At 70.4% G+C, this 461,373-nt stretch carries 383 protein-coding genes, 1 tRNA gene, 7 pseudogenes and 2 riboswitches (2 of these 393 only partly in view); of the genes and pseudogenes, 202 read left to right on the top strand and 189 right to left on the bottom strand.

The genetic code is table 11. From position 1 onward, the window contains the following. Positions 1-3,161: the 3' portion of an ATP-dependent RNA helicase HrpA gene (hrpA, locus tag EV382_RS03280; RefSeq protein ID WP_130400163.1), read on the top strand. 898 nt of this gene lie to the left of the window's left edge; only the last 3,161 of its 4,059 coding nucleotides appear in the window; the start codon falls outside the window, past its left edge; it ends in the stop codon at positions 3,159-3,161. Between the two features lie 19 nt (positions 3,162-3,180). Here hrpA and EV382_RS03275 read toward each other — a convergent pair whose 3' ends face one another. After that, positions 3,181-4,113, bottom strand: coding sequence for a LysR family transcriptional regulator (locus EV382_RS03275; RefSeq protein WP_130400162.1), 933 nt, complete (start codon positions 4,111-4,113; stop codon positions 3,181-3,183). 35 nt (positions 4,114-4,148) lie between these two features. Here EV382_RS03275 and EV382_RS03270 point away from each other — a divergent pair, with 35 nt between their 5' ends. From EV382_RS03270 to EV382_RS03240, 7 genes are all read left to right on the top strand, one after another. Then, positions 4,149-4,880, top strand: coding sequence for a succinate dehydrogenase cytochrome b subunit (locus EV382_RS03270; protein ID WP_130400161.1), 732 nt, complete (start codon positions 4,149-4,151; stop codon positions 4,878-4,880). Between the two features lies 1 nt (position 4,881). After that, positions 4,882-6,819 (top strand): fumarate reductase/succinate dehydrogenase flavoprotein subunit, encoded by a 1,938-nt coding sequence (locus EV382_RS03265; RefSeq protein WP_130400160.1) that lies wholly within the window; start codon positions 4,882-4,884, stop codon positions 6,817-6,819. After that, positions 6,816-7,580 carry a succinate dehydrogenase/fumarate reductase iron-sulfur subunit gene (locus EV382_RS03260; RefSeq protein WP_130400159.1) on the top strand — a complete coding sequence of 255 codons (765 nt, stop codon included), beginning with the start codon at positions 6,816-6,818 and terminating at the stop codon, positions 7,578-7,580. Before EV382_RS03265 ends, EV382_RS03260 begins: the two co-directional genes overlap by 4 nt. Positions 7,581-8,728: 1,148 nt before the next feature. Further along, positions 8,729-9,913 (top strand): zinc-dependent alcohol dehydrogenase, encoded by a 1,185-nt coding sequence (locus tag EV382_RS03255; RefSeq protein WP_130400158.1) that lies wholly within the window; start codon positions 8,729-8,731, stop codon positions 9,911-9,913. Positions 9,914-9,926: 13 nt separating this feature from the next. Next, a complete protein-coding gene (locus EV382_RS03250) occupies positions 9,927-10,856 on the top strand; it encodes an SDR family NAD(P)-dependent oxidoreductase (protein WP_130400157.1) in 930 nt (309 codons plus the stop codon). 91 nt (positions 10,857-10,947) lie between these two features. Continuing rightward, positions 10,948-11,952: a serine hydrolase gene (locus tag EV382_RS03245; RefSeq protein ID WP_130400156.1), complete on the top strand. Its 1,005-nt coding sequence runs from the start codon at positions 10,948-10,950 to the stop codon at positions 11,950-11,952. 125 nt (positions 11,953-12,077) lie between these two features. After that, positions 12,078-13,223, top strand: coding sequence for an MBL fold metallo-hydrolase (locus EV382_RS03240; RefSeq protein ID WP_130400155.1), 1,146 nt, complete (start codon positions 12,078-12,080; stop codon positions 13,221-13,223). A 12-nt stretch (positions 13,224-13,235) separates the two neighbouring features. On the opposite strand, the gene EV382_RS03235 is transcribed toward EV382_RS03240, so the two are convergent. Next, a complete protein-coding gene (locus tag EV382_RS03235; RefSeq protein WP_130400154.1) occupies positions 13,236-14,747 on the bottom strand; it encodes a deoxyguanosinetriphosphate triphosphohydrolase family protein in 1,512 nt (503 codons plus the stop codon). 116 nt (positions 14,748-14,863) lie between these two features. Between EV382_RS03235 and EV382_RS03230 the strand changes: the two genes are divergently transcribed. From EV382_RS03230 to EV382_RS03200, 7 genes are all read left to right on the top strand, one after another. Then, entirely contained in the window at positions 14,864-17,374 is a 2,511-nt protein-coding gene (locus EV382_RS03230; RefSeq protein ID WP_130408392.1) for a Tex family protein, read from the top strand. A 192-nt stretch (positions 17,375-17,566) separates the two neighbouring features. Then, positions 17,567-18,451, top strand: a complete 885-nt coding sequence (locus tag EV382_RS03225; protein ID WP_130408390.1) for an aminoglycoside phosphotransferase family protein — start codon at positions 17,567-17,569, stop codon at positions 18,449-18,451. 23 nt (positions 18,452-18,474) lie between these two features. Then, on the top strand, positions 18,475-18,942 hold the full coding sequence (locus EV382_RS03220) for a hypothetical protein (RefSeq protein ID WP_130400153.1): 468 nt from the start codon (positions 18,475-18,477) through the stop codon (positions 18,940-18,942). 290 nt (positions 18,943-19,232) lie between these two features. Then, positions 19,233-20,270 carry an MraY family glycosyltransferase gene (locus EV382_RS03215; protein ID WP_130400152.1) on the top strand — a complete coding sequence of 346 codons (1,038 nt, stop codon included), beginning with the start codon at positions 19,233-19,235 and terminating at the stop codon, positions 20,268-20,270. After that, positions 20,239-21,330, top strand: a complete 1,092-nt coding sequence (locus tag EV382_RS03210; RefSeq protein ID WP_130400151.1) for an NAD-dependent epimerase/dehydratase family protein — start codon at positions 20,239-20,241, stop codon at positions 21,328-21,330. The genes EV382_RS03215 and EV382_RS03210 overlap by 32 nt, the downstream gene beginning before the upstream one ends. Positions 21,331-21,461: 131 nt before the next feature. Then, the gene (locus tag EV382_RS03205; protein WP_130400150.1) at positions 21,462-22,712 is read left to right on the top strand and encodes a glycosyltransferase family 4 protein; all 1,251 of its coding nucleotides are present in this window, start codon (positions 21,462-21,464) and stop codon (positions 22,710-22,712) included. Positions 22,713-22,927: 215 nt separating this feature from the next. Further along, positions 22,928-24,802, top strand: a complete 1,875-nt coding sequence (locus EV382_RS03200; RefSeq protein WP_130400149.1) for a nucleoside-diphosphate sugar epimerase/dehydratase — start codon at positions 22,928-22,930, stop codon at positions 24,800-24,802. A 200-nt stretch (positions 24,803-25,002) separates the two neighbouring features. On the opposite strand, the gene wecB is transcribed toward EV382_RS03200, so the two are convergent. The 4 genes from wecB to EV382_RS03180 form a co-directional block, all read right to left on the bottom strand. After that, positions 25,003-26,127, bottom strand: coding sequence for a non-hydrolyzing UDP-N-acetylglucosamine 2-epimerase (gene wecB, locus EV382_RS03195; RefSeq protein WP_130400148.1), 1,125 nt, complete (start codon positions 26,125-26,127; stop codon positions 25,003-25,005). After that, the gene (locus EV382_RS03190; RefSeq protein WP_130400147.1) at positions 26,124-27,263 is read right to left on the bottom strand and encodes a polysaccharide biosynthesis C-terminal domain-containing protein; all 1,140 of its coding nucleotides are present in this window, start codon (positions 27,261-27,263) and stop codon (positions 26,124-26,126) included. The genes wecB and EV382_RS03190 overlap by 4 nt, the downstream gene beginning before the upstream one ends. Continuing rightward, on the bottom strand, positions 27,257-28,297 hold the full coding sequence (locus tag EV382_RS03185) for an SDR family NAD(P)-dependent oxidoreductase (protein ID WP_130400146.1): 1,041 nt from the start codon (positions 28,295-28,297) through the stop codon (positions 27,257-27,259). Before EV382_RS03185 ends, EV382_RS03190 begins: the two co-directional genes overlap by 7 nt. Before the next feature lie 148 nt (positions 28,298-28,445). Beyond that, positions 28,446-29,849 (bottom strand): hypothetical protein, encoded by a 1,404-nt coding sequence (locus EV382_RS03180; protein WP_130400145.1) that lies wholly within the window; start codon positions 29,847-29,849, stop codon positions 28,446-28,448. 200 nt (positions 29,850-30,049) lie between these two features. Here EV382_RS03180 and EV382_RS03175 point away from each other — a divergent pair, with 200 nt between their 5' ends. Together EV382_RS03175 and EV382_RS03170 are read left to right on the top strand one after the other, a co-directional pair. Continuing rightward, a complete protein-coding gene (locus tag EV382_RS03175; protein WP_130400144.1) occupies positions 30,050-31,318 on the top strand; it encodes a glycosyltransferase family 4 protein in 1,269 nt (422 codons plus the stop codon). Positions 31,319-31,366: 48 nt separating this feature from the next. After that, a complete protein-coding gene (locus EV382_RS03170) occupies positions 31,367-32,710 on the top strand; it encodes a polysaccharide biosynthesis protein (RefSeq protein WP_130400143.1) in 1,344 nt (447 codons plus the stop codon). 27 nt (positions 32,711-32,737) lie between these two features. On the opposite strand, the gene EV382_RS03165 is transcribed toward EV382_RS03170, so the two are convergent. Next, the gene (locus EV382_RS03165; RefSeq protein ID WP_130400142.1) at positions 32,738-34,048 is read right to left on the bottom strand and encodes a phenylacetate--CoA ligase family protein; all 1,311 of its coding nucleotides are present in this window, start codon (positions 34,046-34,048) and stop codon (positions 32,738-32,740) included. Between the two features lie 264 nt (positions 34,049-34,312). On the opposite strand from EV382_RS03165, the gene EV382_RS03160 reads away from it, so the two are divergent. Together EV382_RS03160 and EV382_RS03155 are read left to right on the top strand one after the other, a co-directional pair. Then, positions 34,313-37,420: a M14 family metallopeptidase gene (locus EV382_RS03160; RefSeq protein ID WP_130400141.1), complete on the top strand. Its 3,108-nt coding sequence runs from the start codon at positions 34,313-34,315 to the stop codon at positions 37,418-37,420. Between the two features lie 100 nt (positions 37,421-37,520). Next, positions 37,521-38,444: an NAD(+)/NADH kinase gene (locus EV382_RS03155; protein ID WP_425271967.1), complete on the top strand. Its 924-nt coding sequence runs from the start codon at positions 37,521-37,523 to the stop codon at positions 38,442-38,444. Between the two features lie 94 nt (positions 38,445-38,538). Here EV382_RS03155 and pgm read toward each other — a convergent pair whose 3' ends face one another. Next, positions 38,539-40,182: a phosphoglucomutase (alpha-D-glucose-1,6-bisphosphate-dependent) gene (pgm, locus tag EV382_RS03150; RefSeq protein ID WP_130400139.1), complete on the bottom strand. Its 1,644-nt coding sequence runs from the start codon at positions 40,180-40,182 to the stop codon at positions 38,539-38,541. 31 nt (positions 40,183-40,213) lie between these two features. Then, entirely contained in the window at positions 40,214-41,446 is a 1,233-nt protein-coding gene (gene glgC / locus EV382_RS03145) for a glucose-1-phosphate adenylyltransferase (RefSeq protein WP_130400138.1), read from the bottom strand. Between the two features lie 72 nt (positions 41,447-41,518). On the opposite strand from glgC, the gene glgA reads away from it, so the two are divergent. Then, positions 41,519-42,727 carry a glycogen synthase gene (glgA, locus tag EV382_RS03140; RefSeq protein ID WP_130400137.1) on the top strand — a complete coding sequence of 403 codons (1,209 nt, stop codon included), beginning with the start codon at positions 41,519-41,521 and terminating at the stop codon, positions 42,725-42,727. 3 nt (positions 42,728-42,730) lie between these two features. Here the strand turns inward: glgA and EV382_RS03135 are convergent, their stop codons facing one another. The 3 genes from EV382_RS03135 to EV382_RS03125 all read right to left on the bottom strand — a co-directional run bounded on the left by EV382_RS03135 (position 42,731) and on the right by EV382_RS03125 (position 45,636). Then, positions 42,731-44,077, bottom strand: coding sequence for a hypothetical protein (locus EV382_RS03135; RefSeq protein ID WP_130400136.1), 1,347 nt, complete (start codon positions 44,075-44,077; stop codon positions 42,731-42,733). Further along, positions 44,074-44,580, bottom strand: a complete 507-nt coding sequence (locus tag EV382_RS03130) for a SigE family RNA polymerase sigma factor (protein ID WP_244236524.1) — start codon at positions 44,578-44,580, stop codon at positions 44,074-44,076. Before EV382_RS03130 ends, EV382_RS03135 begins: the two co-directional genes overlap by 4 nt. Positions 44,581-44,703: 123 nt before the next feature. Further along, a complete protein-coding gene (locus EV382_RS03125) occupies positions 44,704-45,636 on the bottom strand; it encodes an inositol-3-phosphate synthase (protein ID WP_244236523.1) in 933 nt (310 codons plus the stop codon). 107 nt (positions 45,637-45,743) lie between these two features. Between EV382_RS03125 and EV382_RS03120 the strand changes: the two genes are divergently transcribed. Beyond that, positions 45,744-46,994, top strand: a complete 1,251-nt coding sequence (locus EV382_RS03120; RefSeq protein ID WP_130400134.1) for an HNH endonuclease signature motif containing protein — start codon at positions 45,744-45,746, stop codon at positions 46,992-46,994. Between the two features lie 73 nt (positions 46,995-47,067). Here EV382_RS03120 and EV382_RS03115 read toward each other — a convergent pair whose 3' ends face one another. Continuing rightward, a complete protein-coding gene (locus EV382_RS03115; RefSeq protein ID WP_244236522.1) occupies positions 47,068-48,237 on the bottom strand; it encodes a helix-turn-helix domain-containing protein in 1,170 nt (389 codons plus the stop codon). 531 nt (positions 48,238-48,768) lie between these two features. Between EV382_RS03115 and EV382_RS03110 the strand changes: the two genes are divergently transcribed. From EV382_RS03110 to glgB, 3 genes are all read left to right on the top strand, one after another. Further along, positions 48,769-48,996 carry a winged helix-turn-helix domain-containing protein gene (locus tag EV382_RS03110; protein ID WP_130400133.1) on the top strand — a complete coding sequence of 76 codons (228 nt, stop codon included), beginning with the start codon at positions 48,769-48,771 and terminating at the stop codon, positions 48,994-48,996. A 181-nt stretch (positions 48,997-49,177) separates the two neighbouring features. After that, the gene (locus tag EV382_RS03105) at positions 49,178-51,187 is read left to right on the top strand and encodes an alpha-1,4-glucan--maltose-1-phosphate maltosyltransferase (protein ID WP_130400132.1); all 2,010 of its coding nucleotides are present in this window, start codon (positions 49,178-49,180) and stop codon (positions 51,185-51,187) included. Continuing rightward, positions 51,175-53,277, top strand: a complete 2,103-nt coding sequence (gene glgB, locus EV382_RS03100) for a 1,4-alpha-glucan branching protein GlgB (RefSeq protein ID WP_130400131.1) — start codon at positions 51,175-51,177, stop codon at positions 53,275-53,277. Before EV382_RS03105 ends, glgB begins: the two co-directional genes overlap by 13 nt. 13 nt (positions 53,278-53,290) lie before the next feature. On the opposite strand, the gene EV382_RS03095 is transcribed toward glgB, so the two are convergent. Continuing rightward, entirely contained in the window at positions 53,291-54,331 is a 1,041-nt protein-coding gene (locus EV382_RS03095; RefSeq protein WP_130400130.1) for an App1 family protein, read from the bottom strand. A 178-nt stretch (positions 54,332-54,509) separates the two neighbouring features. Here EV382_RS03095 and EV382_RS03090 point away from each other — a divergent pair, with 178 nt between their 5' ends. From EV382_RS03090 to EV382_RS03075, 4 genes are all read left to right on the top strand, one after another. After that, on the top strand, positions 54,510-56,129 hold the full coding sequence (locus EV382_RS03090; protein ID WP_130400129.1) for an ArnT family glycosyltransferase: 1,620 nt from the start codon (positions 54,510-54,512) through the stop codon (positions 56,127-56,129). A gap of 66 nt (positions 56,130-56,195) precedes the next feature. Beyond that, positions 56,196-56,996 carry a peroxide stress protein YaaA gene (gene yaaA, locus EV382_RS03085; RefSeq protein ID WP_130400128.1) on the top strand — a complete coding sequence of 267 codons (801 nt, stop codon included), beginning with the start codon at positions 56,196-56,198 and terminating at the stop codon, positions 56,994-56,996. 163 nt (positions 56,997-57,159) lie between these two features. Then, positions 57,160-57,780, top strand: coding sequence for a hypothetical protein (locus EV382_RS03080; RefSeq protein ID WP_130408384.1), 621 nt, complete (start codon positions 57,160-57,162; stop codon positions 57,778-57,780). 58 nt (positions 57,781-57,838) lie between these two features. Continuing rightward, positions 57,839-58,795 carry a TAXI family TRAP transporter solute-binding subunit gene (locus EV382_RS03075; protein ID WP_425271858.1) on the top strand — a complete coding sequence of 319 codons (957 nt, stop codon included), beginning with the start codon at positions 57,839-57,841 and terminating at the stop codon, positions 58,793-58,795. A gap of 12 nt (positions 58,796-58,807) precedes the next feature. On the opposite strand, the gene EV382_RS03070 is transcribed toward EV382_RS03075, so the two are convergent. The 3 genes from EV382_RS03070 to EV382_RS03060 form a co-directional block, all read right to left on the bottom strand. Further along, positions 58,808-60,253: a sensor histidine kinase gene (locus tag EV382_RS03070; protein WP_130400126.1), complete on the bottom strand. Its 1,446-nt coding sequence runs from the start codon at positions 60,251-60,253 to the stop codon at positions 58,808-58,810. Between the two features lie 9 nt (positions 60,254-60,262). Next, positions 60,263-60,919 (bottom strand): response regulator transcription factor, encoded by a 657-nt coding sequence (locus EV382_RS03065; RefSeq protein WP_130400125.1) that lies wholly within the window; start codon positions 60,917-60,919, stop codon positions 60,263-60,265. Positions 60,920-61,058: 139 nt separating this feature from the next. After that, positions 61,059-61,370 carry a hypothetical protein gene (locus EV382_RS03060; RefSeq protein WP_130400124.1) on the bottom strand — a complete coding sequence of 104 codons (312 nt, stop codon included), beginning with the start codon at positions 61,368-61,370 and terminating at the stop codon, positions 61,059-61,061. A gap of 114 nt (positions 61,371-61,484) precedes the next feature. Between EV382_RS03060 and EV382_RS03055 the strand changes: the two genes are divergently transcribed. Then, positions 61,485-61,823, top strand: coding sequence for a DUF952 domain-containing protein (locus EV382_RS03055; RefSeq protein WP_130400123.1), 339 nt, complete (start codon positions 61,485-61,487; stop codon positions 61,821-61,823). A gap of 107 nt (positions 61,824-61,930) precedes the next feature. On the opposite strand, the gene EV382_RS03050 is transcribed toward EV382_RS03055, so the two are convergent. The 3 genes from EV382_RS03050 to EV382_RS03040 form a co-directional block, all read right to left on the bottom strand. Beyond that, on the bottom strand, positions 61,931-63,688 hold the full coding sequence (locus EV382_RS03050) for a CDP-glycerol glycerophosphotransferase family protein (RefSeq protein ID WP_208758300.1): 1,758 nt from the start codon (positions 63,686-63,688) through the stop codon (positions 61,931-61,933). A gap of 229 nt (positions 63,689-63,917) precedes the next feature. Beyond that, positions 63,918-66,062: a DUF6077 domain-containing protein gene (locus tag EV382_RS03045; protein WP_165435704.1), complete on the bottom strand. Its 2,145-nt coding sequence runs from the start codon at positions 66,060-66,062 to the stop codon at positions 63,918-63,920. A gap of 125 nt (positions 66,063-66,187) precedes the next feature. Continuing rightward, a complete protein-coding gene (locus tag EV382_RS03040) occupies positions 66,188-66,826 on the bottom strand; it encodes a TetR/AcrR family transcriptional regulator (RefSeq protein WP_130400121.1) in 639 nt (212 codons plus the stop codon). Between the two features lie 179 nt (positions 66,827-67,005). Here EV382_RS03040 and EV382_RS03035 point away from each other — a divergent pair, with 179 nt between their 5' ends. From EV382_RS03035 to EV382_RS03020, 4 genes are all read left to right on the top strand, one after another. Continuing rightward, on the top strand, positions 67,006-67,899 hold the full coding sequence (locus EV382_RS03035; RefSeq protein ID WP_130400120.1) for an ABC transporter permease: 894 nt from the start codon (positions 67,006-67,008) through the stop codon (positions 67,897-67,899). A 34-nt stretch (positions 67,900-67,933) separates the two neighbouring features. Beyond that, the gene (locus EV382_RS03030; RefSeq protein WP_130408379.1) at positions 67,934-68,710 is read left to right on the top strand and encodes an ABC transporter ATP-binding protein; all 777 of its coding nucleotides are present in this window, start codon (positions 67,934-67,936) and stop codon (positions 68,708-68,710) included. Between the two features lie 145 nt (positions 68,711-68,855). Next, positions 68,856-70,373 (top strand): bifunctional cytidylyltransferase/SDR family oxidoreductase, encoded by a 1,518-nt coding sequence (locus tag EV382_RS03025; RefSeq protein ID WP_130400119.1) that lies wholly within the window; start codon positions 68,856-68,858, stop codon positions 70,371-70,373. Between the two features lie 33 nt (positions 70,374-70,406). Continuing rightward, the gene (locus tag EV382_RS03020) at positions 70,407-72,077 is read left to right on the top strand and encodes a CDP-glycerol glycerophosphotransferase family protein (RefSeq protein WP_130400118.1); all 1,671 of its coding nucleotides are present in this window, start codon (positions 70,407-70,409) and stop codon (positions 72,075-72,077) included. Between the two features lie 4 nt (positions 72,078-72,081). On the opposite strand, the gene EV382_RS03015 is transcribed toward EV382_RS03020, so the two are convergent. The 5 genes from EV382_RS03015 to EV382_RS02995 form a co-directional block, all read right to left on the bottom strand. Further along, positions 72,082-72,828, bottom strand: coding sequence for an alpha/beta fold hydrolase (locus EV382_RS03015; RefSeq protein WP_130400117.1), 747 nt, complete (start codon positions 72,826-72,828; stop codon positions 72,082-72,084). 127 nt (positions 72,829-72,955) lie between these two features. Continuing rightward, positions 72,956-73,789, bottom strand: coding sequence for a C39 family peptidase (locus EV382_RS03010; protein ID WP_130400116.1), 834 nt, complete (start codon positions 73,787-73,789; stop codon positions 72,956-72,958). A gap of 244 nt (positions 73,790-74,033) precedes the next feature. Next, positions 74,034-74,175: riboswitch (cyclic di-AMP (ydaO/yuaA leader) on the bottom strand. A gap of 284 nt (positions 74,176-74,459) precedes the next feature. Continuing rightward, a complete protein-coding gene (locus EV382_RS03005; protein WP_130400115.1) occupies positions 74,460-75,230 on the bottom strand; it encodes a hypothetical protein in 771 nt (256 codons plus the stop codon). A gap of 132 nt (positions 75,231-75,362) precedes the next feature. Next, complete coding sequence (locus EV382_RS03000; RefSeq protein WP_130400114.1) at positions 75,363-75,866, bottom strand: hypothetical protein; 504 nt, start codon at positions 75,864-75,866, stop codon at positions 75,363-75,365. A 91-nt stretch (positions 75,867-75,957) separates the two neighbouring features. Then, positions 75,958-77,184: an acyltransferase family protein gene (locus tag EV382_RS02995; protein ID WP_244236521.1), complete on the bottom strand. Its 1,227-nt coding sequence runs from the start codon at positions 77,182-77,184 to the stop codon at positions 75,958-75,960. A 279-nt stretch (positions 77,185-77,463) separates the two neighbouring features. On the opposite strand from EV382_RS02995, the gene EV382_RS02990 reads away from it, so the two are divergent. Next, positions 77,464-78,645 (top strand): glycosyltransferase family 2 protein, encoded by a 1,182-nt coding sequence (locus tag EV382_RS02990; RefSeq protein ID WP_130408377.1) that lies wholly within the window; start codon positions 77,464-77,466, stop codon positions 78,643-78,645. 133 nt (positions 78,646-78,778) lie between these two features. After that, a complete protein-coding gene (pseI, locus tag EV382_RS02985) occupies positions 78,779-79,831 on the top strand; it encodes a pseudaminic acid synthase (RefSeq protein ID WP_130400113.1) in 1,053 nt (350 codons plus the stop codon). Positions 79,832-80,007: 176 nt separating this feature from the next. Here pseI and EV382_RS02980 read toward each other — a convergent pair whose 3' ends face one another. Genes EV382_RS02980 through EV382_RS02965 form a run of 4 tightly spaced genes read right to left on the bottom strand, consistent with a single transcriptional unit; the run spans position 80,008 to position 82,717 of the window. Continuing rightward, the gene (locus tag EV382_RS02980) at positions 80,008-80,442 is read right to left on the bottom strand and encodes a hypothetical protein (protein WP_244236519.1); all 435 of its coding nucleotides are present in this window, start codon (positions 80,440-80,442) and stop codon (positions 80,008-80,010) included. Beyond that, the gene (locus EV382_RS02975; protein ID WP_130400112.1) at positions 80,426-81,181 is read right to left on the bottom strand and encodes an SDR family NAD(P)-dependent oxidoreductase; all 756 of its coding nucleotides are present in this window, start codon (positions 81,179-81,181) and stop codon (positions 80,426-80,428) included. Before EV382_RS02975 ends, EV382_RS02980 begins: the two co-directional genes overlap by 17 nt. Continuing rightward, the gene (locus EV382_RS02970) at positions 81,174-82,469 is read right to left on the bottom strand and encodes an AMP-binding protein (RefSeq protein WP_130400111.1); all 1,296 of its coding nucleotides are present in this window, start codon (positions 82,467-82,469) and stop codon (positions 81,174-81,176) included. The genes EV382_RS02975 and EV382_RS02970 overlap by 8 nt, the downstream gene beginning before the upstream one ends. Next, positions 82,466-82,717, bottom strand: a complete 252-nt coding sequence (locus EV382_RS02965; RefSeq protein ID WP_130400110.1) for an acyl carrier protein — start codon at positions 82,715-82,717, stop codon at positions 82,466-82,468. The genes EV382_RS02970 and EV382_RS02965 overlap by 4 nt, the downstream gene beginning before the upstream one ends. A 73-nt stretch (positions 82,718-82,790) precedes the next feature. Between EV382_RS02965 and EV382_RS02960 the strand changes: the two genes are divergently transcribed. Then, on the top strand, positions 82,791-83,327 hold the full coding sequence (locus EV382_RS02960; protein ID WP_244236518.1) for a GNAT family N-acetyltransferase: 537 nt from the start codon (positions 82,791-82,793) through the stop codon (positions 83,325-83,327). Positions 83,328-83,430: 103 nt separating this feature from the next. On the opposite strand, the gene EV382_RS02955 is transcribed toward EV382_RS02960, so the two are convergent. Continuing rightward, positions 83,431-85,158, bottom strand: coding sequence for a hypothetical protein (locus EV382_RS02955; protein WP_130400109.1), 1,728 nt, complete (start codon positions 85,156-85,158; stop codon positions 83,431-83,433). A 367-nt stretch (positions 85,159-85,525) separates the two neighbouring features. Between EV382_RS02955 and pseB the strand changes: the two genes are divergently transcribed. From pseB to EV382_RS02915, 7 genes are all read left to right on the top strand, one after another. Continuing rightward, positions 85,526-86,506 carry a UDP-N-acetylglucosamine 4,6-dehydratase (inverting) gene (pseB, locus tag EV382_RS02950; protein WP_130400108.1) on the top strand — a complete coding sequence of 327 codons (981 nt, stop codon included), beginning with the start codon at positions 85,526-85,528 and terminating at the stop codon, positions 86,504-86,506. Next, positions 86,506-87,663, top strand: a complete 1,158-nt coding sequence (locus tag EV382_RS02945; protein WP_130400107.1) for a DegT/DnrJ/EryC1/StrS family aminotransferase — start codon at positions 86,506-86,508, stop codon at positions 87,661-87,663. The genes pseB and EV382_RS02945 overlap by 1 nt, the downstream gene beginning before the upstream one ends. Positions 87,664-87,673: 10 nt before the next feature. Then, positions 87,674-88,516: a hypothetical protein gene (locus tag EV382_RS02940; RefSeq protein ID WP_130400106.1), complete on the top strand. Its 843-nt coding sequence runs from the start codon at positions 87,674-87,676 to the stop codon at positions 88,514-88,516. Further along, on the top strand, positions 88,506-90,332 hold the full coding sequence (locus EV382_RS02935) for a class I SAM-dependent methyltransferase (protein ID WP_130400105.1): 1,827 nt from the start codon (positions 88,506-88,508) through the stop codon (positions 90,330-90,332). The genes EV382_RS02940 and EV382_RS02935 overlap by 11 nt, the downstream gene beginning before the upstream one ends. After that, positions 90,329-91,093, top strand: coding sequence for a cytidylyltransferase domain-containing protein (locus EV382_RS02930; RefSeq protein ID WP_279636431.1), 765 nt, complete (start codon positions 90,329-90,331; stop codon positions 91,091-91,093). Before EV382_RS02935 ends, EV382_RS02930 begins: the two co-directional genes overlap by 4 nt. Next, entirely contained in the window at positions 91,090-92,268 is a 1,179-nt protein-coding gene (locus EV382_RS33205; RefSeq protein ID WP_244236897.1) for a PseG/SpsG family protein, read from the top strand. Before EV382_RS02930 ends, EV382_RS33205 begins: the two co-directional genes overlap by 4 nt. Positions 92,269-92,478: 210 nt before the next feature. Beyond that, on the top strand, positions 92,479-93,114 hold the full coding sequence (locus EV382_RS02915; RefSeq protein WP_130400104.1) for an alpha-ketoglutarate-dependent dioxygenase AlkB: 636 nt from the start codon (positions 92,479-92,481) through the stop codon (positions 93,112-93,114). Between the two features lie 40 nt (positions 93,115-93,154). Here the strand turns inward: EV382_RS02915 and EV382_RS02910 are convergent, their stop codons facing one another. Continuing rightward, positions 93,155-95,902: an AfsR/SARP family transcriptional regulator gene (locus EV382_RS02910; protein WP_244236517.1), complete on the bottom strand. Its 2,748-nt coding sequence runs from the start codon at positions 95,900-95,902 to the stop codon at positions 93,155-93,157. A 379-nt stretch (positions 95,903-96,281) separates the two neighbouring features. On the opposite strand from EV382_RS02910, the gene EV382_RS02905 reads away from it, so the two are divergent. Next, positions 96,282-96,563 carry a peptidoglycan-binding domain-containing protein gene (locus EV382_RS02905; protein ID WP_208758299.1) on the top strand — a complete coding sequence of 94 codons (282 nt, stop codon included), beginning with the start codon at positions 96,282-96,284 and terminating at the stop codon, positions 96,561-96,563. Between the two features lie 78 nt (positions 96,564-96,641). Here EV382_RS02905 and EV382_RS02900 read toward each other — a convergent pair whose 3' ends face one another. From EV382_RS02900 to EV382_RS02890, 3 genes are all read right to left on the bottom strand, one after another. Next, complete coding sequence (locus EV382_RS02900) at positions 96,642-97,160, bottom strand: TrmH family RNA methyltransferase (protein ID WP_130400101.1); 519 nt, start codon at positions 97,158-97,160, stop codon at positions 96,642-96,644. A gap of 194 nt (positions 97,161-97,354) precedes the next feature. Continuing rightward, a complete protein-coding gene (locus EV382_RS02895) occupies positions 97,355-99,838 on the bottom strand; it encodes a DNA gyrase/topoisomerase IV subunit A (protein WP_130400100.1) in 2,484 nt (827 codons plus the stop codon). Positions 99,839-99,870: 32 nt separating this feature from the next. Further along, complete coding sequence (locus tag EV382_RS02890; protein WP_130400099.1) at positions 99,871-101,928, bottom strand: DNA gyrase/topoisomerase IV subunit B; 2,058 nt, start codon at positions 101,926-101,928, stop codon at positions 99,871-99,873. A 388-nt stretch (positions 101,929-102,316) separates the two neighbouring features. Here EV382_RS02890 and EV382_RS02885 point away from each other — a divergent pair, with 388 nt between their 5' ends. Beyond that, on the top strand, positions 102,317-103,573 hold the full coding sequence (locus EV382_RS02885) for an SGNH/GDSL hydrolase family protein (protein ID WP_130400098.1): 1,257 nt from the start codon (positions 102,317-102,319) through the stop codon (positions 103,571-103,573). Between the two features lie 100 nt (positions 103,574-103,673). Continuing rightward, positions 103,674-104,537 carry an alpha/beta hydrolase family protein gene (locus tag EV382_RS02880; RefSeq protein WP_130400097.1) on the top strand — a complete coding sequence of 288 codons (864 nt, stop codon included), beginning with the start codon at positions 103,674-103,676 and terminating at the stop codon, positions 104,535-104,537. Positions 104,538-104,598: 61 nt separating this feature from the next. Here EV382_RS02880 and EV382_RS32545 read toward each other — a convergent pair whose 3' ends face one another. Further along, positions 104,599-104,769 (bottom strand): hypothetical protein, encoded by a 171-nt coding sequence (locus tag EV382_RS32545; RefSeq protein WP_165435703.1) that lies wholly within the window; start codon positions 104,767-104,769, stop codon positions 104,599-104,601. A gap of 198 nt (positions 104,770-104,967) precedes the next feature. Between EV382_RS32545 and EV382_RS02875 the strand changes: the two genes are divergently transcribed. Together EV382_RS02875 and EV382_RS02870 are read left to right on the top strand one after the other, a co-directional pair. After that, positions 104,968-105,597, top strand: coding sequence for a hypothetical protein (locus EV382_RS02875; RefSeq protein ID WP_130400096.1), 630 nt, complete (start codon positions 104,968-104,970; stop codon positions 105,595-105,597). 139 nt (positions 105,598-105,736) lie between these two features. Next, entirely contained in the window at positions 105,737-106,108 is a 372-nt protein-coding gene (locus EV382_RS02870) for a hypothetical protein (protein ID WP_130400095.1), read from the top strand. 50 nt (positions 106,109-106,158) lie between these two features. On the opposite strand, the gene EV382_RS02865 is transcribed toward EV382_RS02870, so the two are convergent. Continuing rightward, complete coding sequence (locus tag EV382_RS02865; protein WP_130400094.1) at positions 106,159-107,064, bottom strand: DUF72 domain-containing protein; 906 nt, start codon at positions 107,062-107,064, stop codon at positions 106,159-106,161. 132 nt (positions 107,065-107,196) lie between these two features. On the opposite strand from EV382_RS02865, the gene EV382_RS02860 reads away from it, so the two are divergent. Further along, positions 107,197-107,700, top strand: a complete 504-nt coding sequence (locus EV382_RS02860; RefSeq protein ID WP_130400093.1) for a DinB family protein — start codon at positions 107,197-107,199, stop codon at positions 107,698-107,700. Positions 107,701-107,752: 52 nt separating this feature from the next. Here the strand turns inward: EV382_RS02860 and EV382_RS02855 are convergent, their stop codons facing one another. From EV382_RS02855 to EV382_RS02845, 3 genes are all read right to left on the bottom strand, one after another. Then, entirely contained in the window at positions 107,753-109,816 is a 2,064-nt protein-coding gene (locus tag EV382_RS02855; RefSeq protein ID WP_130400092.1) for an amylo-alpha-1,6-glucosidase, read from the bottom strand. After that, the gene (locus EV382_RS02850) at positions 109,813-110,202 is read right to left on the bottom strand and encodes an SCP2 sterol-binding domain-containing protein (RefSeq protein ID WP_130400091.1); all 390 of its coding nucleotides are present in this window, start codon (positions 110,200-110,202) and stop codon (positions 109,813-109,815) included. The genes EV382_RS02855 and EV382_RS02850 overlap by 4 nt, the downstream gene beginning before the upstream one ends. Before the next feature lie 96 nt (positions 110,203-110,298). Further along, complete coding sequence (locus EV382_RS02845) at positions 110,299-110,808, bottom strand: mycothiol transferase (RefSeq protein WP_130400090.1); 510 nt, start codon at positions 110,806-110,808, stop codon at positions 110,299-110,301. A 79-nt stretch (positions 110,809-110,887) separates the two neighbouring features. Between EV382_RS02845 and EV382_RS02840 the strand changes: the two genes are divergently transcribed. Continuing rightward, positions 110,888-111,403, top strand: a complete 516-nt coding sequence (locus EV382_RS02840) for a 2'-5' RNA ligase family protein (protein ID WP_130400089.1) — start codon at positions 110,888-110,890, stop codon at positions 111,401-111,403. Between the two features lie 203 nt (positions 111,404-111,606). Beyond that, positions 111,607-111,792: a hypothetical protein gene (locus EV382_RS02835; protein WP_130400088.1), complete on the top strand. Its 186-nt coding sequence runs from the start codon at positions 111,607-111,609 to the stop codon at positions 111,790-111,792. A gap of 39 nt (positions 111,793-111,831) precedes the next feature. On the opposite strand, the gene corA is transcribed toward EV382_RS02835, so the two are convergent. Next, entirely contained in the window at positions 111,832-112,956 is a 1,125-nt protein-coding gene (gene corA / locus EV382_RS02830; protein ID WP_130400087.1) for a magnesium/cobalt transporter CorA, read from the bottom strand. A 154-nt stretch (positions 112,957-113,110) separates the two neighbouring features. Between corA and EV382_RS02825 the strand changes: the two genes are divergently transcribed. The 4 genes from EV382_RS02825 (at position 113,111) to EV382_RS02810 (ending at position 117,978) form a co-directional block, all read left to right on the top strand. Further along, positions 113,111-115,066, top strand: coding sequence for an amino acid transporter (locus EV382_RS02825; RefSeq protein WP_130400086.1), 1,956 nt, complete (start codon positions 113,111-113,113; stop codon positions 115,064-115,066). 74 nt (positions 115,067-115,140) lie between these two features. Continuing rightward, a riboswitch (SAM riboswitch) is annotated at positions 115,141-115,252 on the top strand. A gap of 270 nt (positions 115,253-115,522) precedes the next feature. Further along, positions 115,523-116,422: an ABC transporter substrate-binding protein gene (locus tag EV382_RS02820; protein ID WP_130400085.1), complete on the top strand. Its 900-nt coding sequence runs from the start codon at positions 115,523-115,525 to the stop codon at positions 116,420-116,422. 39 nt (positions 116,423-116,461) lie between these two features. Then, positions 116,462-117,235: an amino acid ABC transporter permease gene (locus EV382_RS02815; RefSeq protein WP_130400084.1), complete on the top strand. Its 774-nt coding sequence runs from the start codon at positions 116,462-116,464 to the stop codon at positions 117,233-117,235. Positions 117,236-117,240: 5 nt separating this feature from the next. Beyond that, complete coding sequence (locus EV382_RS02810) at positions 117,241-117,978, top strand: amino acid ABC transporter ATP-binding protein (protein WP_130408370.1); 738 nt, start codon at positions 117,241-117,243, stop codon at positions 117,976-117,978. 13 nt (positions 117,979-117,991) lie between these two features. On the opposite strand, the gene EV382_RS02805 is transcribed toward EV382_RS02810, so the two are convergent. From EV382_RS02805 to EV382_RS02785, 5 genes are all read right to left on the bottom strand, one after another. Next, complete coding sequence (locus EV382_RS02805; protein WP_130400083.1) at positions 117,992-118,948, bottom strand: fatty acid desaturase family protein; 957 nt, start codon at positions 118,946-118,948, stop codon at positions 117,992-117,994. Positions 118,949-118,976: 28 nt separating this feature from the next. Beyond that, on the bottom strand, positions 118,977-119,900 hold the full coding sequence (locus EV382_RS02800; RefSeq protein WP_130400082.1) for a pyridoxal-phosphate dependent enzyme: 924 nt from the start codon (positions 119,898-119,900) through the stop codon (positions 118,977-118,979). A gap of 28 nt (positions 119,901-119,928) precedes the next feature. Further along, positions 119,929-127,185 (bottom strand): non-ribosomal peptide synthetase/MFS transporter, encoded by a 7,257-nt coding sequence (locus EV382_RS02795; protein WP_208758298.1) that lies wholly within the window; start codon positions 127,183-127,185, stop codon positions 119,929-119,931. Between the two features lie 273 nt (positions 127,186-127,458). Then, positions 127,459-129,081 carry a Na+/H+ antiporter gene (locus tag EV382_RS02790; protein ID WP_130400080.1) on the bottom strand — a complete coding sequence of 541 codons (1,623 nt, stop codon included), beginning with the start codon at positions 129,079-129,081 and terminating at the stop codon, positions 127,459-127,461. A 72-nt stretch (positions 129,082-129,153) separates the two neighbouring features. Continuing rightward, the gene (locus EV382_RS02785; RefSeq protein WP_130400079.1) at positions 129,154-132,480 is read right to left on the bottom strand and encodes an ATP-binding protein; all 3,327 of its coding nucleotides are present in this window, start codon (positions 132,478-132,480) and stop codon (positions 129,154-129,156) included. Positions 132,481-132,606: 126 nt separating this feature from the next. On the opposite strand from EV382_RS02785, the gene EV382_RS02780 reads away from it, so the two are divergent. The 3 genes from EV382_RS02780 to EV382_RS02770 all read left to right on the top strand — a co-directional run bounded on the left by EV382_RS02780 (position 132,607) and on the right by EV382_RS02770 (position 134,691). Then, a complete protein-coding gene (locus EV382_RS02780; RefSeq protein ID WP_130400078.1) occupies positions 132,607-133,485 on the top strand; it encodes an alpha/beta fold hydrolase in 879 nt (292 codons plus the stop codon). Between the two features lie 361 nt (positions 133,486-133,846). Beyond that, positions 133,847-134,296, top strand: coding sequence for a hypothetical protein (locus tag EV382_RS02775; RefSeq protein WP_244236516.1), 450 nt, complete (start codon positions 133,847-133,849; stop codon positions 134,294-134,296). Further along, positions 134,293-134,691: a hypothetical protein gene (locus EV382_RS02770; protein ID WP_130400077.1), complete on the top strand. Its 399-nt coding sequence runs from the start codon at positions 134,293-134,295 to the stop codon at positions 134,689-134,691. The genes EV382_RS02775 and EV382_RS02770 overlap by 4 nt, the downstream gene beginning before the upstream one ends. A gap of 53 nt (positions 134,692-134,744) precedes the next feature. On the opposite strand, the gene EV382_RS02765 is transcribed toward EV382_RS02770, so the two are convergent. The 3 genes from EV382_RS02765 to EV382_RS02755 form a co-directional block, all read right to left on the bottom strand. Then, positions 134,745-136,982, bottom strand: coding sequence for a hypothetical protein (locus EV382_RS02765; protein ID WP_244236515.1), 2,238 nt, complete (start codon positions 136,980-136,982; stop codon positions 134,745-134,747). Further along, positions 136,975-138,189 (bottom strand): low temperature requirement protein A, encoded by a 1,215-nt coding sequence (locus EV382_RS02760; RefSeq protein ID WP_165435701.1) that lies wholly within the window; start codon positions 138,187-138,189, stop codon positions 136,975-136,977. Before EV382_RS02760 ends, EV382_RS02765 begins: the two co-directional genes overlap by 8 nt. A 125-nt stretch (positions 138,190-138,314) precedes the next feature. Next, on the bottom strand, positions 138,315-139,082 hold the full coding sequence (locus EV382_RS02755) for a TetR/AcrR family transcriptional regulator (RefSeq protein WP_130400075.1): 768 nt from the start codon (positions 139,080-139,082) through the stop codon (positions 138,315-138,317). A 137-nt stretch (positions 139,083-139,219) separates the two neighbouring features. Between EV382_RS02755 and EV382_RS02750 the strand changes: the two genes are divergently transcribed. From EV382_RS02750 to EV382_RS02735, 4 genes are all read left to right on the top strand, one after another. After that, on the top strand, positions 139,220-140,512 hold the full coding sequence (locus EV382_RS02750; protein ID WP_130400074.1) for a sensor histidine kinase: 1,293 nt from the start codon (positions 139,220-139,222) through the stop codon (positions 140,510-140,512). Further along, positions 140,500-141,165 (top strand): response regulator transcription factor, encoded by a 666-nt coding sequence (locus tag EV382_RS02745; protein WP_130400073.1) that lies wholly within the window; start codon positions 140,500-140,502, stop codon positions 141,163-141,165. Before EV382_RS02750 ends, EV382_RS02745 begins: the two co-directional genes overlap by 13 nt. Before the next feature lie 102 nt (positions 141,166-141,267). Then, positions 141,268-142,329 (top strand): Gfo/Idh/MocA family oxidoreductase, encoded by a 1,062-nt coding sequence (locus tag EV382_RS02740; protein ID WP_130400072.1) that lies wholly within the window; start codon positions 141,268-141,270, stop codon positions 142,327-142,329. Between the two features lie 241 nt (positions 142,330-142,570). Further along, positions 142,571-143,119, top strand: coding sequence for a DUF1062 domain-containing protein (locus tag EV382_RS02735; protein WP_130400071.1), 549 nt, complete (start codon positions 142,571-142,573; stop codon positions 143,117-143,119). 41 nt (positions 143,120-143,160) lie between these two features. On the opposite strand, the gene EV382_RS32540 is transcribed toward EV382_RS02735, so the two are convergent. The 3 genes from EV382_RS32540 to EV382_RS02725 form a co-directional block, all read right to left on the bottom strand. Further along, positions 143,161-143,319 (bottom strand): hypothetical protein, encoded by a 159-nt coding sequence (locus tag EV382_RS32540; RefSeq protein WP_165435700.1) that lies wholly within the window; start codon positions 143,317-143,319, stop codon positions 143,161-143,163. A gap of 184 nt (positions 143,320-143,503) precedes the next feature. After that, complete coding sequence (locus EV382_RS02730) at positions 143,504-143,725, bottom strand: hypothetical protein (RefSeq protein WP_030335934.1); 222 nt, start codon at positions 143,723-143,725, stop codon at positions 143,504-143,506. Positions 143,726-143,999: 274 nt separating this feature from the next. Next, positions 144,000-145,082, bottom strand: coding sequence for a PIN domain-containing protein (locus tag EV382_RS02725; protein ID WP_130400070.1), 1,083 nt, complete (start codon positions 145,080-145,082; stop codon positions 144,000-144,002). A 253-nt stretch (positions 145,083-145,335) separates the two neighbouring features. On the opposite strand from EV382_RS02725, the gene EV382_RS02720 reads away from it, so the two are divergent. Continuing rightward, on the top strand, positions 145,336-147,372 hold the full coding sequence (locus tag EV382_RS02720) for a glycosyl hydrolase family 28-related protein (RefSeq protein WP_130400069.1): 2,037 nt from the start codon (positions 145,336-145,338) through the stop codon (positions 147,370-147,372). A 47-nt stretch (positions 147,373-147,419) separates the two neighbouring features. On the opposite strand, the gene EV382_RS02715 is transcribed toward EV382_RS02720, so the two are convergent. Genes EV382_RS02715 through EV382_RS02700 form a run of 4 tightly spaced genes read right to left on the bottom strand, consistent with a single transcriptional unit; the run spans position 147,420 to position 151,419 of the window. Then, entirely contained in the window at positions 147,420-148,055 is a 636-nt protein-coding gene (locus tag EV382_RS02715) for a CG0192-related protein (RefSeq protein WP_130400068.1), read from the bottom strand. Between the two features lie 13 nt (positions 148,056-148,068). Further along, positions 148,069-149,160, bottom strand: a complete 1,092-nt coding sequence (locus tag EV382_RS02710) for an SRPBCC domain-containing protein (RefSeq protein WP_130400067.1) — start codon at positions 149,158-149,160, stop codon at positions 148,069-148,071. Between the two features lie 55 nt (positions 149,161-149,215). Next, the gene (locus EV382_RS02705; RefSeq protein ID WP_130400066.1) at positions 149,216-150,265 is read right to left on the bottom strand and encodes an NAD(P)H-dependent flavin oxidoreductase; all 1,050 of its coding nucleotides are present in this window, start codon (positions 150,263-150,265) and stop codon (positions 149,216-149,218) included. 29 nt (positions 150,266-150,294) lie between these two features. After that, the gene (locus EV382_RS02700) at positions 150,295-151,419 is read right to left on the bottom strand and encodes an esterase-like activity of phytase family protein (RefSeq protein ID WP_244236514.1); all 1,125 of its coding nucleotides are present in this window, start codon (positions 151,417-151,419) and stop codon (positions 150,295-150,297) included. A gap of 223 nt (positions 151,420-151,642) precedes the next feature. On the opposite strand from EV382_RS02700, the gene EV382_RS02695 reads away from it, so the two are divergent. Next, positions 151,643-151,915 (top strand): hypothetical protein, encoded by a 273-nt coding sequence (locus tag EV382_RS02695; protein ID WP_130400065.1) that lies wholly within the window; start codon positions 151,643-151,645, stop codon positions 151,913-151,915. Positions 151,916-152,365: 450 nt separating this feature from the next. On the opposite strand, the gene EV382_RS02685 is transcribed toward EV382_RS02695, so the two are convergent. Continuing rightward, complete coding sequence (locus tag EV382_RS02685; RefSeq protein ID WP_130400063.1) at positions 152,366-153,634, bottom strand: Nramp family divalent metal transporter; 1,269 nt, start codon at positions 153,632-153,634, stop codon at positions 152,366-152,368. A gap of 185 nt (positions 153,635-153,819) precedes the next feature. Between EV382_RS02685 and EV382_RS02680 the strand changes: the two genes are divergently transcribed. Genes EV382_RS02680 through EV382_RS02670 form a run of 3 tightly spaced genes read left to right on the top strand, consistent with a single transcriptional unit; the run spans position 153,820 to position 156,124 of the window. Continuing rightward, positions 153,820-154,227 (top strand): GntR family transcriptional regulator, encoded by a 408-nt coding sequence (locus EV382_RS02680; protein WP_130400062.1) that lies wholly within the window; start codon positions 153,820-153,822, stop codon positions 154,225-154,227. A 20-nt stretch (positions 154,228-154,247) separates the two neighbouring features. After that, entirely contained in the window at positions 154,248-155,138 is an 891-nt protein-coding gene (locus EV382_RS02675) for an ABC transporter ATP-binding protein (RefSeq protein ID WP_130400061.1), read from the top strand. Next, positions 155,135-156,124 carry a transporter gene (locus EV382_RS02670; protein WP_130400060.1) on the top strand — a complete coding sequence of 330 codons (990 nt, stop codon included), beginning with the start codon at positions 155,135-155,137 and terminating at the stop codon, positions 156,122-156,124. The genes EV382_RS02675 and EV382_RS02670 overlap by 4 nt, the downstream gene beginning before the upstream one ends. Before the next feature lie 47 nt (positions 156,125-156,171). Here the strand turns inward: EV382_RS02670 and EV382_RS02665 are convergent, their stop codons facing one another. The 8 genes from EV382_RS02665 to EV382_RS02630 all read right to left on the bottom strand — a co-directional run bounded on the left by EV382_RS02665 (position 156,172) and on the right by EV382_RS02630 (position 165,539). After that, on the bottom strand, positions 156,172-157,260 hold the full coding sequence (locus tag EV382_RS02665) for a DNA glycosylase AlkZ-like family protein (protein WP_130400059.1): 1,089 nt from the start codon (positions 157,258-157,260) through the stop codon (positions 156,172-156,174). A gap of 67 nt (positions 157,261-157,327) precedes the next feature. Next, positions 157,328-158,578, bottom strand: a complete 1,251-nt coding sequence (locus tag EV382_RS02660; protein WP_130400058.1) for an ROK family transcriptional regulator — start codon at positions 158,576-158,578, stop codon at positions 157,328-157,330. A gap of 112 nt (positions 158,579-158,690) precedes the next feature. Further along, positions 158,691-159,794, bottom strand: a complete 1,104-nt coding sequence (locus EV382_RS02655; protein WP_130400057.1) for a substrate-binding domain-containing protein — start codon at positions 159,792-159,794, stop codon at positions 158,691-158,693. A gap of 51 nt (positions 159,795-159,845) precedes the next feature. Then, entirely contained in the window at positions 159,846-161,144 is a 1,299-nt protein-coding gene (mmsB, locus tag EV382_RS02650; protein WP_130400056.1) for a multiple monosaccharide ABC transporter permease, read from the bottom strand. Beyond that, complete coding sequence (mmsA, locus tag EV382_RS02645; RefSeq protein ID WP_130400055.1) at positions 161,141-162,688, bottom strand: multiple monosaccharide ABC transporter ATP-binding protein; 1,548 nt, start codon at positions 162,686-162,688, stop codon at positions 161,141-161,143. The genes mmsB (EV382_RS02650) and mmsA (EV382_RS02645) overlap by 4 nt, the downstream gene beginning before the upstream one ends. Positions 162,689-163,218: 530 nt before the next feature. Beyond that, positions 163,219-164,397, bottom strand: coding sequence for a glutathione-independent formaldehyde dehydrogenase (locus tag EV382_RS02640; protein WP_130400054.1), 1,179 nt, complete (start codon positions 164,395-164,397; stop codon positions 163,219-163,221). Positions 164,398-164,566: 169 nt separating this feature from the next. Continuing rightward, entirely contained in the window at positions 164,567-164,797 is a 231-nt protein-coding gene (locus EV382_RS02635; RefSeq protein WP_130400053.1) for a tautomerase family protein, read from the bottom strand. Positions 164,798-164,828: 31 nt separating this feature from the next. Beyond that, entirely contained in the window at positions 164,829-165,539 is a 711-nt protein-coding gene (locus EV382_RS02630) for an SDR family NAD(P)-dependent oxidoreductase (protein ID WP_130400052.1), read from the bottom strand. Between the two features lie 68 nt (positions 165,540-165,607). Between EV382_RS02630 and EV382_RS02625 the strand changes: the two genes are divergently transcribed. From EV382_RS02625 to EV382_RS02615, 3 genes are all read left to right on the top strand, one after another. Continuing rightward, a complete protein-coding gene (locus tag EV382_RS02625; protein WP_130400051.1) occupies positions 165,608-166,228 on the top strand; it encodes a TetR/AcrR family transcriptional regulator in 621 nt (206 codons plus the stop codon). A gap of 112 nt (positions 166,229-166,340) precedes the next feature. Then, positions 166,341-168,056: an ABC transporter ATP-binding protein/permease gene (locus EV382_RS02620; RefSeq protein ID WP_130400050.1), complete on the top strand. Its 1,716-nt coding sequence runs from the start codon at positions 166,341-166,343 to the stop codon at positions 168,054-168,056. Continuing rightward, positions 168,046-169,503 (top strand): aminotransferase class V-fold PLP-dependent enzyme, encoded by a 1,458-nt coding sequence (locus tag EV382_RS02615; RefSeq protein ID WP_130400049.1) that lies wholly within the window; start codon positions 168,046-168,048, stop codon positions 169,501-169,503. Before EV382_RS02620 ends, EV382_RS02615 begins: the two co-directional genes overlap by 11 nt. A gap of 18 nt (positions 169,504-169,521) precedes the next feature. Here EV382_RS02615 and EV382_RS02610 read toward each other — a convergent pair whose 3' ends face one another. Further along, positions 169,522-169,920, bottom strand: a complete 399-nt coding sequence (locus EV382_RS02610) for a hypothetical protein (RefSeq protein ID WP_130400048.1) — start codon at positions 169,918-169,920, stop codon at positions 169,522-169,524. A gap of 379 nt (positions 169,921-170,299) precedes the next feature. Here EV382_RS02610 and EV382_RS02605 point away from each other — a divergent pair, with 379 nt between their 5' ends. The 4 genes from EV382_RS02605 (at position 170,300) to EV382_RS02590 (ending at position 174,454) form a co-directional block, all read left to right on the top strand. Then, a complete protein-coding gene (locus EV382_RS02605; RefSeq protein ID WP_208758297.1) occupies positions 170,300-171,556 on the top strand; it encodes a glycoside hydrolase family 16 protein in 1,257 nt (418 codons plus the stop codon). A 160-nt stretch (positions 171,557-171,716) separates the two neighbouring features. Then, positions 171,717-172,739 (top strand): DUF4331 family protein, encoded by a 1,023-nt coding sequence (locus EV382_RS02600; RefSeq protein WP_130400047.1) that lies wholly within the window; start codon positions 171,717-171,719, stop codon positions 172,737-172,739. Positions 172,740-172,908: 169 nt separating this feature from the next. Further along, on the top strand, positions 172,909-173,454 hold the full coding sequence (locus EV382_RS02595) for a hypothetical protein (protein WP_130400046.1): 546 nt from the start codon (positions 172,909-172,911) through the stop codon (positions 173,452-173,454). A gap of 40 nt (positions 173,455-173,494) precedes the next feature. Further along, on the top strand, positions 173,495-174,454 hold the full coding sequence (locus EV382_RS02590) for a COG1361 family protein (RefSeq protein ID WP_130400045.1): 960 nt from the start codon (positions 173,495-173,497) through the stop codon (positions 174,452-174,454). Positions 174,455-174,704: 250 nt separating this feature from the next. Here EV382_RS02590 and EV382_RS02585 read toward each other — a convergent pair whose 3' ends face one another. The 3 genes from EV382_RS02585 to EV382_RS02575 form a co-directional block, all read right to left on the bottom strand. Beyond that, positions 174,705-177,713 carry a fibronectin type III domain-containing protein gene (locus EV382_RS02585; protein ID WP_130400044.1) on the bottom strand — a complete coding sequence of 1,003 codons (3,009 nt, stop codon included), beginning with the start codon at positions 177,711-177,713 and terminating at the stop codon, positions 174,705-174,707. Positions 177,714-177,884: 171 nt separating this feature from the next. Beyond that, positions 177,885-178,115 (bottom strand): DUF2188 domain-containing protein, encoded by a 231-nt coding sequence (locus tag EV382_RS02580; RefSeq protein ID WP_130400043.1) that lies wholly within the window; start codon positions 178,113-178,115, stop codon positions 177,885-177,887. 73 nt (positions 178,116-178,188) lie between these two features. Next, positions 178,189-178,836, bottom strand: coding sequence for a M23 family metallopeptidase (locus EV382_RS02575; RefSeq protein WP_244236513.1), 648 nt, complete (start codon positions 178,834-178,836; stop codon positions 178,189-178,191). A 144-nt stretch (positions 178,837-178,980) separates the two neighbouring features. On the opposite strand from EV382_RS02575, the gene EV382_RS02570 reads away from it, so the two are divergent. The 3 genes from EV382_RS02570 to EV382_RS02560 are packed head-to-tail and all read left to right on the top strand — an operon-like array spanning position 178,981 to position 182,723. Continuing rightward, positions 178,981-181,395 carry a PEP/pyruvate-binding domain-containing protein gene (locus tag EV382_RS02570; protein WP_130400042.1) on the top strand — a complete coding sequence of 805 codons (2,415 nt, stop codon included), beginning with the start codon at positions 178,981-178,983 and terminating at the stop codon, positions 181,393-181,395. A 28-nt stretch (positions 181,396-181,423) separates the two neighbouring features. Then, positions 181,424-182,089, top strand: coding sequence for a hypothetical protein (locus EV382_RS02565; RefSeq protein ID WP_130400041.1), 666 nt, complete (start codon positions 181,424-181,426; stop codon positions 182,087-182,089). Positions 182,090-182,141: 52 nt separating this feature from the next. Next, positions 182,142-182,723 carry a TetR/AcrR family transcriptional regulator gene (locus tag EV382_RS02560; protein WP_130400040.1) on the top strand — a complete coding sequence of 194 codons (582 nt, stop codon included), beginning with the start codon at positions 182,142-182,144 and terminating at the stop codon, positions 182,721-182,723. Positions 182,724-182,750: 27 nt separating this feature from the next. On the opposite strand, the gene EV382_RS02555 is transcribed toward EV382_RS02560, so the two are convergent. Beyond that, the gene (locus EV382_RS02555; protein WP_130400039.1) at positions 182,751-184,115 is read right to left on the bottom strand and encodes an N-acetylmuramoyl-L-alanine amidase; all 1,365 of its coding nucleotides are present in this window, start codon (positions 184,113-184,115) and stop codon (positions 182,751-182,753) included. A gap of 62 nt (positions 184,116-184,177) precedes the next feature. Next, entirely contained in the window at positions 184,178-185,341 is a 1,164-nt protein-coding gene (locus tag EV382_RS02550; protein ID WP_244236512.1) for a peptidoglycan DD-metalloendopeptidase family protein, read from the bottom strand. Positions 185,342-185,619: 278 nt separating this feature from the next. Between EV382_RS02550 and EV382_RS02545 the strand changes: the two genes are divergently transcribed. The 3 genes from EV382_RS02545 (at position 185,620) to EV382_RS02535 (ending at position 190,321) form a co-directional block, all read left to right on the top strand. Continuing rightward, the gene (locus tag EV382_RS02545; RefSeq protein WP_130400038.1) at positions 185,620-186,267 is read left to right on the top strand and encodes an ABC transporter ATP-binding protein; all 648 of its coding nucleotides are present in this window, start codon (positions 185,620-185,622) and stop codon (positions 186,265-186,267) included. A gap of 80 nt (positions 186,268-186,347) precedes the next feature. Beyond that, positions 186,348-189,386 (top strand): FtsX-like permease family protein, encoded by a 3,039-nt coding sequence (locus EV382_RS02540; RefSeq protein WP_130400037.1) that lies wholly within the window; start codon positions 186,348-186,350, stop codon positions 189,384-189,386. Continuing rightward, complete coding sequence (locus EV382_RS02535) at positions 189,383-190,321, top strand: ABC transporter ATP-binding protein (RefSeq protein ID WP_130400036.1); 939 nt, start codon at positions 189,383-189,385, stop codon at positions 190,319-190,321. Before EV382_RS02540 ends, EV382_RS02535 begins: the two co-directional genes overlap by 4 nt. Positions 190,322-190,365: 44 nt before the next feature. Here the strand turns inward: EV382_RS02535 and EV382_RS02530 are convergent, their stop codons facing one another. Both EV382_RS02530 and EV382_RS02525 read right to left on the bottom strand, forming a co-directional pair. Then, the gene (locus EV382_RS02530) at positions 190,366-191,349 is read right to left on the bottom strand and encodes a TolB family protein (protein ID WP_130400035.1); all 984 of its coding nucleotides are present in this window, start codon (positions 191,347-191,349) and stop codon (positions 190,366-190,368) included. After that, positions 191,346-192,626, bottom strand: coding sequence for an MFS transporter (locus EV382_RS02525; RefSeq protein ID WP_244236511.1), 1,281 nt, complete (start codon positions 192,624-192,626; stop codon positions 191,346-191,348). Before EV382_RS02525 ends, EV382_RS02530 begins: the two co-directional genes overlap by 4 nt. A gap of 221 nt (positions 192,627-192,847) precedes the next feature. Between EV382_RS02525 and EV382_RS02520 the strand changes: the two genes are divergently transcribed. Then, positions 192,848-194,227 carry a CBM96 family carbohydrate-binding protein gene (locus EV382_RS02520; protein ID WP_130400033.1) on the top strand — a complete coding sequence of 460 codons (1,380 nt, stop codon included), beginning with the start codon at positions 192,848-192,850 and terminating at the stop codon, positions 194,225-194,227. 57 nt (positions 194,228-194,284) lie between these two features. Here EV382_RS02520 and mmsB (EV382_RS02515) read toward each other — a convergent pair whose 3' ends face one another. The 20 genes from mmsB (EV382_RS02515) to EV382_RS02420 all read right to left on the bottom strand — a co-directional run bounded on the left by mmsB (EV382_RS02515) (position 194,285) and on the right by EV382_RS02420 (position 219,858). Further along, positions 194,285-195,535, bottom strand: coding sequence for a multiple monosaccharide ABC transporter permease (gene mmsB / locus EV382_RS02515; protein WP_130400032.1), 1,251 nt, complete (start codon positions 195,533-195,535; stop codon positions 194,285-194,287). Next, positions 195,532-197,070 (bottom strand): multiple monosaccharide ABC transporter ATP-binding protein, encoded by a 1,539-nt coding sequence (mmsA, locus tag EV382_RS02510; protein WP_130400031.1) that lies wholly within the window; start codon positions 197,068-197,070, stop codon positions 195,532-195,534. Before mmsA (EV382_RS02510) ends, mmsB (EV382_RS02515) begins: the two co-directional genes overlap by 4 nt. Positions 197,071-197,153: 83 nt before the next feature. Beyond that, the gene (chvE, locus tag EV382_RS02505; RefSeq protein WP_130400030.1) at positions 197,154-198,296 is read right to left on the bottom strand and encodes a multiple monosaccharide ABC transporter substrate-binding protein; all 1,143 of its coding nucleotides are present in this window, start codon (positions 198,294-198,296) and stop codon (positions 197,154-197,156) included. A 310-nt stretch (positions 198,297-198,606) separates the two neighbouring features. Then, positions 198,607-200,262 carry a glycoside hydrolase family 27 protein gene (locus EV382_RS02500; protein ID WP_130400029.1) on the bottom strand — a complete coding sequence of 552 codons (1,656 nt, stop codon included), beginning with the start codon at positions 200,260-200,262 and terminating at the stop codon, positions 198,607-198,609. Positions 200,263-200,580: 318 nt separating this feature from the next. Next, on the bottom strand, positions 200,581-201,567 hold the full coding sequence (locus EV382_RS02495) for a LacI family DNA-binding transcriptional regulator (protein ID WP_208758296.1): 987 nt from the start codon (positions 201,565-201,567) through the stop codon (positions 200,581-200,583). Between the two features lie 411 nt (positions 201,568-201,978). Next, the gene (locus tag EV382_RS02490; RefSeq protein WP_130400027.1) at positions 201,979-204,090 is read right to left on the bottom strand and encodes an RICIN domain-containing protein; all 2,112 of its coding nucleotides are present in this window, start codon (positions 204,088-204,090) and stop codon (positions 201,979-201,981) included. Between the two features lie 379 nt (positions 204,091-204,469). Next, on the bottom strand, positions 204,470-205,972 hold the full coding sequence (gene araA, locus EV382_RS02485) for an L-arabinose isomerase (protein WP_130400026.1): 1,503 nt from the start codon (positions 205,970-205,972) through the stop codon (positions 204,470-204,472). Between the two features lie 26 nt (positions 205,973-205,998). Then, complete coding sequence (yjfF, locus tag EV382_RS02480) at positions 205,999-206,988, bottom strand: galactofuranose ABC transporter, permease protein YjfF (protein ID WP_130400025.1); 990 nt, start codon at positions 206,986-206,988, stop codon at positions 205,999-206,001. Continuing rightward, positions 206,985-208,055 (bottom strand): ABC transporter permease, encoded by a 1,071-nt coding sequence (locus EV382_RS02475; protein WP_130400024.1) that lies wholly within the window; start codon positions 208,053-208,055, stop codon positions 206,985-206,987. The genes yjfF and EV382_RS02475 overlap by 4 nt, the downstream gene beginning before the upstream one ends. Next, on the bottom strand, positions 208,052-209,593 hold the full coding sequence (locus EV382_RS02470) for a sugar ABC transporter ATP-binding protein (protein ID WP_130400023.1): 1,542 nt from the start codon (positions 209,591-209,593) through the stop codon (positions 208,052-208,054). The genes EV382_RS02475 and EV382_RS02470 overlap by 4 nt, the downstream gene beginning before the upstream one ends. A gap of 187 nt (positions 209,594-209,780) precedes the next feature. Then, a complete protein-coding gene (locus EV382_RS02465; RefSeq protein ID WP_425271857.1) occupies positions 209,781-210,785 on the bottom strand; it encodes an ABC transporter substrate-binding protein in 1,005 nt (334 codons plus the stop codon). A gap of 130 nt (positions 210,786-210,915) precedes the next feature. After that, positions 210,916-211,608, bottom strand: a complete 693-nt coding sequence (locus EV382_RS02460) for an L-ribulose-5-phosphate 4-epimerase (protein ID WP_208758295.1) — start codon at positions 211,606-211,608, stop codon at positions 210,916-210,918. Next, entirely contained in the window at positions 211,605-213,287 is a 1,683-nt protein-coding gene (araB, locus tag EV382_RS02455) for a ribulokinase (RefSeq protein WP_130400022.1), read from the bottom strand. Before araB ends, EV382_RS02460 begins: the two co-directional genes overlap by 4 nt. A 432-nt stretch (positions 213,288-213,719) precedes the next feature. Next, complete coding sequence (locus EV382_RS33200) at positions 213,720-213,941, bottom strand: helix-turn-helix domain-containing protein (RefSeq protein ID WP_279636530.1); 222 nt, start codon at positions 213,939-213,941, stop codon at positions 213,720-213,722. 417 nt (positions 213,942-214,358) lie between these two features. After that, entirely contained in the window at positions 214,359-215,147 is a 789-nt protein-coding gene (locus tag EV382_RS02445) for an ABC transporter permease (RefSeq protein WP_130400021.1), read from the bottom strand. Beyond that, positions 215,144-216,121, bottom strand: a complete 978-nt coding sequence (locus EV382_RS02440; protein WP_130400020.1) for an ATP-binding cassette domain-containing protein — start codon at positions 216,119-216,121, stop codon at positions 215,144-215,146. Before EV382_RS02440 ends, EV382_RS02445 begins: the two co-directional genes overlap by 4 nt. A gap of 34 nt (positions 216,122-216,155) precedes the next feature. After that, positions 216,156-216,998 (bottom strand): DUF4097 family beta strand repeat-containing protein, encoded by an 843-nt coding sequence (locus EV382_RS02435; RefSeq protein WP_130400019.1) that lies wholly within the window; start codon positions 216,996-216,998, stop codon positions 216,156-216,158. 70 nt (positions 216,999-217,068) lie between these two features. After that, positions 217,069-217,593, bottom strand: a complete 525-nt coding sequence (locus EV382_RS02430; protein WP_130400018.1) for a hypothetical protein — start codon at positions 217,591-217,593, stop codon at positions 217,069-217,071. Between the two features lie 91 nt (positions 217,594-217,684). Next, positions 217,685-218,833: an FUSC family protein gene (locus EV382_RS02425; RefSeq protein WP_130400017.1), complete on the bottom strand. Its 1,149-nt coding sequence runs from the start codon at positions 218,831-218,833 to the stop codon at positions 217,685-217,687. Positions 218,834-218,889: 56 nt separating this feature from the next. Next, positions 218,890-219,858, bottom strand: a complete 969-nt coding sequence (locus EV382_RS02420; protein ID WP_130400016.1) for an SDR family NAD(P)-dependent oxidoreductase — start codon at positions 219,856-219,858, stop codon at positions 218,890-218,892. Between the two features lie 84 nt (positions 219,859-219,942). Between EV382_RS02420 and EV382_RS02415 the strand changes: the two genes are divergently transcribed. After that, on the top strand, positions 219,943-220,869 hold the full coding sequence (locus EV382_RS02415; RefSeq protein WP_130400015.1) for an AraC family transcriptional regulator: 927 nt from the start codon (positions 219,943-219,945) through the stop codon (positions 220,867-220,869). A gap of 128 nt (positions 220,870-220,997) precedes the next feature. After that, positions 220,998-223,229 (top strand): hypothetical protein, encoded by a 2,232-nt coding sequence (locus tag EV382_RS02410; protein ID WP_130400014.1) that lies wholly within the window; start codon positions 220,998-221,000, stop codon positions 223,227-223,229. A gap of 9 nt (positions 223,230-223,238) precedes the next feature. On the opposite strand, the gene EV382_RS02405 is transcribed toward EV382_RS02410, so the two are convergent. After that, positions 223,239-223,994: an SDR family oxidoreductase gene (locus EV382_RS02405; RefSeq protein WP_130400013.1), complete on the bottom strand. Its 756-nt coding sequence runs from the start codon at positions 223,992-223,994 to the stop codon at positions 223,239-223,241. 118 nt (positions 223,995-224,112) lie between these two features. Between EV382_RS02405 and EV382_RS02400 the strand changes: the two genes are divergently transcribed. Continuing rightward, positions 224,113-224,763, top strand: a complete 651-nt coding sequence (locus tag EV382_RS02400) for a class I SAM-dependent methyltransferase (RefSeq protein ID WP_244236509.1) — start codon at positions 224,113-224,115, stop codon at positions 224,761-224,763. Here the strand turns inward: EV382_RS02400 and EV382_RS02395 are convergent. Next, positions 224,738-225,271 (bottom strand): P-loop NTPase family protein, encoded by a 534-nt coding sequence (locus tag EV382_RS02395; RefSeq protein WP_130400012.1) that lies wholly within the window; start codon positions 225,269-225,271, stop codon positions 224,738-224,740. The genes EV382_RS02400 and EV382_RS02395 overlap by 26 nt on opposite strands. Before the next feature lie 171 nt (positions 225,272-225,442). Between EV382_RS02395 and EV382_RS02390 the strand changes: the two genes are divergently transcribed. The 9 genes from EV382_RS02390 (at position 225,443) to EV382_RS02350 (ending at position 235,106) form a co-directional block, all read left to right on the top strand. After that, entirely contained in the window at positions 225,443-226,630 is a 1,188-nt protein-coding gene (locus tag EV382_RS02390) for an RNA ligase RtcB family protein (RefSeq protein WP_130400011.1), read from the top strand. After that, positions 226,627-227,244 carry a peptide chain release factor H gene (gene prfH, locus EV382_RS02385; protein WP_208758294.1) on the top strand — a complete coding sequence of 206 codons (618 nt, stop codon included), beginning with the start codon at positions 226,627-226,629 and terminating at the stop codon, positions 227,242-227,244. The genes EV382_RS02390 and prfH overlap by 4 nt, the downstream gene beginning before the upstream one ends. 52 nt (positions 227,245-227,296) lie before the next feature. Next, entirely contained in the window at positions 227,297-228,118 is an 822-nt protein-coding gene (locus tag EV382_RS02380) for a PIG-L family deacetylase (RefSeq protein WP_130400010.1), read from the top strand. Positions 228,119-228,493: 375 nt separating this feature from the next. After that, entirely contained in the window at positions 228,494-229,687 is a 1,194-nt protein-coding gene (locus EV382_RS02375; RefSeq protein WP_130400009.1) for an endo-1,4-beta-xylanase, read from the top strand. Between the two features lie 199 nt (positions 229,688-229,886). Then, complete coding sequence (locus EV382_RS02370) at positions 229,887-230,228, top strand: ArsR/SmtB family transcription factor (protein WP_130400008.1); 342 nt, start codon at positions 229,887-229,889, stop codon at positions 230,226-230,228. A 286-nt stretch (positions 230,229-230,514) separates the two neighbouring features. Continuing rightward, entirely contained in the window at positions 230,515-231,282 is a 768-nt protein-coding gene (locus tag EV382_RS02365) for a hypothetical protein (protein ID WP_130400007.1), read from the top strand. Positions 231,283-231,426: 144 nt separating this feature from the next. Beyond that, positions 231,427-234,030, top strand: coding sequence for a hypothetical protein (locus EV382_RS02360; RefSeq protein WP_130400006.1), 2,604 nt, complete (start codon positions 231,427-231,429; stop codon positions 234,028-234,030). A 38-nt stretch (positions 234,031-234,068) separates the two neighbouring features. Continuing rightward, on the top strand, positions 234,069-234,557 hold the full coding sequence (locus tag EV382_RS02355; protein ID WP_130400005.1) for a nitroreductase/quinone reductase family protein: 489 nt from the start codon (positions 234,069-234,071) through the stop codon (positions 234,555-234,557). Positions 234,558-234,713: 156 nt separating this feature from the next. After that, positions 234,714-235,106, top strand: coding sequence for a DUF6223 family protein (locus tag EV382_RS02350; protein WP_130400004.1), 393 nt, complete (start codon positions 234,714-234,716; stop codon positions 235,104-235,106). 66 nt (positions 235,107-235,172) lie between these two features. On the opposite strand, the gene EV382_RS02345 is transcribed toward EV382_RS02350, so the two are convergent. From EV382_RS02345 to EV382_RS02330, 4 genes are all read right to left on the bottom strand, one after another. Then, positions 235,173-235,835: a response regulator gene (locus tag EV382_RS02345; RefSeq protein ID WP_130400003.1), complete on the bottom strand. Its 663-nt coding sequence runs from the start codon at positions 235,833-235,835 to the stop codon at positions 235,173-235,175. Next, entirely contained in the window at positions 235,832-236,965 is a 1,134-nt protein-coding gene (locus EV382_RS02340; protein ID WP_130400002.1) for a sensor histidine kinase, read from the bottom strand. The genes EV382_RS02345 and EV382_RS02340 overlap by 4 nt, the downstream gene beginning before the upstream one ends. Before the next feature lie 66 nt (positions 236,966-237,031). Further along, positions 237,032-239,005: an ABC transporter ATP-binding protein gene (locus tag EV382_RS02335; RefSeq protein WP_130400001.1), complete on the bottom strand. Its 1,974-nt coding sequence runs from the start codon at positions 239,003-239,005 to the stop codon at positions 237,032-237,034. Between the two features lie 137 nt (positions 239,006-239,142). Next, entirely contained in the window at positions 239,143-239,634 is a 492-nt protein-coding gene (locus EV382_RS02330) for a MarR family winged helix-turn-helix transcriptional regulator (protein ID WP_130400000.1), read from the bottom strand. A 109-nt stretch (positions 239,635-239,743) separates the two neighbouring features. On the opposite strand from EV382_RS02330, the gene EV382_RS02325 reads away from it, so the two are divergent. Genes EV382_RS02325 through EV382_RS02315 form a run of 3 tightly spaced genes read left to right on the top strand, consistent with a single transcriptional unit; the run spans position 239,744 to position 242,543 of the window. Further along, on the top strand, positions 239,744-240,793 hold the full coding sequence (locus EV382_RS02325; protein ID WP_130399999.1) for an LLM class flavin-dependent oxidoreductase: 1,050 nt from the start codon (positions 239,744-239,746) through the stop codon (positions 240,791-240,793). Further along, on the top strand, positions 240,786-241,814 hold the full coding sequence (locus EV382_RS02320; protein WP_130399998.1) for an LLM class flavin-dependent oxidoreductase: 1,029 nt from the start codon (positions 240,786-240,788) through the stop codon (positions 241,812-241,814). Before EV382_RS02325 ends, EV382_RS02320 begins: the two co-directional genes overlap by 8 nt. 27 nt (positions 241,815-241,841) lie before the next feature. Then, on the top strand, positions 241,842-242,543 hold the full coding sequence (locus EV382_RS02315) for an NADPH-dependent F420 reductase (RefSeq protein WP_130399997.1): 702 nt from the start codon (positions 241,842-241,844) through the stop codon (positions 242,541-242,543). A gap of 18 nt (positions 242,544-242,561) precedes the next feature. Here the strand turns inward: EV382_RS02315 and EV382_RS02310 are convergent, their stop codons facing one another. After that, on the bottom strand, positions 242,562-243,302 hold the full coding sequence (locus EV382_RS02310) for a tetratricopeptide repeat protein (protein ID WP_244236508.1): 741 nt from the start codon (positions 243,300-243,302) through the stop codon (positions 242,562-242,564). After that, the gene (locus EV382_RS02305) at positions 243,299-244,072 is read right to left on the bottom strand and encodes a GNAT family N-acetyltransferase (RefSeq protein ID WP_130399996.1); all 774 of its coding nucleotides are present in this window, start codon (positions 244,070-244,072) and stop codon (positions 243,299-243,301) included. The genes EV382_RS02310 and EV382_RS02305 overlap by 4 nt, the downstream gene beginning before the upstream one ends. Positions 244,073-244,278: 206 nt before the next feature. Between EV382_RS02305 and EV382_RS02300 the strand changes: the two genes are divergently transcribed. The 5 genes from EV382_RS02300 (at position 244,279) to EV382_RS02280 (ending at position 248,125) form a co-directional block, all read left to right on the top strand. Further along, positions 244,279-244,725 carry an iron chaperone gene (locus EV382_RS02300; protein ID WP_130399995.1) on the top strand — a complete coding sequence of 149 codons (447 nt, stop codon included), beginning with the start codon at positions 244,279-244,281 and terminating at the stop codon, positions 244,723-244,725. Between the two features lie 41 nt (positions 244,726-244,766). Beyond that, positions 244,767-245,381, top strand: a complete 615-nt coding sequence (locus EV382_RS02295) for a hypothetical protein (RefSeq protein WP_208758293.1) — start codon at positions 244,767-244,769, stop codon at positions 245,379-245,381. A gap of 54 nt (positions 245,382-245,435) precedes the next feature. Continuing rightward, positions 245,436-246,233 carry an inositol monophosphatase family protein gene (locus EV382_RS02290; RefSeq protein WP_130399994.1) on the top strand — a complete coding sequence of 266 codons (798 nt, stop codon included), beginning with the start codon at positions 245,436-245,438 and terminating at the stop codon, positions 246,231-246,233. A gap of 115 nt (positions 246,234-246,348) precedes the next feature. Continuing rightward, positions 246,349-246,753, top strand: coding sequence for a superoxide dismutase, Ni (gene sodN, locus EV382_RS02285; protein WP_130399993.1), 405 nt, complete (start codon positions 246,349-246,351; stop codon positions 246,751-246,753). A 61-nt stretch (positions 246,754-246,814) separates the two neighbouring features. Beyond that, the gene (locus EV382_RS02280; protein ID WP_130399992.1) at positions 246,815-248,125 is read left to right on the top strand and encodes a radical SAM protein; all 1,311 of its coding nucleotides are present in this window, start codon (positions 246,815-246,817) and stop codon (positions 248,123-248,125) included. Positions 248,126-248,181: 56 nt separating this feature from the next. On the opposite strand, the gene EV382_RS02275 is transcribed toward EV382_RS02280, so the two are convergent. Continuing rightward, positions 248,182-249,735: a pectate lyase family protein gene (locus EV382_RS02275; protein WP_130399991.1), complete on the bottom strand. Its 1,554-nt coding sequence runs from the start codon at positions 249,733-249,735 to the stop codon at positions 248,182-248,184. Between the two features lie 486 nt (positions 249,736-250,221). On the opposite strand from EV382_RS02275, the gene EV382_RS02270 reads away from it, so the two are divergent. Further along, the gene (locus EV382_RS02270; RefSeq protein WP_130399990.1) at positions 250,222-251,535 is read left to right on the top strand and encodes a hypothetical protein; all 1,314 of its coding nucleotides are present in this window, start codon (positions 250,222-250,224) and stop codon (positions 251,533-251,535) included. Between the two features lie 60 nt (positions 251,536-251,595). Here the strand turns inward: EV382_RS02270 and EV382_RS02265 are convergent, their stop codons facing one another. The 8 genes from EV382_RS02265 to EV382_RS02230 form a co-directional block, all read right to left on the bottom strand. Next, entirely contained in the window at positions 251,596-252,675 is a 1,080-nt protein-coding gene (locus tag EV382_RS02265; protein WP_208758292.1) for a DUF916 domain-containing protein, read from the bottom strand. A gap of 59 nt (positions 252,676-252,734) precedes the next feature. Next, entirely contained in the window at positions 252,735-253,367 is a 633-nt protein-coding gene (locus tag EV382_RS02260; RefSeq protein WP_130399989.1) for a hypothetical protein, read from the bottom strand. Positions 253,368-253,394: 27 nt separating this feature from the next. After that, on the bottom strand, positions 253,395-255,815 hold the full coding sequence (locus tag EV382_RS02255; protein WP_130399988.1) for a family 43 glycosylhydrolase: 2,421 nt from the start codon (positions 255,813-255,815) through the stop codon (positions 253,395-253,397). Positions 255,816-256,017: 202 nt separating this feature from the next. After that, on the bottom strand, positions 256,018-258,351 hold the full coding sequence (locus tag EV382_RS02250) for a glycoside hydrolase family 43 protein (protein WP_244236507.1): 2,334 nt from the start codon (positions 258,349-258,351) through the stop codon (positions 256,018-256,020). A 430-nt stretch (positions 258,352-258,781) separates the two neighbouring features. Further along, on the bottom strand, positions 258,782-259,936 hold the full coding sequence (locus EV382_RS02245; RefSeq protein WP_130399987.1) for a serine hydrolase domain-containing protein: 1,155 nt from the start codon (positions 259,934-259,936) through the stop codon (positions 258,782-258,784). Between the two features lie 3 nt (positions 259,937-259,939). Beyond that, complete coding sequence (locus EV382_RS02240; protein WP_130399986.1) at positions 259,940-260,764, bottom strand: carbohydrate ABC transporter permease; 825 nt, start codon at positions 260,762-260,764, stop codon at positions 259,940-259,942. Continuing rightward, complete coding sequence (locus EV382_RS02235; protein ID WP_130399985.1) at positions 260,761-261,714, bottom strand: carbohydrate ABC transporter permease; 954 nt, start codon at positions 261,712-261,714, stop codon at positions 260,761-260,763. Before EV382_RS02235 ends, EV382_RS02240 begins: the two co-directional genes overlap by 4 nt. After that, positions 261,711-263,027: an ABC transporter substrate-binding protein gene (locus EV382_RS02230; RefSeq protein ID WP_244236506.1), complete on the bottom strand. Its 1,317-nt coding sequence runs from the start codon at positions 263,025-263,027 to the stop codon at positions 261,711-261,713. The genes EV382_RS02235 and EV382_RS02230 overlap by 4 nt, the downstream gene beginning before the upstream one ends. 409 nt (positions 263,028-263,436) lie before the next feature. Here EV382_RS02230 and EV382_RS02225 point away from each other — a divergent pair, with 409 nt between their 5' ends. Together EV382_RS02225 and EV382_RS02220 are read left to right on the top strand one after the other, a co-directional pair. Beyond that, on the top strand, positions 263,437-264,462 hold the full coding sequence (locus EV382_RS02225; protein WP_130399983.1) for a LacI family DNA-binding transcriptional regulator: 1,026 nt from the start codon (positions 263,437-263,439) through the stop codon (positions 264,460-264,462). Positions 264,463-264,516: 54 nt separating this feature from the next. Continuing rightward, positions 264,517-265,491 (top strand): annotated as a pseudogene (locus EV382_RS02220) (family 43 glycosylhydrolase); the annotation flags it as partial. Between the two features lie 56 nt (positions 265,492-265,547). Here the strand turns inward: EV382_RS02220 and EV382_RS02215 are convergent. The 6 genes from EV382_RS02215 to EV382_RS02190 all read right to left on the bottom strand — a co-directional run bounded on the left by EV382_RS02215 (position 265,548) and on the right by EV382_RS02190 (position 273,550). Beyond that, on the bottom strand, positions 265,548-267,941 hold the full coding sequence (locus tag EV382_RS02215) for a ricin-type beta-trefoil lectin domain protein (protein ID WP_244236505.1): 2,394 nt from the start codon (positions 267,939-267,941) through the stop codon (positions 265,548-265,550). A 79-nt stretch (positions 267,942-268,020) separates the two neighbouring features. Next, on the bottom strand, positions 268,021-268,872 hold the full coding sequence (locus EV382_RS02210) for a sugar phosphate isomerase/epimerase family protein (protein WP_130399981.1): 852 nt from the start codon (positions 268,870-268,872) through the stop codon (positions 268,021-268,023). Between the two features lie 6 nt (positions 268,873-268,878). Next, positions 268,879-270,060, bottom strand: a complete 1,182-nt coding sequence (locus EV382_RS02205) for a substrate-binding domain-containing protein (protein ID WP_244236504.1) — start codon at positions 270,058-270,060, stop codon at positions 268,879-268,881. 12 nt (positions 270,061-270,072) lie between these two features. Continuing rightward, entirely contained in the window at positions 270,073-271,056 is a 984-nt protein-coding gene (locus EV382_RS02200; protein WP_208758291.1) for an ABC transporter permease, read from the bottom strand. 2 nt (positions 271,057-271,058) lie between these two features. Next, complete coding sequence (locus EV382_RS02195; protein ID WP_130399980.1) at positions 271,059-272,030, bottom strand: ABC transporter permease; 972 nt, start codon at positions 272,028-272,030, stop codon at positions 271,059-271,061. Further along, entirely contained in the window at positions 272,027-273,550 is a 1,524-nt protein-coding gene (locus tag EV382_RS02190) for a sugar ABC transporter ATP-binding protein (RefSeq protein WP_130399979.1), read from the bottom strand. Before EV382_RS02190 ends, EV382_RS02195 begins: the two co-directional genes overlap by 4 nt. A 523-nt stretch (positions 273,551-274,073) precedes the next feature. On the opposite strand from EV382_RS02190, the gene EV382_RS02185 reads away from it, so the two are divergent. Then, positions 274,074-277,622, top strand: coding sequence for a ThuA domain-containing protein (locus EV382_RS02185; RefSeq protein ID WP_130399978.1), 3,549 nt, complete (start codon positions 274,074-274,076; stop codon positions 277,620-277,622). 132 nt (positions 277,623-277,754) lie between these two features. Here the strand turns inward: EV382_RS02185 and EV382_RS02180 are convergent, their stop codons facing one another. The 8 genes from EV382_RS02180 to EV382_RS02145 form a co-directional block, all read right to left on the bottom strand. After that, positions 277,755-278,762 carry an aldo/keto reductase gene (locus EV382_RS02180; RefSeq protein WP_130399977.1) on the bottom strand — a complete coding sequence of 336 codons (1,008 nt, stop codon included), beginning with the start codon at positions 278,760-278,762 and terminating at the stop codon, positions 277,755-277,757. Next, positions 278,759-279,637 carry an amidohydrolase family protein gene (locus EV382_RS02175; RefSeq protein ID WP_130399976.1) on the bottom strand — a complete coding sequence of 293 codons (879 nt, stop codon included), beginning with the start codon at positions 279,635-279,637 and terminating at the stop codon, positions 278,759-278,761. The genes EV382_RS02180 and EV382_RS02175 overlap by 4 nt, the downstream gene beginning before the upstream one ends. Next, entirely contained in the window at positions 279,634-280,395 is a 762-nt protein-coding gene (locus EV382_RS02170; protein ID WP_130399975.1) for an SDR family NAD(P)-dependent oxidoreductase, read from the bottom strand. The genes EV382_RS02175 and EV382_RS02170 overlap by 4 nt, the downstream gene beginning before the upstream one ends. Then, a complete protein-coding gene (locus tag EV382_RS02165) occupies positions 280,392-281,417 on the bottom strand; it encodes a zinc-dependent alcohol dehydrogenase (protein WP_130399974.1) in 1,026 nt (341 codons plus the stop codon). Before EV382_RS02165 ends, EV382_RS02170 begins: the two co-directional genes overlap by 4 nt. Positions 281,418-281,523: 106 nt before the next feature. Beyond that, a complete protein-coding gene (locus EV382_RS02160) occupies positions 281,524-282,747 on the bottom strand; it encodes a mandelate racemase/muconate lactonizing enzyme family protein (RefSeq protein ID WP_130399973.1) in 1,224 nt (407 codons plus the stop codon). Between the two features lies 1 nt (position 282,748). Continuing rightward, a complete protein-coding gene (locus EV382_RS02155) occupies positions 282,749-283,576 on the bottom strand; it encodes a carbohydrate ABC transporter permease (RefSeq protein WP_130399972.1) in 828 nt (275 codons plus the stop codon). Continuing rightward, entirely contained in the window at positions 283,576-284,547 is a 972-nt protein-coding gene (locus EV382_RS02150) for a carbohydrate ABC transporter permease (RefSeq protein WP_165435699.1), read from the bottom strand. Before EV382_RS02150 ends, EV382_RS02155 begins: the two co-directional genes overlap by 1 nt. A 4-nt stretch (positions 284,548-284,551) precedes the next feature. Further along, positions 284,552-285,814, bottom strand: coding sequence for an ABC transporter substrate-binding protein (locus EV382_RS02145; protein WP_130399971.1), 1,263 nt, complete (start codon positions 285,812-285,814; stop codon positions 284,552-284,554). 146 nt (positions 285,815-285,960) lie between these two features. Here EV382_RS02145 and EV382_RS02140 point away from each other — a divergent pair, with 146 nt between their 5' ends. After that, positions 285,961-286,731 (top strand): FadR/GntR family transcriptional regulator, encoded by a 771-nt coding sequence (locus tag EV382_RS02140; RefSeq protein ID WP_130399970.1) that lies wholly within the window; start codon positions 285,961-285,963, stop codon positions 286,729-286,731. Positions 286,732-286,796: 65 nt separating this feature from the next. Here the strand turns inward: EV382_RS02140 and EV382_RS02135 are convergent, their stop codons facing one another. From EV382_RS02135 to EV382_RS02125, 3 genes are all read right to left on the bottom strand, one after another. After that, positions 286,797-288,182 carry an RICIN domain-containing protein gene (locus EV382_RS02135; RefSeq protein WP_130399969.1) on the bottom strand — a complete coding sequence of 462 codons (1,386 nt, stop codon included), beginning with the start codon at positions 288,180-288,182 and terminating at the stop codon, positions 286,797-286,799. Between the two features lie 426 nt (positions 288,183-288,608). Further along, positions 288,609-290,075 carry an endo-1,4-beta-xylanase gene (locus EV382_RS02130; protein ID WP_130399968.1) on the bottom strand — a complete coding sequence of 489 codons (1,467 nt, stop codon included), beginning with the start codon at positions 290,073-290,075 and terminating at the stop codon, positions 288,609-288,611. Positions 290,076-290,534: 459 nt separating this feature from the next. Continuing rightward, positions 290,535-291,560, bottom strand: coding sequence for a PaaX family transcriptional regulator (locus tag EV382_RS02125; RefSeq protein ID WP_130399967.1), 1,026 nt, complete (start codon positions 291,558-291,560; stop codon positions 290,535-290,537). A gap of 248 nt (positions 291,561-291,808) precedes the next feature. Between EV382_RS02125 and EV382_RS02120 the strand changes: the two genes are divergently transcribed. Next, a complete protein-coding gene (locus tag EV382_RS02120; protein ID WP_130399966.1) occupies positions 291,809-293,143 on the top strand; it encodes an extracellular catalytic domain type 1 short-chain-length polyhydroxyalkanoate depolymerase in 1,335 nt (444 codons plus the stop codon). A gap of 82 nt (positions 293,144-293,225) precedes the next feature. Here EV382_RS02120 and EV382_RS02115 read toward each other — a convergent pair whose 3' ends face one another. Continuing rightward, complete coding sequence (locus tag EV382_RS02115; protein WP_208758290.1) at positions 293,226-294,800, bottom strand: arabinofuranosidase catalytic domain-containing protein; 1,575 nt, start codon at positions 294,798-294,800, stop codon at positions 293,226-293,228. A gap of 188 nt (positions 294,801-294,988) precedes the next feature. Then, on the bottom strand, positions 294,989-296,824 hold the full coding sequence (locus EV382_RS02110; protein ID WP_130399965.1) for an RICIN domain-containing protein: 1,836 nt from the start codon (positions 296,822-296,824) through the stop codon (positions 294,989-294,991). Between the two features lie 300 nt (positions 296,825-297,124). Here EV382_RS02110 and EV382_RS02105 point away from each other — a divergent pair, with 300 nt between their 5' ends. From EV382_RS02105 to EV382_RS02090, 4 genes are read left to right on the top strand one after another with little or no spacing between them, the layout of a single operon-like run. After that, positions 297,125-298,363 (top strand): sugar ABC transporter substrate-binding protein, encoded by a 1,239-nt coding sequence (locus EV382_RS02105; protein WP_130399964.1) that lies wholly within the window; start codon positions 297,125-297,127, stop codon positions 298,361-298,363. Positions 298,364-298,381: 18 nt separating this feature from the next. After that, complete coding sequence (locus tag EV382_RS02100) at positions 298,382-299,353, top strand: carbohydrate ABC transporter permease (protein ID WP_130399963.1); 972 nt, start codon at positions 298,382-298,384, stop codon at positions 299,351-299,353. Further along, complete coding sequence (locus EV382_RS02095) at positions 299,350-300,174, top strand: carbohydrate ABC transporter permease (protein ID WP_130399962.1); 825 nt, start codon at positions 299,350-299,352, stop codon at positions 300,172-300,174. The genes EV382_RS02100 and EV382_RS02095 overlap by 4 nt, the downstream gene beginning before the upstream one ends. Positions 300,175-300,230: 56 nt before the next feature. Then, complete coding sequence (locus EV382_RS02090) at positions 300,231-301,943, top strand: amylo-alpha-1,6-glucosidase (RefSeq protein ID WP_130399961.1); 1,713 nt, start codon at positions 300,231-300,233, stop codon at positions 301,941-301,943. A 10-nt stretch (positions 301,944-301,953) separates the two neighbouring features. On the opposite strand, the gene EV382_RS02085 is transcribed toward EV382_RS02090, so the two are convergent. Then, positions 301,954-302,967, bottom strand: coding sequence for a LacI family DNA-binding transcriptional regulator (locus tag EV382_RS02085; protein WP_130399960.1), 1,014 nt, complete (start codon positions 302,965-302,967; stop codon positions 301,954-301,956). A gap of 209 nt (positions 302,968-303,176) precedes the next feature. Between EV382_RS02085 and EV382_RS02080 the strand changes: the two genes are divergently transcribed. From EV382_RS02080 to EV382_RS02070, 3 genes are all read left to right on the top strand, one after another. After that, complete coding sequence (locus EV382_RS02080; RefSeq protein ID WP_130399959.1) at positions 303,177-304,655, top strand: arabinofuranosidase catalytic domain-containing protein; 1,479 nt, start codon at positions 303,177-303,179, stop codon at positions 304,653-304,655. Between the two features lie 113 nt (positions 304,656-304,768). Then, complete coding sequence (locus tag EV382_RS02075; protein WP_130399958.1) at positions 304,769-305,116, top strand: PadR family transcriptional regulator; 348 nt, start codon at positions 304,769-304,771, stop codon at positions 305,114-305,116. A gap of 8 nt (positions 305,117-305,124) precedes the next feature. Next, positions 305,125-306,069 carry a hypothetical protein gene (locus EV382_RS02070; protein WP_130399957.1) on the top strand — a complete coding sequence of 315 codons (945 nt, stop codon included), beginning with the start codon at positions 305,125-305,127 and terminating at the stop codon, positions 306,067-306,069. Positions 306,070-306,099: 30 nt separating this feature from the next. Here EV382_RS02070 and EV382_RS02065 read toward each other — a convergent pair whose 3' ends face one another. Further along, positions 306,100-306,432 carry an RBBP9/YdeN family alpha/beta hydrolase gene (locus EV382_RS02065; RefSeq protein WP_208758289.1) on the bottom strand — a complete coding sequence of 111 codons (333 nt, stop codon included), beginning with the start codon at positions 306,430-306,432 and terminating at the stop codon, positions 306,100-306,102. Positions 306,433-306,531: 99 nt separating this feature from the next. Between EV382_RS02065 and EV382_RS02060 the strand changes: the two genes are divergently transcribed. From EV382_RS02060 to EV382_RS02050, 3 genes are all read left to right on the top strand, one after another. After that, entirely contained in the window at positions 306,532-307,128 is a 597-nt protein-coding gene (locus EV382_RS02060; RefSeq protein WP_130399956.1) for a VanZ family protein, read from the top strand. Positions 307,129-307,213: 85 nt separating this feature from the next. Beyond that, positions 307,214-308,167 (top strand): hypothetical protein, encoded by a 954-nt coding sequence (locus tag EV382_RS02055; protein ID WP_130399955.1) that lies wholly within the window; start codon positions 307,214-307,216, stop codon positions 308,165-308,167. Between the two features lie 178 nt (positions 308,168-308,345). Then, positions 308,346-309,800 carry an alkaline phosphatase PhoX gene (locus EV382_RS02050; protein WP_130399954.1) on the top strand — a complete coding sequence of 485 codons (1,455 nt, stop codon included), beginning with the start codon at positions 308,346-308,348 and terminating at the stop codon, positions 309,798-309,800. 51 nt (positions 309,801-309,851) lie between these two features. On the opposite strand, the gene EV382_RS02045 is transcribed toward EV382_RS02050, so the two are convergent. Continuing rightward, positions 309,852-310,226 carry a cupin domain-containing protein gene (locus EV382_RS02045; RefSeq protein WP_130399953.1) on the bottom strand — a complete coding sequence of 125 codons (375 nt, stop codon included), beginning with the start codon at positions 310,224-310,226 and terminating at the stop codon, positions 309,852-309,854. Between the two features lie 189 nt (positions 310,227-310,415). Here EV382_RS02045 and EV382_RS02040 point away from each other — a divergent pair, with 189 nt between their 5' ends. Next, complete coding sequence (locus tag EV382_RS02040) at positions 310,416-310,931, top strand: GNAT family N-acetyltransferase (RefSeq protein ID WP_165435698.1); 516 nt, start codon at positions 310,416-310,418, stop codon at positions 310,929-310,931. Positions 310,932-310,963: 32 nt separating this feature from the next. Here the strand turns inward: EV382_RS02040 and EV382_RS02035 are convergent, their stop codons facing one another. Beyond that, positions 310,964-311,461 carry a YcxB family protein gene (locus tag EV382_RS02035; protein ID WP_130399951.1) on the bottom strand — a complete coding sequence of 166 codons (498 nt, stop codon included), beginning with the start codon at positions 311,459-311,461 and terminating at the stop codon, positions 310,964-310,966. A gap of 96 nt (positions 311,462-311,557) precedes the next feature. Here EV382_RS02035 and EV382_RS02030 point away from each other — a divergent pair, with 96 nt between their 5' ends. The 5 genes from EV382_RS02030 to EV382_RS02010 all read left to right on the top strand — a co-directional run bounded on the left by EV382_RS02030 (position 311,558) and on the right by EV382_RS02010 (position 316,870). Further along, positions 311,558-312,514, top strand: coding sequence for a PaaX family transcriptional regulator (locus EV382_RS02030; protein ID WP_130399950.1), 957 nt, complete (start codon positions 311,558-311,560; stop codon positions 312,512-312,514). A gap of 279 nt (positions 312,515-312,793) precedes the next feature. Next, the gene (locus EV382_RS02025) at positions 312,794-313,987 is read left to right on the top strand and encodes a cellulose binding domain-containing protein (protein ID WP_130399949.1); all 1,194 of its coding nucleotides are present in this window, start codon (positions 312,794-312,796) and stop codon (positions 313,985-313,987) included. 96 nt (positions 313,988-314,083) lie between these two features. After that, a complete protein-coding gene (locus EV382_RS02020) occupies positions 314,084-314,677 on the top strand; it encodes a DinB family protein (protein ID WP_130399948.1) in 594 nt (197 codons plus the stop codon). A gap of 10 nt (positions 314,678-314,687) precedes the next feature. Continuing rightward, positions 314,688-315,557, top strand: a complete 870-nt coding sequence (locus tag EV382_RS02015; RefSeq protein WP_130399947.1) for a fructosamine kinase family protein — start codon at positions 314,688-314,690, stop codon at positions 315,555-315,557. A 62-nt stretch (positions 315,558-315,619) separates the two neighbouring features. Continuing rightward, entirely contained in the window at positions 315,620-316,870 is a 1,251-nt protein-coding gene (locus EV382_RS02010; RefSeq protein WP_244236503.1) for an MFS transporter, read from the top strand. Between the two features lie 27 nt (positions 316,871-316,897). Here EV382_RS02010 and EV382_RS02005 read toward each other — a convergent pair. Next, positions 316,898-317,986, bottom strand: a pseudogene (locus tag EV382_RS02005) (MFS transporter); the annotation flags it as partial. Positions 317,987-318,094: 108 nt separating this feature from the next. On the opposite strand from EV382_RS02005, the gene EV382_RS02000 reads away from it, so the two are divergent. Further along, on the top strand, positions 318,095-318,937 hold the full coding sequence (locus tag EV382_RS02000; RefSeq protein ID WP_165435697.1) for a LysR family transcriptional regulator: 843 nt from the start codon (positions 318,095-318,097) through the stop codon (positions 318,935-318,937). Between the two features lie 23 nt (positions 318,938-318,960). Here EV382_RS02000 and EV382_RS01995 read toward each other — a convergent pair whose 3' ends face one another. Both EV382_RS01995 and EV382_RS01990 read right to left on the bottom strand, forming a co-directional pair. Continuing rightward, a complete protein-coding gene (locus EV382_RS01995) occupies positions 318,961-319,431 on the bottom strand; it encodes a VTT domain-containing protein (RefSeq protein ID WP_130399944.1) in 471 nt (156 codons plus the stop codon). Further along, entirely contained in the window at positions 319,428-320,021 is a 594-nt protein-coding gene (locus EV382_RS01990) for a CDP-alcohol phosphatidyltransferase family protein (protein ID WP_130399943.1), read from the bottom strand. Before EV382_RS01990 ends, EV382_RS01995 begins: the two co-directional genes overlap by 4 nt. A 138-nt stretch (positions 320,022-320,159) precedes the next feature. Between EV382_RS01990 and EV382_RS01985 the strand changes: the two genes are divergently transcribed. The 3 genes from EV382_RS01985 to EV382_RS01975 all read left to right on the top strand — a co-directional run bounded on the left by EV382_RS01985 (position 320,160) and on the right by EV382_RS01975 (position 322,841). Further along, positions 320,160-321,266 carry a sensor histidine kinase gene (locus EV382_RS01985; RefSeq protein ID WP_165435696.1) on the top strand — a complete coding sequence of 369 codons (1,107 nt, stop codon included), beginning with the start codon at positions 320,160-320,162 and terminating at the stop codon, positions 321,264-321,266. Next, a complete protein-coding gene (locus EV382_RS01980) occupies positions 321,263-321,910 on the top strand; it encodes a response regulator transcription factor (protein WP_130399941.1) in 648 nt (215 codons plus the stop codon). Before EV382_RS01985 ends, EV382_RS01980 begins: the two co-directional genes overlap by 4 nt. A gap of 67 nt (positions 321,911-321,977) precedes the next feature. Next, entirely contained in the window at positions 321,978-322,841 is an 864-nt protein-coding gene (locus EV382_RS01975) for an LLM class F420-dependent oxidoreductase (protein WP_130399940.1), read from the top strand. Positions 322,842-322,877: 36 nt separating this feature from the next. Here EV382_RS01975 and EV382_RS01970 read toward each other — a convergent pair whose 3' ends face one another. Continuing rightward, complete coding sequence (locus EV382_RS01970; RefSeq protein ID WP_130399939.1) at positions 322,878-323,783, bottom strand: oxidoreductase; 906 nt, start codon at positions 323,781-323,783, stop codon at positions 322,878-322,880. A 56-nt stretch (positions 323,784-323,839) separates the two neighbouring features. Here EV382_RS01970 and EV382_RS01965 point away from each other — a divergent pair, with 56 nt between their 5' ends. Both EV382_RS01965 and EV382_RS01960 read left to right on the top strand, forming a co-directional pair. Further along, positions 323,840-324,241 carry a MerR family transcriptional regulator gene (locus EV382_RS01965; protein WP_130399938.1) on the top strand — a complete coding sequence of 134 codons (402 nt, stop codon included), beginning with the start codon at positions 323,840-323,842 and terminating at the stop codon, positions 324,239-324,241. 192 nt (positions 324,242-324,433) lie between these two features. Continuing rightward, positions 324,434-325,729 carry a GAF domain-containing protein gene (locus EV382_RS01960; RefSeq protein WP_130399937.1) on the top strand — a complete coding sequence of 432 codons (1,296 nt, stop codon included), beginning with the start codon at positions 324,434-324,436 and terminating at the stop codon, positions 325,727-325,729. Between the two features lie 35 nt (positions 325,730-325,764). Here EV382_RS01960 and EV382_RS01955 read toward each other — a convergent pair whose 3' ends face one another. Together EV382_RS01955 and EV382_RS01950 are read right to left on the bottom strand one after the other, a co-directional pair. Beyond that, positions 325,765-326,664, bottom strand: a complete 900-nt coding sequence (locus EV382_RS01955) for an RNA polymerase subunit sigma-70 (RefSeq protein ID WP_130399936.1) — start codon at positions 326,662-326,664, stop codon at positions 325,765-325,767. After that, the gene (locus tag EV382_RS01950) at positions 326,637-327,464 is read right to left on the bottom strand and encodes an alpha/beta hydrolase fold domain-containing protein (RefSeq protein ID WP_165435695.1); all 828 of its coding nucleotides are present in this window, start codon (positions 327,462-327,464) and stop codon (positions 326,637-326,639) included. Before EV382_RS01950 ends, EV382_RS01955 begins: the two co-directional genes overlap by 28 nt. 157 nt (positions 327,465-327,621) lie before the next feature. On the opposite strand from EV382_RS01950, the gene EV382_RS01945 reads away from it, so the two are divergent. Beyond that, on the top strand, positions 327,622-328,707 hold the full coding sequence (locus EV382_RS01945; RefSeq protein ID WP_130399934.1) for a hypothetical protein: 1,086 nt from the start codon (positions 327,622-327,624) through the stop codon (positions 328,705-328,707). A 74-nt stretch (positions 328,708-328,781) separates the two neighbouring features. Here the strand turns inward: EV382_RS01945 and EV382_RS01940 are convergent, their stop codons facing one another. After that, positions 328,782-329,402 (bottom strand): CGNR zinc finger domain-containing protein, encoded by a 621-nt coding sequence (locus EV382_RS01940; protein WP_130399933.1) that lies wholly within the window; start codon positions 329,400-329,402, stop codon positions 328,782-328,784. Positions 329,403-329,494: 92 nt separating this feature from the next. On the opposite strand from EV382_RS01940, the gene EV382_RS01935 reads away from it, so the two are divergent. The 4 genes from EV382_RS01935 to EV382_RS01920 all read left to right on the top strand — a co-directional run bounded on the left by EV382_RS01935 (position 329,495) and on the right by EV382_RS01920 (position 333,429). Continuing rightward, positions 329,495-330,748 (top strand): MFS transporter, encoded by a 1,254-nt coding sequence (locus EV382_RS01935; protein ID WP_130399932.1) that lies wholly within the window; start codon positions 329,495-329,497, stop codon positions 330,746-330,748. Between the two features lie 65 nt (positions 330,749-330,813). Continuing rightward, positions 330,814-331,203 (top strand): hypothetical protein, encoded by a 390-nt coding sequence (locus tag EV382_RS01930; RefSeq protein WP_130399931.1) that lies wholly within the window; start codon positions 330,814-330,816, stop codon positions 331,201-331,203. 319 nt (positions 331,204-331,522) lie between these two features. Then, entirely contained in the window at positions 331,523-332,350 is an 828-nt protein-coding gene (locus EV382_RS01925) for an SAM-dependent methyltransferase (RefSeq protein WP_130399930.1), read from the top strand. Between the two features lie 167 nt (positions 332,351-332,517). Next, a complete protein-coding gene (locus tag EV382_RS01920; RefSeq protein WP_244236502.1) occupies positions 332,518-333,429 on the top strand; it encodes a GNAT family N-acetyltransferase in 912 nt (303 codons plus the stop codon). A 47-nt stretch (positions 333,430-333,476) separates the two neighbouring features. Here EV382_RS01920 and EV382_RS01915 read toward each other — a convergent pair whose 3' ends face one another. Continuing rightward, positions 333,477-333,884 carry a nitroreductase family deazaflavin-dependent oxidoreductase gene (locus EV382_RS01915; RefSeq protein WP_130399929.1) on the bottom strand — a complete coding sequence of 136 codons (408 nt, stop codon included), beginning with the start codon at positions 333,882-333,884 and terminating at the stop codon, positions 333,477-333,479. A gap of 82 nt (positions 333,885-333,966) precedes the next feature. On the opposite strand from EV382_RS01915, the gene EV382_RS01910 reads away from it, so the two are divergent. Beyond that, the gene (locus EV382_RS01910; protein WP_130399928.1) at positions 333,967-334,155 is read left to right on the top strand and encodes a hypothetical protein; all 189 of its coding nucleotides are present in this window, start codon (positions 333,967-333,969) and stop codon (positions 334,153-334,155) included. A gap of 539 nt (positions 334,156-334,694) precedes the next feature. Here EV382_RS01910 and EV382_RS01905 read toward each other — a convergent pair. Continuing rightward, positions 334,695-335,327 (bottom strand): MBL fold metallo-hydrolase, encoded by a 633-nt coding sequence (locus EV382_RS01905; RefSeq protein ID WP_130399927.1) that lies wholly within the window; start codon positions 335,325-335,327, stop codon positions 334,695-334,697. A 150-nt stretch (positions 335,328-335,477) separates the two neighbouring features. Between EV382_RS01905 and EV382_RS01900 the strand changes: the two genes are divergently transcribed. Further along, positions 335,478-335,687, top strand: a complete 210-nt coding sequence (locus EV382_RS01900) for a hypothetical protein (RefSeq protein WP_130399926.1) — start codon at positions 335,478-335,480, stop codon at positions 335,685-335,687. A gap of 301 nt (positions 335,688-335,988) precedes the next feature. On the opposite strand, the gene EV382_RS01895 is transcribed toward EV382_RS01900, so the two are convergent. After that, positions 335,989-336,537, bottom strand: a complete 549-nt coding sequence (locus tag EV382_RS01895; RefSeq protein ID WP_130399925.1) for a hypothetical protein — start codon at positions 336,535-336,537, stop codon at positions 335,989-335,991. Between the two features lie 290 nt (positions 336,538-336,827). Between EV382_RS01895 and EV382_RS01890 the strand changes: the two genes are divergently transcribed. Next, on the top strand, positions 336,828-337,250 hold the full coding sequence (locus EV382_RS01890; RefSeq protein WP_130399924.1) for a hypothetical protein: 423 nt from the start codon (positions 336,828-336,830) through the stop codon (positions 337,248-337,250). Positions 337,251-337,434: 184 nt separating this feature from the next. On the opposite strand, the gene EV382_RS01885 is transcribed toward EV382_RS01890, so the two are convergent. Beyond that, the gene (locus EV382_RS01885) at positions 337,435-337,722 is read right to left on the bottom strand and encodes a hypothetical protein (protein ID WP_130399923.1); all 288 of its coding nucleotides are present in this window, start codon (positions 337,720-337,722) and stop codon (positions 337,435-337,437) included. Positions 337,723-337,733: 11 nt separating this feature from the next. Here EV382_RS01885 and EV382_RS01880 point away from each other — a divergent pair, with 11 nt between their 5' ends. Then, a complete protein-coding gene (locus EV382_RS01880; RefSeq protein WP_130399922.1) occupies positions 337,734-338,183 on the top strand; it encodes a hypothetical protein in 450 nt (149 codons plus the stop codon). 581 nt (positions 338,184-338,764) lie between these two features. After that, positions 338,765-340,066: a helix-turn-helix domain-containing protein gene (locus tag EV382_RS33020; protein ID WP_208758288.1), complete on the top strand. Its 1,302-nt coding sequence runs from the start codon at positions 338,765-338,767 to the stop codon at positions 340,064-340,066. Between the two features lie 79 nt (positions 340,067-340,145). Here EV382_RS33020 and EV382_RS01870 read toward each other — a convergent pair whose 3' ends face one another. Continuing rightward, a complete protein-coding gene (locus EV382_RS01870) occupies positions 340,146-340,595 on the bottom strand; it encodes a hypothetical protein (protein ID WP_130399921.1) in 450 nt (149 codons plus the stop codon). Positions 340,596-341,780: 1,185 nt separating this feature from the next. Between EV382_RS01870 and EV382_RS01865 the strand changes: the two genes are divergently transcribed. Next, positions 341,781-342,491 (top strand): WD40 repeat domain-containing protein, encoded by a 711-nt coding sequence (locus EV382_RS01865; protein WP_130399920.1) that lies wholly within the window; start codon positions 341,781-341,783, stop codon positions 342,489-342,491. A 580-nt stretch (positions 342,492-343,071) separates the two neighbouring features. On the opposite strand, the gene EV382_RS01860 is transcribed toward EV382_RS01865, so the two are convergent. Then, on the bottom strand, positions 343,072-343,590 hold the full coding sequence (locus EV382_RS01860) for a hypothetical protein (protein WP_130399919.1): 519 nt from the start codon (positions 343,588-343,590) through the stop codon (positions 343,072-343,074). Positions 343,591-344,038: 448 nt separating this feature from the next. On the opposite strand from EV382_RS01860, the gene EV382_RS01855 reads away from it, so the two are divergent. The 5 genes from EV382_RS01855 to EV382_RS01835 are packed head-to-tail and all read left to right on the top strand — an operon-like array spanning position 344,039 to position 346,401. Then, the gene (locus EV382_RS01855; protein WP_088951008.1) at positions 344,039-344,431 is read left to right on the top strand and encodes a YbaB/EbfC family nucleoid-associated protein; all 393 of its coding nucleotides are present in this window, start codon (positions 344,039-344,041) and stop codon (positions 344,429-344,431) included. Continuing rightward, on the top strand, positions 344,431-344,745 hold the full coding sequence (locus EV382_RS01850) for a type VII secretion target (RefSeq protein ID WP_130399918.1): 315 nt from the start codon (positions 344,431-344,433) through the stop codon (positions 344,743-344,745). Before EV382_RS01855 ends, EV382_RS01850 begins: the two co-directional genes overlap by 1 nt. 19 nt (positions 344,746-344,764) lie before the next feature. Continuing rightward, positions 344,765-345,490, top strand: coding sequence for a WXG100 family type VII secretion target (locus EV382_RS01845; protein WP_130399917.1), 726 nt, complete (start codon positions 344,765-344,767; stop codon positions 345,488-345,490). Positions 345,491-345,500: 10 nt separating this feature from the next. Continuing rightward, positions 345,501-346,121 (top strand): EndoU domain-containing protein, encoded by a 621-nt coding sequence (locus tag EV382_RS01840; protein WP_130399916.1) that lies wholly within the window; start codon positions 345,501-345,503, stop codon positions 346,119-346,121. A 22-nt stretch (positions 346,122-346,143) separates the two neighbouring features. Continuing rightward, positions 346,144-346,401, top strand: a complete 258-nt coding sequence (locus EV382_RS01835; RefSeq protein WP_130399915.1) for a hypothetical protein — start codon at positions 346,144-346,146, stop codon at positions 346,399-346,401. A gap of 732 nt (positions 346,402-347,133) precedes the next feature. Here EV382_RS01835 and EV382_RS01830 read toward each other — a convergent pair. Then, positions 347,134-349,947 carry an AfsR/SARP family transcriptional regulator gene (locus EV382_RS01830; RefSeq protein WP_130399914.1) on the bottom strand — a complete coding sequence of 938 codons (2,814 nt, stop codon included), beginning with the start codon at positions 349,945-349,947 and terminating at the stop codon, positions 347,134-347,136. Positions 349,948-350,178: 231 nt separating this feature from the next. On the opposite strand from EV382_RS01830, the gene EV382_RS01825 reads away from it, so the two are divergent. From EV382_RS01825 to EV382_RS01815, 3 genes are read left to right on the top strand one after another with little or no spacing between them, the layout of a single operon-like run. After that, positions 350,179-350,817 carry a sporulation delaying protein family toxin gene (locus EV382_RS01825; protein WP_130399913.1) on the top strand — a complete coding sequence of 213 codons (639 nt, stop codon included), beginning with the start codon at positions 350,179-350,181 and terminating at the stop codon, positions 350,815-350,817. A gap of 6 nt (positions 350,818-350,823) precedes the next feature. Beyond that, the gene (locus EV382_RS01820; RefSeq protein ID WP_130399912.1) at positions 350,824-351,342 is read left to right on the top strand and encodes an SdpA family antimicrobial peptide system protein; all 519 of its coding nucleotides are present in this window, start codon (positions 350,824-350,826) and stop codon (positions 351,340-351,342) included. Then, entirely contained in the window at positions 351,276-352,259 is a 984-nt protein-coding gene (locus EV382_RS01815; protein WP_130399911.1) for a sporulation-delaying protein SdpB family protein, read from the top strand. Before EV382_RS01820 ends, EV382_RS01815 begins: the two co-directional genes overlap by 67 nt. 309 nt (positions 352,260-352,568) lie before the next feature. On the opposite strand, the gene EV382_RS01810 is transcribed toward EV382_RS01815, so the two are convergent. Then, the gene (locus tag EV382_RS01810) at positions 352,569-353,033 is read right to left on the bottom strand and encodes a hypothetical protein (protein WP_130399910.1); all 465 of its coding nucleotides are present in this window, start codon (positions 353,031-353,033) and stop codon (positions 352,569-352,571) included. Positions 353,034-353,217: 184 nt separating this feature from the next. On the opposite strand from EV382_RS01810, the gene EV382_RS01805 reads away from it, so the two are divergent. Together EV382_RS01805 and EV382_RS01800 are read left to right on the top strand one after the other, a co-directional pair. After that, positions 353,218-353,676, top strand: coding sequence for a hypothetical protein (locus tag EV382_RS01805; RefSeq protein WP_130399909.1), 459 nt, complete (start codon positions 353,218-353,220; stop codon positions 353,674-353,676). An 838-nt stretch (positions 353,677-354,514) separates the two neighbouring features. Continuing rightward, positions 354,515-355,036, top strand: a complete 522-nt coding sequence (locus EV382_RS01800; RefSeq protein ID WP_130399908.1) for a hypothetical protein — start codon at positions 354,515-354,517, stop codon at positions 355,034-355,036. Positions 355,037-355,246: 210 nt separating this feature from the next. Here EV382_RS01800 and EV382_RS01795 read toward each other — a convergent pair whose 3' ends face one another. Then, positions 355,247-356,116 carry a hypothetical protein gene (locus EV382_RS01795; RefSeq protein ID WP_130399907.1) on the bottom strand — a complete coding sequence of 290 codons (870 nt, stop codon included), beginning with the start codon at positions 356,114-356,116 and terminating at the stop codon, positions 355,247-355,249. Between the two features lie 186 nt (positions 356,117-356,302). Here EV382_RS01795 and EV382_RS01790 point away from each other — a divergent pair, with 186 nt between their 5' ends. The 4 genes from EV382_RS01790 to EV382_RS01770 all read left to right on the top strand — a co-directional run bounded on the left by EV382_RS01790 (position 356,303) and on the right by EV382_RS01770 (position 360,209). Further along, positions 356,303-356,725: an acyl-CoA thioesterase gene (locus EV382_RS01790; RefSeq protein WP_130399906.1), complete on the top strand. Its 423-nt coding sequence runs from the start codon at positions 356,303-356,305 to the stop codon at positions 356,723-356,725. Between the two features lie 374 nt (positions 356,726-357,099). Then, positions 357,100-358,146, top strand: coding sequence for a zinc-dependent alcohol dehydrogenase family protein (locus EV382_RS01785; RefSeq protein WP_130399905.1), 1,047 nt, complete (start codon positions 357,100-357,102; stop codon positions 358,144-358,146). A gap of 253 nt (positions 358,147-358,399) precedes the next feature. Beyond that, positions 358,400-359,529, top strand: a protein-coding gene (locus EV382_RS01775) for an IS3 family transposase (RefSeq protein ID WP_244236501.1) whose coding sequence is annotated in 2 segments (ribosomal slippage) — positions 358,400-358,645 and positions 358,648-359,529 — 1,128 coding nt in all. Because the reading frame shifts where the segments join, the coding sequence is not laid out codon by codon here. A 203-nt stretch (positions 359,530-359,732) separates the two neighbouring features. Further along, entirely contained in the window at positions 359,733-360,209 is a 477-nt protein-coding gene (locus tag EV382_RS01770; protein WP_130399903.1) for a hypothetical protein, read from the top strand. Between the two features lie 1,009 nt (positions 360,210-361,218). On the opposite strand, the gene EV382_RS01765 is transcribed toward EV382_RS01770, so the two are convergent. Beyond that, complete coding sequence (locus tag EV382_RS01765) at positions 361,219-361,767, bottom strand: hypothetical protein (protein WP_130399902.1); 549 nt, start codon at positions 361,765-361,767, stop codon at positions 361,219-361,221. A 123-nt stretch (positions 361,768-361,890) separates the two neighbouring features. After that, entirely contained in the window at positions 361,891-362,463 is a 573-nt protein-coding gene (locus EV382_RS01760; protein ID WP_208758287.1) for a hypothetical protein, read from the bottom strand. Between the two features lie 417 nt (positions 362,464-362,880). Here EV382_RS01760 and EV382_RS01755 point away from each other — a divergent pair, with 417 nt between their 5' ends. The 3 genes and pseudogenes from EV382_RS01755 to EV382_RS01745 form a co-directional block, all read left to right on the top strand. Continuing rightward, positions 362,881-363,228 carry a CbrC family protein gene (locus EV382_RS01755; protein ID WP_130399900.1) on the top strand — a complete coding sequence of 116 codons (348 nt, stop codon included), beginning with the start codon at positions 362,881-362,883 and terminating at the stop codon, positions 363,226-363,228. Positions 363,229-363,341: 113 nt separating this feature from the next. Then, positions 363,342-364,805 (top strand): NF041680 family putative transposase, encoded by a 1,464-nt coding sequence (locus tag EV382_RS01750; protein WP_130399899.1) that lies wholly within the window; start codon positions 363,342-363,344, stop codon positions 364,803-364,805. A 15-nt stretch (positions 364,806-364,820) separates the two neighbouring features. Next, positions 364,821-365,093 (top strand): annotated as a pseudogene (locus tag EV382_RS01745) (hypothetical protein); the annotation flags it as partial. A gap of 291 nt (positions 365,094-365,384) precedes the next feature. On the opposite strand, the gene EV382_RS32530 reads toward EV382_RS01745, so the two are convergent. The 3 genes from EV382_RS32530 to EV382_RS01735 all read right to left on the bottom strand — a co-directional run bounded on the left by EV382_RS32530 (position 365,385) and on the right by EV382_RS01735 (position 373,202). Further along, positions 365,385-365,558 carry a hypothetical protein gene (locus tag EV382_RS32530; RefSeq protein WP_165435681.1) on the bottom strand — a complete coding sequence of 58 codons (174 nt, stop codon included), beginning with the start codon at positions 365,556-365,558 and terminating at the stop codon, positions 365,385-365,387. A gap of 388 nt (positions 365,559-365,946) precedes the next feature. After that, the gene (locus tag EV382_RS01740) at positions 365,947-366,369 is read right to left on the bottom strand and encodes a hypothetical protein (RefSeq protein ID WP_130399898.1); all 423 of its coding nucleotides are present in this window, start codon (positions 366,367-366,369) and stop codon (positions 365,947-365,949) included. Next, the gene (locus EV382_RS01735) at positions 366,369-373,202 is read right to left on the bottom strand and encodes a polymorphic toxin-type HINT domain-containing protein (RefSeq protein WP_244236894.1); all 6,834 of its coding nucleotides are present in this window, start codon (positions 373,200-373,202) and stop codon (positions 366,369-366,371) included. The genes EV382_RS01740 and EV382_RS01735 overlap by 1 nt, the downstream gene beginning before the upstream one ends. Before the next feature lie 154 nt (positions 373,203-373,356). Here EV382_RS01735 and EV382_RS01730 point away from each other — a divergent pair, with 154 nt between their 5' ends. From EV382_RS01730 to EV382_RS01710, 5 genes are all read left to right on the top strand, one after another. Next, entirely contained in the window at positions 373,357-374,190 is an 834-nt protein-coding gene (locus EV382_RS01730; RefSeq protein WP_130399897.1) for an IS5 family transposase, read from the top strand. Continuing rightward, a complete protein-coding gene (locus tag EV382_RS01725; protein ID WP_130399896.1) occupies positions 374,187-374,606 on the top strand; it encodes a hypothetical protein in 420 nt (139 codons plus the stop codon). Before EV382_RS01730 ends, EV382_RS01725 begins: the two co-directional genes overlap by 4 nt. A 114-nt stretch (positions 374,607-374,720) precedes the next feature. Next, a complete protein-coding gene (locus EV382_RS01720) occupies positions 374,721-375,731 on the top strand; it encodes an acetamidase/formamidase family protein (protein WP_130399895.1) in 1,011 nt (336 codons plus the stop codon). Positions 375,732-375,745: 14 nt separating this feature from the next. Then, the gene (locus tag EV382_RS01715; protein ID WP_130399894.1) at positions 375,746-376,429 is read left to right on the top strand and encodes a GOLPH3/VPS74 family protein; all 684 of its coding nucleotides are present in this window, start codon (positions 375,746-375,748) and stop codon (positions 376,427-376,429) included. A 36-nt stretch (positions 376,430-376,465) separates the two neighbouring features. Continuing rightward, a complete protein-coding gene (locus tag EV382_RS01710; RefSeq protein WP_130399893.1) occupies positions 376,466-377,131 on the top strand; it encodes a hypothetical protein in 666 nt (221 codons plus the stop codon). On the opposite strand, the gene EV382_RS33015 is transcribed toward EV382_RS01710, so the two are convergent. From EV382_RS33015 to EV382_RS01695, 3 genes are all read right to left on the bottom strand, one after another. After that, positions 377,105-377,311 (bottom strand): hypothetical protein, encoded by a 207-nt coding sequence (locus EV382_RS33015; RefSeq protein ID WP_208758286.1) that lies wholly within the window; start codon positions 377,309-377,311, stop codon positions 377,105-377,107. The genes EV382_RS01710 and EV382_RS33015 overlap by 27 nt on opposite strands. Positions 377,312-377,796: 485 nt before the next feature. Continuing rightward, positions 377,797-379,590: a hypothetical protein gene (locus EV382_RS01700; protein WP_130399892.1), complete on the bottom strand. Its 1,794-nt coding sequence runs from the start codon at positions 379,588-379,590 to the stop codon at positions 377,797-377,799. A 5-nt stretch (positions 379,591-379,595) separates the two neighbouring features. After that, positions 379,596-383,264, bottom strand: coding sequence for an AAA domain-containing protein (locus EV382_RS01695; RefSeq protein ID WP_165435693.1), 3,669 nt, complete (start codon positions 383,262-383,264; stop codon positions 379,596-379,598). A gap of 728 nt (positions 383,265-383,992) precedes the next feature. Here EV382_RS01695 and EV382_RS01690 point away from each other — a divergent pair. From EV382_RS01690 to EV382_RS01645, 9 genes and pseudogenes are all read left to right on the top strand, one after another. Continuing rightward, positions 383,993-384,429, top strand: a pseudogene (locus tag EV382_RS01690) (IS110 family transposase); the annotation flags it as partial. Between the two features lie 394 nt (positions 384,430-384,823). Continuing rightward, positions 384,824-386,305 carry an ATP-binding protein gene (locus tag EV382_RS01680; RefSeq protein WP_244236500.1) on the top strand — a complete coding sequence of 494 codons (1,482 nt, stop codon included), beginning with the start codon at positions 384,824-384,826 and terminating at the stop codon, positions 386,303-386,305. A 23-nt stretch (positions 386,306-386,328) separates the two neighbouring features. Beyond that, on the top strand, positions 386,329-387,288 hold the full coding sequence (locus tag EV382_RS01675) for a PD-(D/E)XK motif protein (RefSeq protein ID WP_208758285.1): 960 nt from the start codon (positions 386,329-386,331) through the stop codon (positions 387,286-387,288). Then, on the top strand, positions 387,285-390,263 hold the full coding sequence (locus tag EV382_RS01670) for a Z1 domain-containing protein (RefSeq protein WP_130399889.1): 2,979 nt from the start codon (positions 387,285-387,287) through the stop codon (positions 390,261-390,263). Before EV382_RS01675 ends, EV382_RS01670 begins: the two co-directional genes overlap by 4 nt. Positions 390,264-390,585: 322 nt before the next feature. Beyond that, positions 390,586-391,740: a DNA cytosine methyltransferase gene (locus EV382_RS01665; protein WP_244236499.1), complete on the top strand. Its 1,155-nt coding sequence runs from the start codon at positions 390,586-390,588 to the stop codon at positions 391,738-391,740. A gap of 330 nt (positions 391,741-392,070) precedes the next feature. After that, the gene (locus tag EV382_RS01660) at positions 392,071-392,511 is read left to right on the top strand and encodes a hypothetical protein (RefSeq protein ID WP_130399888.1); all 441 of its coding nucleotides are present in this window, start codon (positions 392,071-392,073) and stop codon (positions 392,509-392,511) included. Between the two features lie 8 nt (positions 392,512-392,519). After that, entirely contained in the window at positions 392,520-392,948 is a 429-nt protein-coding gene (locus EV382_RS01655) for a very short patch repair endonuclease (RefSeq protein WP_279636422.1), read from the top strand. Between the two features lie 364 nt (positions 392,949-393,312). Next, positions 393,313-393,978 carry a GIY-YIG nuclease family protein gene (locus EV382_RS01650; RefSeq protein ID WP_208758284.1) on the top strand — a complete coding sequence of 222 codons (666 nt, stop codon included), beginning with the start codon at positions 393,313-393,315 and terminating at the stop codon, positions 393,976-393,978. 511 nt (positions 393,979-394,489) lie between these two features. Further along, entirely contained in the window at positions 394,490-395,953 is a 1,464-nt protein-coding gene (locus EV382_RS01645; protein WP_130399885.1) for an NF041680 family putative transposase, read from the top strand. Between the two features lie 62 nt (positions 395,954-396,015). Here EV382_RS01645 and EV382_RS01640 read toward each other — a convergent pair. After that, positions 396,016-396,794, bottom strand: a pseudogene (locus EV382_RS01640) (transposase family protein). Between the two features lie 77 nt (positions 396,795-396,871). On the opposite strand from EV382_RS01640, the pseudogene EV382_RS01635 reads away from it, so the two are divergent. Continuing rightward, positions 396,872-397,468 (top strand): annotated as a pseudogene (locus EV382_RS01635) (AAA family ATPase). Between the two features lie 287 nt (positions 397,469-397,755). On the opposite strand, the gene EV382_RS01630 reads toward EV382_RS01635, so the two are convergent. Together EV382_RS01630 and EV382_RS01625 are read right to left on the bottom strand one after the other, a co-directional pair. Then, positions 397,756-397,830: transfer RNA gene (locus tag EV382_RS01630), tRNA-Val, on the bottom strand. A 50-nt stretch (positions 397,831-397,880) separates the two neighbouring features. Beyond that, positions 397,881-398,525, bottom strand: coding sequence for a PGPGW domain-containing protein (locus EV382_RS01625; protein ID WP_425271965.1), 645 nt, complete (start codon positions 398,523-398,525; stop codon positions 397,881-397,883). Between the two features lie 294 nt (positions 398,526-398,819). Between EV382_RS01625 and EV382_RS01620 the strand changes: the two genes are divergently transcribed. Continuing rightward, positions 398,820-399,251: an SsgA family sporulation/cell division regulator gene (locus EV382_RS01620; protein ID WP_007457244.1), complete on the top strand. Its 432-nt coding sequence runs from the start codon at positions 398,820-398,822 to the stop codon at positions 399,249-399,251. A 113-nt stretch (positions 399,252-399,364) separates the two neighbouring features. On the opposite strand, the gene EV382_RS01615 is transcribed toward EV382_RS01620, so the two are convergent. Further along, entirely contained in the window at positions 399,365-400,141 is a 777-nt protein-coding gene (locus tag EV382_RS01615; RefSeq protein ID WP_130399883.1) for a glucose 1-dehydrogenase, read from the bottom strand. 202 nt (positions 400,142-400,343) lie between these two features. Between EV382_RS01615 and EV382_RS01610 the strand changes: the two genes are divergently transcribed. Together EV382_RS01610 and EV382_RS01605 are read left to right on the top strand one after the other, a co-directional pair. Beyond that, positions 400,344-401,336, top strand: coding sequence for a helix-turn-helix transcriptional regulator (locus EV382_RS01610; protein ID WP_130399882.1), 993 nt, complete (start codon positions 400,344-400,346; stop codon positions 401,334-401,336). A 7-nt stretch (positions 401,337-401,343) separates the two neighbouring features. After that, positions 401,344-401,799 carry an RrF2 family transcriptional regulator gene (locus tag EV382_RS01605; protein ID WP_130399881.1) on the top strand — a complete coding sequence of 152 codons (456 nt, stop codon included), beginning with the start codon at positions 401,344-401,346 and terminating at the stop codon, positions 401,797-401,799. A 12-nt stretch (positions 401,800-401,811) separates the two neighbouring features. On the opposite strand, the gene EV382_RS01600 is transcribed toward EV382_RS01605, so the two are convergent. The 7 genes from EV382_RS01600 to EV382_RS33905 form a co-directional block, all read right to left on the bottom strand. Continuing rightward, positions 401,812-402,423: a malonic semialdehyde reductase gene (locus EV382_RS01600; RefSeq protein ID WP_130399880.1), complete on the bottom strand. Its 612-nt coding sequence runs from the start codon at positions 402,421-402,423 to the stop codon at positions 401,812-401,814. Next, positions 402,420-402,977: a flavin reductase family protein gene (locus EV382_RS01595; RefSeq protein ID WP_130399879.1), complete on the bottom strand. Its 558-nt coding sequence runs from the start codon at positions 402,975-402,977 to the stop codon at positions 402,420-402,422. Before EV382_RS01595 ends, EV382_RS01600 begins: the two co-directional genes overlap by 4 nt. Continuing rightward, positions 402,974-404,308 (bottom strand): LLM class flavin-dependent oxidoreductase, encoded by a 1,335-nt coding sequence (locus EV382_RS01590; RefSeq protein ID WP_130399878.1) that lies wholly within the window; start codon positions 404,306-404,308, stop codon positions 402,974-402,976. Before EV382_RS01590 ends, EV382_RS01595 begins: the two co-directional genes overlap by 4 nt. An 11-nt stretch (positions 404,309-404,319) precedes the next feature. Beyond that, positions 404,320-405,186 (bottom strand): ABC transporter permease, encoded by an 867-nt coding sequence (locus EV382_RS01585; protein ID WP_130399877.1) that lies wholly within the window; start codon positions 405,184-405,186, stop codon positions 404,320-404,322. Further along, a complete protein-coding gene (locus EV382_RS01580) occupies positions 405,179-406,024 on the bottom strand; it encodes an ABC transporter ATP-binding protein (protein WP_130399876.1) in 846 nt (281 codons plus the stop codon). Before EV382_RS01580 ends, EV382_RS01585 begins: the two co-directional genes overlap by 8 nt. Further along, the gene (locus EV382_RS01575) at positions 406,021-407,052 is read right to left on the bottom strand and encodes an ABC transporter substrate-binding protein (protein ID WP_130399875.1); all 1,032 of its coding nucleotides are present in this window, start codon (positions 407,050-407,052) and stop codon (positions 406,021-406,023) included. Before EV382_RS01575 ends, EV382_RS01580 begins: the two co-directional genes overlap by 4 nt. 131 nt (positions 407,053-407,183) lie before the next feature. Further along, complete coding sequence (locus EV382_RS33905) at positions 407,184-407,261, bottom strand: putative leader peptide (protein WP_349881247.1); 78 nt, start codon at positions 407,259-407,261, stop codon at positions 407,184-407,186. Between the two features lie 247 nt (positions 407,262-407,508). Between EV382_RS33905 and EV382_RS01570 the strand changes: the two genes are divergently transcribed. Next, positions 407,509-407,688: a DUF4236 domain-containing protein gene (locus EV382_RS01570; protein ID WP_101365273.1), complete on the top strand. Its 180-nt coding sequence runs from the start codon at positions 407,509-407,511 to the stop codon at positions 407,686-407,688. Between the two features lie 68 nt (positions 407,689-407,756). Here the strand turns inward: EV382_RS01570 and EV382_RS01565 are convergent, their stop codons facing one another. Continuing rightward, entirely contained in the window at positions 407,757-408,638 is an 882-nt protein-coding gene (locus EV382_RS01565) for a hypothetical protein (RefSeq protein ID WP_130399874.1), read from the bottom strand. Between the two features lie 24 nt (positions 408,639-408,662). Further along, a complete protein-coding gene (locus EV382_RS01560; protein ID WP_130399873.1) occupies positions 408,663-409,199 on the bottom strand; it encodes a VOC family protein in 537 nt (178 codons plus the stop codon). 49 nt (positions 409,200-409,248) lie between these two features. On the opposite strand from EV382_RS01560, the gene EV382_RS01555 reads away from it, so the two are divergent. Both EV382_RS01555 and EV382_RS01550 read left to right on the top strand, forming a co-directional pair. Further along, the gene (locus tag EV382_RS01555; RefSeq protein WP_130399872.1) at positions 409,249-409,710 is read left to right on the top strand and encodes a MarR family winged helix-turn-helix transcriptional regulator; all 462 of its coding nucleotides are present in this window, start codon (positions 409,249-409,251) and stop codon (positions 409,708-409,710) included. Positions 409,711-409,767: 57 nt separating this feature from the next. Continuing rightward, positions 409,768-411,489 (top strand): tetratricopeptide repeat protein, encoded by a 1,722-nt coding sequence (locus tag EV382_RS01550; RefSeq protein WP_130399871.1) that lies wholly within the window; start codon positions 409,768-409,770, stop codon positions 411,487-411,489. Between the two features lie 507 nt (positions 411,490-411,996). Here the strand turns inward: EV382_RS01550 and EV382_RS01545 are convergent. Both EV382_RS01545 and EV382_RS01540 read right to left on the bottom strand, forming a co-directional pair. Further along, on the bottom strand, positions 411,997-413,397 hold the full coding sequence (locus EV382_RS01545; RefSeq protein ID WP_130408335.1) for an ATP-binding protein: 1,401 nt from the start codon (positions 413,395-413,397) through the stop codon (positions 411,997-411,999). A 74-nt stretch (positions 413,398-413,471) separates the two neighbouring features. Continuing rightward, positions 413,472-414,128 (bottom strand): response regulator transcription factor, encoded by a 657-nt coding sequence (locus EV382_RS01540; protein ID WP_130399870.1) that lies wholly within the window; start codon positions 414,126-414,128, stop codon positions 413,472-413,474. A 95-nt stretch (positions 414,129-414,223) separates the two neighbouring features. Here EV382_RS01540 and EV382_RS01535 point away from each other — a divergent pair, with 95 nt between their 5' ends. Then, the gene (locus tag EV382_RS01535; RefSeq protein ID WP_130399869.1) at positions 414,224-415,345 is read left to right on the top strand and encodes a LolA family protein; all 1,122 of its coding nucleotides are present in this window, start codon (positions 414,224-414,226) and stop codon (positions 415,343-415,345) included. A 68-nt stretch (positions 415,346-415,413) separates the two neighbouring features. Here the strand turns inward: EV382_RS01535 and EV382_RS01530 are convergent, their stop codons facing one another. Beyond that, positions 415,414-416,040 carry an SGNH/GDSL hydrolase family protein gene (locus tag EV382_RS01530; protein ID WP_130399868.1) on the bottom strand — a complete coding sequence of 209 codons (627 nt, stop codon included), beginning with the start codon at positions 416,038-416,040 and terminating at the stop codon, positions 415,414-415,416. Between the two features lie 147 nt (positions 416,041-416,187). On the opposite strand from EV382_RS01530, the gene EV382_RS01525 reads away from it, so the two are divergent. Beyond that, positions 416,188-418,482 carry a HelD family protein gene (locus EV382_RS01525; protein ID WP_130399867.1) on the top strand — a complete coding sequence of 765 codons (2,295 nt, stop codon included), beginning with the start codon at positions 416,188-416,190 and terminating at the stop codon, positions 418,480-418,482. A gap of 112 nt (positions 418,483-418,594) precedes the next feature. Here the strand turns inward: EV382_RS01525 and EV382_RS01520 are convergent, their stop codons facing one another. After that, positions 418,595-419,017 carry a hypothetical protein gene (locus tag EV382_RS01520; protein WP_130399866.1) on the bottom strand — a complete coding sequence of 141 codons (423 nt, stop codon included), beginning with the start codon at positions 419,015-419,017 and terminating at the stop codon, positions 418,595-418,597. A 191-nt stretch (positions 419,018-419,208) separates the two neighbouring features. On the opposite strand from EV382_RS01520, the gene EV382_RS33195 reads away from it, so the two are divergent. The 3 genes from EV382_RS33195 to EV382_RS33190 all read left to right on the top strand — a co-directional run bounded on the left by EV382_RS33195 (position 419,209) and on the right by EV382_RS33190 (position 423,352). Next, positions 419,209-421,251, top strand: coding sequence for a glycerophosphodiester phosphodiesterase family protein (locus EV382_RS33195; protein WP_130399865.1), 2,043 nt, complete (start codon positions 419,209-419,211; stop codon positions 421,249-421,251). Between the two features lie 266 nt (positions 421,252-421,517). After that, complete coding sequence (locus EV382_RS01510) at positions 421,518-421,802, top strand: hypothetical protein (RefSeq protein WP_208758545.1); 285 nt, start codon at positions 421,518-421,520, stop codon at positions 421,800-421,802. Between the two features lie 164 nt (positions 421,803-421,966). Beyond that, positions 421,967-423,352 (top strand): transposase, encoded by a 1,386-nt coding sequence (locus EV382_RS33190; RefSeq protein ID WP_244236484.1) that lies wholly within the window; start codon positions 421,967-421,969, stop codon positions 423,350-423,352. 132 nt (positions 423,353-423,484) lie between these two features. Here the strand turns inward: EV382_RS33190 and EV382_RS01500 are convergent, their stop codons facing one another. The 3 genes from EV382_RS01500 to EV382_RS01490 all read right to left on the bottom strand — a co-directional run bounded on the left by EV382_RS01500 (position 423,485) and on the right by EV382_RS01490 (position 425,722). Continuing rightward, positions 423,485-424,438: a sporulation protein gene (locus EV382_RS01500; RefSeq protein ID WP_130399863.1), complete on the bottom strand. Its 954-nt coding sequence runs from the start codon at positions 424,436-424,438 to the stop codon at positions 423,485-423,487. A gap of 205 nt (positions 424,439-424,643) precedes the next feature. Then, a complete protein-coding gene (locus EV382_RS01495; protein ID WP_130399862.1) occupies positions 424,644-424,856 on the bottom strand; it encodes a DUF397 domain-containing protein in 213 nt (70 codons plus the stop codon). Beyond that, positions 424,853-425,722, bottom strand: coding sequence for a helix-turn-helix domain-containing protein (locus EV382_RS01490; protein WP_130399861.1), 870 nt, complete (start codon positions 425,720-425,722; stop codon positions 424,853-424,855). The genes EV382_RS01495 and EV382_RS01490 overlap by 4 nt, the downstream gene beginning before the upstream one ends. Before the next feature lie 336 nt (positions 425,723-426,058). Here EV382_RS01490 and EV382_RS01485 point away from each other — a divergent pair, with 336 nt between their 5' ends. Both EV382_RS01485 and EV382_RS01480 read left to right on the top strand, forming a co-directional pair. After that, positions 426,059-426,331 (top strand): DivIVA domain-containing protein, encoded by a 273-nt coding sequence (locus EV382_RS01485; protein WP_130399860.1) that lies wholly within the window; start codon positions 426,059-426,061, stop codon positions 426,329-426,331. A gap of 86 nt (positions 426,332-426,417) precedes the next feature. After that, complete coding sequence (locus tag EV382_RS01480; protein ID WP_130408333.1) at positions 426,418-426,654, top strand: hypothetical protein; 237 nt, start codon at positions 426,418-426,420, stop codon at positions 426,652-426,654. 108 nt (positions 426,655-426,762) lie between these two features. Here EV382_RS01480 and EV382_RS01475 read toward each other — a convergent pair whose 3' ends face one another. After that, entirely contained in the window at positions 426,763-427,536 is a 774-nt protein-coding gene (locus EV382_RS01475; RefSeq protein ID WP_130399859.1) for a DeoR/GlpR family DNA-binding transcription regulator, read from the bottom strand. A 37-nt stretch (positions 427,537-427,573) separates the two neighbouring features. After that, positions 427,574-429,565 (bottom strand): beta-galactosidase, encoded by a 1,992-nt coding sequence (locus EV382_RS01470; protein ID WP_130399858.1) that lies wholly within the window; start codon positions 429,563-429,565, stop codon positions 427,574-427,576. 284 nt (positions 429,566-429,849) lie between these two features. Between EV382_RS01470 and EV382_RS01465 the strand changes: the two genes are divergently transcribed. From EV382_RS01465 to EV382_RS01440, 6 genes are all read left to right on the top strand, one after another. Further along, positions 429,850-431,178 (top strand): ABC transporter substrate-binding protein, encoded by a 1,329-nt coding sequence (locus EV382_RS01465; RefSeq protein ID WP_130399857.1) that lies wholly within the window; start codon positions 429,850-429,852, stop codon positions 431,176-431,178. 21 nt (positions 431,179-431,199) lie between these two features. Beyond that, positions 431,200-432,156: a carbohydrate ABC transporter permease gene (locus EV382_RS01460; protein WP_130399856.1), complete on the top strand. Its 957-nt coding sequence runs from the start codon at positions 431,200-431,202 to the stop codon at positions 432,154-432,156. Beyond that, positions 432,153-433,034, top strand: coding sequence for a carbohydrate ABC transporter permease (locus tag EV382_RS01455; protein WP_130399855.1), 882 nt, complete (start codon positions 432,153-432,155; stop codon positions 433,032-433,034). Before EV382_RS01460 ends, EV382_RS01455 begins: the two co-directional genes overlap by 4 nt. Beyond that, positions 433,031-435,166 (top strand): alpha-galactosidase, encoded by a 2,136-nt coding sequence (locus EV382_RS01450; RefSeq protein WP_130399854.1) that lies wholly within the window; start codon positions 433,031-433,033, stop codon positions 435,164-435,166. The genes EV382_RS01455 and EV382_RS01450 overlap by 4 nt, the downstream gene beginning before the upstream one ends. A 94-nt stretch (positions 435,167-435,260) precedes the next feature. Next, positions 435,261-435,662, top strand: coding sequence for a YciI family protein (locus tag EV382_RS01445; RefSeq protein ID WP_130399853.1), 402 nt, complete (start codon positions 435,261-435,263; stop codon positions 435,660-435,662). A 3-nt stretch (positions 435,663-435,665) separates the two neighbouring features. After that, positions 435,666-436,946 (top strand): RNA polymerase sigma factor, encoded by a 1,281-nt coding sequence (locus tag EV382_RS01440; RefSeq protein ID WP_130399852.1) that lies wholly within the window; start codon positions 435,666-435,668, stop codon positions 436,944-436,946. 51 nt (positions 436,947-436,997) lie between these two features. On the opposite strand, the gene EV382_RS01435 is transcribed toward EV382_RS01440, so the two are convergent. Beyond that, positions 436,998-438,023 (bottom strand): IS30 family transposase, encoded by a 1,026-nt coding sequence (locus EV382_RS01435; protein ID WP_130399851.1) that lies wholly within the window; start codon positions 438,021-438,023, stop codon positions 436,998-437,000. A gap of 914 nt (positions 438,024-438,937) precedes the next feature. Here EV382_RS01435 and EV382_RS01430 point away from each other — a divergent pair. Next, a complete protein-coding gene (locus tag EV382_RS01430) occupies positions 438,938-439,258 on the top strand; it encodes a DMT family transporter (RefSeq protein WP_130399850.1) in 321 nt (106 codons plus the stop codon). Positions 439,259-439,353: 95 nt separating this feature from the next. Here EV382_RS01430 and EV382_RS01425 read toward each other — a convergent pair whose 3' ends face one another. Next, positions 439,354-440,730: a cellulase family glycosylhydrolase gene (locus EV382_RS01425; RefSeq protein WP_130399849.1), complete on the bottom strand. Its 1,377-nt coding sequence runs from the start codon at positions 440,728-440,730 to the stop codon at positions 439,354-439,356. Between the two features lie 375 nt (positions 440,731-441,105). On the opposite strand from EV382_RS01425, the gene EV382_RS01420 reads away from it, so the two are divergent. Beyond that, complete coding sequence (locus EV382_RS01420) at positions 441,106-442,068, top strand: TIGR03557 family F420-dependent LLM class oxidoreductase (protein WP_130408331.1); 963 nt, start codon at positions 441,106-441,108, stop codon at positions 442,066-442,068. A gap of 223 nt (positions 442,069-442,291) precedes the next feature. Here the strand turns inward: EV382_RS01420 and EV382_RS01415 are convergent, their stop codons facing one another. From EV382_RS01415 to EV382_RS01385, 7 genes are all read right to left on the bottom strand, one after another. Further along, positions 442,292-443,362, bottom strand: coding sequence for a hypothetical protein (locus EV382_RS01415; protein ID WP_130399848.1), 1,071 nt, complete (start codon positions 443,360-443,362; stop codon positions 442,292-442,294). A 66-nt stretch (positions 443,363-443,428) separates the two neighbouring features. Then, positions 443,429-444,238, bottom strand: a complete 810-nt coding sequence (locus tag EV382_RS01410; RefSeq protein WP_130399847.1) for an endonuclease/exonuclease/phosphatase family protein — start codon at positions 444,236-444,238, stop codon at positions 443,429-443,431. Between the two features lie 10 nt (positions 444,239-444,248). After that, entirely contained in the window at positions 444,249-445,739 is a 1,491-nt protein-coding gene (locus EV382_RS01405) for a phosphatase PAP2 family protein (RefSeq protein WP_130399846.1), read from the bottom strand. Positions 445,740-445,808: 69 nt separating this feature from the next. After that, a complete protein-coding gene (locus tag EV382_RS01400) occupies positions 445,809-446,810 on the bottom strand; it encodes a YihY/virulence factor BrkB family protein (protein WP_130399845.1) in 1,002 nt (333 codons plus the stop codon). Continuing rightward, the gene (locus EV382_RS01395) at positions 446,803-447,807 is read right to left on the bottom strand and encodes a diacylglycerol/lipid kinase family protein (RefSeq protein WP_130399844.1); all 1,005 of its coding nucleotides are present in this window, start codon (positions 447,805-447,807) and stop codon (positions 446,803-446,805) included. Before EV382_RS01395 ends, EV382_RS01400 begins: the two co-directional genes overlap by 8 nt. A 93-nt stretch (positions 447,808-447,900) precedes the next feature. Beyond that, positions 447,901-448,479 carry a Clp protease N-terminal domain-containing protein gene (locus tag EV382_RS01390; RefSeq protein ID WP_130408329.1) on the bottom strand — a complete coding sequence of 193 codons (579 nt, stop codon included), beginning with the start codon at positions 448,477-448,479 and terminating at the stop codon, positions 447,901-447,903. Next, entirely contained in the window at positions 448,479-448,715 is a 237-nt protein-coding gene (locus tag EV382_RS01385) for an HTH domain-containing protein (RefSeq protein ID WP_007457155.1), read from the bottom strand. Before EV382_RS01385 ends, EV382_RS01390 begins: the two co-directional genes overlap by 1 nt. A 148-nt stretch (positions 448,716-448,863) precedes the next feature. Between EV382_RS01385 and EV382_RS01380 the strand changes: the two genes are divergently transcribed. The 8 genes and pseudogenes from EV382_RS01380 to EV382_RS01345 all read left to right on the top strand — a co-directional run bounded on the left by EV382_RS01380 (position 448,864) and on the right by EV382_RS01345 (position 459,060). After that, positions 448,864-449,403, top strand: a complete 540-nt coding sequence (locus EV382_RS01380) for a PadR family transcriptional regulator (RefSeq protein WP_130399843.1) — start codon at positions 448,864-448,866, stop codon at positions 449,401-449,403. Then, a complete protein-coding gene (locus EV382_RS01375) occupies positions 449,400-450,128 on the top strand; it encodes an ABC transporter ATP-binding protein (protein WP_244236497.1) in 729 nt (242 codons plus the stop codon). The genes EV382_RS01380 and EV382_RS01375 overlap by 4 nt, the downstream gene beginning before the upstream one ends. A gap of 1 nt (position 450,129) precedes the next feature. Beyond that, positions 450,130-451,893: an ABC transporter permease gene (locus EV382_RS01370; RefSeq protein ID WP_130399842.1), complete on the top strand. Its 1,764-nt coding sequence runs from the start codon at positions 450,130-450,132 to the stop codon at positions 451,891-451,893. Between the two features lie 102 nt (positions 451,894-451,995). Further along, positions 451,996-452,856: a universal stress protein gene (locus EV382_RS01365; protein ID WP_130399841.1), complete on the top strand. Its 861-nt coding sequence runs from the start codon at positions 451,996-451,998 to the stop codon at positions 452,854-452,856. Between the two features lie 67 nt (positions 452,857-452,923). After that, a complete protein-coding gene (locus tag EV382_RS01360; RefSeq protein WP_130408325.1) occupies positions 452,924-455,317 on the top strand; it encodes a phosphoketolase family protein in 2,394 nt (797 codons plus the stop codon). A gap of 11 nt (positions 455,318-455,328) precedes the next feature. Next, complete coding sequence (locus EV382_RS01355) at positions 455,329-456,174, top strand: universal stress protein (RefSeq protein ID WP_130399840.1); 846 nt, start codon at positions 455,329-455,331, stop codon at positions 456,172-456,174. 134 nt (positions 456,175-456,308) lie between these two features. After that, positions 456,309-457,292: an Acg family FMN-binding oxidoreductase gene (locus tag EV382_RS01350; protein ID WP_208758279.1), complete on the top strand. Its 984-nt coding sequence runs from the start codon at positions 456,309-456,311 to the stop codon at positions 457,290-457,292. 98 nt (positions 457,293-457,390) lie between these two features. Continuing rightward, a pseudogene (locus EV382_RS01345) lies at positions 457,391-459,060 on the top strand (sensor histidine kinase). 16 nt (positions 459,061-459,076) lie between these two features. Here the strand turns inward: EV382_RS01345 and EV382_RS01340 are convergent. After that, positions 459,077-459,715, bottom strand: a complete 639-nt coding sequence (locus EV382_RS01340) for a response regulator (protein WP_130399839.1) — start codon at positions 459,713-459,715, stop codon at positions 459,077-459,079. 186 nt (positions 459,716-459,901) lie between these two features. Between EV382_RS01340 and EV382_RS01335 the strand changes: the two genes are divergently transcribed. Next, the gene (locus tag EV382_RS01335; RefSeq protein ID WP_130399838.1) at positions 459,902-460,876 is read left to right on the top strand and encodes an Acg family FMN-binding oxidoreductase; all 975 of its coding nucleotides are present in this window, start codon (positions 459,902-459,904) and stop codon (positions 460,874-460,876) included. A gap of 15 nt (positions 460,877-460,891) precedes the next feature. Here the strand turns inward: EV382_RS01335 and EV382_RS01330 are convergent, their stop codons facing one another. Next, on the bottom strand, positions 460,892-461,373 hold the final stretch of the coding sequence (locus tag EV382_RS01330) for an NAD-dependent epimerase/dehydratase family protein (protein WP_130399837.1). 511 nt of this gene lie beyond the right edge of the window; the window shows 482 of its 993 coding nt (coding positions 512-993); its start codon lies off the right edge, out of view; its stop codon occupies positions 460,892-460,894.

Below are 461,373 nucleotides of genomic sequence, written 5' to 3'. Positions count from 1 at the left end.
TCGGCGACGCGGTCGAGGAGTTGGCCGCCGAGGGCCCCGGCGACATCCTGGTCTTCCTCAGCGGCGAGCGGGAGATCCGGGACACCGCCGACGCGCTGGGCAAGCTGGTGCAGAAGAAGCGCTCGCTGCTCGGCACCGAGATCCTGCCCCTGTACGCGCGGCTGTCCAGCGCCGAGCAGCACCGGGTCTTCGCCGCGCACTCCTCGCGCCGGGTGGTGCTCGCCACCAACGTGGCGGAGACCTCGCTGACCGTGCCCGGAATCAAGTACGTGGTGGACCCGGGCACCGCCCGCATCTCCCGCTACTCCAGCCGGCTGAAGGTGCAGCGGCTGCCGATCGAGCCGATCTCCCAGGCCTCTGCCAACCAGCGCAAGGGCCGGTGCGGCCGTACGTCGGACGGCATCTGCATCCGCCTCTACGACGAACAGGACTTCGCCTCCCGGCCCGAGTTCACCGACCCGGAGATCCTGCGGACCAACCTGGCGTCGGTCATCCTCCAGATGACCGCGATCGGGCTCGGCGACCTCGCCGCGTTCCCGTTCATCGACCCGCCGGACAAGCGCAACATCACCGACGGTGTCCACCTGCTGCACGAGCTGGGCGCGTTGAACCCGACCGAGGCCGACCCGGCGAAACGGCTCACCGCCCTCGGCCGGCGGCTGGCCCAACTGCCGGTCGACCCGCGCCTGGCCCGCATGGTGGTCGAGGGCGAGCGCAACGGCTGCGCCACCGAGGTGCTGGTGATCGCCGCCGCGCTCTCCATCCAGGACCCACGGGAGCGGCCGGCGGAGAAGCAGGCCCAGGCCGACCAGGCGCACGCCCGGTTCGCCGACAAGGAGTCGGACTTCGTCGCCTACCTCAACCTGTGGCGTTACCTGCGCGAGCAGCAGCGCGAGCTGTCCTCCAGCGCGTTCCGCCGGATGTGCAAGGCGGAGTACCTGAACTACCTGCGGATCCGCGAGTGGCAGGACATCGTCAGCCAACTGCGCCAGGTGCTGCGTACCCCGTCCGACGGCGACCGGCGTGGTGGGCGACCGGCGCGCGACACCTCCGACGGCGCGGACGCCGGCCGGGGCCGCCGTGGTGGCGCGGACCTCCCGGAGGAGATCGACACCCCGAAGGTGCACCAGTCGCTGCTGCCCGGCCTGCTGTCGCACATCGGCCTCAAGGACGCCCAGAAACACGAGTACCTGGGGGCCCGGGGCGCGAAGTTCGGGATCTTCCCCGGATCGGCGTTGTTCAAGAAGCCGCCGCGCTGGGTGATGGCCGCCGAACTGGTGGAGACCTCCCGGTTGTGGGGCCGCATCGCCGGCCGGGTCGAGCCGGAGTGGGTCGAGCCCCTCGCCCAGCACCTGGTCAAGCGCAGCTACAGCGAACCGCACTGGGAGAAGAAGCAGGCCGCGGTGATGGCCTACGAGAAGGTCACCCTGTACGGCGTCCCGCTGGTCAGCTCCCGCAAGGTCAACTTCGGGCGGATCGACCCGACGCTGAGCCGGGAGTTGTTCATCCGGCACGCCCTCGTCGAGGGCGACTGGCAGACGCACCACCAGTTCTGGGCGGACAACAAGCGGCTGCTCGCCGAGATCGAGGAGTTGGAGAGCCGGGCCCGCCGCCGGGACATCCTGGTCGACGACGAGACCATCTTCGGCTTCTACGACCAGCGGATCCCGGCCGACGTGTCCTCCGGACGGCACTTCGACAGCTGGTGGAAGAAGACCCGGCGCGAGCAACCCGACCTGCTCACCTTCACCCGCGACCTGCTGGTCAACGACGGCCGACCGGGGGTGGACGAGGACGACTACCCGGACGAGTGGCAGGCCCACGGGGTGAGCCTGCCGTTGACCTACCGGTTCGAGCCGGGCACACCGGACGACGGCGTCACCGTGGACATCCCGTTGCCGCTGCTCAACCAGGTGCCGGCGGAGAGCTTCGACTGGCAGGTGCCGGGGCTGCGCGAGGAGACGGTGATCGCGCTGATCCGCTCGCTGCCCAAGGCGATCCGCCGCAACTTCGTCCCGGTGCCCGACTACGCCCGGGCCGCCCTGGCGGCGATCACTCCCGGCGAGGAGTCGCTGCTGGACGCGCTCACCCGGCAGCTGCGCCGGATGACCGGGGTGACCGTGCCCCGCGACGCCTGGGAGCCGGGCAAGCTCCCGGCGCACCTGCGGGTGACGTTCCGGATCCTCGACGACAACGAGAAACCGGTCGCCGAGGGCAAGGACCTGCCGGCCCTGCAACGTCAGCTCCGCCAGGAGGTACGCCAGGTGGTGGCGGCCGCCGCTCCCCAGGTGGCCCGCACCGGGCTGCGCGAGTGGAGCATCGGCACGCTGCCCCGGACCATCGAGCAGGTCCGTGCCGGCTACGCGGTGACCGCGTACCCGGCGCTGGTCGACGAGGGCGCCACGGTCGGGGTGAAGGTGTTCGACTCCCCCGCCGAGGCGGAGGCGTCGCACTGGGCCGGCACCCGTCGGCTGCTGCGGCTCACCGTTCCGTCCCCGGCGCGGTTCCTGCAGGGGCGGCTGGACAACGAGGCGAAGTTGGCGCTGAGCCGCAACCCGCACGGCGGCGTCCAGGAGTTGATCGAGGACGCGGCGGGCGCGGCCATCGACCGGCTGATCGGCACGGCCGGTGGGCCGGCGTGGGACGCCGACGGCTTCGCGGCGCTGCGCGAGAAGGTCCGCGCCGACCTGGTCGACACCGTGGTCGAGGTGATGGACCGGGTCCGCAAGGTCCTCGCCGCCGCGTACGCCGTGGAGCAGCGGCTCGGCGCGACCCGCAACCTCGCCGTGGTGGCGGCGCTGGCCGACATCCGCAACCAGCTCGCCGGGCTGGTGCACGCCGGTTTCATCACCGAGACCGGGTACGCGCGCCTGCCCGACCTGCTGCGCTACCTGACCGCCATCGAGCGTCGACTGGACCGCCTCGGCGGCAACCCCCAGCGGGACCGCCAGCAGCAGGACCGGATCGCGGTGGTGCAGAAGGAGTACGCCGACCTGCTCGCCAACCTGCCGCCGGCCCGCCGCCAGGAGACGGCCGTCCGGCAGATCCGCTGGATGATCGAGGAGCTGCGGGTGAACGTCTTCGCCCAGGCGCTGGGCACCCCGTACCCCGTGTCTGAGCAGCGGATCTACCGCGCGATGGACGACGCCGAGGGCCGCTGAGCGCCAGCGGCCCGGCGGGTCAGCTCAGTGGCTCGACGCCGGGGGGTAGTTCGCCGAGGTGGATCGCCGACTGGACGTAGTCGAGCAGGATGCGCCGAAGCTCCCGCCCGGCGTGGGTGGGTACGACGTCACGTCGGCGGGCCACCGCGATGGTCCGTCGCACCCCGGGCGGGGCGAGCGGGGTGATCCGTACGCCCGGGCGGCGCGCCAGCACGATGCCCGGCACGAGCGCGATGCCGAGCCCCGCCTCAACGAAGCTGAGCACCGCGTCCATCTCGCCGCCGTCCACCGCGAAGGTCGGTTCGAAGCCCGCCTCCCGGCACGCCTGGATGGTGGCGTCGCGCAGGTCGTACCCCTCCCGGAACATCACCATCGGCTGGTCCCGCAGGTCGGTGATGCGCAGCTCGCCGGTCGTCGACGCGGTCGCCACCTCTCCCACCGAGGCCACCACGAGGCTCTCCCGCAGGATCGGGTCGACGCGCAGCCCGGGGTCGGCGCCCTGACCCGGCATGATGATCAGGGCCAGGTCGAGATCACCGCGGAGCAGGTCGCGGACCAGGTCCTGGGAGCCGCCCTCCTCGACGCGAAGGTCGATGGTGGGGTGCGCGTCGCGGAACCGGCGCAGCACCGGCGGGGCGAGCGACGTGGCCAGGCTCGGGGTGGCGCCGAGCCGAACCCGGCCCCGGCGCAGCCCGACCAACTCCTGGACCTCCCGGGTCGCGGTCTCCACGTCGGCGAGGATCCGGGTGGCCAACGGCAGCAGCACCTCACCCGCCGCGGTGAGCGCGATGTTGCCCCTTACCCGCTCGAACAGCGGGGCACCGAGGTCGGCCTCCAGGGCGTGAATTTGCTTACTGAGCGAGGGTTGCGTGATGCCCACCAGGTCGGCGGCTTGGGTGAAATGTCGTACTTCGGCCACCGCGACGAAGTACCGGAGCTGATGGAGCTGCATCTAAATAGCTTACGGCTATCAACACTGCGAGTTTGATGCATTGGACGACTGATCGAAGTGCTCCTAGCGTCGGCCTTGTGGTAATCACGAAAACTCGGTCGCCCATCCGCTCGAACGTCGGCCTCAAGGCCGTCATGGCGGTGACGGGCATCCTGCTGGTGCTGTTCCTCATCGCCCACATGCTCGGGAACCTGAAGGTGTTCACGGGGGAAACCTCGTTCGACCACTACGCGCACTGGCTGCGCGACATCGGCAAGCCACTGCTGCCCGGCGTCTGGTTCCTGTGGATCCTGCGCACCGTGCTGGTGGTGGCGGTCGTCGCCCACATCGTGGCGGCCACCGTGCTGGCCCGGCGCGCCCGCGCCGCCCGGCCGGTCAAGTACGCCCACCGCAAGAAGGTCAACGGCAGCTACGCGGCCCGCACCATGCGCTGGGGTGGGGTGATCATCCTGCTCTTCGTGATCTACCACCTCCTGGACCTGACCACCGGCACGCTGAACCCGGTCGGGAACGAGAGCAAGCCGTACGGCAACGTCGTCGCCGACTTCGCGCCCGAGCGCTGGTACGTCACGCTCTTCTACACGCTCGCCATCCTCGCGGTGGGCTTCCACCTTCGCCACGGCGCGTTCAGCGCGTTCCGCAGCCTCGGCCAGCAGACGCCCCGCGGCGAGCGCCGAGCGCGTACCGCAGCGCTGATCTTCGCCGTGCTGCTCTGCGCCGGGTACCTGGTGGTCCCGTTCGCCGTACTCACCGGATTGGTGTCCTGACATGGAACTCTTCACCGAGGGCGACCCGATCGCCGACACCAAGGCTCCCGCCGGCCCCGTCGAGAAGCGTTGGGAGACCCGGCGCTTCGAAGCCAAGCTGGTCAACCCCGCCAACCGCCGCAAGATGACGGTGATCGTGGTCGGCACCGGCCTGGCCGGCGGCTCAGCCGCCGCGACCCTCGCCGAGCAGGGCTACCACGTCAAGTCCTACTGCTACCAGGACAGCCCACGGCGGGCGCACTCCATCGCGGCACAGGGCGGCATCAACGCGGCGAAGAACTACCGCAACGACGGCGACTCCGTGCACCGGCTCTTCTACGACACCGTCAAGGGCGGCGACTTCCGCTCCCGCGAGTCGAACGTGCACCGCCTCGCCGAGGTGTCGGTCAACATCATCGACCAGTGCGTCGCCCAGGGCGTGCCGTTCGCCCGCGAGTACGGCGGCCTGTTGGACACCCGCTCCTTCGGTGGCGCCCAGGTGCAACGCACCTTCTACGCCCGGGGCCAGACGGGCCAGCAGCTGCTGCTCGGCGCGTACCAGGCCCTGGAGCGGCAGATCGGCCTGGGCAACGTGGAGATGAACGCCCGGCACGAGATGCTGGAGCTGGTCCTGGTGGACGGCAAGGCCCGGGGCATCGTCGTCCGGGACCTCGTCACCGGCGAGATCAGCACCGAGATGGCCGACGCCGTGGTGCTCGCCTCCGGCGGTTACGGCAACGTCTTCTACCTCTCCACCAACGCCAAGGGCTGCAACGTCACCGCCACCTGGCGCGCGCACCGCAAGGGCGCCTACTTCGCGAACCCGTGCTACACGCAGATCCACCCGACCTGCATCCCGGTCTCCGGCGACCACCAGTCGAAGCTGACCCTGATGAGCGAGTCGCTGCGCAACGACGGCCGGGTCTGGGTGCCCAAGACCAAGGGTGACGACCGCAGCCCCAAGGACATCCCGGAGGACGAGCGGGACTACTACCTGGAGCGGATCTACCCCTCCTTCGGCAACCTGGTCCCCCGCGACATCGCCTCCCGCGCCGCGAAGAACGTGTGCGACGAGGGTCGGGGGGTCGGGCCGACCAAGCTCGGCGTCTACCTCGACTTCGCCGACGCGATCGGCCGGCTGGGCCGCAAGGCCATCGAGGCCAAGTACGGCAACCTCTTCGAGATGTACGAGCGGATCACCGGCGAGGACCCGTACGAGGTGCCGATGCGCATCTACCCCGCCGTGCACTACACGATGGGCGGCCTGTGGGTCGACTACGACCTCCAGTCGAACATCCCCGGCCTGTTCGTGATCGGTGAGGCGAACTTCTCCGACCACGGCGCCAACCGGCTCGGCGCCTCGGCGCTGATGCAGGGCCTCGCCGACGGCTACTTCGTGCTGCCCACCACCATCGCCAACTACCTGGCCTCCGGTCCCCTCGACAAGGTCGACGCCAGCCACCCGGCGGCGGTCGAGGCACGCACCGACGTCGAGAACCGCGTGCAGCGGCTGCTCGCCGTCAACGGCGACCGGACCGTGGACTCGTTCCACCGGGAACTGGGCCAGATCATGTGGGAACACTGCGGCATGGAGCGCAGTGAGGCCGGGCTGCGCAAGGCGATCGACGAGATCCGCGCCCTGCGCGAGCAGTTCTGGCAGCGGGTCAAGGTGTCCGGCACCGGCGAGGAACTCAACCAGTCGCTGGAGAAGGCCGGCCGGGTGGCCGACTTCTTCGAACTGGCCGAGCTGATGTGCATCGACGCCCTGCACCGCGAGGAGTCCTGCGGCGGCCACTTCCGGGCCGAGCACCAGACGCCCGACGGTGAGGCGCAGCGCGACGACGACCGGTTCGCGTACGTGGCGGCCTGGGAGTTCACCGCCGACGGGGAGCCCTCGGTGCTGCACAAGGAAGACCTGAAGTTCGAATACGTCCACCCCACGCAGCGGAGCTACAAGTGAACCTGACCCTGCGCATCTGGCGCCAGAAGGGCCCCGAGGACAAGGGTCGGATGGTGACCTACCCGGTCGACGACGTGTCCCCGGACATGTCGTTCCTGGAGATGCTCGACGTCCTCAACGAACGGCTGATCCTCGCGGGTGAGGACCCGGTGGCGTTCGACCACGACTGCCGCGAAGGCATCTGCGGCATGTGCGGCCTGATGATCAACGGCGACGCGCACGGGCCGCAGCGCGGCACCACCGCGTGCCAGCTGCACATGCGGCAGTTCAAGGACGGCGAGACGATCGACATCGAGCCGTGGCGGGCCAGCGCCTTCCCGGTCGTCAAGGACCTGGTCGTCAACCGGAGCGCCTTCGACAAGATCATCGCGGCTGGCGGCTACGTCACCGCGCCGACCGGCAGCGCACCCGAAGCCCACTCCACCCCGGTGGCCAAGGCCAACGCCGACGCCGCCTTCGAGTCGGCGGCCTGCATCGGCTGCGGCGCCTGCGTCGCGGCCTGCCCGAACGGCTCCGGCATGCTCTTCACCGCCGCCAAGCTCACCCAGCTCTCGCTGCTGCCGCAGGGCCAACCCGAGCGCTACACCCGGGTGATCGGCATGGTCAACGCGCACGACGAGGCCGGCTTCGGTGGCTGCACCAACGCCGGCGAATGCACCCCGGCCTGCCCGAAGGGCATCCCACTGAACACCATCGGTCGCCTCAACCGCGACTACCTCACGGCCACCGCCAAGGGCACCAACAACACCCCCGGTTCCTGAGGGTCCGCCGTACCAGACGCCCGACCGCCGTACCCCACGCTCTTTCCGGGGTACGGCGGTCGGGCGTCTGACGCTTCTGGGCCCTGAGCGGGCCGGCCCCCGGTCGTTGGCGGCTGGCTCTCGGTCGTTGGCGGGCTGGACCTCGGCCGTTGGCGGGCTGGCTCTCGGTCGTTGGCGGGCTGGACCTCGGCCGTTGGCGGGCTGGCTCTCGGGCGTTGGTTGCGGTGGGGCTGGGGCGACCGTCCCCGGCTCCGGGCGGTCAGGCTTGATCCCTCCGCCGGGGACGGTCGCCCCAGCCCTGATCCCGGTCGCGGCTCGTCCGCATCGCATGATCCACTCGGGTTTCAGGAAGTCGGCCGGTTACCGCACGTCGGATACCGCGATTTCATGAAACGCGAGTGGATCAACTCGATCTCGGCCCAGCTGACCCCCACACCATCACGACAAAGGGGGCAAGGCGGACGAGTCGCCACTCAATGGCCGCGCACATCCGGGTGACCCACGCCCGGGTGACCTTCGGAGGTGCCGCCACGACCGGCAGCAACCGACGTCAGGGCCCACGAACCTCCACACCCAAAGGCCGCGCACACCCGACTGAACCACGCCCGGATGACCTTCGAGGATGCCGCCTCGACCGGCAGCAACCGACGTCAGGGCCCACGAACCTCCACACCCAAAGGCCACGCACACCCGACTGAACCACCCCCGGGTGACCTTCGGCGGTGCCACGTCGACCGGCAGCAACCGACGTCAGGACTCGGGGTCTGCGCGGAGACGCACAGGCGGAAGCCCATCAGCGAGTGCCTGGGGGGCGGCCGTCCCCGGCGTAGGGATCAAGCCTGACCGCCCGAAGCCGGGGACGGACGCCCCCCAGGCACCCACCGCAACCACCGCCAGCCCGAGGAGGACGGACGCTCCCCGGGCCCCCACCGCAACCACCGCACCACCGCCAGCCCGAGGGGGACGGACGCCCCCCGGGCCCCCACCGCAACCACCGCCAGCCCGAGGAGGACGGACGCCCCCACCCAACCACCGCCAACTCCGAGGCAGACCAGACCCGGAGGCAGGAACCCGGGACGGACGGCAGGTTCAAGTGCCTGAGCCCGGGTAGCAGTCTTCCCAGACGGCAGTGGGAAGGGATGAGGGACATGAAGGCGCTCACCTGGCAGGGCAAGCGGGACGTACGGGTCGAGGAGGTCCCGGATCCCCGGATCGAGGAGCCGACCGACGCGATCGTGAAGATCACCTCGACCGCGATCTGTGGTTCCGACCTGCACCTGTACGAGGTGCTCGGGCCGTACCTGAAGCCTGGTGACGTGCTGGGCCACGAGCCGATGGGCATCGTCGAGGAGGTCGGGTCGGAGGTGACCGGGCTGAAGCCGGGCGATCGGGTGGTGGTGCCGTTCAACATCGCCTGCGGCGGGTGCTGGATGTGCCAGCGCCAGCTCTACGCCCAGTGCGAGACCACTCAGGTCACCGGCGAGGGCAAGGGCGCGGCCCTGTTCGGTTACACCTCGCTGTACGGTTCGGTGCCGGGCGGGCAGGCCGAGTATCTGCGCGTCCCGCAGGCCCACTTCGGGCCGATCAAGGTCCCGCAGACTGGTGCGGACGAGCGCTACCTGTACCTGTCTGACATCCTGCCGACCGCGTGGCAGGCGGTGAAGTACGCGGACACCCCACCGGGTGGCACGCTGGCCGTCTTCGGTTTGGGTCCGGTCGGGCAGTTCTGCGCGCGGGTGGGCCGCCACCTCGGCGCGGGCCGGGTGATCGGGCTGGACCTGGTGCCCGAGCGGCTGGAGTTGGCCCGCCGGCACGGCATCGAGGTGCTCGACGTCAGCGAACTGCCGGACGTGCCGGGCGCGCTGATCGACCTGGTCGACGGCCGTGGCCCGGACGCGGTGATCGACGCGGTGGGGATGGAGGCGCACGGTTCACCGGTGGGCAAGCTGGCCCACGCCGCCGTCGGGTTGCTGCCGGACACGTTGGCCCGGCCGATGACCGACCGGGCCGCCATGGACCGCCTGTCGGTCCTGCACGCCGCGGTGAAGGGGGTTCGTCGCGGTGGCACCGTGTCAATCTCCGGGGTGTACGGGGGCGAGGCGGACCCGATGCCGCTGATGGAGATGTTCGACCGGGGCGTCCAGTTGCGGATGGGGCAGTGTCACGTCCGCCGGTGGACTGACGAGATCATGCCGTTGCTCGCCGGTGACGGGGACCCGCTGGGCGTGGAGGACCTGCGGACCCATCGGGTGCCGTTGGCCCGGGCGCCGCAGGCGTACGAGATGTTCCAGAAGAAGGACGACGGCTGCATCAAGGTCGTACTCGAGCCATGAGCGCGAGGGTGCCGTGAGCCGGGTGGTCGTGATCGTCGGCGCGAGCAGTGGGATCGGCCGGGCGGCGGCCCGGGCGTTCGCCGAGCGCGGTGACCGCCTGGTCCTCGCCGCCCGCGCCGCCACGCCCCTGGCCGAGGTACGCGCGGAGTGCGCCGACGTCGACGTGCTGACCGTGCCGACCGACGTGACCGAGCCGGACGCGCTGGACGCTCTCGCGGACGCGGCGGTGGACCGCTTCGACCGCATCGACGTGTGGGTGCACACGGCGGCGGTGATGGCCTACGGGCGCTTCGACGAGCTGCCCGGGCGGGTCTTCGACCAGGTGGTACGGACCGATCTGCTCGGTGCGGCCGGTTCGGTGCGGGTGGCGCTGCGGCACTTCCGGGCCGCCGGGGCCGGCACGGTGATCCTCACCGGCTCGGTGTTGGGGCACATCACCGCGCCGTACCTGGGCGCGTACGTGGCGAGCAAGTGGGGGTTGCAGGGTCTGGCGCGGACGGTGCAGCAGGAGTTGCGCGACAGCCCGGAGATCCGGCTGTGTCTGGTCAACCCGGGCAGCGTGGACACTCCGGTGTACGAGCAGGCGGCCAACTATCTGGGCCGTGTCGGGCGGCCTCCGCCGCCGATCGGCAGCCCACAGCGGGTGGCCAGGGCCATCGTGGACTGTGCGGACCGGCCCCGTCGGGAGGTCTCCGTGGGCCGGTTCAACGTGGTGATGCGCGCCGGTTTCACCGTACTGCCGGGGCTGTACGACGTCCTCGTCGGGCCGTTGATGCGGCTGGCGGGCCTGAGTGGACGGTCGGTCGCCGCGAACGACGGCAGCGTCTTCGCTCCGAACCCGGCCGGCGCGGCGGTACGCGGCGGTCACCTTCCTGACCTGCGGCAGCTCGCGCTCGGGCCGGTCGGTGTGGTCGGTGCCGCACTGCGCCGACGACTCCGCTGAGCTGTCCGGGGGCATCATGCATCGATCAACTCGCCTAGTGTGGTGGGCCAGCAGGCGCTCTGGCGCACCACGATGGGGGAGACGATTCACCATGCGACTGAACCGCAGAACGGCGCTCGGGTTGGGCACGGTGACCGCCGCCGGCACGGTGTTGGGGGCCGCCTCCCCGGCGGGTGCCGCCGAGGCCACCGAGGCGTCGCCGACCACTCCCGCTCGGGCTGCCCGCCGGGTCGCCGCGATCTTCGCCCGGCACAGCGCCGACGCCGGCGGCAACTGGCAGGCGTACGTCAGCGTCGCCGACCCGGCCGGCACGCCGGTGGTCGCGGTGCAGGCCGACGCGGACCGGCGGATCGAGGCGTACAGCGTCAACAAGATCGCGGTCGCCACGGCGGTGCTCGACAAGGTCGATCGAGGGCTGCTCACCCTGGACCAGCAGGTCGAGGTGAGCGCGGCGATCGTTGTACCGGGCGGTGACGGCATCTTCAGTCTGGACGGCGCGTACCCGAGCCTGGTGACCCTCGGGCATGTGCTGGCCAACCTGCTGACCGTCTCAGACGACACGGCGGTGCGGCTGTGCGGGCTGGTCGCCCCGGCCGCCGAGATCAACTCGATTCTGGTGGCGAAGGGCTTCCCGAACACCCAGGTCGAGCCGGTGGCCAACCCGAACCGGTTCTTCCTCGGCACCAGCACCCCCCGGGAGACGCACGACCTGCTGCGCGCCCTGGTCGCTGGCACGCTGCTCTCCCCCGCCTCGACGGCGTTCCTGTTGGGCATCCTGCGCTCCCCGGTGGCGTTCACCGACGGCATCCGGCGCACGATGTCCTCCGACGACCGGGCCCGGATCGCCACCAAGGCCGGCTGGTTTGCCGACGCCCGGCACGAGGCCGGCGTGATCTTCGACCGCTCCGGCGCGGCGGTGCTCACCTACGCGCTCTTCGCCGACGGGCAGGCCAACCCGGACGACTTCGGCGCGACCCACCCGGCGGTGCAGGCCCGGGCCGCCATGGGCCCCAAGTTCCTGGCCGCGGTGGATCGGATCGCGGGCGTGGGCAGGACGTTCCGGATCACCGCCCCCCGCCCCAGCAACGGCGGCTGAGGCACTCCGCCGCGCCCATCCGGGGTCGGTCGCCGCCACCGGCGGCCGACCCGGCGTGGCGACCGCCGGGGCACGGGCCGGTCCGGGTGACTACCGTGTAGGGCGGACACGTCGGAGGGACGGCAATGGCACGAGCGCGGAGCACGGATGTCGAACGGTCGCTCGGGCGGCGGATGCGCGGCACGGCCGGCCTGGCCGCGCTCGCCGGCCTGGCCTGGGTCGCCCGGGATGTGCCGGCGGCGCTGGGTGGCCGACTCAGCGGAGCGCGGGCCGAACGTGCCGCCCGTTCGCCCCAGTTCCGCGAGGGCACCTTCCACAACCGGGCCGGTAGCCGCGCGATGGTCGCCGAGCCGGGGCGCAACCTGCTCCGCGAGCTGATCTTCGGCAAGCAGAAGCGCCGCCCGAGCACCGCGGTGCCGCTGCTGCGTCCGACCGACGAGCCCGCCACCACCGACACCCACCGGGAACTGGGCGTCATCTGGTACGGCCACGCCTCCGCCCTCGTGGAGATCGAGGGGCACCGGGTGCTCATCGACCCGGTGTGGAGCGAGCGCTGCTCACCGTCGACCCTGGTCGGTCCCCGCCGGCTGCACGAACCCCCGGTACGCCTCGACGAGCTGCCGCGACTCGACGCGATCCTCATCTCCCACGACCACTACGACCACCTCGACATGGCCACCGTCCGGGAGCTGGTCGCGCGGCAGTCAGCGCCGTTCCTGGTGCCGCTCGGGGTGGGCGCGCACCTGGACCGGTGGGGCGTACCGGCCGAACGGATCATCGAGCTGGACTGGTCGGAGAGTCACGAGACCGGAGGGCTCAAGATCACGGCCACGCCGGCCCAGCACTTCTCCGGCCGAGGGCTGCGCCGGGACGGCACCCTCTGGAGTTCCTGGGTGATCGAGGGAACGTTCCGCAAGGTCTTCTACACCGGCGACTCCGGCTACTTCGACGGGTACGCGGCGATCGGCGCGGAGCACGGGCCGTTCGACGTGACGCTGATGCAGATCGGCGCGTACGACCGGGCGTGGCCGAGCATCCACATGTTCCCGGAGGAGGCGGTCGACGCCCACCTGGATCTGCGCGGCGGGCTGCTCATCCCGGTGCACTGGGCGACGTTCAACCTGGCCCTGCACGACTGGTCCGAGCCGGTCAACCGGCTGTGGGCCGAGGCGAAGGCCCGCGACGTGCAGCTGGCCGTGCCCCGTCCGGGCGAGCGCGTCGTGGTCGACGAGCCACCGGCCGTCGACGGCTGGTGGCAGGCGATCGCCTGACGGGCGGGCCCCTCAGAGCACGAAGGCGTCGGTCCAGAGGGCGCCGGACCGGCCGGAGAGCGCGTCCAGCATGGCCACCGCCTGACCGTCGGTGAGCTGCGCGACGAAGTCCACGATGGCGCGCCCCCGGGCCCGACCGATCCGGTCCGGGGTACGCGGGTGCAGCTCCGCCTCGGCCAACTCGACCAGGTCGTGCAGCCGGCGGGGCAGCCGGGACTCCTCCTGCGGGTCGAGCAGCCACTCCCACAGCGCCTCGACCAGGGTGCCCAGCAGTCGGGCCTGGCCGCGCTGGTGCAGGGCGAGGTCCGGACGGGCCAGCACGAACCGGTGGTGGACGAACTTTAGCACCTGCACCTCGTGCCACTGCGCGCAGCCCAACAGCACGTACCCGGAACGCACCGACGGCTGACCGGTGACGGTGATCGCCTCGACGAAGCGGGTGGACCAGCGGGCGGAGAACCGGGCCACGTACTGCTCGGCCTCGATCGAGCCGTCGAACGGCATCGCGAGCAGCCCGTCCACCAGCTCCTCGCGGACGTGCTCGACGGCGGCGGCGAACGCGTCGTCGTCGGCGATCCAGGCGTCCTTGCGGTGCAGTTGCCGGCGGAGCCGTTCGATCGCCGCCCCGGGTCGCCGGGCCGCCGTGGCCAGCGCCGCGTCGGTGATCGCCCGGAAGTGCCCGCTCTCGCGCTGCCAGGCCATCAACTCGGCGGAGACCGAACCCTGCTGGAGCACACCGACCCGGTAGAAGTCCTCCACGTCGTGGATGGCGTACGCGATGTCGTCGGCGGTGTCCATCACGGACGCCTCCACGGTCTGCTGCCACTCCGGGATGCGACCGGCGAACGGCTCCCGGGCCTGCCGCAGGTCGTCCAGTTCGGTGCGGTACGCGCCGAACTTCGACGAACCGCTCTCCGGGTCGTCCGGCGGTGGGGTGGCTCCGCGCGGCGGGGGATCCATCGTGCGGGGGTGCGGGTCGGGGTGGTCCAGGCGGGTCCACGGGTACTTCAACATCGCGGCGCGGACCGCCGCGGTCAGGTCCAGCCCGGTGGTGGCCGCGCCGCGGATCTCGGTGCTGGTGACGATCCGGTACGACTGCGCGTTGCCCTCGAAACCGTCGGAGAGACCGAGGCGCTGCCGGGCCAGCCGGTCCAGCACCCGCTCCCCCAGGTGCCCGAACGGTGGGTGACCGAGGTCGTGGGCGAGGGCCGCCGCCTCCACCACGTCCGGGTCGCAGCCGCCGAGGTCGTCCAGCAGGTCACGCCACCGCTCGTCGGCGTTCAACCGCTCGGCGACCGCCCGGGCCACCTGGGCGACCTTGAGGCTGTGCGTGAGCCGGTTGTGCACCAGCAGCCCGGAGCCGACCGGGCTGATCACCTGGGTGACACCGCCGAGGCGGGCGAAGAACGGCGAGCCGACGATCCGGTCCCGGTCGGCGCGGAACGGGTTGGCCGTGAGGTCGCCGAGGGCCCGGGCGCTGCCGCCGAAGAGTCGCCGGGCGCGCGGCTCCGCAGCAGATTCCATGATCGCCACGCTAGCCCACGCCTGACCGGACCGCCGCCGGTCACCCCGGCCGGGTGCGGCGGTTCGTCCCCCGCGCCGGCCGGGCGCGGCGACAGCGTCCCGGGCCGCCCGGCAGAATGCAGGCGTACCCGCTCTCTGAGGGCGGATCGAGTCGAAGGCGGATCGAGATCGTGACCCAGTCTGTTCATCAGCGGATCGCCGACGAGCTCGGCGTGGCCGAGCGTCAGGTGCGGGCGGCCGTGGAGCTGCTCGACGGCGGCGCCACCGTGCCGTTCATCGCCCGCTACCGCAAGGAGGCCACCGGCCTGCTCGACGACACCCAGCTGCGCACCCTGGAGGAGCGGCTGCGCTACCTGCGCGAGCTGGACGAGCGGCGGACGGCCGTCCTGGAGTCGATCCGCGGTCAGGGCAAGTTGGACGAGGCCCTGGAAGCGCAGATCATGGCCGCCGACTCGAAGTCGCGGCTGGAGGACATCTACCTGCCCTACAAGCCGAAGCGGCGGACCCGGGCGCAGATCGCCCGCGAGGCCGGCCTCGCCCCGCTGGCCGAGACGCTGCTGGCCGACCCGAGCCAGGACCCGCGGGCCACCGCCGCCGCCTTCGTCGACGCGGAGAAGGGCGTCGCCGACGCCGCCGCCGCGCTGGAGGGCGCCCGGGCGATCCTCATCGAGACCTTCGCGGAGGACGCCGACCTGATCGGCACGCTGCGCGAGCAGATGTGGTCGCGGGGCCGTCTGGTGTCCCGGGTACGCGAGGGTCAGGAGGCGGCCGGTGCCAAGTTCGCCGACTACTTCGACTTCTCCGAGCCGTACCCGAAGCTGCCCTCACACCGGATCCTGGCGATGTTCCGGGGCGAGAAGGAGGGCGTGCTCGACCTGACGATGGAGCCGGATGAGGCGGGCGAGGCGGACGCCGTGGCGACCGGCCCGACCCGGTACGAGGCAGCCATCGCCGGCCGGTTCGGGGTGTCCGACGCGGGCCGCCCCGCCGATCGTTGGCTGACCGACACCGTCCGCTGGGCGTGGCGTACCCGGATCCTCATCCACCTCGGCGCGGACCTGCGGATGCGGCTGTGGCAGGCGGCCGAGGAGGAGGCGGTCCGGGTCTTCGCCACCAACCTGCGGGACCTGCTGCTCGCCGCGCCGGCCGGCACCCGACCCACCATGGGCCTGGACCCGGGCCTGCGGACCGGCGTGAAGGTGGCCGTGGTGGACGCCACCGGCAAGGTGGTCGCCACCGACACCATCTACCCGCACGAGCCGCGCCGGCAGTGGGACGCGTCGGTGGAGACCCTCGCCCGGCTGGCCGGGGCGCACGGGGTGGAGCTGATCGCGATCGGCAACGGCACCGCCTCCCGCGAGACCGACAAGCTCGCCGGTGACCTGATCGCCCGGCACCCGCAGCTCAACCTGACCAAGGTGATGGTCTCCGAGGCGGGCGCGTCGGTCTACTCCGCCTCCGCGTACGCCTCGCAGGAACTGCCCGGGATGGACGTGTCGCTGCGCGGCGCGGTCTCCATCGCCCGCCGCCTCCAGGACCCCCTGGCGGAGCTGGTCAAGATCGACCCGCGTTCGATCGGCGTCGGCCAGTACCAGCACGACCTGTCCGAGGTGAAGCTGTCCCGGTCGCTGGACGCGGTGGTGGAGGACTGCGTCAACGCGGTCGGGGTGGACGTCAACACCGCCTCCGCGCCCCTGCTGACCCGGGTCTCCGGGATCGGTGCCGGCCTGGCCGAGAACATCGTGCTGCACCGGGACGCCAACGGGCCGTTCCGGTCGCGTACCGAGTTGAAGAAGGTGGCCCGGCTCGGGCCGAAGGCGTTCGAGCAGTGCGCCGGCTTCCTGCGCATCCCGGACGGGGACGACCCGTTGGACTCCTCCAGCGTGCACCCCGAGGCGTACCCGGTGGTGCGCCGCATCCTCGCCAGCACCGGGCAGGACCTGCGCTCGGTTATCGGCAGGAGCGGCATCCTGCGCGGGCTGCGGGCCACCGACTTCGTCGACGAGCGGTTCGGTCTGCCCACGGTCACCGACATCCTCGCCGAGTTGGAGAAGCCGGGTCGGGACCCCCGCCCGGAGTTCCGCACCGCCACCTTCGTCGAGGGGGTGGAGAAGGTCAGCGACCTGAACCCGGGCATGGTGCTGGAGGGCGTGGTCACCAACGTGGCCGCGTTCGGCGCGTTCGTGGACGTCGGCGTGCACCAGGACGGCCTGGTGCACGTCTCGGCGATGTCCCGGACCTTCGTGAAGGACCCCCGCGAGGTGGTGAAATCCGGCGACGTGGTCAAGGTCCGGGTGCTCGATGTGGACGTACCGCGTAAGCGCATCTCGCTGACCCTGCGCCTGGACGACGAGGCTCCGGCCGGCGGCGGTGGTGGTCGGACGAGCCAGGAGGGGCGTGGCGGTCCGGCGCAGCGCGCACCGCAGGGCGGTGGTGCCGGGCAGGGCGGTCGCGGCAGGCAGGGCACGTCCGGTGGCCCGCAGAGCGGTGGCGGCGGGCAGGGCGGTCGCGGCAGGCAGGACAGTCGCGGTGGCCAAGGCGGTCGCGGCGGCGGGCAGCGCCACGGCGCACCGGCGCCGGCCAACGACGCGATGGCGGAAGCCCTGCGCCGCGCCGGCCTGGCCTGATCCCGCTCAGTACGTCAACCCCGCGCCGCCCGTCGATCATGGAGTTGTGGTGGGTGACAAATCGCCCGCACAGCGCCAAGCCAGGCACCACAACTCCATGATCGACGAAGCCGAGCCGGCCCCCTGGCTCAGCGAGGTCGGGAAATCCGCTCGCGTGACCGTGAGGTTCGGGGTGATGATCTCGCGGTGAGGATGCACGCCGATCAGGTGGACGTGAGCGTGGACGTGGTTTCCGCGCTGGTGGCCGCGCAGTTCCCCGAGTGGCGGGCCCTCCCGGTGCACCCAGTTCCGTCGAGCGGCACGGTGAACGCCCTGTTCCGGCTCGGCCCGGAGATCGTCCTGCGGTTCCCGCTGCAACCCGGTGCCGACGCGGAGCTGCGCGCCGAGCTGCTACGGGAGCAGGAGTACGCCCGGCTGCTCGCCGCGTACCTGCCGATCGCGGTGCCCGAACCGCTCGGCCTCGGCGAGCCGGGTGCGGGGTACCCCGGGCCGTGGACCGCGTACCGCTGGATCGCCGGCGAGCCGGCGCGGCCTGACCTGATCGGCGACCCGGACACGTTCGCCCGCGACCTGGCTGGCGTCGTCGTCGCACTGCGCAGCATCGACACGGGCGGGCGGACCTGGTCGGGGTCCGGCCGGGGCGGGCCGCTGGTGGCCCTGGACGTCGACGTGCGGTCGGCTCTCGCCGACAGTGTCCACCTCACCGACACCGCCCGGCTCGCCGTCGTGTGGGACCGGTGCCGGGAGGCTCCCCGGCGCGACGACCGTGACGTGTGGATCCACGCCGACCTGATGCCGGGCAACCTGCTGGTCCGCGACGGCCGGCTGGCCGCCGTCATCGACCTGGAGACCGTCAACGTGGGTGATCCGGCGGTGGACCTGATGCCGGCGTGGAACCTGCTCGACGCCGGGGCGCGGGAGACGTACCGGCGGGCGTTGGGCGTGGACAACGACACCTGGGAGCGGGGGCGCGGTTGGGCGCTGCTACAGGCGATCAACGCGCTGCCGTACTACGTCGAGACGAACCGGGTGATGGCCGCCATCGCCCGGCGTACCCTGCGGGCCGTCCTCGACTGAGCCGGTCGCGTACCGTCGGCGTCGTGGGTGAGCGCGACGCCCGGGAGTGGCGGGATCAGCAGCGGCAGGCGGTGCGGGCGCACGCCGACGCGGACGCGCGGCGGCGGGCCGCCGAGCACGCGGAGGCGGCGGAGCTGGTGGCCTGGTTCGTGGCCGAGGCGACCCGGCGAGGGCTGCCCACCACCCGGCTGCTCGCCCACGGGTACGACGGGCGTGGACGCTACCGGACGGGGCTGACCGGCTGGTACGTCGACCGGGCCGAGACTCGGGCGGTGGACGTGGCCGGCCGGTTCCACCTGCTGACCGTGCCGGGCGGTCCACGAGCCTGGCTCTTCGGGGTCGACCCCCAGCCCAGCCCGGCACCGTTGATCGTCGGGGCGGGTGGCCGCGACGGCGAGTCGATCCCCTTGCGGACGTTGCTCACCCGGTTGCTGGACGACGGGACCGGCGAGCCGGGTTCCACCACCGGGCCTGCCGCACCACGACGGTGACCAGGCCGGCCGCCCCATCGCACCTTCGGTGGGCGGCCGCCGTCCCGTTCGGCGCGGCTGACTGACTGACGAGGTCAACGCCCGCGCCGGGCTGCCGGACGTCTTCGACGCCAGCGTGAGCAGTTTCAGCTGCGCGTCGCACACCGAATACGCGGAACGGTCGTTTGTCCATAGTAGCGACCTCCTATGATTGATTCATCCGTCTATGACCGGTTCAACCCAAAGGCACAAGTGGTGAATCTCGTACATATTCAAGAGGATCCTCACTTTTTTCCGTCAGGAATCACGCCGTGCTGAATGTTCCGCTCGCAGGCGGAATCGTGCTCGCACTCGTCGTCGGCACCCTGTTGCAGCCGCTGATCCTTCGCCTGCTGAAATCGGCCGCCGTTCTCGACATACCGTCCGAGCGGTCCTCGCACAGCACGCCGATCCCGCGCGGCGGCGGCGTGGGCGTCGCCGCGGCGGCCGGGCTCGCACTTCTCCTCAACGAGCACGCGCGATCCATCGCCGTGCCGCTGCTCTTCTTCGCGGCGATCGGGCTCCTGGAAGACCTCTGGGGCGCCCCGATCCGCCTGCGCCTGCTCCTGCAACTGCTCGCCGGTGTCGCCACGGGACTGGTCCTGGTGCCCGGCGGGCAGGCGTGGTACGTCCACGTGCTCCTCGTACTCGCCCTGGCGGCGTGGCTGACCTCGTACGTGAACGCCTTCAATTTCATGGACGGCATCAACGGCATCTCGACGGTGCACGCGATCCTCGGTGGAGCGGTGTACGCCGCACTCGGAGTGTTCACGGACCTCCCGCTCCTGACCGCGGCCGGCAGTCTGATCGCGGCCGCGTCCCTGACGTTTCTCCCCTGGAACGCCTGGGTCGCGAAGGTCTTTCTCGGTGATGTCGGCTCGTACGCCCTGGGCGGTGCACTCAGCACGATCGCCGCGTACGCCATCGTTCGCGGCGTACCGCCGGAGGCGGCCGTGGCGCCCCTCGCGCTGTACCTCGCCGACACCGGCTGGACGCTCCTGCGCCGCATCAGTAAGGGCGAGGCCTGGTACCGCCCACACCGCAACCACGCCTATCAGCGGCTGACGGACGCTGGTCGGTCACATCAGCGGGTCACCGTGCTGACCGCTATCGCCGGGGCGACAGTGGCCGGCTGCCTGGTCGTCGCGTCGTTCAGCGGGCCACTCGTGCGGGCCGCACTGGACGCCACGGCCCTCGCGATCCTCGCCGCCTACCTCACCGCCCCCGCCTGGCTCACCGCTTCACGGGCCCAACCCGCACCGGAAGGAAGAACGATCCATGCCAGAACTGTCAGCTCAACGAGCCGGTGACCTGGGCGGCGCCGGGAATCGACAGGTCAAGAAGGTCGCGGTGCTCGGCAGCAGCGGCTTCGTCGGCCGCGCGGTCGTCGCCGAGCTGCGCCGCAGGGGCGCCGAGGTCCATCTCGTCACCACACCACGCCTGGCGTGGCCGCTGGTCGAGGCGCTCCGAAGCGAGTCGGTGCCGGCGGATCTCCAGCGAGACGTCGTCGAGGCCCTCGCCGCCCAGCTCGACGGTGCGCACAGCGTGATCAACACGGCTGGGCTGCCAAACGGGTCCGCCCCGGACAGTGCCGCGTTGTACGGCGGCAACTCACTGCTCCCCACCCTGGTCGCCCGCGCCGCCACGCTGGTCAACGCCGGCCGGCTGGTCCACGTCAGTTCGGCTGCGGCGCAGGGCGCCATGGATCTCGACGAGACACCGCGGACGTTGCCCTTCTCGCCGTACTCGCGCTCCAAGGCGATCGGCGAGCGCCTGCTCCAGCGCGAGGACCACATCGACTCGGTCATCTACCGGTCGACCTGGGTCCATGATGTGGATCGGCCGAACACCCGGGCGCTCATCCGGCTCGCACAGTCGCCGTTGAGCTGCGTCGCCGGGGACGGTACCGCGCCGACGCCCCAGGTCCTCATCGACGATGTCGCCGCGGCGATCGCCCACCTCGGGCTCGTCGACGGCCCGGTGCCGCCCATCGTGGTCCAGCCCCACAACGGCATGACAACCGGGCTTCTGCTCCGCCTTCTCGGTGGCCGCGAGCCACGGCACATCCCGCGTCGGGTGGCGCGGTACGCGACCCGCTGCCTCGCCGCGTACGGCCGGACGAGTCTGAACGCCAACGCGCACGCCCGTCGGGTCGACATGCTCCTGTTCGGCAAGCGGCAGACGCCCGGTTGGCTCGCCGACCAGGGGCTGGCACCCCAGCTGCACCCCGAGGCATGGGAGCGGCTGCGGACGGCGGGCACCCCGCCGACATCCGCGTCGGCACCGAACGCTGACGGCGTGGCGCGGCCCCGAACAGGTGACTCGCAACCGGTCGAGACGAGCAGCGCGGCGCGCACAACCGGTCGCTGACGCAGTAGCCCCGCCCCAACAGGAAGGTTCTCCATGACTCTCACCCCCGTGTCAGGCTCGACTGGCCTGCTCGGTTCCTTGGCTGCTCCGGCTGCGGTGGCAGCGGCTGCTCCGGCTGCGGTGGCAGCGCGGTGAGAATCGGGATCATCACGCAGTGGTACGACCCGGAGGGTGGCTCCGCCGTCCTTCCGGGGATCATCAGCCGGTCGCTCGTCGCACTCGGGCACGAGGTGCATGTGCTCACCGGGTTCCCGAACTACCCGTCCGGCCGGCTGTCTCCGGGTTACCGGCTACGCCCGTACCAGTTCGAGATGATGAACGGCGTCTCGGTGCACCGGGTGCCGCTGGTGCCCAGCCACGACCGGTCGGCAGTCGGACGGGCTGCCAACTATCTCAGCTTCGCGGCCTCGGCGGCGGTCCGGTTGGACCTGCTCCGCAAGGTCGACGTGTGGCTGGTCTACTCCTCGCCGGCAACTGTGACGCTGCCGGCGATGCTGGCCCGTTGGCTGCACGGACGCCCGTACGTGATCCTGATGGAGGATCTCTGGCCGGACACCCTGGCGCAGAGCGACTACGTCCGCCCTGGCCGTCGCACCGACCTGATAGTCCGGTTGCTCACCCGGTTCTGCGACTCGGCGCATCGCAACGCGTCGTCGGTGGCCGTCATCGCGCCGGGTATGGCCGACATCCTGAACAGCCGCGGCGTCCCCCGGGACAAACTCTCGGTCGTCTACAACTGGGTCGACGAGCGCCTGTTCCGCCCACGACCAGCTGATCCTGAGTTGGCGGCGACCCTCGGGCTGGAGGGCTTCGTCGTCATGTACGCCGGAAGCATGGGAAACCTCCAGGGCCTCGATGTCGCCGTCGACGCACTGGAGCATCTCGCCGACATCCCGGACCTGACGCTCGTGTTCGCGGGCAGCGGTGTGGAAGAGGGGCGGCTACGCGAATCGGCCGCACGGTACGAACCCGGCCGGGTGGTCTTCCTCGGCCAGCAGCCGATCGAGCGGATGGTCGAACTGATGCCGCTCGGGGACGTCCAGTTGATCTCCTTGCGCGACCAGCCTTTCCTTCGCTCGATCATGCCCAGCAAGGTGCAGAGCACCCTGGCGTGCGGCCGTCCCATCGTGGCCGCTCTGGCGGGTGACGCGGCCGAGCTCGTCGACGCGTCCGGCGCCGGGTTCGTCGCTCCGCCCGGCGACAGCTACGCCCTGGCCGACGCGATCCGCCGGATGTACGAGTTGGGTGCCGAGAAGCGCGAGGAGCTGGGCCGCAGCGGCCGGCAGTTCTACCTGGAGCGGCTCTCGGAGCGGGTCGGCAGCGTCGCCCTCGCCGAGCACCTGGTGAAGGCGGCCCGGAACCACGTTCCGGCCGGTCGGTGACCACCGCGGCACCGGTGGACGAAGCCGGACGGAGGCGGCGCTGTCCGCGACGGCGGCCACGCGCACTGGGCGGCCAATAGGATAGCCGGACCTTCAGCTCAGATAACCCGAAAACGGCCAACGATGCCGTTTCTCCCTGTAACAAGGACAAGGAGCGCAAAGCTCCTTCTGCCTGGCGGTGGAAGTAGTCGGAAGACGGGACAGGGAGCCAGTACATGCCGCAGGACACGGAGCACACGGAGCGGTTGGACCAGCGGACGCGGCGAGCCAAGGCGCGCCGCCGGGCGATCGGCTTTCTCGCGGCCGACACCACCGCCTGGGTCGGCGGTTCAGTCGCAGCCGCCTGGACCCGATTCGAGTTCCAGCTCCCTCCCGGCCAACTCGGCCGGGCCGCAACGGTCGGAATGGCCGCGGCGATCATCCACGTGGCGGTGGCGGCGCTGCGCCGGCTCTACTCCGGACGACACCCGCTGGGCAGCCTTCAGGAGGTCCAGGGCCTCGCCGGCACCACCATCACGACGGCCGCTATCGTGCTGCTCGGCCTGCTGCCCTCCGGCGAGCGACCGGTTCCGGCGAGCACCCCTCTGGTCGGCGGCGCGCTCGCCCTGCTGTTCATGCTCGGCGCCCGGTTCGTGTACCGGCACCGCCACGACCTCGCCATGCGGCCGGACGTCCGGTCGTCGACGCCGGTGCTGCTGTTCGGGATGGGAGACGCCGGCCAAGGGCTGCTCCGGGCCATGCTCAGCGACCCGCGCGGTCGGTACCTACCGGTCGGCGCGCTCGACGACGACCCTGACAAGCGGGACCTGCGCATCGGCCGGGTCCGCGTGCTGGGCGGACGCAACGATGTCGCCGCCTCGGTCCGGCGTACCGGCGCCAGCGCCGTCATCTTCTCGGTGGCCAACGCGGACGCCGCGCTGATCCGCCAGATCCGGGGGGCCACTCTTGAGGCCGGCGCGGTCTTCAAGGTGCTGCCCCCGGTGCGGGACCTGGTCGACCACCGGATCACCGTCACCGACGTCCGGGACGTGCAGATCGACGACCTGCTCGGCCGCCGTCAGGTGGTCGGCGACCTGCCGCTGAGCAGCAACAGCCTGACCGGACGACGGATCCTGGTCACCGGCGCCGGCGGTTCGATCGGCTCGGAGCTCTGCCGTCAGGTGATGAAGGCCAACCCGGGTGAGCTGATGATGCTGGACCGGGACGAGTCGGCCCTGCACAGCCTCCAGATGTCGCTCGCCGGGCGGGCCATGCTGGACGGTCCGGAGCTGATCCTCGCCGACCTGCGCGACGACGAGGGCATCCGACGGATCATCCGGGAGCGCCGCCCGGAGATCATCTTTCATGCGGCGGCGCTCAAGCACCTGACGTTGCTGCAGCGGCACCCGGGCGAGGCCATCAAGACCAACGTCTGGGGCACGCTCTCCGTGTTGGACGCCTGCCGGGACGTGGCGAAGTTCGTCAACATCTCGACTGACAAGGCGGCCGATCCGATCAGCGTCCTCGGCTACTCGAAGCGGATCACGGAGCGGTTGACGGCGCACGCCGCGTCCCGCTTCCCGGGGACGTTCCTCAGCGTCCGGTTCGGCAACGTGCTGAGCAGCCGCGGTTCGGTGGTGACCGCCTTCCAGCGGCAGATCGAGACGGGCAAGCCGCTGACCGTCACCCACCCGGACGTCACCCGCTACCTGATGACCGTCCAGGAGGCCGTCCACCTGGTGCTCCAGGCCGCCGAAATCGGGCAGGACGGTGAGGCACTGGTGCTCGACATGGGCGAGCCGGTCCGGATCACGGACCTGGCCCGGCAGATGGCCGACCAGGCGTCCAGCTCCGTTCCGATCGTCTACACCGGCCTGCGGCCCGGCGAGAAGCTGCACGAAGACCTGCTCGGCACCGGCGAGATGGACACTCGGCCGTTCCATCCGCTGGTGTCACACGTGGCCGTTCCGCCGCTCGACCCGATAGAGGTCAGCGGACTCGACCCGTACGACGACGCGGCGAAGATCGTCGAGCACCTCGCGTTGCTCTGCGCGCAGCCGGTCGGTCCGGTGGTCAAGGGCCCGCGGGGCGTACCCCTGCAGTCGCACTGAGCTGATCGGCCCCGCCGCTGCTGCGGTGGAACGGAACGGGGTGACGCCGCGCGGCGTCACCCCGTTCCGCTTTCGCCGGGACGGCCAGCGCCGGCCCACCCTCCGTGCGCGGCCGGAGCCGGAACCCGGACCGGAACAGCGCACAGAGACCGGGGCTGGCAACCACAGGTTCGTGATCGCCAGCCCCGGTGTCCAGCTGGTCAGCGGCGGATGCCCGCCCAGTCGTGGTGGCGGCGCACGGTGGAGAGGAGGAAGTCGACCACCCGTCGGGAGGTGTCTCGCACCTGGTAGTCGACCGGGCACGGCACCCCCTCGGCGGCGACCTGCGCCACCGTCACCTCGACCGCCTCGACCACGCCCTGCGGGTCGAGGCCGGTCATGATGATGCCGCCGGCGTCGAGCGCCTCGGGGCGTTCGATCGACTCGCGCAGTGTCACCGCGGGGAAGCCGAGGATGGCGGCCTCCTCGCTGATCGTGCCGCTGTCCGAGAGGGTGCAGTAGGCCTCGGCCTGGAGATGTACGTAGTCGAGCAGCCCGAACGGGTCGTGGAAGGCGATGCCGTCCAGTGCGGTGGCATCCGGGGCCAGCGCCTCCAGCCGCTTACGGGTCCGCGGATGCGTGGAGACCAGTACCGGGAAGCCCCACCGGTTGCGGACCGCGACCAGGCAGTCCAGCAACCTCCGCAGGCGCTCGGGGTGATCCACGTTCTCCTCGCGGTGTGCGCTGACCAGGAAGTAGCGGCCCGAGGTGAGTTCCAGTTGACGCAGGATGGTCGAGTTGGCGATCGGCTCCCGGTAGTGCTCCAGCACCTCCCGCATGGGCGAGCCGGTGTGCAGGATCCGGCGCGGGTGCAGGCCCTCGGCGAGCAGGTTGCGCCGGGCGTGTTCGGTGTAGACGAGGTTGAAGTCGGCCACGTGGTCGACCAGCCGGCGGTTGGTTTCCTCCGGCACGTTCAGGTCGAAGCACCGGTTGCCGGCCTCCATGTGGTAGACCGGCACCCGCATCCGGCGGGCCATCAGCGCGGCGATGCAGCTGTTGGTGTCGCCGAGCACCAGCAGCGCGTCGGGCCGTTCCTCGGCGATCGCCGCCTCCATGCCGACAAGTACCCCGCCGAGGACCCGCCCCAGCGACGAGGTGTCGACGCGGAGGAACCGGTCCGGCTCGCGCACGCGCAGCTCTTTGAAGAACACGTCCGACAGGGCGCTGTCCCAGTTCTGCCCGGTGTGCACCAGCGTGTGATCCACTGTGTCGTCGAGTCGAGCGATCACCCGGGAGAGCCTGATGATCTCGGGTCGGGTGCCGACCACCGTCATGATCCGGGTCATGCCCGTCCTCCCTCTGCTGCCACCAGTGCCGCCGGCCGGGCCGCCTCCACCGGCTCGGCCCAGGTGTCCGGCCAGTCCGGGTCGAAGAGCTCGTTGGTCCAGAACATCGTCACCAGTTCGTCCGTACCGGTGTTCACCAGCTTGTGCGCCCACATGGTGGGCATGTCGATGAGGGCTGGCTCGGCGCCGCTCACCGGGAACCGCAGCACCTCGGGGTCGCCGACCCGGCGCAGGCTGATCTCGGCCGAGCCGCGCAGCACCACGAACCGCTCCACCTTCGCCAGGTGGAAATGTTCTCCCCGGGTGATTCCCGGACGGGTGGTGGAACAGAACGTCTGCCCCGCCCCGCCGTGCGCCTTGACCGTCTCGACCAACTCGCCGCGCGCGTCGGCCCGCCGGGGCAGCGTGATCGGATAGTGCGCCGGGAAGCAGTGCGACCGGTACGTGTTGAACAGCCGCACGTCGTGCCGGCTCAACAGGGAGGGGATCTCCCCGGTCCGGTACGTCGCGGCCATCCCGGTGAGCCGGTCCGCCAGCGCCTGCACGCCGATGCGCAGCGCCGGCATGGCCGGATCCCACGAGCCACCGCCGGGCACCCCGATGAGACGCGCGGCCGCGTCGGTGACGTGCACCAGGCTCAGCTCGCGATCGGCGTGCACATCGGGCCGCCCGCCCTCGGCGAGCAGCCGGCAGAAGGTCGCCACCGCCGAGTTGTAGTACGGCCGGCCGTGCTCGCCGTACAGGTTCGGCAGCAACACGTCGTCGAGGTCGACGCCGGTGTCCGCCAGCACCCGCGCGGCGGCGGCCTTGGCGTCGCCGTACGGCGTGCCGTTGCCGGCCTGCACCGAACTGGCGTAGACCACCCGCGCCGGCGGGTTCGCGCAGTGCTTGAGCCCATCGGCGAGTTGGGTGGCGAGCTGGACGTTGCCGGCGGCGACCTCGGCCGGCTCTCCCCGGTTGACGCCGGCCAGGTGCAGCAGGCGGTCGTGGCCGGCGATCTTCGCCGCGATCACGCCGGGGTCGGCCAGGTCGGCGCGGCTGAGCACGGTCGGCTCCGGCCACCCCAGCGCCCGGAGCAGCACGCGGACGTGCCAGCCGAGGAAACCGCCACCGCCGGTGACGGCGAGCCTCAGCACGCCAACACCGGGTCCCGCAGGGCCAGCTCCGCCCGCACCTCGGGCAGCGTCTTCAGCAATTCGACGATCTCGGGTACGCCGAGCTGCGGCGCGTTCGACGAGTTGAAGTCCTCGGTCAGCCCGTCGCCGAACTCGCCCTCGGAGACGTAGAGCGAGTAGTTGAGGTCGCGGCCGTCCAGCGGCACCCGGAGGAAGTCCCCGAAGTCCTCGGCCTGTACGAGTTCCTCCCGGCTGGCCAGCGTCTCGGCCTGCTTCTCGCCGTGCCGGATGCCGATCACGTCGAGCTTGGCGGGCACATCGAAGAGCTGGCACACCGCCTCGGCCAGGTCGCCGACGGTGCACGCCGCGGCCTTACGAATGAAGATGTCACCGGGGCGGGCGTTCTGGAACGCGTGCTCGACCAGTTCGACGGAGTCGGCCAGCGACATCACGAACCGGGTCATTGCCGGGTCGGTCACGGTGGGCGCCCGACCGGCCTTGATCTGCTCGATGAAGAGCGGGATCACCGACCCGCGCGAGTACATGACATTGCCGTAGCGCACGCAGGAGACGGTGGTGGCGCTGTTCGGGTTGTTGCGGGCGTGCGCCTGGATGACCTTCTCCATCATCGCCTTGCTCATGCCCATCGCGTTCACCGGGTAGACGGCCTTGTCGGTGCTGAGCGCCACCACCGAGCCGACACCGTTGCGTTCGGCGGCCTCGACGACATTGCTGCTGCCCAGCACGTTCGTCCGGACCGCCTCAAGGGGGAAGAACTCGCACGACGGCACCTGCTTGAGCGCGGCCGCGTGGAAGATGTAGTCGATGCCCCGGCTGGCCTTGAGCACCGAGTCGTAGTCCCGGATGTCCCCGACGTAGTAGCGGACCCGCTCGTCGCCGAGCAGCCGACGCATCGCGTCCTGCTTGGCCTCGTCCCGGCTGAGCACCCGGACCTCACTGACGCCGCAGTCGAGGAGCCGGTGCACCATCGTCTGTCCAAAGGAACCCGTGCCGCCGGTGATCAGGACCCGGCGTCCGGTGGTCAAGTAACTCACTGACGCTCCGTTCGTTCGTGGTGGCTCGCGTAGGCCGTCCTGGTCGAGGCCGTAGTGCGGCCACAACTGCCGCAACGAACGAAACCTCGTTGGAGAAACGCCTGAAAACGGGACTAAAGGAATGACTGGTTCGGCTCGCGTGCCGCGGTTATCGGGTACGCGCCGCCGGCTGGGGACGGCGGACCACGGGCGGCCGACGTGGGCCCGCCAGGTGGTTCGCGATCGTCGGTTCCGCGACCCGCCAACCGATCACCAGGATCACCGCGGCCAGCACCAGCAGTCGGCCACCGCCACGCACCACGTAGGTGAAGCTGCCCACCCAGAGGAGGTCGAACAGACCGACCGCGATGATGATCGCCCCGGCGTAGGCGCCCACGGCGTACGGCGTGGTGAGTGGGCTGGACGTGGCCCAGGCCAGCAGCCTGTCGATGAAGCGGACGGCGAGGCCCACCACCGGAACCATCAACCCCAGCCCCAGCACGCCGAAGTTGTACAACCACTCCCCGTGCGCGAGCGCCGCCGCGGAGTGCCCCGTGCCAACCAGCTCCGGTGACAGCAACGCGACGAGGTCGGCGCCGAAGCCGATCGGTTTGCCTTCCCACATGGCGCGGGGCACGAGACCGACCGCCGCATTGGCAAACGTCTCCCCCCAGCCCCGGGGCAGCAGCCCCACCTCATCCAGGGCCAGGAGTTGGGCGAACGCGCGCAGCGGACTGATCGCGGACCCGAATCCATCCTGGTCGACCGTGAACGGTGAGCCCTGCGAGGCGGTGGCACGAAGCCCGGCAAGGAACAGCAGCGCCGGGGCCGCCCCGCCGAGGATGAGGAGCTTGGTGTACGACCGCTGACCACTGTGGGCCGACATCACCAGCAGCGCGAGCGCCAACGTGCCGACGACAATCCGTCCGAAGCCGGTGAAGAGATAGGTGAAGTAGACCGCGAAGGCGATGAGGAGAACCACGCCCCACAGGAACGTGTGGTGTGCCATCGGCCCCCGCAACAGCCCCACGGCGAGGAGCACGACGCCGACAAAGCCGATCGGGTTGGCCACCGGCATCGAATCCGGCGCGACCGTTGCCATGGCCACGGCGAGCACCAGCAGGATCAGGCCCGACTTCACCGCCCAACCGGCCGTCCTGCCGTCCGCCTGCCCGGCGTTCGTCGGCTGCCGACGCGAGCCATCGCCGCTCCAGAACAGCAACCACGTCACCACCTGGGCGAAGTAGCAGATGGCGACGGCGGTGAAGAGCGGAATGCCGGGATCGAGCGTCCACGCCTTCACCGTCTGGTAGAGCCCGCTGAAGCCGACGAAGAACGCGAAGGCAAGGTTGTAGAGCCCCACCGCAGTGATCCGGCGACCGCCGTCTCGCCAGAACACCCACGCGCCGAAGAGGGTCGCCAGGAAGCTCATCGCGAGGGTTCCGTCCCTGTCCCACGCCGCCGAGGGGTTCGGTTGGACAAGCAGGCACGCCACGCCCAGCCCGAGCCAGGCCAGCCCGAGGAGGAGGCGCCAGAGGCCGCTGGGCGGGGTCCGCAGGCGATCGTCGGGCACACCGCGCGCGTGACGCGGGTGCACGCCTCGATTCCCACCTGCCATCGCGCGCGCCCCTGTCAATGACTCCATGAGAGCGGAGCATATATTCGGATATGCCATTCGGCCGCTTGTCTCACGAATTTCGGACCGGGCTTTGCCGCATCATCTCGGACCGATACGGCACCGTCACCGATCCACGCCGCCATCGTTAGCCGAACGTGGCTGACACCTTCGAGGTCCTGCGCGGCGACGGCACCCCCGCAGCCGCGAACGCAATTCACAATTCCTCCCGCATGGTTCCCGAACCAGGTGGTGTCGCCCATCCCACCGAATCACCCGTGCCGCCGTACCGCGTCCTGCTGACGTGTGACTTCTTCGAACCGGGATTTCGGGCCGGCGGTCCGGTCCGATCCGTCGCCCAACTGCTCGACACCGTATCGCCGTCGATCGAGGTGACGATGGTGACGAGGGACCGCGACCTCGGCTCGACGGAGCCGTATCCCGGCCTGTCGGGTCACTGGGCGCGCCGCGGTCCGGCCCGCATCTACTACCTTGATCCAGGCCGACTCCGGCAGTGGTACGCATTGCTGAAAACGCTCCGATCGAGCCCTTTCGACCTGCTCTACGTCAACAGCCTCTGGGCGATGTCGTCGATTCTGCCGATTCTCGCCGCGATCACACGCATCATCCGGGTCGAACGGATACTCGTTGCGCCAAGAGGTGAGTTGGCAGCGAGCGCACTTGGGGTCAAGAGCCGCAAGAAGCGCTTGTTCCTCAGCGTTTGGCGACCCATTCTCAGGCGGCGCCGGGTCCAGTGGCACGCCACCAACCCGCACGAAGCGCAACTGATCAGGGACCTCTTTCCCTGGGCCCGGATCGAGACCCGACGCAACGAGGTGTCACTTCCGGCAGAGCCGATCCCCCCGGCCGACAACGGCGGTTCTCCGCGTCTCGTTTTCATCGGTCGCATCAACCCGATCAAGAATCTGGCGAAGGTGATCGAGGCCCTCACGCTGGTGACGCGGCCGGTGGTGTTCGACGTCTACGGCCCCATTGAGGACCGGCCCTATTGGGCCGAATGCCAACTGCTCGCCCAGCGGTTGCCGGCGTCCGTGACGTTCTCCTACCGGGGAGAACTCGCCCACCAGGCGGTCCGGTCCACCTTCGCCCGGTACGACATGTTCGTCTTTCCGACCCAGGGGGAGAACTTCGGCCACGTCATCGCAGAGAGCCTCTCCGCGTCGTGCCCGGTGATCTGTTCGGACGAGACCCCCTGGAGCCCGGTGCTCCGGGCCGGCGGTGGAGTCGTCCTGACGGATGCCACGGTGGCGACTCTGGCTCACCAGATTGACCAGTTCGCCCAGCGCGGCCAGGAGGAACGGCTTGCGGCACGCCGCGCGGCGGGTCAGGCCTATCGGTCCTGGCGGGCCGAGACCGCCGGGCCGAACATCCTCGACCGGATCCGGTTGACAGTCGCGGAACGCTGACCCGCGCCCGGCGGCGGGCAGCGCACCGCCGCCGTGAAAGGACCACGATTGAAGGAACGGTCGACGTCGGAGCAGACGCTCGCCGAGCCCACCGAGCCTCTCCGCTCGCCGGGAAGTCGCCGGCCGGGGGTGCGGTCCACCACGGTCGTGGCGTCGGTGTCCAGCCTGGTGAGCGGCCTGTTGAACGCCGGGATCCTCGCGTACAGCGCGAGACAGGGCCAGACCGCCGAGATCGCGGCCTACAGCGTGATGACGGCGGCGCTGACCTGGGTAGCCAACCTGATCATGGGCGGGTCCTCCCTGTTGTACGTGTCCGGCAATGACGAGGAGCGTCGCGCGGCACACAGTCAGCGGCTGCTGGTGGCGGTGCCGGCCATGGCGACCGCCACCCTGCTGATCGCCGCGTTCTACATCCACGCGGAGTACGGCCTGGTCGCCCTGCTCAGTGCCGGTGGCGTCATGATCTTCAACAGCCTCGCCGACCTGCGCTTCGGCGACCTCGCCCGACAGATGCGCTTCGTCGCGGCCTCGGCGGCGATCGTCAGCACCCGGCTTCTCTCCATGGTCCTGCTGCTCGCCGGATTGCCACTGACCACCGCACTGCTGGTCGGTGCGGCCACCTACCTGCTCAGCACGGAGGTCCTCGCCTGCCACGGGCCGGCCGCCGCGCCTGCGATGTGGAGAGGGCTGTCGCTGCGCGCCGCCGGGCGCGCCTTCGGGATGAGCCGCCGGCTGTACACGTACAGTCTCGCCGAGGCGTTCACGGGCCGTGCGAGCACGATCGCCCTCTCCCTGGTGGCGAGCCCCCACGTCGTCGGTTGCTACGGGGCCCTGGTCAACATCTACCAGGCACTGGTCGCCGTCACCTTCAGCGGACTCCGGGTGCCGATGGCGCTGCGGACCCGGCGGCGGCACAACCTCGGTCCCCGACAGGCGATCAACCGGGACAGCGAGATGATCGCCGTCGTCGGCGCGACCATCATCGCCGCCGGGGTCATCGCCACCGCGCCCTGGCTCACCTCGAGCCTGCTCTCGCTGCCGATACCCGAATCGGCGCTCTGGCTGCAACTGTTGGCCCTCGCCCTACCGTTCACGACCATGAACCGCGCCGTTGCGCTCAACCGCATCGGCGACGGGAAATACGTCGCCGCCAGTCGTCTCGGCCTGTCGATCGCGGTGCTGGTGGGCGGCGCGCTCCTCATCCAGGCGGCGACGCTCGGACCGACAGGCGCCGCCGCCGCGACCCCCGTCGCGGAGATGCTGGTGGCGGCGGCCCTGCTGCTGGCCACGGTGACCCGTCGGCATCGGCGGCGCGGATCCCACCGCCCCCGCCCGGTCGCGTCTGACCAGAAGCGTCAGCCGGCGTCGTCCGGCGACCTCGTCGGTAGGTAGACCGTTGGGCTGGCCGCGCGGCGACGATCAGGACACGAACAGCGCGTGCTTGCCGGCGCGGGTGCGTGTCTGATCGGCCACCTGGTGAAAGGTGATCGAGTCCGCGCTGAGATCAGGGTGGTCCTTGCGCAGCTCGCGAACGAAGTACAGGTGCACGGCTTCCAGGTCGAGCTCGTGGTCGGCCTGCACGTTGATGTGCAGCGCGTCGGGTCGCTCCTGACGGAACTGCACGCCGACGATGCCCGGGAGGGTCTTGAGGATGTGCACCGGCAGGATCGGCGACAGGTCGAGAATCCCGCTCGCCGAGCCGACCTGGACGATTTCCTGCTGTCGACCGAGTATCGAATGGATCTTCAACACGTTGCCGTCGACGACGTCAGTCGGTTCGATCTGGTCGCCGATGGCGTAGTTGACCAGTGGGAACAGACGGTCGTCGAGGGTGGTGACCGCGAGCGAGCCGTCCTGGTCGACGAGACAGATGTAGCTGTCCCAGATGACCTGGATGGGCCGCGCCTGCGCACGGGACATCGCCATCAAACCGGTCTCGGCGGCACCGTACTCGATCACCGCACTCGCTCCGAAGACCCGTTCGATCAGTGCGATGTCCGCGTCGCTGGCCGTCTCCGCGGTCAGAATCACCGCCCGCAGCCGACTCATGTCGCCCAGGTCCAGCCCGTTGCGCTCGATGTAGCGGGCAACTTTGAAGATCGCCGAGGTGTACCCGACCAGCATCACCGGCTGCCGGGACCGGATCTCCTCGTAGTGACCGCGCAGCGCGGGGTCGCTGAGGTCGTAGGCGTTCAGTCGAGTGATGTTCACCAGTCGGTCCGCGACGTCCCGCTTCAACCGGGCGACCCGGCTGGCCATCCCGTCGCCGAACAGATGCGAGTGCCCCCACAGCAGGACCTGCGGCTCGAACGGTCGGATTCCCCGCCATGCTCGGCCGAGATAGTTGTTCGCCCACCGGTCGGTCGACTCGCTGCGACCGCGCGGAAACCTGGTCGGCTGGCCGGTGCTTCCACCGGTGCTGTAGACCTGCTTCGGCGACGCCTGCGCGAAGACCTCCGCAGAGCGGCTGATCAGCAGTTCCTTGTCGAGCACCGGGAAGTAGTGCAGGTCCGACGGCCGAGAGATGCCGCTGGGGAGTCCGTGCTCCTTGCGCCAGGACCGGTAGAACGGCACCTGCGTCAGGCAGTACGCCCAGATTCGGTTGAAGCGCTCGACCTGAATCCGCTCGATCTCCGCGCGGGACAACGGCTCGTTGTACAGGGCGATTTTCCGCTCCAGACGCCGGCGGCGTTCCGCGAACAGCCACCCGCGCTCCATCAGCGCACGCACGTTTGATTCGCCTCCTGGCTTCGCTGCCACCCGTGGGAGCAGAACTGAACTCCCCAGCTCCGCTCGTTTCTCAGCAACCGTTCAACGAGGCGGCAAAATGCCAGTTACGAGGCCGACCCGCACGCTGCCCGCCGACCGGGACCAACCCGTCACCTGCAGCGCAGACACCGACACGGTCAGCCACGACGCGCCCATCGACCTATTGACATCGATCACCCCGCACCGAAGGCTCGCGCCTACAGTTCCTTCACTCAGGGAGGCGCGATGAGACCGAAGCGTTTGGCGATCGCCAGCGTGGTCACCCTGCTCGGCGCACTGGCACTCACCCCACCGGCCGGTGCGCGGCCACCATCGGATCCGGGCGCTCGCGACGGTCTGGAGGTGTACGTCGGGACGGTCGACGCGAAGCAGCGGGAACAACTGCGCGCGGCGGGGGTCGACCTCGGCCACGACGCGAAGACGGACTCGACCGGCCGCACGGCGGTCGAGACGGTGCTCAGCCGCCGGCAGGCGAAGCGGCTGACCGACCAGGGCGTGCCGCTGTCGGTGAAGAAGGTCCGCGGCAAGGACGCGTCGCAGGCGCTGCGCGAGCAGGCCGCGGCCGGCTGGACGAGCTTCCGTCCCTACGGTGAGCCGGGTGGCCTGCGGGACGAACTGAACGCCACCGCCGCGCGGTACCCGAAGCTGGCCCAGGTGCAGACGATCGGTCGCAGCCAGCAGGGTCAGCCGATCCTTGCCGTGAAGGTCACCAAGAACGCGCGGAACGTCGCCGACGGTCAGCGACCGGCGGTGCTCTACGCCGGCGCGCAGCACGCCCGCGAGTGGATCACACCGGAGATGACCCGCCGGCTGATGCATCACGTCCTCGACAGCTACGGCACCGACCGGGAGATCACCCGGCTGCTGGACACGACCGAGCTGTGGTTCCTGCCGGTCGCCAACCCGGACGGCTACGACTTCACCTTCACCCCCGGCAACCGGTTGTGGCGCAAGAACCTGCGCGACAACAACGGAGACGGGCAGATCACCTCCGGTGACGGTGTCGACCTCAACCGCAACTTCAGCTACAAGTGGGGGTACGACAACGAGGGCTCCTCACCCGAGACGAACAGCGAGACCTACCGAGGCCCGAGCCCCAACTCGGAACCGGAGACGAAAGCCCTGGATCGGCTCTTCAAGCGGGTGGGGTTCGAGTTCTTCGTCAACTACCACTCGGCCGCCGAACTGCTGCTCTACGGCATCGGCTGGCAGGTGAGCACGCCCAGCCCGGACGACGTGATCTACCAGGCGATGGTCGGCGATGACGCCCACCCCGCGGTGCCCGGCTACGACCCGGACATCTCCGCCGAGCTTTACACCACCAACGGGGACACCGACAGCCACGCCACCGTCAAGTACGGCACCCTGGGTTTCACCCCGGAGATGTCCACCTGCGAGGCCGCCTCGGCGGTCGACCCGGACGACCAGTGGCGTCCGGAGGACTGCGTCAGTGGCTTCATCTTCCCCGACGACGAGGCGCTGATCGCCGGCGAGGTGGGCAAGAACCTGCCGTTCGCGCTGGCCGTGGCGCGCTCCGCGGCGGACCCGGACGACCCGGTCTCGGTGGTCGGCCGCAGCACCCCGGACTTCGTGGTGGACGCGTTCGACACCTCGTACGGGCGTACCCAGCAGGTCGCCTCGATCACCCGGCGGGCGCTGAAGAACGTGAAGATGCACTACACGGTCAACGGTGGGCGGCCGAAGACAGTCGCGGTCCGCGAGTGGCGCGGTGGTGAGCGGTACGGCGACACGCACGACGACTACTACGCGGAGCTTCGCGGCACCGTCAAGGGCACGAAGCCGGGTGACCGGGTGGAGGTCTGGTTCACCGGCAACAAACCCCGTACCGGGGTGGTGGCCAGCGAACACTTCACCTACCGGGTGCACAGCGACATCGGCGGTGACGTGCTGGTCCTCGCCATGGAGGACGTCACCGGTCTCAGCCCGGCGCAGACCGGCACGACCGCGAAGTACGCCGACGAGGTCGCGGCGTCGTTGAGCGCCGCCGGGCGCAGCAGCGACGTGTACGACTTCGACGCGATGGGCCGCACCGCGCCGCACCCGCTGGGGGTGCTGTCCCACTACCCGGCGGTGGTGTGGGAGACCGGCGACGACGTGATCCTGCGCTCCCAGGGTCAGGTCGCCGGCACGGCGGCCCGGGCGGCGCTGGACACCGAGCTGGCCGTCCGGGACTACCTGAACGAGGGCGGCAAACTGCTGGTCAGCGGCCAGTACGCGTTGTTCGCGCAAGGCGCCAACGGTTCGTACGTCTATCACCCGGACGCGCCGGCGGAGTGCACCGACCCCGACGACGCGACCTGTCTGCCGCTGTTGAACGACTTCCAGCAGTACTGGTTGGGCGCGCACACCTACGTCAGTGACGGCGGCACCTCGCCGGAGGGTGAGCCGTTCCCCGTCGCCGGGACCGACGCGCCGTTCACCGGCTTCAGCGGGCAGCTCAACGCGCCCGGGTCGGCGGAGAACCAGGCGCACACCGCGTCGTTCCTGACCACCTCGACCTTCCTGCCGCCGGACGAGTTCCCCCAGTTCGCCAGCTCCGCGCCGGTGGGTTGGACCCGACCGGGGGGTGCCCCGTTCGATCCGCGTACCGGTGAGTGGTACCTGTTCAGCGGGCAGGCCGACGAGGCGTACAAGCGGCTGAGCCGCACCGTGGATCTCACCGGGGCGAGCAGCGGCGAGCTGCGCTTCTTCACCTCGTACGAGATCGAGCAGGACTGGGACTTCTTCTTCGTCGAGGCGCACGAGGTGGGCAGCGACGACTGGACCACCCTGCCGGATGCCAACGGCAAGACCAGCACGGTCACCGGCGACAGCTGCGTCGAGGGTTGGGTGGAGCAGTTGCACCCGTTCCTCGCCCACTACCAGGGCGCGGACTGCTCCCCCACCGGAAGCACCGGCAGCTGGAACGCGGCGACCGGGTCGTCGGGTGGCTGGAAGGAGTTCGTGGTCGACCTGTCCGCCTACGCCGGTAAGCAGGTCGAGGTGTCGATCACGTACGCCTCGGACTGGGCCACCCAGGGTCTCGGTGTCTTCCTGGACGACGCCCGGGTGGTGGTGGACGGCGCGACGGTGGCGCAGACCTCGTTCGAGTCGGCCGACCTGGGCGGCTGGACGGTGGCCGGACCGCCGGCCGGGACCGCCGGCAACGCCAACGACTGGTCGCGCAGCCAGCAGGCGTTCGAGGAGGGCTCGGTGGTGGTCACCGCGGACACCGTGTACCTGGGCTTCGGGCTGGAGGGTCTGCCTCCGGCGGCCCGCGACGACCTGGTCGCCCGCTCGCTGACCCACCTCACCGGTCAATCCCGCCCCTGACGGCGGCGAGGTGCGCCGACGGTCCCCGGACCGTCGGCGCACCTTCGGTGTACGCCAGGTGTGGTCGCCGCCGATGTGGTGAGCTGTACGGGTGTCGGGGCTGGGACTTGTGCTGCACCCCACCCGGGATGTCACCGAGGTGGTCGGGATCATCGAGCGGTGGGCGACGCGCAACCACAAGACGCTGATGGTGCGCGAGGAGGACCAGCACCGTGTCCCGTCCACCGTCGAGCCGGTGCCGGCGGACGAGGTGGCGGCCCGCGCCGACGCGCTGATCAGCATCGGCGGGGACGGCACCATGTTGGGTGCGCTGCGGTCCGCCGTGCTCGACCCGAAGCCGGTGCTCGGCGTACACCTGGGTCGCCTGGGTTTTCTCGTCGAGGTCGAACCGCCGGAGCTTCCCGAGGCGCTGAGCCGGTTGCTCTCCAAGGACTTCACCGTCGAGTCGCACGCCTGCCTCGCCTGCGATGTCTGCGGGGACGACGTCGTGGCGTTCAACGACATCGCGTTGGTTCGCCAGCCGGGCGCCGGCTTCGTCAGCGTCACGCTCGCCATCGACGGCCAGCAGTACGGCTACTACCGCAGCGACGCCGTGGTGGTCAGCACTCCGATCGGCTCGACGGCGTACAGCTACGCCGCCGGTGGTCCACTGATCTCCCCTGCGGCGGACTCGGTGGTGATCACGCCGGCGGCGCCGATGGCGGGCATCTCCCGGGCGGTCGTGCTCTCCCCGGACGAGAAGATCCGGTTGGAGCTACAGCCCAACTCGTCGCCGGTCGTGGTGGAGATGGACGGGCTGGTGTTCCGCGACGCGGCGACGGAGGGGACGGTGGACATCTCGTACCGCCGCGATGCCGGTCTGGTGGTCCGCTTCGACCCGTTGCGTTACCAGGAGCGCAATCAGTTGAAGATGACGCTCCTCGACCTGCCGTTCCTCCCCGAGCAGCTCCGCGAACTGCTCCCCGAGGAGTTACGCCGACGCGGCCAACAACTACCCCCACCCGCCGACCCCCCACCCTGCTGACCCCACCCCCGCTCGCGTTGATCATGAGGTTGACGGGACGATTGGAGATCAAAAACCCCGTTAACCTCATGATCAACGCGAGCCGGGGCGGGGGTCAGGACCTTGTTAGGGCTTGGTCTACCAGGGTTTTGGCTTCTTCCTGGATCTGCTTCAGGTGGTCTTGGCCCTGGAAGGACTCGGCGTAGATCTTGTAGACGTCCTCGGTGCCGGACGGGCGGGCGGCGAACCAGCCGGACTCGGTGGTGACCTTGAGGCCGCCGATCGGCGCGTTGTTGCCGGGGGCGGTGGTCAGCGCCGCGGTGATCGGCTCACCGGCCAGCTCGGTGGCGGTGACCTGCTCCGGGGAAAGCTTGCCGAGCACGGCCTTCTGCTCCCGGGTGGCCGGGGCGTCGATCCGGGCGTACGCGGGCGCGCCGAAACGCTCGGCCAACTCGGCCCAGTGCTCGCTCGGGCTGCGGCCGGTGGTCGCCTGGATCTCGGCGGCGAGCAGACAGAGCAGCAGGCCGTCCTTGTCGGTGGTCCAGGTCGAGCCGTTGCGGCGCAGGAACGACGCCCCGGCGCTCTCCTCGCCGCCGAAGCCGACCGCCCCGTCCAGCAGGCCGGGCACGAACCACTTGAAGCCGACCGGCACCTCCAACAGCGGCCGGCCGAGGTCGGCGGCCACCCGGTCGATCATCGACGAGGAGACCAGGGTCTTGCCCACCGCGGCGGCCGGACCCCACTCGGTGCGGGTACGGAACAGGTGCCGAATCGCCACCGCCAGGTAGTGGTTGGGGTTCATCAACCCGGCGTCCGGGGTGACGATGCCGTGCCGGTCGGCGTCGGCGTCGTTGCCGGTGGAGATCTGGTAGTCGGCACGCGCGGCGATCAGCGACGCCATCGCATTCGGCGAGGAGCAGTCCATCCGGATCTTGCCGTCGCCGTCCAGGGTCATGAACCGCCAGGTCGGGTCGACCGTCGGGTTCACCACGGTCAGGTCCAGACGATGCCGCTCGGCGATCTCACCCCAGTACGCCACGCTCGCCCCGCCCAGCGGGTCCGCGCCGATCCGGACCCCCGCAGCACGGATGGCGTCCATGTCGATCGCCGCCGGCAGGTCGTCGACGTAGCTGGCGAGGAAGTCGTACTCCCCGGTGGTGTCGGCGGCCCGCGCCCGCGCGTAGGTGACCCGGCGGACCTCCTTGAGCCCGGCGGCGAGGATGGTGTTGGCCCGGTCCTGGATCCACCGGGTCACGTCGGTGTCGGCCGGCCCGCCGTTGGTGGGGTTGTACTTGAAACCGCCGTCGTCGGGCGGGTTGTGCGACGGGGTGATGACGACGCCGTCGGCGAGCCCGCTGGTGCGCCCCCGGTTGTGCGTGAGGATGGCGTGCGACAGCGCCGGGGTCGGCGTGTAGCCGTCGCGGCTGTCCACCAGCACGGTGACCCCGTTGGCGGCGAGCACCTCCAGGGCGTCCACCGCGGCCGGGGCGGAGAGCGCGTGGGTGTCCCGGGCGAGGAACAGCGGCCCGTCCAGGCCCTGCTCCCGCCGGTAGTCGCAGAGCGCCTGGCTGACCGCCAGGATGTGGTCGGAGTTGAACGCGTTGCGCAGGCTGGAGCCGCGGTGGCCGGAGGTGCCGAAGGAGACCTGCTGCGCCGGGTCCGTGGGATCCGGATGCTCGGCGTAGTAGGCGGTCACCAGGCGCGGCACGTCGACCAGGTCGGCGGGCTCAGCGGGCTGGCCGGCACGGGGGTGGGTCACTGCGGGAACCTCCTCGGGGAGTGCGGGTCGGTCACGGCTCGACCTTCTGGCCCTTGCCGATGACCACGATGCCGTTGTCGGAGACCGTGTAGCGCTGCCGGTCCTTCTCCAGGTCGACGCCGATCTCGACGCCCTCCGGGACGAACACGTTCTTGTCCAGGATGGCCCGCCGGACGACGGCGTGCCGGCCGATCTCCACACCCTCCATCAGCACCGAGCCCTCGACGTGCGCCCAGGAGTGCACCCGCACCTTCGGCGAGACGATCGAGTTCTCCACCAACGAACCGGAGATGACCACCCCCGGGGAGACCATCGAGCCGACCGCCCGGCCGACCCGCTCACCCCACTGGTGGACGAACTTCGCCGGCGGCCACGGCGGCTGCTCGGTGTAGATCGGCCAGTCGAAGTTGTACATGTTGAAGACGGGGTGCACGTTGATCAGATCCATGTGCGCGTCGTAGAACGAGTCGAGCGTTCCCACGTCCCGCCAGTAGCCGCGGTCGCGGTCGGTGCTGCCCGGCACCTCGTTGTCGCGGAAGTCGTAGACGTTGGCCTCGCCGCGCTCGACGAGCATCGGGATGATGCTGCCGCCCATGTCGTGCTTGCTGGTCTTGTCTTCGGCGTCGCGCTCGACGGCCTCGCAGAGCGCCCGGGTGGTGAAGACGTAGTTGCCCATCGAGGCGTAGATCTCGTCCGGTGCGTCGGGCAGGCCGACGGCGTCGGTGGGCTTCTCGCGGAACGCCCGGATTCGCTTGCCGTCCTCGCCGACCTCGATGACACCGAACTGGTCGGCGGTCGACAGCGGCTGGCGGATGCCGGCGACGGTCACCGCCGCACCGGAGGCGATGTGGTCCTCCACCATCTGCCGCGGGTCCATCCGGTAGATGTGGTCGGCCCCGAAGACGATCACGTAGTCGGGCTGCTCGTCGTTGATCAGGTTGAAGCTCTGGTAGATGGCGTCGGCCGAGCCGGCGAACCACCACGGGCCCCGGCGTTGCTGGGCGGGCACGGGGGTGACGTAGTTGCCGAGCAGCGTGGACATCCGCCAGGTCTTGGTGATGTGCCGGTCGAGGGAGTGGGACTTGTACTGGGTCAGCACGACGATCTTGAGATAGCCGGCGTTGGCCAGGTTGGAGAGGACGAAGTCGACCATGCGGTACATCCCGCCGAACGGGACGGCCGGCTTGGCCCGGTCCGTGGTGAGTGGCATCAGGCGCTTGCCCTCTCCACCCGCCAGGACGATCGCGAGCACCTTGGCAGCCATGCTCCGACGCTATCCACCCGCGTCGCACTTCACCACTCGTACGGGGACTCTTCTGCACTAGGGTGCGGGGTCATGACGGAACCCACTCCCCTGCGCGTCGATCTGCTCACCCGCGAATACCCGCCGGAGGTCTACGGCGGCGCGGGCGTGCACGTCGAGTACCTGGCTCGGGAGTTGCGCCACCACACCGACGTACGCGTGCACTGCTTCGGCCTGCCCCGCACCGAGCCGGGCGTCACCGCGTACGCCGAACCGCCCGGCCTGACCGGCGCGAACGCCGCGCTGCGCACGATGGGCGTGGACCTGGAGATGGCCGCCGGCGCGGCCGGCACCGACGTGGTGCACAGCCACACCTGGTACGCGAACCTGGCCGGGCACACCGCGAAGCTGCTGCACGGGGTGCCGCACGTGGTGACCGCGCACAGCCTGGAGCCGCTGCGGCCGTGGAAGGCCGAGCAGCTCGGCGGCGGTTACGCGCTCTCCTCCTGGATCGAACGCACCGCCATGGAGGCGGCCGACGCGGTGATCGCGGTCAGCGGCGGGATGCGCACCGACGTGCTCACCGCGTACCCGCAGATCGACCCCGACCGGGTCCGGGTGGTCTACAACGGCATCGACACCATCCAGTACGCCCCGGACCAGGGCACCGACGTGCTCGACCGGCTCGGTGTCGACCCGTCGCGCCCCAGCGTGGTCTACGTCGGCAGGATCACCCGGCAGAAGGGGCTGCCGTACCTGTTGCGGGCCGCCCGGGAGTTGCCGGCGGACACCCAGCTCGTCCTGCTCGCCGGCGCGCCGGACACCGCCGAGATCGCCGCCGAGGTGGAGGAGCTGGTCGCCGAGCTGCGGGCCAACCGCTCCGGTGTGGTCTGGGTGGCCGAGATGCTGCCCAAGCCCGAGGTGATCCAGGTGCTCACGCACGCCACCGTGTTCGCCTGCCCGTCGGTCTACGAACCGATGGGCATCGTCAACCTGGAGGCGATGGCCTGCGAGACGGCCGTGGTGGCGACCGCCACCGGCGGCATCCCCGAGGTCGTCGCCGACAACGAGACCGGCCTGCTGGTGCCGATCGAGCAGGCGACCGACGGCTCCGGCACTCCCCTGGCCCCGGACCGCTTCGTGGCCGACCTGGCGGCGGCGATCAACTCGCTGCTCGCCGACCCGGCGCGCACCGAACGGTTCGGCCTGGCCGGGCGGCGACGGGCCGTCGAGCACTTCTCCTGGGACGCGGTGGCCCGGCAGACCCTGGAGGTGTACCGCTCGGTCGGGGCGACGGGCTAGCGCTCAGCGACGTGTCCGACGCCACAGCAGGTACCCGGCACCCAGGACGGCCACGGCGACCACGACGTTCACCGGCGTCGGCCAGGGGCCGCGCTGTGGACGGCCGGCGTCGCGGACGGTCAGCTCGGGCAGCAGGCCGGCAGCTAGGTGCAGGTCGAAGACCTCGCAGTTCTGCATGCCCAACTCGCAGGTACGGCCGGTGTCAAAGCGGGACAGCGTCCGTCGGGCACCGGTGCCGAGTTGCACCTCGGTCAGGGACAGGTGACCCGCGGAGTCACCTGTCGCGACGACCATCGTGTCCGCCGAGCGCCAGCCGAGCAGCTGCACGACGTCCTGGACCGCCGCCGGTGGTGTGAAGGCGTCCGTGACGGGCAGGAAGTCGACGTCGCCGACCTTCCACAGGAAGGTGCCGTGGCGGCCGGTGTCTCCGCCGGTGGTGCCGTTGAACGGGCCATCCGTGATCCACTGCTCGGTGGCAAGGAACCTGCCGTCCGGCGACCAGCCGACCTCGGCCGCCAGTTCGCGTCCGGCCGGGATCTGGACCTTGCCGTACTCGCGCCCGTCCAGGTCGATGAGGTGGGCCGTCTGGCCGACCTGCACGGCCAGGCGGCGGCTGTCCGGCGCGAACGCCGCCGTCCACGCCGGTTTGATCGTCGGCACCTCGGTGCGGCGTCCGGTCGCCAGGTCGAGCAGCCAGAGCGTGCCGGTGCGGGCCACCTCGGCTTCGACGACGTTGACGCTGCCGAACTCGCCGGAGTTGCTGAGCGGCGCCGCGCTGTACGCGACGTGACCGCCGTCGGGGGACCACGCCAGCAGCCGCACGCCGACCGCTTCGCCGAGCGGGAGGGATCGGCGCCCCCCGGTGGTCAGATCCTCGAGGATCAGGTTGTCGGTCGCACCACGGTCGTCGCCGAGCAGCACGTGAGTGCCGTCCGGGGCGAGGAGCGCCGAGGGGCGGTTCCGCTGTTCACTGGCGTCGACCCGCCGATAGGTGTTTCCGTCGGCCCCGACGACCAGTGACTGGAACATGTTGAACGTCTCGCCGTTGCCGTAGCCGTAGAGGGCGATCGCGCGGCCGGGCGGAGCCTTCGCGACGGTGCTGGTGAGTAGTGAATACCCGGCGAGACGGTCCGGCAGGCTCGGCCTCGTCGACGGGGCCGCTGGCTGAACGGAACCCTGCACACCGGGCACGATCAGGACGGCCAGGACCAGCACGGCGACCACCCACACCGAGGCGACGCCGAGCCGGCGGCGCCGAACCGAGCGGCGGGCCCGGGTGAGCACGCCGTCCAGGTAACCGGGCGGCAACGGCGGCGGATCGTCCGGCAGGGTGGCGAACAGTTCTCTCATGGCGTGTCCGACCCCTCCGGCTCGTAGTTCGACAGAAGGCGGCGCAACGCCGCGATGGCGTACGAGGTCTGGCTCTTGACGGTGCCGGTCGAGCAGCCCAGCGCCGCCGCGGTCTGCGCGACGTCGAGGTCCTCCCAGTAGCGCAGGACCAGCACCGCGCGCTGTCCACGGGACAGTTTCGTGAGCGCGGCCAGCAGGTCGATGCGGTGTTCGGCGCCGGCGAGCGGCGGCGTCGCGGGCCCGATCACGTCGGCCACCGGCCGTACCCGGCGGGTCCAGGACCGCTCCCGCTCGGCCAGGTAGGTGTGGACCAGCATCACCCGGACGTAGCCGTCCACGGAGTCCGCCTCCGATGCCCTACGCCAGTGCCGGTACAGCGCGACGAGGCACTCCTGCACCAGGTCGTCGGCGGCCGACCACTGCCCGCACAGCCGGTACGCCAGTCGTCGCAGCCACGGCATGCGTGCCTGCACGTACTCGACGTACTCTCGTTCATTGCGCAATCCGGCCTCCCGAAACACTAGGAGTGGTCCCGGACCCGTTTTGGTTGTGGCGGCTCGCGCGGAAATTCGCGTCGTGACCGCGGCCGATCCGGTCGGGCTGAGCCGCTCGCCGCGGCACTCACCTCAGATCGCCGTGCCGGGCGGGGACTTGAGCAGCGAAGCCGCCTCGGCACGATAGCCACCCTGCCCGGTGCGCAGGGCGCTGGCCGCCAGCCGGATCAGATCGATGTTGACCCCGGCGGCACCGCTCGGATCGTGCACCGTCAGTTTCACGTCGACGCTCACGGCCGTCCCGCCCCATCCCTGCGCCTCCAGGTTGAGGTGCGCCACCTTCTGCGATTTCAGCTGTGACAGGTAGCCGAGTGGAGCCACCTGCACCTTGTCGGCAGCCGAGAGCGCGTTGAGCTTGGACTGCGCCTTGGTGTTGGGGTTCTCGACCAGGTTGCGGAAGTCCTCGGTACCGCCCAGGTTGACCTGGTAGGAGCTGACCAGGGTGAGGCCCCGCTCCGCCAGGAGCCGCAGCAGCGCGTTGTGCAGCACCGAGGTACCGAACTGGCTGGCCAGGTCGTCGCCGATCAGCGGCAGCCCGGCCGCCGCGAACCTGTCCAGCAGCCGTGGATCGCGCGCGACCGGGTCGGCGGTGGTGTTGATGAACGCGACGCCCGCCGTGTGCGCCGCCTCGGCGTACGCCCGGGCGGTCTCCGGCCGGCCACTGGGCGCCGAGTAGAGCAGCACCTCCGCCCCGGCCAGCGCCGCCGCCACCCGCGGCACCTCGCTCGCGTCGACGAGGCCCTTCGTGACGGGCACACCCGCGCTGGGCAGGTCGCAATCCAGCCGGGGGAAGTTGTTCGGCGGCAGGAAGATCGCCTCGGTCAGGTCCCGACCGATCTTCTCCGCGGAGGTGGCGAACGCCGCCACGATGTCGATGTCCCCCACGCCGAGCCCGTCGATCACGGGTCGACGGATGCCGACCAGGCTGCCGCTGTCGCGGTAGAGGGCAAGCCCCTGCACCAGTGCCGACGTGTTGTTGCCGACGCCGACAACGGCGACCTTCACCCGTTTGATGATGGCGGAAGGCTACGTCACCTCCGGTTCGACGGTCCGTCCCGACGGGATGCTGCAACGGGCCGGAAGCTGTCGTACATCTGTTCTAGTCTCTGCCTGTGATCGATGCGTTGGAGCAGGCCGAGGCCGCTGTCGTGGCCTGCTTCGACACGCCCGTCTGGGCCGCCGGTGAGCGTGATCTCGTCGCGGCGCTCGATGCCGCGCACCGGCTCGAGCAACGCCTGGCCGCGGTCAAGCTCGCCCTCGTCCGGGAGCTGGATGGTCGAGGCACCGCCACCGCCCAGGGCGCGTCCTCGACGGCGGTGTGGCTGCGGGACCGGTTACGACTCCCGGTCGGCGCCGCCCGCCGTCTGGTCGAGCTGGCCGCCACCCTCGACACCGCCCCGCCCGCCGTGCGGGACGCGTTAGCCGGTGGAGCGGTCGACGTTGCGCAGGTCCGGGTCATCGCCGACACGGTCCAGACCGTCCACACCGCCGCCGGCACGCAGGCCGCCGACAAGGCCGTCGGCGTCCTCGTCAACTGGGCGGCACAGTTCGACGCCACCCAGCTACGCCGCCTCGGCACCCGCATCCTCGACCACGTCGCCCCCGAGGTCGCCGACGCCGCCACCGAGGCCGCGCTGAGAGCACAGGAGTCACGCACCACCCGCGACCGGCACATCACGATCAGCGAGCAGACCGACGGCCGGCTGCGCCTCACCGGCATCCTCGACACCGAAACCGCCGCCGCGCTCCGCGCCGCCATCGACCCCCTCACCACACCGACCGGGCCCGACGACGCGCGCACCCCCGGACAACGCCGCCACGACGCCCTGGCCGACGTGTGCCGGCTCGCCCTGCGCACCAGCGACCTACCCGAAAACGGCGGCGACCCCGCCCAACTCGTCGTCACCACCAGCTTCGACGGGTTGACCCGGCAGTTGAGCGCCGGCGCCCTCGACACTGGGCTTCAGCTCACCCCCGAGGCCGTGCGCCGCCTCGCCTGCGACGCCGCCATCCTCCCCGCCATCCTCAACGGCGCCGGCCAACCACTCGACGTCGGCCGACAACGCCGCCTCATCACCGGCCCACTCCGCCGCGCACTCGTCCTCCGCGACCGCGGCTGCGCCTTCCCGGGCTGCGACCGACCACCCCGCTGGTGCGACGCCCACCACATCCGGCACTGGGCCGACGGCGGCACCACCAGCCTCGACAACGCCGTCCTGCTCTGCGGCCACCACCACCGACATATCCATCGCAGCGACTGGGCCGTCCAACTCGGCCGCGACGGCCACCCCGAGTTCACGCCGCCCGCGTGGCTCGACCCGGACCAGCTCCCCCGCCGCAACCACTACCACCGGCGCAGATAGCCGCCGGCGCAACCGGCCGACCAACGAGGCGCAGCACAGCACAGAACAGCAGCGCAGAACAGCGCAGCGCGGATCAGGCGGCACCGAGGGTGGCGGCGAGCTGGCCCAGGCCGACCGGCGCGTCGGCGGACCGCCACACGACCGCGACCAGCTTCCGGACCACCGGCCGGTCGTGCACCTCCCCATGGGCGGTGCGCTCCGCGTCGAGCAGCGTCCGGCCCGCCCGGAGCATGTCGCCGACCCGGGCGTACGCGCGGGCCACGTCGAGGAGGTACGCGGCCCGATGTTCGTGCGGGAGCCACCGCCACTCGTCTCCGGCCACCAGCCGCTCGTGCCGCGCCATCGCCGTTGGACTGTCGCCGAGGGCCACCTCGACAATCACGCGGGCCGCCTCGACCGCCGCCCGGGAAAAGCTTCCGCCGCCGTCCGTGCCGATGTCTCGGCTGATCGTCTCGGCCTGGTCGAGTGACTGGTGGGCGAGGCGTTCGTCTCTCCCGCCTGCGGCGGCGAGGGCGACCTGAAGGAGCAGCGTCCCCCGCAGCGCCACGTTGGCCGAGGACCCGACGCCGAACTCGTGCGCACCGATGCGGTCGGCGGCGGCGACCGCCGCGTCCAGGGCGGACCGCCGTCGACCCCGGGACCGCAGCGCCTGACTCAATGGCACGGTGGCGGTGCCGGCCAGCTGCGGGTCGTGGGTCGCCAGGGCGACACTCATGCCACGGTCGGCGGCCAGCCAGGCCAGCTCGCCCTGGTCGACCTTGATCAGCACCAGGGCGATGAGCGCGTACACCGACACCAGCAGCCCGTCCGTCGTGCCGGGGTGTGCTGCCCGCGCTTCGCGCACGTCGTCGAGCAGGTCGGGCAGCAGCATCAGCAGTGCCGCGTACCGGGCATGCCGATAGCTCTGCTCGGCATGCGCCAGCCGGGTAACCACCTCCTCGGCCAGCGGCGGCCGGTCCGTGCCCGGCAGGTGGTACCGGGCCAACGCCGTCCGGATCCCGTCCACCCCGGCGACGACCGGCGTCGGCCGGGTGGGCCGCGCCCCCAGCAGGACCTCCACGTCGATACGCAGCGTCTCAGCGACCTCCCGAAGGTTGGACACCCGCTCCAACCGGCGTACCCCACGCTCGACCTTGTCCACCCAACTCTTCGACTTGCCGAGCCGGTCGGCGAACTGCTGCTGCGTCATGTTCCGCCGCACCCGCCACTGCGCGACCCGGCGGCCCACCGGCAGCTCGTTCACCGCCGGCCCGTCGCGCTCACCGCACGACCCCAACCACAAGCAGCACGAGTACGACCACAGCGATCACGAGTCCGTAGGAATACTGCCGCCGGGTGAGCGGCGCCCCCGTCGGCCGGGGCGGACCAGGCACCCGATCCCCCGTCCGGCTGCGGCGGCCGTGCCCCGGCGATCGGGTACGCGGGCGGCAACGGCCCGTCCGGCAAACGCTCGTCCAACTGTGCCTCCTCACGGCACGAGGGAGATGGTCGATGGGTGACGGTCGGGTGACGGTCGGTGGATGGGTGACGGTCGGTGGGTAGCGGTCGGTGGGTGGCGGTCGGCGGGTGGGCGGGATGCAGGTGGCACTCGGGCTGCAGGTCAGGGTGGGTAACGCGGGGGCACCACCCACCCTGACCAGGTGCAGGTACTCCGCTGCTGACGAGAGAACCTTGAAATTCAACTTAGAGTGCAGTGAGTACAGAGTCAACACAGGATGCACAGAGTGTCATGTGCGCTGGCATGCTCAGAGGGCTGACGAGAGGTGGCCCCGCCATGCCGAGACAACCCGTATACGAGCAGGTCATCGATGACGTGATCCGCTCGATCCAGTCCGGCACGCTCCAGCCCGGCGACAAGCTGCCGTCCATCGCGGAACTCGGCGAGCAGTACCGGGCCAGCGCCACGCCCATCAGGCTTGCCCTGCGGATCTTGGATGAGCGGGGCTGGATCGAGGTACACCAGGGCAAGGGGTCGTTCGTGGCGGCGGAACCGCCCGCCTGACGTCGTTCCACCCCTCGCCCGACCTAGATCCACTCGCGTTTCAGGAAACCGTCGGGTCCGGGTCGCGTGGACACCGCGGATTCCTGCAACCCGAGTGGATCTTGGAGGGCCGGCGGCCGCAGGAGGGCGGACGGGGGTGCTTGGCCGCGCGCGAACGGATCTCGCGCAGTAGGTTGGCGGGGTGACTGGACGGTTCCCGATCGAAGACGTCTCCCCCGTCGTCTCGTGCGGGGGGTACCCGGCCAAGGCGGTGGTCGACGAGCCGATTCCGGTGTCGGCGCGCGCCTACCGGGAGGGGCACGACGCGCTCGGCTGCAACGTGGTGTGGCGCGGCCCGGACGGCGAGCAACGGCCGTTCACCCGGATGCGCCCCGGTGAGCCCGGCCAGGACCGTTGGCACGCCACCATCACACCGGACGCGGTCGGCGAATGGTCGTTCACCGTCGAGGCGTTCCAGGACCCGTACCTGACCTGGCAGAACGCGGTGACCAAGAAGATCGCCGCCGGTCAGGGGCCGGAGGACCTGGCCAACGACCTGGCCGAGGGCACGCGGGTGCTGGCCGCCGCCCGGGACCTCGTCCCGGCCGCCGACCGGCCCCGGGTCGCTGACGCGCTCACCGCCCTCGCGGAGACCGACCTGCCGCTGGCGCAGCGGGTCGACCCGGCGTTGGCCCTGGCCGACCTGCTCTGGGAGCACCCGGTGCGGGAGCTGCGCACCGCCGGTGACACGTACTCGATCTGGGTAGACCGTAAGCGGGCGCTCTACTCGGCCTGGTACGAGTTCTTCCCTCGTTCCGAAGGGGCGGCGGGCGACCGGTCGGGCACCTTCGCCACCGCCACCGAGCGGCTGCCGGGTGTCGCCGCGATGGGCTTCGACGTGCTCTACCTGCCGCCGATCCACCCGATCGGCCGGGTCAACCGCAAGGGCCGCAACAACGCGCTCACCGCCGGCCCGACCGACGTGGGCTCGCCGTGGGCGATCGGCGCCGCCGAGGGCGGCCACGACACGATCCACCCCGATCTGGGTACGCCGGCAGACTTCCGGGCCTTCATCCAGGCGGCGGCGGCGCACGGCCTGGAGGTGGCGATGGACCTGGCGTTGCAGTGCGCGCCGGACCACCCCTGGGTCACCGAGCACCCGGAGTGGTTCACCACCCGGGCCGACGGCAGCATCGCGTACGCGGAGAACCCGCCGAAGAAGTACCAGGACATCTACCCGGTCAACTTCGACAACGATCCGGAGGGCATCCGGGCCGAGGTGCTGCGGGTGGTGCTGCACTGGGTCGGCGAGGGCATCCGGATCTTCCGGGTGGACAACCCGCACACGAAGCCGTTCGACTTCTGGCACTGGCTGATCGCCGAGGTCAAGAAGGTCGATCCGGACGTGCTGTTCCTGGCCGAGGCGTTCACCCGGCCGGCCATCATGCACGGCCTCGGCAAGATCGGCTTCACGCAGTCGTACACCTATTTCACCTGGCGCACGACGGCGGCCGAGATGCGGGAGTACTGCGAGGAGCTGATCGAGGCGGCCGACTACATGCGGCCGAACTTCTGGCCGAACACCCCGGATATCCTGCACGAGTCGTTGCAGCACGGCGGCCCGCCGATGTTCAAGATCCGGGCGGTGTTGGCGTCGCTGCTCTCGCCCTCCTGGGGCCTGTACGCCGGCTACGAGCTGTTCGAGCACGTGGCCCGGCCGGGCGCCGAGGAGTACCTGGACAACGAGAAGTACGAGCTGCGCCCCCGGGACTGGGCCGGCGCGGAGGCGCAGGGCCGCTCGCTGGCGCCGTTTCTGGCCACCCTCAACCGGGTACGCCACGACAACCCGGCCCTGCACCAGCTCCGCAACCTGCGCTTCCACGAGATCGACAACCCGGCGCTGCTCTGCTGGTCCAAGCACGACCCGGACACCGGCAACACGGTCATCGTGGTCTGCTCGTTCGACCCGCGCGACGTGCAGTGGGGCAACACCACCCTGGACATGCCGGCGCTCGGCTTCGACTGGCACGAACGGTTCACCGTGTACGACGAGCTGACCGGCACCAGCTACGACTGGGGTCAACGCAACGCGGTACGCCTCGACCCGTACCTGCAACCCGCGCACGTGTTGACCGTGCGCCCGGCTACCGGCCGCTCGCCCCGTATCGCGCCGACCGCTCCCGCACCGAAGGACCCCCGATGGACCAGCTGATCTCCGGCGCGACGCACGACCCGCACGCGCTGCTCGGCGCGCACCCCACGGGCTCCTCGACGACGATCCGCACCCTGCGCCGGGGCGCTGGCGACGTGGTGCTGCTCGTCGGCGACGACCGGCACCCGATGAAGCGGGTGCACGACGTGGGCGTCTTCGAGGCCCGGGTCGACGGCGTCGTGCTCGACTACCGGGTGGAGGTCGACGGCACCGCGCACGACGACCCGTACCGCTACCCGCCGACCCTCGGTGAGCTGGACCTGCACCTGATCCGCGAGGGCCGGCACGAGCGGCTGTGGGACGCGCTGGGCGCGCGGGTCTTCGACGAGGGCGTGGCGTTCAGCGTCTGGGCGCCCAACGCCCAGGGGGTGCAGGTGGTCGGCGACTTCACCGGCTGGGCCCCCGACGACGGCTGGCCGATGCGGTCACTCGGCTCCAGCGGGGTGTGGGAGCTGTTCGTCCCCAACGCCCGGGTCGGGGCCCGCTACAAGTACCGGGTGCTCGGCGCCGACGGGCAGTGGCGGGACAAGGCCGACCCCCTGGCCGCGTACGCGGAGGTGCCGCCGGCCACCGCCTCGGTGGTGCACCACTCCACCTACCGGTGGAACGACGCGGACTGGCTGGCCCGGCGGGCCGAACGGCAGCCGCACCAGGAACCGATGAGCGTCTACGAGGTGCACCTCGGCTCGTGGCGGCCCGGCCTGAGCTACCGGGAGCTGGCCGAGCAGCTCACCGCGTACGTCACCGAGCTGGGCTTCACGCACGTGGAGTTCCTGCCGGTGATGGAGCACCCGTTCGGCGGTTCCTGGGGCTACCAGGTGACCGGCTACTACGCGCCCACCTCCCGGTTCGGCGACCCGGACGACTTCCGGTACCTGGTCGACCGGCTGCACGCCGCCGGCATCGGCGTACTCCTGGACTGGGTGCCCGCGCACTTCCCCAAGGACGAATGGGCCCTCGCGCGGTTCGACGGCACACCGCTGTACGAGCACCCCGACCCGCGGCGCGGCGAGCACCCCGACTGGGGCACGTACGTCTTCGACTTCGGCCGCAACGAGGTGCGCAACTTCCTGGTCGCCAACGCGCTCTACTGGTGCGACCAGTTCCACATCGACGGGCTGCGGGTCGACGCGGTCGCCTCGATGCTCTACCTGGACTACTCCCGCAACCACGGCGAGTGGGCCCCGAACCAGTACGGCGGCCGGGAGAACCTGGAGGCCATCGCGTTCCTCCAGGAGGTGAACGCGACCGTCTACAAGCACCACGCCGGCGTCGTCATGATCGCCGAGGAGTCCACCGCCTGGCCGGGCGTCACCCGGGCCACTGCCGAGGGCGGGCTGGGCTTCGGCTTCAAGTGGAACATGGGCTGGATGCACGACACCCTGCTCTACACCTCGAAGGACCCGATCTACCGCCAGCACCACCATCACCAGCTCACCTTCTCCCTGGCGTACGCCTGGAGCGAGAACTACGTGCTGCCGATCAGCCACGACGAGGTGGTGCACGGCAAGGGCTCACTAACCGGCAAGATGCCCGGCGACACCTGGCAGCGGCTGGCGAACGTGCGGGCGCTGCTGGCGTACAAGTGGGCGCACCCCGGCAAGCAACTGCTCTTCATGGGCTCCGAGCTGGCCGACGACCGGGAGTGGAGCGAGGAACGCGGCCTCGACTGGTACCTGCTGCACGACCCGGCCCGCGCCGGCGTGCAACGGCTCGTCGGCGACCTCAACCGGATCTACCGGGACACCCCGGCGCTCTGGGCACAGGACACCGACCCGGCCGGGTTCCGCTGGATCGCCGGCGACGACGTCGCCAACAACACCGTGTCGTTCGTCCGGATCGCCCCGGACGGCTCGACGCTGGTCTGCGTGGCGAACTTCTCCGCCCAGCCGCTGCACGACTACCGGATCGGGTTGCCGGCCGGCGGGACGTGGCAGGAGGTGCTCAACACTGACGCGCACCCCTACGGCGGGTCGGGGGTGGGCAACCTGGGTGAGGTGCGCGCCGAGGACGTGCCGTGGCACGGGATGGTCGCCTCGGCGGCCCTCCAGGTGCCCCCGCTGGGCGTCATCTGGCTCCGCCGAAGCTGACGCGACCAGCCGGTCAGACCAGGCCGGCGTCGCGCAGCAGCTGCCAGAGGCCGGCGCCGTCCGGGGCGGAGAGCCACTTCTGCCCCACCGGCCCCGACGCCGTCCGGCCGGCCGGAGCGGGCAGGGTGCCGGCCAGCACCGACTGGGTCGGGGAGAGGCGGCGGATCGCCACCCCGGCCACGTTCTCCGGGTGGGCGGCGGCGAACTCCCGGTAGATCTCCTGGTCGTGCTGGCCGTCGTCGCCGACCAGCAGCCAGCGCACGTCGGGGAACTCCTTGGCCAGCCGGGCCAGGGTGGAGCGCTTGTGTTCCATGCCGCTGCGGAACCAGCGGTCGGCGGTCGGGCCCCAGTCGGTGAGCAGCAGCGGCCCGGCCGGGTAGAGGTGCCGGGACAGGAAGCGGGTCAACGTGGGCGCCACGTTCCACGCGCCGGTGGAGAGGTAGAAGACCGGCGCGCCGGGGTGCGCGGTGACCAGCCGCTCGTAGAGCACCGCCATGCCGGGCACGGCCGCGCGGGCGTGCTCGTCGAGCACGAACGTGTTCCACGCGGCGAGCAGCGGTCGGGGAAGCGCGGTCACCATCACCGTGTCGTCGATGTCGGAGAGGATGCCGAACCTGACGTCCGGGGCGAGGATGCGCACGGGCGCGTCGACCGGCTCGGCGTCCGGGACGCTGAGCCGGACCGTACCCCAACCGGGTGGCAGGTCGGCCTCGACCAGGGTGTCGACGAAGCCGCTGCGGTCGGCCTGCGCCTCGTGGCACACCCCGCCGGCCTCGATGATCACGGTGACGTGCTTGGCGGGCAGGGTGGCGAAGCTGCGCCAGCCACGGACCTTGTCCAGCCGACCCCGCTGGCGGGTGTCCGGACGCCCCAGCAGCACCCGACACATCACCCGCACCCAACCCGGCGCGCCGTAGCCGGTGTACGCGACGATGTTGATCCGCCAGCCGGTGCGCCGCAGCCGGCGCTCGACGAGCTGGTGCACGGCGTCCTCGATCCGCGCTGCCCGGTGCAGGTTCGGAACGGCCAGCTGGCCGGCGGGAGTGGGTGGCACGCGCCAACCCTGCCACACGTCGACACCTACGGCCACGGGAGCCAACCCGGGCCGCGCCGACCCGGCCCGGCCCGGCCCCCGTCGAGCGGCTCCGGCCCACCCCGGCTGCGCCGATCCGCCTCGCCGGCCCGGCCGGACGTGAAACACTCCGGTCGGGACGACGACGGGGGCGTTGGTCGTGTCGCATCCAGAGCAGCACCGCGGGCGATGGCGTCCGCGACTCGACCGGCCGGCGCTCGTCGCGCTGCTGTTCGGGCTCGCCGGTGTCGTCTACCGGCTGGTTCTGACGTTGTTCACGGTGCCGGTGTCGAACAGCGACGAGGCGACCTTCGGTCTGGCCGCGCTGCACATCGGGCAGGGCCGGGAACATCCGGTCTTCCTCTACGGGCAGCACTACATGGGGATGGTGGAGTCGTACCTGGCGGCTCCCCTGGTGGCGCTGTTCGGCCCGAGCTGGCCGGTGCTGCGGCTGCCGATGCTCGCGCTGTACGCGGTCTTCCTCTACCTGATCCACCGGTTGACCCGCCGGCTCTGCACCCCGTGGTTCGCCACCTTCGTGGTGGGTCTGCTCGCGCTCGGGCCGGAACGGGTGGTGCGCGACCAGCTCACCGTCGTCGGTGGGCGGCCGGAGGTGAAGCCGGCGGTGCTGCTGATGCTGCTGATCACCGTGGGGTTGGCCGCCGGCACGGTGCACCGCCGACGGCTCGCCATCGGCCTGTTCGGGCTGCTCGTCGGGCTGGCCGTCTGGTCGGACTGGCTGATCCTGCCGTACCTCGCGGTGGCCGGGCTGGCCCTGGTCTGGGCGGTACGACGCGACCTGCTCGGCTGGTCCGGTCTGCTGCTGGTGGCGGGGACCGTCGTCGGCGTGGCCCCGATGATCGTCGACAACCTGCGGGCCGGGCCCGGTGACGACTCGCTCTCGGTGTTCCGGGAGGTCAGCACCAAGACCGGCCCGCTGCCGCCCTGGTCCGACCGGATCCGGGGCGGCCTGCTGGAGGGGGTGCCGCTGGCGCACGGGCTCTGCCCGGTGGACGGCTGCGGGCGCTGGCAACAGTGGTTCGGCGTGCTGTACCCGGTGCTGCTGGTGGCCGGCGCGGCCCTCGCGGTGCTCGCGTACCGTCGCGCCGGCCGAGGGCCGCGCGGGGAGCGGGTCGGGCCGGTCGTGCAACTCACGCTGGTCGCCGGCGCGGTGTTGACCCTGCTGTCGTACGTGCGCAGCCCGCTCGCCGCGACCAGCCCGCTGGACAACGCCCGCTACCTGTCGGTGCTGCAACTGTCGCTGCCGGCGGTGCTGTGGCCGCTCTGGGTGGCGGCGTTGACGGCCTGGCGGGGCACCTGCAGCGTGCTCGGGCGGCTCGCCGGCGCGCTGTCGGTCGCCGTGCTGGCCGCGCTGACCGTGGCCATGCTGGTGATCACCGTGCTCTTCGCGGCCACCGGGACCGCGGCGTCGCGGACCGAGGAGCGCCAGGCCCGGGAGTTGGCCGCCGCGCTGCGCGCCGACGGACCCCACGAGGTGTACGGGGACTACTGGACCTGCAACAGGTTGATCTTCAACACGGATGAGTCGGTGATCTGCGGGGTGCTCGACGCCGACCTGTCCCCGGGGCAGAACCGCTACCGGCCGTACTGGCGGCAGGTGGGTCGGGCAGCGCGGCCGGGCTACGTGACGGAGATCGACTCGCCGATGGACCGGCGGTTGCGCGCGCTGCTCGCCGACCGGGCCGACGCCGGGCCGGTGCGGGAGGTCGGCGGCTATCGCGTGTACCACCCCGACACCCCGGTGCGGCCCTGGCGGTAGGGCCTGGTCGTACGCTGGCCGGGCCGGCGCGTGGGGCGCCGCCGTTTTCGCCCGTCGAGGAGACCCATGCTCATCCTGCTGCCGCCCTCGGAAGGGAAGGCCGACGCCGGCACCGGACGGCGCTGGGCCCCGGACCGACTTTCGCTGCCGGAGCTGAACCCGGCCCGCGAACGGGTGCTGGACGCCCTGGTGGCGCTGAGCGCCGGGCCGGACGAGGAGGCCGCGCGGGCGGCGCTCGGACTCAGCGAGGGCCAGCGGGGCGAGCTGCGGCGCAACGCCCGACTGCGGGAGGCGGCCACCGCGCCGGCCGAGCGGCTCTACACCGGGGTGCTCTACGAGGCGCTGGACCTGGCCTCGTTGCCGGCCACGGCGCAACGGGCGGCCCGCCGGTCGATCCTGATCAGCTCCGGGCTCTGGGGAGCGGTCCGGCTGGCCGACCGGATTCCGCCGTACCGCTGCCCGATCGGCGCGCGCCTGCCCGACGTCGGGGCGCTGTCCACGTACTGGCGCAGGGAGTTGACCCCGGCGGTGGACGGGGCCGCCGGGCGGGGCCGCCCGGTGCTGGACCTGCGCTCCGGCGCGTACGCGGCCACCTGGACGCCGCGCGGGGAGCTGGCTGAGCGGACGGTCACCGTGCGGGTCCTGCACGAGCGGGAGGTCGACGGCGTGCCGGTCCGCTCGGTGGTCAGCCACTTCAACAAGGCGACCAAGGGCCGGCTGGTCCGTGACCTGCTCATCGCCGGCGCCCGGCCGCGCACCGCCGCGGAGTTGGTGGGCACCCTGCGGGAGTTGAAGTACACAGTGGTGGAGCAGGGCGGCACGGCGGGCCGGGTTCGGCAGGTGGACCTGGTGGTTACCGATCTGTAGCGGCGCGGTAGCCGCAAGATTTGCTCAAGGCTGGGCCGGACCAGTTCCGTAACGGCGCGCCAGGGGCCACGGTAGGGCAACCCAGACTCCGACAAGGGAGCCTTCGTTGACCCGCGAACCCGCACTGCTCGACCGGCCCCACTCCCCGACGCCCCCAACTCCGATGGGCTGGTTGACACTGGGCGACGCGTTCGAGGCTGCCTGCCTGCTGCGCTGCACACCACCACCGACCGCCACCCGGCGCAGCGCGGTACGTGCCGAGCACACCCCCGCCGTGGAGTTCAACCGCGAGGACCCCGCCCAGCGGATGCGGCAACTGCTCGGCCGGCTGGACATCCCGGTCACCCACGAGGTGGCCGTCGGCGGCCTGCGCCGCCGCTACGAACTGCACCGGCTCTGGGTTCCCCGGGAGCACCGGGGCACGTACACCCGGATGTTGGACGCCGGCTGGTGGCAGGGGCGGCGCGAACTGCTCGGCGGGCCGCTGCCCGGCGCCTCACCGGCCCGCCGGCGGCTGGTGACCCGGCTGGCGGAGGCGGCCTGGCGCTCGGCGTTGCTGGCCGCCGGGCGGCACGTCCGCCGGCACATCCTCGGTGTCCGGCTCACCGACCGGGAACTCGCCGCGGTGCTGATCCGGAGCGCGGCCGTGCTCGACGTGCCGGCCCGGCTCCGCCCCGGCACCGGCTGCTTCCTGGTCAGCGTGGCCGCCGGGCCGGACCGGGAGCGGATCCTGCACAGCGCGGCGTTGGAGCAGGCGCGCCCGGCAGATCGCCCGGCCTGCTGAGCGGGATCCGGTCGTGCGCAACGGCTCGGGCTTGCGCAGGCCGGCCCGGCGGCGCACAGTGCACCGCGTGAGTCGTACCTCGTCCACCCACGCCCGACTGGCAGCCCTGTCGACGGTGCTGCTGATCGCGAACCTGGCCATCGCGAGCTGCCGGGACACGCCGACCGAACCGATGTCCATCCGGATCGCCACCGGCAGCCCCACCGCTGTCTACTACGCGTTCGGGCAGTCCCTGGCGGCCATCCTCAACCGGGAACTCCCCGGCGTACGGGCGAGCGTGGTGGTCACCGCCGCTTCGGCGGAGAACGTCAAGCTCGTCGGCTCCGGCGGGGCCGAGCTGGGCTTCACCCAGGCGGACGTGCTGCCCACCACGCCGGCGGGAAACCCGACGGTCGACGCCATCGCCCGGGTGTACGACGACCAGCTGCACCTGATCACCACCAGCGGCGGTCCGGTCCGCACGGTCGCCGACCTGCGCGGCCGGCGGGTCTCCGTCGGCGCGCCCGGCTCGGGCACCGAGATCACCGCGATGCGGCTGCTGGAGGTGGCCCGCCTCGGTGGGGAAGAGGTGCGCCGGGAACGGCTCGGTCTGGACGACTCGGTGGCCGCGTTGCGCTCCGGTCGGATCGACGCGTTCTTCTTCTCCGGCGGGCTGCCGGTGCGGGGCATCGAGCAGTTGTCCAGGGCCAGCGCCATCCGGATCGTCGACCTCAGCGAGTGGACCGAGCCGCTGCGCTCGCGCTACGGCCAGGTCTACGTCTCCCGGGACATCCCCCGCACGGTGTACGGGGTGGACGCGGTGACCACGGTGGCCGACCCGAACTACCTGATCGTCCGCTCCAACCTGCCGGACCGGTTGGTCCGGCAGGTGACCCGACTGCTGATGGACCGCCGCGCCGAACTGGCCGCCGCCCATCCGGCGGCGGGACGGATGAGCCCCCGCTCGGCGATCGTCACCGCGCCACTGGCGCTGCACCCGGGCGCCGCCGGCTGGTACCGCGACACCAAACCGTGACGGCGGGGCCCCTCAGCGCGCCGGAGACGGCCGTAGGTCGGCGACCGGCTCCTCGTCCACCGGCTCCTCCCCCACCGGCTCCACCGAGAGGGCTGGCGCGGGGAACCACAGGGCGGCGACCAGCCCTCGCGACTCCCCCGGCCGCATGGTGAGCCGCCCGTCTGACGCGTCCACCAGCACGGCGGCGATGGTCAGGCCGAGCCCGGCGCCGTCCACGTTCTGCGCGTCCGGGGCCCGCCAGAACCGCTCGGTCGCCTGGCCGAGCTGACTCTCGGTCATTCCGGGGCCGGAGTCGCGTACCTCCAGCACCACCCCGCCGTCGCGGCGGGCCACCGTCACCGTCACCGCCCCGCCCGCCCCGCTGAACTTCACCGCGTTGTCAATGAGCGCGTCCAACGCCTGGTCGACGGCGGTCGGCACGGTCTGGGCGTACGCCGGGGCGTCGGTCGTGGCCAGCCGCAACGCGACCGACCGGTGCCGGGCCAACGGGGCCCACGCGGCCACCCGGGAGGCGGCCACCGCGGCGGCGTCCACGGTGACGCGCTCGTTCTCCTCCCGTTCGGCCCGGGCCAGCGTGAGCAGCGCGTCGAGCACCAGCGCGAGCCGGTCGGTCTCCTCCAACGCCAACTGGTGCTCCGAGCGACCGTCCGGGTCGGTGAGGCTGGGCCCCAACTCCTCCACCCGCAGCCGCAGCGCGGTGAGCGGATTGCGCAGTTGATGACTGGCGTGCGCGACGAAGGCGCGCTGCCGGTCCATCACGTCGGAGACCACGTCGGCCATGTGGTTGAAGCTGGCCGCCAGACGGCGCAGCTCCGGCGGACCCAGCCGATGCTGCACCCGGGCGCTCCGGTCGCCCTCGGCGATCTCGTGGGTGACCGCGTCCAGTTCGGTGACCGGACGCAGCACCCACCCGGCCAGCCCGAACGCGGTCAGCACGCAGGCCAGCACGGCGAGCAGACCGGCCAGGGCGAGGAGCAGCCACCACGAGACGACAGCTCGGCGGATCGCGCCGGCCGGGGTCACGATCACCACCGCGCCGAGGACCTCACCTCCGTCGTTGATCGGCACCGCCACCACCACCGGGTCGGTCGTCCAGGGCCAGACCGACTCGGGGGCGCTGCTCTGCTGGCCGGACAGCGCGACGTCGAGCACCGTCGTGGTCCCCGGGCTGGGCCGCCACCTCGGCGACGAGACCGGGATGTTCCGATCCCGGTCGACGATCGCGGCACCGATCTCGTACAGGTCGTCGTAGCTGCTCAGCTCCGCCTCGATCGGGCCGGGCCCCCCGTCGCGCAACGCCGGCCCGGCCAGCGAGGCGAACCGGGTGGCGTCGGCGAGTCGGTCGGCACGGACCCGTTCGGTCTCACGGCCGGCCATGGTGGCGGCCAGCGGGGTCTCCAACGCGATGAGAACGAGGACCATCAGCAACAGGTAGCTGATCACCAGGCGGCGGCGCACGTCAGCTCCTCACGCGTCGCGCAGCCGGTAGCCGATGCCGCGTACGGTCTCCACCAGTCGGGCGTCACCGAGCTTCCCGCGCAGCGACCCGACGTGCACCTCGACGGTGTGCCGGTCGGCCCAGGTGGTGCCCCAGGCGTCCAGCAGGATCCGGTCCCGGGGCACCGCCACCCCGGGCTGGCGGGCCAGGGAGAGGAGCACGTCGAACTCCTTGCGGGTCAACGTGACAGCACGGCCGTCGACGGTCACCGTCCGGGCGGCCACGTCGATGCGGACCGACCCGGCCTCGATGAGGTGCCGCTCGGGCGCGGCGTTCGCCGCGCGACGCAGCACCGCCTCGATCCGGGCCTGCAACTCCACCATCGAGAACGGCTTGACCACGTAGTCGTCCGCGCCGAGGCGCAGGCCCAACACCCGGTCACGTTCCTCACCCCGGGCGGTCACCGCGATGATGCCGAGCTGGCTGCTGCGCCGACGCAACTCCCGACACAGGTCGGTGCCGTCCCCGTCGGGCAGGGTCAGGTCGAGCAGCACCAGGTCACACGGGGCGGCGGAGAGCGCCGCGGCGACCGTGGCCGCGTGCTCGACCTCGTACCCCCGACGGCTGAGTGCGGAGGACAGCGCAGCAGCCACCCGGCGGTCGTCCTCCACCAGCAGGATCCGCACCCATACCCCCGTCCGTCGCAGCGCCGTTCTGCGAATGGTGGCAGAAGCGCGCGCCGACCGGGAGGCCGCCCGCCCGCCTGGGCCGGTAGCCCGTCCCAGGCGGCCGGTAGCCCGCCCGCCTGGGACGGGCTACCGGCCGCTACAGGCCGAAAACGTCGTCGGCGGTGGCGTCCCGAACGCCGTCGGTGAACCCACGAAAGCCCGGGTCCTCGTGGCTGGCCGGCACGCTGGTGACGGTGACTCCGCTGGCCTGGGTGACCGCGTCGACCAGCGGCGGAAAGTCGATCTCGGCATCGTCGAAGGCGTCGTCGTCCGCCTCGGCCAGGTTGATCACGTGCTGGACGTCGTCGGACGGCGTGTCCGGGTCCTCGGCCCACTCGCCGCCGGCCCGGTAGCACTCGTCGTACAGCGCCCGCTGGCTGTCGGTCCAGTCATCGTCGTAGCTCTGCATCGCCCATCCCTCCGCGGCCCTTGACCCTGAGCATGCCCGGCGGGAGGCGACGGGCGCGGCGGTACCGGCGAAAACCGGGCGAGCGCGCCGACGGCGACCCCGTACGCTGCTCTGGTGATCTACAAACTGCTGTCGAGCGCCGAGTGGGACGACGCCCTCGCCGCCGGTGCCTTCGCCGGCTCCGCCGTGGACCGGCAGGACGGTTTCATCCACCTCTCCGGCGGCGACCAGGTGGTGGAAACGGCGCGGCGGCACTTCAGCGGGGTGACCGGGCTGACCCTGCTCAGCGTCGAGGAGGAGCGACTGGGTGACGCGCTGCGGTGGGAGCCGTCACGCGGCGGGCACCTCTTCCCACACGTGTACGGTCCGCTGCCGGTCGACGCGGTGGTCGCGGCCCGGGCGCTGCCGGCGGACCTTCCGGCCGCCGACGCGGTGGCCGCCCTGCTGAGCTGAGCCGATCGTGGGCTGACACGACCGCGCCCGACCCGACAGTGTCGGGCCGGGCGCAAGCTGCCGTTCGCGGGGCTCAGCGGCAGAGCCGGTCGATGCCGTTCGCAGGCTCAGCGGCAGAGCCGGTCGATCTCCTGCTGGAACCGGTCCATCGGGTTCGCCTCGGCGGGGCCGAGCAGGTAGGTCTTCAGCTCCCGGCGGGCCTCGGTCATCGGGTCGTCACCGGCCCGCGTGACCGTCACGATCTTCTCCAACTCGCCGCAGTCCTTGGAGAGCAGGTACGCGGCCCGCGCCGTCGGGTACTCGCGGCGGAAGTCGTCCTCCGACAGACCGGCCGGGTTGGCCACCACGTACGGCCGCTGACTCTGCACGAAGTCGGACACCACACTGGACACGTCGCTGATCAGCAGGTCGGTCTGGTTGAAGCAGTCGAACAGCGCCGGCGTGCGGCCGGTGACCACCAGGTGCGCGGTGCCGTCCAACGAGGACGCGTCCGGGTTGCCGCCGGCGGCGCGGATCGCCGCGACGACCCGCTCGTGCACGGACTTCGCCGCCCGGGACCGCGACCCGGTGAGCGGGTGCGGCTTGTAGATCAGGCGAACCCGGGGATTCGCGGCGAGCAGCCCCTTGACGATCCGCTCACCCATCAGCACCAGCGAGGTGTGGTACGGGTCGTCGTCGAGCCACCCCTCCCAGGTGGGCGCGTAGAGCACGGTGAACGGCCGGTCCACCGACTCGGCGCCGAAGGTGTGCACCCCGGCGAGCTGCGGCCGGCCGATCTCGACGATGTCCGAGTCGAGCACCCCCACGCCGGCGCGCGCGTAGCGCTCCCGGCCGGCCAGGCCGGCGACCCAGACCTCGTCGTACACCTTGCTGTAGGGGTTGACGCTGGCCTGCTTGTCGCTGTCACCGTGACCGACGAAGACATGCTTCGTACCCGGCTCGCGGAGCATGTGGATGTTCGCGCCGACGTTGGCGGAGTAGAGCGCCGCGCGGATCCCGCCCAGGTCGAGGTTCATGAAGTCAACCCCGGCCGGTACGCAGATCACCGGCAGCCGGGTGTCGGCCAGCTCCAGGAAAGCCTCCCGGCTGCGCATCAGCACCACCGCGCGCTGCTGGAGCGCCTCGGTCGGGGCCAGCCACATGTTCGCCTGGTAGACGTCCTTGGCCGGACCGGCGAAGTAGAGCGCCACCTCCGGCCGGTAGGTGTCCAACCACCGCTGGACCGCCGGCAGCAGCGGGCCCTGCCCCGCGCCCCGCCCACGGAGCCAGGTCAGCGCGATGATCGCGCCCACCAGGCCGGTGGCCACGACCGCCACCGCGCCGGCCACGAAGAACGGCGTCGGATCGTGCTGCACCGCGGCGGCCACGCCCGCCGGCACCAGCAGCAGGTTCAGCAGGGGCATCCGGTCGCCGGCGACCGCCGCCGCCCAGGCGGGCGGCTGCGGGGCACTCGACAGTGGACCCAGCTCGATGTTGCGCACCATGGCGGAGAGCGGGTTACGCCGCTCGATCATGGTGGAGAACGCACCGGCGAAGACCGACACGACCCACACCGCGGCCGGCAGCACCAGCAGCAGGGTCAGCTCGCCGTCGCTGAGCCGCACCTCGGCGGCGACCAGCAACACGGCGGCGAGGTCGCGGGTCAGCTGTCGGTACGAGAAGTGCAGCCCCACCTTCTCCAACAGCAGCAGCGACGGCGGTGACCAGCGGGCGACGGCGAACTCGCCGATGATGGCGGCCAGCCCGGCGACGGCGAACAGGCCGACCCATCCGAATACGCCACCGACGAGCATGACCAGGTAGGCCAGTACCAGCAGCGCACTCTGGGCGGCCACTCCGAGGCGTCCTGTCAACGTGCCGAACAAACGAGTTCGCTCCCTACAAGATTTCGTTGCGGGCGGTGCCCGTGATGGGCCGACGTGACTCCCCCGTCGCCGCAGCGGGACATTCGCGTCCGGCTCCGGGTGACTGCGACCTTAACGCGAGCGGACAGCTCGGTGTCGCTCGGGTATCCGGCATCATTTCGGGCAAAGTTCCGCGCCGTGGCGCGCCCGACCCCACCACGGGGTCGGGCGGCCGGTGCGGGGAGAGCGCTCAGTCGGCCCGCCGGAAGCAGGTCATCGCGCCCGGCTTCGGGCGCTTGGCGAACTCCTGATAGCCCAGTTGCGGGGCGGTGTCGCGGGCGTACTGGTTGCCGTTGTAGACGCAGATGGTGCCCACGTCCAGGCGGTCCAGTGCCGGGGCCAGCTCGGCCGGCGTCGGGCTGGCGGTGCCGTCCGCGAATTCGGCGAGCAACAGTCGGTCCTTGGCGAACTGGGAGGTGAGGTCGTACTCGACGAGATAGAAGTCGCGAGGTAGGACAACCCGGACCTGGCTGGTGACGATCGGCGTGGTGCGCATGATCGTCTTCGGGGCGAGCAGGAGGCCCTGCGGTCGGTCCAGGTCCTTGATCCAGAAGGCGATCGACTGACGCTGCTGCGGAAGCTTCCAGGTGGGGCGCTCGTGCACCTCGACCCAGCTCTTCGGCGACCACATCGGGGTGGCGAACAGCGCGAACGAGGCGACCAGCAGCACCGCGATCCCCCCGGACGCCGCCCGACGCAGCGCCCGGGTCGGCGCCGGCACGCGCACCGTGCAGAGCAGACCGATCAGCGTCGGCAGGGCGAGCAGCCACGGCACCCGCCAGAGCACCACCGAGATGCCGCTCAACGCGCTCAGCAACTGCAGCACGCCGGGCACGAACAGCACGCTCATCGCCAGGGTGGCGCCGGCGGCGAGCAGCGCGGGCGTACGCCGGCGGGCGAGCAACGCGCCGCACCACAGCGCGAGACCACTGATCACCCCGACCACGCCGAAGAGCAGGGTCCGCCGGTAGGTGGACGCCGCGTCGAAGAAGACATCGTCCGCACCGGTCGCGCTCATCCCGCCGAGCGCCAGGCGGGAGACGACCAACGACCCGATCGGGTACGCGAGGGCGGCGACCGCCGCGACGACGGCCGCCTTCCACCGGCCGACCAGCAGCATGGCGAAGCCGGCCGCGCCGACCAGCATCGGCAGGATGATCGCCGCGGTGTTGGTGAGCCCGATCGCGGTGATCGACAGCGCCACGATGAGCAGCAGGCTGCGCCGCGACCGGTTGTCGAACCACTCGGTCAGGTAGAGCCACATCAGCGGGATGACCGCCGAGACGAAGATGCCCTTGCCCTCGTGCAGCCGCGGAAGGTGGAACGTGCCCAGTGCGGCGTCCCCGCCCGCGACGAGGTAGAGGTACGCGATCGCCACGGTGAAGGCGAGCATCGGACGACGCGGGGCCCACCGGTGCGTCAACCGCCACAGCGCCAGCACCGCGAACACCGCCATGATCGGCAGCAGCACGTACCAGAGGGCCGAACTGGCGTGGATACCGACGACGTTGGCGAACGCGCCGTCGAAGACCTCGATCGACGGGACGGGCGGCTGCGAGCCCATGGGCGGCAGCACGTTCTCGGAGAACAGGAAGTCGTTGAGCGGGATCAGGTCCCGTTCGGCGATCCACACCGACTTGCCGACGTAGTAGACGTCGTCCGGGGTGTTGCGGGCCAGGAAGAACGAGGAGATGCCGACCAGCACCGAGACGACCAGCGCGTACGCCGACTGGGTCGCGGTGACGGCCGGGGCGGCCGGGGTGGGCACCGGGCCGCTCAGCCAGGCCTGGCGCACCAGCAGGAGCCCACCGACGGCGGCGAGCAGACCGGCCACGCCCGGGATCCACCAGGAGACGCTGACGCTGGTGCCGGCCAGACCGGCGGAGACGGCGGCCACGGCGGCGGCGACCAGGACCCCGATCAGCAGGCGGCGGTCGGTGGGCGGTGCGCTGCCCGGCTCCTCCTGAGCCGCCGGGGTGCTGTCGGCCGGGGTGCTGTCGGTTGCGGCGCTGTCGGTTGCGGCGCTGTCGGTTGCGGCGCCGACGCGGCGGCGGGCGCGCAGCACGGCCACGACCGCGAGCACCACACAGGCCACCAGCCAGATCCGGAAGGTCACCGACGGGCGCAGGTCCCCCAGGAAGGCGAGGTGGTAGAGCACGGTGAAGAGCGCGAACGCGATCACCGCGCCATCAGTGAGCATCGCCGGGGCGGCGGCCACCAGCGCGCGTACCCGGGACCAGCCCGCGCGATCGTTGGCGGGCCGGGCTACCTGCCCGCTGCGCGGCGTCGGATCCGGTTCGGCGGGCGCTACGGCGATGCTGTCGACGTTGGCCACGGGCGTCCTTACTCGTCGGGCGAATCAGGGGCATCGGCACGATGACGGCCGGGTGTCAAGGGGGCAGCGTAGCGGAATTGGGCAGGGGGGCCACCGCTAGCGACGGCCGAGTGTCGGAGTGCTGGTCAACCCGACATCGGGGCCGTCCGGGGACGGGGCAGAACACTCTCGGCGCCGAGCCCGGCCGCCACGGACTCGACCAGATTGTCGAGATAACGGTCGGTGAGCGGGAGCCGGGCGATGGCGAGCCGCCAGTAGAGCGGGCCCACGATGAGGTCGATCGCGGCGTCCGGCTCGGTGTCGGCGGGCAGTTCGCCACGCTCGACGGCACGGCGGACCAGGCGACCGCCGATCTCCTGCTGACGGGCGTGCAGCACCTGACGCAGGGTCGCGTCGATGCTGGGGTTGCGGGCGGCCTCGGCCAGCAGGTCCGGGATGATCTGCGAGGCCACCGGGTGCCGGAGCGCGTGCGCCACCGCCTGGAACAGCAGCGCGAGATCACCGCGCAGCGTGCCGGTGTCCAGTGCGGGGAGCTTGCCGTGTGCCGCGGCGGCGACGACGTCCAGCACCAGGTCGAGCTTCGAGCTCCACCGACGGTAGACCGCCGTCTTACTGACGCCGGCTCGCCGGGCCACCGCCTCGATGGAGAGCCGGCCGTAGCCGACCGCGGCGAGCTCCTGCATCAGCGCGCGCCGGATCGCCGTGGTGATCTCGCCGCGGAGCACCGCCGCGCCGGCTGGCGCCCGCCTCTTCTCGGTCGTCATCGAGGGCTCTTATCGCAGGTCACGCCGGACAGCGTAGCGCAACGACGGTACGGTTGCGTCCCGACGTGTTTCGGACTACTGTCCTCGCAGCGACGAGGCGGCGTCCCGCGCACCTGTCCCACTAGGATTCGATCGTCGCGAGCAACCCCCGTCTGCACAAAGATCGGAGCGCCATTTCCATGGCCACCACCGCGCTGGTCGACCCCGCCACGGGCCTGACCCAGGCGCAGCTGGCCGCTCGGCACGGGCTACGGGTCGCCGGTGAGCGCCCCAGCCTCGTCGAGTACAGCCGCCGACTATGGGCCTACCGGCACTTCATCGCCGCGTACGCCAACGCCAAGCTTGTCGCCTCGTACAGCAACGCCAAGCTGGGGCAGCTCTGGCAGGTGCTCACCCCGCTGACCAACGCGGCGGTCTACTACCTGATCTTCGGGGTGGTGCTCGATCAGAAGAGCATCCCGAACTTCATCGCCTACCTGACCACCGGGTTGTTCATCTTCAACTTCACCCAGAGCGCGGTCCTGGCCGGCACCCAGTCGATCAGCAGCAACCTGGGGCTGATCCGGGCGCTGCACTTCCCCCGGGCCAGCCTGCCGCTGTCCACCACGGTGACCCAGTTCCAGCAGTTGCTGGCCTCGATGGTGGTGCTGATCGGCATCGTGCTGGTCACCGGTGAGCCGCTCACCTGGCAGTGGTTGCTGCTGGTGCCGGCACTGCTGCTCCAGGCGGGGTTCAACGCCGGCGTGGTGCTGCTGGTCGCCCGGCTGGGCTCCAAGTCCAGCGACCTGAAGCAGGTCATGCCGTTCATCATGCGCACCTGGATGTACGGCTCCGGCGTCCTCTACAGCGTCAGCCTCTTCGAGCGGCTGCCCGGCTGGGCGACGACGCTGGTGCAGTACAACCCGCTGCTGGTCTACATCGAGCTGGCCCGGTACTCGCTGCTCGAGGAGGCGCCGCTGCTCAACGAGTCGCTGACCCAGCTCTGGCTGGTCGCGGCGGGTTGGACGCTGGTGGCCGGAATCGGCGGTTTCATCTACTTCTGGCGCGGCGAACAGGAGTACGGCCGTGGTTGAGCACTTCGACGCCCGCCCCGAGGCGAGCGCGACGATGACCCAGACGCAGGAGCGCATCCCGACCGTGGTCGTGGACGACGCGCACATCATCTACCGGGTGCACCAGGGCGCCGCCGGTGGCACCACGCCGGTGGCCGCGCTGCGGCGGCTGGTCAAGCGCACCCACGCGCCGAACATCCGGGAGGTGCACGCGGTCAAGGGCGTCTCCTTCACCGCGTACCGGGGCGAGGCGATCGGGCTGATCGGCAGCAACGGCTCCGGCAAGTCCACCATCCTGCGGGCCATCGCCGGCCTGCTGCCGGTCAACCGGGGCGCCATCCACACCCAGGGGCAGCCGTCGCTGCTGGGCGTCAACGCCGCCCTGCTCAACGACCTCTCCGGGGAACGCAACGTCGCCCTCGGGTGCCTGGCCATGGGCATGCACCCCGACGACGTGGCCAAGCAGGCCGCCGGGATCATCGAGTTCTCCGGGATCAACGAGCGGGGTGACTTCGCCAGCCTGCCGATGCGCACGTACTCGTCCGGCATGGCGGCCCGGCTGCGGTTCTCCATCGCCGCCGCAAAGAAGCACGACGTGCTGCTCATCGACGAGGCGCTCGCCACCGGCGACAAGGGCTTCCGCAAGCGCAGCGAGCAGCGGGTGCGGGAGTTGCGGGAGGGCGCGGGGACGGTGTTCCTGGTCAGCCACCAGCTCTCCTCCGTACGCGACACCTGCGAACGGACGATCTGGCTGGAATCGGGCGTCATCCGGATGGATGGTCCGACCGACGAGGTCATTCGGGCGTACGAGACGTACGCGAACAGCAAGTAGAGTTCCGCGACCGGCCGGCATCGACACGACGCCCGAGGACCGCGTCGCCCGCGTTGGGGCGACGCGGTCCGCGCGTTAAGGTTCAATCCGTCGCCGCTCGGGCGGAACCTTCCGTTAACGCATCCCTGAGAGTGAGGATCCGGCAATGACGCAGGACCAGACCACTGGCCCGGACGCCGAAGCGGAGACCCCGACCCCGTGGCGGCCCACACGGACAGTGGCGGTGGTTCTGGCCGGAGGCACCGGGACCCGGCTGGGCCTGGGCATCCCGAAGCAGCTGCTGAAGATCGCCGGTAAGCCGATCATCGAGCACACCCTGGCGGTCTTCGAGGCGGCACCGGAGATCGACGAGATCATCGTGCTGATGGCCACCGGCCACGTCGAGGACGCCCGGCAGATCGTCGAGAAGGCCGGTCTGCGCAAGGTCACCAAGGTGATCGAGGGCGGTGACACCCGCAACGCCACCACCCGCATCGCGCTGGACGCGGTCGGCCCGCAAGACTGCAACATCCTCTTCCACGACGCGGTGCGCCCGCTGCTCAGCGGCCGGATCGTGCGCGAGTGCGTCAACGCGCTGTGGAGCTACGACGCCGTGGACGTGGCCATCCCCTCCGCGGACACGATCATCCAGGTCGACGACAACGACTGCATCACCGACATCCCGGTGCGCTCCCGGCTGCGCCGGGGCCAGACCCCGCAGGCGTTCCGCTCCCCCACGATCCGGGAGGCGTACCGGATCGCCGAGGACGACCCGGACTTCGCCGCCACCGACGACTGCGGCGTGGTGCTGCGCTACCTTCCCGGCACCCCGATCAAGGTGATCGACGGTTCGGACGAGAACATCAAGGTCACCCACCCGGTCGACGTGCACCTGGCGGACAAGCTCTTCCAGCTCGCCGCGGCGCAGGCACCCCGACTGACCGACCACCGCAGCTACACCGAGGAGCTGACCGGCCGCACCATCGTGGTGTTCGGCGGCAGCTACGGCATCGGTCACGAGCTGACCGAGCTGGCCCGGCGCTACGGCGCGCAGGTCTTCCCGTTCAGCCGTTCCAGCACCGGCACCCACGTCGAGCGGGCCGAGGACGTCGAGGCCGCGCTGACGACCGCCTTCGAGGCCACCGGCCGGATCGACCACGTGGTGGTCACCGCCGGCATCCTGGAGCGGGGCGCCCTCGCCGAGATGGACGAGGAGACGATGGACCGGGTGTTGCAGGTCAACTTCGTCGGCCCGGTGACCATCGCCCGCCAGTCCCTGCCGTACCTGCAACAGACCAAGGGTCAGTTGCTGCTCTACACCTCCAGCTCGTACACCCGGGGTCGGGCCCGCTACGCGCTCTACTCGTCCACCAAGGCCGCCCTGGTCAACCTCACCCAGGCGCTGGCCGACGAGTGGGCCGACGTCGGCGTCCGGGTCAACTGCATCAACCCGGAGCGCACCGCCACCCCGATGCGCACCCGGGCCTTCGGCGAGGAGCCGGAGAACACCCTGCTCGCCGCGGAGGCCGTCGCCCAGTCGTCGCTGGACGTGCTGATCTCCGACCTGACCGGTCAGGTGATCGACGTACGCCGGGCACCCGGCGACGGGCCCACGCCGACCGTGCCGGCCCAGTCCGGGGCGGGCCAGGTCGACGCACCGGCCGGCGCGACGTCCACGAACTGACGCCGACGGCTGCGGAACCACGAACGGAGCGACATGCGCGGCGACCTGGTTCGAAAGCTGGCCGCCCGGTGCCTGACCACCGGGTTGGCCGTGCTGGCCTTCGTCGTGCTGGCGCTCACCGGCGCCACCGGCTGGGGGCTGGCGCTGGCCGTCGCCGCGCTGGCCGCCTCGGCCGTCGAGCAGCGCATCCGGCCCAGCGCCGACCTGGTGGCGGAGACCACGTTGATCGCCGCGGCGATCCTGGTCGGTTACTCCCGCCGGCTCGACGACGGGCTCGACCTCGCGCTGGTCGCCACCGGGCTGGTCCTGCTGGGGCTGGTGCTGCTGGTGGGGCCGCTGCGTACCGCCGGCGGTCTGGAGATCCGGGCCGCCAACCTTCCGGTACGCGCGTGGACCCCGTTGATCGCCGACCGGCTCAACACGGCCCTGTTGGGGCTGCTCGCCGCCCTGGCGCTCGCCGCCGCGCTCACCCTGCCGGCCGGTGTGGCGCTGGCCGTCAGCCTGCTGGTCGGCGCGGGCGCCGGTGCGGTCGCGCTGGACCTGGCCCGGCGGCGGTTCCGGCCGAGGGCCGGCGGCGGTTCGGTGGCCGCTGCGCTGCGCCGGCACCAGCCGGAGTTCCTGCTCTACTTCTCCGCGCCGCCCGGTTCGGAGTACCAGGTCACCATGTGGCTGCCGTACCTGCAACGGATCGGCCGGCCGTTCCTGGTCGTGCTGCGGGAGCCGGAGTTCCTGGCTCCGATCGCGGCGGCCACCGACGCTCCGGTGGTCTACTGCCCGACCCTGCGGGCCATGGACGAGGCGCTGGTGCCGAGCCTGCGGGCGGCGTTCTACGTCAACCACGGGGCGAAGAACAGCCACTGCATCCGCTTCACCCAGCTCACCCACGTGCAGTTGCACCACGGCGACAGCGACAAGGCACCGAGCGCCAACCCGGTGTCCGGGATCTTCGACCGGATCTTCGTGGCCGGTCAGGCGGCGATCGACAGGTACGCCCGCGCCGGGGTGCGGATCCCGGCGGAGAAGTTCGTGGTGGTGGGTCGCCCACAGGTCGAGTCGATCCAGGTACGCCCGGAGCCCGCGCGCGGGTTGGCGGCCCCCACGGTGCTCTACACCCCCACCTGGACCGGGCACCACGCCGACGCCGACTACTGCTCGCTGCCGGTGGCCGAGCAGCTGCTGCGTCGGCTGCTGGAGCGCGGCGCGACAATGATCCTGCGGGCCCACCCGTACACGACGCAGAACCCGGCGTCGGCACGCCAGTTGGGCCGGCTGCACGAGCTGCTGACGGCCGATCGGGCCCGCACCGGCCGGCAGCACGTGTTCGGATCGGCGGCTCGGGAGCTGAGCCTGACCGAGTGTGTCAACGCCGCCGACGCGCTGGTCTCCGACGTCTCCGGGGTGATCTCGGACTTCCTCTACTCCGGCAAGCCGTACGCGGTGACCGACATGGGTGGCGAGGGCGACCGGTTCGTGGAACGGTTCCCGCTGGCCGGGTCGGGTTACGTGCTGCGCCGGGACATGTCCAACGTGGACGATGTGCTGACCGACCTGCTGGACACCGACCCGCTGGCCGAGGCCCGCTGGGCGACCCGCCGCCGCTACCTGGGCGACTTCCCCGCCGAGTCGTACGCCGAAGCCTTCCTGAGCGCCGCCCGCCGCGAGCTGACCCCGGCCGCGACACTGGCCGCGACCACGCCGGCGTAGCCGCTCAGCGGTACGGATCCAGCAGGGCCAGCACCGCCGCCGGGTCCTCCACGTGCGCGTTGTGGCCGAGACCGGGCAGCGTGGCGACCGGTACGCCGTACTCCTTGAGCTGTTCGTCGGTGACCATCGGGTCGTTCTCGCCGCGCGCCAGCACCACCGGCACGTCGGTCGCCGCCAGCAGCCCGGCCAGGTCGGGTTCGCCGACGGCGAAGGCGGTCGGGTCCATGGCGAGGCGCCACCGGCCGTCGACCTGGCGCAGCCCGGCGTCCACCACCGGGTGGTCCGGCGGGACCAGGCCGGCCAGGCCGGACACCCGAAGGTAGCGGCGCGCGGCCTCGGCGCGGGTGGCGAACCAGCTGACCGGGCGGGCGGCGAGGTCGGCGGCGCGGGTCAGCTCGTCGGGTGACCAGACGGCCTTGATGCCCAGCCCGACCACGGCGTCCACGGGCGTCCCGGCGGCGCGGGCGGCCAGCGCGAGGCCGACCACCCCGCCCAGCGAGTGCCCGAGCACGACCAGCCGGTCGCCGGGTGCCAGGCCGCGCGCTATCCGGTCGGCGAACCCCGCGAAGGTGTACGACGGCAGCGGCTCCGCCCAGCCGTGGCCGGCGAGGTCCGGTGCCAGCCACCGCCCCGCCCAGCGCTGCTCCAGCAGCGGCGCCCACGGCAACCAGACGTCCCCGGTCGTGCCCATTCCGTGCAGGAGCAGCAGGACACGCCCACGACCGGCGGGACCACCCGATTCATCCACCACGGCCGCAGTCTGCCACGGTTCACGGCCCGGTACGAGAGTCGTCGACGCCCGGCCGCGACATGCGGAGATGCCACGGGCGCCGGCCCCTTGTGGGGGACGACGCCCGTGACGGTTCAGCGTGCCTGGGTCAGGCGGAGTAGCCCCGGCTGGTGATCCAGTTGGCCAGGTCGATGGTGGTGATCCAGTACGACGGGTCGGCCGGGTTCGCCGAGTCGGCGATCCGCACGGTGCGACCGTTGTCCTTGTAGCCGACGACGGCGATGTAGTGCCCGCCGCCGTAGGAGTGCCAGCCGCCGTCGGTGTCGGTGGCGTCCCCGACGACGTTGGCGACCACGCCCCGGCCGTCGGTGATGGCCTTCATGACGTCGGCCTGGAGGCGGTCCATCTGCGCCGGGCTGGGCGCGGTGGGGAACATCCGGGTCCGGTACGGGGAGCCCTTCACCTCGGCGTTGAGCACCCGGGTGGTGTCCTCGGCCGAGTTGGTGCCCATCTCGGTGGTGCCCAGCTCGGCGGCGAGCTCGTCCTGGGTGCGGTCGATGCCGGCGGCGCTGAGCGCGTTGCGGGTGGCCGCCGGGCCGCAGTTGTAGTAGGTGTTCTGCGCCTCGTAGTCGTAGTCGAGCACCTTGGTCGCGGGCGGCTTCGGCTTCGGCTTGCGGGTCAGGTCCGGGTTGCTCGCGGCCTTGGCGGCGGGGGACGCGGCGCTGCTGGCCGGGGCACCCGTGGTCGGCGCGGCGCTGGCCGAGGGGGACGCGTCCCGGGCGTCGCCGCGGGAGGCGGCGACGTCGCTGCGCAGCTCGGCGACGGTGGTCGCGGTGCGCTGGCCGGCCGGGGCGTCGTCGGCCGTGGTGAGCAGGGCTCCGGTGGTGGTGGCGATCACGAGGGCCGCGGCGGAGGCGGCGACGATCTGGTACGGGCGCTCGGTGGCGAGGCGGCGGAGCTGACGCTGCAGGGTGTGCTTCACGGGTCCTCCACGGATCGGGGGGAGAGCGGCACACCGGGGCCGGACCGGTATCCGGGCAGGCGCCAGCGCGCGGACCGTGGTCCGCGGATGGTGAACCGCTCAGGGGAACGCCCGGCGCGGCCGGGCGGGAAAGGCGATGACCCGGGGGGTCAGCTCACCGTCACGAGACGAATGAGCGGGCGCACCGCCGCGCCGTGGAGGCGAGGGAACAACCGAGGGGTGGAAAGGTGCTGCACGAGGATGAGACTCCTTCCGACACCGCCTACCGGGTTAGCTGACGGATTCGGGCGGGAAGATCGCCCTACCGCGGGCCGTGCCGCGCGGATTCACCCCGGACTTGCTGATGGGTCCCCGGTTCGTTGATCACGATTAAGCGGGTCGACGCGGCGTCGCCTCTTGCGATCGGTTACCGCATCGGACGGCACGACACTACTGGCCGCTTCGCGCCCTGCCAAGCCAGGTTCACCTGCGTAAACCTCAATTGGCACGCCAATTTCTGCGCGTATTGCCGATGATGTGACTCGATGGGACATCCGGTTACGGAGACGCCTGCGGGCGACAACCGGACGGGCCGCAAAGAACGCGACCACAATCGCGCGAACAATGACGCTGATCGCGTCGGGCGTCCGATTTCACCGGCGCGTGACCGGGCTCACATAACGGATCGGGCTCAACCCACGCGGGCCGGGCGCCACCGGGCCACGACAGCCGGACGCAACGCCCCGGCCACCGTCCGGCGAGCGGGTGCCGGGGTCGGGCGCAGCCGGGCAGCCGCCGCGTACGCCTCCTCGGCGAGGGTGCGCGCCGACTCGGCGGCCAACTCCGCGTCGCGCCACGCGGCCCGCTCACGGCCGGCGGCCACCTGGTAGTCGGCCAGCCGCGCATCGCGGATCACCCGGCTGATCAGCGCCTCCTGCTCGACCGGGTGTCGTCGGGGATCCCAGCCGTGCCGGTGCCCGAACACGTCACCGAGCTGCGCGATCGTCAGGTCACCCCGCCAGTACGCCGCCATCGCCGCCCGGTGCAGATAGCGTTCCCGGGCGGCGTACTCGGCGGGGGTGTGCGGGGTCTGCGGGGTGGGGAACGCCCGGCCGCCGGCGAAGCGACGCGCGGCGGCGTCCGCCTCGTCGTACCTGCTCCAGGCCCGCTCCAGCTGCTCCTGAGCGGTCAGCCAGGCGGCGCGTCGCCGCCGGGCGGTGGTGGCCGCGCCGGACGCGGCGACGGCCACCTCCTCGGCGTAGCGGCGCCTGTCGACGGCCTCGGCGGCGGCCACCTCCCGAGCGGTGGGCTCGGCCGGGAGCGGGTCGTCCGTGGGCTGGTCCCGTTCGGGGCGGGCGGCCAGCACGGTGAGCAGGCCCAGGGTCAACAGGATCAGGGTGGACCAGATGGCGGCGGCCTGCGGCACCTCGGTCACGAACTGGTAGAAGACGACGGTCTCCATGGTCGGCACCTCGGGGAGAGAGCAGTGCGATGAAAGCCGCGCCGACCGGCGGGGCTTTGGTGGGCCACGGTCAGCGGGTCAGGGAGCGGGTGGGTCGACAGGGCGCGGCGGTGGGACGGTCGTCCCGGTGGCTCAGCGCCCGGGTGGGGCCCGGGAAGCCCGGCCGCTCGCACCATCGGCGAGGGGCAGCCGGTCAGACTCGGCGGCGCGAACCGACGGCACGCGCACCGCGATCGTGCGCTGGTCGCCGGGGAGCGTCACCGGCGTGTCGACCGACCAGGTCGGAGCAGACTCCCCGGCCGCCTTCGCCGGGGCCGGGCGGGCCGCACCGTGTGCCCACGACCCCGTGGCGTCCGCACCACCGACGCCCGGCGCACGGCCGGCGTTGGTGGCGGTTGGTGCCGATGGCGCGGCGTGCCGGACGGTGGCCGCCAGCGGCCCGGCGGCGACCGGGGCCGGCCGTGCGCTCGACTGTGGCACCATGCTCGACTGTGGCACCGGGCCGGGCGTCGACGTGGCGGCCGTGGCCGGGCCTGCGCCGAGCGCCAGGGCCGCGACGACGGCGAGACTGGTCAGCACCCGCGTCGCCCAGCGCGCAACCCACCACAGCGGACAGGTGAACGCGACCGGGAGCACGTCCCCACGCTACCGTCGCGCCGACCCGGACGCACCGACCACGGGCGTGTCGGATCACGCCGCGCCGACCCGCTGACCAGGATGGACGCTGTCAGCGCGAGTCGACGTACGCTGATCCACCGCCGGCCGGACCGACCTCGTCGGCCGCACCTCGGACCCCGCTTCCGGGGTGTGGCGCGTCGTCGGTACCGGCGGCCGTGCGTTGTCGGGGGACGGACGCCGGACGGGCCGGACGGCGCGGCGCGAGCCGGCGCATCATCGGGGTCTCGACGAAGCGATGCAGCAGCCCGGCGAGGATCAGGTTCGCCACCAGGAAGCCGAGCACCACGGCCGGGCCGCGCCAGCCCCCGAAGCCGGTCCCCCAGTCCCCACTCCAGCGCAGCACGCTCGTCATCACCAGCACGTGCACCAGGTAGAAGGCGAACGACACCTCGCCGAGCCAGACCAGCGGCCGGGACCGCCACGGCGAGCGCCGGCCCCGCACGTCGGCGTCCGCGGCAGCGGTGATCACCAACAGGTACGCGACCGCGAGCAGCGTCGTCCACCACTCGGCGGGGATCCACTGCGCGGCCGCCACCCAGGTGACCACGAAGATCCCGCTGGCCACCGGCAGGCCGGGACCGCGCCAGAGTCCTCGACGCATCAACTCGGCCGCCACCGCGCCCAACCAGAACTCCAGCGACCGCACCGGCGGGAAGATCTGGGTGAACCACCACCGGCTCACCTCCGGCACCAGCTCCTGCGCCGGCCACAGCGCGAGGATCAGCAACGGCAGCGCGACGACGAGCGCCCAGAGCAGCTTCGGTCGGGCCCGACGCAGCAGCGGCAACGCCAGCGGCAGACAGAGGTAGAAGAAGAACTCGCAGGAGAGCGACCAGCTGACGGTGTTGATGCTGTAGAACCAGCCCGGCCGGGGGTCCCACGCCTGGAGCAGCAGCAGGTTCTCCAGCGCGGCCGCCGGCAGGACCGGGTCGGCGAACCACCAGGCGACCACCAGCGTCGCCCCCCACAACACCAGGTGGTTCGGGTAGATCTTGGCGAACCGCCGCCGCCAGAAGGTACGCCGGGAGTCGCCCACCCGGGCCGACCAGACCAGCACGAAACCGCTGAGGATGAAGAAGAACTGCACCCCGGAGAGGCCCAGGGTGAACAGCCCGTCGACCACCGCCTTGTAGTCCGGCTCGGTGATGATCCGCATGGTGCCCGCGTGGAAACCGAAGACCAGCAGGGCGGCGATCCACCGCAGCCCGGTCAACGAGGGCAGCCGGGGCGGGGCGGAGGTGGGTCGGGCGACCGACCCCGCGGCGACGCTCGTCATGCCGGGAGCCCGACGCTCGGCAGGGTCACCAGCACGGTCGTATCCTCCTCGGCGCGGCGTCGGACGGCGCGACGGCGACGCCCGCGACGGCCCGGCAGGGCCGCACCGGGGCACCCTACCGGGTCACTCCCGGCCGAACCGGACGTGTCCCACCCGCCCGACAGCCGGCGTTAACCCGTCACCGGGCGGGAGTTCAGAGATTCCACAGTCGGCGGCAACGTCAGGTTCCGGGGCCGGCCACCCGGGCCATCGAAGGTGGCGGGCGTGGTCAATGAGCCGATGCACGCACCGCTGCTGAGCATCGTCGTACCCGTCTACGGCGTCGAGGCGTACCTGTACCAGTGCCTGGAGTCGATCCGGGCCGACATCCCGTCGGGCGAATCCGACGCGGTCGAGCTGATCGCCGTCGACGACGCCTCCCCGGACGGCTGCGGCGACATGCTCCGCTCGTACGCGGTGGGCCGCGACGGCGTGCGCGTCGTGCACCTGAACAGCAACGTGGGTCTGGGGTTGGCCCGCAACGCCGGGCTCGACGTGGCCACCGGCCGGTACGTCTGGTTCATCGACAGCGACGACTGGTTGCCGCCCGGAACGATAGCGGCGGTGCTGGACCGGCTGCGTCAGCACCAGCCCGACGTGCTGATGCTCGACCACCTGCGGGTGCACGAGGGCGGCCGGCGGGAGGTCGACGCGAGCAGTCCGCTGCTGCGCGGAATCACCGGCGTCACCCGGCTGGCCGACCAGCCGCAGCTGTTGCGGGTGCAGCACACCGCCTGGAACAAGGTGATCCGCCGGGACTTCCTGGACGAGCTGGAGCTGCGGTTCTTCCCCGGCTGGTACGAGGACATCCCGTTCAGCCACCCGCTGCTGATCGGGGCCGAGAAGATCTCCGTGCTGGACCGGGTCTGCTACCTGTACCGCCAGGGCCGCCAGGGCGCGATCACCTCCACCCGCAGCGACCGGCACTTCGACGCCTTCGCCCAGTACGAGCGGCTGATGGCCTGGGTCGCGCGCAAGCACCCGGACGAGCGGTGGCAGGCCGAACTGTTCGAGCTGATGATCAGCCACTACCTGGTGGTGGTGGGCAACGACAGCCGGCTGCACCCGCACCTGCGGCGCGACTTCTTCCACCGGGCCACCGCGCACTACCGCCGGTACCTGCCCGCCGGGGGCTACCCGCTGCCCCCGGGCGTGACCGGGGTCAAGCACCGCCTCATCGGGCGGGGCGACTGGTTGGCGTACTCGGCGCTGCGCCAGGCCCACCGGGTCGCCGGGCGGCTGCGTCGGCCCGGCCCGGAGCAGCCCCTGGGTCAGCCCGGGCAAGCCGTCCTGGGCGGCGCCGACAGCGGTTCGCTCACCGGCGATGAGGACCCGGGGCGTCGGGCGGCCGCCGCGCCGACGCGCGACGGTGCGCTCGCGCCGGGGCGACTCGACGCGTTGGCCGGTGGTCAGCTGCCGTGATCGCCCCCACCCCGCACCGCGCCGGGCGCCGGGACGACTCCCGGCGCCCCGCTTTTCCAGGTCGTCCGCCCGCCGGGCGGACGACGACAGCACCACCGCACACCGGTGCGGGAGTACCCGAGCAGAGGTCGGAATGACGGCGACAATCACCATCGGACCGCACGCGGTCGGTGCCGGCGAGCGACCGTTCGTGGTCGCCGAGATGTCCGGCAACCACAACGGCGATCTGAACCGGGCGCTGGCCATCGTCGACGCGGTGGCCGAGAGTGGGGCGCACGCGCTCAAGCTCCAGACGTACCGGCCGGACACGATCACCATCGACGTCGACACCCCGGCGTTCCGGATCTCCAGCGGGCACGAGTTGTGGGGCGGGGAGAACCTGTACCGCCTCTACCAGCGCGCGCACACCCCGTACGAGTGGCACGCCCCGATCTTCGAGCGGGCCCGTGAGCGTGGCCTGACCGTCTTCTCGTCACCGTTCGACGCGACCGCCGTGGAGCTGCTGGAGTCGCTGGACGCGCCCGCGTACAAGATCGCCTCGTCGGAGCTGGTCGACCTGCCGCTGATCCGACTCGTGGCCAGCACCGGCAAGCCCATGGTGATCTCCACCGGCATGGCGACGGTCGCCGAGATCGACGCCGCCGTACGCACCGCGCGAGCCGGCGGCGCGGCGGGCATCGTCCTGCTGGCCTGCACCGCGTCCTATCCGGCACCCCCGGCCGACAGCAACCTGCGCCGACTGCCGGTGCTGGCCGGTGCGTTCGACCTGCCGGTTGGGCTCTCCGACCACACGCCCGGTATCGGGGTGGCGGTCGCCTCCGTGGCGCTCGGCGCCTGCTTCATCGAGAAGCACGTGACGCTGGACCGGGCCGACGGCGGCGTCGACTCCGACTTCTCCCTCAACCCGACCGAACTCGCGGCCCTGGTCGCCGAGTCCGGCCGGGCGTACGCGGCGCTGGGCGGCACCGCGATCGGCCCCACCCCCGCCGAACGGGAGGGGCTGCGCTTCCGCCGGTCGCTCTACGTCGTCGAGGACGTCCGGGCCGGCGACCCGGTGACCACGCACAACGTCCGCTCAATCCGACCGGCCGGCGGGTTGGTGCCCGTGGAGATCGACCGGGTCCTGGGCCGCACCTTCACCACCGACGTCCCGCGCGGCACCCCCCTGAACTGGAACCTGATCTAACCCCGTCCCCTCGCCTCCCACCTGCCCGGCCCGGCCTGGCCCGGTCCCGCCCGTCGATCATGCAGTTGTGGTGGGTGTTTTACCCACCACTGCCCGTTTCGTGAGGCACCACAACTCCATGATCGACCGGGGAGTCGGGGCGGGGAGTCGGGGGCGGCGTGGGGTGGGGCGGGTTGTTAGGGGGTGGGTGGGGTGGGGGTGAAGCCGACGGTGACTACCAGGTCGGCCACCCAGAGGGTCCGCCAGACCGCTGACCCGTCGGCCGGCGTGCTCAGACCGTGACGCCGCCACCAGGCCGCCACCGGCACGTCGCTCAGCTTGCAGCAGCACTCGGCGCGGGTCCAGCGCGCCCAGAAATCCTGCACACCGAACCGGCGGGCCAGCGCCGGGGGCACCGCGGCGTTCGCGCGTTCCGCGTCGATCGCCACCCGCCATCCGGGCGTTGGTGGGCCGTACCAGCCGACGCAGCGACCGTCGTCGAGGTGGCTGCGGGTCACCGCGTCGGCCAGGTCGGCGGGGCCGCCGATGCGCAGATGCCGCTCGGCGGCCACGAGTAGCCCCGGCACCGGACGGGGGCGGACCCGCCGGTCCAGGTCAGCTGGAGGCGGCACCGTCCACCACGATGACCTGGCCGTTGATGTTGGTGTGCTCGCGCAGCAGCATCCGCACGACCGGCGTGACCTCCTCCGGCTCGGTGAGGTGACCGGTCGGGGTGCGGCGCACGATCTGGTCCAGTTGGGTCGGGCCGAGCACGGCGGACATCTCCGAGGCGAAGAAGCCGGGTGCGACCGAGTTGACCAGCATCCGGCCACCCAGTTCGCGGGCGAGCGAGCGGGTGGCCGCGTCCATGCCGCCCTTGGTGGCCGAGTACGCGACGAGGCCGGGGAAGCCGCGCTGCCCGCAGATCGAGGTGATGTTGACGATCCGCCCGCGCAGCCCCTTGGCGAGCATCCGGCGGATCACCAGCCGGGTCAGCTGGAGCGGGGCCGTCAGGTTGGTCTCGATGATCCGGGCGATGTCGTCGGTGGCGGTGTGCGCGTGCAGGGAGTCCTGCCCCACGGCGGCGTTGTTGACGATGCCGTCGATCGGGCCGAGACGCTGCTCCACCTCGCGGACGAAGCTCTGCACGGCGCGCAGGTCGGTGACGTCGACCGAGCCGACGTGCACCCGGTCGGGGTGCTCGGCGGCGAGCTTCTCCAACTCCGGGGTGACGGTGCGGGCGAACGCGGCCACGCGTACGCCCGCGTCGAGCAGGTCGGTGGCGATGGCCAGGCCCAGGCCACGGGAGCCCCCGGAGACGAGGACCACGGAGCTGGGCGGGACGAGCTGGGTGTCGGCGGGCTCAGACATCGCTCTTCAGGGTCTCCTTGACGGGAATGTCGGTCAGGACGCGGATGCGGCGCGGCACCGCGTGCTCGGGTAGCCGGTCGGCGCACCAGCGGACCAGCGCGGCCTCGTCCGGCACACCGGTGTCGGCGGAGGCCGGGTCAGCGCCGGCCGGGTCGGCGGGGGCGAGGACCACCTCGGCGACCACCATCCGCCCGAGCACCGGGGCGCGGCGGCCGGTCACCCGGGCCCAGGCCACCGCCGGATGACCGGCCAGCACGCCGCGGACCAGACCGGCGGAGACCTTGCTGCCACCGACGTTGATCTCGTCGGAGTCGAGTCGGCCGGTGATCAGCACCCGGCCGTCGAGCACCTGCACCCGGTCCCCGGTGCGGATCGGGCCGGCCAGACCGACCCCGTGGTGCGGGGAGGTGACCACCAGTTCGTCATCGTGGACCGAGAGTGTCGGCCGGCCCGGGGTTTCCCGGTCCAGCCAGTCGACCGGGAACCCGGCCCGCCCGTCGTGCACCACAATGGACGCCCCGACCTCGGAGGAGGCGTAGATCCAGGAGATCCGGGCCGTTGGGAAGACCTCCCGCAGCTGGTCCAGGATCGCCTGGTCCACCGGCTCTCCGCCGAGGGTGATCTGACGCAGCGGCACCCGGGCCAGCGCGTCGGCGTCGCGGTGGAGGGTGCGCCGCCAGAAGGTCGGGGTGCCGGAGGCCGCGTCCACCCCGTGCGCCGCCGCGACCGACGGCCAGTCGTCCAACTCGTCGGGCTCGACCACCACCAGGTGCTGCCCGGGCTGGGTCAGCGACAGGGTGACCACCTGCCACCAGGCGTACGTGCCGGGGGCGTACGGGCAGAGCCAGGTCCGCTCGGGCTGGTCGGCCCGCACGGTGGTCAGCGTGTCGAGGGTGTGCCCGACCCGCTTCGGACGCCCGGTGGAGCCCGAGGTCAGCAGCCAGAGCCGGCCGGGCTCGGCGACTCGGGGCCGGGTCGGCGCGCTCGGCCGCACACCGTCGTCGTCGAGGACGCTGACGGTGAACCCGGCCGCCGACAGTTCGGCGCGCATCGTGGCGTCCACCCGACTCGCGGTGCTGATCAGCAGCTCGGTGCCGTGCACGGCGTGTTGCCGCGCCGCGGTGAGCGCGTGCACGGCCGAGTGGGCGAGCACCGCCGCCGGATCGGGCAGCGTGGGCATCGGCAGCGACCGCCAGGTCCGCGCGGCGCCACCGACGACGAGCCGGTTGTCGACACCGGCCGGCTCCGGGTGCGCGGGGGCCGGGTGGCGCGTCGTCGCGACGGTCACTGGTGTTGGAGCTCGACGAGGAAGTCGAGGACGTCCCCGACGGTGGCGATGCGCCGCAGCCCGGGGGCGTCGAAGTTGAGCTCCTCCCCCGTCTCGTCCTCCACCCGCAGCGCCAACTCGGAGAAGTCGAGCGACCGGAAGCCGATCTCCCGCAACTGCGCCTCGTCGCCCGCCGGCAGCTCCTTGTCCTGATTCTTCAGCACCTGAGCCATGAGGTCGCGGATCTGCGCGCGACTCAATTCGTTCATGCGCCGCAGTCTACAACCCAACGAATGGATATCTGCTTTCCCGGTAGGCCCGGGTAAGGTGCCGGGATCCGACGTGAACGGCAAGGAAAGAGAGACGCACGTGCTGCGCGAAGCGACGGCGGACGACGTTCATCTGATGTTGTCCTGGCGTAATCAGGAAACCAATCGGCAGGTCAGCAAGACCCGTCACGAGATCACTCCCGAGGAGCACGCCCGGTGGTGGTCGGCGGTCCGCGACGACCCGTCCCGGCGGGTGCTGATGTACGTCCGCGACGACCGACCCTGCGGTGTGGTCACCTTCTTCGACCTGCGGTTGGACGGTCCACGCACCGGCGCGTGGGGCTTCTATCTGGACGCCGACGGGCTGGACCGGCGGGGCGAGACGCTGCCGGCCTGGCTGGGGGTCATGCGGGAGGCCGTCGAGTACGCCTTCGACGGGCTGCACCTGGACCGACTCGACGGCGAGGTGCTCAGCCACAATACCGTCGTACGACAGATGAACCGGCGTTTTCGATTCGTCGAGGGCACCCCACGGCAGGAGTTGTCCGACGGCCGGGACATCACCGTCATCCCGATTTCTCTGGCTCGGGCCGACCGCCGTCAGCGGTGATTGTCGGACACTTTTCCGCGTATGGACCGACACCATTAACCGACCGTGCGCCCGGTGGACATCCGCCGTTCACGAATAGCGGCGCCCACCGGGCTGTGGTCGGTCAGACCCGGCGCCAGGCCGCCCAGTGCTGCTCCGGGTTGCCGCCGAGCCGGACGAAGCCGTAGGCCGTGCCGTCCCAGTCGTCGGCCTGCCCGGGGGCCCAGCGGGCGAAGACGACCTGCGCCGCTGCCGGCGGCTGCTCGTCGTCGAACCACCGGACGTCGGTCCAGGTCACCTGGTGGCTGAGGTTGAACCGCAGGACGTAGTGCACGCCGGTGGAGGCCCACACCCGCTCGCCGGGCCGTACGCCGACGTCGGCCACCCGGGGCGTCGGCGCGGTGCGCTCGGCGGTCGGCCACACGATCCGCTTGTCGATCACCTGCATGGTGACGATGTTGACCACCACGAGGGCGGCCAGGATCGGCAGCCGCAGGCGGGGCACCCGGGCCGCGGCGACCAGCAGCACACAGCCGCCGATGCCGACCAGTGACCCGACCACCGGTCGCAGTTCCCGCCACCCCCCGGTCAGCGCCATCAGGTCGGGCGCGCTGAACCCGCCGTAGCGCAACCGGTGGCCCTGGCTGGCCACGTACGCGAGTCGGGCGGCGACCAGCGCGCCACCACCGACCAGCAGCGCCACCGCGACGGCCGCCCGGCGCAGCACCACCGACCACCCGGCGGTGAACAGCACCCCTACCCCGACCAGCAGCCAGAACGGCGCCAGCATCTGCACGTAGCGGCCGTAGATCGCGTCCAACGGCTTGCCGGTGATGCCGGCGAGGATCACCGACGCGCCGCCGGCCACCCCGACGGTCACCACCAACGCCACGCCCATCGTCCAGCGGGTCGCGTCGCCGTGCCGTGGACGCCACAGCTCGCGAACGGCACCGGCCCAGGCCACCCCCGCCATACCGAACGTGATCACCACGAGGTACCAGAGTTGGGTGGTGACCCCCGCGCTCACCCGCACCACCCCCTGGGCCGACGCGAGCGCCTCGAACGTGCTGCCGCCGGGGGTGTTGCCGAGCAGGTAGACCCTGCCGCCGAGGTGGCGGATGGCGGCCTCGTTGACGAGTGCCAGGGCGAGGACCGGCAGCAGCGCCGCGAGCACGGTCGGCGGGTTGATCCGGCGGCGGACGAGGAGCAGCAGCACCAGTCCGGCGTGCACGGCCACGATCACCAGGCCGCGGGAGTGCAGCAGATGGAACCCGCCGACCAGCAGGCCGACGGTGGCGGCGGTGAGCAGGCCGGGGCGGGCGATCCAGCGGTGCACGGCGAGCAGCCAGGCGACCACCAGCGGCGCCATCACGGTATCGATCATGGCGACGCCCGCGTAGAAGGCGGTGGCCGGCAGGGTCGCCGCCACGACCGCGCCGAGCAGCGCGTACGAGCGGCGCAGCCGGAACACGCGGCGACCGAACAGGTACGCCAGCGGCAGCATCGTCGAGTTCACGATCGCGTTGATCAGCTGGACGATCCGGTAGCTGTCGGTGAAGTCCCGGTCCCCGAGGAACGCCGGCGAGATCAGCATCGGGTAGCCGACCCGGCGCAGCAGGTCGTTCTCGCTGCTGAAGCCACCCGGACCGCCGGCCAGCGCGCGGGCGGTGTTCAGGTAGCTGTCCTCGTCGGTGTGGGCGATCGGCAGCACGATGTGTCGGGACAACCACATCCGCCAGGCGACGCTGAGCAGCCAACCGACGAGCAGCAGCACCGGCACCAGCCAACGCCGGCCGCTCGACGTGCCGGGCTCCACCACCGGCCGCTCGATCACGTCACTACCGGGTGCCATCAGCGCCTCCAGAATTACCGGCCGGAACGGGCCCACGCCGATTCGACGGGCCCGCCGGCCGGCGTCGACGACGCCGGGGCGGCCCGCTCGCACCGAGCAGGTGTGGATGTCGGGTGAACGCGGGACCTGGCCCCGCGCGCGGGGCGCGCCGGGTCGTCCGCGCGGTCACTGTAACGGCCCGATCGGGCCAGGTCAGCCCGCATTCGGGACGGCCGGAAGTGTTCGTCTACACGGTGTCCGGCATTCACGGGAGCAGAGATTGCGGTTCATCCGTGAGCGCCGGGGAGTTAACCCGCCATCGCTAGCGTGTCACCCCGGTCGGCCGGCCCAGGGCCGCTCGTTCATCCACGAACACGGGAGCACCACATTGAGTGAGTTGAATGGATCGTCCATTCTGATCACCGGGGGAACTGGTTCCTTCGGTAGGACGTTCCTCCGGCACATCCTCAACGAGGCCGACCCCGCCCGCGTGGTGGTGTTCTCCCGCGATGAACTCAAGCAGTACGAGCTGCGCCAGCAGCTCGGCGACGACCCGCGACTGCGCTGGTTCATCGGCGACATCCGGGACCGGCACCGCCTCACCCGGGCCATGCACGGCGTGGACCACGTGGTGCACGCCGCCGCGCTGAAGCAGGTGGACACCGCGGAGTACAACCCCTCGGAGTACATCGCCACCAACATCACCGGCTCGCAGCACGTCGTCGACGCGGCGATCGAGGCCGGCGTCAAGAAGGTCATCGCGCTCTCCACCGACAAGGCGTCCAGCCCGATCAACCTGTACGGCGCGACGAAGCTGGTCGGCGACAAGTTGTTCGTGTCGGCCAACCACTACGCCGCCCAGCACCCCACCCGGTTCGCGGTGGTGCGCTACGGCAACGTGGTGGGCAGCCGCGGCTCGGTCGTCCCGCTGTTCCGCCGGCTGGCCGCCGAGGGCAAGAGCCTGCCGATCACCGACAAGCGGATGACCCGGTTCTGGATCACCCTCGACCAGGCCGTGCAGTTCGTCATGGACTCGTTCGACCAGATGCAGGGCGGCGAGCTGTTCGTGCCTCGGATCCCGAGCATGCGCATCCTCGACCTGGTCGAGGCCGTGGCCCCGGACGCCACCACGCACGAGATCGGGATCCGGCCGGGCGAGAAGCTGCACGAGGAGATGATCGCGCCCGACGACAGCCGGCGGACGCTGCGCGCCGATGGCCGGTTCATCGTCCAGCCGACGATCGCCACCTGGGGTTACCAGCCGCCGGTCGGCTGCGACCCGGTGTCGGACGGCTTCGCCTACCAGTCGGACACCAACGACGAGTGGCTCAGCGTCGAGCAGTTGCGCGACATGCTCGGCCTCAACTGATGACGGGGATGCTCCCGTACGGCCGGCAGTCGATCAGCGAGGACGACGTCGCGGCCGTCGCCGACGTGCTGCGCGGCGACTGGCTCACCACCGGGCCGCAGGTCGACGCCTTCGAGGCTGACCTGGCCCGGTGGACCGGCGGGGTCGGCGTCGCCGCCGTCTCCAACGGCACCGCCGCGCTGCACGTGGCGTACGCGGCGGCCGGGGTGGGACCGGGCGACGAGGTGGTCGTACCGCCGATGACGTTCGTGGCGACCGCGAGCAGCGCGGTCGCCCTCGGCGCGACGGTCGTGTTCGCCGACGTCGACGACGAGACGTTCTGCCTCGACCCGGCGGCGGCCGCCGCCGCGGTCACCTCGCGGACGAAGGTCGTCGCCGCCGTCGACTACGCCGGCCACCCGGCCGACTACGACGCGCTGCGCACGTCGATGCGGGGCAGCGACGCGCTGCTGCTGGCCGACGCGGCGCACTCTATCGGTGGCACCTATCACGGCCGGCCGGTCGGGTCGCTCGCCGACCTGACCACGTTCTCGTTCTTCCCGACCAAGAACCTGACCACCGCCGAGGGCGGCGCCGTCGCGGCGCTGAACCCGCAGATCCTGAAGCGGGCCCGTCGGTTCCGGGGCGTCGGCGTGGTCCGCGACCGCGACGACCTGCGCTTCCCGGACGAGGGTGGCTGGCACCAGGAGGTCCACGAGTTCGGGTTGAACTACCGACTGCCCGACGTGCTCTGCGCCCTGGGCCGCAGCCAACTGCGTCGACTCGGCGAGTTCACCGCCCGCCGCAGCGCCCTGGTGGCCCGCTACGACGAGGCGCTGGCCGACCTGGACGGCGTGCTGCTGCCCAACCGCAAGTCGTGGGCCGACCCGGCCTGGCACCTCTACCCGATCCGGGTGCTCGACGGTCGCCGCCGCGAGGTGTACGACCGGATGCGGGCCGCCGGCATCGGCGTGCAGGTCAACTACATCCCGGTGCACTGGCACCCGGCCTTCGCCGACCTGGGTTACCGGCGCGGCTCCTGCCCGGTGGCCGAGTCGTTCTACTCCCAGCAGCTGTCGCTGCCGCTCTACCCGGGGCTCAGCGACGCCGACCAGGACCGCGTCATCGACGCGCTGACCGCCGCGGTCCGGGTCGGCTCGGTGCGTTCCGCCGCCTGATGGGAACCTGATGCACCACGCCAACCACTTCTACGGCCACGCCCACGTGCTGGCCCGCTACGCCGGCCTCGGCGACCGGCACCCACCACGCATCAACGGGTACGTGCAGCACGGCTGGAACATCGGTGACGGCCTGGCCCCCGGGCACCCGTACGCCGAACGTACCCCCAGCCTGCTCTGGTCGGACCAGACCCGCCGCCGGGCCTGGTCGGTGGGGCGACGCAACGTGGTCGTCATCGGCGCGCCGTTCAGCTACCTGCTGGCCCTGCGCCCCGAGGAACCACCGGCCGAGGAGCGGGCGGGCACCATCTGGTACCCGTTCCACGGCTGGGAGGGCCAGCACGTCAAGGGCGACCACCGCAAACTCATCGCCCTCATCCGGGACACCGAGCCCGGCCCGGTCACGGTCTGCCTCTACTGGCACGAGTACCGGATGCGCAACGTGCGCCGGCTCTACGAGCGCGCCGGGTTCCGGGTCATCTGCCACGGCTACCGGGGGCACTGGTGGAAGGACACCGACCCGGAGTTCCTCGACCGGCAGCTCACCGAGCTGCGCCGGCATCGTCGGGTCGCGTCCAACCGGTTGACCAGCGCGATCTTCTACGGCATCGCGGCGGGTTGTGAACCGGCGGTCTACGGCGACCCGATGATCCTGTCCAACGAGGACCCGACCTTCGGCGGCACCGCTCGGATCCGACGGCAGTGGCCGCAGCTGCACGGCACCACGGTCGACCTGCCCACCGCGGTCGAGATCGCCCGCGCCGAGCTGGGCACCGACCACCGCTGCACGCCGGCCGAGCTCCGCGAGCTGCTCGGTTGGGCGAACCTCCAGGAGGAAGACCGTGACGACTGAGACGGCACCCGCCAGCCGGATCACCCTGCCGGGCGGCGAGATGCTGGCCTGGTCGGACCTGCCGCAGGACCGGCTGGCCAACGGTGGGCCCGTCGCCGCGCTGGCCGCCCGGCTGGTGCCGCCCGGCACCCGGGTGCTGGTGGCCGGTCCCCACGACCCGGCGCTGCTCGACCAGCTCAGCCACGCCGAGGTGACCTGCCTGCTGCGCAGCCACCCGGACGCGGTGGCGTTGGCGCACCGGGCCGCGCGGGTGGTGGTGGGCGGCCCGGCCGGGCTGCCCGCCGACGAGACGTACGACGTGGTGATCGCCGCCGCCGGACTGGACCCGGTGGAGTCGGTGGAGGGCACCCGGCTCGGCTGGGACGGCGTGCTGGCCCGACTCGCCACCGCGGTGCGACCCGGTGGCGCGTTGCTGCTGCACCTGGACAACCCGCTGGGCCTGCACCGACTGGTCGACAGCACCCCCTGGTACGCCCGCCGGGACGACTCCGCCTGGGAGATCGGCGGGGTGCTGGACCGCGCCCACCCGGCCAACCGCGACCAACTGCGCGAGCGGCTCGCCGTGGTGGGGCTGCGACCGGCTGCCTGCTGGGCCGCGTACCCCGAGGTCGGTGCCCCGACGGCGCTGCTGGACGCCGACCACCTCGACCGGGACGCGGGCTCCGGGCTGTTCGACGCGGTCCTGCACGGCGCCTGCGCCGGGGGTTTCACCGGTGCAGAGGTGCTCCAGGACCCGGCCCGACTGGCGGTGGACGCGCTGCACGCCGGGCGCGCCGCCGACCTCGCACCGGGCTGGCTGACGCTCGCCCACCGGCCCGCCGACCCCACCGACCCGGCCACTCCGACCGTCGACCGGGACCTGCCGGTGGCCCTCGTGCAGACCGGACGCCCCGGGCTCGGTGTGCTGGAGGTCCTGCACGGCCCCTCCGGTTGGCGTTGGGGGCTCATCCCGGCCACCGACGCGACGACGCCGACCGCCGCGCCGTTCGCCAGCCGCACGGCCGCGTACCGGGACGCCGACGCGCTGTCCGGGCCGGTGCCGGCCGGCCGGCTGCTGCGTACCCTGCTGCTCGACGCGGCCCTGCGCCGCGACCTGGTCACCGTACGCGCGCTGCTGCGCGGGTACGCCGGTTGGCTCACCGACCAGGCCGACCCCGACGGCCGGATCGCCGGCGCGGCGGCGCTGGCCGGCACCGACAACGTGGTGGTCGACGGCGACCGGTACGCGGTGCTCGACCCCAGCTGGCGGGCCGCCGCCGCGCTGCCCGCCGACGTGGTGCTGGCCCGCGGGCTGTGGCGCTTCGCCGCCGGCCTGCTCACCGGAGGGTACGCCCATCCGTGGCCGTCCACTCTCGACGTCGCCGGCCTGACCGTGGTGCTCGGTGGCCTCGCCGGCCACGACCTCGACCGCGCGACAGTCAGTGCGGCGGTCGAGGCCGAGGCGGCCATCGCCGCCGCGCTGCACGGGCTGGACGTCGCCGGCCGGGTCGACCTCGCCACCGACCTGCACGCCGTCGCGCCGACCGACCCGCCGGCCGGGCAGCACAGTTACCAGCAGTTGCGTGAGGCGTGGCTGCGCCAGCGCGAGGAACTCACCCGGCTGACCGCGCTGACCGCATGGACCGAGGAGCTGCTCACCTCGCGGGAACGGGCGCTGCGCCGGGCCGAGGCGACGATCGGCCTGCTCAGCGGGTCGCTCAGCTACCGGGTGGGCCGGCTCGCCATCACCCCGGCCCGGCTCGCCAAGCGGGGTGCCCGCGCGGCCAAACGCCGGGCCACCGCGGCGCTCTCCCCCAAGCAGGAGGAGCAGCAGTGACCGACGTACCGCCGATTGGGGGCAGCGCGGCGCCACGGATCGTCGGCATCGTGCAGGCGCGCATGGGTTCGTCCCGGCTGCCCGGCAAGGTGCTCCGCCCTCTCGCCGGGCGTTCCGTGCTGGGCCGGGTCGTCCGCGCCGCCCGCGACAGCGGCGTCCTGGCCGACCTGGTGGTCGCCACCAGCACCGACGCGGTCGACGACGCGGTGGCCGCCGAGTGCGCGCGGCTGGACGTGCCGTGCCACCGTGGCCCGGTCGACGACGTGCTGGACCGGTTCGTGGGCGCACTCGCGGCGCACCCGGGGGACGCCGTCATGCGGTTCACCGCCGACTGCCCGCTGCTCGACCCGGAGATCATCACCCTGGTCGCGTCGGTGTACCGGGCGGTCCCCGGGTTGGACTACGCGAGCACGTCGATCGCCCGTACCCTGCCCCGAGGGCTGGACGTCGAGATCATCCGAGCGGAGACCCTGCGCACCCTGGGCCAGCTCGCCACCGACCACCACCGGGTGCACGTCACCTCGTACGCGTACACCCATCCGGAGCTGTTCCGGGTGCTCGGGGTGACACTCACCCCGGACCGCTCCGCGCTGCGGCTCACCCTCGACACCGAACAGGACTGGGCCCTGGTCAGCGCGATCATCGACCACTTCGGGGACATCAGCGTGCCGCTGACGAAGCTGGCCGACTGGCTCGACGGTCAACCCCGGCTGCGGGCCCTCAACGCCGACGTACGACAGAAGCTGTTGGAGGAGTCCTGAGCACCCTGAAGGTCGGGTTGCGGTGCGACGCGGGGCCGCGGCGCGGCGTCGGTCACCTCGTCCGCTGCCTGGCGCTCGCCGAGGAGTTCCTCGCCCGTGGCGCCGACGTCACCGTGTTCGGCACCGTCGAACGGCTCGACTGGGCCGTCGCGGAGCTGGCCGCGCGCGGCATTCCGCTGCTCCCCGGCCCGGACTCGGCGGCCGAACTGGTCGAGGCAGCCCGCCGACACCACCTGGACGTGCTGGTCCTCGACTCGTACGAGCTGGACCCGGCCGGGGCCGGCGCGCTGCGCGCCGCCGGCGTGTTCACCCTCGCCATCATCGACGGCGACAGCCGGGGCCAGGTCGCGGACCTCTACCTCGACCAGAACTTCGGAGCGGAGCAGCCGAGCCTGGGCTCCGGGGCAGAGCTGCCGGCTCCGGGCTCCGGGGCAGAGCTGCCGGCTCCGGGCTCCGGGGCAGAGCTGCCCGGCCTGGGCTCCGGGGCGGAGCTGTCCGGCCTGGGCTCCCGGGCAGGACTGCCGGGCCGGCTGCTCGCCGGCAGTGGCTACGCCCTGTTGCGCGACACCGTGATCAGCGCCCGGCCACCGGTCGTCCCGCCCGCCACGGAGGTCAGCCGCCCCCGGGTGCTGGCCTTCTTCGGCGGCACCGACGCGGTCGGCGCGGCCCCGGTCCTGACCCGGGTGCTGGTGGCCACCGGTCACCCGATGGACCTCACGGTCATCGTCGGGCGACCCGAGATCGAGGCGCAGGTCGACGACGTCGCCCCGGGCCGGGGGCAGATCATCCGACCGGTCCCGCCCACCACCGAACTGCCGGCGCTGATCACCGGAGCCGACCTGGTGATCAGCGCCGCCGGCACGTCCACCTGGGAACTCTGCTGCCTCGGCGCGCCCAGCGCACTGGTCTGCGTGGTCGACAACCAACGTGAGTCGTACACCCGGGTGGTACGGCACGGCCTGGCCGCCGGCCTCGGCGAGCTGTCGGCGCTGACCACCGCCGGCGTCGCCGGACGTGCCGCCCGCGCCACGGCGGCGCGGACCCTGCACGGGTTGCTCAGCTCACCGCAGCGCCGCGCGACGCTCGCCGCACGCGCCTGGTCCACCGTCGACGGTCAGGGCCGCACACGAGTCGTAGACGCGGTACTCAACGCCACCCACCCCGCCAACGCCTAACACCCGCCCGCCCCCGGCCCCCTGCCCCCGCCCCGTCGTCCCGTCGATCATGGAGTTGTGGTGGGTGACAAATCACCCGTGTCACACTAATTCAGGCACCACAACTCCATGATCGACGGGTCAGGGGTGATCGACGGGCCAGGGGGCCTTGCCGGGGAGCGGCGGGTTGGCGCTAGCACGGGTGTACGAAAGTGCTGCTAGGGTGGCCGTATGACGCAGGTCGCCTACCAGCCGTCGATGCTCGACCTGGCCGACGCCGGGCCGACCCTGGGGCCGCTGCCCGGCCAGATCCGCCGGCACCAGCTCAGCCGGGGCGCCTGGGTCGACCACCTGCCCGGCTGGGTGCGCGGCTCCGACGCGGTCCTCGACACCCTGCTCACCCAGGTGCCCTGGCGTGCCGAACGGCGCACCATGTATGACGCCGAGGTCGACGTGCCCCGCCTGCTCTGCTGGTACGACCGCGCGAGGCCACTCCCCCACCCCGTGCTCACGGCCGCGCGGGCGGCGTTGAGCGGGCACTACGCGCCGGAGCTGGGTGAACCCTTCGTCACCGCCGGCATGTGCCTCTACCGCTCCGGGCGCGACAGCGTGGCCTGGCACGGCGACACCATCGGCCGCTCGGCGCACACCGACACGGTCGTCGCGATCGTCTCCTTCGGAGCACCCCGACCGCTGCTGCTCCGCCCCCGCGGCGGCGGCGAGAGCCTGCGCTTCCCGGTGGGCCACGGCGACCTGATCGTGATGGGCGGCTCCTGTCAACGCACCTGGGAACACGCCATCCCCAAGACCACCCGTCCGGTCGGCCCCCGGGTGAGCGTCCAGTTCCGCCCCCACAACGTCGCCTGAGCCGGCGACCCGCTGCCCGCTTCGAGCGGCCGTGGGACAGCTAGGACGGGACCAGACGTTCGAGGCGGCCGCGGACCTCCTCGGCTGCCGGGTCGCCCACGTCCTGGTAGATCCGCGCGGCCAGGCGCCACGCGGCAGCGGCGGCGTTCCGGTCGCCCATCGCCTCCCGGGTGTCCCCGAGCCGGATGAGGGTCTCCGCCTCGTGGTACCGGTCCGCGGAGTCGCGGAAGAGCGTGATCGCCTGCTCGTAGCAGTCAGCCGCGCGGTCCCGGTCACCGAGGCGGTCGTAGGCGAAGCCGAGGCTGTCCAACGTCGCGGCCTGACCGTTGCGGTCGTCGGTCCGTCGTTGCTGCTCAAGGGCCTCGGTGCAGCTGGCGATGGCCTGGACGTAGTCGCCGGTGCTGGCGAGCAGCCAACCGATCGCGTTGAGCGTCCGGGCTTCGCCCGCGTGGTTGCCGACCAGCCGGTAGAGCCGCAGCGCCTCGCGACCGTGCGCGAGCGCCTCGTCGAGCCGGCCGTCCAGATAGCAGAGTTCGCAGTAGTTGTGCAGCGTCTGGGCCTGGCCGATCGGGTCGCCGAGACGTTCGTGCAGCTCAAGGGCGCGCTTGAGCCGGTACTCGGCCATGACGCGGTCGCCCAGTCGGGTCAGCGCGCGGGAGACCAGCCGGTTGGCGACGGCCTGACCGGCGAGGTCGTCGATCTTCTCGGCGGCCGCCAGCGCGACCCCTTGGATGGCGAGCTGGTCCTGCCAGAGACCGCGCGGGGCCACGAAGGTGTTCAGCGCCCACGCGAGCTGCCAGGCGTACGTTTCGAAGCCGCTCTCGGCGGCCTGTCGGACCACCCGGACCAGCACCCGATGCTCCGCCGTGAACCAGGCCAGCGCGCCGTCGTGGTCGGTCACCGGCCGCCGGGCGGGCACCGGCAGCGGCGGCACCGGCTCGATCCGCGGCCACTGCGGCTGGAGCAGCAACGCAGCCGGATACGCGGCGTGCAGGTAGTGGTCGTACAGGCGCTGTCGGGCCAGGCCGCGTTCGTCGCCGCGCTCCGACGAGTGGGCGAGCTCGGCCGCGTACGCGCGCAGAAGATCGTGGAAGGCGAACCGGCCGGGCGCGTGCTCCGCCAGCAGGTTGAGCCGGGTCAATTCCCGCAGCAGCGGCGTCACGGCCGCGGCCGACACACCGGCGAGCGCCGCGGCCGCGGCGACGGTCAGGTCCGGGCCCGGATGCAGCCCCAGCAGGGTGAACAGCCGGGCCGCGTCCGCGCCCAGGGCCAGGTACGACCAGGAGAACACACGCCGGACGTCGCCGTCGGCCAACGCGTCCAGCCTCGCCTCGGCGGAGTGCAGTTCGGCGGCGATCGCGCTGAGCGGAAACGTGGGATGGGTCGCGGCGCGCGCCGCCACGATCGACAGTGCCAGCGGGAGGCGCCCGGCGGTATCGATGATGTCGGCCACCGCCACCGACTCGGAGGCGAGCCGGCTGACCCCGAGACGTCTGGCGAGCAGGCTCATCGACTCGTCCGCCGTGAGCACGTCCAGTGTCAACGGGATGGCGCACTCGGCGGCGATCAGGCCGCCGAGCCGGTCCCGGCTGGTGACCACGACCAGGCAACTGCCCGCACCGGGCAGCAGGGCACGCACCTGGGCGGAGTCGCGGGCGTTGTCGAGCACCAGGAGCATTCGACGGGAGGCCAGCAGGCTGCGGTAGAGACCGGTCCGGGCCTCCAGGTCGGAGGGGATCCGGGCGTGGGGCACGCCGAGCGCTTCGAGGAAACCGGACAGCGCATCGGCCGGGGACACCACGCCCGCTTCGTCGTAGCCGCGTAGGTTCACGTAGAGCTGGCCGTCCGGGAAACGGTCGGCGACCCGGTGCGCCCAGTGCAACGCCAGGGCCGTCTTGCCAACTCCGGCCATGCCGGACACCACCGAGATGGCCACACTCGTCGGCCCCTCAGCCCCGGTGCCCAGAAGCCCATCGAGGGCCGCCAGTTCGACGCTGCGTCCGACGAACTCCGGCACCGCACGTGGCAGTTGCTCGGGGCGCTGAATGAGCGGCTCCACTGCCGTGTCCGGCGCCGGCCGGTCCGGCCCCGGTGGTGCTTGCGCCGCCAGCCCCGGGCGGTGATGCAGGATGTCGTCGTAGAGGGTGACGAGCTCGGGTGCGGGATCGAGGCCGGTCTCGTCCGCCAGCGTCTGACGGGCCTGCCGGAAAGCATCCAGCGCGCCGGCCACGTCTCCGATGCGGTACAGGCCCACCATCAGCTGGCCCCACGCCCGCTGCCGCAGCGGGTGCCGTTCGAGCAGGCCGCGCAAACGGTGTACGACGTCGGCCGGCGCGCCGAGGGCCAGCACCACCTCGGCGTAGTCCTCCTCGACGAGCAACCGACGTTCCTCCACCTGCGCCACCCGCCGAGCCAACGTCGAGCGCAGCGGCAGGTCGGACAACGGCGCACCACGCCACAGGCCCAACGCGGCGGAGAGTTCGGCCTCGGCGCGGTCCAGATCGGAGGCGGCGAACGCCTCCCGGCCCCGCGCCGCCGCGGCGTCGAACAGGTCCAGGTCCCGTTCGTCTGGGCCCACCCGCAGCAGGTAGCCGCCGCCCGCGGCGGTTATCCCGTCCCAGGTCGCCCCACCGCCCAGCGAGCGCCGCAACCCGCGCACATAGGTGCGGAGGTTCGCGGCGGCCGACGCCGGCTCCTCGTCGCCCCACAGCATCGCGGTCAACTCGTTGGTGCCGACGACCTCATTCGGGCGCAGCAGCAGGGTCGCCAGCAGGAGACGCTGCTTCACCGAGCCCAGTGGAACCGACCGGCCGTCGCGGTACACGCGGAACGGGCCAAGGAGTTCGAAACGCAACCAGGCACCTCACCTGTGGGCACTGCCATGTGCCGCCGCACGCACCACACCCGGACAACGCGGGTATGTACGCCAATTGTGCGGCGGTTGTACCGGCCCCACCGTACCGTTCCACCGTCCACACCGCCCCATCGACGAGCATCGGGCCATCCGGCCTGGCCGCACGACGATCCCAACCCGGATTGGATCACAGTTAATGAATTCCAGGATTGGTGCGCTACTGACGGCTGTCGCACTGACGTTCACGACGATGGTCGTGACGGCGGGTCCGGCCTCCGCCGCCACGGCCCCATGCCGCCAGTACACGTACGGCTTGGGCGGTAGCGGTAACTGCGTCAAGGCGATCCAGGGAATCGCGAACGTCATCTCGATCACCAACTCGGCCCGCCGCGAAGCCGGTCCGATCGCCCGGGACGGCCACTACGGCCCCAAGACCGAGGCCGCGATCATCAAGATCCAGCGCGCGGCGGGGATCGGTGTCGACGGGTGGGTCGGCCCGCAGACCTGGGCGGCGCTCTGCTACTACGGCGCGTTCTGGGGTAACGACATGCAGGCCAAGGCCGACTACCGCTGGGCGAAGTCCTACGCCTGCTGATCCACCCCTCGCCCGCGCACGGTAGGTCCGGACCCGATGGGTCCGGACCTATTCGTACCACCTGGCACGGCGGCTGCCCTAGAGGAGGCCGGCCAGTTTGTAGAGGACCAGGGAGCCGGCTACCGCGACGTTCAGGCTGTGGCCATGGCCGACCATGGGAATCTCCACCGCCGCGTCCAGATGATCGAGCGCCTCGGGCGGGATGCCGGTCGCCTCGTGGCCCAACAGCACCACGGTGCGGCCCCGAGCGGCGGGCAGATCACCGAGCCGGACGGCTTCGTCGGCCAACTCCACCCCGAGGACCCGGGTGCCGGCGGCCCGTTCGGCGGCCAGCCAGCGCAGCGGACTGCCGACCCGGTGAACGCAGCCCGGCCGCCGCAACGTGTTTCCCCGCGCGATGGCCTCGTCCACCCAGCGGAACGGTGGCACGGCGAGGCAGGCGCCGACCGCGTCGCAGGTACGTAACAGGGTGCCCAGGTTCGCGCCGTGCATCGGCCAGAGTGGCGCGGCGATCAGGTGACCCCAGCAGCGGTGCGGCCGGGGCCGGCGGGCGGCGCGCAGCTCACGCCTCGGCCGGACCCGGATAGCGGCGCTCACGCCGCGCCGGCGACTCCGCCGGACAGAACAGACATCATCGGGAAGGTGCTTAGCGGTGCACCCGAACCATCACCGGGAACAAGGCCCTCACCATACCGCGCACCCAGCGAGTTGGTTGACCATGAAGTTGTTGCCCGGAACACCGGAGTGTCCGGGCAACAACGTCATGATCGACGCAGGTGTGGGCCTGCGGGTCAGTCGCGTTCGATGAGGTGGCCTACCACCGTTGGGCCGAGCATGACCGCGAAGCCGCTGCCGTCGCGGCGGGGATCCGCGGCGGGCAGTTCCACCGGGTCGCCGGTGGCGGTCGCGCCGACCGGTCGCGGGCCCACCCAGGCGACGGCCACGTCCGTCTCACCCTTGAGGAAGCGGTGCGCGCGCACGCCGCCGGTCGCCCGCCCCTTCGCCGGGTACGCCTTGAACGGCGTCACCTTGACCGTCGCCCCGGTGGAGGTCACCACCATCGGCTCGCCGTGCACCGGATCGTCCGTGCGGACCGCGCCGAAGAACGCCACCCGCGCCCCGGCCGGCAGGTTGATGCCGGCCATCCCGCCGCCCTTGAGCCCTTGCGGACGGACCAACGTGGCGGGGAAGCGCAACAGCGACGCCTCCGAGGTGACGAAGGTCAGCGTCTCGGTGCCGTCGGTCAGCCAGGTCGCCCCGACCACCTCGTCACCGTCGCGCAGACCGATCACCTCGAACTCGTCGGAACGCACCGGCCACTCCGGCGCGCAGATCTTCACCGCACCCTGCCGGGTGCCCAGCGCGAGCCCCGGCGAGCCCTCCGCCTGCGCGCCCAGCGGGGCCAGGCCGACGACGGTCTCCCCGGCCGCCAACGGCACCAACTCGGCCGCCGACATGCCGCCGCGCAGTGACACCGTGCCGGCCTGCTCGGGCAGCACCGGCAGCGGCAGGACGTCGACCTTGAACGCCCGACCGGCGCTGGTCAACAGCAGCACCCGACCACGGGCCGTGGAGTGCACGATCGCGCGTACCGTGTCGTGCTTGACCCGGCCGTTGCGGCGACGCCCCTCGGCGCTCTCCTCCGACTCGGCCGCGGTCCGGGCGACCAGCCCGGTCGCGGAGAGGATCACCTGGCACGGGTCGTCGGCGACCTCCAGCGGGCCGGCCGGCGCGGACGCGGCCAGCACCTCCTTCAGGTCACCGTCGACAAGCGTCGTACGACGGTCGGTGCCGAACTGCTTGACCACGGCCGCCAGCTCGTCGGAGACCACCTTGCGCAGCACCCGCTCGTCGTCGAGGATCTTGCTCAGCTCGGCGATCTCGGCGCGCAGCCGCTCCTGCTCGGTCTCCAGCTCGATCCGGTCGAACTTGGTCAGCCGGCGCAGCGGAGTGTCCAGGATGTAGGTGGCCTGGATGTCGGAGAGGCCGAACCGGCTCATCAGCCCGTCCTTCGCGGCCTGCGCGTCGTCGCTGCCCCGGATCAGCCGGACCACCTCGTCGATGTCCAGCAGCGCGATCAGCAGACCGTCGACCAGGTGCAGCCGCTCCTGACGCTTACGCCGACGGTACGTGGTGCGTCGGGTGACCACCTCGTAGCGGTGGGCCAGGAAGACCTCCAGCAGCGCCTTGAGGCCCAGCGTGCGCGGCTGCCCGTCGACCAGGACCAGGTTGTTGACGCCGAACGACTGCTCCAGCGGGGTCAGCCGGTAGAGGTCGGCGAGCAGCGCCTGCGGGTTGACCCCGACCTTGCACTCGACGACGAGCCGGGTGCCGCTCTCCCGGTCGGTAAGGTCCTTGACGTCGGCGATGCCGGTCAGCCGCTTGGTCTTGGTGACCTCGTTGGTGATCGCGGCGATGACCTTCTCCGCGCCGACGCCGTAGGGCAACTCGACGACGGTGATCGCCTGACGGCCCCGGCTGCCCTCGATCGGGCCGATCTCCACCTTGCCGCGCATCCGCACCACGCCACGCCCGGTCTCGTACGCCCGACGCACCTCGTCCAGGCCGAGCAGCACCCCACCGGTGGGCAGGTCGGGGCCGGGGACGAACTCCATGAGCTTGTCCAGAGTGGCGTCCGGGTGGTTGATCAGCCAGCGGGCCGCGGAGACGACCTCCGCCAGGTTGTGCGGGATCATGTTGGTGGCCATCCCGACCGCGATCCCGGACGCGCCGTTGACCAGCAGGTTGGGGAAGGCCGCCGGCAGCACGGTCGGCTGGGTCAGCGACCCGTCGTAGTTGGGCTCGACGTCGACGGTGTCCTCGCCCAGCTCACCGACGAGCAGCATGGCCTCGCGGGACATCCGCGCTTCGGTGTAACGGCTGGCAGCCGGGCCGTCGTCCGGGGAGCCGAAATTTCCATGCCCGTCGATGAGTGGCACGTTGAGGGAGAAGTCCTGCGCGAGGCGGACCATCGCGTCGTAGATCGCCGTGTCGCCGTGTGGATGATACTTGCCCATCGCATCCCCGACAATTCGGGCAGACTTCACGTGCCCGCGATCCGGGCGGTAGCCCTGCTCGTACATCGACCAGAGGATGCGCCGGTGCACGGGCTTGAGGCCGTCGCGGGCGTCGGGCAGGGCGCGGGAGTGGATGACCGAGAACGCGTACTCCAGGTAGGAGTCGGAGACCTCGGTGACCAGCGGGTTGTCGAAGACCCGCGCGCCGGCCTGGTCGAACGAGGAGAGGTCGACCTTGTTTTCCTTGCGGCGTGCCATGACTCAGCTCTCCCCTTGGACAAGACAGGTGATCATGCGTCGATCGCATCGCGGTCGACGCGGTCGGCGGAGTCGATGAGCCAGTTGCGGCGCGGCTCGACCTTCTCGCCCATCAACAGTTCGAGGATGCGTTCGGCGGCGTCGACGTCGTCGAGGGTGATCCGGCGAACGGCACGGGTGGCCGGGTTCATCGTGGTGTCCCACAACTCGTCGGCGTCCATCTCACCGAGACCCTTGAACCGTGGGATGGGAGTGACGATCTGCTTGCCGGCCTTCTCCAGCTTGCGGACCGTCGCCTCCATCTCGGCCTGGGTGTAGGTGTAGGTCGTCTGCGGGCTGCGCCCCTTGGTGGTGATCTTGTGGAGGGGCGGCATCGCCGCGTAGAGCCGACCGGCCTCGATCAGCGGCCGCATGTAGCGGGCGAAGAGGGTGATCAGCAGGGTACGGATGTGCGCGCCGTCCACGTCGGCGTCAGCCATGATCAGCACGCGGCCGTAGCGCAGCGCGGCGAGGTCGAAGGTCCGGCCCGAGCCGGCCCCGAGGACCTGCACGATGGCGGCGCACTCGGCATTGTCCAGCACCTGCTGGAGGTTGGCCTTCTGGACGTTGAGGATCTTGCCCCGGATCGGCAGCAGCGCCTGGTATTCCGAGGAACGCGCCATCCGGCTCGTGCCCAGGGCGCTGTCACCCTCGACGATGAACAGCTCGCTGCGGTCGATGCCGGTGGCCCGGCAGTCGACGAGCTTCGGCGGCATGGACGCGCCCTCCAGGGCGGTCTTGCGCCGGGCGGCGTCCTTCTGTTGCTTCTGGGTCAGGCGCACCCGGGCCGCGTCGACGATCTTCTGGAGGACGGTGCGCGCCTCGGCCTTGGTGCGTCGGTCCTCCAGCCAGGCCTTGACGTGCGCGTCGACCAGGGACTGGAGCACCTTGGTGATGCCGGTGGTGGAGAGCTCGTCCTTGGTCTGCGAGGTGAACTGCGGCTCCGGGATCCGCACGTGCACCACCGCCGTCATCCCCTCCAGGACGTCGTCCAGGGTGGGGGGCTCCTCCTTGGCCTTGAGCAGACCACGGGTGTTGCGGATCGCGTCGGCGAGCGCGCGGACGAGGGCCCGCTCGAAACCCTTGCGGTGGGTGCCGCCGTGCGCGTTGCGGATGGTGTTGGTGAAGCACTCGACGGTGCGTTCGTAGCCGGTGCCCCACCGGAACGCCACCTCGACCTCGGCGCGCCGCTGCACGTTGGACTGCATGACGCCGTTGGCGTCGGCGGCGTTCTCCCGGTAGGTGCCCTCGCCGTTGACCAGCAGGATGCCGGAGACCGGCCGGTCGCCGGCCGGGGCGAGGAACTCCACCATGTCGCTGAGCCCGTTGGGGAAGTGGAACCGCTCCTCGGCGGGCGCCTCGCCGGTCAGGTCGCGCAGCAGGTAGGTCACGCCGGGGACCAGGAACGCGGTGTTGCGCAGCTTCATCCGGACGGCGTCGACGTCGAGCGCCGCGCCGGTCTCGAAGTAGCGGGCGTCGTGCCACCAACGGATCGAGGTGCCGGTGCGCTGGCCGCGCTTCATGGCGCCGATCACCTGGAGCCCGGGGCCCGGGGTGAAGGGCGCATCCGGCCCGTCGCCGTCGAAGATGCCCGGGACGCCGTGCCGGAACGACATGGCGTGGACCTTGCCGGCCCGGCGGACGGTCACGTCGAAGCGGCGCGACAGCGCGTTGACCGCCGACGCGCCGACGCCGTGCAGACCGCCGGAGGTCTTGTAGCCGGAGCCGCCGAACTTGCCGCCCGCGTGCAACCGGGTCAGCACGAGCTCGACACCGGAGATGCCGGATTTGGCGTGCACGTCGGTCGGGATGCCCCGGCCGTCGTCGTCGACCTGCACCGAACCGTCGGGGTGCAGGATCACCTCGACGTGGCTGGCGTGACCGGCGACACCCTCGTCGGTGGAGTTGTCGAGGATCTCGTTGACGAGGTGACCCACGCCACGGCTGTCAGTGGAACCGATGTACATGCCGGGCCGCTTGCGGACAGCGTCCAGCCCCTCAAGGTGGGTGAGGTCATCGGCCCCGTACAGGGTGTCAGGCTCTGCGGTCAACTGGTCGTACTCCCCGGTCTCGGCGGTGTGCTGCCGGTCACCGGCGACATCAGCCGGCGTGGCGCGCCGCAGCGAGCCTAGCCCGAGGCTAGGACAACGCCAGGAGGACCTACGCGACCCGCCGCGCGTGGCACGCCGGACGTGAGCCAACGAACACCCGCCGACTGATCATGAAACCACGCAGGGACAGCGCGACGCCCCGACCCCCCGGGTGGCACCGCGCGGCTGCGGACAGCGCAACGCGCCGGCCTCGACGCGCTACGGCGTCCTGCCTACCGGCGCGTGTCGTTCATCGAACGAATCTGTTACAGGCCATTGACGCCCGTCGCGCCGAGGTGATCTGATCGCGCCTCAGAGAATCTTTCATCTTTCGATGTATGGGGGCCCCATGCCCAGGTTCCGGCGTACCGCGCTCGCCGCGGGACTGACGATCGCCATGGCCGCGCTGTCGACCGCCGTCGCGCTGCCCGCACCCGCCTCGGCCGCGTTGCCCACCGCCGCGGTGGCACTCGGGGACAGCTTCATCAGCGGCGAGGGCGCCGGGGCGTACACCCCGGTGGTCGACGCCAACGGCGTCAGCCAGGGCTTCCCCGGCTGGACGGCGGCGAACAACAACGCGTTCTTCTGCCACCGTTCGGCGAACGCCTCGCTGCACAAGGCCAACCTGCCGGGCATCCAGAACCGGTTCAACCTGGCCTGCTCCGGTGGCCAGCCACACGACATCGCCAACGCCTCCCAGTCGCGGACCAACGGTCGTACGGTGGCCTCGCAGCTGAGCCAACTGCGTGCCGTCGCGCAGACCCAGGACATCGACCTGGTGCTGATCGGCCTCGGGTCCAACAACAGCTCGTTCACCTTCGGTAGCGTCGCGGAGAAGTGCGCCAACCGGTTCATCGCCGACGCCTGGACCGGCTGGTGGGAGTTCTGGGCGTACCTGAACGGGCCGGTGGAGCAGAAGCCGTGCAGCGACGCCGACCTGGCCACCGCCGCGCAGCTCAGCGCCGCGACCGCGGAGACCACCGCGGCCGTACGCCAGATCCTGACCACCCTCGATGAGGTGGACGCGGACGGTCAGCACCGGGTGGTGTTCCAGGACTACACCAACCCGCTGCCGCTGGACCTGAACCAGCAGTTCCACGAGGAGGACAGCCGGGACGACACCCGGGACAAGTTCCGCGCCCTGGGTGCCGAGCGGTACGCGGCCGGATGCCCGATCCACCGGGCCAGCCTGGCGCCGGGGCACCGCTTCTCCCAGGGTCTGGGCGGCATCGTGAAGTCCACCAGGGACGCCCTGGCCGCCGAGTTCCCCGGCGACGACCTGGTGTACCTCAACGTGCAGCAGGCCTTCAACGGCGCGCGGCTCTGCGAGCAGACCAGCAGCCCGACCGGCGCGCTGGCCACTCCGATCCGCTTGCAGGACGGCGCGACCGGCACCTTCGTCACCAGCCTCGCCGGCAAGGACAAGATCGCCATCCAGCGGATCGCCAACACCTGCGTCAGCTACTTCCAGACCTGCCAGGAGTCGTGGCACCCCAACGCCACCGGGCACCAGGTGCTCGGCCAGTGCCTGAGCGGAGCGGCGTCCACCAGCGCCCGGTCGGTGGCCTGCGTCCGTGCCAGCAACGGGACGATCTCGGTCTCCTGACCGCACCGCCATCCGGAGGGCTCCGCCAACCGGCGGGGCCCTCCGCCGCGTCCGCCGCCGACCGCTACCCACCGGTAACGTCAGGACGTAGGCTGGGCCGGTGAACGGGGACCCGGAGTACGCGCAGGAGTTCGTCGACGTCGCCGGTGGCCGGCTGGGTGTGCAGGTCTATCCGGAGCCGGCCGGAGCGACGGACGCGCCGGTGGTCGTGATCTGGCCCGCGATGGGCGTGCGCGCCCGGTACTACCGGCCCTTCGCCGCCGAGTTGCGCGCCGCCGGGCTGGCCGTGGTCGTGGCCGACCTGCGTGGCACCGGGACGAGCACGCCCGCACCGAGCCGGGCGGACCGGCACGGTTACGCCGACCTGGCCGACGACGTGGGCGCCGTCCTGGCCGCCCTCAAGCCGCGGCTGGACGGACGCACCCGACTGCTGCTCGGGCACTCGCTCGGCGGGCAGGCCGCGCTGCTGCACCTCGCCCTGCACGGCGGCGACGAGGTGGACGGATTGGCGCTGATCGCGGTCGGCATCCCGTACTGGCGGACGTACCCGGGCCGGCGCGGCCTCGGCGTGCTGCCCTACACCCAGGGAATCGCCGCCACGGCGGCGCTGCTCCGGGTCTGGCCGGGCTGGGGTTTCGGCGGTCGACAGGCGCGCGGCGTGATCCGTGACTGGGCGTACACCGCGCGGACCGGCCGGTTCCCCCGGCTCGACGGTACGGACACCGAGGCCGCCGTCCACGCGGTCCGGACCCCGGTGCTCGCCATCAGCGTGGACGACGACCAGTACACCCCGCACGAGACCATGGACCACCTCTGCGCGAAGCTCGACGGCGCGCCGGTGACCCGGCAGCGGTACACAGTGGCGCAGGCCGGGACGGCGTTGGACCACTTCACCTGGGTCCGCGCGAGCGGCCCGCTGGCGCGGCGGATCGCCGGGTTCGCCAGCGACCTGCCGCCCCGCTGACCGACACCGGCCCGATCGGCGTGCCGCGACCGGTACCGGTCGGTCGGCGAGCGGCGGCCCGCTACTCGTCCTGGTCCAGCGGCACCAGCTCGCCGTCGCGCTCCACCTGGATCTCCGCGTGCTCCTTCCGGGGTGCGACCTCGGCGGTGTTGCGGTGTGGGTCGTTGCCGGGGTGCATGAGCACCGCGTCAGTCTTGGGGGTCTTCTCCCGGTTCTCGTCCGGCTGCGACATCGCGTTCCCCTCTCGTCGGCGTCGCTCGGGATCTACCCACCACCGGGCGAACGACTCCTGCCCGGGCGGGGTCGACCCGCCGACGCCCCGGATGTCCGGGTAGCTGCCCGTCACGGCGTGGATCGGCCCGCCCGGGGCGGGGTTAGCCGCCCGAGCGGCGGGTAAGCCGCACCGCCCGACACGGCGGAAGGGGATCACATGTCCGAACGGCACACCGCACTGCGCTCGATGCACGATCTGGGCCTGGCGGCCTGGTTTGGCGGCTCCCTCATGGGTGCCTTCGGCGTCAACGGCGCGGCGGCGAGAATCAGCGACTCGACCCAGCGGCTCCCGGTCGCCTCGGCCGGATGGTCCAAGTGGACTCCGGTCAACGCGGCCGCGATCGGCGCCCACCTGGCCGGCGCTGTCGGCGAGTTGGTGACCGAGAGCCCACGGGTGGCGGCCCAGTCCGGCGTGGGCCGGGCCAGCGCCATCAAGACCGCGTTGACCATCGGCGCGCTGGCGGTCACCGGCTACAGCCGGTTGGTCGGCATGCGGTTGGAGAAGGCCGGCGGCCCGTCGGTGAGCGGCGCGACCGAACCGAACCAGCAGACCCCAGCCAGTGTGGCCTCGTCGCAGCGGCAGATGAAGCTGCTCCAGTGGGCCATTCCGGCGCTGACCGGAACCCTGGTGGTGGTCACCGCGTACATGGGTGAGCAGCAGAAGCCCGGCCAGGTGTTCCGCGGGATGCTCGGTCGCGCCGGTGGGATGAAGGGCGCCTCGAAGAGCATGATCAAGATGGCGGGAATGAGCAACGGCAAGCGACCGATGGCGATGGCCGGACGCTGAAGCGCCGGGCCGGCCGGCGTCCCGCCGCCACCTCGACGGCGGGGCGCTGACCGGCCGTGCGACGAGATCGGGCGGGCGGTCCGGGCCCGAGGACGGCACATCGTCCGCCGGTAGCGGCGGACCGACGAGCGGGGTGGCCATGACGGCGGACGAGGGACGCGGCGGGAACAACGACCGGCTGGAGCCGGAGGCGACCAGGCCGTGGGGCACCGGCGACGACTTCGACGCCGACGCGCCCTGGGGCACCGGCGACGACTCCCCGATGGACGAGGGCAGTGAGGAGACCGCGGTGCCCGAGGGGCGGCGCGGCGAACGGCGCGCGGGCGCCCCGACGGGCCGGTCGGACCCGGCGGGACGACACGGTTTCGGCTCGGTCGAGCCGACCCGGACAACGATGGCCGGACCGGGTGCCCCACCCGACCCCGCCCCCAGCGGCCGGAGCTTCCCCGACGACGCGGACATCGGCGAGTCGACCCAGGACGCGCTCCGTAGCCGGGGACGGCGCTCCTGAGCGGACCCGCGCCCGGCCGTCCGACGACCGGGCGGCACGGAACGCGACGATCAGCTCGTCGTCGGGACGGCGTGATCGGCGAGCATCGTCTCGGTGAGCAGCTGCGCCAGCCGGGTGGCGTCGCGTTGCGCCTGCCCGGCGCAGCAGTTGTTGAACAGCACGTGCACCTCATCGGGGTGACCGGCGAACGCGGCCAGCAGCCCGGCCCAGTGCCGCAGCTCGTCGTCGGCGTACGCGTAGCGGAACCTGTCCTCCTTGTCGCCGTCGCCCCAGGCGTCGCTGTGTCCATGGAACCGGACGATCGCCGGCTCGGCCGTCATGGTCAGCATCGGTGGCACCGACGACGGGTGTCCCTGCGGCATGTCGACGCAGACCACCGACAGGTCATGGGCGCGGAGCAGGTCCAGTGTGTCCGCCGCGGCGGCGGCGTCGAACCAGGAGCCGTGCCGCAGCTCCACCCCCACCCGCCACGGGCGGCAGCGCTGCGCCAGCTCGACGATCCGGCGTTCGGCCGCGGGGCTGCGCACCAGCCATGGGGGGAACTGCATCATCACCACACCGAGCTTGCCGGCCGCCGCGATCGGGTCGAGGGCCGCGCGGAACCGGGCCCACAGCTCGTCGTACGTCCGCTCGGGCAGGTCGCGGCGGCGGATCCGGCTCGGGCCGACGGCCGGACGCAGGTCCCGGGGTAGCACGGCCACCGGCGTCGGATGACCGGTGAAGAGGCTGAACGCCTTGACGTCGAAGGTGAAGTCGTCCGGGGTGGCGGCCACCCAGCCCTGGGTCGTCTCCGGCACCGGGATGGCGTAGTAGGACGTGTCCACCTCGACCAACGGGAACCGGCTGGCATAGAAGCCCAGCCGACGCGCCGGCGTGCTGGCCGAGCGGGGGTACCACCCGGAGCGCAACAGGGACTGGTCCGCCCAGGACGACGTGCCCACCTTAATGACACCCATGTTGTTCAGTGGACAGCCATCGGCGCGGATCGGCAACCGCTGGCGGGTCGTGCGTCGACAGGTGTGGTGCCCGGAAGTGTCGGTCCCTCGCCCTACGGTGACACCCAGTGGACATCAACGAAGGGTGGCGGCATGACCAGCACGCGGCAGCTCACCGGTGAGCGCACGGACCTCCTGCAAGCGCTCCGCCGGCACCGCGGTTTCCTCTTGCAGACCGTCGACGGGCTCACCGACGAGCAGGCGGCCACCCGTCCCACCGTCAGCGGCCTCTGCCTCGGCGGCCTGATCAAGCACGTGACCGGCGTCGAGCACCGCTGGATGCTCTTCGCCGTCGGCGGCGCCGAGGCGATGAGCCGCGAGGAGGTCGACTGGGTCGGTCAGTTCCAGATGGCGCCGGGCGAGACCCTCGCCGGGCTGGTCGAGGGGTTCCAGCAGGTGGCCGACCAGACCGACGAGTTGGTCGCCACCCTTGACCTGGACGCGGCCCACCCGCTGCCGGAGGCACCCTGGTTCGAGCCGGGAGCGAGTTGGACGGTCCGCCGGGTGCTGCTGCACCTGATCGCCGAGACGTCCCAGCACGCCGGGCACGCCGACATCCTGCGCGAGTCGATCGACGGTGCCAGGACGATGGGCTGACCCTGGCGTGCGCGGTCGGCGCGTGCTGACCGCGCGCTGACCGCGTCCGGCCTCAGCGCAGCCGGGCGTGGTGCCGGCTCTCGCTGGTCCGGTCCCTGGCGTAGGCGTCGGCGTGGCCCCAGCGGCCCGGGACGTCCAGCAGCTCCAGCCGACCCAGCCCCTCGGGCACCGCGGGGTTCACCAGCAGGTTGTCGCCGGTGGGTCGCAACCCGAGGGTGGTGGCCAACAGCGACAGCAGCGCCCCGGACGACCACGCCTGCGGGCGGGCGGCCCCCGGCAACTGGACCGGATACTTCGTCAGGCTGCGCTCGTGGCCGGCGATCGCCTCCGGGACCGCCCCACCGAGAGTCTGCGCCAGGTCGAAGATGCTGCCCGCGACCGTGGCGGCCTGCGTGTCGAAGCGGTAACGGCGCAGCCCGGCGGCGATCAGGGCGTTGTCCGCCGGCCACACCGCACCCAGGTGGACGCCGACCGGGTTGTACGGGCGCTGCCCGGTGGCGAAGGTGCGCACCCCCCAACCGCTGAACAACCGCGGTCCGACCAGGTGCTCGGCGACCGCCTCCGCGCGGTCGGGCGGAACGATGCCGCTCCACAGCAGATGCCCCATGTTGGAGGCCAGCGCGTCGACCGGCTCACCGTACGGGTCGAGCGCCAACGCGTAGTACTCCCGGCGGGGCAGCCAGAAGTCCCGGTTGAAACGGTCCTTCAAGGCGGCGGCTTCCCGCTCCAGCCGGTCGGCGTACGCGGGGTCGCCCCAGAACTCCCGGGCCAGCCGGGCGCCGCGCCGCTTCGCGTCGTACGCGTAGCCCTGCAACTCGCAGGTGGCGCGGGGAAAGGCGGGTTGCTGGCCGTCGGCGCTGGCGATCCCGTCCGGGGAGTCCTTCCAGCCCTGGTTGATCGCGCCGTGCCGCTCGTTGCGACGCTGGTACCGCACGTAGCCGTCCCCGGTCAGGTCGCCGTACTCGTCGATCCAGTCCAGCGCCATCCGGGCCGGGTGGCGCAGCTCGCGTACCAGGTCCGCGTCACCGGACCACCGCTCGTACTCGTCGAGCAGGACGACGAAGAGCGGGGTGGTGTCCGCCGCGCCGTAGTACAGCGCGCTCGCCCGGTCGCCGAACGCGCCGGACTCGCCGTAGCGGAGGTGCGCCAGGATCTTGCCCGGCTCCTCGTCCAGATCGTCGTCGAGCTGGCCGCCCTGCATGAAGGCCAGCATCCGCAGCGTCGCCGGGGCCAGCTGCGGGGTGAACGCCAGCGTCTCCAGACAGGTGAAGATGCTGTGCCGTCCGCACAACCACATCGCCCACGGCAGGCCGGCGATCGGCACTCTGGTGTCGTACGACAGCGGCCGGTACCGCAGCGCCGCCAGGTCGGCGAGGCTGCCCCGGTACATCTCTTCCAGCCCTTCGCGTTCGGCCACCAGTTGCGGCGCCTGGTTCATCCAGTCCGTCAGGCTCTCGCGCATCCCCGTCCGCACGGCCCGCTGGTGGGACTCCAGGGAGTCGCGGATGTCCTGCCCGTCCGCGCCGCCCATGGTCAGGGCGACGTGCAGGTCGGTCTCCCACTTCCCCTCCGGGGGGATTCGGATCCGGAACGTCATTCCTCGCTCGTCCACGTCGGCGTCGACGGTGCTCCGCACGGTGGTCTGGCGGACGAAGCGCTGCCGTTGATACCGCAGCATGAGCTGCCGGTTCGCCGAGTCGGCGGTGATCTCGACGGCCCGCTCGCGCGGGTGCCCGATCTCGGCGATGTCGGTGAAGTCGCTGCCCATCTCCATTCGTATCGTGAAGTCGGCGGGCTGCGGCGAGTGGTTGAGCACGGTGATCTTCTCGTGCAGACAGTCGTGGATCGAGCGGTGGCGGATGATCGACACGTCGGCGTCGACGTAGTGGCTGGCCGCGCCGGGGACCAGGAAGAACCGGGTCTCGAAGTACGTCATGTCGTCGCGGGAGAGCGCGTTGATGCGTTCGCCGTTGATCCGGAGCACCCAGTGCGACAGGAAGCGGGTGTCGTACGCGAAGAGCCCGACCGGTTCCCGCGGGTCGGCCTCGATGTCGCCCTGGGCGTCGAAGATCGCGAACACGTTGCCGGCGATCACGTGCAGCAGTTCCTGCTTCACGACCGTTCCTCCCGAGCGTCCACCGCGCGCTGGCCCAGCTCTCGCGGATGACGGGCGCCGGTCGGCCCTGCGAAGATCCGCCGCAGCAGCATCAGCAGTCGCATGTTGCCCTGCACGGTCAGTTCGTTGCGCAGCATTGCGGCACCGGGATGCAACTCACCGTTGGCCATCTGGTCGAACACCGACCGGTCCGCGCCGACCACCAGGTCGGCGTCCTCGGTCGACCGCGCCACCTGGACCTGCTGGTCGCGGATGGTCAGGTACCAGTGATCGGTGCTGCCGTCGTCGCGCACGTCCAGCCGCAGCGTCCCCACGGTGGTCTCCGGCAGGTCGGGACGCCGGTCAGCGTCCAGCTGTTGCAGGTACTGCTCCGCTGTCGCGCCCATCAGGTCCCCTCCCCACGGCTCCAGGCAGGATCACCCGGGTCGGGGTGAGCGCGGTTCACCCGAAACGGGTGAGGTGCCGCGAGTGGCGCGGGTTCCTCAGCCGGCCTCGATCAAGCCCCGCAGGTAGGCGGCCTGGCCCACGTGTTGCAGGTCGTCCTCGACGACGCTGACCAGCCGGACGCCGAGGGTGACCGGCGGATCCCACGCCTCGTCGACCACGCGGTCCAGGTCCGCTGGGCGCAGGCCGGCCAGGAACGATCCGGTACGCGCCGCGACGGCCTCGTAGTAGTCGATCAGCGCCTGGGGGCTCTCCGGCCGAACCGCCGCGACCTGTGCGGGCGAGTGCCCGTAGCCGGTGTCGTCGGGGTCGGCGGTGAGCCCGAACCGACCCGCCCAGTCGCCGCTCACCCAGATCTGGTCGCGGTCGAGCAGGTCGGCTACGTGGTGGTCCTGGATCCGGGTCAGGTGCCAGACCAGCCAACCGATCGAGTTGGCGTCCGGCGCGGGCTGATGGCGCAGTTGCTCCGGGCTGAGTCCGGCGACGGCTGCACGGACCAGGTCGGGCAGCCGGTCGTACGCCTCGGTCAGCAGGTCACTCACATTCACCGGCTCCGCCTTCCTGGTCGGTTGCCGACCAGGTACCGCCGCGCCGGGGCGCGCAAACCTCGGCCGCTACGGTGATCAAATGGTCGCCGCGTTGGAGTTGTACCTGGACCCGGATGCCACCCGCCGGATCCGGGTGCTCTGGGACGCGCTGGAGGCCGAGGGGGTGCAGAGCATGCGCTCGCTGCTGGAGCAGCGTCACCGTCCACACGTCTCGCTCGCGGTGGCCCCCCGTTTCGACCCGGAGCAGGTCGCCGAGGCGCTACAGGGGACGACGGTGGCCGCCCCGCTGCGGCTGGACTTCCAGCACGCCGGCCAGTTCGTCGGTCGGGTGCTCTGGCTCGGCCCGGTGGCCACGACGGAGCTGTTGGCGCACCACCGGCTGGTGCACGACCGGCTCGCCGCCGCCGGCATCCCCCTCGCCGAGCACTACCAGCCGGGGCGCTGGGTGCCGCACTGCACGCTCTCCATGCGGGTGCCGAACACACTGATGGCCGCCGCGGTGCGCCGCTGCCTGGAGGTGTTGCCGCTGGCCGCGACGGTGGTCGGCGCGGCGCTCACCGATCACGCGCGCGGCATCGCCCACCCGCTGGCTTGACCGGGCCTCGACCGTCGACGCGTAATGTCCGGTTTGGCGGGCGTCAGTCGGAAACCCGAAAACAAGCGGTGCGGATGCCGCCGGGCGTGGGAAGGTTCGAGTGGCTGTCGTACCGGAGCTGCTCGTAGGCGGTTCACCCGGTGGTGCGGCGCGGGGTCACCTCGCGGCGCCCACGGCGGCTTCGACGAGGAGAGGCAGGGCCCATGCAGGCTCAGCGCAGGCCACCGCGCACGGAGCGGAGCCAGACCCGGGACGACCAGACCGGCGGCGGAATGACCGGGGCGGCCACGCCACTGACGATCTGGGCGGCCGCCGTACTGCTCGGTCGGATCAGCGCCGGCGACGACGACGTCGAGGACGAGCGGCACATCCTGCGCGGCATCGAGTAGAGCCGGGCCGCTCAGCAGCGCCCCGCCACCCGGGGCGACTCAGAGCCAGCCGCGCCGCTTGAAGATCACATAGAGGGTGCCGCAGACCAGCAGCATCAACAGCAGCGCGAAGAGGTAGCCGAAGCGCCAGTGCAGCTCCGGCATGTGGACGAAGTTCATGCCGTACACGGTGCCGATGAGCGTGGGAGCGAAGAGGATCGCCGCCCAGGAGGACACCTTCTTCAGCTCCTCGTTCTGGCTGTAGCTGGCCGCGGTGAGACTGCGCATCTCCTCGTTCTGCTGCTGCGACACCAGGGTGGCGTTGACGGTGAGGATGTTCTGCAACAGGTGCCGGAAACCGTCCACCCGCTCCACCACCTGGGTCAGGTGGTCGGTCACGTCGCGCAGGTAGCGGCGCAGCTCCTCGTCGGCGCTGGTGCTGCCGTCGGCCAGCGCGTCGAGCACGCTGAGCAGCGGACGGGCGGCCCGCTGGAACTGGATGACCTCGCGGCTGAGGCCGTAGATGCGACGGCTGGCGTTCGGGTCGCCCCCGAACACCTGGGTCTCGATCTCGTCAATGTCGTTCTCCAGTCCGGCCACCACCGGTGCGTACCCGTCGACGACCTGGTCGAGGATCGCGTACAGGACCGCCTCCGGGCCCCGGGCGAGCATCTGCGCCTCGGTCTCCATCCGCCGGCGCACCGCGGCCAGATCCGGCGCCTCACCATGTCGGACGGTGATCACGAAGCCCGGCCCGATGAACAGGTGCAGCTCGGAGAACTCGACCTCCTCCCGGAGGTCGTCGTAGCGGGCGGCGCGCAGCACCACGAACAGGGTGTGCCCGTAGCGTTCCAGCTTGGGCCGCTGGTGGGCGTTGATCGCGTCCTCGACCGCCAGGTCGTGCAGCCGAAACTCGCGGGCCAGCGAGGTGATCTGGCCGATGTCGGGCCGGTACAACCCGATCCAGGCCATCGCGCCGTCCTGCTCCTGAAGGCAGCGGTACGTCTCGGCGAGACCGGACGGCGAAGCGAACCGGTGCCCCTGCCGGTAGACCGCGCTGTCCACCAGACCGCCCTGGAGCGCGGCGGGCGACTCCGGGGCCGCCGCCACCCCGACCCTCGTCTCGTACTCGTCGAGTTGGCGGCCGAAGCCACCACCCGGGCGGAAGCGCCGGCCACCGACCATGCCCCGTCCCCTCCCCCGGTGCCGTCCGGTCCAGCCCGGGGCGCTGCTTCCCCCCTGCCCGGGGCCCGAAACCCGCCGTGCCGTCGGCTGGGTTCCGCGCACCTGGGGACGGGGACGGCCCGACGGGCGGATACTCACGGTGACCGTGGGCGGGATGACGGGGGACGCGCCGGTGAAGGTCAGAGGCACCGGCCGGCTACGGGGGTGGCTGCTCGACGCCGGCTCGGACCAGGCCCTGCGGCACCCGGGGCCGCACGGACGCCCACCGGAGCACCGGCACCACCCGTGGTGGAAGGTGATGTGCCTGACCGGCGTCGACTACTTCTCCACCCTGGGTTACCAGCCCGGCATCGCCGCGCTGGCCGCCGGCGCGCTCTCGCCGGTGGCGACGCTGGTGCTGGTGTTGGTGACCCTGCTGGGCGCGCTGCCGGTCTACCGACGGGTCGCGGTGGAGAGCCCGCACGGTGAGGGCTCCATCGCGATGCTGGTACGCCTGCTGAGCTACTGGCCGGGCAAGTTGCTGGTGCTGGTGCTGCTCGGTTTCGCGGCCACCGACTTCATCATCACCATCACCCTCTCGGCCGCCGACGCGACGGCGCACATCGACGAGAACCCGTTCTGGCCGAGCGGGCTCAAGGGTCACGAGGTGCTGCTCACGCTGTTGCTCGTGGCGCTGCTGGGCGCGGTGTTCCTCAAGGGATTCAGCGAGGCCGTCGGGATCGCCGTGGTCCTGGTCGCGGTCTATCTGAGCCTGAACGCGGTGGTGGTGGCCGACGCGTTGTGGCGGGTGGTGACGCATCCGAGCGCGGTCGGCGACTGGACCACCATGCTGACCACCCGGCATGGTGATCCGTGGCTGGTGGTCGGGTTGTCGCTGCTGGTCTTTCCCAAGCTGGCGTTGGGTCTGTCCGGCTTCGAGACCGGGGTGGCGGTCATGCCCACCGTACGGGGCGACCCGACGGATTCGGAGGCACGACCGCTGGGCCGGATCCGTGGCGCACGCCGGCTCCTCACCACCGCAGCGGTGATCATGAGCGTCTTTCTGATCACCAGCAGCGTGACGACCACCGTGCTCATCCCGCCGGAGGCCTTTCAGCCGGGCGGGTCGGCGAACGGGCGGGCACTGGCCTACCTGGCGCACGCCCACCTCGGCGAGGTGTTCGGCACCGCCTACGACCTCTCCACCATCGGAATCCTCTGGTTCGCCGGGGCGTCGGCGATGGCGGGCCTGCTCAACCTCGTGCCGCGCTACCTGCCCCGTTACGGCATGGCGCCAGCCTGGGCGCGAGCCGTCCGGCCGCTGGTGCTGGTCTTCACCGCCGTGGCCTTCCTGATCACTGTCGTCTTCGAGGCCAGCGTGGACGCGCAGGGCGGTGCGTACGCCACCGGGGTCCTGGTGTTGATCACCTCGGCTGCGACGGCGGTGACGCTCGCGGCGCTGCGGCAGCGGCAGCGCGGTCGCACCATCGCGTTCGGAGTCATCGCGGTGATCTTCGTGTACACCACTGTGGCGAACGTGGTGGAGCGCCCCAGTGGCGTCAAGATCGCGGGGTGTTTCATCGGCGGGATCATCCTGGTGTCGGTGCTGTCCCGGCTGATGCGGGCCTACGAACTGCGCGTCGACCACGTCGAGCTGGACCCGGCCGCGACCCGGATGATCGACGAACGCGCCGGACGACGGATCCGTCTCATCGCCCACGAACCCGATGGGCGCGACGAGGCGGAGTACCGCGCCAAGCTGGCGCAGACGATGGCGGACAACGACTTCCCCGACGACAGCGACGTCATCTTCGTCGAGGTCGAGGTCACCGACCCGTCCGACTTCGAGACCGAGCTGCTGGTCCGTGGCAGCGTGGCCGACGGCCGCTTCCCGGTGCTCAGCCTGGCCAGCTCCTCGGTGCCCACCGCGCTCGCCGCCCTGCTCCTGGAGATCCGCGACCGCAGCCGACGACGCCCCCACATCTACTTCGAGTGGTCCGAGGGCGGCCCGGCTCGCAACGTGCTGCGCTACCTGGCGTTCGGAGACGGCGCCATCGCCTCGGTGACCCGGGAGATCCTGCGCCGCCAGGAGCCCGACCCGCACCGTCGACCGCACGTGCACGCCGGCTGACCTGCGAACGCGCACGGTGAGCGTGGTCATATCGACTGGACGGCCCGCCCGTTCCTGCTGCTAGCCTCGGCGCAGGTCATGAGTGCCAGCGCGAAGCCCCGGCTCGCTGGCCGGCAACCCTCCTCCGCGGTGGGGTGCCCCGGGTGAAGACCAGGCACCGACACGACGTCGGTGCAAGCGTGGCCTGGCACCCAGGTCAGCACAGACCCGGGAGAACCATGCGCATCCTCAGCACCGCCCCACCGACCGCCATCGCGGACGTCCGCACCGGTCGACCCTCGCCCACTCTGACCCGGCGACGGCACGTGGACCTGATGCGAATGTGCAGCGCCGCCTGTCGCGGCAGCACGCGCTAGCTCACCCCCTCCCGAGCTCCTTTCCACCGGTACGCCCACTGGGCGCCCCGTCGGTTGCGCACGTCCGTGCGCGCCGAGACACCACCCTTCGGAGACACCCGTGCGATTCCTTCCTGCCCTGACCCGCGCCGCCGCCCTGGGCACGGCCACGATCCTGGCCGCCGTCACCCTCACCGCCTGCGGCGACGACAGTTCGTCCGACGCCACCGCCAACCCGTACGGTCTGGCCCAGCCGGGCGTGCTGCGCGCCGGCACGCTGACCGACGCCCCGCCGAACGTGTACCTCAAGGACGGAAAGTTCACCGGCTTCGACAACGACCTGCTGACCGCCGTGGCCGGCAAGCTCGGGCTCCGGGTCGAGTTCGTCGGCACCGACTTCTCCGCGCTGCTCAGCCAGGTCAACAACCGCAAGTTCGACGTCGGCAGCTCCTCGATCACCATCACCGAGGCCCGCAAGAAGACCGTCGACTTCGGCAACGGCTACGACTTCGGCTACTTCGGCCTGGACGTCCCCGCCGGCTCACCGATCACCAGCTTCGACCAGCTCACCGGCAAGCGGGTCGTGGTGGTGCAGGGCACGGTCCAGGACGACTACGCCACCGGCAAGCAGCTCAACCCGGTGCGGGTACCCGACTACAACGGCGCGATCAACCAGCTCAAGGCGGGCACCGCCGACGCCTGGATCGCCCCGGCGGAGATCGGCGAGAAGTCGGCCACCGACAGCAACGGCAAGATCACCGTGGCGGCCAAGCAGCTCAGCCCGGCACCGACCGCGTACGCCGTGGCCAAGGGCAGCGACAAGCTGCGCGAGGCGCTGAACCGGGCCCTCGACGAGGTCATCGCCGACGGCACCTGGACCCGGTTGCAGCAGCAGTACTACCCGGGCCGGCCGATCCCGGCGGACTTCACGCCGGGCAGCGGCACGGTGAAGGTTTCGGCCGCGTCGACCACGCCTACCGGGCCGACCACGCCGTCGGCGTCCGCGTCGGCCGCGTCCTGAGCCGGTGACGAGCGAGCGGGGCGGCAGGAGGAGCAACCGATGGATCCGTTGAGCACCCTGTGGGAGACCTTCTTCGACGCCGACGCGATGCGCGAGGCGCTGCCCGAGATGCTGACCGTCGGGCTGCCCAACACGCTGATCCTGGCGGTCTCCGCCGCCCTGCTCGGCTCGGTGCTGGGCCTGCTGCTGGCCGTCGCCGGCATCTCCCGCAGCCGCTGGTTGCGCTGGCCGGCGCGGGTCTACACCGACGTGTTCCGGGGGCTGCCGGCCGCGGCGACGATCCTGCTGATCGGCGTCGGGCTGGCGCCGCTGGGCATGCAGGTGTGGGGGCCGGACCCCTACCCGTTGGGCATCCTGGCGCTGTCGCTCATCGCCGCCGCGTACATCGGGGAGATCTTCCGCTCGGGCATCCAGTCGGTGGAGGCCGCCCAGTTGGAGGGCGCGCGGGCGCTCGGCTTCTCCTGGGCGGACGCGATGCGGCTGGTGATCATCCCGCAGGGCATCCGGCGGGTGCTGCCGGCCTGGGTGAACCAGCTCATCGCGTTGATCAAGGACTCCAGCCTGGTCTACTTCCTCGGCCTGGTGGCCAGCCAGCGGGAGCTGTTCCGGATCGGGCAGGACTACGCGGCCACCACCGGCAACGAGTCGGCGCTGCTGCTGGCGGGGCTCTGCTATCTGGCGTTGACAGTCCCGCTGACGCACATCGTGAACTGGATCGACCGGCGGCTGCGCCACGGACGACCGGCCACCGCGCCGGACGACGAGGCCGACGAGCTGCTGCTGCCCGCCGCCACCCAGGGAGACCGGCGATGACCGCCATCGAAACGACCACCTCGGTGAGCCTCGACGTCCGCGACGTACACCTCGCCTTCGGACCCAACCGGGTGCTGCGCGGCGTCGACCTCGCGGTGCCGCGCGGCGCGACGGCCTGCGTCATCGGCCCGTCCGGGTCGGGCAAGTCCACCCTGCTGCGCACCATCAACCGGCTGATCGAACCGGACCGGGGCGACGTGCTGCTGGACGGGCGCAGCGTGCTGGGCGACGACCCGGACGCGCTGCGGCAGCGGGTGGGCATGGTGTTCCAGCAGTTCAACCTCTTCCCGCACATGAGCGTCCTGCGCAACGTGACGCTGGCGCTGCGCCGGTTGCGCAAGCTCGGTGCCGACGAGGCGGACGCGGTCGCCCGCGCCCAGTTGGACCTGGTGGGGCTGGCCGGCAAGGCGAACTCCCGACCGGCGCAGCTCTCCGGTGGTCAGCAGCAGCGGGTGGCGATCGCCCGCGCGCTGGCGCTGCGGCCCGAGGTGATGCTCTTCGACGAGGCGACCTCGGCGCTCGACCCGGAGCTGGTCAAGGGCGTCCTCGGGGTGATGGCCGACCTGTCCGCCGCCGGGATGACCATGGTGGTGGTGACCCACGAGATGGGCTTCGCCCGGCAGGTCGCCGACACCGTCGCCTTCATGGACCGGGGCGTGGTGCTGGAAGCCGGGCCGCCCGAGGCGATCTTCGAACGGGCCGAGCATCCGCGGCTGCGCCGGTTCCTCGACCAGGTGCTCTGACTGCGGGCGTCCGTCAGGCCCGGGCCCGGGGACGTACCGCCTCCCAGAGCAGGCGGTAGAACTCGGCGTAGCTGCGTTGCACATGCTGACCGTACCGGCGGGTCTCCTCGTGCCGCGACGGCAGCTGGTTGATCGGCACGCTCATCGCCGCGTGGTGCTCGATGTGCAGGTTGTTGCCGTTGGTGAACCACGTGCTCAGCCAACTGCCCCGGATCGACCGGGTGTTGCGCAGCACGTCGGTCGTGTCGGTCTCGCACAGCAGGTGCTCGGGCAGTTCCACGAGGAAGTGCAACGGCACCGCCACCAGCAGCGGCAGCACCCACAGCCGCAGCGGGTACGCGCCGTGCCCGGTCAACGCCAGGCCGACGGCGGCCAGCACCGCGACACCCAGCAGCAGGTGCTCGGTGACGATCCGCCGCCGCATGGCGGGGGCGATCTCGCCGTGGGCGTAGCGCCAGCGGCCGGCGGCGGCGCGCAGGATCTCCAGACCGACAGCACCGAGTCGGGGGTAGTCGAACAGGCCGCGGACGAGCACCCCGATGGTCAACGGCCGGCGGGTGTCGAAGCCGAAGAACTCGGTGTCCTGCGGGGTGCCCAGGTAACGGTGGTGCTGAAGGTGCCGCACCCGGTAGTGCGAGTAGACCACCAGCAGCGGCATGCCCAGTGGCACACCGACCAGCCGGTGCGGCAACGAACGGCGGAACGCGGAGTGGTGCAGGCACTGATGTTGCAACTCGACCGCGTGCGTGTACATGGCGGCGAGCAGCAGCACGCCGGCCACGATCGACAGCGGCTCGGAGCGCAGCGCCAGAACCGCACCGACCGCGGTCAGCACCGCAAGCAGGGCCAGCTTGCCGACGAAGATCCGCTCATCGGCGCGGCTGACCCGGGCGCGGCGGAAGAGCAGGGCGGGTCCACCGGTCGGTGTGGCCGGGGGGCGGGTCGCGGCGGGCGGGGCGGTGATCGTCATCCGAGGTCCTTAGCAGTGGGCAGGGCGCTCAGCGACCGCTGAGCAGCACGACGTGGGTGCCGGCGGAGAGCCCGCCCGGCGCTTCGGCGCGGGCCAGCAGCCCGGCGAGGGCGACCGCACCGGCAGTGGTGGGGTACGCGCCGTGACCGGCGAGCGACTCCCGAGCGCGCTGGAGCTGGTCGTCGTCGACCCCGTGCACCGCCCCGCCGGTGTCGGAGATCGCGGCCATCGCCTCCGGGCCCTGGAGGGCATGCCAGTTGACCAGGGGTTGGTTGTGGTCGGTGGTGGTCACCGCGTCCGGCGGCAACATCCGGTACGGGCCGGGCCAACTGGTGACCACCGGGTTGTTCCCGGCCGAGCAGACGCCCTGGAGCACTGTCGGCCAGCCCAGCTCACGGAGCCGCCGGTGCACGGCGATGACGGTGGTGCCGTTGCCGACAGGGATCCACAGCTGCGCCGGTGGTTCGTCGAGTGCCGCGCGCAGCGCCGCGACCACCACACCGTGCCCGGCGAGGACCGCGTTGACGTACGGGCCGTCCACGTTGCCGTCGACCGCCCCGGGCGCCTGGGCGAGTCGGCGTGACTCGTCGACGGCGTCCTCGTAGCTGCCCTCGACGAGGTGCACCCGGGCCCCGGCGGCGCGCATGAACTCGCCGCCGTCGCTCCACCCGGTGGGCAGCACGACGGTGCAGGTCATGCCGGCTGCCCGGCAGGCCATGGCCATCGCCCGGCCGTAGTTGCCGCAGGTGGCGACGACCACCTCGGTACGACCCTCGGCGACGGCTCGGGCCACCACCGCGCGTGCGGCCGGTTCCTTGTGGCTGCCGGACGCGTACCGGGTCTCGTCCTTGATCAGGATGTGGACGCCGGGCACCAGGCCGGTCGCCTCGATCAGTGGGGTTCCGAAGGCGTCGGTGGGCGCGTCGACAGGTGCCATGCTGACCGTGGACATGCTGCTCCTAGGTGAGGGGGTGGTGGGGTCAGGACCGGGCCGGGGCACCGGCGGCGAGCAGGGCGTCGGCCTGGCGTTGCAGGTCGTCCCGGTCGCCGATCTCGGCGGGGGGCAGGGCGTCGGGCAGGGCGTCCTCGATCAGCCGGAGGGTGGGGTTGCACCAGCCCCGGATCGCCCAGCCGAGCTGGAGCAGACCGCTGAGGACGACGAGCAGGGCCAGACCGCGACCCGGCCCGGTGCCGATGACCGCTCCGACGGTGGCGGCCAGCGCGCCGTCGGGCTCCAGCAGCGGCTGGACGTAGTGGTCGGCCAGCGGGCCGACCACCAGGTAACCCAGCGGCATGGTCAGCATCATCACGGTGATGAAGATCGACAGGACGCGACCCTGCAGGTCGAAGCCCACCTTCGTCTGAATCAGCGCGATCCAGTGCCCGTCGATCAGGGACTCGGCGAAGGTGAGGGCGAACATGCCGACCACCGCGAAGGCCGGGCTGGCGCCGATGCCCACCACGGCCATCGCGAGGCTGGCCACGCCCATGAACAGGATCATCCCGGTGGCTCGCCGCGCGGTGCCGCCCCAGAGACCCATGGTGAGGCTGCCGAGCAGACCCCCGACGCCGCCGGCGGACAGGGCCAGGCCGAGCGCCACCGGGGACTGCTCGATCAGCAGCATCGGGGTGATCACCGCGAAGCCGAGGGTGTAGAAGGCGTGGTCGATGACGAAGAACCGCAACGCGGCCCGCAGCCCGGGTCGGCGGGCGACGTAACGCCAGCCGTTGGCCACCTCGGTACGGAAGGCTTCCTCCCGGCGGCGGAAGAGGCGGTCCGGGAAACGGACCAGCAGCAGGGTGAGCGCGCCGACGCAGAACGTCGACACGTCGATCAGGATCACCCCTCGGATGCCGATGACACCGATCAGACCGGCGCCGAGCAACGGCGCGAAGACCAGGCCCACGCCCACGCCGAGTTGGCTGATCCCGTTGGCGTGCCCCAGGTAGCGCTTCGGCACGAGTTGGGCCACCGCCGCCAGGTACGCCGGGCGTTGGAACGCACCGGCCAACGAGGTGACCGACACGGCCAGGTAGATCTGCCACAGCCGCAGTCCGCCGCCGACGGTGACCAGCAGCACCAGCGCCACCATGGCCGCTGCCGCGACGGCGTCACTGACCAGCATCACCCGTCTCCGGTCCCAACGGTCCGCGACCGCGCCGGCGATCGGCCCCGCGAGGATGCCGGGCAGCATGCCGACCGCGCTGACCACCGCGAAGTCGGTGATCGCGCCGGTCTGCTGGTAGACCCAGATACTCAGCACCAGCGTGCTCAGCCCGCTGCCGATCATCGACACGAACTGGCCGAACGCGACCACCGCGAACCGCGACAGGCTGGGCGCCGGGCCACCCGGCTGCGCCACGACGGCCGGCGCGGGCCCGGGCGGTGGGGTGGGCGCGACGTCGGTCGTCGGCACCGCCCGCGAGGCGTGCCCCACCAACGCCTCGGCCAGACCCACGGCGTGGGTACGCACGAAGAAGTGCCCGGCCCGGGGCAGGACGGCCAGCTCGACCTGCTCGGCGACGTGCGTCCATTCCTGATGGCGCTCCTGGTACAGCTCGGTGACCCGGTCCCGCTCGCCGATCACGGCGAGCACTGGCGCACGCAGGCGGGGGTGGTCCGGGTTCCGGTAGGCGGCGGTGTAGTACTCCTCGGCGTCGCGGGCGTCGTGCCGGACGTTGCGCAGCACGAACGCCTCGTCGGCCGGGTCGGCCACGTCGGTGAAACCGCCCCGGGCCCGCAGGTACGACAGGTACTCCCGATTCGAGGTGAACCGGTCGGTCGGCACGAGCCGGTAGAACCAGTCGAAGAGCCGGCCGGGCAGCCGGGCCGTGGGGAAGCTCGCGCCCAACCCGACGCCACGCAGATCCACTCCCTCCGCCTCGGCCCGGTGGGCGATCTGGAGAGTGACCGCGGTGCCGAGGCAGTGCCCGTAGAGGACCACCGGGCCGGCGATGTCGCGCAGCTCAGCGAGCACCCGTTCGGCCACCTCGGCACCGGGCTGCGTCGCCTCGTCCGGTCGGCTGCGGTCATGTCCGGGCAACTCCACGGCGTACAGGGCCCAGCCACTGGGCAACGCGTCAGCGAGCGGCTGGTAGGAGATGGCACTGCCCCCGGAGTACGGCACCGCGACGATGGTCATCCCGCCGCTGGCCGGGTCGGCGTCGCTCGCTGTGAGCCGGTGCAGCAGACCCTCGCCCCGGTCCGCGCCGGCGGCCCGTTCGTCGAGCAGAGCGGCGATGGCGCGGACGGTGGGGTGCTGGTACAACTCCACCAGCGCCAGCCCGCTGTCGATTCGGCGGACCAGCCGCAGCGCGGCGAACGAGTCGCCGCCGAGGGCGAAGAAGCTGTCGTCGATGCCGACCGTCACGCGACCCAGCTCGGCGCACCAGACGTCGGCGATCCGGCGTTCGGTGTCGGTGCCCGGCGGCGTTCCCGTGGCGGCGGCGTCGACCTCCGGTGGCGCGGGCAGTGCCCGCCTGTCGAGTTTGCCGTTCGGCGTCAGCGGCAGGGAGGGCAGGGTCAGCAGCCGGGCCGGCACCATGTGCGCCGGCAGGGTCGCGGCCGCCGCGTCGCGTACCGCCCGTTCGTCGAGGGTGACGCCGGGTCGGGGCACCAGGTAGGCGACCAGCCGGGCCAGCCCGTGCTGCCCCTCGTGGACCGCCGCCGCACAGGCCAGCACGTCGGGCAGGGCTGCGATGGTCGCCTCGATCTCGCCCAACTCCACCCGGTAACCGTTGACCTTCACCTGGTCGTCGAGCCGACCGAGGAAGTCCACGGTGCCGTCGGGGCGGAACCGCGCGCCGTCGCCGGTGCGGTACATCCGCGCCGACGGCACGTACGGGTCGGTGACGAAACGCTCGGCGGTCAGCTCAGGCCGGTCGTGGTATCCGACCGCCACCCCCACCCCGCCCAGGTACAACTCACCGACGACACCCACCGGCACCGGTTGGCGGTGCGCGTCCAGCACGTAGACGCGGTTGTTGGGGAACGGTCGGCCGATCGGCAGTGGGGCGTCGTCGGGCAGCGTGTCGACATCCCCGTCGAAGAAGACGTTGTCGACGCTGACCTCGGTGACCCCGTAGGCGTTGACCACCCGACCGCCCGGCCCGACCAGGTCGCGGGCCTGCCGGTACTCCCGCACATGCCACTTCTCGCCGCCGCCGATGAGCAGGCGGACGAAGTCCAACCGCTCCCCCGCCTGTGCCACGTACGCGAGCAGGGTGCGCAGCACCGCCGGAACGAGCTCGGTGCACTCGACCCGCTCGGCACGCATCAGCGCGTACAGGGCGGCGGGGTCGAGCAGGGTCTCGCGGGGCACCACCACCAGTCGACCGCCGGTGCAGTGCGCCCGCAAGGTCTCCCCGACGAACATGTCGAACGAGAAACTCGCCGCCTGCTGGTAGGTCCAGCCGGGTTCGAGGTGGTAGGCCCGCTGCCACATGTCGGCGGCGTGCACCAGGTTGTGGTGGCTGACCACCACACCCTTGGCACGGCCGGTGGAACCGGAGGTGTAGATGACGTATGCCGGATCGGCCCCGGCGGTGACCACTGTGAGGTCGCCGTCGTCGGCGGCGGCGAGCCGGTCCGTGTCCCGGTCCAGGGCGACCACCCGCACCGACGCTCCGGCGGCCGGCGCGGTGGCCAGGTCCAGGCGGGTGACCAGGACTGCGGCCCGGCTGTCATCGATCATGTAGCGCAGCCGGTCGGCCGGGTACGCCGGGTCCAGCGGCACGTACGCGCCGCCGGCCTTGAGCACCGCCCACATGGCGACGAACAGCTCGATGCCCCGGTCCAGGCAGATCGCGACCCGGCTGCCGGGCAGCACACCGTCGGCGCGCAGCACCCGGGCCAACCGGTTGGCCCGTTGGTTCAGCTCGGCGTAGGTGATCGTCTCGTCCCGCCAGGTCAGCGCGGGCGCGTCCGGACGCTGCGCCACCCATCGTTCGAAGAGCTGGTGCAGTGCGGTGACGGCCGGCAGCGGCGCGGCGCTGTCGTTCCAGTCGTGCAGGATTCGGGCGGTCTCGGCGGGGCTCAGCATCGGCAGCCGGGTGACCGGGGTGTCCGGCGTCGTAACTGCTGCGGTCAGCAGGGTGAGCAGGTGATCCAGCAGTGCGTCGACTCGCTCCGCGTCGAACAGCTCGGTGGCGTAGTCGATGCTGAGCACCGGGCCGTCCACTGGAAAGTCCAGACCGACGGCGAGGTCCACCATGGTCGCGGCGGGTGCGACCTCGCCGGCGTACCGCAGGCCCCCGGCGCGGGGCACCGGCGTGTTGTGCACGGTGAGCATCACCCCGGTGAGCCGGTTGCGGTTCGCCGACGCCTGCCGACCGGTGGCCGTGATGATTTGGGGCAACGGCAGGTCCTGGTGATCCAGGTCGGTCAGGACTGCCGCGCGGACCCGTCCCAGCAGGTCGGTGAAGCTCGGTTCGCCGCTGACGTCGCCGCGCATCGGCAGGATGTTCAGCGCCGCACCGACGACCCGCTCCAGCTCCGGCCGGTTCCGGCCGGCCACCGGCGCCAGCACTGTCACGTCGGTGCGCCCGGTGTAGCGCGACAGCACTGTCTGCAGCCCGGCGAGCAGCACCATGAAAAGGCTGGCCTGGTGCGTTCGTCCGTGTGCGCGCAGCGCGTCGAGCAGGCTCGGGTCGACCTGCCGGGACACCCGCCCGGCCACGAACGACCGCGTGGCCGGGCGCGGCCGGTCGGCGGGGAGTTCCAGGTCGAGGTCCGCGTCGGCGAAGCGTTCGCGCCAGTAGTCGACAAGAGCCGGGTCGGCCGCGCTGGCGACGCGCAGCCGGGCCAGCGCGGCCAGCGCCGTCGGGTCGCCAGCGGGTTCGACCGGGGCGGTCACGGAATCGCCGGTACGCGCACTGTGGTGGGCGTACCGCTCGGCCAGCTCGTCGCCGAACAGACCTGCCGACCATCCGTCGAAGACCAGATGGTGCACCACGAGCAGCAGTTCGTCGGCCGACCCGTCCCGAATCAGCACGGCCCGCGCCAGCGGCCCGACGGCGAGGTCGAACGGTTGCCGTACCGCCCTGTCGCGGACCTCGGCGGCGTGCTGCGCCCGTCGCGTCACCTCGACGTCGCGCAGGTCCACCTCGGTCAGCGGCAGTCGCCCGGACCGCTCGACGCGCAGGTGCGGCTCGTCGCCGACGAGCAGGACGCGCGAGCGCAGTGCCGGATGCCGCCGCACCAGATCGTCGAGGCTCGCCGCGAGCAGGTCGGCGCGAGCCTCGTCCGGCAGCCGGTAGCGGATGCCCAGGGTATGCGCGGGCAGATCCACGCAGACCTGCTCGGCGATCCAGAAGTCCTGTTGCAGGCCGGCGAGGGGCAGCCGCACGGCACCGTCCGGCTCCACAGTGGGAGTCACGGCAGGCGGGTCCGTCGGGGCGGTGGCGGTCGCCAGGGTACGGATCAGCGCGGCGAGCCGGGTCGGTGTCGGCGCGGCGTAGAGCTGGGTGAGCGTCGGCTCGACTCCGTGGTCGCGGCGGACCACGCTGATCAGCCGGATGGCGTCGAGCGAGTCCACGCCCAGGGCGAACAGGTCGTCGTCCGGGCCGACCGCTGGCAGGCCGAGCACGTCGGTCCAGCGGGCGGCCAGGGCCGCCACCAGCGGGTCGGTGTCGGTGCCCGTGGCAGCCGTCGGCCCAGCCGGGGCGGGCAGCGGCAGACGGGCCAGCGCCGCGCGGTCCACCTTGCCCTGCGCGGTGAGCGGAAACGCACGGTGTCCGAGGACCGCCGCCGGCACCAGGTGGGCGGGCAGGTCGACACCGAGCCTTCGGCGTACGTCGGCCGGGTCGAGGGTGGTGCTGGCCGTGCTCAGCAGGTGCGCCACCAGCCGCGGCTGCCCGCTGCCCTGGTCGACCAGCACCACCGCGTCGGTGACCTCGGGCAACCGACGCAACGCCGCCTCGATTTCGCCCAGCTCGATTCGAAACCCGCGGATCTTCACCTGGTCGTCCAGCCGACCCAGGTAGGTCAACTGGCCGTCGGACAGTTCCCGCACCCGGTCACCGGTGGCGTACGTGACCCGCCCGTCGGCATCGAGCGGGAAACGCTCGGCGGTCAGTTCCGCACGGCGCAGATAGCCGGTGGCCACGCCCGGTCCGCCGATGCGCAGCTCACCGGGCTCACCGGGGGCCACCGGACGGCCGTCCTCGCCGAGCACACGGAGACTCACCCCGGGCAGCGGACGGCCGATCGGGACCGGCCCGGCACCGGACCACCCGGTCAGGTCGGCGCAGGTGGCGACGACAGTGGCCTCGGTCGGTCCGTACGTGTTGAGCAGCCGGACCTGGGCCCCCACCCGGGCCTGCCAGCGACTGACCGCGCCGGCCTGTGCCGCCTCTCCGCCGATGATGACCAGCCGAACGCTTGCCGGCAGCGTGGCGTCACCGCTGTCGATAGCGGCGACCACCTCGTGCCAGTACGCGGTGGGCAGGTCCAGCACGGTGATCTGGTGCCGGGCGCAGTGCTCAAGGAACCGGCGGGGGCTGCTGATCGCGTCCTCGTCCCGGATGACCACTGTCGCGCCCGCGCACAGCGGCGGGAAGATCTCCTCGATGCTGGCGTCGAAGCTGAGCGAGGCGAACTGGAGCACCCGGTCGTCGGGGCCCAGGTCGTAGCACTCACCGGCCGCCCGGCAGAAGTGCTGCAGGGCCCGCCGGGGCACGCTGACCCCCTTGGGCCGGCCGGTCGAACCGGAGGTGAAGATGACGTACGCCGGGTCCTCGGGGTCGGACGCCACACTGGCGGGCGCTCTTCCGGGCGAGACGGTCACCTCCCGGTCGAGGCTCAGCAGTGGGGTACCGGCCGGCAGCTCCGCCGCACCGTGACCGGTGAGCACCAACGTGGGCCGGGCGTCGGCGACCATCAGCGCCAGCCGGTTCGACGGATAGGCGGGATCCAGCGGCAGGTAACCGGCCCCGGCGCGGATCGCGGCCAGCATCGCCACGATGGCGTCACGCCCCCGGGGCAGGCAGACGCCGACCAGTGCGCCCCGGCCGACCCCGTGCCCGTGCAACACCGTGGCCAACGCGTCGATCCGCCGGAGAAGGTCGGCGTAGCCGATCGCACCGGCGTCGTCGCACAGCGCCGGCCGGTCGGGGGACCGACGGGCGTGCTGTTCGATCTGGTCGAGCACTCCGGCGGGCGGGTACGCCGAGACCGCGTACTGGGCGACGACGCTTCGGCCCGGTTCGGGCGACCTGACGGTGGGGATGACGGACACGGATCTCTCCTCGACCTTCGACCCGTCCAGCGGACGGCGCCGACACCGTACGAAGATCAACCCACCGTCCGGGCCACCGGAGGGCGAACATCTGGTCATCATTGAGATCAACTGCGGCCGACCGCAGCGGCCCAGGTCAGATCGGTTCGAGCGGGAACCGTAAGCCGCTGACCTGCGGCTGGCCCGGCGCCCTCGACGCCGCTGACCGACGTACGCCGTTCACCCGCCGTTCGCCCCGAACGTTGGGGTCCGACGGGGGTTGCCGGCACCCGGTCACTCGTTGGGCCCGCGCCCCAGCAGCCGGATCTCCTCGTTGTCCAGCGCGGATTGGAGCTCCTGGAGCACCAGGTCGTCGATCTCCCGGTTGTCACGCAGGCGGGTGACCTCACGGCGCTTGTGGGCGAGGACGCGAAGGCGGAGCTGCCGCTCCAGGCGGCGTTCCTCGGCGGTGTCCCCACCGCACTCCTCAAGGTCCACCAGGTGCCGCTGGTACTCGGCCTGCAACCGACGGACCGACTCCTGCTCGGCACCGACCTCGGCGGCGATCTCAGGGAGGGCGGCCAGGCCCGCCTCGGTCGCCCGCCGACGGGCAAGCCGGGTCTCGTCCACGCGTTCCGGGTCACCGCGCAGCCCGGCCCAGCGCACCACCAACGGCAGGGTGGTGCCCTGGAGCAGCATGATCAGCACGATCACCAGGGCGGTGACGAAGATGATCAGGTCGCGTTCGACAACCGGTCGACCGTCGACCGTCATCGTCGGGACGGCCAGGGCGGCGGCGAGCGACACGGCACCGCGGAAACCGGACCAGCCCGCGACGGTCCCCACCCGCCAGTTCGACGGCCCCTGGTTCGGGTCCGTGATGCGGCGTCGTCGCAGCCGTGCGATCTGCGCGGTCAGGTAGACGAAGAACATCCGGGTGCCGATCACGACCGCTGTCACCACCAGCACGATCAGCAGAGCCCGCCCGGTCGAGGTGCTGGTGATGCCCCGTACCGCGCGGGGAATCTGCGTGCCGAGCAGGACGAACAATCCACCGTTGATCAGGAAGGTGGACAGGTCCCAGAACGCGAACGCCAACACCCGGGACCGGGCGCGGATCACCCGTGGGCCGGCGTAGGACAGCACCAGGCCGGCGACCACCACCGCCAGCACACCGCTAGCGTGCACCGAGTCGGCGAGCAGGAAGGCGCCGAACGGTGTCAGCACGCTGAGCGCGCCCTCGCGCAGCGGATCGTCGAGCCGCTTGCGGACCAGCACCACGATGGCCCCCACCAGCAGACCAGCGACCACACCACCGAGGCTGGCGCCGACGAACTCCTCGCTGATGCCCAGCACGCCCGGCTCGGCGCTGTGGCTGAGCAGAGCCACGGTCACCGCGAAGATCACCAGCGCGGTGCCGTCGTTGACCAGGCTCTCCGCGTGCAGGGTGGTGAGGAGCTTGCGGGGCAGCCGCTTGGCCAACCCGGTGACCGCTGCGGCGTCGGTGGGCGCGAGGACCGCGCCGAGCACCCAGGCGGCGGCGGGGTTCACCCCGAACGCCTGCGCGGCGAACGACACCGTGACCATGGTGAGCACCACCAACACCACGGCGAGCAGCCCGATCACCGGCAGGTTGGCCCGGATCTCCCGCAGGCTGATGGCGAGGCTCTCCCGGTACAGGATCGCCGGCAGGAAGATCAGCAGGACCAGGTCCGGTTCCAGGATGACCTCGGACAGCGGCGGCGTGAGCCCGAGCAGCACGCCGAACGCGATGAGCAGGACCGGCGGGGCCACCCGGTACCGACCGCCGAGGGTGGTGCCGACGAGGACCGTGACGCCGAGCACCACGATCAGGACCAGCGCCTCCACGCGTACCCCCTCGGACCGGACCGACGGTGGGCGCGCCGGTGGTTCCATCTGACCGCACCCAGCGACGGGTTCCGGCGGAAACCGGCAAGGCCGTGAGTGATCCGTGGCGGTGGGGGACGGTCAGGCGGTGTCGCGGGCGCGGGCGGTCACCGCGCGTGCCCGACGGCGGTGCTCGGCCGCCTCCTCGGCACGGCCCAGCGCGGCGGCCAGATCGGCGAGGTGCCCGGCCACCGGGCCGGCGGTGAGCACCCCGCTGCCGGCGGCCATCTCGTCGGCGGCCGGCAGCAGGTCGGCGTGGACCCGGGTCATCGTGGCCCGGTCGTCGAGGGCGCGCGCCGCCCGACCGACGAGGCAGAGCCGTACCTCGCGTAGCAGGTCGTGCGGCCCCTCCGGGACCGCGCGCAGGGCGGCTGCGGCGGCATTCCGGTCGTCGGCGGCGAGCAGCAGCAACGGTCGGACCCACGGCTCGTGCGGCCCCCAGTCCAGCTCCGCCCAGTCCTCCGCGCCGGGCCCGCCGACGATCGAACCGGCACCAGCGAGCCCGGTGGTCGGCTGCTGCGCGCCGATGGTGTCGGCCAGCCGCAGACCGAGCAGGGCCAGTGGGAGCAGCCCCTGGGTCAGCCCCGGCATGCCGTCGGCGCTCACCCGCTCGGCGGCCGCACGGTACGCCCGGGCCGCCGCGTCCGACTCGCCGTCGAGGGCCAGGCGCAGCGCGGCATACCACCCGGTGAAGACGCCGACCAACGGCAGCTCGTACCGCTGCGCGAGGCGGTCCGCGGCGCGTGCGTGTGCGTCGGCGCCGGACCGGTCGGCCACCGCGCAGTTGGCCTGGACCAGGACGAGGTGGCCGAGCACCTCGAAGGTCACCAGGTGGTGCCGGGCGGCCAGGTCGACCAGTTCGACGCCGATGCCGGCCCGCGCGTCGGCCAGACCGACGCGGTGGAAGGCGTGCATGAAGCGGGCGTTGAGCGCGAAGGCCAGCAGCCCCGGATCGCCGATGCGGCGGGCGATCGTCTCCGCTTCCTCGGCCGCGCGGCGGCCCCGATCGGTGGCGGTGCCGCGCAGCTCCAGCGCGAGCGTGCTCAGCAGCCGGCTGCGCTGCGCCGAGCCGGTCGGGCCGATCGCGGTCAGGGCGTGTTCGGCGGCGCGGACGATGTGCCCGGAGAGCACGTCGTCGTCGTTACGCGTCCAACTGGCCGGTACGTCGAAGCCCGCCAGCACCTCCTGGATCAGCAGCGGGTCGCCGGTGGACTCGGCGGCGCTGATCGCCTCGGCCCGCCGCCGCCGCGCCTCGGCCAGCCGGCCGGTCACGGCCAGCGCCCGCCCCAGGCCGAGCAGCGCGGTCACCCGCCCGCGCGGCTCGACCCCACCGGCCCGGTCGTACGCGTCGACCGCCTGACCCCACAGGCGGGCCGCCTCGTGGGGGTTACCGCCCCGTTCGGCCTGCTCGGCCGCCATCGCGGCGTACGTCGACGCCTCAGCGGCGGCGACCGGCCCACCGGCGCTCAGCAGGTGGTACGCGAGGGCCGCCGGCTCGACGGGTTTCCGCTGGCGCAGCACCGCGGCGACGGCCGCGTGCCAGGCGGAACGGCGCGGCGCGGACAGGTCGGCGTAGAGCGTGTCGCGGACCAGGATGTGGGTGAAGCGCAGCCGCCCGTCGGGCTCCCGCTCGCTGAGGAACCCGGCCGCCAGGGCACGGTCCACGGCGTCCAGCGCTGCCGTCGGGTCGCCGGCCAACGCGCCCAGCACGTCCGGGTCGACGTCGCGTCCGAGCACGGCCGCCTGCCGCAGCACGGTACGGGTCGAGTCGGGCAGCTGCGCCAACCGGTGCCGGATCACGTCGCGGACGCCGGGCGGCACGGAGGCCAGCGCCGCCTCCCCGGCACCGGCGTAGAGCTGGGCCAACTCGCGGACGAAGAACGGGTTGCCGCCGCTGCGCTGGTGGATCAGCTGGGCGGTGGCCGGGTCCAGCTCCGCCCCGACGATGACGCCGGCCAGTTCACCGGTCGCCGACGCGGGCAGGCCGCCGAGGTACTCCCGGACCGGTTCCAGCCCGGCCGCGCGGGCCAGGGCGGCGGTCAGCTCCGGGCTGATCTCGGTGGCCCGGTAGGTGCCCAGGATCAGCACCGGCCCGCTGGCCGGCTGCGGACCGGCGAGCAGCGCGGTCAACAGGTCCAGGGTGTCACCGTCGGCGCGGTGCAGGTCGTCGAGGACCAGCAGAACCGGCCCTCGGTCGGCGACCGCCGAGATCAGCGACGCCACCGCGCGGTGCCGACGGAACCGCGCCGTGGCGGGGTCCGCCGGGCCGTCGGCACGGTCGGCGACGGCTGCGGGGGCGGTGGGCCCGGCGAGCGCGTCGGTGATCTGGGTCCACGGCCAGGCTGGCGGGGCACCCTCGTACTCCGGGCTGCCTCCCCACGCCGTGTGCCAGCCCTCGGCGGCGAGTCGCTGGGTCAGGGCCTCGGCCAGCGCCGTCTTGCCGGTGCCCGGGTCGCCGCTGAGCAGGGCGAGCGTCGGCTGGCGGTGTCGGGACGCGGCCTCGGCGGCACGCCGCAGCCGGGTCAGCTCGGCGGCGCGGCCGACGAACGGCCGCTGCCCGGCCGCGGCGGGTCGACCGGATTCGGCGAGGTCGGGGGTGGCGGCTGGGTCGACGGGCGGGGTGAGGTGCGGCGCCTGGGCCAGGATGTCGGCTTCCAGCCGCCGCAGCTCGGGCCCCGGGTCCACGCCCAACTCGGTCACCAGGACGTCCCGGGCCTCCCGCAGCGCGGCCAACGCGTCGCCCTGCCGGCCGGCGCGGTACCGGGCGATCGCCAGCAGCCGCCAGGCGTCCTCCCGCAGCGGATGGCGGGCCAGGTGTGCCGGTAGGTCCGCGGCGGCCTCGTCCGGCCGGCCCACCGCCAGCAGCGCCTCCGCCCGCCGCTCAACGGCGAGATTCCGCAGCTCGTTCAGCCGGTTGATCTCCGCGATCGCCCAGGACTCGTTGGCGCAGTCGGCGTAGGCGGGCCCGCGCCAGAGCTTGAGCGCCGCCTCCAGCGCGGCGAGGGCCGGCGCGGGACGTCCGGCCGCCAACAGCCGGCCGGCCTCCCCGACGGCCGCCTCGAACCGGCCGGCGTCCACCGCGTCCGGGGCGGCCTTCAACACGTATCCGGGCGGCTCGGTGACCAGGATCCGGGGCGGTTGCCGGGGTGGTCGATCGGGCTCCAGGGCCCGGCGCAGATCGGCGACGAAGGTCCGGATCGCGCCCACCGCCCCGTCCGGAGCGACTTCCCAGAGGTCGTCGACGAGCCGATCCACCGGCACCACCCGCCCCTGGGCGATCAGCAGCCGGCCCAGCACCAGGCGCTGCCGGTGTCCCCGCAGCGGGACCGGACCGCGTTCGGTCGCGGCGGTCACCGGCCCGAGGACGCCGAAGGTCACCGCGACGGGCGCCGTCAGCTGTCTGGTCATGGCACCAATCTAGGCCGGCACTGATCCGACGCTGACCGGCTGCTGATCACCGCTGGGCAGGCTCGACGAGGTACGACGGCGACGGGCCACCGCCCCCGCCGGCACTGCTCACCAGGAAGGTTCCCCGTGGACCCCAGGATCACCGGATTCGACTACCGACGCGTCACCGTCGCCGACGGTGTGACGCTCAACGCCGCCGTGGGCGGTTCCGGGCCGGCGGTCGTGCTGCTGCACGGCTTTCCGCAGACCCACCTCATGTGGCGGCACGTCGCGGCCGACCTGGCCGCCGACCACACGGTCATCTGCCCCGACCTGCGTGGCTACGGCGACAGCGACAAGCCCCTGGACACCGATGGCACCGGGTACGCCAAGCGCACCATGGCCGCCGACATCGTGGCGCTGGCCGGCGCGCTCGGTCACGATCGGTTCGCGTTGGTCGGGCACGACCGGGGCGCGCTGGTCGCGTTCCGCGCCGGCCTCGACCACCCGGCGGCGATCAGTCAACTGGCCCTGCTCGACGTGCTGCCCACCCTGGACATGTGGGACGTGCTGCACGGCACCAGCGCCGCGGTCGCGTTTCACCTGTACCTGATGGCGCAGCCGCCCGGTCTGCCCGAGGAGTTGATCGCGGGCAGCCCGGACGCCTTCTTCGGTCATTTCCTGGACATCTGGACCCGGGACCCGGAGGCCCTGCCGGCGGACGTGCGGGCCGCGTACCTGCGCGCGTCCCGTGCCGCGATCCCCTCCATCGTCGCCGACTATCGGGCGTCGGCCGGGATCGACGTGGCCCACGACGGCGCCGACCGGGCGGCCGGCAACCAGTTGCGGATGCCGGTGACCGTGCTCCAGCAGGACTGGGGCGCGGCGCTGGGCTACGACGCGGCGGCGGTGTGGCGGGCGTGGGCCCCGGACCTGGAGCACCAGACGGTCAGCTGTGGCCACTTCATGGCCGAGGAGGCGCCGGCCGAGGTGCTCCGGGCGGTGCGCTCCCTGCTGGCCCGTTGATCGATCGGCGGCCCGACCACACCACGGTGATCCCCTCGGCAAGATATCCGACACTCGTTGTCGCGGGGTGACGGTGCGGCCGGGCCGCCTCCGGCCCGGGGCACCCAAAAAGCTGTCAAGGCGGCTCTGACCTGCGCAAACACGACGTTACACCAGGTGGACGCCAACCGGTCATTGGTGATACACAGGCAGTTACCGGCAGCCAACGACGGCGAGTCGCTGCACCTCCTCGCCTAACGATCGTTCACCCGCAGCCGCGCCACCGGGCTTTGGCCGTACGGACCGCCACACCAGGATCGCGACCGAACGGCACCGGCCCACCGGGCGGTGACGGACGACGGTCCTTGACCAAGGAGTCGCTGTGGGGTACCTACGCATCCGATCCCGCCACCAACCGTACGAGATCGCTGTCCTGGCCGCGGCACCCCTGTGCGGCATTCTGCTGATGACCCTCGACGTCCGGCCGACGTCCGTGCAGACGTCCATGCCAGCACCCATCCAACTCGCCTGGGAGCTGGGCCTGATCGCGGTGGGCGTCGGTGGCCTACTGGGCATCCTGTGGCCCGGCCGACTCTCCACCGGGCTCGGCCTCGAACTCGCGTCGGTGCTGGTGCTCGGCACCATCACCGGCATGTACGCGGTCGCCCTACTGGTCATGTCGGGGCGAAATTCCATCGCCGCGACGTCGTTCGTGATGGCGGTGACGGTCGGGTCGTTCTGGCGGGCCGCGCAGATCGCCATCGACCTGCATCGCCTGGCCCGAGCCTGCGGCATTGTCCCCGCTGACCAACTCCGGGCAGGTGTCACGTGAATACCGGACCCGCGCCGGCCGCGCCGCAGTGGGTGCAGGTGGCGCTCAGCGTGCTCGGTATCCTCGGCGGAGGCACCGGCCTGGCCGCGATCGCCACCGTCGTGGTGCAGCGAGGGAAGTTCAAAGCCGATGCCGCCGACACGCTCACCGAGGCCGCCCTCACCCTGGTGCAGCCGTTGCAGACGCGGATCACCCAGTTGGAGGGCGAGGCGCTCAGCGCGCGGTCCGAGCTGGGTGTGCTCCGCGAGCAGGTCAACCAGTTGCAGTTCGTGGTCCGGGTGCTCACTCGCACGCTGGACCGTTGGCGTGCCGCGATCCGCGCCCCCGACGCCACCCTCCGCAAGGTCAGAGCGACGGTGGCGGAGACGGATCGGATTCCCGAAATGGAACGGTGACCAGCGTCGCCGCCGTGCGGCCGGCACCCTCAGCCGCCGTGCGGCCGGCACCCTCAGCCGGCGCCGCACAGGCGTGCGGTGAGTTCGCGCACCGCCGCCCGGAACTCGGGGTCGGTCTCGCCCGGATGGTGCCCCCGTAGCGGCGGCGCGGACCGCTCTCCCGGCCCCGGCAGCAGGTCCCGTGGGTCCCGCAACCGGCGGTCGACCTGGCCCGCCGGATCGGCCGGGTCCGGGGGTGGGTCGCCGGGCCGGTGCGCGGCGAAGATCCACCCGCCGACCGGGTCGGTGTCCCGCCACAGGTTGAGCCACCGCCACTCGACCCGCTCGCCCACCTCGCGCAGCACCTCCTCGTTGAGGTAGGCCGGAAAGAGCCGGGCGTACAGCCGGTCCAGCGGTGACCCGTAGGTGAGCAGCGCGACCCGCTCGCGGACGCGCGGAGGCAGCCGCAGCACCGCGAGAGCGAGCAGGACTGACCCGTGGCTGTGCCCGCAGAGCAGCACCCCGCGGTGTCGCTCGGTCAGTTGCGTGATCCGGTTGGCCAACTCCGGCACCGCACGGTCGGCGTAGCTCGGGGGTGCGAACGGGTGCGCGGCACGCGGCCAGAAGGTGCCCAGGTCCCACAGAATGCCGACGTGCCGGCGGAACCACGCGGTCCGGTAGGCGAACACACCGCCGGACAGGAGCGTGAGGAGCACCGCGGCAAGGAGGTAGGTGCTGCCGGTGAGCCCCATCTCGACGGCTCCCGCCGGCAACCCGAACAGCTGCCGCGTCAACTCCTCCGGATCCCGCCCAGCACGCCCCAACAGGCTCGTGACCAGTCCGATCACCGCGAGTACCGCGTACGTGGCCGCGAGCGGGCCCAGCCACTCGGTGAACCGCGCCCGAGCGATCGTCGTCATCGTCAACCGGAAGCGCCCGGACGCCTCCGCCGGCACGACCGGGAAGTCGAGCCGGGTGATCGCCGTCGCCGCCCGACGCCGCCGCCGTCGGGACATGAGGGTGAGCACGCCGGACAGCAGCACCGCCGCGACCGCGTGCAGGAAGAAGGCCAGCAGCGTCCACCGGTACGGCAGCGGTGGCCCGCCGTCGCCACGGTAACCGCCGAGCAACTCCCCCGTCTGGTAGACGAGGCCGGCGGAGAGCCCGCCGGCCAGGCCGACCGCGAACGCGGCGATGACCGCCGCGCCCAACCCACGCCGCAACGTGGCCCGCCCGCCGGACCAACCTCGGTGCCACAGCACCAACGCGCTGAGCAGCACCAGGAGGGTCATCTGACCGAGCAGGGCCCCTCCCGCTAGCTCACCGTAGCCAGGCAGTGTGGCCGACGACGGCCAGTCGCGCTCGTCGCGGGCGACGACGATCAGGGTCACCACACTCAGACCGCCGGCCACGACACCTGTGGTGCGGGCGGTCCGCTCCGCCAGGCGCTCGGTCGCGGCCCGGTCGATCAGCCCTGGGGCGGCCAGCAGGCCGACGCAGGTCAGCAGCACCACCACGCTGAGTGTCAGCAGCAGCGTCGTCCCGACCGTCGCGCCCGCGGCGCGACGGGCCACCAGCAGGATGAGATCGAGTACGGCGAGCGCGGCGGCCACGTGGATCGCCCGCAGCCGCCGGACCAGTGGTTCCATGGCCCACGGAGCGTTGCCGACCGGGCGGGACCGGCGGGTGCCGAGCAGCCGGAGGAACGCGATGGCGGCGATCGGCAGGAGCGCCAGCGCAGCCAGCCGCTGCCCGACGTGCCGGCCGTGCAGCTCGGTCATCGTGTCGAAGGGCTCGCGGCAGCGGGTCGCGCCGAGACACCGCCAGGCGAGCAGGTCGAGGGCGACTCCGGCGACGGACACCACGTACAGCACGGTGAGGTTGAGTGCGAGGAGCCGGCACAGCATGGTGACCCAGGCGGCACGGGGGTGGCCGGTGGGCCGCATCCACACGGCCACGTTGCTGAGCATGAACGGCAGCAGGAAGACCATGGAGACGGTCCGGCCCACGGTGCCCGACGGCAGGTCACCCCAGCGGTACGCCTCCAGCGTCACCCCGTCCGGGTCGGTGCCCGACCGGTCGGGGCGGTGGAAGCCCCCACTGTCGTCGCCAGCGACCTGCCGGACCGGCGCCCGGTCGAGGATGACCGTGGGGTCGGCCCCGGACACGCCGTGCACCCGCAACTCCACCACGTCGTCACTGCGCGGTTGGTCACCGTCGCCGCTCTGCGGCTGGTGGCCGTCGCCGCTCTGCGGCTGATGGCCGTCGCCGCTTCGCGGCTGGTCATCGTCGTCCGGCTCCCCCTCAGGCATCGGGACGTACCCCCGGCCGCTGGTCGGGTGCGTCGCGGCCGCCGACCGGCCGGACGAGTCGGCGCAGTCCAGGCATCGCGTCGAGCAGGACGATCAGCAGCAACACTCCGGCGACGACGGCGCTGGTGCCGACCGGCGGAAGTCTCCAGGCCGCCAGCCCGCCCAGGATGATGGCCGGCACACCGATCAGGCGCGCCCAGGGCAGGGTGCCGTCGACAACCGCCGCGAGCAGGATCCGGGCGGTCAGGAAGAGCACGGGGCCGACGACGCCCACCACCAACTGCCCCGGGTCGCGTTCGCTCGGATCGGCGATCGCGATCTCCATCGCCACCGAGGTGCCCAGCACGCCGACGATCATGACGAGATGCAGGTAGCCCGCCAGGAGCGTCAGCTTGCTGCCGGGCGGGCCCTCCGCCTCGATCCGGGCACCCAGCCGCGCACCGGCGGGCACCAGATAGAGCCGGGCGAGGGCCACCACGGTCACGAACGCCAGGGCGAAGGCCACGGTGCTGTACCGGTCCAGGCCGGACTGGCTGTAGGTGACGCCGGTGACGAGGATCAGCTCGCCCAGGGCGATGATGAAGATCTGTTGGTACCTCTCGGACAGATGCGAGCCGCTCACCTGTAGCTCCGGCCAGGTGCTACGCCCGAGCCGTGGGAACGGCCAGCGCAGTCGGGCCAGGGAGTACTCCAGCACGAGCGCCAACGCCCACAGCACCTCCCGGGCCGGGGCGACAGCCGCCCCGACCACCCACAGCACCCCGGAGATCGCGAACCAGACCGCCACCCGCAGGCTGCGCACCTGCAGCGGGTGCCCCTGCAACGCGGGGAGCAGGATCGCCGCCCGGCCCAGGTGGATGGCCACGTAGGCGACGGCGAACACCATGGCGTGCCCGTCGAACACGGTGGGTACGGCCGCAGCCATCAGCAGGCCGCCGAACATCACCCAGAGCAGCAGGGTGACGATCAGCGGGGCCCGGGGGTCGAACCAGTCCGCCGACCAGGCGGTCACGAACCACACCCACCAGAGCGCCGCCAGCATCAGCAGCACCCGGAAACCGCCGGTGAGGCTGAGGTCGTCGAGCAGTGCCCGGGACAGCCGGGTCAGCGCGAAGATGAACGCCAGGTCGAAGAAGAGCTCCAGGAACGACGTCTTGCCCGGGTTCTCCCGCCGCAGCAGTAGTCGTCCCGGAAGCCCGCCCGCCATCGCCATCCTTCCCCGGCCCGCAGCTGCCGCCGCCCCAGTCGTACCACCCGGTGGGCCGGGCCCGGGTCGGTTCGGTCGAGCCGGGGGCTGTCGACGGCGGTGGCGGCCGCCGCTGAGCGGGCCGGCTACCGGTCGGCTGCGCGCTCGGCGACCACCACCGCGACCCCGTCGAGGACGCGTTGCAGGCCGAACTCGAAGGCGTACTCCGGGCCGTACGCGCCGCCGTGCTGCTGGCCGGCGGCGGTGCCGATCCGGGACGCGGTCGGGTAGGCGCCGGCCGTCATGAACGTCTCCAGCAGGGGCGCGTGCGACTGCCACCACTGGTCGTCAGTCATGCCGGTCTCGCGTTCCAGGTCGACCACCTCGGAGGCGGCCCGCGCGGCGGTCTTCACGTGCCCCAGCACGAGGGTGAGCACCGCGTCGACCTCGACGTCGGTGAGCCCGATGTCGACGATCGCGCGGAGCTCGTGGTCGTACTTGGCCATCAGGTGCGGGCCGAGCACCGGTCGGGTCGTCTCGGCCCGCAGCATCCAGGGATGCCGCTGGTAGAGCGCCAGGTTGTCGCGGGCGATCCGCTCCAGCCGGGTACGCCAGTCGCCCTCGACGGCGGGCCGCGGCATCTCGCTGTACGCGGTGTCGACCATGACGGCGACGAGTTCGGCCTTGCCCGGCACGTAGGTGTAGACCGACATCGTGCCGACACCCAGCGCCTCGGCGACCCGGCGCATGGTCAGCGCGTCGAGCCCTTCGGAGTCGGCGATCTCGATCGCGGCCCGGACGATCCGGTCGACGCTGAGCGCCGGACCGGCGCTGCGACTGGTCGGTTCCCGGGTGCGCCAGAGCAGGGCCAGGCTGCGGGCCGGGTCCGCGGTCGCCTTGCGCTCACTCGCCATGGTGCGGCCATCCTACCAACGCAGCCGTACGCCGTACGCCTGCGCCGCACACCCGTTCGGCGGTAGTGCTGGGCATACCCCGAAGAGTGGATCTGGACGGCTGGGGCACCCGGTCGCCCCCGATTAGCGTCTGCTGCATGACCACGGAACACCCTTCACACCTGGCTGAGGCGCTACGCAGCCGCCGCTGGCTGCTCTCCGCATGGCCCTGGCGAGCGCTGGCCTATCTGGTGACCACCGTGCCGATCGCCGGCATTCTCAGCGTGGGGCTGCTCGTCATCGGCGCACCCCTGCTGGCCGCCGTCAACGGGCTGCGGCTGCACGGCCGACCGCCGAGCATCGCGCTACTGCTGTTCCTGGCGATGGGCAGCCTCACCCTGCTGGCGTTGGCCCCGATCGTGAGCTTTCCGGTGGCCGCCGTCGAGCGGTGGCGGGTCGGGCTGGTCGACGGTCGTCCGCTGGCCTCGTCGCCGTGGCCCGGCCTGGTCGCCCGCTACCGCAGCGCCGCGACCTGGCGGGAGGTGGCGTACCTGTTCTGGTTGGGCGGGTTCGCGCCGGTCGCCTACTGGGTGTTCCTGGTGCTGGTGCTGCTCGACCTCGGGATGATCTCCAGCCCGTTGCTGGCCGGGGACGCCAACCAGCCAGTGGTGATCTGGCGTCCGATCGACAGCACCGGCGAAGCTATTCCGTACGCGATCGTGGGTGTGTTGCTGATCCCGGCGCTCTGGTACGCCGCCGGTCTGCTCGCCGCGCTCCAGGCAGCCGTGGTCCGGTGGGTGCTGGCCCGCCCGGTGGACGCGGCGGCGCTGCGCGAGGTCGCCCGCTCCCGCACCCGGCTGGTCGGCGCGTACGAGGCCGAACGCCGCCGCATCGAACGCGACCTGCACGACGGCGCACAACCCCGGCTGACCAGCCTCACCCTCCAGCTGGGGCTGGCCCGGCTGGACGTACCCGAGGACTCCCCGGCCGCCCGCCCGCTCGCTGTGGCGCACGACCAGGCGCGGGGCCTGATGGCGATGTTGCGGCAGTTGGTGCACGGCATCCGCCCGCAGAGCCTCACCGACCTCGGCCTGGCCGGTGCGGTCCGCGAGCTGGCCGACGCCGCCACCGTCCCGGTCGACGTCTCCGCCGACCTGCGCGACGAGCTGCCGGAGATCGTCGAGACCACCGCCTACTTCGTGGTGTCCGAGGCCCTGGGCAACGTCGCCCGGCATGCCCAGGCGACCCGCGCCGCCGTACGCCTCACCCGGGCCGGCGGTGACCTCGTCGTCGAGGTGACCGACGACGGCCGGGGCGGGGCCGACCCGGCCCGGGGCACCGGCCTGACCGGGCTCGCCGACCGGGTCGCCGCGGTGGACGGGCGGCTGTTGCTGTCCAGCCCGCCCGGCGGTCCTACAGTGGTCCGGGTGGAGCTGCCATGTCGTCGGTGACCCGGGTGGTGCTCGCCGAGGACGAGGTGCTGCTGCGAGAGGGCCTGGTCGCGCTGCTGACCCGCTTCGACTTCACGGTGTGCGCGGCCGTCGGCACGGCGCCGGACCTGCTGCGGGCGGCCCGCGAACACCAACCGGACCTGGTGCTGACCGACATCCGGATGCCGCCGGGCCGCCGCGACGACGGGCTGCGCGCGGCCGTCGCGCTGCGTGCCGAGCGACCCCACCTCCCGGTCGTGGTGCTCAGCCAGTACGTGCAGACCGGGTACGCGGCGGCGCTGCTGGACAGCGGCGACGGTCAACGGGTGGGTTACCTGCTCAAGGATCGGGTCGCCGAGGTCACCGAGTTCGTCGACACCCTGCGCCGGGTCGAGGCCGGCGGCACCGCCATCGACCCGGACGTGGTCCGGCAACTGCTGCACCGCCCCCGCGACCCACTCTCCGCGCTGTCCGGCCGGGAACGCGAGGTGTTGGCGCTGCTCGCCGAGGGACGATCCAACGCGTCGATCGCCGGTCGGCTGCACGTCAGCGAGGCGGCGGTCGGCAAGCACGTCGGCAACATCCTGCTGAAGCTCGACCTGCCACCCAGCGACGACACCAACCGGCGGGTGCTCGCGGTCCTCACCTACCTGCGCTCCGATCCGCTGCGCTGACCAGCGCCGGGCCGAGATCGGGCCCGGCCGCCCCGGGCGTAGATTCACCTCAGCGGTACCGACGCCAGGTCAGGGCGCGGACCAGGGAGACGGGGGCACGATATGGCGAAGGCGCTGCGGGTAGGTCTGCTGGGGTACGGGCTGGCGGGCCGGGTGTTCCACGCACCGCTGATCGCCGCGACGCCGGGGCTGCGACTCGAGGCCATCGTGACCCGTGATCCGCAGCGGCGCGAGCAGGCACGACAGCACTTCCCGGACGCCCGCCTGGTCGACGACGTCGACGAGTTGTGGCGTACCCCGGACGCCCTGGACCTGGTCGTGGTGGCGACGCCGAACCGGCAGCACGTACCGATGGCGCGCGCGGCGCTCGCCGCGGGCCTGCCGGTCGTCGTCGACAAGCCGCTCTCCCCGACCGCCGCCGAGGGCCACGCGCTGATCGACGAGGCGACCAAGCGTGGGGTGCCACTGACGGTCTTTCAGAATCGGCGGTGGGACGGCGACTTCCTGACCGTCCGACGCCTGGTCGAGCAGGGCGAGTTGGGGCAGGTGCTGCGCTTCGAGTCCCGGTTCGAGCGGTTCCGTCCGACGATCAAGCCGGGCTGGCGTGAGCTCGCCGGTCCGGAGGAGGCCGGCGGCGCCCTCTTCGACCTCGGTGCCCACCTCGTCGACCAGGCGGTGCAGCTGTTCGGTCGGGTCGACCGCGTCTACGCGGAGGTCGACCGTCGCCGCCCGGGCGCAGCTGTCGACGACGACGCCTTCGTGGCGTTGACCCACGCCAGCGGGGTCCACTCGCACCTGTGGATGGGCGCGGTGACCGCCCAACTCGGCCCGCGCCTGCGGGTGCTGGGCGACCGGGCCGGCTACACCAGCTACGGCCTCGACGTGCAGGAGGCGGCGCTGCACGGTGGCGGCCGACCGGACCAGCCGGGCTGGGGCGAGGTCCCGCCGGAGCGCTACGGCCTGCTCGGCGTCGACGGTGACCTCCGGCCGGTGCCGACGGAGCCCGGCGCGTACCAGAGCTTCTACGCGCAGGTGGCGTCCGCGCTGCGCGACGGCGCACCGATGCCGGTGGACCCCCGGGACTCGGTCGACACGGTCGAGTTGATTGAGCTGGCGCACCGGTCGGCGGCCGAGGGCGTGGTGCTGCCGGTCCCGACCGACTGACCAGGGCCTGATACCCGACCGGTCAGCATCCCCTCATCACCGGGGCTGCTGACGCGTACCCGAAAACCAGTGGAACGGCGCCCCCGTGCGTCGATACGGTGCTGCGCAACCTCGGTCGGCTAGGCAAGGACGTGCCGTTGTACACCCTGTGAGACCCCCCAAGAGCTGATCTGTCGCGCGTCGCGTACCTGCGCCGCGCTCCTTCTTGCTGCGGACTTCTCACTGAGACCGGTGTACTTCTGTGCTCAACAATTGGGCCGTCGTGCCCACCTGCCTGCCCATCATTCGCCGCCGTTGCCACGGGTGCGCATCCCAACGCCTTCGGGCGAGCGGCAAGTTCCGGGTCAACGCCAACCACAAGCTCCTCGACGCCTGGCTTCTCGCGCTCTGCATCGTCTGCGGGGAGACGGCGAAGCTCACGCTGCTGGAGCGGATGACCGTACGCACCATCCCCACCGACCTGCTGGACCGCCTGCACGCCAACGACCCCGGCCTGATCGCCGAACTGCTCCAGGATCCGGGTGTCCAGCACCGCAACCGGTTCGCCCTGGACTGGACCGACGCCTGGCGTCTCGACACCGGCGGATCGGATCACCTGGACCACGACGTGATCGACGTCGCGGTCCGTTTCGCGGCGCGGATCCCGGTCCGCCCGACCCGACTGATCGCCGACGGGTTCGGTCTGTCGCGGGCCGAGGTCGACCGTCTCATCACGGAGGGGAAGGTGGTGTCGGCGGTCCAGTTGAGGGGCAGGATCTCCGGCGACTTCACCTTCACGCTCAAACGCTGACCCGTCCTCGGGGTCTGTCCGGCAGAACGCCGGGCAGGCCCCTAGTCGGCGGTCTCCTCCGAGTAGGCGCCGTCCGGTGCCCGCGCGTCGTCGTCGGTCAGCACGTCGTCCGACGAGGTGGCGAGGTTGGCGAGCCGACGCTCGGCCTCGCGGACCTCGTCGTCGAGCCTGGGGTTCTCCTCATCAGGACCCTGCGACATGAGCGACCTCCATCGACCGGCAGACCCCCGCGTACCCGACCTGAGGGCGGGAACACGGAGGAATCGTCGTACGGCTGGCCGCTGGAAGCATTTTCGGCGGAGCCTCGTTACCGAGCGCCGGGCCGGTCGGCGGGCGCGCCGGGCTGATAGCCCGGGAGCGTTGCCGACCCGGCCCGGTGCCGGATCAGCGCTGCTTCAGCTCGCGCCAGGATGGGTGGGTGCCGCGCCAGGCGTCGGCGAGGATGGCCGCCGAGGCCCGGCTGGGGCACTGCTGCACCCGCTCACGACCCGACGCCCCACCGATCTGGGCGCGGACCTCCCAACCCTGCCCATCAGTACGGATGTACACGTCCCGGCGCCCGCGCGGGGTCGTGTCTCCGTTCCACCAGTGTTCCTCCACCTTCATTCGCCGACCGTATAGCAATTCCCGCGCGGAGGGTACGGCGCAGGTGTGCACTGACCGGGACAAGAGTGACAATCCAGGCGCGTTTCGGGCCAACCGTTGACGGTTCGAAACCATCGAGGGCCGTTCTCTCGCTCCTAACTCGCAGATCAGAAACCCCGTCCCACTCTGCCCGGCCGCCGCAACTCCCACCTCAGCCGTTGTTGATCAAGAGGTTTGCGTCGCGAAACGCGCTCCCGATGACGCAAACCTCTTGATCAACGCGCGAAAAAGGGGGTCAGGGTTGGGTGGTCAGGAGGTAGTCGTCGGCCTCGGGGCTCCAGCGCAGGTCGAGTACGCCGGCCGTGGCGGCGGCCTTGCAGAACTGGAGGAAGCTGCGGTAACCGAGCTTCTTCTCGCTGAAGTCCGGACGGGCCCGGCGTACCTGGTTCTTCAACCCGGACAACGCCACCGGGTTTCCGCCGCTGCCCAGGTCCGCCACGACGCCGCGGAGCAGGCCGAACGCCACCTCCCGGTCGCCGTGCTCGGGCAACGACACCTCGGGGTCACCCTTCGCCGGGCCCTCGGCCAGCTCGATCACGTTGCGCTCGGCGAGGTGGCGCAGCAGTTCGCCGAAGGTGCGGAAGCCGTAGTCGGACTCGCTGAAGGTCGGGTCCTTGCGCAGCAGGGTGCGCTTCAGCCGGGAGGCGGTGACGTCGCCGTTGGCACTGCCCTGCAAGCCGGCGACTGACTGGGCGACGAGCACCGCGAGCGTGTCCACGTCCCGATCGGGCTCCGCCTCCCGCGCCGGACGGTCCGTCTCCTGCTCCGACTCCGGTGGACGCTGCTCCGCGCCGGCCTGCCGGCTGGTGGGACGTGCGCGCCGGCCACGGGCCGGCGGGATGTCCACGCCCTCCAGCCGGTCGTAGTAGAGGAACTCGTCGCACGCCGGGGGTAGCAGCCCCGATGTGGACCCCTCGACCCCGACGCCGATGACCCGCTTGTTGAGTTCACGCAGCTTGTGCACGAGCGGGGTGAAATCGCTGTCACCGCTACAGATCACGAAGGTGGAGAGGTAGTCGCGTTCGAACGCCAGCTCGATCGCGTCGACGGCCATCTTGATGTCCGCGGCGTTCTTGCGGGACGCGCCCATCCGCTGCGGGATCTCGATCAGCTCGACGTGGGACCGGGTGAGCATTCGGCGGTCCTCGTCGAAGTAGGACCAGTCGGCGTACGCCCGGCGGACCACCACCCGGCCTCGTTCGGCCAGCGCGTCGGCGATGGGCCGGAAGTCGAAGGGCGCGCCACCGAGATGGTCGCGCGCGCCCAGCGCGAGGTTCTCGTAGTCGAGGAAGAGGGCGATCCGATCTTCTTGATCCACGCGAATCAGCCTACGCCGGACGTGCGCTGGTCGGGGCGGGCGACGCGCGCCGGGTGTCGCGTCCGCGGGTGCAGAGCAAAGGCCCATCTCAACTCGACGACCGTCCATTTCTTGCAGTCGGATAGTCGTTTATTTTCGTTGTTCGATAGGCGTCTTGCAGTGTCATGTCTGGTGTTGCATCATGACGATCAATGTCGGGCGTCGGGGGAACGCCGGGCGGACCTCCACCACCATCCACCCAGGAGGGTCACCGATGTTTCGCAGCCTCACGCCGACGCGGGAACGCCCCGGCCGGCCCAGCGGCACCGCCGTCGCGCTCGTGGCCGGCCTCGCCGTGCTGGTCGCCGGGCCGACCACGGCCGCCGCCAGTCCACCCGGGTCCACCGGCCGGCAACCGGTGGTCACCCGGGCCGCCCTCGATCCGGCGCTGGTCGCCGGACGCGGCGCGGACGTCGACTTTCTCGAGCAGGAAGCGGAGAACGCCCACACCAACGGCGAGATCATCGGGCCCGACCGGACCGCCTACACGCTGGCCTCGGAAGCCTCCGGCCGCCGGGCGGTCCGGCTCACCCCCGGGGAGTACGTGGAGTTCGTCCTGCCCCGCGCGGCGAACGGGATCACCGTGCGGTACAGCATCCCGGACGCGCCGCAGGGTGGTGGGATCACCGCACCGCTGCGGGTCGCCGTCAACGGCAAACACCTGCACACCATGACGCTCACGTCGCAGTACTCGTGGCTCTACAACCAGTACCCGTTCACCAACGACCCGCAGGCCGGGCTGCTGCACCCGGACTGGTGGATCACCGAATGCCAGTGCGTGCCGGCGGCCACCACGCCGTACCCGAGCATCAGCACGCCGTTCAGGCCCACCCACTTCTACGACGAGCAGCGACTACTGCTCGGGCGTACCTACCGGGCCGGCGACACGATCCGGCTCACCGCGCCGCCCGGCAGCAGCGCCGCCTGGACCGTCATCGACCTGCTCGACTCCGAACTGGTCGCGCCGCCGCGCGTCCGGCTGCTCGCGGCGAACGTGCTCGCCTTCGGCGCCGATCCCACCGGCCGGCGCGACTCCGCCGACGCGCTGGACCGGGCCATCGCCTTCGCCCGGCGCACCCACCTCACTGTGTACATCCCGCCGGGCACCTACCAGGTCAACCGGCACATCATCGTCGACGACGTGACCATCGAGGGCGCCGGCAACTGGCACACCATCATCAAGGGCCGTGAGGTCGCCCTGCCGACCCCCGCGCCGGACGGCTCGGTGCACACCGGAGTCGGGTTCTACGGTCGGGACGCCGCCGACGGCGGCAGCCGTAACGTGCACCTGTCCGGCTTCGCCATCGAGGGCGACGTACGGGAGCGCATCGACACCGACCAGGTCAACGCGATCGGTGGGGCGATGAACGACTCCACCATCGACGGGCTCTACCTGCACCACACCAAGGTGGGCATCTGGTTCGACGGCCCGATGCGCAACGTCCGCGTCACCAACACCATCATCGTCGACCAGATCGCCGACGCGCTCAACTTCCACACCGGCGTGACCGACTCCCGGGTGTCGCACACCTTCGTCCGCAACACCGGCGACGACGGCCTGGCGATGTGGTCGGAGAAGACGGCCAACGCCCGCAACACGTTCGACCACAACACGGTGCAGTCGCCGACCCTGGCCAACGGCATCGCCATCTACGGCGGCACCGACACCACCGTCTCGCACAACCTGGTCGCAGACCCGGTACGCGAGGGCAGCGGTCTGCACGCCGGGTCCCGCTTCGGTGCGGAGCCGTTCAACGGGCACCTGCGGTTCACCAACAACACCACCGCCCGCGCCGGCACGTACGAGCTGAACTGGAACATCGGCCTGGGCGCGATCTGGATCTTCGCCCTGGATCGCAGCATCGAGGCACGCATCGAGGTGACCGGCGACGCGTACCTGGACAACACGTACAACGCGATCATGCTGGTCAGCGACTGGCCGGTGAAGGACCTCTACTCGATCTCCGACGTGCGGTTCCGCAACGTCCGCGTCGACGGCACCGGCACCTCGGTGGTCAGCGCCCGCACGGCGGGGTCCGCCTCGTTCGCCAACGTGGACGCCCGCAACGTGGGCGCGGTCGGCGTCAACAACTGCGGGTCCTTCCACTTCACCCCGGCCGGCTCGGAGTTCACACTGACCGACCTCGGTGGTAACGACGGCGGGTGGCTCGCCCCGTGGCTGCTGCCCAACACCATCACCTGCGACGACCGGCCACCCGTGTCGCCGCCCCCGCCTCCGGCCCGGTGGTGAGAGCGGTGGGCGGCCCGCGAGGTCGGGCCGCCCACCGCACCCACAGCTCAGCGCGTCCTGGCGTACGCCAGCGGCACGGTCGCCGACTGACCGTCCCAGCTGCCGCTCAGCGTGACCCCGGCCGACGCGTCGGCCCCGGCCACCGGCCGGCGCACGACGACCAGCTCGACGGTGTCGGTGTCGATCAGCGTGCGGTCCTCGTCGACCACCCGTCGCACCGCGCCGACGGCCGGTACGGGGGTGTCGGCGGCGCCGTCGACGACGATCGTCACCGTCGACGCACGCGCCTCGCGTCGGCCGTCGACCTCGAAGTACTCCTCGGCCTGGCCGCTGCCGGTAAGGATCGCGTGGGCCAGCGCGGTGGCGTACACCGGGTCGCCGCAGCCGTCGTACACCCAACGCCGGCCGAGCACCGAGTGCTCGGTGGTGCCGACCAGCCAGCTGTCCGCGCCGTCGAGGGGCGCGGCCCGGTAGGTGAGCGGAACCTGGTGGACCGGCCCGTCCGCGGTACCGACCAGCATCGTCTCGATACCGACCTCGCCGGCCGGGTCGTCGAAGCGGTAGGCGCCCCGGCTCACCACCTCCGCGCCGGGCGTTCCGGCGAACCAGGGTCGGCCGGGCAACCAGGTCGTCAGCAGGTCCAGCTTTGTTGGGCGCAGGGTCGCCTTGTGCAGTAGTGCCATGCGGGCAGCCTAGTCAGAGGCCCGCGCAGGGTTGCCCGCCGATCGTGCAGCTCTCCGGTTCGCGTGCCTTCGGCCGGCTGTCGCGCACGTCGAAGCTGATCGTCTGGGTTCCCCCGGGCCGCACGGCCGCTCCGGTGAAGATGATCGACCGTCCGTCCTTGCGCCAGTTCGCGCCGTCAACGTCGTCGACTGTGGTGCCTTCGGCGAGGCTGACCACCACGGCCCAGTCCGCCACCGGCGCGTCACCGGGGTTCTGGACGACGATCTCGCCGGTGTAGCCGAACAGACGGGTGGAGTCGGTCTGGTACCGGGCCACCATGGGCGTCGGCGACGGCGGTGGCGGCACCGACGCGGCCGTCCGCGACGGTTTCGCCGACGGGGTCAGGCTCGGGCGGGTGGTGGCCGAGGCGGTGGTCCGCGTGGGGCGCGCCGAGGGGGTTGCCGTGGGCGCGACGGTCGGCCTGCCAGCTGTCACGGTCGGCGACGCGGTGGCGGTCGGTGCCGGCGCGGCGGTCGGCTTCGCGTCGGGCGGCAAGGCCACCCAGGCCGCCGTCCCTGCCACCAGCACCGCCCCGGCAACAACGGCGACCAGGGTACGACGCCGACGGGGGTTGCGGCCGGCCCGGCCACGGACGCCGATCAGCGGCAGTTCCGCTGTCAGCCCAGCGTCGCCGCGCCGCAGGTCGACCTGCTGGAACGCGAGCCAGTCGAGAATGGCCGGCAGCCGCACGGTCAGCGCCTGCCGCAGCTGTTGCTCGCGGGGCTCGTGCTGTTCGGCCGACCACGCGCCGTGCGTGCTGACCTCCCGCAACTCCAACCGGCAGCCCTGCTTCGTGGCCGTGACCGTACAGGTCAGCTCACTGAGCCGGCCCGCCTCGTCGCAGGACAGCACGAGGAGGTCCGGCTCCTGCCGCTCGGTCACCTCGACCTCGACGTTGGCCTCGAAGCCGGCCAGGCCGGCCGTGTGCAGCACCAGCCGGTCCGGTACGCCCTCGACCGTCTCGGCCTCGGCGAACCACCGGCCGAGCAACTCCCGATCGGTCAGTGCGAGCCAGACCCGCTCGGCCGGGTGGGACAGGTCGATCTGCGCACCGATCTCGATCACGGCGAGACTCTAACGGGTTGCCCACCCGGCCTGTCCCGCCCGCCCGGTGTCCTGATCAGCCCCAGCGGCTGGACCGCTCGACCACTGTGGCCAGCGCGGCCCGGGCGGCGGCGCTCACCTCCGCGACCACCTGCCCCGCCGGCAGGTCCCGGGCCAGCGGGTGCGCCTGCCCGGCCCACAGGTTGGCCACCGAGGCGTCCCCGTCGCGCCGGGCGGCGGCGAGCAGCGGACGCGTCAGGTGAAGCACCTGGGGGTAGCCGCGCGGTGCCGCCGGGTCGTGTTGGCGCAGAAAGTCGTTGGCCACACCCCGGGCCCGCTTGCCGGTGTACGACCGGGTCAGGGCGGTCGGCGTGGCACTGGCCACCGCCGCCCGGTGCATCGGCGAGCTGCCCGCCTCCGGGCAGCGCAGGAAGGCCGTGCCGAGTTGCGCGGCGGCGGCGCCGGCAGCCAGCACGGCGGCCACCGCGGGGCCGTCGCCGAGGCCGCCCGCGGCGACCAGCGGCCGGTCACAGCGGGCGGCGACCAGCCGGAGCAACGGCAGCAGCCCGTAGTCGTCGTCGTCCGGTAGGCCGCCGCGATGCCCACCCGCCTCGGTGCCCTGCACCACCACCGCGTCCACCCCCAGCTCGGCGGCGGCGGTCGCGGCGTCCGGGCGGGTGACGGTGGCCCACACCTCGGTGCCCCGCTCGCGCAGGGCAGTCACCACCGCCCGGTCGGGCAGCCCGAACACAAAGGACACCACCGGGACCGGGTCCGCGAGCAGCGCGGCCACCTTCTGCGGGTACGCGTCGTCGCCGCCGACCGGATCGCCCAGACTCACCCCGCGCTGCGCGGCCTGCGGGGCGAGCCGTTCGGCGTACGTCCGGATGGCGGCCTCGTCGACGCCGCCGGGGTCGGGCAGGAAGACGTTCACACCGAACGGCCGATCGGTACGCGCCCGAACCTCGGCGATGTCGGCGACCAGCCGGCCGGTGTCGATCATCCCGGCGGCGAGGAAGCCGAGCCCACCCGCTGCGGACACGGCGGCCACGAGCGTGGGCGTGGACGGGCCGCCCGCCATCGGGGCGGCGATGATCGGGTGGCGCAACGCGGACAGGACGGACATCCTCCCATCCTGCCGCAGGCGCGGTCCGCTCACGGGCGCGCGGTGTGCCTCCACCGCAGCACGCCGGCCAGCCCGAGCAGGACCAGCAGCACCCCGGCTCCGATCGCCAGCGGCCAGTTCCGCCCGCCCGCACCGCCGACCTCGTTGGCGGCCGGGCGGGCCGCCGTGGGTGCCACCGGGCCGACGGACTCGGTCGGGGGCGCGGCGGTGGCCCCGGTGGCGGTGGCCGGGTAGCGCAGGATCGTTGGACGGTTGGACGGTTGTCCGGCGGACTCGGAGACGGTGAGCAACGAACGACCGTCCCGGCTGTAGGTGATCGACTCACCCTGCGGCTCGTCCGGCAACGGGGTGATCCGTGGGGTGCCGGTGGTCAACGCGCGGACCACGTCGCCGTCGGGCACGTCGTACTCGAAGGCGTCGGCATAGCTGCGCAGCGCCACCCGCCGTCCGTCCGGTGCGCTCGCCGCGCCGGTGATCACCGCGCGGCCCAGGAACGAGAACGGGTTGCTGGTCGTGGTCATCGGCACCGTGACCTGGCCGAGCGCGGCCAGCGGCGTCGTCGCGTCCGGCCGCAACGCGGTGGTCGGCGCGTACAGGAAGACGCTGCCACTGCCACCCTTGGTGATGATCAGCGGCCGACCGGAAGCGTCGAGCAGCAGCGCCTCGGCGTCGTGCGGACGGTCCGGGTAGGTCATCCGGTGCAGCACCGGCTGCTTCGCCCCGGGCGCGAGCCGCCACACGCCGACCGTCTGCCGGGAGCGGTCGTTGTCGCCGATGTCCGCGACCCAGATGGTGCCGTCCCGGCCGATGGCCAGGTCCTCCGTGTCGCGGGGCCGGGACGGGAAGGAGACGGTTCGCACCACCGCGCAGCGCTGGTCGAGGAAGAAGATCCGCCGGCGGGCCTCGTCGTCGGCCCCGTCGTTGATCACCACGTACCCGTCGTCGGTGGCGACCATCCCGGAGAGCTCGCGGAGCCGGTCGTCGCGCACCTGGCAGACCGGGGTCCCCACCGCCACGCCCGCCGTGGCAGCGCCGGCCGTGGCAGCGCCCGGCACGAGCACCACGGCCGGCGGTAGCGCTCCCGCGAGCAGCGCGGCCAGCACCGCCGCCGCACGAGCACGCCGCCCCCCGGTCAACCGTCCGCGTACCCGCATCGCCCACCCTCCTCGTCGCGGCCGTGGCCGGCCACCCGCCCATCCTGGCCGATCCCGGCCACCGGCGGCGGTCATCGGGAGGGGACGCGCCCGGACCCATGGTCCACGTGCTGTCGCTCTGCCTGGTGGTGAAGCTGACGGGCGGCCAGGCGGCCTGAGTGCGGCGGTGGCGGGTACGCAGCGGCCCGGCGGTCTGTCGACACCCGCCGGGTGGGAGGCTCCGATGAGCACGTACCGGGACGAACAGGGCGGCACGATCCCTCCGCCGGAGGCGGACGCCCTGGAACAACGACAGGACGCGTTCGACGTCGGGCCGCCGGACCGGGTGTCGGGTGACGTGGACCCGGAGGCTGCCGAAGCCGACCTGGCCGAGCAGGGCGCCTACCCGGCGGGCACGCTCGAGGAGGTGACGTCACTGCCGGCCGACGCCAACCCGGCGGACGCCCTCGAACAGCGCCAGGAGATCCCGACCCGCGACGAGGGACGCCGCACCTGACCACGCCCGCTCCCGCCGGCTCGGCTGGCCCGGCTGGCTTCGGCTGGCCCGGCCGGCTCGGCCGGCTCGGCCGGCTCGGCCGGCTCGGCCGGCTCGGCCGGCTCGGCCGGCTCGGCCGGCTCGGCCGGCTCGGCCGGCTCGGCCGGCTCGGCCGGCTCGGCCGGCTCGGCCGGCTCGGCCGGCTCGGCCGGCTTCGGCCGCACAGGCTGGCGACCGCCACCACCGGGCTGTCCACCCACGCGGTCCTGGCCCGACATGGTCTCCAACGCCTGATGCCGGTGAGTCATCTTGATGACTCACCGGCATCACGCTCGTCGGGATGTCCGGGCCCAGACAGCCACCTCGTTCCGCCGGCAACGCCGACCAGCCGGCTCAGCCCACGGCGCCGACCAGCCGGCTCAGCCGGCAGCGCCGACCAGCCGGCTCAGCCGGCAGCGCCGACCAGCCGGCTCAGCCGGCGACGACCTGCCAGAGGAGGAACGCGTTGAGCGCTACCACCAGCACGGCCACCAGGGACGCGGCGGCGGTGGTGAGCGGGTGGTTGACCAGGTTGCCCATCAGGTCGCGGCGGCGGGTGAAGGCGACGACCGGGATCAGCGCGAACGGGATACCGAAGCTGAGGATGACCTGCGACAGCACCAGCGCCCGGGTCGGGTCGAGGCCGATGGCCAGCACGGCCAGCGCGGGCAGCAGGGTGACCAGCCTACGCAGCAACAGCGGAACCCGCCGCCGCAGGAAGCCCTGCATGATCACCTCTCCGGCGTAGGTGCCCACGCTCGTGGAGGCCAGCCCCGAGACCAGCAGGGCGACGGCGAACCCGAACGCGGCGGCGGTCCCGATGGTCTGGCCGAGCCCGGCGTGCACCCCCTCCAGGCTGTCCGCGCCACCCGGGCCGCCGCCGCGGAAGCTGGCAGCGGCGATCAGCAGCATGGCGAGGTTGACCGCGCCGGCCGCGCTCAGGGCGAGCAGGACATCGGTGCGCTGACCACGGAACAGGATCCGGCGCTCGGTGTCGTTGGCGGCCGGAATACGGTCACGGGTGAGCGCGGAGTGCACGTAGATGACGTGCGGCATGACGGTCGCGCCGAGGATGCCGGCGGCCAGCAACACGCTGTCCGTGCCTTGCAGGCGCGGCACCAGACCGGCCATGGCCGAGCCGGGATCGGAGCCGGAGGCGAGCAGGTTGGCGGCGAAGGCCAACACGATCACACCGAGCAGGACGGCGATGGCGACCTCGAAGGCGCGGTAGCCGCGTGAGCGCAGCGCCAGCACGGCGAACGCGGCCGTGCCGATGATGATCCCGCCAGGCAGCAGGGGGATGCCGAAGAGCAGGTACAGGGCGACCGCGCCACCGATCACCTCGGCCAGGTCGGTGGCCATGGCGACCAACTCGGCCTGCACCCACATCGCCCGGTTCAGCGGCCGGGGTAGGCGTTCCCGGCACAGCTCGGGCAGGCTGCGCCCGGTGGCCAGACCCAGCTTCGCGGTGAGCGTCTGCACCAACATGGCCATCAGGTTGGCCACCACCACCACCCACACCAGCAGGTAGCCGTACCGGGCACCGGCTGCGGAGTTGGTGGCGAAGTTACCGGGGTCGACGTAGGCGACGGCTGCGACGAACGCCGGGCCGAGCAGGATGAGCCGCCCGCGTACCCGACCCCGGGCGCGAGCGGCCTGTAGTGGAGTCGCCCTCGACGTGGTCAGTTCGTTGGTGACCATCGAACACCTCCCCGTGTACGCGGATCGCTGCCGGTCCCTTCCCCTCGGGCTGACCCGTCGGTGCCAACCGTTGGCCCGCCGGTGCCAGGAGGGCCGCCGCCGTGCCGGGCTTGACAGGTGGTGGGTCACCGATGAAGCTGTCTATTAGTCCTACTGTCGTAGGACAACAGGAAGGATCATCGGGAGTGATCGAGTTCGTACTGGACAGCCGGTCGAAGGTGAACACCTACATGCAGCTCGTGCAGCAGGTGAAACAGGCGTTGCGGGTCGGCCTGCTGACGCCGGGCGACCAGTTGCCGAAGGTCCGGGACGTCGCGCAATCCCTCGCGATCAACCCGAACACGGTGCTGAAGGCGTACCGGGAGTTGGAGATCGAGGGTCTGGTCGGCGGCCGACCCGGGGTGGGCACGTTCGTCCAGCGCACCCTGGCCGGCGCGTCCCTGCCCAATCAGGCCGAGCTGCGCGACGACCTGGTCGCCTGGCTGCACCGGGCGCAAACCGCCGGCCTCACCGCCGAGGACGTCATCGCCCTGGTGGAGACGACGCTTCGCGCCACCCTCGCCGACGACCCACCACAGAAGGAGCCCGCATGAGCAGAACGAGAGGACAAGGGATGGACATGGTCTTGGAAACAGACCGGCTCGGTAAGCGGTACGGCAGCACCTGGGCGTTGCGGGAGTGCTCGCTGCACCTGCCGGCCGGCCGGATCGCCGCGCTGGTCGGGCCGAACGGCGCAGGCAAGAGCACCCTGCTGCACCTGGCCGTCGGGCTCCTCAAGCCCGACGCGGGCGCGGTCCGGGTGTTCGGCAGGTCCCCGTACGGCGACACGGAGGGCCTGGCCGACATCGGCTTCGTCGCCCAGGACACGCCGCTCTACCGGGACTTCACCGCCGCCGAGCTGGTCGTCGCCGGCGGCAAGCTGAACAGGCGGTGGGACGCGGCGCTGGCCCGCCAACGGCTGGCGCAGCTCGGCATACCGCCGGACAAGCCGGTCGGCAAGCTCTCCGGCGGGCAACGGGCCCAGGTGGCACTCGCCCTGGCACTGGCCAAGCAGCCGCGGCTGCTGCTGCTCGACGAACCCGTCGCCAGCCTCGACCCGCTGGCCCGACGGGAGTTCCTCCAGTCGCTGATGGGCAGCGTCGCGGAGTCCGGCACCACCGTCCTGCTCTCCTCACACCTGCTGGCCGACCTGGAGCGCGTCTGCGACTACCTGATCGTGCTCAACGCCTCCCAGGTGCAGCTCACCGGCGCGGTCGACGACCTGGTCGCCGAGCACCGCCAACTGCTCGGTCCCCGGCACGACGGCGGCGACATCGGGGGCGTCGCCGCCGTGGTCCGGGCCAGCCACACCGACCGGCAGTCCACCCTGCTGGTTCGCACCGACGGGCCGGTCACCGATCCGGCCTGGACGATCCGCGAGGTGAGCCTGGAGGACATCGTGCTGGCCTACCTGGCCGACGGCACCACGCAGAGCAGCCACAGCGAGTGGGGGGTGCCGGCATGATCTGGTTGACCTGGCGGCAACACCGCAAGCAGGCGCTCTACACCCTGCTGGGCCTCGCGGCACTCGCCGCTCTGCTGGTGCCGATCGGCCTGTCGATGCGCAACACCTTCAGCGACCTTGGTTTGGCGGACTGCGCGGCACAGCTCGCCCGCGCCGACGTGGCGCAGGCGACCCGGGAGGCCTGCGACGCGGGCTTCCACCGTTTTGGAAACCAATACAGCGGCCTCAACCTGGTGGCCGTACTGCTGATCACCCTGCCGGCGCTGGTCGGTCTGTTCTGGGGTGCCCCGCTGGTCGCCCGTGAGGTGGAGCACGGCACGCACCGGTTCGTCTGGACCCAGGGCGTCGGCCGGACCCGCTGGGCCCTGGTGAAGTTCGGGCTGGTGGGCGCGGCCGTCGTGGTTCTCGCGGCGGTCTACGGGCTGGGCATGTCGTGGTGGGTTGAACCGCTCACGCAGGCCACCCACGAGGGTCGGCTCGGCATGATCGTTTTTGATTTGCAGGGCATCGTCCCGATCGGCTACACCCTGTTCGCCGTCGCGCTGGGCGTCTTCGCCGGCACCGTGTGGAAGCGGATGCTGCCCGCCATGGGCATCACCCTCGCCGGGTTCATCGGCGTACGGGCGGCGGTGGAGATCCTGGCCCGACCGCGCTACCAGCCCGCCCACACCAAGACCTTCCCGATCGAGGTGGACGGGTTGCCGGAGACCAGTTGGGGGGACTGGATCCTCACCCAGGGCGTCCGGAACCCGGACGGGACGATGATCGCGGAGGACACCCGGATCCAGTGCCCGGTGGGCGGAACAGGACCGGACGGTCGGGCCTGCGGGGCCGAGTTGGGCCTCGAACCGGGCGCGTACAACTGGCAGCTGTATCAGCCGGCGGACCGGTTCTGGCTGTTCCAGAGCATCGAGACCGGCCTCTTCGTCGCCCTGGCCCTGCTGTTGCTCTACCTCGCCATCCGCCGGGTCCGGCGGATCGCGTAGGCGGCGACGGGTGCTCGTCGGGGCGCGGGGGCCTCAGCGAGCACCCGTCAACGCAGGCCCGCGACGGTCAGCGACAACCAGGACGCCAGGTCGTGCAGCTCGTCGTGCACGGCCCGGGTCACCTGCGGGGTGAAGGCCACGTCCTCGTGGACGGCGTGCGCAGTGAGCGTGCCGCCCCGACGATCGGCCGTGGCGTCGACCTTTCCGACCAGCCGGTCGCCGTGCAGGATCGGCAGCGCGAAGTAGCCCCACCGTCGACTCGCCTTGGGCTTGTACATCTCCAGCACGTACTCGTACTCGAAGAGGTCGGCGAGACGGACCCGGTCGTGCACCAGCCGGTCGAACGGCGACAACAGTGCCGTACGCCCGGCGAAGGGCTGCCCGAGCGCGGCCGGGTCCACCCGCCACTCCCCCGCGACGCCCTCGATCACCGCTGGCTCGCCGGCGTCACCGACCTCGGCCGGCTCGCCCGGCACGATCACCGCCTTCGCCCGAGCGATGCCCAGCGCCCGCAGCCGTCGCTCGTCGCGCAGCCGGCGCGCCTGCTCCAGCTCGACGGCGGGCACGCCGGCCGGGTAGACCCGCTGCGCCACGTCCCAGAGCCGCTGTCGGCCCTGGCGGCCGGCGATGGCGACCTCGCCGCGCAGGACCAGGAACTCCAGCATCTGGGTGACGTTACGGTTGTTGGTCCAGCCCGACGACGGCCACGGCACGACGCTGGTGTCCGGGATGTCGCGGGAGAGCAGCGGACCGGAACGGCTGAGCAGGTCGAGGACGTCGCGCCGGAACGAGTCGTTGGCACGCAGCCACTCGCGGTGGCGCTCGTGGCCGGGCGACGCCGCCATCGCCGCGAGGAAGAGCCCCAGGTCGTCCATCGGTCGGACCATCGCGTGGTGTTCGAAGAGAGTCCGGTCCCGTTCCAGGGCCTCGCGCAACTGCGCGGGCTGGTACGACGAGCCGAGCCGGCTCCAGCAGACAAGGTCGGCGCTGGGCGCGACAGCGGCGGTCGGGTCGATCTGCACCAGGGTCAGCTGGCGGACCACGGCCAGCAGGTCGGTCGGACGCGGAGCGGCCAGCAGTTGGGCCCGGACGGCGATCCGCCGTGCCTGGGCCCGATCGAGTCGGTGCACACCCACGCCGGCGAGCCTAACGGCGACCACCGACACGACACCGACCCGCGCGCTCGGGTGCTCGGTTCGGCGACTACGTCGCGACCTGGCCCGCGACGCCGACGTTCAGCGGGTCGGCCAGGAGTTTGTCGAACGCCAACTCGGCGGCACCGATCAGGACCGCGTCGCGGCCGAGTGCCGCCGCGCGCAACTGCAGGTGCTCGCGGGCGGAGGGTAGCGGCATGGTGTCCAGCCGGCGCTGGACCACGTCCGCCCCGGCGGTGAAGATGTCGCGCAGCGAGCCACCGAACACCACGGCGTCCGGGTTGACCACGTTGACCAGGTTCGCCACGCCGAAGCCGAGCCAGTCCGCCACCTGCTCGACCGCGGCGCGGCAGGTCGGGTCGCCGTCCGCAGCGGCGCGCAGTACCTCGGCCACCGCCGCGCGGTCGCTCGGGTCACGGCCCGCGTGCCGCAACAGGGCGGCTTCGGAGATCTCGGTCTCCCAGCACCCGCGGGAACCACAGCCGCAGGGCAGGCCACTGGGGTTGACGACCATGTGGCCGACCTTGCCGCTGTGACCCCGGTGGCCGACCACCAGTCGGCCACCCACGATGATGCCGGCGCTGATGCCCAGGTCGCCGTGCAGGTAGATGGCGTCGTCGAAGCCGACCGCCACGCCCCGGACGTGCTCGGCCAGGCCGGCGATGTCGGCCAGGTCACCGGCCACGAAACCGGGGCTGGTGCAGAGTTCCGCCTCCAGGGCCGCGCCGAGCGTCTCGTCGATGCTGGCGATCCGGATCCTGCCGTCCGGGTCACGGGTGGTGTCGGTGACCGCGGCGGCACCACCGACCAGCAGCGCGTCGCCGACCACGGAGCCTTCCATGTGACGGACCAGGTCGGCGAGGGGCCCGACGGCGTCGATCGCCGACATGCCGCTGGGTCGAGGGATCTCCCGCAGATCGAGGATCTGGCCGCCGAGGCCGACCCGGGCGGCACGCAGCCGGTCCGCGTCGATGCTCAACGCGTGGGCGTAGACCCGGTCCGAGCGAGGGCTGACCACGAGCGAGGGGCGGCCAGCGCGGCGGGTGGTGGCCGGGGCGTCCTCGGTGACCAGGCCGCTGGTGACCAGGTCGGCCGCGAGGGCGCCGATGGTGCTTCGGTTGAGGCCGAGCCGGCTGGTCAGCTCGGCCCGGGATGTCGGCCCGTGCAGGTGGACGTAGCGCAGCACAGCGCCAAGGTTCTGCCGCCGGATCTCCTCCTGGCTGGCGCCCGGGAGCACCGGCAACGGGGATTCGGTGTTGCGGCCGACGCCGGCTGGCCTGGACCGTACTGGTGTCGCCACGGTCAGACCTCCTTCCGGGTCGGTGCCGGTTGGTGCGGGGTGCGGGGACGACGATGGGTCCCGGAAGAGGAGACCCCGGGACCCATCGTCGTTGCTAGCTACCGTGCGGTGCTTACTTGGTGAGCGGGGCGAGCTTCGGGTCGTTGGCGTACGCCTCAGCCGCGTTCGCCTTGGTGACGGCGACCGGCGGGAGCAGGAACGTGTCGACGACCTTGCTGCCGTTGTTGTAGGACGTGGTGTCGTTCACCTGCGGCTTCTCGCCGGCCTGGAGGGCCTTGACCATGTTGATGGTCTCCTTCACCAGGTTGCGGGTGTCCTTGTTGATCGTCATGTACTGCTCGCCCTTGACGATCGACTTGACCGACTCCACCTCGGAGTCCTGGCCGGTGACGACCGGGGTCGGCTTGCCGGCACCCTTGACCGAGGTCAGGATGGCGCGGGCCAGGGTGTCGTTCGGGGAGAGGACGCCGTCCAGCTCCTTGTTGCCGTAGGTCGAGGTCAGCAGCTGGTCCATGCGGGCCTGCGCACCCTCGGCCTTCCAGCCCTGGATGGCGGTCTGCTTGACGTCCTTCTGACCCGAGGCGACGACGACGTTGCCCTTGTCGATCTCCGGCTTGAGAACGTCCATCGCGCCGTTGAAGAAGACACCGGCGTTGTTGTCGTCCGGCGAGCCGGAGAACAGCTCGATGTTGTACGGGCCGTTCGGCTTCTTGGCCTTCATGCCGTCCAGCAGGGCCTGGCCCTGGAGCTGGCCGACCTTGAAGTTGTCGAACGCGACGTAGTAGTCGAGGTCCGGCGTGTTGGTGATCAGCCGGTCGTAGGCGATGACCTTCACACCGGCCGCGTGGGCCGCCGCGACCTGGGTCGACAGCTGCGCGGCGTCGGTCGCGCCGATGACGATGACCTTGGCGCCCTTGGTCACCATGGAGGTGATCTGCGCCTGCTGGTCCGCGACAGTGGTCGACGCGCCGGCGTACTGCACGTTGCCCTGGAAGCCAGCCTCCTTGAGGCCGTTGGTGAACAGGTCACCGGCGAGAACCCAGTTCTCCGAGGTCTTGGCCGGCAGGGCCACGCCGATCAGCGAGTTCGCCGGGAAGCCCTTGGCGGCCTCGCCGCTGGAGCCGCTGTCACCGTCGCGGCCGGAGCCGCAGCCCGCGAGGGCCAGCATGGCGGCGGCGCTGACCGCGACCACCGACGTGCCAAAGAATTTACGCATGGTGAGGACTTGCCTTTCTTGATGTGGAACGGGTGGAGGGGTCGGTGGCCGTCAGCCGGACACCGCTGCCTTGGCGGGCTCGCGCTCCGCGTCCGGCGGTGAGGCGGGTGGGGCGGAGTCCTCGCGGCGGAACGGCCGCATCAGGCTCCCGATGATGGAGAAGCGCCCCTGGCTCTTGTTGTAGACGTCGATCGCGACGGCCAGCAGCAGCACCAGGCCCTTGATGATCTGGACCTTGTCGGTGCCCACACCCTGGAGCTGGAGACCGTTGTTGAGCACGGCCATGACCAGACCACCGACGATGGAGCCGCTGATGGTGCCGATACCGCCGGCGACGGCCGCGCCACCGATGAAGACCGCGGCGATGGCGTCCAGCTCCCAGCCGTTGCCGTCCTGCGGTCCGGAGGCCGCCGAACGGGCCACGAAGATCATGCCGGCCAGCGCAGCCAGGATCGACATGTTCATCATGACGAAGAAGTTGACCCGCTTGAGCTTCACGCCGGACAGCTCGGCCGCCCGGGAGTTGCCGCCCACCGCGTAGATGTGCCGGCCACCGGCGGTGTTACGGGTGTAGAAGGAGTACGCGATCACCAGGACCAGCAGGATGATGCCGGAGATCGGGAAGCTGGTGCCGACGCGGCCGCTGGCGAAGCGCAGCGCCGCGAAGGCGATCACGCCGACCATGATGGCCATCCGCAGGATGGAGATCCACATGGGCGTCGGGTCGGCGTCCATGGCCCGGCGGGTGTTGCGGGCCCGGATCTCGCGCCACACCACCGCCACCGCCGCGATCAGGCCGAGCAGCAGCGTGGCGTTGTTGTAGCCGGTGTTCGGCCCGAACTCGGGCAGGAAGCCGGAGCCGATCTCCCGGAAGCCCTCCGGCACCGGAATCGTGTTGGCGTTACCGATGTACTGGTTGCCACCACGGAAGAGCAGCATGCCGGCCAGGGTGACGATGAACGCCGGGACCCCGACGTAGGCCACCCAGAAGCCCTGCCAGGCACCGATCACCGCACCGATCGCGAGACCGAACACGATGGCCACGGGCCAGGGCAGATTCCACTCGGTCATCGACTTGGCGACCAGGATGCCCGCGAAGGCGGCGACCGAGCCGACCGAGAGGTCGATGTGCCCGGCCACGATCACCATGAGCATGCCGATGGCCAGGATCAGAATGTACGAGTTCTGCTGGAACAGCGCGATCAGGTTGTCCGACCGCAGGGTCAGGCCGTCGGTCCAGACCTGGAAGATCAGGACGATCGCCACCAGGGTGAAGATCATTCCGAACTGACGAGCGTTGGAGGTCGTGCCTCCGAACAGGTTCTTCTGAAGGTCCTTCAATCGGCTCATCGGGTGGCCAGCTTCTTTGTCGAGGTCATCTGCTTCATGAGGTTTTCCGGGGTGGCGTCCGCCCGGGCGATCTCGCCCGTGATGGCGCCTTCGAACACGGTGTAGATGCGGTCGCAGAGCCCGATCAGCTCAGGCAACTCCGAGGAGATGACGACGACGCCCTTCCCCTGGTCGGCGAGCCGCTGGATGATGCCGTAAATCTCGTACTTGGCACCCACGTCGATGCCGCGCGTCGGCTCGTCGAGGATCAGCAGGTCCGGGTCGGTGAACATCCACTTGGCCAGGACGACCTTCTGCTGGTTGCCGCCGGAGAGCTTCGAGACGCCCACGTCGACCGACGGGGCCTTGGTCCGCAACTCCTTGCGGTACGCCTCGGCCGCCTGGTACTCCTCGACCTCGCTGAGCACGCCGTGGTGGCTGATCTTGGAGAGCTTGGCGGCCACCGTCGACGACTTGATGTCGTCGAGCAGGTTGAGGCCGATCGCCTTGCGGTCCTCACTCACGTACGCGAGACCGTTGTCGATCGCGTCGGCGACCGACTTCAGCACGATCTCCTTGCCGTCCTTGATGATCGTGCCCGACTCGTACACCCCGTAGGAGCGGCCGAAGACACTCATCGCGAGTTCCGTGCGGCCCGCGCCCATGAGACCGGCGAAGCCGACGATCTCGCCGCGGCGCACCACGAAGCTCTCGTTCTTGCAGACCTGGCGGTCAGCGGAGATCGGGTGCCGGACGTTCCAGTTGCGGACCTCGAAGAAGACGTCACCGATCTTCGGGGTGTGGTCCGGGAACCGGCTGCTCAGCTCGCGGCCGACCATGCCCCGCACGATCCGGTCCTCGTCGACCCCGTCCGCCTTGACGTCGAGGGTCTCCACGGTCCGGCCGTCGCGCAGGATGGTGATCTGGTCGGCGATCGCCTCGATCTCGTTCAGCTTGTGCGAGATCATGATCGAGGTGATGCCACGGGAGCGGAACCCGCGCAGCAGGTCCAGCAGGTGGCGGGAGTCGGCCTCGTTGAGGGCCGCGGTGGGCTCGTCGAGGATGAGCAGCTTGACGTCCTTGGCGAACGCCTTGGCGATCTCGACGAGCTGCTGCTTGCCGACTCCGATGTCCTTGATCAGGGTGTCCGGGTCCTCTTCCAGACCGACCCGGGCCATCAGGTCCAGCGCCATCCGGTTCGCGGCCTTCCAGTCGATCGCGCCCCGCTTGCGCGGTTCGTTGCCGAGGAAGATGTTCTCGGCGATCGACATCCCTGGAATGAGCGCGAGCTCCTGGTGAATGATCACGATGCCGGCGTTCTCGCTGGCCCGGATGTCGGAGAACCTGCTCTCCGACCCCTGGTAGACGATCTGGCCGTCATAGGTGCCGTGGGGGTAGACCCCGCTGAGGACCTTCATCAGCGTGGACTTGCCCGCACCGTTCTCGCCGCAGATGGCATGGATCTCGCCGGCGCGAACCACCAGGTTGACGTCGGAGAGGGCCTTGACTCCGGGGAACTCCTTGGTGATGGAGCGCATCTCAAGGAGGACAGGCACGTTGCTCATCGCTCGTACCACCTCGCCAACGTCATCGGTTGCCTCCGGAAGGTTGAACCTTCACTTGGTTTTGTTGTTGACGGCAACGTATTGCGGCCGGAGGGCCATCCGCAAGGCGAGAGACTGTTGAAAAGGTAACAATCCGGCAATATAGATGTAACGCAGTATTCGCCCGTCACAGGCGTCGCTGCGGCCCCTCCCGGCACCTTCGCGCGTCGGTGGCAACGTTGTCAAATGCCGGCGGCACCGCGATCGGCCCGGCCACCCCTTGACAAGGCCCACCACCAGGAAAGATCCACAGCGGCCAACCGGGCGAGGATGCACCGGCGCGCTCGCCACCATCGAATGGTGGTGATCGGGCCGCAACGCCCGGACCACCCCCGGGACGCCACGTCGACCCTCGACGTACGGTGTGACCCACCTCTCTCCTGAATCGCTGAATCGACGATGATCGACTCAGCACGGCCGCCACCAGCAGGGGGATCCGCGACGTAACGCCCTGTTAGGCCGATTCGGGGTTGTCGGCCGCGTCCGCGCAGTCAGCTCGGGCGCAGCACCGCCTTGATCACCCCGCCCTCCCGGCGGTCGAATCGGCGGAACAACTCCGGCGCGTCGGCCAGGGTGCCGTGGTGGGTCACGACCACGCTGGGCCGGGCGCGGCCGGCGACCACCAGATCGCGCAGCAGCACCGTGTAGCGGCGGTCGTGGGTACGGCCGAACCGGACCGCGACCCCCTTGCTGAACAGGCTGCCCCACGGCGCGACGAGGTCTTCCTGACTGTCCGCCCCCGGGCCGGGGTGCGGGCCCCGGTCCGGGTACACACCAGCGACCGCGATCGCGCCCGCGGTGTTCACGAGGCGGGCCGCGTCGGTGATGACCTGGTTCGGGCACTCCCGCCCGGGGTGCTCCCGGTCGCGGGCCTGAAACCCGACCGCGTCGATGACCTTGTCGACCCCGCCCAGCTTCTCCTCGCCGAGCGGTAGCCCGGCCCGGGCCCGGTCGGCGCGAATCTGTTCGACCGGGTCGCCCCGGCGGAAATCGATCGGCACGGCCCCGATCTCGCCAGCCTTGTCGAGTCGGGCGTCGACGGCGTCGACGCAGTACACGACCCGGGCACCGCGAAGCAGCGCCGAGTAGGCGGCGAGCAGGCCGATGGTGCCGGCGCCGAACACCGCCACGGTGTCACCGGGCTCGACCTCGGCGAGGGTGGCGGCGGCGTGCCACCCGGTGACGAACGCGTCGGCGAGCAGCACGAAGTCGTCCTCGTACGCGTCCCCCGGCTCGCCGGGCAGGGGTACGCAGTTGGCATCGGCCCACGGCACGCGCAGCAGGTCGGCCTGCGCACCCCGGTACGGGCCCATCCCCGCGTACCCGTACGCCGCGCCCGGCCCCTCGGCTCGGGCCCGCAGACAGGCCGCCGAGAGCCCACGGGCGCACATCACACACGTCCCGCAGAACAGGTGAGTGGGGATCACCACGCGCGTGCCCGGCCGGACGGTCTGCACCGCGGCGCCCACCTGCTGCACCACACCCAACGGCTCGTGACCAAGCACCAGGCCGGCTTCGGCGCTGGTCCGTCCGTCGTACATGTGCAGGTCGGTGCCACACAGGGCGGTGGAGGTGATCCGCACCAGCGCGTCGGTCTCCGCCTCCAGGGTCGCGTCGGGCACCTCCCGCACCTCGACCGTCCGGACGTCGGTGTAGACGACGGCTCTCATCCCGGGTCTCCTGTTCGGCGCTGGAGCGGCCGGCCTTCCCCCGACTGGGCCGTTCATGCCTACCCGTGGTCACGGCCGGACGCGGCCTCGCTGAGCCGGTCGGATTCCGGCGGCCCAGCGAGACCCTGACCGCGGCGACGCCCCCCGCGTGGTGGCGGGCACCCTCGCCCTACTCGGGCGCCTGCTGCTGGCGGAACTGATCGACCGGGAGGCCACCGCGACCCCAGTTCTCGGTCTCGACCTCGTCGATCACCACGAAGGTCGACGTCAGCGGCTTGTTCAGGACGTCGCGCAGCAGCTCGCTGACGCCCTTGATGAGGGCGGCCTTCTCCTCGGCGGTCGCCGCGGACGCGCCGGCGGTGCTGCCCTCACGGGTGATCTGGATGGTCACGATCGGCATCGTCTACTCCGTTCTCGGGTGTGGGGTGGGCTCAGTGACCGGCGTTCTGGCCGCCGTCGACGTGCAGGATCTCGCCGGTGACGAACGGGGCGGACTCGAGGTAGACGACGGCGTCGACCACGTCGCTGGTCTCGCCCATCCGGCCCATCGGGTGCAGGCCCGCGAGCGTCTGGTGCGTCTCGACCGGGTGCATCGGGGTCTTGATGACGCCGGGCGCGACGGCGTTGACCCGTACGCCACGACGGGCGTACTCGATGGCCAGGGACTTGGTCGCGGAGCTGAGACCACCCTTGGTCAGCGACGCGAGCACCGACGGGACGTTCGAGTTGGGCTGGTCGACGAAACTGGTGGTGATGGTGACGATGTGGCCGGAGCCGCTGGCCTCCAGGTGCGGCAGGACGCGCCGGGTGAGGTGGAAGAACCCGGCGAGGTTGATCCCGGTGACCTGGTCGAAGTCCTCGTCGGTGTAGTCGGTGAACGGCTTGGCGACGAAGACGCCGGCGTTGTTCACCAGGGTGTCGATCCGCCCGAACGTGTCCAGAGCGGCACGGACCAGCCGCTCGGCGGTGTCGGCCTCGGCGATGTCGCCCCGGACGGTGACGACCTGCGGGTCGTCGGACGCGCCGATGGAGCGTGAGGTCGCGACCACGCCGTACCCGAGCTTGCGGTAGGCGTTCACCAGGTCGGCGCCGATGCCCTGGGAAGCGCCGGTGATGACAACGACCTTCGGACTGCTGTTCATGAGCAAACCACCTTCACTAGACGACTGGTCTACTAAAAGCTAGCCGACCGGTCGTGTATCGTCAAAGCATGGGACGGACCAGTGACGCGAAGAACAAGATCCTCGACGCGGCCGCCACGCTGATCGAGCAGCGCGGGTACACGGCCCTCGGCGTGGCCGAGATCTGCGCGGCGGCCGGAGTGCCGAAGGGCAGCTTCTACTACTTCTTCGAATCCAAGCAGGCGCTCGCCCGCACCGTCATCGACGAGCACTGGGTCACCCAGCGCCGGCAGTGGGAGCAGTTGCTCGGCAGCGAGCGCAACCCGCTCCAGCGGCTGCGCGACCTGTTCGAGGCCACCGAGGAGGTCCAGCGCGTCGGCCAGCAGAAAGCCGGCGTGGTCGCCGGCTGCCTGTTCGGCAACCTCGCCCTCGAACTCAGCAACCAGGCCGAGGAGATCCGCGGTCGACTCCAGCAGATCTTCGAGGAGCAGATCAGCCTCATCGAGCAGGTCGTCGTCGAGGCGAAGGAGCGCGGGCTGGCCGGCCCGGCGGTCGACGCCCGGGAAGCCGCGCGGTCGATCGTCGCCCAGATCGAGGGGCGGGTCCTGCTCGCGAAGTTGCTCAACGACCCGGCTCAGCTCGAGACGCTGTGGCGCAACTGCCTGGATCTCCTCCAGGTGCCGGCGCAGGCACGGACCACCACCGGCTGAACGGACGACGGTCCCTGACCGTCCATTGCGGGCGTACTGCGCGGTCGCTCAGTAACATCGGCGAGGCACGATATTCAGGCCGACCACTCCCCGACCGGATCGAGCCTTCGACATGACGACCGAGCAGACCACGTCTCCTCCGCGTGCCGGTGTCGGCATCGCCGCTCAGCGGCTGGGCCAGAGCGTCCGAAACGGTCACCAGATTCTGGCCGACATCTCCCTGAGCATCGCGCCGGGCGAGGTGGTCGCGATCATCGGTGCCAGCGGCGCCGGTAAGACCACCCTGCTGGAGATACTCGCCGGAGTGCAACAGCCGGCGACGGGCACCGTGACGTACGACGGCAGCGCCGCGGCCGGCGCCGTCGGAGTCGTTCCGCAGGACGACATCATCCACCGCGAGCTGCCCCTGGCCCGCACCCTGCGCCACGCCGCCCGGCTGCGCCTGCCCTCCGCCACCGGGCCGGCCGAGATCAGTGCCCGGGTCGCGGAGGTGCTCGCCGAACTGCGACTCACCGACCGGGCCGCCACTCCGGTCGGGCTGCTCAGCGGCGGTGAGCGCAAACGCGCCAGCATCGCCGTCGAGCTGCTCACCCGCCCCGGCATGTTCTTCCTGGACGAGCCCACCTCCGGGTTGGACCCGGCGATCGCCGTGGAGCTGCTCCGGGTGCTCCGCTCGCTCGCCGACACCGGCGCCACGGTCGTGCTGACCACCCACCAGGTCACCGACGTGGACCATTGCGACCGCGTCGTCGTGCTGACCCGTCAGGGCCGGCTGGCGTTCACCGGCACCCCGGCCGCCGCCCGGGAGTTCTTCAACCTGCGGTCCCTCGTCGAGGTGCACCTGCGGCTCGACGAGGCGGCGCGACCCACCGAGTGGCCCGATCGCTTCGCCGCGCAGCACGAGGCCGCGCAGCACGAGGCCACGCAGCACGAGGCCGCGCCGTCGACCCGTACCACCGACGATGGCGACCTCGCCGTGACGCCGCCCCGGCGGGTCGGCCGGCTGCGTCAGTGGGCGGTCCTCAGCGCGCGCAACGCGGAGATCGTCGTCCGCAACCGGCTGACCCTGGCGATTCTGCTCGGCTCCCCGCTGATGGTGCTCGGCATGTTCGCGCTGCTGTTCCGTCCGGGGGCGTTCGCGCCGACCAACCCCAGCCCGACGGTGACCGTGATGATCCTGTTCTGGATCGCGTTCGGCGGTTTCTTCTTCGGGCTGACCTACGGGCTTCTCCAGATCTGCACCGAGCTGCCGATCCTGCGCCGGGAGCGGTTGGCCGGTGTCCGGCTCGCCCCGTACCTGTTGGCGAAGGTCGCGGTGCTGCTGCCGCTGCTGGCCGTCGTGGACCTGGCCCTGCTCGGAGTCCTGCGCGGCATGGACCGGCTGCCGCCGGTCGACGGCACCGACTTCGCCGCCCTGTACACGACCCTGCTGCTCTCCTCGGCGGCGGCGCTCGCCCTCGGTCTGCTGTGCTCGGCAGCCGTGTCCGACGCGGCGCAGGCGACGCTGATGCTGCCGATGCTGTGCTTCCCACAGGTGCTCTTCGTCGGTGCGATCCTGCCGGTGCCGGCCATGGCGGTCGGCGGTCAGTGGCTCAGCTACGCGATGTCGAACCGGTGGGCGTTCGAGGGGCTGGGGCACACCGCCGGCGTGGAGCGACTCTGGCGCGACGGCGGCTCCCCGCTCGGCCCACCCCTGCTGGCCACGTACGGCGACAGCTTCTCCCGGCCGGTGTGGGTCAACTGGCTGGTGCTCGGCGGTTTCGTGCTGCTCTTCCTGGGCGCGGCCTGGGCGGTGCTGGTCCGACGGGGTTCCCGTCGTGCGTCCTGAACCGACGCCGCACGCCTCCCCCACGGCCCTGCCGGGATACGCCGCCACCGGCCGGATCGACGAGTTACGCGCTACCGAGTACCGACACCTGGACAGCGACGGGCAGGTGTACCTCGACTACGCCGGGGCCGGGGTGGCCGCCCAGGCCCAGGTCCGTGCCCATCACGACCGGCTGCTCGCCGGTTTGTACAGCAACCCGCACTCGGAGAACCCCACGAGCGTGGCGGCGGGCTCGCTGGTGGAGTCGGCGCGACGCGCGGTGCTCGACTTCTTCCGCGCCGACCCGGCCGAGTACGCGGTCGTCTTCACCCCGAACGCCAGCGGCGCCTGCCGGCTGGTCGGCGAGGCGTACGACTTCGGCCGGTCCTCACCGCTGGTGCTGACGTGGGACAACCACAACTCGGTCAACGGCATCCGCGAGTACGCCCGGTCGGCCCGCGCGTCCGTACGCTACGTGCCGCTGAGCGGGCCGCAGCTGCGGGTCGCCGAGTCGGACCTGGTCGCGGCGCTGCACGCCGGCCGGGCCCGCCGGTGGGGTCGGCCCGGCCGTCGCGGGCTGTTCGCCTATCCGGCACAGAGCAACTTCTCCGGGGTGCAGCACCCGCTGAGCTGGGTGGAGCTGGCCCACCAGCAGGGCTACGACGTGCTGCTCGACGCGGCCGCCTTCGCGCCGACGAACCGGCTGGACCTCAGCGTCACCCACCCGGATTTCGTGTGCCTGAGCTGGTACAAGCTGTTCGGCTACCCCACCGGGGTCGGCGCGCTGCTGGCCCGCCGCACGGCGCTGGCCCGGTTGCGCCGGCCGTGGTTCGCCGGCGGCACGATCCGCGCGGTGAGCGTGCAGGGCGACTGGCACCGGCCGATGGACGACGAGTCGGCGTTCGAGGACGGCACGCTCAACTTCCTGAGCATCCCGGACGTGGAGTTCGGGTTGCGCTGGCTCGACTCGATCGGCGTGGACCTCGTCCACGCCCGGGTCGGCCTGCTCACCGAGTGGTTGTTGGAGCGGCTGACCACCCTGCGGCACGACAGCGGTGGGCCCCTGGTCCAGGTGTACGGGCCGACGACGGGTGCGGGGCGCGGGGGCACGGTGACGTTCAACCTCCGCCAACCGGACGGCACCCTGGTCGACGAGCGGCTCGTCGCGCGGGAGGCGGCAGCGGCCGGTTTCTCGCTGCGTACCGGCTGTTTCTGCAACCCGGGCGCGGGCGAGGGCGCGTTCGGGATCAGCCGGACGTCGACGCGGCAGCGGCGATTGGCGGGGATCGACACGATCGACCAGTACCTCAGCGCGCTGCGCCTGCCGACCGGCGGCGCGGTCCGTGTCTCGTTCGGACTGGCCTCCACGGCGACCGACGCGGAACGCTTCGTCGCCTTCGTCCAGTCGACCTACCTCAACCGCGCCGTCGCCGCCGAGTCAGCACTGCCACCTCGGCTGCGCTGCTGACCTGGCCGAACACGCCGGTCAGCTGACCTGGGCCACCGGCGCCGGGCGGTGCTTGATCTCCTCCATGAACGGGAACCGGGCGGTCAGCTCGGCGACCGTCATGCCGGCTCGCCAGGCCGCCGCCACCTGGACGACCTGCTTGAGGTCCATGACGTCACCGCGGGCGAGGACGTCACCCGAGACGCGAAGGTCGATCATGAAGTATCGGGCCTGCGAGCCCAGCTTCACGCAGACCACGCCCTCGTCGGAGTGCAGCTCGGCGCAGGTGAACCGGGCCCGCCCCTGCTCCGGCGCGGTCACGCGGCCGACATCGAGCCCGTGCCGCGCAGCGGTTTCGACGAGCGCGGGGGCCAGACCACCGTGCTCGACCAGATCCGGGTAGAGGCGCACACCCAGCGCCGTCGACGCCTCGCTCATGACTGACTCCCACTTCCTTGTGACAGAGACCAGCAGCGCGCAGGTTACGGAAACGTTTCCAGCACGCCTCGTCATCCTGTCCCGCGTGGACGCCCCTCGGCAATAGGAAGGGTCGATTCGACCGCTATCGAGTAACACTCGACCGCGCCGAAACTCGGTCGATGAGTCAGCGCCGTCCATCTCGGAGGAGTCGATCGATCACCGGGTGACGACCGGACCCGGCACACCGTCGCTCACTGCTCAGCATCGGGCGGTAACGGACGGTCGTGATATTGGAAACACTCTTGACAGAAAGACACTATATCGACATGCTTCGCTTTAGAGAGCGCTCTCTATCCTGGTAAACCGCCTTCACCACCCCCACGCTGAGGAGCCTCCCGTGTTCACAGCCCGGCCCAGCCTCCGCTTCCGCCCCCTCGTACTCCTGGCGGCCGCCATCCTCGCGACCACGACGGCGCTCGTCCTCCCGGCGCACCCCGACCGCGCCGAGGCCGCCATCGGCCCCATCACCTGGCAGGACGAGTTCAACTCCCCCGCCGGCACGCCCGTCGACCAGAACAAATGGCGGTTCGACATCGGCGGCGGCGGCTGGGGTAACAACGAGCGGCAGTACTACACGAACAGCACCAGCAACGCCGTGCACGACGGCCAGGGCAACCTGGTCATCACCGCCCGCCGGGACAACCCCGCCAACTACCAGTGCCACTACGGGCGCTGCGAGTACACGTCGGCGCGGTTGCTGACGGCCGCCACCTTCACCCAGACGTACGGGCGATTCGAGGCCCGGATCAAGATCCCGCGCGGTCAGGGCATCTGGCCGGCCTTCTGGATGCTCGGCACCGGCGGCGGGTGGCCCGACGCGGGCGAGATCGACGTCATGGAGAACATCGGCCGGGAGCCCAACACCGTCTACGGCACCGTGCACGGTCCCGGCTACTCCGGTGGTGGCGGCATCACCGGCAGCCGCACCCTCGGCGCGCCGCTCGCCGACACCTTCCACACCTACCGGGTGGACTGGGAACCGAACGTGATCACGTGGTACGTCGACGGGGTGCAGTACCACCGGGTCGACCCCGCCCGGCTCGGCGGCAACCGCTGGGTGTTCGACCACCCCTTCTTCATGATCCTCAACGTGGCGGTCGGCGGTAACTGGCCCGGCTACCCGGACGGCTCGACCCAGTTCCCGCAGCAGATGCTCGTCGACTACGTCCGGGTCTCCAGCTACACCTCGGGCGGGGGCGACCCGGCCCCCGGCACCAGCCGGATCAGGGGCGCGCAGAGCGGTCGCTGCATCGACATCCCCGGCGCCAACCCGGTCGAGGGCGCCAAGCTCCAGATCTGGGACTGCAACACCACGGCGGCCCAGAGCTGGACCTTCGCCTCGGACGGAACCATCCGCGCGATGGGCAAGTGCATGGACCCGGCCTGGGCCGGCACCGCCAACGGCACCGAGGTCAACCTGGTCAGCTGCAACGGCAACACCGCGCAACGCTTCACCCTCAACGCCGCCGGCGACCTGGTCAACCTCAACGCCAACAAGTGCGTGGACGTACGGGAGGCCAACCCCAACAACGGTGGCAAGCTGCACCTGTGGGACTGCCTCGGCGCCGCCAACCAGAAGTGGTCTCGCATCTGACGACACGGGCACCGACTGGTGGGCCGTCCGAGAACAGTTCGGGCGGCCCACCGCCGTACGAGGGCCTCCGCAGACCGGATTGTGCGATGAGGAGGGAGGCCGGGCCCACGCCCATTATGTTCGGATTAATCCACAATCCGGCAGTTCTGGGAGTGAGCCCATGTCGCACCACCTCGATACCCCCCTCGCGGCCCAGGGCGGTCAGCTGTACCTCAACGACCTGTTCGTCTTCAACGGCGACCGCGCCACGGTCTTCGTCATGGACGTCAACAGCTCGGTGACCAGGGCCGACATCAAGCGCGGCTTCCACGCCGAGGCGCGCTACGAGATCAAGATTCATGTCAATGGCGGCGAGCGGGAGGACCTGACCTACCGATTCGCCTTCGGCGAGCTGGACGGCGACGCCAGGCAGACCTTCCAACTGTACGAACTCACCGGCGCGGACGCCCGCGACGACGCCGCGATGGGCACCCCCGTCGCCGAAGGGCGCACCGGCGAGGTGACGGCCGGCCGCAACGTCCGGATCTGGGCCGGCCGGATCACCGACCCGTTCTTCATCGACCTCGACGAACTCGCCACCATCAACGCAGCGGTCCAGAACGGTTCGCGGGTGGACCGCTCAGCGTGGCGGGTCGACCAGGCCAAGAACAGCTTCGCCGGCACCACCGTCGAGTCGATCGTCCTGGAGGTCTCCCAGGACGAGCCACTGCTGCGCGACGGCACCGAGATCGGCGTGTGGTGTCGCACCATGCTGGCCACCGACGCCGGCGGATGGCGACAGATCAACCGCGCCGGCCACCCCATGATGTGGCCGATCTTCTGGCCCCACGACACCGACTTCTCGAACCCCGCCAACTTCCGGCACCCCGGCATCGACCTCGCCGAAGGCGGCGAGGAGATCGCGAACGCGGTCGCCGGGGTCGTCAAGGCGAACGGCACCGCGGCGGACCCGTCAGCGTACGGCTGGAGCGTCGCCCGGCAGCTCTACCCCGACCTGCTGTCGTACAAGGTCGGTACGGCCGCGAACTTCGGCTTCGCGGCCCGCAACGGGCGCGCCCTGGCGGACAACGCGCCTGAGGTGATGTTCTCCCTGGTCCTCAACACCGGCACCACGTCCGGCCTCACCGCGGAGGTCACGAAGGCCGCCCGTGCCGCCACCTTCCCGTACGTGGTCCCGGCCTGACGTTGCTCGCGAGGCTCGGCGGCCAGCACGGCACCGAACCCTTTGCCGTGCGCCACTTCCGGGATCGCCCGACAACCGGGTGACGCTCGCTCCGTTCGTCCCATTTTGGGCGGTTTACGCCACTAGTCTCGGAAGCACTTCCCAGGTTTTCCAGGACGAAGGAGACTCGATGCGTAGAAAGATTCTCGCGGGCTTGGCCGGCGTCGCCGCCGTGGTCGCGCTCGCCGGGCCCGCCGCAGCGGACACCACCGGCGAAACGATCGTGACCCTCACCGTCGACGCCGCCGGTGGTCTGTCGATCACGGTGCCGGCGACGGCGAACATCGGACACGGCGTAGAGGGCTCGACCATCAGCGGCCAGCTGGGCCCGGTCACCGTGCTGGACCAGCGCGGGTCACTCACCCCGAACTGGACCGTCAACGTCTTCTCCACCGACTTCACCACCGGCGGCGGCACCTCCGGAGAGACGATCGCGAACATCAACGTCCTGTACTGGTCCGGCAACCCGACGGCGACCGCCGGCGGCGGCACCTTCACGCCGGGTCAGCCGAACTCCGGTGACCAGGTGATCATCAACGTGCCCCGAACGGCGATGAGCCACACCGGCGGCACCGGCAACAACTTCGCCACCTGGAACCCCACCCTGGTGGTGAACGTGCCGGACGGCACCGTCCAGGGTGTCTACACGGGGACGGTGACACATCAGGTGTTCTGACCCGCTCGGCCGGCTGGTGCTGCTGGCCTCGGTCGTCCTCGTGGCGCTCGGGGTTTCGGCGGCACCAGCCGTCGCCGTGCGGGAGCAGCGACCGGACCCGGCCGAGGAAGCCGCGATCAGCATCCGCATGCTGGACATCCCGGCCAGTCGGGTCCACGATCCCCGCGCCCAGGTCTACATCGTGGATCACCTGAAGCCCGGGGCGACGATCAACCGTCGGGTCGAGGTGCAGAACACCTCCGCCGAGACGCAGAAGATCGATTTCTACGCCGGGGCCGCGTCGGTCGAGAACAACGCCTTCACCGTTCCCGGAGGACGCACGGGCAACGAACTCAGCGGGTGGATTCGGCTGAAGACCGCCACGATGGAGCTGGACCCGGGCGAGCGGCGACCGGTCGCCGTCGAGATCGCCGTGCCGGAGAAGGCCTCGAGGGGCGAGCGGTACGCAGCGATCTGGGCGCAGGTCACCAGCGCCAAGGAACGCACCGGCAACGTCACCCAGATCCACCGGGTCGGCATCCGGGTCTACCTCGACGTCGGCCCCGGTGGTGAGCCGCCGACGGACTTCCGGATCGAAGGGCTGGCCGCGGAGCCCGGCACCGGCGAGTTTCCCGTGGTCACCGCGGAGGTCACCAACACCGGTGAACGCGCACTGGACATGACCGGCACGCTGTCGTTGACCAAGACGGCGGTCCAGGCCGGACCGTTCAAGGTGACCAACGGCGTGACGATCCTGCCGGGCCAGAGCGGCCAGGTACGAATCGAGGTCAACCAGACCCTGCCCGCGGGGACCTGGGATGTGCACGCGAAGCTCGCCAGCGGCACGGTGGAGCGCACCGCGACCGGGAAGATCGTCCTGCCCGTGGCGGCGCCGATGACGGTCTCGGCCACCAGCGGGGCGAGTTGGTTGGTCTACTCGGTCGGCGGAATCGCCCTGCTGGCGCTGGTCACCCTCGGTGGCTGGTACCTGTTCCGCCAGCGACGGACCCGGCTGGCCTGACCGACGTCCCAGCCCCGAACCTGCCCGGCCGCTCCCCCACGAGCGGCCGGGCAGCGGCGTCCCACCGCACCCACCGGGTCGATCAAGGAGTTGTGGTGCCCGGCTAAACCCCATGAACGTGATTTGTCACCCACCACAACTCCATGATCGACCGGGGCGGGGCGGGGCGGGGCGGTGGGGGTTCGGTGGCACCGCTTTTTCGACGGCAAGCCCGAACACCCGGCCAACTGCCCGTCACCGACCCACGTTTCTAGATGACTGAGTGTGTGATGACTGCTGTGTAGTCGCCGACCACCACCGAGGACGGGAGAGCCACCAACACTGTGGGGTTCCAGGTGGCGGAGTTCGGGCCTCCGGACTGACCGGCCCACCGGGCGGCGGTACGCGGGGTGTTCAGCACCGCCCCGGGCTGCGGGACGAAGGATCCGGCCCCGGTGCTGGCAAGGGCGGCCCCGGAGGCGTACGTGATGTCGCTGTTGGGGATGGTCTCGCCGCCCGAGCCGGAACCCGTGGTGAAGCTCGTGCTCGCGACGACGGTGACCCAGTTTCCGGAGAACGGCCCGCGGTCGTCGGTGACGGTCACCGGGCCGAGTTGGCCCGAGACACCGGTCGTGCCCGAGGTGACGGTGCCGAGCGCGGAGACCGCCGGGACGCTGATCGAGAGCCCACCGAGCGGGGTGATGACCAGGTCGACCGGTCGGGTCGCGGACTGGTCGAACGAGTCGGTCACCCGGACGGTGAACGGGAACGTCCCGGACGCGGTGGGCGTGCCGGAGAGCAGACCGGTCACCGGGTCGAGGGTCAGCCCGGCGGGCAGGCTTCCCGCGCTGAGCGCCCAGGCGAACGGGCCCGTACCGCCAGTCACCGTCAGCTGGTACTGGTACGGGTCGTACGCCTTGCCCGGTGGGGGCGGTGGGAAGGTCAGCGTCGGCGGCGGGTTGACCGTCACCGACGCGGAGGGGGCCGACTGTGGGCCGGTGCCGCCGGCGTTCGTCGCGGCCACCCGGAAGGTGTACGTGGCGCCGGCCGTCAACCCGGTGACGATCTGGGTCGTGGCGGTCCCGCTGAAGACCCGGGGGGTCTGTGCCACGGCACCGAGGTAGGGCGTCACGGTGTAACCGGTGATCGGCGAACCTCCGTTGGCCGGGGCTGTCCAGCTCACCGTGGCGGCGGTGGTCCCCGCGGTGGCGGTGGTGTTCGTCGGCGCTCCCGGCAGGGTGTACGGGACCACCGCCGCCGAGGGTGGGCTGGTCGCCCCGGTGCCGTACGCGTTCACCGCCGCCACCCGGAAGGTGTACGACGCGCCGACGGTCAGCCCGGTCAGGGTGCGGCTGGTGGTGGAGGCGTCAAAGGTGAGGGTCGGTTGGGTGACGCCGTCTCGGATCGGGGTGATCAGGTAGCTGGTGATCGGGCTGCCGTTGCTCGCTGGCGCGGTCCAACTCACGGTGGCGCTGGTGATGCCCGCGGTCGCGGTGGGTGTGGCCGGGCTGTCCGGCGCGGACGCGTAGACGTAGTTCGCCGATCCGGTGGAGCCTCGGGTGAGCACGCTGACCGTGACCGTCGCCGGGCTGGACCGGGCGGGCATGGCGGAGATGCCGAGGGTGCCGTCCGGGTTCCCGGTGAAGCAGCCGGCGGCCGGGCCGGAGCTGCACGGCAACAGCACCACCGAAGTGCCGGCCTGCTGCTCGGCGGTCGTACCGATGGTGATCGCGGTCGCGCCGGTGAGATTGCTACCGCCGACGGTGACCGCGATGCCGCCGGAGATCGTGCTCTGCGCCGGGGTGACGGTGACGCCGGTCGGTGCGGTCGCCGGGGCGACGGGGGTGGTGCCGGTGGCAAGCCCCGGGTTCGCGTCGATCGACGACGAGGTCGCCACGGTCGCGGTCTGGATCTGCGCCGGGGTCACGCCGGTGCCGGTGACGGTCGCGACGACAGTGATGGGTGGCAGGAAGGTGCCGCCGGCGAACGGGCCGTTGCTGTTGGTGCAGGTGATGGTCTGCCCGGACGGTGCGCCGCAGACCCAGCCGGACCCGTAGGCGGCGCGCGGTACGACACCGGTGGGCGCGGTCTGGGTCACCGAGATCGGTGCCGTCTCCGTGGCCCCGGCGTCGACCCCCGCGGTGATCGAGTAGGTGACCGGGTCACCGGGTTGCGGGGAAGCCCCGACCGCGCTGGTCTGCGACACGTTCAGGTCCGGCACCGGGTTGAAGCTGACCGCGCGCGCGTTGTCGACCTCGTGGAAGTCGGTGACCGAGCCGGTCGAGCCCACCCAGCCGAAGGCGAGTTGGCGGGGGTAGCCGCTGGCGTTCAACCAGGTCGGCGACGGATACAGGCTGGGCGACACGACCGGGAGGGCGCCCTCCAGGGTCCGGGCGGACCCACCGACCGGGGTGAACCTGACCCGGTACTGACCGGCGGGAGTGGTGATGCCGGAGTCGGTGGTGTACGGGGAGGCGGTGGTGTTGATGACGACCTCGACCGGCACCACGGACGCGGCCCGGGTGCTGGCCCGCAGCGGCAGGCCGGGAGTCGACGTGCTCCCGGCGGTGCTGTTGATCGCGCAGTAGCCGACCCCGTTCCGGCCCGGCCCCCGGACCACCACCTGGCCCGGGACCCGCCCGTTGGTGGTCGAGATGTACGGCGGGTTCGTGCAGCCGGTGCCCTGGTAGGTGCTGTTGCTGAAGTTGCCGAAGACGTCCAGCCCGATGCCCAGGTAGCCGTTGGAGAGGCCGGCTGACACCCCGTTGAACGCCGCCGAGTAGCCCAGCGAGCCGCCCGACGGGCCGAGGGTCGACGGGGACCTGGGGTTGGCCGGGTCAACGGCGGCCAGTGCGAAGGCGAGGCCGTCCGCACCCGGGTTGCTGCCGCCGTACTGGTAGGTGTTGAAGGTCAGGTACAGGCCCTGCGAGGTGGGCACACTCACCGCGGCGAACACCCCGCCCTGCCGGTTGACGGTGGCGGGGGTGAGGCGCAGTTTGCCGGCGCCCTGCGGGTCGGTGGAGGTGGTGCAACTCAGCAGCGGGCCGGTGGTGGTGTTGCCGGCGGCGCTCAGGCAGGCGGCGTTGGTGCCGCCGGCGAGGGGCACGGCGGGCACCGCAACCGCGCCGATGCCGTTCGCGGTGTTGTTGTGGAACGGCTGGTCGAACAGGACGGAGCCGGCCGCCGACGCCGGGACCGGCCCGAACGCGAGAGTCCCCACGAGCACGACAAGGACCAGTGCGCCGGCACTGGTCGGACGACGCCGGCCCCACAACGACATGCCCACTCCCAGCTTTCACTTCAGTCCCGATTCGGACTATAACCCCCCAAACCGCCCATATTTTCGGTACGCGGATAACAACCAGAGGCCGACGACGCCTCGACGGAAACGGACCGACCCCCGTCGGCTCCTGCCGAAGGGGTCGGTCCGTAGAAACAAGGACGAGGGCGGTCAGCCCTCGATGTCCCGGGGATCGCGACTGCGGGGATAGGTGTTCTTCTCCCCGATCGTGCCGTCCTGCTTCTTGACCACGTGTTCGACGCCCCGGTCGGCCGCCATCTCGCGGCCCTGGGCCTGCGCGTCGGCCTTCACCTCATGCGTGCTGCTGGCCCGCTCGTTGCCTTCCGGCTTGTTCTTCCACTGCCCGTCCTCGCGGTACGTGTCGACGTCACCCTTGGCCATGGCCGGCTCCTCCCTGCGACCGAAACTGTTGCCCGAATCAGTGCCCCGGGACGCGGCGGGCAAACCGCCGCCCTCAGGAGACGGCCGGACAGTTGTTGCTCACCCGCCGAAGGATCTGTTCACGGTCGTCGGTGGTGATCCCCGACGGCTCACCGTCGAAGTAGGTCTCGACCTTCTCCCAGCCGCGCCGCTGCTCGTAGTGCAGGTGCGGGGCACCGGAGTTGCCGGTGCTGCCGAGTTTCCCGATCTGCTCACCCTGGGCGACCTTCTGACCCACAGCGACCAGCGGTGGTTCGAGCAGGTGCAGATACTGCGTCTCCCACTTGCCGCCGTGATCGATCTTCACCCAGTAACCGCCGCCGCGCCCGCGTGGACCCTCCGGGTTCTCCGGGGTACGACCACCGAGCGACCCGTTGATGCCGGCCACGGTGACCGTCCCGGCATAGGACGCGAGGACCGGACGCCCCCACGCCTCGCCCTCGATGGGGAAGAAGTCGACGTCGTAGTCGTCGTGGCCGGGATAGGTGCTGAGCTGCCAGGTCTCGCCGCAGGCGACGGGCATCTGGAACAGCGGGCGCGGACCCGCCGGTCGCAGCATCGGCACCACGACCAACGCGACGCCGAGGACGGCTGCCGCAGCGACGAGCGCGAGGAGAACGAGGAGAATTCGGCTTCGCGGGCGGCGGTGGGTGCGGGCTCTGGCGGGGCGGCCGGTCGTCACCGGCCCGAGCATGACAGACGCCGACAACGTCGCGGCTCCGGGTCGCCCCCAGTTCGTTCCCGAATCGGATACATTGCAGTCGCATCGTAAACGAGCTACGGTCGACCGCAATGCAGTCGTATTGCAACGAGAGTGGGCTCCCCGATGCGCGTGATCCCGTTGTCCGAGGTGACCACCGAGATGCTCGGCCTGGTCGGCGGCAAGGCCGCCGGGCTGGGCGAGCTGATCCGGCGGGGTGAACGGGTCCCCGAGGGCTTCTGCGTCACCACCGAGGCGCACCGGCTCGGCGTGATACCCACCGCCGAGGTCGCCGCCGCCTACGAGCGGCTCGGGGCGGGCCCGGTCACCGTACGCTCCAGCGCCACCGCTGAGGACCTGCCCGACGCGAGCTTCGCCGGACAGCAGGACACAGTGCTCGACGTGGTCGGCACCACCCAGCTGATCGCCGCCATCGAGAAGTGCTGGGATTCGCTGCACAGCGACCGCGCCACCGCCTACCGCGACGCCCGCCAGATCGACCACCGGCAGGTGGGGATGGCCGTCGTGGTGCAACGCATGATCACGCCCCGGGCGGCCGGGGTGCTTTTCACAGCGAACCCGCTCACCGGACGTCGCGACGAGATGGCTGTGGATGCGGCTCCGGGTGTCGGCACGACAGTGGTGGACGGCGCGGCGACAGTGGACCACTACGTCCTCGACGGTGTCGCCCGGGACGACACCGGATGCCTGACGTCCGCGCACCTGGCCGACCTGCGCGCCACCGGCGAGCGACTCCAGGCCCACTTCGGCTGCCCGCAGGACATCGAATGGGCGATCGACGCGCACGACGTCCAGTGGCTCCTCCAGTCCCGGCCGATCACCAGCCTGTTTCCACAGCCGCCCGCCACCGACAAACCTCTCACCCGCGTCTACCTGGAGTTCGGTCACGTCCAGGGCATGCGGCAACCGGTCACCCCGATGGGCATGTCGACCCTGCGGACACAGATCGCCGCCATGCTGGCGTCGCTGGGGGTGCGGGTCGAGATCGTCGACATCGGTGGCCGGCTCTACGGTGACCTGACGGACCTGGCTCGGGACCGGTCGTCCCGCAAGCGGCTGGTCAAGCTCCTGGCTGTCGACTTCGGGCCACGCGCCCAGGCGGTGATGCAGCACGTGCTGGCCGATCCCCGCTTCGCCCCGACCAGCGGCAGCGCCCGGCGCGGCGGAGCGCCGACGGCCGCGTCGCTGCGGACGGCCCGGCGGGCGGTGGTGGGGATCCTGCGGTCCCTGGCCCGTCCCGACACCGCGCGGACCCGGATGTTCGAGGCGATCGAGCAGATGAGGACACGATCGGCCGCCCCGGCCGACCTGAGTTCCGCCGCCGACCGGCTGCGCTTCGTGCAGGCACGGGACGCCGACGCCGACGCCGACGACACCGCCGACGCGATCATGTGGCCGATCGTCGCGGGGATGCTCGCCGCCGCGCTGCCGGCCGCGCTACTCAAGGGCATCGCCGGCCCGGACGAGATCCACACCGTGCTGGGCGGCATGCCGCACAACGTCACCATCGAGATGGACCTGGCACTGTGGCGGCTCGCCCAGAGCGCGGGCGACCACCGTCAACTCCTCCTCGACACACCGCCGGCCGAGCTGGCCGCGCGCCACCTGCGCGGAACCCTGCCCGACATCGGCATGACCGCCTTCCTGGACGTCTACGGCCACCGGGGCGTCGCCGAGGTCGACCTCGGCGTACCGCGCTGGGAGGAAGACCCCACTCCGGTCTTCGCGGCGGTCGCGAACTACCTCCGGGTCACCGATCCACAGCAGGGCCCCGACCGACGCTTCCAACGGGCCGCCTCCGCAGCGGAGACAGCTCTGGAGGAGCTGACCCGGCGGGTCCGCCGCCGGCGGCCGGTGCGGGGCACCATCGCCGCCTTCCTGCTGCGCCGGGCACGGTCCCTGGCCGGCCTGCGCGAGGCCGGCAAGTTCGCCGGGCTCTACCCCCTGCGCGAGACGCGCCGTCAACTGCTGCTCGTCGGCGCCGACCTGCACGACTCCGGGTTGCTGGACGAGCCCGACGACATCATGTTCCTGACTCTCGACGAGGTGCACAGCGCCGTACACCAGGGGGTTGATCCGCGTGCAACAGTCACCGCCCGACGGGCCGTGCACCGGCGGGAACTACGGCGCGCGGCGGTGCCCGTGGCGCTGCTCTCCGACGGCACGGACGTCGAGGCCGTCCTGCCGGCTGCGCCCGCCGGCGACGGGACGCTGACCGGCGTGGGCGCGTCGGCGGGCCGGGTGACCGGCCCAGCCCGGGTCGTCCACGACCCGCGTACCGCGCACATCGAGCCCGGCGACGTCCTGGTGGCCGCGACCACCGACCCCGGCTGGACGCCGCTGTTCCTCACCGCCGCGGCGCTGGTCACCGAGACCGGCGCGATCATGGCGCACGGCCCGACGGTGGCCCGTGAGTACGGCATCCCCGCCGTCATCTGCGTTCCCGACGCCACCCGGACGATCCGCACGGGGCAGGTCGTCACCGTGGACGGTGCCGCCGGCACCGTCACGCCCCACTGACCGTCGACAGCCACCGAGAAGGACGACAATGAGCGACACGAAGGCCCCGACCAGGGCACGGGTGGGCCCGCTACTGCGCCGCGCGGCGCGGGCCGAGGCCGCGACCTGGCGCAGCCTGTACCTGTGGGCGCGCCGCCGCCCACTACCGCTGGAGCCCGGCGAAGAGCCGTTCGGTTACCTCGGCGTGGTCAAGCCGATCCTGGGCATCTTCATCGGTCTCTCGGCCGTGGAAATCCCGATCTTCGACGTCGTGGTCACCCACGTGGTGCCCTGGCGGCCCGCCCGCTGGATCGTGCTCGGCCTCGGCACCTGGGGTCTGCTCTGGATGATCGGCCTGTTCGCCAGCATGACCATCCACCCCCACCTCGTCGGCGACCGTGGCCTGCGGGTGCGGCTCAACTCGGGCATCGACATCTTCATCCCGTGGACGGACGTCGAGGCGCTGCGCAAGCGCTACCGCTCGCTGCCGTCGAGCCGGTCCGTGCAGGTCGAGCAGGAAGGCGACCGTCGGGTGGTGTCCATCTCGGTCGGCAGCCAGACCAGCATCGACGTCCTGTTGCGCCGGCCGCTGACCTTCGACCTGCCCAGGGGCGGGTCCGTGCCGACCAACGAGCTGCGACTGTACGCCGACGACCCGGACGGCCTGCTGCGCAGCGCCCGGGGCACCCCCACGAGCATCACCGTCAGCCGGTGACCGCCGCCGCTGGCGGCGTCACCGGGCCTAGCACTGTGAAACGATCGAGGCCATGCCCAAGAAGGTCGATCATCAGGAGCGACGCACCCTCATCGCGGACGCGTTGATGCGGGTCGCCGCGGCCCAGGGGCTGGAGGCCGTCAGCCTCCGACACGTCGCCGCCGCGGCCGGGGTGTCCGCCGGCATGGTCCAGCACTACTTCCGGACCAAGGACGAGATGATGGCGTTCGCGTTGAGCGTGGTGCGCGAGCGCAGCCAGGCCCGGGTCACCGACGCGGTGGCCCGGCTGGGCGACAACCCCCCGCCTCGGCGGCTGCTGCGTACGATGCTCGCCGCGCTGCTGCCGCTGGACGAGCGCACCCGCGACGACGGGCGGGTGGCGCTCGCGTTCCTCGCCTACACGGCGGTACGACCGTCGGCCGCGCCCCGCCTGCACGAGGACACCGCGCAGTTCACCGGGTTCATCGCCGGCCTCCTGCCCGACCGCCACGGCTCCGCCGCGGCAGCGGGCCTGCTGGCCCTGATGGAAGGGCTCGGTGTCTACCTGCTGGGCGGGCAGTACACCACCGCGCAGGCGCTCGACGCGCTCGACGCCCACCTCGACCTGCTCTTCGGCGCGTCGTCGGCCGCCTGAGCGGCAGTGGTCGTACCGGGCCGGCCCTCAGCAGCGCGGCACGTTCGGGATGTACCCGTCGTAGCCGGTCAGCACGTAGGCGTCGGAGACGTAGCGGTTGGTGCCGATCCGGTTCCAGACGGCCGTCGTGCCGTACGGGCCGGTGACCGTGCTGCCGACGGCCTGGCAGTAGACGGCGACGGTGACGCCGTCGGCGACCGAGCCGACAACCGGGTAGCTGACACCGGGGCCGGAGCGCACGTTGAGGCTGGACGCCGTGGCGATCACCGTGCCGGAGCCGATGCCGGTGATCCCGTTCACCAACTGCATGTAGTAGGTCCAGTTCCAGTTCGGGCCCGGGTCGGTGTGGGTGGCACCGGGCACCTCGTGGTGGGCGATGATGTGCGCCCGGTCCTTCGGGATGCCGTACCTGGTGGTGAGGCTGCGGGTGAGCGCGGCCGAGGCGCGGTACATCGCGTCGGTGAGCCAAGCGGGATTGTCGACGTACCCCTCGTGCTCGATGCCGATCGACTGGGTGTTGTAGGTCCAGTTGCCGGCGTGCCAGGCGATGTCCTTCTCCCGCACCGACTGGGTGACGGCTCCGTCGGAGGAGCGGAAGGTGTAGTGCGCGCTGGCCTGGGCGGCCGGGTTCTGGAACCAGCCGACGGTGCCGGAGTATGAGCCCTGCGCGGTGTGGATGACGATGCGGGTGACCGGGTGGCTGCCCGGTCGACTGGCCACCGTGTAGTTGCTGGTGCTGGCCGGCGTCCAGACGGCCGGCCCGTAGTCGGTGCTGAGCGTGCCGACCCCGCCGGGGTGCTCCAGAGCGCCTCGGCGCGGCGCGACCGGTCGGCCCGGCACCGTCTCGCCGCGCCCGGTGAACCCGGCACGCAGCAGGTCGTAGACGCTGTCCGCGTAGAGCCGCGCCACCGACGGGTCGTGCGCGCCACCGTAGCGGGCCAGCGCCGGGTGCCAGGCGTTCACGTCGTCGCGGTCCGCGCCGGTGCGGCCGGCCTGATCGGCGTACGCGCGCAGCACGGCCGCCGCCCCGAGGACGTTCGCTGTCGCGTCGGTGCGCAGCGCGGCGGGACTGAGCCGGGTGAGCGTGGCGGCTTCGTCCAGGGTGTGCACCTCGGGGTTGCTCGTCAGGTGCATCAGCCCGTACCCACCGGCCGCGCTCGGCGCGCCGCCGTGCATGTCCAGCCGCGACTCGGCGTACCCGAGCGCCACCAGCAGGTCGCGCGGAACGTCGTAGCGGGCGGCGGCGGTGTCGAACGCGACGGCCAACGGGGCGGCCGGCGCTGGCGTGCGATCGGGGTCGGCGATGGCGGGTGACGCGACCGCGACGACTCCGGTCAGGGCGGTGGTCAGGGCGAGCAGGAAGCGGCTTCGGTGGGAGGTTGGAGCGGACATCAGCACTCCTCGCGGTGACGGAGGTGGGCGGCGCGGGGCCGCCCACCTCGGGGTCGGGCTCGTCAGCACCAGCCGTTGACCGGCCCGTTCACACCTGTCGACAGGTAGGCGTCGGACACCCAACTGCCGTCGCTCAACCGGTTCCAGAGCGCCGTGGTGCCGTACCGGCCGGTGTGCGAGGTGCCGTTGGCGGAGCAGGAGATGGTGACGGTGGCGCCGTCGGCGACCGAGCCGAGCGAGCCGTAGCCGGTTCCCGGGCCGGCCCGTCGGGTGAGCACACCGCCGCCGTTCGCATCGACCACTCCCTGGTTGAAGCCGAGCGCGCCGTAGTTGTAAAGACCGCCACCGGCGCCGGCCCAGGCCGAGCCGTGCCGCGCCCCGCCCTGGTACGCGGCGGCGCCGTTGGCCAGCACCCACTTGCCGATGTCGTGCCCGGCGATCGGCACGTACGCGCTGTTCTGCCGGAGCCCGAAGTGGACGTGCCGACCGTAGGCGGCGCCGCCGCAGGTGACGTCGGTGCCGGTGTTACCCAGGACGGCGCCCTGGCCGACGCTGGCGCCGTTGACGGAGATGCTGTTCCACAGGTGGTAGTAGTCGGTCGAGTAGCCCCGGTCGTGGATCACCCGGATCCACCCCTGGCACATCGTGTACGCCGCGCCGGCCCGGGCGGCGCGGACCACCTGGTCGCCGCCGGCCAGGTCGACCGAGCTGTACGGTGATTCGGTTCCACCCCAGCCGTGCGGGCCGCTGGTGAGCGTCCACGTCTGGCCCACGCCGAACGGCAGGGCCATCCCGGTCCGGTAGTCGCCGCCCGCGTACATCGGGGTCGGGGTGGTGGTGAGCACGTCCCTCTCCTGCGCGGTCGGCAGTGGCGACTCGGCGGCCAGGATGCCGAAGGCGGTCTCGCCGTCGAAGGCGATCCGCCACCCGGCGGGCTCGGACCGGGCGATGAAGATCGACCCGGTCGGGTGGGCGTCCTCCTGCCGGGGCGCGAGGGCGACGGCGGTGCCGAACGCCCACCGGCCGCTGGTGCGGCTGACGGTGACCCGGGTTTCCGGTCGCGCGCCGGCCGCGGACAGTTCGGCGGAGCCGAGCAGCTTGGCGGTCACCGCGGCGGTGAGCGCCGGGGTGACGGCCGAAGCGGCGCTGGGCGCGGCCCCGATCAGGCTCGTGACCATCAACAGGGCCGCGGCTGCGCCGCCGACCAGTCGTCGACCGTGTCTCATCGTGGCCTCACTTTCGCATGGGTTCGCGGGCGTCGGGTTCCGACACGGGGTGCCTCTCACCGGGTGACAATCGAAAGGCAAACGTCGATATTGACGAAGATTGTTGTGTAGCAAATCGTCGAAGTCAACGAACCTATCGAAGGTTTTCTTCATCACTGGATTCGCGCCCGCGCCGGCCTCGGCCGGGCTGCGCGCCGCACCACCCCCGAACGAGGATTGCGCGATGCGGTAGGGCGTGGCACTGTGCGGAACGCCGGTACCGGAGGGGGCGAGCGCAGATGTTGACTCTTCAACGGGTGTCGGTCGGATACGGCGACGCGCCGGCCGTGCTCCGGGACGTGTCGGTGACGGTCCGTCCGGGTCGGGTGCTGGCGTTGACCGGTTCGTCGGGTGCCGGCAAGACCACCCTGCTGCACGCGATGGCCGGGCTGCTGCGCCCGCGAGACGGTGCGGTGACGGTCGACGGGCAGGCGCTCCGCGACCGCGACCACGCGGTCGAGCACCGGATCGTCCTCGTCCCGCAGGACAACGGCCTGGCCCCGATCCTGACCGCCACCGAGAACCTGCAGGTGGCACTGGTCGCCGGTGGTGTGGCAGCGGCAAAGGCCCGCCAGCAGACCGCCGCGATGCTGGATCGGCTGGGCCTCTCCGGCCAGGCCGACCAGTTGGTCGAGGAGCTGTCCGGCGGCCAGCAGCAGCGGACAGCCATCGCTCGCGGTCTGGCGCTGCGCGGCGGTGTGCTGCTGGCCGACGAGGTGACCAGCGAGCTGGACGCGGGCAATCGGCAGCGGGTGCTGGATCTGCTGCACGACGAGGCACTCCGGGGCGTGGCCGTCGTGTTCGCCACCCACGACCCGGAGGTGGCCGCCGCCTGCGAAGCGGAGCTGCATCTCGTCGAGGGCCGGGCGGAGATCGTCCGCGATTGACGGACCTGCGGTAACCGGCAGGCCTCAGTCCACTCGCACGGGGCGGCGGGCGAGAGGCTCCGCCGATAGCATCGCCGTCAATGCTGACCATCATCTGGGCAGCGCTCGCGGCCCGTCGGGCACAGGCCGCCGCCGTGCTCCTGCTCGCGTTGCTCGCCAGTGCCGCCGCCGCGGCCGCACCGAGTTACACCGCCGCGGCCGGGCAGGCCCTGTGGCGCTACGAACTGTCCACCGCGCAGCCGAACGAGCGGCGGGTGCGATTCGCCGAGCCCGTCGAACATGCGGGTATGCCCGGCGATCCGACCAGGACGGTTTTCGCCGACAAGGTCCGTCAGTTGACGCCGGCCGGGTTCGACGTCGTTCTGGGCGCCCGGAGTGGCGGTGTCGCCACCGGTCGCGCCGGCAGGGTGACCTCGAACCTGACCTACCGGGCAGGGGTCTGCGAGCGGGTCACCGTGACCGGCGCCTGCCCTCGGGCCACAGCGAGGGGTCAGGCTCCCGAGGTCATGGTCAGTACGCACACCGCGGCGCGGCTCGGTGTCGCCGTCGGGGATCAGTTCACGTTCGGCCTCGTGCCGGTGCGGGTGTCCGGCGTCTACCAACCGCAGGACGTCCAGGATCCGTACTGGCTCGGCGAGGAGTTCATCCGGCCGCCCGCTGCGGACACGACCAGCACGTCGATCCCGGGTAGCGCCGAGGACGCCATCTTCAGCGCCGAGTCCTCCCCCCTCGTCGACGACGACGTGATCCTGTTCCGGTCGACCGCCGATCTTTACGCCACCGAACGGTTGCTGGACGGCCGATCCGTGCCGGACCTGCGGGCGACGATCGCGGTGCTGGAGCGCGACGGGGGCCGTGAAGGCTACGGAGCCGGCAACAGCCTGCCGAGTCTGTTGGATCGCGTCACGCTGCAACGCGACCAGCTGGCCGACGGCGTGGCGCTGGGCGCGGGGCTGCTCGTCCTGCTCTGCTGGCTGGTGCTCTTCGTCGCTGTCGGTTCCGCGACGGACCAGCGGCGACCGGAGCAGGGCCTGCTCGTGCTCCGCGGCGTGCAGCGCCGACGACTGTGGGCGCTGGCGATCGGCGAGCACGCCGTGCCCGTCCTGGTCGCGATTCCCCTCGGCTGCCTGGCGGGTCTGGCCGCCGCCGACCTGCTCGCCGCGCGGGCCCTCCCGACCCACGCCGACGTCGCGGTGGACGCGACAACAATCGTCTTCGCCACCATCGGCGCCGTCGGCGCGCTCGCCGCAGTGCTGTTGGCCCAGGCTCGGATGATGTCCGCGCCGGTCGTCGACCTGCTACGCCGAGTGCCGGCCCGGGTACGAGGGTGGCGAGCGACCATCGGCGACGTCGTCGCGGTGTCCATCGCCGTGGCCGCCGTGGTGCAGTTGCGCTCCGGCGGATCGCCCAGTGGCCTGGCCCTGGTGGCACCGATCGCCGGAGCGCTCGCCGCAGGTGTGCTGCTGGCACGGGTCGCGATGCTCGCCGGCGCCGCGGTGGGTGCGGCGCTGCTCGCGCGTGGCCGCACAGCGGTCGGCCTCGCCCTGGTGCAGGTGGCCCGGCAACCACGGTTCCGGCCCCTGATCGCCCTGCTCACCGTGGCCGTCGCCATGCTCGCCTTCACCGTCGCGACGAGCGAGGTCGCCTCGGTCGCCTACCGCGACCGGTCGGTCGTCGAGTCCGGCGCACCCCGCGTCGTCGAGGTCGACGCGGCGTCGCGTGCACACCTGTTGGCAGCCGTGCGGGCTGTCGACCCCGAGGGCGGATTCGCGATGGCAGCCGTGGTGTCGGGCACGCCCGCCGGGGCCGGCACACCGCTGCTGGCAGTGGACTCCGATCGGCTGGCGACGGTGGCCGCGCCGCATCCGTCCTACGGCGGTTCCCTGACGGACATCGCCCGGGACATCCGCCCGCCCGCACCGGGGAAGCCGGTGCAGCTGCGGGGTCGACAGCTCATCATGGCGCTCTCCGCCGACTTCGACGCCAAGGCATTCGCCGGCAATCGGGTCCGCCTGGCGATCACCATCTCCGGACGGAACGGCACCCGGGTGGTCCTCGCCCGCGACGACATCAAGCCCGACCGGAAGAACTACGTCCTCCAGGTGCCCGAGTGCACGCGGGACTGCCGACTCGTCAAGATCGAGATCGACGCTCCCGTGGTGGTCCGGGACGTCAAGATCCGCCTGGAGGAGCTGCGCACGGCCGAGGCCGAGGGCGCAGCCGAGACGGTCGTGCTGACCGGCGCACAACTCGCCGATCTGCAACGGTGGCGGCAGCTCACTCCGGATACGACGTTCCTCGACGCCGAGAGCGCACCGAGGGCCGCGATGATCATCGACATCCTGGAAGGCCGGCTGGCGAAGCCGGCCGGCGTCGGTGTCGTCGACGCTCCGTTCCCGCTGCCCATCTACCTGACCCGGTCCAAGGGGACCGGGCTCGGCCGGTCTCATCCGCACGACGGTGTCGACGGGACACCGACCAACGGGTCGGTTCGAGGTCTGGTCGACCGCCTGCCGCGACTCGGCGCGACCGGTCTCATCGTCGACCTGGAGTACGCGGACCGACTCTCCGTCGCCAGCCAGACCGGCACCGAGGAGGTCTGGTTGACGCAGTCGGCTCCCCCTGACGTCCTCGACCGGCTTCGCGAACAGGGCCTGGTCGTGCGGGGCGACCGGACGATCCCCCAGGTCCAAGCGGACTTCGACCGACAGGGAGCTGCCCTGGCGCTGCGCTTCAACGTCTTCGCCGCGCTGGCCGGGGTGCTGATCGGGGCGGCCGGCATGGTGGCGACGGCCTCCGCCGAGCAACGCGCCCGGGTGGCCACGCTGGTGGCGCTGCGTCGGCAGGGGTTGCCACCACGCGCCGTGCGGGGCGGCTACGGGTGGCTGGTCGCGTTCGCGGTGGGGTCGGGTGCTCTCGTCACCCTGGTGATCTGGCTCCTCACCCGGGGCGGGCAGCGTCTGTTCAGCGACGGCCGCTCACCGGTCCCGATACCCGACTGGCCGACCGTCGACCGGCTGCTGTTGGCCGCGGTGCCGGCCGTCGTCCTGTTCGCCCTCACCGCGGTCGTGCTCGGTCGGATCATCGCCGCCTCGGTGCGGCGCCGGAGCGGTCGATGACCGCCGCCCGGCAGGACGCGCCGGTGACCGCCGCACAGCCGGCCGAGGGTGTGGCCGTCACCTGCCATCGACTGATCCACATCTACCCCACCGCCACCGGCGACGTGGTCGCTCTCTCCGGCGTGGACCTGAGCATCGCGGCCGGTGAGATGCTGGCGCTGGTGGGTCCGTCCGGCTCCGGCAAGTCCACGTTGGTGGCGATCCTCGGTGGGCTCATGCAGCCCTCCGCCGGGCGAGTCCATGTGGGCGACCACGAGCTGTCCCGACTCCCCGCCAAGGGCCTGGCCGCTTTGCGCGGGGCCACGGTCGGCACCGTGCTCCAGGGCGCCGAACGCAACCTGCTGCCGTACCTGTCGCTGTCCCGCAACATCTGGTTGGCGCAGCGAGCCGTGGCGCGCGCGGCCAGACGCCGGCTCGACCCACCGGAGGCGATCCTCGAGCTGGTCGGTCTCGCCGGTGCCGGCGCGCGGCGGGTCGGCGACCTGACCCCGGGGCAGCGCCAGCGGGCGGCGCTGGCGCAGGGGCTCGCCGCCGGGCCCGGCCTGCTCCTGGTCGACGAGCCGACCAGTCAGCTCGACGTGGCCGGTCGCGACGAGGTGCTCGCCGCGCTGACCACCGTCAACGCGCAGCGGGGCACCACCGTGGTGGTGGTGACCCACGACGGCGAGGTGGGCGCCCAACTGGGCCGGGCGGTCACCATCCGCGACGGCCGGGTGGGCGCCGAGGGGCGTGACGGCCGGGACTTCGCCGTGGTCGCCGGTGACGGCACGATCCAGTTGCCACCCGAGACGTCGGCGGCCTTCCCGGCCGGGACGTTGTTCGAGGTCGACCACACCGACCAGTCGATCACTCTGCGCGCCGTGGCCACCCCGTCGTCCCGCCCCGGAAACGGCGGGGTGACCAACGTCGACGACCCGCCTGACCAGGCCGTCTGAACGGCCCCGCTCGGCTCGGTGGGTGGTGCCGCCCGCGGTCGCTGTCAGGTGAGCGGGGACGGCGACTCGGCGCCGGGGATCACCAGCGTCGGCGTGCCGGACCCGTCCGCCGGGACGCTCCAGATGTCGGGCTGACCATCGTCCCGGCGCAGCGTGTAGGCCAGCACCCCGCTGTCCAGCCAGGCGGCCTGGTCATCGACGCTGCGGGTCTCGGCCGTCGCGGTGACCCGCATGCTGGCCAGGTCGAGCACCGACAGCCGCCAGCCCTTCGCCGGGTCGGCGTCGACCGCCTCCTTGAACGCGAGCCGGGTGCCGTCCGGGGACAGCGACGGGCACTCGACGTTCTCCTTCAGCGTCTCGACCGTACGGGCGGCGAGATCACCCCGGACCAGGTACCGCTTACCACCTGTCGACATGGTCGCGTAGAAACGATTGTCGTCGGCGGTGAAGGTGACACCCCAGTAGTTGACGTCCGGGTTGCGGTAGCCCCGGCCGTCCCGTGTGATCGCGAACTCCTCGAGTGAAGCCACCGTGGCACCGGTGCGGGTGTCGAGGGTCCCGGTGCGGGTGGAGAAGCCACTGGAGGTGTACGAGTCGCCGCCGACGAACGTCGTCCAGGAGACCATCCGGCCGGAGGCCGAGACCCGGGCCCGGTTCGGCAGACCCGGCACGCTGACGGCCCGGGTCTGGCGCAGCGCCGCGTCGAGCACGACAACCTGGTACGACCACGCCGTCTCCGGTTTCAGGCAGACACCGGTGCCGGCCGCGGCGTACACCCGGAGGCATTCCAGGCCAGCGACGGTGCGCGGCCCAGCAGGATCGGACGTGGCGACGGTCGAGACGTGTCGGTCGGTGATCGCCAGCAGGCGCGGGCCGGGCGTCAGGGTGACCGTCAGGTCGCCAGTGGCCGAAGGCGGCGTCGGGGCGGGTTCCGCCGCCATGGCCACGTAGCCGGCCGCCACGCTGCCCAGCAGCACGGCCGAGGCGACCACCACGCCGAGTTTCGCTCGGGTCGACATCGCGATCATCGGAGCACCTTCCGGGTGGTCGAGCGGGACGGGGAGGCCAGCAGAAGCAGCGTGAGGAGCAGGACCCCGGCGACGGCGACGGCCGCCCCGCGGATCGCGGTCTCCGGCCCGAACGCCTGCCAGGCCAGACCGAACAGCACAGAGGAGATGAGGTACGCGATCGCCTGCCCGGTCTGCACGAGCGCGATCCCGGTGGTCCGCAGCCGTGCCGGCAGCACCGGGCCGGCGAGCGCGATGAGCACGCCGTCGGTCGCGGCGTAGAAGACGCCGTACAGCGTCAGTACCAGGGCGACCAGCGGCCACCCGTCGACCGGGCCGGCCAGCAGCAGGTACGTCGCGCCGAGGGCGGTGTAGCCGCCGGTCACCACAGGCAGGCGACCGATCCGGTCGGCGAGCACACCGAGCGGGGCGGCGAGCAGCAGGTAGGCCAGGCTGGTCCCCACCGCGAGCAGCGGGAACCAGCGCAGGCCGAGATCCTCCCGGCGCTGCAACAACAGGTAGACGAACCCGTCGCCGATGGTGGCCAGCCCGAGCATCGCAGCGGCCAGCACCAGCCGCCGGGCCGGCCCGGCACGCAGCAGCCCGAACGCCTCGCGGACGGTGACCTTCGCTCCGGTCGGTCCGTCGGTCACCTCGCCGGAGGGCCGCTCCCGGACGAAGAGCACCAGCACGACCACGGCCAGGGCCGCGATGCAGAAGCTGGTCACGAACACCGCGTCGTACGACTGCCCGACGACCAGCAGGACAGCGAACGCGGCGAGCGGCCCGAGGAACGCGCCGACGCTGTCCATCGCCCGGTGCACTCCGAACGCCCGACCCAGCGCCTCGGGCGGCGTGGAGAGGGTGATCAACGCGTCGCGCGGCGCGCTCCGCACACCCTTGCCGAGCCGGTCGACGGCGATGACGGCACCGATCGCCGGGATCGACCGGCCGGCGAGCAGCAGACCCAGTTTGGCGACCGCCGAGAGCGCGTACCCGATGCCGGCGATCAGCTTGCGTCGCCGGAACCGATCGGCGGCGAACCCGCCGACGACCCGCAGCAACGCGGTGGCGCCGGTGTGGACGCCGTCCAGCACGCCGAAGGCCACCGGGCTGAGGTGCAGGCCCAGCACCAGGTAGAGCGGCAGGACGGCGGCCACCATCTCGGCCGACACGTCGGTGATCAGACTGACCGTGCCGAGCGCCACGACGTTGCCGCTGACCATCGCGAACCGGTGGCGTCGGGGACCCGATCCGGGTTGGTCGGTGACCGGTCGGGAGACGGTCGACAGGTACACGAGCATCTCCTCGGATCGACGGTTGATGGGCAGCCATCGTCCGTACTCAGTGGAGCGGGCACAACGGACCGAGCGTGGAATCCGGGCGAGGGGCCGGTGAACGAGTTCCCAACACCGAGGTGTTCGCCTGCCGGGACGCACTGTTCACCCGCTCGCCGCCCGGCGGTTCATCGACCTTCCTACATTCCTTGCGCCTCTCTCCACGAACTTAGGAGTCCTGAATGGTTGTTCGATTTCCCCGTCCGTCGGTGACGCTCGGGGTGGTCACGGTGATCGTCGCCGCGACCGCCGCCGTCGTCGTGACCGGCGCTGGCGCGGCGTCGGCGGCGAGCGTGACCTTCACGCCGGTCGCCGACACCTACGTGCAGAGCGACACGGCCGCCACCAACTACGGCACGTCCACGCAGGTCGTGGTCGACAACTCACCGGTGCGGCGCTCGTTCCTGCGCTTCACGGTGAGCGGGGTCAGCGGCACGGTGACCAGCGCCAAGCTGCGGCTGCGCACGATCAGCGGCAACAGCGGTAGTGACGCCGGTGGCACGTTCCGCCGAATGTCCAACACGACCTGGTCGGAGACCGGCACCACCTGGAACAACCAGCCGGCCATCGACGGGGCCACGCTCGGCACGATCGGCGCGGTCAGCGGCAACACCTGGTACGAGGTCGATGTCACGGCCGCGGTCACCGGCAACGGCACGTACAGCTTCGGCGCCACCTCGGCCAGCGGCGACGGCGCCTACTACGACACGCGCGAGAGTGGCGCGGACGCCCCGCAACTGGTGGTCACCACCGGGACCACCACACCACCCCCGTCGGGCGACCCGGTGCTCGTCGGTGCCGGTGACATCGCCGACTCGGGCTCCGGCGACAGCGCCACCGCGACGTTGCTCGACACCATCGCGGGAACGGTCTTCACCACCGGCGACAACGTGTACGACAGCGGGACGGCGTCGCAGTTCACCAACTATTACGAGCCCACCTGGGGTCGGCACAAGTCCCGCACCCGCCCGTCGCCGGGCAACCACGACTACAACACGTCGGGCGCGACCGGCTACTACAACTACTTCGGTACGTCCGCCGGCCCGAGCGGTCGCGGCTACTACTCGTTCGACCTCGGCAACTGGCACGTCGTGTCGCTGAACTCGAACATCAGCATGTCGGCCGGGTCGACGCAGGAGCAGTGGCTGCGCGCCGACCTGGCCGCCAGCAGCAAGCCGTGCACGCTCGCGTACTGGCACCACCCGCTCTTCACGTCCAGCTCCAACCACGCGCCGTCGACGTCGACCCGTCCGCTGTACCAGGCCCTCTACGACTACAACGCCGACGTCGTGGTGTGGGGGCACAACCACGTGTACGAGCGGTTCGCCCCGATGAACCCGTCCGGTGGCGCCGACTCCAGCCGGGGTCTGCGCAGCTTCGTCGCCGGGATGGGCGGTGCCGGTCACTACAGCTTCGGCACCATCCAGCCCAACAGCGAGGCGCGCAACAGTTCGGCGTGGGGTGTCCTGAAGTTCACCCTGCACTCCGGCAGCTACGACTGGCAGTTCGTGCCGGTGGCCGGGCAGACCTACTCCGACAGCGGCACCGGCACCTGCCACTGACGGACGCGTGCCCCCTGTCCGCGAGGCGGGCAGGGGGCACGTTCGAACCGTCAGGCGTCAGCGGGCCGTGCCGGCGCGACGCTTGTTGTAGACGTCGAAGGCCACCGCGACGAGCAGGACGAGACCCTTCACCACCGACTGGGTCGACTGGTCGATGCCCATCAGCTGCATGCCGTTGCTCATCACCGCCATGATCAGACCACCGACCATCGCGCCCACGACAGTGCCCACACCACCGGTGACCGCCGCGCCGCCGATGAAGGCCGCGGCGATGGCGTCCAGTTCGAACATGTTGCCGGCGGCGGGCTGGGCGCCGTTCGACCGCGACGAGTAGATGACACCGGCCACCGCCGCCAGGAAGCCCATGTTGACGAACATCCAGAAGTTGACGGTGCGGACCTTCACCCCGGACAGCGCCGCCGCCGACAGGTTGCCGCCGATCGCGTAGACCTGGCGACCGAAGACGGTACGCCGGGTGAGCAGGCCGTAGACCAGCACCAGGAACGCCAGGATGATCAGCACGATCGGCAGCCCGCGGGCGTGCGCCAACTGCCAGGCGAAGTACATCAGGACCGCGCCGACCAGCACGACCCGGGTGACGAACAGCGGGAACGACTCGACGGGCTGCTGGTAGCGGATCCGCGCCACCCGGGTACGGAAGCCGCTGACCGCGTAGCCGGCCACGGCGATCGCACCGATCAGCAACGTGAAGGCGTCAAAGCCGTTGCCGCCGAGCAGGCCGTTGAGGAATCCCGCCGCGACCTGCTGGTACTCCGAGGGGAACGGCGACAGCGAAATGTTGTCGAGCACCCGCAGGGTGAGACCCCGGAACAGCAGCATGCCGGCCAGGGTCACGATGAAGGCCGGAATGCCGGCGTACGCCACCCAGAACCCGTGCCACGCACCGACCGCGACGCCGACGACCAGCGCGGCCACGACGCCGATCCACCAGGGGTGACCCTGCTGGATCACCAGGACGGCGGAGACCGCGCCGGTCAGCGCGACCACCGACCCGACCGACAGGTCGATGTGCCCGCCGATGATCAGGATGACCATCCCGATCGCGAGGACCAGGATGTACGAGTACTGGAGGACGATGTTGGTGATGTTGCCGGGGCTCAGCAACACCCCGTCGGTCAGGACCGCGAAGAGGGCGACGATGACGACCAGGGCGACGTAGATCCCGCTCTGCCGCAGGTTGTTCAACACCAACGCGCGCAGGTCGTTCGTCCCGCTGTGCAGGGCGGCGGTGGACGTGTTGTCCGGGGGCGTCGGGCGCTCCGTCGAAGGGGTCTTGATGCTGGTCATCCGACGAGCTCCTTGTCCTTTGTCATCAGCTCCATGAGGCTCTCCTGAGTCGCCTCGGCCACCGGCATCTCGCCGGTGATCCGGCCGGCGGCGAGGGTGTAGATGCGGTCGCACATGCCGAGCAGCTCCGGCAGTTCGGAGGAGATGACGATCACCGCCTTTCCGGCGGCCACCAACCGGTTGATGATCGTGTAGATCTCGTACTTGGCGCCGACGTCGATCCCCCGGGTGGGTTCATCGAGGATCAGCACGTCCGGGTCGGTGAACAGCCACTTCGACAGCACGACCTTCTGCTGGTTGCCGCCGGAGAGCTTGCCGACCACCGCCATGACGCTGGGCGTGCGGATGTTCATCTCCTTGCGGCTGGTCTCGGCAACCTTGATCTCCTCGTTGCCGTTCACCCAGCCCAGGCGGGACAGCCGGTCCAACGCGGCGGCGGACACGTTGCGCCGCACGTCGTCGATGAGGTTGAGACCGTAGCGCTTGCGGTCCTCGGTGACGTACGCGATGCCGTTGTCGATCGCCTCGGCGACGGTGCGCGCGTGCACCTCCCGCCCGTGGACGAAGATTCGGCCCCGGATGTCACGACCGTAGGACCGACCGAACACGCTCATGGCCAGCTCGGTGCGCCCGGCCCCCATCAGGCCGGCGATGCCGACGACCTCGCCGGCGCGGACGGACAGACCGACGTTCTCGACGACCATCCGGTCCTGGACCGGGTGTCGCACCGTCCAGTCCTCGATGCGGAGGACCTCGTCACCGGGGGACGACTCGCGGTCGGGGTAGAAGCTGTCCAGGTCGCGCCCGACCATGCCCCGGATGATCCGCTGCTGGGTGACGTCTCCGGACTTCATGTCGAGGGTCTCGACCGTGCGCCCGTCGCGGATGACCGTGGTCGAGTCGGCGATGGCGGTGATCTCGTTGAGCTTGTGCGAGATCATGATGCAGGTGATGCCCTGCTCCTTGAGGGCCCGCAACAGGTCGAGCAGGTGCGCCGAGTCGATGTCGTTGAGCGCGGCGGTCGGCTCGTCCAGGATCAGCAGGCGCACCTTCTTCGACAGCGCCTTGGCGATCTCGACCAGCTGCTGCTTGCCGACGCCGAGCTGGATGACCGGGGTGACCGGGTTCTCGTGCAGGCCGACGGACGCCAGCAGCTTCGCCGCCTCGGCGTTGGCGAAGTTCCAGTCGATGAGCCCGCTGCGGCCACGCCGCTCGTTGCCGAGGAAGATGTTCTCCGCGATCGACAGGTACGGCACCAGGGCGAGCTCCTGGTGGATGATGACGATGCCGTTGGCCTCGCTGTCGCGGATGCCGCGGAACTGCATCGGCTTGCCGTCGAAGAGGATTTCGCCGTCGTACGAGCCGGACGGGTGGACGCCGGACAGCACCTTCATCAGGGTGGACTTGCCGGCGCCGTTCTCACCACAGATGGCGTGGATCTCCCCGCGGCGCACGGAGAGGGTGACGTCCTCCAGCGCGGTCACGCCGGGGAAGGTCTTGGTGATGCGACGCATCTCGAGGATGGTGTCGTCCATGGTCACTGTCCTCCGTCAGGTCTGGACGCGGTACGCGCCCAGGCGTCGGGCCCGGCGGGTGACCGCCGGGCCCGACGAGTGGGTTACTTCTTGGCCTGACCGGCGGCGACCTCTTCCGCCGTCCAGTAGCCGGAGTCGATCAGCGTCGCCTTGATGTCGTCCTTGTAGACGGTCGCGATCGGCAGCAGGTACGACGGGACGACCTTGACACCGTTGTTGTACGTCTCGGTGTCGTTGGCCTGCGGCTGCTTCTTCTGCAGGAACGCCTCGGACGCGTTCACGGCCTGCTCGGCCAGCAGACGGGTGTCCTTGAAGACCGTGGAGTTCTGCACACCGTCGTTGATCAGCTTGATCGAGGCGATCTCGGCGTCCTGGCCGGTCACCACCGGGAGCTTCTTGGCGCCCTTGCCGTAGCCGGCGTTCTGCAGCGCGGTGATGATGCCCCGGGAGATGCCGTCGTACGGGGAGAGCACGCCGTCGACCTTGGAACCGTCGTTGTAGGCCGAGGTGAGCAGGTTCTCCATCCGCTTCTGCGCGGTCTCCTGCTGCCACCGCAGGATGGCCACCTGCTCGGGGGTGGTCTGCTTGGACTTGACGACGAGCGTGCCGTCCTCGATGAACGGCTTCAGCGTGTCCATCGCACCGCTGAAGAAGTACTGGGTGTTGTTGTCATCCAGCGACCCGGCGAAGAGCTCGACGTTCAGCGGGCCCTTGGCCGTGCCCTTCGAGCCGTCCTTGTTCAGCAGGCCGAGACCGACGAGCAGCGCGGTGCCCTGGGCGACGCCGACCTTGTAGTTGTCGAAGCTGACGTAGAAGTCGACGTTCTTGCTACCGCGGATCAGCCGGTCGTAGGAGATGACCGGGATCTTCGCGTCGGCCGCCGCCTGCAGCTGGCTGTTGAGCGCCGTGCCGTCGATCGCCGCGATGACCAGGACGTCCGCGCCCTGGGTGATCATCTGGTCGACCTGCTGCGACTGGGTGGGGATGTCGTCGCCTGCGTACTGGAGGTCGACCTTGTAGCCCTTCGCCTCAAGCTTGGACTTCACCGCGTTGCCGTCGGCGATCCACCGCTCCGAGGTCTGGGTCGGCATCGACACACCGATGGTCAAGTCGCTGGGCTTCTCGCTGCCGGTGGTGCCACCGCTGCCCGCACCCTCACCGCTGCACGCCGCCAAGCTCAGCGCCAGTGCCGCGCTGCCGAGAGCAACCAGGAATTTCCTGCCCACGGGGTTCTCCTCTCTGGACTCCCCCGCCGACTGCCGGGGCCAACTGTCATCTTTCGGGTAGTGTTAGCGCTCACATAGTTTGCGTCAACACCTGATCCGAAATACCGGTGTCACGGTCTCGTAACGGAGCATCCAGGCGAGCGTAGCCATCGCTTCGATCGGCCGGAAGTGAGGATACGGCGACTCTCCGACGACCGGCGACCCCCCACAGCGTGATGCCCGCGGACGACGGTTGTCGTCCGCGGGCACCAGCACTACCGCCGAACCAGGTTGGGTCGTCGCGACCGCTACGGGCGACGGACCCGGTCGACTACCGCTGCGACCACCGTTGGTTGGCCGCCGCGGTGCACGTCCAGAGGATCACCGTGGTGCCGTTGGCCGTACCGTTGTTGTTGACGTCCAGGCAGAGACCGGACTGCACGCCGCTGATCGTGCCGTTGGCGTTGCGCGTCCACTGCTGGTTGGTTCCGCCGTTGCAGTCCCAGATCTGCACCTTGGACCCGGCCGTCGCGTTCAGCGGCGCGTCCAGGCACTTGCCGAGGGACTGCAGCGTCTGACCGTTGGCGGTCCAGCGCTGGTTGGCGGCGCCGTTGCAGTCCCAGATCACCGGCTGGGTGCCGTTGGTGGTGTTGCTGTTCGGCACGTCCAGGCAGCGGCCGGAGGCGGCGCTGGCGTACGCGCTCGACGTGGTCGGCGGCGGCGTCGTCGGAGGAACCGTGCCACCCCCGCTGACCCGGTACACGACCGTGCCGTGTGCGGGGACGCTGGCGCTGATGGTTCCGGTGCTGGAGCTGGTGCCACCGGTCCACGCGTCCACCAGCGTGAACGACGAGCCGGACTTGCCGATGGCCGCGGCCGTGGTGGAGATCGTCGTCGTCGAGCCGCCCTGGTTGAAGAGGGCGACGGCGACGTCACCGTTGGCGAGCCGCTTGGCCAGCACCCGACGGGTGCCGTCGAAGGACACCTGCGTCCCCTGCAACCCGAGCGAGTCCTGGTTGATCGCGATCAGGTTGGCGTTCTTGAGGATGGTCTGCGTCGCGGCGTTCATGTTGCGCACGTCGTTGCCGGCGATCAGCGGCGACGCCATGATCGCCCACATCGCGAAGTGGCTGCGCATCTCCGTGTCGTTCATGCCGCCACGGCCGACCTCCATCATGTCCGGGTCGTTGAACCCACCCGGTCGCGCGTAGGACGCCAGCGGAACGGTCACGTTGATGATGTTCTGGATGCCCATCGGGTAGCCGTTGGTCTGGCCGGTGTCCCACGCGTTGGTGATGTCCTCGGTGGTTCGCCACATGTTGGCCACGTCGCCCCAGTTGCGCTGCGGGCCGGTCTTGGCGTGGATGCTGTTGGGGTTGATGCTGTAGACGATCGGCCGGCCGGTGGCGGCCAGCGCGTCACGCATCTTGGCGAAGGTGGCCACCTGGTCGTTGATGCTGCCCTCCGGCGAGCACCAGTCGTACTTGAGGAAGTCGACACCCCAGGCGGCGAACTGGCGGGCGTCCTGTACCTCGTGACCCCGACTGCCGGTCGCGCCGGGGTAGGAGCCGAAGTACTGTGCGCACGTCTTGTCGACCGGCACCTGGTAGAGGCCGAACTTCAGGTTCCGGGCGTGCAGGTAGTCACCGAGCGCCTTCATTCCGCTGGGGAACCGGCCGGGGTCGCCCTGGATGTTGCCGGAGCTGTCCCGATTGGGGTTGAACCAGCAGTCGTCGACAACGACATAGTTGTAGCCCAGGTCCCGCATACCGCTGCTGACGATCGCGTCCGCCGTCTGCCGGATCAACGCCTCGTTGATGTTGCACCCGAACGAGTTCCATGAATTCCAGCCCATGGGGGGAGTGCGCGCCACTCCGTTGTCCAACGCCTGTGCCGCCGGGGCGCGAAGGCCGACCAGGGCGCCGGCGAGCAGTATGCCGGCCGCGAGCACGCTCCCCCAGCGACGACCTCGGGTGATGCGGTTCATCGAACCTCCTTGTCGGTGGCGTCCGCCCGCGACTATGATCTTCGGTTGCACGCCGATAGTTTGACGCCGATGTTTGTTAGCGTTAACAGAGCGCCCATCATGTTACGGCGACATTTCACGAGGTTCAATACCTTGAGGGCCGGCACATCGCTGCGCATCGATAGCCTGACGCGGAAACCCATCGAGGCGCGTCTTAGCGAGGAAGAAGCCGGGAATGAGCGCAGATTGACCCGACCGCTCGCACCACTCACCGCAGCGCGACGGCGCGGCTGACCCACCGCACCGATCTCGCTCCGGCCGCCGATCTCGCTCCGGCCGTCAGTGACGCGGCGGGGCGACGCTCTCGCGGGCGACCAGGGTCGGGGCGATGGTCTCCCGCAGCGCCCCACCGGTGCCTGACTCGATCTGGGACAGCAGCATCTGCAGGCTCGCCCGCGCCACCGCGTCGAAGTCCGGTCGGACGGTGGTCAGCGGCGGGATGAAGTACGCCGCTTCCGGCACGTCGTCGAAGCCGACCACGCTGATCTCGTGCGGCACCCGCCGGCCGAACTCGTGCAGCGCCCGCAGCACGCCCAGCGCGAGATGGTCGTTGGCGGTGAAGACGGCGGTGACCTCCGGCATCCGCGCCAGCATCTGCCCACACCGGTAACCCGACGCAGCGGACCAGTCCCCCGGCATGGGCGGCGGCGGCTCCAGCCCGGCGGCCAGCAGCGCCTGCCGCCAGCCGTCGATCCGGCCGACGCTGTCGAACCAGTCGGACGGCCCGGAGACGTGCCAGACGGTGCGGTGCCCCGCGTCGAGCAGGTGTTGCGTCGCCGCTCGGGCGCCCGCGACCTGATCGACGGTCACCAGCGGGACCGGCCTGTTCGGGTCACCGTCGACGGTGACCAGTGGGACATCCTTGGGCAGGCGTTCCAGCGCCTCACCGGCCGACTCCACCGGAGCGATGACCACGATGCCGGCGACCCGGTGCGACAGGTGCCGCTCCACGGCCGCGGAGATGGAACGGTGGTCCAGGTTGCGCACGCTGCCGACGCTGACCGCGAAACCCTCCGCGGCGGCCGTCTGCTCCAAGGCGGCCAGCAGCGAGGCCGGACCGTAGAGCGTGGTGTTCTGCGCGACCACGCCGATGACCTGTGATCGACCGGTCACCAGGGCGCGTGCCGCGCCATTGGGCCGGTAGCCGAGTTCGGCAATCGCCGCTCGTACCCGAAGCCGGGTCTGCTCACGGACGTTGGGGTGCCCATTGAGCACCCGCGACACCGTCTGATGGGAGACACCGGCGAGACGAGCAACGTCCGTCATCGCGGGACCGTGGACGGCCATTTCGCTCCCCCCGCTACATCTCCGGCCCGCGGCCCGTCGACGTTGACTGGAGCGGTCCGGCCCGATCCCCCTCGCTCAGTCACCACGCCGGTGCTGAATCCCAGGTGACCAGCGCTGGATCGCCGATAGTCTACGCCAGCAACGGCCGCGAACACGGCCTGCCTGGGCGTGGACTGCGCGACGCGCCGAAGCCGTACAACGCGATGCCCGCACGGAGCACCAGCCAACCCGTGCCGGGACCGCTCCCGACGTGGCACGCCGGCCTGCCCGCACTCCTGGACAGAGCGCGGAGCAGGCCGGCGAGGACCCGACGCGGTGACGCGGACCCGACAGGCCGGCAGGCCTGCGTGGCCAGCGCCACCGGTCAACCCCGTCGTCGTGTGACCGGCGTCACGGAGTGGTCAGATCGAACCGCCGCACGGTGACCGCGCCACCGAGCGCCTGCGTTGCGTGGTTGAAGATGGCGAACCGGTAGCCCATGAAGAACTGCCAGTTGTTCGCCAACGTCAAGGCGTTGCCGAACGAGGTGAAGTTGACCCCGTCGGTGCTGTACGAGAAGCGAGCCTGCCGGCCGGAGCCCGGTCTGATGTCGGCGTTGGCGCGCAACCAGATCCGGCCACCGGAGACGGCGGTGCTCGCCACCTCGCTGCCGGTGCTGGTGGTGTTCCAGTTGCCGTCCATGGTCAGGCCGTTCTGCATGACCAGCCGGGTGGACCCGTTGTCGCGTCGGATCCCGATCCAGGCCGACGAGTTGCGTAGCACCGCCAGGCCGGTGCGATCACCGTCGCGCATGGTGGAGTAGTCCAACTCGATGGTCGCGGTCGAGGTGGGGCCCTGGATGCGGTGGGTCAGCGTGTTGCGCGCCTTGTACAGGTCGCCGGTGACGGTCGCGGTCTGGAGGTTCAGCCCGTTGTTCACCGACCACTTGCTGTTGTCCGGGTTGTGGTTCCACTCCCACTGCGGGCCGAGGGTGGTGCCGGCGAACGTGTCGGTGCCGGTGAGCGGCTTGACCGTCCGGGGCGGCGCGGGCAGGTTCGGCTTCGGGTACGAGCTGCCCCACGCGCCGTTGACCGTCTGGAGCACGGGCCAACCGTCGCCGGTCCAGGTGATCGGCGCCAGGGCCGGCATCCGACCACCGGGGTAGGCGTCGACGAAGGACATGTAGTACCAGTCGCCGTTCTGGGTCTGCACCAGCCCACCCTGGTGCGGCACACCGCCGCCGGAGATCGGGCCGGGCAGGTTGAGCAGCACCTGACGCTGCTCGTACGGACCGAACGGGCCGTTGGTCGACTTCAGCACGTACTGGCCGTTGGCCGGGCGGGTGAGCCAGATGTAGTAGGCGCCGTTGCGCTTGTAGAAGCGGGCGCCCTCCAGCGTGCCGATGCTCGACGGCGTCTGGTAGACCTGCTGGGCGCGGACCTGGGACTTCCCGTCAGCGGACAGCTGGGCCACGCTGATGGTGCCGTTGCCGTACGCGACGTACGGGGTGTCGTTGTCGTCGAACAGCAGGCCGGCGTCGTAGTAGCAGTTGGGGATGGTGGCGTGCTTGCTCCAGGTGCCGTCGACGGCGGACGCGGTGTAGATGTGCGTCTGCGCGAAGTCGATGCACCCGGCCCAGTAGTACTGCCTGTTGCTCGGCCGGAAGTTCAACGTCGACGCCCAGATCCCGTCGACGTACGCGTTGCCACCGCTCATGTCGTACTTCGAGCCGAAGTCGAGTCGGGGCACGGCGTGCCCGGCGAACTCCCAGTTGACCAGGTCGTACGAGCGCAGGACCGGCGCGCCCGGCGAGTAGTGCATGGTGGAGGACGTGAGGTAGTACACGTTGTCGACCCGGATGATGTCGACGTCGGCGAAGTCCTGCCAGATCGCCGGGTTGGAGAACGTGCCGTTCGACGGGGGTGGCGTGGTGGGGTCGGTCCCACCGCCCACGGCGACGAGCTGCCACTGCTGGTTCGCGCCGTTCCAGTCGTCGTACTGCACGATGTTGCCGCCGTCAGCGGTCGAGGCGCCCTGCACCTCCACCACCTTGTTGCTGTTCCGGTTGATCAGCCGGACGTAGCCACCGTCCGAGTCGGCCAGCCGGAACTGCTGGTTGGTCCCGTTGCCGTCGGCCCACTGCACGATCGACGCGCCGTTCGCGGTCGAGAAGTTGTAGACGTCGAGCACCTTGCCCGAATGCCGGGACTTCAACCGGTAGTAGCCACCACCGGAGTCGACGAACTGCCACTGCTGGTTCGCGCCGTTGTTGCGCGTCCACTGGCTGATCCGCGCCCCGTCGTTCGTCGCGTTGCCGTACACGTCCAGCGCCTTGCCGCTGTTGCGGTTCACCAGCACGTACCAGGCGTTGGTGTCGACTGTCGCCGCCGACGCGGTGGTCGGCGCGACAGCCGCCAGGGCACCGCCCACCACCACCGCTACCGCGGCGGCGACGACCCGCGACAGCCAGCGACGGCCCTGCGCCGGTGGTCTTCTCCAGGGAACCCGACCGATGGCAACCATGATCCTCCTTCGACGAAACGTTCAAGACGGCCCGGGTCGGTATCCGCGGCACTGGGCGGTGTGCCGAACTGGCCCGACCGCCGAATGTGATCGTTAACAACACTCTTCGAATTGGCGGGCGATCAGCTGCCAAAACACGGGGAGTAGACACGATCGCGGCCGGGCCAGCCACAGACATCGACCATCTTGCGTATAGACTGTGAGCGATAACACGCTCGTAGTCAAGTCGTAACCAGGTCGGTTCGTGCGGCTGCTACTACGGGACGGCAGGCTCGGGCGAAGACGCCGTTGCACATGCGAAACGGGTGGCCCGCCCCTGCCCGAGGGATGTCAGGCAGGGAGGGACCACCCGTGCGGTGCGCGGCCGGGCCGCGCGAGATCAGAAGCCGCGGGCCAGCCGGTAGTAGGCCTGGTTCCAGCGCAGCTCGTCGGCGAAGCGGCGGGTCTGCGTCTCGGCGTCGATGACGACGAGTTCGGTGCGGCTCATCTCCGCCAGATCGTGCAGCTCCTCCACGCCCACCGCCTGCGACAGCACGGTGTGGTGCGGGGCTCCCGCGGTGATCCACGCCTCCGCCGAGACCGGCAGGTCGGGGCGCGGACGCCAGACGGCCCGGGCGACCGGCAACCGGCGCAGCGGCTGCGGCGGCGACACCACGTCGATCTCGTTGGCCACCAACCGGAAGCGCTCCCCCATGTCGGCCAGCCCGAGCACCACGGCCGGACCGGGTGCGGCGTCGAACACCAGCCGGACCGGGTCCTCCCGGCCACCGATGCTCAGCGGGTGGATCTCCACGTTGGGCACGTCCGACGCGATGGTCGGGCAGACCTCCAGCATGTGGGCGCCGAGCACCAGCTCGTTGCCCGGGGTGAGGTCGTAGGTGTAGTCCTCCATGAACGACGTGCCGCCGCTCACGCCCACCGACATCGCCTTGAGGGTGCGCACCAGGACCGAGGTCTTCCAGTCGCCCTCGCCGCCGAAGCCGTAGCCGTCCGCCATCAGCCGCTGCACGGCGATGCCCGGCAGCTGACGCAGCCCACCGAGGTCCTCGAAGTTCGTCGTGAAGGCCCGGAACCCGCCCGCGTCCAGGAAGGCGCGCATGCCCAACTCCAGGCGCGCGGCGTACCGCAGCGAGTCGTGCTGCTCGCCGCCGGGCAGCAGCTCGCCGACGATGCGGTAGGTGTCCTCGTACTCCTTGACCAGATCGTCCACCTGCGCGTCGGTGACCTCGCCGACCACCTCGACCAGGTCGTTCACGCCGTAGGTGTTGACCGAGACCCCGAACCGCAGCTCGGCCTCGACCTTGTCGCCCTCGGTCACCGCGACGTCGCGCATGTTGTCGCCGAAGCGGGCCAGGCGCAGCGACCGCATCGCCGACCAGCCCAACGCGGCGCGTGCCCACGCCCCGACCCGGGTGGTCACCCGCGGGTCGCTGACGTGCCCGGCCACCGTCTTGCGGGCCACACCGAGACGGGTCTGGATGTACCCGAACTCGCGGTCGCCGTGCGCCGCCTGGTTCAGGTTCATGAAGTCCATGTCGATGTCGTTCCACGGCAGCAGAACGTTGGCCTGGGTGTGCAGGTGCAGCAGCGGCGTCTGCAACGCGTCTAGACCGGAGATCCACATCTTGGCCGGCGAGAACGTGTGCATCCAGGCGATGACCCCGACGGCACCCTGAGCGGCGGCGTCCCGGCAGACCTGCAGGATCTCACCGCTGTTGGTCAGGACGGGCTTCCAGACCACGCGGGCGGGAATCTGCGGCGAGTCGTCGAGCGCTGCCGCGATCTGACGGGACTGCTCGGCCACCTGGCGGAGCGTCTCCTCGCCGTACATGCCTTGGCTGCCGGTGAGGAACCAGATCTCGGGTTCAGTGTGTGGTGCCATGGGGTTGCCTTCCGCGAGAGGGGCGGTCACTTGTAACGGATTCCGATGAGGCGCTGCAGGAGGATGAACGCGAAGAGCAGACCGCCAATCACGATCTTGGTCCACCAGGAGTTGAGGCTCCCATCGAAGGTGATGAGGGTCTGGATCACGCCCAGGACCAGCACGCCGAGCACCGTGCCGAAGACGTAACCCGCGCCGCCGGTGAGCACCGTGCCACCGATGACGACGGCGGCGATGACGTCCAGCTCCATCCCCACCGCGATCAGCGGCGCCCCGGAGAGAGTGTAGAAGGACAGCAGGATCCCGCCGATGGCCGAGCACAGACCACTGATCGTGTAGACGGCGATCCGGGTCCGCCCCACCGGCAGGCCCATCAGCAGCGCCGACTGCGGGTTGCCGCCGATGGCGTACACGTTGCGTCCCAGCCGGGTGTAGGCCAGCACGTACGCGGCGATGGCGACCACCACGAAGGCGATCAGCACGCTGATCGACACGAAGTTGCCCCGGGGGTTGCCGATCCGCTCCTGCGACATCGCGGTCCAGAAGCCGTCGGTGATCGGAATCGACGCACCGGAGATGAACGTGCACATGCCCCGGGCGAAGAACATCCCGGCGAGCGTGACGATGAACGGCTGGATCTCGAAGAAATGGATGACGCAACCCATCAACAGGCCGAGCGTCGGACCGATGAGCAGGGCGATGACGAGCACCAGTGCCGCCGGCATGCCGTCGGAGAGCAACGCGGCCGACACCATCGCGGTCATTGCGACGACCGACCCGACCGACAGGTCGATGCCACCGGTGAGGATCACGAACGTCATGCCCACCGCGACGACGAGCAGGAAGCCGTTGTCGATGAAGACGTTGAAGATGACCTGGACGTTGGAGAACGCCGTGTACTGCGAGACGCCGATGCCGTACATCACCAGCAGCAGGGCGAGCGTCGCCAGGACCGGTATCTGCTTCCTCGGCAGTCGGAACCGGGTACGACCGGCGGTAAGCGATCCAGTGGTCATGCCGGCACCTGCTCCTTCGGCTTGTCGGCGATGGCGGCGGGCGGCGGGACGTTGCGCCTACGGCGGCTGAACCGGGCCCGGAAGGCCGGTGCCTGGATGAGGCAGACGGCGATGACGACGACCGCTTTGAACAGCAGCGAGGTCTGCGGCGAGATGTCCATGGCGTACACCGTGGTGGTCAGGGTCTGGATGATCAGCGCGCCGATGATGGTCCCGCTGAGGAAGAACCGGCCACCCGCGAGGGATGTACCGCCGATGACGACGGCGAGGATCGCGTCCAACTCGACCCACAGGCCGGCGGCGTTGCCGTCGGCGCTGGAGACGTTGGCCGTCATCATGAACCCGGCGACAGCCGCACACGCGGCGCTGATCACGTACGTGAGGAAGATGATCCGACCGGACCGGATGCCGGCGAGCCGGCTGGCCACGGCGTTGCCACCCACCGACTCGATGATCATGCCGAGTGCGGTCCGCCGGGTGAACGCGGCAACGAGCAGGGCCGCGGCGAGGGCGATGAAGATGGCCAGCGGCAGGGTCAACGCGTGCCCCAGGCCGATCGCCCGGTACGGCTCGGAGTTGATGGTGATGATCTGACCCTCGGTGATCAACTGGGCGAGGCCCCGACCGGCGACCATCAGGATCAGGGTGGCGATGATCGGTTGGATCCCGATCACGGCGACCAGCACCCCGTTCCAGGCGCCCAGCACGAGCGAGATCCCCATCGCCATCGCGAGCGCGGTCACCACCACGCCAACGCTGTTCTGGTCGGGCTGCTTGCTGATGTACATGCAGGCGACCGCACCGCTGATCGCGCAGAGCGACCCGACCGACAGGTCGATGCCGCCAGTCGAGATGACCAGGGTCATGCCCAGCGCGACGAGGATCAGCGGCGCGCTCAGCCGCAGGATGTCGATCGGCGTGCCGTACAGGTGCCCATCCTTGACCTCGATGGACAGGAACCCGGGCCGGTAGATCGTGTTCGCGGCGAGCATGACGAACAGCACGGCGGCGGGCCAGAACAGCCGGTGACCGATCATCGTCCGATAGCGGCTCGTGGTGTCGTTCATCGGTCTGCCTCCTCCCGGTGGGATCCGCTGGCGATGGTCTGCATGACGCGGTCGGCGTCGAGGCTCTCGTCGTTGGCGAGCTGCGCGACCATCTGCCGGTCCCGCATCACGGCCACCTTGTGGCTCAGGCGCAGCACCTCCTCCAGCTCGGCGGAGATGAACAGCACCGCCATGCCCCCGTCGGACAGCTGCGTCACGAGCTTTTGAATCTCGGTCTTCGCGCCGATGTCGATGCCCCGGGTCGGCTCGTCGAGGATCAGCAGCCGCGGCTCGGTGATCAGCCACCGGGCCAGGAGCACCTTCTGCTGGTTGCCGCCGGAAAGGTTGCGTACCGGCACCTCCGGGTCGGCGGGCCGGATGTTGAGGGCCTTGACGTACTTGTCGACCAGCTCGTCCTGGCGACGACGCGGAATGGGCCGCAGCCAGCCGCGGGCCGCCTGCATGGCGAGGATCATGTTCTCGCGGACCGACAGGTCGGCGACGATGCCCTCCGCCCGGCGGTTCTCCGAACAGAAGCCCACCCCGTGGTCGATGGCCTGGGCGGGGGTGCGCAGGCTGCTCGCCGTGCCGTCGATCGCGACCTGACCGCCGTCGGTCCGGTCGGCCCCGAACAACAACCGCGCGACCTCGGTACGCCCCGAGCCCAGCAGGCCGGCCAGGCCCACCACCTCGCCGGCGTGGATGGTGAGGCTGAACGGCTCGACCGCTCCCGTCCGACCGAAGTTCGACACCGCCACCAGCGGGGTGCCCTCCTCCAGCGCGGCCAGGTCCCGACGGGAGTGTTCCTCGATGCCCTCCAGGGCGTCGAGCTCCTTGCCGATCATCTTCTCGACCAGGGAGAGCTGGGGCAGCTCGGCGGTGGGGTACTCGCCGACGAGTCCGCCGTTGCGCAGCACGGTGATCCGGTCGGCGATCTCGTAGACCTGGTCGAGGAAGTGGGTCACGAACAGGATGGCGATGCCCTCGTCGCGCAGTTGCCGCATGATGCGGAACAGCTGCGCCACCTCACCGGCGTCGAGACTGGACGTCGGCTCGTCCAGGATCAGCACCCGCGCCTGAATGTCGATCGCGCGGGCGATGGCGACCATCTGCTGGATCGCCAGGGAGTACGAGCCCAGTGGCGCGCTGACGTCGAGGTCGAGGTCGAGGCGGGCCAGCAGGGCTCGGGCACGGCGGCGAACCTCACCCCAGCGGACGGCGCCGAGGAGCCGGGGCTCACGGCCGATGAAGATGTTCTCCGCCACCGAGAGGTTGGTGCAGAGGTTGACCTCCTGGAAAACGGTGCTCACACCGGCGGCGGTCGCCTGCATCGGCCCGGTGAACGACACGGGCTCGTCGCCGAGGGTGATCGCGCCCGCGTCGGTGTCGTAGACACCGGTGAGCACCTTGATGAGGGTCGACTTGCCGGCGCCGTTCTCGCCCATCAGGGCGTGCACCTCGCCGGGGAAGAGCCGGAAGTTGACGTCGTGGAGTGCGCGCACCCCGGGGAAGGACTTGCTGATCCCGGTCATCGTCAGGACCGGACGGCTATCCGTCATCCCATCAGACCTCTTCTGGGTTGTCGACACGGAAGGGCCGCTACGCTCCCGCGACGCCCGCCCGGTCGCCCTCTCGGGTCGCCCGGACGGGCGTGGTACGCGGTGGTCGCGGGCCAAGCCCGGTCCGTTTCGGTTAGGGAAGCGACGCGGCGGGGCCGCCACGCGAGCGCGGCGACCCCGTCGTCGATCAGTACTTACGGTTGGGCAGAGCTTCCTTGGCCTGTTCCTGGGTGAAGGTGGTCTCCTCGGTCTCGATCCGAGCAGGCACCTCCTCGCCCGCGTGCACCTTCTTGGCCAGCTCCATCAGCTGCGGGCCGAGCAGCGGGCTGCACTCCGCGATGAAGTTGAACTTGCCGTCGGCGAGCGCCTGCATGCCGTCCTTGACCGCGTCGACGGTGATGATGGTGATGTCCTTGCCGGGCTCCTTGCCGGCAGCGGTGATCGCCTCGAGCGCGCCCAGGCCCATGTCGTCGTTGTGCGCGAACAGCACGTCGATCTTCGGGTTGGCCTTGAGGAACTGCTCCATGACCTGCTTGCCGCCGGCCCGGGTGAAGTCACCCGGCTGGGAGGCGATGATCTTCAGGTTCGGGTTGGCGGCAATCGCCTCACCGAAGCCCTTCTTCCGGTCGTTCGCCGGCGCCGCACCGGTGTTGCCCTGCAGCTCGACGATGTTCACCGGGCCGGTGGCGTCCTTCTTCTGCTCGACCAACCACTCACCGGCGAGCCGGCCCTCCTTGACGAAGTCCGAGCCGAGGAAGGTCTTGTACAGCGACTTGTCGGCCGAGTCCACCGAGCGGTCGGTCAGGATGACCGGGATGCCGGCGTCCTTGGCCTCCTTGAGCACGGTGTCCCATCCGGACTCCACCACCGGCGAGAAGGCGATCACGTCGACCTTCTGCTGGATGTAGTTGCGGATCGCCTTGATCTGGTTTTCCTGCTTCTGCTGGGCGTCGTCGAACTTCAACTCGATCCCGGCCGCGGCCGCGGACTCCTTGATCGAGGTGGTGTTCGCGGTACGCCACCCGCTCTCCGCACCGACCTGGGAGAAGCCCATCGTGATCTTGCCGTCGTCCGTGGACCCGCCGCCGCCGGTGTCACTGTTGCCGCAGGCCGCCACGCCCCCGACCAGCAGCACGCTGGCGAGGACGGCGACAGCGCGCCACCGGACGGACTGCGTTCGCATCTTTCCCATCGAATCTCCTTGGCTGGATGTGGTGGGTAACCGCGCCAACCGCCGAGGTGCGAAGAAGCGGCGTACGCGGGTGGTGCGTGCTGGTGCGTCGTGGTGCAGACCGGCGGGTCCCCGATGACCGGGGAAGGGGTCAGGAACCCGCCGGTGCGACTGGTTGTTGGCCGTAGACGTTCTGGTAGCGGTCGTAGAGGGAGTCGATGTCGGCCTGCGCCATCGGGACCGGCCGCCCGAGTGTGCGGGCCAGGTAAGCGGTGCGGGCCACGTCTTCGCACATGACTGCCGCCTTGACCGCCGCGCGGGCGTTGCGGCCGATGGTGAAGACGCCGTGGTTGCGCATCAGCACCGCGGGTGAGCGGTGCCCGGCGAGCGTGGCGACGATGCCCTTGCCGATGTCGTCACCGCCGATCAGCGCGAACGGACCGACGGGGATCTCGCCGCCGAACTCGTCGGCCTGCGCGGTGAGGTGGCAGGGAATCGACTCCCCACAGGCGGCCCAGGCGGTGGCGTACGAGCTGTGCGTGTGCACGACCCCACCGACCTCGGGCATGGCCCGGTAGACGTAGGCGTGGGCGGCGGTGTCGCTGGACGGGGCGAAGTCGCCCTCGATCAGAACACCGTCGAGGTCACACACCACCATCGTGGCCGCGGTGAGGTCGTCGTAGCTCACCCCACTCGGCTTGATCACCATCAGATCCTGGCCGGGCACCCGCGCGGAGACGTTGCCGGACGTCCAGGCGACCAGGTTGTTCCGGGTCAACTCGGCGTGCAGGCGGGCGACGGTCTCGCGCAGCTCGGCGATCTGTCGGGTCACGTCGGCGTTCACGCCACCACCTCCAGCGGGGCCTCGTGCGTGGCCGCGGCGGTCTCGACCGCAGCGTTGCGGATCGCCCGCAGGCGGAGCATGACGTCGTTGCCGCCGCGACCGAAGTGGTCGTGCAGCGCGCGGTACTCGGCGTAGAGGGCGTCGTAGGCGCGGGCCCGCTCGGGGTCCGGCCGGTAGACGGCCTCGTGCACCCGACCCATCGCCTGCGACGCTTCGTGGATCGAGGGGAACTCACCGGCGGCGACGGCGGCGTGGATCGCCGAGCCCAGCGCCGGCCCCTGCGCCGAGGCGATGATGTTCAGCGGTCGCCGGGTGACGTCGGCGTAGATCTGCATCAGCAGCGCGTTGTTGGTGAGACCACCGGCGATCACCAGGTCGTTCACCGGAACTCCGGCGTCGACGAACGCCTCGATGATCATCCGGGTGCCGTACGCGGTGGACTCCAGCAGAGCCCGGTAGATGTCCTGCGGCCGGGTGGCCAGGGTCATGCCAACGATCATCCCGCTGAGGTCGTGGTTGACCAGCAGGGAACGGTTGCCGTTCCACCAGTCCAGGGCGATCAGGCCGTGCGCGCCGACCGGCTGGCTCGCGGCCAGCTCGGTGAGGCGCTCGTGCGAGTCGATGCCGGCCGGGGCGGCGTGCTTCACGAACCAGCCGAAGATGTCACCGACACCGCTCTGCCCGGCCTCGTAGCCCCATGCGCCGGGGCTGATGCCGCCGTCCACGACGCCACACATGCCGGCCACCTCGGCGACCTCCGCGCCGTTGACGACGTGGCAGGTCGAGGTGCCCATGATGGCGACGAGCCGACCGGGCTCCACCGCCTGCGCGGACGCTGCGGTGACGTGCGCGTCGACGTTGCCGACGGCCACCGCGATCCCCTCCGGCAGGCCGGTCCATGCGGCGGCCTGGGCGGTGAGCGCGCCGGCTCGGGCGCCCAGCGGCAGCAACGGACCGTCCAGCTTGGCCACGAAGTCGCCGAAGTTGGGGTTGAGCGCGGTCAGGAAGCTCTCGGAGGGATAGTGCCCCTCCTGCAGGATGCCCTTGTATCCGGCCGTGCAGACGTTGCGGGTCTCGGTGCCGCAGAGCTGCCAGACGATCCAGTCAGCCGCCTCGATGAAGCGCTCGGCTCGGTCGTAGACCTCCGGGTCCTCCTCCAGGATCTGCAGGCCCTTGGCGAACTGCCACTCGGCGGAGATCTTGCCGCCGTACCGGCCGATCCACGGCTCGGCCCGCTCGTGGGCCAGCGCGTTGATCCGGTCGGCGTGCGGCTGCGCGGCGTGGTGCTTCCACAGCTTGACCCAGGCGTGCGGTCGGTCGCGCAGCTCGGGCGTCTCACAGAGCGGGGTGCCGTCGGCGAGCGTCGGGAGCACCGTGCAGGCGGTGAAGTCGATGCCGATGCCGACCACCGCCGCCGGGTCCACCCCTGCGGCGGACACCGCCGCCGGGACGGCGTACCGCAGCACGTCGCGGTAGTCCTGCGGATTCTGTAGGGCCCAGTCCGGGGGCAGCGTCCGCCCTCCCGGAAGCGCCGTGCTGATCACGCCATCGCCGTACTCGTGCACCGCGGTCCCCAGCTCGGCACCATCGCCGACACGGACCACCAGAGCTCGCCCGGACAGGGTGCCGTAATCGACACCGACGACATAGCGGTCGTCAGCTCCGTCCACCGGGTTCATGTTCACCTCCACCGTTAACGGGGATAGTGTTAACGTTCACATCCAGGCTCGTCAAGACATCTACCCGCAACAGCTCCGTAACGGAACGCAGAAGGCGGACCGACTCGGGAGGGTTGATAGCGGACCGGCGCAGAACCAACATTTCGCCCTCCACCGCGGCAGCCATCTGACGAATGGGGCGTTCGCCCGATGCGAGCGCCGCCCGGAGAGCCGCCGACAGGCGACGTAACAGGTCTGGTCCGCCGCACATTGCGACATCGCCGTCCGATAGCGGCCACTTTTCCCCCGGCGATGATGGCAGCGATAACATTCCCGAGGCGTCCCGGCAGCGTGCTCGGATCCGCCCGACAGCCATCGACGACCATGTGGGCTCATGGCTGAGCGCCCCGGAGGGCGACCCACCCGACGCGAAGCCGGGCGACCGGCCCGGTGTTATCGATAACATTCAACGTCTTGGTGTGCCTGCCCCCCCCGCCCGGTCGACCCGCGCGCGGCCGACGGCGCGTCGGGCGACCCGGAGGCAAAGCTCCACTCGGGCTCTGTCACGTCGGGGGGGGTCGCGGGCGGAGTAATTGGGCCGCGTTCGAACCGGGCCACCGCGGCCTGGTCGACCTCGGCCAACGCGGCCAACTGACGCTGGCTCAGGTCGCGCAGCTCTCGTTGATGCCGGGCGGCGGCGCGATCCGCGCGCCCTGAAACGCCGAGCGCATGACCTGGCGGGCCTCACTCCGATGAGCGTGATGTCGGTGAGTCATCGTGATGATTCACCGACATCACGCTCATTAGCGGATGCGGTTCCAGCGCTCATCCCTGGCTAGCCGTTGGGCACGACGGCCAACGGCGGCAGGGCCGTCCGCGGCGGGGTGGCAGGGGTGGGGCGAGGCGAGGCGAGGCGGGGCGGGGCGCGAGGCGGCGTGCTTCCGAAAGCCGGGTCGAGCACGCACTCGCGCCGCCGACCCGCCGCCCGACCACACACTCGCGCCGCCGGTCGCACGACGCCACGAGCCGGCGGCCCGACCCCTGTGGGCCGAGCCGCCGGCTCTCCGCGGCGACCGGGACGCGCCGGTCGGATCAGGCCGTCCGGTTGCGGTTGTACAGGGTCTTGGCCCAGAGGAAGCAGCCCACGCTGACGACGACGCACCAGACGACCGCGATGATGCCGTTGACGCCGATCCCGGTGCCCAGGAGCAGGCCGCGCAGGGTCTCCATGACGGGCGTGAAGGGCTGGTAGTCCGCGAACCATCGCACGGCGGTCGGCATGGAGTCGGTCGGGACGAACCCGCTACCGAGGAAGGGCAGCAGGATCAGCGGCATGGGGAGGTTGCTGGCCGTCTCGACGCTGTCACTGACCAGGCCGAGGGCGACGGACAACCAGGTGAGCGCAAAAGTGATCATGGCCAGGACACCGACCGCGGCAAGCCACTCCACCGGGTTGGCCGTGGGTCGGAACCCGACCAGCAGCGCCACAACGGTGACCGCGGCAAGGCTGAGCATGGTCTGGATCAGGCTACCCAGCACGTGGCCCGTCAGAACCGACGGTCGAAAGATCGACATCGTGCGGAACCGGGCGATGATCCCCTCGGTCATGTCCATGGCGACCGAGATGGCGGTGCCCTGCGCCGCGCTGACCACCGTGATGAGCAGGATCCCGGGGGTGACGTAGTTGGCGTACTGGGAGCGGTCGCCGGACGGGCCGAGGCCGGCGCCGAGCGTGCCGCCGAAGACGTAGACGAAGAGCAGCAGAATGATGATCGGAATTCCCATGAGCAGGAACGTCATCGACGGGTACCGCCGCATGTGCAACAGATTGCGCCGCAACATGGTGCTGGAGTCGCGGACAGCGAGGGAGAGGGTGCTCATCGCGCGGGAGCCCTTTCGTGGTCGGGTCGGCTGGCCGGAGCCTCCGGCTGCCCGGTGAGGGTGAGGAAGACGTCATCGAGGTCGGGGGTGTGCACGGAGAGCCCCGCCACACTGATCGAGGCGCGATCGATCTGGTCCAGCAGGGAGCGCAGCGATCCGACCCCGCCGTCGTTCGGCACCTGGAGGGTGAGCGCCGCGTCGTCCCGGGTGCCGGTCTCGAACGTCCGGGCCGCCGAGTCGAGCCCCTCCTGGTCGGCGAAGTGCAACACCACGTGGCCGCCCGGGATGAGCCGCTTGAGCTCGCGCGGCGTGCCCTCGGCGATCAGTCGACCATGGTCGAGGAACGCCACCCGGTCGGCGAGTTGGTCAGCCTCCTCCAGGTACTGCGTGGTGAGCAGGATGGTCACGCCCTCGGCGGCGAGTGCGCGGATGATGTGCCACATGGCCCGACGGCTGCGCGGGTCGAGCCCGGTGGTCGGCTCGTCGAGGAAGATGACGCGGGGCTCGCCGACCAGGGTCATCGCGAGGTCGAGCCGCCGGCGCATGCCACCGGAGTACGTCGACACCGGCTTGCCCGCCGCCTCGGTCAGGTCGAACTGGTCGAGCAGGTCGGCGATCCGCCGTCGACCGGCGTTCCTGTCCAGGTGGCACAGGTCCGCCATCAGGGCCAGGTTCTCCCGGCCGGTGAGCAGGTTGTCGACGGCGGAGAACTGGCCGGTGACGCCGATCAGCGCGCGTACCGCGTCGGGCTCGCGGGTCAGGTCGTGGCCGAAGACGCGGGCACTGCCGCCGTCGGCCCGGACCAGGGTGGAGAGGATCTGCACGGTGGTGGTCTTGCCGGCGCCGTTGGGACCGAGCAACGCGAAGATCGAGCCCTCGGTGATCATCAGATCGATGCCGTCCAGCACGACCTTGTCGCCGTAGGACTTCCGCAGGTCGGTGGCGACGATCGCGGGGTTCAGGGAGCTGGTCATGGTCTCCTCATTCGTACTCGGCGTGGTGGGTGGGTCAGGCGCGGCGGATCATGATGTCGCCGTACGAGGTGTTCGCCCGGACCTCGACCGTCTCGTCGGACGGTGCGGGGCTGTCGGTCGACTCCAGCGCGTTGTGCACCCGGCCGTGGCGGGAACTGACGTCGAGCCAGGCGGCCGTCCCGCGACGGACGCCGACCTCGATCGCGCCGTAGGAGGTCTGCAACTCGACCGCCCCCCGGACGACCTCACCCAACCGGAGGTTGCCGTAGGCGGTCCGAGCCGTCACCGAGGCCAGCGACGTGTCCACGGTGATGTCGCCGTAGGCCGTGTTGATCCGGGCGTCGCCGCCGCTGCGTCCGATCCAGCAGTCGCCGGACGAATTCTTGATCTCGGCGGGACCGTCGACCGCGCCGATGCGTACCTTGCCGGAGGAGGCCTTCACCCGGGCGGATCCCACGACTCTCTCCACGGCGACGTCGCCGTGGCTGCTGTCGATATCCAGTGGCCCGGTCTCGTCGAGCCGGATGCCGCTCCCGGTCTTGATCCGGCATTCGCCGAGCCGACCTTCGCCGCGAAATGCGGCCCACGACGCCTCGGCGTGCACCGCCGACCCGGACGGCAGCTCGATCAGGACGTCGACCGACGGCCCCGGCCCGAACCCGTAGCGACGCCAGCTCTTCGGCACCCTGATCATCAGTTTCCCGGCGGCGTACTCGACGGTGGTCTGGTCGGCGGCGGTCACGTCGGCCTTGCTCGACGGGTCGCGGGGCCGCACGGTCACCACCGTGTCGGCGCGGTCGCTCGCGGCGACCCAGGCGTCGCCGACCGGCAACTCGATCTGCACGGAGATCGGCTCTGGAGTCTCGAAAACAGGCATGGGGGTCTCCCGAAAGGTGATCGGCGAAGGTCGCCGCAGGTCAGCGGCGCGGTGAGCAGGGGTACGGAAGTCAGCGGGCCCAGCCGGTGAAGTGCTGGCCGGAGCGCGGCTCCGGCCGGCGGGGTGGACGACGCTCCGTCTCGCCGGCCCCGACGGCACCGGCGACCGCCCGCACCAGCCAGGCGTTGACCGAGAGACCGGCGCGCCCGGCGGCGTCCTCGACGCTGGCCTTCAGGTGGTCGGGGAGCCGGAGGTTGATCCGTGAGGTGCCGCCCTCGTCACCGTCGGGTGCGGCCACGGGCACCGACAGCGGTGGTGGGCTGATCGGCTCGGTGACGACCTCGACCGGTGGGCTGGCCGGCGTCACCACGAAGTCGGGCTCGCGGCCACGCAGCCGAACGTGCACCGACCCGGGCGCGAGGTCGCGGGTGATCTCGTCGGCCGCGTCGGACAACGCTTCGAGCAGGGTGAGACGGGTGGCCGCCTCCAACTGTGCGAAGAGCCGCTCGGCGAGCGCCCGGGCCTCCGGATCCACGCCCTCCGCGGCCACAGCGAACTCGTCACGCAGGTTCTCGACGTATGACCTCAGCTCCATGGCACCATGATGGCACCACTTTGGCTCAGCATGCAACAGTCATGGCTCAGCAGGTGCCGCCACTTGGCTCCGCCGAGGGTCACTGGGTCGCTCAGAGGTCGCCGAAAGCGCCCCGGACCAGGTAGTTCGCGTCCTCCTGGGTCAGGCCGGAGGCCACCAGGAGGTCACTGACGGTCGTACGGACCTGGGCGACCACGACCGCACCCGAGAACCCGACGCCGCCCCGATAGGCGTCGCCGGCCATCCGGACCGCCCGCAGCGCCTGCTCCCGCGCCCGGTTCGGCTCAGCGCCGGCGGCGAACTGCCGCTTGAACAAGCGGACGGCCTCCGCGAGATCGGCCACCGACCTCGGCAGCGACTCCGGCACCGGCTCGCGGTCCTCGATGAGTGTCACCGACCGCCGGATCAACGTGCCGCTGTTGCGCATCGCCCGGTCGATCGGCTCCGCCGCCTGCGCGTAACGGCCCACCGGTCCGCGCCGATGGTGCCAGTACACCGGTGACAGGACGCTCGCCTCCCGGGCGCCCTGGGTCGCCTCGACGAACGCCTTCAACCGGCCCGCGCTCTGACGCAGTTCCCCCCGGGCGGTACGCGCGCGCGCCGCGTCACGCTCGGTCAACGCCGCGGCGGTGGCGTCGAGCTGGGTCACGAGGAGATCCAATGCCGGCCGTGCGGCCCGGTTGAGCACCCGCAACGGGTTCAGCGGCAGCAGCACCGCGCTGACCAGCAACGCCACCCCTCCCCCGACGAGCGCGTCCACGAACCGGGGGATCTCCAGATCCCGGACCGCCGGGCTGAGCGTGGCGATGAGCACCGCCGTCGCTCCGGCCTGGATCACCACCGCCGCGCTGCCCACGAGGAACAGCGCGACGACGATCGCCAGCACGACGATCAGGGCGAGCTGCCACCACCCCGTGCCGATCACCACGAGCAGCAGGTCGCCGATGAACACCCCGACCGTGACACCGATGATCAGCTCGACGGTGCGACGCAACCGCTGGCCGACGGACGCGGCGAGCGTCGAGACGGCGGAGATCGGCGCGAAGACCGGCTGCGACACCTGCAGCACCGAGTGCGCCACGAACCAGGACAACGCCGCGGCCAGGCCGGCCTGCAGGGCCAGGCCGCCGATGGTCCGCACCCGACGAAGCCGGTCGCGCAGCATGGCCAGCACGCGGTCCGAGAGCCGGACGACGGTCGACGGGCCCGCGTCCGCTCCGCGCCGACCGGCAGCGACCATGGCGGCACCTACCCCGCCACGACCGGCTCAATCCTCGCCCGCGGGCGTCGGCGCCCTCAGCGTGCGGCGAGCGTCTTCTCCGCGTACGCCCAGAGTCGGTCGGCGGCGGCCGGGTCCAGGGCGTAGGCGGCGACCCCGCCGGTGGCGTCGGGGCCACCGCTGACGACCTCGGCCTCCTGGTTGTCGTCGAAGTACCGGCCGCCGACCCCGTCGAGCAGGGGCGAGCCGGCGAGCAGCACGGTCGTCGACGCGCCCTGGGCGGGCGTCTTGTAGTAATCCGCCTCGATGAGGTTGCCCGCTTCGTCCATCGCGCCCATCGCACGCATCGTGTCGTCGTCGATGTGGCGCTGGAGGTTGGTGAAGATGTACCCGGGGTTGAGGGCGTTCGCGGTGATCCCGTCAGCCGCCCACTGGCGGGTGATGCCGACAGCGAGCAGCACCTCAGCGGTCTTCGACTGGCCGTAGGCCGACCACGGGTCGTACGGGCGCCGCTCGAACTGCGGGTCGTCGAAGTCGAACGGCGCGGCCAGGTGCGCCCCGGAGCTCACCACCACGACCCGGGCCGCCGTGGCGGCGCGCAGGTTGTCGTGCAGCCCCCGGGCCAGCGCGAAGTGACCGAGGTGGTTCGTGGCGAGCTGAAGCTCCCAGCCCACGGCCGTCAGCTGACGGGTCGGGATCGCCATGATTCCGGCGTTGGCGACCAGCACGTCGAGCGGGCCCTGCCAGGCTGCGACGAAGTCGTCGACCGACGCCAGGTCGGCGAGGTCGAGGGCGGCCGAACGGACCGTGCCCGGGGTGGCGTCGGAGGCGAACTCCTCGGCGAGCCGGTCGGCCGCTCGGGGATTCCGGGTCGCGATGGTGACGTCGGCGCCGGCCCCGGCCAGCGCGCGCACCGTCTCCACACCGATGCCGGAGGCGCCCCCGGTGACGATCATCCGGCGCCCGGTGAGGTCGACACCGTCGAGGATCTCGGCGGCGGTGGTGCGGGCGTTGAACGGGGTGGTGAGGCGTGAGTTCAGTGTCATGGAACCCAGGCTAAGAACGGGCACCTCGGACTGCCTATAGTCTGGAGTCCTTCATACTTTCGTGAGAGTCCAGAAGAGGTGGGGATGGATCCCCTGGAGGACGTCCTGTCGCTGCTCGGCGCGACAAGCCACGTCTCCGCCGGCCTGGTCGGGGGCGGGCGCTGGGCAGTCGGTTTCGACCCACCGGCCGGCGCCAAGTTCAACGCCGTCCGGCGCGGCCGATGCGCGCTGCGGGTCGAGGGCCATGCCGAGCCGATCGCTCTCGGTCCGGGGGACTGCTTCCTGCTGACCCGCCCGGCGGCCTACACGCTCTTCAGTGACCCCGAGGCGCCGGTCGAGCCCGCGTACCCGATCTTCGCGGCCGCCGTCGACGGCGTCGCGCGTGTCGGCCACGGTGACGACGTGTTCCTCATCGGTGGCGCCTTCGCCCTGGGCGGACGGGCGCGCGGCCTGCTGCTGGACGACCTCCCGCCGGTCATCCACGTGCCCGCCGACACCCCGGAGGCCGATACCGTCCAGTGGGCCCTCGGCGAGATCGACGCGGAACTACGATCGACGCGACTCGGCTCCCGCCTCGTCGCCGAGCATCTGGCGCTGGTCCTGCTGATCCGGGTGCTGCGGCTGCATCTGGCCCGCGACGACCAGCCCACCTCGGGGTGGCTGGCCGGCCTGACCGACCCGGTGGTAGCTCCGGCGCTACGCGCGATGCACGCGCGACCCGCAGACCCGTGGACGGTGGACGAGGTGGCCCGGGCAGCCACCGTCTCCCGGTCGACACTGGCCGCCCGCTTCAAGAAGGTCGTCGGGGTGGGCCCACTGGAGTACCTGACCAGGTGGCGGATCGAGCTCGCGGCGGACCGCATCCGGCGAGGCACCGACACTGTCGCCACCATCGCCCAGTCCGTCGGTTACGGCTCGGAGAGCGCGCTGAGCGTGGCCTTCAAGCGCACAACGGGCCTCTCGCCGCGCGCCTACCGGGCCGAGATGGCGAAGGCCGGCCGCCGGGATTGAGGGCGTCCGGATCGGGTAGACCCGGCTCCGCTGTCACAGCGGTCGGCGGTGCCGACGCGTGACGTCGGGGCTCGGTCGCGGGCCATGAACTGGGACGCCTCGGGGGGACGTCGGATGGGTCAGCGCGGTTGAGCGGGCCGGATGACCGCTCCGGTGACGTCGTGGAGCTACGGGTGCACGGGGTCTCCGGTGCGAGCCCCACACAGGTGCTGGGCCTGCAGCAGACCAGGCAGGTCGCCGGTGACCGCAGTGGCGGGTTCTACCGGCCGCGCCCCCCGTGTTCCGACACCGATACGCCCGGGGTGACGGTGGAGGCGTACCGCTGGGGCGACCTGCCGTCGGGCACCGTGGCCCGCACCCTGGCGGTGGTCTTCATGCTCCCCTTCATGCTGGTCAACGTCGCGATCTGGATGCGCCCGGCGAGCCCCGGGTCCGAGGCGACGGTCAAGTCACTGTGCCGGGTGCTGGGGCTCACGCTCACCGTGCTGTACGTGCTCACCGTCGCCGGCGTCGCCCTGGATCTCCTCGGATGGAAATGCCTGGCCTCACCGGACTGCCTCGCCGGACGCAGCTGGTTGTCCTGGTTGGGTGGGCGCACGATCGGGCTGCGGCTGGCGGTGCTCGCGCTGGTCCCGGCCGCCGCGATCGGCGCGATCTGGCGGGTCAGCAGTCGTCCGGGGCGAGCCTACGAGGCGTTTCGCGCACCCGATCACGGCAGCTCCGCGTCCCGGCTCGACACCGTCGGCCAATGGGACGCCGAGCCGTTGGTGGGCCGGTTGCGCGCCATCCACGTCGCTACGGCATTCGCGACGCTGGGCCTCGTCCTGCTCCTGGCCCAGGGCACGAGCCACGCGTCGGGCGTCACCATCGCGCTGACGGCGATCACGGGGGTGATCCTCACGGTCTGCGTGGGGCTGCTCTGCACACCGCAGCTGCTGGACCGGTCCCCCGCCGACCAGCGGCTCGACCGGATCACCCGTACCCTCCGGAACGCCGCCATCGTCCTGACCGTGGTCGTCGTGGCGCACGTGGCGACCCGTACCCAGCCGTGGCCGCAGCAGCATGGGCTGCCGGGTTACGACCCGGCCCTGGTCGGTGTGTTCGCGGCGCAGACGACACTGTTGGTCGCCCTGGGCGTGGCGCTGCTCTGGCACCGGCGCCGGGAGCGCGGCACCACTCCGTTGTTCGGGCTCGGCGCTCTCGTTGTCGCCGCCACCGGGATCAGCATGGCGGTGGCGTACTCCGCGGAGCTGGTCTGCCGGGTGGCGGACTACCTGGATCGCGGTGTGGCGACCACCGAGGGCATCACCTCCGGCCCGCCTCGGGCCTTCACCTGGGCCATCTACGGCTTCTTCCGTGCGGTGCTGATCACCGCGATCGTCGCCGCCCTCGTCGTCCTGATCTCCCGCCGGAGTCGACGCCGGGCTGCGGCGGCGATCGTCGCGCGCGACTTCCCGAACCCGCCGGCCGAGGCCGAGCCCCGACTGAGGCAGGTCCGAGACGCGATAGCCCGCGCTCGCTTCACCGAGAAACTGGTGCCGTTGGCCGTGGTCTACAGCTGCCTCGCCGGACTCGGCACGGCCACCACCACGGTCGGTCTGCTCGGGCAACAACCGGGCGACGTCATCGAGCGAAACATCGGCTTGCCGGCGGAGGCGACCACGTTCATCATCGCGCTCAGCAGCTGGGTGATCGCGGCAGTACTCCTCGGCCTGATCATCGGCGCCATCTTCGCGTACCGGAGCGAGCCGTACCGCCGGTACATCGGTGTCCTCTGGGACCTTGGCACCTACTGGCCCCGGGCCGCACACCCGTTCGCGCCGCCCTGCTACTCCAGGCGGGCCGTGCCGGAACTGACCCGCCGGATCACCTACCTGGTCGAGCGCGGCCACGGGGTGGTGCTGACCGGGCACAGCCATGGCTCGATTCTGCTCGCCGCCGCGGTGCTTCAACTGCCGCCGCAGATCTGCGGCCGGGTCGCCCTGCTCACCCACGGATCACCGCTGCGCCGTTTCTGCACACGGCCCTTCCCCGCCTACCTGGACGACGCGGCACTGCGCGAGATCGGCCGCAAGGTGGGGTGGCGCTGGGTGAACCTGTGGCGCGACACCGACCCCATCGGCGGCTGGATCTTCTCCAAGAGCCGGTCACCCGCGTCGGTCAGCACAGGGGACCCGGCAACCGGAGTGGATCGCCGACAGCGTGATCCCCACGGCCTGGTGGCACCCCCCGGCGAGAGCGTCGCCCCACCCATCCACGGACACTGGCCGGACGAGTCCAACGAGCCGTTCACCTCGGTGGTACGGGAGTTGGCGCAGCGCCTCGAACGGCGGGGCGACCCGCCCGGGCCGCCGAGGTAGCGGGCCGGCTCACCGCCCGCGGCTCGCCCGCGTACGCCAGTCGTCCAGGCCGGTGCCGGCGAGGCGGGCGCCGTCGGCCGGGACGAGCGAGCGTTCGCCCAGCTTGGCGCCGAAGTACCGGGCGTCGGGGTCGGCCACCACCGACCGAGGGTCCTGCTGGTCCGCGAGGAGGGACCGGCCCAACTCGTCGAGGCGGAACGGCTCCGGGCCGGCGACCTCGACCACGGAGTTCGTCGGTGCGCCGAGCGCGACCTCGGCCACCGCGGCCGCGACGTCGTCGGCCGCCATCGGCTGAATGAGCACCGGCGCGAGGTGCACGGTGTCGCCGTCCGTGGCGGCGTCGACGATCCCGGAGAGGAACTCGAAGAACTGGGTGGCGTGCACGATCGAGTACGGGATTCCGGACGCGACGATGAGCTTCTCCTGGGCGACCTTCGCGCGCATGTACCCGCTGTCGGGGATCCGGTCGCACCCCACGATGGAGAGCGCCACGTAGTGCCGCACCCCGGCGTCGGACGCGGCGGCGAGGAGTGTGCGGGTGGACGTCTCGAAGAACTCCAGCACGGCCTTGTCCTCGAACGACGGCGAGTTCGACACGTCCACGACGACCTCGGCGCCGGTGAGCGCATCGTCCACCCCCTCGCCGGTCAGGGTGTTCACGCCGGTCTTCGGCGATGCCGCCACCGTCTCGTGGCCCTGCTCGTCGAGGCGGGCCACGAGCTTGGAACCGATCAGGCCGCTGCCGCCGATGACGACGATCTTCATGGTCGAACCGTCCTGTCTGCGCTGGGTGGAATCGTGCCCGCCAACCAGTAAGACGGAAAGCGTGCGCGGATGCAGGACAATCGCCGGAGAACACTTCGACGGAGATCAGGAGGTCGACGTGGCCGCGGTGTCCCACCCCGTGTTCGCCCGGGTGTACGAGCGACTCAGCGTCGCCATGGACCGCGCCGGCACCGCGGCGTTCCGACGGGACCTGGTCGCCGGCCTGTCCGGCCGGGTGATCGAGGTCGGTGCGGGCAACGGGCGGATGTTCTCCCACTACCCGCCGGGGGTGACCCAGGTCCTCGCGGTCGAGCCGGAGCGGCGTCTGCGTGCCGCCGCCGAGCGCGCCGCGGCGGACGCGCCGGTGCCGGTCACTGTCGTCGACGGCCTGGCCCAGGCGCTGCCCGCCGGGGACAGCGAGTTCGACGCCGCCGTGGTCGCGTTGGTTCTGTGCACCGTGCCCGATCAGGCGAGCGCGTTGGCCGAGATCAGCCGGGTGCTGCGCCCCGAGGGCCAGGTGCGGTTCTTCGAGCACGTGGCCGCCGAGGAGGGCAGCGGTCTGCGCCGCGCCCAACGGTTCGTCGAAGCCACACTGTGGCCGACGCTGTTCGGCGGCTGCCACCCCGCCCGGGACACCGTCGCCGCCATCGCGGCGGCCGGCTTCGAGGTGGCGGACCTGCGCCGGTTCCGGTTCCCGGCCACCAGCAACAGCCCCTCCTCCCCCTGCGTCCTCGGCCGCGCGGTCAAACCGGCCCCGACAGCCCGGTGAGCCAGACGTCCAGGTCCGCCGGGGAGCGCAGTAACACCACCGACGGCCCGGACGGGTCGGCCTGCCAGGCCCGCATCCGCCGTCGGGCCCGACCGAACGCGGTGACGTGCCACAGCAGGATCGAATCCCGGGACAGCACGCTGCCCAGCGACTCGCGGTTGCCGTTGCAGATCACCTCGCCCGTCACCACCCGGCGCACGGTGCGGCGGAGCAACCGCCCGAACGAGCACCACCGCGGATAGTCCAGGCCGACGACCAGATCGGCGCGGGCCAGCGGGACGTCCCGCCAACCGTGGTACGCCCCGTCGATGATCCAGCGGTCCCGTCGACAGATCTCCTCGATCCGTCTGCGCTGCTCATCGACCGGCACCTCGACCCAGCCCGGCTGCCAGAGCAGGTCGTCCACCGGATACCAGGGCAGTCCGAGCTGGTCGGCCAACCGCGCGGCGAGAGTGGACTTGCCGGAGCCGTACACCCCGTAGACCAGGATGCGACGCGGTGCGCTCATCGCGGCAGCGTACGGGTGAAGCAAAATCGGTTGTCGTGCCCGGCCCGCCTCGGCCAGAGTGACGTCCATGACGTACTGACGGACACCCTCCCCTGCTCCGCGCCACCGGTGCTGCCTCCCGGGGGCCGTGACGCCGTCCGTTCCCACGTTCGCCGCGAGAAGTGAGCCTCCTTGTCCCAGCACCACCTCCCTCGGGAGCCCCTGCCCCCGTCCACCCCGGCGACCGTCACGGTGTTCGCCTCTCCCACGAGCTGGATCGAGTCCGAAGCGATCGCACAGTGCCGGCAGGTCGCCGCCCTGGACGGCATGCGGCACGTCGCCGCGATGCCGGACCTGCACCCCGGCAAGGGCGCGCCCATCGGCGCGGCCATGGCGTCGACAGTGCTGTACCCGTTCCTGGTGGGCTCCGACATCGGCTGCGGCATCGCGGTGTTTCCGATCAGGCTCAAGCGCGCCGTACCGGAACGGCTCGCCGCCCGGTTCCCCGACCTCGACCAGGCGCTCGACCCGGTACGGGACGCCGACGACCCCGCCTGGGCCGCCGTCGACGGCGCTGTTCCAGCCGGTCACCTGGACGGTCTCGGGACGGTGGGCCGGGGCAACCACTTCGTGGAGTTGGCCCGCGTCGACACCATCCTCGACGTCCGGCACGCGAGCCGGCTCGGGCTCGACGCCGGCGATCTCGTGCTCATCGTGCACAGCGGTTCCCGCGGTCTGGGCGAGCGGATCCTGCGGGCGCACACCGAGGCGCACGGCGCCGGGGCGGCTCCCGACCCCGCCGCCTACCTGAGCCAGCACGACGACGCGGTGCGCTGGGGATCGCTCAACCGGCGGGTGCTGGCCGCCCGGGTGGCGCACGCGTTGGGGGCCGAGCCCACCGCGCCGATCGTCGATCAGTGCCACAACCTGGTCGAGGTCCGGGACGGGGTTTACCTGCACCGCAAGGGCGCGGCACCCGGCGACGGGCGCGATGTCCTGGTCGCCGGCACCCGGGGAACGGCGTCCTACCTGGTGGCCGCGCACGCCGGGCCGGACGCCAACCACTCCGTGGCCCATGGTGCTGGCCGCAAGATGTCGCGCGCCGACGCCCTGCGGCGGGGCCGGGCCAAGCACACGGTCGAGGAACTCCGCCGCACGCCGGTGGGGTCGCTGGTGGTGTGCGGTGACCGGCAACTGCTCTTCGAGGAGGCGCCCACGGCGTACAAGCGCATCGAGCAGGTGATCGCCGACCTGGTGGCGCACCAGTTGGCCACGCCGGTGGTCAGCACGACTCCCCTGGTCACCTACAAGACGCCCGATCTCGGGTCCGCGGCACGACCGGACCGGCGGGGCCACCGCGGCAGACGAGGCCGGTCGTGAACATGCTCCTGCTGCTGTCGGCCGGACGTGGGCCGCAGGAATGCGCGTGGGCGCTGAGTCAGCTGCTGCACCGTCTGCGCGGCGAGGGCACCCGCCGAGGTCTGACGATCGAGCAGGTTCAGGCGGTGCCCGGTGACCGCACCGGCACCTACCGGTCGGTGCTGATCCGGATCTCGGGCGTCGACGCCGAGGCGTTCGCGGCCTCCTGGACCGGGACGCTGTGCTGGCAGGCCCCCAGCCCGTACCGGTCGGGCACCGGCCGGAAGAACTGGTACGTCACCGCCCAACCGCCCGAACGCGACGTTGCGCCGACGTCGTTCCGGGAGGCGGACGTCGACATCGTCGCCTGCCGTACCGGCGGGCCGGGTGGTCAGCACCGGAACAAGGCGAGCACAGCGGTACGCGCGACCCACCGTCCCTCGGGCCTCGTGGTCGTGGTGGACGAGGAACGACAGTTCAGCCTCAACCGCCGGGTTGCCCTGGATCTGCTGCGCCACCGCATCGAGCGCGGCGACGAGGCGGCGCGGCAGGCCGTCACCACCGCCCGGTGGCGGATCCACGACCGGCTGGTTCGCGGCGATCCGGTGCGGGTGGAACGCCCGACGCCCCGGTGACGTTCCCGGTGGAGGTCGTGGGGTCGCGGTCGGGTGACCGTAGGGTGATGGCATGGCTGAGCGACCTCTGACCCTGATGGCGGTGCACGCCCACCCCGATGACGAGGCGACGAGCACCGGCGGCGTTCTTGCCCGCTATGCCGCCGAGGGGGTTACCACCGTGCTGGTGACCTGCACCGACGGGCGGTGTGGGGACGGTCCGGGCGGGGTCAAGCCGGGCGATGCGGGGCACGACCCGGCCGCCGTCGTGGCGATGCGCCAGGCCGAGCTGGAGGCCAGCTGCGCGGCGCTGAGCGTCACCCACCTGGAGACCCTGGGCTACGCCGACTCCGGGATGATGGGCTGGCCGACCAACGACCTGCCGGGCGCGTTCTGGACGACGCCGGTGGCGGAGGCGGCGGCCCGACTCGCGGAGCTGATTCGGCGGTACCAGCCGGACGTCATCGTCACGTACGACGAGAACGGTTTCTACGGCCACCCGGACCACATCCAGGCCCATCGGATCACCATGGCGGCCGTCGAGCAGACCGATGTCCCGGCGAAGGTCTACTGGACCACGGTGCCGCGTACGGCGTTCGCGGAGTTCGGTCGGATCATGAAGGAGCTCGGCGTCGAGTGGGCCGAGCCGGACGCGACGGAGCCGCAGCTCGGCCTGCCCGACGATGAGATCACCACCTGGGTGGACACGAGCAGGTACGGCGTGCAGAAATTCAGCGCGCTGGCTACGCACGCGAGTCAGACCGAGAACATCTTCTTCCTGCAACTGGGCCAGGAGCGATTCACCGAGCTGATGGGTATGGAGACGTTCCTGCGGGTCCGGGACCGGACCGGCGCGCCGACCCCCGAGGACGACCTCTTCGCCGGCCTGCGCTGACCGGTTCTCCGCAGCACCCGGCATCGTCGGCCCACCCGTCGACGATGCCGGTCGTCGTGCGCCCCGATGGCGGCATCGCGCGAACGTGTCGGTCCGCCGCACCCTGCGCCGCCGGCAGCCGGTCGCCGGACCGCCGGTAGCCGAAAGTTTCGACCGCTCACCGCTCGGGGCCGCCCAGCTCATGTGATGAATTTCCGGAAGTTTTCAGCGTTGACGCCCAGACATTGACCGGCTTAATGTTTCGAGCGAGTTTCCGGTTTCCGGCCGGAACTACCGGCGTCACCAACCTCGCCGGCGCCCCCGCCCGCCAACATTGGACGGACCCTCACCTCCTAGATCGAGATTCATCTATTGATCGTCTGGAAGGGAAGGCACATGAACGTGAGACAGTGGTCGACCGTCGGCCTGGTCGCCGTCGCGACCGTCGCGACGTTGAACGCCGTGCCGGCCACCGCGAGTCGGCCGTACGACCCCACGACGCAGACCCTCGCCGCCCTTGGCCTGCGCCACGGCCTGCACGTCGGCACCGCGGTGAGCATGGATGCCCTCAACGACGCCAGCGACCCGCAGTACCGCAAGCTGGCCGCCACCGAGTTCGCCTCGGTCACCGCCGAGAACGCGATGAAGTGGGAGAGCCTGGAGCCCACCCGCGGCAATTACAACTGGGCGCCGGCCGACGAGCTCATCGAGTTCGCCAAGCGCAACCGGCAGAGCGTGCGCGGCCACGTACTGGTCTGGCACAACCAGTTGCCCGCCTGGTTGACCAGTGGCGTCGCCGACGGCTCCATCAGCAAGCAGGAGTTGCGCGAGCTGCTGCGCAAGCACATCACCACCGTCGTGAAGCGCTACAAGGGCAAGATCTGGCAGTGGGACGTGGTCAACGAGGCGGTCAGCGACCCCTGGGACACTCCGTCGACCCTGCACTACAAGGGCTTCTGGGCGCAGAACCTCGGGCCCGGCTACATCGCCGACGCGTTCCGCTGGGCACGGGCGGCCGACCCCAAGGCCCTGCTGTTCTACAACGACTACAACATCGAGGCGTTCGGCTCGGGCAACCCGGCCGACGACAAGACCCAGTTCGTGTACGACATGACCAAGAGCCTGCGCGCCCAGGGCGTCCCGATCGACGGCGTCGGTTCCCAGGGCCACCTGGGCACCCAGTACGGCAACTACGACACCCTCCAGGTGACCGCCGCGCTGAAGAAGTTCAGCGGGCTCGGCGTCGCGACCGCGTTCACCGAGGTCGACGTCCGCAGCCAGCTGACGGAAGGCGTCCAGGCGGGCAACTCGGAAGAGATCAACCCCCGGCTTCAGGCGTCGGCCGCCAACTTCAGCGTGCTGATGAAGGCGTGCCTCGCGGTGCGGAGCTGCCTGTCGTACACGGTGTGGGGTTTCAGTGACAACCACTCCTGGGTGCCGGGCTGGTTCAGCGACCCGCCGGAGGGTCTGGCCACCATCTACGACGAGAACTACCAGCCCAAGCGGGCGTACCACGAACTGAAGTCCGACCTGATCTTCGCTGGGCCGCCGTACGTGCTGCCCCGCATCGCCCCCAAACCGCACCGCTGACGCGTCCGTCGGCGTAGGGCCGTGTGGAGCTTCGCGAAGCTCCACACGGCCCGCGGGTCACCGCGGACGTCGACGGTCGACTCACGTTCGGTGGTTCCGGTCCGCCATCCGGACGCCATCGGAGGACTGGTGCCGGTTCTACCGGTTTATTGATGGTGTTGGTGTCACTATGGCAGGCGTGGGAACTGCGAAAACTGCCATGCCTGCGATCTCGCCGCTCACCGGCGACCCAATCAAGCGGGCCGATGCCGAGAAGCTAGCGGGGGTCCTGAAGGCCTTCGCCGATCCGGCGCGACTCCGGCTACTCAGCCTGATCCAGTCCGCGCCGGAAGGCGAGGCGTCCGTGAGTGACCTCACCTCGGCGCTCAACCTCTCCCAGCCGACCGTGAGTCATCACCTTCGGATCCTCACCGAGGCCGGCCTCCTCGAACGCGACAAGCGCGGGGTCTGGGCGTACTACCGCCTGGTGCCCTCCGCGATCGCGCAGATCGCCGACCTGTTGACGCCGCCCCGGAAGCGGGCGACGAAGCGGACCCGCTGACCGGCCCGAGGGGTCGCCCGTCACATCCGCTCCGGCGCGGTCCAGCCCCTGTCGCGGGGTCCGGGCGTCAGCTCGGCCGGCAGCAGCCGACTCCGCACGCCTGGACGTCATCCGACATTCCGGTAGCGCATTGAGCGATTACGCTGGTCACGCGGGGGCGACCTGACGGCCCGGTCGATGCGATGACGCCTCAGATCCGGTGGTCCGGTCGATCTCCGGGCCGCCGCGTGATCGTTTCGGTCGGCTCGGCGCAGGGCACTTCCCCCGGCACAGATGAGGGGTGATGATGAGCCGATCCGTACCACTGCCACCGGCGCGTACCCGGCGCGCGCTCGCGCTGCTCCCGCTGCTCGGCACCATCGCGCTGGCCGCCGCCTGCACCACCACCGAGGAACCGCCCGACTCGGCCCCGGCGCCCACCGCACCGTCCAGCACGGCGGCGGCAGCGCCCCCGACGGACGCGCCGTCTCCGAGCGCGAGCAGCCCTCGGGTGACCATCCCGACCTCGGCCTTCGTCGAGTTGCCCGCCGAGCTGCGGAAGTCTCCACGACGGACGACACCCGTCGAACAGGCTCTGCCGACGCTGTGCGGCAACGAGTTCGGCACCGGCGGCCGACAGGTCACCGCGAGCGCCGCGATGACCGTCACCTACCAGACGGCCGGCGAGCCCGCCAGCAACGTGCCGCAGGGGATGATCCACCAGACCATCTTCACCTTCGACGGTGCCGGCGCCTCGGCCTACCTGGACCGGCTCCGCACCGCCGTGCAGGCGTGCCCCTCGTACGACCAGGCCGGAACCCGGGTCACCGTCAAGAGCGAGGTGCTGACCGGGGTCGGTGGCGAGGCGTTGCTGCTGACCCGAACCTGGCCGGAGACGAGCCTGAACGGCGAACGCACCGGCGGCACCGCGTCCAGCCAGATCGCCGTGGCCCGCGTCGACAGCACAGTGACGGTCTTCAACGACCAGGGGTGGGAGGGCACCAGCGGCAACCCGGCCATCCTGGACCGGGTCGTGCGCGACGGCGTACGCGCCATCGACGCCTGGCAGCGGTAAGCCGGAGTCGCCGCCCTCAACGACTCCACCGATCGGTCTGGTCTTCCGTCGGATCATGGACACCTGGACCCGGGTCGCGCTCGCGCCCGGAGACTAGGGGATCTCGGTCCACAGTGAAGCTACCGACCCTGGATGTGGCGGCTGATGAAGGTTTCTCCCCCGGGCACCGGCACGCACCGCGACGGCCCGCCCCATGCCGGCGAACTGTTCACCGACCGGGAGAGCGAGTCTCAAGCGTTCAAGTCGACGCTGACCCGTTTTCGCCAGTTGCTCGACAGCGACGACGAGGTCGGGATCACCCGCCATAACGTACTGACTTTCTACGGCCTCGGTGGCATCGGTAAGACCGCGCTCTCCGAACGGTTGGACGCCTGGGTCCGTCACGACCTTCCGCTCGTCAATGGCTGGGGGCCGGCTCCCGCCACCCACGTCGACGCAACGGCGCGCATCGACCTGCACGGCTCGGTCGGCCGCATGGACCTTCCAGCCGCGCTGCTCGCGTTGCGGGCCGGTGTGGCCAGCATCCGTCGCCGATGGCCGGTCTTCGACCTGGCGTTCACGGCCTACTGGTCGGCGCTCCGTCCCGGCGAGTCGCTGCCCCGCTTCCGGGGACGGGACGAGCTGGAGAACTCCGTAGCGGAGACGGTGGGTGAGGTGCTCAAGGACCTCGGCTCGCTGGCGGACCTCGCCGGTGGCACGGCCACCTCGCTCGCGGTGCGGGGGGTCCGGAAGGTGGTCGGCGAAGTCCGACGTCGACGCGACCTGCGACTCGCGGTCGACGGATTCCCGGGCTTCGAGGAGTTCCTGCTCCGGTGCGCCGACGAACCGAGCCCCACCGAGCCTCGACCAGCACTGGCCTGTGAGCTCGCCGCTGCCCTGTCGTGGGAGCTGGCCCAGATCGTTCCGTCACCCCTGCTGGCGGTGTTCGTCGACACCACCGAGCGCCTGGCCCTCGACCCGCGACGGGTCTCGGAGGGGCACCTCAACCGGCTGGTCCACGGCATGCCGAACGTGTTGTTCGTGCTGACCGGGCGCGATCTGCTGAGCTGGCACGACGAGGGCCGCGTCGACCTTCCGCACCGCGGCCCATGGACCTGGCCGGGGCTCGTGCCGGGGGCCTCGGACAACCCTCGGCAGCATCTCGTGGGCAACCTCTCCCCCTCGGACACCCGGGCGTTGATCCTGCGTGGACGTGCTCAGCTCGACCTGCCGATGAGCGATGACGTCGTCGAGCAGCTGGTCCGATCGTCCGCCGGGCTACCGCAGTATCTGGAACTGGCCCGGCAGGTCGCCATCTCGATCAAGGATGCCGGGAGTGGACGCCAGGTGGAGGCGCAGGACGTCACGGGTTCCCTCGGCTCGCTGGTGATGCGCATCCTCGACGACGTCCCCGCCGACGAGCAGCGGGCCATCCGGGCGGCGTGCCTGTTCCGGGTCTTCGACACTCATCTGATGGCAGCCGCGGCGGACGTCGACCACGGCTGCGCCGAGCGGGCCGTTCGACGTCCGATGATCGACCACCACCACAGCGACCGCTTCCCGTACCGGATCCACGACGCCGTCCGAGAGGCGATCCGCCAGTCCGACCACCAGATCTCCGGCGGCTGGTCCGAGCGCGACTGGGAGCTGGCCGCCGGCCGGGCTGCGGCGGTGGTCCGGCGTCTGCACGACGATGCCAAGGAACGCGAGGATAATCGAGAGGTCCTGGACCTGATCGGTGTCGCCATCGTGCTGGTGTGCGAGCAGAGCACGACCTTGGAGCCAGCTCCGAGCGAAAATTACGAGGACTGGCTGTCACGCGCCATCGTGTTCAGTCCCTCGGTGCAGGGCCTACGGTCCCGGGTGCCGGCCGCGAGCCGCACCGAGTACGGACGCCTGGTCCTGAACTTCATCGCGGCCAAGTCCATCGAGACGCCCATGAACGAGCGGCTGAGCCTGCTCCGCGAGATCTTCGACTCTGATCACCCGCTCCAGGCACCTGCGGGCCGCCACCTCGGCTATACGCTGCGACTGTGCCAGCGCTGGGACGAGGCGCTCGCCGTCTTCGACGAGCTGGTTGCACGTAAACCCACGCCACTGCACCGGGGACAGGGCCCGCAGGTTCTGAGCCTGGCCCGGCGCTTCATTGATGCCGAGCAGGCCGCAGAAGGGCTCCCCGTGCGGGACTTCATCACGCGGGTGGCCGAGTACGCCCACGGCCGGCCAGAGCGCTACTTCGCTGAGGTCGCCGACAAGATGGCGAAGCTGCGCGACGCCGGCCGCCAGCGGGAGTACCTGGATGAGGTCGGCACACTGCTGATGCGGCGGACGTTCTTCCGCGGCGATGTGAGCACCGACGAGATGCTCGACTTCGTTGATCAGGCCGACCTCTCCGGCCACCTGATCGCGACCCGCACCGCGCTGCTGACCACGGTCCTGCTGGGGCGGTCGGCCCCGACGGACAACGCGCTGACCATCGACCGGATACGGACGCTGGACGAGGCGTCGACGGGCGAGATCGGGTACCGCTACGGTCTTGCCGAATGCTGCACCGCACTACGTCTCGGAGCGCGCGACCGTCTGGAGCGGCTCCGAGACGAACTCAGTCTGCTGCCCTCGCGAAGCCGTTCAATGATCCCGGTCGAGTGCCTCCTGGAGTCGGTCGGCCTGTCACTGCCCAGCCAGCCGACCCAGTGGCTCGAACCCGTCGAGGTCGTCACCCGCCGCTGGGCTGATCACTTCGCCGCGTACGTCGCACGGCACGGGTAACGCCAGTCCAGACATCCGCTGCTAGGGGAGGTTTCGTCATGCCGGACGGTCAGGAAACGAAAGCGCCGTGGCTTCCGCCGCGGTGGTTCATCCGTCTTGCCTGGGTGGTGCACCGGGGTCTGTACCGGGTCACCGGCAGCCGGGTCGGGCTGTGGCGACCGCGCGAGAACAGCTGGGGCACGCTGCGACTGACCACGACCGGCCGCCGGACCGGTCAGCAGCGCAGCGTCATCATCGCGTACTTCGAGGACGGCCCGAACCTGGTCGGGGTGGCGATGAACGGGTGGGGCGAGGGCGCCCCCGCGTGGTGGCTCAACCTGCAGGCCCACCCGGACGCATCCGTCGAGCTGCCCGACGGGCGGCGACTGGTCCGTGCCCGCGTCGCCACCGACGACGAGCGGTCCCGGCTGTGGCCACGCTGGCAGGAGGCGGACAAGAACTTCGACGCCCACGCGGCGCGTCGATCGTCGGAGACCCCGGTGGTGGTGCTGGAGCCCAGATCGGAGGGCGGCTCCCCAACGCCGTGATGCGCTGCCCGGCCAACGGGACAACCGCTGCGGTACGACAGCCGCAGCGCGTACACCCCGGGTGGTAGGCCCGGTGGCAACTCCGGCCTGACGACTCACGGGCGGTGCGGTTCCTACGCTGCCGCTGTAGCCGTCAACCGACCGAGGGGAACCACGATGTCCGTCCACCACCTGTTCGTCACCGCCGTAGCCGCCCCGGCCTCGGCCGAGTCGACCGCCGCCACTGTCTCCATGAGCTCCGGACGGGTCGGCGCCAGTGTCGCCGTCCTGCTGGGGCTCGCCGGCGCGATCATCGGTGGGGTGGCACTGGCCCGCCCCACCGGTCGCCTCGGTGCCGGGTCGGGCCGCCTGGGAGCGGTCCTGGCCGTGGCGGCCGGTCTGCTCGGCATGGCGCTCGGCGCGCTGGTGGTCGCGACCTCCGACAGTGGCATCGGCACCGGGAACGGGCGGGGCGGGGCCTACCTGGCCGTGGTGGTCGGGCTGGTCAGCGCGGTCCTCGGTGGGCTCGCTCTGGCTCGGGCCCGCCGCACCGACGGGCTGACCGGGTAACGGGCTGACCGGTCCCGCCGCGGGGTGTGCCCCGTGCCGGCCGCACCGGCCATCCACACGCGGTGGTCAGGAGCGGGTGACCCAACCCGGCACGGTCAGGCCGGACTCGTAGGCGAGGATCACCAACTGGGCGCGGTCCCGGGCACCGGCCTTCGTCATGATCCGGCTGACGTGGGTCTTGGCGGTGGCCGGGCTCAGCACCAGCCGCGCCGCGATCTCGTCGTTGGACAGGCCGGCGGCGACCAGCGCCAGCACCTCACGCTCCCGCTCGGTGAGCACGCTCAGTCGCGGCCCCGGATCGGGGTGCGTGGCCCGGGCCGCGAACTCGGCGATCAGCCGGCGGGTGATCGACGGCGCGATCAGCGCGTCACCCCGGGCCACCACCCGCACTCCGTGGATCAACTCGGCCGGTTCGGTGTCCTTGACCAGGAAGCCGCTGGCACCGGCCCGCAACGCGCCGTAGACGTAGTCGTCCAGGTCGAACGTGGTCAGGATGATGACGCGCGCATCGGTGCTCGCGCTGATCTCACCGGTGGCGGTCAGGCCGTCCAGCCCGGGCATCCGGATGTCCATGAGGACGACATCCGGCCGTAGCTGCCGGGCCAGCCGCACCGCCTCGGCACCGTCAGCCGCCTCACCGACCACCTGGAGGCCGTCCTCACCATCCAGGATGGACCGGAAGCCGGCACGGACCAGGGTCTGGTCGTCGACGAGCAGGAGGCGGATCACGGCCGCTCCCCCGCCGGGCCGGGTCGCACCGGCAGACGGGCCCGAACCCGGAAGCCGCCGTCGGGCTGTGCGCCCGTCATCAGCGAACCGCCGAGCACCCGCACCCGTTCCCGCATGCCGAGGATTCCGCTGCCCGGCGCACCCGGCTGACCGGTGCCGTCGTCCTCGACCTCCACGAGCACATCGTCGTTGTCGGGTCGGACCCGGACCACCGCGGCGGTGGCACCCGCGTGCCGCGCCACGTTGGTGAGCGCCTCCTGGACGATCCGATACACCGCGAGGTCGACCTCCGGCGGTAGCGAGCGGGTCTCGGCCAGCTCGGCGCGGATCTCCAACTCCGGTCGACCGGCCGTCCTGATCAGGTCGTCGAGGCGGGTCAGACCGGGCGCGGGCAGGACCGCTGGCGCATTCTCCTGACGCAGTACGCCGAGTGCCGCGCGCAGCTCCCGCAACGTCTCCTTGCTGGTCTGTTTGATCGCGGTGAGGGCCTGCTCCGACCGCGCCGGGTCCGGGCGGTGCAACGCGGCACTGGCCTGCACGTTGATCAGCGACAGGTGGTGGCCGAGAACGTCGTGCAGCTCCCGGGCGATGCGCAGCCGCTCCTCGGTGGCCCGTCGCCGGGCCTCCGCCTCCATCCGCTGCTCGGCGACGGCCGCTCGGGCCCGCGCCTCGGCGAGGTAGGCGCGGCGGTTGCGGGTCACCCCGACGATGACGGCGACAAGCCAGCCGGCGTGCAGCAGCGTCGCCCCGTTCATGGTGCTCGGCGACCGGTTGCCGCTGTCGGCGACCGCGAAGGCGATCACCGAGGCGAGACCCAGCCCGATGGCGACGGTGAGGTGCCCCTCGTCGACGACGGTGTAGAGCGCCACGACGAACACCAACATGATCGGTCCGGGGCGGTGCAGCAGCGCACCGTACGCACCGACGGCGAGAAGCGCCACGACACCCACCGGCACCGGGTGGCGGCGGCGCAGGTACAGCGCGCCCGCTGAGATCAGCACCACCGGCAGCGCCGCCCACTCGGCGGTGGTGTCGATGCCGCCCGACTGCACCACCAGGCCCACGAGGGCGACCAGCGCAACGGCGGGCACCAGGGCCACGTCCGCCACCCGGCTCCGCCACCCTGCCATGCGCCGAAGCCTAACGTCCCGTCGGTGGCCGGGAGAAGGTCGACGACCGCGCCTGGCGGCGCGTCGTCAGTGGGCGGTCGGGGCGGGATGGTGGCCGTCGCCCAGGTTCGCGTCGTAGCCGGCGGCCTGGAGGGCGAACAGCTCGGCGTACCGTCCGCCGCCGGCGACGAGTTCGGCGTGGGTGCCGGCCTCGACCAGCCGACCGTGGTGCAGGACGAAGATCCGGTCGGCGTGCCGGACGTTCGCGAGCCGGTGCGTGATGAGGATCGTGGTGGCGCGACCTCTGCGGTCCCGAATGGTCTGGAACAGCGCGTCCTCGGCGCGAGGGTCGAGCGCGGACGACGGCTCATCCATGACCAGCAGTTCGGCGTCGCGGAGGAACCCGCGGGCCGCGGTGATGCGCTGCCACTGCCCACCGGAGAGGTCCTGGCCTCGGGCGAAGGTGCGGTCGAGCAGCGTCTCGTACCCGTACGGAAGGTCGTTGATCATGTCGTGGGCGACCGCGCGGCCGGCGGCGGCCTCGATGCGATCCTGCCGGGCCTCGCTGTCGACGTCACCGATGGCGATGTTCGTGGCCGCGGTGAACGGCCATTTGTGGTATTCCTGCGTCACCACCGCGACCCGGGCCCGCAGCCCGTCGACGTCCCACTCCGACAACCGTCGACCGTTCCATTCGATGGTGCCCGTGCTGGGGGCGCGGAGGCCGGCGATCATCGCGGCGAGGGTCGTCTTGCCGGAGCCGTTCTCCCCGACGAACGCGACCGTCTGCCCGGCGGTGATCGTCAACGTGACGCCGTCGACGGCCGGAATGTCGCGGTCGGGGTAGCGCAGACTCACCTCGTTGACTGCCAATTCGCGCAGCCGGTCCGGGTCGGCCCCGCGTCCGGGTCCCGCGCTGTCCGGCAGGTAGGCGTCGGCGCGGGTCATGAAGCCGGTGTAGTCACCGAAGTGCTGCCCCTGGGTGTAGACGTGGTCGACCTGGAAGGTGGCGATGGCCAGGGATCGCTGCGCGGACTGCACCGCGATGACGCAGGTCGCCGCGGCGGCGAGCGGTATCTGCCCATTGAGGAGCAGCAGGCCGAGCAGGGCGTAGACGGTGCCGGTGGCGAGGCCACCGATGATCGCCCCGACCGTGGTGGTCGTGGTGACCCGCCGGGCGAGGGCGAGTTGGATGTCGGTCTCCACCTGCATCACCCGGTCGTACTGGTCGAGCAGGAAGCGGCGCAGCCCGTAACTGCGCAGCTCCGGGGCCGAGGCACGTTCGGCCATCAACTTTTGCAGCAGCCACAGGCGACGTCGGCGTACCGATCCGGCGGTGTACGTCTGGTAGCGCAGATGGCCGGCCCGCAGCGACGCCCACGCGGTGGGCACCGTGGCGACGAGCAGCGCCAGCAACAACAGCGGATGGATGATGACGACGGCGGCCGCGACGGCGAGCAGCCCGGCCAGCCCGGCGAGCAGGTTCATCGACGCCTGCACCAGCCCGATCGTCGACTCGGTGCCTCGGGAGGCGCGTTCCATGTCATCGGCGAACGCGTCGGCGTCGAACGCCTCCAACCGGACCGCTGTGGACACCTCGAACAGGCCCCGCTCCACCTCCCGGCTCACCCGGGGCGTCAGCCCGTTCTGCGCGTACCCGGTGGCGATGCCCATCCCGGCGCGGAGCGCGACCGTCGCCGCCAGCACGGCCAGCGCGGGCAGTGCCGCCCGCACCTTCTCCGCGGTCGGCCCGCCGGCGAACAGCTCCACCAGCACCCGCTGCGTCGCCAGCAGGCCGAACGCCGCCATCATCCCCGCGCCGACCGTCGCCGCAGCCACCACACCGGTACGGAGCCGGTCCGCGCGCCAACTGATGCCGAGAGCGGTCCAGACGAGCCTGGGCAGCTCGGCGAAGACGGCCAAGACGCCGGCCTCCGCGCGCGCCCGTACCCCCGTCTCCCACCACATCTCCCGCAGCTCCGGCAGCACCGACTCCGTGCGCCCGGGCTGGGGTTTGTCCGGCGTGACGCGGTGGGCGTCTGCGGTGGCGGTCTCGCTCATGGACGTACCTCCGGGGGCAGCGCAACCGTCGCCATCCACCGCCGGGCCGGCGGGGTGGCGGCTTTCTGGAGGATTGGACCACCCGAATGTCGCTCTCGGCAATCATCTGAGCACACGTGGTTACCGAGGCGAGGTGCTCACCCCTTGGGCAGGGCGTCGAGGCGCGTACGCAGTGCCGCCGCGACCTCGCCCGCCGCGACGATCTGGTCCGGGGTGAGGGCGTCGACGAAGAGCTCACGGATGGCGCGCAGGTGCGGGAAGGTGGCGCCCTGGAACGCCTCGGCTCCAGCCGTCGTGAGCAGCACCTCCGACCCCCGGGGAACGGTCGCGCACTCCTGGCGGCGGATCAGGCCGCGCCGCTCCATCCGCCCAAGGTGGTGGGAGAGCCGACTCCGCTCCCACCCGATGTGCGCGGCGAGGTCGGACGAGCGCATGGCCTGACTCTCCGCCTCGGTGAGGGCGAGGAGCACGGCGTAATCCCCCGTCGAGAGCGAGGAGTCGCTCTGCAGGCGGGACTCGAGCCGGGAGCTGAGCGCTGCCGTGGTCTCGATGAAGTCCCGCCAGATCCGCAGCTCGTCGGCGGTCGGGAGCTGGCGTCCGCTCCGCCGGCCCGGTGTGGCCTCCGTCATCTCACTCTCCCGGGAATTGACGCGTCAATCGCCAAGTTAGCATCATTGACACGTCAACTGGTAGGTCCGCTTCGGCGGGCCGCCGGCTGACCGCACCGAGGAGGAGACCATGACAGCTGCGACCTTCGAGCTGGGGCTCAACTCGTTCGGGGAGGTGGCCACCGACGGCGACCGGACCCTGAGCGACGCCGAGACCGTACGGCTACTCGTGGACGAGGCACGGCTCGCCGAGTCGGCCGGAATCGACGTGTTCAGCGTCGGTGAGCACTACCGCGAGGGCCACAACGACTCGGCCACACCCGTGTTGCTGGCGGCAGCCGCGACCGCGACCGAGCGCATTCGCCTCGGCACCTCGGTCACCGTGCTCAGCACCAACGATCCGGTACGGCTGTACCACGAGTTCGCCACCCTCGACGCCGTCTCCAACGGCCGCGCCCAGATCGTCCTCGGCCGCGCGTCGGCAACCGAGTCGTTCCCGCTGTTCGGTTACGACCTGACCGACTACGAGCGGCTGTTCGAGGAGAAGCTGGACCTCTTCCTGCGGCTTCAGCAGGACGAACCGGTCACCTGGTCCGGCACGGTACGAACCCCGCTGACCGGGCAGCGCCTGCACCCACGGATGCGTCCCGGCGGCATCCCGACGTGGATCGGTGTCGGGGGCAGCCCGAACTCGGTGATCCGGGCCGCCCGGTACGGACTCCCGCTCATGCTCGCCATCATCGGCGGACGCCCCCAGCGCTTCGCCGGCCACGTCGACCTCTACACCAGGGCGCTCGAACAATTCGGGCATACCCGCCAGCCAATCGGGCAGCACTCACTCGGCCTTGTCGCCGACACCGACGAGGAGGCGGTGGAGACGTGGTGGCGTTACTGGCAGCCGGTCGCGGCGGCCCTGGCCGCCGAACGCGGCTTCTACAAACCGGACCGCGCGCGCTACGCGGCCGAAATCGACACCGGGGCGCTCTTCGTCGGTTCGCCCGAGACGGTGGCGCAGAAGATCGCCACTGTCGCCCGCGACCTGCGGCTGAGCCGCTTCGACCTGAAGTACGACATCATGCACCTGCCCCGCGAGGCACGCGCGCGCACCATCCACCTGCTCGGCAGTGAGGTCGCGCCGCGGGTCCGGGAGCTGTTGGCTAAGGAGCCCAACCATGTCTGATCTCCTGTTCGGCCTGGACACCTTCGGCGACGTACCGGAGGACGACTCCGGCAAGCTCGTCTCCCACGCGGCGGCGATCCGCCAGGTCGTCGACGAGGCCGTGCTCGCCGACCAACTCGGGGTCGACGTCATCGCCCTGGGCGAGCACCACCGCCCGGAGTACTCGGTCTCCACCCCGGAGACGGTGCTGGCCGGCATCGCCACCCGCACCTCGCGGATCCGGTTGGCCTCCGGCGTGACAGTACTCAGCTCGGACGACCCGGTACGGGTGTTCCAGCGCTTCGCCACCGTGGACGCGCTGTCGAACGGCCGAGCCGAGGTCATCCTCGGTCGCGGCTCGTTCACCGAGTCGTTCCCGCTCTTCGGGTACGACCTGCGCGACTACGACACGCTCTTCGAGGAGAAGATCGAGCTGTTCGTGAAGCTGCTGGACGAGAAGCCGGTCACCTGGAGCGGCACCCTGCGTGCCCCGCTGGAGAACGCCGACGTCTTCCCGAAGACCGAATCGGGTCACCTGGACACCTGGGTCGGCGTGGGTGGCTCGCCGCAGTCGGTCGTCCGCACCGCCCAGTACGGGCTCCCGCTCATGCTCGCCATCATCGGCGGCGCGCCCGAACGGTTCGCGCCCTACATCGACCTGTACCGCCGGGCCGCCGATCAGCTCGGTACGACCGCGCACCCGGTCGGGATGCACTCGCCCGGCTTCATCGCCGACACCGACGAGCAGGCCAAGGAGATCTACTGGCCGCACTACCGGATCATGCGGGACCGGATCGGCAAACTGCGAGGTTGGCCGCCGATCCGCCGCCAGGAGTTCGACTCCGAGGTGGAGAACGGCTCCCTCTACATCGGCTCGCCGGAGACCGTGGCCCGCCGGATGGCCCGCGCGATCCGCAGCCTCGGCGTCGGCCGGTTCGACCTCATCTACTCGGCCGGAGCGCAACCGGTGAGCGCCCGCCTGCGGGCCGTGGAACTGTACGGCTCGAAGGTGATCCCCATGGTCCGCGACCTGCTGGCCTGACCACCACTTCCCAGCGAGAGGACGACCATGTTCGACAACGACCGGAGCCGGCCGGCGACCCTCGGCATCCTCGGTGCCGGCAAGGTGGGCACCGTACTCGCCCGGCTCGCCGTCGCCGCCGGCTACCGGGTGCAGGTCGCCGGCTCCGGCGACCCGGCGAAGATCGCCCTCACCGTCGAGGTGCTCGCCCCGGGGGCGCAGGCCACCACGGCGGTCGACGCGGCCACCAACGCCGACATCGTCATCCTCGCCCTGCCCCTGGGCAAGTACCGCAGCGTCCCCGCCGAGGCGTTACGCGGCAAGCTCGTCGTCGATGCCATGAACTACTGGTGGGAGATCGACGGCATCCGCGACGACCTCACCAACCCGCAGACCTCGTCGAGCGAGATCGTCCAGGCGTTCCTGTCCGACTCGCGGGTCGTGAAGGCGTTCAACCACATGGGCTACCACGACCTGGAGGACGAGGCCCGGCCTGCGGGGACGACCGGCCGCAAGGCCATCGCGATCGCCGGCGACGACAGCGCCGACCTCACCGAGGTCGCGACCCTGGTGGACGCGCTCGGCTTCGATCCGGTCGTCGCCGGCCCGCTGGCCGAGGGGGTACGACTCGAACCGGGCAGCGAGTTGTTCGGCGCCAACGTCAGCGCCGACGAGGTACGCGCCATGCTCGACCGCTTCCCGGAATCGGAGCGGGGACGGACGATCAACGCGGCCCGAACAGGGTCCTAGTCGAGGTCGCGGCCGACGTCACTCGGTGCCGAACGCCGCCCTCGGTTCGAGCAGTTGACCCACGGCGTACCGCTCGTCGAAGGCGGTCGGGCCGAGCGCCCCGATCGCGGCGGCACGCATCCTGGCCAGGTCCGCCGCATCGTCCGGGTCCGGCACCTGGCCGAGCGCCGCGAACGCGGCATCCGCGACACCGATCATGCGGGCCGCGCGGGAGTGGTCCCCCTCGGCGGACGCGAGCGCGGCGGCCGCGACGCAGACGTACGGCACGAAGTCGGCCCAGCCGTTGCGGAACACCCGCTCGCGGTTCTCGGCGAACAGCGTTCGCGCCACGTCGAGGTTGCCGAGCCCCAACTCGCAGAACGCGAGGTTGTGGAGCTCGGAGTTGACCGTCCGGGGTTGGCCGAGCGCCTCGTTGAGCGCGATGCTCTCCCGGTACAGGTCGCGGGCCCGGAGCAGGTCGCCGGACATGCGCGCCACGGCGGCGAGGACGTGCCTCGGCCGCTCCTCCAGGGATCGGTCTCCGGAGCGCAGCGCCACCGCGAGAGCCTCCCGGGCCCGGGCCTCGCCGCCGGGCAGGTCACCTCCGCGAATGGCGACCCGGGCGAGGCTGTATCGGGCCTCCACCTCACCTGCCGGGTCGCCGGCCGCCCGGGCCCGCACGATCTCGGCCGCGCTCATCCGCACCACCGCGTCGGTGTCGCCTCGCCGGAACGCCGAACGTACCTTCTCGCTGAAGGTCATGGCCTTCTCACCCGTCACGCTTCGCTCGGTCGCGACGACAACATGGTCCAGGTCTCCACGAGTGCGAAGCCCATCGACTCGTAGAGCGGCCGGCCCATCGGACTGGTGTGCAGGTAGGCGGCGTCCGCGCCGGCCGCGATGCCGTCGCGCAGCACCGCTTCGGTGAGCGCCCGGCCGAGGCCGCGGCCCCGGGCGGCCGGGACGACGCCGATGTTGAACACGCCGACCACGCCGGGGGTCAGCATTCCGAGGGCGGTGCCGACGGGACGGCCGGAATCCTCGGCCAGGTAGCCGGTCACGCCGTCGGTGTCGAGCACCGCGCCGCCCATCAACGAGCCGAACGAACCTTCGGGCACCTCGAAGCTCTCGGTGAACGCAGCGGTGTACGTGTCGCTCTCGGCGGCGCCGACCCGGCGTACCAGGGTCCGCTGGGCCGAGCCGGGCCGGAACACGATGTCGTTCGCGGCGCAGGCCAGGAGAGTGAGAGCGCTGCGTTCGCTGAGCCGGTGCCGGGCCGCGAGGTCGACGATCCCGGCGCTGGGCTCACCCCGCACGATGATCGACCATTGCGGGACCTGCCCGCTGACCTCGGTTGCCAACTCGTCGAGCGAGCCGATATCCGGGTCCTTGGTCAGGTCGAAGACCACGTTGAGCGACGCGACGCCGACGTGGGTGACCCCCGCACGAGCGGTGCCCCGTTCGGCGTACCAGCCCTTCGGGGTCACCCGACAGAGTGTTCCCATGGCGTCGGAGTACGCCGTCGCCAACCGGTCGGTGGTGGTGCTCATGCCTGCTCTCCCCCATGGAACTGTCGTCCGGAAAACTCCGTCAACCTAGCCCGCAATTCGTGACACCGGCGAACGTGACGATTCGGGCGGTCGGCGGTGCTCCGTACCGATCAGGAATCAAGAAGCCCCGAGGCCGGCGTCCCGCCTAGCCTTTCCTCAGAACGGCCGGTGGCATGCCGAGCCGGACAACGAGAGGGAGACCACGCATGTCCACGAAGACCAGCACCGAGTCCGACGGCTTCACCGCCGAGGAGCGCGCCGCGATGAAGGAGCGCGCCGCCGAGCTGCGCGCCGAGGGCAAGAAGGGCGCCAAGAAGGCCGACGGGCTCCAGGCGGTCCTCGACCGGATCGCGCAGATGAACCCGGAGGATCGGGCCCTCGCCGAGCGCGTACACGTGACGGTGACCGCCGCCGCCCCGGACCTGGCACCCAAGACCTGGTACGGGATGCCCGCCTACGCGAACGCGGACGGCAAGATCGTGGTCTTCTTCCAGGACTCCGGGAAGTTCAACTACCGGTACTCGACGCTGGGCTTCCAGGACACGGCCAACATCGACGACGGAGACTTCTGGCCGGTGTCGTACGCGCTGCAGAAGTGGACCCCGGCCGTGGAGAAGAAGATCACCGAGCTGGTGCGGGCTGCGGTGTCCTGATCCACCGTCGATCCGTCGCCGCAGGCGTCTGGACGGTGCGGATGACGGTGCCCTGCGCGATGATCGAGGGCCGGAATCTGAAGGAGGCGTGTGATGCGGACGGTGTGGTGCGGGTCGCCAGCGGCGAGACGAGCCGCTCGGTGACGGCCCGGATCGGTGAGGTGTTCGACATCGGTCGGGCGGTGTCCGACATCGAGGCGCTCCGCACGGCGGAACTGCCCACCGACGGCGTGCCAGTCAGCGAAGGGGACCCGGCCACCGGGGAGTGGACCGGCACGTCGGGTCCGGGCTTCCGGATCGTTCCGCTCTGGGAGAGCGACGCCCTCACCGGCGTGTACGGCGTCGAGTGGAACCAGGCCGAGGAGGCCGCTGCGGCGAACCTGGCCCTCGTCGTCCGGGAGCTGGACCGGCGTTGGGGCGCGCACCGCGAGGTCTCCATGCACGTGCCGCTGTTTCGGAACCAGGCTGGTGAACCCATGCCGGCGCTGTTCCAGTCGCTCTGTGACCTGGACTGCTACGGCACCCTGACGGTCTGGGGTCCGACGGCGACCGAGGGCCGGTGGGTCGCGGTCTCGGTCAACCAGTGTGACGGCGACGCTCCGATGATCATGACGGCGGTCATCAGCCAGCGGCCGATCGTCGAACTGCCGGACTGACCCGCGTCCGGTGCGGCCGTCGTCGACGTTTCCCGCAGCGCCTATGGTGCGGGCATGTCGATCGCAGATCACGAGTTGGCCGTCGCGGCGGCGCAAGCTGGTGCCGCAGTCGTCCGCTCCCGGTACGGCACCGCACTGCCACGTGTCCTGAAGACCGGCGGCGACTTCGCCACCGCCGCCGACGTCGAGGCCGAGCAGGCCATCCTCGGCGTCCTGGCTGAGGCGCATCCGGACGACGCCGTGGTGGCCGAGGAGAGCGGGCGCACGGGTACGGGCGACAACGGGCGCACCTGGTTAGTCGATCCGCTGTGCGGCACGTTGAACTTCGCCGCGCGGACCATGCTGGCCTCGGTCAACGTCGCTCTGCGCAGCGGGCCGGACGTCGCCGTGGCGGCCTCGGCGGACCCGTTCGCCGATGAGGTGTTCTGGACCGACGGCAGCGCCGCGTACGTCCGGGGTGCGGGGACGGACGAGCGACTCGTACCGTCGGCCGAGTCGACGCTTGTCGACCTCAACCTCGACCCGCCCTTCCCCAACCGGGACGTCTTCCTGGCTGCCCGCATGCTCACGGACGAGGGCTTCATCGAGCAGTTCCGACCCCGGGTGGTCTCCACCAGCCTCGCCGTGGCCTGGGTCGCCGCCGGCCGGCGCGCCGCCTATGTGACGGACCGCCACGACCTGCGCAACAGCGTCCACTTCGCGGCCGGGATCGCGCTCTGCCAGGCGGCCGGCTGTGTGATCAGCGGGCTCGACGGCGAGCCGTTGCGCGCCGGTGGGGACGGTCTCGTGGTGGCCGCGGACGAGCGGACGCACACCGCACTGCTGACCCTCATCCGGAAGCAGCGCTCGTGATCACCTCGGCCTTGACATGAACCGCGGTTGAGGTTCTAGCGTCCCTGAATGATCACGTCGGGGCCGCCGCGTCCGGACGTTCGTCAGCTGAGCGCTACCGTCGAAGGGGATTCCGATGCACCTGTCCCGCCTTCTCCGCCCGCGTACCGTCGCGAGCGCGCACTGCGACCTGCCCTGCGGGGTCTACGACCCGGCGCAGGCCCGCATCGAGGCCGAGTCGATCAAGGCGATCTCGGAGAAGTACCAGGCCAGCGACGATCCGGAGTTTCGCACCCGGGCGCTGCTCATCAAGGAGCAGCGGGCCGAGCTGGTCAAGCACCACCTCTGGGTCCTGTGGACCGACTACTTCAAGGCGCCGCACTTCGAGAAGTACCCCCAGCTGCACGGCCTCTTCAACGAGGCGACCAAGCTGGCAGGTGCCGGCGGCGCGAAGGGCGCCGCGGACCCGGCGGTCGCCGAGCAGCTCCTCGGGAAGATCGAGGAGATCTCGAAGATCTTCTGGGAGACGAAGCAGGGCTGATCAGCCGCTACCGGGTGGCACCGGCCACCCGGTTCGGCGCACCACGTTCGGGAGGAACCGCATGGCGTCGCGCACCGACCTCATCGAAGAGTTGATGAGCCGTTTCCCACACGTGCCGCGGGAAGCCGTCATCAAGGAGGACCTGCTGCGTGGCGGGCTCGCCTTTGACGACGCCGCGCTGACCGACAACGAGCACGGCGACGTCAAGCCGAAGTCGTACTTCATCTTCTCCTTCGACCACCGGACGCTCCCGGAGTTGGGGACGGCCGCGCTGCGCCGGCCACCGGAGGAGATCGTGCTCACCGGTGGCCCGTACGAGCTTCGCCGTACGGTCGTGTCGGTGCGCACCAACCCGAGCTCGCCGTACCGCGTCGGCACCGACAGCAACGGTCAACTGCGCCTGTTCCTGGACGGACGGCCGATCGCCGACGTCGGGCTGCCCCCGATGCCGGCGTATTACCGCCACACGCTCAGCAACGGCAAATCGGTGATGGAGGTCGCCCCGACGATCCAGTGGGGTTATCTCATCTACCTCACCGCGTTCCGGGTCTGCCAGTACTTCGGTGCCAAGGAGGAGTGCCAGTACTGCGACATCAACCACAACTGGCGGCAGCACAAGCAGGCCGGCCGGCCGTACACCGGGGTCAAGCCGGTCGACGAGGTCCTCGAGGCCCTGGAGATCATCGACCGGCACGACACCGAGCGCACGTCACAGGCGTACACGCTGACCGGCGGCAGCATCACCTCGCAGGTCAACGGGCTGGCCGAGGCCGACTTCTACGGCCGGTACGCGCAGGCGATCGAGGAGCGGTTCCCGGGCCGCTGGATCGGTAAGGTCGTGGCCCAGGCGCTGCCCCGCGCCGACGTGCAGCGCTTCCACGACTACGGGATCCGCATCTACCACCCCAACTACGAGGTGTGGGACAAGCGGTTGTTCGAGTTGTACTGCCCGGGCAAGGAGCGCTACGTCGGCCGGGAGGAGTGGCACCGGCGCATCCTCGACTCGGCCGAGGTGTTCGGCCCCCGCAACGTGATTCCGAACTTCGTGGCGGGCGTCGAGATGGCCGCCCCGCACGGCTTCACCAGCGTCGACGAGGCGATCGACTCCACCGCCGAGGGGCTCGACTACTTCATGTCCCGGGGGATCACACCCCGGTTCACCACCTGGTGCCCGGAGCCCACCACCCCGCTCGGCCGGACGAACCCGCAGGGCGCGCCGCTCGAATACCACGTCCGGTTGCTGGAGGTCTACCGGGCGACGATGGACGCGCACGGGCTGTCCAGCCCGCCCGGTTACGGTCCCGCCGGGCCGGGGCGGGCGGTCTTCTCGGTCAGCTCCTTCATGGACACCCTGCCGCCCACGGATTCCTGACAGACGTCCGCGGGTGGGAGCGGCACGACCGGCCGTTCCCACCCGCGCACCAACCCCTAGCTGGCGTACGTCTCGAACTCGCCGACTCGTGGCGTACCGCTGGAGCTGTTGATCTTGAAGTTGATCTTGCTCATCGCGGTCGCGGAGAAGGTGATCGAACCCGCCCCGCTGCCGGCGGCCAGCACCGCCCCGTTGTCGTTGTTGATCAGCTGCCAGGAGCCGATGGAGCCCTGGGTGCCGGACGGCTCACGGATCACCACGCGGCTCACCCGGGTCGCGGAGCCCCACTTGATCGAGATGGTGCCGGTCGATCCGGTCGGCGACCAGTAGGTGCTCAGGTTGCCGTCCCGGACATTGCCGTAGCTGGTCCCGCTGGCCTTGCTGGAGCCGTCTGAGCCGGCACCGATGCTGAGGTTCGTCCCGCCGGAGGGCGGCGGCGTGGTCGGCGGCGGCGTCGTAGTCGGAGGCGTGGTCGGCGGCGGCGTGGTGGGCCCTGGAGTCTGCGGCGAGCAACTGCCGTTCGACACCTTCAGGCCCGTGTTGGCGCCGACCGTCTGGCGGACGATCTCCGGCACGCAGCTCGCCCCGTCAAGGCTGTACGAGTACGGGATGCTGACCGTGGTGGTGGAGGTCGGGTTGGGGCCGGCGGGGTAGTTCTCGCTGCCGGCGCTGGACCAGGTCACGTTGTCGAAGATGTTGCCGCTGACCTGCCAGTACCCGCGCTCGTCGGTGTAGAACGTGCCCAGCACGTCCTTGGAGTTGCGGAAGTAGTTGTTCTCCACCTTGGCCCTGGCACCGGCTCGGGAGTTGATGCCCGACTCGCGCAGGCTCACGTAGTGGTTGTTGTAGATGTGGGCGATGCCGCCGCGCAACAGCGGAGTCCGGGAGTCGATGTTCTCGTAGAGGTTGTGGTGGTACGTGATGTAGCCGTTGGACCTGTCGCTCTCGCTGGACCCGACGAGTCCGCCACGGCCGGAGTTGCGCAGGATGCTGTAGGAGAGCGTCACGTACTGGGTGTTGTCCTTCATGTCGAAGAGGCCGTCGTACCCCTCGGACTCGCCGCCCGAGGCCTCCAGGGTGACGTGGTCGACCCACACGTTGCGGACCGTGCTCTCCATGCCGATGGCGTCCCCACCGTTGGAGGTGGGCGAGCCCGACTTCTTGACGTTCCGCACGGTCACGTTCTGGATGATGATGTTGCTGGAGTCGCGGATGTGGATGCCGAGCTGGTCGAAGAGGGCACCGCTGCCGACCCCGATGATGGTGACGTTGCTGATCTGCTTGAGCTCGATCACGCCCGCCGCGGTGTTGCAGCTCGACCCTGACACCTTGCTGGTGTTGCCGTGGTTGATGGTCCCGGTGACCTCGATGGTGATCGGGGTGCTGCTGCTGGGTCGACCGCACAGCGCCGCGTGGATCGCCGTGCCCGTGGTGGCCCGCACCGTCTGCCCGCCCGCGCCGCCGGTGGTCCCACCGTTCTGTGTGGCGTAGCCGGTGGCGCTGCCGACCGCCGCCGACGCCTGCGGGCTCGGCAGGCTCACCCCGACCGCGATCACCACGGCGGCGGTCGCCAGCACCGCCTGACCTCGTAACACAACTGATCGCCTCATGTCGCCTCACCTTCGCATTCGTCTTCGTTCCAGGGCTTCACCTCGACGGTCGTCGCCATCGCAACCGCATCCACCGACAGGCGCCCTTTAGGAATTGGCGGTAGTCAATCGCGGGAATGTCATCGAGGCATCTCGAGCCCTGGTGGAAGCAGGGATGTGTCGAGCGAGTGGGGTGTTCCTGGTGCCACCTACTCGCCTGAGCGCTAACCGAAACATCGATGTAACGCAATCGTAGGAAAGCGGTTTCCCTCAAGGCAATAGCTGACGCTTGCAGGTTTGTTGCAGTGCGCGCGGGAGGTCGATCGGGCGGGCCATGCCCTCGGCGAGGCAGGTCTCCGGCGTGTTGCGGGCGCGGTATTGACACCGCCGGGGCCCGCCATCGATGCTCTGCTAAATCAGTTTAGCGACCGACTCGCTCCGACCCCTGCCGTCCCCGTCGCGGTCCACGTCGCTGGCTGATCGCACCACCTTCGAGAAAGGACTCGCATGAGACTGCGCAAAGGACTGATCCCGCTCGCCGCCACCCTCGTCCTGGCCGGCGCCTCCGGCACGGCGTACGGCAGCCCGAACGGCGGGCCGGGTGACGCCGACGGAATCCGCAGCATCACCCCGATCACCACCGTCTACACGTACGGCCAGAAGGTCTCGGCGGTGGCGATCGAGTACGGCGCCGCCGTCAACCCCCGCACCCTCGACACCGGCACGTTCTCGGTCACCGACACCATCTACAACTTCCGCTTCAACCCCATCGAGGACCTGCCGAAACTCGCCGACCGGACGATCACCCACACCTACACCAACGAGGTACCGGGCACCCGCGCCGACCACCGATCGGCACCGGGCAGGTACGTCATCGTCGAGCTCGACCCCGCCGACACCGGTGGCTCGACGGTCATCGTCTCCAAGTGCCCGACCTTCCTCTGCACCGTGAAGGTCAACCCCGAGCTGCCGACCCGGGTCGTGCAACGCAAGGACGTCCACGGGCAGCCCGGCCGGGGGGTCGGCAAGGGGCCGGTGCTCGCCCGAGCCACCCCGGGCGAATCCCGACCGCTCACCGAGAAGCCGGTCAACCAGCTGGTCGACGAGTTCAGCTACGGCTCGTTCCTGAGTGGTGGCATGGTGCTGCCGTACCACTACCACCTGCCGAAGAACTACCAGCCGGGCCGCCGGTACCCGCTGATGGTCATCCTGCCCGGCCACGGGATGGGCTGGGACGGCGACAACCTCGGTGTCCAACTCGCCGCCGACATTCCGGCGACCGCGTGGCTCCAACCGCAGTGGACCGGCACCTCCGAGGACGTCATCGTCCTGGCCCCCCAGCACCAGCGCGTCGGTGGGGTCGCCGAGGCGGAGCTGCTGGTCAAGCTGCTCGACCAGTTCGTCGGCCAGTTCGCGGTGGACACCAGCCGGGTGTACGCGAGCACCGTGTCGTACGGCTCCCAACTGCTCTGGGAGGCGTTCGCCAAGCGCCCGGACCTGTTCGCCGGTGGGCTGGTGACCGGTGGCTTCCCGGTCAACGCCACCCAGGCGACCGCCATCGCGGCGGCCGAGGTGCCGGTGTGGATCACGCACGGCGAGCACGACCACCTGCTCAACGTCTCGGGCGCGCGCAACTCCAGCGCGATGCTGCGACAGGCGTACGTCGCCCGGGGCAAGACCGCCGAGCAGGCCGCCGACCTGGTGCGCTACACCGAGTACGCCGACGTCGCGTTCTCGTCGCCGGACTACCACGCGGCATTCGGGCCGACCTATGAGGACGCCAGCATCCTGCGCTGGCTGCTCGACCAGACCAAGCCCTGAGTTGGTGGGCCGGGCGACGCCCCGCCACGGGCCCTCGACGCGATCCCCTCGCGTCGGGGGTTACCGGCGGGCGTCGCCCGCGTCGGGCTCGGCACCGGCGGGCGCGCCCCCGACGAGCACCGCCTCCTGACCCTCCTGCCGGCCCTCCTGTCGGGCGCGGGCCAGCAGCCCGGCCAGCCGACGCCGCCGGTGCCGGGCCACCGCCCGCAGCCCCAGCAGCGCGACGGCGAGCAGACCCAGCAGGGCGAGCTGCGCCCACGGCACGACCCAGGTGGTGACGGTGGCGGACGCCGGCCGGAGGTCGGCCCCGGCCTGGGCGTCGCCGAGCAGCGTCGGCGACGTGCTGACGGTCGTACGGAGACGGCCCAGCGCCCAGACGCCGTCAACCCGCGTCTCCACCTGCCGACCGCCGCCGGGGAGCAACTCCTCCACCGCGCCGGTGGCGTCGTGGCCGGTCCGGCCGAGCAGGTCGGAGATCGCCACCCGACTCGTTCCGCTGACCCAGACGTTGCCGTCGTTCTCGACGGTGTATCGCACCCGTACGCGCCCACCGGCGAACGGATTCCACGACGGGGAGTACGTCACGCCGAGCCCCCGGACGGCCAGGGCCGCCCGCGCGGTGCCGTTGACCCGCAGCATGACCCGGAACCCGACGCGGCTCTCGACGTTGACCGTGCCGCCGGTGCTGGTGACGGTCGCGGCGATGCCGGCCGGATGGTCGCCCGGTGTGGCGTCTCGGGGCACCGTGATCGTGAACGGCACCACCCGCGTCTCGTTGGGGCCGACGGTGACCTTCTCCTGCACGTCGATCCAGGTGCCGCCGTCGACCGAGGGCCGGTCGGACGACAGCATGTTGAAGCGGCCCTTGTCGGTGAGGTAGCCGTCGGCGGCTTTCAGGGAGAAGGCGACGGCGCTGCGGCTGAAGTTCCGTACCGCCAGGTGCTCGGTCACGCTCTGCCCCGGGTCGAGGCTGGCGTTGATCCACCGGCGTTGGTCCGGGCCACTCGCGGTGGCCGGTTGGACCGTCCAGGTCAGCGCCTTCGGGTCCGGTTCCGCCGCCGCCGCGCTCGGCGCGGCCACAACCGGGAGGGACGCGACGGCGAGGACGACGAGCGCCCGGCGCAGCGGGGTGACGGTCATGAGGCGACCCTTCGGCACGGGGCTGGGCGGGGGCCCGATCCGGGCCCCCGCCCAGGCCACTACTCGAACAGTGAGAGCGTGAGCGTGGAGCTGTACTCGCCGGCGGCGACCTCCGCGGGGGTCCGCAGATACAGGTCGGCGTTGACCGAGTACGAGTCGCTGACGACGGCCTTGGAGTCGAACGCCGAGACCAGCAGTTCCTGGTCGACGAGGCCGACATTGTTGCCCGGCTGGGTCGGCTCGTCCAGGCTGGTCACCACCTCTTCGCCCTCGGTGACCAGGCCGGTCTCGCCGCCGTCGAGCAGGCGCGGCTTCCAACCGAAGTGGTCGGCGGTGATCGGTGCCTGGCCGGCGCTGCCCGCGAAGTCGGTCGCGCTGCCGAGCACCGCCCAGCCGGCGCCGTCCGGCACCTCGTCGGCGACGCGGGTGTCGGTGACCGTCACCGTCGGCAGCGTACCGACGAACTGGCGTACCAGCAGGGTCGAGCCGTCCTCGGACAGCGCGACGGCGTCGCCGGCGATCGACATGGCGAGCACTCCCGGTTCCCTGATCTCGTCGATGTCGACGGTGACCCGCACGCTGGCGTCGTCGCCGGGCTCGGCCAGTGCGGGCGACGGCAGGACGGCCGCCCCGGTCAGCGCGGCGCTGACGGCGCAGGCCGCGAGCGTCTGCCGCCGTTTGTGAATGTTCATGTGATCTCCGTTCTCCGCCATCAGGGGTCAGCCGCCGCAGGTGCCGGCGGGGTGTTGCACGGTGCGCACGGTCGTCACGGCCTGTCCGCCGATCGCCCCGGTCACCCGGACCGTCGCCGAACCCGCCGCAACGGACACGGCGCGGGTGTTGAACGACTGGTAGGCGTTCGCACCCGGCGCGACGGCCACGAACGACCGCTCGCCGTACGGCGTCTCCAGGGCGATGTCGACCGGCGCGTCGTGGTCGTTGCGCGCCTGCACGGCCACGTACGTCCTGCCACTCACGCACCGCGTCGACGCGGTGACCGTGACGGGCAGGTCGAGGGTGGCCGCCTGGAAGGCCCAGGTGTCGATCTCGAAGAGGTCGGCACCGGCCGGGCCGGTGTAGGTGAAGTAGACGTCGTGCACGCCGCTGACGCCCGCGAGCTCGGCGCTCACCTCGGCCCACTGCCCGACCGGCGTGTCCACCGCGATCGTGCCGACCACGGGCCCGTTGACGTCGTCCAGCCGGACCTGGACCTGCCCGCCGGTGGCGAGCGCACGCACCCGCGCCGTCAGGCTCTGCGCGCCGCCGTCCCCGAAGTTCACCGAAGACAACGCCGTCCAGTCGCCGTTGTCGATGTCACGGACCACCAGGTTCGGTGCCGCGCCGCCGAACTGGGCGGAGCTGCCGTCGACCTTGCTGGTCGCGACGCCCTTGCTCCAGCCGAAGGTCTCGGCCTCGAAGACGCGGTACGGGTCGAAGTCCCGGACCTGGTCGACGCCGGCATAGGTGCCGACGACCTGCTGGATCGTGCCGTCGGGGTTGAAGGTCAACTCCTGGATGTGCGGGCTGCGGTACCCCTGGGTGGTGTTCCCGTTGATCCGCTTGTTCAGCGTCGGGGCGTGGTAGGTGAAGTAGTACCTGCCCCCGAACTCGAACACCGACTGGTGGTTGTTTCCGCCGGTACCGGCCCCGAAGAACTGCGACTGGTTCGGGAAGAGCACACCGGCGTAGGTCTCCTTCGGCCACGACATCGGACCGTCGGAGATCATGTAACCGATCTGACCACCACCGGGGTAACCGGGCAGCGGCTGCTGGCTGCCGCCGAAGTCGTTCCCGCCGAAGTGCGAGGAGTACGAGAAGTAGTACTTGCCCTGGCGCTTGAAGACGTGACCCGCCTCGAAGGCGACCGGGGCGTCGACCACCGCGGCCGTCCCCTCGGTCGAGACCATGTCGTCGCCGAGTTCGATCGATCGGATGTTCTTCGGGTTGTTGAAGCGCTCGGCCGGCGGCATGCTCGTCGACGCGGGACCACCACCGAAGTAGAGGTACGGCTGGCCGTCGTCGTCGACGAACGGGGCCGGGTCGAACTTCCACGCGACGGCCTCGGCGCCGGGGGTACGGCCGTCGATCAGCGTGCTCGTGCGCTCGCTGGTCCACGGGCCGAGTGGCGACGCACCCGTGATCACGTTGCTGGAGCCACCACCGTTGGCGTAGTAGAGGAAGAACTTCTCCACGCCGTTCACCACCTTCTTGGTGATGCCCGGAGCCCACGAGTTGGTGGTGAACGGTGCCACCCCGTTCGGGCCGGCGACCTGGATCTCACCATGGTCGGTCCAGTTCACCAGGTCCTCGGAGGAGATCACCGTGATCTGGTCGATGTCGCCGTAGTTGATCCCCGGCGAGACGCCGGTGGTCGGGTTCGGAGCGTAACCCTGGGTGTCGTTGGTCATGTACATGTAGACCCGGCCGTCGTGCACGAGGCCGAAGCCGTCAGCCCCGAACTTGTGCCCGATCAACGGGTTGTGCTCACCGGGCAGCTTGCCGACCACCTCGATCGTCTTCGACGCCGGCGCGGGCGGCGCCGCTCCGATCACCGACACGTCGTCGAGCGTGAAGTCCATGAGGTGCAGAGCCGGGTCCGTGGACGGTGTGCTCGTCCAGGGGGTCTCGAAGAACAGGCGCGCCGTGGACACGCTCTGCCCCGTCGGGATGGTGAACGTCCCGTTGAACTGCGCCCACTGACCCTTCGTCGCGGTCACGCTGACGAGGTTGGTGTAGGTGCCGCCGCCGTAGTGCATGGTGGCGAAGAACTGCTTCGTGGCCGGTCCGCTCTCGTTCTCGTACTTGATGCGGGCCGTGAGGGTGTACGCCTGGCCGGCCTGCACCTTGCCGCTGAGGTCCTGCATCGGGCCCGACCCGGTGGTCAACCGGCTGGTGACGAGCACAGCGCTCGCGCCGGAGTAGGCGTCCGACGTGGCCGACAACTGGGCGCCGTCGGAGGCGTTTCCGTTGTTGACGAACCAGTTGGCCAGGCCGTCCTCGAACCCGCCGTTGACGACGAGGTTCGTGTCGGCGGCCTGGGCGGGGGCCGACCCGGCCCCGAACGTCGCGGCCAGCAGCAGGCCGACTGTCGCGAGCGCTGCGACCCGACCTCGGGTCGCCCGTCGCATTCGTTGTTCCACGAGACATCCTCCTTCATCTCTGACATGCGGTCATCGGTGTACGGGGGATCGGTGGTGTGCTTCCGTGGGTGGTCCGGACATCAGGGGTCGAACAGTCACCGCCGGCCGACCAGGGCCGGCGGCGCGGGACAGGTCCGCTGTGCCGCGCCGCCCGGCCGGTTGCCGGTGGTGCTGATCAGTGAGCCGAGGGCTCGTGGTGGGGTTATCCGCCGCAGGTGTTGGCGGGGTGCTGCGTGGAGTGGACGGTGGTGACGTCCCGACCGGCGACCGTGCCGGTGACCCGGACCGTCGCCGTGCCGGCCGGCACGGACGCCGTACGGGTGTTGAACGACTGGTAGACGTTCGCCCCCGGCGCGACGGCCGGGAAGGACCGGTTTCCGTACGGGATCTCCACGGTGATCTCCACCGGTTCGGTCGAGTCGTTGCGCGCCTGCACGGCCACGTACGTCCTGCCACTGAGGCAGCGCACCTGGGCGGTGGCCGTCACGGGCAGCGCCGCCAGCACGCCGAGTCGGGCCAGTTGGTAGCTGAGCGCCCGCTCCGGTGCGTCGATCTCGTTCTGGGTGCCGAACTGGCCGGCCCGCGCCGACGTCGCCGCCGCGAGCGTGGCCTGCATCGTGGCCCAGGCGTCGGCCGGGTAGTGGCGTGCGTCGAGCGTCTGCGCGTGGGCGATGGCCGCGTCGAGGGCGGTGCTGTCCAGCGGCCGGCCCTGCGCGGTCAGCACGTCGCTGAGCAGGTAGTTGTCGAAGTCGACGTGACCGCCGGTCTCCTGGGTGGCGTAGTTGAACAGGCCCACCCGGTGACCCATGAAGTGCGCGAGGCTGCCGTCGAGCGCCTGCGGGCCCACCCGGTTGCCCAGCCGGGTCCACTGGACCCCGTCCAGGCTGTAGTAGAACGTCGTCCAGAGTTGGCCGACGGGCGAGGCGAAGTCGAGGTCGGCCTTCAGGTGCACCTCGGTCGCGTCGTCCAGCGGCACCGTCGTGCCCGACACGAAGTTCTCCAGCGTCGACTGGTCGAGGTCGACCGCGAACGGCTGCGACCGGTTCACCACGCCGAGGGTGTTGACGCCACCGACGCGCTTGACCGCCACGTACGAGAATCCGCGGTTGTAGGCCGCCAGACCCGCCACATCACCGTTCTTCATCCCGGAGATGTCCATCCGGGTCTGGACCGACTGCCGTGGCCCGAACGTCCGCTGGGAGAGCGTGTTGCGGGCCTCCTCGAACCAGGCCAGCTCGGCCCGGTTGGACAGCTTCGTGTAGACGTACTGGCCGGTGACCACCTTGCCGGCCGTCAACCGCAGCCAGCCGTCGCGGTCGGTGAGCGACCAGTACCGGTTGTCCGGGGCGTGGTTCCACTCCCACGCCAGGTCCAGCCGCGACCCGTTGGGAGCGACCTCCGCCGGGTCGAGCGGTGCTGGGACGGTCCACTGCTCGTCCTGGTACGCCTTGTGCGGCGCGTCGTTGGCGAAGTCGTCCGAGGCGACGATGCTCTTCTGCCGCTCGAACGCCTCCTCCGCCGGGCTGAGCCGGATCGGCTTGTCGAACAGTCCGTTGACCGGCACGACCCCGCCTGTGCCGAAGGTCGGCCACCCGTCCTGCCAGGTGGCGGGGATGAGCGCCGGGATCCGGCCGATCGGGAACGTGTCGCGGAAGAACATGCCGTGCCAGTCGGTCTCGCCGCCCGGGCGGCTGATCGGCACCAGGCTGCCCTGGGCGAAGCCGTTGGAGTTGAGCACTCCGCGCGCCTCGTAGGTGTTGACCCCACCGGCCGAGGTGTAGCGCCCGAGCAGATCCCGCGACCGGAACATCACGACCTGGCGGCCCTGCCCGGACGGCCAGGTGATGATCACGGCGTAGTACCAGCCGTCGATGTAGTAGAACTGCGCGCCCTCGAACAGGCCACCGATGAACGGCTGGCCGGCGTAGTTGCTCGCCGTGAAGATGTTCGGGTAGTCCTGCGCGATGGCCGTCAGGTCGGCGTTGAGGCGTACGGCGCTGGTGCCGCCGGACCCGTAGAAGATGTACGCCGTGCCGTCGACGTCGAAGAAGAGCGACGGGTCGTGCAGGCCACGGCCGAGGGCGGTGCGCTGCCACGTGCCGTTCTCGATGTCGTCGGTGCGGTAGAGGTACGCCCCGTTGAGGTTGTTGGTGTTGAACGCGACGTAGTACATCCCGTCGTGGTAGCGCAGCGACGACGCCCACTGGCCCTGCCCGTACGAGTTCTGGCCGTTGCGCAGTGAGAAGGAGTCGCCGATGCTCGCCCGGTCGAAGACGTAGTTGACGATCTCCCAGTTGACGAGGTCGTACGACTTCATGATCGGCGCGCCGGGGCTCAGGTGCATCGTCGTGCTGATCATGTAGTAGATGTCGCGGCCTTCGTCGTTCTCGGCCGCCGGTACGCGCTCGACGCTGATGTCCGGCACGTCGGCGTTGAGCAACGGCACCGAGTAGGTGCCGGCGCCGGTGTCGGTGGAGGTGTACGACGATCGGGGCGCCCAGCCGTCGGCGGCGTGCGCGGCAGCGGGGGTGATCACCAGGCCCGCACCCACGAGAGCACTCGCCGATGCGAACGCGCACAGTGGACGAAAGCGACGAGAGACCATTGTGGACAGCGGCCGGATCAGCCGGCCAGCGAGGCGACGAGCGATGGCGTTCGCGCTGTTCACAGCAGAGATGCGGGAGGAGTTCAGGACACGCGGGCGGACCGACAGGACCAAGACGAGCTCCAAACGCGAGAGCGGCGTGAAGGCCATCGTGTTATCGCTAACAACACCTGTCAAGAGCATCAATGAAACCTGCCCGAGATATCCCCGTAACACCATTCGCCCTCCACAATGGACAGTCCACCCGCACCACCCCCACCCCACCTCACCCCGGTTGATCATGAAGTTGTTGCCACCGACCACGGCGTGTCGGGGCAACAACTTCATGATCACCGAGGGCGGCCGGCCCGGGGTGGACGGGTCAGGTGGGGAGGCAGGAGCGCAGGGCTGCGGTGAGGGAATTGGCGCGCTCGTCGCCCATTCCGCGCATCTGGTTGATGACGTACCCGAAGCCCACCTGATGCTCGGCGTCGGCGAAGGCCAGGTTCCCGCCCGCCCCGTCGTGGCCGAAGCTGCGCTCACCCAGCAGGGGCCGGGCCGGTGGCGAGTGCAGCAGGAAACCCGTACCCCACCGCTGCCCGGTGTCCGGCGGGCCGTGCCGCTGCTGACCACGCGAACGAACGACGACCGCGTCGTCCACCGACGCTGCGGCGAGCAGCGGTCCACCCTGAAGGCCCGAGACGCAGGCGGCGTAGAGACGCGCGAGGCCGTCCGCGGTGCTCACCGCGCCCGCGCCGGGGACCCCAGCGGCCCGGATGGCGTCGTCGTTGAAGCTCACCAGGCCGTCAGCGTCGGCGGGGAACGCGAAAGCGCCACCCATGGTGATGCCTCGTTCGGCGACCGGGTCCTCGAACGGGTCCGGGTCCGGTGGCGGTGCCAGGCCCCAGGCGACGGTGTCCCTCTCGCCCGCCGGAAGCCCCAACCAGGTGCGCAGGCCGAGCGGGCCCGCGAGAGTGTCGGCGAAGAACGCACCGGGTAGTTGCCCGGTGATGCGGTGGATCACCTCTCCGACCAGCCAGCCGTAGGTCATCGAGTGGTAGCCGTGCGCGGTGCCCGGCTCCCACAACGGGGCCTGCGCCTCGATCGCCGTGATGACCGGATCCCAGCTCAGAACCTCGTCGAGGGTCAACTGTCGGTCCAATGCGGGCAGCCCGGCCTGGTGCGTGAGCAGCCAGCGCACGGGGATGTGCGCCTTGCCGTGCTGGCCGAACTCCGGCCAGTAGCGGGTCACCGGGGCGTCCAGGTCGAGCCGGCCCTGTTGGGCCAGCAGGTAGGCGCAGATCGCCAGGATTCCCTTGGTGCAGGAGAAGACCACCACCGGCGTGTGCCGGTCCCAGGGCCGTCCGGTACGGGTGTCGGCGACCCCGCCGTACAGGTCGACGACCTTGCGGCCCCGTACGTAGACGGTGACGGCGGCGCCGACCTCCCCCCGGGAGGTGAAGTTGTCGCGGAAGACATCGGCGACGCGCCCGTAGCCGTCGTCGACGTCGCCGTGGATCTGCGGCGGTGTGCGCACTGCCTACCCCTTCACTGACCCTTGGATCAGGGCCTTGATGAACTGTCGCTGGAAGATCAGGAACACGATGAGGGTCGGGGTGAGGATCAGCAACGACCCGGCACACAGCAGCACCAGGTCGGTGCCCCACTGACCCTGGAACGCGCCGAGCGCCCCGGCCATGGTGCGTTTGGTGGCGTCGTCGACGAGCACGATGGCCAGGAGGAACTGGTTCCACGTCCAGAGGAACATCAGGATCGTCAGCGACGCGATCGCCGGCCGGGCGAGCGGCACCTGGACGCGCCAGAACAACTGCCAGGTGCTGCTGCCGTCCACCCGGGCCGCCTCGGACAACTCCACCGGCACGTTGGTGAAGTGCGCCCGCATCCAGAACACCGCGAACGGCATGTACAGGCCGATCAGCGGCAGGATGATGGCCCAGCGCGTGTTGAGCAGGCCGAGGTCCTGCATCTGGTAGTACAGCGGGGTGACCACGGCCTCGAACGGCAGGGTCAGGCCGAGCAGGAAGAGGCCGAAGACGAATCGGCCGCCGGGCACCCGCAGCTGACCGAGCCCGAAGCCGGCCATGGTGGCGATGAGCACCGACACCGGCACCACACCGGCCACGATGAGCAGGCTGGAGCGGAGCAGGGCACCCATGTTCGCGGCGGTGAAGGCGTCGGCGAAGTTTCCCCACTGCGGGTCGGACGGCCACTCGAGTCCGTTGGGTACGGTGCCCCGGGGCTGCAACGCCGCCGAGAGCATGCTCACGAACGGCAGCAGGGTGACCACGATCAGGGCGATCAGGAAGACCCGGCCGGTCACCTGTTCGCGGCGGCTCAGGTTCACGGCTTCTCCCCTCGGCTCAGACGCTGGATGGGCAGCACACACGCCAGCACCAGCAGCATGAGCACGACGGCGAGCGCCGAGGCGAGCCCGACCTGCCGCTGCGAGAAGGCCAGCCGGTAGATCTCCAGGCCCGGCACGGTGGTCTGGAGGCCGGGGCCACCGCTGGTGGAGATGTAGACGATGTCGAAGCTCGCCAGCGCCGCGATGATCGTCACGGTGAGGCAGACGCCGATCTCCTGGCGCAGGCTGGGCAGGGTGACGGCGAGGAACTCGCGGACCGGACCGGCACCGTCGAGCCGGGCGGCTTCGTACAGCGCCGGGTCGATCTTGCTCATGCCGGTGACCAGCAGAATCGTGCAGAGGCCGAGCAGCACCCAGGCCCCGATGACGCCGACGGCGGGCAGCGCCGTGTCGAAGTCGCCGAGCCAGGCGCGGGCCACCACACCGAGCCCGAGCGCGCGCAGCACCTGGTTGATCAGACCGTTCGAGGAGAGCAGCCAACTCCACGCGATGCCCGCCGCCACCAGGGGGATGACCTGCGGCAGGAACAGGATGGTCCGGACGACGGTGCCGAACGCGCCGGTGGTGATCCGACGAACCATGCTCGCCACCAACAGCCCGAGCGCGACCGGGATGAAGCTGAAGAAGACGATCAGGACTATCGCGTTGCCGATGATCTTCAGCAGATCGCTGTCGGTGAAGACGGTGAGGTAGTTCTCCAGGCCCACCCAGCGGGCCACCCCGATCCCGTTCCAGTTGTAGAGCGAGTACTGAAGCGTCAGGGCGAGCGGGCGCAGGACGAACACCGCGTACATCACCAGGGCGGGCAGGACGTACAACCAGCCGGTCCCGGCCGCGCGGGCCCACCGAAATCGGTGGGCCCGCGTGGGGATCGGACGGGCGCGACGACTGTCCCGCCCGGTCGGTGCGCTGCCGAGGGCAGACGTCATCGGGACAGTTCCTTCTGGTACTCGGCCTGGACCGCCTTCACGTACCCCTCGGGCGTCTGCTGGCCGGCGATCAGCTTCTGCATCTCCGGCGTGATCGCGGCGGCGAAGATGCCGCCGGTCGCGTTCGCGGTGAAGTCCACCGCACCGTTCTCCGCACCGAGCTGCTGCGACGCCTTCAGGGTCTCGGCCAGCACGGTGTTCGGGGCGGCGCTCGGCACCGGCAGGTCACTCGGGCCGCCGGGGCTGGAGCCACCGACCGTCACCGAGATCTCGCGGGCCTTGGCGTTGGTGTGGACCCAGTTCAGGAAGTACGCGGCGGCGTCCGGGTTCTTGGCCTTGGCGGAGACGCCGAAGGTGTTGGGGGCGGACATCGCCACGTGCTTCCCGCCGGGGGACTCGGTGGGGAAGAGGAAGAAGCCCACGTTGCCGGGCATCGCCTTGTCGAGGTTGGCCGACTCCCAGTCACCGTTGAACATGAACAGGCCGTTGCCCTTCTGGAACTCCCCCACCATGCCCGCGTAGTCCAGGGCGTTGGCGTCCTTCGGGAAGTAGCCGGCCTGGGCCCACTTCTGAATGGTCTGGGTGGCCTTCAGCGCGGCCGGGGTGTCGAACGTGGCCCCCGGCTTCTGGAAGATCCAGTCCGCGACCTGGGTCGGGTCGCCGAACTGGTTCTGCAGCGCCTGGTGCGGGAAGTTGATGCCCGCGGTGTTCTTGTTGAACTGCATGATCGGCTGGACCCCGCCGGTCTTCGCCTTGGCCAGCAGATCCTCGAACTCGGCGACGGTGGCCGGCGGCTGGGTCATGCCGATCTGAGCGGCCAGCTTCTTGTTGTAGAAGACGCCCGTGACGCTGTATCCGAGCCCCATCCCGTACAGGGAACCGGAGCCCCGGGTGTTCTCCCCGACGCGCAGCTGCATCAGCTGTGAGGCGGGGAACTTGTCCCAGCCGTACGCGGTGAAGTACGGGTCGAGGTTCTTGAGCAGGTCGTCCTTGACCAGGTCGGCCATGGTGGGGAGCCGGATGATGTCGGGCGAGTTGTCCGAGGCCATCACCCGGGGTGCGTTCTCCACGATCACCGTGAACTGGTCCTCGCGGATGTTGAACTTGACGTTCGAGTGCTGCTTGGAGAACTCGTCGGCCAACGCCTTGGCCAGCGGGAAGCCGGTCTCCGCGTACATCTCCAGGGTGATCGGGTCGGTCCCCAGCTCCGTCTTGACGGCGGCATCGGACTTCTGGGTCGACGACCGGTCCTCCCCCGGCGCGCTACAGGCCGTCGCGGTCAACCCGACCGCCAGCAGCGACGCGAGGAGCACGGTTCTCCGTCGCGGAAACTTTGTCAGCAATTCTGCCATTTCATGACTCCTTGACATCGCCACGCGTCGCGCGACCAGGGCCGCGCGACGGCTCCACCGGGACACCGCGACCGGGTGGCGGTCCCGACACGTACGCCGTGACCTGTCACCCGGGCGCAGCACCCGTACCGTCAGCAGAAAAGAACCCGGCACGGCCACCGAAGGCGCCTCTGGATGCACCGGAAGTGGTCGCTAAACTGATTTAGCAGAGCATGCGCGCGGCACGGGAAGCTGTCAAGGACAACTTGGCAACGGTGCGGAAACGCCACGTTCACACCACGCCGACGTGACCGGCGCTCGATCCCGGCCGGCGACGCACCATGATGAGCAGGAGCGGGGCCTGTGGCACCGCCCCTGATTCGGAGGACTGATGGGCCGCAACAGAGCAACACTCGCCGACGTCGCGCGCAGAGCCGGGCTGTCCAAGACCGCCGCGTCGATGGTGCTCAACGGCAGAGAGGGCACCCGCCTCTCGGCCGAGGCGCACCAGCGGGTGTTCGCCGCCGCCGAGGAGCTCGGCTACCGGCCCAACCTCGCCGCGCGCAGCCTGCGCACCCGCAAGACGGCGACCATCGCGTTCGTCTCCGACATCGTGGCCACCACCCGGTTCGCCGGTGACCTCATCCGCGGCGCCCTCGACGCTGCCCGCGAACGCGACCACGTCCTGCTCATCACCGAGACGCAGGGCGACGCGACCTTCGAGCAGTACGCCATCGAGGCCGTCCTGGACCGGCAGGTCGACGGGGTGATCTACGCGGCCATGGCGACCCGACGGCTGACGGTGCCGGCGGCCATCCTCGGCGGCCCGGTGGTGCTGCTCAACGCCACCAGCCCCGACGGCCTACCCAGCGTGGTCCCCGACGACGAGGGGGCCGGCGGCATCGTCGCCACCGCCCTGCTGGAGCTCGGTCACCGCGACGCGATCGCGCTCATCGGCCGCAACCGACTCAAGGAGGACGACCCGGAGGTCTCGCTCGCCGCCCGTGCCCGACTGCGCGGCATCCGGCAGGCGCTGGACGAGGCGGACGTCAGCCTCCTGGCCGAGTGTTTCTGCACCGAATGGTTGCCCGAGCACGGTTACGCCGCCATGCGCGGCCTGCTGAGCAAGCCGAAACGGCCCAGCGCGGTCATCTGCATGAACGACCGGCTGGCCTTCGGCGCCTATCAGGCGCTCGGCGAGGCGGGGCTGTCCGTACCGGAGGACATCTCGGTCATCTCGTTCGACGACGATCCGATCGCCGCCTGGTTGCGTCCGAGCCTGGCCACCACGGCGCTGCCGCACGAGCAGATGGGGCGGCGCGCGGTCGAACTGCTCCTGGACGGGGGTGCCGCCGAGCCCTCGCTGGTGCCGATGCCCCTGCGCCGACGCCGGTCCATCGCACCTCCGGCCGGCTGACCACCGGCCCTCCGGGTCGCCCCCTCGGGCCGACCTCGGCCGCCGCTAAAACGGTTTAGTGCTAGGTTTCCGACCATGCTTCGTCTACCCGACCACTGGGTGTGGGACAGCTGGTACGCGCGGGACGACAACGGCCTCTGGCACGTGTTCTTCCTGCGGGCGTCCCGCGCCCTGCACGACCCGCACCGCCGCCACCGCCGGGCCACGATCGGCCACGCCGTCTCGACGGACCTGCACTCGTGGCGCCTGGTCGCCGACGCCGTGGTGCCCGCCGACGCGCCCAGCTGGGACGACCTGGCGACCTGGACCGGCTGCACCGTCCAGGGGCCGGACGGCCGGTGGTACCTGTTCTACACCGGGGTCGGCCGCGCCGAGGACGGGCTCGTCCAACGCATCGGACTGGCCGTCTCCGACGACCTCACGACCTGGCACCGGCACGGCACCGAACCCATCGTCCAGGCCGACCCCACCTGGTACGAGCTGCTGGACAAGGAGCTGTGGTACGAGCAGGCGTGGCGCGACCCGTGGGTGTTCCCCGACCCCGACGGCAACGGTTGGCACATGCTCATCACCGCCCGCGCCAACACCGGGCCGGCGAACAGCCGGGGCGTCGTCGGCCACGCCACCTCCCCCGACCTCGTCACCTGGACCGTCGGGCCGCCGCTGTCGACACCGGCCGGCTTCGGTCACCTCGAGGTGCCCCAGGTCGCCGTCCTCGACGGTCAGCCGCTGCTGCTGTTCTCCACCGAGGCCACCAAGAGCGCCCGGCGCGAGGACCACCGGATCTGGGTGGCCACCGGCGAGACCACCCTCGGCCCGTGGGACATCGCGTCCGCTCAACCGTTCGCGCACCCACACCTGTACGCGCCCCGGCTGGTCCCCGGGCCCGCCGACGACTGGTCGCTCATCGGTTTCCTCGACCACGTCGACGAGACGTTCGTCGGGGAGCTCACCGACCCCATCCCCGTCCGCTACCAGGCCGCGACCGGGTTGACGGTGGACCCGGCGAGGGCAGGCGTAGGGCAGTAGGCGCACAGGTCCGGGTCGAGGCGAACGCCTCGGCCCGGACCTGCCGATGTCCTACGTCAGCTGCGCAACTGCCACTGCTGGTTGGTGCCGCCGTTGCAGGACCAGAGGATCAACTTCGTGCCGTTCGCCGTGGCGGCGCCGTTCGCGTCCAGGCAGAGACCCGACTGCACACCGGTGATCGTCCCGTTGGCGTTGATGTTCCACTGCTGGTTGGCCTGACCGTTGCAGTCCCAGATCACCACCGTGGTGCCGTTGCTGGTGCCCTGGCCGGAGGCGTCCAGGCACTTGGTGCCGTACACCATGAGCTGCCGGCTGGCCGTGTGGGTCCACCGCTGGTTGGTGGCCCCGCTGATGCAGTCCCAGATCTGGGCCTGCGTGCCGTTCGTGGTGCTCGACCCACCGATCTCGGCACAGCGGCCCGACTGGACGCCCACGATCTGCACGTTCTGCGGGTTGGTGCCGCCGCCGCTCTGCACTCCAGCCGCGTTGATCACCGTCTGCGCGCCCGACGGCCAACTGCCGTTGCTGACCGTCACGTTGCCGTTGACGACGTTGCCGCGGTCCCCGTTGGTCACGTTCGTGCTGTTGTTCGTCGACCAGTTGTTGGTGACGGTGAAGTTGCCCATGTTCTCCGCGTACCAGTAGTTCGCGGTGGCCCAGGTGCCGGTGGAGGAGAACACGTTGTTGCGGGCGGTGTAGTAGCGGGAGCCCTCGTCGAAGTAGAGCCCGAACCAGCCGTTGCTGCGCAGGCAGTAGTTCTCGTTGATGGTTCCGCCCGGGTTCGCCGAGAGGGTGTAGATGCAGCCGCCGTCGGTCATCTGCTGCATCACGTCGTGCACGTAGTTGCCGATCACCTGGTTGTTGGCCGCGGTGGTCGCCGTGGTGTACCGCGGCTGGTAGTTGTACAGGCCCCGGTTCGCGTAGTGCTGGCTGCCGCCGGCGTCGTTGGCACCCCAGCCGTATCCGACCGACAGACCGGTGTACGGCATGTTGTAGACCTCGTTGTGTGAGACCAGTGCCGTGTTCACGTAGGTGGTCAGGATCGACACGACCCCCCGGTACTCCAGGCCGAGATCGTGCACCCGGTTGTTGCTGATGGTGATGTTCCGGTTGACCATCCGCTGGTCGCTCGGGTGGTGGGCGTCGGCCCGCACGCCACCGACCACGATGCCACCGGCGGAGTTCCGGGCGATCTCGGAACGGGTGACGGTGATGTTGCTGGCGCCCAGGCCGACGCCGCTGGCGTGGGCGTTGGCGTCGTTGCCGATGCCGATCGCCGTCTGCCCGAGGTTGACGAACTGCGAGTCGCTGAAGGTGATGGTGTTGGCGGCGGAGACCTGCACGGCGGCCGGCATCTGGTTCCAGTTCGGCCGGGTCGCCTCGAACTGCGGGCAGCCGGCCTGGCAGGAGGTCAACGCGTCGGACGGGCGGGACCAGGTGCCGGTGATGTGGGCGCCGGTCTGCTGGTCGGCGAAGCCGTTGCTGCTGCTGGGGCCGAGCCAACTGGTGCCGGTGAAGGTGATGCCACTGAACGAGATGTGGTGCGCTGGCGCGTCGTAGCTACCGCCGACGTTGACCAGGGACTGCAACTGCGGCAGCTCCACGCTGACGGAGCTCATGGTCTGCCCGGCGAGCGGGATGTAGTTGAGCTGCCCGTTGCCCGGGTTGAGGTACCACTCCCCCGGTGAGTCCAGGAACTCGTACGCGTTGGTCAGGTAGAAGGGGCCGGCGCGGTGCGGGCTGGAGAGGGTGTCGAACCCGAAGGTGTTGTTGTTCCACGCGGGCTGCTGCATCGTCAGGAAGTTCCCGCTGATGCTCTGCACCGGCGAGTACCGGTCGGTGAACGAACCGACGCTCTCCACCTCGACGCGGTTCTGGTTGCCCAGGTTGTTGAGGTAGCTGAGCGCGCTGTTGGTGAACCGCATTCCGGTCGTGGTGAAGGTGAAGTCGGACCGGTTCACCGCCGTCCGCGCCCGGGTGGCGACGGCCCCGTTGACGTAGAGCTGACGGGAGTCCAGCCCGGCGCCGACGTTGGCCCGCCAGATGTTCCTGCCGGCGTCGACCTGCGACCAACCGGTGACGGCCCGGGCACCGGTGATCGTCGGACGTGCCGACGCGGCGGCCCGCCAGATCACCTGGTAGCCGTTGGTGCCCGAGTCGGCCGCGGTGAACCGCAGCGGCGACGAGAGCCGGTACGTGCCGTTGGCCAACTCCACGACGATGTCGCCGGACATCGCGCTGTTGATCGCCCGCACCGCGGTCTGGGCGGCGGTCAGCGAACACGGTTGGCTGGCCGAACAGGTGCTGCCGGTGCCGGAGGGGGACGCGTAGAGGGTGGTGGTGGCCGCGGCGGCCGGGGACGCCGAGACGGTCACCGCGACCACGGCGGTCACCGCCGTCGTAGCGGCGCCGGCCAGCAGTCGGCGCAGCGGCGGAAGGGACGAGGACACGGAAGGCTGCTCCTGACGTGAGAACAGGGTGGGGGTGGGCGGACGGCCTCGACGAGCGCGGGGGCACGGGTCGAGGCGGTTATCCGAGGATCTCCCGGAGATGGCGCAGGCCGTCCGTGGCGAGACGGTCCTGCGAGGGGGCCAGCGGACGCCAGATCGAGGCGGCGGTGGCGATGGTCTCGTTCTCCGCCGTGAACGACTCGATGCAGATCGCGCCCTGATAGCCGGTGTCCCGCAGGACGGTGAAGAAGCGGGGCCAGTCGAAGTGGTCAGCACCGGGAGCGCCCCGGTCGGTGCCGCTGACCTGAACATGCTTGATGTGCGGGCCGGCGACGGCGAGGGCCGCGTAGGGGTCGGCCTCCTCGATGTTCATGTGGTATGTGTCGATCATGATGCCGACGTTCGGCGGTAGCCCGTCGATCAGCTCGACGGTCTGCTCGATCGTGTTGACGACGCTCGTCTCGTAGCGGTTCAACGCCTCGACACCGATGCTCACGCCCACCTCGCCGGCCTGCTCGGCCACCGGCGTCAAGGCCCGCCGGAAGTCCGCGTAGCAGGCCGCGCGAGCCGCCGGTGACATCCGCCAGGTGCGGCCGACCGAGGCGTACGCGGGGCCGCCGACGCATCCAGCGCCGACGGCCGCCGCGCTCGCCACGCAGCCCTTGAGGTACGCCACCGTCGACTCGACGACCGCTGGCGCGGCGTCGACGAGTTCCCGACCCGGCGGGGTGACCGCGCAGACCCCGGCGGCGACGAGGCCGTGCGCCGCCAACAGGTCCCGGGTACGGATCGGGTCCCAGTCGCCGAGCTGCTCGATCGGCAACTCCACCGCGTCGAAGCCGAACGCGGCGATCCGTGGGATCAGCTCGGCCAGGGCCTTGTCGTCGACCGGCGAGGCCCAGACCCAGGGGTTGACGCCGATGGCGTACATCAGGCCCTACTTCCAGCGCTGCGGGTAACCGGGCAGGTCGGTGCAGCCGCACATCGCGTAGTGCAACGGCGGCATGCTCGCGTCGAGGTACTGGTCCAGGTTGTCCTGGGTGACCGTCGGCTGCGGCAGCTTCCACGGGCTGGACACCTGCTGGCCGTCGAGGATCCGCAGCGCCGCGATGATCGGCGTCCGCCACTGGTAGGTCGGGTAGGTCGGCGCGATGGCGGTGAGCTGCTTGTCCTTCCAGATCTTCAGGAAGTCGAGCTGGTCCTCGCCGTTCATCGGCGGAACGGGCTTGCCCGCGTCCTGGAACGCCTCGACCGCCGCGACGGCCACCGCTCCGGCGTCCATCCAGACCCCGTCGATCGTGCCGTACCGCTGGATGTAGTCGTCGACGATCTTCTTGGTCTTGGCCGGATCACCATCGGTGAACTCGACGCCGACGACGTCGACCTTCGCCTTGTCGAACGCCACCTTCGCCGCCGACCAGCGGGTCTCCAGGACGTCGACGCCGGGCAGGATCCGCAGGGCGAGGACCTTGCCGCCGGGCTTCATCTTCTGGCTGACGAACTCGGCACCGACGTGGCCGAACCCGTAACCGCCGATGGGGTTGATGAACGTCACCGGGCACTTCGTGTTGACCCCGCGGTCGAAGACGACGACCGGCAGCCCGGCCTGGCAGGCCGCCTCGACGGCCGGGGTGAGCGTGGCGGTGGTGTTCGGCGAGACGATGAGCGCGTCGCAGCCCTTGCCGAGCAGGTCGTTGATGTCCGCGATCTGCTTCTGGTCCTTGCCCTCGGCGTCGACGTGCACGAACTCCTTGATGCGGCTCTTCTGCGCCTCGACCTCGGCCTGCATGGTCTTGAACCCGACCTGCCGCCAGGGGTTGTTCAGGGCCGCGTTCGAGAAGCAGATCTTGTACGGGCCGTTCTTCTTGAACTTGGCCGTGTCGACCATCGTGGGGTTGAGCGCCTGCTCCCACGGCTTGTCGGCCGGGCCGGTCGGCGCCGCGTTGAGCAGCGCGAGCTCGGCGTCGTAGTCGGCCTGCACGAAGAACTTCGACTGCTCCCCGGTGCCGGATCCGGCGGCCGACGCACTCTCCGAAGGGCTGGCGGCCGGCTCGTCGGTGGCGCAGGCGGCGAGGGACAGCAGGGTGACGGCGGCCAGAGCCGCCATGGAACGTCGCACTATGGTTCCCCTTTATCTCGACGAAGAACGCGTTGCCGAGACCGCCACGGCGAGCAGGATGATCCCGCCCTGGACGGTCGACTTGAGGGCGCCGGAGACGCCGTAGAAATTCATGAGGGCGAACAGCAGCTCGAGGGTGAGCGCGCCGAGCATCGCCCCGACGACCGCGCCGCGACCCCCGCCGAGCGCCACCCCGCCGAGGACGACCGCGGTGATCGCACCGAACTCCAGGCCTGCCCCGGCCTGGAACGACACGCCGCTGTAGCCGCCCAGCAGGATCGCCGCCACCGCCGCCGCGAGCCCGCTGAGGATGAAGGCGACGGTCCGGGTACGCCAGACGCGTACGCCGCTCAGCTCGGCGGCGCGCGGGTTGTCGCCGACCGCGACCAGCGTCCGACCGAAGTCCGACCGCATCAGCAGCACGGCCCCCACCGCCAGGACCACCAGCACCAGCAGCGCGTACGGCACGCGGCCCAGCAGCGGCACGTCCTCGAAGGCCCGCCGGCCGAACCGCCGGAACTCCTCGGAGAGCCCACCCTTCGGGGCGCCATCGGACCACAGGTAGACCGCGCCCACCAGGATCAGGAACATGCCGAGGGTGGTGATGAACGACGGCACCCGCAGCCGTGTCGTGACCAGGCCGTTGACCAGCCCGACCAGTGCTCCGAAGGCGAGCAGGAGCAGCACCACCGGCCAGGTGCGCGCCGGGTCGCTGTCGATCAGCCGGGCGGCGACCACCACCTGCGCGGTGACCAGCGACCCGACCGAGAGATCGAACTCACCGGACACGATCACGAAGTACTGACCGGCGGCGAGCAGGATGATCGGCGCCGACCGACCGAGGAAGGACATCAGCGACGGCGGAGCCAGGAAGTCGGGCTGCCGGAAACCGACGAGCACCAACAGCACCGCGAGAATCGCGAGGATCGGCAGGACACCACCGGGACGTACCCGCGGCAGACGCAGCGGCAGGGAACGGGGCTGGACGGTCTGCATGGCTAGGCCGCCTTTCGCATGGCCCGGCGGGCGTAGACGGCGACCGCGGCGATGATGATGACGCCCCGGATCACCTGCTTGAAGAAGGCGTCGACCTCGAGCTGGTTGAAGATGGCGTCGATGCTGGCGAGCAGCAGCACACCACCGACCGTGCCGATGACGCCGCCGCGCCCACCGGCGAGGGCAGTCCCGCCGATCACCACCGCGGCGATCGACTCCAGGTCGTAGAGGCCCTCGGTGCCGACCCGTGGGGCGCCCGAGCCGAGCCGACTGGCGAGGTAGATGCCGGCGAGCCCGGCGCACATCGAGCAGAGGATGTGGGCGGTGACGAGGACCCGGTCGTTGCGGACGCCGGAGAGCCGGGCCACCTCCGGATCCCCGCCGACGGCGACCAGGTGGTGGCCGAAGCGGGTCCGCGACAGCGCGAACCAGGCCGCCGCGGTGACGGCGATCAGCAGCAGGAACGACACCGGCACCGGCCCGACACGCTGGTAGCCGAGCGACTGCACGAGCCCCGGTGCGGTGGCACCGGCCGGGCCGTCGTAACCGTTGTCGAGGTAGCCCTTGAGCAGCAGCCCGACGCCGAGGGTCGCGATGAACGCGTTGACCCGGAACCTGGTGACCAGGAGCCCGTTGAGCAGCCCGACGCCGGCGCTGACGACGAGCACCAGGCCGATCGCCGGCAGTATCGCACCGTCGCTGCCGTTCATCGTCTCGGCCGCGACCAGGGTGCTGAGGCTGATCACGTACGCCACCGAGAGGTCGAGCGACCCTCCCAGGATGACCAGGGTCTGGCCCACCGCGACCAACCCGAGACCGGCGGCGACGTGCAGCAGACTCACCGTGGTGGACTGGTTGAAGAGCTGACCACCGTCGAGCAGGACGACCAGCCAGCCGATCGTCAGGGTGAGGGTCAGGGCCACGAAGACGCCCGGTACCGGACGCCGGGCCGGCAGCAGCGACAGAGCGCTCACTGGACGATCTCCCGGGTGGCCTCACGCGTGGTGCCGACCGCCAACGCGACGACCTCCTCCTCGGTCGCGCCGGCGGGCAGCTCGCCCGCGACGTGGCCGTCGCGCATGACGACGATCCGGTCGCTCATCCCCAGCAGCTCCGGCAGATCGGACGAGATCATCAGCACGGCCGCGCCGTCCCGGGCGAGGCTGCGCACGAGGTCGTGGATGGCCGACTTCGCGCCCACGTCGATGCCCCGGGTCGGCTCGTCGAAGAGCAGGATCCGCGGGTTCAGGGCGAGCCACCGGGCCAGCACGACCTTCTGCTGGTTGCCCCCGGACAGAAAACGGATCTCCTGGTCGTCGCCGGCGGAGCGGACCTCCACGGCGGCCAGCAGCTCACGTACCCGGACGGTCCTCGCGGCACGGCCGGATCGCGCGGCGAAGACGGCCCGGCTCGCGAGCAGGGCGTTGTCGAGCACCGACTGCCGGGGGACGATCCCCTCGCCCTTGCGGTCCTCGGTGACGTAGGCGATGCCGGCCCGCATCGCGGTGCGGGGCGAGCGCAGTCGGACCGGCCGGTCGTCGAGCGTGACGTCGCCGGTCGTGAACGGCGACACCCCGAAGATCGCGCGGGCCAGCGCGGACCGCCCGGAACCCTGTAGACCGCCGATGCCGAGCACCTCGCCGGCGCGCAGCTGGAGGTTGACGTCCCGCAGCTTGCGGTTTCCCGCGTCGCGAAGGTTGAGCCGCACCGGCCCCCGGTCCTCGGGGGCGGCCCGGTCCGGGTAGTAGCTGGACAACTCCCGGCCGACCATGTGCCGCACCAACTCGTTTGCGGTGGTGTCCGCGGTGTTGACGGTGGTGACCCGGCGGCCGTCCTTGAGAACGGTGATCCGACCGGAGAGGTCGAAGACCTCGGCGAGCCGGTGCGAGACGTAGAGCAGCCCGATGCCCCGCTCCTGGAGTCGGCGCACCAGCCCGTAGAGCAACTCGACCTCGTGGTCGGCCAGTGCGGCGGTCGGCTCGTCCATGATGAGCAGCCGCGCGTCCAGGGCGAGCGCCTTGGCGATCTCGACCACCTGCTGCTGGGCGACGCCCAGCTGCCCCACCCGGGCGTCCGCCGGCAACGTGGTCTCACCGATCGAGGCGAGCAGCCGCGTGGTGCGCTCGAGCATCCCCCGACGGTCGACGAGCCCGCGCCGGACCGGTTCGTGGCCCAGGTAGACGTTCTCCGCGACGGTGCGCTCCGGGAGCAGGTTGAACTCCTGGTGGATGATGCCGATGCCGGCCCGCTGCGCGTCGCGCGGGCCACGGAACGTCCGCGACGCACCGGCGAACTCGACGGTGCCGCCGTCCGGGGCGTACCCACCCGAGACGATCTTCATGAGGGTCGACTTCCCGGCACCGTTCTCACCGACCACGGCGTGCACCTCGCCCGGCCTGACATCGAGATCGACACCGTCGAGGACACGGACCCCGAGGAAGGACTTGCCGATGCCCCGAAGGGTGAGAAGCGGCGTCGGCGGCGGATCTGACATCCCGAAAGCCCTCACAGACAGTAGTCATTGACCAGTTTAGATGCCACCCTACGGCGGCTTTGGGGCGTTGAACAGCAAGCTTTCGTGGCGACAGCGGCGACTTACGTTCTTGCGGTGCAAACATTTCCTTGACATCGACGAAACATCACACGTATGAAGATAGATGTTTGGATGCGGGTCCGCAATCCTCGATCAAGCCTGACTGCCAGGTCGGGCCGGGATCGACGGGCGGTGCCGCAGCAAAGGGAGTTGGGCGCGGACGCCGTCCACCGGGCAGGACGTCGGACGTTACGTTGTGGATTGACAGTCATCGATCTCTAGCTCATCCTGACCTCGTGGACCCCGGGACGGGAACCACAGTCACCATCACGCTGTGTGACGTCCAGCAGGTCTGACTGCCGTTGCGGCGAACGGCACGAGGACAGACCAGCGCGCCCGTGTCCCCTCACGTGTCCAGGGCCGACCTGACACGTCCTGGGACCCGTGGTCGCGATCCCTACGCGCACCCAACCTAGGAGACGGCATGCGTCGTAACACATTGCTCATCTCGGTGATCGCCGGCCTGTTACTGGCGCTCGGACTCGCCCCACCCGCGTCGGCGGCCCCGGCCTTCCGCGCCCTGCTGTTCACCAAGACCACCGGCTACCGGCACGACTCGATCCCCGCCGGGATCTCCATGTTCCAACAGCAGGCCGCAGCGAACAACTTCGAGCTGGTGCAGACCGAGGACTCGAGCGTCTTCACCGCCAGCAACCTGGCGACCTTCGACGTCATCATCATGTTCCAGACCTCCGGCATGGTCTGGACCTCGGCAGCCCAGCGCCAGGCGGTGGAGGGCTACCTCGCCAGCGGCAAGGGCATCGTCGGCATCCACAACGCCACCGACATGGGCATCGAGTCCGAATACCCGTGGTGGGACCAGACCATCAACGCCGGCGCCCACATGCCCGAGCACTCGCCCGGGGTGCTCCAGGGCACCGCCATCGTCGCCGACAAGAAGCACCCGTCGACGACCAACCTGCCGGATCGGTGGGTACGCAACGAGGAGTGGTACAACTTCGACGCCAACCCGCGCGGCAACGTCCACGTGTTGGTGACCGCCGACGAGCGCACCTACAACCCCGGATCCCGGGCGATGGGCCCCGATCACCCGATCTCCTGGTGCCGCAACACCGGCGGCGGGCGGGTGTGGGCCACCGCGATGGGCCACGCGATCGCCTCCTACAGCGAGACGAACTTCCAGAACCACATCCTCGGTGGTGTCAAGTGGGCGGCCGGCAACGCCGCCGGCGACTGCGGAGGCACCGTCTGGGGCAACTTCGAGAAGCGCACCCTGGACGACAACACAGTCGACCCGATGGCGCTGGGTGTGGCACCGGACGGTCGCGTCTTCTACGTCCAGCGCGGCGGCCAGGTGAAGATTTTCAAGCCCTCCACCAACAGCACCGTCACCGCCGGCACGATCAGCGTCTACACCGGCGGTGAGGACGGCCTCACCGGCATGGCACTGGACCCCAACTTCGCCAGCAACGGCTACATCTACCTGTACCACTCGCCGGCGAGCAGCAGCACCGACGTCAACCGCGTCTCCCGCTATACGGTCAGCGGTGACACGCTCAACACCTCCAGCGGTGTGACGATCATCGACATCCCGGCGTACCGGGACCGGACCTTCCCCGAGCCCGGCCACACCGGCGGTTACATCAAGTTCGGCCCGGACGGCAACCTCTACATCGGCACCGGTGACGACACGCCACCGAACCTCGACCCCAACTGGCAGGGGTACGCCCCGCTGGACTGGCGCTCGGGCAAGTCCAACCTGGACGCCGCGCGCAGCGCGGGTAACACCAACGACCTGCGCGGCAAGCTGCTGCGCATCCGGCCCTCGTCCGGCGGTGGCTACACCATCCCGTCGGGCAACCTCTACCCCCAGGGCACGGCGCAGACCAAGCCGGAAATCTTCGCGATGGGCTTCCGCAACCCGTTCCGCTTCTCGATCGACCCGGCCAACGGTTGGGTCTACCTGGCCGACTACGGACCGGACCGGAACCCGCCCACCACGAACCGAGGGCCCGAGGGCCTGGTCGAGCTCAACGTGATCAAGCAGGCGGGCAACTACGGCTGGCCGTTCTGTCACGGTGACAACCAGCCGTACGCGCCGTTCAACCCGGACACCGGCGTCGTCGGCGCGAAGTTCAACTGCTCGGCACCGGTCAACAACTCACCCAACAACACCGGTCTGACCAGCTTGAAGCCGGTCGTCGCACCGAACATCTGGTACGGCTACGGCACCTCGCCGACCTTCCCGGAGCTGGGCTCCGGTGGCTCGGCGCCGATGGGCGGGCCGATCTACCGGTACGACGAGTCGAACCCGTCCGCAACGAAGTTCCCGCCCTACTACGACGGCGTGCACTTCTTCTACGAGTGGGCCCGCAACTACATCAAGGAGGTGCACTTCGACTCGTCCTCCGCGGTGACCCGGACCAACCCGTTCCTGCCCAACACCCGATTCAACAAGCCGATGGACATGGAGTTCGGCAAGGACGGCTCGCTCTACCTGCTGGAGTGGGGCACCAACTTCGGCGGCGGCAACAGCGACTCCGGGCTCTACCGGATCGACTACATCCAGGGCGGCCGGTCGCCGATCGCCAAGGCCACCGGCACGCCGACCAGTGGTAGCGCGCCGCTCACCGTTCAGTTCAGCAGCGCGGGCACGGCCGACCCGGACCCGGGCAACACGCTGAGCTACCAGTGGACGTTCGGCGACGGCACCACCTCCACGGCGGCCAACCCGTCGAAGGTGTACACCGCCAACGGCAACTACACGGCCCAGTTGAAGGTCACCGACAACACCGGAAAGACGGGCTTCGCCAACGTCCAGATCACCGTCGGTAACAGCGCGCCGGTGGTCACCATCACCACTCCGCCCAACGGTGGCATGCTCACCTTCGGCGACCGGGTGCCGTACCAGATCACCGTCACCGACCCGGACGGCGGCACCGTCGACTGCTCGAAGGTGTTCCTCAACCCGGCGCTCGGTCACGACGACCACGCGCACGAGACCACCGAGTACCCGGGCTGTTCGGGCACCATCTCCACGGATCTGCTCGGTGGGCACCCCGATGGTGCCAACCTGTTCTACGTGCTCAACGCCCGCTACACCGACAGCGGCGGCGCGGGGGGCGCAGCTCCACTCACCGGCACCGCGCAGGCGATCCTGCAGCCGAAGCACAAGCAGTCCGAGTACTTCAGCAGCCAGTCCGGCATCCGGGTGATCGACCAGGCGGCCGCGGAGAGCACCAAGCGCATCGGTGACATCTCCAGCAACGACTGGATCGCGTTCAACCCGATGAACCTGTCCGGGATTTCGACGGTCAGCTACCGGCTGTCGTCGCCCTCCGGTGGCGGTTCGATCGAGTTGCGGGCCGACTCGCCGACCGGCACCCTGTTGGCCACCACCACGGTGCCCAGCACGGGTGGCTGGGACAACTACCAGTCCACGACACCGGTGAGCGTCGCCGCCCTCGGCGGGACGCACACGCTCTACATGGTGTTCAAGAACGCCAACAACTCGTTCGATCTGGACTCGCACACGTTTGGCGGCAACGGCGTCGGAACACCCACCAACGGTGGCGGCGGTCTGGCGGGGAAGACCTACACGGTCACCGCGCAGCACAGCGGCAAGCTGATGGACGTCAGCGGGGTCTCCACCGCCGATGGCGCCCAGATCACCCAGTGGGCGGCCACCGGCGGCAACAACCAGAGGTGGCAGGCGGTCGACGCCGGCAACGGTGCGGTCTACCTGAAGGCGGTGCACAGCGGCAAGTGCGTCGAGGTGATCGGCAGCTCCACCACGGCGGGGGCCTACCTCCAGCAGGCCACCTGCAACAACGGCAACCAGCAGAAGTTCACCGCCACCGCGACGGGCACCTCCGGCGTGTACACGGTGCGCAATGTGCTGAGCGGGCTCTGCGTGGACGTCAACGGTGCTGCCACCACCGACGGCGCCCGGCTGTTGCAGTGGACCTGCCACGGGGCCGCCAACCAGCAGTGGCGGTTCACCGCACTGTGACCGGCGGCGGGCTGTCGCGGTAACGGCTGACGTCCCGGTCGGGACCGGTATCCGAGAATCGGAGCCGGTCCCGGCCGGGACGTCGTCGTCACCGTCGCACCCGCGGGTGCAGAGCAAAGGCGAACGCCGCCGTCAACCAGGCAGGGTCGAGGAGTGCTGAGACGGCGGCGCGGCGAGCAACCCGGCCGCAGCCAGGGCATCCCACAGCTCCTCAGGCACCACGATTCCGGACCGTCGCACCGTCTCGTCCACCTGCGCCTCGGTGCGGACGCCGACCACCGTCGACACCACGGCCGGGTGCCGGCGGACGAAGGCGAGCGCGGCCTGCGGCAGGGTGACCCCGTACGTCTCGCAGACCGCGGCGATCCGCCGGGCCCGCTCGATCAACTGCGCCGGGGCCTGTTCGTAGTTGTAGACGGCGTCGGCCGGTGGCCGGTCCCGCGACAGCAGCCCCGAGTTGTAGACGCCCGCGATGACCACGCCCACCCCCCGGTTCTCGGCGGCCGGCAGCAGGTCGTCGGCCGCACCCTGCTCGAGCAGGGTGTACCGCCCGGCGCACATCATCACGTCGACGTCGGTCTCCCGCACGAACCGCGCCAGCATCGCCGACTGGTTCATGCCGGCGCCGATGGCCCCCACGACGCCCTGGTCCCGCAGGTCGATGAGGGCGGGTACGGCTTCGTGTGCGGCCTGCTCCCAGTGGTCGTCCGGGTCGTGCAGGTAGACGATGTCGAACCGGTCCAGCCCGGTCCGCTCCAGGCTGGCCTCGATCGAGCGGTAGACGCCGTCGCGGCTGAAGTCCCACACCCGCCGATGCGTCGCGGGCACGTCGAACCCGTCGGAGTCCCGCAGGTGCGCGTCCTCGGGCGAGGGCACCAGGAGCCGCCCGACCTTCGTCGACACCACGTACTCGTCGCGTGGCCGGTGGCGCAGCGCGGCGCCGAGTCGGCGCTCGGACAGCCCGAGACCGTAGTGCGGCGCGGTGTCGAAGTACCGGACGCCCGCCTCCCACGCGGCGTCGACCGCCGCCGCGAACTCCTCGTCCGTCGTGGTCCGGTACAGGTTGCCGCCCTGGGCGGCGCCGAAGCCCAGCTCGCTGAGGCGTACCTGCGGGCGGCGGGGCAGTGCGCGGGCCATCATGACGCCGCCAGCCGGTAGACCCGACGTGCCGTGTCGCCCCACACCGACGCCTGGTCGGCCGCGTCCAGGCCGTCCAGCAGCTCCGCCAGGGTGTCGACCCACCGCTGGTACGAACTGGCGAGCAGGCAGACCGGCCAGTCCGAGCCGTACATCAGTCGGTCCGGCCCGAACGCGTCCACTGCGTCCTCGACGGCGGGTCGCAGGTCCGCCGGCGTCCAGTGCGGCAGCGGCACCTCGGTCACCAGCCCGGAGAGCTTCGCCGTGGTGTTGGGCGAGGCTGCGAACGCCCGCAGGTCCCGCCGCCACTCGGCGAACTCCGGACGGCCCAGGGCGGGCTTGCCCAGGTGGTCGAGGACGAAGCTCACCTCGGGCAGGTCGCGCGCGAGACGCGCGGCCATGGGGAGCTGGTGCTGGCGGACCAGCACGTCGTAGACGAGGCCGGCGGCACCGACCGCCGCGATGCCCCGACGGACGTCCGGACGGTCCAGGTACGCCGGGTCCGGCTCGCTCTGCACGAGGTGCCGGATGCCGACGAGACGGTCCCCTCCCGGGCCGGCCCGCAGCAGGTCGAGGCGCTCCGGGACGTCATCGGCGGTCAGGTCCACCCAGCCGACCACCCCCCGCACCAGGGGGTCGTCGGCGGCGACGGTCAGCAGATCCACCGTCTCGACCGCCGAGGCGATGGACTGCACCACCACGGTCGCGGTGACCCCGGCCGCCCGCGCCAGGGGCGCGAGGTCGGCGGGTTCGAAGTCAGCGTCGATCGCCGCCATGGTCACCGGGTCGATCCACGGTTGGGGGTGCTGTGCGCGAACCCAGAGGTGGTGGTGCGCGTCGACGATTCCGGCTCGTCCGGGCCCCTGCGCGCTCGTCATCGGCCCAACCAGCCGCCGTCGACGGGCAACACGATCCCGTTGACGTAGTCCGACGCGGACGACGCCAGGAACACGGTGGCCCCGCCGAGGTCGTCGGCCCGGCCCCAGCGCCCGGCCGGGATCCGGCCGAGGATCGCCTGGTTGCGGTCGGGGTCGTCGCGCAGCGCCCGGGTGTTGTCGGTGGCGATGTAGCCGGGCGCGATGGCGTTGACGTTCACCCCGTGGGCCGCCCACTCGTTCGCCAGCGCCTTGGTGAGGCCGGCCACGCCCGACTTGGACGCGGCGTAACCGGGAACGGTGATGCCGCCCTGGAAGCTCAGCAACGACGCGGTGAAAATGATCTTCCCTCGGCCGCGCTCGACCATCGTCCGGCCGATCTCCCGACTCAGGACGAACTGGCTGCTGAGGTTCACCTGGATGACGTGGTCCCACATCTCGTCCGGGTGCTCCGCGGCCGGCGTGCGGGCGATCGTGCCGCCGTTGTTCACCAGGATGTCGACCGGTCCGAGAGCGACGATGTCGCGGGCCAGCCCGTGCACCGCCGCCCGGTCGCCGAGGTCCGCGCGCAGGGCGGTGAATTGGCGGCCGGTGGCGCGCACCCGGCGTTCGACCTCGCTGCCGTCGGCTTCGAGCTGGGCGGAGACGCCCACGATGTCGGCGCCGGCCAGGGCCAGGGCCTCGGCCATGGCGAGGCCGATACCGCGCCGTGCCCCGGTCACGACCGCGGTCTGGCCGGACAGGTCGAACAACGGCGTCACTGGTCGACCTCCCGCACATCGAGCAGCACTTTCATGACGCCGCCGCCCTCCAGCGCCGCGAAGGCGGCGCTGGCCGCACCGACCGGCTCGACCCGGGAGATGAGCTGCTGTGCCGGGATCGCACCCGAGGCGACCAGCCGGATCGCCTCCACCATGTCGTCGCGCTGATAGAGCCGGGCACCGAGGAGTTCCAGCTCCCGCCAGAAGAACCGGTGCAGGTTGACCTCCCGGGGCTGGGGGTGGATCGCCACCATGACCAGCCGCCCGCGAGTGGTGAGGACGTCGACCGCCGTGCTGACGCCGGCCGGCGAGCCGGACACCTCGAAGGCGATGTCGGCGCCCGCGCCCTCGGTACGGTCGTTGACCAGCGCCACCACATCGGTCGATCGCGGGTCGACGGCCTCGATCCCGATCCCCTCCGCCACCTCGCGCCGGAACGGGTCCGGCTCGACGAGAAGGACCCGCGCGCCGCGGTCGCGCGCGACGGTCGCGATGAGGACACCGACCGGCCCACCGCCGACCACGACCACCTGGTCGTCGGCGGTCACGTTCCCCCGGCGTACGTCGTGCACGGCGACCGCCACCGGCTCGACGAGCGCGGCGTGGTCCAGGGGCAGGTCCTCCGGAAGCGGCAGGACCAACTCCACCGGCACGGTCCAGGAGGACTGCATCGCACCCGGCGAGTCGATGCCGAGGAAGTTCATCGCGTGGCAGATGTGGGAGTTGCCCCGCTGGCAGGCGGCGCACCGCCCGCAGGGGCGGGTCGGCATCACGGTGACGGGCTGACCGAGGTTCCAGCCGGTCACGCCCTCGCCGACGGCCGCGATGCGCCCGGACATCTCATGCCCGATGATCGCGGAGTCACCAACCCGGGCGTCCATGTCGCCGTGGTAGATGTGCAGATCCGTGCCGCAGATCCCGGTGTACGCCACCTCGATCCGCACCTGGCCGGGGCCTGGTGGCTCCGGGTCACGATCCTCGATGCCGAGGTGTCGTGCCCCCCGGTAGACGACTGCCTTCATCGTTCCTCCGTCTCGACGGTCGGTACGTCGGTCGTGCCGACCGGGCATGGTCGTGGGTGCACCGCCGTCGCGATGCACCCACGCCGTCCCTGTTCTGGTGGTCAGCTCAGTGCCGTACGGTCGGCGACACCTCGTTGCGGGGGTTCAGTGGTACGACCGGCACCTGACGGGTGGGGATCACCCCGTCGAACCCGGCCAGCAGCCGCCGCCCGGCCCGCTCCGGGCGGACGTTGGGGCTGTCGGCCGTCTGCGCCTGCGGGCGGCGGTTGGCCGCCCGGATCCGCTCCTCGTCCACCCGGATCCCGAGCCCGGGTGAGTCGCCGAGGATGAAGGCGCCGTCCTCGACGTGCAGGTCGATGGAGATCCCGACCGGTGGGTGCAGGTCCTGCAACTCGCTGGTCAGGTGGTTCGGCACCGACGTCGCGGCGTGCAGCAGCCCGACCGGGCTGTTGCCGATCGGGCTGACCGGCAGGTCGTGGGCGTGGGCCAGGGCGGACGCCCGCAGGAAGTGGGTGACGCCCCAGACGGCCGCCATCTGGACGATGTCGACCGCGCCGGCGGCGATCAGCGGCCGGTACTGTTCGAGCCCGGTGAGGTTCTCACCGGTGGCGACCGACGCGCACACGCCCCGGCTGACCGCGGCCAGACCCTCGGCGTCCCACCGCCGCACCGGCTCCTCGATCCAGATGAGATCCAGTGTGCGTTCCAGCTCGCAGACGTGCCGGACGGCCTGCTTGCGGGTCCACGCCTCGTTGACGTCGAGCATCAGGCCCGGCCGCCGGCCGCGCCCGGCCTCGGTCAGGACCTCCCTGACCAGGCTCAGACGGTGCCGGTCGCTCTCGATGTCGAGGCCGCCCTTGAGCTTGGCCGCTCGCAGGCCGTGGCTCGCGTAGACCTCGTACTCGGCGACGAGTTCATCGTCGGTGAGCCCGATGTCCAGGCCGGACGCGTAGGCGGTGACCTGCCGGTCCCGTCCGCCCAGCAGCCGCCACAGCGGCTCGCCGGCAGCCTGCGCCTTGATGTCCCACAGGGCGGTGTCGAGAGCGCCGATGGTGCCGAAGACCGGCCCCGCGTGGCCCGCCTTGAAGGTGTGCCGCAGCATCCGGTCGTACAGGGTCGTCACCGCACGGGGGTCTTCGCCCTCGATCGCCGCGAAGATCCGCTCGATCTCGACGTGCGGTCCGAGGGCGACTCCCGAGATGCCCTCGTCGGTGTCGACGATGACGATGGAGACCGGAACCTGCCCGTCGGCGAACACACCGTTGGCGTCGCCGACGGGTCGCCCCCATTCCTGGACCGTGGTGAGCGTCCGATATCCAGTGATCCGCATGTTAACCCTTCGTGGAACCGGCGGCTACGCCGTCGGCAATTTGGCGCTGGAGGAACAGGTAGACCAATAGGACGGGTATCGCGGCGATCAGCACCCCGGAGGCGAAGGTCGGGATGTTGTCGGAGTACTGGCCGCGCAACGAGGTCACCCCGATCATGAGCGTCCGGTTCTCCGCCGAGGGCATCATCACCAACGCCATGAGGACGTCGTTCCAGCAGAACAGGGTGTTGAGGATGCCCACCGACAGCAGCGCCGGGGTGCCGAGTGGCAGCATGATCCGGCGGTAGACGCCGTACACCGTGTTGCCGTCGATCCGCGCGGCGTCGACGATCTCCGGCGGGATGCCCCGGTAGTAGCTGGTCATCAGGAAGACCGTGAAGGGCAGGAACTGGGCCACGTAGACCAGGATCAGGCCGGGGTACGTGTCGATCAGCGCGGTGTCCGCCATGATCCGGGCGAGCGGCACCATGACCACCTGGAACGGGATGAAGAGCCCGGCGAGGCAGCCCAGGAACAACGCCGACGAGCCGCGGAACCGCAGTTGGCTCAGGGCGAAGCCGGCCATCGACCCGAGCAGCAGCAACAGGAGGACCGACAGCGTCACCACGACGAGCGAGTTGACGAAGTAACGGCCCATCCCGGCGCTGGTCCACGCCGTGCTGATGTTCGCCCAGTTCAGGGAGTCGGTCAGGGAGAACCGGTCGAGAATGTACTCCCGGCGGGTCTTCAACGCGACGTTGGCGGTGAAGAGCAGGGGGTAGATCGTCGCCAGCGCGAGCAGTGACATGGGGATGGCGAGCAACCACCATCCCAGACGAGCCCGGCGCATCAGTCCTCCTTCCCGGACCGGTCGAGCAGCTTGATCTGCAGCAGCCCCACCACGAGCATGATCACGAAGAGGATGGTCGACGCGGCCGACGCGAGCGCCGGGCGGTTCATCTGACCCTGCTGGATCCAGATGTAGTACTCCGGCAGGTAGGTGGAACCCTCCGGGCCACCGCTGGTCATCACGAACAGCAGCCCGAACATCGAGGTCAGCATCCCGATCATCGTGGTCACGAAGACGAACTGGATGGTCCGGGCGAGGCTCGGAACGATCACGTGCCAGACGACCTGGCGCAGCGACGCCCCGTCCACCCGGGCGGCGTCCAGGAGTGCGGCGTCGAGCGTGGCGAAGCCGGCGAGGAACACCACCAGAGCCATGCCGAAGGTTGCCCAGATGTGCACCCCCACGACCATGAACATGGCGATGTCGGGGTCACCGAGCCAGTCCACCGCACCGACGCCGAACGACCCGAGCACCGCGTTGAGCGGGCCGTCGAAGGCGAGCAGCAGGTTGAAGATCGCACCGACGATGACCGGTGAGAGCACCGCCGGGAAGAAGTAGACGCTGCGGTAGAAGCGGTGGCCGGGCACCCGAAGATAGATGAACGTGGCGAGCAGACCGGGGATGGCCACCGCCACCGGGAGCAGCAGCACCAGCAGCCCGACGTTGCGCAGCGCGGTCCGGAACAGCTGGTCACCGAACAGCTCCTGGTAGTTGCCGAACCCGACCGCCTCTCCGTTCTGGTCACCGTCGCCGGTGAAGGAGAAGTTGACCCCGAGGATCAGCGGGTAGAGCCGCAGCAGCACGATGATCAGGACGGCCGGAGCGACAAGGATGTAGGGGGCGTAGCGCTCGGCGCCCAGGCCGCCACGGGGGCGTGCGCCACCGCGGTGCGCGGGGGATGTGACCGCCGGACCGCCGGCCCGCCCGGCCGAAGCCAGGCGGACCGACGGTTGCGTGTTTCCGATCGGCACGAGGTCAGCCTGCCTGGTCGGAAGCAGCCAGCTGCTTCACCACCTCGTCGACGGTGATCGAACCGCTGAGCAGCTGCTGGGAGAGGCGTCCCATGAGGTCGATCGTCTTCGAGGAGAGCGCGACGTGCAGAGCGGGCTTACCGCTCTTCAGCTCGCTCACGATCGTGCTTGCGGCCGGGCCGGCCTGCGACACGTCGATGGTGGTGTCGGCGGCGATCGCGCCGGCATCGGCGTAGAACGCCTTCAACGCGTCGGCCGAGGTCAGCGAGCGCACCAGGTCTGCGGCCACCTTCGGGTCCTTCGTCCACTTGGCGACCGCGTATCCGATACCACCGTCGTACGGCAGACTCGGGGTGGTGCCGGCGGTGACCACCGGGGGCTTCATGACGCCGAGCTTCTCCGGGGTGAGGAACTCGTTGAAGGCCTTCCAGTGCCCGACGTCCGACATCAGGCCCATGACGTGGGCGGCCTTGCCGGACTGGAAGGCCGCGAAGGAGTCGTTGAACATCGCGGTCGAGTTGGCCCCGTCCGTGTTCATCTTCTTGTCGCCGGTCTCCTTCCACGTTTCGAAGACCCGCTTCACGTTCGGCGACGTCCAGTCACGCTTGCCGGTGATCCAGGCGTCGTACTCCGCGGCGGTGAGGGTGACCGACCCCATGCTGGAGAGCCAGAACTGGATGCCGACGCCCTCCTTGTTGCCGAGAGCGAAGCACTTGGAGCCGGCCTTGGCGACGGCGGCGCAGTCCGCGACGAACTTGTCCCAGGTGGTGGCCGGGCTGGCCGGGTCGAGGCCGGCCTTCTGGTAGATGTCCTTGTTGTAGTAGATCGGGTAACCCTGCAGCGTCACCGGGCTGCCGTAGACCTTGCTGTCCTTGGTGAACGCCTCCCACCCGGCCAGCCGCTGCTTGTCCTCGGCCACGTAGTCGGTGATCGGCACCAGCGCGTCCACCCGGTCGCGGATCTGGCCGCCGCCGTTGAACATCATGACGTCGGGGCCCTTGCCGGACTGAATCGCCGCACCGAGCAGGGTGTAGTACTGGTCGAAGGGCTGGGCGACGAACTCGACCTCGACGTCGGCGTGCTTCTTCTTGAAGTCGGCCTTGGCCTTGTCCAGATAGGATTTGGCGAACGGCTCGCCGGACTTCCAGTCCCACACCACCAGCTTGCCGTCCGAGCTGGTTGACTTGCCCGAATCGCTAGCACTTCCACAACCGGCCAGGGCCAGGCCCACAACGAGGACGGCCGACCATATTGCGCGCTGTCTCATCAGTTGTCACCTCTGTATGGGGGATGGCCGGCGGGTGCCCCGCGAGCCAATGTTGACGGGAAGGTAACTCGTATGACGTGTGACGTCAACACTCGGCCGTACACTGACCCAGACGTCGTGCCACGGCGAGCCATTCGGAGGGGGACATGACGCCACCGCAGGAGACAGCCCTGAACAGCCCGGGGACCCCGGCATGGGTGCGTCGGCCGACCAACCTCGCCAGGGCGGTCACCGCCGAACTGGTGGAGCGCATCGTCCGCGGCGTCCACCCGTCCGGGACGTCCCTCCCCCCCGAGCCGATCCTCTGCGAGACCTTCGGTGTGAGCCGGACCGTCGTCCGGGAAGCAGTCAAGATCCTTCAGGAGAAGGGGCTGGTGCAGGTCCGCCAGGGCGCCGGCACCATGGTCACCCCACCGTCACACTGGGACATGCTCGACGAGCTCGTCCTCGCGGCCACCATCGCGGTGGACGACAGCTTCGCCATCCTCGACGACCTGGTCGTCACCCGACGGGTGCTGGAGTCCGACATGGCGAACGTCGCCGCCCGCCTCGCCGACGCCGAGACCATCGACCAACTGCGGGCCATGGTGGACCGGATGGACGAACTCGTCGACGACCACGTCACCTACCACGACCACGACCGGGCCTTCCACGACACGATCATGCAGGCGTCCGGGAACCGCATCGCCCGTGGCGTCGTCCGCGCGCTGGAGAGCCAGGTCATCAACACCGCCCGCTACATGGGCCGCACCGAACGCGCGTTGTGCGTGGCGTCCAACCAGGGCCACCGACGCATCTACGAACGCATCGCCGCCCACGACTCCGACGGCGCCGCAGCGGCGATGTTCACCCACATCACCGAGGCCTGGCTGGTCCGCCGCAGCGGCTCGGGGAACCCGGATCGCCTCGCACGCTGACCGGCACGGGGCAACGCCCACCTCGGATACCGGAGTGGGCGCCGCCAGCTGGGGTCGACCCCGTGTCACGAGAACTGCGCGAAGAACCGCCAGATCTCACCCTTGGTCCAGGTCGTGATGCCGCTCTCGGCATAGGTGCCGTCCACCGGGCCGGGCATGTGACCGTTGTCGTACGCGGCCCACTGCACCGGGTAACCGGCCCGGCAACCGGAGTACGCGGTGGTGATGTGCGTACGGCTGCCGCCGGCCGGCTCGCGCGGGCTCTGGGCGGTGCAACCATTGTTCCGGACGAAGGTGTCGCGCAGCGCCCTGCCCTGGGAGATGTTCAGGACGTTGTCCGAGATGCCGTGCAGCCCGAAGTACGCGATCGGCTGCGTACCGCCGCTGCAACCGCTGATCTGCGCGCCGGAGATGACCGCGACGGCCCGGAAGACGGTGGCCCGCGCGCAGGCGACGGCGTAGCTCATGCCGCCACCCCAGCTGAAGCCGAGCGCGAACCGCTGCCTCGGGTTGACGCAGAGGCTGCTCTCGATACGGCTGATCATGTCGTCGACGAAGGTGATGTCCTCACCGCCGGAGTTGCCCCAGCCGTTGCCGAATCCCTGGGGGGCGACCAGGATCGCGCTGTTGTTCGACTGTTCCTGCTGCCCGTAGTAGGACCAGGCGGCCCCGCTCGTACCGCCGGAGGAGATCTCCTGCATGGTGCCGCCCCGCCAGTGGAAGGCGAAGATCAGCCGATAGGGGTTGCTGTTGTTGTAGTTGGCAGGCACCCGCAGGATGAAGGTACGGCTCTTGCCGTTGCTCTGGATCGTGTGGGTCCCGCTGGACAGCGTCGGCGCCTTGCCGCACCCGCTGCCACCCGTCGGCGGAGGGTTGCCGCCGTCGACGGGGACGAGTTGCCACTGCTGGTTCGCGCCGCCCCAGTCGGCGTACTGCACGATGTTGCCACCGTCGGCCGTGGACGCGCCCTGCACCTCGACGACCTTGTTGCTGTTGCGGTTGATCAGCCGAACGTGACCACCGTCCGAATCGGCCAGCCGGAACTGCTGGTTCGTCCCGTTGAGGTCGGACCACTGCACGATCGCGCCGCCGTCGGCGGTGGAGAAGTTGCTGACATCCAGCACCTTGCCCGAGTGCCGCGACTTGATCCGGTAGTAGCCGCCTCCGGAGTCCACGAACTGCCACTGCTGGTTGGCGCCGTTGTTACGGGTCCACTGGCTGATCCGCGCGCCGTCGTTGGTGGCTGCGGCGTACAGGTCCAGGGCCTTGCCGCTGTTGCGGTTGACCAGGGTGTACCACGCGTTGGTGTCCACCGTCGCGGCCGCCGCGGGTGCTGCGTTGACGGCGACGAGTGTACCGGCGGCCAGCACCGCGGCCGCCGCTGCGGCCAACCCTGACCGCCAGCGACGTCTCTGTCGAGAGGCGGGACGAGCCTCATCGAGGGCATTCATGGTCCACTCCTTCGATCGGGGTCACCGGCGGGCAGAGCGCCCACGCGTGCCCTGGCGGGTGTGCCGGCGTCCGGGTGGTGGCGTCAGCACGTTCGGGGGTGTGGTGCGGGCAACCTGCGGCCAGCGGCGTACGTCGATGGCGATGCCACGATCCGGGCTTCGCGGCAGGCCCGCGTCGAACCGCACGGCGTGCCGTCCTGGCTCCCGACGGCCGCTCGGCCCGCGGGTGAAAATTAGCGCTTGAAACGTCATACGTCAAATGATTGGCGTCGATCCAAGTGATCGTTAGAACTGACGTCGGCGCGACGGTTATGACGGCCCGCCCAACCGGGCGGGCCGCCTGTCGTCACACCTCCCCGGGGCGGGCGCCGGCCGGATCCCGATCGGCCGGCAGCCCCCTCTCCCCCGGGTCGGTGGTGACGATCGCTAGCCGATTCGGACCAGTTGCCACTGCTGGTTCGTGCCGCCCCAGTCGGCGTACTGCACGATGTTGCCACCATCGGCCGTGGACGCGCCCTGCACCTCGACGACCTTGTTGCTGTTGCGGTTGATCAACCGGACGTAACCATCGGACGAATTGGCGAGTCGGAACTGCTGGTTCGTCCCGTTGAGGTCGGACCACTGCACGATCGCGCCACCGTCGGCGGTGGAGAAGTTGCTGACGTCCAGCACCTTGCTGGAGTTGCGGGACTTCACCCGGTAGTAGCCGCCGCCCGAGTCGACGAACTGCCACTGCTGGTTGTTGCCGTTGTTGCGCGTCCACTGGCTGATCCGCGCGCCGTCGTTGGTGGCTGCGGCGTACACGTCCAGCGCCTTGCCGCTGTTTCTGTTCAGCAACACGTACCAGGCGCTGGTGTCCACCCCGGAGCCCGGCGGGGGCGTGGTGGGCGGGGTGGAGCCGCCGTTGAGGGCGTCCAGCACGGCGTTGTACGCGGACTTCTTGTTGCCGTTGCAGTCGAAGAGCAGGGCGTTGTCGGAGCCACGCCACGAGTCGCAGTCGCGCACGCCCCAGGTGGTGATGCCGGTGCAGCGCGAAACAGCCAGGCAGGCGCGGGTGACGGCGGCGTAGATGTTGGCCTGGTTGCCGCCGGTCATCACGTCCAGCTCGGTGATCTGCACGTCCACACCGAGATCAGCGAACCGCTGCAGGTTCGCCTGGTAGTCACCGGCCAGCGAGGTGCCCAGGTGCGACTGGAACCCCACACAGTCGATCGGCACACCACGGGACCTGAAGTCCCGCACCATGTTGTAGATCCCCGTCGACTTCGCGTTGATCCCGTCGGTGTTGTAGTCGTTGTAACACAACTTCGCACCCGGATCCGCCGCCCGCGCCGCCCGGAACGCCGCCTCGATCCAGTCATTACCGGTGCGCTGCAGATTCGAGTCCCGCCGCCCACCAGAACCACCATCGGCGAACGCCTCGTTCACCACATCCCACGAGTGAATCTTGCCCCGGAAATGCGTCGCCACCTGCGTCACGTGGTTCATCGCCGCGTTGCGCAACGCGCTGCCCGACATGCCCTGCGCCCAACCCGGCTGCTGTGCGTGCCACAACAACGTGTGGCCCCGCACGCTCATGCCGTTGGCCTGCGCGTGACTGACCAGGCGATCACCACTGGAGTAGGTGAACACGCCCTGTTGCGGCTCGGTGGAGCTCCACTTCATCTCGTTCTCGGGCACCACACTGTTGAACTCGCGGTTCAGGATCGTCGTGTAGGCGCTGGTGGAGAGCTTGTTGACGGCGACAGCCGCGCCGAAGTAGCGACCCTTCTCGGCGGCGGCCGCCTTCAGGGTCGTGCCGGCGCCGGCGGCAGGAGTCAGCGCCACCGTCATACCGGTGGTGAGGGCGACGGCGATGGTCGCCGCCGCCAGCATCGTTCTCTTGGATTTCATGGCGTTCCTTCTCAGTGGTTGCATCGGTGGTGGTGATGTGCCACTTCCATCGGGACGACCGAGCGGGGCGGTCATCCTGGCCGCCCGGCATCAGAACGCACAGTCCGAAACGGCTGTCACCGGCACCTGCCGGGTCCCGATGACGTCCACATGCCCTTGCGGACGTCGTGATCGGAGGTACGACCCCGTGCGGCTCGCCCGGTGAGCCAAGGCAGCGATCGCCCTCTATATCGAGAGTGAGCGATAACATGCCGTTCGTCAAGACGTAACGGGCCGGTCACGTCGATCCCCCGCAACGCCATGTTTCGCAGGGCACCAGACGCGCAGAGCAGCTGTGCTCAGTCACCACCTGACCAGCGGACGAGCCGTACCAGCGCGCTGCCGGGGTCGGACCGGACTGCGACCCTGTTATCGCTCACAGTCGTCGGCCGACGACGACCCGGCGGCGCACCGCCCGGTTCACGAGCAGCCGGTGGCCGATCCGCTCGGAGACGGCTGCGCCCGGCCGGGTAGGTGACCACGCAGCCCGTCGGCGCGTATGCCGGCCACCAGGTCGGCGGTGGTGTGCGCCTCGATGCCGGGCTGCGCGGCGTCGGCGAACTGCTCGACGACCGCCCGGACGTGTCGCTCGGCGGGTGCGGCGAGCCCGTCGTAGATGGCCGCGAACAATTCCCGCGCCGGACGCCGGAGCCAGTCGCGCGGGAGGAGTTCCACCGGCAACTGCGGATCGAGGACGGGGAACCGCCGGAAGGTGTCCATCACCTCGGTACGCGCCCGCACCGCGGCGGCGCCGTCGACCTGCCCGGACACCACACCGGGCAACAACGGCGTCCAGCGCCGGAGAAACGCGTCGTAACTCCGGCTGATCGCCTCGATGTCCCACGCCTCGATCGGCGCGCGGTGGATGGTCGAGGCGAGCGCGGTCTGTCGCCCGCGAAACACCGTCACGGCGCCGAGGGTGAGCCGATCGAGTTCGGCCCGAGCCGCAGGAGTCAGCTCCTGCGGCGAAATCCACAACCCGTCGTACAGCGGCGCGTAACCGAGCCACCGAAGTTGTGCCCGCAGCGCCCGGCGCTGCGTACTGCGATCCTGCGGCAGCGAGAAGGCGACGATGGTCCAGCACCCGTCCCACCGCGCCGTGGAGGTGGTGGAGGCGAGGATCCAGTGCCCACCGGCGGAGAGGTTGGCGGCGGCGGCGCGACTGAGCCGGTAGGAGCTGCGTCGCCCCAGTCGGCTGCCCTCCAGGACGCCGCGGCGGGCCAACCGGCTGATCGCGGTCCGGGCTCCGGCCGTCGTCACGCCGGTCTCCCCGAGCAGCGCCACGATGGCGGCGGACGGAAGGGCGACCCGGGTCCGCAGCGTGTAGTCGGCGAGCAGGGTCACCGCGACACCCTGGGGCGAGTTGCCGACCTGCCTTCGGGGCAGCCGGAGTGGGTGGTCTCCGTCGTCCGGATAGATCTCGTCGATGTCGAAGAGGCTTGCCACAGGCGCTCCGTGCTCCTCGGGGACGGTATGACGACTGTAGACGGAGCACCGCGACTCACCACATAGAGAATCCTCGATTGACACTTGTTGGTCCGGAGGGAACACTAATTGCCACGCGACGCCATCCGAAGCCGGGCTGGGCGAGCCACAGGTACCGGGCATCGTGCGATCACCGCGGGAATCGGGCAGCCCCGCGACCGGACCGCACGGCCAATTCAGCCTGCACCGCCAATCAAAGGAGTCGTGCGGTGAAAATCAGAAGGAAACTGCTACTCGCCCTGGCCGCATCGCTGGTGGCGACCGGCCTGGTGGCCCCCACGGTCGGGCCCGCGTACGCGGCGTCACTGACCGAGGTGACCAGCTTCGGCGACAACCCGGGCCGGATGCGCATGCACATCTACGTGCCGGACAACCGACCGGCGCGGCCAGGGGTCGTGGTGGCCATGCACGGCTGCGGCGGGTCCGGCCCGGGCTTCTACTCCGGCAGCGAGTTCGCCAGCCTCGCCGACCGCTACGGATACATCGTCATCTACCCGTCGGCGACCCAGCAGGCCGGGTTCGGCAACTGCTTCGACACCTGGTCGGACGCCGCCAAACGGCGTGGTGGGGGCAGCGACCCGGTCTCGATCATCTCGATGATCCGGTACGCCCAACAGCAGTACGCGGCCGACCCGGACCGGGTCTACGCCACCGGCAGCTCGTCCGGCGGCATGATGACCAACCACATGCTGGCCCTCTACCCCGACGTGTTCAAGGCCGGCGCCGCGTTCATGGGCGTGCCGTTCAACTGCTTCGCCAACGCGGCGGACTACCCGCCCGGCAGCAGCCAGTGCACCGGCGGGAACATGAACCGGACTCCCCAGCAGTGGGGCGACGCGGTCCGCCAGGCGTACCCGGGCTACTCCGGGCCCCGGCCACGGGTGCAGCTGTGGCACGGCACCAACGACACGCTCGTGCCGTACTCGCTGTTGCAGGAGGCAATCGAGCAGTGGACCAACGTGTTCGGGCTGAGCCAGACACCCACCTCCACCGACACTCCCCAGGCCAACTGGAACCGCCGTCGGTACGCCGACAGCAGCGGCACGGTCCAGGTCGAGGCGTACAGCATCCAGGGGGCCGGGCACAGCCTGCCCTCCGGCGGCATGGCCGCGTCCGCCATCACGTTCTTCGGACTGACCAACCCCACGACGCCACCCCCGACCACCCCGCCGCCGACCACCCCGCCGCCGACCACTCCCCCGCCGACCACCCCGCCGCCGACGTCGGGCGCGTGCCGGGTGAGCGTCGACCTCAATGCCTGGAACACCGGGCTGACCGAGAACATCACCATCACGAACACCGGCACCAGTGCCGTCAACGGCTGGTCACTGGCCTTCACCCTGCCGGGTGGGCAGACCATCACCTCGGGCTGGAACGCCACCTACTCGCCCAGCTCCGGGCAGGTTACGGCCCGCAACGTCAGCTACAACGCCGCGATCCCCGCCAACGGCTCGGTGACCATCGGCTTCCAGGCCACCCACACCGGTAACAACGCCCGACCGTCCTCGTTCACGCTCAACGGCGCGTCCTGCACCATCGCCTGAGACCAGGCTGGCGTCAACAAGACCGTGCGCCGGTCACCATGCAGGTGGTGACCGGCGCACGACCCGTTCCGGCGTCACCGGGTCAGCGGTAACCGGCGCCCACCACGCTGGCCTGCACCGCGTTCTCGGTCGCGTCGGACGGGTAACCGGCGACCATCGCACCCTCGTAGAAGGTGCCGGCGCTCAGGTTGGCCCCGCCGTCGGGCTTGCAGCAGTCACCGCCACTGCCCAGGATGATCGCGCCCTGCTTCTTCATCGGGCTGTATCCCGGCGGGAGCGAGCCGTCATACAGCGTGTAGAGGCTGCCGGACTGGGCGTCGCTGCCCTTGATGGCGAAGCGGGTCGTGCCGTTGTTCTTCAGCGTCGCGGTGACGAACTTGCTGGTGAACGCGCGTTGGTTCGGGTTCCAGGAGCTGCTGCCACCCGGGAAGAGACCCCACTCGAGGTCGGCCTGCACCCAGGGCCCGCTGCCGGAGCAACCGCCGAACCAGCACTGCTTGCTGAAGTTGATGGCGTCCATCGCGCCGGCGGCGTCGGCCTTGCGGGTCGTCTCGCTGTTGCCGTAGTCGAAGCAGCAGCCGCTGTTGACGTGGGTCCCGCTGGTCACCATGTACATGCCCTCGGGCGCCGCGCCGGTCGGCACGCCGGTGAGGTGCCCGTCGCGCCAGTAGCTGTTGCCGGGGTTGATGTAGAGCGAGTACGCCTTCGCGCCGCCCACGGTCAGCGACTCCGAGGTCGCGATCGCCGGCTTGCTCTGCGGCGAGCCCGGCACCACGCTCGACCCCTGGTACCAGAGGTCGTTTCCGCGCCCGGACTGGTCGAAGACGACAGTGATCACGCAGGTCGTGCCGGTGCAGAACGAGTCCTGCGTCGCCGCGTTGGCGGTGCCGCCGGTAGCGGTGAGCCCGATGTTGCGGGTCGTGTTGTCCGAGGAGCGTCGGACCTGGTACAGGTTGCCCGCGTACGCCTCAAAGAGGGCCCGGGTGGTGCTGTGCGCCGCGATGCACGGGGTGCCGCCGGAGGCGTAGATGTCGCACGGGCGAGCGCCGGTCGGCGGGTTGGTCGGCGGCGGGGTGGTGGTCGGCGAGGCCCACTGCTGGTTCGCACCACCGTTGCAGGCCCACAGGATGATCTTGGTGCCGTTCGCGGTGGCGGCGCCGTTGGCGTCGAGGCAGAGCCCGGACTGCACGCCGGTGATGGTGCCGTTGCTGTTGACGTTCCACTGCTGGTTGTTCTGGCCGTTGCAGTCCCAGATGATCACCTGGGTGCCGTTGGTGGTGCCTCGGCCGGAGGCGTCCAGGCACTTGTTGCCGTACGCCTGGAGTTGCTTGCTCGACGTCCACGTCCAGGTCTGGCCGGCACTGCCGTTGCAGTCCCAGAGTTGCGTCTGGGTGCCGTTGGTGGTGCTGGAGTTGGGCACTTCGAGGCAGCGGCCGGACTGGGTGCCGATGATTCGGGTGCTCTGCCCCGGTTCGATGGCGGCCGCCATCGGGGCGGCGGCCGCCTCGGCGATGGGCGACGGGGCACCCGGGGCGGCTCCGATGCCGACGAGAACGGCGGCCAGAGCACCCGCCAGGGCGGTCAGCCGTCGGGTGCGATGACGTCTCGGGATGAGGTCACGGGCTTTTCCGGGCACGCTGGGGGACGGGGTTCGCACGAGGTGCTCCTCGGAAGTCGTGGAGGCGCGGGGGATTGTCGACGCGCCATGGGGGTGGTGGGCGATGGCGAATCGATTCGCAGCGAATCGTATGACCTTTGTTTAATTCATGTCAATGAATGCGGTGGCCCAGGCGACGCGCTGACCGCCGGGCGGACGGTCAGCGCGTCACCTCCCCCGTAGGGTGCCTACCGCCCCAGGATCCGCCAGGTCTGGTTCAGCGGGCTGCCCTGGTTGGCCGCCCGACAGGTCCACTGGAGGACCGCCGCGCCGGCCGCCGTGGAGACCGAGCCCACGTCGACGCACTTGCCGCTGTGCCGGGCGACGAGTTGGTAGTCGTGCGAGTCGTTGCCCGAGTAGGTCACCTTGCGCAGGGTGAACTGCTGGTTGAGACCGTTGAGGCAGGTCCACTGGTGCACGGCCGCGCCGTCGGCGGTGGACACGCCGCTGACATCGAGGCACTTGCCGCTCTGCTGGTTGACCACGGTGTAGGTGTTGGCCACGCCGGCGACCGGTCGGAAGTTCCAGAGCTGCTGGTCACCGCCGTCACAGTGGTTCTGCTGTTGGACGTTGCCGTCGGCGGTGCTCAGCCCGGGGTTGTTCAGGCACTGCTGCGAGTGTTGCGCCACCGCCACCGACTGGAAGCCGCCCTCCGAGGGAGGCAGCAGCGTCACGGCGTAGGTGTCGGTCTGGTTGGCGTACGGCAGGGTCACGGTGGCGTTGGTGTTGGACACGCCGACCACGCTGTTCGAGACCGTGATCGGGCCTGCCACGGCACCGCCACCGTTGTGCGGGATGCGTTGGGTGAGCACCCGGACCTGGTTGTTCTGCACGATGCCACTGGTGGTGTCGAGGCGTTGCAGGTTGACGGTCAGGTTGCCGGTGGTGCGACCACCACCGACCAGGATCTTCGCCACCCCGGCCGCCTTCGTGGCGTACGCGTCGTACGACTGACTGGGGGTCACCCCGACGTTCTCCCCGACCTGCGAGGCGTAGAAGCGGTAGTTCCACCACTCACCCTTGGGCTGGTGCTGGCCGGCCGAGTTACGGATCAACAGGTTGCCGAGGTCGTTGTGCAGGCTGCCGCCGCTGGCCCAGTTCGCCCGCAGGCCGTCGGCCCGGGCCCGCTCCAACCGCGCGATGTACCAGGCGCCGTCGGCCGGGTTCTGCTCGTCGGGCGCGCCGTACTCGTTGATCTGGTACGGACGCGGGTGGGCGATGCCACGGGGGTCCAGGGTGGCGTTGGCGGCGGCGACGTTCGCGACCGGGTCGCCGGGGAGCGAGTGCCAGCTGATGATGTCCGGCACGGTGTTGGTCGAGCGGACGAAGTCCAGGTACTGGTTCCAGAAGGTGTGCGTGGTCGACGGAACGCAGGCACAGCTCGGCCCGACGATGAGCTGGTTGGGGAACTCGGCCCGGAGGCGCTGGTAGGTCCGCCGCCAGAGTTCGAGGTACTGGGAGATCGGCCGGTTCCAGAAGATGGTGATGTTGGGCTCGTTCCAGATGTCCCACTGCACCGACAGCCCGGACGCCCGGACATCGTTGATCAGGCGGGTCAGGAAGGCGTCGTAGTCGCTCCAGTTGCCGTTGTCCCCGGGGAAGCGGGAGATTCCGGCGCCGTCGGCACCCCAGAGATCATGCGGCAGGATGATGAACGTCCCGCCGAGGGCGGCGGTCCGTCGCGCCTGGGCGAGTGTGGAGTTCCAACGGCGGTCGTAGGTGCCGCCGACCCAGCCACTTCCCGGAAGCTGCGCGCCGCCGGCCCGCATGTACTGGAACTTGACGTCGCGGTAGAAGTGGTCGGCGGGACCGCTGGCGTTTTCGGTCATGCCATAGATCCAGCCGGAAGCGCGGTAGGTCGGCGCGCCGCTGGTGGTGGCGAAGTTGACGCTGATCGACTCGTCGGCGGCCCGGGCGGGGGACGAGACGACGGTGACGGTGGCAGCAGCGGCGAGCAGACCGACGGCGAGTCGGGCCACCAGCACACGGGCTCGTCCTGGCCTGCTGCGGGACGGGGTTTTCACGGGCGGCTCCTTGGTGGGGCGCGGGGGACGCTCTCCGGAGGGCAGCTCTTGCGAATCGATTCGCACGGATCGTAGGACTGCGAACTGAACGATGTCAATGAAGTGACGGCCCGGTGACGGCCATGTTGCCCAGCGATCCACCCGGAGCGGCCGCCTGACCCTTGACCTTCGGGCACAGCCAGACCTATCTTCGGGCGAATCGATTCGTCGAATCGGTTCGCCTCATGGGTTGGGCTGACCCAACCCGCGACGATCAACCCGCCCACCCCACCTGACGATCGATGTGAAGTGAGGCAGCAGATGACCGGACTCAGCCGTCGGCGGCGCCTGGCCGCCGTCGCCGTGATAGCTCTCGCCGCAGTGACCGCCAGCGCCTGCTCGTCGTCCGCCGACGGCCCCGCCGACCAGGGCGCCTATCTCGTCTGGGACCCGTACCCGCAGTTCGCCGACGACTCCGAGTGGGTCGCGCTGCTCAAGAAGTGCGGCACCGCCGCGGGGGTGACGGTCGAGCGCACCGGCTACGACACCACCGACCTGACCAACAAGGCGCTGCTCGCCGCCCAGCAGGGAAACTCACCGGACGTCCTGATCGTCGACAACCCGGTCATCTCGACGCTGGCCGAAGCCGGGGCGCTCACCACCACCGACGACAACAAGCTCGACGTCTCGGCCATGGAGAAGAACCTGCTCGGCGCGGGCCAGAGCGACGGCAAGACCTACGGGGTGCCGATCGGCGCGAACACCCTCGCCCTCTACTACAACAAGGATCTGCTCACCGCCGCCGGCGTCGACCCTGCCGCGGTCAAGGACTGGGCGTCGCTGACCGCGGCGCTGACCACGGTCAAGGCCAAGGGGAAGAAGGGCATCACCTTCTCCGCGATCGGCACCGAGGAGGGCAGCTTCCAGTTCCTGCCCTGGTTCTGGGGATCCGGCGCCCAACTGACCAGTCTGGACTCACCGCAGGCGGTGTCCGCGCTGACGCTGTGGACCGACTGGGTCAAGCAGGGCCACGCCCCGAACTCGGTCATCAACAACACCCAGACGACCAGCTGGCAGGAGTTCGCCACCGGCGACTACGCCTTCGCCGAGAACGGCACCTGGCAACTGGCCAACGCCGAGAAGCTCGGCTTCGCGTACGGAACGATCCCGATCCCGGCCCTGGCGGGCGGGCCGGCCCCGGCACCCACCGGTGGTGAGTTCGTCTCCATCCCGGTGCAGAAGAACACCGGCCGGTACGAGACGTCGCAGCAGCTCGTCGCCTGTCTGACCAACGCCGACAACCTCCTCACCACCGACACCACGCTCTCCTACGTCGCGCCCGTCGCCGCCGTACAGGAGCGACAGGCGACTGCGGACCCCAAGCTCAAGGTCTGGGTGGAGGCGGTCCGGGCAGCCAAGGGCCGCACCGGTGACAACCTCGGCACGAAGTACCCGAAGATCTCCGAATCGCTGTGGACCGCGGTGCAGTCGGCCCTCAGCGGCGGGAAGTCGCCACAGGAGGCACTGACCGCCGCACAGCGCGCGGCCGCGACCAGGTAAGCGATCCGAACCGACACCATGCCCTCCACGACAGAGACCACCACCGCCGTACGAGACCGGGGCGGGGCGGCGACCGCCGCTCCGCCCGGGTCTCCCCCGTCCCGTACCCGCCGGCCCGGCCGCTGGTGGGGGTGGGCCTTCCTGGCACCCGTGACCGTCTACCTGGCCGCCTTCTACGCCTACCCGCTCTACCGCAACGTCGAGTTGAGCCTGCGGGAGTACACCGTCCGCTCGTTCGTGCAGGGCGGGGCGCCCTTCGCCGGCCTCGACAACTATCGGACGATCCTGACCGATCCGGCCTTCGGGTCGACGCTGACGCACACGGTGGTCTTCACCGCGGCCTCGCTCGCCTTCCAGTTCACCATCGGCATGGCTCTGGCCCTCTTCTTCCACCAGTACTTCCCGCTGTCGCGCACGCTGCGGGCACTGATCCTCGTACCGTGGCTGCTGCCCCTGATCGTCTCGGCGTCGACCTGGTCGTGGCTGCTCAACAGCGACTCGGGGCTGGTCAACGCGGCGCTCGGTGTCGTCGGGGTCGACCCGGTCAACTGGCTCACCTCACCGGGCTGGTCGCTCACCTCGGTGATCATCGCGAACATCTGGATCGGCATCCCGTTCAACCTGGTGGTGCTCTACAGCGGCCTCCAGGCGATCCCGGCGGAGATGTACGAGGCGTCCGCGCTCGACGGCGCGACGGGGTGGCAACGGTTCTGGGGCATCACCTTCCCGCTGCTGCGGCCCGTCTCCGCCATCACGCTGCTGCTGGGCTTGATCTACACGCTGAAGGTCTTCGACATCATCTGGATCATGACCAGGGGTGGCCCGACCGGTTCCTCCGCCACGCTCGCCACCTGGTCGTACCGGCTCGGCTTCGGCAACCTGCTGCCCGAGTTCGGCCCGGGCGCGGCCATCGGCAACCTGCTCATCGTGCTGGCGCTGATCGCCGGCCTCGGCTACATCCGGATCGAGCGGAGGCAGCAGCTGCGATGACCACCTCGACGCCTCGGGCCTGGTGGAAGACCGGCGTCGGCCTGGTGCTGACCGGGCTGATGCTCTTCCCCGTCTACTGGATGGTCAACGTGTCCCTCACCCGGGACCAGGACATGCGGGCCAGTCCCCCGCACCTGTTCCCCACCAACGGCACCCTGGATGGCTACCGGGCGGTGCTCGACCAGCAGCTGCCGTACCTCGGCACCAGCTTCCTGGTCGGCCTCGGCACGGTGGCGCTGACCGTCGCGCTGGCCGCCCCGGCCGGCTACGCGCTGGCGAAGCTGCGGCCACCCGGCGGCCCGGCGCTGAGTTTCGTGCTGCTGATCGCGCAGATGATCCCGGGGATCATCATGGCGATGGGCTTCTACGCCATCTTCCTCACCCTCGGCGTCCTGAACACGCTGCCCGGCCTGATCCTGGCCGACACCACGCTCGCGGTGCCGTTCGGCGTCCTGATCTTCACGGCCTTCATGTCCGGCATCCCCGACGAGCTGCTCCAGGCCGCCGTCGTCGACGGCGCCGGTCGGCTGCGCACCTTCTGGTCGGTCGTGCTGCCGGTCAGCCGCAACTCGATCGTCACGGTGTCGCTCTTCGCGTTCCTGTGGTCCTGGTCGGACTTCATCTTCGCCTCGACGCTGGCCGGCGGCGGCGACCACCAACCGATCACCCTCGGCATCTACCACTACATCGGCAACAACAACCAGCAGTGGAACGCCATCATGGCCACCGCCGTCGTCGCCTCGATTCCCGCCGCCGTGCTGCTGATCCTGGCCCAGCGGTACGTCTCGATGGGTGTCACCGCCGGCGCCGTCAAGGACTGACCATCCAGACCGGTCGAGGACCGACCACCCGCACCACAGAAAGGCACCCGCCACCCATGACCGTCGCCCCGTCCGGTCCGGAGTTCGCAATCCAGGACATCCCGTTCAGCTACCGCGGATCCTGGTTCAACATCTCCCCCGTGGTAGCCGAGAAGACGTACGCCGACGACCTGCACCTGGTCTCCCACCAGAACGGGCTGCACCCCGTCCTGCGCCTCTCCCCCACGGTCGCCGGCACCACCGTCGTGGCGACACCCGCGCTGCTGACCTGGCGCAACGAGGCCGGCCGGATCGAGGCCGTCTACGACGGGCCGGACACCCTGCGGATCCGGGGGCGCCGGCTCGGCCTGCGGGTGGCCGCCGCCGCGCCCACCCTCACCCCGTTCAGCGGCACCTACCTGTACGACGACCCGGTCGACGGAGCACACGTGTTCACCTCGTACGAGACCGGTCGCCGCTACCGGATCACGGTGCTCTCCGGCGCTCTGCTGCGGACCAACGGCGCGCAGGCGCTCGGCACCGCCGACCGGTCCCTGGAGCTTCCCGGCGACCAGCCCTGGGAGATCGCCATCGAGGAGTACGCCACGGCACGCCGTCCGTACGCCGGATCCGTCAGCTTCGCGCAGCTCTGCCGGGACCGGGTCGCCGAGTTCACCGCGTTCGTCGACGCGATCGCGCCCTGGCGTGGGCCGGAGACCCCGGCCGCCGAGCTGGCCGCGTACGTCCTGTGGTCGGCCACGGTCGCCCCGGCGGGCTTCGTGACCCGGCCGGCCGTCCTGATGTCCAAACACTGGATGGACAAGGTGTGGAGCTGGGACCACTGCTTCAACGCGATCGCCCTGGCGGCCGGCGAGCCGGAGCTGGCCTGGCACCAGTTCCAGCTGCCCTTCGACCACCAGGACGAGGCGGGCGCGCTGCCGGACTCGGTCACCCACTCCGAGGTGCTGCACAACTACGTCAAGCCCCCCATCCACGGTTGGGCCCTGCGACACCTGCGCCGCCGCCTTCCCCAGCCGCCGGACCGGGCGGCGCTGACGCAGACGTACGACCGGCTGGCCCGCTGGACCGGCTTCTGGCTGGACGCGCGGCGCGCCCCCGGCCAGGACCTGCCGCACTACCAGCACGGCAACGACAGCGGCTGGGACAACGCCACCACCTTCGACGACAACCGGGTCATCGAGACGGCGGACCTCGCCGCGTTCCTGGTCTCGCAACTTCGCTGCCTCGCCGACCTCGCCACCGAGCTGGGTGAGCCCGCCGATCGCTGGTCCCGGGAGGCCGACCGGATCCACTCGGCCATGCTGCGCGATCTGTGGGACGGCGAACGCTTCTGCGCCCGTGATCCCCGCACCGGGCGGCGGCGCAGCAGTCGCAGCCTGCTCGACCTGATGCCGGTGGCGCTCGGGGCTGACCTGCCGGCCCCGGTCGCCGCGGCGCTGGCGCGGGGCGTCGAGGCCCACCTGACCACGCACGGGCTGGCCACCGAGCCGACGGACTCGGCCCACTACGTCGCCGACGGCTACTGGCGTGGCCCGATCTGGGCGCCCTCCACCGTCCTGGTCGAGGACGGTCTGCGCCGGGCCGGGCAGACCAGGATCGCCGACGACATCAGCCGGCGATTCCTCGCCCTGTGCGAGAAGTCCGGCTTCGCGGAGAACTTCGACGCCGAGACCGGCACCGGCCTTCGGGACCGCGCCTACACCTGGACCGCCAGCAGCTATCTCATCCTCGCCGCCGCTCGGGAGGAGCGGCGGGCCAGGGGCGGGTAGCCGGGCCGGGTCAGCGGGCCCGGACCGGGCCGGTGCTGGACCGCAACGAGATGGGCGGGCTGTAGAGGCGGTGTCGTGGCACGGCGCCCGGCGCCGCGATGATCTCCAGCAACAGCGCCACCGCCTCGGCGCCCATCTCGACCATCGGCACGTCGGCGGCGGTCAGCGGCGGGCGGAAATCCTCCGCCCAGTGCTGCGCGGCGACTCCGGCGACGGAGAAGTCGCGGGGCACTGACAACCCGGCGCCGGTCAGCGCGCGCTGTATTCCGGGCAGTGCCGCCTCGTTGATGGTGGCCACCGCCGTGACCTCCGGATGAGTCGCGAGCAACTGCTCCATACACGCCTCGCCGGAGGCCGTGTCGTCGCCGCTGGAGACCTCCACGCCGGTCACGCCCCGCTCCAGCGCCGCCGCCCGGAAACCGGCCAGCGCGCGGTGGCTGGGGCCGTATCCGGCGGCGACCAACTCGGCGGACCGGTTCACGAGTGCCACGTGCTGGTGCCCCAGGTCGGCCAGGTGCTGCACGCACCGGGCGATCAGCCCGGCGTAGTCGATGTCGATCCAGCTCATCCCGTGCGGCTCGGCGGTCCGACCGATCGTGACGAACGGCAGCCCGGCCTTGGTCAGCCGGGTCACCCGGTCGTCCGCCAACCGGATCTCCATCAGGACGACGCCGTCGACCCGACGCCCCGCGACGATCCGCTCGAACGACCGGTCATGGTCGCCGCCGGACGGGGACAGCAGCACATCGAGGTCGTGGCGGGCGGCGGCCTCGACGACGCTGGCGACGAAGCCCAGCTGCATGTCGGTCAACCGCTGGCTGGCCGGCGGGATGACCAACCCGAGGGTGCGGGTGCGCCCCTCCTTGAGAGCACGGGCGCTGGCGTTCGGCCGGTAGTCCAGCTCGTCGATGACCGACTGGATGCGTTGCCGGGTCGCCTCTGACACGCTGCGCTTCCCGCTGAGCACGTAGGAGACGGTGCTGCGGGACACCCCCGCCCGGCGAGCGATCTCCCCGATGTTCATCAGTCGCCCTCGAATCGATTTTTGCCCCGACACGGGGACGCACCTTGCTCGGCTGGTCAGCATATCCGTCCTCAGGCTCATCGATCGATGACCAACTCGGGGCAGCTAGCGCACAGAGATGGATGCCGATTAATGTCACAGGTATGACGTGTGACGTCAATGGGACCGCCACACCGCCACCGCCCTCAGCGCGAACCGGAAAGGATCCGATGAATGTGAAGAGAAAGATGGGTCGGCCGATGGCCGCCGCAGCGACCCTGCTGGCCCTCGTCGTCGGCGCGGGCGTCTCCGTGGTCGCGGACGCGCCGGACGTCGCCCACGCCGCCGGCACCGGTCCGTGCGACATCTACGCGTCCGGCGGCACGCCGTGCGTGGCCGCGCACAGCACCACCCGCGCGCTGTACGGCGCGTACAACGGCCCGCTCTACCAGGTCCGCCGATCGTCGGACAACACCACCCGCGACGTCGGCGTGCTGAGCGAGGGTGGCTACGCCAACGCCGCCACCCATGACTCGTTCTGCGCCAACACCAACTGCGTCATCACGATCATCTACGACCAGTCCGGCCGCAACAACCGACTCACCCAGGCACCGCCCGGTTACTTCGTCGGTCCCGCCCCCGGCGGGTGGGACAACCTCGCCGACGCGAAGGCCGCACCGGTCACCGTCGGCGGCCAGAAGGCGTACGGCGTCTACATCGCCCCCGGCACCGGCTACCGCAACAACAACACCAACGGTGTCGCGACCGGCGACCAGCCCGAGGGCATCTACGCCGTCGTCGACGGCACGCACTACAACCAGTGGTGCTGCTTCGACTACGGCAACGCGCAGACCAACAACCTGGCCGACGAACGCGCCATCATGGAGACCGTCTACTTCGGCGCCAACAAGCAGTGGGGCTACGGGGCCGGCGCCGGCCCCTGGATCATGGCCGACCTGGAGTGGGGGCTGTTCTCCGGGGTGAACGCGGGCTACAACAACATCGCCTCCATCAACCACCGCTTCGTCACCGCCATGGTCAAGGGCGAGCCGAACCACTGGGCCATCCGGGGCGGCAACGCCCAGTCGGGCGGCCTGACCACCTACTTCGACGGGCCACGCCCCAACGGATACCACCCGATGAAGAAGGAAGGGGCCATCCTGCTCGGCATCGGCGGCGACAACAGCATCACCGGCCGCGGCACCTTCTTCGAGGGCGTACTCACCTCCGGCTACCCGACAGCGGCCACCGAGAACGCCGTCCAGGCCAACATCGCCGCCGCCGCCTACGCGCCGGCCGGCGGCGGCAACCCCCAACAGAACGTCCAGGTCGTCGGTGCCCAGTCCAGCCGCTGCCTCGACGTGCCGAACGGCACCAGCACCAACGGCACCCAGGTCCAACTCTGGGACTGCATCAGCAACAGCACCGCGCAGCGCTGGACCTACACGGCCGGCAAACAACTCCAGGTGTACGGCACCAAGTGCCTCGACGCCTCCGGCCAGGGCACCGCCAACGGCACCCAAGCCATCATCTGGGACTGCCACGGCGGCACCAACCAACAGTGGAACGTCAACGCCAACGGCACCATCACCGGCGTCCAGTCCGGGCTCTGCCTCGACGCCAACGGCGCCGCCACCGCGAACGGCACCAAAATCATCCTCTGGGCCTGCAACGGCGGCACGAACCAGCAGTGGTCCACCCGCAGCTGACCCACCCACTGATCGGTCGCGCCGCCCCCGCAACGCAGCCGGGGGCGGCACGACCGGCGACGTCTCACACCGACATCGTTGCTTTATGCATCGCGGTGCGATATATATCGTCCATGGACCTCAGTGAGCAGACGTTCCTGATCCTCTCCGCCCTCGCCGACCAACCCCGGCACGGCTACGCAGTGGTGAGGGAGGTCGACCAGATGACCGACGGCAGGATCCGGTTACGCGCCGGCACCCTCTACGGAGCCCTTGACCGCCTCGTCGCCCAGGGGCTCATCGCCCCCGACCACGACGAGGTGGAGAAGGGTCGGCTGCGCCGTTTCTACAAACTGACCGACGCGGGGGCAGACGCCATCCGTGCCGAGAGCCAACGGATGGCCGGAGCGGTCCGGCTCGCCGAGGAGCGCCTCAGCAAGCGTGCCGCCCGCAACACTCCGCGCCTCGGGACCACCGGATGAACCCGGGCATGAGCAGTCTGGAGCGAGGATATCGACGGCTGCTGCGGCTGCTGCCAGCCGCGCACCGCACCGCCCGCGGCGAGGAACTGCTCGGACTGCTGCTGGACCTCGACCACGGCCGCCGGCACCCGAGCTGGCACGAGACACTGCACATCGTCGCCCTGGCGATCCGGCTGAGACTCACCACGCCCGTCACCACCACAGCCCTCACGACTGGCCTCAGTGCCCTGCTCGTCGCCGCCGGCACCCAGCCCGCCGGTCAGACCCTGGACCTCTTCACCGGCGCCGTCCTCGCCACCGACATGCCGGCCATCATCGCCAGCTGGCCGCAGATGGTCGGTCTCGGCCTGCTGCCCCTCGCACCGCTGATCGCCTGGCTGTGCGGCGCGGCCCGGACCGCCCTCACCGTGCAGGCGATATTCCTGACGGCCACCGTCGGTTGGTTCGTCGTCGATGCTCGCAACGGCGGCGGCATGGGCACCGACCTCGGCCAACAACTCTTCACCATCGCCGTACCGGTCTCGATCCTCGTCCTGCTCGTGATCGCCGCCCGCGAGCGGTGGACCGCGCCCCGGCCGCGCCTGTTCTGGTGGGCCCTCGTTCCGCTCGGGATCCTCGCCTGGAAAGGCACCGGAGCATGGGGACGCCACGGCGTCCACGTTCTCGACGCCGTGCCGACGGTCCTGGGGATCCTCACCGCCGCCACCGCCGCTGTCGTCGCCGCCTTCGCGGTCCGCCGCCATCGGCCCGCCGTCATCGTCGGCGTCGGACTCACCGGATTCCTGGCCGGATGGCTCATCCCCGACCCGCTTCTCGTCAACACGGCGATGCGGCACTTCGACGGTCAGCCGCTACCGCTGGCAATCCTCATCACGGTGATCGCCGCCACCGTTACCGGCGTCAGTCACCTCGCCCGCCGCCACAGGCCCGAGGTGCGGTTGCGAACCCGATGAGCCCGTGCTGCGCTGAGCACCAGCTTCGGTTCAGACGGGCGGCGAGCGCGGCGGAACACGGTCCGCCGCGGTCGCTGGATCGCGCCGGATCACCGCGGCCACCTCGCGCAGGTCATCGTTCAGCTGGTGATCGCGCGAATGGCTCACGACGACCGCCCCGTCGGCCAGCGCCGCGATCTCCCGCCGAATGGCCGCGCTCCAGGTGACGTAGCTCGGGTCGTCCTCGTCGGGCATCCGCGGGTAGCGGACCTCGCACCCGTCCCCGAGCTCACGGCGCAAGCTGTCCACCAGCCGGTTGTCCCACTCGTCATGTACGCCGGCACCGGCTCCCTGAATCACCAGGATCTGCCCGACCCGTCCCATCGTCACGCTGGTGTGTGCCCGGCGCGCGGGTGTCACAAACGGGCGAACGCCGGCCGCCGGTCCGGGTAGGTTTCGGGGCCGGGCGAGAGGCGGGGGCGCGTGGTCAAGGGTTGGCACGGTTGGCTCGGCACGATCAACGGCGTCGTCCTCACCACGGTGCTCCTCCTGCCGTTGGCCGCGCTGACGGTGTGGGCGGTGGCGCGCCGTCGACGCTCCGCCGGCACCACCTCGGCGTGGCGGACGTCGCTGGCCGACGTCGGCATCGTCTACGGCACGGTGCCGTGGGTCTGGATGATCATGTTGCCGGGCGACCAGGCCGGTGTGGTGCCCGGCCGGGTGGCCCTGGTGCCGCTGCGCGACCTGCTCACGATCTTTTCCGACGGAGGCCCGCTGACAGCGACGGTCCAGGTCGTCGGCAATCTACTGGTCTTCGCTTCAGTGGGGTTCTTCGCCCCGCTGCGGTTCCGGGCGCTGGCGTCGGTACCGCGAATCCTGGCTCTCGCGGCCGGCTCCTCGATCCTGGTCGAGACCGCCCAGTACGTCCTCCGGCTCGACCGGGTGTCGTCGGTGGACGACGTCCTGCTCAACGCCGCCGGCGCCGGACTGACGGCGTTGGCGTCCCGCCGATGGTGGCGGGCCACGCCCGATGCGTCAGCGGATCGCCGACCTCAACCGGCCCCGGCAGCCGGACGCTGAGCGCCGGGAGACGGGTGGCCTGCGGCGGAGGTCGACTCGATCGACCGCGGACGAAGCGCGGCTGCCACCCGGCTACCATCCGCCGGTGATCGAGGAACTGATCGGCAGAGCGGCGGACGGGGACGACGACGCGATCGAGGAGTTGACCGAGATCGGTGCGGCCGATCCGCAAAGACTGTCGCCGTACCATGCGAGCCTGCTCGACCTCGACCTGCTGTGGCCGGCGACGTTGTACCAGGCGGCGAACGCCGACGTGGTCAGCCGGGTCATCGAGCAGATCGACGGCGGGCGTACGCCGGACCGGCTCAACCACCTGCTCCTCATCCTGGCCCACAGCGCGCATCCGCTCGCCGAGCGTGCCCTGCGTCGCTGGTCGACGCAGCCGCCAACCGGTGCGGACGACCTGCACGTGGGTGTGCTGAGCTATGCGCTCGAGGGCGGTTGGACGATCGGCCCGGACGGCAACCGCCGGGACCTGTGCGCTGACCTCGCGTACCGGTGGGTCATGCGGGACGGGCCCGCGCCGGCCGACCGACCCGCCTGCCCCTGGTGCGCGTCACCCCTCTGGGTCGCCGCCGACCTTGACACCAGCGACCCCACGATCCGCGCCGCGCTGGCCCACACCGGCTGGTCCGGCCGCCTGGTCATCGAGACCTGCCACTTCTGCGCCTGCTACACGACGTTGTACAGCCGGGTCACACCGTCCGGCGCCACCGCCTGGTGGGCTGACAACACCCGTCCGAGCTACCTGGGCGGTGACGCCGGACCAGAGGACCCGCCGACGCTGATCCCGGTTCCGGGGCCGGCCCTGGCGAGCCCGTACCAGGCCAGCGCCTGGAATCAGGGTGGCTCGACCCTGGGCGGCCGACCCGACTGGATCCAGGACGCCGAGCACCCCGACTGTCCCGGCTGCGGGGAGCCGATGGACTACCTGGGCCTGATCGGGGGTGCCGACCTGCACGAGGTCGGCGACGGCGCCTACTACCTGCACCTGCACCAGCCGTGCGGGTTCGCCGCGGTGAACTACCAGCAGAGCTGACCGCGGGTCGCCCGAGGCGTATGCCTGCTCGGCCAGGCCGGCGATGAGGTCGGCGCGTGAGCGACCCTGACTCTTCACTCCGATGTCACCGCCCGCTCCCACGAGTGACGTGTCGCTGTCCGTCCGCCGGAGTCGGCTGCTGGTCGACGCACTTGCCTCGACAGGAGCTGATCCCCCCGTGCCTACCTCTCGTCGTACCTTCCTCGCCAGCGGTGCCGCCGCCGGTGTCGGCCTTGCCGTCGCGGGCGGCCTGCCGTCCCTGGCCCAGGCCAGCCCGACCCGGCCGCACCCGCCCGTGAAGCCCGGGAACGTGCCCTTCCCGCCGCTCGTGGACGACCCCAAGGGAATCCTGGCCCTGCCCAAGGGCTTCAGCTACACCATCGTCACCCGGACCGGCGTCACCCGGCTCGACCGTGGCCAGGGCGTGACCCCGTCGGACCACGACGGGATGGCCGTCTACGACGCCGGCCACGGCCGCTACACCCTGATCCAGAACCATGAGATCGACCCGGGCGCGGAGTTCGGCGTGCCGCACGTCAAGGGCACGGTCTACGACGCGGGCGCGGTCGACGCCGGCGGTTGCACCGTGATCAAGACCGACCTCGCGGGCCGCAACCTGGGTGAGTTCGTGGCGCTCTCCGGCACCATCGCCAACTGCGCCGGTGGACCGACCCCCTGGGGCACCTGGCTCACCTGCGAGGAGGCCGAGGACCGCGCCGGCGACACGTGGAAGGAGGGCGGCCGGTCCGGCGTCTACCAGAAGGACCACGGTTACGTCTTCGAGGTGTGGGCCGACGGCAGCGCCGACCCGAAGCCGATCAAGTGCCTGGGCCGCTACTCCCACGAGGCCCTCGCCGTCGACCAGGACCGCACCCGGATCTACCTCTCCGAGGACGCCGACGGCCCCAACGGCCTCTTCTACCGCTGGACGGCCCCGCACGGGGTCAAGCTGGGCCCGGGTGTGCTCACCCGCCTCGCACCGAACGCCGGTGTCCTCGCCGCGATGCAGATCATCATGGATGACGGCTCGGTGCTGCCGGACGTCGCGTACCTGACCTCCGCCCAGCTGGGCCGCCCCTTCCCGGTCCGGTGGATCGAGGTGCCCGACCGCGACGCGCGCACCAAGTCGGTACGCGAGCAGTTCGCCGACGGCCAGGTCACCCGCGGGCGGAAGTTCGAGGGCGTGTGGGCCACCGACGAGGGCGTGTACGTGGTCAACTCGTACGCCTGGGATGAGGGTGACCTGCCGGCGGACGCGGCACCGCACGACGGCATGGTCTGGTTCTACAACTTCAAGAACCAGACCATCCAGTTGGTGACGTACTTCCCGCACCAGACCCAGTCCGAGGAGGGTGCGGCGGTCAAGTACACCGACCTCACCTTCGACGGCCCCGACAACGTGACGGTCACCCCGTGGGGCAGCCTCGTACTCGCCGAGGACGGCACGGGCGCCTCGCACGTGCTCAGCACGATCCCGGGTGGGCCCACGTACGCGATCGCCCGCAACCAACTCAACGACTCGGAGTTCTGCGGGCCGACCTTCAGCGCGGACGGCAAGGTGCTCTTCGTCAACATGCAGGACCCGGGTCTCACCCTGGCCATCACCGGTCCGTGGGAGAAATACCTGGGCTGACCCAGCCCGAATCGTTCGGGGCCAGGCGACCCACCTGGCCCCGACGGCATGTCACTCCACCTTGGTGAGAAGTGGTTTCCCCTTCTCGACGACGTACGTGGCGAGTTCGACAGCGACACCGTCACCAACATTTCGGGCCTCGTGATGCACCCCGTACGGGACGGTAAGCGCGTCGCCGGGATTGCACACCGTGGGCGGCTGCCCCTCAAGCCGGTATTCCAGCGTTCCCTGCAGCACGCAGATGATTTCCTCGCCCGGGTGGAAGTGCTTGAACGGTGGAGAATCCGGCGTGAACTCCACCCGAGCCTGGATGACCTCCCGCCCGGGAATGCTGAGGTCGTGTCGTTGCAGATCGACCCGCCACAGCCCTGGTGCCGACTCCACCGCTGTGGGGCTGATCCCCGCAGGTCGATCCTTGGTGCTCATGACGGCCTCCTGTGAGCCGTCGGGCCGACGGCACTACCCGGACGTGGTGCATCCCCGTCGAGAATAGGTAGCCGCAACCGTTCGGGGGCGCGGATGCCGACACGGACTACTACCGATTCCGCGAAACCGGTCCGCGCCGGGCGGGTAATTGGCTTGTGGTGGTTCCCGAGGGCTGCTTCGCTGTGGCCCGTGACCGATCTTCGTACGCCCCGACTGCGCCTTCACCCCATCGACACAGCGGAGGGTGAACGCATCGTCGAGCGGCGTGCCGAGGCCGGAGATGACTGGGCCGAGGACTTTCCATTCGACGGCGACATCTTCGGCGTCCGGGGCTTTCTCGCCGCCACCGCCGCCTACGGCGACCGACGCCCATTCGGGCACTATCGGATCACCCGGACCGCCGACGGGAAGGCCATCGGAGGAATCGGTTTCAAGGGTCGGCCGGACAACGGACGCATCGAGGTCGGTTACGGCCTTGCCCCGTCAGCCCGGGGGAACGGCTATGCGGCGGAGGCGCTCGCCGCCCTACTCAGCCTCGCGACCGAGCACGGGTTGTCCCGCGTCGTCGCCGAGACCACCAGCGACAACATCGCCTCCCAACGCACCCTCGAACGTGCCGGTTTCCGGCACATCGGCACGAACAATGATCTTCACCGGTACGAGGCGCTCCTCGCCGCCCCTTCGCAACCGACCCAGACGCGGTAGCCCGATCCCCCAGCGGCCTGCGGCAGCTGAGCTCACCGACGTCGCAGCAGCCCTCGTTCGGTCAGAAAGGCGCGCAACGTCTCGGCATCCTCGGCGGACATCAGCCAGCGCGGGATCACGGTCGCCGGGTTCCGACCGACGTACACGACCCAGAAATCTCCGACGTCGCGCACCTGGTCGACCCCGTCCCAGGCGATGCCACCGGATTCGGAGCCGCTGCGCATCATGATGTTGTCGTCGGTGATGTCGTAGGCGCCCGAGACGGCGTAGCTACCGGAGCGGCGGCGGGCGCGCGCCAGCACCCACGGCCGGTACAGCATCGACAGCACGCCGGCTATGACCAGCGTCGTCCAGAGCGGTGACATCCGCTCACCCCACCCGAACCCCCGCGAGACGACGAGGCCGATAACCCCGACCGCGGTCAGGACCGCTCCGATATAGCCGAATCTGCGTAACCGGACGGTGCCGAGCGCGGCGGCCACCCGGCCCGGGTAGGCGGGATCGGCGGGGACGTCGAAGCGGATGTGCACGCCAGAACGATAGTGCCCTCGTCCGCCAGTGGTAGCGCGTTACCCCGCCCTGCTCGTGACGAGACCATGCGCGTCGCGGTGCGGCAATCTGGTGAGGTGAACCCCCACCAGACCGCCGACGTCCGAGTGCCCCGGTCCCAGGCCGGGTCCAGCCCGCAGCACCTTCTGACGACCCTGCTCGGCGAGTACCTCGACTCCTCGGAGGCCGACCTGCCGTCGACGGCGGTCATCGCGATGCTGGGCGAGTTCGGAGTCAGCGAGTCCAGTGCCCGTGCCGCGCTGTCCCGGCTGGTCAAGCGCGGTCTCATCGCCACGCGCGGGAACCGACGGCCGCCGGTCTACCACCTCACGCCGCAGGCGATCGCCAAGCACCGCTCCCGGATGCAGCACTTCTTGAACTTCGGCTCCCACCCGGTGCCCTGGACCGGCGAGTGGCTGCTGGCGTCCTTCTCCCTGCCGAGTTCCGCCCAGGCGTCCCGTCACGCGCTGCGCCGGTCGTTGAGCGCACTGGGCTTCGTGGGCCTGTACGACAGCGTGTGGATCCGGCCGGGGTCCGACGCCGCGCCGGTGAAGGAGGCGCTGCGTGGGTTGCTGCACCACGTGGAGGGCGCCCGGTGGTCGGTCCTGCACGCCCGGTTCGACGAGGAGAGCGGGCCACACGGTCCGGCCGCCGCGTACGACCTGACCGCTCTCGCCTCGGCGTACGCAGACTTCGTGCAGCAGTACGCGCAACTGCGGGCGGCAGCGCGCAACGGGGAGGTGGACGGGGCGCGGGCGCTGGTGGCGCGGACCTCCGCGATGGATTCCTGGCGGAAGTTCGCGGACGTCGACCCGGACCTGCCGGCGCATCTGCTGCCGAAGCCCTGGCCTCGCCCCGAGGCCAGGGAGACCTTCCTGGACATCCACACCACCCTCGGGTCGCTCGCTCAGGCGCGTCTGGTCGAGGTGACGACGCCGCACTGGCCGGAGGCCTCGTCGTGGATCACCCATTTCCGGGCGTCGAGGAACCCCTCGCGCCCGGAGCCGATCGGCGGCAGGCCACCTGTCCGCTGACCGGTCGCAGGCCGGCCAGAACGGCCCAGACATTGACACTTTTCGTTGCCAGAGTGATAGTAACTGCACACAGCTCCCATCGGATCGCCTGTGGGGACCGCGGCCGGGCGGTCGCCGGCGCCGGACGAGCGGGCAGTGGTGGCCGAGGGCACGGCCACCGCCCTGGCCGCGACGCGCCCCTGTCGACCAGACCCGTGGCCAGCGCCGACCGCCTTCGTCGGGGTGCGGATGACACCACCACCCCAGGGAGCGCCACCGTGACTGTTCCTGGAGGGTTCAATGAAAAGGCGATCGAAGATCTACGCGGGCCTGGCAGCCGCCATCGTCCCGGTCACCTCCGTGATCATGGCGTTCAGCGGGACACCCGCGTCCGCCGCCATCGGCGGTTCCGGTCCGTACCCCGCCGACTACGAGACCTCGGCCACCCTGGCCAACCACACGATCTTCCGACCCCAGAACCTTCCGTCCGAACGCCTGCCCATCGTCGTGTGGGGCAACGGCGCGTGCTCGGCCAACGGCCTCTCCCAGGGCAACTTCCTGCGCGAGATCGCCTCCCACGGCTTCCTCGCCATCGCCAACGGCGCACCGAACGGTTCCGGCTCCACCAACGCCCAGATGCTCACCCAGTCCATCGACTGGGCGGTCGCGGAGAACTCCCGGCAGGGCAGCAAGTACTACAACAAGATCGATACGAGCAAAGTGGCCGTCGCGGGCTTCTCCTGCGGAGGGCTGGAGGCGTACGCCGTCTCGAACGACCCGCGCGTCACCACGACCGGCATCTTCAGCAGCGGCCTGCTGAACGACGCCGACGACTACCAGCTCAGGAGGCTGACCAAGCCGATCGCCTACTTCATCGGCGGTCCCAGCGACATCGCCTACCCGAACGCGATGGATGACTGGGGCAAGCTGCCCGCCGGCCTGCCCGCCTTCATGGGAAACCTGAACGTCGGGCATGGCGGCACCTACGACCAGACCAACGGCGGCGAGTTCGGTCGGGTCGCGACGCTGTACTTCAAGTGGCGTCTCAAGGGCGACACCACCGCCGGCCGGAACTTCGTCGGCGCCAACTGCGGTCTGTGCGGCAGCCAGTGGAGCGTCCAGCAGAAGAACCTGACGCTCGACGACGACACGCCGCCCACCACCCCACCTCCCACCACCCCGCCGCCCACCGGCGGCACCCCCACCTGCACCGCCGTCTACACCGTTCAGGACCAGTGGAACGGCGGCTTCGTCGCCAACGTCAGCGTCACCGCCGGATCCGCTGCGCTGACCGGCTGGCGGGTCACTCTCACCCTGCCCAGCGGCGCGTCGGTCAGTTCACTGTGGAACGGCGTCACCAGCGGCACCAGTGGGACCATCACCGTCGCGAACCAGAGCTACAACGGGCGACTGGCCGCAGGTCAGGCCACCAGTTTCGGCTTCCAGGGCACCGGCAGTGGCGGCGGAGCCACAGCGAGTTGCGCCGGAAGCTGACACCCCGTACACGTCGATTCGCTCGGCGGGCCGGTGCCCTGGCACCGGCCCGCCGTGGGTGCGCGACGGTCCGGCGGGTAGGGAAGACTGGCGGGCATGGCTGCTGACCTGAGCGATCCGAAGGCCGCGCTGCGCGCCTACCTCCAGGGAACCCGGGACGACCTCATCTGGAAGCTCGACGGGCTCAGCGAACGCGAGGTCAGACTGCCCCGCACGACGACCGGCAACAACCTGCTGGGCCTCCTCAAGCACTGCCTCAACGTGGAGGCCGGCTACTTCGGGCCCACCTTCGGCCGCGAGTTCCCGACGCCCGACGAGCTGGTCCCGATGGCGGCGTTCGACGAGGACCCCCAGGCCGACTGGTACGCCCGGGAGGACGAGACGAAGGACGGGCTGATCGACCTGTACCGCCGGGTCGGCGCGTTCGCCGACGAGACGATCGAAGAGCTACCGCTCGACGCGCCGGGGCGGGTGCCGTGGTTTCGGCCGGGTACGCAGGACGTGACGCTACAGCGGATCATCATCCACGTGACCTGCGATCTCGCCCGTCACGCCGGGCAGGCCGACATCATGCGTGAACAGCACGATATGGCGATCGGCCTGCGCCAGGACAGCAGCATCATTCCCGAGGACTACGACTGGCCGGCCTATGTCAGCAAGCTGACCAAGCTGGCCGACCGCTTCGCCTGATGGGGGAAGCATGACCCTGCTGGAGCGCCTGCACCGGGCCGGTATGCGTGAGGTCGTCACGGTGCAGCCGGTGACGGGCGGGCTCGCGGCGCTCGCCGGCATCGCCACCCGTCGGGATGCCCCGCCGGTGTTCGTCAAGGGCTTCGCCGACCCGCCCGCCGACGACGTCTTCGCCGCCGAGGCCGAAGGGCTGGCCGCGCTGCGCGAGCTCGGCGGGGTGGCGACACCCGAGGTGATCCTGGCGGATCGGGACCTACTGGTGTTGTCGGTGCTGCGCGCGAGGCCGCGCAGCGAGGCCTTCTGGGAGCGGTTCGCGCACCTGCTCGCCGGCCTGCACCTGAGCACGACCCATCCCCGCTTCGGCTGGCACCACGACAACTGGCTGGGCCGTCGTCGCCAGATCAACACCTGGAACGACGACGGCTTCGCCTTCTTCGCGGAACACCGGCTGCTTCGCTGGCTCGATCAGCCCCGCGTCGAGGCGGCGCTGGACGCGGCAGACCGAGTGGCGCTGGAACGGCTCTGTGACCGGCTGCCGGACCTGCTGCCCGACCGACCGGCGTGTCTGACGCACGGTGACCTGTGGGCACAGAACATCCTGGCCACCGCGGACGGAGAGCCCGCGCTGATCGACCCGGCCGTGTCGTACATGTGGGCCGAGGTCGACCTCGCGCACGTGTGGTCCACCTCGCCCCCGCCCGAGGCACGACGGATGTTCGAGGTCTACGCGGAGCTGACCTCGCTCGACGACGACTGGGAGGCCCGCATGCCGGTCATCCAGCTGCGACAACACCTCGCCGTGCTGGCCCAGTTCGACGACGACTGGGGCGCGGCCGAGCAGATCCGTGCCGTCCTTGCCCCGTTCCGGGCACGACCCTGACCGCGAGCGGAGCAGGGGTCGGGGCCTCCATTACGGTGACCCCGGAAACGGGGGGGTGGGTCATGGCGCCGCAGGTGTCGCCGCGAAGGGCCAGGGCCGTGCTCGTCGCGCTCTCCCTCGCCGCGTTCGCGTTCATCACGACCGAGCTGCTGCCGGTCGGTCTGCTGACCCACATCGCACCCGATCTCGACCGGTCCCGCTCACAGGTGGGTCTGCTGGTCAGCGGGTACGCCGTGGTGGTGGTGCTGGCGTCCGTACCGCTGACCCGGCTGACCCAGCGGATCCCCCGGCGGCACCTGCTCGGCGTCACGATGCTCCTGTTCGCCGCCGCGAACGCCGCCGCCGCGCTCGCGCCGACGTACGCCGTGCTGGCTGGTTCCCGACTGGTGACCGCCCTCGCCCAGGCGCTGTTCTGGTCCATCGCCACGGCGACCGCGATCGGGCCGTTTCCGGTCGCGGTGCGCGGCCGGGCGGTGGCGCTGTTCGCCACCGGGGCGACGCTCGCGCCGGTGCTCGGCGTACCCCTGGGCACCTGGCTCGGACAGCAGGCCGGTTGGCGGGCGGCGTTCGCGGTGCTGGCCGGGGTCGGCCTGGCGATCGCCGCCGCGGTGGTGGTGCTGCTGCCGTCCTATCCCCCGGCCGCCGGCGGCGCCGCCCGGGGCAGCGCACCGGACGGACGGCGTTTCGCCGTGTTGCTGATCGCCACCGCCCTCGGCATCGGCGGCTTCATGACCCTGCAGACCTACGTGACACCATTCCTGCTCGACGTCAGTGGCTTCGCTGACGCGCTACTGGCGCCGCTGCTGTTCGTCTCCGGCGCGGCCGGCGTCGTCGGCACCCTCGTCGCGGCCCGGACGCTGGACACCCGACCGATCGCTTCGCTGCTGACGCCGTTGAGCATCGGCGCGGCCTCGCTGCTCGGGCTGTACGCGCTCGGCGCGCTCCGGCCGGGTGTGATCGCGCTCCTCGCCGGGATCGGCCTCGCGTACGCGGCGTTCGGCTCCGCGGTGCAGAACCGGATGCTGCACCTGGCCCCGGGCAGCACCGACATCGCGTCGGCCGGTGTCAGCACCGCCTTCAATGCCGGCATCGCTGGCGGGTCACTGCTCGGTGGTGCCCTCCTGCCCCTCTCGGGGGCACGCCCGCTGGCACTCGCCGGCGGGCTGCTAACACTGGCCGCGCTCACCCTGCTCGCGGTGGACACGCGTCGCGGCCGCGCCCGGCCGGAGTCGGCCGGCACCACTCCCCCAGCTGAGCGTCGGCCTGTTGACCAGCCGGACTCGGCTGCGGGCGGAGGTACGCGCCGGGTGTGACGCCGTGCGGGACAGGAGGTATCCGGTCAGTGCGGCGGCGAGGCCGGCGAGGCCGGCCGCCGCGAAACCGCCCGCCGGCACGGTGAGGTCGATCGCCACACCGACGAGCGGAGCGCCGAGCGCGAAACCAGCGCTCTGCGCCGACGATTGCAGACCTGTCACCTCGCCCCGCACACCGGGCGGCGCCAGCTGGCTCACCGCGTCGGCCACCGTGCCGAGGGTGGGCGCGGTGAGGAGCCCACTGCCGACGACGGCCACGCACAACCAGGGCCAGTCGTGGGCGAGCCCGGCGGGAATCGTCAGGACGCCGAGCAGACCGAGCAGCAGCCAGGTGGGCAGCGGCCGGGTCAGCGCGCCGTAGACCAGCCCGCCGATGACGGACGACACGCCGAACACCACGACCACGACGGCGGCCCAGGACACCTGGCCCGCCTCCCGCAACGTGGCGACGATGGCGAGGTCGACCCCGCTGAGCAACGTCGTCGTCCCGAACGCCATCGTCAACGTGGCGATCATCGTGGCGCCGAGCCACTGCCGGCGCGGGGGTCGGTCCGTCGCGGCGGCCTCCGCCTCGTCCTCGGCGTGCATGGGCGGGTTGAGCACGGCGATGCCGACGCCGCCAGCCAGGATCGCGGCACCGACCCCCCACGCCACCACCTTGGGCGACACCGTCGCCGCGCCCAGGATGACCACCGCCGGCCCCACGATGTACGACAGTTCGCCCTGCACCGACTCCAGCGCGAACGCGGCCCGGCGCTGCTGCGCCGTCGTCATCGCGGCGATCGCCTGCCTGCTCACCGCCGTTACCGGCACCATCAGCAGGCCCGCCATGAAGCTGGCGACCAACAGGAACCGGTACGGCAGGACGGGCACGCCCAGCCAGAACACGATCTGCGCGGCGACGGTCACCAGGAGGACGAACCGCAGGCCCCGTGAGTCGATCAGGCGACCGAGCAGTGGCCCGCCCAGCGCCACGCCGACGGTCAGGGCCGCCGCGACACCACCGGCCGCCGCGTAGCTCAGCTCCAGGCCCAGGACGACAAAGAGGGTCAGCGCCATCACGTCGGCCGTTATCGCGGTGCGGGCGAGCAGCGAGACGCCCAGCAGCGGCGCCATCCCTGGCACGGCGAGCACCTGCCGGTATCTGGTCACCCGAATGACGCTAATTCCTCCCGCGCGCCATAAGAAGACACCACTTTGTTGAGGTCGGCATAATCAATGCTTATGGCCAGGGACCTGGAAACCGCTCTGCTGCGCTCGTTCGTCGCCGCCGTGCGCGAGGGCAGCATCAGCCGCGCCGCGGCCGCGCTCGGGCACACCCAGCCCGGTCTCAGCCAACAGCTACGCAAACTCGAGAGCGTCGTCGGCCGTCCGCTGCTGCACCGGTCGTCGTCCGGTGTCTCGCCGACGCGGGCGGGCGAGGAGCTCCTCCCGTACGCCGAACGCATCCTCTCGCTCTCCGCACAGGCACTCGCCGAAACCGGCCGCGCGCTCACCGGCCACTGTGGCGTCGGGTTACTCGAAGACCTCGCCGCGTCCCAGCTTCCGCAGGCCCTCGCCGACCTTGCCCGGCTGCATCCCGGCGCGACCCTGGAGGTGCTCAGCTGTTCCAACGCCGCCATGCGGGAGGCCTACGACGCGGGCCGCATCCAACTCGTCCTCGACGCCGTACCGGACATTCCCGGGCCACCGCGCTGGACGATGCGCGCCCCGCTGGTGTGGGCGACCGGGCAGGGGGTGGACGTGCGCGCCGATCCGCTGCCGGTGGTGCTGTTCTCCAACCCGTGCTCGTGGCGTACCTCGGTGCTGGAGGCACTGGAACGTGCCGGTCGGCGGTGGCGGGTGGCCTTCGAGAGCAACAGCCTGGTCGGGGTCCTCGCCGCCGTACGAGCCGGGCTCGGCGTCGCGGCGCTGATGCCCGCCAATGTCGAACCGGCCATGATCTGCCGCGACCCGGATGCCCTGCCCGTCCTACCGGACGTCGAGTTCGGTCTCGCACGGCACCCGCGCACCGATGGTGATCCGCTGATCGACGCCGTGGAGACGGTGCTCCGTCGCATCATCTGAGCACCCGCCGTCTCGCCTGCTTGTCAGGCCAGCAGCGCGGGCAGGGCGAGGAGGGCGAAACGGGTCGCCCGCCCGAGGAGGCACGCGACGGCGAACTCGCCGCGTCGAAGGCCCGTGGTGCCGGCGGCGACGCTGACGACGGCCAGCGGTGGAACCCCGACGGCGGCGGAGACCAGCACGGTCGGTAGGGCGGTGCGGCGGCGGGAAAGCCAGCGCCGGATCGGCTCGGTCCACCGTGCGGCCCGAGCCGCCGCGCGACCTGCTCCGCTCCGCTGTGCGATCTTCTGGGCCAGTTGTCCCGATCCGCGACGGGCCGACTCGAACAGGAGCAGTTTGCCGGCGGTCTGCCCGAGCGCCAGAGCGACCACGGCGATGATGGCCTGACCGCCACGGTGCCCGGCGACCACGGCGTACGCCTCGGAGTTGACGACCGGGACGAGCGCCGAAGCGAGACCGTAGCCGAGCGCCACCGCGGCCTCGGCGAGGATGCTCACGCCCGGCCGTCCCGTTCGAGCAGCCGGACCACCGCTGCGGCCGACCACAGCTTGACCGCGACGACGGCGACGGCGACGCCCAGCGCGAGCGGGTACTGCCCGATCGCGATGGCGCCGATGACCCCGGCGGTGTTGGCGACCTTGGCCAGGGGCGACCAGTTCAACGCCCACACCCGCCGGTCGACCAGGTGGAAGTAGTTGGGGCTGAGCACGGGCCAGCACAGGAACGCCAGCGACAGCATGGTGTCCAACACCAGGAACGAGAGCAGGAAGACCAGGGCCACGACCGCGACCCCGGGCACGAGGGCGACCAGGCCCACGCAGAGTACGGCGGTGCACGCGCGGTCGCTCACGATGTCGAAGACAGCCCCGGCTCGGGTCTCCTGTTCGAGCCGACGGGCGGCCCAGCCGTCGAGCACGTCACCGAGCCAGTAAATACCGTACGATACAGCCATCAATATCCACGAACCGGAGACGAGGGCGGCGATACCGACGGTGACCGCGGCGACCGTGCGAATGGCGGTGATGTAGTTGGGAACCGTCCGCAGCGGGCCGACGGTGGTGGCGGCGCGGGAGTCAACGAGAGTCACCCCTGAAGGGTCGTGCGGTCAGCGTCGTCGCGGAACGTGCCGCGGTGCCGAGCCGGTCGCGGCGGTGGTACCGGGGTGCCGGCCGATCCGGTACCTGGGTACTAGCCGGTCCTTCGGCGGGTCGCGGAGACTGTGCAGGTGCTGACTGCAATCCGCGAACGGTTGCGCGACCCCGAACGGGTGCGCCGGCTCGCCTACGGTGCGGCGGGTCTGATCATTGCCGCCGTGGTCACCACCGTCGAAGGCGGCGTCTCCGTTGCGGCGGGCTGGGCGTGGCTGGTGCTACCGGTCGGCCTCGGGGCCATCGCGCTGCGCCCCCGCCACCGGGCCCTGGTCTTCGCCGCCTGCGCGGGGTTCGTGGCGATCGTGAGCACCGGGGAGTCGGTGCAGTTGGGCCTCGCCGCCGCCGGCCTGGTGTTCGTCTCCGTCTGCGAGGACCCGGCCCGACACCCGTGGCGGGGGTGGGTGGCGGGCTTGATCGGCGCGGCCGGCGCCCTCGTCACCGCGCTCGTCAACGAGCGAGGGCTGTACGAGCAGCCGTTCTTCTTCGTGACGGCCGGCTACCTCCTGGCCATCCTGTTGCGCTCCTGGGCACGGGGCTACGCCCTCACCCGCGAGGCAGGCGACCTGCGTGACCAGGCGGCCTGGCGGGAACAGCGCACCAACCTGGCCCGCGAGCTGCATGACGTGGTCGGCCACCACGTCACCGCCATGGTGGTGCAGGCCGAGGCAGGCCAGCTCAGTGCCGACCCGGGGGCGGCCCTGCGGGCGATCGCGGACAGCGGTCGCACCGCGCTGAGCGAACTCGACACACTCGTCGTGCACCTGCGCGATCCGAACGCGTCGATCGCGGTGAGCGCGCCGCCGCGCCTCTCCGACATCGACGAGTTGCTCGCCCAGCCCCTACGCCAACAGGGTGTGACGGTCCGGGTCCACCTGGACCCCGAGCCGGGCCTGGACGAGGTCGGTGTGTTGACCGCCTACCGCATCACCCAGGAGGCCCTCACCAACATCGCCCGGCACGCGAAAGCCACGGCGGCCTGGGTCGAGTTGGTCCGCGTCGGCGATCACGTCCGCCTGCGGGTCAGCGACGACGGCATCGGACCGCCCCGCGCACCCACCAGCGGCTCGGGGCTGCTCGGCATCTCAGAGCGCGTCGCCGCGCGAGGTGGGAGCTGGCAGCTCAGCCAGCGCCCCGGCGGCGGCACGGTGGTGCAGGCCGACCTGCCGGCGGCGACCCCATGATCCGGGTCGCGATCGCCGACGACCAGGAGCTGGTCCGGGACGGCTTCAGCCTGATCCTGCGGTCCCAACCCGACATCCAGGTCGCGGCCGAGAGCGCCGACGGTCGGCAGTTCCTCGACGCCGTGCGTCGCGACTCCCGCATCGACGTCGCCCTCGTCGACATCCGCATGCCGGTACTCGACGGCCTGCAAGCCACCCGCGAGCTGGCCAGGATCCCGCACGCGCCGGCCGTCATCGTCGTCACCACCTTCGACGACGACGCCTACGTCCTGGACGCCATCGCCGCCGGCGCCCGAGGGTTCCTGCTCAAACGCTCCAGCGCCCGCGACCTGATCGCCGCCGTGCGCACCGTCGCGGCCGGCGAGGCGGTCCTCTCCGCCGAGGTCACCGGCGCCGTGCTCGATCGGGTCCGCACGACCGGGCCGGCCACCCGGGTGGAGTTGGCGGCCTACCAGCTGACCGCCCGGGAGACCGACGTGCTCGCCCTGATCGGTGCCGGGCTCAACAACAACGAGATCGCCGAACGCCTCTACCTGTCCATGAGCACCGTCAAGTCCCACGTGACCAACGTGCTGGCCAAGACCGGCAGCCGTGATCGCGTACGGGCCGCCATTTTGGCGATCCAGGCCGGCCTTGCGCCGTGACCGGTGAATCGGTGCGGAGCAGTCGGGGCTGCCCGCAACAGCGGCTGACGGGTCGTAGGGTTTTGCTATGACACAACGACTCGTCAGTGTGTGGCAACCGTTCTTCCTGGCTAGCGAGAGTGCGGGCGAGGCCGTCGCCGCCGCGACCGAACTGGAGGACCTCGGTTACGCCCGGATCTGGTTCTCCGGCGGTTTCGGAGAGAACGTCGCCCCCCGCTTCCGGGAGATCCTGGACGGCACGACGCGCATCGGGGTCGCAACGGGAATCGTGAGCATCTGGCACTCGACACCCCCCGAGGTGGCGGCGTTCGCCCACGACGCGGAGCGGGCGCACCCCGGCCGCTTCCTGCTCGGCCTCGGCGCCAGCCATGCGGTGATCGTGGAAGGCGGCGGCACCGACTACCGCAGGCCGTACTCACGGATGGTGGACTACCTGGACGGCCTCGACGCGGCCGGGGTGTCGCCCGAGCGGCGCATCCTGGCCGCGCTGGGCCCGCGGATGCTCGAACTCTCCCGCGACCGTGCGAGCGGGGCGCACCCGTACTTCGTCCCGGCCGAGCACACCGCCGAGGCCCGGGCGGCGATCGGGCCCGACCGGCTGCTCGCCCCCGAGGTCGCGGTCGTCCTCGACCCGGACGCCAGCACCGCGCGCGCCACCGCCCGGCAGTACACGAGCGGGTACCTCGCGCTGCCCAACTACACCAACAACCTGCGGCGGTTCGGCTGGACCGACGAGGACTTCGCCGACGGCGGCAGCGACCGCCTCGTCGACGCGCTGATCCCCTGGGGCACCGTCGAGAAGGTGGCGGCGGGGCTGGAGAAGCACTACCAGGCCGGCGCGGACGAGGTGGCGATCCAGGTCCTCAACGGTGGCGACGACACGTCGTTCCCCGCCGACGGGTTCCGCGCCCTCGCCGCGGCCCTGATCTGACGGTCGACAACCCACGTCCGCCGCGCCGGCCGAGGCTCAGCCGACGATGTTGAGGCCGGTCAGGTCGGCCGACAGCGCCCAGAGGCGGGCCGCCTCGACACCGTCCGTGGGGCTGCCGGGGGTGACGCGGCAGTCCACGCAGTACTCGCCGCCGTTCGCGTCGAGGTCCGGTGACGTGGCGGCCCACACCTGGGTCGCCGCGCCCTGCTCGACGGTCTTGAACAGGCCCGGCGCGGGCGTGCCGTCCGCATCGATCCAGCCGGCCGTGACCATCTCCTCGACCGCGAGGTGTCGTTGCAGCGGGGTGAGGATCCAGCCGGGGTTGACGGCGAAGGCGCGGACCCGCCGCGCCCTGCCGAGCATGTCGAGGTGGCGGGCGAACAGGATGTTCGCGAGCTTGGACTGGGTGTATGCCGCCCACTTGTCGTAGCCGCGTTCGAACTGCACGTCGTCCCACCGCAAACGCCACGTCGCGTCACGGCCGGAGGCGACCGAGACGACACGGGCGGTGTCGGCGGTGGTGAGCGCGGGCCACAGCAGATTCGTCAGCGCGTAGTGGCCGAGGTGGTTGATCGCGAAGTGGGCTTCCCAGCCGGGCCCGACCCGCCGCTGCGGGCAGGCCATGACTCCGGCACTCGCGATCAGGATGTCGAGGGCGGGGTGGCGGCGGCGGAACCGTTCGGCGAACGCGCGGACGGAGTCGAGGTCGGCGAGATCGAGCTGGTCGACCTCGACCCCGGCCACGTCGGCGAGGGCCTGCCGCGCCACGTCCGGGCGGAGGGCGGGCACGACGACCCGGGCCCCGGCACGGCTGAGCGCGCGGGTCGTGGCGAGACCGAGGCCGGAGTAGCCGCCCGTGACGAGGGCGGTCCTGCCGGTCAGGTCGATTCCGGCGAGGACGTCGCCGGTCGTACTGTGGGCACCGAATGTGGTGTGGGTCATGTCGCGGACGCTAGGTGCTAGACCGAGGTCTAGGTCAACAGGTTACGGTCGATGCCATGGCGGACAGCGGCCTGAGCATCGGACAGGTGGCGCAGCGTACCGGGCTGAGCGTGCACACCCTGCGGCTCTACGAGCGTGCGGGTCTGCTCGCCAGTGAGGTGCGGCGCGACGGGGCCGGCAGGCGCGTCTACAGCGCCTGGGATGTCGAGTGGTTGACGAACTGCGTGAAGTTTCGGGCGTCCGGGATGCCGCTCTCCACGATCAGCCGCCTGGCCCAACTCGTCCGGGAGGGCAGCGGCAATGAGGCGGAACGGCTCACGCTGCTGCGCGAACACCAGCGCCACATCACCGGGCAGCTCGCGCAGCTGCATGACTGCCTCGACCTCATCAACGGCAAAGTGGCCAGCTACGAACGACACCTCGCCGCCGGCGCGTCCGGTGACCCCTGGCATCAGTAAACCCCGGCCCGCACCGGCTGTTCGGGCGACGGGTTGCGGTGCGTGGTTGGTGGGTAAGGCCCCGATGGCAGGCGTGGGTACGCTGCACCGGCGACAGCTTCTGCCGATCGCCACCGCACCGCGGCGACCCGCACTCCCCCGGCGGCGCCATCGGCCGTTCCCCTATCCGCAGACGAGAGGCGACACCACACCATGACCGCGGTGCCAGACCAACGGTCTACCGCTGCTGCGGGTCCGGCGGCTGCCGAGCGAGCAGCGGAGGAGGACCTGCGGGCGTTGTTCGGGCAGTCCATCGCCGTCTTCGCGTCTCTGGCGGGGCCCGCACACGTGGTGCAGACGGCGAACCCGGCGTTCTTCGCCACCGTCGGCGAGGAACGGGCCCGGGTCGGGGTCGCGCTCGCCGAACTGATGCCTGAGCTGGCCGATCAGGGATTCATCGCGCTCCTGGATCAGGTCCTGCGCACGGGTGAGCCCTACACCGGGCGGGACGTCCGGGTGATGCTGGGCAGCGGCCCGCAGTCGCGCGAGGCGTTCTTCGACTTCACCTACGAGCCGCGCCGGGACGCCGACGGCAATGTGATCGGCGTTCGGGTGCTGGGTGTGGAGACCACCCAGGTCAAGCATGCCCAGCGGTTGATGGCCGAACACCGTGCCCTGCTGGAGCAGATCGCCCGCCAGGCACCGCTGGTCGAGGTGCTCGACGGGATGGCCCGCTGTATCGAGAACCTCGCACCGCAGGAGGTGCTCGTCTCCGTCCTGCTCGCCGATCCCGACGCCCGGCACCTGCGCCACGGCGCCGCGCCGAGCCTGCCCGACTTCTACAACAAGGCCATCGACGGCATCGCGACCGGCGAGGGTGTCGGCTCGTGCGGCACCGCCGCGCACCGGCGGGAACCGGTCATCGTCACCGACATCACCACCGATCCATTCTGGAACGACTTCCGGGACCTGGCTGACCAGGCCGGGTTGGCGGCCTGCTGGTCGACCCCGATCCTGGGCCGCGACGGCGGCCTGTTGGGCACCTTCGCGATGTATCACCGCACCCCGCGCGTCCCGCAGGACACCGACCTCGCGCTCGCCCGGCTCTTCGCCGGCACCGCCGCCCTGGCCATCGAACGCCACCACATCGAGCAGGCGAAACTCGCCGCCGAGGCACGCGCCAAGGCGGCCAACGACGAGCTGGCCAAGGTGCTACGCGTGGAGCGGGACCTGCGCGCCGAGGCTGAGCAGCGCGCCGCCGCCGCGGCGGAACTCGCCGCGCAGATGCGTGCCGCCGCTGTCGCGCAGGCGGCCACGCCGCACCCCGAGCACTGTCAGCTCGGCGGTGCCGCCGGGTGCGCCGCGCCGGCCGAGATCAAGATCGCCGATTCGTGGGGCGACTCGGCGTGGGGCTGCTCCACCCACGTGGAGGAAGCCATCCTCAACGTGCGGTCGGTGTTCATCGCCAGCGAGGAACTCGGTGGCCTCACCGCGTACCTCAACCGCTGAGCACTCGGGAGACCCGCAGGGCCGCAGCCCTCGTATCACCGACCCCGAGCGGGCTCGCGGACGAAGGGCTCCACCACCTTCGGGTTCCCGAAGAGGGTGATCGCGACGATCCCGTCGTCGGCGACCGTCAACACCGCCACACCGTAGGGCTCGCCCTGGAACCACGCCACGGCTGCGGGCTGGCCGTTCGCCTCGGTCGCCGCCATCCGCCAATCCCCGGCACTGCCCAGCGCGGGCCCGGCGAAGGCCAGGCACGCCGCCCGACCGGCGTACGAGACCGGCGAGCCCACCGGTTCGATGGACGCGTCCGCGCGCAACACCTCGCGGAACGCGTCCGCGTCGGATGTCTCCCACGCCGCCATGTACCTGGCGAGCAGCTCCCGGGCCCGGGGCGAGGTGACGTCCAGCACGTCGTCGCGGGCCGGCGCCACCTCGGCGAGTCGGGCTCTGGCCCGTTGGAGGGCGCTCTTCACCGCCGGCACGGACATGCCCAGCGCCTCCCCGGTCTCGGCCGCCGAGAAGGCCAACACCTCACGCAACAGCAGAACGGCCCGCTGCCGAGGGGCGAGGTGATGCAACCCCACCACGAAGGCGAGCCGCACACTCTCCCGCGCGGTCACCAGGTCGACCGGATCCGTCGGTAACGGCTCAAGCCACGGACCCAGGCCGTCCGGACCGAGACCGAGGGAGAGCGCGCGCCGCCCACGGCCCTCGAGGACGGTGAGGCAGACGTTCGTGGCGATCCGGTAGAGCCAGGTGCGCAGCGACGATCGCCGCTCGAACGTCTCCCACCCGCGCAGCGCCCGCACGTACGTGTCCTGCACGACGTCCTCGGCCTCGTGGTACGCGCCGAGCATCCGGTACGCGTGGGCGAACAACCCTCGACGTTCGACCTCGAACGCCTCGGTCAGAGCCCCAGCTTCGGGCGTACCCATGCGGCCAACCTCCCGATCGCCTCGTCGGCGACCGGTGCCCGCCCGGCCGCCATCTGGAACGTGTGCAACTGCCCGTCGAAGACGTCCATCTGGGCCCCGGTCAGCTTCGCGAGGCGTTCACTGTCACCACGGCCGCTCTCCTCACCGCCGCACTGCACGTAGAGGGGAGGCAGCGCGGACAGGTCGGCGTGGAAGGCGTTGACCTCTGGTGCCAGACCACTGTGGCCCTGCGGCAGGTACTGCGCAATGAGACCCTGCACCATCGGACGGGTGAAGAAGAGATCCGTGCCGGCGCTCTCCTCGTATGAGGTCGCCGTCTGCGCCGGATCCATGTCGATCCACGGCGACAGCAACAGCAGCGCGGCGACACCGGGTTCGCGGAGGGCCACCTGCACGGCGAGGCCGCCACCCGAGGAGTCGCCCGCCAGAGCCACCACCTGGGTACGCGCCACCGCCCAGCGGTACGCGGTGACCGCGTCCTCGATCTGCGCCGGGAAGCGGAACTCGGGCGCCTGCCGGTAGCTGGCGAGCAGCACCCGTACCCCGGCCGCTTTCGCCAGGTGTCCGTACATCTTGCGGTGGGTGTAGATGGACCCGCTCACGAACCCGCCACCGTGCAGCGCGACGATCACCCGGTCGGGGCCGACGCCGTGCGGGATGAGCCACATCGCCGGTACGCCGTCGGCGGACACCTCCGCGTAGTCCAGGCCGCGTGGCTCGGCGGTGACGTCTCCCCACTGGTCGTCCTCGCCCATGTCCCCCGCGGCCCAGCGGGCGTACATCTCTCGTATCGCAGTCATGTGGATATCGACCGGCGGCGTACGCGAAAGGAATCGGCGTGGAAGCCGTGGCGCGTAGCCGCACAGCCGACAGCAGAGCACGAAGTAGCCGACTGTGACCATGGCTTCACCGCGCGCACACTCCTCCCCGACATGTTCCCGTCGACTGGAGGAACAGATGCGTCTCCGATCGTTTGTCACCGCTGCGCTGGCCGCCGTCCTGGCCGCCGGCGCACTCACGCCGGCGTCCCCGGCCGCGGCGGCCACCGCCGACCGCTGGGGCTTCGCGTACGTCAAGGACCCCACCGTCGCGGTCTGGACCGTGCTGGACACCAGCCGGCAGTGGGGTAGTTGGAAGACCGCGTTCCCGGCCGCCTGGGCCGACGGCATCAAGCTCGCGCCCGGCCGGTTCCAGGTGCGTTTCCCTCAGGTGGGCGCCGGTTCGCGGGGCGTGCCGCACGTGACCCCCGTCAACCGGACCGGGCACTACTGCGAGGTGGTTCGCTGGTTCCAGTCCGGTGCCGACGAGATCGTCGACGTGCAGTGCCACAAGCCCGGCGGCACCCGCGACGACACCCCGTTCACCGTGCTCTGGACGACCAGTTCGGGCGTGTTGCCGGCCGGCACCTCCCACGCGTACGTGCAGTGGGGCGCTGGCGCGGTGGTGCAGTCGTACAACTCGACGGGTGTGGCGAACGCGGCCGGACCGGTGGGTGTCGGGCAGTACGTGGTGCGGTTGCCCGGGGTCGGCGTGGCCGGGGTGCTCGCCGGCAACGTGCAGGTCACCGCCGTACAGCCGAACGCCGGGCCGCGCCGGTGCAAGGTCTACACCTGGAGCGCGGTGGGAAGCGACGTGCAGGTGTACGTCTTCTGCTACGACCAGGCCGGCGCTTTCATCAACACCGACTTCACCGTCTCGTACCACCGTCGGCGGCCGGTGATCGGCTCCCTCGGGCCGCCGACGTACTTCGGTTACCTGGGTACCGCCGTCGGCGGGCCGACCAACGACAACTCGGTGCTCGGCGTCGGCGCGAACACGGTGGTGCCGCTGGCGCCCGCCGGCCGCTACCTGGCGACCTTCCCGCAGATCGGCGTCAAGGAGACACACGCCCAGGTGGTGGCGCAGGGCAGTGGCAGCAACTACTGCCACCTCACCCAGTCGTGGACGTACACCACCAACGCCGACGTGGACGTGATCTGCTTCGACAACGCCGGCGTGGTCACCCCACACCGCTTCCTGGCCACCTTCACCTCCCGGCTCTGACGTCGGGTCGCGTCGGCGGTGACCGTACCGAGGTCGCCGCCGACGCGGTGGTGGTGGTGGTGCGCGGCGCGGGTTCAGCCCGTGGCGCGGGTGCGGCGCGCGGCGACGTAGCGGCGGATCTTCTCGGACGTTCCGCAGTCGTCCATGCTGCACCAGCGGCGACTGCGGTTCTTGCTCTCGTCGTGGAAGAGGAAGCGACAACCTCCGCATCCCTTGATCCGGTTGAGTGCGCCGGTGGTGAGCAGCTGGACCGCCGCGTGCACCACCGGCCGCAGTGGCCGGTCGAGCGTCCGGTCGTCTCGCCAGGTCCATCCGAACGCGCGTCCACGGTCGAGCCGTGCGTGACCGAGCGCGTCCGCTTCATCGTCCCGCAGGCGGGCCAGGACGGACGTGCTCGGGCTGCGGCCGGCGGCCACCGCCCGGAACACGTCGTCGAGATCGTCGCGGATGCGCAGCGATCGGACGAAGGCGGCCTGAGCGCCGCCCGGGTCGTCGTGGGACAGCCGGCGTAACGCCTGCGCCTCCGGCTCGCTGAGCGCACCCGCGTACGCGCCCCAGGCGACCAGCTCGGCGTAGCCGGTCAGCACGTCATCGTCCGGAGCACCGACGGGCGGACCGCTACGGGTGTTGACGAAGTCCAGAGCGAGGTTGCCGCCCACCAGGCGCATCCGCGTGACGCCCGCACGTGTTTCCATCGAAACTCACTTTACCAGTTGACTCGCATCGAAGGGTGCCACTAGCCTGTTTCCACCATAGCTGGTTTCACTGGTAACGGCGGGAGGGTTCGATGGAACGCAGGCGGGCAGTGGGAGCGCTGATCGGTTTGTCCGGCGGGACGTTCCTCTACACCACCGCCGAGGCGCTGCCGATCGGGCTGCTGCTCCCGATGGCGGCGGACCTGGCCGTCTCGCCGCCACAGGTGGGCATGCTCGTCACCGTGTACGGCGCGGTGGTGATGGTCGCCTCGGTCCCGTTGACGGCGCTGGTCCGCCGGGTCCCGCGCCGATGGCTCCTGTCGGCACTCCTGGTCGGCTTCGTCCTCAGCACCGCCGCCGCGGCACTGACGAGCACCTTCGCGCTGCTCCTGGCGGCCCGGATGGTCACCGCGGCGACCCACGCGCTGTTCTGGGCCGTCGTGGTGCCGGCCGCGGCCGAGTTGTTCCGGCCCGCACTACGCGGACGGGTGGTCGCGGTGGTGTTCGCCGGCGGCACGGTCGCGTTGGCCCTGGGGGTGCCCGCCGGCACCTGGTTGGGCGACCGTGTCGGGTGGCGGGCCTCGTTCCTGGCCGTGGCCGGGCTCGGCGCGGTCGTGCTGGTCGTGGTGGCCGCGCTGCTGCCCTCGACACGGCCGGAAGAGGGACACGCCGCCCGAGGTGCGACGCCCGACGCCCGACGCTTCTGGCTGCTGGTGGCGGTGGCGGTCCTGGCGACCGCCGGCGCCATCTCCGCGTACACCTATGTGGCCCTTTTCGTCACCGAGGTCAGCGGATTCTCCGCCTCGTCGGTCGGCGCCATCCTGTTGGCGCGGGGCATCGCCAGCGTGCTCGGCATCCTCGCCATCGGCGCGCTCCTGGACCGCAGCCCCTGGCTCGCCCTGCTCGCGACCGTCGCCGTGCAGTCGGCGGCACTGCTCGGGTTGTCCACGTTCGGCCACCGGCCATCGGTGTCCGTCGCCCTGATCGCGGTGGCCGGGCTGGCGTTCGCCGCGTTCACCGCGGCGCTCGGCGGCCTCGTGCTGCAGGTGGCCCCCGGGCGCTCCGACCTCGCCGCCGCCACGGTCTCCGCCGCGGTCAACGTCGGCATCACCGCTGGCGCGTTCGTCGGCGGCCTGGCCCTGCCGAGTCACGGTGTGCGCGCAACCGTGCTGATCGGGGCCCTGCTCGGCGTCATCGCTCTGGTGCTGGCTCTCGGCGAACGACTCATCCGGCCCGCGCCCGGCCCGTCGGAGGGACAACGCCACCGCCGGGCGGCACCGTCGCCCGAGCGACCCTCGGACGACCGCGTGGCGCCGCTGACGGGCGCGACCATCCCCAGTGATTGACGACGCAAATATCCACCAGTAACCTCAATAGCCATCCATCGATGTCTATCTGGGGTAGGTAGCCCGTGCTGTTGAAGTCCCTCGCCCTCGCCACGTCCGTCGTAGCCGTCCTGGCCACCGCCCCCGCCGCCTCGGCAGCGGCTTCCCACGCATCGAGCGGCCTGTGGCCAGCCGGCAACTGCCCGCAGGGCACCTTCTGCATCTGGCCGAACTGGAACCACCCGGCGGAGGGCCCGGTCGAGACTCCGTCCCTGGTGACCAGCAGCGAATGGACCGGCCGGGTCCCCGCGTTCAACTTCTACAACTACACGTCCCGCAACGCCGAGATCACCTGGTCCTACCTGTACAACGGGTCGATCCACACCGGCGAGATCTGCGTCCGCCCCAACAACAGCGAAAACCTGTACGTGCCCGCGTTCGTGACCAAGGTGACCTGGCAGACGCACACCTGCTGATCCTCACCGTCACCTGATCATGACGCTGGCAGGGCCGGGTCGCGGGCGGTCACCGCACACCCGCCAGGAGGTGCGCAGCAATCGCCCGCGCCTGCCAGCTGATCGCCCATTCGACCTGACCGCACGGGTACGACCCGGGTCGGCCACACGGCGTCAGTTCCGGCATGTCGGGCGATGAACTGCTGCTGACGGGACGGTTCGTTGGGAGCGGTACCAGCCGGGGTGAAAATTCAGCCCTCCCGATCGCTACACTCGCCGCAACGCCGGCACCGCCGCCCAGATCTCAGCCCGCGCTGATTTGAATCGAATGGAGACGCCTGTGACCCGCGACAAAGCGGCCCCCCCTGGCATCGACCCCCGCATTCCCAGCGTGGCCCGGGTCTATGACTTCTTCCTCGGCGGCAAGGACAACTTCGAGGCCGACCGGAAGGTCGCCGAGCACGCTCTGCGGATCACACCGGATGGGCCGGCCGCCGGCCAGGCCAACCGGGCCTTTCTGCGTCGAGTGATCCGCCACCTCGTCACCGAAGGGGGCATCGACCAGTTCCTCGACATCGGGTCGGGGCTGCCCACCCAGGGCAATGTGCACGAGGTCGCCACCGAGCAGAACCCCAAAGCCCAAGTGGTGTACGTGGACAATGACCCGATCGTGCTGACGCACGGGCGCGCCCTGCTCGCCGCAGAAGGCACCGCGACGGTGATCCAGGCGGACATCCGGTCGCCGCAGGAGATCCTCAACCATCCGGACGCACGTCGGTTCCTCGACTTCGACCGGCCGATCGGGTTGCTGCTCTTCGCCATCCTGCACCACCTCGGTGACGACGAAGACCCGCGAGCGGTCGCGGCCGAGTTGATCGACGCGCTGCCCTCCGGCAGCTACGTCGCCATCTCGCACTTCCGCGACCCGGGTGAGCGAGACCCGGAGGGCTCCCGCAAGGCCCGCGAGGTCGAGCGGGTCTTCAACGAGTCGCTGGGCACCGGCCGCTGGCGTACGGACGAGGAAATCCTCTCGTTCGTCGACGGGCTGACCGTGCTGGAGCCGGGGCTGGTGCCACTGGCCGAGTGGCGTCCAGAGCCGGGTGCGCCCGCTCTGCCCCAGACCGACACCTATCACACCTTCGTCGGGCTCCTCGCCCGCAAGCCGTAGGCGCAGTCACCCGGCGCGGCCCCGTCGGCGAGACCACGTCCGCCGACGGGCCCCCTGGCACGCGTCGGAGGCGGCATGCCCCAGGGCACCAGCGGGCAGCGAGGTGCAGGTCCTCGGCCGTGAAAATTCGCGTGTCGAGGTGGCACGACGATGGCTAGCGTACGCAGATGGGCATTATCCCGATGGCCGGACCACGGCTGCGGTTCCTCACCGATCCGGGCGAGTTCCTGGCGGTTGCGGGCGACTACCTGGCCGCCGATCCGGTTCTCAGCACAGTCGTGACCACCGTCGCGCACCGACAGTTGTCGCAGCGGGCCGAGGGGATCTCGCAGCCCGACCGCAACTGGTGGCTGGTGATCAGCGACGACTCCGGTGCCGTGGTCGGTGCCGGGATGCGCACGGCGCCGTACGCCCCCTACCCGCCGTTTCTGCTGCCCATGCCAGACGATGCCGCCGTCGCGCTGGCCCACGCGTTGCACGCGCGCGATGAGGAGACACTCGCGATCAACGGCGCCCTGCCCGCCGTTGACCTGTGCGCCGCCGAGCTGACCCGGCTCGGCGGGGGTCACGTCCAGGTCACCCAGCACACGCGGCTGCACGAGCTCGGCGAGTTGGTGTGGCCAACACCTGTGCCCGGCGGGTTGGTTGCCGCCACCGCGGACGACGTGGAACTGGCCACGGAGTGGTTCGGCGCGCTCATGGGCGACGCCGACGAACAGGCCGGCCGGCCGCGCGGCACCAGTGCACACGAGGTGCCCGACCGCGCGGAGATGCTGCGCCGGATTCACGCTGGACGGCTGTGGTTCTGGGTCGACGACACAGGAGAACGAGTGCACCTCACCGGCGCCAACCCACCGTCGTTCGGGGTGGCCCGCGTGGGCCCGGTCTACACGCCGCCGGCGCAACGCGGGCGCGGCTGGGCCAGCAACGCGGTCGCCGAGGTGTCCCGACGAATCCAGGCTGAAGGCGCACGGGTCTGCCTGTTCACCGACCAGGCCAACCCGACCTCGAACAAGATTTACGCCGCCCTCGGCTACCGACCGGTCGTCGACATGGCCAACCTGACCATCGTCCGCTGACGCGCCCGCTTTCGCGCGCAGGTGAGCAATCGGTAGTGCCTCTCCGCCTACGGCGCAGGTTCGAGCACGACGACGGGGATCTGACGGGTGGTCTTCTGCTCGTAGTCGGCGAAGCCCGGGTACGCGGCCTTCTGTGCGCTCCAGATCCGTTCCCGCTCGTCCCCGGCGGCGACCCGGGCGACCAACTCGACCGTGTCCGTACCGATCTCCGCTTGGGCCTTCGGGTTCGCGAGCAGGTTGTGGTACCAGTCGGGATTGGTGGGCGCACCACCCTTGGACGCGAACACGGCGTAGCCGCCGTCCACCTTCTGGTACATCATCGGGTTCACGCGAGGCTGGCCGCTCTTGGCGCCCACCGTGTGCAACAGCAGCAGCGGCGCGCCAGCGAACTGACCGCCGACTTCGCCACCGTTGGCGCGAAACTCAGCGATGATCTTTTCGTTCCAGTCGCTCATGCCTTCTCCTTACCTCCACGAACCGACTCCGTAAACACGGCCGACCACATCCTGGCCCGACGACCCTCCGAGAGGTGACGGAATGGACCGTTTCGAAGGCCGCTGCTGGCTGGACTGGTGGGCCAACTCGTCCACAAACAAGGACCTGGACGGCTTCGCGTTCCTCTGCGACCTCGATCCCGTTTTCACCCTGCGCTTCGAGGACGCAAGCACCTTCGACGTCACCGTGCACCCCACCGACGACCATCGCGGTTTCACCCTCACCGAGTGACCAGGCCATGTCCGGTCTCGGGAGCTGATCGGTATCAGGACCGGTATGACGCTGGCGAATTAAGAGCCGTCGCGGCTGACCTCGCGCATCGTCCCATCCGGCCCCATCCGGAACGTCCGCGGCGGGTCCATGGTCCGTACTGCCTCCGCGTATGCGGCTTCACGCGCAGCCTGTTGCTCACCGGACGGGCCGGTCACGCGGAAGCCGTGCAGATGAACAGCCTCAGCGACCTCACGGTGCCGACCTCACGCGGCGCCGACCTCACGGTGCCGACCTGACCGTGCCGACCACACGGCGCCGGCGTGGCGGTGAAGCCGGTGGGCTGGGGTCGGGATCCTTGATGAGCCTGATGTCTGTGAGTCATCGTGATGTTCCTGAATCATCAGGCTCATCAGAGGCTCGAGTCCACCACCGAGTGCACCCCGTGCATGATGATCCGCCTGCCTGCTCCTGCTTCGCGCAGGTTCTCGGGCAAACTCGGACGGCCGATCGAGCACCAGCCGCCGGTCGCAGTACAGCTCGGTCCCGGCCAGCTTCGGCTAGAGGGTGACGCTGTCGCCGACGGGAATGCGCCGGTACTCCGTTGCGCCCTTGTACTCCATCCAGCCATCGAAGTTTTCGTAGCCGACGTCCGCCGACAGTGCCCGGTCATGAATGGGAAATGCCCGCTCCGGGGCGATCGCCCGGGTCATGTCGATGGCCTCACGGTGCCTGCCCCAGGGCGCTGCGGCCGGCGCGAGAAGGGTCGTCACCCGCTGGTGAGGTACAAAATACGAGTCGCCGGGGTGGTAGACACCCTCGATCACATAGCCGAGATTGGCGCAGCCTGGCAGTCCATCGTAGATCTCCGCGTGCTCGCCACCGACCGCCGCCACCCGGAAGCCGCCGGCACTGAACTCGCCACCCGCCGCGACCACGGTGACCGTATCCGCCAACCCAACCTTCTCAGCCAGCTTCCGCACCGGCTCCGGCGCGAAGAGTCGCACCGGACGAGAGGCCGACACCTCCACGATCCGCGCCAGGTCGACATGGTCATCGTGCTCGTGAGTTATCAGGATGTCGGTGACCCCGTCGAAGGCCTCCGGCTCGGTCCAGACGCCAGGATCGATGAGCAGCCGCCGCTCGGCGTCCTCAAGGCGGACACAGGCATGGGTGAACTTGACCAGTCGCACATCAGCATCCTACGGATCTTGGACCCGGCGAAGCCCCGTGCCCCCGCTTCGTACCGGTGTCCCCACAAAGCCTGCCACTCTCCAAGCCATCTCAGATGTCACCTATCGGTGCAGCAGACCCGCTCGCGCGCATGCCGTAGCGTCGATGGCATGACGGCAGTGGTGGTAGCTCTCGCGGTGGTCGTGGCGTTGGTGGTCGCCCTCGCCGTCTTCGTCGGCTGGCGAGACCGAAGCCGGCTCTCTTCGGACGAGGATTCGACGGCCGCCCGCCAAGCCAGCGCCGACCAGCATCGGCACGAGGCGGAGCGTCACTTCGCGTCGGGTAACGCGGCGAACCAGCACACGCCGAACAGCACGTGAGAACCCACGTGCCGCCGCGTTACCGCTATGAGCAAATTGCCGACGACGCGCGGCTTTGTCGTCCCGGTTCGGCTCCGTTGCTGTCAACGTTGCTCGCGCAGGCATTCGATGCAAGCAGGCAGCAGCTACTGCTCGTGTGACCGCAGGGTCGAGGCCTCCCTGAGGAACGACCATGACGAACTGCGCTCCCTGTACTGGCATCCACAGGTAGCGCTTTCATTGCGGGAGGAGCGGGAGAGCAAAGCGGCACGTTCCACCTACCAATTAGGTCAACATGGCCGGCTCATCAATAGACCTGCGGTCAATGCAAGCCGTACCTAATGATTGAAGCAGTAGACCCCACCGCAACAACAATAAGCGATGCGGGAATCACTCTTAGCAACATTGGCAGCGGGGGCAGCGGGACCTCGCCTTCAAGCTCGCTTCTGCGGCCCAGAATCCGTGCTCGCAGAAATCCGACCGAATAGGCCGTTCCGACGAGAACTAGTATCAGGACGGTTCTAAGCGACGACGGGATTTCCCTCCACGCCAAATTCATGTCGCGCGGAATATCCCAGATTATTAATGGAACTCCTATTGCCAGGGTCAAATAGCACAGCAACGCCGGTGATGATCTGAGGAAGTTCATTCGGAAGCTAGACAAAGACCCCGGCTCGACGCGCCGATGCACCCCTGATGCGAACTCCGAGAGGGCAATGATCAGAGCCGACACGATGATCACCGTCGCTATCGCGGCAAGCGTCGCATTCCCTTTGACGTAGCCCGTCGCGCTCGCAAGGAGCCAAATAACGGCCGCTGCAACAAGATTGGCCACCACATTGACAGCAACGTCGCTGATCCAGTCACGCATAGAGCGTTGGCTAGCGGGCTCATTTCTGCGACGCGAGCCGGTCTGAGGGTATGACATCTACGACACCTTCTACTATGTCGGTCAGCAGAGCCCACCGACGGCATCGTATCGGCAGCTGTCATCCCCGGGGCAGCACATGAGCTGCTGCGAGGGGAGGCCGTTGAGCGGTCCGCTTTGTTCGCTCGGACGACAGGTTGAGCCTGCCACCCCTTGACCTCAGGCAAGGATCAAGCCGCATTTGAACCCGAAACCCTGCTTGGCACCCCTCGATCGCCTGGCACGCTGGGGACATGGAGTTCACCGACGATCAAGGACTGGGCACCGCGATCAGGAATGCCGGCTCTCCTACCTGGTCAGCTCGCGCCGCAGCCGGGCGGCACCTTGCGAAATCTCGTGGGATCGATGAGGTCGCGGACGTCCTCCACCGCCTACTCCTGGATCCCGAAGATACTGGGGTGACCTGGAAAACGGCCGAGGCGCTGCTGGATCGCAAAGACTCGGTGGGCCTGCGCCTGGTGCTGTTAGCCCGCAGCTATGCCGCCAACGAAGCCACCGCCGCTGAGATCCAAGCCGCCCTGGACTGCAACCCTGACTGGATGACGGCCGACGGCGCGGATCGCCTGACCAGGCACCTTCGGGAGCTAACGGTGGATGAAGATGCCGGCGTGCGCGAGGAGGCTCGACGGATTCTCGGGCGCCTGCGATCTCAATAGCCGGGCTACGGCGAACCGTTGGCTCTACTCGATACCGAAATCGACCAGGGCAAGTGCTGGTGGAGCCCAGGGATTCCAACCCCTAACCGCAGGTCGCACCGCCGGCCCGCCCCCAGTCACCACCGACCTGCTCAAGGTGGGGCTTCCGTCGAGGTCGACCGAATCGTCAACCCCATCGGCCTGATCAGCCTCCCCCGCCGGCAACACCCATCACCCCAGCACCCGAACCACACGCGTCAGCAGCGGCGGCATCCTCGTCATCGCCGGCCGGAAGGCCCGCGTCGGCATCGGCCACGCCAATCGAACCCTCACCGTCGAAAACGCCGACACCCCCCTCCGCATCCACGACGGCGACCAACTCCTCCTCACCGAAGTGCCTCGCACGACCACCAAGATCATCGCCCGGTTCAAGGTCCGCAATCCTCAGCCTCCGCGACAGCGTCGAATAGCCTGCACCGACCGAGACGACCACGGAGCCCGACCATGAAACTGCCGCCCGGAGCCACCGGCTTCAACCCGCCACCCGGCGCCCCAGCGGGCCTCAGGGCCTTCACCGCCGTCTGCCACCAGGCCGCCCGCGCCATTGACGCCACCATCACCGGCGTCACTCCCGCCGGAGTCATACCCAACTTCCACACGGTCGATATCGCTGACGACCAGCACCACATCGCGGTGCTGCGACACACCACCGTGCCGTTCATCGCCTTCGCCCGCCCCCACGCCAACGGCGACGTCATGGTGAGGTTCGTCGACCACCCCGGCCTCGCCGCTGCCCTCACCAACCTGACCGACGCCCAGGCCCTCACCACCCAGCAGCTACGGACCCCCCTGGCACAGGTTGACCTGAGCGCCCTCAACCCGCACGAACACGACCAGATTACTTACTGGAAACCGACCACAGTCGGCGAGCTGCTGTTCAACTTCTGGGACTGAACACCAGTAGCCTGAGACAAGGAACAGCCAAGATCGTTTACGCGGATCAAGTGACAGCGATCCGCAACGCATCAAGTGGATCCCTAACGCTGTCCGGCTCCGCTGAAGCCATGCCAGCTGGCAGAGGAGCACGGAGCCTTCGGATTCCGCCGACGTGCTCGTCATAGCGGATCCCCTGGTTAGGTCAACACCGTGGAGTCGGTTTCTCAGCGGCATACGGCCCGCACCGGCGCGCAGGGGGTCCTCCGCTGGCATCTCAAGCAGGGCCGGATCGTGGTACCGAAGTCGGTCAACCCGGACGGATCAAGGAAAACATCGACGTCTTCGACCTCGACCTGAGCGCCGCTGAGGTCGATGCGATCAGCTCGCTGGAGCGTGACCTGCGTGGCGGGCCGCACCCGACGACGTCCAACGGCTGAGCGCGCACTGCCGGTCCCACGCCATCCCCCGCGCACTGGTAGCCGTCGTCTGCCAGTCGAGGAATTCAATATAATTCTCTACTTTGGATGACTTACCAGGAAACATGGGCCCTGTGCTGCGGCACCCCCGCTCCAGGGCGCCCACCGGAACAGGGGAGCGGCATGGCTCGGCACGAGCGGCCCGTAGATCCGACGGCTGGACCGTTGTCGTCCTTCGCCTTTGAGCTACGGAAGTTACGTGTCGAAGCGGGCAACCCCACCTACCGGCGGTTGGCCGAGGTCGCCGGCTACAGCGCCTCGACCCTCTCCGCCGCTGCCAGCGGAATCCGGCAACCCAGCCTCGACGTGCTGCTCGCGTACGTCGGGGCCTGCGGCGGGGACACCGCCCAGTGGAGGCAGCGTTGGCTCGAACTGGACGAGGAACTGCGGCCCGCCAGTTCGGCCAGCGCACCAGCCGACCCGGCGAGGGCAGAAACACCCGATCCGACGCCGGCCGAACCGATCGCCACACCCCTCGCGGACTCACCATCCACTGTGGCTGTCGGAGATCCACCCGCCCCGGCTACGGGTGAGCCAACCGGCACCAGGGGCGCAGCCGGACCGACCCACGATCGGCCCGCGAGCCCCCTGCGGCGCCGGAAACGCCGACGGCGACTGGCGCTGGCGGCGGTGACGGTCGCCGGTCTCGCCGGTACGGCCGCCGTGGTGCCGATGACCCAGCCGAGGTGGGCGGCCAAGGGGGCGACGTCGGCCGCTGGCACGACGACCACCACAGCCTGCCCGGCGACCACCACGGACGCCGCCTTCGCCGCCGTCACGTACGGCGGTGGCGCGCACGTCCGGAGCGAGCCCCGCCGCGACCAGGGCATCCTCTACACCATTCCGCCCGGCTGCGTGGTCGGGCTCACCGGCTACTGCCTGGGTGAGCGGATCACCGACTCCACCTCCCAGACCCCCGACATCCGCTGGTTCACCCTCGCCGACGGTGGTCTGATCGCCTCCGGGGTGGTGCACGGCAACCCGCCCACGGGCCTGCAACCGTCCCGCTGCCAGGGCGACCGACCCGGGCCGGCCGCGATCGCTCTCGCGATCGCCCCCGATGTGGCCGGCCCGGGTGGGTGGCGGCTGAGCGCGACCGGCACGCACGTGGAGATCGTCGGCTTCGCCGCCTACTACGCGCACGACCCCGCGCTGCCGGCGGAGCGCCGCTGGCACCAGATCGGACTGACCGGCACGGCCGCCCCGCCGTTCGACCTCGTCTGGAAGCTCGACCGCCGGTCCGTGAAACCCGCACCCACCGCCGAGATCCCGGTGGCCGCGGTCGCCTGTCTCGGCGGTGGCGCGCCGACCGACGTACTCGACGTGCGGGTGGCCCGCCCCGACGGCTCCAGCACCGCCGAGGCCCTGCCGCTCGCCGCCGACCAGCGGCTCGCGGCCCGCCGTACCGCCTGCCTCTACCCCTGATCGGGGCGTACGCGGACGGCCACCACCGGTGGCCCGGCGGAACGGATCCCACCGGGCCACCGGTCAGGCGTCACCAAACTCAACAGCCCTGTCGACCGGAGTGGATCCAGTAGGTGGTGCCGGCCCAGTCCATCTCGCCGTACGCGTCGACGCAGTTGTTCGCCGTGCCGGTCACTCCGCGCGGCCCGGCGTAGTACAGGTAGTCGTCGTTGTCCTTGGTGGAGACCGCGGTGGCGGTGCACGAGCCAGTGCCGGATTTCTCCGCGCACCGGGCGATCTGCACGGAGGTCCGCGCCGAGGAGCCGTACGCCGCGCCGCGGTGGTACATGCAGGCGCTGTTCGTGCCACCGTTGGTGCTGTTGTAGTAGATGACCAGCTCGACAACGGGCTTGCTCGGCGGGTACGCGTAGCTGTAGGTGACCGTGCCCGAGCAGGCCACTGCCGCCTGCGACGGGGCCGCCGTGCCGACCAGCACCGTGCCGAACGTCAGCAACGCCAGCAGCGCTCCGAACGCCTTGCGCAGCATCATGACTTCCACTCCTCCGGGACGGGGTTGGTTGAGATCCGTCCCGCCGTCCACTTCTACGGAACCGCAAAGTTGATCGCCGCTGGTGGTGGCGCCAATCAATCAATCTCGCACAACGCATAGCCGCCGAAGGGGATGCAGCCAAGCGTCGGCCTTTGGTGGTGCCGGTGCGAGGGCGGTTAGCTGATTCCATCCGGGGTGTGGGGTCGCTGCGGTGGACTAGGGTGCCCGGGTGATCGTCAAGCTGCCGCTGGACAGCCAACTGTGGGACGGGTTGTCAGCCTGCTACTCGAGCGCCAACGCCGTCGCCCGGTTGCGTGAGGTGATTTCCGCGCGGCGGCTAAGCGAGCCGTGGCGAGAGCTGTGCGATGAGTTGCTGCATCAGGGCACGGTGTACGGCGTGACGTCGGCGGCCATTCCGCACCTGATTGACCTGGTGCCCGTCCTGTCAGCGGATGCCCGGCGGGAGCTGTGGATCCGCCGGTCGTGGACCTGCCACCGATCGGCCTCGAGCCGTGGCAGAAGGTCGCCCAGGCCATTGACGACGTGGATTTGGGGCCGGGCTGGTCGGGTTTCCTTGACTCGGCTCGGCGAGTGGCCGCCGCTGGTGTGCCCACGCACGTCCCAGCCGATTCGGTGTGGTGCCTGGTCGCCGCGATGGTGGCGATCACCGGCGGCGACGCGGCGCCGTGGGCGCGTACGCTCGCCCGCCTGGCTGGGCACGCGCGCTGCCTCGAGTGCGGTCTGGTGTATTCGATCGCGGACCTGATCGATGAACGAGGCGACGCTGGTCCCATTGATCCGGCCTCAGTGCCGGCGGAGACCCTCGCCGACGGTGTGGCCGGATTCCGACCTGCGCCGGGCCGGGTTCTGACTCCAGCCGCCCTGGGGGCGCAGGTGCGGTGGCGGGTCGCCGGCGGCCCGGTCGACGCACTCGCTGCGCTGGGAGATCGGGCGGTGCTCGCGGCAGGTCCGGCCGGAACCACCGCCTGGGAGGTCGTGTCCGGCGGCCCGGCGCTGTCAGCCATGCCCGGCCCCGCGGTCAGCGTGTGCGTAGCCGACGACAGCGTCATCGTCACCGCGACCCCGGACGGTGCCTTGCTCGGGTGGGAAGCGTCGACGGCGAAGCCTCTCGGCCACGCCGTACGACGCGGTGGAACACCGGTGCGGTCGTTGGCGGCGGTACTCGTGCCCGACGACCTGGACCAGCGCGCCGTGTCATGGCTTTCCCAGCTACGAGGGCGCCGAGTACTTGCGGTCGGTGACGCTGGCGGCGGGGTCGAATTGTGGGAGCCGCTGGCCGGGAGGCCACATGTCGAGCTGTTCCGGCAGGCGGACCGATCCGTGGTCGACCTGACCGCCCTTGATTTCGTCGACCAGTGGCCGTGGACGGGCAGCGACCTGATCGTGCTGTACGGCGACACTGTCGTCGACGTGTGGGTGTCAGCAGCGGTACAGGGCGACCGTTCCACCATGGTGCCCGACTCGGCCAGCCTGGCGGCGATCGGTCACGAGCACATCGTCGGCGCCGTCGTCGCTCCACGGCGCCTCGGTCACCGGGCGCCGGTCCTGCTGGCCGACCGCAACGGCACGGTCTCGATGTGGGAGACCTTCGGGGTCCGCCTGAACGAACCCCTGCCACCTGATCCCCACCACCGCGACGTGGTCGGTATTGCCGCGCTGCCGTTCGACCGCAGTATCGCCGTCGTCACGGTCAGCAGCACCGACCGGACCCTACGGATCTGGGAAGTCGCACGGGGTTCCGCATCACTTGTCCCACTCGACGTGCATCCCCGCTGTGTGACAGTCGTCGGGCAGACCATTGTCATCGGGCATGATGCCGGTCTCCTCGCGATCGACATCGAGGCCGTATCGCCCTTTGCTCGATCCGGATCATGAGACCATCATCTTGCGCGGCTGGGTGAAAATCAGTGCCATGGCGCGAGAACCTCACGACCAGGGTCCAACGGACCTGATCGTCTGCCCCCACTGTCGCGCACCCGCTGTCGGCAACTCCTGCCCCGAGTGCGGCGCCTATGTCGGCCGATCTGGTTATCGCGTCTCAGGACGTCGCGCCGACGACGTGGTCAAGGTAGTACGGGAACTTGAGCGTCAACGACTCGCGAACCAGGGACCTTGGCGCGCTGGACTGTTCTACCTCGTTTGCCTTGCCGTCGTCGTCACACTCTTCTTGGTCACCGCTCGGCTGCTGGACTGGTGGACCCTTCCGGTTGTCCTGGTCGCAGCGCTCATCGCGGTCATCGTCATCGGGGCGCTCCAACAACGCCAAGATGGTCGGCTGACCGAGCGCGGGCTGACGTCCCTGCTGTCTGCGTCGCTGAGGACCGCGAAGTCGGTCCTCCCCACACACCGTTCAGACCCGCCTCCCACTGATGGGACCGCCTGAACGCATCCCTCGTCCGTCGGCGTCCGGCGTCGACAGCCGGCAGGGACCGTTCGTCGACGCGAGCGTCGGATATCAGGGCTGGGTCGCGCGGAGGTACACCGTCACGGTGTCTTCCGCATCAAGGTCCACCAGCAGACGACGGTAGGTGCCGTTGGGTCCCGGTGTTTCTTCGTCCAGGCCGGAGACTCGAACCGGTGTCTCGGGGTGCCAGTTGCTTCCTCCGCCGACGTCGTCCTGTTTGCTGACGGCGCGTAGCCCGGGGGTCAACTCGGCGGCGAAATCCCCGTCAGTGAGGAAGGTGTCGAGGGCCTCGCGAGGAATCCGGAACCTCGCCGACAGGTAGGTCTCCAGTCCGTTACTTTGGGCGGCCGAGAGGAACACCGTGCCCGGCGGGAAGGTCACGTGGGCGAAGGCTTCGACCTCCGACGCGCTTGCTGGCTGCGGCGGTGACTGAAGCGAATCATCAAAGTCCTCAAGCCCTGTAACGGCCACGAAGCCACACGAGACCAGAGACAGCACGAGGCTCAGGCTGGCCAGAACGAGAGCGACCGTGGCCTTGCGGCTCGGCTTCGACGCCGGCTGGTCAGACACGGGCAGCACGATACGCGATTCATGGCGTGGTGTTGATCCACGACCTCCCTCGCAGGGCGTCCTGGTCCGGTGTCGTTCGCCGGAGCTGGTTCGACCCCTGCTCCGCAATACTCACGGCGCGGATGCCCGCAGACATGTGCCGCCATCGTTGGGCTGCGCTCCATGATCACCCGCCCCGCGAAGAAATCGAGACGGGCGAGCGCAAGGAGCTGTGTGAGCTGCTGTACGACAGGCGGGCCTGACGGCCATCGGAAAAGCCCCTCCCCGCGGATGATCCGCAAGGGCTCGGTGTCGGGCTGGACATCCTGGATGACACCGGCCCTGGCCGGGTACCTCTCCGATTCCGGACTCGGTGCGGTGGCCCGGCAGTACGGACACGACCTGCCGGCGGGCCGCGGCTACACTGACGCCGGTAAATTCCCTGCTCGGCAACGGAAACGGAGGCGCGATGGCTAATCCGCTGTTGGACGCCGAGGATGCGCGGGAACGCCTGGAGGCATGGCAGGCCAACGCCGTGCGTCGGGCCGCCGACACGCAGGCCGCCGCTGCCGGCTTGCGCGCGCTGCGGGTCGCGGCCACCGACGCCCACGGGATCGTCGAGGTCACCGTCGACTCCACGGGGGCGATGGCCGACGTCCGGCTCTCCGCGCGGGTGCAGCGCGTGAGCCTGGAGCAGACGCAGCAGGCGATCATGGGCGCCTATCGCAACGCGCGGGTCAAGCTCGCCGAGGCCGCCGCCGAGGTCGTGCGGGAGACGGTCGGCGCCGACTCGGCGACCGGCCGGGCCCTGCTGGCCGGATTCCGGACCGCCGACACCGAGGACGAAGAGGGGCGTTACTGATGCACGGGGGGTTCGAGGTCGACGTCGAGGCCCTGCGCGCGCACGCCACGGCCATGATGGCCATTCACGACCGCTTCGCCGCCGTCAAGGCCGCGAGCGGCACCATCTTCCAGGCCGACGATGCCTACGGGCAGCTCTGCCAGTTTTTGCCGCCCATCCTGGAGGGACGCCACCGGGACCAGGACAAGGGCGTGGACATGCTCGCCGAGAACATCTCGCTGCTCGCCGCAGGAATCAAGAAAACCGCCGACGCCTACGAGCGGACCGAGGAGTCGACCACCGACGGCTTCAACTCCTTCCACTCCGCGACCTGAGCCGGCCCGGCATCCTCTCATGAGCAACCCACTGGTCGCCACGACCTCCGACATCCCTTCGACCAGCGCTGCGCACCGCGACGGCTGGACCGGCCTGCCGCTCGCCGACGACTACATGGGCATCAAGGACGCCATCGACTCCGGCAGCTGGATCGACGGCTCAATCGCGGGCTTGGGCGCCGCTCTCGACGGGGCGGCCATCGCCATCGACCCGTTCAGCACGCTCCTGTCGATGGGCATCGAGTGGGCAATCGAGCAGGTCGAGCCACTGAAGCAGGCACTCGACTGGCTCGCCGGTGATCCCGAGACCATCGAGACGCACGCCATGACCTGGGACAACATGGCCAGTGAGCTGTTCTCCATCGCCGAGGACCTCAAGGCGCGGCTGGTCGGCGACCTCGACGGATGGCAGGGCGCCGCCGCCGATGCCTACCGCGACATCCTCACCATCAACATCGACGTCGCCGGTATCTTCGCGGGCACGGCCGCCGGCATGGGTGCCGCGACCCGTGGCGCGGGAACCGTGGTGCAGATAGTGCGGGAGGTCGTGCGCGCCTTCATCGCCGACTGCATCGCCAAGGTCGTGGTGTGGCTGGCCGAGGTGGTCTTCTCTGTCGGCTTCGCCACACCGCTGGTCGCCTCTCAGCTCGCGGTCGCCGTCGTCCGCTGGACCGGCCGCATCTTCGGCTGGCTGATGGGCCTGATCGCCAGCCTCTCCGCCCTTCGCGCACTCCTCGACGTCTAGGCGGCCCTCGATGCGTCAACTCATGGCGGCTCTGCGGACCACCGCCGTCCTGGTGGTCCTGTTCGCTGTGGCGGGCCTCCACAAGCACCCCTCAGGTTCCACCCCACCGCACGGCGGTGACGGCTCCAAGCCTCCCAAGTTCAACCCCGCAATGATGCCCAAGCGCGTGGGACCAGCCCAGCAGCACGGCATCAAGCGCGCCGAGGAGGGCCGCCCGAAGGACGCCGACACATCCGAGCCCGAGGTACCCAAGAGGACCAACCCCTGGGACGACCCCGAGTTCACCGACGCCAAGTACGACATGGACCGCTTCGGTCAGATGGGCGACGGGGCGCTGGACAAGATCTGGGACGGCGACGGGAGGGGTAATGGCGACCACAAGCCCTCGTCCACCGAGCCCGGCAAGACGCTCTTCCCGCCCGGCACCACCAAGGAGCAGGTCGAGGGCTGGTTCAAGAGCATCGCCACCAACCCCGACAGCCGCCCGGAGGCGCGTCCCGGCGGCGACGGCTGGGTCGTCACCGGCACCCGCGACGGCATCACCTGCGTCGTTATCCTGGACAAGGACGGCAGCATCTCCGGCGGCCACCCCATCAGCGGCGAGGGCGTCAGAACCAACCCGCCGGCCTAACCACCGCACCGACGGGAGACCCATGGAAGTCAACGATTACATCCGGCTCAGCCCTCGGATCGTCGACCAGGTCGCACCCAAGATCAGCCCGAAGTACCGGTCGATGGTCTTGAGGGCCAGAGGCGCTGGCGCCTGGGACCACGCGATCACGACGCTCGTCGGCGCCCTGTGGGAGGAGGACGTCGTGATCACCACGGCGGAGAAGGACGCGCTGCGGGAGCTCATGGAGTACCTCCGGGAACCTCTGACGCGCCTGGAGCAGATTCGGACCTCGGACTGACGGCCGAAGCGTAGATCGGGCCCCTCGAACCCTGCACCGTGTCGACCAACGGGCGTCCCAGACCACCTCCCGCGCCTCATCGACGTCTGCTGGCACCTCGGACGGCCCATGGGCACCGACACCGCCGCAAGTCAGCAACGCGTGAGCAGGCGCATCGGTCGGGAGAACTTGCCCACGAAGCCTGGCTCACCGGGGCCGCCGCACGAACCACGACCTCCGCCGCCGCGAACACGCCCGCCTGGACGAACGGGTCCGCGCGAGCCTCGCCGAGCTGGGCGGGGAACAGGCGGCCGATTTGATCAGCCACCTACCTGATCGGCCGCCTCGACCCGGCCCTGCAGCGGGAGCACACCAACGCGTTCGGCCCCCACCGCTGACCCGTCCCGTCCCCGCTACCCGGCTCGCCCGCTTCTGCCACGGCCTCGCGCGGCCCAACCCCCACCACAACACGGCAGAGAGCGTGATGCCTGTGAGTCATCATGATGATTCACAGGCATCACGCATTCTGGAGAGTCCACCTCGGGAGCGGCCTCGGTGGTGACGGTCAATCCCCGCCTGGCCGCCTCGGCGGACAGGCGCCATGTCGGCGTAGCGCGCACGGCCAAGACGGCACGGCACCCGCGCTCTATCAAGGACGGCAAGTACCGCCGCGTCCTCCCGGGATGCGTTGACGACTACATCCGCGAGTTGACGAGGTAGCCGCTAACGAGCGGGCGTGCGTCCTGGCCAGCCTCACCCAGTCGTCACCGTACGGATCTTCTCCAGAATGCGGTCGGCGTCCTGGCCCAACTCCACGATGATGTCCAGCGCTTCCCGCCACACCCCACGCGCCGCGGACCGTTCACCCACAGCGAGATGGGTGTCGCCGAGGTGCGTAAGCGTGGTTGACTCGTAGTAGCGTTCGCCCGCCTCGCGCCAGAGCGACAGGGCTTGTCGGTAGCACTCGGTGGCCTCGGGATACTGGCCCAGATGGTGGTGCACGCACCCGAGGCTGTCCCAGGTGTGAGCCTGCCAGTAGCGGTCACCGGCCTCCTGTTGCAGCAGCAGCGCCCGCTGGCAGTGGTGTAGCGCAAGCTCGTGGTCACCGAGCTGGCTGTGGTACCAACCCGCGTTGTTCAGGGCGTTCGCCTGCCCGGCTCGGTGCCCGGCCGCCCGGAACAGCCGCTGCGCCAGTTCGGCGTAGCGCAGGGCGAGCCGGGGCTGACCGCGATGCTCGGCGACCGTACCCAGGTTGAGCAGGGTGCGGGCCTGCCCGACCTGGTCGCCGAGCCCGCGGTAGAGCCGCACCGCGTGCCACAGGTGGTCGCGGGCCTCGCCGTGCAGACCCCGACGCAGATGCGCGATGGAGATGTTGCGGTGTGCGCGGGCCTGCCCGTCCCGGTCCCCGACCCGGCAGGCCGCCTCCAGCGCGAGCTGTTGAACGATTGCCTGGTCATGCCAGCGGCCACACCGGTCCAGGAACGTGGTCAGGGCCCAGCCGAGCTGCCACGCGTGGACGTCGTACCCGTCGCCGCCGGCCCGTCGCAGAAGATCGAGCAGCACCGGGTACTCCTGGCTGAACCAGGTCCGGGCCGCCTCGCGGTCGCCGATGGCCGCCACGGTCACGCCCGCCACCGCCGGTGGTAGCCGGATCGGATCCCGATGCGGATGCAGTCGCAGGTCGGCGAGGTGGGCGCCAGCCAGGTAGTGGTCAAACATCCGGTTGGTCACCGCGAGCCGCTCGGCGCCGTCCTCCTCGATGTCCGTCCGTTCCATGGCGTACGCGCGGAGCAGATCGTGCATCGTGTACCTGCCGGGCGTGTGCTCGGTGACCATGTGCGCGTGCGCCAGCTCAGCCAACAGCGGGCGTACCCGCGCGGGTGGAACACCGGCGAGGCTGGCCGCGGCGACCACACCCAGATCCGGGCCGGGATGGATGCCGAGCAGTCGGAACAGGCGCGCGGCCGGACCGCTCAGGGCGCGGTACGACCAGGAGAAGACTGAGCGGACGTCGGTTTCGGCGTCGGTGAACCCCTCCAGACCTCCGTGGGCCAGGTCCAGTTCCTCGGCGATGGCCCGCAGCGAGAAGCGGGGGTGGTCGACCAGCCGGGACGCAACGATGGCCAGCGCCAGGGGCAGCCCCGCCGACCGGGCCGCGATCGTCGCGACGGCTGCCGGCTCGGCGGTGAGCCGGGTCGCTCCGAGGCGGCGGATCAACATACTGTGCGCGTCGCCGAGCGGCAGCGGGTCGACGGTGATCGGATGGGCCCCCTCGGTCATCACCAGGCCGGTCAGCCTGCTGCGGCTGGTGACCAGGGTGAGGCAGCCGGGTCCACCCGGCAGCAGCGGGCGGACGTGCTCGCTGTCGCGGGCGTTGTCCAGCACCAGCAGGACCCGACGACCGGCCAGCAGCGTGCGCAGCAACGCCGACTGGGCGGCGAGCCCCTCGGGCAGGTGCTGTGCCGGCACCTCGAACGCATCCAGGAAGCCACGAACCGCCTCACCGGGGTCAAGCGGCGGACCGGTCGGATGGAAGCCGCGCAGATCGACGTGAAGGTGGCCGTCCGGAAACCGGTCGGCCACGAGGCGGGCGAAGCGGACCGCCAGGGCCGTCTTCCCCACCCCCGCGATGCCGGAGAGGACTGCCACCATGGCCGTGCGGGTCCGAGCCCCCGCGTCCAGCAGCCCGGACAACTCGGCAAGCTCGGCGGTGCGTCCAGTGAAGGCGTACGGCGACGCGGGTAGCTGCGCCGGAACCGGCTTGGTCGTGGTCGATGCCTCCAGCTGGCTGGGCTCCGGCCGGGAGATTGCCGCGGGCGCCGTGACCGGTGCCAGTCGCGGGTCGGCGTTGAGGATTGCCCGGTGCAGCTCGGTCAGTTCCGGTCCCGGCTCGATCCCTAGTTCACCCACCAGCAGTCGGCGTACCTGGTGATACGTCTGGAGCGCCTCGGTCCGGCGGCCTGACCGGTACAGGGCGAGCATGAGCTGCCCGTGGGCCCGTTCGCGCAGTGGTTCCGCCGCGACCAGGTCGGCGATCTCGTCCACGAGTTCGGCTCCGCCGCCCAGCGTGAGTTCAAGCGACAGGCGTTCCTCCTGGAGGCTGCGGCGTTGGTCGTTGAGCTGGGCCGCCGCCGCCTCGACCAGCCGGCCGGTCACTCCGGTGAAGGCGGACCCGCGCCACAGCGCCAGCGCCTCCCGCAGGTGGACGACCGCGCCGGTCAGGTCACCGGCCGCAGCGAGCCGGCGGCCCTGCCGTGCGCGCTCGACGAAGACCCGCAGGTCGATCTCGTCGTCCGGGACGCGAAGCAGGTAACCGCCGGAGTGGGTGACGATCTCGCCAGCCCGCGCCAACTGCCTCCGCAAGGTCGACACGCAGTTGCGGACCACCTTGACCGAGCTGGTGGGCGGATGCTCGTCCCAGATCACGTCGACCAGCCGCGACATCGGCACCACCTGGTTCGCGTCGAGCAACAGGGCGGCCAGGATCCGTTGCTCCCGTGCTGCGCCCAGGGAGATCTGGCCACCGTCGAGTCGTACTCGGAGCGGGCCCAGCGCCTCGAACCTCACGTACCTCCCGCCCTCGTCCGCGCCGCACGAGCTGTTCTCCGTGAACCGCGTGGGACCGCCGAATGAGCCCCGCCACCGCGGATTTTCCCACCGCTACGAGCTATTGCACAGCTAACTGTCGATGGCTCTGTTCCGTGGTGTTTCGGCGCCGCCGGGGACGAGCCGGGGATCGATCGGGGACGGCCGGGCGCAGGGTGCTCCGGAAGAGTCACTGCTGTGCGGGAGGAAGTCATGATGCATCGCAAGATCTGGTTCGGCCTGCTCGTGCTGGCCCTGGCAACGGTCTCCCTCGGCTTCGGGGCGCGCGGACAGGCCGACCCCGGCTGGCCGGGCCCACCGCCGCGACACCGGGCCACGGAACTCTCCGACGCGATCCTGTTCAACGACGGGCCGGCTGCCTTCCGACTGGTCTACCTGCAGCGCCCGCCGACCCGGTGGACATCGGCGCTGCGGTACGCCCAGAGCGCGCTCAACGCCGAGCTGACCCGCCGGGGCACCTGGTCCGACGTGATGATCGGGCAACGGGTACAGAGCGGCAACCCGGTCGTGGTGCGCGACGGGCTCGTCACCCTCGTCGCACTGGCCCGCGAGGTGTTCAACCGGACATTCGGCAAGGAGACCGTGGACTCCGCCGTGCTCCTGGTAAACGACGCCCTGTTGGAGAACGCGTACGAGGTCGTCCGGGCAGATTCCTACATCGACATGGACAACAACAACCGCACCCCGCTGGAGGTCGGCACGATCCGGGCCGTCTTCGCCGGTGGCTTCGCCGACTGGTCCTGGGACATGGCCGGCAACCCAGCGCCACGGGCCAAACTGGTGCAGGACCAGTTCATCGCGACCATCGCCCGCGACCTGCGAGCCGGGTAGTCGACCGTGGACGACACCCGGTTGGGCCGGTGGATCGCCGGGATCGCGGTGGTCGCCATGCTCCTCGTGGGCTACCTCACCAGGGCGGTGCTGCCGGTGGCTGCGATGCCGGCCCCGCCCGGCCGGACGGTGGCCCGCGCACTCGTACCGGAAGGCTGGGCGTTCTTCACCCGCGACCCCCGCCGGCCCAGCCCGGTGGCCTACACGACGGATCGGGACGGCCGGTGGCGGCCCGCCTCGAGCAGCAGCCGCGGCCCGGCCGGCCTGGACAAGCGGGACCGTGCCCGCAGCGCCGAGATCTCGCTGCTGACCCGCCGACTCGACGGAACCTCGTGGACCCGGTGTGACGGGGAACCCTCCACCTGCCTGGCCGCCGCCCCGGCCACCGCGGTAGCCAACACCGCCACCGTACGCACGCTCTGCGCCGACGTCGGGATCGTCCTTCAGGAGGTACTGCCATGGGCCTGGAACGACCTGCCGACCGTGCTCCCATCCCGGGTGGCCCGGCTCACGGTGACCTGCTAGACCGGTGGCTGGCCCGGCTCGGCCGGCGCTGCCGACCCGCCCTGGCCGTCGCGCCCTGGTCGAGCGGATTCGGGCTGGCCCGTACGCTGCTGGCCACCGGCACCTGCGCCACCCTACTGGTCAACCCGCCGGCGGTCCTGCTGTCGATGGACAGCGCCGAGGACTGCACCGGGCCGGCCGCCGCCGGCATCTGGTGCGTGCTGCCCGCCCGGCAGGGGCAGCACGCCGCGTGGGTGGCGATCGCCGTGCTGGTAGTGGTGGCCAGCGGCTGGCGGCCCCGCTGGACGGCACTGCCGCACTGGTACATCTCGTGGAGCGTGATCGCGAACCTGTCCGCGTTGGACGGCGGTGACCACATCACCGCGACCCTCAGCCTGTTGCTGCTTCCGATTGCCCTCACCGACCCCCGGCGGTGGCACTGGCAACCGCCCCCGGCGGGCACCGCGATCGGCGCCGGCCGAGTGGTCGCGTACGCCGCTCTGGTCCTCGTCTGGCTCCAGGTCGCCGTCGTGTATCTGCACGCCTGCATCGCGAAGCTCGGCGTCACCGAGTGGGCCGACGGTACGGCGATGTTCTACTGGCTACGCACACCCGGTTACGAGCCACCCGACTTCCTGCGTCCGCTCATCGAGGCGGTCACCGGTTCCGCAGTGGGGGTGACGCTGTTCACCTGGTCGGTGCTCGTGCTGGAGTTCGCCCTGGCCCTCGCCCGGCTGATGCCCGCCGAGCTGCGCCGCCTGCTCCTGGTCGCCGGGCTGGTGTTCCACGTCGGTATCGCGGTCGTCCTGGAGCTGGTCACCTTCGGTCTCGCGATGAGTGGGGCGCTGCTGCTCTACCTGTTGCCCGTGGGACACCAGGTCAGGCTGCCAGCGATCGTGGTGGCGCGGGTGGGTGGTGCCCGTCGAGCAAGTCGGTAGGCGGCCTGTGGGCCCGAGCACTTCGACGCGGATTAGTACTCCAACGTCACTTGGCTTTGGCGTTGGGCGTGGCGCGGGCATGAAGACAGCCCGACTGAGAGTGGGCGATGCTGGTATCGAACCAGCGACCTCTTCGGTGTGAAACAGGACGCCGCACCGGCTCTGACCTGCGGGAACGTGGAGCCGCAGGTAAGGGTGGGTGCAGTTGAGCGCCGTTCGGTGCCGTTGGACGCGGTTCAAGGCCGTTCAGGGCACCCTGTTGCTCCCAGTCTGCTCCCCTGCCCGGGCCCGGTACCGCCTGCTTGTAAGTCACAGGCAGCACCAGCAGTACAGGTCCTCGCCCGCGTTTCGGGCGCGCTGAGCAAGGGCGGCAACCTTCTCGATGACCGGCAGCATCTCGTCGTCAGACAGCGGCCCACTCCACGCCAGTTCCTCGATCCGCCCCCATTGCGCCGACAACTCCCGCACCTGGCCGTGGCTGACAGCGGCGAGGGTGTCCCGCGCGGCCCGGTCCAGCGACATCAGCCATGGCCCCTCCTGCTCGTCCCCACTCCACAACAACTCAAGGTCGACCAGGCTCACATTCCAGTCGACCTGTCGAACCAGGCTCACCAGCTTGCCGAGGGTCACGGCCGGCTCGATGCCCTTCAGATCAACCGCATCCACAGCCATGCCGCTGCGGCTGGCAGCGAAAGGTCCGCCCTCGAAGTCCTTCATCAACCTGACAGCCGCAGCGTCATCCTTGGCTCGGAAGTAGTCGTACAGCACACCCATGGCACGCACTTCACCACAGGGATACGACAGCCTGTGTGCCTGGATGCGAACCAGGTTCGTGCCGTATAGCACCAGACGTTGACGGCGGTCAGCTTCGCGGTTGTCGCCCGTAGCGCATCCGAGCGCCCAGCGGCAAATGAGTCGGTGTGATCATGTGGCCCCGGTACCGCTGTACCCTTTGCCGGTGGCGTTACCTAGCGACGAGCGCGAGCGCTTGCTGTCGCTTTACCGAGACCGGGTTGACACCTACGCCGGCGTGGACGCGGGCTACAGACAGCGTTGGCGGAGTTGGTGCGGGACTTTGTTGTCGTTTGGCGGCTCACTCGTCGTTCCGCCGGCCAGGCCCGACTTCGATCTTGAGGAACTGCTTGCCAGCGGGTCTGCGTTCGGCTCCGCGGTGCAATGCGTGCAGGGCGATGCCGGCAAGTGTCATCGCAACGTCGCGGTGTGCTGGATCGACGGTGCGATCGAGTCGATCGGCACGGGCTACGCACTGTCCGCCGACGAACTCTGGCGGCAGCATTCGTGGGGCGTGGATTCCGACGGTGCGGTGGTGGAGACCACGGATGAGCGGCGCGCCTACGTGGGCATCGTGCTGCCCGCGAGAGGGCCGAGCATGCAGTTCGCTGGGAGTAACGCCTAGGAGCACCTCAAGACGGTGTTACAGCAACGTGGTCCCCGCTCTCCTGAGCTGATCAGCATGATCCGCGAACTGGCGAGCTTGGGCAGGTCACGGTCCTAGTTGGCGTTGGCTTCCCGCCAGCGTGCAACGTTTCGCCTCCCGGGGCACCTTGGTTGCCAAGCCGATGACCCGGAGCCAGGGCTGCTCGCCGCTCGCGGCGTACGCACTCAACCGCGACGGATCGATGGCCGGCCAGCCCGTACCCTTCACAATCTGGTGGGGAGTTCCGAATCAGGACGCCAGACCAGCTCTGACCTGCGGCAGTGTAGAGCCGCAGGCAGGAGCGCAGCTGGACGTCCGACACCGTTGGACGCAGTTCAATGCCGTTCAGGACACCCCAAAGACCTGATCAGGCTGCGCCACGCTCGGTAACCGGCCCCGGTGCAGGGTTCGGGTTCGGGCAGGGCCGGCGGCAGGTAGGCCTGATCGAGCGCTGGGGCTGGCACATGCCCGGCGCGATCGTGCTGCCCCGGGCCTTGCCGCGAGACAACGACATTGTGGGTCGCTCACGGCCGCGGTCGTCCGCGGCTAGTCGGGGGCCTGGGCATTTTCTTGCGACAGCGGGACGAGACGGAGAGGGAATTTCGCCTCCCTGCCGAGCATGTCCACGAGGCGGTGGCCGTGCTCCTCCCGAGGTTGCCGATGGTGAGTCGGTGCGGGCTGCGAGGATCGGTTGGTGGACGGGGATCTTCGTGCGGCGATCGCACAGCTTCAGGAGGCGTTCGTCCGGTATCCGCGCAGGGCGGTGCTCGATGGCTGCCCACATTGCCGGAGGCAGACGCGGGTCGACGAGCATGACTTGTTCTCTCTGAGCATCAGCCTCGGCAACACGGTCGGCAGCCGGGACGACCTGAAGAGTCTGCTGCCCCTCTTGCTGGACCGCATGATCACCACCACGGAACTCGACCCATCCATCGTGTTGGGCAAGCTGCCTCGCGAGCAGTGGCGCACCTGGCCCGCACCCGAGCAGGACGCCATTGACGGCTACCTCGACGCGGTGTGGCGGTCGCTGCTGGGAACGTACCCGTCTCAGGTCGGGTCGTTCCTCGACCCGACCACTTTCCTCGACGCGGTCGTTGCCGGCGGCGAGAGCGTCACCCGATTCCTCGGCGTCTGGGACGTCACGCTCAACTCGGCGGCAGATCACCACCTGGCCGACACGGTAAACGGACTCAACTTCGCCGACCGGAGGCCAACCCTGCTAACCGCCTGGCTGCGCCGCGAAACGGTCCGCGACCGGCTGTATCGGGCGTTCGAGCGTGACCACGCCATGCCCTGGAGTGACGACCTGGCCCGGGCCCACGATCTCGTCCGTTCGTAACGACACCGGCCACCGACGGATCTGCGCAGACGAGCGCGCTCATCGGTCAGTGTTCACGGCGTTTTGCTCGACATGCCGCCGGTGACTCAGTTTCGGGGCGCGTGGCAGGAGGCGCAGGTTCCTGCCGAGGTCATCAACCGCGGCGAGGCGCATCCGGCCCGCGCGGTACGCGGCAGAAGAGTGCGTACTGGTCGAGGCGCGGCAACCGTGTCATAGGTTGTCGATGTAGATGACAACCGCGTCCGACGGTTGCGCCGGTCGCAGCACCAATGCCGGCTCGACGTCGGCGTACAGCCACATCCTGTGCGCTGTCCAGTTCAGGATCCCGCCCGTCTCCCGGGAACCGCGATAGACGCCATTTTCGTGCTGAAGCGGCCAACCGCGGCTGCTGAGATGCTCGACGAGCCGAGTAACGGTCGTTGCCCTGTCGGCACCATCGGCGGCCATAACCACGAACTCGGCTGTGCAGTTGCCGCTGCTGCCACCATCGGCGCACGTGTCGGCCGACACCAGGCGCAGCGACGCCGGCAGTGGGAGAACCTCATCTTCGCGGGTAGGAAACCGCAGCCTGCCGTCGCCGTCGAAGACGACCACGCCGACCCCGCAGCCGCACAGCAGCACCACCGTTACCAACGTCGCCATCGAGGCAACCCACTGAACTTCGCCCGCCGTCCGGTTCCGCCCGTCGAGGTGAGGGGTGGAGACGGCGTGCAGGCTCCGATCGATGACCAACGCGGCCAGGCACACGACGCCGACCAGCAACCACACCCCGAACCAGTCAAGCCATGGCGCGGCTACCGAGCCCCGGGGCCACTGCGAGACGGCGAACGCGGCGGCCTGCCCTGCGATGAAGACGACGCCGACAGCCACGCCGATGGCACGGCCGCTACGGGTACCCCACGCCCAGGCCCCGACCACGACCAAGCCGCAGATCGCCGCCACTACAACGACCATGGGCGCACCCTGCCCGAGCGGCAGAACCGCAAGCGCCGCGCCGCCCGTAGTCAGCCACCAGCGCCAACTGTTGCCCGCCACCATCGCCACGATGAGACCTAAGATCATCACCAAGGTGGTTGGCAAGCATCCTCACAGCATCATGTGGACGGCTCCTCCCGTCCACAGGCCAAGCCGGGCGTGCACTCGTGCTGAACCGGCTGTGGACGGCAGGTCCTGTCCACGGGCGTGGCGGTGACGGCCACGAGCGCCGTGGCCATGGCGGCGCGGTGAACGGCGGCGGTGTCACCGCGCCCCGCTACGCTCCCGCTCATGGCAGATCCGTTCCGGGTGCGCATCACCGTTCGTGGCTACGAGCTGGACACCCAGGGCCACCTGAACCAGGCCGTCTACCTCCAGTACGGCGAGCACGCCCGGTGGGAGTGCCTGCGCGCCGCCGGCATCTCACAGGAGCGGCTCATCGCCAGCGGGGTGGGGCCGGTCGCCCTGGAGGTCACCGTGCGCTACCTACGCGAGCTGCGCGGCGCGGACGAGGTGGACGTGTCCTGCGGGTTCCGCTGGGGCGAGGGCAAGACCTTCCAGATCGACCAGGACTACGCCCGCCCGGACGGCACCCCGGTGGCGACGCTGACCGGGGTAGGTGGCCTGCTCGACCTGTCCGCCCGGCGGCTGGTGGCCAACCCGCGCGAGCGGTTCCGGGAGCTGGCCAGCGACCCGGGGCCGCTCAACCTCTGAACGCAGGTCTCCCCCAGCAGGTCGGGTCGCACCGGCATTACGCCCATCCCGACGTTTCCCCTGCCGCCTTCCTCGTCGGTCACCCCACACCGACGTCGGGTCCGGGCCGGGCAGCGCCACTCCCCTGTGGCGAATTCGCGGTCATCTCGGTCGCCGCCTCGCCGTCCGGCACCCCGTAGCCGGGCACCGCCTCGATCGGCCGGATCACCACCCGGTCCGGACCGACCAGGAAGCTGACCGGCCCGCCGCTGCGCAGGGCCGGTACGGCATTGGTGGTGATCCGGCCATGGGCGAAGTCGATGCGGGCCGCCGGGCCCGGTCACCCCGGCGGGCTGCCGTCGACCGGTCGTCTCGCACATGTGAGGATGCGGCGCATGCGTGCCGTGATCTTCGACGAGTTCGGTGCCCGACCCGAGGTCCGCGACGTGCCGGACCCGGTGCCGCCGCCCGGGGGTGCCGTCATCCGGGTCGAGGCGACCGGATTGTGCCGCAGCGACTGGCACGGCTGGCAGGGACACGACCCGGACGTCCGCCTGCCGCACGTGCCTGGCCACGAGTTCACCGGCGTGGTCACGGCGGTCGGCGACGGTGTACGCGGCTGGCGCCTCGGCGACCGGGTCACCGTGCCGTTCGTCTGCGCGTGCGGGCAGTGCCCGGCCTGCCTCTCTGGCGACCAGCAGGTGTGTGAGCGGCAGACGCAGCCCGGCTTCACCCACTGGGGCTCGTTCGCCGAGTACGTGGCGGTGCAACACGCCAACGTCAACCTGGTCCGGCTTCCCGACGAGGTGGGCTACCCGGCCGCGGCGGCGCTCGGCTGCCGGTTCGCCACGGCGTTCCGGGCGGTGGTCGGTCAGGGGCGGGTCGCCGCAGGCGAGTGGGTGGCGGTGCACGGCTGCGGCGGTGTGGGGTTGTCGGCGGTGATGATCGCAGCGGCGTGCGGCGCGCGGGTGGTGGCGGTCGACGTTGCCCCCGGCGCACTCGAGCTGGCCCGCCGTTTCGGGGCCGCGGTGTGTCTGGACGGGGCTGCCCTCACCGGACCCAGCGCGGTGGCCGCAGCCGTTTGTGAGGTGACCGGCGGCGGCGCCCACCTGTCACTCGACGCCCTGGGCAGCCACGCCACCTGCACTGCCTCGATCGAGAGCCTGCGCCGGCGCGGGCGGCACGTGCAGGTCGGCCTTCTCCCCGCCGCCCAGGGCCGCCCGGCCCTGCCGATGGACCTGGTAATCGCGTACGAGCTGGAACTGCGGGGCAGCCATGGCATGGCCGCGCATGCCTACCCGGAGCTGCTCCGGCTGGTCACCGCCGGCGTGCTGCGCCCCGCCGAGCTGATCACCCGTACCATCGGGCTCGCCGAAGTGCCCGACGCCCTGGCCGCGATGGACCGGGCCGCCCCCGGCGGGATGTGCATCGTCCAGCCCTGACCAGGGCGACGCTCGGTCGGCCAGGGGTACGCCCCACATGGGCGTAGGCCGCGGCGTAGCTTGCCGTCGCGGCGACAGGCGACCTCAACCTCGTGTGTGTAGAGACTGACGAGCGCGACCTCGAATGTACGTGCCACTGTGGAGATTCAGCCTCGATCACGGCGGCGGATCACGCCCGGCGGACCTGCGCCTCGCTCCTGGCGGACCTGGACGTGCACCCTCGGGTGGCCCTCGTGAGTTCCGCGACGACGTCGTGCGGGTGGCCCGTGACCGTGATCCGGGCGTGTCGGTCGAGCAGATCGCTAAGGACTTCGGGGTCCATCCGATGACGTTGTTCAAGTGGTTGCGCCAGGCCGACGTCGACGCTGGGACCACGCCTGGCGTCAGTGGCAGCGACTCGGCCGAGTTGCGGGAGGCCCGTAAGCGGATCAAGTTGCTCGAGCGGGAGAACGAGGTCCTGCGTCGGGCCGCGGCGTACCTGTCGCAGGCGAATCTGCCGGGAAAAGGCTCTACCCGCTCGTGAGCGAGCTGGCCGCCGACGGGGTACCCGTGGCGGTGACGTGCCGGGTATTGAACATCGCTCGTCAGCCCTACTACCGGTGGCGTGCCCGCCGTGTCACCGACGCCGACCTGGCGCAGGCGTATCGGACGGACGCGTTGTTCGACGCCCACCGTGATGACCCGGAGTTCGGCTACCGGTTCCTGGCCGATGAGGCCCGCGCTGCCGGCCAGCCGATGGTCGAGCGCACCGCCTGGAGAATCTGTTCCGGTATGGGCTGGTTCAGCGCGTTCAGCAAGCGCAAGCGTCGGGGCAAGGGCGGCAAGCCAGGCCCACCAGTGCACGACGACCTGGTCCAGCGGGCCTTCACCGCCGACGGCCCGAATCGGTTGTGGCTGGCCGACATCACCGAGCACCGCACCGGTGAGGGCAAGCTGTATCTGTGCGCGATCAAGGACGTGTGGTCCAACCGGATCGTCGGCTACTCCATCGACTCACGGATGAAATCGAGGCTGGCCGTCAACGCCCTGCACAACGCCGTAGCCCGCCGTGGTGGCGTGGCCGGCTGCGTGCTGCACACCGGCCGAGGGTCGCAATTTCGAAGCCGGAAATTCGTCCGAGCCCTCCACCAACACCACATGACCGGGTCGATGGGCCGCGTCGGCGCCGCCGGCGACAACGCCGCCATGGAATCCTTCTTCGGCCTGCTACAGAACAACGTCCTCGACCGCCGAACCTGGACGACCCGGCAGCAGCTGAGGACCGCGATCGTGACCTGGATCGAACGGACCTACCACCGCCGCCGACGCCAACGATCCCTGTCCCGGTTGACCCCAATCGAGTACGAGACCATCATGACCCCACCGGCCAGTCAGGCCGCGTGACTGAAACTGTCACCTATCGGTGCAGCAGACCCGGCCGAGCAGGTGAGATGCCATTGTCGCCATTGACCGATCCGGCTGGCCAACGGCTAACCTTCGACCGGTGGTGCCTGGACTGGCTAACCCAGACAGAGACGGCCACAGGCTCTGCTGACGGGGCCTGATCCCGCGAGCGCCGGCATCCGCACTGTTCCCAGCACCTCCGGATGCCCGACGACCGGCGCGGACTGCGCTCGGTGACGAGCATTCCGCGGCATGACAGGCTGTTCATCATGGGCTCTGCCGATGATCGTCTCCACCTAAGGCTGAAGATCAACAACGGCCTGCTCCTCGTACGGGATGATGTCGGCACTTGGCTAATCCACGGCGCCGCCGACGGGCTGGTCTACCCGGCCGGGCACCGGCTCGTGTGGCTGTTGCCACTGCTGGAACGCACCCCGAGCGACGTCAGTGCCGAACTGTCTGACGTGCCTGTCACCGACACACCGCTTCCCGCCCTCGTGCGGTTCGCGCTCACCGCATGGGGAAGCTACTGGCCGACACTGGCGCTCGATTGGTTGGACGCCGGCTGGCCCACCCGGGATCTGCGCGACGTACTGGCCGACATGAAGGACTCGCGCGAACTCTCCCAGCCGCTTCGCGATCGAGCCCTTCGCCTCTGGCACGCCTCGGCACCTGCCTGACGGCCTGACAAGCCCGAATCTCGGAGCCTCCTCGACCAACGCCGGACTTACATCGCATTGCACGCCGAGTACTCACGGAGGAACCGGTAGCCACGGAGGCGACAGCGACGGCGAGCACTCCGCGCGGGCACGCCAATGCTGACGCCTTCGGATCCACCGAAGATGTCTCCAGTCTGAAGGGCCTGGTCAGGGCATTGCCCGTGGGATCGGTGTCTCAGATGACGGAACCACGGCGTGCCCCAGCAAGCCCTCCGCGACGCTTCACCTCGACCTGCAGCACACCGACGGGCGTGACGTTAGGCGACCCCAGACACCGGCCGGCCGGCGCCCGCGGCCCGGGAGCAAAGACGCCTGACCACTTCGACGTTCACTGGGAGGTCAACCGCTCCGGAGCGCACCAGCGCTGCTGGTCAGCGGCCTGGCCAGGACGCACCTGGGTGACCTCTTCGCTACGGTGACCACTTCGCCGAGCTGCACCCAATCTGCTCCCAACGCAAGGCCCAACCACCACACCAGGTCGTTACCGCGCTGACCTGCTCACACTCCCCCATCAGGCGAGATAGAGAACCGTTGAAGTCCGTCCAATGGCGTTGAGTACTCCGCGGTGAAACAGGACGCCGCGCCGACTCTGACCTGCGGCAACGTGGAGCCGCAGGCAGGGGTGGGTGCAGTTCAGCGTCGTTCGATGCCGTTGCGCGCAGTTCACGGCCGTTCAGGGCAGCCCGCTGCTCCCAACCTGCTCCCCCTAGACCGGGCTCGCACCGGGCCGCCGACCGCTCGTGACCTGCCGGCCCAGCGCTACGGTCGGCACCAGCGCTGGCTCCCTCAGCCGCATCGGTCGATCGGGAAGCACACCCACGATCACCGCGCCTCATCAGCGGCGGAAGGGTGTATCTGACCTTGGTGTGCTACGCCGTGCTGCTCGCTCTGCCATCAGGCGGGAGACCGCCGCAACGAAGAGTCGATCCCGACGGGCTCTCCAGGGCGAGAGCCGACGCGTACCGCTCGCTCAGGCGTCCTGCTGTGTGCGGATGTCCAACTTTCCCGCCAGCCAGTCCGACTGGGGCACGGCCGATCCCCGGATGCCGAGACTCGCCCGGGCCGCCTGGTAGAAGCGATCGCGTGTCTCGTTGGCATGGCCGAGCCCAGCAGCCAGCTCGAACCCCGCGGAAGTCATGCCGCGGGCGTAACGGGCGATGTCCGTCACTGCGGCGCGCCACTCGCGGGCCGCAGTGATCGATGTGGCGTCGCCCAGGAGGAGGACACTCTCCCATGTCTTTGTGCGCCGGATATCGGCCTCTTCCATCCTGGCCAGGGCGTGTTCACGATCGACACCGTGACGAAGCGCGTTCAGGTTGGCGATCCGGAGCGCGTACGTGTGCACTTCCTTGACTGCGTTGGCGAACTCGACGTACGCCTGAAGCCGGCGCTCGTCCCACCGAGCCGCCTGCTGGCGCTGCCACCGCGAGCGGTCCGCGATCAAGGTGGCGAGGATGGTCCCGCCTGTTCCGACGAGGACGCCGAGCAAAGCCGGCAGTTGGTCCATCAACGCGCTCATGCCTTGATGGTGCACGGGCGCCACAACCGACATGCGTCTGCCCGGCAAGGCGCCCGACCTTCGGCGTGACCGCGCGACCAGCGGCATGTGTGTGCATCTGATCAAGCGTGGTTCTCGAGTCACTCAGGGGAGAAGGGTGTGCCCCTCCCAGGTGCCGTGTTCGGACAGAGGGCGGAACCGCATGAACGTTGATTCGTGGTGGAAGTCCCGGCGGTGCTGTTCAGCCATGGCGACGGTGTGTGTATGGGCCTGTGGGACGGCGCTGCGGCCGTGGACCATGTCGGTCATCTCGCGGACGCTGCGCCAGATCGTGAAGGTGGAAAACGTGTGGGGCGGGCGTACCGCTGCGGTGGCGAAGGTGGTGCCGGGGTGACCGGCGACCGAGCGTTCGACGGGCCGTCCCCACTTCAGGAACCGGGGTAGTTCGAGAGCCTTGAGCCGGGCGAGGGTGACGGCCACGATAGGCTCCTGCGGATCCCACCGGCCCGCCTGCACCGGCAGGCCGGCGAGGGCGGCCACCTCGCCGTAACGCCGCAGGTACTGCAGTCGCACATGCCATCCGTCGTCGAGCTGCCGCCCTAGATCGTCGTCTGCGAGGAACCGCTCCAACGCCGATTCGTCGTCCCATTCGGCGAACATCGCAAGGCGTCGCAGCTGCATCCGTTCCACCGACAACGCCGGGGAGCCGAGTCGCATGAGCGCGAGGCATTCGGCGTGCCGCAGCCCAGCCGCCCGAGGCCTGCGACGCAGTGTGCGCAAGGTCAAGGCCGGCGGAAGCAGCGCGAGATGGAACGAATGCATCATCGGCCCATGATCCCAGTCGTCCGCACCCGCGTCCCTCCCACAGCATGCGGGCTGGCGACGGCGGCAGGCGGACGTTGGCTTCGCCGGCAGCGGTTCAACACAGAGGACCAATGACAGTCTCATCGGCCCCGTCGCCGTCTGACGAGGCTCAGTCCCCACAGATAGACCGCGGGTCGCGGCAAAACAGGGCGCCGACGGGCATCGAACCCACCAGATCGACGGTCCTCCAACCGGGCCTGAAGGCGTGCGCGAGGTGGTAGGACCAGCAGCCCTGTCGGGGCTGTGACCAATAGTTGGCATGATGGGCTCGTGACCGAGCCGGTGTTTCGATACCAGCCTGATCCCTTGGCCACGGGCTCGGCGATGCGGATTGAGCACGAATGCAGCGTCTGCGGGCAACTTCGGCACATCCGCTACCGGGGACCGATCTACGGCGGACAACCCGAGACTCTCTGCCTGCACTGCATCTACTCCGGGGAGGCTTCCAGGGCACTCGGCGTCGTTGCCGTCGCCACGGATGGCAGCGACATCCTGGACATGCCTGCCGAGTTCAGTGACGCGATCGACGTGCCTCACGACGTGCCGCACCACGTCATCGAGGAGATCACTCGCCGGACCCCTGGCTTCACCGGTTGGCAGCAAGAGTCATGGCCCTAACTTGATCTTTAACCCTCTGAGGTCCCGCGGGGACCCCGAACGATCACGGAAACAGCCCTTGGTTGATGATCTTCTTGTCTAGGGAAGAACATCAATAACCAAGGGCTGTTCTGGTGACCAGTGTGCATGACCGTGGTCCGGCTGATGCCGTCGGGGACCTGGACCGGTTCCGGCGGGAGTTCTACGACTGCTTGACCGCTCGGGCTGACGCGTTGTTCGACCTGACCGACGCGGTGTTGTGCGCCGATGGGCCGGTCCGGTCGTTGGTGGAGTTGTCGCTGGTGGGTGAGCACCGCCGGGGTCACGGGGCGTTGTATGACGCCCTCGCCTGCGGGAAGTTGGACATTGACCGGTTGCGCACTGCTCTCGCCGGGGTGCCGCTGCCCCGGGCAGCCGACGGCCGTCTCGTCCTGGCGGTCGACATCACCTGCTGGCTGCGGCCGGACGCGCACACCTCACCGCAGCGGATCCTGTGTCACACCTACGGACGCGGAAAGGATCAGACCATCATGATCCCGGGCTGGCCGTATTCGATGGTCGTGGCCCTGGAGTCGGGCCGTAGTTCGTGGACCGCGCCGTTGGACGCGGTGCGGCTGGCGCCTGGTGATGACGCGGCCATGGTCACCGCCGGGCAGCTGCGAGACATCGTGGGGCGGCTGATCGCGGCCGGACAGTGGCGGCTCGGGGATCTGGACATTCTGGTCGTGGCCGACGCCGGCTACGACGCACCTCGACTGGCTTTCCTCCTGCGTGACCTGCCCGTGCAGGTCCTCGCGCGGATGCGCTCAGACCGGGTACTCCGCCGGGCAGCGCCTCCCCGGCGACCGGGAACGGTCGGCCGTCCGCCCCGCCACGGCGGCGAGTTCGTCTTCGGTGATCCCGCCACCTGGGGTGAGCCCGACGCGGCCACGGTCACCGACACCCGTCTCTACGGCACGGCGTGGGCCCGCGCCTGGGATCGGTTGCACCCTCGGTTGACCCACCGATCCGCCTGGACCGCCGCGGCTAAAGTACTGCCGGTCATCGAGGGGACCGTCATCCGCCTGGAAGTCGACCACCTACCCAGCGGCGCGACACCGAAGCCGGTGTGGTTGTGGTGGTCCGGCGTCGACGCCACCTCGGATGACGTGAACCTGCTCTGGCAGACGTTCCTACGCCGCTTCGACATCGAACACACGTTCCGCCTGTTCAAACAGACCCTCGGCTGGACCTGCCCGAAGATCCGCACCCCGCAAGCCGCCGACCTATGGACCTGGCTGATCCTCGCCGCCTACACCCAGCTCCGTCTGGCCCGCGCCCTCGCCGCCGACCTGCGCCGCCCCTGGGAGCAACCCGCACCACCGCAGCGTCTGTCACCCGCCCGCGTCCGCCGAGGGTTTCGGCACCTCCGCGCGAAGGCGACCTGCCCGGCCGGTGCACCCAAACCCGCCCGGCCAGGCCCGGGGCGACCACCCGGCCGCCGCAACACCCACCCCACCCCGCGATACGACGTCCACATCGCGACCACCACGAACGCCAAAACATCGGCCACAAAGAAGACGAAGACTGTCAATTCCCGGCCACGCCGCACAGGTTAAAGATCAAGCTAAGGGATGTCTCGTAACCCTGGTGTCTGTCTGTTGAGGACGATCAGGCAGGATGCCGGGGTTCAGGTGATCACGGCAGCTCACTCGGAGTGGATCTTTCCGTTCACCGGGCTGCAGCCCGACCAGTTCCGCACGCTGGTCCGGGTGGTCGCCGAGCGTGGCGGTGACGGTGTCGCTGACGGTCGGCCGGGCCGGCAGTGGGCCCTGGACCTCGCCGATCGGGTGCTGCTGGTCGCGGCGTATTGGCGCATCCGCGCCACCGAGCAACCCAGCCGGCCTCGCCCGGGAGCCGTCATCTACGAGCCACGAGCGTGGCGTCCATCCACAACAGAACTTGCTCACATCCAGGTGGTTGCATGCACTCCAAGTGGTTGCCAGCAACCCCCGCAAACCACCACGTACGCCGACGCACCAGATTACGACGTCACGACGAACAGTAGTGGTGACGGCACTGACCAGACGATCTACTCAATCGATATCAGTGGCCTATCTGAAGTCCCTTTGTGGAGGCGAATTCGTAGAAGTCATCCGACTCATACCGAACACTGCCGTCCTCTTGGTCAAGGAAGCTCACTTGGCCACGACATACACCATTCTCAGACACGAATCCCCAACCAATCGCCAGTGCCGGCCGGCGCGACCGCTACGAAATTCGACACAACGTATGCGCCCGCATTCCGCCTCTAACAGCGCCTTCTGCTCGGCATCAACCCGCAGATGCAGCCGCTCCGCCTTCGCACTCATCACCCGATTGTACGGACAACGTACGCCAAACACGTGGGCTGGAACCGAACCTGGCCCAAATCTGCTCTACATAATCAAGAAGGCGGCCCGGCGCAAGGCCGGGCCGCGCGCACGCGCTTCAGGCCTACGGCCCCGCGCGCACGCCGTCCGCACCAAACCAACAAAGAACCATAGCCATAGATCAATAGCACCGAACCAGCCCGCCCGATCACCGGTTCATGATCATCAATCTCACCGTCGTCGTGACGGCAACCCTGACGACAACACGGTCAGACGGCGGCAGGCACCCAGCGCCCTTGGGCACGGAACGTGGTCACGGATCGAAGCGGAATGGCCGGGCGAGCACCTTACCGGAATACCCGCCCGAACCACGCATGAATCTTTCTTGTTACTCAGGAGAATCAGCGGTTTGCTTTTCTCTGCCAAACAGCCTACTTACAAGGTCATCGCTCGACCGGCAGCCTTCCGCGCGCGCCAGCACATCGACCGGGTCCAGGTTGGATATCGGTGCCGGAATTCCACTTCCCCAAGCATCCCACCCGTCGAAGAAGAGGTGATCGTCGAGATATGCGCCAAACGGTCCCATGCGCCCAACACGCGCCACTTCTGCGTTCAATTCCTTGAGTAGCCGCCCGAGGGAATACGCCGTCTCCGTCTTCCCCGTGCCACTACTCCAGCAGCCGACCCAGCCACTTCCGACCGTCGGGTTGTCCGGCACCAAACATATCCACAGCCGGGTGTCAGCTTCACCAGCCAAAACTACGGCAACGAACCGCTGCTCGCCACTGATCAAATACTTGAATGACGTCATCACGGAGGCGAAATCACAAACTCGATCAAGGTACCTGGCGACATGTCTCCCGCTCTCACCCTTCTCGCGATCTCGGCCGTTCGGTGGTGGCCGCCGGTGATGTACACCCGAGACGCAGGATAACACCCACAGTCTCCTGGATCCCAATCGCGTGCACCCCTGATTGGATCGTTACCCTGCGGACCACCCGGCATAATAAGTTCGTCGTTCGTTAGATTCCTGACACCACCATGCCCGGCAACTTCACCGCCATTCATTTGGTGCGGATTCAGCGCGTGCGTTTCGAATCTGTTGTTGACTAGCTCGCCAGCTCGAACATTGAACTTATTGATGTCGGGATGCACCGGCAGGTCTGACAAGTGACTGTTTGTGCTACCGCCGCAGTTGTGAACCAGTACCGGGGTTTTGCCGGCGAGCACATAGTACGTGTGGATGTCGGCGACGGTAAGGTCGCGCATCGTTTGCTCGCCGGTGAAGCTGAGGACTACGGCAACAGTTGCCACCTCGCCCGTTGCGGTCCGTAGCCGCTCGGTAGGTTGGAGGTCCTTCGCGTCGACCCATTCTTTGCGGGTTTCGCTCCAGAACGGGTGGTGCTGGGTGGTGTGGAGGGTGTCGTACTCGCCGTTCTCGTCTAGGACGGTCAGATCGGTGAGGTCACTGTCTTGGTTCTCGTGCAGGTCGGTCACCGGCTTCTCGGTGGTTTCGCCGGTTGCTGAGTCGGTGGCGAGGACGAGGTCGCCGACCGCTACCTCGCCGATGGCCCGGGAGGTACCGTCCGCGAGAAGTACCGGGGTGGTAGGTGCGAAGCTGTGCAGAAGACAGCCCTTGCCCTTGAAGCCTGTCCGCGCGCCGGCCGCGAGTCCTACCCCTGTGATGGCCGACTCCGTCCAGCTAGCGGCCGCGCCTTCCCAGTCCCTGTTAGCGATGCTCTTCCAGGTTTTTCCGAATCCCTTGTAGGTGTCGATGACACTCATCGGCAGCGAGACGTAGGCGGACACGGTGTTCGATACGTAAATCTTTCCTATGTTGGCCAGTGCAGTCGTGATCGACATTTCGCCGTCTATCACGGCATTGAAGTCGTTGTAGGTGGAGATATACCCGTCCTTGATCCGCCCTGCGGTCGCCTTGAGGGGATCAATCACGGCGCGTTTCGCGCCGGTTAGCATTCCGCTGCCGACTTGGCCCCAGAAGCTTTTATTGGGCTTCGACGGTGCCGCTGTGGTGGCGGGCGGCACGTATGCGCCGCCTCCGTCGTTGATCCACAGTAGTCCTGATGGGTCGCTGCGGGTGACCGGCGAGTTGTTGGCGTACGTGTAGCCGTTCCATTGCTGTGGGTCGGCGAGGTCCATGAGCGGGTCGACGGAGATGAACCGGCCCAGTGTCTTGTCGTACTGGCGTGCGCCGATGTTGATCAGGCCGGTGGGGTTGGTGTCGCCGCCGACGAAGCCCTTGGCGTTGGGCCAGGTGGGGTTGTTTCCGCGGGGTGTGCCGTAGGGGGTTTGCCGGCGGATGTCGACTTGTTGGGTGCCGGCGTTGATGGCGATCTGTTGGGTGCCTTGGTGGTCGTTGTAGAGCCAGGTCAGGTCGGTGACCGCCGACCCTGCGGTGCGGCTGGCGATGGTCGTGCCGGCGAAGTCGTAGTAGCGGGTGCCGGTGGTGACGCCATCTTGGAAGCGGATTTCCTGGCCGGGTAGGTACAGGGTGGTGCCGGTGGCGTCGCGGCGGATGAGCCGGACTCCGTCGGTGTCGTAGAGGTTGGTCTCGGTGGCTTTCCCGGCGGCGCTGACGGTGGCGAGCTTGCCCTCGGCGTCCCAGTCGAGGGTTTGGCTGTTGGTGCCGCTAACGCAGTTGTTGGGGAGGACGTTGCCGGGCCGGCAGGTGGTGTTGCCCGCGTTGTCGTAGGTGTACTTGTGGTTCACGATCCCCTTGGTAGGGGTGACGGTGTTCATGTTGGTGACGGCGTGGGGTCGGACGACTCCCGGGCCACCGTCGGACACGCTGTAGCTGCGGGTGGTGTTCCCGCTGCTGTCGTGGCTGGTTTCGGTGCGTCGGCTGCCGGTGTCGGTGAAGGTCCAGTCCTGCCAGTACGGTGCCGGCCCGCCGAGGTTGGCGACGGCCGGATCCGTTTCGCAGGAGACCCCGGCCTTCGGGGTCCAGGCGGTCGTCAGACGCCCGAGGGCGTCGTCGCGGAAGCATTGGGTATCCGCTTCACCGACCTGGGGCGTGTCGGTGATCGACGCGATGGCGCCGGCGTCCTGGTAGGAGTAGCGGCGGTCCGAAACGGTGCCGGCAACCGTGGAGCGCTCGATGATGGTGCGGTCGACGCGGCGGGTTGCCTCATCGCGGTAGACGGTGTCCTGGGTGAAGTTGCTGCTCCCGGGAACTTTGTAGATCGAACCGCTACGTTCGCCGTACGCGGTGTAGCTGGCGGTCGCCAACGTGCCCACGAACCCGGTGAGGCTGGTGTCCAGGCGCACCGGCATACCGGTCGTGGCGTCGTAGTCGGTGGTGAGTTCCTCGTTGACGAGGTCACCGCCGCCCGGGTAGGCGATCTTCGTGGGAGTGCCGGTGTACGGGGAGTAGGTGTAGCCGTAGACGTAGGTGTCGCCGAGGTCGGAGTTCCACGGCATCACGTAGTTGACGCCGGTTGGTTGGTAGCGCTCGGTGAAGTTGCGGATCTGCCACTTGTATGTGCTGGCGGTGCCGGCGGAGTCGTAGTCGTAGCGGATCTTCTGGCTCAGGTACCCCTTGGCGCTGTCCGGCTCGCCGTAAGGAGCGTCGTATTTCCACTCGGAGCGCAGGCGTCCGGTGGCGGAGTCGTCGCGCAGTTGTGTTTTGCGGCCGAGTTGGTCGTAGACGTACCAGAGTGCTTCGCCGCGGGCGTCGACGGTCTTCTGCAGGGAGTTGTCGTCGTAGAAGCTGCTGGTGGTGGTGCCCTTGTCCGGGTCGGTGGTGCGCCAGAGGCGGCCCTTGGCGTCGTACTCGTTGATCCACTCGTTCCCGGCCGGGTCGGTGTTCTTCGTCGCCTGGCCCTTGCGGTTGAAGGCGTACGTGGTTTCCAGGTAGGCGCCGTTCACACCGGAGGACGTGGTGTGCTGCCGCAGCGCGACGGTGCGGCCCTTGACGTCGGTGACCGTGGTGGTGGGGGTGCCACCCGTCGGCGGGGTGACCTTGGTCAGGTCACCCTCGTAGCTGGTGACGGTGCGCCACTTCTCCAGCAGGTTCGTGGTGGTGTCGCCGGCGAGGAAGATGCTGTTGGTGGGCCGGGACGCCTGGTCGTAGACCGTCCGGGAGACCGCGGGTACGGACCAGTCGGGTTCGGACCAGAAGACGCCGGACGGGATGCCGGGTTCGGCGTGGGCGGCGTAGCTGGCCGCCGTCCGCCCGTACTCGTCGTAGAGGGTGTCGGTGACGACACGGTCGCTGCCGCCGCCCAGCGACGGCGACTGGGTTTGCCGCGCCCGCAGCAGCCCGTCGAGGATCTGGTACGAGGTGACGTAGGCACCGTCGACGTTCAGGGTCTTCGACGTGACGTAGGGGTAGGCGTCGCGTCCGGCGGCGAACGTGTAGGTGTACTGCGCCGACGGGAAGCTCGGATTCGCCGCCTGCGTCCACCCCAGGGTCCACACCTTGGCCACGCGGCCGAGCGCGTCGTACTGAATCGTCGAGGTGACCTTGCCGTTGGGGTCGGTGGTCTGGGTGGTCGAGCCCCAGTACGGGTTCGTCTGCACCTTTGAGGACCAGTTCAGCTGGTTGGTGCTGGTGACCAGGGTGATCGGCCCGCCGACCGCCGGGGTGTACGCGGTGGTGGTGACGTTGCCCCTGATGTCGGTCGAGGTCCGCTGCTTACCGGCAACGTCGTAGCTGGCCTGGGAGGTCGTCTGCCACACCGTGCCGGTGCCGGCACTCCAGTCCTTGAGCTCCTCGGTCCTGGTCGCGGCGCCGAACGTGGGCGCGGTGTCGACGCTGGTCGCGCCGTCGTAGTAGACGCGGGTGTCGGAGATGACGTCGTCGACGCTGGTCGGGTTCGCGCCGCAGGCCAACGCGGTGGTCGTGGTCTGCTTGACCAGCTGCGTGAGGTTCTTGTCCGCATTCCTGTTGTAGGTGTACGTGGTGCACGTCTCGTCGCCGGTCTTCGGATACTCGCCGTCGTCCTGCGACCAGGTGACCGTGCCGTACGTCTGGTCGAAGTCGCTGGTCTCACGCGAGGTACGCCACCCCCGGGACCCGTCGACGCCCAACGCGGTCGCGGCGTAGGTGGTCTGGGTGTTGACGAACCGCGCCTCCACCAGGTCGCCGTTGATGGTGCGGCTCGCGGTCGGGTTCGACCGCCACGGCACGTTCACCGTCTTCGACACCGGCTTGCTGGCGACACCGTTGTAGACGACCTGCTCCCGGATCTGCCCGGCGAACTGGTCCTCGTCATAGACGGTCTCCGAGCCCACCGACGCCGGCACGATCACGCTGCGGGTGCCACCCGACGGGCTGAGCTTGTCGCCGTGCATACCGCGCAGGAACGTCGTCGCGGTCAACGTCTGCGGGTTGCCGCTGTCCCCGACCCGGGTGTTGACCTGCCCGTAGCCGCGCCACTGCCCCCACGTCTTCCGCTCCGGCCTGGTCAGGCCGTCATCGTCGTCGAAATGCCACGCCGGCGAACCGACGTAGTCGTACCAGGTGTGCGTCGTCGGCGACTTCCCCTTCGGCAACTGCACGTCATCCTGGGCCACGTGCTCGACGCGGTACTTGTGCCACCACTCGGTGACCAACGTGTTGCCCGTCGGGTCCTGCGGATCGGGCACCCGCACCGGATAGCAGCGCCGCGTGTTGGTGTGCGGCGCCAGAGCACCGACGATCGCGGCCGTGCACTCCGGCGACGAGTAGTCGACCTTGATACGGGCGCCAGTTTCCGTGACGATGCTCGACAGACGCAACCAGTTGTCGGTCGCACTGTGCTCGGTGTACACCCGGTTCGGCAGCGACTCCGCACCGAACGTCACCGGCGGCAGGTTGATGACCGTACCGACCAGACCCGCGTGGTCGATCCGGTCCAACCACAGGCCCTCATGGGTTGAGTCGGCCGTCGCTGAGAAAGTGTGCCCCAGGGTCCAGGATTCGACGTTCTGCCAGTCCGGGGTTGACTTGGTGGTGTCCCACACGCGGGTAGTGACCGTCTTCAGCCGTTTGGCGGTCCAGAAGGTAGGCGTGTACTGCTGGGGGCAGGACGTGGCCGACGCCTTGCAGTCCTGATCCCACGGGGTGTCCTTCCAACTCGCGGTCACCGGAGCGGCCTCGGTCCCACAGTTGGTAAAGCACCGCATGTCCGTGGTGAACAGGACCTGCGCGTACGGGGTGGTGCTGCGTTCGGTGACACCGTGCGTCGCGGCAGTCCGGTCGTACGTGCCGTAATCGATGCGGGTGAGGTAACCAGCCCGGTCGTAGGTCACGTCGTCGGAATCGGTCACGTTACGGGCGTACTTGTTGGTCTCCTTGCCATACCAGAACGACATCGTGTTGCCGCGCACGTCGACGACGTAGTCAAGGTTCCACCGCCACGCCTGCACACAATCCGACCCGGCGAACGTGCCCTTCGCGCACGGCTCACCCGCGTGGTTACCGAAAACCGGCACCGTCAAGGTCGAGTTCGTCCCCGTCGACTGGCCCGGCAGATTGTGCCGGCCGAAGAAGTACTGGGTGCCGTCGGTCGTCGTCACCTTCCAGTACTCCCCCACGTCACCGTAGGTCGCGTCACCAGAGTCACCGTTGGCCGCACCGGTCAACTTCTCGATCGTCGACCCGTCCTCAACGCGGGAGTGCCAACCCCTACCCGCCTGGTAGATGAGCTCACCGCCGTGACCGTTCAGGCTCATCGTCGCGTTCTCGGACCGCCAACACTGATCCCCGGTCCTCGCCGTGTTGGTCGCCCCGTTCTTCATATCGTCGACGCACGGCATATAGCGACGCTCAATGTAGCCCGGGGAGTAGTCGAACCCTTCACCAATCCACGACGGCTGGTTGTTGGTGACCGTCGACCGGCCATCCACCGTCGATGATGAGTAGCTTAGGTTTACCGCTGGCACCGGACCGGTCGCCGGCGGCACACGGATCGGATAGTCCCACGTGAAGCCGCCAGCGCTACCGCCGCTGGACCAGGTGGACGAGGGGGCGAGGCTGGTCGCGCCGAAATCACCGTCGGCTCCAGCAGGCGCGGCGGCCAGCATCAGCAACGACCCGGACGAGGTCGAGGCAGAGGAAACGCTCACGTCGGCGGTCGCGATACCCGCAGCGGTGTCATTCACGGTGGGCAGCGGCACCGACCGGCAGCCCGCGCTGGCGGGGTTGCTCACCGCACACTGCGGCACCTGCCACAAACGCAGGCGCGACGCCCACGACCCGCCGACCGCGTACCGGAAGGAGTTGTAGTTGATTGACACCTTCGCCACGCCGGTCGGTGCGCCCTGCGGAGCGACCACCTGCACCATCAGACCGTCACGCCACGCCTGCGGGAGCGTTGCCCGGTCCACGACCTTCACATCGAGCTCAGTGAGAGGCTCGCCCGCCTTGCCAGTGCCCCGGCCAACCCAGACCGGCAGCGACCCGGCCTGCACACCACGGCTACCGGCCGCCCGCGCCGACGCCCCAGCAAGGTCGACCCGCGCGGCTGCGGGAGCAGGCAACTTCGGTACCGGCGAAGGGGCCGAGGTCACCCGGCTCTGCCGCCACACCTCACCCGCCGCCACCGGACCACCATCGTGATCGAGTGCCTCCGCAGGTGGCGCCGACGCCTGCCGCTGCGCCGCCGTCTGCGCCGGCACGTACGGCACCAGGGACACCATCAGAGACGCGACAACCGCCCCGACCAGCACCCAACGCCGCACGCCCGTAGCGTGAGAGGGTGGTTCGGTAGCTTTCGTCCATTGTGGGTTTGGGTCGGCATGTGAATGTGAGCCGTGGTCGTAACCGGTGGGTCCGGCCGGCGTTGGGCTGATCATGGGTGAGCGTGCGGCGTATCCGAGTGACCTGACCGATGAGCAGTGGGCGGTGGTGGGTCCGTTCCTGCAGGCGTGGAAGGACCGGCATCCGTCGGTGTCGGGGCATCAGGGTCGCTACGAGCTGCGGGAGATCGTGAATTCGATCTTCTATCAGAACCGGACGGGTTGTCAGTGGGCGTACCTGCCGCACGATCTGCCGCCGAAGTCCGCGACGTATTACTACTTCGCCCGGTGGCGTGATGACGGCACTGACCAGGTGATTCATGATCTGCTTCGTTGTCAGGCGCGGGAGAAGGCCGGCCGTCGGGAGGATCCGACCGCGGTGGTGCTGGACACTCAGTCGATTCGGGCGGCCAACCACGTTCCGGCCGCCACGACCGGCAAGGACGCGGCGAAGAAGGTGCCGGGGCGTAAACGGGGCCTCGCGGTCGACGCCCTCGGGTTGATCATCGCGGTGGTGGTCACCGCCGCGTCAGTCACCGACAACGCGATCGGCGTGCGGCTGCTGGACAACGTGGTGGCGCACACGCCGACGGTGACCAAGGCGTGGGTCGATGCCGGGTTCAAAGACGACGTGCAGATCCACGGCGCGGTCCGAGGTATCGATGTCGAGCAGGTCCTTCGGTCCGACACGACGGCCGGGTTCGTGCCGCTGGCACGCCGGTGGGTGGTGGAGCAGACCAACGGCACGTTGATGCTGCATCGCCGTCTGGTCCGCGAGTACGAAAGCCGACCCGCCTCCGCGGTGTCACGCACCTGGTGGGCCTCGACGGCGAACCTCGTCCGCCGGTTGACCGGCACCGCCACCACGTCCTGGCGCGACCAACGGTGACGCACCCGACGCTGCTGACCCTGCTCACCGAACGCGAGACCGCCGCCGGCCTCACCGTCGAGCGGCTCCGCGCCCAGATCGCTTCCCTCGACGAGCAACTCACCGCGGCCGAGACCGAGGTCGCCGAACTGGCCATCACCCGCAAGACGCTCCTGAGCCTGGGCGGCCCACTCGATCCGGCGGCACCTGCTGACCCGACCGTCGCCAGCCCCGCCTACCAGCAGATCCTCGCCGTGTTCCACAGCGCCACCGCACCGATGCGCGCCAAGGACATCTGCCAGGCGCTGGGCACCGGCACCACCGCGAAGGACACCGAGAATCTCCGCGCCAAACTCAAACGCCTCGTCGCCCGCCAGATCCTCACCGAACCCGAGGCCGGACTGTTCACCCTGGCCCCACCGACGGCGTCCGCGTAACCCCCACCACCAGGGCCGCTAACGAACCGTCAAACCCGCATCGGACAAAGCCTCCCGAACCACCCTCTCAGGGCTGGCGGCGGCGGAGCCGGCCCGGCACGAGATGCAGAGGGTGTGACCGTCGTGGACACGATTGTCTACCGGCCGGTCCGGGACGAGTTGGCGTACACCTTCGGCGGGCGGATGCCGGTGGCGCACCTACGCTCGGGCGACGTGCTGGAGGTGTTCACCGAGGACTGCTTTGGTGGGCGGGTGCGCGGGCCAGCGGACCTGCCGTCTCAGGTGTGTCAGATGCCGTATCTGAATCCGGTGTCGGGGCCGTTCTTCGTTGAGGACGCCGAGCCCGGCGACACCCTCGCCGTGCACATCATGTCGATCACCCCGGGCCGGGAGTGGGGAGTATCGTCCACGTTCCCGCGCTTCGGGGCGCTGACGTCGACCTCCCACACGGCCACCCTGCAACCGCCGCTAGAGGAGCGGGTGTGGGTGTACGGCATCGACCGGGCCGCGGGCACGGTTCGGTTCCAGGCCACGGGCAGTGACCACCGGGTGGATCTGCCGTTGGAGCCGATGATCGGCACGATCGGTGTGGCCCCGGGCGGGTTCGAGGCCCGGGCGACGATCGTCCCGGACACCCACGGCGGAAACCTCGACACGCCGCTAATCCGGGCCGGCGCCACCGTGTATCTCGGGGTCAACGTGCACGGGGCGATGCTCGCCCTCGGCGACGGGCACGCCCGCCAGGGCGAGGGTGAGGCCTGCGGCGTCGGCGTGGAAATCGCCACCGTCACCACCCTGGCCGTGGAGGTGGTCAAGAAGACGCCGACGGTGTGGCCACGGCTAGAGACCGACACCGCCATCGCCTCCATCGGCTGCGCCCGACCCCTCGAAGACGCCTACCGCATCGCCCACACCGATCTCGTCGGCTGGGCGGCCGACCTGACCGGCATGGACACCCTGGACGCCTATCAACTGGTGTCGCAGGCCGGCCGGGCGCCGATCGGGAACGTGTGCGACCCGAACTACACCGTCCTGGCCATGGTCGACACGGCCCTGCTGTCAGGCGGTTACGCCGCCTACGGTGGAGTGCACGCCCGCCTGCGGCGCGCGGCCGAGCCGCGGTAGACGGCGAGCACGCGATGACCGCGCTGACTCCCCCGCTGCCACTGCGGGACGAGGTGTTCCTGCTCGGGCACGACGAGGACACCGGACAACCCCACGTGCACCGCCAAGCCCTCGCCCTAGGCATGGCCGGCGCGGTCCTGATCGACCTGTTCCTCGCCGGGCGGGTGGTGTTGAACCCGAACGCCACCACCCGCCCCGGCGGCGACCTCACCCTGGACCTTCACCAGGACCGGCCGGTCGGCGACCTGATCGCCGACACCGCCATCGCCTCCATCCGGCACGCCACCACGCCACCGCCGCTGCAGGGCTGGCTGAGGGCGTTCAGCGACGACCTGTACGACCGCACCCGCGCCGGCCTACTCGCCGCCGGGATCCTTCGCCACCAGCAGCGGCGCCGCCTGGCCGGACTGGTGCGGGCCGACACCTACCTGCCCAGCCACACCCGCTGGCAAGTCGTCCCCCGCGCCCGGCTGTGTGCCCTGGCCCGGGGCCGGGAGCAGCCGGACAACCACACCGCCGCTCTCGCCGGCCTCGTCGCCGTGCTGGGCCTATCGCCGTACCTGTATCTCGACGACGACACCGCCACCCTGCCCGCCCGGCTGCGCACCGTCGCCGACCAGCACTACAAGCCCGTACGGGCCGTCACCGCCGCCGTGGACGCCACCGTCGGTGACCTCGCCACCGCCACCTACCGATAAGCACCCGTCCCGAGCACAAGGACAGGACAACCTTCGATGGACAACACGCCCCGCATCCGCACCCTGCGGTGGGCCGAGCGGCAGGCCATGGCAGGTGTCGTCGCCGCCGCTCTGCACCCCGGCTGCCTCGGAGAATGGCTGGTACCCGATGCCGCGCACCGGCTACGGGTCCTCACGGCCGTGGCCGAGATCTGGGTCGAACATGCCCTGTTCTTCGGCGACATCCACGTCACCGACGACCTCACCGCTGCCACCGTCAGCCTGCACCGGCTACGCCCACTGCCACCACCAGCGAACTACCCGCCCCGCCTCGCCAACGCCGCAGGCCCCTACCTTCAGCGCTTCCGCACCCTCGACACCGTCCTGGCAGCCCACCGGCCGACCGACGCGCACCACCACCTCGCGACCCTCGCCACCCCACCGCAGGACGCGGGCGGTCTCGACGAGGTGATGCTGGCCCACTACCTGACCCGCATCGACCGCACCGAGATGCCCGCCTGGGCGGAAGTCACCGTCCGTGACCGCGACCTGTTCACCCGCTACGGCTACCGGGCGCAGACCCCGATCCGTCTCCCCCACGGTCCTACCTTGCTGGGCATGCATCGACCTGCCGGCGGCCGACCATGGCCCGCCAACCCCACCGAAAGCGGTACGCGGCCGGGTCCCCCGGCCGCCTCACCATCGGCAGCCACCGCCCGATAGACCACATCCACCGCCCCGCGTCGTTAGAAGAATCCACCCACCGATGCCCGTCCCTGCCGCCAGGCTGGCTTCGCTGATCGGCTCGTACCCGCGCGGCTCGCCGAGCTCGAACGCGATGACGTCGTAGACGACCTCGTCGCAGAACAGCTCGTCCATCCGATCGAACTCGCCGCTGTCCATCAGATGACCATGCAACGAGACCAGCTCACCGCCGGACGGGGCAGGCACGATGGCGTCTTCGCGCTGCGGTAGAGCACCGGCGCGCCCGGAATGACAATTATGTCTACAGAGAGGTGCACCGATAAGAGTGTCTATGGTGCAGCTCTACTCCCGATTCCGTCATGCGCGACCGGTCAGGGCTACGCGGGGGCCGGTCTCATGCTGGCGACCTGTCAGCGAGTCGTGGACCGCCACAGCGGCGGCATCCATCGAGGACCGGTGACAGCGCAGTCGGCAATTTGCGGCCCTACCTCGCCCGGGTTCAGGCGTGCTCCTGCCTGGCCGACAGGTTGCGGCACGATGACCACACCTCATCACCACCGCGTCGCTGGCCATGCTGATCGGCGCAGCCATGGCCACCTCGTTGGCTCTTGTGCCGGCCCCCTCGCCTGGCAACGCCTTGCGGCCGCCTGCCTCTGTCCGAGGAGCGAGGGCGGCGGGCGCTATCAGGAACGGTTCATCGCGCGCACCCATGCGCGTTCGCCGACGTGCCCCTCGACGCAGAAAGCTACGCTCGACCGCGCCGGATCACCGCATGTCACCAGCCACTGCCCATTTACGGCGAGCAGTCGTTGGGACCGCGCTGGCGGTGGTGCCTCTGTGACCTCCACCGACCACAAGTCTCCCTTGCGGCGCAACGTCCGCCATCCGTCGGTGCCGCCGATGACCCGGTAGAGTCTGCCGACTGCATCCGGCAGATGGGCTGATTCGGCTACTAGACGGTCAATGCGCTCGTCCGGCTCTGTGCGCAGGTACCGCTGCCCAGCCTCAGCGGATAGGTTGGCCTGAAACGCCGCCTGCTGAGGCCCGACCACCACAATCGCCCGGCCGGTGCACTCCACTGACGGGTTGTCCGGGCAGCAGACCCCGACGGTGGTCTGGCTGGGTGTCTGCGCGGTGGCGGCTTCGCTGGCCCACTGTTCGGCCAAGTGCTTCCACCGATGTGCAGGCAGCGCGCCCTCGTTCGCTGGAAGCTCCTCCCACCAGCCGGCGCAGACCCGGGCCAGCGCCGCGGCGGTCCCTGGATCGGTCAGCCGCAGTGCAGGCCGCAGCTCGCCGTCTCGCTCTGCCCCACCGAAAAGACCTGCTCCGATGGCGGCCACTGGCCCGTCCGCCGTAAGAGTGATGATCATGTCCGCGACCCGTTCCGCCCGTGTCCGGTTGAACTGCACCTTGCCCGGCAGCGAGTCGTCGGCCCGGATCGCGGTGATCCGTCGCTGTATGGAGTCGACCGCCGCCTCGTCCTCGCATGACCAGAGCACGTCGCAATGCACCCCGCGTCGGCGCAGCGCGATCGCCGCGTCCTTCGTGGCGACCGCCGTTGGCTCGTCCAGGTTGCCGGCGACGATCAGCACGCTGCCCTCGGCCCGCGCTAGGAGTTCCTCCCCGAGAGCACGACCGTGGTCACCCCGCAGTGTCAGGTCAGCGCACGTGACGAATGCCTGGGCGTACGGCGCAGCCCAATGTGCGATGGTCGGGACGTCGTCGATCACGGCGTCCGTCGAATCCTGCATGACTCGCTGCAGCTCGGCCTGGAACGCGGGGTCGGCCTCAAACTCTTCGCGCCGCTCGCGGGCCTCCTGGCAGATCATCTGCGCGAGGTGCTGCCACCGGTAGGGCAGGCCGAGCACCTTGCCGCTGTCGAGGTCCACCCGCACCGGCAGGTAGTGCAGGTCCTGGCTCACGCGAGCCGCCGAATCGATCCACCGCACCCACTCCTGATGTTGGTCGGAGCGAGGCAGCAGGCGTTCAGCCTCGCCACCGTTGATCTTCGTACGGATCACGCGCGGCTGCAACGCCTCCTTGTGCACCGGCCGGTTGGCGGCCCGGCGCAGCGCATTTACCGTAATCAACGGTAGTTCTGAGGCGCGTGCCATCTGGCCAGTCAGCCGCTCCCGGACGATCTTTGCGTGCGCAGTGCGCACCCGCAGATTGCTCGGCCGCCGCCCGGACGCGACCGTCGCACGTCCCTGCTCGGTCACCAGGTAGTAGATCTCGGAGCCGCGCTGCTCCATCGCGACCCACCCCTCCTGAATTAGCGTCACCAGGCCCTCGGTCAGGAGCCGGACATGGACCTTGAAGATGTCCCCGAGTTCGCGTGAGGTGCGGCCGCCCGTGTCCGTCGACTCGTTGATCGCCTTAAGCAACAGCTCCTCGAACTTGCTGTACGGACGGCCGTAGGCGAGCTGGTAGGTGACCACGTACATGTTCAGCGGCACCAGGGTCCGGACCATGGTCATGATGCTCACCTCTCAACAGGAAGCTCAGGGCGAACAAGGGTGGCCGGGGGTTCATATCCGGCCAGGTCGGCCGGTATCAGCACGGCCCGTCCCTCCTTGAACCACGCTTCCAGCCGATCGACCATCAGTGCAAGGTGCTGCAGCGACGCCAACTGCTGCGGGTCTCGCGAGACGTAGTGGACCTGCGAGCGGAAGAACTCCCACGATCCGACAAGCACCAGCAGCCGCTCGGCACGGGACATGAGCACGTTCATGCGCTGCGGCTCAACGAGGAATCCCAGTCCTGCCCCGCTGGCGGCGGTGTTGTTGCGGACCAGGCTGATCGCAATCACTTCGGCCTGGTTGCCTTGGAAGGAGTCGACGGTGAAGAAGCCGTCCCTGGCCTGCGTGCCGGTGTCGTACTGCGACCGCTGCGGATCCGGTGCCAGGCGCAGACCCGCTTCGGCGAGCATCTCACGGAACTCCGGCCCGTCGAGCTGTTGGCGCAGATAGCCGACCTGCTGCGCGTACGGCGAGAGGATTGCGAGGTCCAACGGCGGCTTGTTGTCAGAGCGCAGGGTGCGTAGGAACCGGTCAAGCGCGAAAGCCTCTGCGGGGTTGCGGTACTTCGGAGTGCCATGTTCCATGGCCCGGGTGTCGTTCGCAGACGCCATCGGCAGGTCCAGCCAAACTATGGCCCGGCCGTCTACCTCTGGTGGAGCGTGCAGGTGGTGCAGGATGCCAGGCTTGGGTTGGCCCGTGTCGGGATCACGGGTGTAGTGCGAGAGCTTCCCCTTGTAGTAGACCTCGGACACCAGCTCGCCGATGTCTGGGTGCATCCGGTGCTGTCCGGTGAGTAGCCCCTCCTGCGGTTCGTGATAGGCACACAGCCTGTGTAGCTGAGCGAACAGCCGCAGCCAGCGCTTGCAGTACTGCTGGAATTCCCCACGCTGCTCCGGGGTTCGGTCACGCCAGCCGAGCAGTACCTCCCGGTCGACGTTCTTGTTTGGCGCCGGCAACGCCTCGAGGGCGAAAACCGTCGAGCTAAGCTCGGCCACCGCCTTTTCGTAGTCCTCGATCCGGTACGGCGACAACTGCTTTGGGTCACCAATGAGGAGCCAGCGATGCCCGAGGAAGAGCGGCAGGGCAAGCTCGAACCCGTGGACCTTCCCCGCCTCCTCCACGATCGCCCAGTCGTAGGACACCTCCCCAGCCAATGCCGCCAGGTCGCCATCCCCCGTCGTGCTGTAGGTGATGCTGGCGCTGCGCTTGACCAGCTCGCGGAACTCCTTAGGAGTCGAGGCATCACGGATGTTTAGTTCCGCCACCATCCGCTTGCAGATGGCCAGCCATTCCGCCTGCACGGGCGAGGCGGCACCGGCGGGCTGATCGGCCTCAATCCGGTTGATCGTCTGTTCCAGCAGCTCCCGGGTCACTTGCTGTTCCGAACCCTGCTCCTCAGCGCCGAGGCCGCCGGACTGGTCCGGCTTGGCGCGACGCAGCCGGATCGTCAGCGGCCGGCGCTCCTCAGGAACGTCGGCGAAGGCATCCTGCTCGACCTTGGCCCGTAACACGTCGACCGCGTGGTGCGCTTGGGCCGTGATGAGCACCTGGGCGACGGGATCCTCCTCCAGAATCTCCCGCAGAAGCCAAGCGACCATGTGCGTCTTGCCGGTGCCCGGAGGTCCCTGGACCGTGTAGATGGGCCGAACGCCGAGTATCGTCTCGATCTGCGTGAGCTTGCTCGAGTCGACGGTCTTGGATCCCAGCGGAACCGGCAACCGAACCGGACCGCTGTCCATGAGCACCTGTCCCGGCGTGGTCAAGCTTTCCAGCAGGTACGTGTGCTTGGCGAGCTTGGCGATCGCTTCCTTGCGTCGCTTGATCTGCAGCACCTGCCCGCCGAGCCCGTTGGTCCGCAGCACGTGCACATCGCCGACCTCTGGCATTCTCGGCAGGTCTTGGTTCGGCGTTAGCTTCGCGGTACGTCCGGGTATGTCGACGCTGCGCACCACCCACTCGGGATCCACCGGCCGATCCTCAATGCTCTCTGAGTTTGGCGAGCAGAGCTGGATCAGGTTGCTGCCTGGCTTGCCGCTGTGCTTCTCACGGAATAGGAACTCCGCCATACCGCCGTCGATGGCAAACATCCCCGACGGTGGGTGCTCTCGAGGGATCTCGCGCACCTCGACCTGGGTGCAGCTGCCGTCCTCCTCCTCGACCTCGACAACCTCGCAGCGGAACAGCTCGGCGTCCCTAACGAGGATGTCGACCTGATTGGTGATGCGCAGGAAATCGCTGAAGCGCGCCTGCTCCTCGCGCCGCTCACGGGCCTTGTCGACGCGCGGCAGCAGGGCCTCCCACCGGGCCGAAGCGGCGAGGCGCGAGCCAAGGGATCGCCGGTCACGGGTGCTGAAGAACTCCAGCTGTCCCGGCGGGATGCTCACCTGGTTCGCCGCCGCCGTCGATAGGTAGTCGGAGGTGCCGGTGCAAAACGCGTTCTGCCACGTCGGCCTGCCGTCGACGTCGCTGACTGAGGGGCCGATGATCAAATGCATCCGCCGGCCAGAGAGCACGTACTTCTCGCGATTGAGAACGGGAGTCAGGGTGGCACCGTCGGCGAAATCCTTGTACAGGAAGGTGTGCAGGGCACCGCGATGCTCCGCCCGCTTCGGGTCGAACGTGTCGCCCGGCTCTAGCCGTAGCAACTCGTCGAGGCCGCGGTCGAGGCAGTCGGTCACCAGCCGGCGGTTGGCCGGATCGATGATAACAAGGTGCCGACGGGAGGTGTCCTCGCTCTGCTCCGGATCCTGTAGGACACCGATAATCTCCCTGATGGTCGCCGAGATGTCCGACTGATGCCGCAGCCGCGTCGCCGGATCCTCGGCGATCAGCCGACTAATAAAGTCGACCTCCAGCGCGATAAGCTTGCCCTTGGGCTTGGCCAGCAGCTTCAGGACGCCGCGGTACCGGTCCCACGGCGCGAGGGAGGGCGCGTCAAACTGCTCGATGTTGAGCATGCACCGGGCCGCGAGCATCCCGAATGCGAACCAATCGGCGTCCGGCCCGAACGGAGCGCGCCCAGCGAACGCCTCCGGAACGGTCTCCCAGCCGATTCGCGCCGCCCGTGCTGCGGGCCTGCCAAGCCTGATGCTCCATTCGAAACCGCCAAGACGGGCCGACTCAGGCCCGTCGCCCGGCTCAAGAAAAACCGACTCAGGCACCACGTTGCGGTGCACTACCTGCTGGTCGTGTAACAGTCCCAGCCCGTCGGCAAATCGTTCGAGCATCTGCCACAGCGCGACCCGGTCCTCCGGCCGCCCGCTCAGCCACGCATGGTGGCCACGCTGCGAACCAAGGAGGCTGGCCAGGTTTTGCAGTCCCTCTGTCTTGAACGCCATCACGAAGCAGCGGGCGTCGTGATCGATGCCGACGTCGCGCAGCTGCAGCAGCGACTCCTCGGAGCCCGGCGTGCTACGTACCCTGTAAAGCGTTCGCAGCTCGGCGTCCCACAAGGCCCGTTGGACGTCGTCGGGCCGGTCCTCGGTGAAGGGCCAGGTCTTCAGCAGCAGCGGCTTGGAGACCTCCTCCTGGTCGAGTGCGCCCCAGAGTCCGCCGTCGCCGACCTTGGAGATCTCTGAGCCAATGAGTTTGTAGCGGCTGTTGAGTAGCAGCACACCAGACCCGAGACTCATGTGGACCCCACCTTCGCCGAACGTTTCATCACGAACGTAGCCAACGCCGGATAGGGCATGCATCCCGCTGGCGTCCTCCTTACCGGACCGAAGGTACGAGCCAGTCCTCGTATCGTGTTTCACTGCGGCAAGGGATTCGCGCACACAGGAGCCATTCCGGCTCGGACGGCCCGCCAAGTGTGGAACGGCTCCTCAAGACCTGCCCCGCCGGACCAGGAGCTTACTCGTCCGAGCGGACGGGCCCGCGATGTCGTCGCGCTGACCGGTTCCACCCGGTCGGCCCAAGCCGCAGCCGTCTCCAGCAGCGAAGTGAAGCCCAGCATGAGGCCACGTGCTGGGTGCACTGGAACCGCCGGTGCACGAATGTTCCTGTCATCAGCCCTGCTGCACTGCGCCCAATGCACCGCACCCATGAACCTGCAGCGGGACCCCGCCGGTGTGCTGGGCTACGAATCCTTCCTCGGCTGTGGAGCGGGGCCACTACCCCCGTTACCTCTTTGATCGTCCCCAGGCGGGGGCCCTCGGTTGCCCGGCCCGGTATGGCTTCCTGCCCCTGTCGTTCGGATGATCCGGAGGGTGTTGTCACCGGGTCGGGTGGCGTCGGTGGACCGCTGATAGGGACACGGCTACCCGTGTTCGGGGTAGGTCTCTTCGTGACGTGGCTGCCGGCAGTCCGACGCTCAGACCAGCGGCCGAGGCCACGGGGGCGATGCGTGGAGGCGGTTCTGGTGCACGACGGGTACGGCGTCTATCTCGGCTTGGACGTCGGCAAAGAGGGTCACCACGCGGTCGGGTTCGCCGGACGGCAAGCGGCTGCACGACGCGGCGTTGCCGAACACTGAGGCCCGGCTGCGGCAGTTGTACGACAAGCTCGCCCGTCACGGCCGGGTTCTGGTGGTGGTCGACCAGCCCGCTTCGATCGGCACCTTGCCGGTCGTGGTGGCTCGATCATGTATTCATCAAGTGGCCTACCTGCCTGGCCTGGCCATTCGCCGGATCGCTGACCTGCACCCCGTTTCGACGAAGACCGACGCCCGCGACGCCTATCTCATCGCCGGCCGCCCGGACCCTGCAGTAGACGCTGCGGCGGGCCGACGTCAACGACGATGCCCTCGCTGAGCTGGAGGTCCTGGTCGGGTTCGATGACGACCTCGCCGGGTCAGCAGGACCAACTACGACCGCAAACGCGCCGAAGGCAAACGCCACAACGCCGCCCTCATCTGCCTCGCCCGCCGCCGCGAGGCCCTGTTCGCCATGCTCCGCGACAAGATCCCCTACCAACCATGCCCCACCAGCCCCGTCCCCGCTTGACCAAACCCATAGGGACACCCCCGCAGGTCGCAGATTCACCATGTCGGCCATGCCGTCCTGGCCAACGCGCCGCCGCCCTCATCCCCACCAACCGGGGTGAAGGCCCCCGAACTTGCCGCCCGCCACGCCAACTGACCGATGCGTGTCCCCGGGGCGACCGGATAGAGTCTGGCGTCAACTGCAGGGTGAGCCCCGGGTGAGGATCTGAGTTGCCGACGTGGCGAGAAGAAATTCCAACAACGGGCTCGGTGAGCCTGCCCCCTGATCCGCACGCGCTAGACGGCCTTGGGCGAAATCATCGCATCGAGACGGCTCTTGCAGACCTTGTCGACAACGCGATCGACGCCGCCGCGAGCGAGGTCGTTATTAGGTTCGTGCAGCGCCGTGGCCGTTTGAGCTCCTTATACGTTGCCGATAACGGCCATGGCATCTCCTCGGAGCTCATTGACTCCGCAATGACCGTCGGTGGACGGCGTAACTACCAAAACGGAAGCCTTGGCAAGTTCGGCCTCGGCATGAAAGCCGCATCGTTTAGCCAGGCCCGCGGCCTGACTGTTCTGAGCCGGCACGCCGAGGGTGAGCTCAACGGTCGCCGATGGTCTCTAGATGACCTCTCGAACTTCCGATGCCACATCGTGCCAACCGACTTCGTCGATGGCGAACTCGCGCAAGACTGGGGTTTCCGAGCAGCCGGCGGAGGCGGCAGCACGGTCATCCGCTGGGACGACATCACCGGATTCACGGTGACGGACGACCCGGACCGCGTGCAAACATTCCTCAGCGTGACCATCTCGAGAATCCTTGACCACCTTGGACTGGTGTTTCACCGGTTCCTGACCCGAGGAGCCTTGCGGATAGCCCTCGATGTCGCCGACGCAGATCGCGCCGTCATTGGCGCGCCGTTCGAAGTCGAGCCGATCGACCCGTTCGCTTACCACCACACCGGACACCCGGGTTACCCCAAGACGCTCGTGGCGGAGCACAACGGCCATCGTGTGGCGTTCAACTGTCACATTTGGCCCGGCCGCTCGAAGTCCCCAAACTTCCGTTTACACGGCGGCGCCGTTGAACGGCAGGGACTGTACTTCTACCGAGCTGATCGGCTGTTGCAGGCTGGCGGTTGGGATGGCCTGACCGCTGCCGACGCCCGGCTGCAACTCGCCCGCGTCGCCGTCGACATCACCGATGACGCGACCGGTCTGTTCTCGATGAACCCCGAGAAGTCCCGGGTGATGGTCGGGGCCGATTTCGCTCACCTCGCCGAAGCCGCTCGTGATGGCGACGGCACCCGCGTGGCCTCCTACCTCCGGGAGGCTGAAGCCGCCTACAAACAGTCACGAGAACGCCGCCGGGACCGGCGTCGGATGCTTCCTCCCGGCAAGGGATTTGACCCGCTAATCCGGAGGGCGATTAGCGACGAGGTTCCGTTCATGCCCGGCGAGGACCCCATCGACATTAGATGGCGCCGGTTTCAGAGCCTGGACCTGTTTGCCGTGGATCGTGAGAACCGCACCTTGTGGCTCAACGACCACTACCGCCCTGCCGCGACGGGCAACGGGCGCGGCGGCCTCAACGATGCGCCCCTGGTGAAAGCGCTGCTGTACCTCCTTCTCGAGGACGTGTTCGAGGGCGAGTACCTCGGCGCGAAGGACAAGGACAACATCGCCATGTGGCAGGAGATTCTCACGAGCGCCGCCCGATCCCAGCACGCCCGTGGCGCAGCCTCATGATTTCTGCTAGGCGGCACCTCAGCGTGGCTGGTTTCCGTGAATACCTTGCCGCTGGCGTTCCCATGGCGCACCCGATGGGCAAGAGGCCTCCCCTGACCCTCACGATCGATCCAGAACATCGCGCCATCATCCTGCAGGGGCCGCTCGCGGATCGCGAGGGCGTTCCGCGGTTGCGCCTGGAGCATCTCAGCGTGCGGCTATCGCCTCGCGATCCTGGCCAGCTGCAGATCGTGATCACAGAGCCGGCGCTCTTCGTCGACGCCTATCCCATCCTCTGCGCCATAGCAGACCGTGCCCAACTGGACGGTAAAGGATTCGGGGTCGCCGTCACAGAGACGCTTCGACTGCTCACGCGGTTGATGGGACACAGCCGATCCATCTCGCGGGAGCACGAGCTAGGCCTCTGCGGCGAGTTGCTGACCTTGATTGGTGCCTGTCGACGGCTTGGCCCGCAGGCCGCTGTCTCCTCCTGGCGCGGGCCGCACGGCGAAGAGCATGATTTCGCCATCGGGGACGTTGACGTCGAGGTCAAGACCACCGCCTCGGAGAGCCGCTCGCACTGGATAGGTTCGCTGACCCAATTGCAAGCGACGCCGCCGACGCCGTTGTGGCTCGTCTCTCATCAGCTCACCGAAGCCGGCCCGGGACAGGGCTGGAGGTTGGGCGAGCTCGTAGCCGCTGTGCGAGATGCGGCCGCCACCTCGACCGCTGGCCTTGAGCTCGACGCCAAGCTCGCCATGGCAGGCTGGGCTGAGCCGTTCGATGAGCTGTGCGTCACGCGTTGGCGGCGGCGAAGCCCGACGCGCGCCTTTCTCGTCAACGACGGCTTTCCAAGGCTCACCGCGCGCCAGCTGGCCAGCACAGGGTACGACTACAGCCACGTCACCGACGTCAGGTACCGCATCGATTTGTCTCATCAAGAAGCGGGCGCGCCCATCCCGGAGCCGCTCGCTGACGTCATCGCCACCGAGGTGAACGCATGACCGAACTCTTCACGACCAGCTACCGCGAAGCGCTTAAGGCCATGGATCTACGCGGGCCCCGGCGTCTGCACGCGCTAGTGGCGGCGCTGACCGAGGACCAGTCGATCGACGCCGACGACGACAGCCTCTGCGCCCATCTCGCGGCCACTGACCCCAACGACAGCCTCCGCAAAGACCTCGCCGTGCGTCTCGCCACCTGGGACGCCGCTGAAGACAGCCCTTGGGCTGATGGCACACAACAACGCACGCCGCAGCGGCGGGAGCGTGTCGTCTCGCTGCTCGGCCTCGGCGACAAAGCAGCTGCGCTGCTGCTCGACTTGGTCCCCATCGCAGCTGATGGAGCCACGATCATTGATGGCGAGTGGACTCCGTGGTATACCGAGAACCTTCGCCGCGACCGTGACTTTTATTGGGACCACTATCGCAGCCACCTGCTCCACGCCCGCGGCTTCGACCCCGCCGCAGTGGCCGCGCTCGACGCCTCCACCACCAAAGTGGTGGAGCGGCTAGCGGATCCCAGCGCTGCCAAACGCCACCAAGCCAAGGGCCTTGTCGTCGGCTACGTCCAGAGCGGCAAGACAGCGAACTTCACCGGGGTAATCGCCAAGGCCGTCGACGCCGGCTACCGGCTGATCATCGTGCTGAGCGGCAGCGCGAACCTACTGCGAACCCAGACACAGCGGCGACTTGACATGGAGCTCGTTGGCCGCGAGAACTTGCTTCGGGGCATCAGCGAGCATGACACCGAAGCGTTTGATTACTTCGCTGATCGAGACTGGCAGGAAGACAAGTTCGTTCGACACGGGGTGCTGCCTCGCGACGTCGGCCAACCCGATGTCGTCCGTCTCACCACGCGGAACTTCGACTATCGAAGCCTGCAGCAGGGCATCAGCGCCCTGGACTTCGAGCGGCCGGATCGGTTTCGTCCGCTGTATGACGGCGTCAATCTGAGGGGCAGCCATGCACGTCTGGTCGTCGTGAAGAAGAACAACCTCGTGCTGACCAAGCTAGTCAAGGATCTACGTAAGATCACCACGCGGCTCGCTGACATCCCGGCTCTGATCATCGACGACGAGTCCGATCAAGCTTCCCCTAACACCAGCAACCCGAAGAAGTGGGAGAAAGACCAGAAGGAGCGAACCAGCATCAATAAGCGCATCAGCGAGCTGCTGACGTTGCTGCCGCGCGCTCAGTACGTCGGGTACACCGCGACGCCGTTCGCCAATGTCTTCGTTGACCCCAGCGACACCGAGGACATCTTCCCAAGCAACTTCATCATCTCCCTCGATCCCCCACCGGGGTACATGGGGGCAGCAGATTTTCACGACCTCGACACTCACCTCGACGACGCCGAACGCGACTTCGCGAACTCGAAGGAGAAGGCGCACGTCCGTCCCCTCCCCGACGACCCGGATGACGAATCGCATCTTCGGGAAGCCCTCGACGCTTTCGTGCTAACAGGAGCGCTCAAGCTTTACCGGCAGGATCGTGGAGAGGGGGCCTTCCGGCACCACACCATGCTGGTGCACCACGCGATGCACCGCACGGTTCACGGGGACAAGGCCGCGGAGGTGCGCAAGCTGTGGGACACTGGCGGCTACTTCGCGCCCGCCAGCACTGACCGGCTGCGCAAGCTCTACGACGACGACATCCGCCAGGTCAGCCAGGCTCTCGCCCAGGGAGACAGCTTCCCCGACACTTATGAAGAGCTGACGCCCTACGTCGCTAAAGCAGTCCGCAATATCAGCCAGGGCGGCGACCCAGTCATCGTCGTCAACAGCGACAAGAGCCTCGAGAACAAACAGCTGGACTTCGATCAGCACCACGTGTGGAAGATTCTCGTTGGCGGGAACAGCCTCGCTCGCGGCTTCACCGTCGAGGGCCTCACAATCTCCTACTATCGACGACTGACGAAACAGCAAGACACCCTCATGCAGATGGGCCGCTGGTTCGGCTTCCGACCGCACTATCGCGATCTCATCCGCCTCTACATCACCCCGTCCCTGCATACCGCCTTCGAAGCGAGCTGCCGCGACGAGGATCACTTCCGGACCGAGCTCCGCCGCTACGGCGCCCCCGTGGACGGCAAATCCCAGCTCACGCCCGCGCAAGTGCCGCCTCTCGTCGCTCAGCACCTTGACTGGCTTAAACCGACCGCAGCGAACAAGATGTACAACGCCGCCCTCGCCGAACGTCGATCACCAGGCATTGCCGTCGAGCCACGACGGTGGCCCTCCGATCCCAAGCGCATCGAGTCCAACACCAGAGCATTCCAGCCGCTTCTCGATGCCGCGAAGACTCACGCCCACCTCTACGGGCAACTGCCTTGCGTCGCGAAGCCTCATGACAGCGAGTCGGAGCAAACACCCGACAGCTGGGACTACCAAGCCTGGATCGGCAGGGTCAGCCATCCCGTCCTACTTAGCGTATTGCAATCGCTTCGCCTCGCGACCGACGACGCGCTGAGGCCCGATCTGCGGTGGCTCAGTTCGCTCACCGAGGAGCAAGTCAGCGGCTGGGTGGTCATCCTTCCACAGCACAAAGGCTCAACAGCTATCCGGCGGATCCTGGGGCACGACCAGCTCAGCATCCACGCCAGGACCAGACAAAAGCCTGACTACTACGGCGGCATCAGCAAGCTTGAGCATCGCGGCCCCGGCGAGGTCATCAAACGAGCACCGTTGGCAGCCGCCGACACAACCTCCAACAACAACGAGATCGGCGAGGAGGAAGCGAAACGGCATGTCGAACCCCGGTCAGGATCGATTCTGATCTACCCGGTCGTTGACAGAGCGAAGGAAGGACAACAGTCTCTCAGTGGCGAAGCAAACGACGAGCTAAGCCCGCACGAGGTGACTTTGGCATTCCGCTTAGTTGCGCCCGAATCCGCCGTTGGCAGCGACAAGCGTCTTATTTTGTTTGAAACCAAAGTGACCTCGCGCCAGAACGCAGCGATCGTTGATAAACAAGAGTGAAGAAGCAGCGTAAAATGCTCGCCGCGCAGAGGCCAGGACCTTGACAGGGAGGTCGAGAGGCCCTCGGCCTGGCCCTCAATGATCGATGATGCCACTGGAAGCATCGCTAGGGCGAAGCCGGCCGCCCCTTGTGGCGGCCGGCTGGTGCATGAGGACGCAGTGGACGCTCAGCTCACCCCGTCACGCTAGAAGCAGCTTCTAGTTACCTTGAGTAGCTGGCCAGCCGGGGTGCCAGACAACGAAGGCTGCCGGTGATCGGATTGGTCACAGGCCAGCGTCGCTACTCGTCAGCTTGACAGAGGAGCTATAGACTGCGGCGACGATGATCGGCGGTGGAGGACGCATGGAAGCTAAGTCTATCAATGCCGCAGAGTTCTTTGCCGGTATTGGACTCGTGCGGACGGCCCTAGAACCGCTTGGGGTGAACATCGTCTGGGCTAACGATATCAAGCAGGCGAAGTTCGACGCGTACCATGCAAATTACCCCGACGCCAAGGACCATTTCAAGGTCGATGACATTTGCAACGTTGAAGGCTCGTCTCTTCCTTCCTCAGTCGAACTAGCCACCAGCAGTTTCCCCTGCATCGACCTTTCCCTCGCGGGTAATCGCCTTGGCCTCGTCGGCAAACAATCGGGCATGTTCTGGCAGTTCACTCGAGTGATCGAGGAGATGTCAACAAGGCCGCGTATGGTCCTGCTCGAGAACGTATACGGGTTCGCGACAAGCCATGGCGGCAAGGACCTTACCGACGCGCTTCATCGCTTGAGCGGCCTGGGTTACTCCCTCGATGTGCTTGCTATCGATGCTCGGCACTTCGTCCCGCAGTCCCGCCCTCGCATGTTCATCCTCGGAATCCTCAAAGAGGAGCTACCGAAAAACGCTCACGTGGGGGTTCCCGAGACCAGCGATGTACGGCCCGCCTGGGTGACGAAGATCCACGACTCGCACCACGAAGACATCAACATGCACTACCTGGATCTTCCCGGCCTCCCTGAAGGACCGAAGGATCTGAGGGCGATCGTGGAGCATGACGTGCCGCCGGGTGTGTGGTGGGATGAGCAGCGCGTCAGAGCCTTCGTCGGCTCCCTGAGCGAAGGCCAGGCAGCGCGCTTCGAGACTCTGCGTACTGCCGAGAGCCTCTCCTACCGAACGGCCTACCGACGCACCCGGCAAGGCGTTTCGATGTGGGAACTCCGCCGCGACGCAATCGCGGGGTGCCTACGGACAACAGGCGGCGGCTCAAGCAAGCAGGCGCTCGTCGAACTAGGTCACGGCCGCGAGCCGAGGATCCGCTGGATGACGCCGCGCGAGTACGCCAACCTCATGGGTGCCGCAGACTACAAACTCGTCGCTGGCACACCTAACCAGCAGCTCTTCGGCTTCGGCGACGCCGTCGTCGTCGACGTCGTCCGCTGGATCGGCAAGAATTACCTGATCCCCGTGCTGCGGCCAGACAATCGGCCCGGCGACGAGTAGCCTTCCGGGGCGAACCTGCTCATCGCCTGGAGGCGCCGATGTCTTCACACCGCATCGACCTCACAACGACGCTGCTGCCTCGTGAGGTCCAGGCGATCCGGGACGCGATTTCCACCGCCCTCAGGCAACCGGACCCACAGCGCCCCGGCCAGACCATCGGGAAGGCGAAGGCCGGCATCTACGCCTTCTACGACTACGACGAAGAGCCAATCTACGTCGGACAGACGGCGGAGGGCTTCGGCGTCAGACTCGGGCGGCACCTGACCGGCCAACGGTCTGACGCCGTGGCAAAGTATGTGCTCGACCCGTTCGAAGTCCACACCCGTCGCGATGTGGTCGCTGCCTCACATTGGCGATCTACCCTCGAAATCCCGGAAATCCGCTCTCGACCCCTACGAGTACGCCGTATACCAGAAGCTGCTCAAGGCGAGCGCATTCAACGCCATCCTAAACGAAGGTGACATTCCCGAAGCGGAGCCAGTGGAGCTGCCGGAGCCGTTGACCTGCGTTATTATTCCGGACAGCATTTTTCCTGACCGCAGCCATCCAGATGTCCGGATCGCCAGGCGCGCGCAGACCATCTCGCTTCTAGCCAAGAACATCAGCGAGCGCAGGGTGTCACGGGGTCTCAGGCGCACGCTCCTAACGCAGACCGAGCGGCTCAACAAACTGGCACGGGCTCGCTACGAGGCACTTGACGGCGTAATCGAAGTCGAAGGTGCCGAAGGAGTGGTGGAAGAGCCCGAAGGCCTCTTCCCCACGATCGGATAGGCGGCCCATTGCCTGCAGTCAAGCTCCCCCCAACTCCGCCACCGTCAAGCGCTACAAAGGCGATGAGGGCCAACCGAAGCTCCGGCACCAAACCTGAGCTCGCTTTGCGGCGTGAGCTGTTCCGGCATGGACTTCGGTACCGCGTGGCGCTTCAGATTGAGCTGCAGCAAAGGAGGGTTCGTCCCGATGTGGTTTTCCCGCGGCGCAAAGTTGCGGTATTCCTCGACGGGTGCTTTTGGCACGGATGTCGCGACCACGGACGTATGCCCTCCGATCCCACCGGCTACTGGCACGCCAAGATTCGAAGAAACCGCGAGCGGGATGCCGCCGTTGACCACCAGTTGAATGAGGCGGGGTGGGCCGTCGTCAGGGTTTGGGAGCATGAGATGGTAGCGGAGGCGGCTGCCCGGGTCAGACGCCTGGTGCTTTCTCGATAGTCGACGGAGCGGAGGCAAGCCCGGACGTCGCGAACCGCCTTCCACTGCTTCGTCGGCCTGAGCGGCGACAGGCAACCACAATCTGCCCGCTGCAGCCGACGCAACCTGCACCGCTGCTCGTCTCTGCAGTTGTGGAACCTTTCGCGGACCGGGCGGTCCGGTACCCAACCGTGTCACCCCATGCCTCGCCGCTACGTCGTAGACTGCCGTGCCGGACAGTGACTCTTCCAAGCCGAGCTGGGAGGTATGTTAGGTGGCTAGTCACGGTGTCGCCTCGTACAACGAGCCCGCACGCAAACCTCCGCCCCTTGCCTCGATGCCTATACCCTTTGTACGAGGCTTCCGATCGCTGCTCAAGGGAGTGATGGAGTCCATCGACGCGGCTAGTGGGCAGAAACTAGGTAAGTGTATCGGCGTATACGGCTTCTACGATTACGATGGCGAACCAATCTACGTGGGACAGACGTGGGCTAAGTTCAGCGAACGCATCGGAAGGCATCTTACAAGCCAACGTACTGACACTTTGGCCTACCGAATTCTCGATCCCTTCGAGGTTGCGGAGGTGGAGCTGTGGCCTGCAGAATATCTGCGAAATGACCCAGGCAAAATAGCGAAGTTGAACGCTATCGAATACTCCGCATATCGATCGGCTATCAGCCAGTCGAAGTACCGCGCCATCTTGAACGAGAAGATCCCGCTTGCAGCCAACCCTGTGGAATTGCCGCGCTCATACCGCTTCAACTTAGTGCCGGAAGAATTGAGGAGCGATCGCGAGCACCCGGACGTTAGAATAGCCCGCCGCGCCGAGACTTTAGCCCGAGTCTCGGCCGTCGCGCACGAGCGTGGAGAAGTTTCGCCTGGCCTACGACGGGTAATTGTGATTCAAGCGGTTCGGCTTGCTGACTTAGCGGCCGCGAGATTGGCGTTTGCGGAGGGTCGAAGGAGGCCCTCTCCGAATGCAATCGATGTGCACGAGCTCGTTGGCAGCGTGCTCCAGGAGTCAAAAGCAGAAACCTCTTCTGATGTCTAGCTCGGCGCTACATTAGGTAAAGGGTACCGCACAACGTACGGCTGCTCGTCGCGCGCTACCAGACCACACTCCACATCGTTGCCATCAACGAGTGACTCTGACCGGCCGTGCAGCGAACCCAGGCGGGATAGTGGTATTCACTTGACGTGAAAGTCGGGATGGGGCAATCCACGCGGTCATCGCCTCTGCGTCGAGATAGACGGCATCATCGACACGGAGGCAGCGACCCGAGCCGCCCAGGTGGTGGAGGAGGCCCTGGGCAGGCCGTGGAACTCGACGAACACCCAGTCGTCAGTCCGCCGCGCCTCGGGACGCTCAGCCCTGTTCCACCCATGGTCAAGGAGTAGATAACATCCGACATGGCTGCGGCCACACGCTGTGAAACACGGCCTCCCTAACTTGATCTTTAACCTCCGTGGGTCCTCTGGGGACCCTGGCTGGCCACGGAAACAGCCCTTGGTCGATGATCTTCTTGTCTAGGGAAGAACATCGATAACCAAGGGCTGTTCTGGTGACCAGTGTGCATGATCGTGGTGTGGCTGATGCCGTCAGGGACCTGGACAGGTTCCGGCGAGTGTTCTACGACTGCCTGACTGCTCGGGCTGACGCGTTGTTCGACCTGACCGACGCGGTGTTGTGCGCCGATGGGCCGGTCCGGTCGTTGGTGGAGTTGTCGCTGGTGGGTGAGCACCGCCGCGGTCACGGCGCGTTGTACGACGCCCTCGCCTGCGGACGGCTGGACATCGATCGGCTGCGGACCGCTCTTGCCGGGTTGCCGCTGCCTCGGGCGGCCGACGGGCGTCTCGTGCTGGCAGTGGATGTCACCTGCTGGCTGCGGCCGGACGCGCACACCTCGCCGCAGCGGGTCCTGTGTCACACCTACGGACGCGGCAAGGACCAGACGATCATGGTCCCGGGTTGGCCGTACTCGATGGTCGTGGCCTTGGAGTCCGGCCGCAGTTCGTGGACCGCGCCGTTGGACGCGGTGCGGCTGGCGCCCGGTGCTGACGCGGCGGCGATCACCGCCGGGCAGGTGCGCGACATCGTGGGCCGGCTGGTCGCGGCCGGGCAGTGGCAGGCAGGTGACCCGGACGTCCTGGTCGTGGCCGACGCCGGCTACGACGCGCCCCGCCTGGCGTTCCTCCTGGCCGACCTGCCCGTGCAAGTCCTCGCCCGGATGCGCTCGGACCGGGTACTACGCCGGGCCGCGCCGCCCCGCCTGCCGGGAACGAACGGCCGGCCACCCCGCCACGGCGGCGAGTTCGTCTTCGGCGATCCCGCCACCTGGGCCGAACCCGACGCAGCCACAATCACCGACACCCGCCTCTACGGCACCGCATGGGCCCGAGCCTGGAACCGGCTGCACCCCAGGCTGACCCACCGCAACGCCTGGACCGACACGGCGAAGACACTGCCGATCATCGAGGGAACCGTCATCCGCCTCGAGGTCGGCCACCTGCCCAGCGGTGCGACCCCGAAACCGGTGTGGCTGTGGTGGTCCGGCGTCGATCCCACCGCCGCCGACGTCAACCGGCTCTGGCAAACCTTCCTGCGCCGCTTCGACATCGAACACACATTCCGCCTGTTCAAACAGACCCTCGGCTGGACCTGCCCGAAAACCCGCACCCCACGGGCAGCCGACCTCTGGACCTGGCTGATCCTCGCCGCCCACACCCAACTCCGCCTGGCCCGCGCCGCGGCCGCCGACCTACGCCGCCCCTGGGAGAAACCCACCCCACCCCAGCGCCTGTCACCGGCCCGCGTCCGACGAGGGTTTCGACACCTCCGCACGAAGACCACCTGCCCCGCGAGCGCACCGAAACCCTCCCGGCCAGGACCCGGACGACCACCCGGTCGCCGCAACACCCAGCCCACCCCACGTCACGACGTCCACATCGCGACGACCAAGAAGACCAGCAAACCGGACACCAAGAAAACGAAGACCGCTAATCCCCGTCCACGCCGAACAGGTTAAAAACCAAGCTAAGGGCTGTCTCGTAACTGGGCGGAGGCGTTGGCTGGGCCCTGGGTCTGTGATCACCAGGTCAGGGCGATGTTGTGGAGGTTGGCGATGCCGGAAGCGGCAGCGGTCAATGTGCGGGCGGCTCGGCGGTAGTCGCGCAGGATCTTCCAGTTCTTCATCCTCGCCAGGGTGTGTTCGACCTGTGCTCGGACGGTGCGGTGCTGGGCATTCAGGTCCTGCTTCCAGGACGGTAGTGGGCTGCCGTCGCGGTTCCTGCGAGACGGGATGATCACTTCGGGGTTGCCGCGGTAGCCGCCGTCGGCCATGACGGGCCGTCCGGCCAGCGTCTGGTCGATGCCCGAGGTGCGGTAGACGATCGTGTCGTTGCGGTTGCCCGGCTGGGGCTCGCCGACGGCGATGACCAGCCGCGCGCTGGCGTCGATGGCGACCTGGAGGTTGGTCGAGTACCGGTAGTTCTTGCTCGGCGCCGCAAGGCGGTGGTCCAGAGTCGGGATGAAAAGCCGTCGACGATGGCGATCTGGTCGACCGGCCGGCGGCGCACAGGTGCGAGAACCAGCAGCGGGCGGAGGGTGTCGATGACTCGGTGCGCGGCGGAATGCGACACTCCGAACAGCGCGCCGATCTGCCGCATCGTCAGGTTCGTGCGCCAGTAGACGGCCACCAGCAGCACCCGGTCGGGAAGATCGAGGGCCCACTGTCGGCCCGGCCGACCGTCAGCGATTCCGCGCCCACCACGCTCGGCGACCAAGCGGACCAGCTTGCGGAACTGGGCGGGGGTCAGCCCAGTGAACGGGAGGATCCACTCCTTGCGAGCTGCGGAGATCACCTGCACCCACGCATCCTCGGTGATTATCCTCAGCGGACGAACGCTGGGGTCATGAGGAGTGCACGTCTATCAGAGAGGACGACGTGAGCAGCCAGTACATCGTCATTACCGGGGGACCCGGTGCCGGCAAGACCACGCTGATCGAGAGCCTGCGGCGTGCCGGTCACGCCTGCGTCGACGAAGCGGGACGACAGATCATCCAGGACCAGCTGTCGATCGGCGGTCGGGCACTGTAAGCCGGCGACTCACGACTGTTCGCTGAGATCATGCTCAGCTGGGAGATCCGCTCCTACCGCCAAGCCAGCCAACATCCCGGACCCGTCTTCTTCGACCGAGGGATCCCGGACCTGGTCGGCTACTACCTCCTACTCGGCCAGCCCGTTCCCGCGCACGTGACAGCCGCCGCGCAGCTGTTCCGCTACCACCAGCGTGTGTTCATCGCCCCGCCATGGCCACAGATCTACACCACCGACAGCGAACGACACCAAGACTTCGCCGAAGCCGTACGTACCCACGACGCCATGGTCGCCGCCTACACCCAACACGGCTACGAAGTCAGCACCTTGCCCCGCAGGGACGTCGCCTCGCGCCTCCAGTTCATCCAGCAACACACAGCCGTCGATCCCGGAGCTCCGGAATCACAACGGTCGAGCTGCTCCGAGTTACGAGACGTCCCTTAGTACGGCAGCCGCCGAGCCCTCCATGTTGAACCCGCCGCTCGCACCCGGTAGAGCACGACAGCCGGCTCACCGCCACACCACCCCCGCGGTAGCCAACCACGCCGCGCCACACCTTCAGACCGACCGGCGCATTGCCGATTAACGCCCACCGCCGCCCTACGGCTCCTGCCCAGCCAGACACCAGCACCAGGCGGCCTGCTCCCAATCTGCTCCCAAGTTAAGGGACATGACGGCAGAAGCCCGTTACCGGTGATTCCGGTGACGGGCTTCTGACCTGCCGATATTCATGGTGGGCGATGCTGGTATCGAACCAGCGACCTCTTCGGTGTGAACGAAGCGCTCTCCCACTGAGCTAATCGCCCTCAGCGCCACTGACTCTACCCGATCGTGGAACCAGACCGGAAATCCGGGGTCAGTGCGTCGCGAGGTACCGCATCGCCGCGGCCACCACGTCGATGCCGAGGCTGTACTTGAGGGACAGCCAGACCACCGTGGCCACGAAGACCAGGCCGACGGACCCGAGCACGATTCGCACCACCAGCGACTGTCGCGTCACCCAGCGTGTCCAGCCGTGGACGTGGCGGCGGGTGAAGCCGAGCAGTCGGCGGGCCCAGTGGTATTCGACGGCCCAGATGCCCAGGCCGGCGATCACCAGCAGCCAGCCCGGCCCGGGGAGCGGGATGAGGGCGATGCCGATGGTCACCACCAGCGCCCCGGCGATCGCGATGAAGATCTTGAGTGCGATCCGACCGGTGGGGTTGGCGCGGATGAGCTCGAGGGTCAGCGAGATCCGCTCGCGCCAGCGGGGGCGGCGCGGCCGGTCCTGCACGGCGACGCCGCCGTGGCCACCGGCGTCACCGTCACGACGAGCACCGGCGCTGCCGCCACGACCAACGGCGGCGCTGCCACCGCGACCGGCGCGATCGCCATCGGGGCGGCCGGCGTCAGGCGTCGGCCGTCCGGGTCGCTCGGGCTGCTCCATCGGCACTGCGTACCCCCGCTTTTCGGCTGATCGGACCGCGACGTTCGGCGGGCCGGGCGCCGCCGCCGCATCCACTGAGGATTGCTTCGTCACCATTTCACCCCCCAGTGTCGCTCGGGCCCGTCACTGCAACGGCCGACTGGACGTTACCGGAGTAAGTCGACGACTGAGCCACCCGATACCGGGCGGGATCACGCACTGGGCAGAACCGGAAATTCTACATGAATGCTCACATTCACGCGGCCTTTCCGTCCCCCTTCCCACCACTGGGTGAAGTCAGCGTATGGCGGAGCGTAGCCAGGAGTAGCACCTGAGTATGGGAAAAGCGGGACACGCGCGTTCCGCAGCGGTGCCGGGGGGAGAACGTCCATGAGTGTCATCCGACCGACGACCGTAGAGGTCGAGACGTCGCTAAGGCTCGTCGCACCTGACGCCACCGCCTTGCCGGTGCGTGCCAGTCTGCGTTACGACCCTGCTGACCCGTATGCGGTCCATGTCCTGTTCCATGCCGAATCGGCCGGGGGCGAGGCGGTGAGTTGGTCGTTCGCTCGCGAACTTCTGGTCACCGGCCTGGACGAGCCGGCCGGCATCGGAGATGTGCGGGTCTGGCCCTGGGCCACACCGCGCGGCGACTTCGTCGCGCTGGCCCTGTCGTCACCGGACGGCAACGCCCTCTTCGAGGTGCCGCGCAGCGTCCTGGTGCGTTTCCTTCGACGGACCTACGTCGTCGTCCCGCGCGGCCGTGAGGCCGAGCACCTGGACGTCGACACGGCGGTGAACCGGCTGCTCGCCGGTCGCTGACCGCCCGAAAAACAGCAACACCGGCCATCCTGGGGCCGCGCGGATCTGCCGAGTCCGCGCGGCTCCGGCACACCCGGGGGTACGCGGACAGCCCGGCCCGGGTCGGCCGGTGCTCAGCCGTGCGTGGTGATGCCGCCGTCGACGGGGATGACCGCTCCGGTGAGGTACGCGCCAGCCCGGGACGAGAGGTAGATGGCGGTGCCGGCCATGTCCTCGGGGCTGCCGATGCGACCCAGCGGCACCTGCTGCTCGATGGCGGCCCGGCTCGTCGGGTCGTCGAGCGCGAACGCCATCATCTTGCTCTCGAACGGGCCGGGCGCGATCGCGTTGACGGTGATCTGCTCGCCGGCCAACTGGTGGGCGAGGCTGCGGGTGAGCATGTGCACAGCCGCCTTGGTGGCCGAGTACGCGTACACCTCCATGAACGGCACCCTGATGCCGTCGATCGACCCGATGTTGATCACGCGGGCCGGGTCGTCGGCGCTGGCGGCGGCGCGCAGCGCCGGCAGCAGCGCGGTGGTGAGCCGGAAGACGGCCTTGACGTTGACCGCCCAGAGCTTGTCGAACGCGGCCTCGGGGTAGTTCTCCAGCGGTGCGCCCCAGGTCGCGCCGGCGTTGTTGACCAGCACGTCGAGGCGGTCGAAGCGCTCCCGCACGGCGGCGGCCAGCATCTCGGCGCCGGCGTCGTCGCTGAGGTCGGCGGGGATGGCCTCGCACCGCCCCTCGGCGGAGAGGGCAGTGGCGACCTCCGCGCAGACGTCCGCCTTGCGGGACGAGATGATCACGTGCGCGCCGGCGCGGACGAAGCCCTGGGCGATCATCAGCCCGATCCCCCGCGAGCCGCCGGTGACCAGGACCGTCTTACCTTCGACCGAGAACAGCTGCGTCATGCTCATCCCATCGCGAGTCGGCGGGGGTCGTCGGCCGGTCGGGTCGCCGGCGGGTGCCGGGAGGACCGCGGACCGACGGCGCTACCGCCGGGTAACGTAGCCCGGCTGTCGGGACCGGGACAACCCCGTGCCGCACCACCGATTCCGTGACGACCGTCGACCGGGATGCGGTGACCTGCGGTTCGGGCTACCGTCGCAGGCGATGGTCTCCACCGATCCCTCCCCCGCCCCATCGATCGGAACGGCGTCTTCCGTCCCCGACGAGATCGCCACGTTCGCGCTGGCCGATCTTGCCGGCGACCCGGGCTGGCGTCGGCCGGTGATCGTCGAGCGGGAGCTGTTGATTCTCACCACGCGTGGGCACGGCGACGCGGAGCTCGACTTCCATCTGCTGCCGTGCCGTCCCGGCACGCTGCTGCGGGTCCGCCCCGGCCAGGTGTTGCGCTGTGCCGGCCCCCAGTTCGACGCCACCGTGGTTGCCTGGGATCCCGCGGCGCTGCGCGGCGTCGACGTCGACCTGGCCACGACCGCGACCTGGCGGCAGTTGGCCGGTGAGGACGAGGACGCGGTGATCAGCGAGGTGAGCCAGTTGGCGGTGGACTGCCAACGGCACCCCGACGGCCCCACCGCCCGCGCGCTGCTCCGGCACCAACTGGCCGTGCTGCTGCTGCGGCTCGCCCTGGCCCACACCGAGCAATCGCCCGCCCGGCCCGAGGACGAGACGTTCCACCGGTTCCACCGCGAGGTGGAGCACAGCTATCCGCAGACCCGACGGGTGGAGGACTACGCGGCCGAGCTCGGCTGCTCGGTGCGGACCCTGACCCGGGCCTGCCTGGCCGTCACCGGCCGCAGCGCCAAACAGGTCATCGACGAGCGGGTCGCGTTGCAGGCCGGCCGGCTCCTCGCCGCCACGGATCAGCCGATCGCCCACATCGGCCGGTGGCTCGGCTTCTCCGAACCCACGAACTTCGGCCGCTTCTTCACCCGCGAGGTCGGGGTCAGCCCCGGCGCGTTCCGGGCCGCACGGGACCAACCGGCGGCCGGCCGGGTCGTCCGACCCCGACCGCCGGCCGAGTCGACGGGCGCCAACAGCGGCAGATTCCGCCCCGGCACCCTCGGCGAACTCGCCAACGGCCGGCACCCCAGCAGGCCGGGGCCGCCCGCCGGACCGCCCGGCGACCTCGGCCGGGCATGATGGCAGGGTGCAGATCTCCGCGCGCGGCGACTACGCGGTACGGGCGGCGTTGAGCCTCGCCACCGCGTACCCCTCGCTGCTGTCCACCCAGGCCATCGCCGCGGAGCAGGACATGCCCCGCAAGTTCCTGGAGGCGGTCCTGGCGGATCTACGCCGGGCCGGCATCGTCCGCGCCCAGCGCGGCGCCGAGGGCGGCTACACCCTCGCGCGCCCGCCCCGCGAGGTCACCGTCGGCGCGGTCCTGCGCGCCGTGGAGGGCCCCCTCGCCGGGGTACGCGGGCTGCGCCCCGAGGAGACCCAGTACGAAGGCTCGGCGCAGAATCTGCCCGGCCTGTGGGTGGCGGTGCGCGCCGCCGTCCGACGGGTCGTCGACGAGGTGAGCCTCGCCGAGATCGTCAGCGGTCGACTGCCCGCGCACGTCCGCAAGCTCACCGCGCTGCCCGACGCGTGGGAGCCGCGCTGACCCGGCGCGCTCTCACCGGGTCCACACCACCTCCTCGGTACTGAGTCGCGGCAGCCGCTGCGCCCAGGCGTCCGGGCCGGGGTGGCCCAGGTTGAGCAGCAACAGCGCCTCGTGCCGGCCGTCGGGGAAGAACTCCCGGGTCACCCCGGCCGCGTCGAACCCGGCCATCGGGCCGGCGGCCAGCCCGGCAGCGCGTACGCCCACCAGCAGGTAGCCGATCTGGAGGGTGGCGTTGAACCGGGCCTGCTCGGCACGGGCCGCCCGGTCGCGCAGCCAGTCGCGGGCCTGCGGCCGGTGCGGGTACAGCTCGGGTAGTCGGTCGTGGAAGTCCACGTCGGCGGCGAGCACCGCTACCAGTGGGGCGGTGGCCGTCTTCGCCCGGTTGCTCGATGAGACGTACGGCAGCAGCCGCGCCCGGGCCGCCGCCGAGCGCAGCAGCAACACCCGCAGCGGCTGACCGTTGTACGCGGTCGGCCCGTACCGGATCAGGTCGTGGATCGCCGCGACCTGGGCGTCGGTGACCGGCTCGTCGGTGAACGTGTTGGCCGTGCGGGCCGCCCGGAACAGCAGGTCCTGGGCGGCCCGGTCCAACGCGAGCAGGTCAGCCGTGGCAGGCGCAGTCACGTCAACGCGGTGGTGTAGCCGCCCTGGTGGTGCACGAGCGGTGGGCCGTCGCAGCCGTCGCCGAGCGCCACCGGTTCGGCGATCACCAGCGTGTGGTCGCCGGCCGGGACCCGGTGCACCACCCGGCAGAGCAGCCGGGCCAGCACCCCGTCGAGCAGCGGCAGCCCGAACGGTCCGGCCGTCCAGTCCCGGTACGCGGCGAACCGGTCGATGCCGCTGGTCGCGAAGATCGCGGCGGCCTCCCGCTGCCCGGCGTTGAGCAGGTGCACGGCGACGTGTTCGGCGCGGGCGAGCACCGGCCAGCTCGACGACGCCACCCCGAGGCAGAACGACACGAGCGGCGGGTCCAGCGACACCGACGTGAACGAGGTCGCGGTGAATCCGGCCCGGATGGGCGCGCCGATCCCACCCAGGCAGGCCGGGTCGGTGGCGCGGGCGACCGCGGTGACCACCGTGACGCTGCTGGCCTGCCGGCGCAGCAGAGCACGGAACAGGTCCGCGTTCACCGGTCGCAGCTCGGCGATCTCCGCCGCGGGGCGCTCCACGGTGGTCATGCCGACACCAGGGCCGATGCGGCGTACGCGCTGGCCGGTCGGGGCAGCCCGTAGTGCTCGCGCAGGGTCCGACCGGTGTACTCGGTGCGGAACAGCCCACGGGAGCGCAGCACCGGCACCACGTGGTCGACGAAGTCGGCGAGCCCGCCGGGCAGGTGCGGCGGCATGATGTTGAACCCGTCGGCGGCGCCCTGGGTGAACCACAGCTCGATCTGGTCGGCGACCTGCTCCGGCGTACCGGCGACGACCCGGTGGCCCCGGCCGCCGCCGAGCCGGCCGATCAGCTGCCGGACGGTGAGCTGTTCCCGGCGGGCCAGCTCGGTGACGAGCTGGTAGCGGCTCTGATGGGCCTGCACGGTGCCGGCGGCCGGCAGCTCCGGCAGCGGCCCGTCCAGCGGCAGGCCGGTCAGGTCGATGCCGAGCATCCCGGAGAGCTGGGCCAGGGCGTAGTCCGGGACGATCAGCTCCTCCAACTCGGCGGCGAGGGCCTGCGCCTCGGCCTCGGTACCGCCGATCACCGGCGCGATGCCGGGCAGGACCTTCACCAGGTCCGGGTCCCGGCCGGCGGCGGTGACCTGCCGGCGCAGCTCCGCGTAGAAGCTCTGCCCGTCGGCGAGGGTCTGCTGCGCGGTGAAGACCGCCTCGGCGTAGCGGGCGGCGAAGGCGATCCCGTCCGGCGATGAGCCGGCCTGCACGAGCAGCGGTCGGCCCTGCGGCCCCCGGGGGATGTTCAGCGGGCCACGGACCTGGAACTCCGGGCCGCGGTGCGCCACCTCGTGCACCCGGTCGGTGTCGGCGAACACCCCGGCGGTCGTGTCGAAGACGAGTGCGTCGTCCTCCCAGCTGTCCCAGAGCTTGATCGCCACGTCGACGAACTCGGCGGCCCGCCGGTACCGGTCGGCGTGCGCGGGGTGGCTGTCCCGGTTGAAGTTGACCGCCTCCCGCTCCTGCGCGGAGGTGACGATGTTCCAGCCGGCCCGACCACCGCTGAGATGGTCCAGCGAGGCGAACTTGCGGGCGACGTGGAACGGCTCGTTGTAGGTGGTGGAGACGGTCGCGATGAGACCGATGTGTTCGGTCACCGCGGCGAGCGACGCGAGCAGGGTCAGCGGCTCGAAGACGGCCTGGATGTTGTGCCGGGGGTTTGGCCCGACGGAGAGGCCGTCGGCGAGGAACAGGGAGTCGAGGGTGCCGCGTTCGGCGATGCGGGCCAACTCCTGGAAGTGCCGCACGTCGGTGACCCGACGCGGGTCGGTGCGGGGGTGCCGCCAGGCGGCCTCGTGGTGGCCGACGCCCATCAGGAACGCGTTGAGGTGCAGGGTACGGGTCATGGGTGGCTGTCCTATCCGGCAGAGACGTCGACGCGCCAGGTGGAGAAGCGACGTTCGACAGCGACGAGGAGTTGGTTGACGACCAGGCCGATGGCGGAGATCGTGATGATCCCGGAGTACATGTCGGTGATCGCGAAGTTGTACTGCGCGTAGTTGATGAGGTAGCCGAGCCCGGCCTTCGCGCCGACCATCTCGGCCGCCACCAGCACCAGGATCGAGTACGCCCCGGCCAGCCGGACGCCGGTGAAGATGGTCGGCACCGCAGCCGGCAGGATCACCTTCTGGAACAGCCGCAGATGGTTGAGGCCCATCGAGCGGGCTGACCGGATCAGCAGCGGGTCGACGCCCTTCACGCCGGCGATGGTGTTCAGCAGGATCGGCCAGGAGCACGCGTACAGCACCAGGGCGATCTTGGAGGTCTCCCCCAGGCCGAGGATGAGCACGAACACCGGCAGCAGGGCCAACGCTGCGGTGTTGCGGAACACCTCCAGCAGCGGGCTGAGCAGCTCGGCGAGCGGCCGGTACCAGCCGATCAGCAGTCCGAGCGGGATGGCGGTGAGGATCGCCAGGCCGAGCCCGGCCAGCGACCGGGTGAGGCTCGCGCCCACGTGCTCGGCGAGCTGCCCGCTGCGCAGCAACTCCCACCAGGCCGCCAGCACCTCCGACAGCGGGGGCAGGAAGACGCGGTCCACCAGACCGAGCCGCGGTGCGCCCTCCCAGACCGCGGCCAGCGCGGCGATGGCGACGCCGCGGTGCAGCACCTTCGCGCCGACGCCGAGCAGTCGACCGGCGCGGCCGGCAGCGGGTCGGTCGGTCGCCGTTCGGGGCACGGTGGGTGGGTTGGCGAGTCGGGTGGGACGTTCGGCGATGTCAACCAACGCGGGCCTCCTCGGGATGGCGGACGCCGGTGCCCTCGGCCGCCTGGGCGGCCCGCACCTCGTCGCGCAGCAGGGTCCAGATCTGGTGGCGGTGGTGGCGGAACTCGTCGGTGGAGCGGACGTCCTCGACCGCGTCCCGGTCGCCGAGGTCGATGTCGATGACCTGTTTGAGCCGCCCGGGGCGGGACGTCAGGACCGCCACCCGCTGACCCAGGTGGACGGCCTCGTCGATGCCGTGGGTGATGAACACGATCGTCTTGCCGGTACGGGCCCAGATCCGCACCAACTCGTCCTGCAACAAGTCTCGGGTCTGCGCGTCCAGGGCGGCGAACGGCTCGTCCATCAGCAGCACGTCCGGGTCGTACGCGAGGCTGCGGGCGATGGCCACCCGCTGCTTCATCCCGCCGGACAGCTCGTGCGGGTAGCGGTCGGCGAACCCGCGCAGACCCACCAGGTCGAGGTGGTGCTCGATCAGGGCGGCACGTTCGGCCCGGGGCACCCCCTTGGCCTCCAGTCCGAACGCGACGTTGCCGGCCGCAGTGCGCCAGGGCAGCAGCGCGTACTGTTGGAAGACGATGCCCCGGTCCAGGCCGGGACCGGTGACCGGGCGACCGTCGACGAGCACCTGCCCCGCGGTCGGCTGGGTGAGCCCACCGAGCAGGTCGAGCAGGGTGGACTTGCCGCAGCCGCTGGGGCCGACGACGACCAGGAACTCGCCGGGGCGTACCCCGAGGGTGACCTCGTCCAGCGCGGTGACCGCGCCGGCGCCGCCTCGCCGGCCGGCGCGGACCGGGAAGGTCTTGCTCACCCGATCGAAGAGGATCTTGTCGGTGCTCATGCGCTGCCCCCGTCCGCGAAGGGGTTGAACCGATTGGTGTAGATGTCACCGGGCTTCGGACGGTCGCCCTTGAGCTCGCCCTCGGCGGCGAGCCAGTCGATCCAGGTGCCGAACTCCTCCTCGTTAATCAGGCCGCCACGGCCGGCGACGCCGCTGCTCTTCCAGTACGCGACCAGCGACGGGTCCTCGTTGCGACCCCGCTTGGCGATGATGTCGCGCATCCGGGCGGCGACCGTCTCCCGGGGTTGGGTGCGGGCCCACTCGATGGCCTTGCCGACCCCGGTGACGAAAGTCTTGACGGTCTCCGGGTTGCGCTTGATGAAATCGTCGCGGAAGACGTAGGCACCCCCGCTGAACGCGCCGAGCAGTTCGTAGTCGGTGAAGATGGTGCGGATGCCGCCGCTGGCGACCGCCTTGTCGCGGATCACCCCACCGAGCACCGCGACATCGATCTGCTGCTGGCGCAGTGACTGCTCGGTGTTGACCGGTGGCAGCGCGACCAGTTCGACCTGCTTGATCTCGGCGGGGGTGAGACCGCCGCGAGCGAGCCAAGTCTTGAGCACGGCCTCGGCGTGCGCGCCGAGGGTGTTCATGCCGACCTTCTTGCCGATCAGGTCGCGGGGGCCGCGGATCGGGCTGTCGTCGCGCACGTAGTAGCCCTGGAAGGTCTGCGCGTCGGAGCCGTAGTAGCTGACCACGGCGGTGATCGGGGCGTTGGCGGCGGCGAGCTTGACGATGGCGCCGTTGAATGCGCCGCCGACGTCGCTCTGCCCGGTGGCCGTGGCCTGGATGTCCTGCGGGCCGCCGGTGACGTTGCCGATCCACTTGAGTCGGACGTCGCCGAGGTAGCCGAGGTCGGCGGCGAGTTCGGGGAGGGTGACCTGACCGACCGAGCCCTGGTAGCGCAGCTCGGTGGTCTGCGCGCCGCCGGCCGCCGCGCCGCTGCCGCAGCCGGCGGTGGGAGCGAGTACGACGAGCGCGGCAGCGGCGACAAGGGTACGCAGAATGGCACGACGGGGTGGGGACATGAATAGTCTCCTGATCTGACCACGAGGGAAGTGGGGGCGCCCGGGTGAGGGCGTGACGGCACGCTGCTCCGCGTTGAGCGGGCGGGCGGTGGGAATGCGGCGCTGGAGCCGAGCCGGGTGGACCGGTCAGCTCAACAGAGCGCGCTCGCGTGCCGGACCAGGTCGACGTGCACACGAGCGGTGAGGAGAAGCTCATCCCGCTGCGACATGACCCCATGCTGCCCGGGACCGGAACGGGGCGTCAATGGCCTTCCAGAAGATGAGACTTCTGTCGCTGGCGATGTTACAAAGCGCTGCGAGCAGCGTTTACCGTGCCGCAACACCTATCTGATGGATAGAGATTGGAGTGCTCGATTCGCACCGTCCAGGACGGACAGCGAGCGGGTTTCAGAAAGTGCCGGTTCGGGAATGTTCGATCCCGACACGGCAGGGAACGGTGAAGAGGGGAGTCCTCCGATGGGCCTCATGTTTCGCAAGCGCAAGAAGTTCGGTCCGCTCATTCTGAACTTCACCGAGAATGGCTTCTCCTCGTGGAGCATCAAGATCGGTCGCTGGTCCTGGAACTCCAGGGCGCGCGCGCACCGGGTCGACCTGCCCGGTCCGCTGTCCTGGAAGCAGGACAAGTCCCGGTCGTAAGCATCCCGGGGGTCGAGCGGGGTGCCGGTGATTCACCGGCACCCCGCTCGGCGTGTAGGGGGCGGCGCTCAGCGCGCCGCAGTGATGATCTCGTCGCCGGCCAGCCGCCCGGACTCGCGTTCCCGCCGCACCTCGCCGGCGTCGAGCAGGTCAGCGAGCGCCTGGTTGGCGTCGGCCGCCCGGTAGACGGTCGCGGTGAGGGTGTGTCGGCGCAGCTCGGTGACCGGCCGCGACCCGCCCGCCCGCAACTCGGCCAGCAGCTCGTGGGCCAGCGGTTCGAGGTCGGGTTCGCCGACCACGTCGACCGTCGTGCCGGTCGGGTCGAGGGGGTCGCGGTAGCGCACGCCGAGGTCCGCGCCGACCGCCCAGAGCGCCTCACGGACCGCCTCCAGACTGCGGTCGGAGCGGCTGCCGAACGCGAGCACACCGGCGGGCACGCCGTCCGGCAGCACCGGCGCCACCTCGGCGACCAGGGGGAAGCCGGCGGAGACGAGCACGTCTCGGGCGCTGTCGCCGGTGTGCAGCAGCAGCTCACCGGCCCGGCCGTTGGTCGCGGCGGTGAGCAGCTTCGGCGTCACCGCGCCGGGCAGGTCCACGAAGGAGAACAGCGGCGCGCCGGCCGCCCCGGCGGCCTTCACCGCGACCGGCAGACGATACGGGTCGCCGGGCAGCAGGTGCACGGTGACCTCGGCGGGCAACTCCGCCTCAATCGGGCCGAGTCGGGCCGGCAGATCGGCGGCGGCGGACAGCAGCAGCACCGTCACCTGCCGGCCGCGCACCTGGTCGCCGTACCCGGCGACCAGGCGCAGCGCGGCCTCCGCGCTGCTCGCGTCGGCGCCCGCGACGGCGACGGTGGCCCGCCGGGAGCGGTGCAGGGCCGCGGGCAGCCAGGTCGTCAACTGGCGGACCAGCAGCTCGCGGAGGAAATCGGTGGTCCGGTCGGTCGGCATCGGTCCGTTCTACCGTACGGACAGTCAGGCCGGGACGGAGATCCCCACCCCGCCCCGGGTCTGCCCGCCGTAACGCTGCCGCTCGGCGTCCAGGTCGAGCCGACCGATCTGCTTGCGGGCCGCCAGTGCGGCGTCGTCGAGCAGGTCGGCCGGTATCAGCCAGACCACCTCGAACTCCAGACCGTCCGGGTCCTTGCCGTAGAGGCTCTTGGTGGTGCCGTGGTCCGACGTGCCGACCAGTGCGCCGGCGGCGGCGAGCCGTTCGGCGGTGGCGGCCAGCTCGTCGAGCGTGTCCACCTCCCAGGCGAGGTGGTAAAGGCCGACGGTGGACCGACCGGCGGTGGACCGCCCGGCGGTGGACCGCCCGGCGGCCGCGCCGATCTCGAAGAGGCCGAGGTCGTGGTCGTTGGTGGAGTCGGGGGCCTGGAGGAAGGTGGCGCCCCGGAAGCCGTCCGGGGTCATCGCCACCGGGCGGAAGCCCAGCACGTCGCGGTAGAACGCGACGCTGCGGGCGAGGTCACTGACGTAGAGGACCGCGTGGTTGAGTCGATGAATACCCATGACCCGAGACTAGCGCGCTTTTGTTGAACGTTCAACTAATCGGGGTATGATGGCCGTCATGACCCGCTGGCTGGACCCCGACGAGCAACGCACCTGGCGCGCGTACCTCACCGCGTCGCGGGTGCTGATGGACACTCTCGACCGCGAGTTGCAACGCGACGCGGGCATGCCGCACGCGTACTACGAGATCCTGGTCCAACTCTCCGAGGCCCCCGGCCGTCAACTGCGCATGAGCCAACTGGCCCAGGCTGCGGGGTCGTCCCGCAGCCGGCTCTCGCACGCCGTGGCCCGACTGGAGGCCGCCGGCTGGGTGCGCCGCGAGGACTGCCCCACCGACCGGCGCGGGCAGATCGCGCTGCTCACCGATGAGGGTTTCGCCACCCTCGCGGCCGCCGCACCCGGCCACGTCGAGGGGGTACGCCGACACCTGTTCGACGCGTTGAGCCCCGCCCAGATCGACCAGCTGCGCCGAATCAGCGAGACCCTGGCCGAGCACCTGACCGGATCCTGACCGATCGGCACCGGCGCGGGTCTTGTACTTACCGTCGTCAGATGAGCACGATGGGGCGTGTCTTCCGGCTTCGGTGAACTGACTGATCAGGCGCACCACCTCGTGTCCTCCGGCGATCTGGCCGGCGCACAGCAGTTGCTGTCCGACGCGCTCACCGACGCCGACCCCCGCCCGGCCAACGCCACCCCCGAACTGGCCGAGGCGGCCAGCCTCCAGGCACGGGTGCTGATCGCCCTCGGTGAGCCGCACTCGGCCCGGGGCTGGGCCGCCTTCGCGTACGCGGCCACCACCCGCCTGCACGGCCGCGCCGACCCGCGCACGGTGGCCGCCGCGGCGACCCTGGCCGCGGTGCTGCACCGGGTCGGCAGTCACTCCCGGGCGGCTCGGCTCTACCAGGAAGTCATCATCGAGCTGACCGCGCAGGACGGCCCGGAGTCGCTGCGGGTGCTCGCCGCGCACGCCGACCTGGCCACCGTCGAATACGCGCGCGGCCAGTGCACGGTGGCCCGCGACCGCCTCCAGGACGCCTGGGAACTGCACCGCGAGGTGTATGGCGACGGACACCCCAGCGGCATCAAAATGCTGGCGCGGCTCGGGGCGATGCAGCGCGACTGTGGGCAGTTCGCCGAGGCACACGACAACCTGGCGCTCGCCCGTGAGCTGTGCCGACAGCATCTGGCCGCCGACGACCCGCTGGCCACGCAGGTGGCGGCCCTGGCCCGGGCGGCGGCGAATCCCGACCACGTCTGCGCCGACAACCCGCCCACGGCTCGGGACACCCCGGTCGTGCCGGCGGCCCGCGTCCCACCGCACGACGACGGGCCGGCCGAATCCGGCTACCACCCGCTAGCGGCCGCGGCCCACCACGGCGGGGCGGTTCCGAACCCCCGGTCGCCCTCGGACGAGGCGGTCGGATCGACCGGAGGCGGATGGTCGTCTGAACCGGACTCCTCGCCCCACCCCGCCGACCCTCCGGTGCCCCCGTCGGTGGTGGGGCTGGCCGGTGGCCTGGAGGAGCAGCCCGGGGTGTACCGGCTGCACCGGCCCACCGCCCCCACCGACCCGCCCCCACCGCCCGACCCGTACGCGTCGCCCGACCCGTACCCGTCGTCTGGTCCACACGCGTCGCCCGACCCGTACCCGTCGTCTGGTCCACACGCGTCGTCCGACCCGTACCCGTCGCCTGATCCGCGCGTGTCGTCCGACTCGCGGGCACGGTCGGACCTGTATGGGCCGGTCGAGCCGTACACGCCGTCGCGGTTGCTGCCGGTGCCCGTGCACCGCGCCCCACCGGAGCAGCGCAACCGGCTGGTGCCGGTGCTGGTCGCGGGCGTGGTCGTGGTGCTCCTCGGCGCGGCGGCGGTGATCGCCGGGGTGGCCCGGGTCGACGGCGACGACGAGCCGACCCCGCCGCCGGCCACCGCCTCCCCCACCGCCGACTCGTCGGCCAGCACCGCGCCCGCACCCGGCGGCACGAAACCCACGTCGACCGCCGCCGCGGCACCACCCGGCAGCCCACCCAGCGCGGTGACCCTCCGCGACGCCCGGGACAGCATCGCGCTGAACTGGACCTACCCGGCCGGCAGCGAAGGCCCGGTGATCATCGCGGGCGGCCGCACCGGCCAGGAGCACAACATCTTCGCGACGTTGCCCGCCGGCACCACCAGCTTCGTCGTCTACGCGCTCAACCGCACCAACGACTTCTGCTTCACCGTCGCTGTCGCCTGGTCCACCGACACTGTGGCCCGTTCCCCGCAGGTCTGCACCCACCGCCGCTGACCCCACCGCCCCGCCCGCCCTGCCGCGCCACCCCCACCCCGGCCCGGTTCGGCCCGCACACCCTGGCCCGCCACACCCTGGCCCGCCAGACCTCGACCCAGCCTGCCGACCTCACTCAGCGTGAGCCAGTCGGCTGACAAGCCAGCCGCGACACATCGTTACAAACCGCAACGCCCAAGGCACCCTTTCACCCCTCACACCAAGCCTTTGCTCTGCTTGCCTATATGCACCACCTCGATTGACCAGCTAAAACGTCACGGCTGTCGCTTCGGCGGGCGCCAACGAGGCTCACGTTACGTAGCTGTCGCACCCGCGGGTGCAGAGCAAAGGGCCGTCGTCGGGCGGATGGGGGAGGGCGCGCCGTCACGCACGGTCAACCGTTGGCTGTCCCCAACCGGCAAGGCCGGCAACGGGCCGTCGTCGGGCGGATGGGGGGAGGGCGCACGGTCACGGGGCGTCAACCCACGGCCGTCCCCGGCCGACAAGGCCGGCAACGCCGGCAACGGGTCACCGTTGGGCGGGTGGGGGCAGGGCGGCGTCATGGGAGGTCAGCGCTTGGCCGTCCTGGGCCGGCAACGCCGGCAGCAGCAGGCACACCCGTAGCCCGTGCTCCGGCGCGTCGGTCAGGGTGATGGTGCCGCCCGCGCGCCGCACCAACTCCCGTACGATCGCCAGCCCCAGGCCGGCGCCCCCGTCGTCGCGCGCCCTTCCGTCATCCAGACGGGTGAACCGGCCGAAGACGCGTACCCGGTCCGCCGCCGGGATGCCGGGGCCGTCGTCGGTCACCGTCACCAGGTGGTACGCCCCGACAGCGGGCCCGTCCGTCGGTCCCGCTGCCTCGGCCGTCAGCACGACACTGGCGTACGCATGCCGGACCGCGTTGTCGACCAGGTTGGCGAGCACGCGACGCAGTTCCTCGACGGTGCCGATCGTCCAGAGCGGGCCGGCCGGCGGCACCACCCGCACCGGCGGCGACGGGTAGCGGGCGGCGACCTCGGTCAGCAACGCGCCCAGCTCCACCGGGGCGGCACCCCGGGCCGGCGGCGCCTCGTCCAGGCGGGCCAGCAGCAGGAGATCGTCGACCAACCGGCTCAGCCGTTCGGTGTCGGCGAGCAGGTTGGCGGTCACCGCCGTCCAGTCCGTCCGGTCGGCCAGGCGCTGGGCCACCTCCAGCTCCGTCCGGATGTTCGTCAACGGGCTGCGCAGTTCATGTGCGGCGTCGGACACGAAGGCGCGCTGCCGGGCGCGGGCGGACTCCAACCGGTCCAGCATGCCGTTGAGGGTGACCGCCAGGCGGTGGATCTCGTCGGCCGACGCCGGCACCGGCAGCCGGCCGGTGCCGGCCCTCCCGGTGATCTCCTCGGCACCTCGACGTAACGCCTCGACCGGTCGCAGCGTCGCGCCCACCACCCGCCACGCCACCCCGGCCAGCACGGCCACCAGCAGCGGGAACGCCACCAGCAGGATGGTCCGGACCACATGGGTGCTGTGCCGCACGTCGGCCATCGAGCGGGCGACCAGCACGGTGAGCGGGTCGGCCGCGGTGCCGGTGGGTACGGCGACCACGCGGACCGGGCCGACGAGTCCGACCCGCTCGGACGGCACCTCGAACCGCTGCCGACCGTCGCGGTCCAGTCGCTCCGGACGGACCATCGGCACCAGCCGGTCGGCGTCGATCGAGGCCGCCCTGATCCGCCCCTGCCCGTCGACGACCTGCACCCGGACCTGCCCGCCGGCCACCGGCAGCGGATCCGGCAACGCGTCCTCGGCGGCGAGCAGGGCGACGGCGTCGGCGGTGCGGAACGCCTCGGTGTCGACGGTGCGCTGGAGCACGAATCCGAGCGTGCCGAGCAGCACCACCCCGCCCAGGGCCAGCCCGACGGTGAGGCCGAGCACACCGATCGCCATGAGCCGCCCTCGCAGCCCGAGCACCGGCGACCGGCCGGCCCAGGCCCGACGGGTGGGCGTCGGGCCGGCGGCGGTCACGTCGCCAACCGGTAGCCGGCACCCCGGACCGTCTCCAGCCGGTCCCGGCCGAGCTTGCGGCGCAGGTAGCCGACGTACACCTCGACGGCGTTCGGCGCGGTCTCCAGGCTCGCGTCCCAGACGTGGTCCAACAACTCGATCTTGGAGATCACCTGGCCGGGTCGGCGCATCAGGTAGTCCAGCAGCGCGAACTCCCGCGCGGTCAGCGTCACCTCGGCGTCCGCCCGGGTCACCCGTCGGCGGGCCGGGTCCAACCGCAGGTCACCGACCGCCAGCACGGCCGGGCGCTCCGGAGCGCCCCGACGCAGCAGTGCCCGCAGCCGGGCCAGCAGCACCACGTACGAGAAGGGTTTGGTCAGATAGTCGTCGGCGCCGCAGTCGAGGCCGTCGGCCTGGTCGTACTCGCCGTCCTTGGCCGAGAGCATCAGCACCGGCAACCAGTGCCGCTCCGCGCGCAGCCGCCGGACCAACTCGTACCCGGAGAGGCCAGGCAGCATCACGTCGAGGATCATGGCGTCGTACCCGCCGTGCCGGGCCGCGTCCAGGCCGGCCGGGCCGGTCCCCGCCAGGTCCACCGCGAACCCCTCCGCCTGCAGGCCGCGTTGCAGCGCAGCCGCCAACCGGGTCTCGTCCTCCACCACCAGCACGCGCACAGCTCAAGGGTGCCACCCGGGTCAATCGGCGCGGTTCGGTGTCCTCAGCGCGTTCACAGCACGGAGAGGGCAGGATGGCCGCAGGAGGTGCCACCATGTCCGTCCTGAGAAGCCGTCCCGTCCTGCGGTGGCTGGTCCCGGCCACCGCGGCCGTCGCCGTCATTGGCGGTGGCGCGGCGATCGGCACGTTCGCCGCCGAAGCCGAGCCGAGCCTGCCGCCCCGAACCGCCGCTCAGCTCCTGGTCGACCTGCAGACATCCCGGTTGGAGGGGTTGTCCGGGACCGTCGTGCAGCGCGCCGACCTCGGCCTGCCGCCGCTCGCCGGTCTGCTCCCCGGCAACGAGCTGACCACCCTGCTGACCGGCACGCACACCCTGCGGGTCTGGTACTCCGGGCCGGATAAGCAGCGGGTCGCGCTGCTGGACACCCTCGGCGAGCAGGACATCATCCGCAACGGCCCGGACCTGTGGACCTGGCAGAGCCGCACCAACACCGCCACCCACCGCGCGCTGGGCGACAAGGCCGGGGCCTTCAAGCCCGCCCCGGAACCGGCGGCGAGCCTGCCGGCCACCCCACAGCAGGCCGCCGACCTGGCGTTGGGCGCGATCGACCCGAGCACCGAGGTCAGCGTCGGCCGCTCGGCCACCGTCGCCGGCCAGGACGCGTACGAGCTGGTGCTCCAACCGCGTGACCGGGACTCACTGGTGCACCAGCTGCGGATCGCCATTGACGCCAAGCAGCACGTGCCGCTGCGCTTCGAGGTGCTCGCGAAGGGCAGTGACCAGCCGGCCTTCGAGGTGGCGTTCACCCAGGTCGACTACCGCCGCCCCGACGCCGACCAGTTCACCTTCAACCCGCCGCCCGGCGTGACGGTCACCGAGGAGAAGGCCGAGGGGCCGACGGGCAAGCCCGGTCACGTCGAGTCGGCGGCCGACCCGCAGGTCCGCACGGTGGGCGACGGTTGGACCACGGTCTTCGTCGCCCGCCTGGACGGGGCGGTCGGCGGCGGGCCAGCCGCCCGGAAGCCGGCCGCTCCCCCGGCCGGCGCGGACGTGGACCTGTCGAAGCTGCTGGGCGGGCTGCCCGCCGTCAGCGGTGACTGGGGCAGCGGTCGACTGTTCAGCGCCAAGCTGTTCAGCGTGCTGCTCACCGACGACGGCCGCGTGCTCGCCGGAGCGGTGACGCCGGATCGGCTCTACCAGGCCGCGCGCGGCTGATCTCCGCGGTATTCGCGCCGGGTCGACCTGACGGTCGGCCCGGCGCTTTGCTGTGGGTGAGGCCCGGGTCAGCGGAGGCCGAGGGCGCTGAGGTACGCGTCGGCGAGGACCGCGTGGCCGGGCAGGTACGGGTGGACCCGGTCGTCGGCCCAGCGCTTCGCCGGGCTCACCGCCAGCACCCGGTCGAACGCCGCCTGGTTGGGCACGTGCACCGCGTCGAACTCGGCGGCCAACCCCGCCACGACCTCCGCGTACCGGTCGGTGTCGGCGCGCTGCGGGTCGCCGCGGTCGGCCTCGATGAAGAACGGGTCGCCAAGGATCAGTCGGCATCCCGTGGCGGCGACCACCCGCCGCAGCAGATCACGCAGGGTGCGCTCGTACTCGTCGATGCCGACGGCCTCAGCCGGTCGGTCGGTGTAGCGCCGCCAAATGTCGTTGATCCCGATCAGCACCGCGAGCCAGTCGGGGCGCTCGGCGATCGCGTCGGCGTCCCAACGGGCGGCCAGGTCCCGCACGGTGTTGCCGCTCACACCCCGGTTGACCCACTCGATCTCCAGCTCCGGGTGCCGCGCGTCGACCAGGGCACGCACGAGGCTCACATATCCGTTGCCGTAGGGCGCGGCGACATCGCGTCGACCACAATCGGTGATGCTGTCCCCGACGAAGACCACCCGTTGCCCGGTCCGCAGGATCATCCGCCGCCACCTCGCGATCACCGGCGCGCCGGCCCGGGCGGCTTGGTGAGAACCGGCGGGACGCGCTATCTTCAACAGTTCGAAGGGCACAAAAAAGAACGGCTAAAAGCCGTTCCTGCAAAGGATTCTAATCTTTAGGGAGACGGCTTGTCAAGGCACTCCGGCGGTTCCGGCGAATTGCCGCTCGACGACGAGATCGGTCGCGAGCAGGAGTACGTCTCGATGCTCTACAACCGGCTGGACGAGCTGCGTGAGCAGGCCGCCCACCGACTCACCGCCGAACTGCACAACACCGGCGGCACCCTCCAGGACCGCTCGCAGCGCGACAGCTCGGTAGCGATGTACGCCGATCAGGTCGAACAGTTCTCCGCCGTGGAGAACGGGCTCTGCTTCGGTCGACTCGACGGCGACGACGACTCCCGCCGCTACATCGGCCGGATCGGCATCTTCGACACCACCGGCGACTACGACCCGCTGCTGATGGACTGGCGGGCCCCCGCCGCCCGCCCGTTCTACCTCGCCACCGCCGCGAACCCGCAGGGCGTACGCCGCCGCCGGCACCTGCGTACCCGGCAGCGCAAGGTGACCGGCCTCAATGACGAGGTGCTCGACATCGACACCGCCTCCCCCGGCGCGCACGAGGAGCTGACCGGGGAGGCGTCGCTGCTCGCCGCGCTCAACGCGGGCCGTACCGGCCGGATGCGCGACATCGTCGAGACCATCCAGGCCGAACAGGACGAGATCATCCGCGCCGAACTTCCGGGCGTCATGGTGGTTCAGGGCGGCCCCGGCACCGGCAAGACCGCCGTCGCGCTACACCGGGCGGCGTACCTGCTCTACACGCACCGCCGCGAACTCTCCAGTCGCGGTGTGCTGCTGGTCGGCCCGAACGCCACCTTCCTGCGCTACATCTCCCAGGTGCTGCCGACGCTGGCCGAGACCGGTGTGCTGCTGCGTACCCAGGGTGATCTCTTTCCCGGGGTGAGCGCCCAACGGTCGGAGCCGGCCGAGACCGCGGCGCTCAAGGGCCGGGCGGTGCTGGCCGAGGTGTTGGCGCGGGCCGTACGGGACCGGCAGTGGGTGCCGGACGAGCCGCTGGAGGTCGAGGTCGAGCGGGAGACGCTCACCCTCGACCCGGAGGTCGTCCGCGCCGCCCGGGACCGGGTCCGCCGCACCGACCGACCGCACAACCTGGCCCGCGCGCTGTTCGACGTGGAGATCGTGCACGCGCTCGCCGAGCAGGTGGCCGAGCGGATCGGCGCCGACCCGCTCGGCGGGGACAACCTCCTCGACGAGGCGGACCGGGCCGAGATCCGGCGGGAGCTGCGCGAGGAGCCGGAGATCCGGGCCACCCTCGACCAGCTGTGGCCGGTGCTCACCCCGCAGCGGCTGCTCGCCGACCTGTACGCCGACCCGGACCGGATCGCCGTCGCCGCGCCGATGCTCACCGAGGACGAGCGGGCGCTGCTGCGGCGTGAGCGCGGCGGTTGGACGCCGGCCGACGTTCCGCTGTTGGACGAGGCAGCTGAGCTGCTCGGCGAGGACGAACGCGCCGCCGCCGCCCGGCGCGACCGGATCCGCCTGATGGAACGGGAGTACGCCGAGGGTGTGCTGGAGATCGCCCGAGGTTCCCGGTCGATCGACGTCGAGGACGAGGCTGAGGGCGGTGAGATCCTCGGCGTGACCGACCTCATCGACGCGGATCGGCTGCTGGAACGGCAGGAGGAGGCCGACCGGCTCACCACCGCCCAGCGGGCCGCCGCCGACCGCACCTGGGCGTTCGGGCACGTCATTGTGGATGAGGCGCAGGAGTTGTCGCCGATGGCCTGGCGGTTGCTGATGCGCCGCTGCCCGAGCCGGTCGATGACGATCGTCGGGGACGTCGCGCAGACCGGCGCGCTCAGTGGCACGCCGTCCTGGGCGGACGCCCTCGCCCCGTACGTCGAGCAGCGGTGGCGGCTCACCGAGTTGACGGTCAGCTACCGCACCCCCGCCGAGATCATGGCGGTCGCGGCCGACGTACTCGCCGAGATCGACCCGGCGCTGCGGCCGCCGCGTTCGGTGCGGGAGAGCGGCGTACCCCCGTGGGACCGGACGGTGCCCGACGGGCGGTTGGCGGCGGAGTTGGTCGCCGAGGCCACCCGGGAGGCGGCCGGGCTGACCGAGGGCCGGCTCGGGGTGCTCGTGCCGGCCGGCCGGGTGGGCGAGTTGGGCGCGGCGGTGACCGCCGCCCTGCCGGAGGCGGCGGTGGGCGAGCATCCGGAGTTGGAGAGCCGGGTGGTGGTGCTGACGGTCGCGCAGGCCAAGGGGTTGGAGTTCGACTCGGTGCTGGTGGTCGACCCGGACCGGATGGTGGCCGAGTCCCCCCGGGGCCGCAGCGACCTCTACGTGGCCCTAACCCGCGCCACCCAACGCCTAGGCGTCCTGCGCCCCACCCCCTAACCCCACCCCGCCCTAACCCCACCCCAACTCGCTCGTTGATCATGAGGTTGGCGTGGACTGTGATCTCCAACAGCCACGCCAACCTCATGATCACGCTGGAGCGGGCCCGGGGTTAGTCGTTGGGCGATCTTTCTTGGATGGACTTGGCCGAGCCGGTCGCCGATGTGGACTGATCGCTCGTGCCACCGCCCATCGGCGTGCTGAGGCCGCCGGTGGTGGCGTCGCCGGTCGTGGTCGGTGCGATCTTGCCCGGGTGCCGCTCCGGCTGCCGGGCCACCCGGCGTACGCTCGCCGGCCCGGCGGTGCCGCCGGTGGTGGTCACCGCGCCCTGCCCGCCGACCGGGCCACCATCGCGCAACACCTGTGGGTCGATCCGTTCCTTCGCCGGATCGAACGGGTCATCGCGCTGAATCTGGCTCTCCACATCGGTGCGGGGCACCGTCACCTCGTCGAGGGCGCCCTTGCCGTACACGCCGCCGGCGATCCGGTCTTCGGCCTCGCGGGCGGCGTTCTGCCGCATGTCGTCCTCACGCACGTCCATCACCTCGCAGAAGCTGTGGAACTGACTGCGTGCCCGGCCACCCGCCGACCAAACCCGGCGTGACCGGGAGGTCGTCCGCAGCGGTTCACCGTCGCGCCGCCCGCTGGCCGTCTGCCCGCCGCCCGTGATGTCCATGCTGTCCGGCGACCGGTGGGAGTCGCCCGCCGGCAGGAGGGGAGGACAGCGTGCGCACAGTACGCCGTACCGCCGTCGCGGCCCTGGTGGCCGCGACGGTGACGACCGGACTCGCGGTGCCCGCCCAGGCGAAGCCGCGACCGGACCGGACATTCGACGTGCAGGCCCACCGGGGTGGCCTCGGGCTGCGCGTGGAGAACACCCTCGCCTCCTTCGGCAACGCCCTCCAACTCGGGGTGACCACCCTCGAACTGGACGTGCAGATCACCGAGGACGGTCAGGCCGTCGTCACCCACGACCGGAAGATCAGCGGCGCCAAGTGCGTCGACACCACCCCGGTGACGCCCGGTGACCCGGAGTTCCCGTACGTCGGGAAGTACATCAACACGCTCACCCTCGCCCAGGTGCGCACGTTGGACTGCGGGTCGAAGACCCTCGCGGACAAGCCGGGGCAGGTCGCCGTCCCGGGTGCTCGGATGCCGTTGCTGCGTGAGGTGTTCGCGCTGGTCAACCGCTACCGGGCGAAGGACGTGAAGTTCAACGTCGAAACCAAGGTCGAGGCGGGCGCCCCGACCGAGACCGCCCCCCGCGAGCAGTTCGTCCGGGTCACCGCGGCCGAGATCCGCGCCGCCGGGCTGCTCAAGCAGGTCACCATCCAGAGCTTCGACTGGGGCGCGCTGATGCGCATGCGCCAGGTCGAGCCGAAGCTGCCGCTGGTGGCCCTGACCAACTACGACTTCCTGCAGACCGGCCAGCCGGGAGCCTCGCCGTGGCTGGGCGGGCTGGACATCGACGACTTCGGTGGCGACCCGATCAAGGCGATCCGCAGCTTCGGCGCCAGCGCCTTCTCACCGGTGCACGGCATGCCGCAGAACGGCACGGTCACCGACCCGGGCTACCAGCCGTACGTCACCAAGGAGATGGTCGCCCAGGCGCACCGCTACGGGATCAAGGTGATCCCGTGGACCGTCGACGATGTGCCGACCATGGCCAAGCTCATCGACGACGGCGTGGACGGCATCATCACCGACTACCCGGACCGGCTGCGCGGCCTGCTGGCTCAGCGCGGCTACCGGCTGCCGAAGGCGTACGCGTCGCCGTTCGACATCCAGGCGCACCGCGGTGGCCGGGCCACCCGACCGGAGAACACCCTGCCGGCGTTCTCGAACGCGCTGTCCAACCGGGCCATCTCCACGCTGGAGTTGGACACCGGGGTGACCGCCGACGGCAAGCTCGTGGTGCTGCACGACCGCACCGTCAACGGGTCGCACTGCGTCGACACCAAGCCGGTGCGCCGCGGTGACCGCATGTTCCCGTATGTGGGCAAGCCCGTGCACGAGCTGACCCTGGCGCAGCTCAAGACCATCGACTGCGGCACGAAGACACTGCCCGAACTGCCCGCCCAGGTGCCCGCGCCGGGTGCCCGGATCCCGACCCTGGACGAGGTCTTCGCCCTGGTGAAGGCCAGCGGCCGCAGTGACATCGGGATGAACATCGAGACGAAGATCAGCCCGGTGGTGGACGACACCGAGCCGTACCGCAGCTTCACCCGCAAGCTGGTCGACGCGATCCAGCGCGCCGGCTTCACCAACCGGGCCACCATCCAGTCGTTCGACTGGCGCACCATCACCTACGCCCGCCAGCTCGACCGGCGGATCGGCACCGTCGCGCTGGTCTGGCAGTACGGGCCGGAGGAGTGCAAGACCCTCGCCGACGAGTGCTCGTTGCAGGCGGCCTACGGCAACCCGTCGGTGAAGAGCCCGTGGACCGGTGGACTGGACTGGTGGAAGTACCGGGACCTCGGCAAGCTGACCCGGGCCGCTGGTGCCGGCACGGTGTCCGCCAACTGGCAGGTGCACGACCCGAACCAGGGCACCGTGGCCTCGGCCGACTGGTACCTGCGGGAGAATCCGGCGTACTTCCACGGACCGGACGTCCGGACCCTCCAGACGCGGTACGACCTGAAGGTGATCCCGTACACCATCGATGACGCGACGGTGATGCAGCGGGTCATCGACCTCGGCGTCGACGGCATCATCACCGACGACCCGGACCTGTTGGTGAGCGTGGCCGTCCGCAACGGCCTGCGCTGACCCGACGCACACCCCGATCGCCGGCCGGATTTTTCCGGCCGGCGATCGGTGTTACCTGCTCCGGGGCCTCGGGTAGTCGGGGGTTGTCCCCGCCACGAAAGCGAACCGTGCCGTGGCCGAAACGCGGTAGCGGGGCGAGGGAATGCAGGTACGACTCATCGCATCCTGAGGAGGACCAGATGAGCACGCAGGCTGCTTCCACCCGGCCGATGAACCGGCCCATGAACGACCCGCAGAATCCCGCTGCGATGCGGAACACGCAGCAGATGCCGGTCATGCACGACGGGCATCGGAACGACATGCAGGCACCTGGTACGGAGACCAAGCAGGCGTTCAAGACCACCGAGTTCTGGATCTACCTGATCGCGGTGGCCGCCGTACTGGGCGCGTCGCAGGTCGTCGGTAAGAACTCCGCAGGGGTGGACATCTTCCGGGCCGACAACGCCTGGTTCCTGATCACCCTGCTGACGCTGGGCTACCTCGGTAGCCGTGGCCTCGCGAAGGCCGGCAGCAACTGGCGCAGCGGCGAGGAGCGCAAGGCCCGGCACTGACCCCGTCTTCCATAGGACAGTGGCCTCCGGGAACTTCCCCGGAGGCCACTGCTCGTGTTTTGACCATCGAGGGGATTCGTGGTGGTCGAGGTCTAGCGGAATGGGGAGGACCCTGTCCATGATCTGAGTTCTCACACAAAGATCATCAATGGGCAGGGTCCTCGATGAGAAGCGTAACGGCTACCGGTGCCGGTGACAGCGAGCTGGGCCGGATCTTGTTGGATGCGTGGCGGCGGGAGTTGTACGAGGGCGTTCTCGCGTCCCGGTCACGGACGTTGTTCTCGCTGGTCGACGAGTTGGCCGCTGATCAGGGCCGGTGTGGTTGCCCGGCGCATCTATCGCTGAGCACGGTCACCGGGCACGCTGCGGCGTACCGGGCGTTACGTGACGGCGAGATCGACACCGGCCGGGCGTTACGGGCGGCGTGCGAGATCGCCACGCGGTCCGGTCTGCCGCGGGTGTATGCCGTTGACACCACCGCGTGGCCGCGGCCGACCGCAGCCACCAGCCCGGACCGGCAGCCGCAGTACACCCCCGGCGGGCCCCGCGGCACGGCGCTGATCAAGACGGGGTGGCGGTATCAGCATGTCGTGCGGCTGTCTCTGACTCCGGACTCGTGGGTCGTGCCGGTGCTGGCCGACCGGATCGCCTCCGACGACGATCTGGTGGAGGTCACCGTGGACCACATCACCCGAGTCTGCGCCCAGGACGGCGCCCGCCCGGCCGATCCGTCACTGTTTCTGCTGGACTCCGGTTATCCCGCGGCCCGGATCACCCATCTGCTGCGCGAGCGCGGGATTCCCGCGGACGTGCTAGTCAGGCTGGCGACTTCGCAGACCATGTGGACCCGGCCCGAACGCCGGGCCGCTCACCCCCTCGGAGGCCGGCCCCGCCGGCACGGGTTCCGCCTCGCTCTGCGCGAGCCCGGCCTACCCCCGGATACCGGTGTCAGCGGCCCGGTCGGTATCTACGGCACCGTCACCGTCCGGGCCTGGCATCAGGTCCATCCCAAACTCACCCGCGCCAGCCGGGGCTTCACCGGCCAGGGCACCCTCCCGATCGTCGAGGGCAGCGTGCTCCTCGCCCGGGTCCAACACCTGCGCCCCAGCCGCCGCGCCGGCGACCTCGCTCTCTGGTACTCCGGCCGCCGCCGCGACCTACTCACCCTGGTCATGACCTACCTGGCCCGCTTCGACATCGAGCACTACTTCCGATATCTCAAGAGCACCGCCCAGGCCCCGGACTTCCACCCCCGCCAGCCCGGCACCCTGACCACCTGGCTACGCCTGCACGCCTACGCCTACCTACACCTGTTCTGCGCCCGCACCCACATCACCCACCACCGACTGCCCTGGGAACCCGCCACCACCACCAGCCCGACCCCCGGCCAGACACGCCGGCAGGTTTCGCCCGCTCTGCGCAACGCCTGGCAACCACCAGGCAACCCGAAACCCGGACACCCCGGACCCGGCCGCCCCGCCGGGAAACGCCGCAAACGCCGAACCCGCTACCCGATCATCCGCAAAAACGCCGTCCACAAGGGCAAATGACAGCCCTCACCCACACCACCACGAACACACCCCCACCACACCGCCAAACCACCCTGCCCACAGAACGGTCAAAACACGAGCAGTGGCCTCCGGGAACTTCCCCGGAGGCCACTGTCGTCGTGTGTGGAGGAGTTACTCGTCGCCGCCGAAGTCGCCGAAGTCGCCCTCGAACGCGTCCTCGATCAGCTCGCCGGCGATCATGCCGCCGGCGACGCCGAGGGCCGCCCCGGCCACCATGCCGCCCATGCCGGACCCACGACTGTGGCCGTGGCCGTGGCCGTGACCCGCGCCGTACTGCGAGCGCAGCGTGCCGTAGCGGGAGGTCGTCTCGCGCAGCCAGCCGTCGACGACCTGCGCCCAGTCCAGCCGGTCAGCGTCGGCGTGCGACACCTGGTAGCGGCCGAACGCGTCGTGCCCGGCACTGAGGAACCCGCCGCGCTTGTCGCACTCCAGGATGACCTCCACGCCGTGCGGGCTGGTCACGAAGGTCAGCTCGACCTCCCGGATCGTGCTGGCGTACTGCGGGGCCGAGAAGAACTCGATCTCCTGGTAGAACGGCAGCGTCTGCTGCACACCCCGGATGTGACCCCGCTCCAGGTCGGCGTGCTTGAACCCGAAGCCGAGGCGCTGGAACGCCTCCAGGATCCGCTCGTGCACCGGCAGCGGGTGCACCGCCACCAGGTCCAGGTCGCTCTTGTCGACCGCGCGGGCGATCGCCAGCTCGGTGCGCAGGCCCATCGTCATGCCGTGCAGTCGCTGGCCGTACACGTCGGTGATCGGGGTCTCCCACGGCACCGGCAGCTGGAACGGGATCGAGACCTGCTGCTTCGGGGCGAGTTGGAGCGGGCCGCTGACCACCATGCGGTGGAACTCCATCGTGCCCGCGTACTCCGTGTCGTGTCCCTCGACCTCGACCCGGGTGACCAGGCCGATCACCACCTGCTCGATGGCTGCCTCAGCGTCGCCACCGACGAGGTTGACCTGCCCGTCGAGGGTCAGGCCGGGCCGGGTGTTGGGGTTGGTCAGCACGGTGTCCACGCTGGGACCGCCCACACCGAACGCGCTCAACATCTTCTTGAAGACCATCGGAACTCCTGTGCGACGCCGACCGCTCCAGGTTGGAGTCGGACGTTGACTCGACCGGCACCCTATCCAGCACCCCTGTGAGATGGCTGTGAAGCGCCGCGCGACGCTCCGCCGGCGTGGCGTTTCGGGGTCGAGCCGGTTGACGGGTGGCGAGGCTTTGGAGCTGATGTCGCAAACGATTCAGGCGGTCGACCTCGATCACGCATCAGGGCGCGAAATCGCCGTCCTTCACCCCGTCGACGAACGCCGTCCAACCGCCTGCCGGGTAGACGAGGGTCGCCGCCGCGCGATCCTTGCTGTCCCGCACCGCCACTCGACCGGAACCGTCCAGGATCGGCCCCGCCTCGACGCAGCTACCACCGTTGCTGTTGCTCCGGGTGCTGACGTGCCAGGCCACCGCTGGTAAGGCTTCACTCATGGCAGTCCCTCCTTGATCTCCGCGATCAGCTCGGCCGCCTCGCGCCGACCCAACGCGACACCACGAAGCCGATCGTACGCAAGCGCGTAGCGCTTTGACGTTGGAGATTCCATGAAACGGCGCCCGCCCAGCGTCTCGGCATAGGCGACCTCCGGGTATGGCTTGGGCATCCCGAAGAGTACGAACGAGCCATCGAGACCGGCGTGCAGCCCCACCCGTGATGGCAGCACGCGAATGTCAATGTTCGGTTTTCCAATCAGGTCGCCCAGGTGGTGGAGTTGGCCGCGCATCACGGCAGGACCACCGACGGGTCGGCGCAGTACGGCTTCATCGATGATCGCCGCCACGCGGACAGCCGGGTCTCGCGTGAGCACACGTTGACGGTCGATCCGGAGCTGAAGCCACTTGCCGACCGAGAAATCTGTCGCGCCCTCGCCTTCCGCGTTGCGGATCACTGCCTCCGCGTAAGCCGGCGTCTGCATGAGGCCCGGCATGAGAAAGGCATCCCACGAGTAGATGCGCTCGGCCCTACTCTCTAGCCAGGGGAAATCGATGAATGAGGCGTCGACCAGTTCGTCATAGTCGTCGTCCCACCGATCTGTTCGCCACGCATCCTCAGCAAGCTGGATGAAGCGATTCCGCTCGCGCCCGTCGTGCTCGCCGTAGAGGTCGAGCAGCGACACGACGACTCCACGCCGGAACGGCCACTCGGCACGCTCCCAACGGGCAATGGACGAAAAGTCGCGCTCCAGGAACTCGGCGGCCTGCTTGAGAGTAATGCCGCGTTGCTCTCTTAGCTGCCGCATCTGCTGACCGAGCCACTGGGCACGCAGCGTTTGTACGAACGATTCACGCCTGGCGGGCATGGTGTCCCTCTCCTCGCGGACCCTCAAGACGGATGTTGTTGGTGTCGTTGCACCAATACCGGGGCCACTGGAAACGTGGCCTTCGGGTGAGGGTGATCGCCGGCCCCCGGGGACGCCCGGTGCAAACACGGCAACCGCGGCTGTGCCAACAGCCGAGAAGGTGACGAGAGACGGCCTCGCGAGTGGCAGGCGCATACCGGCTCTCGTCGGGTCTCAACTAGAGCGTCGGGATGTGCGAATCCCGGCTCCGAACCGACTTGAACGAATAACTACCACGGCACAGGGCGCCTTCGCGACCCTGACCCGCCCATCGGTCGACGACGCGCGAGGTGATGAATGACCCGAGGGACGCTCTACGACGGCACGCCGCACGGCGGCGCTCGGCTGGCTCGGCTGCACCCGAGTCAGGTCCGCGACCGGCAGTTCACCGTCGTCGGTCTCGGCCGACGAGGCCTGGACCCCAGGGAGGTACGACGGTTCCTGCACCGCGTGGCGCTCGACCTGGCGACGCTGCACCGCGATGTGGCTCGGCTCAGCGAGGAGAACGCCCGGGTGAAGCGCGCGCTGCGCGACTGGCAGAGCGCCTGGTCCGAGCGGCGTCAGCCGTGAGCCCGGGATGGGCGCATCAGTACAGCGGGCTCTTCACGCAGTTGCCGCGGTTCGCTCTCGAGGCGTACCGGGAGGGGCCTCGGCATGTGATCCACCTGCCGGTGGCGGTCACCGACCTGGCCGAGGCGGTGGATCTGGCGCGGACGCTCGCCCGGTCGCTGGCCTCCACGCCGCAGGTCGACGTCGGCGGTACCACCGTCTCGGCCGAGGACGCGCAGCACGTACGACACTGGGTGTTCTGCGACCGTGTCCTGCCCGACCGCCGCCGCTGCGGGCGGCCGGCCGACCACGCCGAAGCCTGCCGGCCCAACGACGGCCAGTGAGGCGGTCGGGCCCAGCTCCCCTTCCGCGATCTTGCGTTTTTGGTTGCGAACTAAGGGGCACTACACGCATCTCGACGTCCGAAAGTGCAAGATGGGCACGGCGCGGCTTTAGGGCTGCACGATCACCAGTTCGCCTACCTGTTCGCCGATCGTGGTGCGGGCCTCGACCGGCAGCCCGGCGTCGGTGATCAGCACGTCGGCGGCCTCCAGCGGGGCGATGGTGGCGATGCCGATCGTCTCCCACTTGGTGTGGTCGGCGAGCACCACGAGCCGGCGGGCCGCGCCGATCAGGCACCGGTTGACCCCGGCCTCCAACAGGTTGGGCGTGGTGAACCCGGTGCGTGGGCTGAGGCCGTGCACGCCGAGGAAGAGCAGGTCGACGTTGAGCGCGCTGATCGCCGCCTCAGCCACCGGCCCGGTCAAGGCATCCGACGGCGTACGGATGCCGCCGGTCAACACGACAGTCTGGTCCGCGCGCGGGTTCTGGTAGAGCGCGTCCGCCACCGGGATCGAGTTGGTCACCACGGTCAGCCCGCGTACGTCGGAGAGGAGCCTGGCCAGCGCGGCGGTGGTGGTGCCGGCGGAGAGCGCGATGGCCATCCCCGGCTCCACCATCCGCGCGGCGCGCTCGGCGATGGCCCGCTTCTCCGCTTGCTGGCGGATCGACTTCGCGGCGAAGCCAGGCTCCTCGGCCGAGCCCGGCCCGGCGAGGGTCGCGCCGCCGTGGACCTTGTCCACCAGGCCGCGCTCGGCCAACACCTCCAGGTCACGCCGGATCGTCATGTCGGACACGCCGAACCGACTGACCAGGTGACTCACCCGCACCCCGCCGCGTTGGCGGATCAGATCGAGGATGGCGGTCTGCCGCTGCTGGGCGAGCATCTGGGGAACCTCCTTCGCGCCGTGCCTGTCGTGCGGATCAGGCCCGATCCTCACGGATGACAGCCACCTCACCGGCGGGCACCGTCAGCTCACCGGCACACGGTGCGCCAGTCAACAGCTCCATGCCGTGCGCCGGCAGCCGTACCTCGGTGTCGGTGTGGTTGATCGCGAACAGCCAGGTCCGGTCGCCGTCGCGTCGGCGAACCACCTCGACCCCGGACGGCGCCTGCGCCGCCGGGCGGACGTCGGCCTCGGTGACCAGCCGGGCGACGAGCCGATCCATGGCCGGCTCGTCCAGGCGGGTGCCGACGTACCAGGCGACGCCGTCACCCACCCGGTGCCGGGTCAGTGCCGGCACGCCCGGCAAGGGCCCATCGGTGTACGACGTGAGCACCTCGGCGCCCTCGGGGTGCAGCCACTCGGTCCACACGTCGGCGGTGCTGCCGTCGTCGAGACGGACCTGCTCGCCCTCGCGCAGCGGGAAGAACTCCTCGGTCCGGACGCCGAGCAACTCCCGGAACGCGCCCGGGTAGCCGCCGAGCCGGATGTGGTCGTTGTCGTCCACGATGCCGCTGAAGTAGGTGACCGCCACTGTGCCGCCGGCCTCGACGTAGCGGTGCAGCGCGGCGGCGTCGGCGTCCCGGACCAGGTAGAGGGTCGGCACCAGGACCAGCCGGTAGCCGCTGAGGTCGGCCGACGGGTGGACGATGTCGGCGGTCACGCCGGCGCGCCAGAGCGAGCCGTACAGGGCGTTCAGCCGGTCGGCGTAGGTGACGTCGACGCTGGGGTGCGAGTCCAACTCGACACCCCACCACGCTTCCCAGTCGAACAGGATCGCCACGTCGGCGTCGACCCGGCTGCCGCGTACCTCGGCGAGGGCCGTGAGGTCCGCGCCGAGCTGGCAGACCTCGCGGAACACCTTGGTGTCCGGCCCGGCGTGCGGCACCAGCGCGGAGTGGAACTTCTCCGCACCGGCCCGGGAGGCTCGCCACTGGAAGAAGAGCACCCCGTCGGCGCCGCGGGCGACGTGCGCGAGGCTGTTGCGGCGAAGCTGCCCGGGCAGCTTCGCCACGTTGCGCGGCTGCCAGTTGACGGCGCTGGTGGAGTGCTCCATGAGCAGCCACGGTTCGCCGCCGGCGACGCCCCGGGTGTGGTCGGCGGCGAGCGCCAGCCCGAGGTGCGCCTGCGGGTCGGCGGCGGTCAGGTAGTGGTCGTTGGAGACCAGATCCACGTCGGCGGCCCAGGAGTGGTAGTCCATGTGCTTGACGCCCAAGCCGATCATGAAGTTGGTGGTGATGGGCTGCCGGACCAGCGTCTGCAACACCTCGCGTTCGGCGCGCAGTTGGGCGCGCTGCTCGTCGGAGGAGAACCGCAGGAAGTCCAACTGCTGCGTGGGGTTGGCGAAGGTCGGCGCGGTGCGCGGCGGGTTGATCTCGGCCCAGTCGCCGTAGCGCTGGCTCCAGAACGCGGTGCCCCAGGCGTCGTTGAGCCGGTCCAGGTCGCCGTAGCGCTCGCGTAGCCAACCACGGAACGCCTCGGCGCTGACGTCGCAGTAGCAGTGCACGTTGTGGCAGCCCAGCTCGTTGGAGACATGCCACATCACCACGGCGGGGTGCTCGGCGTACCGGTCGGCGACCGCGCGCACCAGCTCCAGCGAGCGCTCCCGGAACACCGGGGAACTGGGGCAGTACGCCTGTCGTCCGCCCGGCCAGAGGATCGCGCCGTCGGCCCGGCGGGGCAGCGTCTCCGGGTGCACGCGGGCCAACCACGGCGGTGGGCTGGCGGTGGCGGTGGCCAGGTCGACCTGGATGCCGCCGTCGTGCAGCAGGTCCAGTGCCCGGTCCAGCCAGCCGAACTCGAACCGGCCCGGGGTGGGCTCCAGCAGGGCCCAGGAGAAGATGCCGACGGAGACCAGGTTGACCCCGGCCTGACGCATCAGCTCGACGTCCTCCGACCAGGTCTCCTCGGGCCACTGCTCGGGGTTGTAGTCGCCGCCGAAATAGATGCTGTCACCCTGCCATCGCCGCATGACAGCTGAGGGTGCACCCGCTGGTCCACGGAAGTCAACAGGTTCCAACATTGAGCTTCGTTTTAAGCTTTCCTAGGTAACGGCCGTGTCACGACTGGGTTATCAGAGGCGAACTGCCCTCTTGACAGCGCCCGACCGCAGGGTAGCTTGAGGCCCCAATGGCCGTTCGTGTTCGCCAATGTGGATTCTCGGTGGATCTTTATGTGTGATCACGACGCCGGACCTGCCTTCACCACCCCTGACGGCCCTTGGGCGTAGCACCTCTTCATCCGCAGGAGGCACAGATGTCCCGTCCCCAATCCCAAGCCGAGTACCTGGCACGGCTCGTACCGCCCTCAGTCGCCGGCCTCAACCGCCGATCGTTGCTGGCCGGCGCGGCCGGCACGGGCGCGCTGCTCGGCACCGGCCTGCTCGCCGGCTGCGGCGACGACTCCGGCTCCGGCGGCTCCTCGAAGGAGGTGTCGCTCGGCTCGAACCAGTCCGACCCGAAGCCGAAGGACGTGCTCGTCAAGGTCACCGACGGCTTCAAGACGTCGTCCGGGGTGCAGGTCGCGGTGAACACCGTCGACCACAACACCTTCCAGGAGAACATCAACAATTACCTACAGGGCAAGCCGGACGACGTGTTCACCTGGTTCGCCGGCTACCGGATGCGCTTCTTCGCCCAGAAGGGCCTGGCTGGCGACATCAGCGACGTGTGGGGCAAGCTCACCGGCTACTCCGACGCCTTCAAGAAGGCCTCCACCGGCGACGACGGCAAGCAGTACTTCGTCCCGGCGACGTACTACCCGTGGGCGGTCTTCTACCGCAAGTCGGTGTGGCAGCAGCACGGCTACCAGGTGCCCACCACCCTGGACCAGTTCACCACCCTCGCCGGACAGATGAAGAAGGACGGCCTGACCCCGATCGCCTTCGCCGACAAGGACGGCTGGCCGGCGATGGGCACCTTCGACATCCTCAACCTGCGCATCAACGGCTACCAGTTCCACATCGACCTCATGGCCGGCAAGGAGGCCTGGACCTCCGACAAGGTCAAGAAGGTCTTCGACACCTGGGCCGGTCTGCTCCCCCTGCACCAGCCGGACAGCCTCGGGCGGACCTGGCAGGAGGCCGCGCAGTCGTTGCAGCAGAAGAAGAGCGGCATGTACCTGCTCGGCCTCTTCGTCGGTCAGCAGTTCAACAACGACGAGCAGGACGACCTCGACTTCTTCACCTTCCCCGAGATCGACCCGTCGATCGGCGCCAAGGCGCTCGACGCCCCGATCGACGGGTACATGATGGCCCGCAAGCCCAAGAACCCGGACAACGCGCGCAAGCTGCTGGAGTACTTCGGTGGCAAGGCCGCTGCGGACATCAACCTCAAGAACGACCCCGCCGTCCTCGTCGCCAACAGTGGCGCGGATGTCGGCGGCTACACCGCGCTGCAGAAGAAGGCCGCCGAACTGGTCGGGTCGGCCACCGAGATCGCCCAGTTCCTCGACCGGGACACCCGGCCGGACTTCGCCTCCACGGTGATCATCCCGGCGCTCCAGCAGTTCATCAAGGACCCCAAGGACATCGACGGTCTCACCTCGTCCATCGAGAACCAGAAGAAGTCGATCTTCACTGACTGACGGCGGAAGGGGGAGGACATCGTGTCCGACCTGCCCCTGATCCAAGCGGATCGCGCCGTGCCGCCGCCGGCGGCGACCACCTCCACGGGTGGTCGCCGCCGTCGGCTACGGCTTTTGTCCCGCACCGACCGCGTGGTCATCACGCTGATGGTGCTCGTCCCGCTGCTGATCGTCACCGGGTTCGTCTGGATGCCGGCGGCAGCCACCGTGCTGCTCTCCGGCACCAACTGGGACGGCATCGGCCCCCTCAACGAGATCGAGTTCGTCGGCGCGCGCAACTACAGCGACGTGGTGAACATCTACCCGCCGTTCGTGCCGGCGATCCAGCACAACCTGCTCTGGCTGGCGGCGCTCTTCGTGGTCGCCACCCCGTTCGGCATGTTCCTGGCCGTGCTGTTGGACAAGGAGCTGCGCGGCAGCCGCTTCTACCAGACCGCGCTCTACCTGCCGGTGGTGCTGTCGCTCGCGCTCATCGGCTTCGTCTGGCAGTTGCTCTACTCCCGGGACCAGGGCCTGATCAACGCCGTCTTCAACAGCAGCATCGACTGGTACGGCGACTCGAACGTCAACATCTGGGCGGTCATGGTCGCCTCCGGCTGGCGGCACGTCGGCTACATCATGCTGCTCTACCTGGCCGGCCTGAAGGGCGTCGACCCGTCACTGCGCGAGGCAGCGTCGGTCGACGGCGCCTCAGAGAGCCGGACGTTCTTCCGGGTCGTGTTCCCGGTGCTACGACCGATCAACATCATCGTGCTGGTGGTGACCGTGATCGAGTCGCTGCGCGCGTTCGACCTGGTCTGGGTGGTCAACAAGGGCCGCAACGGCTTGGAACTGATCTCCGCGCTGGTCACCCAGAACGTGGTGGGCGAGGCGAGCCGGATCGGCTTCGGCTCGGCCCTGGCAACGATCATGTTGGTCGTCTCGCTGGTCTTCATCACCATCTACCTGGCGACCGTGATGAGGGAGAACCGGGAATGAGCGTCGACACTCCGGCCCGCCGCCGTCGGCTGACCCCGCCGCGGATACTGCTGCACGGCTTCCTCATCGTCGTGTCGCTGGCCTGGCTCTTCCCCATCGCCTGGGCGGTGCTGACCTCGCTGCGGTCGTACGACTACACCGCCACGAACGGCTACGTCTCGTTCGGCGGCTGGACCTTCGACAACTACGTCACCGCCTGGCGGACGGCGGAGTTCGGCCAGCACTTCCTCAACTCGGTGTACATCACCGTGCCGGCGGTGCTGCTCACCCTCTTCCTCGCCTCCTGCGTGGCGTTCGTCATCGCCCGGTTCAGTTGGAAGCTCAACCTCGTCCTGCTCGGCGTCTTCACCGCGGCCAACCTGCTGCCCCAGCAGGCGCTGCTCATCCCGCTGTTCCGGCTGTTCACCGAGGTGCCGCTGCCGGAGTTCATGAGCGACTCGGAGCTGCTCTACGACAGCTACTGGGGCCTGATCCTGATCAACGTGGCCTTCCAGTGCGGCTTCTGCGTCTTCGTGCTCAGCAACTACATGAAGGCGCTCCCCCGCGACCTGTACGAGGCGGCGATGGTCGACGGGGCGAGCATCTGGCGGCAGTACTGGCAGGTCACCATGCCGCTGTGCCGTCCGGCCCTGGCCGCGCTGGCGACGCTGGAGGTGACCTGGATCTACAACGAGTTCTTCTGGGCCACCGTCCTCATGCGCACCGGTGACAAGTTCCCGGTGACCAGCTCGCTCAACAACCTGCGCGGCGAGTTCTTCACCGACAACAACCTGGTCTCGGCGGGCAGCGTGCTCGTCGCGATCCCCACCCTGGTGATCTTCTTTATGCTCCAGCGGCACTTCGTTCGGGGCCTGACCTTGGGAGCCTCCAAAGGATGACGATCCTGCACCTGCGCCGCGCACGGACCAGCCTGGTGCTCGACGCGAGCGGCCCGGGGCTGCCCCGGGTCGTGCACTGGGGCGGCGACGTCGGCGACCTCGACGACGACGGCCTGCGCCAGCTCACCGAGGCGACCGTACCGCCGGTGGTGCCGAGCAGCTTCGACGAGCCGACCGTGCTGTCCCTGCTGCCGGAGGCGAGCGCCGGGTGGAGCGGCCGACCGGGGTTGGCCGGGCACCGCGACGGCACCGGCTGGTCCACGGCGTTCCAGCTGGACGGTCTCGACGTGCGCGACGGCGGGTCCGACACGGCGCAACTGACGGTGCGAGCGTCGGACCCGGCCGCCGGGCTGACCCTGACCATCGAGATCACGCTCGACCCGTACGGGCTGCTGACTGTTCGGCACCGGCTGCGCAACGACGGCGACAGCGCGTACGAGCTGCGAGAGCTGACGCCGGTCCTGCCGGTGCCGGCGGTCGCCACCGAACTGCTCGACCTGACCGGCCGGTGGTGTCGGGAACGGTCCCCGCAGCGGCACCAGTGGCAGCACGGCGCCTGGGTCCGCGAAGGTCGGCACGGCCGTACCGGGCATGACGCCCCGCTGCTGCTGGTGGCCGGCACCGCCGGTTTCGGCTTCGGTCACGGCGAGGTCTGGGCGGTGCACACGGCGTGGAGCGGCGACCACGTCACGTACGCCGAACGTCGGCCCACCGGCGAGTCGGCCCTCGGCGGCGGCGAGCTGCTCGCCCCCGGGGAGATCCGGCTCGGCCCCGGCGAGTCGTACGAGACTCCCCTGCTCTACGCGGTCTGGTCCGACGCCGGGCTGGACGGGCTCAGCGACGTGCTGCACACGCATCTCCGGGCCCGCCCCGGGCACCCGCGCTCCCCCCGCCCGGTGACCCTCAACGTCTGGGAGGCGGTCTACTTCGACCACGACCTGGACCGCCTGCGAGCGCTCGCCGACCGGGCCGCGCAGCTCGGCGTGGAACGGTTCGTGCTCGACGACGGGTGGTTCCGCGGTCGGCGCGACGACACCGCCGGGCTCGGCGACTGGTACGTCGACGACGGCGTCTGGCCGGACGGCCTGCAACCGCTGATCGACCACGTGAACGCTCAGGGCCTTCAGTTCGGCCTCTGGGTCGAGCCGGAGATGGTCAACCCCGACTCGGACCTGTTCCGCGCGCACCCCGACTGGCTGCTCGCCGTGCCGGGGCGGCTGCCGCCGGCCTGGCGTAGCCAGCAGGTCCTCGACCTGGGCCGCCCCGAGGCGTACGACTATGTGCGGGAACGCCTCGACGCGCTGCTCACCGACCACCCCGGCATCCGGTACCTCAAGTGGGACCAGAACCGGGACCTCACCGAGGCCGGGCACCATGGCCGACCCGGGGTGCACGGGCAGACCCTGGCGGTCTACCGGCTCCTCGACGAACTGCGCGCTCGGCACCCCGGTGTGGAGATCGAAAGCTGCTCGTCGGGCGGGGCCCGGGTGGACCTGGCCATCCTGGCGCGCACCGACCGGGTCTGGGCCAGCGACTGCAACGACGCGTTGGAGCGGCTCAGCATCCAGCGCTGGACCGGTCTGCTGCTGCCGCCGGAGCTGATGGGAACCCACATCGGCCCGGAACGCTCGCACACCACCAACCGCGTACACGACCTGGGTTTCCGGGCGGCGACCGCGCTCTTCGGCCACCACGGCATCGAGTGGGACGTCGCGTCGATCAGCGCCGCCGAGCAGACCGAGCTGGCCGCCTGGGTGGCGCTGCACAAGCGGCTGCGCCCGCTGCTGCACGCCGGCCGGGTGGTCCGGGTCGATCACCCCGACCCGGCCGTCTGGGCGCACGGCGTGATCGCTCACGACAAGACCCGAGCGGTGTACGCGGTGGCACGGCTGACCACCTCGGTGACGGAGGTTCCCGGCGCGGTGCGGCTGCCCGGCCTCGAGCCGGGCCGGCGGTACCGGGTGCGACCGGCGTCGGGCGTACCGGCGCCGGCGACCATCGAGCGGTCGGCGCCCCCCTGGCTGGCGGGTGGTGTCACCCTCAGCGGGGCGGCGCTGGCCCGGGTGGGTGTGCAGCTGCCCGCCCTGCATCCGGAGCAGAGTGTGGTGCTGGAGGTCGACGCCGTCGGCTAGAAATTTCTTTGCTCGGGGTGTCGAGAACGGCGGGGCTTGCTTCTACCTCAGGGTGAGAGCACCGACGAAGGTGCGCAGGCGTGAGGAGCGGACCATGAAGTACATGCTGCTGATGCAGTTCAGCGCCGCCGGGACCGACTTCCCGAGCATCGACACCTGGACGCAGGACGAGGTCCGGGCGCACATCGCGTTCATGGGCGAGGTCAACGAGAAGCTCACCGCCGCCGGTGAGTGGGTCGACGGGCAGGGCCTCGGCGGCCCGCAGCAGGCCCGGATCGTCCGGGCAGGTGAGGGCGGGGTGCCGGTGGTGACCGAGGGGCCGTTCGCCGAGACGAAGGAGTTCCTGGCCGGCTTCTGGATCGTCGACTGCGAGAGCCCGCAGCGGGCGGTGGAGCTGGCCGCGCACATCTCCACGGCGCCCGGCCCCGGCGGCCGGCCACTGAACATGCCGATCGAGGTGCACCCGGTGATGTCCGCACCTCCCCAGGAGCTGTGAGGGCTGAACACCGATCCCCGCATCGAGGACCTGCTGCGCGAGCTGGCGCCGCAGGTCCTCGGCGTGCTCAGCCGCCGCTTCGGTGACTTCGCCACCGCCGAGGACGCCGTGCAGGAGGCGCTGCTCGCCGCCGCCACCCAGTGGCCGACCGAAGGGCTGCCGGCGAACCCCCGTGGCTGGCTGATCCAGGTCGGTTACCGGCGGATGATCGAGCTGGTCCGCGGTGAGCAGGCCCGACGCCGCCGGGAGGACCTGGTCGCCCGCCAGGGTCCAGGCGACCGGCAGTACGCGCCGGCCGCGGACGAGGAGTTGACCGCCGAGCGGGACGACACCCTGGTTCTGCTCTTCCTCTGCTGCCACCCGGCGCTCACGCCCACGTCGGCGGTGGCGCTGACCCTGCGCGCCGTCGGCGGGTTGAGCACCAGCGAGATCGCCCGCGCGTTCCTGGTGCCCGAGGCGACGATGGCGCAGCGGATCAGCCGCGCCAAGCACCGCATCCGGGCATCCGGGCTGCCGTTCCGGATGCCCGAGGCGGCCGAGCGGCCCGACCGGCTGATCGCCGTACGCCAGGTGCTCTACCTGATCTTCACCGAGGGGCACACCAGTACCGCCGGCCCGGACCTGCGCCGGGTCGACCTGGCGGCGGAGGCGATTCGACTCGCCCGCGCACTGCACACGCTGCTGCCCGACGACAGCGAATCAGCCGGGCTGTTGGCGTTGATGGTGCTCACCGAGGCACGCGGCCCATCCCGCACCGGCCCCTCCGGCGAGCTGATCTCCCTGGCCGACCAGGACCGCAGCCGCTGGGACGCGACGGCGATCGCCGAGGGCGTCGCACTGGTCACCCAGGCCCTGCCGCGCGGCCCGGTCGGCCCGTACCAGGTGCAGGCCGCCATCGCCGCCCTGCACGACGAGGCGCCGAGCACGCAGCTGACCGACTGGCCGCAGATCCTGGCGCTCTACGAGGTGCTGGAACGCCTGGTCGGCAGCCCGGTGGTGGCCCTCAACCGCGCCGTGGCGACGGCCATGGTGCACGGACCGGCCGCCGGCCTGGCCGCCCTGGACGCGCTGACCCACGATCCGCACCTCGCTGGCCACCACCGGCTGGCCGCCGCCCGCGCCCACCTGCACGAGATGGCCGGTGACCAGGCCCAGGCGATCGCCGACTACCGGGCCGCCGCGGCCCGCGCAAGCAGCCGCCCCGAACAGCTCTACCTGACCATGCGGGCAGCCCGACTGGCCTCCGGCTCCAAAGGCGACCCGCCTGCCGCAGCCAAGCCCTAAATGCGCCCGCACCTCTGGCAATCTTGGACAGTTTCCGTTAGCTCGGCGGGCTCAACCGGTGGTTGCAACACCGAGTAGCTGGGTCATCTTCTCACCTGGGGTGGCCCAGCCCAGGGTCATGCGGGGGCGGTCGTTGAGTTCGTCGGCGACGTGGTCGAGGCCGGCCTGGTCGATGGTGGTGAAGTCGAATTGGCCCTTGGGGAAGTACTGGCGCAGCAGCCCGTTGGTGTTCTCGTTGCTGCCGCGTTGCCAGGGGCTGTGGGGGTCGCAGAAGTAGACCGGGCAGTCGGTGGCGATGGTGAAGTCACGGTGGCGGGCCATCTCGACGCCCTGGTCCCAGGTCAGCGAGGCCCTCAACCGTTGTGGGAGCCAGGTCATCGCGGTGGCCAGCTGGGACACGACGTGTTCGGAGACCTTGCCCTCGGGCAGCCCGACCAGGATCACGAACCGGGTAGCGCGTTCCACCAACGTGGCGATCGCGGAACCACCGCGCCCACCCCGACGGACCCCTTCGAGCAGGTCACCCTCCCAATGCCCCGGCACCGCCCGGTCAGCGACCTCGGCTGGCCGGTCAGCGATGCGCAGGTTCACCCAGGGCCTAGCTGAACGCACCGCCCCGGCGCTCGCCGGCCGGCGGCGGCGGGCGGCCCGACCCGAGCGCAACGCCATCTGCCGCGTCAAGTCCGCACGCAGATTGCCCCGCGCCTGCAGGTAGATCGCCTGGTAAATCGTCTCGTGCGACACCCACATCTCCGGCGTGTCCGGGAACTGCGTCCGCAGCCGGGCACTGATCTGCTGCGGCGAACGACGTCGTCGCAGCATATCCAGCACCACCTGACGCAACGGCCCGTCAACAGCCAACCGCGGCACCCGCCCGGACCGGTTATGCCGCAGAAACGACGCCCACTGCGCCATCAACGGCTGATACCGCTGCCCATAGCGCTCGAACCGACCCACCTCCCGCGAGATCGTCGACACCGACCGCCCCAACCTTCGCGCGATCGACCGCAACGACTCACCCGCAGCCCGACCCAACCCAATCTGCTCCCGCTCCAGCGGGCTCAACCTCGACGCCATAACCACCCCAACGACAATCACCGAAGGGTGTTGCAACCACCGGTTGAGCCCGCCCTCGTAACGGAAACTGTCCAAGATCTACCCAGCCAGCTCCCTCCCCGCCCCTACCCGCGTCGCCGGCACGGTCGGGACCCATTGCCTTCGCTCACCGAGCGGATGGATTGGGTCGTCCAGCGCGGACAAAGCCAACGCGCACAGTGCCCGACACGCACAGCAGCGGAGTGCGACGCGGGCACGGCTCGACGCGGGCGCGGGCGGGCGCGGGCGGGCGCGGGCGCGGACGGCCTGCGCTTGCGACGCGGCCCGGGGGTGACGGCCGAGGACACGGCGTGGCCTGGGCGACGGCGCGGCCCGGACCGGCAGGGCCGCTCGGACCGGCAGGGCCTCTCGGGGCCGGCAGGGCCGCTCGGGGCCGGCAGGCCCGGAGCCGCAGGCCGCCCGGAGCCGCAGGGTGGGTATACCCGGACCGCCTTTGGAGCTGATGCCGTAAACGATTCATCCGCCAGCACGGGCGCCGGGCGCACTACCCATCCGCCGGGACCAGTGCCGGGCGCACGGTCGACCCGCTGGGGCCAGTGCCAGGCGCACGGCCATCCCGTGGGTGAAGGCCGATTCGTTGGTGACATCAGCTCCAAAGGCGATCTGTGACAGCTGTCGGGCCCGCACGGACGTCAATCGGCGGGGGTGCGCGGCGACGGGGCGAGCCGCGCTTTGGCGGTCGGGCCAGCGGCGACGGGCCGTGGCACGCAACAACCGGGGGCAGGCACACAAACAACCAGGGCGGGCGCGCAGCGGCGGGGGCGGGCGCGCAGCGGCGGGGGCGGGCACGCAGCGGCGGGTTGGCTGGACGGGGAGGTGCCGGCACTAGCCTGGGCAGCGACGGGTTCATCGACCATGAAGGACCAAGGGGACGTATGGCGTACGTGCTGCTGGGGATCGCCATCCTCGCCGAGGTGCTGGCCACCAGCCTGATCAAGAGCACCGCCGGGTTCAGCCGCCTCGGGCCGACGGTGGCGTGCCTCGGCGGCTACGCGCTGGCGTTCCTTCTGCTGGCCCAGGCGGTCAAGGAGATTCCGGTGGGTGTGGCGTACGCCCTCTGGTCGGGTTTGGGTACCGCGGCCATCGTGGCGATCGGGGCGGTGTTCCTGGGTGAGTCGGTGGGGCTCGCCAAGCTCACCGGCATCGCGCTGATCATCGCGGGGGTGGTCATCGTGAACCTGGCCGGGGAGCACTGACCGGGAGCACTGACCGGGGGCACTGACCGGGGAGCACTGACCGGGGCTGGTGCCGGTGGCCGGGTCCGATGTTTCCCCGACCACCGGTCCGACCGTCAGCTCGCTGTGCAGCTCAGTACCGGCGGGCTGTTGGTGCCGGTCCAACTGCCGAGGAAGCCGAAGCTGGCGCTGGCCCCGGCGGCCAGGCGCCCGTTGTAGTCCGCGTTGCGGGCGGTCACCGTGGTGCCGTTGCTGGTGAGGGCCACATTCCAGGACTGGGTGACATGTTGGCCGTTGGCGAAGGTCCACCCGACGGTCCAGCCGGTGATCGCCCTCGCGCCGGCGGTCACCCGCACCTCACCCTGGAAGCCGCCCTGCCACTGGTTGGTCACCGTGTACGCCGCCGCGCACCCACCGCTGGGCGAAGGCGTCGTGGGCGGAGGCGTCGTCGGCGGTGGAGTGGTCGGGGGCGGCGTCGTGGAGGGCGGGGTGGTCGGCGGTGGGGTGCCGCCGAAGACGCTCGCCTCGCGGGCGGTCTGCCGAATGCCGTTGGCGCCGTTGAAGAGGCGCTGCCCCCACTCGGTCAGGCTCGCCGGGTTGAAGTTGGTGGCCAGGTCGAGATATTCGACGCCGCCGCCGTTGCCGCTCCACGACCAGCCCAGCCAGCCGATCCCGTTGGCCTGGGAGTACGAGAGGATGGTGTCCTCGTCCGGGTTCCCGTCGGAGTGGTTGAAGCCGAATTCTCCGACCACGATCGGCAGCCCGGCGGCGCGGAACCGGCCCAGGTAGTCGCTGATCTCGGCGGCGGTGTCGTACACCCCGTACATGTGGACGGAGAAGACCGTGTTACGCGCCGGGTCGGCGGCGAAGACCGACGCGGCGTTGTCGCGCATGAAGAACCCCCAGTCCTGGCCCCAGTTCGGCGCGTCCACCATGATGGTGTGGGTCAGCCCGGCGGCGCGCAGGCGCTTGATCGCGGTGGCGTTGTCGGTGGCCCACGAGCCGTAGTTGTAGTTGCCGTACGGCTCGTTGCCGATGTTGACGATGACGTACCGTTCCTGGCCGCTGAGGACGTCGGCCAGGCTGAGCCAATAGTCGACGGCGCGGGCGAGGGTGATCGCCTCGCTCTGCTCGCCGTACCCGGTGGTGTCGTGCACCTCCAGCACACAGATCAGCCGGTTGGTCTTGCAGAGCGAGATGACGTTGGCGACGTCGGCGTTGGTGTTGCGGGTCCACCGGTCGCCGCTGGAGAGCACCACCCGCACGGTGTTCGCGCCGAGCGCTTTGACGTCGGCGAACGAGCTGGTCTGCTGCGGGTACCAGGTGTGCGCGTGGTTGACGCCGCGCATGATGAATTCGGCGCCGTTGGCGTCGTACAACTTGCCGCCAGCGACGGAGAAACCAGCCGCGGCGTGCGCCGGCTGGCCGAACGCCAGCACGGCGACGAGCAACGCGAGCACTGTCGCGCCGGCGGCGGAGAGTCGAGTCTTCATGGCCTTCCTCAGGGAGGACCCCCGGTGCCCGACAGGGGTGGGGACGTACAGGGGAAGGCGGCTGCAGCCCGGCAGCCGCGCCCGGCTCCCGGCGCACGCATCAGCGTAGGACGATGGAATGGCCTTCGCAACCGGTTCAGTTCGCGGGCCCGCAGCCCGGACAGCCGCAACGGCCCACGCAGGCGCGGGCCGTCACGGGGCGGTCATCCCCACCACAGGATGTGCGCCACGCCCGGCTCTTAACCGGTTAAGACCGACGGTAGGCAGGGTGACGGCGATCCGTCAAGCACCAGGGCAGCCAAACCGGACGGGAGGGTTGACCGCCGCGCACCGGGGTATCCCCGGAACGATCCGTCGGTGAGAGGGGATACCAGGATGGTCAGCGTCGGCTACACCCTGATGAGCGAGCAGTCCGGGCCCAAGCAGCTGGTGGACCATGCGGTACGGGCCGAGGCGGCCGGTTTCGACCAGCTGGTGGTGTCCGATCACTACTACCCCTGGCTGGACTCCCAGGGTCACTCCCCGTACGCCTGGTCGGTGCTCGGCGCGGTCGCCCACGCCACCACCCGCGCGCAGCTGATGTCCTTCGTGACCTGCCCGATCCGCCGTTACCACCCGGCCGTGGTCGCGCAGAAGGCCAGCACGATCGGGGCGCTCTCGGACGGTCGTTTCACCCTCGGCCTGGGGGCCGGGGAGAACCTGAACGAGCACGTGGTCGGCGGCTGGCCGCACGTGCAGCAGCGGCACGAGATGTTCGAGGAGGCGTTGCAGATCATCCGGCCGTTGCTCAACGGGGAGACGCTGACCTTCTCCGGTAACCACTTCGACGTGCCCGACGCCTACATCTGGGACCGCCCGGAACGGCCGGTGCCGATGGCCGTCGCCGCGTCCGGTCGACAGTCCGCGACGCTGGCCGCCGAGTACGGCAACGGCCTCATCTCCACCGAACCCGACCCGCACATCATCGAGATGTACGACGACGCCGGGGGCGCGGGCCAGCCCCGCTACGGTCAGCTGGCCATCTGCTACGGCCCCGACGAGGCGGAGTGCCGCAAGATCGTGCACGACCAGTTCCGCTGGTTCGGGATGGGTTGGAAGGTCAACGCGGACCTGCCCGGCCCGGAGTCCTTCGCCGCAGCCACCCAGTTCGTCCGCGAGGAGGACGTCGCCGAGGGCATCTCCTGCGGACCGGATGTGGACGCGCACGTCGAGGCGTTCGGCAAGTTCGTCGAGGCCGGCTTCACCCACGTGGCGATCATCCAGGTCGGCGGGGAAACCCAGCCGATGTTTTTGGACTGGGCGCAGGAGCAACTGCTGCCTCGACTGCGCCAGCTGTGAGTCGTACGGTGGCCCACCGGCCGACCCGACCGCCCGGTCGCGCCGGGCCCCGCTCACTTCCGGACAGGTGACCATCATGCGCTTCGGCAACACGGAGATCCGCCCGCTCGGCGGTGGCCTCGGCTGCCTCCTGATGATCCTCTTCTCGATCGTGGCCTCGGTCGTGCTGACCGTCCTGCTCAATCTGGTGCTCTGAGGGCCGGTGCCGCGCGGCCTGCCCTGGTCAGCGGCGTAGGCCCAGGGCGCTGAGCACCTCCCGGGAGGCGAGCCGGGCCGGGTCGAGCACCGCGTGGCGGACCCAGCGGGCGGCGGGCACGACGGTGGCCCGCCACGCCGCCCTGATGCCCCGCGCCACCGGCACGACCGTCACCGACCAGACCCACCGGACCGCCCGCAACAGCGGGAGTACGGTGTGCCGCCACAGCCAGCGCAGTGCCCGCCCGATCGGGCGCAGCAGCCACCGGTAGAGCAGTCGCAGCACCCACCCGGCGGCCCGCCACGCGCCGACCACCGCTGCGACGAGCAGCCGGACGAACCCGACGACCAGCCGGACGAACCCGGTGACGAGCCACCCGATCCCGCTCAGCAGCCCGACGAACGCGGCGCTGAACAGTCTGTCGAGCGCGCCGATACCGCGCCGCAGCAGCCGTCCGAGAGGCGTGAGCGCCGCGCCCAACCAGCGCAGCGGCCGCAGGACCAGGTGCTCGGCGAGCCAGCGCAGCGCGCGCCCCAGCGCGTGCAGAGGCGGACGCAGCCCGCGGCGGGCCAACCAGAGCAGCGGGGACCAGATCACCGTGCGGGCCACCCAGGCGAGGGCGTACGCCAGCCACACCAGCGGGAGCCACACCAGGGTGCGGGCCACCCACCCGAGGCCCCGCCCCACCCACACCAACGGCAGCCACACCAGGGTGCGGGCCACCCACCCGAGAGCCCGCCCCACCCACACCAACGGCAGCCACACCAGGTGGCGGGCGGCCCACACCAGGGGCAGCAGGACCAGCCGGTGCAGGGCCCAGGCCAGCGGGGCCAGCAACCAGCGGCGCAGGAACCGGCCGGTCGGGGTGAGCAGGTACCGGTACACCAGCCGGCCGGCAGCCGCGATCAGCTCCCAGAGCAGGCGTACCGGCAGCACCACGATCAGCGCCACACCCCGCGCGACGGCCGCGACGAGCGGAAGCTCGGCGGCGGCCGGTTGGCCCGTGCCGGCGGGCGGCGGGGCGACGGCGACCGGCGTGCCCGGAGGACTACTCAGCGGGTCGGGAAGCGACGAGCGGAGGGTGGGGCGATCGGTCACGGTGGCACCGTAATCGGTCTGCGCCACGCCGTGGGGGCGCCGGCGACGCCGCACCGACAGGCGGCCTCAGCCGGCCGACAGATCCAGCGTGGCGAGCAGCGGATAGTGATCGGAGGCGATGTCCGCCGCGCCGCCGCGGATCACCCGACAGTCGTGCGCCCGCCGCGCCACGGCGGCATTACCGAGCAGGTAGTCCAGCCGCATCCCGGCGAACTCGACCCCGCCGAGGCGGGTGGGCACGGTGTGACCGGCGGCCTCCGGCGCGTCGACGTTGCCCGCCGGCCAGAGATCGACGAAGCCGGCGGCGAGCAGCCGGGCGACCGCTCGGGTGTCCACGGCCGCACCGGAGCGACGCAGATGCCGCCGCCGGTAGAGGGTGGGCATGCCGGCGAGCTGAGCGGTGTGGTCGACGCTCGGGTCGAGCGAGTTGAGGTCACCGGCGATGAGCGTCAACGGCCCCCGGTGGCGGCGCAACGCGGCGACCAACCAGTCGGCCTCCATCCGCCGCCGACCCCCCGAGTACGGGTAGAGGTGGGTGCCCAGCACGGTGAACGGGCCGGCGGACGTGGCCACCACGACGCGGGCGGCGGCGTGGTGGAACGGGCGGCGCACCGGCCCCGCGTCGACCACCCGGTACGGCGGCCGGACCAGCACCGCCACCGGCTGCCCGAAGCAGGACCGGGCCAGGTGCGGTGTCATCCCCACCCGGCCCGCCACGGTGGCCATCAGCCCGTCCCGGTCGAAGCCGCGCAACTCCTGCAGGGCCAGCACGTCCGGTCCCTGCTCGTCGACGACCTGGACCACCTGATCCAGCCGGTCGGGGCCGCCGCGGTCCCGACCGCCGGTGCGGATGTTCCAGGTCATCACCCGCAGCACGACGGTGGCCCTAGTCGGCTCGGCCGGCCCGCGCCAGCTCGTCGTCGAGGGTGTTCACGTCCTCCGACTCGATGGCCGGCTGGTTGCCGTCCTGCAGGTCCTCGTTCGGGCGGATCACCAGGTAGAGCAGCCCGATCCAGAGCGCGGAGAGCAGGATCGCGCCCATGAAGTCGGTCGGGTGGTGCATGCCCCGGTACATCCGGGAGGTGGCCACCCCGACCGGCATGAGCACGGCCAGCGCCACGAACACCCAACGCCACCACCGGTCGGTACGCGGGAACACGATCAGGGTGATCGCCAGCCAGACGCAGATCGTGGCCGCGATGTGCCCGGACGGGAACGACGAGGTGGGCATCGGCCCGTCCAGGTTCTCCACGGGCGGACGCGGCCGGTCGACCGCGCGGGCCGAGGCGAGGAAGAGGGTCAGCTCGCCCACCATCGCCAGCGCCACGAAGAGCACCGGACGCCAGCGCCGCCACACCGCCAGCACCAGCGGGCAGAACACCAGCGAGATCAGCAGGATGGCATGGGTGTCACCGAACTTGCTCCACCACCAGCTGACCTCGGTCAACACCTCGGTGTGCCGTTCGGCGAACCACTGCGGCACCTCGGTGTCGAGGGTGTCGAAGACGGTGCCCTTGGCGTGGTAGCTGACGTACGTGCCGAAGCCGTACAGGGCCCCGAACACGATCACCCAGCCGACCAGCAGCTCGGCCACCGCCGAGCGGGGGTGGGCCAACACGTGTTCCTCGGCCGGGGCGGGGGCGATGTCGTGCCCCGCCTCCGGCTCCAGGCCCTCGGTCAGCGGCGGCACCGGCCGGCCCCGCTCCCGCCGCCACAGCCGGAAGGCGTACGCGGTGACACCCAGCCAGGCGGCCCCGAGCAGCCAGGCAGCCAGCACGTCGGAGACGAAGTGCACGCCCAGCGCGATCCGGGTCAGGCCGACGAGTGCCACCAGCACACCGACCCCGACGATGGCCGGCTTACGCCAGCGGGGCGCCATGGCGGGCAGGAACACCAGCAGCAGCGCCCCGTACGCGACGAAGGAGCCGAGCGCGTGCCCGCTCGGAAAGCTGTTGCCGGGCGCGCTGGCGATCGGCACGTCGACGACCGGGCGGAGCCGGCCGACCAGCGTCTTCAGTGACGGGTCGAGGATCAGGCCGCCGACCCCTGTGATGATCAGGTAGACGGCGAGTCGGGGCTGCCGTCGGATCAGCAGCCCCACCACGGCGATGGTGACCAGCCAGATGAGGATCGGTCGACCGCCCAGGTCGGTCACCGCCTGGAGCACGGTGACCAGCGCGTGGTGCGGAGCGACGAGCCCGTTGAACCACTCGGCGAGGGCGTGGTCGGCGTCCTGGAGAGGGCTCCACCGCACCCGGACGAGCAACAGCAGCAGCCCGAAGGCCACCCCGGCACCGGTGACCGCCACCAGACCGGCAATGCTCCGTTCGGCGAAATGACCGATCGGACGGTGCGCCACCTCTTTGACCGGGGACACCCCGCACCTCCCTTGTCGACTCTGGCGAGGCGCATTACCCGATCCGGGTCGGTCGTACACGCCGAGCCGCTAGAGCGCGGACATGTCCCCGGTGTCGTAGAGCTCGGCGCGGTCCGGGTCGGGTGCCCACAGGTCGGGTTGGGCGGGCTCCGGCACACCGATGCGCAGCGCCTCCAGTTGGGCGGCGAAGGCCAGCCCACCGAAGAGCGCCATCCCGGTCAGGTTGGCCCAGAGCAGCAGCGCCATCATGCCGGTCAGGGCGCCGTAGGTCTGCCCGAAACCGTCACTGAACCGCACGTATCCGGCGAGCAGCAGGCTGGTCAGCCACCACAGCGCGGTGGCGATGCCGGCGCCGAACAGCAGCCAGGACAGACCGGGCTGGTTGCGGCGCGGGGCGTGTCGGAAGACCACGGCGACGGCGACGACGGTCAGCCCGAGGCTCAGCGGGAAGCGGATCACGTCCCAGATGCCGTGGGCGGGCGCGCCCCACTCGTAGTGTTCGTGGACGGAGTCGCCCATCGCGCCGCCGCCGACCAGGATGAGGAAGCCGGCGAGCGCGGGCAGGCCGGCGGTGACGGCGAGAACCGCGGCCCGCAGGTATTTCCGCAGCGCCGGGCGGTCCCGCTCGACGCCGTAGATGCGGTTGGCGCCCCGCTCGATCTGGGCCATCGTGCTGGTGAGCGCGAACAGGCCGGTGAGCAGACCGAGGGTGAGGGCCAGCTCTCCCGCGTCCTCGACGCGTTCGCCCTCCCCGAGCAGCTCGCCGACGACCTGTGCGCTCTGGCCGGGGGTGAGCGCCAGGACGGTGTCGGCGACCACCTGGCCGCCCTCTTCGACGCCCAGCTCGCTGATCAGGCCGGTGAGGGCGATCAGGAACGGCACCACGGCGAGGCAGAGTTGCAGCGCGAAGGCCCGGGAGTGGCTGAACCCGTCGCCGTAGCGGAACCGGATGAACGCGTCCCGCAGCAGGTGCCACCCGCCCTGCCGGCGCAGTGTGTGCCAGGCGTCGTCGGCGGACAGCTCCTCGTCGGCCATCAGCCGGGTCTCCGGCACGATCCGGGTGCTACTCACGGCGCGCTTCCTCGATGAGCTGCTCGCCCCGCTCCCCGGCGCCCTGCACATCGACGGCCAGGTCGGGGGCGTCCTCGGGCTGCGGAACGCAGAGCCAGAGCGCCTGGGGCCGGATCTCCGCCCGCAGTTGCCGGCCCGGGGAGATCAGGTCGCCGTCCAACTCCCGGGGTTGCGCCCGGTTGCTGGTGACCACCACGCGCCGACCCCGGAACACCTCCAGCTGCGGCACCTGACCGCTGCGGCGGATCACCGCCCAGCCGAGCGCGAGCCAGTGCCGCAGGTTGCGCGGGGTGAGCACGGCGACGTCGAGCCAGCCGTCGTCCGGCTCGGCTTCGGTCAGCAGGGTCACGCCGCCCTGCAACCGGCCGACGTTGGCGATCAGGACCGAACGGGCCCGGCGGCGCACCGGCGGCCGGTCGTCGATGCGAATCTGCACCCGCATCGGCCGGTCCCGCAGGTGACGGACGGCACCCATCACGTACGCCGGCCAGCCGATGCGGGCCTTGGTGGTCTCGGAGGTGGCGGCGAGCATCTGGGCGTCGAAGCCCATACCGGCCATCACCGTGAAGTACTGATCCTCGACAGCGCCGACGTCGAGCAGCCGTCGACCGCGTTCGACGGCGACCTGCAACCCGGCGGCCAGGTCGGTGGCGAGCCCCAGGTTGGCGGCGAGCAGGTTGCCGGTGCCCTGCGGCAGCACGGCGAGGGCCACGTCGGTGCCGACCAACCCGCTGACGCAGGACATCACGGTGCCGTCGCCCCCGCAGGCGAAGACCAGGTCGACGCCGGCCTTGACGGCCTGCTCGGTCTGACCGCGACCGGGGTCGTCGACGGTCGTCTCGTACCACTGCGGTGCGGGCCACCCGGCCGCGGTCAGGGCGTCGTCGACGGTACGGCGCAACTCGTCGAGATCGTCGACCTTCACCGGGTTGACCACCACGGCGGAGCGCAACCCGCCGTCGCCGCCTGCGGGCCGCCTTTCCTGTCCAGCATCCACGGCGCCAGTGTGCAGCACCCGTACGGCTTCAGCGACCCGGCGAACGGCCGGCGTCAGAAGTGCCACAGACAGGTTTCAAAACGGCCCCACCCGTCAGGCCGCGGCGCGCAGCGCGACCTCCACCCGCCGGCGCAGATCGTCGAGGTCGACCCCGGACTCGGTGAGCACCAGCGCGCCCAGCCCGTTGCCCTCCCGGAGCACCCCGAGCAGGATGTGCTCGGTGCCGATGTGGCGGTGGCGCAGGCGCAGGGCCTCCCGCAGGGACAACTCCAGCGCCTTCTTTGAGCGGGGCGAGAACGGGCCGCCGAGGTAGCGCTTGCGGCCCCAGCGGCGGCGCGGCGCCGGCACCGCCTCCCGCAGCGCGTCCGGGCCGAAGGACTGCTCGATGCGGGCCACGATGGCGGCCAGGTCGATGCCGATCTCCCGTAGCGCTGCCGCGTCCGCGTCACCGAGGCCGGCCCCGCCGTCGGCGGTGTGCCGGCGGACGCGTTCACGCAGGTCGTCGGCGCGGACTCCGGCGTCGGCGAGCACCCGGCTGGCCAGTCCGGCGTCGTCGGCGAGCAGGGCGAGCAGGAGGTGCTCGGTGCCGACCGGCCGCCGGCCTTCGGCCCGCGCCTCCTCCAGCGCCCGTCGCACCACGTCACGCGCCCGGTCGGTGAACCGTTCGAACATCACGCCTCCCAGGATGAGTTGACCGCCGGTCGTCCGGCGTGCTTCTTGTGCACCGCCTGCCGGCTGACCTCGAGCGCGTCGGCGATCTCCTGCCAGGACCAGCCCTGTCGTCGGGCGTTGTCCACCTGGACCACCTCGAGGCGCTCAAGCAGCCGGCGTAGCGCGCGGACGGCACGCAGCCCGACCCGGGGGTCGGTGCTGCCGGCTGCCGCTGCGAGTTCTGTCGCCTGACTCATGCCGTCAACATACGTTGACAACCCTTCCGTGTCAACCATGGTTGACGAACGCGTGCCGCCCGCCGCACCCCCACCTCCACCCCCGCCCTACTTGACAGCGCTATAGCTAGCCGTTATCCATTAACGATCTAGACGAAGGACGTGCTTGGTGCAGGACGTGGTGCTGGCCATGCTGGCCAAGGAGCCGGCGCACGGATACGAGCTGCGCAGGCGGCTCCGTGCCGCGCTCGGCCCGCTGGGCGAGGCGATGAACGCCGGGCAGATCTACGTGACGCTGACCCGCCTGGGCAAGGCAGGGCTGGTGACCTCGCAGCGGGCCGAGGGCCTGCCGGACCGGCCCGAACGCCGGGTGTACGCGCTGACCCCGGAGGGGCAGCAGCGGGTCGCCACCTGGCTGGCCGAAGTGAACTGGCCGAAGCCGGACCTCGCGGAGTTTCACCTCAAGTTGGTGGCTGCCGCGACCGCCCGGCTGGCCGATCCGGTGGCCTTGGTCGACGCGCAGCGGCGGGAGGTGCTGCGCCGGCTTCGCGACGCCCAACGGGCCGCGTTGGACCGGTCGGTGGATCCGGTTGCCGGGTTGCTGCTCGAGGGTGTCGTGTTGCGGCTGCGGGCCGACCTGGCATGGCTGGAGGCGTGTGAACGCATGTGGACTGAACTTGATCCGACCGGACGGAGGGCGGGGGCGTGACCGGGTCGACGGTGTTGCAGGCGCGTGGGCTGAGCATGCTGTACGGCGGTGAGCGCGCGCTGGTCCGGGCGGTCGACCAGGTCGACCTGAACGTGCCGGCCGGACAGTCGCTGGCGGTGATGGGGCCCAGCGGCTGCGGCAAGTCCACCCTGCTGTACCTGCTCGGCGGGCTGCAACGGCCGACCGACGGGCAGGTGTGGCTCGCCGACCGTCGGATCGACACGATGAGCGAACGCGCCCTGGCCCGGCTGCGGCGTGACAACCTCGGGTTCGTCTTCCAGTCGTTCCAACTCATGGACGAACTCACCGCGGTGGAGAATGTGGAGCTGGCCGCGCTGCTGGCCGGCCAGTCACCGGGGCGGGCCCGCAAGCGGGCGATGTACCTGCTGGACCGGGTGGGGCTGGCCGACCGCGCCAGGCACCTGCCCTCGGCGCTGTCGGGTGGCCAGCGCCAGCGGGTCGCCATCGCCCGCGCATTGAGCAACGAGCCGCTGGTCGTCCTGGCTGACGAACCCACCGGCAACCTGGACAGCGCCGCCACCCTGGACGTGCTGCGGCTGTTCGAGGAGCTGCGAACCGCAGGACAGACCCTCGTGGTGGTTACCCACGACCCCCGCATCGCGGCGGTCGCCGACCGGGTGATCGCCATGCGTGACGGCGCGTTCGTCGACGACAACCGGCTTGCCAGCGCCACCACCGGCACCCTCTACGACGGGCGGCGCTGACATGGCCGGCCGCCTCCTGCTCGTCTGCCGGCTGCTGATGCGGGACCTGCGCCGCCGCCGAACCGAAACCATCCTGCTCCTGACCGCAATCACGGCCGCCACCGCCACACTGACCATCGGCCTCAGCCTCAACGAAGTCGCCGACCGGCCGTACCAGCAGACCCGGACCGCCACCGCCGGCCCAGACGTGATCGTGACACCCCGGGTGACCGGCCAGGCCGCACTGGACGAGCTCGCATCGCTGACCACCGGGGCCGGCGTCACCGATCACAGCGGCCCCTTCCCGATCGCCTACCTGACGATGACAGCCCGCGGCAAGTCCGCGCACACCGTGGTAGCGGGCCGGGACACCACACCCGCGTCGATCGACCGACCCGCCGTGACCGACGGCACCTGGGTACGCCCAGGCGGCGTGGTCGTCGAGCGCGCCTTCGCCGACGCCCTCGGCATCCGCACCGGCGACACGGTCGACATCGGCGGCCATCTGTTGCGCGTGATCGGGACCGCGGTCACCGCCGCGAGAGCGACGTACCCCTACGCCGGGTGGCACTACCCCGGCAGCGTCCTGGTCGAGCGCGGCGGCCTGGTCTGGGTCGACCACAGCGACATCGCCACGCTCGCGGGCGGCCAACCGCTGTCGTACACCCTCAACCTCAAACTCGCCGACCCGGCAGCCAGCAGCACGTACCCCATCGGCGACCAACTCACCACCTGGCAGGCGATCAGCTACCTCAACGGTCGGCTGTACAGCGACGCGCAGATCGCTCTGCTCGTCGGCAGCTGGCTGCTCAACGGCCTTGCGCTGGCCGGCGTCGCCGGCATCGTCGCGGGCCGGATCATCGGCCAGCGTCGCCGAGTGGGACTGCTCAAAGCCGTCGGCGCCGGACCAGCCATGATCGCCGCCGTCCACCTCGCCGAGTACCTCGCGATCGGGCTTGCCGCCGCCGCGACGGGCCTGGTCACAGGCTGGCTCGCCGCACCCGCGCTGATCCGCCCCAGCGCCGGACTCATCGGCTCCGTCAACGCCCAGCCACCTGCGCTGCGCATGGTGGTCGCCGTCACGGTCCTTGCCCTCGCGATCGCTGTGGCGGCGACTCTGGTGCCGGTGTTGCGCGCCGCCGCCACCAGCACCGTTCACGCGCTTGCCGACACCGCCACGCCACCGCGTCGCCGGCGGTGGCGCATCTGGCTGTCGCGGCGGCTGCCCACCGCCCTGCTGATCGGGGTGCGTATCAACGCGCGCCGGCCGCGCCGCGCCCGGCTGGTCACCGTGAACACCCTGATCACCACGACCACCCTCGTCGGCATTCTCATGGTCAACTCCCAGGCGGTGCGCTTCGACCTCGGCTACACCGAACTCGCCAATCCCCGGGTGGAACGGGGCGAGCAGGCCACGCTCGTGCTCACCGTCGTACTCTGCGTCCTTGCGCTCATCAACGCCGTCGTGAGCACCTGGACCGCAGTCCTCGACGCCCGGCAGCCACTGGCCGTCGCGCGGACGCTCGGGGCGACGCCCGCGCAGGCCGGTCTGGGCCTGGCGGTAGCGCAACTGCTTCCCGCCGTACCCGGCGTCGCCGCGGGCATCCCGGCCGGCATCGGGCTTGTTACGTTCGTCAGCACCGGCGAGGTCCAGTACCCACCCCACTCCTCACTGCTCGCCACCGCGCTCGGAGTCCTGCTCGCCATCGCCGCGCTCACCGCCATCCCCGCGATGATTGCCACCCGGCGTCCGGTCGTGGACACATTCCGGTCCGCACCGACCTGACCGCCGAGCCACCCGATCCCGCCCGCCACCGCGCCCATCCGACTACCCTCGGTCAGGGACAGCTTGGTCGTGCCGGGCGCGACGCCCGGGAGGTGATATCGGATGGCCGCACCCGCCGACGCCGCGGTGCTGGTCGGCCTCGGGTCGGAACTCGACCTTCCGGTCGTCGAACAGGCCGCTCAGGAGGCCGCCGGACACGGCCGGCCACTGCACCTGCTGCACACCTTCGACTGGCACACGGCCTTCGCCGCGGACACCGTCGCCGCGCCCCGCGACCAGGCCGAGGAGCTGATCAGCCGCGCCGCCCAGCTCGCCCACGCGACCGAGCCAGGGCTGACCGTCCGCAGCGAGATCGTCGAGAGCGCCCTGCTCCCCACCCTCATCCGCCGCTCGGAGGTCACTTTCCTGCTGGCCGTCGGCGACAGCGGCATGGCGGGCAGCGGCCAGTGCATTCCGGCCGAGACGACCGCCGTGCAGTTGGCCGCCCGGGCCGGTTGCCCCCTGATGGTGGTCCGGCGTGAGCCCCCGCCGCAGGGCCCGGTGCTGGTGGGCGTGGACGGTTCGCCCAGCTCACACCTCGCTCTGCAGTGGGCGGCGGAGTGCGCGGCCCGCCGGGACGCCCGCCTGCTGGCGCTGCGGGTGGTGGAGTACGACGAGGACGCCGACGCGGTCACCGAGCAGCTCACCGAAGCGCTGGCCCGGCACACCGGCCGGCACAGCGCGGTGCCGACCGAGGGTCGGGTGGTCCGCGGTGACCCCGCCGAGGTGCTGATCGAGACGTCCCGCAGCGCGCAGGCGGTGCTGGTCGCCGCGCGTGGTGACGAACCGGGCCGGGCCATGCTGGGCGCGGTCGCCCAGTCCCTGCTCTACCACTCCCCGGCCCCGGTGTTCGTCGTCCGCGGCCTGGCCCAGGCGCCGCTGACCGGGCCTGGTGCCCGCCCGGCCGGGGACCAACGGCCCTGACCCGGGGCGTCCGCGGCCGCCAGGCTGGACGCCGGACGCCCCACTCCTACCCGCGAGAGGCAGCATGATGGACACCGCTCTCGACGTGCACCGCGCCCTCACCGACGACGAGTTGCGCCGGCTGGACGCCTACTGGCGCGCCGCGAACTACCTCACCGTCGGGCAGATCTACCTGCTGGACAATCCGCTGCTGCGGGAGCCGCTGACCCCCGACGACATCAAACCTCGCCTGCTCGGGCACTGGGGCACCAGCCCCGGCCTCAACCTGGTCTACGCCCACCTCAACCGGGTGATCGTGGCGCGCGACCTCAACGCCATGCTGGTCACCGGCCCCGGCCACGGCGGCCCGGCCATCGTGGCCAACACCTGGCTGGAGGGCACCTGGTCGGAGCGCTACCACGACGTGGCGCGCGACGAGGTCGGGATGTCCCGGCTCTTTCGCCAGTTCTCCTTCCCGGGCGGCATCCCCAGCCATGTGGCCGCGGACGTGCCGGGTTCGATCCACGAGGGCGGCGAGCTGGGGTACGCGTTGAGCCACGCCTACGGGGCCGCGTTCGACCACCCGGACCTGCTGGTGGCCTGCGTGATCGGCGACGGCGAGGCGGAGACCGGGCCGCTGGCCGGAAGTTGGCTCTCTGACGTGTTCCTCAACCCGGCGCGCGACGGCGCGGTGCTGCCCATCCTGCACCTCAACGGCTACAAGATCGCCAACCCGACCGTGCTGTCCCGGATCCCCGAGGCCGACCTGCTCGACCTCCTGCGCGGATCGGGCTACCAGCCGTACGTGGTGGCCGGCGACGAACCCGCCCAGGTGCACCGGACCTTCGCCGCGACGCTGGACCGCGTGCTGGACGAGATCGCCGAGATCCAACGGCGGGCCCGCTCCGGCGGAGTCGTCGAACGTCCCCGCTGGCCGATGATCATTCTGCGCACGCCGAAGGGCTGGACCGGCCCGCGCGAGGTCGACGGCTCCCAGGTGGAGGGCACCTACCGCGCCCACCAGGTGCCGCTGTCGGGCGTCCGCGACAACCCGGCGCACCTGGCCGAGTTGGAGCACTGGCTGCGCAGCTACCGGCCGGAGGAACTGTTCGACGCCACCGGCGCCCCGGTGCGCGAACTCCTCGACCTGCCGCCGCACGGTGATCGGCGGATGAGCGCCAACCCGGTCACCAACGGCGGCGTGGTGCTGCGCGACCTGGCCCTGCCGGACTTCCGCGACTACGGGGTGGAGGTTCCCGAACCGGGTACGCCGATCGCCGGCGCGACCGGGGTGCTCGGCCCGTGGATCCGCGACGTCATCAGCGCCAACCCGCAGACGTTCCGGCTGTTCGGGCCGGACGAGGTCGCCTCCAACCGGCTGGGCGCCGCGTTCGAGGTGACCGACCGAGCCTGGGTGGCCGCCACCGTGCCCGGCGACGACCACCTCTCCCCCGACGGCCGGGTCATGGAGGTGCTCTCCGAGCACCTGTGCCAGGGCTGGCTGGAGGGCTACCTGCTGACCGGCCGGCACGGCGTGTTCACCAGCTACGAGGCGTTCATCCACATCGTCGACTCGATGCTCAACCAGCACGCCAAGTGGCTGAAGGTGACCCGGGCCATCCCCTGGCGCCAGCCGATCGCCTCGCTGAACTACCTGCTCTCCAGCCACGTCTGGCGGCAGGACCACAACGGCTTCTCCCACCAGGATCCGGGCTTCATCGACCACGTCGTCAACAAGAAGGCCGAGGTGGTGCGGGTCTACCTGCCGCCGGACGCGAACACGCTGCTCGCCACCATGGACCACTGCCTGCGCAGCCGGCACTACATCAACGTGGTGGTGGCCGGTAAGCAGGCGGCGCCGAACTGGCTGACGATGACGGAGGCGATCCAGCACACCCGGCGTGGCCTGGGCATCTGGGAGTGGGCCAGCAACGACGGCGGCACCGAGCCCGACGTGGTGCTCGCCTGCTGCGGAGACGTGCCCACCCTGGAAACGTTGGCCGCCGCGGAGCTGCTGCGCCAGCACCTTCCGGAGTTGAAGGTGCGCCTGGTCAACATCGTCGACCTGATGCGACTCCAACCGGACACCGAGCACCCGCACGGCCTGACCGACAGGGAGTTCGACACCATCTTCACCGAGCACCGGCCGATCATCTTCGCGTACCACGGTTATCCGTGGCTGATCCACCGGCTCACCTACCGCCGCACCAACCACGAGAACCTGCACGTGCGCGGTTACAAGGAGGAGGGCACCACCACCACCCCGTTCGACATGGTGATGCTCAACGACCTGGACCGCTTCCACCTGGTCATCGATGTCATCGACCGGGTGCCCGGGCTGGCCGCCCGCGCCGCGCACCTGCGCCAACGGATGGTCGACGCCCGGCAGGCGGCCCGCGACTACACCCGCCAGTACGGCGAGGACGACCCCCAGGTCGCCGAGTGGCGCTGGGTCCGGGAAACCGACCCGACCACCCCCTGAAGGAGGACGACGTGCGCGATGCGGAGATCCTGGTCGGCTACGACGGTTCCACCGACGCCTCGGTGGCCCTGAACTGGGCCGTGGAGGAGGCGCGGCACAGCGGTCAGCCGGTGCGGCTGGCGTACGTCTTCGAATGGCTGACCGTGGCCGGCTGGGTCGGCCCCGGCGTGGCACCCGGCGTGTGGCCCGACGACACCGCTCGCCAGCAGGTCGACGACCTGGTCCGCAAGGCCGCCGCGGACGCCGCCACGGCCAACCCCGGAATAACGATCACCGGCGAGGTGTACGACGGGCCGCCCGCGCTGGTGTTGCAGGAACGCTCCGCCGAGGCCGGGCTGCTGGTGCTCGGCAGCCGGGGCCACGGCGGGTTCGGTGGTCTGCTGGTCGGGTCGACGGCGGTGTCGGTCAGCGCGCACGCCCACTGCCCGGTCGTGGTGGTCCGGGACGGAGCGGCCCACGGGTCGGCCGACCCGGTGGTGGTCGGTGTGGACGGCTCGGAACCCGCACTGGTGGCGCTCGGCTTCGCGGCCGAACGGGCGGCGCAGCGGCAGCTGCCGCTGCGCGTCCTGCACGCCTGGACGGCCGGCCCCGGCGGGGCGGCCGGGGTGCCCGACGAGCGGGCCGCCGTGGAGCAGGCGCTGGAGCCGTGGCGGCGGACGTTCCCCCAGCTGGCGGTGACCGTCGACCTGATGCCGACCAGCCCGGCGGCGATGCTGATCGAAGCGAGCCGGGCCGCGCGGCTGGTCGTGGTCGGCAGTCGGGGCCGGGGCGGGCTGGCCGGCATGCTGCTCGGCTCGGTCAGCCAACAGCTCATCCAACACGCCGACTGCCCCGTCGCGGTGGTCCGCGAACGCTGACCTGTACCGGGCGTACGGCCCGGCGGAGTCGGGACCTCCGGCCCCTGCGGGCGCGCACCGGATGGCACAGGATGGGGTGGCAACCCCCCGACACGGTGACGCGCACGACGAGCAGAGACGGAAGGGTCGTGACAATGAGTCAGGACAGTCAGCTGACCACCGCGCTGGCGGAGGCCGCCGCCACCGCCGGCTACGCCCCCTCCGTGCACAACACCCAGCCGTGGCGCTGGCGGGTGCTGCCCGACGCGTTGGAGCTGCGCTCCGTCGCCGACCGGCAGCTCACCGCCAGCGACCCCGAGGGGCGACTGCTCGCGGTCAGCTGCGGCACCGCCCTGCACCACGCCCGGCTGGCGTTGGCCGCCCAGGGGTGGCGCGCCGTGGTGGAGCGACTGCCTGACCCGAACGACGCCGAGTTGCTCGCTCGGCTGACCGACCTCCGCCCCACCACGGTCGACCCGGCCGCCATGCGGATGGTGCAGTGCATGCAGGTGCGCCACACCGACCGGCGGCCGGTCAGCGACGAACCGGTGCCACCCACGGCGATCCAGGAGATCACCCGGGCGGTCACCGCGGAGGGCTGCCGGTTGCAGATCCTCGACCGTGACCAGGTGCTGGAGGTGGCCGCCACCGCCGGGCACGCCGACACGGTCGAGGCCGAAGACCCGGAGGTGCGTACCGAGCTGGCCTACTGGACCAGCCGGGCTGACACCGGCACCGGCCTGCCGGCGGAGGTGCTGCCCGAGCAGCCCGCGCAGACCACCGTGCCGGGCCGCGACTTCGGCCGTCCCGGCAACCTGCCGATGGGTCCGGGCCACGACCGGATGGCGGTGTACGCGATGCTGCACGGCGACGAGGACGAACGCGACAGCTGGTTGCGCGCCGGCGAGGCGCTCTCCGCCGGTTGGCTGACCGCCACCCGACTCGGGGTGTCCGTGGTGCCGCTCAGCGCGGCGGTGGAGGTGCCGGGCACCCGCCAGACCCTGCGGCAGCTGCTCTCCGGGCTCGGTTTCCCGTACCTCGTGCTGCGGTTGGGCATCGCGGACCCGGCGCACTCCGGCCCGCCGCACACGCCGCGGTTGACCACCGCCCAGGTGGTCGACACCTCCGCCGTCCGCTGAGGAGGTCCCCGGAGGAGCCGCACCGGCGCTACCATCCCCCGGTGACCAGCAGCGTGCCGGCACCCCGTCCGGAACCGTCCACGGCGCCGTCGCTCGGGCTGAGCCCGCTGTCCCGGGTCCGTCTCGACGAGCTGCTCCAGGAGATGCTGGTCCGCGTCGGTGAGGTGGTCACCAGCCGCGAACGCCTGCGGGCCCTGCTCGACGCGGTGGTCGGCATCGGCACCAACCTGGACCTGCGCAGCACCCTGCTCCGCATCGTGCAGGCGGCCTGCGAGCTGGTCGGCGCCCGCTACGGCGCGCTGGGCGTGGTCGGCCCGGACCGGCTGCTGCACGATTTCATCGTCCACGGCATCACGCCCGAGCAGCATGAGCGGATCGGCGACCTACCGCATGGGCGGGGCGTGCTCGGCCTGCTCATCGACGACCCCCGGCCGCTGCGGATGCCCGACATCACCCAGCACCCCCGCTCCTACGGGTTTCCGGCCAACCACCCACCCATGCACAGCTTCCTGGGCGTGCCGGTCCTCATCCGCGACCAGGTCTTCGGCAATCTCTACCTGGCGGAGAAGCAGGGCGGTGCGCAGTTCACGGAGGACGACGAGGAGATCGTCGTCGCGCTCGCCGCCGCCGGGGTGGCCATCGAGAACGCCCGCCTGTACGCCCTGGCGCACCGACGGGAACGCTGGCTCGCCGCGACCGCCGAGATCACCACGGTGCTGCTCGGTGAGGTACGCCGTATCGACGCGTTGGCCCTGGTCGCCCGCCGAGCCCGCGAGGTCGCCGAGGCCGAGCTGGCGATGGTGCTGCTCTACGACGGCGACACCGAGCAGTTCTCCGTGGAGGTGGTCGACGGTGCCGACGAGCAGGCCCACACGCTCGTCGGCGCGGTCCTGCCCGCGGTCGACACCAGCTTCGGCGCGGCGGTCGCCGAGGGCCGGCACGACCAGGTCGACGACCTGGCGCACGCCGCCCCGTGGCCGGCGCTGCTGCACACCGGCCCGGCGATGATCTCACCACTCGCCACCGCCGAAACCCGGCACGGCGTGCTGATCGTGGCACACCGGCCGGAGCGCGGCGGTGGTGCCAGCGCGGAGGATCTGACGCTGCTGGGCAGCTTCGCCGGGCAGGCCGCGCTGGCGATGGAGCGGGCGCGCGGCCAGGAGGAGCGGGAACTGCTGGTGGTCCTGGAGGACCGCGAGCGGATCGCCCGTGACCTGCACGACGTGGTGATCCAACGGCTCTTCGCCACCGGGCTGCAACTACAGAGCGCCGCGCCGATGGCACGCCCGGAGGTGGCCAAGCGGGTCAACGCCGCCGTGGACGATCTGGACGCCACCATCCGGGACATCCGCCGGACCATCTTCGAGTTGCGGACGCCGATGACCTCCGAGCTGCGCACCGAGATCCGCGCGGCGATCGAGGACGCCGCGCAATCGCTGGTTTCACCCCGCACCTGGAGTTGGCCGGGCCGGTGGACAGCGCGGTGCCGGACGGCATCCGCCCGGACCTCACCGCCGTGCTGCGCGAGGCGCTGTCGAACGTGGTCCGCCACGCGCGGTGCACCCGCGTCGACGTGGCCGTCCGCGTCGACGCCGGCCAGGTCACCGTGACGGTCACCGACAACGGGGTGGGCTGCGACCCGGCCGCCGCCCGAAGTGGCCTGGTCAACCTGCGCGAACGCGCCGACCGGCTGGCCGGCACCTTCACCATCGTCGCGGTCGAACCGCACGGCACCGAGGTGCGCTGGGCCGTGCCGCTGCGCGACTGACTCCCGGCGACCCGGCTCAGGGAGTCTTACCGAGCAGCCGCGTGGCCAGCACGGCGGCCTGCGTACGGCGCTCCAGGCCCAGCTTCGCCAGCACGCTGGAGACGTAGTTCTTCACCGTCTTCTCCGCCAGGAACATCCGCCCGGCGATCTCCCGGTTGGTCAGGCCCTCGGCCACGTACTCCAGGATCCGCCGCTCCTGCTCGGTCAGCGACTTCAGCTCGCGCGGCTGCTCGACCCCGTTGCGGATGCGCTCCAGCACCCGGGCGGTGATCGCCGGATCGAGCAGCGACTGCCCGGCCGCGACGCGGCGCACCGCATCGACCAGGTCGGTGCCACGGATCTGCTTGAGCACGTACCCGGAGGCACCCGCCATGATCGCCGCGAACAGCGCCTCGTCGTCCTCGTACGAGGTGAGGATCAGCCCTTTGATGGACGAGTCGACGGCGCGCACGTCACGGCACACGTCGATGCCGTTGCCATCGGGCAGCCGTGCGTCGAGGATCGCCACGTCGGGCCGCAACGCCGGGATGCGGCGGGCCGCTTCCTGCGCCGAGCCGGAATCGCCGACCACCTCGATGTCGCCGCTGCTCTGCAACAGGTCGGCCAGGCCACGGCGGACGACCTCATGGTCGTCGAGGAGGAACACACGGATCATCTCTCGTTTCTACCGCTGCCGGCGGCGCAGCGCACGGGCCGAAGGTCCCGACCGGCACGGCAACGGGCGGGCCTCGGACCCGACCGGTCGGGACCTCCGGCCCTGCCCAGCCATCCCCGCACGACGGACCGTGAAGGTACGCCGGCCACCGCCCGACGGCCAGCCCAGCGGGAGAGGAGCACCACCATGGACATCGGCTACACCGCGGCCCAGCTACGGGCCGCCGCCGTGGACGCGGTCCGGGCGCCGTCGCTGCACAACACCCAACCGTGGCGGCTGCGGCTGCGCGACGGCGGCATCGAGGTGCTGGCCGACCCGACCCGCCGGCTGCCGGCGACCGACCCGAGCGGGTGGGGTGTCCGGATCGCCGGCGGCGCGGCCCTGTTCAACCTGCGGATCGCCCTGGCCGTCGCCGGCATCCCGGCCCAGGTGCGGCTGCGCCCCGACCCGGCCCAGCCGGACCTGCTGGCCCGGCTGGTGCCGGACGTTCCGCGCCGACCCACCCCCGCCGAGCAGAGCCTGTACGCGGCCATCCCACGCCGGTTCAGCAACCGCCTGCCATTCTGGCCAGACCCGGTACCGGCCGATGCGCGGTGGCGTCTCGGCGAGGCGGCCCACGCCGAGCAGTGCTGGTTGGAGTTGCTGATCGGGGTGAGCGCGGTCTCCGCGTTCGGGGAGATCGCGCGCAGCGCGCACCGGGTGTTGGAGCGCGACCCCGCGTACCGGGCCGAACGGGAACGCTGGCTGCGCCGGGAGTCCGCCCCGGACGGTGTGCCCCGCTCGGCCGGCGGCCCGCAGGGCGAGCCACAGGACGTCCTCCCGGCGCGCGGCTACGGGGGGCACGACCGCGCACCGGGGCGGGACTTCGAGCCGGAACCCCTGGTGGGGGTGCTGGGCTCGATCGGCAACACCGCCGTGGACCAGGTGATCGCCGGGCAGGCCCTGCAACGCCTGCTGCTCACCGCCACGGACGCCGGGCTCAGCGTGTCGATGCTCTCCCAACCGATCGAGGTGCCCTCGGCGCGGGAACAACTGCGGCTGGCACTGGGCCGGTTCGGCACCCCCCAGATGGTGCTGCGGATCGGGTACGGCCAACCGGGCCGACCGACCCCCCGACGGGACGTCGACGAGGTGCTGGACCTGCCGGTGGTGCCCGCCTGACCCGCCGGGGCACGCTCAGGCGGCCAGGACGGCGGCCTCCCGGGCCGGGTCCAGCCCGATCGAGCTGTGCAGCGGTCGGCCGGCGCGCGGCGGAACCGCGCCGACCTCGCGCAGCCAACGCCAGGTGTCCTCGACGGTCTCGGTCACCGGCCGGCAGGTCAACCCGGCGGCCAGCGCGCGGGTCACGTCCCGTTCCAGCAACCCCCGGTAGGGGTGGCCGCGCGGCAGCCAGATCGGCAGGTCGCTCCAGGGCTGCACGCCGGCGGCGAGGATGGTCGCCGGTTCGGTCCAGCGCAGCCGGGCGTCGGCACCGGTGGCGGCCACGCACGCGTCGAGCAGCTCGCCCATGGTGGTCTGCCCCGGACGGCCGACCGCGTTGACCGTGCCGCCCACCCGCCGGGCGCCCGCGTCCACCATCCACCCCGCCAGGTCGCGGACGTCGACGTACTGCACCGGCAGGTCGGCCGGCCCGGGGGCGAGCACGTCCCCGCCGCGCT

This window comes from Micromonospora violae (assembly GCF_004217135.1).
GTDB lineage: Bacteria > Actinomycetota > Actinomycetes > Mycobacteriales > Micromonosporaceae > Micromonospora > Micromonospora violae.
The sequence above is the reverse complement of the archived record's forward strand: the minus strand, read 5'-3'. Positions and strand labels throughout refer to the sequence as shown.

Coding starts and splice junctions, on each gene's coding strand:
- EV382_RS02860 (WP_130400093.1), top strand. CDS start 107,197: ATGACCAGCACGCGGCAGCTCACCGGTGAGCGCACGGACCTCCTGCAA.
- EV382_RS03255 (WP_130400158.1), top strand. CDS start 8,729: ATGAAGGCGCTCACCTGGCAGGGCAAGCGGGACGTACGGGTCGAGGAG.
- EV382_RS02750 (WP_130400074.1), top strand. CDS start 139,220: ATGACCACGGAACACCCTTCACACCTGGCTGAGGCGCTACGCAGCCGC.
- EV382_RS01575 (WP_130399875.1), bottom strand. CDS start 407,052: ATGTCCCCACCCCGTCGTGCCATTCTGCGTACCCTTGTCGCCGCTGCC.
- EV382_RS01450 (WP_130399854.1), top strand. CDS start 433,031: ATGACGATCCTGCACCTGCGCCGCGCACGGACCAGCCTGGTGCTCGAC.
- EV382_RS01945 (WP_130399934.1), top strand. CDS start 327,622: ATGCGTCTCCGATCGTTTGTCACCGCTGCGCTGGCCGCCGTCCTGGCC.
- yaaA (WP_130400128.1), top strand. CDS start 56,196: ATGCTCATCCTGCTGCCGCCCTCGGAAGGGAAGGCCGACGCCGGCACC.
- EV382_RS02085 (WP_130399960.1), bottom strand. CDS start 302,967: ATGAACATCGGGGAGATCGCTCGCCGGGCGGGGGTGTCCCGCAGCACC.
- EV382_RS02325 (WP_130399999.1), top strand. CDS start 239,744: ATGACAGCTGCGACCTTCGAGCTGGGGCTCAACTCGTTCGGGGAGGTG.
- EV382_RS02495 (WP_208758296.1), bottom strand. CDS start 201,567: ATGACGGACGTTGCTCGTCTCGCCGGTGTCTCCCATCAGACGGTGTCG.
- EV382_RS01920 (WP_244236502.1), top strand. CDS start 332,518: ATGGGCATTATCCCGATGGCCGGACCACGGCTGCGGTTCCTCACCGAT.
- EV382_RS02520 (WP_130400033.1), top strand. CDS start 192,848: ATGGTTGTTCGATTTCCCCGTCCGTCGGTGACGCTCGGGGTGGTCACG.
- EV382_RS03110 (WP_130400133.1), top strand. CDS start 48,769: ATGCCGAGACAACCCGTATACGAGCAGGTCATCGATGACGTGATCCGC.
- EV382_RS01425 (WP_130399849.1), bottom strand. CDS start 440,730: ATGAAGACTCGACTCTCCGCCGCCGGCGCGACAGTGCTCGCGTTGCTC.
- EV382_RS02595 (WP_130400046.1), top strand. CDS start 172,909: ATGCGTAGAAAGATTCTCGCGGGCTTGGCCGGCGTCGCCGCCGTGGTC.
- EV382_RS02320 (WP_130399998.1), top strand. CDS start 240,786: ATGTCTGATCTCCTGTTCGGCCTGGACACCTTCGGCGACGTACCGGAG.
- EV382_RS02815 (WP_130400084.1), top strand. CDS start 116,462: ATGGATCCGTTGAGCACCCTGTGGGAGACCTTCTTCGACGCCGACGCG.
- EV382_RS01890 (WP_130399924.1), top strand. CDS start 336,828: ATGGAGTTCACCGACGATCAAGGACTGGGCACCGCGATCAGGAATGCC.
- EV382_RS01430 (WP_130399850.1), top strand. CDS start 438,938: ATGGCGTACGTGCTGCTGGGGATCGCCATCCTCGCCGAGGTGCTGGCC.
- EV382_RS02105 (WP_130399964.1), top strand. CDS start 297,125: ATGACCGGACTCAGCCGTCGGCGGCGCCTGGCCGCCGTCGCCGTGATA.
- EV382_RS02975 (WP_130400112.1), bottom strand. CDS start 81,181: ATGTCTGAGCCCGCCGACACCCAGCTCGTCCCGCCCAGCTCCGTGGTC.
- EV382_RS02990 (WP_130408377.1), top strand. CDS start 77,464: ATGCACGCACCGCTGCTGAGCATCGTCGTACCCGTCTACGGCGTCGAG.
- araA (WP_130400026.1), bottom strand. CDS start 205,972: ATGGCACCACACACTGAACCCGAGATCTGGTTCCTCACCGGCAGCCAA.
- mmsA (WP_130400055.1), bottom strand. CDS start 162,688: ATGAGCAACGTGCCTGTCCTCCTTGAGATGCGCTCCATCACCAAGGAG.
- EV382_RS01590 (WP_130399878.1), bottom strand. CDS start 404,308: ATGACCCGTACCCTGCACCTCAACGCGTTCCTGATGGGCGTCGGCCAC.
- EV382_RS03245 (WP_130400156.1), top strand. CDS start 10,948: ATGCGACTGAACCGCAGAACGGCGCTCGGGTTGGGCACGGTGACCGCC.
- EV382_RS01650 (WP_208758284.1), top strand. CDS start 393,313: ATGGAGTCCATCGACGCGGCTAGTGGGCAGAAACTAGGTAAGTGTATC.
- EV382_RS02100 (WP_130399963.1), top strand. CDS start 298,382: ATGCCCTCCACGACAGAGACCACCACCGCCGTACGAGACCGGGGCGGG.
- EV382_RS02335 (WP_130400001.1), bottom strand. CDS start 239,005: ATGAGCGAGACCGCCACCGCAGACGCCCACCGCGTCACGCCGGACAAA.
- EV382_RS32540 (WP_165435700.1), bottom strand. CDS start 143,319: ATGTCGCAGGGTCCTGATGAGGAGAACCCCAGGCTCGACGACGAGGTC.
- corA (WP_130400087.1), bottom strand. CDS start 112,956: ATGGTCGGTGGCCGGCGCTTCCGCCCGGGTGGTGGCTTCGGCCGCCAA.
- EV382_RS02730 (WP_030335934.1), bottom strand. CDS start 143,725: ATGAAGGTGGAGGAACACTGGTGGAACGGAGACACGACCCCGCGCGGG.
- EV382_RS01790 (WP_130399906.1), top strand. CDS start 356,303: ATGGCAGATCCGTTCCGGGTGCGCATCACCGTTCGTGGCTACGAGCTG.
- EV382_RS01850 (WP_130399918.1), top strand. CDS start 344,431: ATGCACGGGGGGTTCGAGGTCGACGTCGAGGCCCTGCGCGCGCACGCC.
- EV382_RS01475 (WP_130399859.1), bottom strand. CDS start 427,536: ATGCTCGCCCAGCAGCGGCAGACCGCCATCCTCGATCTGATCCGCCAA.
- EV382_RS02260 (WP_130399989.1), bottom strand. CDS start 253,367: ATGAACATTCACAAACGGCGGCAGACGCTCGCGGCCTGCGCCGTCAGC.
- EV382_RS02765 (WP_244236515.1), bottom strand. CDS start 136,982: ATGCCTGAGGGGGAGCCGGACGACGATGACCAGCCGCGAAGCGGCGAC.
- EV382_RS03035 (WP_130400120.1), top strand. CDS start 67,006: ATGGCCACCACCGCGCTGGTCGACCCCGCCACGGGCCTGACCCAGGCG.
- EV382_RS02375 (WP_130400009.1), top strand. CDS start 228,494: ATGAACGTGAGACAGTGGTCGACCGTCGGCCTGGTCGCCGTCGCGACC.
- EV382_RS03025 (WP_130400119.1), top strand. CDS start 68,856: ATGACGCAGGACCAGACCACTGGCCCGGACGCCGAAGCGGAGACCCCG.
- EV382_RS01740 (WP_130399898.1), bottom strand. CDS start 366,369: ATGACGTCATTCAAGTATTTGATCAGTGGCGAGCAGCGGTTCGTTGCC.
- EV382_RS01570 (WP_101365273.1), top strand. CDS start 407,509: ATGGGCCTCATGTTTCGCAAGCGCAAGAAGTTCGGTCCGCTCATTCTG.
- EV382_RS03225 (WP_130408390.1), top strand. CDS start 17,567: ATGCACGCCGATCAGGTGGACGTGAGCGTGGACGTGGTTTCCGCGCTG.
- EV382_RS02945 (WP_130400107.1), top strand. CDS start 86,506: ATGACGGGGATGCTCCCGTACGGCCGGCAGTCGATCAGCGAGGACGAC.
- EV382_RS02130 (WP_130399968.1), bottom strand. CDS start 290,075: ATGAAATCCAAGAGAACGATGCTGGCGGCGGCGACCATCGCCGTCGCC.
- EV382_RS03200 (WP_130400149.1), top strand. CDS start 22,928: ATGCCGCAGGACACGGAGCACACGGAGCGGTTGGACCAGCGGACGCGG.
- EV382_RS01910 (WP_130399928.1), top strand. CDS start 333,967: ATGGACCGTTTCGAAGGCCGCTGCTGGCTGGACTGGTGGGCCAACTCG.
- EV382_RS02865 (WP_130400094.1), bottom strand. CDS start 107,064: ATGGGTGTCATTAAGGTGGGCACGTCGTCCTGGGCGGACCAGTCCCTG.
- EV382_RS02090 (WP_130399961.1), top strand. CDS start 300,231: ATGACCGTCGCCCCGTCCGGTCCGGAGTTCGCAATCCAGGACATCCCG.
- EV382_RS01785 (WP_130399905.1), top strand. CDS start 357,100: ATGCGTGCCGTGATCTTCGACGAGTTCGGTGCCCGACCCGAGGTCCGC.
- EV382_RS03040 (WP_130400121.1), bottom strand. CDS start 66,826: ATGACGACCGAGAAGAGGCGGGCGCCAGCCGGCGCGGCGGTGCTCCGC.
- EV382_RS33190 (WP_244236484.1), top strand. CDS start 421,967: ATGAGAAGCGTAACGGCTACCGGTGCCGGTGACAGCGAGCTGGGCCGG.
- EV382_RS01390 (WP_130408329.1), bottom strand. CDS start 448,479: ATGTTCGAACGGTTCACCGACCGGGCGCGTGACGTGGTGCGACGGGCG.
- EV382_RS01730 (WP_130399897.1), top strand. CDS start 373,357: ATGGGTGAGCGTGCGGCGTATCCGAGTGACCTGACCGATGAGCAGTGG.
- EV382_RS02570 (WP_130400042.1), top strand. CDS start 178,981: ATGCGCGTGATCCCGTTGTCCGAGGTGACCACCGAGATGCTCGGCCTG.
- mmsB (WP_130400056.1), bottom strand. CDS start 161,144: ATGAGCCGATTGAAGGACCTTCAGAAGAACCTGTTCGGAGGCACGACC.
- EV382_RS02210 (WP_130399981.1), bottom strand. CDS start 268,872: ATGTACGCCATCGGCGTCAACCCCTGGGTCTGGGCCTCGCCGGTCGAC.
- EV382_RS01665 (WP_244236499.1), top strand. CDS start 390,586: ATGATCGGCGGTGGAGGACGCATGGAAGCTAAGTCTATCAATGCCGCA.
- EV382_RS02965 (WP_130400110.1), bottom strand. CDS start 82,717: ATGAACGAATTGAGTCGCGCGCAGATCCGCGACCTCATGGCTCAGGTG.
- EV382_RS02000 (WP_165435697.1), top strand. CDS start 318,095: ATGGCCAGGGACCTGGAAACCGCTCTGCTGCGCTCGTTCGTCGCCGCC.
- EV382_RS03160 (WP_130400141.1), top strand. CDS start 34,313: ATGAGACCGAAGCGTTTGGCGATCGCCAGCGTGGTCACCCTGCTCGGC.
- EV382_RS02610 (WP_130400048.1), bottom strand. CDS start 169,920: ATGAGCGAGGCGTCGACGGCGCTGGGTGTGCGCCTCTACCCGGATCTG.
- EV382_RS03060 (WP_130400124.1), bottom strand. CDS start 61,370: ATGCAGAGCTACGACGATGACTGGACCGACAGCCAGCGGGCGCTGTAC.
- EV382_RS02415 (WP_130400015.1), top strand. CDS start 219,943: ATGGATCCCCTGGAGGACGTCCTGTCGCTGCTCGGCGCGACAAGCCAC.
- EV382_RS01445 (WP_130399853.1), top strand. CDS start 435,261: ATGAAGTACATGCTGCTGATGCAGTTCAGCGCCGCCGGGACCGACTTC.
- EV382_RS02160 (WP_130399973.1), bottom strand. CDS start 282,747: ATGCGGATCACTGGATATCGGACGCTCACCACGGTCCAGGAATGGGGG.
- EV382_RS02500 (WP_130400029.1), bottom strand. CDS start 200,262: ATGAACCGCATCACCCGAGGTCGTCGCTGGGGGAGCGTGCTCGCGGCC.
- EV382_RS02010 (WP_244236503.1), top strand. CDS start 315,620: ATGGCGCCGCAGGTGTCGCCGCGAAGGGCCAGGGCCGTGCTCGTCGCG.
- EV382_RS01810 (WP_130399910.1), bottom strand. CDS start 353,033: ATGGGTGTGCTGTACGACTACTTCCGAGCCAAGGATGACGCTGCGGCT.
- EV382_RS02630 (WP_130400052.1), bottom strand. CDS start 165,539: ATGAACAGCAGTCCGAAGGTCGTTGTCATCACCGGCGCTTCCCAGGGC.
- EV382_RS01845 (WP_130399917.1), top strand. CDS start 344,765: ATGAGCAACCCACTGGTCGCCACGACCTCCGACATCCCTTCGACCAGC.
- EV382_RS01510 (WP_208758545.1), top strand. CDS start 421,518: ATGCCGGTCATGCACGACGGGCATCGGAACGACATGCAGGCACCTGGT.
- EV382_RS02175 (WP_130399976.1), bottom strand. CDS start 279,637: ATGACGAGCGCGCAGGGGCCCGGACGAGCCGGAATCGTCGACGCGCAC.
- EV382_RS01915 (WP_130399929.1), bottom strand. CDS start 333,884: ATGAGCGACTGGAACGAAAAGATCATCGCTGAGTTTCGCGCCAACGGT.
- EV382_RS02955 (WP_130400109.1), bottom strand. CDS start 85,158: ATGGCACCCGGTAGTGACGTGATCGAGCGGCCGGTGGTGGAGCCCGGC.
- EV382_RS03080 (WP_130408384.1), top strand. CDS start 57,160: ATGGGCTGGTTGACACTGGGCGACGCGTTCGAGGCTGCCTGCCTGCTG.
- araB (WP_130400022.1), bottom strand. CDS start 213,287: ATGAACCCGGTGGACGGAGCTGACGACCGCTATGTCGTCGGTGTCGAT.
- EV382_RS02755 (WP_130400075.1), bottom strand. CDS start 139,082: ATGGCGAGTGAGCGCAAGGCGACCGCGGACCCGGCCCGCAGCCTGGCC.
- EV382_RS01960 (WP_130399937.1), top strand. CDS start 324,434: ATGACCGCGGTGCCAGACCAACGGTCTACCGCTGCTGCGGGTCCGGCG.
- EV382_RS02625 (WP_130400051.1), top strand. CDS start 165,608: ATGGGACGGACCAGTGACGCGAAGAACAAGATCCTCGACGCGGCCGCC.
- EV382_RS02045 (WP_130399953.1), bottom strand. CDS start 310,226: ATGAGCACCAAGGATCGACCTGCGGGGATCAGCCCCACAGCGGTGGAG.
- EV382_RS02850 (WP_130400091.1), bottom strand. CDS start 110,202: ATGGGCGCGACAGCGGAGCAGTACCTGCAACAGCTGGACGCTGACCGG.
- EV382_RS02360 (WP_130400006.1), top strand. CDS start 231,427: ATGAAGGTTTCTCCCCCGGGCACCGGCACGCACCGCGACGGCCCGCCC.
- EV382_RS01465 (WP_130399857.1), top strand. CDS start 429,850: ATGTCCCGTCCCCAATCCCAAGCCGAGTACCTGGCACGGCTCGTACCG.
- mmsA (WP_130400031.1), bottom strand. CDS start 197,070: ATGGACGACACCATCCTCGAGATGCGTCGCATCACCAAGACCTTCCCC.
- mmsB (WP_130400032.1), bottom strand. CDS start 195,535: ATGACCAGCATCAAGACCCCTTCGACGGAGCGCCCGACGCCCCCGGAC.
- EV382_RS02585 (WP_130400044.1), bottom strand. CDS start 177,713: ATGTCGTTGTGGGGCCGGCGTCGTCCGACCAGTGCCGGCGCACTGGTC.
- EV382_RS02700 (WP_244236514.1), bottom strand. CDS start 151,419: ATGCGGGTACGCGGACGGTTGACCGGGGGGCGGCGTGCTCGTGCGGCG.
- EV382_RS02835 (WP_130400088.1), top strand. CDS start 111,607: ATGCAGGCTCAGCGCAGGCCACCGCGCACGGAGCGGAGCCAGACCCGG.
- EV382_RS01700 (WP_130399892.1), bottom strand. CDS start 379,590: ATGACCATGGTCCGGACCCTGGTGCCGCTGAACATGTACGTGGTCACC.
- EV382_RS03005 (WP_130400115.1), bottom strand. CDS start 75,230: ATGGAGACCGTCGTCTTCTACCAGTTCGTGACCGAGGTGCCGCAGGCC.
- EV382_RS02140 (WP_130399970.1), top strand. CDS start 285,961: ATGACGCCACCGCAGGAGACAGCCCTGAACAGCCCGGGGACCCCGGCA.
- EV382_RS01870 (WP_130399921.1), bottom strand. CDS start 340,595: ATGATGCTGCGCAAGGCGTTCGGAGCGCTGCTGGCGTTGCTGACGTTC.
- EV382_RS02235 (WP_130399985.1), bottom strand. CDS start 261,714: ATGACGTCTGCCCTCGGCAGCGCACCGACCGGGCGGGACAGTCGTCGC.
- EV382_RS01840 (WP_130399916.1), top strand. CDS start 345,501: ATGCGTCAACTCATGGCGGCTCTGCGGACCACCGCCGTCCTGGTGGTC.
- EV382_RS02430 (WP_130400018.1), bottom strand. CDS start 217,593: ATGGAGCTGAGGTCATACGTCGAGAACCTGCGTGACGAGTTCGCTGTG.
- EV382_RS01940 (WP_130399933.1), bottom strand. CDS start 329,402: ATGGAAACACGTGCGGGCGTCACGCGGATGCGCCTGGTGGGCGGCAAC.
- EV382_RS02805 (WP_130400083.1), bottom strand. CDS start 118,948: ATGACGATCACCGCCCCGCCCGCCGCGACCCGCCCCCCGGCCACACCG.
- EV382_RS02155 (WP_130399972.1), bottom strand. CDS start 283,576: ATGCGCCGGGCTCGTCTGGGATGGTGGTTGCTCGCCATCCCCATGTCA.
- EV382_RS02270 (WP_130399990.1), top strand. CDS start 250,222: ATGAGACTGCGCAAAGGACTGATCCCGCTCGCCGCCACCCTCGTCCTG.
- EV382_RS02740 (WP_130400072.1), top strand. CDS start 141,268: ATGGCGAAGGCGCTGCGGGTAGGTCTGCTGGGGTACGGGCTGGCGGGC.
- EV382_RS01545 (WP_130408335.1), bottom strand. CDS start 413,397: ATGGCGATCGGTGTGCTCGGCCTCACCGTCGGGCTGGCCCTGGGCGGG.
- EV382_RS01980 (WP_130399941.1), top strand. CDS start 321,263: ATGATCCGGGTCGCGATCGCCGACGACCAGGAGCTGGTCCGGGACGGC.
- EV382_RS02435 (WP_130400019.1), bottom strand. CDS start 216,998: ATGCCTGTTTTCGAGACTCCAGAGCCGATCTCCGTGCAGATCGAGTTG.
- EV382_RS02475 (WP_130400024.1), bottom strand. CDS start 208,055: ATGAACGACACCACGAGCCGCTATCGGACGATGATCGGTCACCGGCTG.
- EV382_RS03270 (WP_130400161.1), top strand. CDS start 4,149: ATGCATTGGACGACTGATCGAAGTGCTCCTAGCGTCGGCCTTGTGGTA.
- EV382_RS02225 (WP_130399983.1), top strand. CDS start 263,437: ATGGGCCGCAACAGAGCAACACTCGCCGACGTCGCGCGCAGAGCCGGG.
- EV382_RS02530 (WP_130400035.1), bottom strand. CDS start 191,349: ATGATCGCGATGTCGACCCGAGCGAAACTCGGCGTGGTGGTCGCCTCG.
- EV382_RS02440 (WP_130400020.1), bottom strand. CDS start 216,121: ATGACCAGCTCCCTGAACCCCGCGATCGTCGCCACCGACCTGCGGAAG.
- glgB (WP_130400131.1), top strand. CDS start 51,175: ATGGACCAGCTGATCTCCGGCGCGACGCACGACCCGCACGCGCTGCTC.
- EV382_RS02720 (WP_130400069.1), top strand. CDS start 145,336: ATGTTTCGCAGCCTCACGCCGACGCGGGAACGCCCCGGCCGGCCCAGC.
- EV382_RS02275 (WP_130399991.1), bottom strand. CDS start 249,735: ATGAGGCGATCAGTTGTGTTACGAGGTCAGGCGGTGCTGGCGACCGCC.
- EV382_RS01535 (WP_130399869.1), top strand. CDS start 414,224: ATGTCCGTCCTGAGAAGCCGTCCCGTCCTGCGGTGGCTGGTCCCGGCC.
- EV382_RS03135 (WP_130400136.1), bottom strand. CDS start 44,077: ATGAGAGAACTGTTCGCCACCCTGCCGGACGATCCGCCGCCGTTGCCG.
- EV382_RS02370 (WP_130400008.1), top strand. CDS start 229,887: ATGCCTGCGATCTCGCCGCTCACCGGCGACCCAATCAAGCGGGCCGAT.
- EV382_RS02940 (WP_130400106.1), top strand. CDS start 87,674: ATGCACCACGCCAACCACTTCTACGGCCACGCCCACGTGCTGGCCCGC.
- EV382_RS02065 (WP_208758289.1), bottom strand. CDS start 306,432: ATGGGACGGGTCGGGCAGATCCTGGTGATTCAGGGAGCCGGTGCCGGC.
- EV382_RS01385 (WP_007457155.1), bottom strand. CDS start 448,715: ATGAGTCAGGCGACAGAACTCGCAGCGGCAGCCGGCAGCACCGACCCC.
- EV382_RS02745 (WP_130400073.1), top strand. CDS start 140,500: ATGTCGTCGGTGACCCGGGTGGTGCTCGCCGAGGACGAGGTGCTGCTG.
- EV382_RS02465 (WP_425271857.1), bottom strand. CDS start 210,785: ATGGGAAAGATGCGAACGCAGTCCGTCCGGTGGCGCGCTGTCGCCGTC.
- EV382_RS02305 (WP_130399996.1), bottom strand. CDS start 244,072: ATGAGCACCACCACCGACCGGTTGGCGACGGCGTACTCCGACGCCATG.
- EV382_RS02290 (WP_130399994.1), top strand. CDS start 245,436: ATGTCGATCGCAGATCACGAGTTGGCCGTCGCGGCGGCGCAAGCTGGT.
- EV382_RS33020 (WP_208758288.1), top strand. CDS start 338,765: ATGGCTCGGCACGAGCGGCCCGTAGATCCGACGGCTGGACCGTTGTCG.
- EV382_RS01935 (WP_130399932.1), top strand. CDS start 329,495: ATGGAACGCAGGCGGGCAGTGGGAGCGCTGATCGGTTTGTCCGGCGGG.
- EV382_RS02655 (WP_130400057.1), bottom strand. CDS start 159,794: ATGCGTAAATTCTTTGGCACGTCGGTGGTCGCGGTCAGCGCCGCCGCC.
- EV382_RS32545 (WP_165435703.1), bottom strand. CDS start 104,769: ATGTCGCAGCCGGACGAGAACCGGGAGAAGACCCCCAAGACTGACGCG.
- EV382_RS02715 (WP_130400068.1), bottom strand. CDS start 148,055: ATGGCACTACTGCACAAGGCGACCCTGCGCCCAACAAAGCTGGACCTG.
- EV382_RS01880 (WP_130399922.1), top strand. CDS start 337,734: ATGAAACTGCCGCCCGGAGCCACCGGCTTCAACCCGCCACCCGGCGCC.
- EV382_RS02185 (WP_130399978.1), top strand. CDS start 274,074: ATGCGTCGTAACACATTGCTCATCTCGGTGATCGCCGGCCTGTTACTG.
- EV382_RS02580 (WP_130400043.1), bottom strand. CDS start 178,115: ATGGCCAAGGGTGACGTCGACACGTACCGCGAGGACGGGCAGTGGAAG.
- wecB (WP_130400148.1), bottom strand. CDS start 26,127: ATGACCCGGATCATGACGGTGGTCGGCACCCGACCCGAGATCATCAGG.
- EV382_RS02180 (WP_130399977.1), bottom strand. CDS start 278,762: ATGATGGCCCGCGCACTGCCCCGCCGCCCGCAGGTACGCCTCAGCGAG.
- EV382_RS02790 (WP_130400080.1), bottom strand. CDS start 129,081: ATGGAACCACCGGCGCGCCCACCGTCGGTCCGGTCCGAGGGGGTACGC.
- EV382_RS02760 (WP_165435701.1), bottom strand. CDS start 138,189: ATGGCGGGCGGGCTTCCGGGACGACTACTGCTGCGGCGGGAGAACCCG.
- EV382_RS01610 (WP_130399882.1), top strand. CDS start 400,344: ATGGTCTCCACCGATCCCTCCCCCGCCCCATCGATCGGAACGGCGTCT.
- EV382_RS02535 (WP_130400036.1), top strand. CDS start 189,383: ATGACCGCCGCCCGGCAGGACGCGCCGGTGACCGCCGCACAGCCGGCC.
- EV382_RS02095 (WP_130399962.1), top strand. CDS start 299,350: ATGACCACCTCGACGCCTCGGGCCTGGTGGAAGACCGGCGTCGGCCTG.
- EV382_RS01765 (WP_130399902.1), bottom strand. CDS start 361,767: ATGAGCGCGTTGATGGACCAACTGCCGGCTTTGCTCGGCGTCCTCGTC.
- EV382_RS02800 (WP_130400082.1), bottom strand. CDS start 119,900: ATGTCCACGGTCAGCATGGCACCTGTCGACGCGCCCACCGACGCCTTC.
- glgA (WP_130400137.1), top strand. CDS start 41,519: ATGACGGAACCCACTCCCCTGCGCGTCGATCTGCTCACCCGCGAATAC.
- EV382_RS01360 (WP_130408325.1), top strand. CDS start 452,924: ATGGACACCGCTCTCGACGTGCACCGCGCCCTCACCGACGACGAGTTG.
- EV382_RS01975 (WP_130399940.1), top strand. CDS start 321,978: ATGACACAACGACTCGTCAGTGTGTGGCAACCGTTCTTCCTGGCTAGC.
- EV382_RS01710 (WP_130399893.1), top strand. CDS start 376,466: ATGGACAACACGCCCCGCATCCGCACCCTGCGGTGGGCCGAGCGGCAG.
- EV382_RS01855 (WP_088951008.1), top strand. CDS start 344,039: ATGGCTAATCCGCTGTTGGACGCCGAGGATGCGCGGGAACGCCTGGAG.
- EV382_RS01470 (WP_130399858.1), bottom strand. CDS start 429,565: ATGCGGCGATGGCAGGGTGACAGCATCTATTTCGGCGGCGACTACAAC.
- EV382_RS01370 (WP_130399842.1), top strand. CDS start 450,130: ATGGCCGGCCGCCTCCTGCTCGTCTGCCGGCTGCTGATGCGGGACCTG.
- EV382_RS02600 (WP_130400047.1), top strand. CDS start 171,717: ATGTCGCACCACCTCGATACCCCCCTCGCGGCCCAGGGCGGTCAGCTG.
- EV382_RS01335 (WP_130399838.1), top strand. CDS start 459,902: ATGGACATCGGCTACACCGCGGCCCAGCTACGGGCCGCCGCCGTGGAC.
- EV382_RS02015 (WP_130399947.1), top strand. CDS start 314,688: ATGACCCTGCTGGAGCGCCTGCACCGGGCCGGTATGCGTGAGGTCGTC.
- EV382_RS02280 (WP_130399992.1), top strand. CDS start 246,815: ATGGCGTCGCGCACCGACCTCATCGAAGAGTTGATGAGCCGTTTCCCA.
- EV382_RS01420 (WP_130408331.1), top strand. CDS start 441,106: ATGGTCAGCGTCGGCTACACCCTGATGAGCGAGCAGTCCGGGCCCAAG.
- EV382_RS01455 (WP_130399855.1), top strand. CDS start 432,153: ATGAGCGTCGACACTCCGGCCCGCCGCCGTCGGCTGACCCCGCCGCGG.
- EV382_RS03240 (WP_130400155.1), top strand. CDS start 12,078: ATGGCACGAGCGCGGAGCACGGATGTCGAACGGTCGCTCGGGCGGCGG.
- EV382_RS02395 (WP_130400012.1), bottom strand. CDS start 225,271: ATGAGCGCACCGCGTCGCATCCTGGTCTACGGGGTGTACGGCTCCGGC.
- EV382_RS02840 (WP_130400089.1), top strand. CDS start 110,888: ATGGTCGCCGCGTTGGAGTTGTACCTGGACCCGGATGCCACCCGCCGG.
- EV382_RS03020 (WP_130400118.1), top strand. CDS start 70,407: ATGCGCGGCGACCTGGTTCGAAAGCTGGCCGCCCGGTGCCTGACCACC.
- EV382_RS02875 (WP_130400096.1), top strand. CDS start 104,968: ATGTCCGAACGGCACACCGCACTGCGCTCGATGCACGATCTGGGCCTG.
- EV382_RS01660 (WP_130399888.1), top strand. CDS start 392,071: ATGTGGTCGCTGCCTCACATTGGCGATCTACCCTCGAAATCCCGGAAA.
- EV382_RS01580 (WP_130399876.1), bottom strand. CDS start 406,024: ATGAGCACCGACAAGATCCTCTTCGATCGGGTGAGCAAGACCTTCCCG.
- EV382_RS01615 (WP_130399883.1), bottom strand. CDS start 400,141: ATGACGCAGCTGTTCTCGGTCGAAGGTAAGACGGTCCTGGTCACCGGC.
- EV382_RS01965 (WP_130399938.1), top strand. CDS start 323,840: ATGGCGGACAGCGGCCTGAGCATCGGACAGGTGGCGCAGCGTACCGGG.
- EV382_RS02380 (WP_130400010.1), top strand. CDS start 227,297: ATGGCTGAGCGACCTCTGACCCTGATGGCGGTGCACGCCCACCCCGAT.
- EV382_RS02420 (WP_130400016.1), bottom strand. CDS start 219,858: ATGACACTGAACTCACGCCTCACCACCCCGTTCAACGCCCGCACCACC.
- EV382_RS01950 (WP_165435695.1), bottom strand. CDS start 327,464: ATGACTGCGATACGAGAGATGTACGCCCGCTGGGCCGCGGGGGACATG.
- EV382_RS02685 (WP_130400063.1), bottom strand. CDS start 153,634: ATGGTCACCAACGAACTGACCACGTCGAGGGCGACTCCACTACAGGCC.
- EV382_RS01895 (WP_130399925.1), bottom strand. CDS start 336,537: ATGCGTGACTGGATCAGCGACGTTGCTGTCAATGTGGTGGCCAATCTT.
- EV382_RS02470 (WP_130400023.1), bottom strand. CDS start 209,593: ATGACGGATAGCCGTCCGGTCCTGACGATGACCGGGATCAGCAAGTCC.
- glgC (WP_130400138.1), bottom strand. CDS start 41,446: ATGGCTGCCAAGGTGCTCGCGATCGTCCTGGCGGGTGGAGAGGGCAAG.
- EV382_RS02425 (WP_130400017.1), bottom strand. CDS start 218,833: ATGGTCGCTGCCGGTCGGCGCGGAGCGGACGCGGGCCCGTCGACCGTC.
- EV382_RS01670 (WP_130399889.1), top strand. CDS start 387,285: ATGACCGAACTCTTCACGACCAGCTACCGCGAAGCGCTTAAGGCCATG.
- EV382_RS01565 (WP_130399874.1), bottom strand. CDS start 408,638: ATGCCGACCGACCGGACCACCGATTTCCTCCGCGAGCTGCTGGTCCGC.
- EV382_RS01760 (WP_208758287.1), bottom strand. CDS start 362,463: ATGCGACTCGGCTCCCCGGCGTTGTCGGTGGAACGGATGCAGCTGCGA.
- EV382_RS33905 (WP_349881247.1), bottom strand. CDS start 407,261: ATGTCGCAGCGGGATGAGCTTCTCCTCACCGCTCGTGTGCACGTCGAC.
- EV382_RS02340 (WP_130400002.1), bottom strand. CDS start 236,965: ATGGCAGGGTGGCGGAGCCGGGTGGCGGACGTGGCCCTGGTGCCCGCC.
- EV382_RS03235 (WP_130400154.1), bottom strand. CDS start 14,747: ATGGAATCTGCTGCGGAGCCGCGCGCCCGGCGACTCTTCGGCGGCAGC.
- EV382_RS02785 (WP_130400079.1), bottom strand. CDS start 132,480: ATGACCAGACAGCTGACGGCGCCCGTCGCGGTGACCTTCGGCGTCCTC.
- pseI (WP_130400113.1), top strand. CDS start 78,779: ATGACGGCGACAATCACCATCGGACCGCACGCGGTCGGTGCCGGCGAG.
- EV382_RS01340 (WP_130399839.1), bottom strand. CDS start 459,715: ATGATCCGTGTGTTCCTCCTCGACGACCATGAGGTCGTCCGCCGTGGC.
- EV382_RS02355 (WP_130400005.1), top strand. CDS start 234,069: ATGCCGGACGGTCAGGAAACGAAAGCGCCGTGGCTTCCGCCGCGGTGG.
- EV382_RS02145 (WP_130399971.1), bottom strand. CDS start 285,814: ATGAGACAGCGCGCAATATGGTCGGCCGTCCTCGTTGTGGGCCTGGCC.
- EV382_RS01825 (WP_130399913.1), top strand. CDS start 350,179: ATGATGCATCGCAAGATCTGGTTCGGCCTGCTCGTGCTGGCCCTGGCA.
- EV382_RS02635 (WP_130400053.1), bottom strand. CDS start 164,797: ATGCCGATCGTGACCATCCAGATCACCCGTGAGGGCAGCACCGCCGGC.
- EV382_RS02365 (WP_130400007.1), top strand. CDS start 230,515: ATGAGCCGATCCGTACCACTGCCACCGGCGCGTACCCGGCGCGCGCTC.
- EV382_RS01900 (WP_130399926.1), top strand. CDS start 335,478: ATGACGGCAGTGGTGGTAGCTCTCGCGGTGGTCGTGGCGTTGGTGGTC.
- EV382_RS02675 (WP_130400061.1), top strand. CDS start 154,248: ATGGACATGGTCTTGGAAACAGACCGGCTCGGTAAGCGGTACGGCAGC.
- EV382_RS02895 (WP_130400100.1), bottom strand. CDS start 99,838: ATGGCACGCCGCAAGGAAAACAAGGTCGACCTCTCCTCGTTCGACCAG.
- EV382_RS02265 (WP_208758292.1), bottom strand. CDS start 252,675: ATGACCGTCACCCCGCTGCGCCGGGCGCTCGTCGTCCTCGCCGTCGCG.
- EV382_RS01815 (WP_130399911.1), top strand. CDS start 351,276: ATGGGCCTGGAACGACCTGCCGACCGTGCTCCCATCCCGGGTGGCCCG.
- EV382_RS01620 (WP_007457244.1), top strand. CDS start 398,820: ATGAGTGTCATCCGACCGACGACCGTAGAGGTCGAGACGTCGCTAAGG.
- EV382_RS33015 (WP_208758286.1), bottom strand. CDS start 377,311: ATGGACAGCGGCGAGTTCGATCGGATGGACGAGCTGTTCTGCGACGAG.
- EV382_RS02295 (WP_208758293.1), top strand. CDS start 244,767: ATGACGGTGCCCTGCGCGATGATCGAGGGCCGGAATCTGAAGGAGGCG.
- EV382_RS02190 (WP_130399979.1), bottom strand. CDS start 273,550: ATGTCAGATCCGCCGCCGACGCCGCTTCTCACCCTTCGGGGCATCGGC.
- EV382_RS02560 (WP_130400040.1), top strand. CDS start 182,142: ATGCCCAAGAAGGTCGATCATCAGGAGCGACGCACCCTCATCGCGGAC.
- EV382_RS01500 (WP_130399863.1), bottom strand. CDS start 424,438: ATGGTCTTCAAGAAGATGTTGAGCGCGTTCGGTGTGGGCGGTCCCAGC.
- EV382_RS02020 (WP_130399948.1), top strand. CDS start 314,084: ATGGCTGCTGACCTGAGCGATCCGAAGGCCGCGCTGCGCGCCTACCTC.
- EV382_RS01715 (WP_130399894.1), top strand. CDS start 375,746: ATGACCGCGCTGACTCCCCCGCTGCCACTGCGGGACGAGGTGTTCCTG.
- EV382_RS02995 (WP_244236521.1), bottom strand. CDS start 77,184: ATGACGAGCGTCGCCGCGGGGTCGGTCGCCCGACCCACCTCCGCCCCG.
- EV382_RS02025 (WP_130399949.1), top strand. CDS start 312,794: ATGAAAAGGCGATCGAAGATCTACGCGGGCCTGGCAGCCGCCATCGTC.
- EV382_RS01955 (WP_130399936.1), bottom strand. CDS start 326,664: ATGGGTACGCCCGAAGCTGGGGCTCTGACCGAGGCGTTCGAGGTCGAA.
- EV382_RS01485 (WP_130399860.1), top strand. CDS start 426,059: ATGACCCGAGGGACGCTCTACGACGGCACGCCGCACGGCGGCGCTCGG.
- EV382_RS02885 (WP_130400098.1), top strand. CDS start 102,317: ATGCCCAGGTTCCGGCGTACCGCGCTCGCCGCGGGACTGACGATCGCC.
- EV382_RS02620 (WP_130400050.1), top strand. CDS start 166,341: ATGACGACCGAGCAGACCACGTCTCCTCCGCGTGCCGGTGTCGGCATC.
- EV382_RS03030 (WP_130408379.1), top strand. CDS start 67,934: ATGACCCAGACGCAGGAGCGCATCCCGACCGTGGTCGTGGACGACGCG.
- EV382_RS03210 (WP_130400151.1), top strand. CDS start 20,239: ATGCCAGAACTGTCAGCTCAACGAGCCGGTGACCTGGGCGGCGCCGGG.
- EV382_RS02695 (WP_130400065.1), top strand. CDS start 151,643: ATGAGCACGTACCGGGACGAACAGGGCGGCACGATCCCTCCGCCGGAG.
- EV382_RS02670 (WP_130400060.1), top strand. CDS start 155,135: ATGATCTGGTTGACCTGGCGGCAACACCGCAAGCAGGCGCTCTACACC.
- EV382_RS01735 (WP_244236894.1), bottom strand. CDS start 373,202: ATGGTGTCCCTGGTGCCGTACGTGCCGGCGCAGACGGCGGCGCAGCGG.
- EV382_RS02545 (WP_130400038.1), top strand. CDS start 185,620: ATGTTGACTCTTCAACGGGTGTCGGTCGGATACGGCGACGCGCCGGCC.
- EV382_RS01835 (WP_130399915.1), top strand. CDS start 346,144: ATGGAAGTCAACGATTACATCCGGCTCAGCCCTCGGATCGTCGACCAG.
- EV382_RS01695 (WP_165435693.1), bottom strand. CDS start 383,264: ATGAGTCTCGGGTCTGGTGTGCTGCTACTCAACAGCCGCTACAAACTC.
- EV382_RS01490 (WP_130399861.1), bottom strand. CDS start 425,722: ATGCCCGCCAGGCGTGAATCGTTCGTACAAACGCTGCGTGCCCAGTGG.
- EV382_RS02405 (WP_130400013.1), bottom strand. CDS start 223,994: ATGAAGATCGTCGTCATCGGCGGCAGCGGCCTGATCGGTTCCAAGCTC.
- EV382_RS02550 (WP_244236512.1), bottom strand. CDS start 185,341: ATGAGACACGGTCGACGACTGGTCGGCGGCGCAGCCGCGGCCCTGTTG.
- EV382_RS02640 (WP_130400054.1), bottom strand. CDS start 164,397: ATGAGAGCCGTCGTCTACACCGACGTCCGGACGGTCGAGGTGCGGGAG.
- EV382_RS02490 (WP_130400027.1), bottom strand. CDS start 204,090: ATGGTTGCCATCGGTCGGGTTCCCTGGAGAAGACCACCGGCGCAGGGC.
- EV382_RS02915 (WP_130400104.1), top strand. CDS start 92,479: ATGACGCAGGTCGCCTACCAGCCGTCGATGCTCGACCTGGCCGACGCC.
- EV382_RS01495 (WP_130399862.1), bottom strand. CDS start 424,856: ATGAGTGAAGCCTTACCAGCGGTGGCCTGGCACGTCAGCACCCGGAGC.
- EV382_RS01595 (WP_130399879.1), bottom strand. CDS start 402,977: ATGACCACCGTGGAGCGCCCCGCGGCGGAGATCGCCGAGCTGCGACCG.
- EV382_RS03265 (WP_130400160.1), top strand. CDS start 4,882: ATGGAACTCTTCACCGAGGGCGACCCGATCGCCGACACCAAGGCTCCC.
- EV382_RS03230 (WP_130408392.1), top strand. CDS start 14,864: ATGCAGGCGTACCCGCTCTCTGAGGGCGGATCGAGTCGAAGGCGGATC.
- EV382_RS02445 (WP_130400021.1), bottom strand. CDS start 215,147: ATGAGCACCCTCTCCCTCGCTGTCCGCGACTCCAGCACCATGTTGCGG.
- EV382_RS02540 (WP_130400037.1), top strand. CDS start 186,348: ATGCTGACCATCATCTGGGCAGCGCTCGCGGCCCGTCGGGCACAGGCC.
- EV382_RS02135 (WP_130399969.1), bottom strand. CDS start 288,182: ATGAATGCCCTCGATGAGGCTCGTCCCGCCTCTCGACAGAGACGTCGC.
- EV382_RS02565 (WP_130400041.1), top strand. CDS start 181,424: ATGAGCGACACGAAGGCCCCGACCAGGGCACGGGTGGGCCCGCTACTG.
- EV382_RS02350 (WP_130400004.1), top strand. CDS start 234,714: ATGTCCGTCCACCACCTGTTCGTCACCGCCGTAGCCGCCCCGGCCTCG.
- EV382_RS02705 (WP_130400066.1), bottom strand. CDS start 150,265: ATGTCCGTCCTGTCCGCGTTGCGCCACCCGATCATCGCCGCCCCGATG.
- EV382_RS02330 (WP_130400000.1), bottom strand. CDS start 239,634: ATGACGGAGGCCACACCGGGCCGGCGGAGCGGACGCCAGCTCCCGACC.
- EV382_RS02080 (WP_130399959.1), top strand. CDS start 303,177: ATGAATGTGAAGAGAAAGATGGGTCGGCCGATGGCCGCCGCAGCGACC.
- EV382_RS01350 (WP_208758279.1), top strand. CDS start 456,309: ATGAGTCAGGACAGTCAGCTGACCACCGCGCTGGCGGAGGCCGCCGCC.
- sodN (WP_130399993.1), top strand. CDS start 246,349: ATGCACCTGTCCCGCCTTCTCCGCCCGCGTACCGTCGCGAGCGCGCAC.
- EV382_RS02870 (WP_130400095.1), top strand. CDS start 105,737: ATGACGGCGGACGAGGGACGCGGCGGGAACAACGACCGGCTGGAGCCG.
- EV382_RS01555 (WP_130399872.1), top strand. CDS start 409,249: ATGGCCGTCATGACCCGCTGGCTGGACCCCGACGAGCAACGCACCTGG.
- EV382_RS02165 (WP_130399974.1), bottom strand. CDS start 281,417: ATGAAGGCAGTCGTCTACCGGGGGGCACGACACCTCGGCATCGAGGAT.
- EV382_RS32530 (WP_165435681.1), bottom strand. CDS start 365,558: ATGAGTGCGAAGGCGGAGCGGCTGCATCTGCGGGTTGATGCCGAGCAG.
- EV382_RS02315 (WP_130399997.1), top strand. CDS start 241,842: ATGTTCGACAACGACCGGAGCCGGCCGGCGACCCTCGGCATCCTCGGT.
- EV382_RS01530 (WP_130399868.1), bottom strand. CDS start 416,040: ATGATCCTGCGGACCGGGCAACGGGTGGTCTTCGTCGGGGACAGCATC.
- EV382_RS01365 (WP_130399841.1), top strand. CDS start 451,996: ATGGCCGCACCCGCCGACGCCGCGGTGCTGGTCGGCCTCGGGTCGGAA.
- EV382_RS01970 (WP_130399939.1), bottom strand. CDS start 323,783: ATGACCCACACCACATTCGGTGCCCACAGTACGACCGGCGACGTCCTC.
- yjfF (WP_130400025.1), bottom strand. CDS start 206,988: ATGACCACTGGATCGCTTACCGCCGGTCGTACCCGGTTCCGACTGCCG.
- EV382_RS02075 (WP_130399958.1), top strand. CDS start 304,769: ATGGACCTCAGTGAGCAGACGTTCCTGATCCTCTCCGCCCTCGCCGAC.
- EV382_RS02300 (WP_130399995.1), top strand. CDS start 244,279: ATGTCCACGAAGACCAGCACCGAGTCCGACGGCTTCACCGCCGAGGAG.
- EV382_RS02555 (WP_130400039.1), bottom strand. CDS start 184,115: ATGTCCGCTCCAACCTCCCACCGAAGCCGCTTCCTGCTCGCCCTGACC.
- EV382_RS01770 (WP_130399903.1), top strand. CDS start 359,733: ATGCCCGACGACCGGCGCGGACTGCGCTCGGTGACGAGCATTCCGCGG.
- EV382_RS01435 (WP_130399851.1), bottom strand. CDS start 438,023: ATGGCGTCGAGGTTGAGCCCGCTGGAGCGGGAGCAGATTGGGTTGGGT.
- EV382_RS03275 (WP_130400162.1), bottom strand. CDS start 4,113: ATGCAGCTCCATCAGCTCCGGTACTTCGTCGCGGTGGCCGAAGTACGA.
- EV382_RS01560 (WP_130399873.1), bottom strand. CDS start 409,199: ATGGGTATTCATCGACTCAACCACGCGGTCCTCTACGTCAGTGACCTC.
- EV382_RS02070 (WP_130399957.1), top strand. CDS start 305,125: ATGAGCAGTCTGGAGCGAGGATATCGACGGCTGCTGCGGCTGCTGCCA.
- EV382_RS02825 (WP_130400086.1), top strand. CDS start 113,111: ATGACGGGGGACGCGCCGGTGAAGGTCAGAGGCACCGGCCGGCTACGG.
- EV382_RS02200 (WP_208758291.1), bottom strand. CDS start 271,056: ATGCAGACCGTCCAGCCCCGTTCCCTGCCGCTGCGTCTGCCGCGGGTA.